The 329856-nt window shown below is 61.5% G+C and carries 268 protein-coding genes, 2 tRNA genes, 7 pseudogenes and 1 riboswitch; of the genes and pseudogenes, 131 read left to right on the top strand and 146 right to left on the bottom strand.

Annotated features, from left to right (window positions below; genetic code table 11):
- The 5 genes and pseudogenes from HDE78_RS09175 to HDE78_RS09195 all read right to left on the bottom strand — a co-directional run.
- A partial coding sequence (locus HDE78_RS09175; RefSeq protein ID WP_255457728.1) for a condensation domain-containing protein occupies nt 1-2459 on the bottom strand: 2459 nt, incomplete at its 3' end.
- A 166-nt stretch (nt 2460-2625) separates the two neighbouring features.
- Nucleotides 2626-4281: a cyclic peptide export ABC transporter gene (locus tag HDE78_RS09180; protein WP_179478541.1), complete on the bottom strand. Its 1656-nt coding sequence runs from the start codon at nt 4279-4281 to the stop codon at nt 2626-2628.
- 278 nt (nt 4282-4559) lie between these two features.
- The gene (locus tag HDE78_RS09185) at nt 4560-5921 is read right to left on the bottom strand and encodes a serine hydrolase domain-containing protein (protein WP_179478543.1); all 1362 of its coding nucleotides are present in this window, start codon (nt 5919-5921) and stop codon (nt 4560-4562) included.
- Between the two features lie 259 nt (nt 5922-6180).
- Nucleotides 6181-6509: pseudogene (tnpA, locus tag HDE78_RS09190) on the bottom strand (IS200/IS605 family transposase).
- A gap of 177 nt (nt 6510-6686) precedes the next feature.
- A pseudogene (locus HDE78_RS09195) lies at nt 6687-7644 on the bottom strand (IS1595 family transposase).
- Nucleotides 7645-7917: 273 nt separating this feature from the next.
- Here HDE78_RS09195 and HDE78_RS09200 point away from each other — a divergent pair.
- A complete protein-coding gene (locus HDE78_RS09200) occupies nt 7918-8628 on the top strand; it encodes a 4'-phosphopantetheinyl transferase superfamily protein (RefSeq protein ID WP_179478545.1) in 711 nt (236 codons plus the stop codon).
- A gap of 63 nt (nt 8629-8691) precedes the next feature.
- On the opposite strand, the pseudogene HDE78_RS09205 reads toward HDE78_RS09200, so the two are convergent.
- Both HDE78_RS09205 and HDE78_RS09210 read right to left on the bottom strand, forming a co-directional pair.
- Nucleotides 8692-9829: pseudogene (locus tag HDE78_RS09205) on the bottom strand (IS3 family transposase).
- Nucleotides 9830-9947: 118 nt separating this feature from the next.
- Nucleotides 9948-10400, bottom strand: a complete 453-nt coding sequence (locus HDE78_RS09210; RefSeq protein WP_179478548.1) for a MarR family transcriptional regulator — start codon at nt 10398-10400, stop codon at nt 9948-9950.
- 160 nt (nt 10401-10560) lie between these two features.
- Between HDE78_RS09210 and aceE the strand changes: the two genes are divergently transcribed.
- The 3 genes and pseudogenes from aceE to maiA all read left to right on the top strand — a co-directional run bounded on the left by aceE (nt 10561) and on the right by maiA (nt 15344).
- On the top strand, nt 10561-13233 hold the full coding sequence (aceE, locus tag HDE78_RS09215) for a pyruvate dehydrogenase (acetyl-transferring), homodimeric type (RefSeq protein WP_179478550.1): 2673 nt from the start codon (nt 10561-10563) through the stop codon (nt 13231-13233).
- A gap of 54 nt (nt 13234-13287) precedes the next feature.
- A pseudogene (aceF, locus tag HDE78_RS09220) lies at nt 13288-14634 on the top strand (dihydrolipoyllysine-residue acetyltransferase); the annotation flags it as partial.
- A gap of 65 nt (nt 14635-14699) precedes the next feature.
- On the top strand, nt 14700-15344 hold the full coding sequence (gene maiA / locus HDE78_RS09225) for a maleylacetoacetate isomerase (RefSeq protein ID WP_179478554.1): 645 nt from the start codon (nt 14700-14702) through the stop codon (nt 15342-15344).
- Nucleotides 15345-16215: 871 nt separating this feature from the next.
- Here maiA and HDE78_RS09230 read toward each other — a convergent pair.
- Nucleotides 16216-17250 (bottom strand): helix-turn-helix domain-containing protein, encoded by a 1035-nt coding sequence (locus HDE78_RS09230; RefSeq protein ID WP_218862229.1) that lies wholly within the window; start codon nt 17248-17250, stop codon nt 16216-16218.
- Between the two features lie 62 nt (nt 17251-17312).
- On the opposite strand from HDE78_RS09230, the gene HDE78_RS09235 reads away from it, so the two are divergent.
- The gene (locus HDE78_RS09235) at nt 17313-17837 is read left to right on the top strand and encodes a Tautomerase enzyme (RefSeq protein WP_179478556.1); all 525 of its coding nucleotides are present in this window, start codon (nt 17313-17315) and stop codon (nt 17835-17837) included.
- Nucleotides 17838-18690: 853 nt separating this feature from the next.
- Here HDE78_RS09235 and HDE78_RS09240 read toward each other — a convergent pair.
- The gene (locus HDE78_RS09240) at nt 18691-19494 is read right to left on the bottom strand and encodes an EamA family transporter (protein ID WP_218862231.1); all 804 of its coding nucleotides are present in this window, start codon (nt 19492-19494) and stop codon (nt 18691-18693) included.
- A gap of 261 nt (nt 19495-19755) precedes the next feature.
- Nucleotides 19756-21315 carry an MFS transporter gene (locus tag HDE78_RS09245; protein WP_218862232.1) on the bottom strand — a complete coding sequence of 520 codons (1560 nt, stop codon included), beginning with the start codon at nt 21313-21315 and terminating at the stop codon, nt 19756-19758.
- A 57-nt stretch (nt 21316-21372) separates the two neighbouring features.
- Between HDE78_RS09245 and HDE78_RS09250 the strand changes: the two genes are divergently transcribed.
- Nucleotides 21373-22248, top strand: coding sequence for a LysR family transcriptional regulator (locus tag HDE78_RS09250; RefSeq protein ID WP_179478560.1), 876 nt, complete (start codon nt 21373-21375; stop codon nt 22246-22248).
- Between the two features lie 341 nt (nt 22249-22589).
- Here HDE78_RS09250 and HDE78_RS09255 read toward each other — a convergent pair whose 3' ends face one another.
- From HDE78_RS09255 to HDE78_RS09280, 5 genes are all read right to left on the bottom strand, one after another.
- Nucleotides 22590-22976 (bottom strand): nuclear transport factor 2 family protein, encoded by a 387-nt coding sequence (locus HDE78_RS09255; protein ID WP_179478562.1) that lies wholly within the window; start codon nt 22974-22976, stop codon nt 22590-22592.
- A gap of 447 nt (nt 22977-23423) precedes the next feature.
- Entirely contained in the window at nt 23424-23768 is a 345-nt protein-coding gene (locus HDE78_RS09265; protein ID WP_179478564.1) for a hypothetical protein, read from the bottom strand.
- A gap of 310 nt (nt 23769-24078) precedes the next feature.
- Nucleotides 24079-24525: an acetyltransferase gene (locus tag HDE78_RS09270; protein ID WP_179478566.1), complete on the bottom strand. Its 447-nt coding sequence runs from the start codon at nt 24523-24525 to the stop codon at nt 24079-24081.
- A 151-nt stretch (nt 24526-24676) separates the two neighbouring features.
- Nucleotides 24677-25021 carry a hypothetical protein gene (locus tag HDE78_RS09275; RefSeq protein ID WP_179478568.1) on the bottom strand — a complete coding sequence of 115 codons (345 nt, stop codon included), beginning with the start codon at nt 25019-25021 and terminating at the stop codon, nt 24677-24679.
- A gap of 751 nt (nt 25022-25772) precedes the next feature.
- Entirely contained in the window at nt 25773-26198 is a 426-nt protein-coding gene (locus tag HDE78_RS09280; RefSeq protein ID WP_179478570.1) for a cupin domain-containing protein, read from the bottom strand.
- Nucleotides 26199-26306: 108 nt separating this feature from the next.
- Here HDE78_RS09280 and HDE78_RS09285 point away from each other — a divergent pair, with 108 nt between their 5' ends.
- Complete coding sequence (locus HDE78_RS09285) at nt 26307-27233, top strand: LysR family transcriptional regulator (protein ID WP_179478572.1); 927 nt, start codon at nt 26307-26309, stop codon at nt 27231-27233.
- Nucleotides 27234-27615: 382 nt separating this feature from the next.
- Here the strand turns inward: HDE78_RS09285 and HDE78_RS09290 are convergent, their stop codons facing one another.
- From HDE78_RS09290 to HDE78_RS09320, 7 genes are all read right to left on the bottom strand, one after another.
- Nucleotides 27616-28086, bottom strand: a complete 471-nt coding sequence (locus tag HDE78_RS09290) for a DUF1203 domain-containing protein (RefSeq protein WP_179478574.1) — start codon at nt 28084-28086, stop codon at nt 27616-27618.
- Between the two features lie 165 nt (nt 28087-28251).
- Nucleotides 28252-28710: a GNAT family N-acetyltransferase gene (locus HDE78_RS09295; RefSeq protein ID WP_179478576.1), complete on the bottom strand. Its 459-nt coding sequence runs from the start codon at nt 28708-28710 to the stop codon at nt 28252-28254.
- 392 nt (nt 28711-29102) lie between these two features.
- Nucleotides 29103-29717 carry a gamma carbonic anhydrase family protein gene (locus HDE78_RS09300; RefSeq protein WP_179478578.1) on the bottom strand — a complete coding sequence of 205 codons (615 nt, stop codon included), beginning with the start codon at nt 29715-29717 and terminating at the stop codon, nt 29103-29105.
- A gap of 11 nt (nt 29718-29728) precedes the next feature.
- Entirely contained in the window at nt 29729-30232 is a 504-nt protein-coding gene (locus tag HDE78_RS09305) for a MarR family transcriptional regulator (RefSeq protein WP_179478580.1), read from the bottom strand.
- Between the two features lie 342 nt (nt 30233-30574).
- Nucleotides 30575-31006 (bottom strand): carboxymuconolactone decarboxylase family protein, encoded by a 432-nt coding sequence (locus tag HDE78_RS09310; protein ID WP_179478582.1) that lies wholly within the window; start codon nt 31004-31006, stop codon nt 30575-30577.
- Nucleotides 31003-31617, bottom strand: a complete 615-nt coding sequence (locus HDE78_RS09315) for an NAD(P)H-dependent oxidoreductase (protein ID WP_179478584.1) — start codon at nt 31615-31617, stop codon at nt 31003-31005. Before HDE78_RS09315 ends, HDE78_RS09310 begins: the two co-directional genes overlap by 4 nt.
- A 16-nt stretch (nt 31618-31633) precedes the next feature.
- Nucleotides 31634-32068 carry a GNAT family N-acetyltransferase gene (locus tag HDE78_RS09320; protein WP_179478586.1) on the bottom strand — a complete coding sequence of 145 codons (435 nt, stop codon included), beginning with the start codon at nt 32066-32068 and terminating at the stop codon, nt 31634-31636.
- A gap of 90 nt (nt 32069-32158) precedes the next feature.
- Here HDE78_RS09320 and HDE78_RS09325 point away from each other — a divergent pair, with 90 nt between their 5' ends.
- Nucleotides 32159-33586 carry a PLP-dependent aminotransferase family protein gene (locus tag HDE78_RS09325; protein ID WP_179478588.1) on the top strand — a complete coding sequence of 476 codons (1428 nt, stop codon included), beginning with the start codon at nt 32159-32161 and terminating at the stop codon, nt 33584-33586.
- A 150-nt stretch (nt 33587-33736) separates the two neighbouring features.
- The gene (locus tag HDE78_RS09330) at nt 33737-34618 is read left to right on the top strand and encodes a hypothetical protein (protein WP_179478590.1); all 882 of its coding nucleotides are present in this window, start codon (nt 33737-33739) and stop codon (nt 34616-34618) included.
- Between the two features lie 67 nt (nt 34619-34685).
- Here the strand turns inward: HDE78_RS09330 and HDE78_RS09335 are convergent, their stop codons facing one another.
- The gene (locus tag HDE78_RS09335; RefSeq protein ID WP_179478592.1) at nt 34686-35015 is read right to left on the bottom strand and encodes an antibiotic biosynthesis monooxygenase; all 330 of its coding nucleotides are present in this window, start codon (nt 35013-35015) and stop codon (nt 34686-34688) included.
- Between the two features lie 262 nt (nt 35016-35277).
- Nucleotides 35278-35781, bottom strand: coding sequence for a helix-turn-helix domain-containing protein (locus HDE78_RS09340; RefSeq protein ID WP_179478594.1), 504 nt, complete (start codon nt 35779-35781; stop codon nt 35278-35280).
- Nucleotides 35782-35921: 140 nt separating this feature from the next.
- Between HDE78_RS09340 and HDE78_RS09345 the strand changes: the two genes are divergently transcribed.
- The 4 genes from HDE78_RS09345 to HDE78_RS09360 all read left to right on the top strand — a co-directional run bounded on the left by HDE78_RS09345 (nt 35922) and on the right by HDE78_RS09360 (nt 38926).
- Complete coding sequence (locus tag HDE78_RS09345; RefSeq protein WP_179478596.1) at nt 35922-36713, top strand: SDR family NAD(P)-dependent oxidoreductase; 792 nt, start codon at nt 35922-35924, stop codon at nt 36711-36713.
- Between the two features lie 45 nt (nt 36714-36758).
- The gene (locus HDE78_RS09350; protein WP_179478598.1) at nt 36759-37184 is read left to right on the top strand and encodes a tautomerase family protein; all 426 of its coding nucleotides are present in this window, start codon (nt 36759-36761) and stop codon (nt 37182-37184) included.
- A gap of 213 nt (nt 37185-37397) precedes the next feature.
- Nucleotides 37398-38225 (top strand): PhzF family phenazine biosynthesis protein, encoded by an 828-nt coding sequence (locus HDE78_RS09355; RefSeq protein WP_179478600.1) that lies wholly within the window; start codon nt 37398-37400, stop codon nt 38223-38225.
- 68 nt (nt 38226-38293) lie between these two features.
- Complete coding sequence (locus tag HDE78_RS09360) at nt 38294-38926, top strand: glutathione S-transferase C-terminal domain-containing protein (protein ID WP_179478602.1); 633 nt, start codon at nt 38294-38296, stop codon at nt 38924-38926.
- 198 nt (nt 38927-39124) lie between these two features.
- Here the strand turns inward: HDE78_RS09360 and HDE78_RS09365 are convergent, their stop codons facing one another.
- The 6 genes from HDE78_RS09365 to HDE78_RS09390 form a co-directional block, all read right to left on the bottom strand.
- On the bottom strand, nt 39125-39829 hold the full coding sequence (locus HDE78_RS09365; RefSeq protein WP_179478604.1) for a winged helix-turn-helix domain-containing protein: 705 nt from the start codon (nt 39827-39829) through the stop codon (nt 39125-39127).
- A 96-nt stretch (nt 39830-39925) separates the two neighbouring features.
- Nucleotides 39926-40327, bottom strand: a complete 402-nt coding sequence (locus tag HDE78_RS09370; RefSeq protein ID WP_179478606.1) for a hypothetical protein — start codon at nt 40325-40327, stop codon at nt 39926-39928.
- A 45-nt stretch (nt 40328-40372) separates the two neighbouring features.
- Entirely contained in the window at nt 40373-41875 is a 1503-nt protein-coding gene (locus tag HDE78_RS09375; RefSeq protein WP_218862234.1) for an efflux transporter outer membrane subunit, read from the bottom strand.
- Nucleotides 41872-42945 carry an HlyD family secretion protein gene (locus HDE78_RS09380; protein WP_179478610.1) on the bottom strand — a complete coding sequence of 358 codons (1074 nt, stop codon included), beginning with the start codon at nt 42943-42945 and terminating at the stop codon, nt 41872-41874. Before HDE78_RS09380 ends, HDE78_RS09375 begins: the two co-directional genes overlap by 4 nt.
- A gap of 14 nt (nt 42946-42959) precedes the next feature.
- On the bottom strand, nt 42960-44570 hold the full coding sequence (locus tag HDE78_RS09385; RefSeq protein ID WP_345776048.1) for an MFS transporter: 1611 nt from the start codon (nt 44568-44570) through the stop codon (nt 42960-42962).
- A 167-nt stretch (nt 44571-44737) separates the two neighbouring features.
- Entirely contained in the window at nt 44738-45682 is a 945-nt protein-coding gene (locus tag HDE78_RS09390) for a LysR family transcriptional regulator (RefSeq protein ID WP_255457729.1), read from the bottom strand.
- 400 nt (nt 45683-46082) lie between these two features.
- Between HDE78_RS09390 and HDE78_RS09395 the strand changes: the two genes are divergently transcribed.
- The gene (locus tag HDE78_RS09395; protein ID WP_179478612.1) at nt 46083-47474 is read left to right on the top strand and encodes an MFS transporter; all 1392 of its coding nucleotides are present in this window, start codon (nt 46083-46085) and stop codon (nt 47472-47474) included.
- A 190-nt stretch (nt 47475-47664) separates the two neighbouring features.
- Here HDE78_RS09395 and HDE78_RS09400 read toward each other — a convergent pair whose 3' ends face one another.
- Nucleotides 47665-48558, bottom strand: coding sequence for a LysR family transcriptional regulator (locus HDE78_RS09400; protein WP_179478614.1), 894 nt, complete (start codon nt 48556-48558; stop codon nt 47665-47667).
- Nucleotides 48559-48639: 81 nt separating this feature from the next.
- On the opposite strand from HDE78_RS09400, the gene HDE78_RS09405 reads away from it, so the two are divergent.
- Nucleotides 48640-49389, top strand: a complete 750-nt coding sequence (locus tag HDE78_RS09405) for a sulfite exporter TauE/SafE family protein (protein ID WP_179478616.1) — start codon at nt 48640-48642, stop codon at nt 49387-49389.
- Between the two features lie 438 nt (nt 49390-49827).
- Here HDE78_RS09405 and HDE78_RS09410 read toward each other — a convergent pair whose 3' ends face one another.
- Nucleotides 49828-51255 carry an MFS transporter gene (locus HDE78_RS09410; RefSeq protein WP_179478618.1) on the bottom strand — a complete coding sequence of 476 codons (1428 nt, stop codon included), beginning with the start codon at nt 51253-51255 and terminating at the stop codon, nt 49828-49830.
- Between the two features lie 434 nt (nt 51256-51689).
- Between HDE78_RS09410 and HDE78_RS09415 the strand changes: the two genes are divergently transcribed.
- Complete coding sequence (locus HDE78_RS09415; protein ID WP_179478619.1) at nt 51690-52568, top strand: NAD(P)-dependent oxidoreductase; 879 nt, start codon at nt 51690-51692, stop codon at nt 52566-52568.
- Here the strand turns inward: HDE78_RS09415 and HDE78_RS09420 are convergent.
- The 5 genes from HDE78_RS09420 to HDE78_RS09440 form a co-directional block, all read right to left on the bottom strand.
- Nucleotides 52565-53368, bottom strand: a complete 804-nt coding sequence (locus HDE78_RS09420; protein WP_179478621.1) for an AraC family transcriptional regulator — start codon at nt 53366-53368, stop codon at nt 52565-52567. The genes HDE78_RS09415 and HDE78_RS09420 overlap by 4 nt on opposite strands.
- 195 nt (nt 53369-53563) lie before the next feature.
- Nucleotides 53564-54187 (bottom strand): 2-hydroxychromene-2-carboxylate isomerase, encoded by a 624-nt coding sequence (locus HDE78_RS09425; RefSeq protein WP_179478623.1) that lies wholly within the window; start codon nt 54185-54187, stop codon nt 53564-53566.
- A gap of 21 nt (nt 54188-54208) precedes the next feature.
- A complete protein-coding gene (locus HDE78_RS09430; protein ID WP_218862238.1) occupies nt 54209-55120 on the bottom strand; it encodes a CmcJ/NvfI family oxidoreductase in 912 nt (303 codons plus the stop codon).
- A gap of 121 nt (nt 55121-55241) precedes the next feature.
- Nucleotides 55242-56147, bottom strand: a complete 906-nt coding sequence (locus tag HDE78_RS09435) for a LysR substrate-binding domain-containing protein (RefSeq protein ID WP_179478625.1) — start codon at nt 56145-56147, stop codon at nt 55242-55244.
- Nucleotides 56148-56523: 376 nt separating this feature from the next.
- Nucleotides 56524-57000: a helix-turn-helix domain-containing protein gene (locus tag HDE78_RS09440; RefSeq protein WP_179478627.1), complete on the bottom strand. Its 477-nt coding sequence runs from the start codon at nt 56998-57000 to the stop codon at nt 56524-56526.
- Nucleotides 57001-57201: 201 nt separating this feature from the next.
- Between HDE78_RS09440 and HDE78_RS09445 the strand changes: the two genes are divergently transcribed.
- Together HDE78_RS09445 and HDE78_RS09450 are read left to right on the top strand one after the other, a co-directional pair.
- Nucleotides 57202-58089 (top strand): alpha/beta hydrolase, encoded by an 888-nt coding sequence (locus tag HDE78_RS09445; protein WP_218862249.1) that lies wholly within the window; start codon nt 57202-57204, stop codon nt 58087-58089.
- A 97-nt stretch (nt 58090-58186) separates the two neighbouring features.
- Nucleotides 58187-59122, top strand: a complete 936-nt coding sequence (locus tag HDE78_RS09450; protein WP_179478629.1) for an alpha/beta fold hydrolase — start codon at nt 58187-58189, stop codon at nt 59120-59122.
- Nucleotides 59123-59244: 122 nt separating this feature from the next.
- Here HDE78_RS09450 and HDE78_RS09455 read toward each other — a convergent pair whose 3' ends face one another.
- Both HDE78_RS09455 and HDE78_RS09460 read right to left on the bottom strand, forming a co-directional pair.
- Nucleotides 59245-60606, bottom strand: a complete 1362-nt coding sequence (locus HDE78_RS09455; RefSeq protein WP_179478631.1) for a pyridoxal-dependent decarboxylase — start codon at nt 60604-60606, stop codon at nt 59245-59247.
- Nucleotides 60607-61872, bottom strand: a complete 1266-nt coding sequence (locus tag HDE78_RS09460) for an MFS transporter (RefSeq protein ID WP_255457730.1) — start codon at nt 61870-61872, stop codon at nt 60607-60609.
- A 102-nt stretch (nt 61873-61974) separates the two neighbouring features.
- On the opposite strand from HDE78_RS09460, the gene HDE78_RS09465 reads away from it, so the two are divergent.
- Nucleotides 61975-62433, top strand: a complete 459-nt coding sequence (locus tag HDE78_RS09465) for a helix-turn-helix domain-containing protein (RefSeq protein WP_179478633.1) — start codon at nt 61975-61977, stop codon at nt 62431-62433.
- 200 nt (nt 62434-62633) lie between these two features.
- On the opposite strand, the gene HDE78_RS09470 is transcribed toward HDE78_RS09465, so the two are convergent.
- Entirely contained in the window at nt 62634-64199 is a 1566-nt protein-coding gene (locus HDE78_RS09470; RefSeq protein WP_179478635.1) for an MFS transporter, read from the bottom strand.
- A 279-nt stretch (nt 64200-64478) separates the two neighbouring features.
- Here HDE78_RS09470 and HDE78_RS09475 point away from each other — a divergent pair, with 279 nt between their 5' ends.
- A complete protein-coding gene (locus HDE78_RS09475; RefSeq protein WP_179479084.1) occupies nt 64479-65372 on the top strand; it encodes a LysR family transcriptional regulator in 894 nt (297 codons plus the stop codon).
- Between the two features lie 257 nt (nt 65373-65629).
- Here HDE78_RS09475 and HDE78_RS09480 read toward each other — a convergent pair whose 3' ends face one another.
- Nucleotides 65630-66523, bottom strand: a complete 894-nt coding sequence (locus HDE78_RS09480) for a LysR substrate-binding domain-containing protein (protein WP_179478637.1) — start codon at nt 66521-66523, stop codon at nt 65630-65632.
- Between the two features lie 168 nt (nt 66524-66691).
- Here HDE78_RS09480 and HDE78_RS09485 point away from each other — a divergent pair, with 168 nt between their 5' ends.
- From HDE78_RS09485 to HDE78_RS09495, 3 genes are read left to right on the top strand one after another with little or no spacing between them, the layout of a single operon-like run.
- Entirely contained in the window at nt 66692-67237 is a 546-nt protein-coding gene (locus HDE78_RS09485; RefSeq protein WP_179478639.1) for a sugar ABC transporter, read from the top strand.
- A 7-nt stretch (nt 67238-67244) separates the two neighbouring features.
- Entirely contained in the window at nt 67245-67571 is a 327-nt protein-coding gene (locus tag HDE78_RS09490) for a hypothetical protein (protein WP_179478641.1), read from the top strand.
- A 21-nt stretch (nt 67572-67592) separates the two neighbouring features.
- Nucleotides 67593-68438 (top strand): MBL fold metallo-hydrolase, encoded by an 846-nt coding sequence (locus tag HDE78_RS09495; protein ID WP_179478643.1) that lies wholly within the window; start codon nt 67593-67595, stop codon nt 68436-68438.
- A 173-nt stretch (nt 68439-68611) separates the two neighbouring features.
- Here the strand turns inward: HDE78_RS09495 and HDE78_RS09500 are convergent, their stop codons facing one another.
- On the bottom strand, nt 68612-69130 hold the full coding sequence (locus HDE78_RS09500; protein WP_255457731.1) for a lipocalin-like domain-containing protein: 519 nt from the start codon (nt 69128-69130) through the stop codon (nt 68612-68614).
- Nucleotides 69131-69454: 324 nt separating this feature from the next.
- Here HDE78_RS09500 and HDE78_RS20835 point away from each other — a divergent pair, with 324 nt between their 5' ends.
- A complete protein-coding gene (locus HDE78_RS20835) occupies nt 69455-69607 on the top strand; it encodes a LysR family transcriptional regulator (RefSeq protein WP_218862251.1) in 153 nt (50 codons plus the stop codon).
- Nucleotides 69608-70363: 756 nt separating this feature from the next.
- Here HDE78_RS20835 and ftrA read toward each other — a convergent pair.
- Nucleotides 70364-71383, bottom strand: a complete 1020-nt coding sequence (ftrA, locus tag HDE78_RS09510; RefSeq protein ID WP_179478645.1) for a transcriptional regulator FtrA — start codon at nt 71381-71383, stop codon at nt 70364-70366.
- On the opposite strand from ftrA, the gene HDE78_RS09515 reads away from it, so the two are divergent.
- Both HDE78_RS09515 and HDE78_RS09520 read left to right on the top strand, forming a co-directional pair.
- Nucleotides 71377-71874, top strand: coding sequence for a rhodanese-like domain-containing protein (locus HDE78_RS09515; protein ID WP_255457732.1), 498 nt, complete (start codon nt 71377-71379; stop codon nt 71872-71874). The genes ftrA and HDE78_RS09515 overlap by 7 nt on opposite strands.
- Nucleotides 71874-72368 (top strand): GNAT family N-acetyltransferase, encoded by a 495-nt coding sequence (locus HDE78_RS09520; protein WP_179478647.1) that lies wholly within the window; start codon nt 71874-71876, stop codon nt 72366-72368. Before HDE78_RS09515 ends, HDE78_RS09520 begins: the two co-directional genes overlap by 1 nt.
- 230 nt (nt 72369-72598) lie before the next feature.
- On the opposite strand, the gene HDE78_RS09525 is transcribed toward HDE78_RS09520, so the two are convergent.
- The 4 genes from HDE78_RS09525 to HDE78_RS09540 all read right to left on the bottom strand — a co-directional run bounded on the left by HDE78_RS09525 (nt 72599) and on the right by HDE78_RS09540 (nt 75771).
- On the bottom strand, nt 72599-73333 hold the full coding sequence (locus tag HDE78_RS09525) for an alpha/beta hydrolase (protein WP_179478649.1): 735 nt from the start codon (nt 73331-73333) through the stop codon (nt 72599-72601).
- 100 nt (nt 73334-73433) lie between these two features.
- The gene (locus HDE78_RS09530; RefSeq protein WP_179478651.1) at nt 73434-74066 is read right to left on the bottom strand and encodes a LysE family translocator; all 633 of its coding nucleotides are present in this window, start codon (nt 74064-74066) and stop codon (nt 73434-73436) included.
- 261 nt (nt 74067-74327) lie between these two features.
- Nucleotides 74328-74903, bottom strand: a complete 576-nt coding sequence (locus HDE78_RS09535; protein WP_179478653.1) for a GNAT family N-acetyltransferase — start codon at nt 74901-74903, stop codon at nt 74328-74330.
- 148 nt (nt 74904-75051) lie between these two features.
- A complete protein-coding gene (locus HDE78_RS09540) occupies nt 75052-75771 on the bottom strand; it encodes an NAD-dependent epimerase/dehydratase family protein (RefSeq protein WP_179478655.1) in 720 nt (239 codons plus the stop codon).
- A gap of 429 nt (nt 75772-76200) precedes the next feature.
- Between HDE78_RS09540 and HDE78_RS09550 the strand changes: the two genes are divergently transcribed.
- Nucleotides 76201-76740 (top strand): cysteine hydrolase family protein, encoded by a 540-nt coding sequence (locus HDE78_RS09550; RefSeq protein WP_179478657.1) that lies wholly within the window; start codon nt 76201-76203, stop codon nt 76738-76740.
- Nucleotides 76741-76814: 74 nt separating this feature from the next.
- Here HDE78_RS09550 and HDE78_RS09555 read toward each other — a convergent pair whose 3' ends face one another.
- From HDE78_RS09555 to HDE78_RS09570, 4 genes and pseudogenes are all read right to left on the bottom strand, one after another.
- Complete coding sequence (locus HDE78_RS09555; RefSeq protein WP_179478659.1) at nt 76815-77720, bottom strand: MBL fold metallo-hydrolase; 906 nt, start codon at nt 77718-77720, stop codon at nt 76815-76817.
- An 85-nt stretch (nt 77721-77805) separates the two neighbouring features.
- A complete protein-coding gene (locus HDE78_RS09560; RefSeq protein ID WP_179478661.1) occupies nt 77806-78681 on the bottom strand; it encodes a LysR family transcriptional regulator in 876 nt (291 codons plus the stop codon).
- Between the two features lie 247 nt (nt 78682-78928).
- Nucleotides 78929-80270 (bottom strand): annotated as a pseudogene (locus tag HDE78_RS09565) (IS1182 family transposase); the annotation flags it as partial.
- A 333-nt stretch (nt 80271-80603) separates the two neighbouring features.
- Complete coding sequence (locus HDE78_RS09570; protein WP_179478663.1) at nt 80604-81068, bottom strand: GNAT family N-acetyltransferase; 465 nt, start codon at nt 81066-81068, stop codon at nt 80604-80606.
- Nucleotides 81069-81568: 500 nt separating this feature from the next.
- Here HDE78_RS09570 and HDE78_RS09575 point away from each other — a divergent pair, with 500 nt between their 5' ends.
- On the top strand, nt 81569-82057 hold the full coding sequence (locus tag HDE78_RS09575; RefSeq protein ID WP_179478665.1) for a YdeI/OmpD-associated family protein: 489 nt from the start codon (nt 81569-81571) through the stop codon (nt 82055-82057).
- Nucleotides 82058-82368: 311 nt separating this feature from the next.
- Here the strand turns inward: HDE78_RS09575 and HDE78_RS09580 are convergent, their stop codons facing one another.
- Nucleotides 82369-83589, bottom strand: coding sequence for an MFS transporter (locus HDE78_RS09580; protein WP_179478667.1), 1221 nt, complete (start codon nt 83587-83589; stop codon nt 82369-82371).
- A gap of 122 nt (nt 83590-83711) precedes the next feature.
- On the opposite strand from HDE78_RS09580, the gene HDE78_RS09585 reads away from it, so the two are divergent.
- Nucleotides 83712-84314, top strand: a complete 603-nt coding sequence (locus HDE78_RS09585; protein ID WP_179478669.1) for a TetR/AcrR family transcriptional regulator — start codon at nt 83712-83714, stop codon at nt 84312-84314.
- Between the two features lie 395 nt (nt 84315-84709).
- Here HDE78_RS09585 and HDE78_RS09590 read toward each other — a convergent pair whose 3' ends face one another.
- Together HDE78_RS09590 and HDE78_RS09595 are read right to left on the bottom strand one after the other, a co-directional pair.
- Nucleotides 84710-85891 (bottom strand): EthD family reductase, encoded by a 1182-nt coding sequence (locus tag HDE78_RS09590; protein ID WP_179478671.1) that lies wholly within the window; start codon nt 85889-85891, stop codon nt 84710-84712.
- A complete protein-coding gene (locus HDE78_RS09595; protein ID WP_179478673.1) occupies nt 85888-86196 on the bottom strand; it encodes a muconolactone Delta-isomerase family protein in 309 nt (102 codons plus the stop codon). Before HDE78_RS09595 ends, HDE78_RS09590 begins: the two co-directional genes overlap by 4 nt.
- An 89-nt stretch (nt 86197-86285) precedes the next feature.
- On the opposite strand from HDE78_RS09595, the gene HDE78_RS09600 reads away from it, so the two are divergent.
- Nucleotides 86286-87152 (top strand): LysR family transcriptional regulator, encoded by an 867-nt coding sequence (locus HDE78_RS09600; RefSeq protein ID WP_255457733.1) that lies wholly within the window; start codon nt 86286-86288, stop codon nt 87150-87152.
- Between the two features lie 102 nt (nt 87153-87254).
- On the opposite strand, the gene HDE78_RS09605 is transcribed toward HDE78_RS09600, so the two are convergent.
- A complete protein-coding gene (locus HDE78_RS09605; protein WP_179478675.1) occupies nt 87255-88127 on the bottom strand; it encodes a LysR family transcriptional regulator in 873 nt (290 codons plus the stop codon).
- Between the two features lie 154 nt (nt 88128-88281).
- Here HDE78_RS09605 and HDE78_RS09610 point away from each other — a divergent pair, with 154 nt between their 5' ends.
- On the top strand, nt 88282-89337 hold the full coding sequence (locus tag HDE78_RS09610; protein ID WP_179478676.1) for an NAD(P)-dependent alcohol dehydrogenase: 1056 nt from the start codon (nt 88282-88284) through the stop codon (nt 89335-89337).
- Between the two features lie 540 nt (nt 89338-89877).
- Nucleotides 89878-90837, top strand: a complete 960-nt coding sequence (locus HDE78_RS09615; protein ID WP_179478678.1) for a DMT family transporter — start codon at nt 89878-89880, stop codon at nt 90835-90837.
- A gap of 441 nt (nt 90838-91278) precedes the next feature.
- Here HDE78_RS09615 and HDE78_RS09620 read toward each other — a convergent pair.
- From HDE78_RS09620 to HDE78_RS09635, 4 genes are all read right to left on the bottom strand, one after another.
- Nucleotides 91279-91355, bottom strand: a tRNA-Arg gene (locus HDE78_RS09620).
- A 261-nt stretch (nt 91356-91616) separates the two neighbouring features.
- On the bottom strand, nt 91617-93464 hold the full coding sequence (locus tag HDE78_RS09625; protein WP_179479100.1) for a M61 family metallopeptidase: 1848 nt from the start codon (nt 93462-93464) through the stop codon (nt 91617-91619).
- Nucleotides 93465-93686: 222 nt separating this feature from the next.
- The gene (locus HDE78_RS09630) at nt 93687-95195 is read right to left on the bottom strand and encodes an amino acid permease (protein WP_179478679.1); all 1509 of its coding nucleotides are present in this window, start codon (nt 95193-95195) and stop codon (nt 93687-93689) included.
- A gap of 87 nt (nt 95196-95282) precedes the next feature.
- Nucleotides 95283-96548, bottom strand: coding sequence for a sterol desaturase family protein (locus HDE78_RS09635; RefSeq protein ID WP_179478680.1), 1266 nt, complete (start codon nt 96546-96548; stop codon nt 95283-95285).
- A gap of 219 nt (nt 96549-96767) precedes the next feature.
- On the opposite strand from HDE78_RS09635, the gene HDE78_RS09640 reads away from it, so the two are divergent.
- Nucleotides 96768-98774, top strand: a complete 2007-nt coding sequence (locus tag HDE78_RS09640) for an alkaline phosphatase family protein (protein WP_179478681.1) — start codon at nt 96768-96770, stop codon at nt 98772-98774.
- A gap of 521 nt (nt 98775-99295) precedes the next feature.
- On the opposite strand, the gene HDE78_RS09645 is transcribed toward HDE78_RS09640, so the two are convergent.
- The 3 genes from HDE78_RS09645 to HDE78_RS09655 all read right to left on the bottom strand — a co-directional run bounded on the left by HDE78_RS09645 (nt 99296) and on the right by HDE78_RS09655 (nt 104435).
- The gene (locus tag HDE78_RS09645) at nt 99296-101575 is read right to left on the bottom strand and encodes a TonB-dependent receptor (protein ID WP_255457745.1); all 2280 of its coding nucleotides are present in this window, start codon (nt 101573-101575) and stop codon (nt 99296-99298) included.
- A 336-nt stretch (nt 101576-101911) separates the two neighbouring features.
- Nucleotides 101912-103270, bottom strand: a complete 1359-nt coding sequence (locus HDE78_RS09650; protein ID WP_179478683.1) for an ectonucleotide pyrophosphatase/phosphodiesterase — start codon at nt 103268-103270, stop codon at nt 101912-101914.
- Nucleotides 103271-103370: 100 nt separating this feature from the next.
- Entirely contained in the window at nt 103371-104435 is a 1065-nt protein-coding gene (locus tag HDE78_RS09655; RefSeq protein ID WP_255457734.1) for a glycerophosphodiester phosphodiesterase, read from the bottom strand.
- Nucleotides 104436-104531: 96 nt separating this feature from the next.
- Between HDE78_RS09655 and HDE78_RS09660 the strand changes: the two genes are divergently transcribed.
- Complete coding sequence (locus HDE78_RS09660; RefSeq protein WP_179478686.1) at nt 104532-104813, top strand: hypothetical protein; 282 nt, start codon at nt 104532-104534, stop codon at nt 104811-104813.
- 373 nt (nt 104814-105186) lie between these two features.
- Complete coding sequence (locus tag HDE78_RS09665) at nt 105187-105510, top strand: hypothetical protein (protein ID WP_179478688.1); 324 nt, start codon at nt 105187-105189, stop codon at nt 105508-105510.
- A 39-nt stretch (nt 105511-105549) separates the two neighbouring features.
- Here the strand turns inward: HDE78_RS09665 and HDE78_RS09670 are convergent, their stop codons facing one another.
- Complete coding sequence (locus tag HDE78_RS09670) at nt 105550-107265, bottom strand: LTA synthase family protein (RefSeq protein WP_179478690.1); 1716 nt, start codon at nt 107263-107265, stop codon at nt 105550-105552.
- Between the two features lie 177 nt (nt 107266-107442).
- Between HDE78_RS09670 and HDE78_RS09675 the strand changes: the two genes are divergently transcribed.
- Together HDE78_RS09675 and HDE78_RS09680 are read left to right on the top strand one after the other, a co-directional pair.
- A complete protein-coding gene (locus tag HDE78_RS09675) occupies nt 107443-108330 on the top strand; it encodes an EamA family transporter (protein WP_179478692.1) in 888 nt (295 codons plus the stop codon).
- A gap of 101 nt (nt 108331-108431) precedes the next feature.
- Complete coding sequence (locus HDE78_RS09680; protein WP_179478694.1) at nt 108432-109574, top strand: sterol desaturase family protein; 1143 nt, start codon at nt 108432-108434, stop codon at nt 109572-109574.
- A gap of 13 nt (nt 109575-109587) precedes the next feature.
- Here HDE78_RS09680 and HDE78_RS09685 read toward each other — a convergent pair whose 3' ends face one another.
- Both HDE78_RS09685 and HDE78_RS09690 read right to left on the bottom strand, forming a co-directional pair.
- Nucleotides 109588-110580 carry a pyridoxal-phosphate dependent enzyme gene (locus HDE78_RS09685; RefSeq protein WP_179478696.1) on the bottom strand — a complete coding sequence of 331 codons (993 nt, stop codon included), beginning with the start codon at nt 110578-110580 and terminating at the stop codon, nt 109588-109590.
- Entirely contained in the window at nt 110577-111590 is a 1014-nt protein-coding gene (locus HDE78_RS09690) for an aldose epimerase (RefSeq protein WP_179478698.1), read from the bottom strand. The genes HDE78_RS09685 and HDE78_RS09690 overlap by 4 nt, the downstream gene beginning before the upstream one ends.
- Before the next feature lie 74 nt (nt 111591-111664).
- Between HDE78_RS09690 and pepN the strand changes: the two genes are divergently transcribed.
- Nucleotides 111665-114325 carry an aminopeptidase N gene (pepN, locus tag HDE78_RS09695; RefSeq protein WP_179478700.1) on the top strand — a complete coding sequence of 887 codons (2661 nt, stop codon included), beginning with the start codon at nt 111665-111667 and terminating at the stop codon, nt 114323-114325.
- An 88-nt stretch (nt 114326-114413) separates the two neighbouring features.
- Here the strand turns inward: pepN and HDE78_RS09700 are convergent, their stop codons facing one another.
- A complete protein-coding gene (locus HDE78_RS09700; protein WP_179478701.1) occupies nt 114414-114593 on the bottom strand; it encodes a hypothetical protein in 180 nt (59 codons plus the stop codon).
- A 603-nt stretch (nt 114594-115196) separates the two neighbouring features.
- Between HDE78_RS09700 and mnmG the strand changes: the two genes are divergently transcribed.
- From mnmG to HDE78_RS09720, 4 genes are all read left to right on the top strand, one after another.
- Nucleotides 115197-117074 (top strand): tRNA uridine-5-carboxymethylaminomethyl(34) synthesis enzyme MnmG, encoded by a 1878-nt coding sequence (mnmG, locus tag HDE78_RS09705; protein ID WP_179478703.1) that lies wholly within the window; start codon nt 115197-115199, stop codon nt 117072-117074.
- Between the two features lie 72 nt (nt 117075-117146).
- Nucleotides 117147-117920, top strand: coding sequence for an RDD family protein (locus tag HDE78_RS09710; protein WP_179478705.1), 774 nt, complete (start codon nt 117147-117149; stop codon nt 117918-117920).
- 159 nt (nt 117921-118079) lie between these two features.
- Complete coding sequence (locus HDE78_RS09715; RefSeq protein ID WP_179478706.1) at nt 118080-120416, top strand: Tex family protein; 2337 nt, start codon at nt 118080-118082, stop codon at nt 120414-120416.
- 112 nt (nt 120417-120528) lie between these two features.
- Nucleotides 120529-122394 (top strand): autotransporter domain-containing protein, encoded by a 1866-nt coding sequence (locus tag HDE78_RS09720; RefSeq protein WP_179478713.1) that lies wholly within the window; start codon nt 120529-120531, stop codon nt 122392-122394.
- Nucleotides 122395-122509: 115 nt separating this feature from the next.
- Here the strand turns inward: HDE78_RS09720 and HDE78_RS09725 are convergent, their stop codons facing one another.
- The 7 genes from HDE78_RS09725 to HDE78_RS09755 form a co-directional block, all read right to left on the bottom strand.
- Entirely contained in the window at nt 122510-123376 is an 867-nt protein-coding gene (locus tag HDE78_RS09725; protein ID WP_179478715.1) for a DUF1481 domain-containing protein, read from the bottom strand.
- A gap of 235 nt (nt 123377-123611) precedes the next feature.
- Nucleotides 123612-124895, bottom strand: a complete 1284-nt coding sequence (gene purD, locus HDE78_RS09730; RefSeq protein ID WP_179478717.1) for a phosphoribosylamine--glycine ligase — start codon at nt 124893-124895, stop codon at nt 123612-123614.
- A gap of 163 nt (nt 124896-125058) precedes the next feature.
- Nucleotides 125059-126432, bottom strand: coding sequence for an AMP-binding protein (locus HDE78_RS09735; RefSeq protein WP_179478719.1), 1374 nt, complete (start codon nt 126430-126432; stop codon nt 125059-125061).
- A 169-nt stretch (nt 126433-126601) separates the two neighbouring features.
- Complete coding sequence (locus HDE78_RS09740) at nt 126602-127174, bottom strand: Sua5/YciO/YrdC/YwlC family protein (protein WP_179478727.1); 573 nt, start codon at nt 127172-127174, stop codon at nt 126602-126604.
- Nucleotides 127175-129703, bottom strand: a complete 2529-nt coding sequence (locus HDE78_RS09745) for a DNA topoisomerase I (protein ID WP_179478729.1) — start codon at nt 129701-129703, stop codon at nt 127175-127177.
- 133 nt (nt 129704-129836) lie between these two features.
- The gene (gene dprA / locus HDE78_RS09750) at nt 129837-131018 is read right to left on the bottom strand and encodes a DNA-processing protein DprA (RefSeq protein ID WP_179478739.1); all 1182 of its coding nucleotides are present in this window, start codon (nt 131016-131018) and stop codon (nt 129837-129839) included.
- Nucleotides 131019-131097: 79 nt separating this feature from the next.
- The gene (locus HDE78_RS09755; protein WP_179478741.1) at nt 131098-132228 is read right to left on the bottom strand and encodes a LysM peptidoglycan-binding domain-containing protein; all 1131 of its coding nucleotides are present in this window, start codon (nt 132226-132228) and stop codon (nt 131098-131100) included.
- Between the two features lie 190 nt (nt 132229-132418).
- Here HDE78_RS09755 and def point away from each other — a divergent pair, with 190 nt between their 5' ends.
- The 4 genes from def (at nt 132419) to HDE78_RS09775 (ending at nt 137099) form a co-directional block, all read left to right on the top strand.
- Nucleotides 132419-132928, top strand: coding sequence for a peptide deformylase (def, locus tag HDE78_RS09760; protein WP_179478743.1), 510 nt, complete (start codon nt 132419-132421; stop codon nt 132926-132928).
- The gene (gene fmt / locus HDE78_RS09765; RefSeq protein ID WP_179478745.1) at nt 132925-133866 is read left to right on the top strand and encodes a methionyl-tRNA formyltransferase; all 942 of its coding nucleotides are present in this window, start codon (nt 132925-132927) and stop codon (nt 133864-133866) included. The genes def and fmt overlap by 4 nt, the downstream gene beginning before the upstream one ends.
- Nucleotides 133863-135197: a 16S rRNA (cytosine(967)-C(5))-methyltransferase RsmB gene (gene rsmB / locus HDE78_RS09770; protein WP_179478747.1), complete on the top strand. Its 1335-nt coding sequence runs from the start codon at nt 133863-133865 to the stop codon at nt 135195-135197. Before fmt ends, rsmB begins: the two co-directional genes overlap by 4 nt.
- A gap of 192 nt (nt 135198-135389) precedes the next feature.
- Nucleotides 135390-137099 carry a glycosyltransferase family 39 protein gene (locus tag HDE78_RS09775; protein ID WP_179478749.1) on the top strand — a complete coding sequence of 570 codons (1710 nt, stop codon included), beginning with the start codon at nt 135390-135392 and terminating at the stop codon, nt 137097-137099.
- Between the two features lie 3 nt (nt 137100-137102).
- On the opposite strand, the gene HDE78_RS09780 is transcribed toward HDE78_RS09775, so the two are convergent.
- Nucleotides 137103-138224, bottom strand: a complete 1122-nt coding sequence (locus tag HDE78_RS09780) for a glycosyltransferase family 4 protein (protein ID WP_179478751.1) — start codon at nt 138222-138224, stop codon at nt 137103-137105.
- Nucleotides 138225-138469: 245 nt separating this feature from the next.
- Between HDE78_RS09780 and HDE78_RS09785 the strand changes: the two genes are divergently transcribed.
- Both HDE78_RS09785 and HDE78_RS09790 read left to right on the top strand, forming a co-directional pair.
- On the top strand, nt 138470-139834 hold the full coding sequence (locus tag HDE78_RS09785) for an O-antigen ligase family protein (RefSeq protein WP_179478753.1): 1365 nt from the start codon (nt 138470-138472) through the stop codon (nt 139832-139834).
- Nucleotides 139827-140900 (top strand): glycosyltransferase, encoded by a 1074-nt coding sequence (locus HDE78_RS09790; RefSeq protein WP_255457735.1) that lies wholly within the window; start codon nt 139827-139829, stop codon nt 140898-140900. Before HDE78_RS09785 ends, HDE78_RS09790 begins: the two co-directional genes overlap by 8 nt.
- 23 nt (nt 140901-140923) lie before the next feature.
- Here the strand turns inward: HDE78_RS09790 and HDE78_RS09795 are convergent, their stop codons facing one another.
- Nucleotides 140924-141856 carry a glycosyltransferase family 2 protein gene (locus tag HDE78_RS09795; protein ID WP_179478755.1) on the bottom strand — a complete coding sequence of 311 codons (933 nt, stop codon included), beginning with the start codon at nt 141854-141856 and terminating at the stop codon, nt 140924-140926.
- Between the two features lie 264 nt (nt 141857-142120).
- Between HDE78_RS09795 and HDE78_RS09800 the strand changes: the two genes are divergently transcribed.
- From HDE78_RS09800 to HDE78_RS09815, 4 genes are all read left to right on the top strand, one after another.
- Complete coding sequence (locus tag HDE78_RS09800) at nt 142121-142936, top strand: glycosyltransferase family 2 protein (protein ID WP_179478757.1); 816 nt, start codon at nt 142121-142123, stop codon at nt 142934-142936.
- Nucleotides 142936-144000, top strand: coding sequence for a CDP-glycerol glycerophosphotransferase family protein (locus HDE78_RS09805; RefSeq protein ID WP_179478759.1), 1065 nt, complete (start codon nt 142936-142938; stop codon nt 143998-144000). The genes HDE78_RS09800 and HDE78_RS09805 overlap by 1 nt, the downstream gene beginning before the upstream one ends.
- 82 nt (nt 144001-144082) lie before the next feature.
- Nucleotides 144083-145972, top strand: coding sequence for a glycosyltransferase family 39 protein (locus HDE78_RS09810; RefSeq protein ID WP_179478761.1), 1890 nt, complete (start codon nt 144083-144085; stop codon nt 145970-145972).
- A gap of 12 nt (nt 145973-145984) precedes the next feature.
- A complete protein-coding gene (locus HDE78_RS09815) occupies nt 145985-146320 on the top strand; it encodes a tetratricopeptide repeat protein (RefSeq protein ID WP_179478763.1) in 336 nt (111 codons plus the stop codon).
- 48 nt (nt 146321-146368) lie between these two features.
- Here the strand turns inward: HDE78_RS09815 and HDE78_RS09820 are convergent, their stop codons facing one another.
- Nucleotides 146369-147262 carry a lipid A biosynthesis acyltransferase gene (locus tag HDE78_RS09820; RefSeq protein WP_179478765.1) on the bottom strand — a complete coding sequence of 298 codons (894 nt, stop codon included), beginning with the start codon at nt 147260-147262 and terminating at the stop codon, nt 146369-146371.
- A gap of 117 nt (nt 147263-147379) precedes the next feature.
- Here HDE78_RS09820 and dtd point away from each other — a divergent pair, with 117 nt between their 5' ends.
- The 7 genes from dtd to HDE78_RS09855 all read left to right on the top strand — a co-directional run bounded on the left by dtd (nt 147380) and on the right by HDE78_RS09855 (nt 153703).
- Nucleotides 147380-147820 (top strand): D-aminoacyl-tRNA deacylase, encoded by a 441-nt coding sequence (gene dtd, locus HDE78_RS09825; protein WP_179478767.1) that lies wholly within the window; start codon nt 147380-147382, stop codon nt 147818-147820.
- A 167-nt stretch (nt 147821-147987) separates the two neighbouring features.
- Entirely contained in the window at nt 147988-149862 is a 1875-nt protein-coding gene (rpoD, locus tag HDE78_RS09830) for an RNA polymerase sigma factor RpoD (protein ID WP_179478769.1), read from the top strand.
- An 85-nt stretch (nt 149863-149947) separates the two neighbouring features.
- Nucleotides 149948-150094 (top strand): hypothetical protein, encoded by a 147-nt coding sequence (locus tag HDE78_RS09835; protein WP_179478771.1) that lies wholly within the window; start codon nt 149948-149950, stop codon nt 150092-150094.
- Nucleotides 150095-150276: 182 nt separating this feature from the next.
- Nucleotides 150277-150352: transfer RNA gene (locus HDE78_RS09840), tRNA-Ile, on the top strand.
- A 287-nt stretch (nt 150353-150639) separates the two neighbouring features.
- Complete coding sequence (locus HDE78_RS09845) at nt 150640-152373, top strand: hypothetical protein (protein WP_179478773.1); 1734 nt, start codon at nt 150640-150642, stop codon at nt 152371-152373.
- A gap of 53 nt (nt 152374-152426) precedes the next feature.
- Nucleotides 152427-152597 (top strand): hypothetical protein, encoded by a 171-nt coding sequence (locus HDE78_RS09850; RefSeq protein ID WP_179478775.1) that lies wholly within the window; start codon nt 152427-152429, stop codon nt 152595-152597.
- Complete coding sequence (locus HDE78_RS09855) at nt 152594-153703, top strand: sensor domain-containing diguanylate cyclase (protein ID WP_255457736.1); 1110 nt, start codon at nt 152594-152596, stop codon at nt 153701-153703. Before HDE78_RS09850 ends, HDE78_RS09855 begins: the two co-directional genes overlap by 4 nt.
- Nucleotides 153704-153835: 132 nt before the next feature.
- Here HDE78_RS09855 and HDE78_RS09860 read toward each other — a convergent pair whose 3' ends face one another.
- The gene (locus tag HDE78_RS09860; protein WP_179478777.1) at nt 153836-155173 is read right to left on the bottom strand and encodes an MFS transporter; all 1338 of its coding nucleotides are present in this window, start codon (nt 155171-155173) and stop codon (nt 153836-153838) included.
- 197 nt (nt 155174-155370) lie between these two features.
- Here HDE78_RS09860 and cyoA point away from each other — a divergent pair, with 197 nt between their 5' ends.
- The 5 genes from cyoA to HDE78_RS09885 all read left to right on the top strand — a co-directional run bounded on the left by cyoA (nt 155371) and on the right by HDE78_RS09885 (nt 160343).
- The gene (cyoA, locus tag HDE78_RS09865) at nt 155371-156405 is read left to right on the top strand and encodes a ubiquinol oxidase subunit II (protein ID WP_255457737.1); all 1035 of its coding nucleotides are present in this window, start codon (nt 155371-155373) and stop codon (nt 156403-156405) included.
- Between the two features lie 111 nt (nt 156406-156516).
- Nucleotides 156517-158490, top strand: coding sequence for a cytochrome o ubiquinol oxidase subunit I (gene cyoB, locus HDE78_RS09870; RefSeq protein WP_343205729.1), 1974 nt, complete (start codon nt 156517-156519; stop codon nt 158488-158490).
- Nucleotides 158483-159124, top strand: coding sequence for a cytochrome o ubiquinol oxidase subunit III (cyoC, locus tag HDE78_RS09875; RefSeq protein ID WP_179478783.1), 642 nt, complete (start codon nt 158483-158485; stop codon nt 159122-159124). Before cyoB ends, cyoC begins: the two co-directional genes overlap by 8 nt.
- The gene (gene cyoD / locus HDE78_RS09880) at nt 159121-159531 is read left to right on the top strand and encodes a cytochrome o ubiquinol oxidase subunit IV (RefSeq protein WP_179478785.1); all 411 of its coding nucleotides are present in this window, start codon (nt 159121-159123) and stop codon (nt 159529-159531) included. Before cyoC ends, cyoD begins: the two co-directional genes overlap by 4 nt.
- Before the next feature lie 29 nt (nt 159532-159560).
- Nucleotides 159561-160343, top strand: coding sequence for an SURF1 family protein (locus tag HDE78_RS09885; RefSeq protein ID WP_179478787.1), 783 nt, complete (start codon nt 159561-159563; stop codon nt 160341-160343).
- Nucleotides 160344-160360: 17 nt separating this feature from the next.
- Here the strand turns inward: HDE78_RS09885 and HDE78_RS09890 are convergent, their stop codons facing one another.
- A complete protein-coding gene (locus tag HDE78_RS09890; RefSeq protein WP_179478789.1) occupies nt 160361-164308 on the bottom strand; it encodes a molybdopterin-dependent oxidoreductase in 3948 nt (1315 codons plus the stop codon).
- Nucleotides 164309-164730: 422 nt separating this feature from the next.
- Here HDE78_RS09890 and HDE78_RS09895 point away from each other — a divergent pair, with 422 nt between their 5' ends.
- The gene (locus tag HDE78_RS09895; protein ID WP_179478791.1) at nt 164731-165312 is read left to right on the top strand and encodes an acetate uptake transporter; all 582 of its coding nucleotides are present in this window, start codon (nt 164731-164733) and stop codon (nt 165310-165312) included.
- 104 nt (nt 165313-165416) lie between these two features.
- Here HDE78_RS09895 and HDE78_RS09900 read toward each other — a convergent pair whose 3' ends face one another.
- Nucleotides 165417-167432, bottom strand: coding sequence for a trypsin-like peptidase domain-containing protein (locus HDE78_RS09900; protein WP_255457738.1), 2016 nt, complete (start codon nt 167430-167432; stop codon nt 165417-165419).
- Between the two features lie 253 nt (nt 167433-167685).
- Here HDE78_RS09900 and HDE78_RS09905 point away from each other — a divergent pair, with 253 nt between their 5' ends.
- Nucleotides 167686-172179 carry a DEAD/DEAH box helicase gene (locus HDE78_RS09905; RefSeq protein WP_179479106.1) on the top strand — a complete coding sequence of 1498 codons (4494 nt, stop codon included), beginning with the start codon at nt 167686-167688 and terminating at the stop codon, nt 172177-172179.
- A gap of 25 nt (nt 172180-172204) precedes the next feature.
- Here the strand turns inward: HDE78_RS09905 and HDE78_RS09910 are convergent, their stop codons facing one another.
- The 4 genes from HDE78_RS09910 to HDE78_RS09925 form a co-directional block, all read right to left on the bottom strand.
- Nucleotides 172205-173266: a heparan-alpha-glucosaminide N-acetyltransferase domain-containing protein gene (locus tag HDE78_RS09910; protein ID WP_179478793.1), complete on the bottom strand. Its 1062-nt coding sequence runs from the start codon at nt 173264-173266 to the stop codon at nt 172205-172207.
- Between the two features lie 11 nt (nt 173267-173277).
- Nucleotides 173278-175596, bottom strand: a complete 2319-nt coding sequence (locus tag HDE78_RS09915; RefSeq protein WP_179478795.1) for a family 20 glycosylhydrolase — start codon at nt 175594-175596, stop codon at nt 173278-173280.
- A gap of 181 nt (nt 175597-175777) precedes the next feature.
- The gene (locus HDE78_RS09920) at nt 175778-178597 is read right to left on the bottom strand and encodes a TonB-dependent receptor (RefSeq protein ID WP_179478797.1); all 2820 of its coding nucleotides are present in this window, start codon (nt 178595-178597) and stop codon (nt 175778-175780) included.
- A gap of 160 nt (nt 178598-178757) precedes the next feature.
- Entirely contained in the window at nt 178758-179867 is a 1110-nt protein-coding gene (locus HDE78_RS09925) for a glucokinase (RefSeq protein WP_345776049.1), read from the bottom strand.
- 447 nt (nt 179868-180314) lie between these two features.
- Between HDE78_RS09925 and HDE78_RS09930 the strand changes: the two genes are divergently transcribed.
- Nucleotides 180315-181601 (top strand): sugar MFS transporter, encoded by a 1287-nt coding sequence (locus HDE78_RS09930; RefSeq protein ID WP_179478799.1) that lies wholly within the window; start codon nt 180315-180317, stop codon nt 181599-181601.
- Nucleotides 181602-181730: 129 nt separating this feature from the next.
- Entirely contained in the window at nt 181731-182780 is a 1050-nt protein-coding gene (locus tag HDE78_RS09935; RefSeq protein ID WP_179478801.1) for a LacI family DNA-binding transcriptional regulator, read from the top strand.
- Nucleotides 182781-182788: 8 nt separating this feature from the next.
- Here HDE78_RS09935 and HDE78_RS09940 read toward each other — a convergent pair whose 3' ends face one another.
- The 12 genes from HDE78_RS09940 to HDE78_RS10000 form a co-directional block, all read right to left on the bottom strand.
- Nucleotides 182789-184393, bottom strand: a complete 1605-nt coding sequence (locus HDE78_RS09940; RefSeq protein WP_179478803.1) for a peptidase S10 — start codon at nt 184391-184393, stop codon at nt 182789-182791.
- 87 nt (nt 184394-184480) lie between these two features.
- Entirely contained in the window at nt 184481-184819 is a 339-nt protein-coding gene (locus HDE78_RS09945) for a hypothetical protein (RefSeq protein ID WP_179478805.1), read from the bottom strand.
- On the bottom strand, nt 184816-185154 hold the full coding sequence (locus HDE78_RS09950) for a hypothetical protein (protein ID WP_179478807.1): 339 nt from the start codon (nt 185152-185154) through the stop codon (nt 184816-184818). The genes HDE78_RS09945 and HDE78_RS09950 overlap by 4 nt, the downstream gene beginning before the upstream one ends.
- Before the next feature lie 13 nt (nt 185155-185167).
- The gene (locus HDE78_RS09955) at nt 185168-185569 is read right to left on the bottom strand and encodes a hypothetical protein (protein ID WP_179478809.1); all 402 of its coding nucleotides are present in this window, start codon (nt 185567-185569) and stop codon (nt 185168-185170) included.
- A gap of 20 nt (nt 185570-185589) precedes the next feature.
- A complete protein-coding gene (locus HDE78_RS09960; RefSeq protein ID WP_179478811.1) occupies nt 185590-185772 on the bottom strand; it encodes a hypothetical protein in 183 nt (60 codons plus the stop codon).
- 4 nt (nt 185773-185776) lie between these two features.
- The gene (locus HDE78_RS09965) at nt 185777-186238 is read right to left on the bottom strand and encodes a hypothetical protein (protein ID WP_179478813.1); all 462 of its coding nucleotides are present in this window, start codon (nt 186236-186238) and stop codon (nt 185777-185779) included.
- A gap of 9 nt (nt 186239-186247) precedes the next feature.
- Nucleotides 186248-186508 (bottom strand): hypothetical protein, encoded by a 261-nt coding sequence (locus HDE78_RS09970; RefSeq protein WP_179478815.1) that lies wholly within the window; start codon nt 186506-186508, stop codon nt 186248-186250.
- 75 nt (nt 186509-186583) lie between these two features.
- Complete coding sequence (locus HDE78_RS09975) at nt 186584-187267, bottom strand: DUF2589 domain-containing protein (protein WP_179478817.1); 684 nt, start codon at nt 187265-187267, stop codon at nt 186584-186586.
- Between the two features lie 72 nt (nt 187268-187339).
- A complete protein-coding gene (locus HDE78_RS09980) occupies nt 187340-187879 on the bottom strand; it encodes a DUF2589 domain-containing protein (RefSeq protein WP_179478819.1) in 540 nt (179 codons plus the stop codon).
- Between the two features lie 38 nt (nt 187880-187917).
- Nucleotides 187918-188460, bottom strand: coding sequence for an N-acetylmuramidase (locus tag HDE78_RS09985; protein WP_179478821.1), 543 nt, complete (start codon nt 188458-188460; stop codon nt 187918-187920).
- 273 nt (nt 188461-188733) lie between these two features.
- Nucleotides 188734-189189 (bottom strand): hypothetical protein, encoded by a 456-nt coding sequence (locus HDE78_RS09995; protein ID WP_179478825.1) that lies wholly within the window; start codon nt 189187-189189, stop codon nt 188734-188736.
- A gap of 37 nt (nt 189190-189226) precedes the next feature.
- On the bottom strand, nt 189227-189871 hold the full coding sequence (locus HDE78_RS10000; RefSeq protein ID WP_218862254.1) for a response regulator transcription factor: 645 nt from the start codon (nt 189869-189871) through the stop codon (nt 189227-189229).
- Between the two features lie 508 nt (nt 189872-190379).
- Here HDE78_RS10000 and HDE78_RS10005 point away from each other — a divergent pair.
- Nucleotides 190380-193691 carry a winged helix-turn-helix domain-containing protein gene (locus HDE78_RS10005; protein WP_179478829.1) on the top strand — a complete coding sequence of 1104 codons (3312 nt, stop codon included), beginning with the start codon at nt 190380-190382 and terminating at the stop codon, nt 193689-193691.
- Nucleotides 193688-194074 (top strand): hypothetical protein, encoded by a 387-nt coding sequence (locus HDE78_RS10010; protein WP_179478831.1) that lies wholly within the window; start codon nt 193688-193690, stop codon nt 194072-194074. Before HDE78_RS10005 ends, HDE78_RS10010 begins: the two co-directional genes overlap by 4 nt.
- Before the next feature lie 213 nt (nt 194075-194287).
- On the opposite strand, the gene HDE78_RS10015 is transcribed toward HDE78_RS10010, so the two are convergent.
- Nucleotides 194288-195100 (bottom strand): helix-turn-helix transcriptional regulator, encoded by an 813-nt coding sequence (locus tag HDE78_RS10015; protein WP_218862255.1) that lies wholly within the window; start codon nt 195098-195100, stop codon nt 194288-194290.
- A gap of 223 nt (nt 195101-195323) precedes the next feature.
- Here HDE78_RS10015 and HDE78_RS10020 point away from each other — a divergent pair, with 223 nt between their 5' ends.
- The 10 genes from HDE78_RS10020 (at nt 195324) to HDE78_RS10065 (ending at nt 207500) form a co-directional block, all read left to right on the top strand.
- Nucleotides 195324-195575, top strand: coding sequence for a hypothetical protein (locus HDE78_RS10020; protein WP_179478835.1), 252 nt, complete (start codon nt 195324-195326; stop codon nt 195573-195575).
- 76 nt (nt 195576-195651) lie between these two features.
- The gene (locus HDE78_RS10025) at nt 195652-196128 is read left to right on the top strand and encodes a MarR family transcriptional regulator (protein WP_179478837.1); all 477 of its coding nucleotides are present in this window, start codon (nt 195652-195654) and stop codon (nt 196126-196128) included.
- Between the two features lie 26 nt (nt 196129-196154).
- Nucleotides 196155-197645 (top strand): efflux transporter outer membrane subunit, encoded by a 1491-nt coding sequence (locus HDE78_RS10030; protein ID WP_179478839.1) that lies wholly within the window; start codon nt 196155-196157, stop codon nt 197643-197645.
- A 147-nt stretch (nt 197646-197792) separates the two neighbouring features.
- Nucleotides 197793-198911 carry an HlyD family efflux transporter periplasmic adaptor subunit gene (locus HDE78_RS10035; RefSeq protein ID WP_255457750.1) on the top strand — a complete coding sequence of 373 codons (1119 nt, stop codon included), beginning with the start codon at nt 197793-197795 and terminating at the stop codon, nt 198909-198911.
- An 88-nt stretch (nt 198912-198999) separates the two neighbouring features.
- Nucleotides 199000-200526, top strand: a complete 1527-nt coding sequence (locus HDE78_RS10040) for a DHA2 family efflux MFS transporter permease subunit (RefSeq protein ID WP_179478843.1) — start codon at nt 199000-199002, stop codon at nt 200524-200526.
- A gap of 127 nt (nt 200527-200653) precedes the next feature.
- Nucleotides 200654-201175, top strand: a complete 522-nt coding sequence (locus HDE78_RS10045) for an acyloxyacyl hydrolase (RefSeq protein WP_179478845.1) — start codon at nt 200654-200656, stop codon at nt 201173-201175.
- 143 nt (nt 201176-201318) lie between these two features.
- Nucleotides 201319-202782: an MATE family efflux transporter gene (locus HDE78_RS10050; RefSeq protein WP_179478847.1), complete on the top strand. Its 1464-nt coding sequence runs from the start codon at nt 201319-201321 to the stop codon at nt 202780-202782.
- 197 nt (nt 202783-202979) lie between these two features.
- Nucleotides 202980-204629: a multicopper oxidase domain-containing protein gene (locus tag HDE78_RS10055; protein WP_179478857.1), complete on the top strand. Its 1650-nt coding sequence runs from the start codon at nt 202980-202982 to the stop codon at nt 204627-204629.
- Nucleotides 204630-204837: 208 nt separating this feature from the next.
- A complete protein-coding gene (locus HDE78_RS10060; RefSeq protein ID WP_179478859.1) occupies nt 204838-206883 on the top strand; it encodes an alkaline phosphatase family protein in 2046 nt (681 codons plus the stop codon).
- Between the two features lie 65 nt (nt 206884-206948).
- A complete protein-coding gene (locus HDE78_RS10065) occupies nt 206949-207500 on the top strand; it encodes a DUF3617 family protein (RefSeq protein WP_179478861.1) in 552 nt (183 codons plus the stop codon).
- Nucleotides 207501-207683: 183 nt separating this feature from the next.
- Here the strand turns inward: HDE78_RS10065 and HDE78_RS10070 are convergent, their stop codons facing one another.
- The 6 genes from HDE78_RS10070 to HDE78_RS10095 form a co-directional block, all read right to left on the bottom strand.
- Nucleotides 207684-210857 carry an efflux RND transporter permease subunit gene (locus HDE78_RS10070; RefSeq protein ID WP_179478863.1) on the bottom strand — a complete coding sequence of 1058 codons (3174 nt, stop codon included), beginning with the start codon at nt 210855-210857 and terminating at the stop codon, nt 207684-207686.
- Between the two features lie 444 nt (nt 210858-211301).
- Nucleotides 211302-214475 carry an efflux RND transporter permease subunit gene (locus tag HDE78_RS10075; protein WP_179478865.1) on the bottom strand — a complete coding sequence of 1058 codons (3174 nt, stop codon included), beginning with the start codon at nt 214473-214475 and terminating at the stop codon, nt 211302-211304.
- Between the two features lie 253 nt (nt 214476-214728).
- On the bottom strand, nt 214729-216633 hold the full coding sequence (btuB, locus tag HDE78_RS10080) for a TonB-dependent vitamin B12 receptor (RefSeq protein ID WP_345776050.1): 1905 nt from the start codon (nt 216631-216633) through the stop codon (nt 214729-214731).
- Between the two features lie 139 nt (nt 216634-216772).
- A riboswitch (cobalamin riboswitch) is annotated at nt 216773-217000 on the bottom strand.
- Nucleotides 217001-217037: 37 nt separating this feature from the next.
- Nucleotides 217038-218186 carry an N-acetylglucosamine-6-phosphate deacetylase gene (gene nagA, locus HDE78_RS10085; protein WP_179478869.1) on the bottom strand — a complete coding sequence of 383 codons (1149 nt, stop codon included), beginning with the start codon at nt 218184-218186 and terminating at the stop codon, nt 217038-217040.
- A gap of 214 nt (nt 218187-218400) precedes the next feature.
- Complete coding sequence (locus tag HDE78_RS10090; protein WP_179478871.1) at nt 218401-219432, bottom strand: SIS domain-containing protein; 1032 nt, start codon at nt 219430-219432, stop codon at nt 218401-218403.
- Between the two features lie 69 nt (nt 219433-219501).
- Nucleotides 219502-220254 (bottom strand): GntR family transcriptional regulator, encoded by a 753-nt coding sequence (locus HDE78_RS10095; protein ID WP_179479110.1) that lies wholly within the window; start codon nt 220252-220254, stop codon nt 219502-219504.
- Nucleotides 220255-220573: 319 nt separating this feature from the next.
- On the opposite strand from HDE78_RS10095, the gene zwf reads away from it, so the two are divergent.
- From zwf to HDE78_RS10115, 4 genes are all read left to right on the top strand, one after another.
- Nucleotides 220574-222004, top strand: coding sequence for a glucose-6-phosphate dehydrogenase (zwf, locus tag HDE78_RS10100; RefSeq protein WP_343205730.1), 1431 nt, complete (start codon nt 220574-220576; stop codon nt 222002-222004).
- 134 nt (nt 222005-222138) lie between these two features.
- Nucleotides 222139-222852, top strand: coding sequence for a 6-phosphogluconolactonase (gene pgl / locus HDE78_RS10105; protein WP_179478875.1), 714 nt, complete (start codon nt 222139-222141; stop codon nt 222850-222852).
- 213 nt (nt 222853-223065) lie between these two features.
- Complete coding sequence (gene edd / locus HDE78_RS10110) at nt 223066-224883, top strand: phosphogluconate dehydratase (RefSeq protein ID WP_179478877.1); 1818 nt, start codon at nt 223066-223068, stop codon at nt 224881-224883.
- A 55-nt stretch (nt 224884-224938) separates the two neighbouring features.
- The gene (locus HDE78_RS10115; protein ID WP_218862257.1) at nt 224939-225589 is read left to right on the top strand and encodes a bifunctional 4-hydroxy-2-oxoglutarate aldolase/2-dehydro-3-deoxy-phosphogluconate aldolase; all 651 of its coding nucleotides are present in this window, start codon (nt 224939-224941) and stop codon (nt 225587-225589) included.
- 386 nt (nt 225590-225975) lie between these two features.
- On the opposite strand, the gene HDE78_RS10120 is transcribed toward HDE78_RS10115, so the two are convergent.
- The 3 genes from HDE78_RS10120 to HDE78_RS10130 form a co-directional block, all read right to left on the bottom strand.
- Nucleotides 225976-226569, bottom strand: coding sequence for an HAD family hydrolase (locus HDE78_RS10120; protein ID WP_179478879.1), 594 nt, complete (start codon nt 226567-226569; stop codon nt 225976-225978).
- Between the two features lie 222 nt (nt 226570-226791).
- Nucleotides 226792-227235, bottom strand: a complete 444-nt coding sequence (locus tag HDE78_RS10125) for a DUF2059 domain-containing protein (protein WP_255457752.1) — start codon at nt 227233-227235, stop codon at nt 226792-226794.
- Nucleotides 227236-227407: 172 nt separating this feature from the next.
- Nucleotides 227408-229852, bottom strand: coding sequence for a prolyl oligopeptidase family serine peptidase (locus tag HDE78_RS10130; RefSeq protein ID WP_179478883.1), 2445 nt, complete (start codon nt 229850-229852; stop codon nt 227408-227410).
- A 160-nt stretch (nt 229853-230012) separates the two neighbouring features.
- On the opposite strand from HDE78_RS10130, the gene HDE78_RS10135 reads away from it, so the two are divergent.
- From HDE78_RS10135 to HDE78_RS10160, 6 genes are all read left to right on the top strand, one after another.
- The gene (locus HDE78_RS10135) at nt 230013-232184 is read left to right on the top strand and encodes a prolyl oligopeptidase family serine peptidase (RefSeq protein WP_179478885.1); all 2172 of its coding nucleotides are present in this window, start codon (nt 230013-230015) and stop codon (nt 232182-232184) included.
- An 88-nt stretch (nt 232185-232272) separates the two neighbouring features.
- A complete protein-coding gene (locus HDE78_RS10140; RefSeq protein WP_179478887.1) occupies nt 232273-232935 on the top strand; it encodes a dienelactone hydrolase family protein in 663 nt (220 codons plus the stop codon).
- A gap of 75 nt (nt 232936-233010) precedes the next feature.
- Complete coding sequence (locus tag HDE78_RS10145) at nt 233011-234111, top strand: histidine kinase (RefSeq protein ID WP_179478889.1); 1101 nt, start codon at nt 233011-233013, stop codon at nt 234109-234111.
- Entirely contained in the window at nt 234089-234793 is a 705-nt protein-coding gene (locus HDE78_RS10150) for a LytTR family DNA-binding domain-containing protein (RefSeq protein WP_179478891.1), read from the top strand. The genes HDE78_RS10145 and HDE78_RS10150 overlap by 23 nt, the downstream gene beginning before the upstream one ends.
- A gap of 108 nt (nt 234794-234901) precedes the next feature.
- Nucleotides 234902-235336 (top strand): hypothetical protein, encoded by a 435-nt coding sequence (locus HDE78_RS10155; protein WP_179478893.1) that lies wholly within the window; start codon nt 234902-234904, stop codon nt 235334-235336.
- Nucleotides 235337-235456: 120 nt separating this feature from the next.
- Nucleotides 235457-236095: a glutathione S-transferase family protein gene (locus HDE78_RS10160; RefSeq protein WP_179478895.1), complete on the top strand. Its 639-nt coding sequence runs from the start codon at nt 235457-235459 to the stop codon at nt 236093-236095.
- A 215-nt stretch (nt 236096-236310) separates the two neighbouring features.
- Here the strand turns inward: HDE78_RS10160 and gnd are convergent, their stop codons facing one another.
- The 3 genes from gnd to HDE78_RS10175 form a co-directional block, all read right to left on the bottom strand.
- Nucleotides 236311-237219 (bottom strand): phosphogluconate dehydrogenase (NAD(+)-dependent, decarboxylating), encoded by a 909-nt coding sequence (gene gnd, locus HDE78_RS10165; RefSeq protein WP_179478897.1) that lies wholly within the window; start codon nt 237217-237219, stop codon nt 236311-236313.
- Nucleotides 237220-237323: 104 nt separating this feature from the next.
- Nucleotides 237324-238850, bottom strand: coding sequence for a mercuric reductase (locus HDE78_RS10170; RefSeq protein ID WP_179478899.1), 1527 nt, complete (start codon nt 238848-238850; stop codon nt 237324-237326).
- A complete protein-coding gene (locus HDE78_RS10175) occupies nt 238850-240166 on the bottom strand; it encodes a glucoamylase family protein (RefSeq protein ID WP_179478901.1) in 1317 nt (438 codons plus the stop codon). The genes HDE78_RS10170 and HDE78_RS10175 overlap by 1 nt, the downstream gene beginning before the upstream one ends.
- Nucleotides 240167-240545: 379 nt before the next feature.
- On the opposite strand from HDE78_RS10175, the gene HDE78_RS10180 reads away from it, so the two are divergent.
- Complete coding sequence (locus HDE78_RS10180) at nt 240546-244415, top strand: glycosyl transferase family 36 (protein ID WP_179478903.1); 3870 nt, start codon at nt 240546-240548, stop codon at nt 244413-244415.
- Between the two features lie 35 nt (nt 244416-244450).
- Here the strand turns inward: HDE78_RS10180 and HDE78_RS10185 are convergent, their stop codons facing one another.
- The 3 genes from HDE78_RS10185 to HDE78_RS10195 are packed head-to-tail and all read right to left on the bottom strand — an operon-like array spanning nt 244451 to nt 250137.
- Complete coding sequence (locus HDE78_RS10185; protein WP_179479114.1) at nt 244451-245893, bottom strand: efflux transporter outer membrane subunit; 1443 nt, start codon at nt 245891-245893, stop codon at nt 244451-244453.
- Nucleotides 245894-245898: 5 nt separating this feature from the next.
- Nucleotides 245899-249024 carry an efflux RND transporter permease subunit gene (locus tag HDE78_RS10190; RefSeq protein WP_179479116.1) on the bottom strand — a complete coding sequence of 1042 codons (3126 nt, stop codon included), beginning with the start codon at nt 249022-249024 and terminating at the stop codon, nt 245899-245901.
- 18 nt (nt 249025-249042) lie between these two features.
- Nucleotides 249043-250137, bottom strand: a complete 1095-nt coding sequence (locus tag HDE78_RS10195) for an efflux RND transporter periplasmic adaptor subunit (protein WP_179478904.1) — start codon at nt 250135-250137, stop codon at nt 249043-249045.
- A gap of 254 nt (nt 250138-250391) precedes the next feature.
- On the opposite strand from HDE78_RS10195, the gene HDE78_RS10200 reads away from it, so the two are divergent.
- Together HDE78_RS10200 and HDE78_RS10205 are read left to right on the top strand one after the other, a co-directional pair.
- Nucleotides 250392-251789 carry an ATP-binding protein gene (locus HDE78_RS10200; RefSeq protein ID WP_179478906.1) on the top strand — a complete coding sequence of 466 codons (1398 nt, stop codon included), beginning with the start codon at nt 250392-250394 and terminating at the stop codon, nt 251787-251789.
- A 2-nt stretch (nt 251790-251791) separates the two neighbouring features.
- Nucleotides 251792-252481, top strand: coding sequence for a response regulator (locus HDE78_RS10205; protein WP_218862258.1), 690 nt, complete (start codon nt 251792-251794; stop codon nt 252479-252481).
- Nucleotides 252482-252634: 153 nt separating this feature from the next.
- On the opposite strand, the gene ntrC is transcribed toward HDE78_RS10205, so the two are convergent.
- The 3 genes from ntrC to HDE78_RS10220 form a co-directional block, all read right to left on the bottom strand.
- Entirely contained in the window at nt 252635-254014 is a 1380-nt protein-coding gene (gene ntrC / locus HDE78_RS10210) for a nitrogen regulation protein NR(I) (RefSeq protein ID WP_179478908.1), read from the bottom strand.
- Nucleotides 254007-255014, bottom strand: coding sequence for an ATP-binding protein (locus HDE78_RS10215; protein ID WP_179478910.1), 1008 nt, complete (start codon nt 255012-255014; stop codon nt 254007-254009). The genes ntrC and HDE78_RS10215 overlap by 8 nt, the downstream gene beginning before the upstream one ends.
- 430 nt (nt 255015-255444) lie before the next feature.
- Complete coding sequence (locus HDE78_RS10220) at nt 255445-256335, bottom strand: LysR family transcriptional regulator (protein ID WP_179478912.1); 891 nt, start codon at nt 256333-256335, stop codon at nt 255445-255447.
- Nucleotides 256336-256443: 108 nt separating this feature from the next.
- Between HDE78_RS10220 and HDE78_RS10225 the strand changes: the two genes are divergently transcribed.
- The 11 genes from HDE78_RS10225 (at nt 256444) to HDE78_RS10275 (ending at nt 266577) form a co-directional block, all read left to right on the top strand.
- The gene (locus HDE78_RS10225; protein WP_179478914.1) at nt 256444-257184 is read left to right on the top strand and encodes a glucose 1-dehydrogenase; all 741 of its coding nucleotides are present in this window, start codon (nt 256444-256446) and stop codon (nt 257182-257184) included.
- 137 nt (nt 257185-257321) lie between these two features.
- A complete protein-coding gene (locus HDE78_RS10230) occupies nt 257322-257468 on the top strand; it encodes a hypothetical protein (protein ID WP_179478916.1) in 147 nt (48 codons plus the stop codon).
- Between the two features lie 302 nt (nt 257469-257770).
- Complete coding sequence (locus tag HDE78_RS10235) at nt 257771-258181, top strand: PAS domain-containing protein (RefSeq protein WP_179478918.1); 411 nt, start codon at nt 257771-257773, stop codon at nt 258179-258181.
- A gap of 453 nt (nt 258182-258634) precedes the next feature.
- On the top strand, nt 258635-259789 hold the full coding sequence (locus HDE78_RS10240; protein ID WP_179478920.1) for a DUF535 family protein: 1155 nt from the start codon (nt 258635-258637) through the stop codon (nt 259787-259789).
- 20 nt (nt 259790-259809) lie between these two features.
- On the top strand, nt 259810-260349 hold the full coding sequence (locus HDE78_RS10245; RefSeq protein ID WP_179479120.1) for an RNA polymerase sigma factor: 540 nt from the start codon (nt 259810-259812) through the stop codon (nt 260347-260349).
- A complete protein-coding gene (locus HDE78_RS10250) occupies nt 260349-261380 on the top strand; it encodes a FecR domain-containing protein (protein ID WP_179478922.1) in 1032 nt (343 codons plus the stop codon). The genes HDE78_RS10245 and HDE78_RS10250 overlap by 1 nt, the downstream gene beginning before the upstream one ends.
- A gap of 102 nt (nt 261381-261482) precedes the next feature.
- On the top strand, nt 261483-263873 hold the full coding sequence (locus HDE78_RS10255; RefSeq protein ID WP_179478923.1) for a TonB-dependent siderophore receptor: 2391 nt from the start codon (nt 261483-261485) through the stop codon (nt 263871-263873).
- Between the two features lie 414 nt (nt 263874-264287).
- Entirely contained in the window at nt 264288-265058 is a 771-nt protein-coding gene (gene fnr / locus HDE78_RS10260) for a fumarate/nitrate reduction transcriptional regulator Fnr (protein ID WP_179478925.1), read from the top strand.
- Between the two features lie 119 nt (nt 265059-265177).
- Nucleotides 265178-265756: a GNAT family N-acetyltransferase gene (locus tag HDE78_RS10265; protein WP_179478927.1), complete on the top strand. Its 579-nt coding sequence runs from the start codon at nt 265178-265180 to the stop codon at nt 265754-265756.
- 72 nt (nt 265757-265828) lie between these two features.
- Nucleotides 265829-266041, top strand: coding sequence for a universal stress protein (locus tag HDE78_RS10270; RefSeq protein ID WP_179478929.1), 213 nt, complete (start codon nt 265829-265831; stop codon nt 266039-266041).
- A gap of 101 nt (nt 266042-266142) precedes the next feature.
- Nucleotides 266143-266577, top strand: a complete 435-nt coding sequence (locus HDE78_RS10275) for a universal stress protein (RefSeq protein ID WP_179478931.1) — start codon at nt 266143-266145, stop codon at nt 266575-266577.
- Nucleotides 266578-266853: 276 nt separating this feature from the next.
- Here HDE78_RS10275 and cydX read toward each other — a convergent pair whose 3' ends face one another.
- From cydX to HDE78_RS10300, 5 genes are read right to left on the bottom strand one after another with little or no spacing between them, the layout of a single operon-like run.
- Complete coding sequence (gene cydX / locus HDE78_RS10280; RefSeq protein ID WP_179478933.1) at nt 266854-266994, bottom strand: cytochrome bd-I oxidase subunit CydX; 141 nt, start codon at nt 266992-266994, stop codon at nt 266854-266856.
- A gap of 12 nt (nt 266995-267006) precedes the next feature.
- Nucleotides 267007-268137, bottom strand: coding sequence for a cytochrome d ubiquinol oxidase subunit II (gene cydB, locus HDE78_RS10285; RefSeq protein WP_179478935.1), 1131 nt, complete (start codon nt 268135-268137; stop codon nt 267007-267009).
- A gap of 10 nt (nt 268138-268147) precedes the next feature.
- A complete protein-coding gene (locus tag HDE78_RS10290; RefSeq protein ID WP_179478937.1) occupies nt 268148-269749 on the bottom strand; it encodes a cytochrome ubiquinol oxidase subunit I in 1602 nt (533 codons plus the stop codon).
- Nucleotides 269746-269964 carry a cytochrome oxidase putative small subunit CydP gene (cydP, locus tag HDE78_RS10295; protein ID WP_179478939.1) on the bottom strand — a complete coding sequence of 73 codons (219 nt, stop codon included), beginning with the start codon at nt 269962-269964 and terminating at the stop codon, nt 269746-269748. Before cydP ends, HDE78_RS10290 begins: the two co-directional genes overlap by 4 nt.
- An 8-nt stretch (nt 269965-269972) precedes the next feature.
- Nucleotides 269973-270590, bottom strand: a complete 618-nt coding sequence (locus HDE78_RS10300; protein ID WP_179478941.1) for an OmpW family outer membrane protein — start codon at nt 270588-270590, stop codon at nt 269973-269975.
- Between the two features lie 284 nt (nt 270591-270874).
- Between HDE78_RS10300 and HDE78_RS10305 the strand changes: the two genes are divergently transcribed.
- The 7 genes and pseudogenes from HDE78_RS10305 (at nt 270875) to cysK (ending at nt 280413) form a co-directional block, all read left to right on the top strand.
- The gene (locus tag HDE78_RS10305) at nt 270875-271756 is read left to right on the top strand and encodes a universal stress protein (RefSeq protein WP_179478942.1); all 882 of its coding nucleotides are present in this window, start codon (nt 270875-270877) and stop codon (nt 271754-271756) included.
- A 159-nt stretch (nt 271757-271915) separates the two neighbouring features.
- Nucleotides 271916-273286 (top strand): oxygen-independent coproporphyrinogen III oxidase, encoded by a 1371-nt coding sequence (gene hemN / locus HDE78_RS10310; protein WP_179478944.1) that lies wholly within the window; start codon nt 271916-271918, stop codon nt 273284-273286.
- Nucleotides 273287-273553: 267 nt separating this feature from the next.
- A complete protein-coding gene (locus HDE78_RS10315; protein WP_179478946.1) occupies nt 273554-275389 on the top strand; it encodes an assimilatory sulfite reductase (NADPH) flavoprotein subunit in 1836 nt (611 codons plus the stop codon).
- A 1-nt stretch (nt 275390) separates the two neighbouring features.
- Complete coding sequence (gene cysI / locus HDE78_RS10320) at nt 275391-277136, top strand: assimilatory sulfite reductase (NADPH) hemoprotein subunit (protein ID WP_179478953.1); 1746 nt, start codon at nt 275391-275393, stop codon at nt 277134-277136.
- Nucleotides 277133-277855: a phosphoadenylyl-sulfate reductase gene (locus HDE78_RS10325; protein WP_179478955.1), complete on the top strand. Its 723-nt coding sequence runs from the start codon at nt 277133-277135 to the stop codon at nt 277853-277855. Before cysI ends, HDE78_RS10325 begins: the two co-directional genes overlap by 4 nt.
- Nucleotides 277856-277947: 92 nt before the next feature.
- Nucleotides 277948-279438 (top strand): siroheme synthase CysG, encoded by a 1491-nt coding sequence (cysG, locus tag HDE78_RS10330; RefSeq protein WP_179478957.1) that lies wholly within the window; start codon nt 277948-277950, stop codon nt 279436-279438.
- A 33-nt stretch (nt 279439-279471) separates the two neighbouring features.
- Nucleotides 279472-280413: pseudogene (gene cysK / locus HDE78_RS10335) on the top strand (cysteine synthase A).
- An 84-nt stretch (nt 280414-280497) separates the two neighbouring features.
- On the opposite strand, the gene glnA reads toward cysK, so the two are convergent.
- The 5 genes from glnA to HDE78_RS10360 form a co-directional block, all read right to left on the bottom strand.
- Nucleotides 280498-281910 carry a type I glutamate--ammonia ligase gene (gene glnA / locus HDE78_RS10340; protein WP_179478959.1) on the bottom strand — a complete coding sequence of 471 codons (1413 nt, stop codon included), beginning with the start codon at nt 281908-281910 and terminating at the stop codon, nt 280498-280500.
- 221 nt (nt 281911-282131) lie between these two features.
- Nucleotides 282132-283490, bottom strand: a complete 1359-nt coding sequence (amt, locus tag HDE78_RS10345; RefSeq protein WP_179478961.1) for an ammonium transporter — start codon at nt 283488-283490, stop codon at nt 282132-282134.
- 21 nt (nt 283491-283511) lie between these two features.
- Nucleotides 283512-283850, bottom strand: coding sequence for a P-II family nitrogen regulator (locus HDE78_RS10350; RefSeq protein WP_179478963.1), 339 nt, complete (start codon nt 283848-283850; stop codon nt 283512-283514).
- Nucleotides 283851-283980: 130 nt separating this feature from the next.
- A complete protein-coding gene (locus tag HDE78_RS10355) occupies nt 283981-284736 on the bottom strand; it encodes a TorF family putative porin (RefSeq protein WP_179478965.1) in 756 nt (251 codons plus the stop codon).
- Between the two features lie 16 nt (nt 284737-284752).
- Nucleotides 284753-285076: a hypothetical protein gene (locus HDE78_RS10360; protein WP_179478967.1), complete on the bottom strand. Its 324-nt coding sequence runs from the start codon at nt 285074-285076 to the stop codon at nt 284753-284755.
- 429 nt (nt 285077-285505) lie between these two features.
- Between HDE78_RS10360 and HDE78_RS10365 the strand changes: the two genes are divergently transcribed.
- Nucleotides 285506-286306 (top strand): undecaprenyl-diphosphate phosphatase, encoded by an 801-nt coding sequence (locus HDE78_RS10365; RefSeq protein ID WP_179478969.1) that lies wholly within the window; start codon nt 285506-285508, stop codon nt 286304-286306.
- A 15-nt stretch (nt 286307-286321) separates the two neighbouring features.
- Here HDE78_RS10365 and HDE78_RS10370 read toward each other — a convergent pair whose 3' ends face one another.
- A complete protein-coding gene (locus HDE78_RS10370) occupies nt 286322-287296 on the bottom strand; it encodes a LysR family transcriptional regulator (RefSeq protein ID WP_179478971.1) in 975 nt (324 codons plus the stop codon).
- A 143-nt stretch (nt 287297-287439) separates the two neighbouring features.
- On the opposite strand from HDE78_RS10370, the gene HDE78_RS10375 reads away from it, so the two are divergent.
- The 4 genes from HDE78_RS10375 to HDE78_RS10390 are packed head-to-tail and all read left to right on the top strand — an operon-like array spanning nt 287440 to nt 294052.
- Entirely contained in the window at nt 287440-288660 is a 1221-nt protein-coding gene (locus tag HDE78_RS10375; protein WP_179478973.1) for an efflux RND transporter periplasmic adaptor subunit, read from the top strand.
- A gap of 4 nt (nt 288661-288664) precedes the next feature.
- Nucleotides 288665-291865 (top strand): multidrug efflux RND transporter permease subunit, encoded by a 3201-nt coding sequence (locus HDE78_RS10380; RefSeq protein WP_179478975.1) that lies wholly within the window; start codon nt 288665-288667, stop codon nt 291863-291865.
- 1 nt (nt 291866) lies between these two features.
- A complete protein-coding gene (locus HDE78_RS10385) occupies nt 291867-293300 on the top strand; it encodes an efflux transporter outer membrane subunit (RefSeq protein ID WP_179478977.1) in 1434 nt (477 codons plus the stop codon).
- A complete protein-coding gene (locus HDE78_RS10390) occupies nt 293297-294052 on the top strand; it encodes an SDR family oxidoreductase (RefSeq protein ID WP_345776051.1) in 756 nt (251 codons plus the stop codon). The genes HDE78_RS10385 and HDE78_RS10390 overlap by 4 nt, the downstream gene beginning before the upstream one ends.
- A gap of 15 nt (nt 294053-294067) precedes the next feature.
- Here the strand turns inward: HDE78_RS10390 and HDE78_RS10395 are convergent, their stop codons facing one another.
- From HDE78_RS10395 to HDE78_RS10420, 6 genes are all read right to left on the bottom strand, one after another.
- Entirely contained in the window at nt 294068-295252 is a 1185-nt protein-coding gene (locus HDE78_RS10395; RefSeq protein ID WP_179478979.1) for an AI-2E family transporter, read from the bottom strand.
- Nucleotides 295253-295352: 100 nt separating this feature from the next.
- A complete protein-coding gene (locus tag HDE78_RS10400; RefSeq protein WP_179478981.1) occupies nt 295353-295706 on the bottom strand; it encodes a hypothetical protein in 354 nt (117 codons plus the stop codon).
- The gene (locus tag HDE78_RS10405; RefSeq protein WP_345776052.1) at nt 295703-296281 is read right to left on the bottom strand and encodes an ABC transporter ATP-binding protein; all 579 of its coding nucleotides are present in this window, start codon (nt 296279-296281) and stop codon (nt 295703-295705) included. The genes HDE78_RS10400 and HDE78_RS10405 overlap by 4 nt, the downstream gene beginning before the upstream one ends.
- Nucleotides 296282-296304: 23 nt before the next feature.
- Complete coding sequence (locus tag HDE78_RS10410; RefSeq protein ID WP_179478983.1) at nt 296305-296667, bottom strand: DUF883 family protein; 363 nt, start codon at nt 296665-296667, stop codon at nt 296305-296307.
- A gap of 108 nt (nt 296668-296775) precedes the next feature.
- Nucleotides 296776-296931, bottom strand: a complete 156-nt coding sequence (locus tag HDE78_RS10415) for a DUF1328 family protein (protein ID WP_179478985.1) — start codon at nt 296929-296931, stop codon at nt 296776-296778.
- Nucleotides 296932-297167: 236 nt separating this feature from the next.
- Nucleotides 297168-298256: a PQQ-dependent sugar dehydrogenase gene (locus HDE78_RS10420; protein WP_179479124.1), complete on the bottom strand. Its 1089-nt coding sequence runs from the start codon at nt 298254-298256 to the stop codon at nt 297168-297170.
- 303 nt (nt 298257-298559) lie between these two features.
- On the opposite strand from HDE78_RS10420, the gene HDE78_RS10425 reads away from it, so the two are divergent.
- Complete coding sequence (locus HDE78_RS10425) at nt 298560-299294, top strand: class I SAM-dependent methyltransferase (protein ID WP_179478987.1); 735 nt, start codon at nt 298560-298562, stop codon at nt 299292-299294.
- Here the strand turns inward: HDE78_RS10425 and HDE78_RS10430 are convergent.
- Entirely contained in the window at nt 299291-300577 is a 1287-nt protein-coding gene (locus tag HDE78_RS10430) for a nucleotide disphospho-sugar-binding domain-containing protein (protein ID WP_179478989.1), read from the bottom strand. The genes HDE78_RS10425 and HDE78_RS10430 overlap by 4 nt on opposite strands.
- 126 nt (nt 300578-300703) lie before the next feature.
- Here HDE78_RS10430 and HDE78_RS10435 point away from each other — a divergent pair, with 126 nt between their 5' ends.
- From HDE78_RS10435 to HDE78_RS10445, 3 genes are all read left to right on the top strand, one after another.
- On the top strand, nt 300704-301126 hold the full coding sequence (locus tag HDE78_RS10435; protein ID WP_179478991.1) for a VOC family protein: 423 nt from the start codon (nt 300704-300706) through the stop codon (nt 301124-301126).
- Between the two features lie 8 nt (nt 301127-301134).
- Complete coding sequence (locus tag HDE78_RS10440) at nt 301135-301347, top strand: DUF3820 family protein (RefSeq protein WP_179478993.1); 213 nt, start codon at nt 301135-301137, stop codon at nt 301345-301347.
- 163 nt (nt 301348-301510) lie between these two features.
- Complete coding sequence (locus HDE78_RS10445; protein WP_179478995.1) at nt 301511-302119, top strand: 2OG-Fe(II) oxygenase; 609 nt, start codon at nt 301511-301513, stop codon at nt 302117-302119.
- Here the strand turns inward: HDE78_RS10445 and HDE78_RS10450 are convergent.
- From HDE78_RS10450 to HDE78_RS10465, 4 genes are all read right to left on the bottom strand, one after another.
- Nucleotides 302113-305505: a GH92 family glycosyl hydrolase gene (locus tag HDE78_RS10450; protein WP_345776053.1), complete on the bottom strand. Its 3393-nt coding sequence runs from the start codon at nt 305503-305505 to the stop codon at nt 302113-302115. The genes HDE78_RS10445 and HDE78_RS10450 overlap by 7 nt on opposite strands.
- Before the next feature lie 154 nt (nt 305506-305659).
- A complete protein-coding gene (locus tag HDE78_RS10455) occupies nt 305660-306697 on the bottom strand; it encodes an alpha/beta fold hydrolase (RefSeq protein WP_179478997.1) in 1038 nt (345 codons plus the stop codon).
- Entirely contained in the window at nt 306694-307506 is an 813-nt protein-coding gene (locus tag HDE78_RS10460; RefSeq protein WP_179478999.1) for a lysophospholipid acyltransferase family protein, read from the bottom strand. Before HDE78_RS10460 ends, HDE78_RS10455 begins: the two co-directional genes overlap by 4 nt.
- A 41-nt stretch (nt 307507-307547) precedes the next feature.
- Nucleotides 307548-308024, bottom strand: a complete 477-nt coding sequence (locus tag HDE78_RS10465) for an Lrp/AsnC family transcriptional regulator (protein ID WP_179479001.1) — start codon at nt 308022-308024, stop codon at nt 307548-307550.
- A gap of 143 nt (nt 308025-308167) precedes the next feature.
- On the opposite strand from HDE78_RS10465, the gene phhA reads away from it, so the two are divergent.
- On the top strand, nt 308168-309055 hold the full coding sequence (phhA, locus tag HDE78_RS10470) for a phenylalanine 4-monooxygenase (protein WP_179479002.1): 888 nt from the start codon (nt 308168-308170) through the stop codon (nt 309053-309055).
- A gap of 25 nt (nt 309056-309080) precedes the next feature.
- Here phhA and HDE78_RS10475 read toward each other — a convergent pair whose 3' ends face one another.
- The 9 genes from HDE78_RS10475 to HDE78_RS10515 all read right to left on the bottom strand — a co-directional run bounded on the left by HDE78_RS10475 (nt 309081) and on the right by HDE78_RS10515 (nt 316913).
- On the bottom strand, nt 309081-309776 hold the full coding sequence (locus HDE78_RS10475; RefSeq protein WP_179479004.1) for an SGNH/GDSL hydrolase family protein: 696 nt from the start codon (nt 309774-309776) through the stop codon (nt 309081-309083).
- Nucleotides 309777-309820: 44 nt separating this feature from the next.
- Nucleotides 309821-310510 (bottom strand): RES family NAD+ phosphorylase, encoded by a 690-nt coding sequence (locus tag HDE78_RS10480; protein WP_179479006.1) that lies wholly within the window; start codon nt 310508-310510, stop codon nt 309821-309823.
- Between the two features lie 124 nt (nt 310511-310634).
- A complete protein-coding gene (locus HDE78_RS10485; RefSeq protein ID WP_179479008.1) occupies nt 310635-311033 on the bottom strand; it encodes an MbcA/ParS/Xre antitoxin family protein in 399 nt (132 codons plus the stop codon).
- 133 nt (nt 311034-311166) lie between these two features.
- Nucleotides 311167-312888, bottom strand: coding sequence for a DUF885 family protein (locus tag HDE78_RS10490; RefSeq protein WP_255457754.1), 1722 nt, complete (start codon nt 312886-312888; stop codon nt 311167-311169).
- Between the two features lie 108 nt (nt 312889-312996).
- Nucleotides 312997-314664: a SulP family inorganic anion transporter gene (locus tag HDE78_RS10495; RefSeq protein ID WP_179479010.1), complete on the bottom strand. Its 1668-nt coding sequence runs from the start codon at nt 314662-314664 to the stop codon at nt 312997-312999.
- Nucleotides 314665-314674: 10 nt separating this feature from the next.
- Nucleotides 314675-315283, bottom strand: a complete 609-nt coding sequence (locus HDE78_RS10500; protein ID WP_179479012.1) for a ParB/Srx family N-terminal domain-containing protein — start codon at nt 315281-315283, stop codon at nt 314675-314677.
- A gap of 82 nt (nt 315284-315365) precedes the next feature.
- Nucleotides 315366-316070, bottom strand: a complete 705-nt coding sequence (locus tag HDE78_RS10505; RefSeq protein ID WP_179479014.1) for a YafY family protein — start codon at nt 316068-316070, stop codon at nt 315366-315368.
- Nucleotides 316071-316077: 7 nt separating this feature from the next.
- Nucleotides 316078-316293 (bottom strand): hypothetical protein, encoded by a 216-nt coding sequence (locus tag HDE78_RS10510; protein ID WP_179479016.1) that lies wholly within the window; start codon nt 316291-316293, stop codon nt 316078-316080.
- An 11-nt stretch (nt 316294-316304) separates the two neighbouring features.
- Nucleotides 316305-316913: a DJ-1/PfpI family protein gene (locus HDE78_RS10515; protein ID WP_179479018.1), complete on the bottom strand. Its 609-nt coding sequence runs from the start codon at nt 316911-316913 to the stop codon at nt 316305-316307.
- 175 nt (nt 316914-317088) lie between these two features.
- Between HDE78_RS10515 and HDE78_RS10520 the strand changes: the two genes are divergently transcribed.
- The 6 genes and pseudogenes from HDE78_RS10520 to HDE78_RS21075 all read left to right on the top strand — a co-directional run.
- Complete coding sequence (locus HDE78_RS10520) at nt 317089-318153, top strand: class 1 fructose-bisphosphatase (RefSeq protein ID WP_179479130.1); 1065 nt, start codon at nt 317089-317091, stop codon at nt 318151-318153.
- An 88-nt stretch (nt 318154-318241) separates the two neighbouring features.
- A complete protein-coding gene (locus tag HDE78_RS10525) occupies nt 318242-319153 on the top strand; it encodes a patatin-like phospholipase family protein (RefSeq protein ID WP_179479020.1) in 912 nt (303 codons plus the stop codon).
- Nucleotides 319154-319299: 146 nt separating this feature from the next.
- Nucleotides 319300-321351 (top strand): S9 family peptidase, encoded by a 2052-nt coding sequence (locus tag HDE78_RS10530; RefSeq protein ID WP_179479022.1) that lies wholly within the window; start codon nt 319300-319302, stop codon nt 321349-321351.
- Between the two features lie 580 nt (nt 321352-321931).
- A complete protein-coding gene (locus tag HDE78_RS10535; protein ID WP_179479024.1) occupies nt 321932-322096 on the top strand; it encodes a hypothetical protein in 165 nt (54 codons plus the stop codon).
- A gap of 114 nt (nt 322097-322210) precedes the next feature.
- Entirely contained in the window at nt 322211-323776 is a 1566-nt protein-coding gene (locus tag HDE78_RS10540; protein WP_179479026.1) for an asparagine synthase-related protein, read from the top strand.
- A 96-nt stretch (nt 323777-323872) separates the two neighbouring features.
- Nucleotides 323873-324033, top strand: a pseudogene (locus HDE78_RS21075) (IS3 family transposase); the annotation flags it as partial.
- Nucleotides 324034-324195: 162 nt separating this feature from the next.
- Here the strand turns inward: HDE78_RS21075 and HDE78_RS10545 are convergent.
- Complete coding sequence (locus tag HDE78_RS10545; RefSeq protein ID WP_179479028.1) at nt 324196-325335, bottom strand: PA0069 family radical SAM protein; 1140 nt, start codon at nt 325333-325335, stop codon at nt 324196-324198.
- A gap of 309 nt (nt 325336-325644) precedes the next feature.
- On the opposite strand from HDE78_RS10545, the gene HDE78_RS10550 reads away from it, so the two are divergent.
- The 4 genes from HDE78_RS10550 (at nt 325645) to HDE78_RS10565 (ending at nt 329683) form a co-directional block, all read left to right on the top strand.
- On the top strand, nt 325645-325905 hold the full coding sequence (locus HDE78_RS10550) for a GlsB/YeaQ/YmgE family stress response membrane protein (RefSeq protein WP_179479030.1): 261 nt from the start codon (nt 325645-325647) through the stop codon (nt 325903-325905).
- A 292-nt stretch (nt 325906-326197) separates the two neighbouring features.
- Nucleotides 326198-328138 carry an acetate--CoA ligase gene (acs, locus tag HDE78_RS10555; RefSeq protein WP_179479032.1) on the top strand — a complete coding sequence of 647 codons (1941 nt, stop codon included), beginning with the start codon at nt 326198-326200 and terminating at the stop codon, nt 328136-328138.
- A 69-nt stretch (nt 328139-328207) separates the two neighbouring features.
- Nucleotides 328208-328846: a 4'-phosphopantetheinyl transferase superfamily protein gene (locus HDE78_RS10560; RefSeq protein ID WP_179479046.1), complete on the top strand. Its 639-nt coding sequence runs from the start codon at nt 328208-328210 to the stop codon at nt 328844-328846.
- A 93-nt stretch (nt 328847-328939) separates the two neighbouring features.
- A complete protein-coding gene (locus HDE78_RS10565) occupies nt 328940-329683 on the top strand; it encodes a pyridoxine 5'-phosphate synthase (RefSeq protein WP_179479048.1) in 744 nt (247 codons plus the stop codon).
- Nucleotides 329684-329856 lie beyond the last annotated feature (173 nt).

Genomic DNA, 329856 nt, shown 5'->3' on the forward strand with positions numbered 1-329856 from the left:
ATCAGGGCGTGCGCCTGCGGTACCCGCGCTACTTGCAACTCGAACAGCTCGTGCAGACATCGCCCTTCGGGATACACCGCTGTGGTCGCGTTCAGATGCTCAATGACGTATCGTGATTCGCGCGCACCGAGTAGCGGTAACTGAGCGACCGGCACAGCGACGTGTGCCTGCTCCAAGCCTTCATGCAACAGACGCTCCACGCCTTCGGTGACGAAGTGGACCGAGGCACGATCCGCATGATCACCGGCAATAATCCATCGATAACACATACTTGCCAGACAGATCTGGAGCGTGAGCTCACGCCCTGTAATCAGGTTTGCCAATGGCTGTTCGTCGGCCAACGCGATGCAGATACCAACCTGCCACGGTTGCGCGCGACGCAAAGCGGCATTCGCTCGGCACAAAGGATGCCGAACGGGAAGCTCGATAAAATACGAAGCATGACCTGTCACGCATGCTCGCTCGGCTGCCGCGAGCTGCGCGAGTTCGTCCAGCGTCGACGAATAATCGACCTCGATTTCCAGCGGGACGCATTTTGCCAACGAAGCGACGAGATCGCCGGTCGACGCGTGCGATTCAACTCGCCACCCCATCTGTATGGCTGTTTCACCGGTCGCACGCGAAATGTAAGCAGCGAGCGCCGCCACAAAAACATCGACGCCGTATCCATTCCGATTACGCGCGCGCTCCGGTAAATCGCACCACGCTGTTACGTGTTGCGTCGAACCGGCTTCGTCCATCGCAAGGCCGGGAATGCGCTGCGAACGGTAGCGAGCCAATCGCGCTGCCCAAAACGGTTCGGCATCGTGGATTGAAGCAAGCGCGAAGCATGAGGTGCCGGGCGTTGCCGCGACACCTTCCGGCAAACGATCACCGGGATAAAGTCCGAACCGATGCGAAGCGGCCGAAGGATGTTCGGGCTGCAAGTCCTCACCGAGAAATCCACTCAACAGGATATCGCCGTCGCCTGTGGCGACCGTCCATCCTTCGTCCGTTACCGCGAGTAAATGCCCGGGTGGATGCCATGCACGCTCGTTCAACGACACTACCCGCGTGACGCTGATGGCGCTTTCACCGAAGGCGATACGAGGCCATGGAAACGTGTTATCGGCATGCTCATCGAGGACGACAGCTTGGAACATCGCATGCACATCCGCACGCGTCGTCCACTGAAGAAAACCGCCATCGCCTTTGCGCCTGCGCAAGGCGTACGGTGTCGTTGCCAAGACAGCGTTGACTGACGGGCACCAAATGTCGGGCAGATCGGCCACCGTCGGATCGTCGTCGTGCAGAAGACGCTCGGCCACGGCGACCATGGCATCGGCATAAGCGGCGAGCTGGGATTGTGTATGGCCGCCCGTGTCGTCGCTCAGCAGTATCTGCGAAGACATGCCATCGCCGTAATCGACCACTGCGATGCTGAGGTCGTCGAACGGCCCGATCGTCGGCGTATGCCAGACAAACTGGCAGCCCGGAAACGCCGGGCCGCAATCGAAATCCATGACATTGATCGCGGGTCCGAACCATCCGCTGCCAAGGCCGTGTTCCCTACGAATGGCCTCGCCACGATACGACTGCCGCCGCACGATACGGCGCATGCCTTGCGCCAGTTGCTGCGCAAGTGCAACGATGCCGATCGCAGGCGCGACCTGCACGCGGAGCGGCACGATATTGGATGCCATGCCAACCACGGATCGAGCCTGTCTTGAGACCCCGGCCACTGGCAGGCTGAGCTGAAGATCGTCGCAATCGACAAGTGAGCGAAGGATCGATACGACGATCGCCATCCACACGCTCGACTCAGGCACACCGTGCCGAGAGGCGACCAACTTCAGCCGCTCCTTGCCATCCCATCGGCGCTCGTAGGCAGCTCGGTCCAGCGTGTCGGTGGAGGGCCAATAGCGGCGCTGAAGTGTCGATGCGTCGAACGAACCTGCGAGATAGTCTCGCCAGAACGATGCATCGGAGCTGCGCGGCGGCGCAAATGATAGGGAGTCGGTAACCACGGCATCCGCGCGAATCGGATCTTCATGGGACGTGTTACCCGCGTCACTCCGGTGTGCTGCGTATCGCGCGCCGATATCGCGTGCGACTAACGCGACGCTACGACCATCGATAAAGAGGTGGTGATAGCACTGATACCAGACGTATCGGTTTGGAGCCCATCGCAATAACACGAAGCGTGATAGGTCGGCCGCCTCGGGCGAACGTGCTGTCGACATGTCGTGCGATATCCAGGATATCGCCTCGTCCCTGCTGGCAACTTCGAGCGTGAGCAATGGGCAGCTCGGTACAGGCAAGCCGACGATACCGACATCTTCATCAATGACCTCGACGCGAGAACGCAGCGCCGGATTAGCCGCAATAACCTGAGCCACCATGTCATTCAACAAAGACGCATCGACGAAACCCTCGACGTCTGCGTAAGCTCCGATCGAGAAAGAACGATCGGGTGTCATCAATTGGGCGACCCATAGTTCCATCTGAGCGGATGAAAGCGGTAAACGTCCAATCGACACTGAGTGGCCGGCACATCGATCCGTCGGTGCAATTACGCTCATGGTTGTTGATCTCTAATTCGAATCCATCAAAGCCTGTCTGCCCGCATAGGGCTTTCCCTTTCGATCAGATGGCTTCCGCCGGCTCTCCTCGCTCTGCGGCGGCATTGAAGTCGGTTGCTACGATGCGTCCGCTATCCAATTTGACAACGCGGTCGGCTGCGTCGAAGTAGCGGTCGTCGTGGGAGATCACGATGAGCGTCTTCCCCATGCGCTTCATCGTAGGAAGAATTGATCGATAGAAGTGATTACGAAAATGGGCGTCTTGATCAGCGGCCCATTCATCGAAGAAGTAGATCGTGCGGTCTTGAGCCTGCGTTTGCAGCAAAGCAAGACGCTTGCGTTGACCAGTCGATAGAGAAAGCTCGGAAAGCCGCCCTTGCGAGGATGAGACTTTGTCGCCAAGCATCAGAGCGTGTAACCATGCTGCGACGGTATCGTCATCGACCGAGTGACCTTGATCGTTCACTACGTCCGCGAAAAGATGAAAATCGCCGAACACGCCAGCGAAAAGTCGACGGTAAGCGGCGATATTATTTCGCACCGGCACACCGTCGATGAGTATCTGCCCAGCGGTCGGAGTAAGCAGGCCGCATAGCAAGAGAAGGAGAGTCGACTTACCTCCACCGTTGCCGCCGACCAGGAATAAGGTCTCGCCACGACGGATGGTCAAATCCAGCGGGCCGAGTTCATAACCGTCGCTGGCACTGGAAGGATGCACATAACGCACGCCTTGCAGCACAAGTTGTTCCCAGCAATCGTTGAGCAACTCCGAAGCCGAAGCCACCGGTGTAGTGATAGATGTTTCGAGAATTAAGCCCAATCGGTTTAGATGCCGTACGCTTGCCATACCCGTGGCCACTTGTTGAGCCATCTGGGTAACGAAGGCGATGGGCCCCATCAAGAACAACGCCACAACGACGAAGTGGGTAAGAACGTTGTCGGTTAAGTGAAATAGGGCGCGACCGGTATACGCAATGGCGAAGACCGAAGCATACGAGACAGTCACCGACCAAGCATTATTGAACCCGACGCGAATATGCGCAGCGACCATCGTCACTCGTGCTGCCGCAATGGCTGGCTTAAGCACCGAACCGGTGAAGTGCTCAGCGCGCGGCGAGCTCACCGACATTTCTTTCTTTCCATCGCTGATTGCGCGAAAGCAGTCGAAGACGGCCTCTTCGGATTCGCGGTGCGCATCGAAGGCTTTTCCGATTGCAGAGGAAAAGATTACAGAAGCAAAAGCAACAAGTGAGATAAACGATGCGAGCACCGCGAAAAGCAACGGCGAAATAGCAACCATGTAGCCGCAATATAAGACAACCAAAAGCGCTTGATAAGCAAGCTGAGGCACGATCAGCGCTAACGGTGCAATGCGGCCGATGTCTTCGATCAAAGATCCCAATATCGGCGATTTGTATTCCCGCAACCGCTCATATTCGACGCGGATGAATCGGCTCGACAACTCGGATCGAAGATCGGCCACCATTTCGCCGCCTAGATGAGCAAGCAGCGACTGCGATGCGAAACCCACGCAAAGCAGCCCCACTAAGCAACCCACACCGCTCAGCAGATCCATAGGCGCAACTTGCTTGACACCTACTGCGACAATCCGATTGATCAGCATCAAGAGCAAAAAAGTGAGCGCCGCATTGATCAGTGACAATACCGCACTGATGATAAGGCGTGATCGGTGTCTTACCAGAAAAGCTCCAATAAACATTGAACAATCGCTCCGTCATGTTCTTAGTCGTTCCGTGAGCACTTTATTGAAATTAATGGTCTCGAGCGATGTCCCGTCTTTGACGAACGAGGCGCCGCGAAGATGACCCAACGCTCCCATTCGGCTCAGCCTTAGAGGCGTTCAACAAAGACATCGTTATTGATTGTAAGCGAGACGCCGCTCACATCGAAGCGTCGTCCCTGCGAGGTTATCACCATATTTCTCAAATTATGTGACGTGAACGCGCAGTTCTTGAACTTTAACTTTTCTTCACACGATTACTTGAGGTCCGTGTCTGTTGCAACAATGCGAGTCGCTCGCTCAATACCGGAAAAATTACCCTCAACTACGATTTTTGATGAGCGACCACTTAGAATGTCGACGAACGTGACGCGATCATGGCTCTTTTCAACTAAAAACGTATCCCGACCAATCGCGAATACCTTGTCCCATTCGTCATCGTTTCGCTGGAGTTCGAGCTGATCACCAACACGGCGGACTCGCCAGTTTTCACTTTTGCCACCCCGGTAAGATCCAACGTACCGGTCCATAATCTCGTTGGCCACAGGAATGCGTTTCGGTTGCGCCGGCTCTATGCCAAGCGCTAGCGCGGCCAACTTCATGCTAATGTCGTTCGGCGACACTGTGCTATTCGTGGAGTTAGCGAGCACCGCTACAAACAAATTGTCGCTCGGAACACGAACCATGGAAGAGAGAAAGCCGAAGATATTTCCGTCATGGCCGACGACCTTCCGGTTTTGCCATTGCCAGATCGCCCAGCCGAACCCATAGCCTGTCGCCGTGCCGTCGTTTAGTCGTCCTGAAGTCCAAGCCTTGTTCATCAAGGTAAGAGGTATGACCTTTCCGCTCTCAAGGCTGGTATTCCAAAGAGCTAGATCGTCGACCGAAGAACGTACGCCGGCGGCAGAGTAGAGTTGAGTGGTACTTACGTATTGCGCGTCAACCAGTCGCCCAAGACGCCGGGCATACCCACGCATCGATCCCTGAACTATCTCACCGCCTTCAGCGTAGACCGTATGCTTCATGCCTAGCGGAAGAAACAGCTTAGTGCGCATGAAATCACCATATCGAAGCCCAGAAACTCGCTCGATAACAGCACCCAGCAAAACGTAATTCGAATTACTGTAATGCCACGCATCACCCGGCATGAAGTCGAGAGGAACAGCTTTAAAAAAATCAATTAAGCGGTCGAGATCCAGCTCTTTCTGCATGGTTTGTCGCCATGTGCTGAGCTCGACGAAGTTTTTCACGCCAGAGGTCTGATTTAGCAACTGCTCAATCGTAACTCGTGGACCAACCTTCGGATAATCTGGAAGGTAGGCTCGGAAGTCTTCGGAGAGAGAAATCTTGCCCTCGCTAACCAGCTTTAGGATCGCAACAGCGGTGAATTGCTTCGTGAGGGACCCTATGCAGTAAACCATAGAAGGATCCGACCGCACCTTCAGTTCGACATCGGCAAGTCCGTATGCGCGCCGAAACAATACCTTGCCGTCCTTGACGACAATTACCGATGCACCTGGCTCCGTGTCGGGAAAGTTGGCTCGTAGAAATGCGTCCATGTCGCGATGCATGGCGCGCGCCGAAGCAGTCGAAGAAACCGCGCAAATGAGCGCAAACATCCATGGTCGCCATGCGAATCTCATCCATTTTCCTGTAGGGACTTGGCAAGAACGGAGGTGTGCTTGGAATAGCCTCTCCCAAGACACCGTGGAAAAGCTTACCTGAGTAAGTATCCCCGGGCAAAGCTGGGGGCTGTAGTTGTATGAGCCGCTCGAAGCGGCTTGGACGGGGTCGCTGACGCGGCCCCTCTGGTATGGCCACCCGACGGTGGCAGGCCTACCTCAGTAATTGAAGCTGCTCCAACCGCCAATTCTCTGTCTATTGATTGCGGATGTACGCTCGGATCATCTATTTGTCTCAACCCACGGTCGAGACGAAATACCCTCGCGCCCAAAAGCTCTACCCCACGAAGTTACGCTTGCGCTGGCCGTACACTTGCGCCAGATGGATCGCGCTCTTTCCCCTGATGAAGCCCACCACCCACGACATCGTATACTTTGGTGGAATGCACAGCATCATATGTACGTGATCCAGCATCAAATGGCCTTCCTGCACGCGGCTTTCTTCTGCTCCGCCAACCGGCGAAACACCTCTCCAAGATACTTTCGAAGCTCGACGTACAACGTTCGACGACGACATTTCGACATGAACACCCCGTGATACAGGCACTCCTATTGCGTGTGGTTTAAGCTTTCGTACTCGTCCATCGGTGATTCTCCTCTCGTGTGCTTGGCGGCTCACGAATCGGAGTTTCTCCGATCGTCAAACTTCTACTGCCTACCCGGCAGAGCCGGCGGAACTCCCGATTGGTTTAACACTTATCCTCAGCCATGAAAATTGCTCGACCTGCGTAGAACCGGCTCCGGATCTGGCTTGCACACCATCAATGCAAGCGCCAAGCGCGGCACCATCTCACACAGACAGAACCGGCGGTTGAAGCGGTAGGCGGCTTCAGCCAGATAGCGCCGCGCGTATTTGCCCTGGCGGATAGCGTGGTGGCTCCCGCTGATGGCGCGCTTGACGTTGCCCAGCAGCACGTTTACCCAACGCGCGCCGCGTACCTCGCAGGCGGCGCGTCCGCCGGCGGTCTCCAGTACGGTGCGGGCATGTCCGGCATCGACAAAGCGGCGAAAGCAACGCAAGCCGTCACTGAAGACCTCGGCGTCGGGCGCCGGATGACGTGCCCGCCAGTCCTTGATGCTGTCATCGTCGAAGCTACGTACCGGCTCGATGACGGCATGTACCGGATGCTCCAGACCGACATCGGTCTCTACGGCAATCAGGAACACCTGTTTGTTCTCCGAGCCGCGACCCGGCTTGCCACCGTTGCGCTCGCCGCACAGATAGGCGTCGTCGATCTGCACAAAGCCGGACAACTGGCGCGATGCCTCGCGCTCAGTCATCGACTGCATGATCTTTTACTTGATGCGCCAGGCCGCCTTGTAGTTCACACCCAGATGCCGCATCAGCTCCGGCGTCGCCATGTTGGTCTTGGTCGCGGTCAGCAGGTGGAGGGCCAGCATCCAGGTATGCAGCGGCAGCTTGGTCGCCTGGAAGATCGCGCCGCTGAGCAGGGTGGTCTGGTGCCGGTAAACGCGGTGCTGGTAGTAGACCTGCAGGCCGCGGTGAAACCGACAACGCCGGCGCTCGTTGCAGACCAGGCAGCGGAAGCCGCGGTCAGCGCGCCCGATACAGTGCGCGATAGCACTTCGTTTCGGTGCCGTATTGCGTGAACTCCACCATCGACAGGCCCGGTTGGAACTGCACAAGATTCATGGCGATGGCGCTCAACCTCCATCTCGAAGATAGCGGTATCGTCCGCTGCTGCTGTCGCAATTCACGCGACGGACGGCTGAGGGCCGAGGCTAATCAGGAAAGTTCAAAGAAGGACTTTAGTCTTCAGTTATAACAAACAGAGTAAATTGTACGTTGCCAGCGCAAACAACGTCATCAACTGGACCCTGTTGTAGCTCAGCTAAGGGAAGCGCTCTCGCGCTGCTATACTATCCAAACCTTTTGTGACGCCGCGCCGATCTATCGCGAAGCAAAAATCCAATGACTATTGATGCTGTTTCGGGTATGCGCCGCGTTGCCTTCGAAAATTTCCCGGTAAGTATTCCACCAGCTTTTGTGCTGCCATTTGACGCAACGCATACGGAAGCCAACTTTGACGAATATGGAATTGCCTGCCCACTTTCAGTTCTACGAAGTTTACCCAAACGTCAGGCGGAGTACTTGGCTGGCCGTCGCGCTGCAATAGCCGCACTCCGTGAGCAGGGGTCAAGTGCGCTTGATCTACCCATCGGCCAAAGACGCGCTCCAGCATGGCCGCCTGGCTATACCGGGAGCATTTCCCATACCTCGAGTATCGCGGTTGCCGTGGCGATGCGCACCTGTAGAGTGCAAGGGGTAGGCATCGACATTGAGCACATTGTTACGCCTGCAGAGCTCGAAGCTCTCCTCGCAACGGCGATTGACGCAACTGAGCTAGCACCGCTGACAACAATCGCTAGAAGATTAGGCTGGGCATTCGCGCTCACATTAGCCTTTTCCGCTAAAGAGAGTTTCTATAAGGCCACAGCTGCTACAGTCGGTCGATTTTTCGATTTCAGCGCAGTAAGGATCGTTGACTGCGGAATCGGGGGCAGCGAACTTAAAGTAGAAGTGACGCAGCCACTTGCCGAGAATATACCAAGCGGCATGAAATTCGCCGTGGGTTACGTGCAAATGGACCAATACACGATCCTGACTAGTTGCGCGTGGTGATTGCCATGATCTTATTCCCCCTGGATCAGTCTTTAGACGAAGATAGTTGCCATGATTAGGGTTCTACCCCGAAATCACGGACGGTTGTAAAAGGGTGGAAAACTTCAAATCCTGCCTGGCGGTCCTTCCCCGCATTCTTGGGTTATGGAAGCGCTCGATGTATTCGAACACATCCGCTCTTGGGGTATCGAGTGTTGGATAGGTCATGCGATAAATCCGTTCGCGCTGGAGCAGGCCGAAGAAGCCCTCGCAAGCAGCGTTATCGCCGCAGTGGCCAACCGCGCTCATCGAGCACACCAGCGCGTTGGCCAGCAAATACTTCCGATAATCACCGCTTCTGAACTGACTACCTCTATCCGAATGCAGGATCACCGGTTCGTTTTGCTGTCGCTGCCATACAGCCGTCTGTACGACCCGGATCACCATCTGCCGATCTTGCCGATGGTGCATCGACCAACCCACCACCCGATGGTCGAACAAGTCCAAGACGACGCATAGATAAAGCTTGCCTTCCCCGGTTTTAATCTCGTTGATGTCCGTGACCCATTTGGTTTCCGGCTCCAATGCGGTGAAGTCCCGTTCCAGCCGGTTGCGCACGCCTGGCAGTGTGAGTGCCGGCCCTGCTCGCATTCCCCCGACGCTTCGGGCGCGGCCAACACTGCAAGCCATCAGCGGCCATCAACCGAGCCACGCGGTTCAGGCCGACCCGCCGACCTTCATCGGCCAGGTCTTCCTGCATCCGGCCGGCACCCAACGCGCCTCGGCCGTCTTCGTGCAGCTCACACATACGCCCCAGCAAACGTGCATTGTCGAGCTGGCCGGCGCGAGGCAGGCGCCGGCTCCATTCGTAATACCGCTGGCCGATACCCGCAGGCAACGGCACATCAGCCGGATCGGTAACTCATCGCGGTAACGTTCGATCACCCGATATCTCAGGATGATCCCTTGGCAAAGAACGTCGCCGCTTCGCGCAAAAAATCTCGTTCCTTCTTCACTCGCGTCAGCTCGCGCTTCAAACGCGCCAGCTCCTCATCCCGTGGCGTGCCCGTGCTGGCAACGCTTCCAGCGCGTCAACAGGTTGTCCCGGATCCCCAGCTCACGAGCCCCCCCCCCCCCCCTGGGCACAACCGACGCCCGGTTGGCTCGCTTGTTCAAGCGCACCACGCTTGAACTCCACACTGAACTTTCTTCGCTTCGACATGAACACTCCTATCGGCCTTCATCGGCCTTCTCGTAAGTGTCAGTGAAATCGGGGGTGAACCCGATATTTCCTCACATCTCATTGGGCTTTGAAGGGCGAGCTTTTTGACGCACCGCTTCTATCGCGTGCTCTGGGACTGCAGTGCAGCTAGCGTGGCTCGGTCAAGAGCCTCCGAAACCTTACGCTGTGACGTCTCGTCGAACTGGATGAGGAAAAGATCAGCCACGGTTGACTCATAGATCTTCCACATGCGCTTGCGTAGGGATCGCCCAGCGTCCGTGATCGTGACATAGGCCGCACGCCCATCCTCGGGCGACCTTGCGCGCGTTACAAGCCCCTCATGTTCTAGGCGATCAACCAGGCGAGTGAGGTTGTAACGCTCAATAACTAGCGCGTCGGCAAGCTCGTGCATGCGACGTGTGCCGCCCTTGCCGCTTTCCACTCCCCACAGTGCGTCATACCACGCGTAGGCGGGCAAGCTCGCCTCGGCCAGTCGACGCTCAATTTCCCGAATCAACGCGCGATGCGAGCGCACAAAAGAAAACCAGAGATCCGGCTCCTTGCTAGCCATATGCAGTGCCTCCCGTACCTGATGAGTTGCAATCGCAATTATATCGCGGCATGATCGTGCAGTATCGATTGCACTTGCAATCGTATGCCGCATTCCTTTGGACCCTTGCTGCCCTACCGTCGCCTCGCGGTCAGGCCCATCTTGTTATTCGGAGATATCCATGAATCAACCTTTCGTGCAGCCCGACATTGATCCGGAGGAAACTCGCGAATGGGTCGAGGCACTCGAGGCTGTGACAAAAACGGATGGGCGGGCTCGCGCGCATTACTTAATGGACCAGTTAAGCGACTACGACGTCAGCCGCCATGGTGATCTTCATGGCAGGGCAACGACGGCGTACGTGAATACGATTGCACGGGAACGGCAACCCGATTATCCAGGTGACCTCGCTGTCGAGCGCCGACTCAATGCTTACATTCGCTGGAATGCGATGGTGGTGGTGCTGCGGGCCGGCAAGCATTCCAACGTCGGCGGCCATATCGCCACCTATCAATCTGCCGCCGTACTTTATGACGTGGGATTCGATCATTTTTTCCGCGGTCGCACCGATACATTTGACGGCGACATGGTGTATGTCCAGGGCCACTCCGCACCGGGCATCTATGGCCGGGCGTTTGTCGAAGGCCGCTTTAACGACGCAGTGATGGACAACTTCCGACGCGAAACGACGGCCGCAGGATTGTCCTCCTATCCGCATCCACGCCTGATGCCCGACTTCTGGCAATTTCCCACCGTGTCCATGGGACTGGGGCCGCTGACCGCAGCCTACCAGGCTCGTTATATGCGCTACTTGGAGTATCGCGGCCTGAAGAAGCACCAAGGCCGCAAGGTCTGGGCCTTCGTCGGTGATGGCGAAATGGATCAACCTGAATCGCTCGCAGCAATTTCCGTCGCCGGCCGTGAACGACTCGACAATCTAATCTTTGTCGTCAATTGCAATCTGCAGCGCCTTGACGGCCCGGTGCGCGGCAATAGCAAGGTAATCCAAGAGTTGGAAGGAACCTTCCATGCGGCCGGCTGGAACGTCATCAAGGTCATCTGGGGCGGCGGATGGGATGCCCTCTTAGCGAAGGATACGAGCGGCCTTCTTCGACAACGCATGATGGAATGCGTTGACGGCGAGTACCAGACGTTCAAGTCCCAGAATGGCGCCTATGTCCGCGAGCATTTTTTCGGCAAGTACCCTGAATTGCTTCAACTGGTCGCTGACATGTCCGACGACGACATTTGGAAGCTCACGCGCGGCGGCCACGACCCTGTGAAGGTTTATGCCGCTTATTCACAGGCAATGAGTATCAGCGGGCGTCCCACCGTGATCCTGGCCAAGACCGTGAAGGGCTTTGGCATGGGTGAGGCAGGCGAGGGTCAGAACATCAATCACCAGTTGAAGAAGATGAGCATGGACGCGGTGCGAGCCTTCCGTGACCGCTTCGCCCTTCCTATCACCGATGCACAACTGGAAGAGATGCCTTATCTAAGGCCTGCAGCGGACAGCGAAGAGGCACGTTATTTCGCGAAGCGGCGAAGCGCCCTAGGCGGCCAGTTACCTGCACGCTTGCATGAGACACCTTCACTGCCTATTCCGGCGCTATCGACTTTCGACAGCCTCTTGAAGGGAAGCGGCGAGCGCGGGCAGTCCACCACCATGGCGTTTGTACGCATCCTCAGTACGCTGCTGAAAGACCCTAATCTTGGCAAGCTCATAATCCCTATCGTTCCGGATGAATCGCGCACTTTCGGCATGGAGGGGTTATTCCGCCAGATTGGTATCCACTCTTATCTGGGACAGCTTTACACCCCGCAGGATGCGGGACAGCTGAGCTATTACAAGGAAGCCAAGGATGGGCAGATTCTTCAAGAAGGCATCAACGAATCGGGCGCCATTTCGTCATGGATCGCGGCAGGAACGTCTTACAGCAATCATGCTCTAACCACGATTCCGTTCTACATCTTCTATTCGATGTTCGGATTGCAGCGCGTAGGCGATCTGGCATGGGCGGCCGCCGATGCTAGGACGCGCGGCTTCCTGCTAGGCGCGACGTCTGGGCGAACGACCCTAATGGGCGAGGGCTTGCAGCATGATGACGGCCATAGCCACGTGCTGTCGTCAGTCATTCCCAGCTGTATCTCGTACGACCCTACATTTGCTTACGAACTTGCCGTCATCGTGCAGGATGGCATGCGCCGCATGTTCGTGCAGCAGGAAGACATCTACTACTACATCACGATCCTCAACGAGAACTACCCCCACCCGGCTATGCCGGATGGCGTGGAAGACGGCATTCTCAAGGGACTCTATCTGCTGCGCGAAGGTAGCAACGCATCGAAGAAAACACCGCGAGTGCAGCTAATGGGTAGCGGCGCCATCCTCAACGAGGTGTTGGCGGCAGCCGATCTCCTTGCGAATAACTACGGGGTTCTGAGCGATATCTGGAGTGCGACCAGTCTCACTGAGGTTCGTCGCGATGGCTTGGCCGCAGAGCGCTGGAACATGCTCCACCCGGAAGCCGAGCCACGCGTTCCCTACGTGCAGACATGCCTTGCTGGCCACCCGGGGCCAGTGATTGTAGCTACCGACTACATGAAGATCGTGAGTGACCAGATCCGCCCTTTCATCCATGGCCGCCGTTTCGTTGCGCTGGGCACGGATGGCTTCGGCCGCTCTGATACACGGTCGTCTCTGCGAACCTTCTTCGAAGTTGATCGGCACTTCGTGGCCTTGGCAGCGCTAAAGGCTCTCGCGGATGACGGACAGCTGCCTCGCTCCCTTGTCGCAAATGCCATCCAAGCGTTCGGCATCGACCCCGAAAAGACCGATCCAGCAGCAGCATGATGCGGGTCGCGGTGATGACCCGACACACGCGCCGATGCATGCAGCGCGACAACTGAGAAATGTATGGATAACTTGAAAGAGTTGCGCGTGCCGGACCTTGGCGGCGCACACGATGTCCCCGTCATCGAATGGCTCGTCAAAGTCGGCGATCGCGTCGCGATCGATCAGGGCGTAATCACGCTCGAGTCGGACAAGGCCATCATAGAAGTGCCCTCGTCCGCTGCAGGTATCGTCAGGGAGCTGAAGGCGCGCCTAGGCGACACCCTTTCCGAAGGCAACTTGATCGCACTGATCGAAATGAAAGACGCCACTGCGGACATCGCGACACCGCTCACTGATTCGATGCAATCCCGGGCAGCAGACGACATACCCTTGATCAAGCGTGTTGCGGTTGCCATCGCAGAGCCGGCCGAAGAGCCATGCATCGACAATAATGAGGCCGGTTCGAGATCGGAGCCCACTTTCGACTCGCCCGGCGACGCGCCATATGCCAGTCCCGCTGTGCGCCAATTGGCCCGCGTACTTGGCGTGGCGTTGTCTCAAGTCAAAGGCAGCGGGCGCAAGGGTCGCATAGTGCGCGGCGACCTGGAGACCCATGCCCAAACTACGTTGCCCGTCGATGACAGACGCGTTGGGACTGCAGGCTCAGATGCACGCGGAGGGCCAAATCTTCTGCCCTGGCCAAGCATCGACTTTGCCAAGTTTGGCGCTGTCGAAACGCAACCGCTCAGCCATGTCCAGAGAGTATCTGGAGCTAATGTTTCCCGAAACTGGATGGTCGTCCCGCATGTCACCCAGTACGACCAAGCCGAAATCACAGAGCTCGAAGCATTCCGCGCACAACTCAATCGGGAGACGGACAAGGATGGCGCCAAAGTCACCATGCTGGCGTTCCTAATCAAGGCATCGGTCGTCCTTCTCAAGCGCTTTCCGCGCTTCAATGCGTCGCTCGACGAGAGCGGCGAAGTATTAATCCTAAAGAGGTACTGCCACATCGGATTTGCAGTCGACACGCCACGGGGAGTGGTCATACCGGTGATACGTGATGCTGATAAAAAAGGTATCCGCGAAATCGCGTGTCAAATAGCGTCGCTCGCCACCAACGCGCGTGATGGGAAACTCGACCCTGCCGACATGCAGGGCGGATGTTTCTCGATCAGCTCACTGGGCGGTATCGGCGGTAACGCATTCACGCCTATCGTGAACGTCCCAGAGGTTGCGATCCTCGGCGTTTCCAATTCGTCTATCCAGCCTGTATGGGATGGCGCCGCTTTTCAGCCGCGCCTTCTGATTCCTCTCTCACTGTCCTATGACCATCGCGTCATTGATGGTGCAGCTGCTGCGCGCTTCACCACTGAACTTGCAAAGTTACTCGGCGACTTTCGCCGCGCGCTGCTGTGAGGACACATGGTGGCGTCATGCCCATAGAAAAGTGGCTCCCTAAAACCCACAAAAGAACTAAACCAATGACAATGCAGCTGTATGGATTCTGGCGTTCGAATGCCGCATTCCGCGTCCGCGTCGCGCTCGCGCTTAAGAAACTTCCCTTTGAGGAAATCGAAGTGGATATCTTGTCCGGCCGACAATTCGACGCCGAGTATGCCGAGGTGAACGCGGAACACGTCGTGCCTACCTTAGTGCATGAGGGACATCGCATTTTCCAGTCGATGGCGATCATGGAGTATCTCGATGATATCCAGCCGGAGCCGCGACTGCTTCCAGTCGATACAAAAGAGCGTGCTTATGCACGAGCGCTCGCGCTCGTGTCGGTGGCCGATGCGCACCCACTGGTCGTGCCGCGCATCCGCAAGCAACTAGGCGTGGCATTCGGTGCCGACGCGGCAGCTATCGAGTCTTGGTGCCGTCATTGGGCGGCGGAAGGATTGGCAACCTACGAACGACTACTCAGCCGACGCCCGGTTGCGCCATTCGCGCTTGGGGGCGCGCCAACCATCGCTGACATCTGCATCGTGGGCCAGGTGATCACCGCCGAACTCTATCAACTCGACGTTACGCCCTTTCCGATGGTCGCGTCGTTAACCAAACGCTGCTTTGAACTCCGTGCATTCGCCGATGCACATCCATTTAAGCAGGCGGGCTACAGAACCTGACGCGGGCTTAGGTGGGTCACATCGCGTCTGCATCGGGCAACTTCAGTACACACTTGCCTCCACGAACTAGGCCAGTGAGTCCGCGCCATGGTCTAGAGAAGCGCCTTGAGGGCAAGCGCCGGCTTTCATTCGTCTCCTTGTCATTTCACTCAAATCAGGTCTTTTAGTAGCACTGGTTTGATCTTGTGATCGACCCATCTCGACACACGAAACTTTGCCTATTCCACTCTAGATCGAGGCTCCGCCTCTAACGAGTTGTTAGGCCGGCCCAATAACCCGCTTTTCTTTTAAAACCCGCTTCGCCTCCTAAGAGCTCGCGAGATTTGGAAGGACTATTGCTTACTCCGAATCCCGTTGTTGCCTAGGACGTTCTAGTTGTTGGTCGAGCGCATGATGAATAATGAGAGGCTTAGCTTGAGGCGCAAACGATTCGACCGAAGGCCAGATGCCTGCTTGAGCAACGACGACGCTCCGACCGTTAAATGTCACTGCAGGCGAATCTTACAACTTGTAGCCAAGCGCAACCGCCTCACTCAAACGGCTCAAAACCTTTCATCATCTGCGCCGGCGAGGATACGATAGATGGGAAGCCCATCAGGTGAGGCTTGCATCAGACAACTTCCTTACTCGTCGGTAATACATGTTAGCCATATAGCGGCCACGCTCTGGTTCTCGGCCTGCAGCGGAGCCATAGTTTGTGGTTGCGCAGAGACATTACCGAGTGCTGCAGGGGCGCCAGATCGCGTCAGTGCAAACGTGGTGCCTCGGCCTAATAGTTGACTCCGTCTTCCTTTCGACGCTCGAATTCCGAAAGGCGTTTTTTTATGTCTGATCACAAAGCAGCACAAGTTAAAACGAATGGCATTGCTGATTAGCTAGTTCTGAACCTACCTTGATAGTCGCGCGGCGAGAGCCCTGTCTTACGCTTGAACAATTGGCGGAAAGTGCTGATGTCAGCATAGCCAACCTTTTGGCAAACGCCGTCGACACTGAAACTTCCGGTTTCCAGAAGTCGTTTCGCAACCTCGATACGTAATATTTGTAGGTATTCAAGCGGCCCGATTCCCATGGCCTGTTTGAACCGACGGTTGAGCGTGCGCTCACTGACTGAGAGATGTGCTGCCAGATCGGGCAAGTGGAATCCTTGATCAAGTGTCGCCTCCATTTTTTGCTGAGCCTTCGCCACCAGCCTGTCATGGTGGCCGTGCTCTTCAAGCAACGTTGCGTAAGATGCCTGCGAGATACGATTGGTTTCAATCAGCAGCGTCTTCGCGGTGGTGGCCGCAAGGTCAGCACTTACAAGCTTGGCGACCAGCCGGATGGCGAGGTTCAGATAGGATGTGACTCCCGCGCCGGACAAGATGCGATCTTGCTCAGTCAGGATTTCGCTGGCGCGAAGTTCGACCCTGGGATAGCGCCGCGCGAAGTCATTCGCTTTTGCCCAGTGGGTCGTCGCGCGGCGCTCATTAAGGAGGCCGGCCTCGGCAAGCAGATAATTGCCGGTGCAGTAGGACGCCAGAATGGCGCCCGCTTCATGCTGGCGTTGAAGCGCCTTGGAGAGCGCCGCCATTTGATCGCGCCGTGCTATGAAAGCATCCATGTCCATGACGAAGGGCGCCGTCACCAGCACGGCGTCTGCTTGCAGGCGAGGGTTGATCTTGCGGTCAACTTCTATGCTCTGTCCTGAAGCAGATCGGATTGAATTGCCATCGAGGGATTCGATCGACCACCTCAACTTTTGCAGAGGCACCTTTCCTGAGGCCGCTTCCCGAGCAATCAAGCTATTGGCAGCGGTGAAGACATCAATCGGCCCGGCTACACCCGAGGCAAGAATGCCCTCATAGACCCATATTCGTATGATCACGCTGAATGTCTGAATTTCCTTTAATAATGGCGATACTGCCACTGCCTTAATTTTGACGCAAGGGCGATATTCCTTGCATCAACTTTTCCCGGAAGGACATCGCCATGCCAATGATTGACCTAACCATCCCCGAGGGCGCCCTCACCTCTGAAGCCGAAGCGAAACTGATAAAGGAAATCACCAACATTCTCATCAGTGCGGAAGGCTTTGACCCCGCCAACGAATTGGTGCAGAGCGTCTCCGTTGCCTTCGTTCAACGGCCCTCGGCTACTTTCGTTGGAGGGGCTCCCGCCCCAAAGCCGTGGTATCGACTTACAACAAGTGTTCCAGAGGGCAAGTACACCCAAGAGGCCATTCTCACTCTGGTCAAGGAAGTTACCGAAGCCTTTGCTCGAGCCGAGGGCGCAAGCTTTGAGGATGTCGGATCAAGACTCTGGGTATTCCCAGTTGAAGTGCCTGATGGAACATGGGGCGTGAACGGCGCAATAAGCCGTATCGCGGAGATTCAAGCGCTCCTCGCGCGCAAGGGCGACGAGGCGATCGGTCCAGCGTTGCTAGCCCGTCGACGCCGCGCTAAAGCGCTGGAAATCCTCGAAGCGGCAGCCGATGCCGTCCGGCGTGAATCGTAGTGGCGAATCACAAGCCGACAATAAAGAGCCGCTTGCTTTACTGCACACCAGGCGATGACGAAGCCTGGCCAATAGCAGCACAAGCAAGCCGGCTTGAGGTGCGTCGAGGACACTGGCCAGCCAAAGCGGGCCTTAGGCCTCTTCCATCAGTCGCAGGGAAAGGACGCCACCACTATTGAACACAATAGGTGCGCCAAGGGCTGAGTTGCCCTTGGCGTACGCTTGTACTCCTCAGCTCACTAGCGACTTGCGGGCGTCAAGTATCATGCTTCTTGTAGCCTGCCATCAGGCGAGCCCAAGGTCGTCATAAACCGCTGGTCTAGTTCACCCGCGAACGGAATGTGGAGCCACGCTGCAACGTGCTGTCGTGCTTCACGCAACAGCTGTGAATACTTGGCGGCGCTGTTGATTTCTAACCCTAGTCTCCGCAACCTCCTCATCTTGAGATCTACGGGCTCGTTGCCGGGCGAGTATTCGTACCTGAGCGCTAAAGCCGAAAATCGACCGTGAGGCTGGATTTCCAGTGAGCGCACGGCCTGCTCGACCTCTGCGGCTATGCTACAAACGGACGGTGTATTCGTTTGCTCCGATTTAATCGCCGCCAAATATTCACACGCCCACGCGCTTAAACGTGTTTCAAGTTCGCCTTTTCGTCTCATCCATACTCCGATATTGGTCAATCAACAGCGTTAAATGCAGGTTCGACTCACACCCTCACGATCAGGGAGCATTCGTGTACTGAATTCCATTCGTTCCTGCACTGGAACATGCCTTTTGCCGAGAGGGCTTGACGAATGCCAGTTCTAATTCGAGCGTCAGATGGCAGTCGTAAACCGTTCGCAACCGCCATTCGTCAGTGACTAGGCACCTTCACTACTACGACGGCACCGGCACTAGCGCAGACAACGAGCAGCGTGCCGATCATCTGTAGTCCAGTCATGGGCTGATGCAGCACAACGAAACCCGCCAGTGCGCCAATAGCCGGCTCGAGACTCATTAATACGCCGAACGATGAAGCAGTCATTCTGCGCAAGGCGATCATCTCGAGCCAATAAGGCAACAGCGGCACCAGCATGGCGAGCCCCGCCGTAGCCGCGACACCGGCAGGCGTTAGACGCCCTATGCCTTGGCTTAAGCCAAATGGCGCCACCAGGACAGCTGCGACAAGCAGTGAAGTGGATAAACCCTCCATTCCTTGAAACGCAGCTCCTACTTTTTTCATCAGCACGATGTAGCTTCCCCAGCCAAGCGCTGCACCGCACGCTAGGAGCACGCCGACAGGCTCGCCGCTCCATCCAGACTTGTCGTGCGCAAGCAACAAAACCCCCGAAAGTGCCAACAACGGCCAGAGCAAAGCCCGCGCTTGGCGAACACTGAAGGTCGCAACACAAAGAGGACCCAGAAAATCGATCGCAACCGCCAGCCCAAGCGGAATTCGTTGGATGGCAGCAAAGAAGCAAAGGGTCATGCATGCCATTGCGGCGCCCAATGCGCCCGCCGCGCGCCAGTGTGAACCCGTATAGCTGCGCAGCGGCGGCCGTACGATGAGTACTAGGGCCAGCGCGGCCCAGCAAAGCCTTAGCCACGTTGTCATGACTGAGCCGTACGCGCTCATCACAGGAGCCGATAACGCTGCTCCGAACTGCACGCTGGACATCGACAGCAACGTTAGAACGACGGGGAATCTACGCACGGACGTTTGTACTAAGTTGACTACACCGCTTCGCGTTGTGGGCTCGGTGGTTATATCGACTGGAGGTATAGGGTTTTCTTGCATGGATATTTCCTGGGGTCTTAGTCGGAGAGCCGCATCTTGTTAAGTCAAGTTCGACGTGGATACATCAGCAAGAGGCGAGCGGCGCCCTAATTACCGTCGTGCTTTGATACTCGATATCTAAAGCGACATTCGATTGGATCCTCAGGTATCGCCCTGAACGGTTACTCGTTTTTCACTGGGAAGGAAAAGAGAGAGCACTGCGGCTGCGATGAGCAATACAACGTTGCACGCGATTGCGGCACTGAATGCATGCGCATAGCCCGCCAAGTCTTTCCGCGCGCCCAAAGCGCTGTAGAACACCCCACCGACGATGGCAACCCCGAGCGCCGCGCCAATCTGAAGCGTCGTCATCACGATCCCCGAAGCGAGGCCCGCGTGGCGCGGAATGACATCGCCAATAATTGCCTTGATGACGCTCGGCATCACCACGCCGTACCCTAGTCCCGCGCACGCCAACCCTTCCTCCAGCCCGATCACTAACTGATAGTTGACGCAAACCATGACGATCCCGAAGCCCACAATCTGGAGGGCGAATCCAAGCGTCAGCGCGTAATTACCAAAGCGCCGCATGACATGGGACGATATCGTGGAGCTTAGAAAGAAACCGACGGCGAACGGCAGTGTTGCAAGACCAGCCTGCAGAGGTGATTTTTGCAGTCCGCCTTGTAGATACACCGAGAAGGTCAGGTAGAACGCTGACAGCATATAAAAAAGCAGTCCCATGACGATGCCGATTGCGAATCGCGGATTCCGGAATAGCGATAGTTCGACAAGCGGATCGAGATCTTGAGCAGATAACCGAGCTTCGTATCGGATAAAAGTAATGAACGCCAGAGCTGACAGAAGCACCACTCCCCCCATCCATCCTGGCCAATCGACCTCTCGTCCCTCGATCAACGGATAGACGAGGCACCCGAGCGCTACGGACAATAAAACCACGCCCCTGATATCCAGCTTTTTTGCGTGCTCAGGCAAGTTTTCTTGAAGAAAAAAAATGCCTCCAAAAAAGGCGATGAGGCCGATCGGTACGTTCACCAAAAAGATCGCCTGCCACGCCAATCCAAAGGGATGCGCGGACACCAGAATGCCTCCTAAGACTTGGCCGCAAATATTGGCCAATCCAAATGTGGCGGCATACATCCCTATTGCGCGCTCCTGCTCACCGTCAGAGAAAAGCACGCGAATTGATGCAAGCACCTGCGGCGCCATCATGGCCGCCATTAACGCTTGCAGGATGCGCCCTACCACTAGCATGAGTGGAGACGCCGCCAGGCCGCACAGCAGGGACGCCACGGTAAATCCGGCCACCCCGGCTACGAACATCCTTTTGCGTCCGAACAAGTCGCCAAAGCGCCCGCCGGTAATCAGCATGACGGCATAAGTCGCCGCATAAGCGGATATAACAAACTGGACTTCGCCCGACGACGCGCGCAGGTCGCTGCGGATCGACGGCAATGCAAGATTGACGATGGTGAAGTCGAGGATCGGTAGGAATGCCCCTGTCAAAAGGACGGCTAAAGCCAGCCATCTTTGAGCGTTTAGTTCTCCTTTTGAAGCTGCCTGGTCACTGATTTGTCTGGTTGGAAACGGGCGCATACGTACTCCGGAATTGGCCGACAGACGCTCCAGCGCTGACACCTTTAAAAGAGAGTCGAGCGTTATCGCCAGGGTGGTGTTGACCGGATACTGATGCTGGTTCATCATAATTTACAGATATGAGTTGATATTTGAGTCATAACATCTAAGGATGGTTGAGCAATGGCAAGCCTCGACGTCGACGCCGTTCAAGCATTCGTCCTAGTCGCTGATCTGGGCAGTTTTACCCTGGCGGCACATGCGATCGGAACGTCCCAAGCGGCCGTTAGCGTGAAGGTGAAACGCCTCGAAGATCGATTGGGATTTCGATTGCTGGATCGAACTCCGAGGAAGGTGCAACTGTCCGCACAGGGCTTGGGCTTTCTCAATCCGGCGAGAAACTTCATTGCCGCGCACGAGTTGGCGATCGGCGGACTGTCCAGTAATCCCCGAAGACTGGTCGTTGGAATAAGCGACCAGGTTGCGGGACCCCGATTGCCCGCGTTGCTGGCCAAGCTGGGTACCTATGATCCAGCGCTCGTCATCGAAGTTCATATCGACTCCTCGCAATGCCTGATGCAAGCCTTCGATAAAAAAACACTCGATGCGGCGATAGTGCGGCGCGAAGACGACAGACGCGATGGAGAAGAACTGACGCGAGAGCGGATTGGGTGGTTTGCATCGGCTGATTGGGAGCATTGCGAGGCGAGTCCTCTGCGACTTGCGTCGCTGTCTATGGGATGCGGAGTTCGTGGAAGCGCAACTCAAGCCTTAGACAAAGCTGGCATTGCCTGGACTGAGGTGTTTATCGGTGGCGGCATGGCTGCAATTGGCGCTGCGGTTTCTGCCGGATTGGCTATCGCAGCGCTCGCCCACAGCGTCGCCCCCATTGGCACCGTCGAGGTCGGTCGTCGATACAATTTGCCTCCGTTGCCAGACTCGGATGTTGTGCTTCATTCCACGACGACGGATGCGGCGTTTCGAGGAGCGTTACGAACCTTGGCGGCCTATTTCAGGGGCAGCAATGTCGTCGGTTCGAGCGATGAAAAATCGAGTTGAATCAACTAAAGACCTCCAGTTGGTATAGCTAAATTGCTCTAGACGACATTCGCGTCCGACGGCTGCACCATGCAAATTGAAAACCGGCCAATTGAGCAGTGGCGACATCGCGAACTGCATCTGTCAGCGCAGCCTACTTGCGGTCCAACGCGCTCATGCCGCCCGAAAGTTCACGCCGCCGGATCGGTGACCTGGCCTATCACTACGGTTTAAACAGCAATCGCGACTCAAGTAGGAATTCGACCGCGCGCCGAGCGAAATTTGTGAATCCGCCAGGAGCGCGTAACGCCTCACGCAACGGCACACCGACGCTGACTACAGCGGCTGGATCGCGGTCGTGATCAGGCAAAGGCTGCCTCCGCGGCGGAAGTATCCTCGAAGATTCGGTAGTGACGGATCAGGCCGCTATTGATCTGCGCAACAACCGTGAACTCGCTCTTGAAGGTTCTTCCCGTCTTGCGCACGCGATGTTGCATAAAGCCGTACGCGAATACGTAATCTTCGGCCTCAGCCCATTTCTTGATCTCGAAGATCTCGGTCTCGAACTGTTCGGCGAGGGTGCTAAGCAGCCGCTCAACACCGGACTTACCGACGAATCGTCCGTAGATCGGCAAATGGGTCGGACCCTGCGGCTCGAACACCGTCGCGTCGTCGATAACGGCAAGCGCGCCCGGTACGTCGCGGGCACCGACCTTCGAGAAGAACTGTTGCAGCGGATTTGGGCCCATACAAACCTCCGTGAATGATGAAAGGCGAAGCAGGATTATCAAAACCAGTTTTCGCCGCGATGCCGATATATCGTTGCCAAGTTGCTATGACTTCAGCAGCGCGAGCTTGTCGTTGACGTCAGACAAGCGTGACGCTCGGCCGGGTTTCGACATAGTTGAGTTCAGCGCGAGGAACGTCTGCGGGCTGGCCGGCATCGCGCAGGAAGATAAGATTGCGCCAACGGGAGACTCGCCGCGACATACACCGCAGTCGATGTGTTAGTCCGGGTCGGTGACGAGAAATTTCGCACTCTCGTGAAGGCCATCTACCGGACGCACCTCGACGCGATCGATGTAACGACACAGGGTGCAGTTTTCGCTAACGACGTGTTCCATCGAAGTACTCTTTAATATCGTCTAGATAATGAAAGGCATTCCAACGACTGAAGGGCTAAAAAAGAGGCAACGCTATGTAGGCGCAAAATTGGAGTCTTCAACGACGACGACATGGTGTTCGAGATATTCAGGCTTTTCGATGAGAAAGCGGCCATCCACTTTGTGGTAACGAGCACGCTCTACGTCGTTGACGGCAAAGGCCAAGATAGCTTCCATGGAGCGCCACCAACTCAATGTCGAGACTTCGGTCGATCCATCTCCACAGTCACGCAGCAACATCTGGCAGCCAGCATTGCCGGGCGTATATAGATAGTCCTCTAAACCGGTGCCCTTGATGTAACTGAGATATTTGTCTCGATCCTCCGTCCTTATTTGTGACGACCAGCGACGTAGAATCAGAGGCTCCAACTTCGCCATCAATCATCTCCTCAGTTAACTAGAATGGGGATGCGGCGGGATCGAAGACCGGCGGAGGACCCACTCCCTGACCGAACCATGAAAGCTAGCGATTGCCAATCACGATGAACTGGCATCCAAGCCGAATCCCAGAAGCGAACACCGCATTGAGTATTTTCCATCGAGCAGGATCTCTACAGTGATTCTTGCGAAGTTAGCGGTCTGCGTTTCGGACGGACGGCCGCAGTCTTTAACATCGCGGCCGGCTAGATGCTCCTACCGCCGATGGATTTCTATCCATGTTGCTTCTACTTTCGATCTAAACAACATCTCAAGTTGAACGCGCGGTCTCACTCCTTCGCAAATGAAGAATCGGATAGGGACGGCCATCGCTATCGTGGGGCGATCTACCGATCTCGGTGAAACCATGACGTTGATAGAACCGAAGCGCGTTTGGGTTCTGCTCGTTAACATCGGCTGAGACGACGGGGTGAATGCCGTTCGCATGCACCAGTAGCCGGCTTCCTATGCCCCTGCGGTGCTGATCGGGGTCTATGAAAAGCGCCTCCAGGTGGGAGCCTTCCGTCAGAATAAAGCCGAGCACATTGTCCTGATGATCAACGGCTAACCAAAGCGGCGCCAGAGGCAAAAAACCCCGCACTTCTACTTCAATAGCAGATCTGTCCAATGGGGCAAGAAAACCGTGCGTAGCATCTACTGCCTTCCGCCAGATTTCGATGACCCTATCAAAGTCGTCGAGTCTGGATCTTCGGATCATTCGGTTGCTTCTTCCTTTTTGTTTAAAAAATCTGCCGAAAATCGGATGTTCGTGCTTCGACAGGAGAGAGGTTTTTGAGAAAACCTCTTGATGCGCCTGCTGATGACGTGCGCGTCATCGCATCCACACCGGATTCGGCAGGATGGCAGTGTTATGGATGAGCCAAGTTAGAACCTTCAGCCACGACGATGTGATGCTCCACGTACTCAGGCTTTTCAACAAGAAAACGGTCATCCAGAGGGTAATAGCGAGCTCGATTGACTTCGCTACCAGCAAAGGCGCGAATGGATTCCATGGAGCGCCACCAGCTCAACGTAGTGACTTCAGTCAGCCCATCGCCACAATCACGCAACAACATTTGGCAACCTAGGTTGCCTTTCGTGCCGAGATAGTCTTCCAAACCGGTACCCTTGATGTATCTAACGTATTCGTCTCGATCTTCCGTCCTGATTCGTGACGACCAGCGACGTAGAATCGTCGGCTCTGCTTGATCCATTTTCGATCTCCTTAGCCTGCCCTTAGATGCATACGTCGTAACCAGTATCGATAAAAGACACTGCTTCAGATCGGGCACTTGCGGTTCACTCGGCTATCACTGACTTCAAGGTCTCAGCAATTTTTTACACGCCCGGACGCTCGCAGCGATATTTGCGAGGCTACTTTACCGCTAACACAACAAATGTCAATCTAATAATTAGAGTGACTAAGAACATCGTACGTCTGGACGCAAAGGTTTAGAGGTTTGCGAACGATTGGACATCCATCGGACGGTCGAAGGGTTGCCGTCGGCTCGGCGCAGTGTGTAGACCAGTAGTCAGAGCGGCGCAATGCAGGCGCGACGCAATAATTCTTCCGACGCGGAGGGCTCCGCGTCGCCATTCTCATCGCTGTCGGTAACGCCTAACCAGGCCTTTAACGAATCTCAGCAATAACTCGGCATCTATCGAAGCAATCGTTCGCCCGAGACGAACACGCCGAACGATCAACTAAAGACAAAGCCCACATCGAGTTGACGATGATGCGCAATCTTCGGATAGGAATCTCTCAATGCTCGCCCGCGAGCGACGTGTCGAACGCGTCACGCTACCAGTCGATCATGGCCAGCTCGCCGGTTACTTTCAGCGCCATATCCACATCGATCTGCGGTAACCGACCCAAAGCGGGAATTGCATGAGACTTCACGCATTCCCTTCGGATCACATGGTGTTGCGTTGCCACGATTTTTTCCGCTTCGTCAAGAACTCAGCTTACAGACCCACTATTTCCTGTCGATATTTTGCGCACACCTCACTAACTGCCTCCGGGACATGCGGAACCGGTAGCGCTGCCATAGCGCGAAAAAATGCATCGTGGCGCGACGGCGCAGAGACCAGGAGTAACCGCGCGACATCTCCCTTTCGGTTGACAAAACCATGAACATCTCCGCGTGCAACGGTAACTCTGTCGCCTGGGCGCAGCGTACGGGTAGCACGCATCAGAGTGAAATCTAATTCGCCATCAATCAGAGTAAATATCTTTTCTTCATCAAGTGACTTATGGAGGGGCGCACCGCCGTTTTGATGGATGGAGATGTCCATGACCGTGACGGGACTAGCCTGCCCTCCACTAATCAAATGAGCAATCATGTTGGAGAAACTTACAGTTTCCGCACGCAGGCAAAATTCAGATTGCATGATCGATAGAGCTCCGCGTTGTTCTGGTCCTTAATTGAACCCAGGAGCAACTATCTTCGCCGCGTCGCGATTGATAGAAAAGACCATTAAAATTGGCAGGACTTGCCAGTGGAACAGACAATGGATCTTAACTGCTGTTTGGCCTTCGTCGCGGTTGTCGAGTGCGAGTCTTTTTCCGGGGCCGCACGCAAGCTGCAGATCCCTCGGTCTACGGTCGGCGCACGCGTCGCCGCTCTCGAGACGCGGCTGGGAACACGCCTGCTGCGGCGCACGACTCGTCAGATATCGTTGACGGATGATGGAAGAAGCTATTTCGAAGAGGTTGCACCTGCTATTCGCGCTCTCAGCGAGGCAGAAGAAAGGGCAGTGCATTCAGGAAATACCCTGACTGGATCAATACGCATCAGCGTGCCGCTCGACTTTCCATTCGCGGTCTTGAGCCATGCAATCACGTCTTTCCGGGAGTTACACCCGGGCTTACAGTTCGATGTGCTCGTTGACGACAACGTGAGTGATTTCATCGCCGACAATATCGATCTTGCCATACGCGGCAGGCATCCAGGCAACGATAATTATGTAGCACGGAAAATCGCGATTCTTCGATTTGGAATATTCGCTAGCCCCGCCTTCATGCGTCGGAGTGAGGAGGCGGTCCATGACGATGCGGGATTTGATTTCCGCTTTGCGTTTGATCGTCATTTCGATGCGTCCGTACTCTCGCATTCCGCCTCCTCACCATTTTCAAGGCGCATTCCCAGTGTCACTGCAAACTGCTTTGCTCTACTAAAACAGCTGGCAATTGATGGTGCTGGGGCCGCTCTCTTGCCGGTTCACATGTGCGATGGGGAGATACAACAGGGGCGACTGATCAAAATTGATACGGATCAGCGTCTTTCGGCAGAAACTGGATTGTTTATTGTGTATCCGTCGCGGAAAGACCTCAGCTCCAAGGTGAGGAAGTTTTCGGATTATCTTGTCAGCGTACTGGAGATCAGCGGCTTGGACCGGACAACTAACCAACTTGCAGAGGAGTGAGGAGCTGTTCTGCTCGCGGTATGCACTGCAGCATCACGCGACTAGATCTGGCGCACCGCTACACGTTCGAGCAGGCGATGCGCCCGCAAGTTGCTCACGACACGTACATTCCGCAGTCATGCGTCGAGCCCAATGCCATCGCGAGGCACTCAACCAGAACGTATAGAGTTTTCGCGTGCAGCGCATCGCCTTATCCGACCTACGCGTTACGGTGGCCAATGGCTAATGCATTACTGCGCACTGACTCATCTGTGCTCGATATCGCACATAAGCGCCAACTGCAGGTGCTGCTCCGACCCATTTCCGCCATTCGCGAGCGTCTTTAATTGGATAGTGAGCTATCACGCTGGACTCGATCGAAGGGTTAAAACAGTTCCTACAACTACGCTCGGTTGACTTTACAGAAAAAGCAGCCCCGCTTTGCATTGTGAAGGTGTATGTACGCTACGAGCTTGTCGCCGAGCAGTCGTCCGATCTCGGCACGTACATCGATCCCTTCGCAAACTGATGCGTCGATAATCATGTGCGCGGCATCATAAGCGCGTACTGATAGGAGTCGGGTCGTGACATATTCTGTCAGCTCGCCGATGTCCAACATGCGTTGTTTGACTCCACGTCGCACAAAGATTGGGCCCGACGCGTGGTAAGGCGTGATGACAGGTTGGTGAACAAATGGCAGCAGTAACAATTCATCGCCTTCTTTGGCGTCCTGAAGGCTTACGCGGCAAGGAAAACCTGGGTTTCTAGTGGCAACGTGGCGTTCCGCACCGATATGAGAAAGCTGTTCGTCTGATAGCTCAAAAAGCGGCTCGAACGAAGTGTGGTCGATGCCGATCAATTGGAAGGAGTGCACGGTATTTCTCACAGTCGTTAAGGTCGACGCATGTTGCCGCGCATTCGAATAGAATGCTCGCCGTTTTCGGACATGGAATTACGATTTGCGGTACGTGTTTGCCGCTGTCGACCGGCCGCCGCTCATGAAATCGACATACACGACTCTAAACTCGTTCGGCGGCGATCAGATCGGGATGACCTTCGACATTTCCGTCGTACCACTCCACCCTAGCTCCGCATACAAGCCACGACCCATTTCTGTTGCATGCAGAATGGCAAACTGAATCCCGCGCTTTCCAAATTCGGCGTCCGCCAGCTGCATCAGCTCGCGGGCCAATCCCCGACTCCTGTATCCAGGTTCAACATAAACATTGAGGACATAGCCGCGTTTACTCGTCGTGGGGTGCGAGGGATGCGGAGGCCAGTCAATAAGCATCAGACCGATACCGGCAACTGGCTGACCCTTATCGCAAACAACAAAGCCAAAATATGAGTGATCAATAAGACGCGGCCGCAGCCAGTCCCGGAAATGCCCAGTCATAGTCTGCAGAACGTCCCCCGTACGACCAGCGTCGCGAAACATTTCTTCACGATGCCGACAGACAAGTTCAATATCGTTTTCCGAAAGCTCACGGATTTCCATTCAATGCCCCTTTTTATTCGCCCATAGGCGCCTACCAGTGTCGGGCTAACGTATTGCCATCGCAGACGCATCCGCGGCGATTATCGTCGTACTGGCCCGGTTCCCGACCTGTCTTGCGCGCCAATTGTCCGCGATCTAGGCGGCTGCACCGAACGTCTCAAAATGGCCGCTTCCAGCCGGCGACCTCCCCGCTGGACGTCGACGGTCCGATCATGGTGGATGGTTTTTGTTGACCAGCTAAATCGGCGTGCACGCTTGCAAGCTAAAATTTCTAGCTATCTATAGCGTTGGTGCATCGCGCTCTGCGACTGCCGAGTATTTCAAATATCGCTCACAAATAGTGAAGCCGAATGGTCGCGACAAGTGCAGAGGTCACGGCGCATCAAGATTTACTATTCGGTGCCGGCAAGGGACTTACCTTCTGTCTTGTGAATTCCTAGCCGTGCAGACAGATCTTCGGTGATGGCACGCATAATGTCCGGAGTGTCACGGTCTATTCCATATACGAAACCCGGAAAGTCGAGCGGCTTTTGCAGGGCCCAAATCGCTTCGTGCTGGTCTGGGGAAAATATTTGGGCGGGCGACCCCACTGCAACCCAGCCAATGGGAACGGTGGATCCGGCTGCCAGATGGCTGCGCAAATGCACCGTGCCATTGATTCTGATTTCAGACCCCTGCCCTATGAAAGCGCCATGAAAAACGGCGGCGCCTGTTGCGATAAAAACTTCGCTACCAATTTCCGCGCCGACGACATGACTGTTGGGTCCGATCATGCAGTGATTTCCAATCGTGCAGCTATGACGGCCGGTGGCGCGAACGACGGCGTTCTCTAAAATAATGCAGTGATGACCAATCCGCAGCGATCCACCGCTTTCTGCGACTAGTCGAGCACCATGCATAACTCGGCTGCCCGGACCGATCGTTACGTCTCCGCAGACGGTGGCATCAGGTGCAATCCATGCGTCGGGATCGATGGAAGGCGAACGCTCCTCGTATGACGTTACCATTTTTCCATTTCCTATTTTTCGATTTCCGCCGCTCGCCCGCCAACCGGGCAGTGATCGTTTGCACAAAGATCATGTTCGCAGAGGCGGCACATGCTGCGAGCGTGGGCGCGCGAGGTGGTCGCTGCGGCCAAGATCCGATCAAGCTTCTCTTCGAATTCTTCACGCTCGCCCGACGTGAGCACCGAAAGCAGCTCATCGAGAGCCGCCATCCGCCTTGCCTGTAGCCGCTTCGCTCTCGCATGTCCCGCCTTGGTTAGAGAAAGCGGAGTTATTCGACCAGCTGGTACGCCGCGCGTGATAAGTCCTTGCCGCTCGAGGCCGTCAATCAAGCGCACCGCAGTCGGCTGACTAATGCCGACTACGTCGGCAAGCCCAGTGGTGGTCAATGCTGATTTGAAATGCAACATGGACAGCACCGCTGCAGCACTCGGAGACAAGCTCTCCAATGCGAGTTCTGTTCGATCGTGAATTTCTGCGCCGAGCGCGCCAAGTTTGTTAGCAACCAACATATGCATAGGCTATGCATTATTGATCATGCTGTAAATGGGTTCTGCCACTGGCTTGAATTTCTTGGCCAAAAATTAGGAGATTTCACACTGGGGAGCGAAATCTCCTATGTCGGATCAACCGACTAAATTTGTATCTGGCGGGCAGCAGTGGCAGTGCGCAGAGCCGTAGTTATGCCTCGCACAGACAAGTGAATTACCCATTGGACTAATCACTTGTTTGTAACTTGATTGCCTGCAAAAGCTGTAGACCTACTTCGTAAACAGCTCTTCCCGCGACGAGCACATCCGCCATGGTGATGATGAATCAATACGAGTGGCTCGCCGCTCCCAGAGCCCGCTGTGGGCGCCTCACTGACGCATGCCAATGGCTAGGCGGTTGAATGCGCTCATAAGCGCGATAGCAAAGCTGAGGTCGGCCATTTCCGTATCACTGAAATGGGCCTTGACTGCATCAAAATCTTTGTCGGGTGCATGGGTTTGAGCCACGTTTACTAACGATTCCGTCCACTCTAGTGCCGCGCGCTCACGCTCGTCGAAGTGCGAGCTCGCGTGCCAGCCCGCTAGAGCATCCAGCTTGGCATCCGGTACTCCCGCCGCACGAAGAGACTTCGTATGCATTTCTAGGCAATAGGCACAGCCATTGATCTGCGAAATTCGCAGATAGACGAGCTCAACCAGCGTTTTGCCAAGACTACTTTTATTCAAGGCTTTTTTGGTGGCGCTTAACCCTTGATAGGCTTCTGGAGAAAGGGTTTGATAGGACAAACGGGGGTTGCTCATGGTGGGGCTCCGGTAGAAAAGGAAGTGAAAAACAGCGAGTGCAGTGCGTTGCATGCTTGCGCTAATGCTTCGGCCGTTGGGGATGACCCCGGCAGGTATACGAACTGCACGTTGTGGATGCCTATGACCGAGAGGACATGGCGAAGATAAGGCGTCAAGAAGTCGGGCTGCGTAGAGCCTTCACCGGCACACTGACTGCCCGATCGCAGAAGAACCAGGGCCGGACGATCACGCAGCAGCCCAACCTTGCCGTCCTGGCCGACCGTGAAGCTGCGGCCCCTGCGCAATACCAGATCGATCCAGAGCTTCAGCGTCGCAGGTACGGTGAAGTTGTGCAGCGGAGTGCAGATAAGCAATCCATCGCTAGATTCCAGCTCGCTAATCAAGCTTTCGGATAGTGCAAAGGCCGGATCATCAGGCTGGGCCGATGCGGTGATGGCCCGGGCGTAACGCGCCGAAGGCATCGCGAGCGGGTCCAATGCCAAATTACGGGTTATGACCCGCACGCCATGATGCTGAGATTCGAGAGGGGCGAGTGCTCTCAGCACCAGCCCCGCGCTCAACGAATCCTGGGCGTGGGGGCTGCATTCCAGAAAGAGAATACGCTTCATTGTTCGCCCGCACTTCTCAGAGCTTTTGGCTGAAATGCAGCCCTTTGGACAGCAGTCCTTGGCGGAAATAGAAACGTTGCGCCAACGCGTTGCCCAGAGCCGTGTCGAGAACCAGGTGCGCGCAGCTCTGCAGCGTTGCTTCATTGCGCAGTGCCTCGATCAACTTGCCACCAACGCCATGGCGTTGTGCATTCGCGGCTGTCACCAAGTCGTCGACATAAAGGAACTTCCCGTACAGCAAGTTTTCCTGAACGCGATACCCCGCCAGGCCCATCAGATGGCCGTCTTGCCATGCAACAAGGAGCCGATAACCCTGCTGTGACTGACGGCGCACTTGCTGTACGAATGCATCGGCATCAGTGAGATGAGGTCGCAACTCGCGCATGACGTTGAAGCAGGTCAAGTAATCCTGCGAGGAGTCGTCGATATGACTTAGTCGGAGGGTATTCATGTCGTTTTTCTATTGATGGAGCCGGTACTTTAGAAAAGACTTGTCCTAGCATATAGGTCCAAGAAATGACTATATGACTAGGACATTTGGATGAACTCGCAGTCGCTGAAGCCGAGACGAGAACAAGATGCGCCTATCTACCTGCAGCTTTATCGGCGCTACCGGGACGCAATCGCTGATGGCAAGCTCCGTCCCGGCGATCGGGTGCCGTCCGTTCGCAGCCTCGCCAGCGAACTCAACCTGGCACGTGGCACGGTCGAGTTGGCCTATCAGACCCTGACCAGCGAAGGCTATTTCCTTACACGTGGACCTGCAGGTACGTTCGTGTCGCCTCGATTGGAAAGTCTCGGCGAATCCCGGCATAAGTCAGCAATAAGACGATCTGCCACCAAGGCCAAACCCCAGCCGCACTCGTTGGTCGCCGAACCGCTACCCTTCCAACTTGGCTTGCCTGCCCTGGATGCTTTTCCCCACAAGACCTGGGCGCGCCTAGCTGGCCGCGGGCTGCGGAACCTCCGTTCTGCGGCCATGGCCTACCCCGATCCAACTGGATATGAACCGCTTAGGCGAGCTATCGCTATTTACCTAGGCATCTCGCGCGGCATTGAGTGCTCGCACGAAGAGGTTTTCGTCACTATCGGCTACCGGGGCGCGTTGGACTTGGTTTGTCGTACGTTACTGCAAGCCGGGGATATAGGCTGGCACGAAGACCCAGGCTACATTTTCGCCCGCCAATTCCTGGAGAGCGCAGGTATGTGCCTAGAGCCGGTGCCCGTGGATGAGGAAGGCTTAAACGTAGATATAGGACAGCGGCGCGCACCCCACGCGCGCTTCGTCGTAGTAACCCCCACTCACCAAAGTCCAACTGGCGTCGCCCTATCCTTACCGCGACGGCTAGCACTACTCGAGTGGGCGAGAGACCGAAGGGCTTGGATAGTCGAGGACGATTACGACAGCGAATTCCGCTACCACGGTCGACCGCTGCCCGCCTTGAAAAGCCTGGATCGCGATGGACGCGTTCTTTATACAGGTACCTTTAGCAAGGTGCTGTTTCCTGGCCTTCGCCTAGCGTATTTGGTCGTTCCAAAGTCGCAAGTTGGACGGTTTACAGCAAAGGCGAATCAGCTTCCCGGTCCAGGCTCGATCCTGCCGCAAGCTACGGTAGCCGACTTCATGGAGCAGGGCCACTTTGCCCGGCATCTGCGCAAAATGCGCTTGCTGTACGCGACGCGACGCGGCTATTTAGTCGATGCGCTAACGCAGGCATTCGGATCGCATCTGCAAGTTCAGCCTCAGGCCGGCGGCATTCATGTGCTCGCTAATCTGACCTCCCGTCGGGACGACAAGGCGCTGGCCTACGCGGCACAGTCCCGTGGCTTGGCTGTCCAGGCCCTAAGCGATTGGCAAACGCACAAGACACCTCAGAAGGGCCTATTGATGGGTTTCACTAATATTAGCGAGCCTGAGATGGCGAGGACGTTGACCCGTCAGCTGATGAAGGCGACCGAAAAAAATTGAAGGCATTGGTACTAACCACAGCATTAAATTCGGAAGATGACGGCAGCCGCGGTGGGATATGGAATATTTCTCTCGTCGCTTTGCCGAGAGGTCCAACGGTGATTAGTCGCGCAGTGTTTCGACCGTCCTAATATTTTCTGGCATTGATTCATGAACTCGAAAGAAAAGTCACCACCGACAAACCGGATGTCAATCACATTGGTAACCTACGACAAGGAACCATTCTTGACGGACAGCGACCGCCTAATCGCGACAGAACTCGTCCGCCTCGGGTGTGCCGTCCGTATCGCGCGGTGGACCGACCCGGACATAGATTGGACGATGTCGGCATGCACCGTTCTGCGGTCGCCTTGGGACGCGTACCTACAACCAGAAAAGTTTTTGGGATGGTTGGCTCTGGTCGAGCAGAAAACCACCGTAGTCAACGCGCCTGAACTCTTGCGATGGAATTTCGATAAGCGCTACTTGCTCGCTATTGAAGACAATGGTGTACCGATCATCTCCACGCACTACTGGGAACGAGGACAAGCCATCTCTGATTGGACTGCCCCGTGGGACGAGGTCGTCGTCAAGCCAGTTATCGGCGCAAGCTCAATCGGCGTAGGACGGTTCCGGTTGCCTGAGCAACGGCTCCAAATGGAGCAGCACGCAGCGGTCCTTTTAATGAGTACCGGAGTCCTACTACAGCGCTACGAATCAAGCGTGAGTACCGCGATGGAGAGATCGCTAGTTTTCATTGCGGGCACCTACTCACATGCTGTTCGACGCATACCTTTCAATTTGGGGGCAACCCCAGACACGGACGATTTCGATCACGAGGCAAGCGTCGAGGAGATAGAGTTTGCCAAACAGGCACTCGCTGCGGCTGCGGCTGATGCCGAGACCGTACCTTACGCTCGCGTTGATCTATTACCGACCAGCCACGGCTTGGTTATCATGGAACTCGAGCTTATCGACCCGGCGCTCTTCCTGACGCGACGTCCAGCTGCGGCTGCGGAACTCGCTTCCGCTCTTATCAAACACGCTCGTTAACGCAGGTATCGTTGGCTGCCTGGCATGTTCGAGTCATCGCCGCGAAGAAGTAACAAAGTTATGGTGATCAGTTTTCGGGCCGGGTCCAGCCATAGGCTCGCTCGACTGTCGCAACGACCACACGATACCAGTCGTACCAAATCGCGCGCCCTTGCTCCCGGATGCGCGTATGGTCGGGGTCGTCTCGCCAAGCCTGCGCGGCGACCTGACTACTCCACCAACTCACAGTGATACCTAAGCCCTGCTCATCTCGAGAGGAATCGATGCCCAGATAACCATCCCGGGCAGCCGCGGCATCGGCCATCGCAAGAGCCGCTTCTTCGTAGCCCTCTGCATCAGCGGAACTTCGCCCAGAAATAAAGATTACAGCTATCGAATCAGGTGGTGGGGTAATCACGGCATTGATTCCAGATGATCTAACAAAGACGAGGAATTGAAGTAAAGAAAAGTGGCCAACGATCCGAATCTTTAGGCCGGAGGAAAGATTCTATTTTTTGCGATGTAATTCTGCGTTCGTGATATCACTACTTTGGAGTCGAGATCGGATCGTCCCGGGCCTCTGATCCGATTCAGAGCTTTCGCGTTTGTTACTATGCGTAAACAGCAGCTTCTCTTGCTTCACTACATCAGCCATGACAGCGTTGTTCATGCGGTCAGCGTCAGTCGATTTGTTTGACGCTCGGTGGTGCAAGGCGCCATTTCATGAGTTCGTCGGCCCCCGGCCCAAGCTGAATTTTCACGCCACTCGGACTCACCGCTTTACCCGTATCGGGAAAGACGGTTGCAAGTTTCACATGCCGGCCCGACCGAGCATCGACAAAGCAAAGAGGAGGATCGTTGCCGATCTCAGACGACCACTTATCTCCGACTTGCACCATCGCCTGCATCACGAGACCCAAGTCCCAGCCCTTGGCAGTGAGTAGATACTCATAACGATCGGGGCGCGACTGATAGCAGCGGCGCTCTATCAATTTGCTTTTCTCCAGTGCCTTGAGGCGATCAGACAGCGTTGCATTTGTGATCCCTGTCGATCGCTTGAGGTCATCGAAGCGACTCAGGCCAAGAAACAGATCGCGGACGATCAGCGCACCCCAGCGATCGCCCAGCGCCGAGAGCACCGTAGCAATGGAGCACACCATTCCTTCAAAGCCATTCGACCGCATGTTTCCTCCGTTCGAACCGCCAATTAGCGCTTCGGTTTACCGTGACCGGGATATATCTCCGGATCGCATCTTAACCGCCTCTTGGCAACTCCAATAATAAGAGTTACTGTGCGAACTGTCGAGACCGTTGAGAGATCAGGATGACTAAAGCCAAACGAACTGCCGTTGTTACAGGCGCTTCATCGGGGATCGGTGCAGCTTACGCCGACCGCCTCGCCGCTCGTGGATACGATCTCGTGTTGGTCGCACGTCGGGGCGATAGATTGGAACGTCTCGCAGAAACTTTGAGCCACGCATATGGCAACGCCATTGAGACAGCCATCGCCGACTTGGCGAATGAGCATGACTTGGCTGCCATCGACGCTATCGTCGCGGATGCGCCGAATATAGACCTACTCGTCAACTGCGCTGGAATGGGTGCTCTCGGACCTGGTGTCGTGGTCGATCCATCAAAAGTGGATGTCATGCTGAAGGTCAATGTTCTAGCGCTTACGCGTCTGTCCCTGACGGCAGCGCGTCGCTTCGCCAATGTTAGGTGTGGAACAATCATTAATATCGGCTCGATCGTGGCAGTCATGCCAGTACCCGGTGCTGGCAGTTATTCAGGTTCTAAAGCCTATGTCCTGAACTTTAGCCGTTCGCTACAGGCAGAGGTGGCGAGTAGCAACGTCAAAGTACAGGTCGTTATGCCAGGCCCCGTTCGTTCCGAATTTTTCGGCGACACGCCGGCACCGTTTCCCGATCAACTTTTTATGACGGCCGAGACGCTAGTAGACACCGCGCTCAAAGCGCTAGATCAGGAAGAGATGGTTTGCTTTCCTACGCTGCATGACATTGCCGCGTGGGAGCATCTCGAAGGGGCTCGTAGCAATCTCGTGAAAGCCGTCACTCAGACCGGAATGCCGGCTGAGCGTTACCAGCTCCGATCGTAACCCCAAACCCTATTTTCCTAAGCCTTACGAATCAGGAGATTCTAGATGCCACTCTGGAAAATTTACCATCCCGAAGATGCCTTCACCAACGACGAGAAATCGGCGATCGCAGAGCAAGCTACCGTTCTTTACCAGAGCTTTCTGCCTCGCTTTTATGTCAACGTAATGTTCGTGCCATTGCCGGAGTCGACTTTTTATATTGGTGGAGCACCAGCGAGTGATTTTGTACGGGTGACGATCGACCACATTGCCGCGCAGATAACGGATGCCGAGATGCAGACGGCGTTCTTGAACGCGGTAGCTAAAATACTTTCCCCTTATGTCGCCGATCGCGGGCTTAGGTGGGAAATGCACATTGACGAAACGCCATTTGCGCTTTGGACAATCCAGGGCCTCAAGCCGCCTGTACCAGGAACACCCACGGCGAAGAAGTGGCAATCTGAAAACCGGCCATCGCCGTACTCTTCATAAAGAAGAATCGCTGGAAAGCCACGGCTCTTGCGCTTGAAATAGTGCGGTGCTCGGGATTCACAAAGACTTAAGTCGGATGAGATTCAGCGTCGTTTTTTTCCGCGAAATCTACGATCTATAACGGGTCATTAGGCACTCCGACGACCAGTCCATGCGAGTGCTTGTAGAAGCCTAGAACAGTAACGAAAGACATTTTCGATCGAGGAGTTGGCGTTGGAAGTACATCGCATCGCGGCGTTCACGCGAGACGGCAAGGGGGGAAATCCAGCGGGTGTAGTCGTATGCGAGGTTCTTCCGGATGTCGAACGTATGCAGCTGATCGCAGCCGGCTTGGGTTACTCGGAAACAGTCTTCGCCGCTCCCTCTCCGGAGGGCTACCGTGTTCGCTACTTTGCACCGCAAGTCGAGGTGCCGTTCTGTGGTCACGCCACCATCGCGCTCGGCGCCACCCTTGCACGTCGTGAAGGGAGCGGGTCGTTTGTGCTGCAGTCAAACGCCGGTATTGTCCGGGTGGAGGGAAGGTTTGAATCGGGAAACATGAGCGCAACGCTCCACTCTCCGCCTACCCATAGCGAACCGGCTTCCGCCGAGCTCTTAGAGGCTTCGCTCAAGCTTTTTTCCCTGTCCAATTCCAATCTTGATGCTCAGCTCCCCACTGCCATCATCGAAGCCGGTGCTCGCCATCTTCTAATCCCACTTTGGGACTACGGGCAGCTCGTGGGAATGAATTACGATTTGCAGGTCGGGGCAGACGTGATGCGCCAGTGGGACCTCACAACGATCTGCCTGGTGTTCCGGGCGTCCGCTAGTCGGTTCCGTTCTCGAAATGCATTCGCGGCAGGTGGCATTTATGAAGATCCTGCCACAGGTGCCGCTGCGGCAGCGCTGGTCGCTTATCTCCAGAAACTCGGCCACCGAGAATCCGATCATATTGAAATTCTCCAAGGCGAGGAAATGGGCGTGCCGTGCTTGCTGTACGCGCAAGCGCCGGTCTTAGCAGGGGGCAGCGCTCTCGTTTACGGAAGGGCCCGCGACATTTAAAGCACTTGGCGCCGACTTCGTTAAAGCTTCGCTCCGTGCGATCACAAAACACAATAAAGGCGAAAATGATGACATCGACTTTACGTATCTTGGGGCGACGCGCATCCATAAACGTCAGGAAGGTGCTGTGGACACTTGACGAAATTGATCGCGATTATCAGTTTGAAGCCTGGGAGGATGTGCTATCTCCCACACGAATCGTCGAGCTGCACGCGCTCAACCCTAATGCCCAGTTCCCGATCCTTGTCGATACGTCCGGGCCACTGTGGGAATCCAATACGATTTGCCGCTACATCGTTGGCGAAGCAGGCCGCGAAGACCTGTTGCCCATCACACCCCGTGGCCGGGCAAACGTCGAGTGCTGGATGGATTGGCAAGCGACCGACCTTAACGATTCATGGCGATATGCTTTTCTGGCATTGCAGCGCCGCAGACCAGGCTATACAGATACGGGCTCCATCGCAGCCAGCATCGAAGCGTGGAATAGCAAGATGGCAATTCTTGACGCCCAGCTTGAAAAGACAGGCGCGTTTGCTGCCGGAGACAGTTTCACCCTGGCGGACATCGTGCTCGGAGTTTCGATTCACCGATGGCTTGGCACGAAAATCAAACGCCCCGACTTACCCAGCGTCGCGGCCTATTACGAGCGGCTCAGAGCCCGGCCTCACTTTCGAACCCACGCCAACGAGGAACTGATTTGAAAGTTTCAGGTCCCGCGTAAGCGGTACACCCAGGACAATCCTGCCGGTGAACATGTTTTATCCGCGAAGCCCAGCCGGCTATCGCGGCAGCCAGGTTATTCGGTTGAGTGAAATTAAACGCCCTCCAAATGTCGCGCAACAAGTGCGTCTTTACTCGTAAAGCCGACAACTAGCGCGGAGCCAGGCGAAAATTGACAATTATGCGACGGGTACGAGCAGACCGTTCTCAACACCCAGCTGCTCTTTCAGGCCAACCCATCCTTTCTCCGTAACACGAACCGCACGCGATAATTTAGAACGCCGCAGCCAACCATTTGCGCATAGCAAGCTCATGAATTGCACACCCAACGGGCCGGCAAGGTGGTGCTCCCGCTCGGTCCAATCGAGACACTGTCGAGCGAGGCCGCGACGGTTTGGCTTGAGTGCCATGACGTCCAGACCCATGCTAAAAAACCATTCGACGCCAGCTGGCGTGACTTCGTATCGATTGTCTGCTGAGACAAGAAGAAATCCACGCGATTGTAGGCCGCGGGTTATGGCGACGCCGATGCGCCCGGCCAAATGATCGTAGCAGCAGCGCGCGAACTGAAGCCTTTGCGCTTCCTTACTAGGTGGCTTACTCCGCGTAGCTTCTGTCACGGCGATGATAGAGAGATTTTCCAGCGCGGAAGCAACGTGAGAGCCACCCAACCGGTAGTAACGGTGTCGGCCCTGCGCTTCGACCATCAACAGGCCGCCCGCAAGGAGTTTGCTCAAATGCGAACTGGCTGTCTGCGGTGTGACGCCAGCGGCAAAGGCCAGCTCGCCGGCGGGCCGCGAACGTCCGTCGAGCAAGCTCATGAGCATGGCAGCACGAGCCGGATCGGCGATCAAGAAAGCGGCGGATGCGATATTCGGCTGCATATCTATCGAAAAACTCCATCGAAGGCTCGTTAAGCTACCACCGAAGCTGCTCACACGTTTAGATGTCCCGCGCGGCATGTGCAAGCTGACGCTCGATCATTTTTGAGCGATAAGCCGATGGGCGAGAGCCAACGCTTCCTCGCGTGTGGAGACGACCTCGTGCGGAATGCCGAACGCTTTGACAGCCATATCGGACATGGCTTTGACTTGGGCACGCAGCCCCTCATCTGGCTCGATGCTGATAAGCGCCTTACAGACGCGGCCCAGCGGGCCCTTGTTGTTTTTCAGCCAGATACCGCGGCGCTTGCGATCTTCATGACTTTCTTCCATACGATGCTGGTCATATACCACCACGAAAAACTGACCATTTTCCATGAGGGCGGCCATCTCCTCTTTCCATTGACTCGCATATCCAGATTGCGCCGCGTCTTCGTTGAAAACGACGAACGGAAACTGAGTAACGTCGTGGATGATGAATATTTGAGGTCCGATACGCATCGTCTATTACTCCATGCACGGAACAAGGGTCATCTCTTGAGAGCCTTAGATCCCGTTTCCCGCTGCGACAGGTGTCTCGGCTAACTCAGTGGGCACGGATACAGATATCGCTAAAGGAAAGGTCGTCTCCCAACCACCACCGAGTGCCTTGTACAAACTGACGAGTGACTCGGAGACGTCGGTCGAACTCACCGCGAGTGCCTGCTGCGTAGCGAGCAGATCTTTCTGTACGGTTAGCACCTGAAGAAAATCCGTTGCGCCGGCTACGTACTGGCGGTTGGCGTTCTCTAGCGCGATACGATACTGATCGACCGTCGCGGCCAGCTTATCGTGACGTTCCTGGCGCGTTTTGTAATCGCTCATGGCTTCGTCCACCTCATGCCACGCTGCGAGCACGGTGCGCTGAAAACCGATCATCGCTTCCTGCTGTTGTGCCTTGCGCAACGCAAGTTGCCCCTTCAGACGACCGCCCTCAAAGATCGGCACACTGAGCGCCGGACCCACACCAAACATTCTCGAACTCCATGAATCCAGGTCGCTGAAATGCATCGCCTGGAGGCCTGCGTCGGCCGAGAGCGCGATACGCGGGTAGAAATCGCCGACGGCTACGCCAATATCGGCCGTCGCCGCATGCAATCGTTCCTCGGCTGAGCGAATGTCCGGGCGACGTTCTGCCAGTTCGGACGGCAGCCCGAGCGGCACCGCTGGTGGTACCGGCGGAATCGGCGCAACAGCCTGCAATTCATTCTCAAGTGCGCGCGGCGGCCTGCCCACCAGGTAACTGAGCGCATTGATGAGTCGCAACTGGTCGTTCTCTAGTGCCGGCAGTTGTGCCTCTATGGCGCTGACCTGGGCGGATACTTCAGCCGTTTCAAGGTGCGTTGCGACACCGTCGGCAAGCCGAATTTGCGTCAAACGGAGAGCGTGACGGGCGACGTCCAGATTCTGTCGAAGAATGGCCTGCTGAGCCTGCACGCCCCGTAGTTGTATGTAGTCGCGCGCAGTTTCAGCAAACACGGACAGCAATACGCCGCGCCGCACATCGGCACTCGCTTCTACAGACGCGTCGGCGGACTCGATTTCGCGGCGCGCGCGCCCCCAAAGATCGAGTTCCCAAGATGCGTCGAATCCGGATTGCCAAACGTTGTAATCCTTCTTGCCATTCAGGCCGGAAATATCCAGCAAGCCATTCTGGCTAGACCGTGCATGTTGGTACGAGGCCGACGCGCCAACGGAGGGTTCGGCGTCCCCCCCGGTCATTCGCCGCGCAGCCCGTGCCTGCATCCATCGGGTCGTCGCCATCTCTACTTCGAGGTTCGCTCCAGCCACTCGCTCCACCAGCGAAGACAATTCTGCATCTCTGAAGACCGTCCACCAGCGGGCATCGGAATTACTGAGGTCCTTACCGTTTGATGTTTGTACAGCACTGACCGACCACCGATCGGGCAAAACAACGACCGGCCGTTGGAAATCGGGACCAATGGTGGTGCATCCCACCAAGACGAGCATGGCAGCCGCAATGGCCGTCCGAAAGGTCATCAGCCTCATCGCGCCGCAACTCTGCTTTCCGCAGAGGCCTCGCCATCCTGCGTATGAATGGTCGCTTCGACCGACATACCCACCCTCAACTCGTCGAGCATCGGCTGTTCTCTGCGCAGCATGATCTTGACAGGAATGCGCTGAACGACCTTCGTGAAATTTCCGGTCGCGTTGTCCGGCGCAATCGCTGCGAACGTCACACCGGTGGCAGGAGCAAAGCTGCTCACAGTTCCGTGCAAGAGATGGCTCGGCCAAGTGTCCACCCGTATATCGGCGCTTTGTCCTGGCCGCACGTTAGTCAACTGGGTTTCCTGGAAGTTGGCGATCACATAAGCCTGTTGCAGCGGCACGACGGCAAGCAGCGGGGTGCCTGGCGTCACGTAGGCGCCGACCCTTACCAACCGCTGCCCAACCATCCCATCGATGGGTGCTTCGATGCGCGTCCAGGACAGGTTTAGGCGCGCGCTATCCAGCATGGCTAGAGCGTGTTGAAGCGTTGCTCCGGCGCGTTCGCGCTCCGTGTGTAGCACGGCAACCTGTTGCCTTGCCGCCCTAAGACTTGCCTCGTTGCGCGATACATCAGCCTGGGCCGAGTCGATACGCGAACGGGCCTGCTGCGCATTCTGGACACTGCCCGCACCCTGTCGGGCAAGATCGGCGTAGCGATCAAAATCTGCGCGCGCAAAGGCATAGCTTGCATGCGCCCCAGCGAGCGCTGCGCTTGCCTGATCGATCACGAACTGCTGTTGGGCGATGCTCGCCGATACATTATCGATAGCAGCCCTAGCCATCGATACGTTCGCTTCGGCGGACGCCACAGCAGCCGCATAGTCGCGGTCGTCAATCTGGGCCAGCAGCTGCCCCTTGTGCACAATCTGGTTGTCCTCGACATCGAGCCCGCTGACCTGTCCTGCCACACGCGGCGCAACTACCGTGAAATCCGCACTGACGAAGGCATCATTGGTCATCTGTCCCGACGTGGCCCAGACACGAGCGGCCGACACCACGCTTGCGCCGAGTACTAAGACGGCAACGGCAACGGCAACGTATAGCTTCCTTTTTTGTATGGATTCAAACATGGGAAATCAAACCTCTAACGGGAAGCGCCATCGACCACAGAGCCTGGCGGAAAAATGCGAGTGGCGACGAAGGGGATAAGGACAATGAGAACGATCGACACGATGGCCATCAGACGGAACACATCCGCAGAGGCGAGGACTAGCGCTTGCTCCCGGATATGTAGACGGACCAGCGTAAGCATCGCTCGATGATCCGGCCCTGACAGGCCAGGCCGTTCTTGCTGCGTGAGGCCGAGGACGTAAGGACGGTTGCCCCATTGGTTAACCAGCACATTCGAGTGAAAATGTTCGCGCAGAGTCGTAAAGCCCTCGGTCACGCCCGCGCCAACGACGACGGAAAAACCCTTGACCGTGTTAAACCAGGCTGACGCGAATGGGCCTTCCACTGGTGTCATGCCGTTGGTGGCCAGCATCAGCAGCGGGATTACGGCCATCGGCTGCGCAAAGATCTGGATGACCTGTAAGGCGTAGAAGTTGTCGCGTATCCAGTCCGACGTCATGAAGCTGCCAACCATGCACGACCATGAGATCAGTGCCAGCCCCGCCGCCAGAACCCAGCGGCAGTCGACACGGCGGATGTTGCACAGGGCTGCCACGGCGGGCAAGGCGGCGAGTTGCGGCAACGCGACACATAGCGCCAGTGGGGCGAGTTGAAGCGGCCGATAGCCGTGTACTTCGGCCAGGTAGCTTGAAGGAATGCCGGGAACGGCGACCAGCACAAGCAGGACACCGCCAAGCGTGATCAGCGCATGCGTCAGGTTACGCCTCGCCAGCAACTGGATCTTGAAGAACGGCAACGGATGAAACCATTCATTGACGAGAAAGAACACCAGCATGGTCGAGCCGACGATGAACAAGAGGCAGATCAGCGGTGAATCGTTCCAGCCGAGCCGGGTGCCCTGCCCGAACGCCGTCACGAGCATGCCGATGGCCGGGAAGCCGAACACCACGCCGCGCCAGTCGAACTGGCGGAAGCGTTCCAGGCGCAGCGGGTCCTGTGGCAGCCCCCAAGTGATCATTCCGATCGACAGAAGGGAGAGCGGAACGATCTGCCAAAACAGAAAGCGCCATCCGACGTATTCAGTCCACAGCGCCGCCAGAGGGGAGCCGAGGTTCGGCGCGAAGGTGGCTGTCAACGCATAGGCGGCCAAGCCGTAGAGCTTGATGCTGGGCGGTAGGAAACGTAGCGCGACCGTCATCAGCATGGGCGGTAGGCAGCCGCCGGCCAGACCCTGAAACGCGCGCAATGGAAGCAGCCAGCCAGGTGTCGGCACGAACGGAAAAGCAACGCCAAGCAAGGCGAACGCAGCAACGGCTCCGATCGTGAAACGCCGCAGCGAGAACGTTCCAGAACACCAGGGAGCGAACATCATCGCCGAGACTTGGGTGATCTGGTAGACCGTGCTCAACCATGTGCCAGCGTCATGGCTCACGCCCAGCGCACCGAGAATGTCGGGCATGGCCACTTCGGTAACGTGGTCATTGAGCTGTGCAATCACGACGGCGAGCAGCACGCCGGCCAGTCCGGTCAGGATACGTGCGCCGACCACAGCTGGCGGCGTAGCCTGCGCCGATGCTTTCGTGGGCGTTGGAGCCAAGATCGACGCGACGGCAGCGTTGCTCACGCCTCTCTCCCTTGGAAAGGGTCGTCTTTTGCATTCGAGAGTGAAAGAGGGCTCACCGCAGACCTTCCGTTTCAGAATGAATGACGGAAGTTTAGGAACGGCAAATCAATCAGAAAATTGAAATGTTTGCACTACTGTCGTGCGTTGAACGCACGATGAGGCGATGTCTAGTTGATAGGCGCGCTTACTGTGCAGATTTCGCGGACAATTCGCCTCAACCACCGGTGCGCTCCATCACTCTGGAACCGAGGGTGCCATCCTTGAACGATGACGACCGTTTCAAGAGGCAACGGCAAAGAGAAGGCGCGCGCCCGAATCCCCATTCGTTGGACAGCCCAAGCCACGTGCTCGGGCAACGCCAGTATTAAGTCGGACGTTTCCAGCATGAAGACTCCAGAATGAAAGGTTGGAACCACCAGCGAAACCTGGCGTGACAGGCCGAGAGCTTGCAGGGAAGTATCGATAGGGCCAGTCGCTCGCCCACGGCGCGACACGCTTATTTGGTCGTAGAGGGCAAATCGCTCCGGCGTGATTTCTTTCTGGAAGATGGGATGATCGTCGCGTGCCAACCCGACGAACTTCGTCGTGAACAAAGTCTGCACATGAACTTCGGCACCCATCGATCGCATCGCACTGATGTACAAATCGACCTTGCCGTCGCGTAGCACCATATCTTCCGACTCGCTTTCGGGCGAAAAGCGCAGCAGAACATGGGGAGCCTCGCGCCGAACACGACTCAGTAGAGCCTGGCCGAAAGCGCTGATGAACGTATCGTTGGCGTGCAGGTTGAAGTGACGCTTCAAAGCCGAAAGGTCTACCTCCTGCTCCGGTTTCAGGAGCTGGCGTGCACTTTCCGCTGAACTGTGAACCTGCTCGTGCATCGCCAGGGCGCGCGGCGTCGGCACCATCCTGCGCCCGACCTTGACGAAGATCGGATCGCCAACGGCTTCGCGGATACGGGCAAGCGTACGACTCATGGCCGGGGCGCTCAGATTCATTCGCCTGGCTGCGCCTACTACCGACCCCTCCTCCAACAGGACATCCAGCGCGAACAGGAGGTTGAGGTCGGGTGATTGCATGAACGGCAATTGTAAGTCTCTTTTGCTGATCATATTTGCACTTAGCCATGCGCTTTATGCAGCACAGCCGTGCACGGCGCGGTATCTCCAACTGTGCCCGCGCCGGGTAGCCTGTGATCGTCTTCAACACTGGCGCATACAGCATTTTGCACCGTCCGATGGTTCCCCTGGATGACCTCCCGGACCGCCGAAGCTGCTCACACGTTTCGATGTGTATCGAAACATACTTGTCGAAACACGCCCTAGACTTCGGATCGTCAACCTCATGGGAAATAACGGTGAACGAAAGTAGCCATGCCGCATTCCGCCGGCCCCGAGGCAACCAGATTAACCATGTTGAGATGATGGACATCACGAGCGGGGTAATCCCCTGTCACCAGGTCTATGGGAATTGGGTCGCTCTAAAAATGCTCGTCTTGAACAAGCGATCTGTATGAACGTGCCGAGTCTGGAAAGGAGTGTCGCTCTCCAACGTCGCGTTCTAGCGGCAACCAGCGTCAGCTACATTGTCGTGCTTTTGGACACGTCGATCGTCAATGTCGCCCTGCATCGCATCTCGGTATCGCTGGAGACGCAAATCGCAGGTCTCCAATGGGTAATGAACGCCTATACGTTGGCGTTTGCCAGCATGCTGTTGACGGGTGGCACGTTAGGCGATCGCTGGGGAGCGCGGAACATCTATCTCGGCGGCTTGGTGGTGTTCACGCTCGCCTCGACGATCTGCGGGATAGCGGGAAATTTGCCGAGTCTTATAGCTGCCCGTGTCTTGCAGGGAATGGGTGCAGCCATGCTGGTGCCGTGTTCGCTGAAGCTAATCAACCATGCCTTTCCCGATGCCGAGCAGCGAGCGCGTGCAGTCGGCATATGGGTGGGATGCGGCGGTGTCGCCATGGCAGCCGGTCCCTTGGTGGGTGGTGTTCTAATCCGCCTGTTGGACTGGCGAAGTATCTTCTTCGTCAATGTGCCAATTGGGTTGGTTGGATTATGGATGACGTGGCGCATTGCACGTGACCCAAGGCCCGCCAAGGTCAGCCGCTTCGATCCAGTAGGGCAATTGACTGCGATGATTGCGCTCGGTGCGCTCATCGGCGTACTAATCGAAGGCCAAATGCTCGGATGGGGCTCTTTCTGGATCGTAGCGGGCATCGTCGTCACGATTTTAGCTTCGGCCACATTCCTTACGACCGAGGCGAGAAACCCGCATCCGATGCTGCCGCTCTCGTTTTTCAGGAACAGTGTCTTTGCGGGATCCACTTGCGTTTCTATGGCCTCCGCTTTCGTGTTTTACGGCCTGCTCTTTGTAACCAGCCTCTATTACCAGCAGGCGCGGGGCTATTCTCCCTTAGAGGCTGGGCTCGCTTTACTACCGATGACGGCGATGGTCGCAGTGGGAAGCATTGTCTCCAGCCGCATGGTGAAGCTCTGGGGGCAGCGCTGGTCAATGTGCGCGGCATTCGGCTTCTACGCCATCGGTGCGCTCGGCATGCTCACATCAAGCCGTTCATCGCCTTACTGGCTTGCCATTGCACCTCTGCTGGCGATCGGCCTTGCCTCTGGCTTCGTCTCTCCAGCAGCGACGGCTCCGGCCATGGGAACCGTCGAAAAGAACCGTGCCGGCGTCGCTGCTGCCGTCCTCAATTCTGCGCGGCAGACGGGGGCCGCATTAGGCGTTGCCATCTTTGGAACACTCATTGCAACTCTTCATCCGTTCGAGGTCGGCATGCACTCTGCACTGTGGGTAGCAGTCGGTGTCTCGATCGCGGCGGCGTTGATTTGGCGTCTAGCCTCAATGCAAAGCACGCATAGTCGCGATGACCTCAGTTAGATCTCTTTGGCCTAGGCGCTGCACGCTGGTGAAATTGAGAAACCGAATAAGCGCAATCGAAATTCTTGGACTGCCGGCGCGAAACCTCTAAATAGTCTTCATGAAAGTTACGCAGTCTCGGCCATACCAATCAGTTCCCGCTTTGACTGCACCCATCTGCTCATCGAGTCGCCGTCTGAGGCAACAGACGTTACTTGTCTTCTTTTGCCTCTCTTACGATCTCGTCCACGAAGAGTTGGGCATGTCGGCTCAACGCCGTAAAATCGGACGCACAGATCAGTAGCTGGCGATTTGCCCATTCATCGAGAAGCGGCACGATCGCGACGCTGCCCATACGACAAGACTTTGCCGCTGTTATCGGCACTATGCCAAGTCCGATTCCGGCCTCTACCAGTCGAGTGACAGCATCAAAGCTGCGTAGCCGCACTCGATAGTTGATTCTACGACCGAGCCGGGCGGCATGATCGGCAAGATGCGAATAGAGGGCGCCCGCGCTTAAGCCAACGAATGGCTCATCGATCAACTCGGCGAAGCTAATCACGGCACGTCCAGCGAGCGGATGAGCGTTGGGCGCAATCAGAACTAGGCGGTCAGACAAGAGCGCGATGGTCTCAAGCTGCGCAAGGTCGGTAGTGTTCGCCACCACCCCGAACTCCGCACGCCCTTCGGCTACTGCTAGCACAATATCGGCACTGGTCAGCTCCTCGATGTCGATGTCTACGTCGGGGTGCGCAGCGAGGAAGCTGCGCAGTGCAGCGGGTAGGAGTTCCACCAGCGCCGCCGTGTTGGAGAGCATGCGGATCTCGCCCTTGAGACCGGTAGCGAACCCTCTAAGATCACCGCGCATCTGCTCCACAGCGCTGCCGATCGCACGCGCGTGATGCAGCAAAGCTCGACCGGCCGCCGTTGGAATCACGCCGCGCCGACCGCGATCGAGCAGAGAGGCTCCAAGCGCCGTTTCCATCCCGCTGATCCTCGCACTGGCCGAGGCAAGCGCCAGATGCGACGCTTCAGCCCCCCTAGAGATACTGCCGGCTTCGACGATCGCCACGAACAGGCGCAAGTCCACCAGATCGAATCGCATATAACTCCTTCGGGCAAAACGAAGGCTGCACTCGCATATCCCGCATTGTGAGTAGCTGCCCGTCTCGTCAGTCTAGAACTAATGAACGCATCAATTTTCCTCGTACTTACCGGAATACTGGCTGGAAGCATGAACGCGTTAGCTGGGGGAGGCTCGTTCGTGACGCTTTCTGCGCTCGTTGCCAGTGGTGTTCCTTCGGTATTGGCGAATGCTACGAGCAGCGTGGCACTCTACCCCGGCGGCGCGGCGAGCGCCTGGGTCTATCGCGATGGTCTGGGTTCGATCTGTGGCGTACCCCTCGTTCCCACGCTTGTGGTCACACTCCTTGGCGGACTCGGCGGCAGCCTGTTGCTGCTCTCGACACCGAGCGTTTTGTTCGATCGTGTTCTCCCATGGCTGCTTTTGCTCGCCACACTCGCTTTGATGTTTGGCCCACGTTTAGGCGTCTTGTTGCGCGCCCACCTGACGGCAGGCAAACCGACGATTCTCACCATCCAGTTCCTGCTCGGCATATACGGCGGCTATTTTGGCGGCGCCGTTGGTCTGATGATGATGGCAGCATGGGGCCTTCTTAAAAGCGCTGACATCAAGGCGCTCAACGCGCCTCGCACGTTGATGGTTACCGCGGCGAACACCATAGCGATCGTCTGCTTTGCGGTCGCAGGCACCGTGCGCTGGGAAGCAGCTTTGCTCGTCGGATCGGGCGCGGTGCTTGGCGGCTATGCTGGCGCGCATCTCGGACGTCGGCTCAAACCAACGCTTGTACGCAACGCAACTTTGTTGCTTTCCGCAGCCATCACCGTTCGTTTCTTCATGCGTGCGTATTTTTGAGTTTCATGAGTACGAAAGGCTGCTCGGTCCAAATCGCCATTTTTAGCCGCAAGCGCAATCCCACATAACGAGCAGCCGATCACACGCTACCCGAAATATCGATCGCATCCTGCTAGACGTCGGCTACGTCGCGGCATTTAATTTATCGGTTCGCACCCCTTCTACACTGATGACACGGACACACTGGGTACCCAGCTATTGCAGACCAGGGAACAATTCTTCGCTCTCACTATGCTTCGACGGAGCGGACACTCTGAGCGATCAGCGGCCAGACTGTGCAGGACGCGTCGAGTAACCCTTTCAGCATTGCTTAGTATCATCAGTGTGGCAGCCGTCACTAGCCTGGGGGCGACTGAACTGTTGCGCGACTAAAGCCCGTGCAGCACGCTCAAGCCGCCATCCACCTAAGAATCATGCTTGGACTAAGTCAGCAGCGGACTATCGAAGCGCCTTTCCCGCTAAGGTGCCCAGCCGACGCATAGCGCTTCGCTCGGCGCTTACAAGAAGCACGAGCAACGTCAGCATCGTTACGGAAATAAGCAGGCCGAGGCCGCTCCAGCCGAATCGATCAACAGCAAGTGCACCCAGGGGCGGACCTATTAGTGCTCCCGCGGCACCGAATTGCGTCAATAGTCCATTCGCCGCGGCGATTCGCGGATCGCCAGCGACCGTCGCGCCGCTAAGCACGGGCATACGGGTAAAAAGGATGGTGCGTGATATACCACTCAAAACCACAATGAATCCCGCCAGAAGGCCACTCAATGTTAGGCCTCCGATCCTGTAAACAAACGGAGCTAGTACCGCAGCGAACAACAGAGCCGTGCCGGCGACGAGTAGGATCCGACTGAATGAGGCCTCTTGCCTAACTATCACCCTCACGGCGATGACGGCCCCTGGAAGGGCCGCGAGGGAGATGCCGCCCGCGATCAAGCTGGCGTTGCTTAGGCTCGCGCCGTACCTCGCGACGAAAAAGCTCGGCAATAGCGCAGTGAGCGCACAAAGGAACAATGTGTAACAGCCGAAGCCCGCCGCCAACAGCCAGACGGCGGGCGGCGGCATAGCAACGCTACGACGGCCGACTTGAAGCTCGTCGAGCCGAATAGCGGCCAAGAGGTTGACCGCTATGATGACTGCCCAAAGGAGAAGCACGAAGCGCAGACTTACAACGGATATTGCCAGCCCGGTGATTCCGCTGCCCACCGCGACGCCGACGGGAACGAACGTGCTCCACAGGGCGAGTGCCTTTGATCGTGTCGCCATGTCACTCGCCAAACTCACAATCATCGTTGGCGCAGCGATCACCACAAGCAGATAACCGACAGCTTCCACGGCCCGGGCGATGAACAAGGATTGTGTATCGGACGCAAAAGCCTCCATGCCGGAAGCTGCGGCCAGTAGCGCCAAGCCGGTGAGCAGTGAGTGGCGACTACCAATTCTCGATAGCGCTAAGCCGATAACGAAACCAAACGTCGCGCCGCCCGCTTCCAGTAGCGACACGAGCAAGCCGGCCTTAGGCAGACTCATCCCAAACAGCGTCCGCAACAGGGGAGCGAGTGCCGATAGCTTAGCGAGCTGCGCCGCAGCAAGTACGCCTGTCAGCCACAGCAGGATAATTTTTCGCCAGATCTTATCTACCGTTGGTGAACCCAATCGGCGCGATAGCCGCGGCGGGAGTTTGACTATATCGCCTTCAATGCTTCGGCCAAGCGATTCCTCCGACGGGGGCTTGCGCCCCCACTCTTTCGACTCAGACCTATCTGGATTCGGCGGCCGCCTATCCCTCGGTGCATATACGTCATTCGATTTATCGTCGGCGGCCTCGTTCACGGCGATCTGCTCGACATTGTCACCAACACGACCCTTCATTCGTTTTCTCGCCACGCGGCGCGAAGCGCCTATTCGCAACTAAAAGGAGCCCCCTCATCTAAAATTTCTTTTTTTTCGCTGAGGTCCATAGGAGGGCACGGCATGATTTTCGGTAGCTTTAGCTCTCTCGAACGCTCTAAATTTCTGGCCGATTCGCTCGTCGATGGCTGGTAACCAGACAGCTATTCAAGAATGACGGCAATCTATCGTTTCAACAGTAGACGTGCAAATAAAAAAACATGCACCCGCTCGGGCGCGCCAATGATGCGCGATACCTCATCATCCTATTCGGCTAGTTCTCATGCACAAGCCTTCAAGACAACTCCCTTTCGCATGACTAGCTTTGCCACTGCTAGAGCAAAAAAAACGATCCCAAACATTAGGTCGCCTCGCTTGCTCTATGTAGCGGATCTTAGAAAGCATTGGAGCCATGCATGAAGGTTGGATTCATCGGGATTGGCGCAATGGGCGAGCCCATGGCGCTAAATATGGCGCGAGCGGGCATTTCGCTCGTGGTGTGGAACCGAACGGCAGGTAAAACCGACGCGCTTGTTGCCGCTGGAGCGCGCGCTGTCGAAAAGGCTGAGCATGTCTTCGAAGCAACTCAAATTGTAGTGCTGATGCTCGCCACCGAAGAAGCGATCGACTCAGTGTTGCAGCGTGGCACTCCCGAGTTTGCGACGCTGGTCAGGGGGCGCACCATTGTGCAAATGGGCACGGTGTCACCGGAATATTCAAGGCTTCTGGAACAAGACATTGATGCAGTCCAGGGACGGTATGTCGAAGCGCCTGTATCAGGCTCTAAAAAGCCAGCGGAGGACGGTCTGTTAATTGCCATGTTGGCTGGCGCCCCCGAGGCAGTTGAGACGATCCAGCCGTTACTTGAACCAGTCTGCCGTCAATGGTTCGACTGCGGATCGGTGCCCAACGCATTATTGATGAAGTTCTCAGTGAACCTTTTTCTGATCACCATGGTCACGGGACTGGTTGAAGCGTTCCATTTCGCTGAACGGCACGCGCTGAACCTTGAGAAATTCGCCGCGATATTGGACGCAGGACCTATGGCAAGCGGCGTTTCCCGGATGAAACTATCGAAGCTTGTTTCTAAGGACTTTGCGCTACAAGCAGGGATAACAGACGTACTGAAAAACAATCAGTTAATCGCCGAGGCTGCGAGGAAATCGCAACTTGCCTCACCGCTTCTGGATGCTTGTCATGCGCTTTACGGCGAGACACAAGCATTAGGCCTGGGTTACTCGGATATGGTGGCTGTTCTTCGAGCAATCGAAGCACGAACCGATACGCCTGGTTAAAGGATGGCCGACGCCCATTTTGCCGGTGTCAGTCCATACGTACTCTTGAACTGTCGCGACATATGGCTCTGGTCGGCGAATCCGGCCTTGATCGATGCATCCACGAGCGACGATCCCCCTCTGATCAAGTCACGCACGTGATCCAGTTGCCGCTGGGTACGAAACCGACTTGGGCTAGTGCCAAAGGCAGCGCGGAACTGACGCGCAATGGTCCATCGGTCTAGGCCAGCCAAGACCTCTAGCTCCTTCATGGAATGAATTTGAGAAGGATAAGCTGCGATAAACTCTCGCACGCGTAGAAGAGCTTTTATGTCCAGTGACCTCACACCAGCTCGAGTGCCCCCGGGCGCAGCGCCAACGAGAAGGTTGGCGACTAGGACACTTAGCTCCGTGCGTGTGATCTCGTCGACTTTGCCATTGATGTCCCAGAGCTCAGAACCTTCTCCATCAAGCAAACCCGTAGGATCAAGCACCGGATTGGGTACAAAAGGTAGCGGTTGTCCACGTAAGGCCTGCTGCACCAGCGATGGATCGATGTACAACATCCTGTAGCCAAACGGTTCGTCCGTGCCCGCGCCCCCATCATGTAACTCGTCTGGATGAAGAATATGGCATTGCCCAGGCAGGCAATGCCATTTTGCACCTCTGAAGCGAAAGGTCTGAACACCTGCGACCGTGATGCCAATGGCGTACGAATCATGGCGGTGAGGAGAAAAGGCATTGCCGTGCAGCATTGCTTCCAAACGCTCAATTCCTTCGCCACTTGCGCCAATTTTGATGCGATCACGAGCGACGTTCATTTTTTCTCAAGCTACGTTTGCAGTTAGTTTATAGAAGCTGCGTCGACCAACGATAGAGTTCATCCCAGTTCTTTTACGTTGCGGTCATGGATGTCGAATCGGAGCGCATGCAACAGAAAGCGCCACGATTCCCCGTTATCGCTGCAACCATCATAAGCAAAGTCGAGCGCGTTTATCTGCTTCTACTTTTCAATATTAGGTGTCCTTGAGCAACGGCCCTTTGGACGTAGACTCACTCGCTTTCGCGAAGGCTAATGCTTCCTCCAAACGGTCGTTTCCCCAATACATAGCTCCGCCCGCCAAGAAAGTTGGCGCACCAAAAATGCCGCGCTCCCTAGCTTCCTCAGTTCGCTCGCGCAGACGCTGCTTGATTGCATCGGAGCGTGCCTCATGCAAAAGCTGCTCCACCGGTTGGTCGAGTTCAGCGAGCGCCTCGCCCACCGCATCCGCCGTATCGATATCGCGGTCTTCAGCAAAGTTCATACTGATGATGCGACGGCAGTAGGAACCTATCCAAGGCTGATCTTCGCCAAGCAGCGCCACGCGCATGGGTAAAAGTGCGCGACGAGGAAACTGAGTGGGATGACGCCATGGCAAGCCGTATTTGCTGCATTGGCGCGGCATGTCCTGCCACACATACTTGCCCTTGGCCTCCTGCAGCGCGAACGGTGAACTGTCCCATCCGAGGGATTTGAAGATTGGCCCAAGCAGGAACGGCCGCCAAGCGACCGATACTCCGAACGTCGCCGCTTCCTGCTCAAGGCGCATCACACTAAGGTAGCTATAGTTGCTACCGAAATCGAACCAGCACTCAATCATGACTCGCTCCGTTACTGTTGATCAGTCCATCAACACGAGGCAACGGGCCTCTATGCTGATGCGCGGCAACGCGTCCGCTGGCGCCTCGGGATGAAGGAAGGCGGCATGCGGCACGAATCGCGAGACGCCACTCAGGCGGGAGTCGTACTGTTTAAATACCAGTGCCTCGTGGCGATCCAGGCCTGAGTAGTGCCACCAGGAGTGGCGCTGCGCGCGCACCGCAAGGTAGATCTCTCCATTGCGCCGCGGATAGCGCACCTCTGCCTCGACCAGATCACTAGCATCCACGCTGCGTGCATCGCATATGGCCAATGGTGTATCCAGCACGGGACCACGCAGGGAACGCCAAACATTGATGATGCAATAACGTGGCATCGGCCCCCCCGAAATATCGGCGCCCAGTACCAATGACAGTCGCCGCCGGCCCGACTGCTCCGTGTAATCATTGTGGATACGAGCGTTTGGCGCCGCATGTTGTCCGCGCTGCGAACGGCCGAAAGTAAGCGGCCCTCTATCCGATTCTCGTTGGCGCACGAGGTGGTCGAATACGTAGGCACGCCGCCCTCCCGTCACTCGCGTTGCAAGTGCCTCTAGCTCTGGGTAATAGGCACGCCGGATCTCGTCGGGGTCGTTGTAATTTCGAAGCTCCGTTGGGGCGTCCCATAGCTCGAAACCTTCGCGATGAATCGAGGGCTGCCCATCCAGCATTCGAGCATCGCCGATGCTGATCTGCGTTTCTTCGTAGCGACCGCTCTCCCAGGGCTCGCCGGGTGGCGGTTCGTAGGAATAGTGCACCGGCTTTTCGTCACCGGGCACGAGGTAACTCAATGTTGCCCGCACTGTCGGCGGCGGTGGTGCTAACCACTGCTGTGCGGTCAGCGTGGACGGAAGCGAGTCCGAGGCTTGCGTGGACGGATCAGGGACGATGGACATAGCGGCTCCAGCGAGCGCCGACAACGCGGCGTGTGGATACATTGAGCCCCCATCCCCTCCCGGCTTCAACCGCAATTTTCGCGTTCTCGCATGCGTTGAGCGCATGCGAGAACGCGCTGGATTAGCCAGACTCTGCCTCGCCCATTAGCCAAGTCATGACGGAATTCACGCTGTCACGTGGTGCCTCATGGCTTTGCAGCAACCAATACGCATGGTCAGTTCCCTGCGGCGGACGCGGCGTATCCAGCATACGAAGGTGCCGCTCCTTCAACCAATGTTTTAGCAGCGGCAAGCGACCCAAGGCGATACCCTGGCCGGCCATAGCGGAATGGACAATTTGGTCATACTGATTGAATCGCAATATGGCCTTCGGCCGCACCTGCCAGCCGCGTGCCTTTAGCCAGTGGCGCCACTGCAACCAAGGGCGGTGGGAATCCTCGTATTCCAGCAATACTTGGCCATCCAGGTCGGTAGCGTTACGGAGACGATGCTGCCCGCGCATAGGCCGCGCCACCGGGGCGATCTGCTCTTCGAATAGACGACGTGCGCCGGTTGGCGCGGTGGCGCTGGCACAATATCGAATCGCCAGATCCACGTTTTCCTCGCGAAGATCAAGCAATCGGTTGCTTGCCGCGACACGCAGGTCAATCGCGGGGTGACTTTGCTGAAAACGCCCTAGTTGGGGCAGCAACCACAACGAAGTGACACCTATGCTTGCGCTCACCGTCACTGGCCGCGCGCTCGGCGCCGGTGCCACAGACGCCACTGCTTCCTGTAGCTGACGCAAAGCCAAGTCGGCACTGCGGAACAGGCGCTCACCCTCCGTGGTGAATGCTAGCGACCGATGACCTCGACGCAGCAGCCGTACGCCCAACCGCTGCTCCAATGCTTGCACCTGGCGACTAACCGCCGACTGGGTAAGACACAACTCCGTTGCGGCCAGAGTAATGCTCATATGCCGCCCCACGGCGACGAAGCCGCGCAACGGCTCCATCAAAGCGTTTAATGGCAACAGGCTACCTGACATACGCTCTCCTCACATTCGAGAGTAAAGCTAATCGAAAGCTCAGTCTTCCTACTTGGAAAGTGAGTTCCTGATTGTAGTCGCCAAGCATCGATCGAACACGGGCTAACGCCTCTCCTTACTACGTCTACCATCCCAACGCTGGTATGAAATATCTTCTGGATGCGCGGCCACGACGTCGACCAATCGAAGCAAACTATCCAATGAACGACTACCCGGTAATTTCCTGTGCACTTGATTGCGTCTGAGACCGGATTTCGGTGCCCTGCCCCTCCTATATTTGGCGTCACAATACCTTCGTGTGCCATGGAAGAACCCAAGATATCGACATGAGCTATGCCCTACGTATCAAGGGCCGGTAGGACCCACTACCTAGACGCTATTGCCTGTTTTTCCCTCGCTTTTTTGGAAGTGCAGGCATGCGCACGACCACGTCATCTGACTGCAGATATCGTCCACTCTGCGATCGAAGCTCCAGTTTCTGGACAGGAAGACCTGTCTTCCTATCAACTAGAGAAACGTGGGGTTCGCCAGGCTCAAAGAAGAACGCCTCGCCCCATTGCCGAATGGCTACCAATAAGGGAAACAAACCTCTTCCTTTATCAGTAAGTACGTATTCCTGGTGAGAACTACCATCAGACGCAGGTACCAAATCGAGGATACCGTGCGCAACCAAGGCACGGAGCCTGGCTGACAGAATGTTTTTGGCTACGCCAAGGCTCTTATGAAACTCGCCGAATCGGCGAAGTCCGTCAAACGCATCACGAACGATGAGCAACGACCAACCATCGCCGATGGCGTCGAGTGGCCGTGCTACGCCACATAACGAGTCTTGGTGAGAGGTTCTCTTGACCATCGTCTTGAGCGCTAATGCACCCCGCTCCTATTTGGTTTCAATATAAAACCAAAGATTTTGCAATGCAAATCTCCCAGTGCTTTAGCGCCTGATTGGGTCTTGAACCAGCTTCCCAACTCCTAGTTTTAAGAGGCAAAGGGATGAACCGGAACTATGGTTGCATAATGAAACTAAGAGTGTTAACGTCATATTGGTTTCAAAATGAAACCACAATTTTCGAAGGGATCTGTCGTGACCTGCTACCGCAACATCGAAGTCGAAGGCCTCAAAATTTTCTATCGAGAGGCTGGTAAGAAGGACCTGCCGACCCTGCTCTTACTGCACGGGTTTCCGGCATCATCATTCATGTATCGCGAACTAATTGAACGACTCGCTGACCAGTTTCATGTCATCGCTCCGGACTACCCCGGTTTCGGACACAGCCATGCACCATCGCTAGAAGCGTTCTCTTATACGTTCGACCATCTCGCCGACATCGTGGAGAAATTCACTGACCTGCTTGGTATCGATCAATACGGTCTGTATATGCAAGATTTTGGCGGTCCCGTCGGATTTCGTCTTTCGCTTCGACGCCCTGAAAAGGTGATGTTTCTGGTCATCCAGAACGCCAACGCGTATGAAGAAGGGCTACCCGATAGTTTCTGGGCGCCAGTACGGGATCTGTGGCAAGACCCCTCTTCAGCAAATTATGAAAAAATCCGCGCCGCAGGCATGGCTGAACAAGCGCTCGAATGGAACTACACACACGGTGTAAAAAATCCGGAGCAGATCAACCTGGACAACTGGCTATTGCAGCGGGCGCTGCTCGAACGTCCCGGCAATAAAGATGCAATGTTGGCCCTGCTCTATGACTACGGCAGTAACCCCGGACTCTATCGAGCATGGCAAGCTTATTTTCGCAAGCATCAGCCATCGGTCCTGATTGTCTGGGGCAAGAACGATGTCATCTTCCCCGCATCGGGCGCTTACCCGTACCAGCGTGATTTGGAGAAGGTCGATTTCAACCTTCTCGATACCGGCCACTTCGCGCTGGAAGATCATTGCGAAGTGATAGCGGCGCATATTAAGCGATTTGCGCAAAGCCTTTAGTGCTTCGAATCGGCCTCTCAGGCCTCATCGCGCCATGGCGTGATCACTATCCGGTTTGCGCGTCGCATTCTTTATCAATCATCAGAATTCATCTCCCATGATCCTACCCAACGACCACTTCAATGGAACTTTCCCGTATACGCCGGCGTTCACCGAGACCGCCGGCTTCAAGATGCACTATGTCGATGAGGGGCCGCGCGACGGCGAAGTGGTTCTCTGCCTACATGGCGAGCCCAGCTGGGGCTATCTTTTCCGCCACTTGATTCAGACACTTCGCGCTACGCATCGCGTTGTCGTTCCCGACCATATGGGCTTCGGTAAGAGTGCGACTCCTCAGGATCGCACCTATTGGTTGCAGGATCACATAGATAACCTGGAACGTTTCATCCTGACCCTCGACCTACACCGGATTACTCTGGTGATGCATGATTTCGGCGGGCCGGTCGGCATGGGCCTGGCCGCACGGCACCCTGATCGCGTTGCCCGATTGATCTCGACCAATGGCCCCACTCCTTTCGGTCAGGTTGATCTTTTCGACCGCCTGGGCGCCAACGCGAGCGTTTCACCCTGGTTCCAATGGATCGCAAAAGCAGGTGCCGATGGAAGTCTCGAATCCGTATTGGGTCAACTCGGGTTCAACATGCTGAGCACACTCAAGCTAAATGGCTTCGAACGTCATCACGTAATTTCCGACACCTGGCTCGCCGCTTACAGCGCGCATTTCGTGAAAGTTGCCGACTGCCTCGGCGCGATCGGCTGGGCCAAGGGTTTCGTCACTGGCGATCACCGCTTTGAGATACCTGGAACAGAGGCCGAGCGCATCATTCGCGGCAGGCCCGCGTTAGCCATATGGGGTGCGGCGGATCGCACGCTGCATGCTGATCACTTTCTACCATTATTCAGCGGCCTCTTTCCGGATGCGCCGACTCACCGGCTGACCGGCGTCGGACACTACTGCCTTGAAGATGCACCTAACGACATTGCCAAGCTTGTTGTTCCATTCATTCAACAGACTCGGATTTCAATCGCATAAGCCGGCCGCTTCGTCCGCCGCCCCGGTTGGTTAGTACGCTCATGCACATCGGGGCGAGGAGAACCGGCATCATCAGTTGGCCGACCTTGACCATCAAGTTAAGTCTTCAACAGACTGAAGTTTCATACATCAGTTTCATGATTCGCTGCGTACAACTTCGTAAGCAGGTGCACGAGCAACTGTACGTCGTGGTCGGTAGTTCGCCAGGAGGACACACTTATTCGAAGCGCGGGCCTTCCCTGCCAGATCGTGCCGCCGAACCATACCTCGCCGGACGCCTGCACCGCGCTGCGTATCGCTTGCGTCTGTGCATCCGTAGCACAACGAAAAACTATTTGGTTCAAAACAATCCGGTTGAGCACTTCATACCCGGCGTGGACGAGGCCAGCGCCGATCCGCGTCGCTTGATCGCTGTGGCGCTCGACCAGTTCCGCAACGCCGCGGCGACCCAAAGTGCGTAGTGCCGCCCATACCGGAATGCCACGTGGACGCCGCGAGAACTCGAGGGTAAGGTTCTTCTGTGCATCTGCGCTGGCGCTCGAATAAACCGCGTCGCTGTTCATCGCACCAGCCAGCGCTTGGGCCTCGCGGCAGATCGCCATTGCGCAGTCGTAGGGCGTATTCAGCCATTTGTGTGCGTCGGTAGTCCAGCTATCGGCCAACTCGACTCCTTCGGTCAACGGCGCTAGCGACGAGGCGCGCGCCCACAGGCCGAAAGCACCATCTACGTGCACCCACGCACCAGCATCCTTGGCACGAGGCATAATTTGAGCGAACGGGTCGAACTCCCCCGTATTCACCTCGCCAGCCTGCAAGCAAAGTATCGTGCTGTCATCGAGCACGGGCAGTCGCTCAGCATCTATTCGCCCGTAAGCATCGACAGGAGCGTAGATGATCCGATCAAGGCCAAAACCTAATATCCGCAAGGCTTTTTTTACGGTGATATGCACTAACTCTGACACAACGACTTTTATGTCCGGACTACCAATCAACCCTAGGCGGTCGAAGTCCCAGCCTTGCCGCGCCAGCAACGAGCGCCGAGCCGCAGTTAGGGCCGCGAGTGTGCAGGCCGTTGCGCTGGTCCCGAATCCCACGGCGCTTTCACGTGGAAGGTCGAGTGCGTCAAGTACCCAGCGGCTAGCGATCCGCTCAATTGTCGCCGATACGGGCGAATTGTCGAAGGTGGACGCGCACTGATCCCACGCCAGCATGATCCGTTCCGCCGCCGCTGCTACTGGCAATGCTGCACCGATCACAAACCCGAAATATCGCGGGCCGTTGGAAGCAGTTGTCGCGGGTGATCCGATGTCATCCAACATCGCCAGCGTGTCTTCCGGCGGCAGGCCCTGTGTGGGTAACGATCCATCGAACGCGCTCAATGCTGCGATTGCTTCATCGGAGGGGAAAACTCGCCGTGTAGTGTTTCCCTCTAGGTAACGTAAGCCACGCGAATCAGCATTGGCCATCAAATCCAATTCGTCCATTCATGCCTCCGAATTCAAGTTGCCGGTCTTGAGGACCACATCCGGCATATCTCGCCGGGTAATAGCCCAAAACACCAGCGACAGCAGGCTAACGGATGCTCCTAATATGCACACGCCACGCCAACCGGCATGAGCATAAACGGCGGTCGTGCTCATCGCTCCCAAACCGCTTCCCACTGCGTAAAACAGCATGTAGAGGCTAAGCAGACGGCTGTGCGTTTCAGGGTGAGCGAGAAAGATGAGGCTTTGATTCGTCACGTGCAGCGCTTGGCCACCGAGGTCAAGCAGCACGATACCAACCACTAGTGGCCACAGCGACAGACCAAGCTGCGACAGCGGCCACCACGCCAGGAGTAACACCATCAAAGCGGCAAACGTGGTGCGCTCGCCGAATCCCCGGTCAGCCCACTTCCCTGCTCGCGCAGCAGCTAGAGCACCCGCGACGCCGGCCAGTCCGAATGCGCCGATGACGGTATGTGAAAAAGCGAATGGCGGCTTGCTTAACGGTAGAACTAGAGCGCTCCAGAAGATGTTCACTGTAGCGAACATCAGCAAAGCGAGCACACCGCGAATTTGCAGCACGTGATTCTGTCGCAATATCTCAAGCATCGAAGCAATGAGGCGCGGATAGCTCATTACGTTTGGTGCGACAGCCAACCTCGGCAGTCTTCGCCAAAGTGGCACCGCCAGCGCCAGCATCATCACAGCCGAACAAGCATAGACACCGCGCCAACCGGCTAGATCACTCACTGCGCCTGCGAATACGCGTGCGAGCAGAAGACCTATGAACACGCCGCTCTGTGCCGCACCGACTACCCGACCTCGCTCATGAGGTGCGGCTGCGCGCGCCGCGTATGCGATAAGTCCTTGGGTCATAGACGTTCCCAATAAGCCGACCGCCAACATGCCAGTCAATAACACCGAGGTGGATCGCGCCAAACTTACGATGGCCAACGCAGCTACTAGTGAGGCTAGCTGAATAGCCATGAGGCGGCGACGTTCCACCCGGTCTCCTAGCGGTACCAGTAGTAAAAGTGCCATAGCACAACCAATCTGCGTCGCCGTCACCACCCCGCCCACAGCCGAATAGCCGATAGAAAAGTCCCGTGCGAACTCATCTAGTAGCGGCTGTGCGTAATAAACATTGGCAACGCTCAAGCCACCACCAGTAGCAAACAACAACACCATTCCGCGAGGCATATCGTCTTGCGGCGTCTCCACGTGGCCGTCGCTAGGCGATTTAGCTGGAACAGAAAAAATCTCCATAACGATCAATCCAGTTTCAAAAAAAGACCGATTGAATCGTAGGAAAACCAGTCCTAAAATGCAACTACTTGATGCCATAAAAAATGACGACAGGAAAATTTGATGCCACGCCACACGTCAATAAATGAGGAAACATGCCCCATCGCTCGCTCCTTGGATGTGATTGGCGATCGGTGGTCATTGCTAATCTTGCGCGACGTTTTCGATGGCATACATCGATTCAGTGATATCCAGCGCAATTTGGGTGTGGCCCGCAGCATTCTGTCCCGTCGGCTAAGCGACCTGGTCGAACACGACATCCTGGCTACGCAAGCAGCATCGGATGGCACGACCTACCAGGAATACGTACTTACGGCGAAAGGGGAAAGCTTTTTTCCCGTTATGGTGGGCCTGCAACAATGGGGAGAGCGCCACTTGTTTGCACGCGGCGAGCGGCCGTCGCGGTTGATCGATAAAGCAACTGGCAAACCATTACCTTTCATGTCTCCGCAGGGCGATGACGGCCGTGAGCTTTCGCTCAAAGATACAGAGGTAAGGAAACCAAGAACGCTAAATGGCTGACGCCGGAAGTGAAAATATGGACATGCAATGGTTCATTTTCAGGAGGTCATTTCCGCATCAGCAACAATATTTCAGATGACGTGTAATTGAATTTCCGTGCGTCATTGAAGACGAATCGACCACGCTCAACGCGAGTCTTACCAACACCCCATCAATTCGGCAATTTTTCTCAGTCCAGTTATGTTAGTTCCTTGAGGCTGTTAGGTTTCAGCTGATTGGTGGTCGGCGTTCTTCAACCCGTCAGATCGAGCCCCGTTGGAGCCGAATGTGACGAAACTTATTAAGGCAAGGCCCCAGACACTCAGGGCTCCGTAGAGCATAACTACACTAAATCCTTGCCCGAGAGCTCCGTGGACAATGGCTTCCGTTGCCCCCATTGAGGACAATTGCTTGAACAAAACGTGCGTGGATGTGCTGTTACCTGCAGCGATGAGTTCGGAAAAAGATCGCAGTTGTGCAGCGTCAAAAGCGGCAGGTAGAACGCCCTTCAAATAAGACTGAATGCCCTTTTGCAGGAGAAACCCCATCACTGCGATATTGATTGCAAGACTTATCAAGCGGGCACTTATATCAATGCTTGAAGCCATTCCCGCCCGCGCACTATCCACTGAACCTGTGGTCGTATTAGTAACTGGTGTATTAGTTAAACCCAGCCCGATACCTGCCAGTAGGGCGCCTGGCAGCATGGACAGCCAGCTCGCGTTTTCACTCGCCGCCCCGAATTTCATCAGTAGGAAGCCCAATCCGATGGTAAACATTCCCGATGGAATGATGATTCGCGGCTGATAGCGAAGCGAAAGCCGCTCCGCCAAAGGCGGAATTACCAGTGTCGGCAAGGTATAGGCTAAGAGAGAGAGTCCCGCCGAAACGACATCATAGCCAAGACAACTTTGAAAATAGATCGGCAGATAAATCATGAATGGCCAAAAACTAAGATTCATGCCGACAGAGCCACAAAGAGCTCCAGAAAACCTGCGCACCTTAAAGACTGAGAAATCCAGCATCGGACGTGGGTTGATTTTTTCTGCAAATAGAAATGCGAAGAAACCCATTACGGCAACGCCGATGATCCCAAGAGCCGTAGGACTAGCGAAGCCGAGATCCGGTCCCTGAGTGATGAAATAGGCGACGCAAAACACCGAAACGGACAACGTCGCAATGCCGGCAATGTCTAATCTTTCTGCAACCGGATCTTTCGATTCACGCACCCCACGAATGGCGAGAAACAACGTTGCGACCGCAATCAAAACATGGATGAAAAAGACCCACTTCCAATTGAAGAGCGCGACGATGGCACCGCCGATGATGGGCCCAAAACCAAGCCCTGCGCCAAAAGCGATTCCCCACCAGCCGAAAGCTTTACCACGTTCCCGCTCGTCCTGGAACTGATGCGAGAGAACAGCAACGTGGCAGATCAGCATTGCACCCCCACTCATGCCTTGGAGAAAGCGGGCAAGAATTAGGACGGAAGCATCCCGTGTCAGCCCACAGATGAGCGATGTAATGCCGAACGCCATGATGCTGATCATCGATATTCGCTTGCGACCATAGCGATCCGCTAGTGCCCCGATTCCCATCAGGACCGTGGTGCAGCCGATCGTGTAGGCGTTCATGATCCACTGGAGTTGCTTGAAATCTGCATGCATTACACGTTGTAGCGTCGGCAATATTACCGGCACGCTAGAAATCTCCAGACCCACCATTAATGAAGCAAAACAAACAGCAGCCAGTGCGAGTACGTTTCTATCAGCTTGGAAAGAGGTCATTGATTTTAGTCTTTGGTTTAAACATGGCTCGACAGTCGCTCGCGACGAATGAAATCGTTGCGTGCGCCTGGCAAATAGAGGCCGCCCGTACGTCATAGCTCTATGAGAGGTCGCTCGACTGGGCCGCTCCTTCGATCAGCCAAAGCACGACTGACGCCGAAGGTAAATTGCTAATGCGTGCCGCTCTCAAGAGAGGATTTAGCAACGAGTGTAAAGGCCGCTCAGTCATGATATAAATGATTTAATTTCTTATATTCATTAAATTTGGACATGATTTTGATGGATTTCGATTTCACACTCTTACGCACGTTCGTAGTTGTCTCAGAGGCCGAGGGTTTCACGCGGGCGGCGGAGCAACTACACGTGACACAGTCTGCCGTCAGCCACCAGATCAGAAGACTCGAGGAACAGGTGGGCCGGCCGCTAATGCACCGTACGACACGCCGAATCACTTTGACTGAGGACGGTGAGGATTTCTTACGTCACTCAAGGGAAGTTCTAAGTCTTCTCGACAGGATGGTGCGACGCTTCCAGCCTTCGCCGGTTTCGGGTGTGGTTAGGTTCGGGTTGCCAGAGAACTTCATGGGTGAGCGGCTACCTTTGCTGCTATGTCAATTTGCTCGGGCATTTCCCGAAGTACGGCTTGATGTAAAGGTCAGCACCTATCCCGACTTGCGCTCAATGCTTGACGCCGGTGAGCTCGATCTTGCAGTAGTGTTATCGACTCCGCATAGCGTAGGCGATGACACCGTCCTGCGACGCACCCGATTCGTCTGGGCGGCGTCTGAAACATTTGGCATTCGCGATGGCTCATCGATACCACTAGCCCTATCCCCCGCACCGTGCGTCTCCCGAAAAATCGGAGTCGATGCGTTGGAAAAAACCTCCATTGCGACGCATATCGTCTTCACCTCACCGAATCATGAAGGTCTCCGAGCGGCCGTACAGGCAGGACTCGCCGTCACAGTGCTGCTGCACGATGAGCTAGAGCCGGGAATGAAAGTGGTAGACGGTCAATTTGGTTTGCCGACGCTCGCGAAGGCCGAATTTACGCTCATCTGGAGCCATGGCGCCAAGAGTCTCGCCGCCCGCGAATTTGGCAAGCTGGTCATGAACATGCCAGCACCACTGGCGAAGCTTGCGCGACGACGGCCACGGTTCACCACCGTATAGATTTGGCCCTCAGAATCGAAGGATATCGGGAAACCCCTTGTAGCCCACCGAATTGCTGCCCGCGCGGCCTCAATGGCAACGCGGCAACTTACGCACCGTGGGGAGTACGAAAAACAATGCCGCTTGCAATGCGAGGTATCCTTTGTTCGTCGCGGCAGATCATGCCGTGGATTTCCGGCATTTGCTTCTATATTCTTCGCAGATGAAAGAAGCAGTCTCGGGTGCTTGGCACACATGCAACTGCGTCAGGCGCTGCTTCACGGCGCTAAGCCCCGAGCTTCGTCAAGAATCCATTTCGCAAATGCTTGTAGCGGCGCTTCACTCAATTCGATCGGATCAGAGAGAACGAGGCAAAATTTCTTGGTGATCGCCTTCCCATCCGGCCAAGGCGCTATCAAACGACCTTGTTCGAGCTCCGCCCCGATGTAAAGACGCGGCACCAATGCAACACCCAAGCCGGCTAGCGCCGCTTCGATCAGCATGGAATGGAGATCGTAACGCGCGCCAACCGCCGAGTTGCTCAGCACGATACCGGCCTCTTGGGCATAAAGCTGCCACGCGTTCGGATTTTGTAGCCTATGCAAGCGTGGCAACTCATCCAGCGATATGTTTGCACCAGCGTCCGCGAAGAGCGCAGGACTACAGACCGGCACAAGTACCTCCTCCAACAGGCGATGTTGATGCATGCCCGCCCATGCTGGATGCTCAAAATGGATTGCTGCGTCGAAACCGCTACCGGGAAGAATGAAGGGATCCATACGTTCGGCGATATGGACGGTAACGTTTGGATGCTTGATTTGAAATCGCTTTAGTCGAGGGATAAGCCAGCGGGTGGCAAAGGTCGGAAGCGCGGCGATCTCAATACTCGCACCTTCGACGGGCTGTCCCATCAGATACAGGCTGTCCCGTTCCAGCCGATTCAGAATCTCGCGGACCTGCGCCGAGTATCTTGTGCCGTTGGGCACAAGTCGTACCCGGTTTCCAACACGCTCGAACAGGGCGACGCCCAAAAACGCTTCTAATCGACCGATTTGACGACTAACTGCGCCTTCGGTCAGCGCCAATTCGTCGGCCGCGCGGGCGAAGCTGCCGTGTCGAGCCGCGGCTTCAAAAGCCAGGAGCGCGGAATTACTTGGAATCTTACGTCGCATTGGACTGTCGTCGCATCCGTACGTATTTCTACACCAGCTTGAGCAAATATCACTGAAGGCTGACGTTATATCGTTATCTACCGAGGAAATGTCAGATTAGCATTACGTTACCGCAATGAATACGAATGTCTATGCGCGACACGTTCATGCGCCTCGAAGGACAATCTGATGATCTACACCGTGGAATGCAGCTTCGACGATCCAAAGAGCGAAGCCGAATGGAACGGCTTCTACAGCCTCGAAAAACTGCCCGCCCTCATCTCTGTTACAGGCTTCCATACGTCGCAGCGTTTCAAGTCTATAAGCGATGATTGCCCGGTCTACCTAGCCATCCACACGATTGATGGTCTCGGCGTTTTGACGGGAGAGGAATATCACCAGAAGGGCGGCGGCAATTTCGCAAAGTGGCAGCAACACATCACCGACTGGCATCGAAATCTTTATAGCGATATTGGCCTTGCGCCGGCGGTCAATGCAGACGAACTCCTCGTGCTCTGTGCAAGCGGCCCCGAACCTCTGATTCAGTTGGGACTCAAGCCGCTGGCCATGCAAGCAGTTGCGCTTGAGATGTTTCCGGCAAACCGCTGGCTTGCAAAGATGCCTCGACGAAACGCTCAGCTTATCGAGAGTATGTCTGTAGGCGTCCACCTCTACGTGCCCATGACTGGACAATTGACTAGCTTCCGCACCGTCTCAACCGAACGGAAGAGATAGGTCCGCCATGCCCAATGTCACTATTTATATTCCTACAGGGCAGATGCCGTCAGATGAAACGCTTGCCGAGCTTTCCCGCGACTGCGTCAAACTCTGTACGGATGTCCTTCAAGCGGCGCGCGAAAATATTCATGTCATCTATGTAGCCGTTCGACACGGGCACGGGCATCCCGTCTTCGCGGAAGTTCAATATCGTCTGGAGACGCTTCGCACGCCCCCGGTCATGAACCGGTTTATGGCAGCCCTGGAGGACACCATCGCACACTGCACTGCTCTTCGGGCGCGCATCCGTTGCTTTGGCTATGCCGCGTCGGACATTCACGCCCGAAATTAGGAAGCCTTCTGGAGAAAAATTATGTCCACCCTTACCTTTCCCAGTCAGCGAGGCGGGAATTTCACCATCACCGCAGTCAGCGATGGCTATCTCGACGCAAGCCTGGATTTCCTCTCGAATATCGAGCCGTCCGAGGCCTCCAGAATGCAAAGTGACGCAGGGCAAAAGGTGCCTTCCGCCGTGCATATCAACTGCTACCTAGTACGCGCAGAAGGCCGCACAATTCTCATCGACGGCGGGGCCGGGGGTATCAAGCAATGGGGCGGGCGCCTGAGAGCCAATTTGTCGCTTGCTGGCGTCGAACCATCGGAGATCGACACGATCCTGCTCACACACGCCCATCCCGATCATGTTGGAGGGCTTGTCGACACCGCCGGACAAATCACGTTTCCAAACGCAGAGCTCGTCGCTCATCAGCGAGAGGTCAATTTTTGGCAGGATGACGGAAACCTAAGCCGCGCCACCGAGCGTGCCCGCGGCAACTTCCAAATAGCGCGTCAGGTGTTCGACGCCTACCGCGATAAGCTTCGCACCTTCGATAAGGGTGTAGTGCTTCCGGGCATCAGAGCGATGCCACTACCGGGACACACAGATGGACACTCCGGATATCTCCTTGAATCCTATGATCAGGGCCTGCTTGTTTGGGGAGATATTGTTCATTTTCCTCACATCCAGATTAAGCGGCCAGACGTATCCATTGCATTCGATCAAGATCCTTCCCTTGCGGCCACCACTCGATCAGGGCTCTTGGACATGGTCAGTTCGGAAGGACTTTTGATCGCCGGCATGCATTTGGGAGAACTCGGCTTCGCGCGAATAAGGCGAATGAGTGGAAGCTACGGTCTGCTTTACGAGACCGAAGCATGAGCCTTCGAACGGAAGTGCCCTAGCTTCATCCGACTCCAGCACTTCATTGAAGCGACCACGAATACTGCAGGGCGGTGTTGTCTCTCTCAGGCGTTCCGTACTTTCAGGGGACATTCGGGCTCGAGTGACGAAGGAAGGCCCACCTCAAAAAGGCAAGGGCTTATGCGGCTGCCTCAATTAATGCGTAGTCTTTTCCATCCCGTCAATGGGATATCTCCATTCGGCCGCGGCGGCACCTTATAGCTCAGCATGTCGCCGCTTAGTTCATAACTGCGCACCTGCGTTGTCCCCTCCCAATTCGGATACGTTGCACCCTCAATATGGAAGGTAAGCGTGCCCTTCAGCGGGTCAATGGCGACGGTGCCGAAATGAGAGCTTGTTCCTAAAAAGGCAGCCCGTAATTCGCTCGGTGTCCCTGCGTTCCTATCGTTTGCGGCGAACCTGGGACGAGAGCTATTGAAGATAAACAGCGAATAGTGCCCGGCATGATCAATTTGAAGCATGCCCGTGGGAGCATCGCCGAAGTCATGTGTGCGTGTTCCATCCGGATGTTTAACGTCGGCAAAATCGAGCGTCCAAGTGCCTTCGATGGCCGCGACTGTAATCATTTTATCGGGACCCGAGGCGGCGGCTGCGTACGTCGGGAGAAGGGTCGTCAGTAGGGCGAATAGAAAGGTCTTTGCTGATTTCATGTTTGGGTATCCCCCGCAAGGCTCTGTTGAATCGACTGTGTTGTTACCTGATGTATTCGTCCTTTCCTTCCGCTGCGTTTTCCATGCTGGCGGATCGGCCCATCGGAACGTGCAACGCGAATCGATGACATGGCCGCGCAGCGATAGCAGACCGCGCCAGAGCGAGGGCATGAGCAAGTACCTATCCAGATGTTGGCTGGTGGGCGTCCGATGAAAGATTTGCGGCTTCGACGGACGATGTGGGGCGCAGTGTAAAGCGCCACTATTCATTTAGAAAACATATGAATAAGTATTTCAGTCATTTCTAAATGACATGGATCAGCCATGGAATCCTTCGACCTGGATGCGATCAAAGCTTTTGTTCTGACCGCAGAGCTGCAGAGCTTTACCTGCGCCGCAGACGCGCTGGGCAGCACGCAATCGGCAGTTAGCCTGAAGTTGCGTCGACTAGAGACCAGTCGGGTCGACGACTGCTAGAGCGAACGCCGCGCCAAGTACGGCTATCGGTCGACGGGGTCGCTTTTATGGAGTCGGCTCGCGAGCTGGTCGGGGCTTCTGAGCGCGCTATCGCCTCATTTGAAGTAAAGCAGCGCCGTTTGGTTATCGGCATCAGCCACCAACTGGTGGGCAGTGAGTTACCCGGTTTGTTGCTTTGGATGACCGAGCACGATCCGAATCTGGTGATCGAGCTACGAGTCGCTGGCTCGAACGAAATGCTGAAGGCCTACAACGATGGTGTGCTGGATGCTGCCTTGGTATTGCAGTCAGAAGATAGTCGGCGTAGCGGTGAAGTCCTATTCGCCGAATCGTTTGCTTGGATCGCTGCCGCACGCTGGCAGCCGCTTGCAGGTCAACCGCTGCCGCTATCGACCCAGGGGGAAACATGCAGCATCCGCACGGCGGCGGTCCGTGCGCTCGATAGCGCCGGCATCGCCTGGACGGAGGTATTTATCGGCAAGGGCGCTGCGGTGGCGGGCGCTGCAGCGACGATTGGATTAGCAGTCGCCGTGCTGCCGAAGCGTGCTGCACCGTCTGGCACCATCGATATTGGCCACGCTCTTTCATTGCCTCCCTTGCCCACACACGAGGTGGTGCTTTATTCGGCGCTCCATGACAGCCGATCGCAATGCACTTCACACGCCAGGGATGGCATTCAAAAATCTGTCCAGAACTGCGTAGTCGCCAGGCCAACGCCAGGCACCCGGGAGAATGGTGGGTCAGCACGATTTTGCATTAAACCGCTGGCCGCTGGCTCAACGCGAAACGCCGTCTATAGGCAAGAGGACTTAATCCAATTTTGTTTCGGAAATGATGACGCAACGTTATCGCGCTCCCGAAACCGCATTGCACAGCCACAGCCTCCACCGGAAGTGAGGTGGTTTCGAGCAATTCCTTGGCGCGGTCCACTCGCGCGAGCGTGAGCCAGTCTGCTGGAGACGTTCCGGTTGTTTCATTGAATCGACGCAGAAAGCTGCGTTCGCTCATCGATACTAATACGGCCATTTCGCTCACTGTGATTTGCTGATCTAGCTGTTTAACTAGCCGATCAAGCAAGGATGGCAGCCGGTTACCAGCCTCGTAGCGTGATACAGGTCGCTCGATAAACTGGATTTGGCCACCATCGCGGTGTGGCGAGATAACTAAGCGGCGAGCGACTTGGTTGGCGATCTTTGCACCAAAATCACGCCGCACGATATGCAAACAAAGGTCGAGACCGGCGGCACTGCCAGCGGAGGTCAAAATCTTTTCCTGATCGACGTAGAGCACATTAGGATTGATCACGATTTGGGGATAGCGCGCAGCGAGTTTCTCCGTATAACGCCAATGCGTAGTCGCACAACGGCCGTCTAATAACCCTGTCGCCGCAAGTACGAATACGCCCGAGCAAATCGAGACTAGACGCGCGCCACGGGCATGCGCAGCCCGCAGCGCGCGAATAAGCTTAGGCGGAGGCTCCACATCGATGCCCTTCCATCCTGGGATCACAATCGTGTCCGCGCGCGCCAGCAAGCCGAGGCCACCATCTACCGTCACGCGCAGTCCACCGAGTGCGCGCATGGGACCCGGATCGACCGCGCAAGCCGCAAATCGATACCAGTCGGGCCCAAATTCTGGACGCGGCAGACCGAATACTTCGGCCGCACATCCAAACTCAAAGCTGCACAAGCCGTCATAGACCAAAGCGACAACCAAGCGACCGGCGGGCTTCAACGTCCTGCCGGTAGTTGGCGATATTTGATCGGTTAATGTCATATACGCCAATTGTTGCAAACTGCGCCACATTGGACAATGAACTCGTCAATTACATCCTCAAGGAGTTCGCCATGAGCAATGCAGTTACCAAGATTCCCGCCGCGCCTTCAGCCGAGGCCTTAGCCCATTTCGAAGCCGAATTTACTCACGAGACCGACTGCTGGGATGTACATGAAGCGATGCAATCCGCTGATCCTGGCTTCATTCTTGTCGATGCCCGCAGTCCAGCGCTCTACGCAGCTGGGCATCTGCCTGGCGCAGTAAATATCCCCCATGGGAAAATCATTGCATCGCGCATGAGCGCGTACCCCGACGACACATTGTTCGTTACCTATTGCGCTGGCCCGCACTGCAACGGCGCGGCGCGCGCGGCATTGCGCTTTGCCCAACTGGGCCGTCCAGTCAAGCTGATGGCAGGCGGCGTCACTGGCTGGCTAGACGAGGGCTTTGAGCTTACAACTGCCGAAACGAAAACACTGCAGGTCGCTTGATGTCCGTCGATACCGATAGCAGCGGAATCGGTGGAGCGGACTGTAGCGTCTGCACGGTTCGACCCGCCGATCTGCCAAGTTTGATCGTGCTTTGTGCGGAGCATGCACGATACGAACGCGCTAGTTACGATCCATCAACCAAACTTGGTTTACTCAAGGACGCGATATTCACTCATCCGGCTCGGCTTTTTGCCTGGATGGCTTGGAAAGATGGTGTTCCCGTCGGCTACGCCACAGCGACAGTCGAGTTCTCGACCTGGGCCGCCTGCAACTATCTACATATGGACTGTTTATTCGTCGAAGAGCAAGCGCGGGGGCAGGCTGTCGGTGCGAAGTTATTGCATGTGGTGAAAGAAAAGGCGCGGGTTTTAGGATTGCGCGAACTGCAGTGGCAGACACCGGATTGGAACCTTGATGCGATGCGCTTCTACGCCCGACACGGCGCTAGTGCCAAGCCAAAACAGCGATTTGTTCTAGCACTGTGTGACACATGAGGGAAGGTGGCAGAAGACCTCTTTGCCACCTCCCCTGCCAGCCCATTGCCAAGGATTTTTCAGGTATACCTGATCGGCGACCGCGGCCAAGAATGACAAATACATCTGAACTCGGTCGATGTAGAACACGGCAATGAACTGGCTTTTGGTGTGGACCAATTGTCGTACATCGGAGTTACCGGAAAGCCGATATTTTCCGAGCGTTCAAATAAGGCCGAAGCTATTCAATATTAGGAATTGGACATAAAGAGGCATTGCTTGACCGTTGCTGAGAACGCCTCGGGATCCTCAAGCATCATGAGATGCCCACATTGTCGAATTGTCTGATAGTCGGCACATTTTTCTAATGCCCACTCCGGGACGTTCCAATCCCCACGAGAGCGTTCGCCGGCGATCAAATACACGGCATGCCGCTCGAAGACGCTCTTGATGGCTGCGAGATAATCGATATTCCCAGTGGTCGCCACAATCGATTGTCCCATTGCACGAAGCGTTGAAGCTGGCTGATATCCCAACCAACGAACGGCAGTTTCGTACATTTTTTCTGTGGGTTTGGCTACAGCGCCGCTTAACCATGCCACGGGATCTTCCCGAAAACCCTCCAGCATGGCGTCTGCTTCAGCGGAAGTCATACGTCCCACTGACGCAGACCAGAAGGCGTCGTCCAACGTGAAGTTGCCCTCCACGTTCACGATCTTTCGAACATATTCGGGGTGAGCGTGCGCGAGTAGCATCGCGATCGCTCCGCCCACCGAATGGCCTACGACATGGACAGATCGCCCGTCAAAGTGACGATCAATGAACACTCGGACGTTCTCAACTTGCGCATTCAACGAGATTGAATGGGAGGGAGCGGTTGAATCCGCGCCGTAGCCTAGTAGATCGGGCGAAGCATGCGTGTAGTCAAAATCGATTACGTCTAATGTGCCGATAAGTCCATGGATGAAAATGACGGGCGTATTCATGGTTTCCTTGCGTCAAGTGGTGCACGAGACTGTCCCAATTCGTCGCCAACTCAGTTCGGCTCCAGGCGTGACTAAACGGACGTCTGCAGCGGAAGGTCCTTCAACGCCGCGCTTCGGTCGCCATCCGAAGAGCCAATCCCGCCAGTACTGTACCCATCAACCAGCGCTGCACCGTGAGCCAAAGCGGGCGACCGGCGAGAAAGCCCGCGATGGTGCCGGCCATTATCGCAATCGTCGCGTTGATCGAGAGGCTAATTGTGATCTGGGTAAAACCGAGTACCAACGATTGGCTAAGCACGTTGCCGCGATCAGCATCAATAAACTGGGGAAGCAACGACAGGTATAGCACCGCCGCCTTTGGATTCAGCAGATTGGTCAGGAATCCCATGATTACAAGTTGCTTCGGGCTATCGACCGGTAGATCGCGTATCTGAAACGGTGACCTCCCGCCAGGCTTCAGCGCCTGCCAAGCGAGATACAACAGGTATAGCGCACCACCTACGCGCAACGCGTCATACGCCAGCGGCACAGTCATGAGCAGCGCGGTGATTCCGAACGCGGCGAACAACATGTAAACAATAAAGCCAAGACCGACGCCGACGAGCGAAATCAGGCCAGCCTTGCGACCTTGGGAGATCGAGCGTGAGACTAGGTAAAGCATGTTCGGGCCAGGTGTCAGCACGAGGCCGAGTGCGACGAACGCGAACGCAAGCCAGTGGTGAAATTCGGGCACCGCGCTACTCCAAATAGAAAGTTAAAGGGCGCCGCCCTTGCGAACGGCACTAGCAAATGCAGACATCTCTTAATCTTTTTCCGCCCCATTCTCTCGGGCTATGGGTAGCCAAACTGTGGCGTGGTAGAAGCCGGAAAGAAAAAGTATGTCGACAGACGGGTCAGCATCGGACGATTGACCCGTACCTGTCACTATCTCGCCCCGCCGTTCGAGAAATTGGCTTCGAAGTCAAAGCAAACTTCTCTATCGATGGTCTGATCGTCAGCCATTGCGGTGCTCGCCCTTCAGGGATTGATTGCCAGAGCGCCTTACTTCGTAGAAGTGACAGAGCTCATCGCGATCCCTCGCAGGTGCATAGATGCTGCGTCCGCCTATCGGCTTCATACCGCATGCTTTCATAACCGCAAACGATCCGAGATTGTCCACCTGTGCCCCGGCCTCGATTACATCCAGCGCAAGAAGCTCGAACCCGGCCGCAATCACCACAGGAGCAATTTCGCGCATATAGCCCTTTCCGTGATGTTCTTCACCTAACCAAAACCCTAACGATGCCGAACTCCGGCTCTTATCGTTACGCTCTAGGATGACCCAGCCAAGTAATCTGCCATCGGTTTTGTCGGTTACAGCAAATGGTAAAGCGTGACCACGAAATGCAAGTCGGCGAATTTTTTCAATTCTGGCTAAGGCCATCTCACGAGTGAATGGTAAAGGCCACGATGCGAGCCATCGACTCACGCCCGGCGTCATCAACGATGATGTTGCTGCGGCATCCTCCGGCGCAACGCACCGCAATCGGAGCCTGGTCGTCAGCAGTGGCTCGAAAGGTTCAGAAGTCATTGAAGCTTGGCCTTGGTGGTAAATGTGGAAGCGAGATGAGTGAGTCTTATTCGACACTGCCGTTCTGATTAGCGTTGACTAGCCATCCCTGCCGTTTGAGCTCGGCTGGTGCGAATAGCAGTCAGCTGGAATCAGGCAGTGGGTTACATTAGGGTGCTGCTCGAAAGTCAGCATTCCAGCCGAGTTCCGCGCGCGCTTTAGCGCTGGTAACTGTTCCGTCTTCTTCAGCGATGTTGTAAGTGCCCGGCGTTCCTAACGTCATAGCCCTTCGGGCAGCGTCGGCTGCCGCCTCAACGTGAACCGGTGCTTCTCCAGAAGGCCCCTCCGTCCACGTGCGTGGGCCGTAAAGCCTGCCATAGCGAAGAATGACTCCCTCCAGCCCGCAGTCCAGAACCAGCGCTTCGAGTTTCGCGACGGCAGATGCAGTGGAAAGATCAAGTGGAGCTGTCTCGGAATAAGGCCGCAAACCCGGGGCATACGCAAAGGCAATGCTCTGGGCTACCAAGCGCTTCGCTTTCGCTGCGACACTCGCGGCAACAAGGTTGTCAGTGCCGATCTCGCGCATGCGAGCGTTGCGTTGACGAGCAGCCGCCATACTCTCTGAGTTAAACGTCTTGGGCAGATCGGTAAGCTGATGTACGACGACGTCCGGCTGCGCCGCGCGGGTGGCTCGGATCAGCGCATGACGATCATAAACATCAACGATTACCGGCTCGACGCCCATGACACTAAGAAGAGATGCATTGGCAGTCGATCGAGTTGTACCGACTACTCGCCAGCCATCCGCAAGCAGAAGCTTGCAAAGCACGCTGCCAATAGCGCCACTTGCACCGGCAACAAAAACGCTTTTGTTTGGACGTGAAGCCATACTTGAATCTAATGACGCCTAAAATAGTCTAATCTGCTCAGCAGCCTATGTAGGTTATAGGATGAACGATAGGCATCGGTCTTGAAGGATTGTGCAAGAGACTTGGCCGAATCGGCTGATGAAGAGTCGCGCATGAATTTCATGCTCGAGTGCGTGAAGCGTCCTCGATAAGCCGACTCGAAACGCCAATGTGTAACGATTCAATCGCAGCTTCCGTGCCGAAATTCTGGACCGTTGCGTATTCACTATTCCGCGTGAGGTACGCCGCATGACCGAGGATTGGCGTCACCGCTACAACCACCAACGATTCCATCGCTCGCTCGGCGGTCTCTCACCCGTCGCTTACGCCATGGCATCATCAACCACCTTTACTTCCAGGTGACTCGGAAAAACGAGAACGCTTGATCAGGCCTTCAGTGGAGTTTGCAAATGAGTAAAGCTGTCTTAGTAATTGACGTTCAACAAGGTCTTTGTGAAGGTGAAAGCGCGGCGTTTGATTGCGAGGGCACCATATCTCGCATCAACGTCGTTACCCAAAAAGCTAGAGCGGCTGGCGCACCTGTTATTTTTATACAACACGAGTCGAAAACTGGCTTCCTTGAGCATGGTTCAAGCTCATGGCAACTTACCAAGGGCTTAGAGTTCGAGAGCACAGATATCAAGGTGCGCAAAACCACTCCTGATGCGTTTCTTCGCACCGAACTTGAGGCAATCTTGAAAGCTCGCGGCATAGAACAATTAGTAGTGTGCGGTATGCACACCGAATTTTGCGTAGACACAACTACCCGTCGCGCTCTTTCCCTAGGCTTTCCCGTTGTACTTGTGTCAGATGCGCACACTTCGGCTGGCAACACCGCTATCTCCGCCTTGCAAGTGATTGCTCATCACAATGCCACTCTCACAAATATCTCAAGTTTCGGGCCACGCGCTATAGCTGTTGCTAGCACAGATATAGATTTTCTAGCTTAAACCAAAGCGAGCGCCGCCTTAATCAGAAAGAGTCGTTCCCAGAAAAAGCGTTCACTGATTGGCCCTCGGCGGGGTCATGCGACGGGAAACCATACGTACCCGTGCGCCGCCTTCTGGATATGTCCAAGCCCAGGAAACGGTGAGTGGGCGGCAGCTACAATATCGCCACTCCTTGACGCCGCTGCCAGAAAAGTCTCTCGCGTTGTTTTCGCTTGCGTAGGCCGGTCGTCGTAGCAGACGGTCACGCTCGGTTCGGCCAGTTGCACTGACACAACGTGAAATAGGTCCCCGCAGAACACGAGATCCCGTTCGCCTGTGCGCAAGCGGTATCCGGTATGGCCGCAGGTGTGGCCCGGAAGGGCTTCTGCCGTGAGACATCCGTACCAAGACATCTCGGGATCGAACAAGCAACAGCGCTCGTCGGCGACATAGGGCGCGAGGATCAGGTGGGCATGCTCGAACGTCGCCCGCACGCTGGGATCGACGCTGTCGTAGTGGGATGCTTCCAGCCAAAACGCGGCCTCCTCACGTGGCACATAAACCATGGCGCGCGGAAACAGCGCTTCGCCGTTCCGTGTAAGGCCGCCGATATGGTCTGGATGGAGGTGTGTTACCAGCACGATATCGATGTCGGAGGGGTGATGGCCTGCCGACGTCATCTGCGCCGCCATCTGGCCCAAGGTTACGTCCTGCAGGTCACCGGCGCCGGCGTCGATAAGAATACGGTGCAGACCATCATCGATTAGAAACGCGTTGACGTGGCTGGGCACGATATTGCCAAGACAGGCTTCCTGCAGGAGTAGGTCGAGCGATGCTTCGCCGCTTCGCAAGACGTCATGAGCAGAAAGTGGGAAGTATCCGTCACACAACGCCGTGATCGTCATCCTTCCGATACGGAAGCGATGGAAGCCCGATTTACGAGTCGGTGGAAAACTGTCAGACATCAACTGCGGAGAGAAGGAAAGACTGTCATCGCACATTAAGAAGGATCCAGAGCAAGGGAGGCTCTAGCCTGCCCATGGCAGCGTTCCGTGCACACTGACAGGAACGTGCGTCACACCTTCACTATTGTTCGTTCTCTCCATCTACGTCGCCGCCGATTAGACGCCTTGCGACGTCGGCCAGTGCCCGGACCCTGTCCATCCCACGCATGTCTTCGTGATAACCCATCCAGATATGTCGAGAGGGAGGCGATTCGCCAAGATCGACTCGCGTCAATCCGGACGTCGCGTCACCGACTGCTCGCGGCAGCACTGCCAGCCCCATGCCCCGTTGACATAATCGCGCCTGCAACGCCCGATGATTGGCGATAACAGCCGTTTGCGCATGCGGCAGGATCTTTCGGAGCCAGTCCACCTCCGGGTAGCTGTTTACCGCTGTATCCATGATCAGCAGGTTCGAACCCCGACCATCGCCGCGTACCGGGAACACTGTATCGGTCCGGGCGTACAGGCCATAGGCGACGCGCAGGAGTCGGCATTGCACTATGCCTGCTTCCTCGAACGGCACGACCCGGAACACCACGTCGGCCTCTCGACGGGAAAGGTCGTAGCGCCGCGAACTGACGATCAGTTCCGGCAGTATGCCTGGGTGATCATGCACCAGCGCCTCGATGACGGGTGGCAGAACATAAGTCGCGAACCAGTCTGCCGAGGAGATACGCAGTGAACCACAGGGGCTGCTGTCTTCACCGATCAGTCGGCGCTCAAAGGCCAGTGCGGACACTTCCATCTCCTCCGCGAGCCGTAGCACCTTGGAGCCGACCTCGGTGAGAAGCACTCCGGTGCTGTGCCGCTGGAAGAGAGGATGACCCACATTTTTTTCCAGGGCGCGCATGCGCCGGCCAACCGTGGGATGGCTCAGACCAGTGGATCGCGCGGCGGCCCCTATCGACCCCTGACGCGCGACCGCGAGAAAGATGCGAACGTCATTCCATTCCACGTCAAGACTCCTATTTGGAGGAGCGACTGTGCTTGAGTGGCAAGCCACCTGCAAGCAGGGTCAAGCAGTTGCAAACCGATGCGTCGGATAAGTCAAATTAACGGTAGATGCATTACGCCCAATGTCCGCTTCCGGCCTACTCCGTTGAAAAACTCGGTTTCTTGAAGCAGCTCGACTGGCGCAAACAGATTGTGTTCGGGCGATGACCTATGGGCAGTGATTGAGCCAATGTCGGTACTTTCGGTACTAACCACTGTGCCATTCGGCGTAGGTTTGCGCTGTTGCCGCCAGCAAGATCTCATCTTGCGCACCAAGCAGCCCGCGAAGTCGCAGCCGATCCAGTCGCAGATCCGCTTCAGGCGCGCGAACAACATCTCGACCTTTTTGCAGTCTTTACGGGACTGTTGGTATCGCGCTGTCGTCGCGATCTCTCGGGCGACATCGCGCGCGGCTTCATTAACCTGGCGAGCGATCTTACGAGTCGGCGTGTTCGGGCAGCACTGAGCCTTCATCGGGCAGGGCTTGCAGTCGTGGACGCTGGATCGGTAAATGATGGTGTCGTCCTTGGTGATACCTGAACGCGGTACCGAGAACTTCCTCCAATCACAGCGTAGTGGGTCGCCGGCCGGGCATCGATATCCATCGTCCTCCTCGTTCCATATGAAGTCACTTCGAGAGAAGGTGTCATCCGATCGTTCCGACTTATCTCATACCGGCACGTGAGGTTCGATCGACTTGTCATCGATCATCTAGCCAAGCATTTCGGCGCTACCGTAGGCCGTATCGCCCATCAGACGCGCGGGCTTGAGATCGAAGCGATCTTCGACCCGCTTGACCATGGTCCGAATGGCATTCACTTCGTCGGTGCGGCGTGCCGGAGACGCTTCGACATCAACGATGATTCGGGCAGCGACATCGATCAGGCAGTTTGTTGAATAAGCATAGAACGCGGGCCCTCCAGGAGCCGCCGCCCACTGCGAAGCCGAATCCGTCAACTAGATGTTCTTCGGTGGCTCACACTCCTGTTCTGCGGCGTCCAACGCGGCCAGATACTCACGCACGGGGCGCGTCAGCATGTTCTCTTCAGACCATTGCACGTCGGCACCCGGCACGCCACGCTGGCGATTCGCATCGGCCTTGATGACGCTGGCATCAGTTGCGAATCCCTCGCCACTCACCAACTTCTCCGCGATACAGCGCTGCAGGACCCTTTCGAACACGAACCGCAACGTGCCGTTGTCGCGGAACCGGCCATGACGGTTCTTCGAGAACGTCGAGTGGTCAGGTGGTGAATCTTCCAAACCTAGGCGGCAGAACCGGCGGTAGGCCCGATTCAGATGTACCTCTTCGCACAAGCGGCGCTCCGAACGGATGCCGAAGCAGTAACCGATGATCAACATCCGGATCATCGGCGCCGGATCGATCGACGATCGCCCCTTGTGGCTGTAGTGGACAGTGAGGTGCTGGTGCAGCTCGCTTAGATCGAGGAACTGATCAATCCCGCGTAACAGGTGATTGGCGGGTACATGGTCTTCGAGATTGAACGCGTAAAACAACGGTGCTTGCCCAGCTTGCTGACGACCCATCATCGTGAAAATTCCGCTCGACTAACGGGATATCAGTTGACCAGGTTCAACTGGCAGATTTAACCGAGTTTTTTAACGAAATAGGCCAGAAGCGGACGTTCAACGCTTGAATTAAGCGGCTCGGACGGTTAAGCACAGAAAAGGAAAACTTTGTGCGCTAAATCGCGCGCGCTATCTGGGCCTCGCTGGGGGATTCAATAGGCTTGCAGTTCTCTCGGAAGATCATGGCTGACCTGCCGGTAACGCCTAAGTTAAGCCGCGGCCTTGTGCGGAACGTCCGAGCCAAGCGAGACTTCAAAACCATCGGCTTAAACGCCCACTGGTATCGCACCATGTCTATGAGAGAACTTTAGCCATAAACACGTTGAAGTGTGTGGCAGTGTAGTCGCCGAATGCGTCGCTCCACTCGAAGCCATTACGCTGATATAGCGTATGCGCCGGAACGAAACCAGGGCTCGCCCCGGTCTCAAGAACAAGTCGCGAATATCCACGCTGACGAGCCGTACGAACGATCTCATCGAGGACGGCTTGCCCGACACCGTGACGCAGAAAGGCGGCGCGCGTACGCATTGACTTGACCTCACCGGTCAGTGGATCTAGTTCCTTCAGTGCTCCACAGCCGCATAACATGCCGTCAATAAATGCCACCCAGAAGGTGACGTTCGGCGATTGCAAACCTTCAATAGCTAGCGCATGCACATGGCCGGGCGCCGAGTTGCTCTGCATGCCAGAGAGATGTTCAGCGATGAGCGACTGAACTTCTGTGGAGGACAGGTCATCTTGACGGACTGTGATACTCATGATGCGGTCTCCCGTGCGGCCCAACGCTGAGTTAAGCGGCGGCGTAGCCGTCCGCCTTGAACGGATAAAAAGAGACTCCCTCCCCTTTCGGCCTCAAGGGCCATGATGGTGATGCTGATCAACCGTCACTCGAACAGGAAGTCTCCACGAACACTATAACCATCGGCGTGGATTTGGCGAAGAGCGTGTCGGTGGCGCCAAATAGATGTGCCCACCTTTCAGCGATTCGCCCGAATGAGCGTAAGAAACTGGCATCGCAACCTTGTTGTCGAGCAGACCAGCGGCCAGTCCGGGACCGGTGGGTTAAGTGTGCAGAACAATCAGCACCGCCGCTCGAAAGTCGGCAGGCATGGAGAACGAGCGAATATAAGCTAGAGACGGTTGGGAGCGCTTTGCGATACTCTTCGCTTTCGTATAAAAGATGCTTAACTAATCGCGGATACGCCTACTAGCGCATTAGCTGCATTCCTATATGTCGATGCCCGTTATGAGTTTCTATCGTGCCACTTGCTAAAGCAAAGCCGATCACTTTTGAAGCAGAAATTTTGGGCCGCGGACCCAATAGCGCATGGGCATATATCCGTTTACCTTTCAATGCACTGGAAGTTTTCGGGCGTAAAGGTCAAATTCCTGTCCGCGGCGCTATCAATGGTTTCGACTACCGCAATACGCTTATGCCACGCGGCGACGGTAGCCACATCCTCGGCTTAAACAAGGATTTGCAGCGAGGTGCAAAGGCAGTACCTGGCGACACCGTTACGGTTACTCTTGAATTTGACGAAGCGTCTCGCGACGTCGTGGTCCCCAATGACCTACAGTCAATCCTCAAGAAATCAGACGCCCAAGCCAAAGCTTTTGCAGCCCTGTCCTACTCTCACAGAAAAGAGTTTGTTGATTGGATAGAAAGCGCCAAGAGACCAGAAACCCGCGCCGCACGCATCGACAAGACCGTCATCATGCTTGCGCAGCGAAAAACACCTAAAGGCTAAATTTCGCCGAATCAAGCGCCGCATGTAAGCGGATTTCGCGCGTGGTCGGGCGGAATTGCGCGGCCGATGCGGGTACGAGGCGGATCTCCTCAAAGCCGAGCTTGCTCTGGCGAACACTTCTTGCACGAGCGCAGCAGGAGGCAATGGCTGCCAAGCCACCTCGATCTGATCGATGAGACAGTTCTCATCCAAATGCAGGTGCTCGTTGCCTTTCACCGCGAGACCGTTGGAGGTGAAACTAAAGAACACGGCTACATCCCGCTCCGAAGCGAACCGCATGTTCACATCCAAGGTGTTCTCCCAAACAATTACTAACGGCTAGAAGGCCGTCGCGCCCCAGGCGGAAAGCCGTGAGAGCGGCTGAGATAAACACAGACCAAGGCGACCAATGAGAGGATGAGCGCTGTCCAGGGCAGCGATAACGGACCGGCATGTTCAAGTAGCAGGCCTCCAACGATGCCGCCTCCGGCAATCGCGGCATTCCACGTGACGACGTTCAGTGAGAGAGCAACATCCACGGCGGACCCGGCGGCATCCGCCAACGCGGTCTGTATCAGCGTCGCGGCACCGCCGAAGCTCATGCCCCATACGATCACCGCCAGCCACATGACCACAGGCACCCGGATCCATAGCGCCATGGCCAACGATATAGTGGCAAAGGCGGCAAGACTCATCAGCACCGTGCGCCGCAGGCTCGTATCGACGAAGCGACTTGTCAGGTAGATGCCCGCGAGCGCAGCCGCGCCAAAGGCCAACAGGACGAGGCCAATCTCACTCGCCAACCCGGAAGGCGCTATTAGCGGTGCGACGTACGTATAAAGCGCGTTGTGGGCAAGCATCCAGGCCAGGACGACGATGAGCACCGGGCGCACACCGCGTACCTTCAACGTGCTTCTGACATCATGGCCTGCACGGCCTTGCTCACCGGGGTAGTCCGGCACTTTATATACAACCCAGATAACGAGCGCGATCGTCAGCAGCGACATGGCTGCAAACGCAAAGCGCCACCCGATAGCACCACCCAGCCATGTGCCAAGCGGCACACCCAGCGAAAGCGCCATGGGGGTTCCGACCATCGCAAGTGCCATGGCCTTCCCCTGCTGCGTTACAGAGACCATACGTCGCGCATATCCGGCGAGCAAGCTCCAGGCGAGGCCGGCCGCCGCACCGGCAAAGAACCGAGCCGCAAGCGTCAAGGGAAAGCTGGACGACAAGGCCGTCACCGTATTGAACACGAGGAAACCCGTGATCGAGAGCAGCAGCACCCTCCGACGGCGCCAAGCGCGAGTTGCCAAGGTAAGCGGTATGGCCGATAGGAGCGATCCGATCGCATAAGCGGTCACTGATTGACCTGCCAGCGAAAGGGGAATCCCCAGCCCTTGGCTTATCTGCGGCAAGAGCCCCGCCGGCAGAGTCTCCGTGACGATGCAGGTGAAGCCCGTCAAGGCGAGGGCCAGCAACGCGGATACGGGAAAAGCACCCTCATCGCGAGTGGTCTGTTGTTTGATTTCGAACCTCGCGACGCTAGACATTTTTTTTCCAAATAGCGGCAACATATGTACCGATTGGTATAGATATTAACGGCCCTTTGTTCGTTGTCAACAACTTCTGTATCGACTAGTATTTATGTCGTCTTCACTACGGAGCTTAAGCTATGGCCAAGATGGGGCGTCCACGCGAGTTCGATCGTGATACCGCCGTGGAGCAGGCAATGCATTTGTTTTGGGAGCGTGGCTACGAAGCCACTTCACTTACCGAATTGAAGGCCAGCATCGCCGGTGGTATCTCTGCGCCCAGCCTCTATGCGGCCTTCGGTTCCAAGCGAGGGCTGTATGACGAATCCGTTGCGCTTTACCTTGCTACCCACGGGCAGGTAATGGAGTGCCTATGGGATCAAACGCTTTCACCACGCGAGGCCATCGAAACAGCACTGCGCCGCTCGGCCAGGATGCAAGTCGAGCGCGGCCATCCACGTGGCTGCATGGTCGCCCTGGGCGTAATGGCTGACTGCCCTCCAGGAAATGACAACACGCGCACACCTATCAGAGCGGCGCGTGCGAGAAACCGGGCCGGCATACTGGCGTGTGTCAAACGCGGCATCGCCACTGGCGATTTCAGTGCTGTTGTCGACGCACGTGCCACGGCTACCGCGCTTGATAGCTTTCTCCTGGGCATGTCGACACTCGCGCGTGACGGCGCCACCCTCGCCGTGCTGGACGCCGCGATCACGCAGGCGCTCAGGATACTTGGTGCATAAGCCATGCCGGCGCGCCTCGGGCCAGCGGATATCAATGGCGGCGGTACTGCAACCCTTCCAGGCGGATCAACCAGTCGAGAACAACTTTCAATACATCGTCAGAATTGTTTTCGTAAATCATGCCATGATCGTTCCCGCGAATGCCGTACACCGGTAGAAGTAGGGGATCCACCTTTCGGATAGGGTCGGGTAACTTCGGCCGGCGCCTCCCAAGCAACATACATGGGGCCGGCCTGATAGCTGAGGCCGTCTCGTTTAATACGCTCGCCTGTAACCCAGAAGTGCCCACGGCGCACGAATCGCGGCGCTACAGATTCCCATAACGGCGAGAACATCGTTTTATTTGATGTATCAAATGGGTTCATGGATAGCCCTCTATTGGGCATGACCGAGCCTCAGCGAGGTCTAAGGATGTGCTGCATAGGAACGATATCGGTGAAGACGGCGACGTCCGCCATGATCTCAGCGGTATCCGGGGAGTCGAATGCGGCACGCATGGAATCCGCATCGCGGAATTGGCACAGGCACGCTGCGACGGTCATGCCATTTCTATCGGACGGGTACAACACATGGGCATGCTTCAGCCCCAACGGCTGCCATGCCTGTTCCACCATCGGGATGTGGTGCGCTTCGTAGTAAGCACGATCGAAGCGACTCTCGGGTTGGCCGGTATACGTCACCAGAACGGACACCGGCTCTGCAGCGTGATGACAATCGCGTACGAGCTCACCGCGCGCCGCTCTCGCCAACGCCGACCAATCCTTATCGTCCAGGCCCGCCGACGAGGCTTCGGACAAACTGCTTCGAACGACCTCCGACATCGGCAAGTCCAGGCCTGCCGCTTGCGCCGCCTCGATAGCTAGACCGACGTCTTTCAATCCCAACGTTAGCTTGAACCCTGGCTCGTATGTGTCGGTAGCGATGTTCTGGGCATAACGCTGGTAGCTGGGGCTAGCGAACATGGTCTGAGTGACGATGTCGAGGAAAGCCTTGGCTGATAAACCATAGGCTTCGGTGAGTGCCGTGGCTTCGGCCATCGACTCGATAGCCTGTGTGATCATCAGATTGCCAGCGATCTTAGCCACGTTGGCGCTGGCCTGATCGTCTCCAAGACGCCACGTTTTCTTGCCCATGACGTCGAACAGTGGCTGCACCCGATCGATCGCCGCGACAGGCCCCGCAGCGAGGATATTTAATCCCCCGGTTGCCGCCACTGCCGGCACACCGAAGACGGGCGCAGCAATATAAGCCACGCCTGACTGCGCGTGCAGCGCCTTGAGCTCGTCCACCATCGCCAATGAAATGGTGGACATGACAATATGGATCCTGCCCGCGCGGCCCTGTGACATCGCATCGATAGAAATCAACGCATCGCGCACGGCGCGATCGTCGGCAAGCATGCTGATAACGACGTCATGCGCGAAGGCGTCACGAGGCTCCCGGAGTGGTTTCACTCCTTCGATATCGTCGAGAGCCGCCGCCGTGCGGTTCCACGCGAACACCTCGTGCCCTGCCGCAAGCAGCTGAGGCACGATGGCGCGTCCCATATTGCCTAGTCCTACGAAAGCAATCTTCATGTATTGCTCCTGCTCAACGCTGCTTCTTTGACGTGGGGCATCAGGGGGTGCGCAGCCAGCGGATGCACGGTGACGGTCATCCACGGATACAGTGGTAGTCCTGACACGATCTCGTGCAATTCCGTCGTGCTATCGACGTCCCAGATACTCCAATTTCCAGACTGCGCTGGCGTCCGCCAAATGTGTCGCAGCTGACCGTTCGCGATGTGCTCTCGTGCCGCAATATGTTCCTGCTCCGTAAGCGTGCCTTTTGTACTGGCATCCACATCTTGCATTCGAACAATTATGTTCAAAAGAAAGTTCATCGCCGTTCCGGTTTAGTCGTCTGGCTGCGCATAGTGATTGAAATCAACTTGCTTGCAGACTCACATCGCCGCATATTACGTGTACATTTTTGTACGGCCTGATTATGGAATGGAGCGATGTGCGGATCTTCCTGGCGGTGGCGCGGGGCGGATCGTTTGGCAGCGCAGCGCGCGCACTGAAAGTAAGCCACCCTACCGTGGGACGACGAATCGCGGTCCTGACGGGCGACACGGGGCAGCCGCTGTTTCGTCGAACGGCGAACGGACTGGTGCTCACCGACGCGGGCGATTCGATCTTGGCGATTGCCGAAGCAATGGAGAGCGCAGCCTTCGCTGTGGAAAGGCGACTGACCGGGGCTAGCGAAAGCCTTGAAGGTATTCTGCGCATATCAGCCGCGGATTGGTTCGCCGCCCACGTCCTCGCACCGATCCTGGCTGAACTGGTACGTATCCATCCCGGGATCACGCCTGAGGTCATTGCAGGCTACCGGCTACTCGATCTTTCGCGTCGCGATGCGGACGTCGCGTTTCGGATCGTGCCTTTTGCTGAGCCGGATATTGTCCAGCGACGCCTGATGACTATGCGGTATGGCCTGTATGGAACCCGCGCCACCGCGCGTCGAGTTCAAAAAGACAGCGCTTCGGTGGGCCTGATTGTCATGGATACGGCCCAGTCCTATTTCCCCGATGTCGCATGGCTTCGCGATAAATATCCACGTGCGAGACGGGCCTTTACCAGTACGAGCCGATCGGTGCAGGCACAGATGTGCGCGCAAGGTGCTGGCTTGGCGGTTTTGCCCCGCGCCCTGGGTGATGCCGTACCTGGATTGACGTTGATCGACCCTGACGATGCTCCGCCCTCTCGCGATATCTGGGTGGGTTATCACCGCGATTTGAGACAGATGGATCGCCTCAGGGTCATGTTGGATATCGCTAGCGCTCGACTCACCGCTTAACTTGAGGTTTTACCTTATTTCGGCCGGTGCGGTACCGGAGGTAGAGGCGGCATGATCATTCAACTGGCCGTCAAAAAAGTAGTGCTCGTGTAACCACCACACTTACTCGGTTGCTCCCGCCAGATAATCTATAAGCGCTCGAATCTTTGGTGCCACGTGGCGGCCGGGCGTGTAGACCGCATGGATATCGCCAACATACGGCTTACCGATTTCCCAGTCGGGCAGCACGCGCACTAGGCTACCGTTTACGAGAAATTCTCGAGCAGCGAAGCTCGGCACCAGTCCGATACCTCCGTCAGCGCGAGCGGCAGCCACGATCGCGCTGCTGTTGTTGATCGTCATGCGCGATGGAACAAGAACATCGACCGATTCATCCTTGCGGCGAAAACTCCACGTGTTACCGAACCGGCCGTAACCCAAATAAATGCACGGGTGGTCGACCAGATTCTGCGGCTCGAGCGGGGCGCCATGCCGTTGGGTGTATTGCGGTGAGGCCACTAGGACATAGCTGAATTTGCACAACGGTCGCGCAGCGAGCCCCGGTGACAATTCGGACGATATGCGCACCGCGATATCCACACCCTCCTCGATCAAATCAACCGTTCGGTCGACGAAGGTGACGCGCAAACCGACGCCGGGATATTTGGCCAGAAAGCCTGGAAGCCGCGGCGCTAGCCAGGTTTCTCCGAATACGACCGATGCCGTGAGATGGATGATGCCCGTGGGCTTCTCGCTATAGCTACCCGCCAGGGCAGACATTTCGCGGGAGCTTTCGAGCACGCGGCAACTGACGACGTAAACCTGTTGTCCCAGCTCTGTCAGAGTCAACGATCGTGTCGTCCGCTGCAGCAATCGCGCGCCGAGGTGAGCCTCTAGCCGAGAGACATGTCGGCTCACCGCCGAGGTTGTCAGACCCAGCTTTCGACCGGCCGACGAGAAGCTTTCTTCGTCCACCACTTGGGCGAACACCGCCATCTCCCGGAGTAAGTCCACGGAATCGCTCCATTGTTGCCCTGGGAGCAATAGTCTATTGGCTTTATCGTACCTAGTGCCTATTAAATCAACGGAACATACTCATTCTCCATCGGCATTCGGCCGAAACGCGGCAGCCATCTTGGGAGGGAGTGTTATGGATATTGCTTTCAGGACGGACGGGAAAGGCGCAGCACTGGCGCAAAGCGAACCGCTCGAAGCGCCGTCGCCCCGTGAGATCCGCGTGCGAGTCAAAGCCGTCGGACTAAATTTTCGCGACCATTATTTCATCAGGGGCAATCGGTTTCGTGCGCCGACCATGGGCCGCGTGCCATGCACGGACGCTGTCGGTATCGTGACGCATGTGGGCGCCGACGTGGAAAGGTTTCGCGTGGGCGATCGCGTGTGTTCGGTTGTGTTGCCGGGCTGGATCGATGGCCCGCTGACCATGGCCGCTTTATCGGACTCGTTGGGCAGTGAAGCACGCGATGGCGTATTGAGAGGGCACGTACAGATCGACGAATCGGCATGGGTCCATGCACCGGCCTACCTATCAGACATCGAGGCGGCCACGCTATCGGTCGCCGCCGTGACGGCGTGGCATGCGGTCATCGAACTGTGCGCCGTGCAACCGGGCCAGACGATAGTTGTACAGACCACCGGCGCGGTGGCGCTTTTTGCCATGCAGTTCGCGTTAGCCATCGGCGCACGCGTGATCGCCGTCTCCCGATCGGAGGATAAGCTGATGTGCGTCAGCGACCTCGGCGTCGGGAAAACCATCGATACCTCGCACGTCCCCGATTGGGACGTTGCCGTGCGGGAACTCACCGACGGAAAAGGTGCGGAGTTGGTGATCGACATGGGCCTGACGGACAGCTTGAGACAATCGGTGCGCGCGACAGCCTTCGAAGGAACGGTTGCGGTGGTTGGCGTCGTACAGGAACGCACGAACGCGCTCGACATCTTTCCGGTGATGAATAAAAACCTTCGGGTACGGGGCGTCGAGACGGGCTCACGAGCTATGTTTGAACGGATGAACGCGTTCATGAGTGCTCAAGACATCCATCCCATCGTCGATCGCATCTTTGCTCCCGACCAGCTGGATGCAGCACTGGATCACCTGGCCGGCAGTCCGTTTGGGAAAACGGTTATCCGCTTCGAGTCCGATAACGACGGCTCGGCGACGCACAGCAATGTCGTCGAACGTCGTTAAGCCATTCCTGCTCTGAAGTGAATACTTATGACCTCCCTATGGACCGACCTGCTTTCGCTACACGGATACATCGTTACGCCGGTTCAAAAATCCGCCGTCCCTTATGAGACAAAGCGTTCGCCGTCGGATCCTTCGGCATCGATCGATAGCTCATTGGCCAGCCCGTCCGACGATGATCTTGAAACCTCCGATCCATAACGCGATAAGGAGGCGACACAATATCCGCGGATCGGCACATAGATCCTTCATGACCGAAATACCACTCCGGTGATTACGCATGCACGTCGTCTCACCCAAACGCCAAGCATCGTTGCTTACCGAGCACTGGTCGCCGCGAGTTATCGCTGAAGTCGACGACGACGTTAAGGCTTCGGCCTCCTCCTCGAGACAGTCAGCCGATCAATCAGAAAGCGACATGACAAACCTTGGCATATCCACTGCTTCGCATGATCGGTCTTTTCGGACGACAGGTAGCCGAGCACATTACTCACCAGCTCATGATGGACGGTTTATCGTCTGTATCCGATATCGAGCCAGCACATGCTGACCGGCACGCTTTACGCACTAGCCGCAGGTTTGATGTGGGGACTTGCCTTCATCGTACCCGTCCTGCTTCCTGACTATCCAGCGCCGCTGTTAGCCTTCGGACGGTACCTGGCGTTCGGCCTGTTGGCGTTGCCGATCGGTTGGCTGGACCGCCGTAGTCTCGGCCAGCTGCAGCGGGCCGATTGGATCGAAGCGCTGAAACTCTCGGCGCTGGGAAATATTGCTTACTACGTCTGCCTGGCTGCTGCGATCCAGTATGCCGGTGCGCCTCTGCCGACCATGATCATCGGCACATTGCCCGTGGTGATCGCCATCGCCGCGAACCAGCGCAATGCAGTGCGTGACGGGCAACTCCCGTGGTTGAAGCTTGCACCCTCATTAGGGTTGATCGTCGCCGGCATAGGATTCGTCAATCGAGACGAGTTCGCCAGGATACACGGCGCCACACCGGCCGATCTGGGCCGCTACGCAGCGGGCGTTCTACTCGCCATGGCAGCAACCGCTTTGTGGACGTGGTATCCGCTACGTAATGCCGACTGGCTTCGCCATCACCCAGATCGCCGCCCGATGACATGGTCGACTGCACAGGGGCTCGCTACATTACCGCTTGCGCTAATCGGGTATGGCTGCACGTGGCTATTCATGCATGTAACAGTGGCGGATACGCCCATGCCGTTTGGTCAAACGCCAGCGTTATTTCTGTCTCTCATGTTCGCCCTAGGCCTGCTCGCTTCGTGGGCGGGAACCTTGTGCTGGAACGAAGCCAGCCAGCGATTGCCCACGCGCGTTGCCGGCCAACTGATCGTTTTCGAGACCATGGCTGCGTTAGCGTATGCCTTTGTTCTGCGGGGAAAGGCGCCGCCGTGGGGCACCGTCATCGGTGTGCTTTGCCTAGCGATAGGTGTGGTTCTAGCTGTGAGGATCAAGCCCGCCGTAGTCGCTGAAGCTGCATAGCAGCGCTATCTAAGCAATTGATTCACCTTCTTGGTGAAAAACGATTTTAGATTGGCAACCGCTTAGCGTGGCTATGACTCTCTCGAACAAACGTCGCAAAATCATGGCCTGCGTTAATCGGCTAAGAGCGAAAGCATGCGCTCCCGTCATAACTACCGTCGTTCTCTTAAGGCTTCCGGCGGCAAGGTGCGGCTTCTAGATACAAACCGCGCCCGTCGAACAGACGCTGAGGCTTTTCTGCCGGCTTAGCTTTACGTATTGCCGCATCGCTCAGCGATATGGGGGCGCCTCCTCTATCAGACTGGTCTAACGCCCCCTTGTATGCCCCCCAAACGGGCTGGATTTCAATAGACGGCCCCGGACCCTCTCTGACAAAAGACTAAAAAAATCCCAGTTTCACTGGGGTTCTTGGACTGTTTGGGATGACGCTGGACTTTAAGTTGGTGCGCTCGGCGGGATTCGAACCCACGACCACCGCCTTCGGAGGGCGGTACTCTATCCAGCTGAGCTACGAGCGCATTGGTGAAGCGACCGGGCTGATCAACCGTAAAGGCCGTTGCCGCGGGGAGCGCAGTATAGCCGAGTTGCCGCTGGGGTTGGCTGACCACGCGGCCCGGACTGCGCAGCACGCTGCCCCTACCTGACCGAGCCATGATGCCGGCTTAGCCATTGAAACGATTGGACGACGGCTTTGATACCCACCGCCGATCTATTGTCTGCACGCTGAAATCAGCGGGCAGACGACAGAACATTTCAGCCGGCAGCTTCGGTGGGGCCCCTTACTTTTTTGCCTTCATCAGCTCGGTCAGATGATCCGGCCTGCTGCTGTCGCGTTCGATGTGCGGGTACATTAGGCCGCCGTGGTAGTCGATACGCACGGTCTTGTACTCGTCGAAGTTTTTCACCAGCAGTTCCACCGGCTGGCTGGTGTCCTTGGCCGAAGCGGTGACGGCATCCTTGAGCGCGTCGGGGGCGTAGTCGTGACCGTTGACGGCAATCACCGTCATGCCGGGCGAGATGCCGGCATTGAAGGCCGGACCGTCCCACAGTACGTCGCTGATGTCGCCGCCCTTGCCGATCGACAGGCCGATCGAATAGGTGAGATCGGCGGAATGACGACGCTCCTCCATTGCCTTGACCGCGGCCGACGGTTTATCGGTGTAGACCAGCTTCCAGCCGTGCGAGGCCAGGCCTCCGGTCAGCGAGCCGTGGCCGTCCAGGCGTTCGCGCAGGTATTTCGCCCAATCGTAGGGAGCGGCGCCGTCGAGCGTCCTGACCACATCGTCGAAGGTATAGGTGTCGACATCCCAGGCGCCAGGATTGACGCCGAAGAAGGCCTTGGCGAAATCGTCGATGCTGCGCTTGTTGCCGGTCAGCTCGCGCAGCTTGCCGTCGACGTCGAGCCAGATCATTTCGCCGGCAACGTAGTAGTCCTCGCTGCCCTGGTAATTGCGGTAGGGCAGCGGCGCGCGCTGCGACATGGTCGGATCGTTGGTGGTGTCCTGTACATTGCGCCAGCTGGCCAGGCCGGGCCGGCCCTTGTCGTAGGTGGCGGCCATGTAGGCAAGCATGTCGTGGCCCTGGTCCATCGTCCACAAGCCCGAGCGCGTGGCCATGATCTGACCCCAGAATTCGGTCTGGCCTTCATAGACCCACAGCAGGCTGTCGCCCATCGGTACGTTGAAATTCGGCGTGGCCAGATCGGCGCCGCGGCGGTACTTGCCGTCCCACGAGTGGTTGAACTCGTGCGACAACAGATCGCGCTCGCCCCAGTTCTTGTCCCATTCGGTGAAGTAGCCGGTGCCCACACCGTCCTCGCTGGAGCGGTGATGCTCCAGGCCCTCGCCGCCCATCTTGTCGCTCAGCGACAGCAGGAAATCGTAGTGGTCGTAGTGGTGCGCGCCATAGAGTTTGTACATCTGCTGCACCAGATCCAGATGCGCTTTCAGCTGCTCGGGCTTGATCTCCAGATACTTCGCTTCGTCGGCCACGATGTCGACATGCACCGGCGTGGCCGCGCCCGGGTCGAGATCCACGCGCTTGAAATACTTGCCGGCGAACACCGGCGAATCGACCAGATCGTCGTAGTTGATCGGTTTAAAGTGGATGGTGTCGCCGTCTTTCGAGGCAACCTCGAGCGCGGTGCCCGCCTGCCAGCCGGCCGGCAGCTTGAGGCTGGGCTCGGTGTTGATCTGACGCGCAAAATAGCCGGCCGGATACAGCGTGCTGGCGCTCCACTGCGCGTCGAGCATTTCCGGCGTCACCACCACACGGCCTTCGCGCGAGCTCTGTGGCGTGAGGTATTCGAAGTTCACCTCGACCGCACTGACGCCCTGCGGCACGTCGATGTGGAAGGCGTACACGTTGTACTGGTCGCGCGTCCAGGTCAACGTCTGACCGTTGGCTTTCACCACCAGTCCGGCGATTTTGTCGATCGGACCGGTCGGCGAGTGGTTGCCGGGAATCCACTGTGGATACAGCAGGGTGAGCGGGCCCGTGGCGACCGGAATGGTTTCATGCACGCGAAAGATCCGATGCGCCACATCCGTACCATCGACATCGATCTTGATCGTGCCGGGGGCGTACGGCACGTTCTGCGGCGGCGGAATCGGCAGCGGGTTCGCCATATCGGCGAAGACGGCAAACGACGGCAGACCGAGAGCGGCGGCAGCGATGGCGGAAGCGAGACGGGTGACTTTCAATGCGTTCTCCGGAGGCAGGGCAACATCCCAGGACGGGCAAGGCTGCCGCGACAAGGACTCAAGCCCTTGATGCTAGCGCCCGGCCGCGGCGCTTCACCCATGCTGAAGGTCATGAATGAAGCTGGGTTCTCGCCTAACCAAGGCCGATCAGTTGCCGACCTGCTCAAGCTTGCTGTGGCGCATGCCGTAGGCGAAATAAATGACGCAGCCCAGCGCCATCCAGATCACGAAGCGTTCGTAGGTGATCCACGGCAGGCCGTAGATCAGCACCGCGGAGAAAACGATGCCCAGCGGCGCGGTGAACCAGACAGCCGGCGTGCGGAAGTTGCGCTGCAGTTCCGGCCGGCGCACACGCAGCACCATGATCGAGGCGCAGATGATGATAAAGGCGCTGAGCGTGCCGATATTCACCAGCTCGGCCACTTCGCCGATCGGCAGCAGGCCGGCGACGATGGCCGTGAACAGCCCAAGGATGATGGTCGGCCGTGCCGGCGTGCCGAAGCGCGGGCTGACTTTGGCGAACCATGCAGGCAATAGGCCGTCGCGCGCCAGCGCGAACCAGATGCGCGCCGCGCCCAGCATGAAGGCGAACAGCACGCTGGTCACGCCGATGACCGCGGCAATGGCGATGATGATGCTGAGCCAGTGCAGGCCGATCGACTCGAACGCGTCGGACACCGAGGCGTCGCCGCCAAGATGGCTGTAGGGCACGATGCCGGTAAGCACCAGCGACACGGCGATATACAGCACCATCGCTATCGCCAGCGACAGCAGCACCGCGCGCGGCAGATCACGCTGCGGGTGCTTGGCTTCTTCCGCCGCGGTGGTCAGCGTGTCGTAGCCGAACACGGCGAAGAACACCACGCTGGCCCCGGTCAGCACGCCCTGCCAGCCAAAGTGACCGAGGCCCGTCGTTGCATCCACCACCCGTGCCGGAATGAACGGATGCCAGTTCGCGGTGTGGATATAGAAAACGCCCACGCCGACGACCAGCAACACGCCGATCACCTTGATCGCCACCACAAAGGTGTTGAAGCGCGCACCCCACTCGGTACGCAGGGTCAGCAACATCGCCACGGCAATCGACACGCCTGCAGCGATCACGTTGAAGCGGTGGCCGTCGCTGGGCGCCGCGATCGCCTGCGCGCCGTGCGTGCCGAACATCTGCTGCAGGTAATACTGCATGGTCTGTGCGCTCATGCTCTGCTGCGCCCATTCGGGCAGGTGCAGGCCGGCCGAGGCCAGCAGCACCTGCACGTAGCCGGACCAGCCGATCGCCACCACGGCGACCACCAGCGCGTATTCCAGCAGGAGATCCCAGCCTATGATCCAGGCGACGAACTCGCCGAGCACCGCATAGCCGTAGGTGTAAGCGCTGCCGGTCACCGGGATAAGCCCGGCAAATTCCGCGTAGCACAAGGCCGCGCAGGCGCTGCCCAGGCCGGCAATGATAAAGCTCAGCGCCACGGCCGGGCCGGCGTTGACCGCCGCCTGCTGGCCGGCCAGCACGAAGATGCCGACGCCGATGATGCCGCCGATACCGATCGCGGTGAGCTGCCAAAGCCCCAGCACGCGCCGAAAATCGCCGCGCTGGCCGACCTCGGCCTGCAGCTGTTCGACCGACTTGTGGCGCAGCAGTCTGCTAAGAAAACGCATGTGGTAGTCCCCGGAAACGAACGGCGATCATAGCGAATCGCGCCGCCGTTGCCCGCATGGCTTCCGGCACGGGCACAAATGCGCCGGTCAAACCGGCGCGGCGCCCGGATGCACCAATTGGGCTCGCTGATCGCCTCGCAGCCACGGCAATGCCAGTGCACTGAGCCCGAATATCGACGCGATCGCCAACGCCATATAGCCGTCCAGATGGGCGATACCGAACCACCGGCCGCTCAGCACCGACACCAGCGCCGTTGCCACGACCCGCACGCCCTCGAGCCACAGCGCCGACACCCGCCCTTCCATCAACACGCCCAGCACGCACAGGCTGGCGACCAGATACGCGGCATAGCCGAGCAGCAGTGGAAGCGAGCCGATGGGCACCAACGCGAGGAAATGCATCGACATGCCGAGCAACAACGCGAACTGCACCATCAGATAAACGGTAAGGCCACGCGACATCGGCGGATCGTAGCGCGGGTGATCGATATCGAAGGCCGGCTTGGGAAACCGCGCCGCCACATCGGCCGGTCGCCAGCCCGGCGGACGAAACCACAGCTGCAGTTTGTCGCGCCAGCGCTCGGCGTGCCACGCATCCTGCGCCATCGCCCAGTAGATCTCGGCATTGGCCCACAGCGGATTCCAGCTCTGCAGCGGCGAACGCGTGCCGAACACCGGTGGATCGCGGTCGTCCTCTTCGGTAAACGTACCGAAGAGCCGGTCCCACAGAATCAGGATGCCGCCGTAATTCTTGTCGAGGTAACGATCGTTGACCGCGTGATGCGCGCGATGATTCGACGGCGAACAGAACACCCGATCGAACCAGCCGAGCTTGCCGATCTCGCCGGTATGCACCCAAAACTGGTACAACAGGTCGATCAGCGCCACGATCACGAACACTTCCACCGGATAACCCAGCAGCGCCATCGGCAGATAGAACAGCCAGCCCAGCAGTACGCCGCTGCCGGTCTGGCGCAGCGCGGTGGTGAGGTTGTAATCCTCGCTCTGGTGGTGCACTACGTGCGCCGCCCACAGCACGTTCACCTCGTGCCCCATGCGGTGCAACCAGTAATACAGAAAGTCGTAAAGCAGCAGCGCGCTGATCCAGACCGCCACGCTGTTCGCCGGCAGGCGAAACGGCGCCAGATGCTGCGCGCACCACGCGTACATGCCCACGCTCAGCAACTTGGTGAATACGCCGACGATCTGCGAAATCACGCCCAGCCCGAGGCTGTTGATCGCATCGTTGCTGCGGTACGCCTTGTGCCCGCGCAGACGCGCCACTACAAACTCGATCGCGATCGACACAAAGAAGGCCGGAATGGCCCAGGCCATGATGCGTTCGGGAGTCATCGTTTGATCGAGCCTCTCTGAAATAGCGGCAAATCGAGCCCGGATGGGCGCTGGCGACGGCGATCTGTCATATCCCTACCGTCGGCGCCGATGATAGTCCCGCACATCCCGCAGTACGTGCTGCAGCGCCACAGGTCTCAACGGCATTCGATTGCCACCAAACTGCAACACGTATTGCGCAGCATGTTGGGTTGTCTTGCCGAATCCACGAGGTACTGCATGTCCCGTTCCGCCCTGCGTCCGCTGAGCCTGCTGGCCGGCTGCCTGTTACTCGCCGTCACTGCGCTGGCACCGGCCTTTGCCGCTGCGCCGAACCATGGCCCAAGGCCACCCCGTAGCGTCATCGTGTTCGTCTGGGACGGCATGCGCCCGGACGCGATCAGCGCCGAGGACACGCCAAATCTGCTGGCACTGGGTGCGCGCGGCAGCGTGTTCGAGGACAACCACTCGACCTATCCCACCTTCACCATGGCCAACGCGTCGAGCTTCGCCACCGGCGCGTTTCCCGGCACGATCGGCTTCTATGGCAACCACTTCTGGGCGCCGGGCGCCAAAGGCACGGATGCGAAAGGACAGGCCGTGGATTTTCAGTCGCCGATCTTCACCGAGGACTACGCCATCCTGCGCGATCTCGACGCGCACTACGGCCACGAGCTGCTGGAGCTGCCCACGCTGTTCGCCACGGCGCGCAAGGCCGGCCTGAAGACCGCGCTGATCGGCAAGTCCGGCCCGGCATTTCTGCAGGACTACAAACTCGCCAACGGCGATACGCCGAACAGCGGCCTGCTGCTGGACGAAAACACCGCGCTACCGCTGGCCTTCGCCAGGGAATTGCAGAAAGCCGGCGTCGCGCTGCCGAAAAACACCGCCAACACCTACCCGGCCAATCAGCTGAACCTCAGTGAGGAAAACGACTCGCCCACCGAACAGGGCAAGATGCTGACCCTGAAGGACGGCGCCAGCTCCGATGCCACCGCCGGCGCCGACACCACGCCGGCCGCCGCCAACGCCTGGATGATGAAAGTGTACCTGGACCAGGTGCTGGCGCAGCACCGCCCCGATCTCAGCATCGTGTGGCTGCGCAATCCGGATACCACCGAACACCAGTACGGCGTGGGCTCGCCGGAGTTTCATCTGGCGCTGAAGGCGCAGGATGCCCTGCTCGGCCAGCTCGAGGACAAACTCAAAGCGCTGGGCATGGATCAAACCACCGACATCGTCGTGGTGTCCGACCATGCGCACAGCAATATCGCCGGCCCGCGCGACCTGTTTCCCCTGCGCCAGATCAACGACGGCCGCGTCACCACCATCGACAACGACTGGGGTTACTCCGTCTCGGGCGGTGTGCGCCTGGCCGATGAGCTGACCAAGGGCGGCTTCACCGCCTTCGACGGCAGCGGCTGCGTATACGCGCCCGTGATGAGCGGCCTGAAGGCCGATGGCTCGCAGTTGCACCCGACCCGCTTCGACGACGACGGCCGCCTCTGCGGCAAGCCCGGCCCGTACAGCACGCCGAGCTACAAACTGCCGGATGAACTGCCCAAGGATGCTTTGGTGATCGCCTCGAACGGCGGCACCGAGTATCTCTACCAGCCCGAGCACGACGCCGCGCTGGTCAAGCGCACGGTGCGGTTTCTGCAGTCGCGCGAATACGTCGCCGCGGTCTTTGTGGCCAAGCGCTATGGCGATATTCCCGGCACGCTGCCGGCCGAGAACGTGCACCTGGAGAATGCCGCGCGCGGGCCGGACATCATCATCAGCTACGCCTGGGACGCGAACGCAAAAATCCAGGGCTTCCCGGGTACCGAATACGCCAGCCAGTCCAATGAGCGCGGCGAACATGGCAGCTTCAGCCGTATAGACGTCCACAATACCCTGCTCGCCGCCGGCCCCGACTTTCGCCAGGGCTTCCAGGACACGCTGCCCAGCGGCAACGTCGATCTCGCCCCGACCGTCGCCTCGCTCATGCAGCTGAAGCTGCCCACGGCACAGGGGCGCGTGCTGCACGAATCGCTTACCGGCACGCTCGCCCGACCCGTCGACGCCTACAAGGTAACGCCGACATCGCTGCGACCGGCGCAACCGGCAACCGGCCTGAGCGCCCGACGCGTCGATGGCTCGCCGCTGGCCGCCAGTCAATTCGACTTCGTTCTGCAAATGAAGCAGCTGCAGACGGATGGCAAGACCTGGACGTATTTCGACCAGGCCAGCCCCGAGCGGCAGTAAGAGCCTGTTCGGAAGTTCTGCGAGATCCTTTCGACCGGCCATCGAGCCTTGGTCCGAAAGGAACCGGTCCAATGGCCGGACGCCGCGGTGGCGTCCGGCATCGGCGTGCGCGACGATGTGCCGGCATCGTTCCATGGCATGGCCGCTGGCTTTGCCATGGAACGAATGAAGAGACACGCATCCCACCTCGGCGAGAGCCGATGGCTGTGAGCGAAGCCGAAACGATGATCGCAACACCGGACCGACCGGCCCGGCACGATCGATCGATTGGAATCAATTTGCGCGAAAGTCCGGGCGAAACGCATCCGTTGAAACCGGTGGCGGTGGCAAACGGCGCGCTCCGGCAGCGTCCAACGCTGCTTTTCGCAGGGCTGTCCATGCGGTCCCTGGCCGTTTCAACACCGCGCATCCACCCATAAAAAGCTGGCCCGGTTCTCACCGGGCCAGCTTTTATCCATACCACCCATTCGATCAGAACCTCGTGGCTGCCATCGGCATGGCTGCACGCGGCGAACTCGATTTCACAGCTTCACATTGACGTTGAAGAAAAACTGCCGCGGTGCGCCGGCCTGCAGGGTCTGGTTGTAGCCCTGGGGATCGGAGGCTACGTAGCCGTTGGTGCCCGTACTCGCAAAGTAGCGCTTGTCGGTCAGGTTGGTGATATTGAGGCCAAAGCTGATGTCCTCGAAACCGCCGTAGGCGCCCACGTCGTAGTTGATGCCACCATTGAACAACCAGTAGGCCGGCACCTGGGAATCATTGGTATAGGTGATGTAGCGTCGGCCGGTGTATTTGCCGTCCAGATTGAAGCTCCATGATCCAAAGGTGTAGCTGGCGCTGGAGGTAAACATCCAGCTGGGGATGCCGACCACGTATTTGCCCTTGGTATCGACCACGCCACCGTTGAGATAGTCGTCCTGGTATTTCGAATTGTCGTAGGACACCGAGTTCAGCCAGCGCAGGTGGTCCACCGGCTTCCAGATCAACGCCAAATCGGCACCGGTGCTCTTGACGCTGCCGACGTTGTTGAGAATGCTGGCGCAGGTTTGCACGGCCGAACACGGCGTGGTCTGCAGCAGGCGGTTGCTGAAGCGGGTGTAGTAGAGATCGGCCGAAGCTTCGAAGCTGCTGCCGCGGACGCGATAACCCGTTTCGATGGTTTGCGAACCTTCCGGCTTCAGGCTGCTCTTGCTGGCATCGAAGGCAGCCTGCGACGTGGCGAAGGGCAGTATTCCGTAGGAGTTGATGTTTTTGCTGTAAGACGCGTAAACATCCTGATGATCGTCGAGCTTGTAGTCGACGCCGACCTGCGGCAAAAAGCCATCGCTGGCCTTGATGCTGCCCTGTGCGAATGCCGTCGTGGCCACCAGCGATTGCGCATCGGTGGTGGAACGCAACGATTTGGCGCCGAAGTTGACCGTCAGCCGGTCGTCCATCAAGTGCACGGTATCTTCGGCGTAGGCCATCCGGGTGTCATACGTGTAGTGCTGCAGGAAGCCGCGCAGAAACGGCTCCCCGCTGCTGTAGAAATTCCACAGGCCATTGTAGGGGCCGTACAGATTGAAGTAGTTGCGCTCGATGTTGTTGTGCGAGTCTTCGCCCCACACGCCGACTTCGATATCGTTGTTGCCGACCGTGTATTGCAAAGAGCCGGTAATGCCATAGCGGTCCAGACCATAGTCCGTGGTGCGCATAGCAAGCGGCAGGCCGGAGGCCGGCGACGTCACGTAAGGCGTCGCCCATTGACCCTCACCGCGATCGTCGTGGTAGTAGCCGCCCAGATTCAGGACCAGCCCATCGGCCAGGGTGAACGAACCGTTCAAACCGGTGAGGTTGTCGCGTCGAATGCCGCCGCCGGCGTAATAGTTCGCATCGCCCTTGTCGTAGTCGGCCGGCAGACCGTTCAACGAGGCGGGATACGCGCCGTTGCCGCGGATCGCGTTGGCCGTCTGCAGTGCCTGCGACCAGTTGGGCTGCCAGTAGTCGTAATCCCAACCCAGCACGCGCTGACTGGTCAGCGACAGATCCTGATAATCGTATTCCTTACGCTTCGAGCTGTCGGAAAACAGGCTGATGCGATTGCCGTCGCCCCATTGATAAACCGCCTTGAGATTGAGCTGGTTGGACACCTGCGAACCGTAGCCTTTCCACTTGTCGGTGTTGGCGTGGTCGTACGACACGTACATCGAGAAGCCATGGTAGTCGCCGGTATCCATGCGCAAATAGGTCCGGTGCGTATCGTCCGAGCCGATCGCCTGATTGAGCCGCACGCCGGCCTTGGCATCGGGATCGGCGGAAAAAAACTGCACGGTGCCGCCGAGATTGGTGTTGGCCGCCGTGCCGAGCGCGCCCGCGCCCTGCGCCAGCTCCACCCGAGCAATATTTTCCGAGGTGATCGCACGGGTCACCTGCAGACCGTTGGTGACGCCATAGCTCATGTTGCCCAGCGGAATGCCGTCGAGTGTGAAGCCCAGGCGGCTCTGATCGAAACCGTGCAAGGTGATCTGGGTCGACCACTCGTAGGCACCCCAGGGATCGGACGACTGGAAGTTGACGCCCGGCAGCTCGCCCAGCACCTTCAGCGCGCTGGTGCCCGGCGGCGTCGCCTTGATGTCTTCCATGGTGACGCTCTGCACCTGCCGAGTCTGGCCGGGGGCGACCACCGACACCGCGTCCATGGTCTTCGCGTTATTGGCATCGGCGGCCGGTGCGGGAGCCGCGGCGGGCGTGGCCGAAGCCGGGCCATCCGCGTCGGCGGCGATGGCGGCCGAACCGTAGAGTGCGGCAAGCAGGGCAAGCATCAGGCTCGTATGACGAGTGGTGCGCGAGTAAGCGGACATGCTTAGGTATCCTTTGCGCAGCCGCCCGCGAGGGTGGCGACGGCGACATGATGGAAAAATGGAACGTCGGAAGGCCACCCAAGGGCCATTCCCATCATTCTGGTGGCGCTTTGTGTACGCGGCTTTACATGCGCATTGCAGATGCGCACGAGGCGATAGCCGCTCGAACGCCGAAGACATCAGCCCTCGCGGCTCGGCAGACAGCCGCTATCGACGCACGTCCATGACGAATGGCTCGCCACGGCAAAAACCGTCGCGAGCGCCGCGAATGGCGCTCGCGATCCAGCATGTCGGCGATCAAGGGGCCGGCGACGAAACCTGCAGCGCATGCCCTTGCGCCTGCGGCAAGCTGGCACCCATCAATTGGGCCAGCGTCGGCGCGATGTCGCGCATGTCGATCGAGCCGAGGTTCTTGCCGGCCGCGATGCCCGGACCTTCGATGAGAAAGGTGGAACGCATTTCCGGATCGGCCGGATCGTAGCCGTGCATGCCCAGGAAGTGCGGCGGCGCAGGCAGCGGCGCGTCGGGCGTCACGCCCAGCTCGTAGCCGATCTTCAACAGCACGAACCAGCTGGCCTTGTCGGTGCCGCCCTGTGCCACGAGCTGGTCGCGATCGAGTACGCGATCGATGTGGTATTGCGGATCATCCTGCAGCTGCTTCAAGAGCGCGGCGACCTTGGCTTTCACCTCGGCATTGTTCGGGTCTTTCAGCACGATCGCCGCGCTGCCGCCGTCGTTCCACACGGCTGCCTGCCAGTCGGTGATCTTGCCGTCCTTGATCGTGACCAGACCGGCCTTGATGAAAGGCGCATAGAAATTGATGTCCTGCTTCACCGGCGCAAAGCCGTGGTCGGACACGATGGCAATCACGCCGTCCGGGTGCACGCGCTGTGCGGCAGCGGCCAGATCGCCGATCAGCAAGTCGATGCCTTCCAGCGTCTTGCGCGAGGTTGGCGTATCCGGGCCGGTGGCGTGCTGCTCGGTATCCAGCGCGGTCACATAGGCGGTCATGAACTGCGGCTTGCGCGTCTCCAGCAGGTGGATCGCGAACTTCGTGCGGTTCTGGTCGCCGGCCAGACTTTCGTCGATGCCGTCGGCGTACGGGCCGAGATCTTTTTCCAGCGACGGCAGCAGGCCGGGCGTGGACAGCGCCGCCACCAGCTTGCGGTCATCCGGCAGGCCGGTGCGCCAGATCTGCGGCAGATTCCAATCCACCTGCGCGCCCACACTGACGGGCCAGTGCACGTTGGCCGTGGTCAAGCCGGCCGCATGCGCGGCATCCCACAGGGTCGGCACGCGAATATCGGCGGCGTACCAGTCCCAGCCCTGCTGGTTCTGATTGGTCGGATCGAAGGTGAGGTTGCTGCCGATGCCGTGGACGTAGGGCGACACGCCGGTGATCAGCGTGGTGTGGCTGGGATAGGTCAGCGTCGGCAGCACGCCGCGCACGTCATGGGCGTAGCTGCCCTGTTTCAGAAAGGCCTGCAGGTTCGGCAAATGCAGGCCGCGCTTTTGCGCCTCGAGCACGTCGGCCGGGCGCAGGCCGTCGATCGAAATCAGCAGCACCGGCTGCGATGCGCTGGGCTGCGCAATAGACGGCTGGGCCGCGGCGAGCGACAAGCTACCCAGCAGCAGGGAAGAAAGTAGAAAACGCATCGGACGATTCGCAAGATGGCAAAGAGGCTGCACATGCTGGGCTGCCACTACTGCATTCTTGTGACAGCCAACCTGCGTCTATGCATTCTCCGATGACAGCTCAGCGTTGATCCAGAGCCTGTCGACCGAGCGCGGGATCGTCGGTAAAAAACGCGTCGATGCCCGCGTCGAGGTAGGCACGCATCTCCGCGACAGAACCGTTCGCGTTGAACGTTTTCGGATCAGTGCCCTGCCAGAAGTTCTTCGCCTGGAAAAAGTTCTCCGGCCGGAACGTATAGGGGTGCAGCTCCAGCCCGGCCGCGTGGGCATCGTGCACCAGCGCACTGGGCTGACCCAACGTGCCATCGGCCGCCAGCGGAATGATCGAGCGGATGTTCGGACCGATCGCATCGGCATACGTGGCGATATCCCGCAGGCCGGCGGGTCTCATCATGTCGGCGAAGGTGAGTTTGCCGCCGGCGACCACCACGTCGTAGGTCTGCTCCTTCGCATCGCCCAGCAGTTGCAACAGACGGATGTTCGGGCGACTGTTTTGCGCACCCTTGCCGCCAAGCTTGCCGCGCAGATAGCGCAGGTTGGCGATTTCGAACGACTGAATTTCCACCGGCGCGGTGTGCGTATAGGTGTGCGCTGCAAGTATCGCCAGCACCTTGTCTTCCATCGGCAGATCGAGCTTCTGGAAATAAGTGCCGTGCTTGATCTCGGGAATGATGCCGACCGGATGACCGGCCACTGCCGACTCGGCCGCGACGAAATCGATGATTTCGTCCAGCGTGGGAATCTGGAATTCGCCATCGTATTTTGTGCTGCGCAGCTGCGGCAGACGCTCGCGCGCGCGCAGGGTTTTCAGCTCGGCGAGGGTAAAGTCCTCGGTGAACCAGCCGGTGACGTCCACACCGTCGATGAGCTTGGTGGTCTTGCGTGCGGCGAATTCAGGATGCGAGGCCACGTCGGTGGTGCCGCCGATTTCGTTCTCGTGTCGCGCCACCGGCACACCGTCCTTGGTCATCACCAGATCGGGCTCGACGAAATCCGCGCCGTCGGCGATCGCCTTGCCGTACGACGCCAGCGTATGTTCCGGCCGCAGCGCGCTGGCGCCGCGGTGGCCGATGACCAGCACCCGGGCAGTAATGGGCTTTTCAGCAGCGCACACGGAGACAGACATGACCAGCATTCCGGCAAGAACAAGAGGGATCAAGCATAAGCGAGTCATGGCGCTGCTCCGATAGCCGTCGCCGTGCATTCGACAACGCCGCGTAGAATGGCAGGCGTTTATGCAGGTTTGTTGACGGTCGGTACCGTCGACGGCTTGAAAGAACAAGGCTACAAGAGTCGCGGCCTGAACACCGTGGCCCCTGCGTTTGCCCGATTATGGAGAAGTAAATACACTTTTGCGGTGAAAAAGCCTTCCGCCAAGGAACTGCCCTGCGCGTGTTCCAACCTTCGCAAGGCCTCGTGCTCGGTCAACCGCCTCTATGACGCGGCGCTGGCCGAGGCAGGCGCCAGTTCCGCCGAGCAGCCGATAGTGCGGGCGGCGTCCTGACAGGCATGGCTGCCTCCGGACGTGCTTGCCGAGCAGTCTTCCATGCAGCGCACCGCGCAGGGCCCAGCCGCACCGGATCGGCGGCGGGGCGGACCGTAACAAAGGCCGCAAACGTGCATTGGGATGGCATCCCGACACGTATCGTGGAATCGTTCGACACGCGGCGCTGGGTATCTCTGCGCTCAAAGACATTCTCAAACTGGCTGCATTGGGGTGCACCTTGCAGCGTAAGCGCTCGCGCAAGTATTTTTACCTTTCCGACTCAGACGGCATCGGCAGGGATTTTTGGTACGGGACAATTGAAATTTTTCGAATTTCTCGAATCCAAGTTTAAGTCCAGCACGTATTTTCTTGGCCTTTCCGGATAGACGCTATGCCACATCGCTTCGATGACAAACCCAATACCGAGATCGGCGACTTCATGACACTCCACTCGCTGGCACTGGATATTGCCGATCACGCGGCCCGCTCCGAGATCGAGCTCTATTCGATGCAGATCTTGGAAGCCGATGGCCGGCACGTCTTCGACACGCAGCAGCCACGCGAGGAATCGGTCGGCCCGGAGAGCTTGTCATTCGCCGCCAAGGCCGTGCAGTATATCGAGCAGCGCGGCAACGCTCTGCCTTATCGGCTGCGGCGGTCGGGCTCCCTGGTGTGGTTTGAGGACCGAGACATAACCGCGTCGCTAGCCGGCTAGACCAGGTCGGCCGGCTTTACGGGCAGCCGGGCACTCGCTTTATTGATAGACGTGCAGCCGTCCAAATGTCCAGGCGTGATACGCGTCGATCAGCCCCGGTATCTTGCAGTCGTCGTATAGCCCGTTGCAGCGCGTGCGCAGCGCGTGCAGCGCGGAAAAGTACGGATCTTTCGGCAACCGCGCCGCCTGCAGCACCATGCTCGGCAGAAACGCGATATCCATCATCGGATAGCTCGGCAGGGCATCGCCGGCATAGTTGCTCTTCAGCATGTAATAGGTAAGAAAGTCCCGATACGGCTGCAGCGCCGGGGGCAACGTGCGCGCCATCGGGCGGATCATGCCTTCGAACGACGGCTGGTGATCGCCGAAGTGCACCAGCAGGGTCGGCTGCGCGCGATCCAGAAAGTCGTGCTCGAGGCCTCGCATGGCCACATCGGAATCGTGCAGGCGCGACAGGTACGCACTGAAGTTGATCGTCGCCGCCGGCGACAGACCGGTCAGCAGGCCGCGGTTGAACGGCGGCGGCAGCTGGGCCAGCGGCAGATCGTCGTGCGGGCCATGCTGGTTGATGGTGAGGATCATGATAAAGACCGGCTGGCCCGGCTTCTTCACCCGATCGTAGACGCGCTTGGCCGCGTCGAACATCTGCTTGTCGGTCTCTTCCCACTCGTCCAGCTTCAGTTCGTTGACGTCGTAAAGGTGATCGAAGCCGTACGACCGATAGGCGTTGCGCCCGTTGATGAAACTGCCTTCGGTCGGATAGATCGCGATGGTGAGGTAACCCAGGCGACGCAGCTGCATGGCTAGCGCGTCGCGCACGTGTGGGGCCAGCACGTAGGGCGCGTACATGCCGCCTGGGCCGAAAATATCCTGCGGCATGCCGGTCAGCGTGGCGAACTCGCTGACCCAGGTGCCGCCGCCGAAGGTATGCGTGCGCAGCACGCCGGTGCCGCGCGTGCGCGCATCGCTCTGGAACATCGACAGATGGCATTCCGGCGCGCCGCAGGCGGTAAAGATCGATGGATCGAAGGTGCTCTCTTCCAGCACCTGCACGATGTCGGGATACGGCGGATGCGCGCTGCCGGATTCGCCCTGCGCGGTCGATCCCCACTGTTGCTCGGCCACCGCCTCGCTCGACATCGCCGGCAGATGCACGCGGGCGTCGTCGAAGTTGATGAAGAAATTGGTCAGCTGCGCGTCGTCGGAAAGCTTTTCCCATACGCCGCGGTTGTGTACCTGGGCAAACGGCCCGCTCGGCAGCATGCAGACAAGAAAGGCCAGCACGCAAACCACGATGCCGCCCGTGCGCAGGCCGAATTTGGCGAGCGACCGGCGACCGACGAACAACCGCCAGTCCCAGCGCCACACCAGCCAAAGCACCGGCGGCACCACCACGCAGATACCGATGCTGAGAAGGTAGAGATGCGGGTAATGCCTCAGCGTATCGAGCAGGCTCGTGCCGGCGTAATAGATGAAGTCCGACGGCATCAGCGACTCTTCGAGGTACTTGATCTTCAGCACCGACAGAAACTTGATCGCCCCAAACAGCGCGCTGCACACCACCAGGGCGGTTGCGAAGCGCGCGAACGCGAACAGCAGCGCACCGAAGGTGCACAGCATCAGCGCGATGATAAAGACCTGCTGCAGCGCCTTCGGCTCCTGCATGGCGGTGGTGAACACGCAGAACGCAAACAGCAGCACGGCCGCGAGCGAGACGAAGCCGGCCCGGGTGAAACGTAACGACAGTCGTCGCATGGCTGGAAAATCCCCGGGACCCGATTGTCACCGCGGCGCCATCTTACGGATTTGTGAAGGCGGCGGAAGCTTGGCCGTCACCGCCGTTCCACTGGCGTTGGGCTGAGCCGCCCGCTGGATGGCGCAGAACGTGGCGGCGAACCGCTAGACTGCCCGTTCTCCGCGCCAGCGATTCCCATGCCGACTTCGTCATCCTCCCAACGCGGCGCCGTGTTCGCGATGCTCGCCACCATCCTGATCTGGGCCTACAGCTGGATCGTGATGAAGCAGGTGCTCGCTTACGCCGGCCCGTTCGATTTTGCGGCGCTGCGCTACCTGCTCGGCGCCGCGGTACTTTTCATCGTACTGGTCATCGCGCGCCAGCCGCTGCGCCCGCCGCCGCTGCTGTTGACCATCGGCATCGGCGTGTTTCAGACCGCCGCGTTTCAGGGACTGGGGCAGTGGGCGCTGCGCACCGGTGGCGCCGGACACGTGGCGCTGCTGGCGTACACCATGCCGTTCTGGGCGGTATTGCTGGCGTGGCTAATGCTCGGCGACAGACCCACGCGCCGGCATGTGATCGGGCTGGCGCTGGCGGCCGTGGGGCTGCTCTGCATCATCGAACCGTGGCGGGCGATGGGCAGCGTGGCTAGCACGGCGCTGGCGATTGCCGCCGGCATCTGCTGGGCGGTGGGCACGGTGCTGACCAAGCGCATGTTCCTTCGACACAAGCCGTCGGTGCTCAACCTCACCGCGTGGCAGATGCTGGCCGGTGGCATCGCCTTAGGCATCGTCGCCCTGCTGGTGCCGCAGCGACCGATCGCGTGGACTGGCGCGCTGATCGCCGGCGTGGCCTATAGCGTCGTCATCGCCTCGAGTATTGCGTGGTGGCTATGGTCGATCGTGCTGCAGCGTCTGCCGACGACAGTCGCCAGTTTGTCGAGCCTGGGGGTGCCGATCGTCAGCGTGTTGCTGGCCTGGGGCATCCTGCACGAGAGGCCGTCGCTGATAGAGTGGGTCGGTATCGCCTTCGTCGTGGCCGGATTGGCGGCGGTCAGCGGCGTTGGCACCCGCAGCCGCGGCTGATCGCCTCAGCCCGACCGATCCACATAAACCTGCGCCGATATTCAGCGTGCAAAAGCGGCTGCGGCGATATCATCAGCACAAACGTCTGTGAAGAATGCCCCATGCCCGATCTCTCCCAATTCTGGTCAAACGGGATCACGTGGCTTAGCCACCACGCGGTCACGCCGTTTCTGACCCTGCTGCATATCAACGGCTTGGCCGGCAATCCCGACGAGATTGCCGGCGCGCTGATGATCGCCGCATTGCAGGTGGCGATCATCGGGTTGATTTTTCGTCCGCTGGAAACCTGGTTTCCGGCGGAAAAATGGACCGATCGCAAGCTGACCCTGGTCGATCGCAACTATACGGTGCTGATGCTGCTGGGCATCTTTCCGCTGTTTACCTATCTGGTGCTCACGCCGTTTAGCCATCTGTTCGGCGGTAGCGACACCGATACCAGCGACAGCACCGGCTCGCCGCTGGCGATCTCGCACCTCATTCCGTGGTTCGACCATCACCCGCTGCTGCTGTTTCTTTTCTATTACGCGATCTACGATTTCGTCTACTACTGGATGCATCGCACCCAGCACGCCCTGCCCTGGTGGTGGGCGCTGCACAGCATGCATCACAGCCAGCGTCAGATGAGCTGCTGGACCAACGATCGCGGCAATCTGATCGATGGCTTCATCCAATCGATGGTGCTGGCCGTGGTCGGCCTGCTGATCGGCGTGCAGCCGGACGAATTCGCGTGGCTGATGCTGCTCGGCGAGCTGGCGCAGAATTTCTCGCACACCAACGTGCGGTTCGGCTTTGGACGTCTATTTGAAAAGGTGTTCGTCGATCCGAAGTTTCATCGACTGCACCATATGCTGGTCGATCCAGAACGACCCAACCTGCACAACTGCAATTACGGGCAGGTGTTTTCGATCTGGGACGTGGTCTTTCGCACCGCACTCTACGGCGAGCCGACGCGACCGACCGGGGTGGGCGATCCGATCGTGGATGCCGACAACAACTACAGCCTGCTCGGCCTGCACTGGGTATCGACCAAGCGCTTCCTGGGCGCTGTGCGGCGCAAGTCAGGCTGGAAGCCTGGCGAGGTATCTTTTGCCGAGGATTACACGCCGATCCCGCTCAAAACGCTCAGCCCCATGGAACTGCATGCCCTGCATGCGGAGCACGTGAAGCCGACAGCAGAGTCCAAGGCAGCAGCCGAGACTGACCAGGGCCGTCCGACTGCTGAGGCTGAGGCTGAGGCAGCCTAGTCGCGGACTCGCACTACTTGCCCATACTCCAGGGCAACGCCTGCAGGTCGACGTTACCGCCGGTCAGCACCGCGCCAATGCGGCGCCCGGCGAAACGCGCCGGCTGCTGCAAAACGGCAGCCAGCACAGTGGCGCAGGAAACCTCCACGATGATGCGCAGCTCAGACCACAATAGCTGCATGGCGGCGATCGTCTCCGCATCGCTGACGGTAATGATCTGAACGTCGTGCGCGCGCAGTGCCGCAAGATTGCTTTCGCCAATCAGTGCCCTCAGCCCGTCGCAGACCGTATCCGGCACGAAATCACTCACACGCGTGCCGCGCGCGATGGACTGCGCTGCATCATCGGCCCCGCGTGGCTCGGCGCCAAACAGGCTGAGCGAAGCATCCATGCCATGGGCGGCGATGGCCACGCCGCTCGCCAGGCCGCCACCGCCCACCGGCGTGATCAAGGCGTCCAGCCCCGGCGCCTGCCGACACAGCTCCAGCGCCACCGTGCCCTGCCCGGCCATGACCTGGGTGTTGGCGTAAGGATGCACCAGCACCGCGCCGGTGGCGCGCCGAATCTCGTCGGCCTTGGCTTCGCGTGCGGCCTGCGTGGGCGCGCAGCGGTGCAGCGTCGCGCCGGCGCGTTCGATCGCATCGACCTTGGCCTGTACGGCGCCTTCCGGCACTACCACGTGCGCCGCAATGCCACGCGTGCCCGCCGCCAGCGCCAGCGCATTGCCGTGATTGCCGGACGAATGCGTGACCACGCCGCGGGCCGCCTGCTGGTCGCTCAGCGCCCATACCGCATTGCACGCGCCGCGAAATTTGAACGCGCCGCCGCGCTGCAGGTTCTCGCATTTGAAATGCAGCTCGGCGCCGCTCAGCGCGTCCAGCGCCGCGCTGCGCAATACGGGCGTTACCTGCGCGTGCGGCGCGATGCGCGCGGCGGCATCGAGAATCTGCGCATAGCTGGGCAGCGCATCGCTGGCCAAAGCCTCGCTCGTCGGCACCGCACTCATGGCAGCAGCACTTCCACGCCGCAGCGAAAGCGGCGCTCGGCGCCCGGTGCCAGTCGGATCGCGTCGTGCCACTCCGGCCGGTTGAACGCGTCGGCCATGCATTCCATCGGCTCCAGCGCGACCGCGCGTCGCGCATCGCGCGCGGCCGTGTCGGCGGTAAATGCGTGCATCACGCCGCGCTCCTGCCACACGGCAATCGACAAGCCTGTGGCGGGGTCGCGCAGCCGCGTGCGGATGTAGCCGTCCGCCTCGGCGTGCAGATCGGTGTATTCGTGATCGAGAATGGTGCTGCCGATGGTTTGCGCTTCGCGGAAGTCGAACGCGGGCGCGTCGTCCAGCGGCACATAGGCCGCCGCGCCCGGTAGCGCGATGAGATCCGCATCCGTGCGAATCAGCGTCTGCGCCGGAATTTGCAGCTGCCAGCCGTTCGCCGTCGTGCCGGCCAGCGAGTTGTTGCCCACCCGGAAATACGGATGCCAGCCGAAGAAGCACGGCGCCTCGCTGTCACCCATGTTGCGCATGCTGACATCGAGCGCAATACCGCCAGCGTCCAGGGTAAACGTGACGGCCAGATCGATCGCATGCGGATACCCGGGCTGCGGTCGGATCGCCGACGTCGCCAGCGTGACGTGAGCGCCGGCGTTATTCGCGGCCAGCTCGGCAATGGCGAAATCGGTATTGCGCACGAAACCGTGCCGCGCGGCGCGGTCGGCACCGGTAACGCCGGGCTGCAGATCCTGCGGCTGACCATCGAAGGTATAGCGCGCGTCGCCAATGCGGCCCGCGAACGGCACCATGATGGCGAAGCGTGAACCCGGACGCGTCGCCACTTCGTGCGCATCGCGGTAGCCATCGGCGATGTCGTGCATCACGCCATTCACGGGCACTTCGAAGCTCAGCAAGGCAGCGCCGTGACAGGCGACGCGGAGCTTTCGCTGATCCTCGTGATCGGTCAGTACCACGATGGGTTGATCGTCCAGCAAGGCTTGTTCGGCGGTGTATCGCGTCATGAGGTTTCCCGGTGTTCTCGGCCGTTGATGGGCTGCATGGTAACCTGCGCGACCCCATGCCCCCTGTTGTTTACATGAACGCCACCATCGAAAAAACCGCCGCGCTGATTCGCCTCAGCGACTATCGCGCACCCGCCTGGCAGGTCGAAAACGTCGAACTGGAGTTCGATCTCGGCATCGATAGCACCGACGTATCTTCACGCCTGCTGCTGCGCCGCGATCCCGAACAATCCTCACCGCTGCGGCTGGACGGCGAAAACCTCGAGCTGCTCTCGATCGTGCTGGACAAAAAGCCGCTGCCGGAATCCGCCTATCGGTATGCGGACGGTGTACTGGAAGTCGATGGCGCCCGCGACGGCAGCGTGCTGGAGACGCGCGTACGGCTGAAGCCGTTAGCGAACACCACCATGGAGGGCCTGTTTTTTTCCGGCAAGCGCGACAGCGGCTTTCTGCTGACCCAGTGCGAAGCCGAGGGGTTTCGGCACATCACCTTTTTCCCCGACCGGCCGGACGTGCAGTCGCTTTACACCGTCACCCTGCGTGCCGATAAACAGCGCTTTCCCGTACTGCTGGCCGGCGGCAATGCCGACGGCAGCGGCGAGCTGGAGGGCGGCCGGCACTGGGCGCGTTTCGTCGATCCGTACCGCAAGCCGAGCTATCTGTTCGCCCTGGTCGCCGGCAAACTGGAAAAGATTTCGCGCCACTACGTGACCGCCGATGAGCGCGCAGTCACGCTGAATATCTGGGCCGAGTCCGACGCGATCCACCAGTGCGATTACGCGATGGATTCGCTCGAACGCGCCATGCGCTGGGATGAAGAGACCTATGGCCGCAACTACGATCTGGGCGTGTTCCACATCGTCGCCACCCACGATTTCAATATGGGTGCGATGGAGAACAAGGGCCTCAATATCTTCAACGCGAAGTACCTGCTGGCCGACCCGGACAGCTCGACCGACGATGAGTATCGGCACGTCGAAGCCGTGGTCGCGCACGAGTATTTCCACAATTGGAGCGGCAACCGCGTCACCTGTCGCGACTGGTTCCAGCTGTCGCTGAAAGAAGGCCTCACGGTATTTCGCGAGCAGAGTTTTTCCGCCGACATGAACTCGGCACCGCTGAAGCGGATCGAGGACGTTTCCCTGCTGCGCCGCGCCCAGTTTCCCGAGGATGCCGGCCCGCTGGCGCATCCGGTGCGTCCGGCGCAGTACAGCGAGATCAATAACTTCTACACCGCTACCGTTTACGAGAAGGGTTCCGAACTGGTGCGCATGCTGTCGGCGCGACTGGGCAAGGACGGCTTCCGGCGCGGCATGGACCTCTACTTCGAGCGCAACGACGGCACCGCGGCCACGCTGGAAGATTTTCTCTCGGCGCTCGGCGACGCGAACGATATCGACCTGATGGCGAACCTCGCCTGGTATGCCCGGGCGGGCACGCCGCGACTCAAGGCGCATGGCCATTACGATGGCGTACGGCAAACCTACGCCCTCACACTCTCCCAGCATGCCGCCAACGGCGCCGATGCGCACGACGGCGAGCCGCTGCCGATTCCAGTGAAGCTGGCGCTGTTCGCCGATAGCGGCACGATGCTGCCTCTGCATCTGGACGGCCAGACGGCCAACGGCGATACGTCGGTGACGGAAAGCGTGGTGATTCTCGACCAGTCCGAGCAGACGTTTGTCTTTGGCAAGGTCGAATCGGCGCCGGTGCCATCGCTGCTGCGCGGATTTTCCGCGCCGGTCATTCTGGAATGCGATTACACGCCGGCGCAGCTGGCGCTGCTGCTGGGCCACGACATCGATGGCTTCAATCGCTGGGAAGCCGGCCAGCAGCTCGCCGCGCGCGCCTTCGATAACCTGCGCGATGGCAATACCGTCAATGCCGTGCAGGCGTGGTGCGATACGCTCGCGACACTATTCGCCAGCGACAGTATCGACGATGCGCTGCTCGCCGATCTGCTGACGCCGCTGGGCGAAGTCGAGCTGGCCGAGCGAGAGAGCGTGGTCGATCCGCAACGCATCCATCGGCTGCGCCAGGATCTGCAAAAGCGGCTCGCCGAACGGATCGGCGCAAAGGCACTGGAACAGCGCTATCTCGACTTGGCGGCACACACCAGCGCACAGCTCGATCCGCTCAGCCAAGCGCGGCGCCGGCTCAAGCGCCGCGTGCTGGAACTTTTGGAACTGGTCGACGGCACGACGGCTTATCCGCTGGCGCTGAGCCAGTACGGCAGCGCACCGGCCATGACCGACCGGCTGGCGGCGCTAAGCGTTCTATTGCGCGGCGAATCGGCGCAGGCTGCCGACGCCGTGCAGCACTATCGCCAGCGTTATGCCGACAACGCGCTGGCGATGGACAAGTGGTTTGCGATCCAGGCCCAGTGCACCGTGGCAGATCCCTTGGTGCGCGTGCAGGCACTGGAAAACGATCCTCTATTCACGCTGAAAAACCCCAATCGGGTGCATGCGCTGCTAGGCAGCTTCGTGCGCGGCAATCCCAGCGGCTTTCACCGCGCCGACGGTGCCGGCTATCGGCTACTGGCTGACCGGCTGATACAGCTGGATGCACTCAATCCACAGCTGGCTGCCCGCATCGCCACGGCGTTCAACGGCTGGCAACGGCTGGAGCCGAAGCGGCGCGAGGCGGCTCATACGGCGATTTCCGCGCTTGCCCGCCAGGATTCCTTGTCACGCAATCTGACGGAAATCATCGATAACGTCTTTCGGCACTGAAGCAGCCTGGGCGGTCGCGCGGCAACCGGCGCGACCGCAATCATGGCTTGGGGAAGCGTGGTGGATTCGCTTGCGCAACTTGCCTTCGTTATACCGAGAGATCGCGCAGCGCTTCGAGCAGCGCACTCATGCGCGACTCCAGGCGCGGCTGCAACGAACTGCGCTCGCTTTCATCGCGCTCGCCCAGGCCCTCCATCGCCATTTCAATCTGGCCCAACGCGACCAGCAGATCGTGACGCGGATAAAGCATTTCGAAGTTCATATCCATGCTGAGTCCCCCTCATTTTGGTAGGAATGACGATGCAACAGCCATGCCAATGTGTGACCGGCATCACGGTTGCACAGCGAGCTTGATCACATGGCTGACGCTGCGCGTCAGCTGCTGCCACGAGCCGGCACAAATCCGCCCGGCAGTCACTTCGGGTTCACGCGTTCGAGACAAGAATTGAGCTCCGGTCTGAAAAAGCCCCACTCAGCCCGTGCCAAATTTCCTTTTCTGGCGCCTGGCAATACGGTCTTCCTGGATTCCCCCTGTTCCTGAGACCGCCCGGCGCCAGATTTATTCCAAGCAAAGCCCCGCCGCAGCAACGGCGGGGCTTTGCTTTTGGCTGAGGCTGAAAGCCTGAATGGGAAATGCGACTCCACAAAAGACGACGGCACCCCAGAGGGGTGCCGTCTTGCTACCTTTCCCAGTACTCAATCGAACCCCTGTCCGCTCGATCTCAGCGCGCGAATCGCGCAGCGTCTGCCCGTGAAAGTGCTACTGGCGTTTAGCAGAAAGCGTGCCACGCAGCGCAACAAGAACGAGTTCCACCGGATGCCGCTAAAATAGCGCCTGTTTTGTCACCTTTTGCACACCCGGGGCAGTCCGATGCGTCATCCCATCCACTACGACGTTATCGTGATCGGCGGCGGCCACGCCGGCACCGAAGCCGCGCTGGCCGCCGCGAGGACGGGCGCGCGCACGCTGCTGCTGAGCCACAACATCGAAACCATCGGCCAGATGAGCTGCAACCCCGCCATCGGCGGCATCGGCAAGGGGCATCTGGTCAAGGAAATCGACGCCCTGGGCGGTGCGATGGCCCACGCCGCCGACCGTGCCGGCATCCAATGGCGCACGCTCAACGCCTCGAAGGGACCGGCCGTGCGCGCCACGCGTTGCCAGGCCGACCGCTCGCTATACAAGGCGGCGATCCGCCGCATCGTCGAAACCCAGCCGAATCTCGAACTGTTCCAGCAGGCGGTCGACGACCTGATCATCGAGAACGGCCGCGTCACCGGCGTGGTCACGCAGATGGGTCTGTCGTTCGGCGCCGCCAGCGTGGTGCTGACCGCCGGCACCTTTCTCGCCGGCAAGATCCATATCGGACCGGCGCAGTATGCCGGTGGCCGCGCGGGCGACCCGCCGGCCAGCACGCTGGCTTCGAGGCTGCGCGAGCTGCCGGTCGCGGCCGATCGGTTGAAAACCGGCACGCCACCGCGCATCGATATGCGCAGCATCGATTTCAGCGCGCTGGAAGAACAACCCGGCGACGATCCGGCGCCGGTGTTCTCGTATCTGGGCTCGCGCGAAGAGCATCCGCGGCAGATCAGCTGCTGGATTACGCATACGTCCGAGCGCACGCACGAGCTGATCCGCGGCGCGCTGGACCGTTCGCCGCTGTACACTGGTCAGATCGAAGGCGTCGGTCCGCGCTACTGCCCCTCGATCGAGGACAAGGTAGTGCGCTTCGCCGACAAGCCCTCGCACCAGATCTTCATCGAGCCGGAGGGTCTGGACACCTTCGAGATCTATCCCAACGGCATTTCCACCTCGCTGCCGTACGACGTGCAGCTGGCGCTGGTGCAGTCGATCAAGGGCTTCGAGAAGGCGCATATCACCCGGCCCGGCTACGCGATCGAATACGACTATTTCGACCCGCGCGGGCTCAACCCGTGGCTGGAGACCAAGGCCATCGGCGGGCTGTATTTCGCCGGCCAGATCAACGGCACTACCGGTTATGAAGAAGCCGCCGCGCAGGGTCTGATCGCCGGCATGAACGCCGCGCTGGCCATGCAAGACAAAGCGCCCTGGTATCCGCGCCGCGACGAGGCGTATATCGGCGTGCTGATCGACGACCTCACCAGCAACGGCACGATTGAGCCGTACCGCATGTTCACCTCACGCGCCGAGTATCGGTTGCACCTGCGCGAGGACAACGCCGACCTGCGCCTCACCGAAACCGGCCACGCACTCGGCGTGGTGCCGCAGGCGCGCTTCGATGCCATGCGCGCCAAGCGCGAGGCGGTCGATGCCGAGATTCGCCGGTTGCAAACGCTGTGGGCGACACCGGCCAACGCGCTGGGCGCAGCCATCGAACGCGATCTTGGCGTGGCGGTGAGCCGCGAAACCACGGCACTGGATCTGCTGCGTCGTCCCGAACTCGATTACGCCAAGCTTGCCTCGGTCGGCGAACTCGGCCCCGCGGTCGAACGCGACGACGTGGCCGCCCAGGTCGAGGTGCAGGTGAAGTACGCCGGCTATCTGCAGCGCCAGCGCGAAGAGATCGAACGTCAGCAGCGCAACGAGCACACGGTGATTCCGCCCAGCTTCGACTACGACAAGGTGCGCGGCCTGTCCGCCGAGGTGCTGCTGAAACTCAAGCGCACACTGCCGGCCACCGTCGGTCAGGCCGCGCGCGTCAGCGGCGTGACACCCGCCGCGATTTCGCTGCTGCTGGTGCACCTGAAGCGTCGCGCGGCGGCCTGATAGGCTGCTCGGTCGCCGCGTATGCATGGCATCATGCAGCGTTGATCACGACTTATTTGGGGAGGCGCAGTAATGGAAGTATGGATTGGACGCGACGGCGAACGGCACGGACCATACAGCGATGGCGATATCCGCCAGTGGCTGCGCAGTGGCCAGGTCAGCCGCGACGACCTTGGCTGGTACGAAGGGCTGGCCGACTGGCAGCCGTTGTCGATGCTGTTCCCCGACGAAGTGGCTAATACCGCGCCGCCATTCGCCGCGCCCCCTGCCTATGCTTCAAGCGTTTTGCCGCAAACCACGGCCGCCACGCTGGAAGACTATGCGGGTTTCTGGAAGCGCGTGGGCGCCTATATTCTCGATGCGATCATTCTTTATATCCCGAATCTGCTGATCCAGAAAATGATGGGCGGCGATGCGGCAGAAGCGGCGATGAAGCAGGCCCAGCTCGCAGCGCCGGGTGATCCCCAGGTGATGTTTGCCGCGCTGATGCAGTACTACCACGCCATGACGCCGGCGCTCTTGATCATCACCGCGATCACCTGGCTGTATTTTGCGATCTGCGAAAGCTCGGCCTGGCAGGCCACACTCGGCAAGCTTGCGCTGAGTATCCGCGTGACCGATATGCAGGGCAGGCGGATCAGCTTTGCGCGCGCCCTTGGCCGCTACCCCGCGAAGTACCTGAGCGCCCTGATCCTTGGCGTCGGCTTCCTGATGGCGGGATGGACGCAGCGCAAGCAGGCTTTGCACGACCTGGTCGTCAGCACGCTCGTGCTCAACGGACGCTCCGGTAATTTCAAACCGAAGCAGCCCACGCCGGGACGAAACGACAACTCCTTTAGCGCCTGATCCACGAGTAGCAACCAAGCGCCGGAGCCACACTCCGGCGCTTTTTTGTGCCCCTCGCGCAATCCTGGCGCAGCGATGGAATCGGGCCGACTGGTCAGCTTGCTATCATTCGCAGTCCCCTCCGGCTAGGCCGGATTTTTCAGAGAACGCCCCAGCCCCATGCTCAGCATCGAACAACGCATTGCCCAGGATATTGCCGCCAAGCCCGACCAGGTTCGCGCGGCGGTGGAACTGCTCGACGGCGGCGCCACCGTGCCGTTCATTTCGCGCTACCGCAAAGAAGTCACCGGCGGTCTCGACGACACACAGCTGCGTTTGCTGGAAGAGCGCCTGCGCTATCTGCGCGAACTGGAAGAGCGGCGCGCGGCGATCCTCGCCAGCGTGGAGGAACAGGGCAAGCTCACCGATACGCTGAAAAACGATCTGCTCGCGGCCGACAGCAAGGCGCGGCTGGAAGATCTCTACCTGCCGTACAAGCCCAAGCGCCTCACCAAGGCACAGATCGCCCGCGAGGCCGGCCTGGAGCCGCTGGCCACCGGCTTGCGCGAAGATCCGACGCAGACTCCGGAAACCTTTGCCGAAGCCTTTGTCGACGCCGAGAAGGGGGTGCCCGACGTGCGCGCCGCGCTCGACGGCGCCCGCGCGATCCTGATGGAGTCGATCGCCGAAGATGCCTATCTGGTCGGCGAGCTGCGCGACTGGCTGTGGGCCAAAGGGCAGATCCGCGCCAAGGTCGTCGCCGGCAAGGAAAACGAGGGCGCGAAATTCCGCGACTACTTCGACCACGTCGAGCCGATCGGCAAGATTCCCTCACACCGCCTGCTGGCCCTGATGCGCGCCCGCAACGAGGGCGTAATCGAGCTGGAGCTGAGCCCCGATGTGGACAGCGAACAAGGCCATGCCGAAGGCGAAGGCCGCGTGGCCGCGCGTGCCGATATCCACAACCGCGGCCGCGCCGCCGACGCCTGGCTGCGCGAAACCGTGCGGCTGACCTGGCGCGTGAAGCTGCATCTGCACCTCACGCTGGACCTGTTCGGCCGCGTGCGCGAAGGCGCCGAGGACGAGGCGATCCGCGTGTTCGGCGACAATCTCAAGGACTTGATGCTGGCCGCGCCGGCCGGTGCGCGCACGGTGATGGGGCTGGATCCCGGCATCCGCACCGGCGTCAAGGTGGCCGTGGTCGACGCGACCGGCAAGCTGCTGGCCACCGACGTGATCTATCCGCACGAGCCGCGCAAGCAGTGGAACGAATCGATCGCGCAGCTGGCCAAGCTGTGCAAGCAGCACGGCGTCGATCTGATCGCCATCGGCAACGGCACCGCCTCGCGCGAAACCGACAAGCTGGCCGGCGAGCTGATCAAGAAGCACGCCGATCTCAAAATGGCCAAGATCGTCGTGAGCGAAGCCGGCGCGTCGGTGTATTCGGCATCGGAAATAGCCGCCAAGGAATTCCCGGAACTCGACGTGACCCTGCGCGGCGCCGTATCGATCGCGCGCCGCCTGCAGGATCCGCTGGCCGAGCTGGTGAAGATCGAACCAAAGGCGATCGGCGTGGGCCAGTACCAGCACGACGTCAACCAGATCAAGCTGGCACGCGCGCTGGAAACCCGGGTCGAGGACTGCGTCAACGCGGTCGGTGTCGACGTGAACACGGCGTCCGCCGCGCTGCTGTCGCGCGTGGCCGGCCTGTCCGCCGCGGTGGCCGAGAACGTGGTGAAGCATCGCGACGCCAACGGCCCGTTCGCCAACCGCAAGGCGCTACTGAAAGTGCCGCGGCTAGGCGACAAGGCGTTCGAGCAGTGCGCTGGATTTCTGCGCGTGTCGCACGGCGACAATCCGCTCGACGCCAGCGCCGTGCATCCGGAAGCGTATCCGGTGGTCGAGCGCATCATCGCCCAGTGCGGCCGCGAAGTGAAAAGCGTGATCGGCGACAGCGCGTTTCTGCGCGGCCTCAAACCCGAACAGTTCACCGACGAGCGCTTCGGTGTGCCGACCGTGCGCGACATTCTGAAAGAACTGGAAAAACCCGGCCGCGACCCGCGCCCCGAGTTCGTCGCGCCGAGCTTCGCCGAGGGCGTCGAGGACGTCAAGGATTTGAGGCCCGGCATGATTCTCGAAGGGCGCGTCACCAACGTCGCCGCATTCGGCGCCTTCGTCGACATCGGCGTGCACCAGGATGGACTGGTCCACGTCTCCGCGCTGTCGCACACCTTCGTCAAGGATCCGCGCGATGCGGTCAAGGCCGGCGATATCGTCAAGGTGAAGGTGATGGAAGTCGACCTGCCGCGCCAGCGCATCGGCCTGTCGATGCGGCTGGACGACGAGCCCGGCCAGAGCCGCGTGCGTGCCGGTGCCGGCAACGACGCGCGCGCGCCCCGAGATTCGAAGAATGGCGACAGCAGGTCCACGTCGCGCGGCGTTATGCCTGCAAAACCGACGGCGCCGCCGGCCAGCGGCGCCTTTGCCGACGCGTTCGCCAAGGCCCGCAAAAACTAGCGGGACGCGGGTTTTCCATGCTGCACCTGCGCATGCGTATGGAGGATGTTTCCGATATTGTTGCGCCCTCGTTAAGGCCCTGCTCCGGGCCGCGTATTGAGGGGACTCAACCATGCTTCGCACCCGTTATCTGGTCACGGCCATCGCGGCCGCCATGCTGTTCGCCGCCAACGTGCAGGCATCCAACCAACCGCCGGTCGACAACGTAGTCGTGTTCGGCGACAGCCTGAGCGACGCCGGCCAGTTCTTTTCGACCTCGCTCAACACGTACTCGAAATTCACCACCAATCCCGGGGACGTAGCCGTGCAGTACATCGCCGCTGGCTACGGCTTCAATCTGCAGCCGTCGCGCGTGGGCGGCAGCGATTACGCTTATGGCGGTGCCGGGGTGGTGACCGACGACGACGGCCCCGATCCAGCCATTCCCACGCTGACCCAACAGGTCGACGGGTATCTGGCCAATGGCGCCAAGGCCGATCCGCGCAGCCTGTACATGGTGTGGGGCGGCGCCAACGATATTTTCTACCACGCGACGCAGTACGGTATCGGCAGCATTTTCCCGGGTGCCGGTGAAACGGCTGCTCAGGCAACCGCCAATATCAATGCCGCCGCCACGCAGGAGCTGGCGCTGATCAGCCAGCTGAAGCAGGCTGGCGCGAACTACGTGGTGGTTTTCAATCTGCCGGATATCGGCAAGACACCGTCAGCAGCCTCCGATGCTGCGTTGGTACCTGGCATCCAGACCTTTCTCAGCAATGTCTCGGCGTCTTACAACCAGACGCTCAACGCCGGGCTGGCCGCCACCGGCGCAAACATCCTCTCGGTGAACACCTACGCCTTGTTCAACGAAGTACTGGCCAATCCGGCGGCCTTCGGTTTCGTCAACACCACGGTGCCCGCCTGCACCACGACGAGCTCGCACGACTGCAACGGCAGCACCCTGGTAACGCCGACCGCGGCGCAGAACTATCTGTTCGCCGACGGCGTGCACCCGACCACCGCCGCGCACGAGATTTTCGGTCAGTACGTGCTGTCCGAACTGCGCGCGCCGGGCCAGATTTCACTGCTCGGCGAAGCGCCACTGGCCGTCAGCACGGCGCAGACCAAGGCCGTGCGTACGCAGATGCAATCCGATGACACCGGCGCCGACAGCCGCGTGTTCGCCACGGTCAACTTCGGCCAGCAGCGTTTCGACGGCACCGACAACTCGCCACGCACGACCAGCGACAACACCAACGTAACGCTCGGCGCCGACATGCGCAGCAACGACAATCTGTCGATGGGCGTGGCGCTCGGCCTGAGCCGCAACACCGCCAACTTCAACGGCGGCGGCCATTACGATCTCAACGATACCTCGGCGTTGGCCTATGTCACCTACCATGTCGGCGGCGGCTACCTCGGCGGCTACGGCGAGGCGGGCCACTCGAATTTCACCGACGTCGATCGCCTTATCGAATTGGGGCCGCTGCTGCGCACGGAAAGCGGTGCCCCCAACGGTTCGCATGTGGGTGCGGGCATCACCGGCGGCTGGTGGTTCGGCGAAGGCACGCTGAAGAACGGGCCGTTTGCCAATCTGGAATATCAGAGCATTCGCGTCGATGGTTACCACGAGGCCGGCGACGACAGCACCGCCATGTGGTTCGGCAGCCAGCACCGCAAGGCGCTGATCAGCACGCTGGGCTGGCGCCTGCAGGGGCAGTGGCAGACCGCCAACACCACCTTCATTCCGTATGCCGAGGTGGCCTACAACCGCGACAGCAAGGCTGACGCGCGCGACGTCACCACCGGACTCAACTCGTTGAACGGCCAGTTTTCCATCGCCGGCTATATCCCCGACAAGACCTGGGGCAGTGCCGATGTCGGCCTGACCGCGCAATTCAACGCCCAGCTCAGCGGCACGTTTTCGTACAACGCGCACTTCAGCGACAGCGCGCAAAAATACAACGCCTTCAATCTGGGGCTGCGCTACCGGTTTTGATCTCGCCGCATATGTCAGGCCATAAAAAAAGCCGCCCAAACAGGGCGGCTTTTTTATCGAAAAATGGACGTCTGGAAGGCTGGACGATATCGGCCTTCCAAGACTTCGCAGAACTTTACTTGCTGCCCGTGGCCAGCGCCTGCACATCCGTAGCCTGTTTGCGCAGGCTCGACGCGGCCGAATCGTCCAGCGGCTGCACGTTGCCGTTGACCTCGTGCTGCTTCAGCACCAGGTTGCCGTTGTCGTCCCAACCGGCGCGATCAATCGCAGTGGGCTTGGCGCCCTGGTTGGGCTTGGTCTGCTGCACGATGACCCAGGGCTTGCCGTTCTTGTAGGCGTAGTCGGTGCTGGTGAAGCCCTTGGCGCCGTAATCGACCAGCTCGCGGATGAACTTCAGATCGTTGTCTTGGCGAAACACCTGCCAGCTGCGCGACACGTCCTTGTCCAGCTTGGTGCCGCTCTTCACCTTCATCGCACCGAGCTGCTTCTGCACGTCGGTAAATGCGGCCAGCACTTTCTCACCGGCGGTCGGCTCGGAGGACAGCTCGATATTGACGCCGTCGTTCTTGTTACCGTTGGTGAGCACCAGCGCCTGAATCTTCATGACGTAATGGCGATCGCCGTCGTTGAGCTCGGCCTGCACGACATAGATATCGTTCGGCTTGACCTTCGTCGGATCAAAATTCAACGTGAACGGCAGCGGAAACTGCGTGGCCGGCGTGATCAGCTTCAACGCCAGCGGCGGCGCGCTGGCGTCGGCAGTGGACGATACGTCGACCACCTTGATGCTCAGCGAAGCCTTCGGCGACAGCGGCTGGACCGGTGCACGCAGCGTGACCGTACCGCTCACCTCGTTGGCGACCTTGGCGGCGCCGGCCGTGCTCGCGGAGGCGGGAGCACCGTCGGACGAAGACGAAGACGAATTGCAGCCGGCGAACGCCAGCGCAACAAACGGAATAAGCGACAAAGCCATCTTGCGCATCGGAAAACCTCATCAACATGAAAGCGGGCGCGAATAGAGCGTCAGACGCTGCGCGCCATCGGTTTTTCGCGGGGGAAGCTCGGAGCATAGCCGAAAAAGTCGGCCAACTAAAAATCGGTTTTGCGAACGCTGCATCCATTCGCCGGCGTATGCGGGCGCCCGCGCAGGCCACTCCCATCGCCGTTTACGCGTTCCGTCGCCGAGAGACGATGCCGCACCCGTTGCGAAGAAACCATCAAAGGCGATGCAGCGCGCGGTGGGCGATATCGCGACGACAGAAGGCGCCTTCATAACGAATCGCGTCGATCGCCGCATAGGCCCGCGCGCGCGCATCGGCGATATCGCCACCGAGCGCGCAGACGGTCAGCACCCGCCCGCCCGCCGTCACCACGCGGCCATCGGCGTTCAACGTCGTACCGGCGTGGAACACCTTGACGTCGGCCTGGGCCGGCGTATCCAGGCCCGCGATGAGGTCTCCGCTGCGCACCCGGCCTGGGTAACCGCCGGCGGCCATCACCACGCCGATCGCGGGTCGAGCGTCCCAGCGCGCCTTGGTGTGTTCCAGCCGTCCATCCAGCGCGGCGTCGATCAGGTCGACCAGATCGGACTTCAGCCGCAGCAGGATCGGCTGGGTTTCCGGATCGCCGAAACGCACGTTGAACTCGATCACTTTCGGCGTGCCGTTCTTGTCGATCATCAGCCCGGCATAGAGAAAACCGATGAACGGCGCCCCTTCGCTGGCCATACCGCGCAGGGTCGGGTCGATCACCTCCCTCAGGATGCGTTGTTCGATCTCGCTCGTGACCACCGGCGCCGGCGAATACGCGCCCATGCCGCCGGTGTTGGGGCCAAGATCGTTTTCGTCGCGGCGCTTATGGTCCTGGCTGCTGGCCATCGGCAGCGCGTGGCTGCCGTCGCTCATGACGATATAGCTGGCCTCCTCGCCCTCGAGAAATTCCTCGATTACCACCCGCGCCGACGCGTCGCCGAAGCTGTGCGCGCCGAGCATGTCGTGCAGGGCCAGTTCGGCATCGGCCAGGGTCAGCGCGACCACCACGCCCTTGCCGGCGGCCAGACCGTCGGCCTTGATCACGATCGGCGCGCCGTGTTCGCGCACGTAAGCGAGCGCGCGGTTCAATTCGGTGAACACGGCGTAGCGCGAGGTCGGAATATTGTGTCGGAGCAGGAAATCCTTGGCGAAGGCCTTGGAGCCTTCCAGCTGCGCAGCGATCGCGCGGGGGCCGAAGATGCGCAGGCCGGCGTCGCGAAAACGGTCGACCACGCCAGCGACCAGCGGCACTTCCGGGCCGACCACCGTCAGGCCGACCTTTTCACGCTTGGCCAGCGCCAGCAGGCCGTCGATATCGCTGGCCGCCACGTCGACGTTGCGTACGCCGTGCTCGTGCGCGGTACCGGCATTGCCCGGCGCCACGATCACCTCGGTAACGCGGGGCGACTGCTTGAGCTTCCACGCCAGCGCATGTTCGCGACCGCCGTTGCCGATAACAAGAACTTTCATGCCTGATTCCGATACGCGAGTGGATGGCCGGCGACAGCCGAACGCGCATTGTAAGGCACGCTGTGATGGGGAGATAAATGGATATTTACCGATCCCGCACGCTCGCCGGCTCAGTGCATCGGCGAGCGTCGGCCGGACGTTCGTGCGCGTTAGCGCGACGGTTTCAGTCGCGCTGCAGCAGTTCGAGCAAGGCCGCCCGGGGTAGCTTGCCGGTCTCGTTGCGCGGCAATGCCTCCACCAACCGCAGCGGACGCGGCAGAAACACGGGGTCGATGGCGTGGCGCAGGGCATCGAGAATCCGCTGCTCGTCCAGACCCGGCGCCACCGCCAGGGCGGCAATGCGATGCACGCCCAAGGTGTCGCCATCGGCAAGCTGCATGACCACACCGTCCAGCACACCGGGAATCGCCAACAGCCGGCGCGTAAGGTCGGCCAGCGAGGCGCGCTTGCCGGCAATCTCCAACATGTCGGCGTGGCGCCCGCGCAGGCGAAAACGCCGGCCGTTGTCGGACAGGCTCACGATATCGGCCAACGCGATAGGTGCGCTCAGCTGCGGCGCATCCACCGTCGTGCCGTCGGGCTGCGGATGCAGGGTGACGCCATCGTAGAGCAGCCAGTCTTCGTCTACCGTGGGGCGACGACTGGCGAACACGCAGGTCTCGGTGGAGCCAAACATCTCCTGCAGCGGCGCGCCGAAGCGCTGCTCGGCGGCACGCGCCAGCTCCAGCGGCATCGGCGCGGTGGCAGAAACGATGGCCGCGATCTGCGGCAACGCAATGCCCGAATCGACCAGCGCACGCAGGTGCACCGGCGTGGTCACCAGCACGCGCGGCGCCGGTACGTTTGCCAGCGCCGCGGCCACATCGGCGGGGAAAAACGGCCGGCCCGCGTGCACGCCCACGCCGCCGAGCAGCGGCATCACTACCGACAGCTCCATGCCGTACATGTGCTGCGGCGGCACGGTAGCTACCAGGTCGAAACGCTCGCCGACGACGGCCCGCAACATCGCCAAATTGCCGGCGTTGCTCGCAACGAAGCTACCCCAGGTTTTTCGGTTGGCGCTGGGTATGCCGGTGGAGCCGGAGGTATAGCCAATGGCCACCACATGATCCGCAGCGAGCAGCGGCCATGCACCATCGGCTTCCGCGGCGTCGAATGAAAGCGCATCCAGCGGCAGCAGCCGCTGATAGCGCGGCGGCGCGAGCGCGAGATCCATATCGCCGACGGCGTAGCAGCCCGGATAGGCCTGCATCACCTCATCCACCGCCTGCGGCGCACGCGAGGAAGGCAGCAGATTGATCTGGCCACGGATCGCGATCGCGCAAAAGGCCACCAGAAAAGCGTAGCGGTCCTCGCACAAATTGACAGCGGCGGCGGCCGGCAGCAGCGCCGCTACGGCGCGCACATGCGCCAGAAAGAGCCTCGCCTGGATCGGTTTGCCGTCGCGCCACGCCACCACGCGAGACGGGTCTGTGGGATGCAGCAGAGGCAACAGCTCGGGCGCTTCGCGCTGGCAGATGTCGGGAACAATGGACAAGCGACGGTCTCTTTGATGGTTCAACAGGCTGAAGTCTCAACAGGCGTTGCAGGGCGAAAGATGGCATCCGCAGCCCGAAGACGCAGTGAAGTGACCCGATCCAACGTTCGATGCGTCTTTGCCGCTCGAGCGCCGTTTCGGCATCTGTCCTGCGGCGGCGCCACCGCAGTCAGCTGCGCACGATAGTGCCCGAAAGGGCGTCGCGGATCACCGTGGGACTCGCCTGCCCGCCCAGCGCCCCGTCCAAAAGGCCGTCCAGCGACTCGCCGAAAAAGGCATCCACGGCTTGGGCCGAGCGCGCCGGTGCCTGACCGTGCGGATTGGCGCTGGTCGACACCACCGCACCGCCAAACGCGCGGCACAGTGCGTCCGCCGGCGGATGGGCGGTGACGCGCAGCGCGATGCCGCTGTGCGAGCCGGCAACCCAGCTAGGCACTGCCGACGAACGGGGGAAGATCCAAGTGTTCGGCCCCGGCCAGCTTGCGCGCACCTGCTGCAGGATATCAGCGGGCACCGACTCCAGGTCGATGTAGCGTTCGACCTGGTCGAAGTCGGCCGCGATCAGCAGCACGCCTTGCGTCGCCGGCCGCTGCTTGAGGACAAATAGCCGCTCGAAGGCAGCGGCGTTGTGCGGATCGCAACCGAGGCCGAAAACGGCTTCGGTGGGATACGCCAGCACGCCGCCACCGTGCATAAGCCCGGCGGCGGCATCGATCTCGGCGAGGGTAAAGCGGCGCAGCACTCAGGCCTCGAGGGATTTTTCGATCGGCTTTTTCACTGCCGGCTTTTTGGCAATGGCTTTCTTGGCCGCCGATTTCTTGGTCGCGGCCTTTTTCGTCGCCGATTTTTTAGCAGCGGCCTTTTTTGCCGGCGCCTTCTTGGTGGCCGCTTTTTTGACCGCGGGCGTTTTGGCGGCCGCGGCTTTCTTGGTCGCCGTTTTCTTTGTTGCAGTCTTTTTGCCGAAGCGGCCCTTGCGCACGGGCGCGGCGGCCAGCAGCCCGATGCACTGCGCTTCGGTCAGCTCTTTCGGCTCCTGCTCTTTCGGGATACGCGCGTTTTTTTCGCCGTCCGTAATGTAAGCGCCGTAGCGGCCGTTGAGTACCTGCACGCCATTGCCGAAATCGAGGATCAGCCGGTTGGCGAGCATTTCCAGCCGCTCCTGCACGATCTGCAGGGCGCGCGGCAATTCGATCGTGTACGGATCGTCTTCGGGCTTGAGCGAGGCATAGGTTTCGCCCTGCTTCACGAACGGGCCGAAGCGGCCGATCGCCACGCTGACCTCTTCACCGTTTTCCGCTTGGCCGAGCTTGCGCGGCAGCTTGAACAGCTCCAGCGCATCGGCCAGCGAGATGGTGTGCATGCTCTGGCCGGGGCGCAGGCTGGCGAAGGTGGGCTTGTCTTCGTCTTCCTTGGTGCCGATCTGCGCAAACGGCCCGTAGCGACCCAGCCGAACGGACACGGGCTTGCCGCTTTTCGGATCGGTGCCGAGTTCGCGCGCGCCGGTGGCTTCGTTGCGATCGACCGACTCGGTTTTCTCGTCCACCTGCTGCTTGAACGGCAGCCAGAAGCGCTCCATCAGTGGCACCCAGGCTTCCTCGCCGCGGCTGACCGCGTCGAGCTCGTCCTCGAGCTTGGCGGTGAAGTCGTAATCGACGTAGCGGGTGAAATGCGAGGTCAGGAAATTGCTGACCGCGCGGCCGACATCGCTGGGCTTGAAGCGGCGACTGTCGAGGTAGACGTATTCGCGATTCTGCAGCACCTGGATGATGCTGGCGTAGGTAGACGGCCGACCGATGCCGTGCTCTTCCAACGCCTTGACCAGGCTCGCCTCGGAATAGCGCGGCGGTGGCTCGGTGAAATGCTGGTCGGCGACGATATCGTGCAGCGGCACTTGCTCGCCGGTTTCCATGCGCGGCAGGCGGCGGCCCTCATCGTCATCGTCGACGTTCTTCTGATCGCGGCCCTCCTCGTACACGGCGAGGAAACCCGGATCGATCACCGTGGTGCCACTGGCGCGGAACGAGGCCTCGCCACCGGGCACGTCGCGCAAGGCGAATTCGACCGAGACGGTGTTGAGGGTCGCGTGGATCATCTGGCAGGCCACGGTACGCTTCCAGATCAGCTCGTACAGCTTGCGCTGGTCGTCGTTCAAGAAGGCGGCGACGTCGCGCGGCGTGTACATCGCCGACGTGGGTCGAATGGCTTCATGCGCTTCCTGCGCATTCTTCGACTTGGTCTTGTAGACCTGCGGCGCATCCGGCAGCGCCTTGGCGCCGAAATCGCGGGTGATCAGCTGGCGCAGCTCGGCCAGCGCATCGTCGCCCAGCATGGTGGAGTCGGTACGCATGTAAGTGATCAGGCCGACATTGCCCTCCGCGCCCAGCGCCACGCCCTCGTACAGGCCCTGCGCGATCTTCATCGTGCGGCTGGTGGTGAAGCCCAGCTTGCGCGCGGCCTCCTGCTGCAGCGTGGACGTGGTGAAGGGCGCTGCCGGCCGGCGCTTGCGCTCTTTCGAGCTGACGTCGCTGACGGTGAGCCTGCCGCGTGCGGCCTGTTTAAGCGCATCGCGGGCCGCCAACGTCTCGGCTTCGTTGGTCAGGTCGAACTGTTCGAATTTCTTGCCGTTGAGCTTGCTCAGGCGTGCGGTGAAATCGCCATCGGCGTGCTTGAGCTGCGCTTCGATGGTCCAGTATTCGCGGGCGTTGAAGGCTTCGATTTCCTCTTCGCGCTCGACGATCATGCGCAGCGCGGGCGACTGCACGCGGCCGGCCGAGAGGCCACGCTGCACCTTGCGCCATAACACCGGGGAGAGGTTGAAGCCGACCAGATAATCCAGCGCACGACGCGCCTGCTGTGCATCGACCAGATCGTGAGAGAGCTGGCGCGGATTGGCCACCGCGGCCTTGATCGCCTTGGGGGTGATCTCGGAAAACACCACACGATGCATGCGCTTGCCTTCAAGCAGGCCACGCTCCTTCAGTATCTCGCTGATATGCCAGGAGATCGCCTCGCCTTCGCGATCCAAGTCGGTCGCGAGATAGATATCGTCAGCCTGCTTGGCCGCCTTGGCGATCGCATCGACATGTTTCTCGTTGCGCTCGATCACTTCGTAGGCCATGGCAAAGCCATGCTCGGGATCCACCGCGCCCTCCTTCGGACGCAAGTCGCGCACGTGGCCGTACGAAGCCAGCACGTGGAAGTCCTTGCCAAGGTACTTGTTGATCGTCTTGGCCTTGGCCGGCGATTCGACGATGAGCAGATTTTTTGCCATGAAGCTTGAGTTTCCACGAAAGGATCAGCGGCGCTTGCGGCGCCACGCACATATATAGTTGAAAACACGCCGGAGCCGGGGCTGTCAAGCCCGGACTCATCCCGAATCGCCACGAACGGCGCCACGGCAAGGCTTAGCCGCTGACGACGGAACCGCCAAGACGCTGGTAGCGATTGCCCGGCAGCGTCTCCACTTTCGCCTCCAGCTCGAGCATCAGCAGCATCGACGACAAGACCCTTGCCGGCTGCCCGGTTCGCTGCACAAGTTCGTCCAACGTCGCCGGCTCGTGGCCAAGTTCGGCCCACAGGCGGGAATATTCGGCATCGTTGCCTGAGCTGATCGACCTGTCGAAACGTACCTCATGGTCCGCTTCGACTGCCGCCTTGCTGACGCGTTCGCCGCCGCTCTGCGCCAGCCGCTCGGCCAGATCGGCGCCAAGCATGCGCGCTGCGGGCGCCAATGTCTCGATAATTTCAGCGGCCGTTTCGACCAGGCGTGCGCCGTCACGGATCAGACGATGGCAGCCGTGGGCCAGCGGATTGTGAATAGAGCCCGGCAGCGCGAACACTTCTCGGCCCTGCTCGCCAGCCAGTCGAGCCGTGATCAGCGAGCCGGACTGCAGCCCGGCCTCGATGACCAGCGTGCCCAGCGACAGTCCCGCAATCAGCCGGTTGCGCCGGGGAAAGTGATCGGCGCGCGCCGTGGTGCCCGGCGGAAATTCGCTCACCAGTGCGCCCTGCTCGGCGATGCGTTTGGCCAGTGCGTGATGCTTGCGCGGATAGACCCGATCCGGCCCGGTACCGACCACCGCCAGCGTGGGTACGCCGTGATCGAGCGCCGCCAGATGCGCCGCACCGTCGATGCCGTCGGCCATACCGCTGGTGATGATGAATCCGGCCTGCGCCAGCGCCACGGTGAAGGCGCGTGCGTGCGTCAGTCCGCCGGTGCTGGCCCGGCGCGCACCGACGATCGCCACCTGCGGATACAACAGCAGGCTCGCGTCCCCGACCACGAAGAGCGCTGCAGGCGGCTGCGGGATGTTCTCAAGCTGGGGCGGAAAATCGACGTCGGTGCAGCGCAGGAGCCGATGCGACGGCTGCGAGAGCCACGCCATGTCCTCGGCGATCCGAGCTTCATCCGGCTGCTGCAGCCAGGCCCGCGCAGGCTCGTCCAGCGACGGATGCTGCCGCAGGTTCGTCAGTACCAGGCGGATGTCCCCACTGGCTGCGGCCAGCCGCTCGCGCAGGCCGCCCGGACCCAAGCCGGGCGTGCGCAGAGCAATCATCCATGCGCGCGATTCATCCGAGTCATTCATGCCTTGCAGTGTACGAACACTGCGCAAACAAAAACGGCACGGTGGTAGCCGCGCCGTTGTGTAGGAAAAACCCGCCTGGTCACTCCGGCATGCGCAACTCGTTGCCCTTTTCGATCGGCCGCAGACCATCCATCACCAGGCCGTAGCTGACGCGGTCGAAGGTGCGGAACACCATGACATGACCGACGAATTCCGCGGGCAGGATCACCTTCTTGCCGATGTCGCGATGCCAGCTGCTGCTTGCCACATCGTCGCTGATGGTCTGACCCGGTTGGTAGACCGAATAGGTCTGGCCGTTGTCGACACCGTCGCGCTTGCCGATCGACAGCGCCACCACCTGATGCGGACCGACCGCATCCATGGCATCGGTAAAGCCGATCACACGCGCGTCCGGGGCCACCGACTGTGGTGGATGCGGATAGTAGTAGGGATCGTAAGGCGCATCGTCGAGCGGCATGATGCGGTCACCGGCACGAATATCGACGGTGGAGTTCAACAACAGCAGCGTTGATGGGTCGCCCATGCGCAGCGTCTCCGCCGTGCCGATCACGCTGACTTCGACGCCGCGATCGTCGCCCTTACCGTAATGACCGTCATTGCGGGTATTTTCGTCCCACGGCGTTTTGAACAGTGCAACGTTATCGTCCAACTCGTGGGCAACCAGATCGCCCTTGCCCGATCCCTGCGCGTCAAAGCTGCGGAAGAAATGCGACGGCCGTACGATAGCCCACCGCTGGCCAGGCGCTCCCTGCAGACCGCGTACGTAAATATTTTGGCCTGGCGTGCTGCGCAGACGGCCCTCTTCCAGACCCACAACATACGGCGCGGTTTTGGCGGTGTTGGAATCGACCACCTCCATGTCCTTGAGGAAGGTCTGCAGTTCCGTCAGTGGAATCGCAGGAATCGCCTGACCTTCGGCGTGCACGCTGGGCTCGAGCCGCAGGCTCGGACCGCCTCCACCGTTGATGAAGGACAAGTTGAGCACATCGCCCGGATAGATCAGATGTGGATTGCGTACCTGCGGGTTGGCCTGCCAGATTTCCGGCCACAGCCATGGTTTGGCGAGGAACTTGGCGGAAATGGCCCAGAGCGTGTCGCCCCGCCGCACGGTGTAGCTGTCCGGATGATTGGCTCGCAGCTGGGCGCCCGCCGCATAGGCGGCCACAGTGACCAGCATGCCGGCCAGCAACACGGTAATTTTTCTGATCATTGGCGGGAATCCCCCTTCCCCAGATGCTCGGTCGAGTGTAACCGAACCGTTAACACGCGCAACAGGCGCGAATGGGCAAAAATCGTCTGCGCCCGGGCGTTTGCCGACGTACAATGAGAAACATTCTAGATCGCGTCGGGGTGGGTTTTTGACCAAGCCGCCCGCATCTCTCGGCGCCGAGGTGAAATCCATGTCCCTGCTTACCATCATTGAATTCCCCGACCCGCGCCTGCGTACCCGCGCCGAGCCGGTCACCGTGTTCGACGCCGAGCTGAAGCAGTTCGTCGCCGACCTGTTCGAAACCATGTACGACTCCAACGGCGTCGGCCTGGCGGCAACCCAGGTCAATGTCCACAAGCGCGTACTGGTCACCGACATGAGCGACGACCGCAATGAGCCGCTGGCGCTGATCAACGCGCAGATCCTGGAAAAAGACGGTTCGCAGGTCTACCAGGAAGGCTGCCTGTCGTTTCCCGGCCTGTATGCCGACGTGACCCGCGCGCTCAAGGTCAAGGTCAAGGCGCAGAACACGTCCGGTGAAGAAATCATCGTCGAAGCCGAAGGCCCGTTGGCCGTATGCATCCAGCATGAGATGGATCACCTGGAGGGCAAGGTGTTCGTCGACTATCTCTCCTCGCTGAAGCGCAACCTGCTGCTCAAGCGATTGGAAAAGGCGCGCAAGCAGGCGGCGACCGCTTGAATGAGCGTCCTCTGCGGTTGATCTTTGCCGGTACGCCCGATTTTGCCGTTCCCTGCTTCGAAGCCTGCCGCGCCAGCGGCGCCGAGGTGGTGGCCGTCTATACGCAGCCGGATCGGCCGGCTGGACGCGGCCGCAAGCTCACGCCCAGCCCGGTCAAGCAGGCGGCGCTGGCGGCGGGCATTACCGTCGAGCAGCCCGAATCGCTCAAGTCCACACAAGTGCGCCAGACGCTCGCGAGCTACCGTCCGGACCTGCTGATCGTCGTCGCCTACGGACTGATCCTCTCGCGCAAGGTGCTGGCAACGCCGCGCCTGGGCTGCTGGAACGTGCATGCCAGTCTGCTGCCGCGCTGGCGCGGTGCCGCGCCGATCCAGCGTGCGATCCTCGCCGGCGATAGCGAAAGCGGCGTCGACCTGATGCAGATGGAAGCCGGGCTAGACACCGGCCCGGTGATGCTGCAGCGGCGCACGCCGATCGCCTTCGATGAAACCGGCGGTAGCCTGCACGACCGTCTCTCCCTGCTCGGTGCCGACGTATTGGCCGAAGGCCTGCGCCGTACGCTGACCGGTGAGGCCATGGTCGCCACGCCGCAATCGGAAGACGGCGTGACCTATGCGCACAAGCTCGACAAGGCCGAGGCCCGGCTCGACGTTGCGCGCCCGGCGGCCGAACTGGAGCGCCAAGTTCGCGCCTTCAACCCCTGGCCCGTCGCCGAAGCCGAGGTGGCGGACGAGCCGCTGCGGATATGGGCCGCCCATGCCATCGATCGCGACCACAGCGCGTTGCCCGGTGCCGTGCTGGGCGCCAGTCGCGACGGTATCGACCTGGCCTGCGGTGAGGGTGTACTGCGCATCACCGCATTGCAGCGCGCTGGCGGCAAGCGCATCAGCGCAGCCGACTACCTCAACGCCCGCCCCGAACTGCGCGGCAGCCGATGACGGTCGACACCCGCGCGCTGGCCGCTCGATCGCTGGCCGAAGTGGCGATGCGCGGCGCTTCCCTGCGCGAAGTGATGGAGCGCAACGCGCCGAAGCTGCGCGACCCGCGCGACCGCGCGCTGCTGATGGCGCTGCTCAGCGAGGGCGCGCGCTGGTGGCTGCGCTTCGATGCGGCCATCGATCAGTTGCTGGAAAAATCCCTGCGGCACAAGGATCCGGCCATCCACGCGCTGCTGGTGCTGGGCCTGGTGCAGCTGGAAATCCTGCAGCTGCAGGATTACGCCGCCGTGGCGGCCACCGTCGAAGCCACCCGCGCGCTGAAGCGCCCGCAGCTGGCCGGGCTGGTCAACGCCGTGCTGCGACGCTGGCAACGCGAGCGCGAAAGCCTGATCGCCCGGCTCGATGCCAAACCGCAGACGCGGCATGCCCATCCCCAGTGGCTGGCGAAAGCACTCGCCCGCGACTGGCCGGCACAATCCGAGGCGGTCATGGCCGCCGACAATGTCGAGCCGCCGCTGATGCTGCGCGTCAATCGCCGCCGCATCGCACGCGACGCGCTGCTGACGCAGTTCGAGACGGCGGGCTATGCCGCCAGCAGCCACCCCTGGCTGGCGGATGCGCTGGTGCTGCCGCACAGCAGCGATGTCACGCGCATGCCAGGGTTCGAGGATGGGCTGTTCGCGGTGCAGGACGGCGCGGCCCAGGTCGCTGCCGATCTGGCCGACCTTAAGGACGGCATGCGCGTGCTCGATGCCTGCGCGGCGCCCGGCGGCAAAGCGTGCCATCTGCTCGAACGCGCGGACATCGATCTGACCGCCCTGGAGGTGGATGCGACGCGCGGCGAACGCATTCGCCAGAATCTGATGCGCCTGCGGCTGGATGCGAAAATCGTCATCGGCGACGCGGGCGCTCCCACCGGCTGGTGGAAGCGGCAGCCGTTCGATCGCATCCTGATCGACGCACCCTGCTCGGCCACCGGCGTGCTGCGCCGTCGGCCCGATGTTCGGCTGCATCGGCGCGAAAGCGATATCGCCGCCATGCACGAACAACAGCGCCGGATACTCTCGGCGCTGTGGCCGCTGCTGGCGCCGGGCGGACGGCTGGTCTACATCACCTGTTCGCTGCTGCGCGCGGAAAACGAGAGCATCGTGGGTGAGTTGATCGCCCAACAATCGGACGCGCAAGCGCTGGCATTCACGCTGCCCGTGGGGCACGCCGCGAACATCGGCTGGCAGATTCTTCCGGGCGACGGCGACTTGGACGGGATGTATTACGCCGTGGTGGAAAAGACGGTGGCCGCTACTCAGGATGGATCGGTCGAAGACGTTTGACCTTGCGTTTGCGCCGCCGCTAAGCGAAACCGAAGGCCGCTGCGCCCATGATGACGGTGCCGAGCCACGGCTGGCCAGCGCCGCGGTCAAATCAGTGCCGAAGACCCGGTCATTTCACCGATCGCCACAGCACCGCCAACCTCCGGCTATGCTCGCGTCCTTTCCCGATCGCCCAACGGAAGCCTCCACGCCGTGAAGCCCCTGTCCCACGCTCGTCCGCTCTGGCTGCGCAGTGCGCCGCGCGAGCTGCTGCTGTTCGGCGTGTTCGCCCTGCTGCTGCTCGGCGTCGGCATCGGCCTGCGCGACCCCTGGCCATCGGACGAGCCGCGCTTCGCGCTGGTGGCCCGGCTGATGGTGGAGCACGGGCAGTGGCTGTTTCCCCATCGTGGCGCCGAGCTGTATCCGGACAAGCCGCCGTTGTTCATGTGGCTGCAGGCGCTGGGTTATTTGCTCACCGGCAGCTGGCGCGTCGCCTTCATGCTGCCGTCGCTGGCCGCCGGGCTGGGCGCACTCGCGCTGACTTACGATCTGGCGCGCCGCCTCTGGAACCACCGCTGCGCACTGCTGGCGGCAGCCACGCTGCTGGTCACGATTCACTTCACCTACCAGATGCGCAATGCGCAGATCGATCCGCTCCTGCTGGGCTGGGTCACGCTGGCCAACTACGGCCTGCTGCGCCATCTGCTGTTGGGGCCTTCTTGGCGCTGGTTTGCCGTGGGTTGTTTCTTCGCCGGCGTCGGCGTGGCCACCAAGGGCGTCGGGGTGATCGCCCTGCTGATGCTGATTCCCTATGCCGTCGCCCGGCGTGGCCACTGGCAGCACATCGCCTGGCCCACCGGCGGCTGGCGCTGGGCCGGTGGACTGGTGATGTTCTTCGTGCCGATCCTCGGTTGGCTCGTGCCGATGCTGCTGGTCGCGCATGCCGACGGCGATGTGCAGCATGCCGAGTACGTGCGCAACATCCTTTTCGGCCAGACCGTGCATCGCTACGCAGCGCCGAGTGGGCATTTCCATTCGCCGTTTTATTTCCTCGGCATCATCGTGATCGACTGGCTGCCGCTGTCGCTGCTGCTGCCCTGGGCGCTGCCTGCCTGGTGGCGCAGGCTGAAGCGCCGCGACGCGCGCTTACTGTTGCCGCTCGGCTGGGTTGTGCTGATCCTGCTGTTTTTTTCGATCAGCCCGGGCAAGCGCGATGTCTACATCCTGCCCGCACTGCCGATGACGGCGCTGGCGCTGGCGCCGCTGCTGCCGGGCCTGCTGCGCATACGCGGCGTTCGTGCCCTGATCTTCGTGCTGACCCTGCTGCTGAGCGCGGGCATCGGCAGCGCCGCGGCGCTGGCGCTGGCATGGCATCCGGCGTGGGCCGTGCCGTTCGAGCAGAGCCTGGATCCGCATATCTGGTGGCTGCTGCTGAGCATCGGACTGGCCGGCCTCGTCATCGTCGCACTGACGCGCGTGCGTCGCGCCGCGATCGGCTGGCTGGCATTCGCCACCGTGCTGTGGAGCGTCTACGGACTATGGGGTTATCCGATGCTCAACGGCGACCGCTCGGCCAGCGACGTGATGCAGCGTGCCCGCGCCATCGCCGGGCCGCAGGCCACCATAGGCCTGCTCGCCTGGAAGGAGCAGAACCTGCTGATGACGCAAGGGCCGGTGGCGGAATTCGGCTTCCTCAAGCCGTGGCCCGAGCAGTACGCCGACGCCACCGCCTGGCAACGCGCCGCCCGGTCACAGCGCTGGATATTCAGCCTCGATACCGCGATGGGCCAGTGCGTCGATCGCAAGAAAGCCACTTACGTGGGCCACGCCAATCGCCGCGAATGGTGGTTGTTCAAGGCCGATGCGGTGCTGCCCGGCTGTGTGCCGCACAGTGGCGAAAACAACGACAACGATGCCGAGTAAGACTCAACGATTGGCCAGCAAGTCGGCGTAGGCTGCCTCGGTACGTGCCACGAACCGATCCAGACCAAATTCGTTCTGCGCACGCTCGCGCGCGGCCGCTCCCATCCGCGCCAGGTCAGCTCGCTGCTCCAGCAGGCGCTGCAAACAGTCGGCCATGGCTTGATGGTTGCGCGGCGGCACCAGCCAGCCGTCCAGTTCGGGGCGGATGTTTTCCGGCAGGCCGGCGTAGTCGCTGACCAGCACGGGCTTGCCCATCGCCATCATTTCGCGGCAGGCAAAGGAAATGGTCTCGACGTCCCACGACAGCACAAAGCCTGCATCGATAGCCGCCAGCGCCGGCCGCACATCGTCGAGCAGGCCGGGGAAATGCACCTGATCACTCAAGTCCAGCTCGGCAATGCGCTGCTCGATGGCGGCGTCCGGCAAGCGTCCGGCGACCAGCAGATGCACCAGAGCGCGCCGCGCGGGCGGCAACAGTGCCAGCGCCTCGACCAGATCCATCCAGCCCTTGTAGTTGGCCGTACCCGCGTTGCTGCCGAGCAGCAGCGCCGTCCGATCGCCGAGCCAGCGTCGGCGCTGCGCGATCGCCTCGGCGTTCGGCCAGGGCGTGAAATGATCGATGTCGACGCCGTTGTGCACGGTAGCCAGCAGACAGCGTCGATATGCCGAGGCCGCCAGCGCGCGGTAGGTGAAGTCGCACACGGCAATCACCATGTCGGTGCCGCGTCGGGCGCGCCACCAGTGCCCCAGGCCGGTCATCGGTTTGGAGTTGTGCTTGGTCAGGACGATTCGCGGACGCCGCCGCCATCCACGCAGGGCCGCCATGACGAGGCGATGATCGGCCGAGCCATTGACGTGGACCAGATCGAAATCGCTCCCGCGCAGCAAGCCGGCCAGCTGCCTGCACGCGCGTCGGCGGGCGGCCAGCCTGTTCAGCCCATTTGGAAACGGTTGTGCCCACGCACGAAGGCCGGTCTCGCCGCTGGCCTCACGGTAAAGCCGGCTTGCCGGCGGCGCCGCCACATGCACTTCGTGGCGTGTCGCAAGAGCCGTGGCCAACGTCATTACATACGTGGTGTGGCCGCCCCCGTCACCCTCGTGGAAATTGGTGAACAGGATTTTCAAGGCAGCGACCCTTGCAAGCGAGGCGAACGCCTACGCTGGAGAATGGACTAGGCAAACAACATGAACGCGACTGTTATCACATCGAGACGTGTTGCCCGTCGCACGGTCTGCCTAAAGTACCATGCCCAAACTCAAGGCTAGTGCTGAAGACCTCAAACCCTTCGTGCAGCACAGGGAGATGGCTTAACCGGAAAGGAGAGGGCGTGGACGCAAGATCGAACGCATGGTGGGTTGGCTCGTTATCCGTGCTGGTGGCCCTGATGCCGCTCTCGTTCTCCGTCCCCTTGCGGGTGAAAGCGCTACCCGCGCTGATACTGCTTATCGCTGGCTTGATTCTGCTCTTCAGCCGAAGAGCCACACGGCACAGTTACCGGGCGGCCTGGCCGATCGTCGCCGTTTGCGCCCTGGCCGTCGTCTACACGGCTTTGAACATCCTCGGCCACGGGTTGGGATGGGATGCGTTCGATCTACCGTCGCACATCCTGCTCTACCTGGGCACCGCAGCCGTTTTCAGTCTGCCGCTGCGCACGCGCTGGGTCTGGTTCGGCTTTAGCGCCACCGCAATCTTTCTGGGTGGCGTGTGCATCGTGCAGCACTTCGTGCTCAGAATCGATCGGGCTTTCGGCCTCAACGGTGGCGATTGGGGAGCGATCGAATTCGCGATGGTGCTGCTGGTGCTTTCGCTGAGCGGATGGCTGCAGCTTTTCTACGCGAATGGCCGCTTCTTCGAGAAAACCGTGCACAGCCTGGGTGCGATGCTAGGCATGTATGGCGCGATGCTGACCCAGAGCCGGGGGCCGCTGCTGGCATTCATACCCGTACTGCTGTTCATGCTGGTGATTTATGGCCGCCGCACCGGCCGCTGGATGTGTGCGTCGCTCTTGCTTGTGGCGATCGTCGTCGGCGGCGCCCTGGCGGCGAACAGCGTACATAACGTCAGCGTTCCGGCTCCAACTTCAGCGGCCGTCGTCAGCCCGATGCCAGCGGCGAAAGCATCGGCCACGGGAAGCACCGATGCCGTACTCGAAAGGCCCGCGGCCTCGGCGCCCTCCGTCAAACCGTCCGTGGCCGCCAGCAACGTGTCCGTCTTTGTGAAGCGATTTGCCGACGTGGGCTCGGAGATGACCAGCTACGACTCCAAGACCTCCGCCCGTGGCGCCATCCGCGAACGGCTTGAGATGTGGCATACGGCGGGTCACGCGTTCCTGGACCATCCGCTGGCTGGGGTGGGTATCGACCAGTTCGGGGTTTACGCACGCCAGCAGGTGGCTGAAGGCCATGCCAACGCCGCCATCGTGAAATACGAACACCCGCACAACGAATATCTTGAGGCGGCGGCAACGGGCGGTGTGCCGGGTCTGCTGGTTATTTTGCTGATTTTTGCCGTGCCCTTCATTCATTTTACCCGTCACGCGCTGCATGCGCCCCACAGCGAGATGATTCCCGCATGCGTGGGCGTCGCCACAGTCAGCATGTACGCATTGTGCGGATTGACCGACAACGTCTTCTATCGCGCCATGCCACATTCCCTGTACTTCTTCCTCGTACTGGGCTTGGCGATTTGGCTCGGCAAACGCAAATCATCAACGGAGGTTGCGCCGATTGTCTGACCAGACGCCACGGACGTGCATCAACCTGATCGGCTGGGACAACGGCCGTGGTCTGAGTCACGACCTGCGCCTTTTGCGCGAAACGCTCACGCTGCAGGGCCACGATGTGCACATAACCTCGGTCGGCCCGAAACGCCGCCGCTGGACGCTGCGTGCGCTGTGGATTCGCCTGCAGTTGCTGAGGCAGTCGCTGCAGCGTGGTGATGGCATGCGCTGGAAGTTCGACGTCAACATCATGCTGGAGCATGTTCAACCGGCCTACTTTTCCACCGCACATCGAAACTTTTTCATCCCCAATCCGGAATGGCTGTCCAAACGGGACGAACGGCATCTGCACCGCTTCGAGGCGATGCTTGCCAAAACCAGGGTAGCCGCTACGACGTTTCAGGCACGCGGCTTGCCGACCCGCTATATCGGCTTTCGCAGCACGGATTGCCTGATACCGGAAATGCCACGGCAGCCGCACTTTCTGCATTTGGCGGGCGCCAGCCGCATGAAAGGCACGGCGCGGCTGCTGGCGGTGTGGCGTCGTCATCCGGAATGGCCACCATTGCTGGTGCTGCAATCCCCGCAGACAGCCCAGGGCATGCCCACCACGCCGGATCGAGACAACGTGCGCCATCGTGTGGCCACCTTGCGCAACATCGAAGAAATCCGTCGTCTGCAGAACAGCCATCTATTCCACTTGTGTCTGTCCGAGGCCGAAGGCTGGGGTCATTACATTGCCGAGGCGATGAGCTGCGGCGCAGTGGCGATCACCTGCGATGCGCCGCCGATGAATGAACTCGTGCGCCCGGACCGAGGCCTGCTGGTAGCGGCCAGCGCCGCCGGCCCGTTAAATGCGGCGACCCGCTATCACTTTGACGAGACGGCCCTCGAAGCCGCCGTCGAACGCGCGTGCGGTATGGATTCGGCCCAATACAAGGCGCTGGGCGCGGCCGCGCGTCGCTGGTTCGAGAGCAATCAGCAGCGCTTCGGTAAGCTGCTGCAGGAAGCGCTGCTGCCTCAGCTGCAGGACGAGCGCGCCACCGTTCCGTGGCAGAGCGCAAAGTCGACCGGCAAGTAGGCGTGAGCCGTTACCTGAGCAGGTCAGCCGCTCTTGAGCAGGCCCGACGCTCTGGATCCGAACAAAATCGCCAGCATGTGCTCGACGCGTTTCCACCATGGCGCATGTCCGCGCATGGACAACGCCGCGTAGCGCTTGGTTTCAGCCCAAAACGGGTCGGGTTTGGTCTTGTATTCCAGCTTGGACAGCTCGATGCACGATTCATCCAGCCCGGCGACCCGCGCGTAGTAGCCGATCAACCCGCGTGAGCGCAAACGGTTGATGTAAGCCACCGAAGCACTGCGATTGGACCACCAGCCGTTCTTTCCGTGAATGCGATAATCCACGCAACCGGTCGGTAGATAATACTTTTTGGCGCCCAGCACGCTGGCGCCGAACACCAGACAGTTGTCGGCCGAAAGGCGCCAGGTTTCGCGGAAACTGTCGGGTACATCGACCACTTTCCTGGCCCAGCTGGCGCGCATCGACAACGCCGAGGTCGGCGCACCGTACCAGCGGGTGAGCGCATAGGTGATCACCGCGGTGTAGCCAAGGTCGACGGCGCAGCGATGAAAGCCCACCACCTTGTTCTCTTCGCCGAAATGCTTCATGTCGGTAAAGACGAAATCGACATCGCGGCGGTTGTCGTAGAGCTCGCCCAGGCGCGCGAGATAGTCGGGAGCCCAGCGATCGTCGGAATCCAGAAAGCACACGACGTCGGCATCGACCCGCGCCACGCCTCGCTGGAACGCCTCCAGCTGGCCGCCATTGCTGCCGCAGATAAGCAGCACCCGTTCGTCGCTACCGAAGTGCTCGCGCAGCAAAACATCCGAGCCGTCGGTAGAGCCATCGTCGACCACGATGACCTGAACCGGCTTGCGGCTCTGCGCCAACGCGCTCTGCACCGCCTCGATCACGAAGTCGCGATAGTTATAGCTGGTGACGACCACCGCAAAGCTCGTCGCTGGCTGGCTCATGCAAACATTCCCAACAACAACTCGGCGAAAAAAAATCGATGGCGCAGCGAACCGACGCGGACGCAGAGGATAATCCGGCTGGCAAAGGTGCTCATCGGCGGGCATTCTCCCATGGTCAACGCCGGTGTCCGGCCGGCGGGCGCGGCGCTACGGGTAAAGTTTCGTCAACGGTGATGACGGCAGGCCTGCATCATACCTAACCGGGAAGCCGGCAACCGGCTTCGCCGCGGACCACCCCTGGGTCGATCGGCTAGAATCCGCCGCATGGCCGCCCTCCCGCTCACCCTCGTCGTCATCACCCACAACGAGGCCGATGCCATCGCGCGCTGTCTGGACAGCGTACCGTTTGCGGCCGAGAAACTGGTGGTCGACAGCGGCAGCGATGACGACACGGTGGCGATCGCGCAGGCGCATGGCGCGCGCGTGGTCCATCAGGACTGGCTCGGTTTCGGCGCCCAGCGCAATTTTGCCACCACGCAGTGCAGCCACGCGTGGATACTCGCACTGGACGCCGACGAAACGCTGACGCCAGAACTGGCCGCCGAACTGCAACAGCGGCTGCCCGCGTTGATGGCAGGCAAAACCCCTGCTGCCTACCTGCGCCGCAGCACGATCTACATGGGCCGCGCGATGCGCTGGTACCGTCCGGCCGTCGGTGAAAAACTCGCGCGCCTGTACCATCGCGACCGCGCCCGCTGGACCGATGCCCGCGTGCACGAGTCGCTGCGCTTCGACGGCGAGGCGCCAACCTTCCGTGCCCCGTTTCATCACATCAACAACCCGACCCTTCCGCACAAGCAGCTCAAGGTGCTGCGCTATGCCGAGCTGAAATGCCGCGACTGGCTGGAGAAGGGCAAGCCGGTGCGGATGTGGCAGGCGCCGTTCGTGTTTGCGCTGGCCTTCATCAAGGACTACTTTTTTCGGCTGGCGTTCCTCGACGGCTGGCGCGGTTTCATGATCGCCCACACCGCGGCTAGCTACGCGATCTACAAGCGCATGCGCTATTACGAAATGCGCCGCAATCCGGAGTCGGTGGATCGGGCGGCCAAACTTCTCACTCGCCACGGCATCGATCGTTGATGAGCAACACGACCTCTTCCATTTCGTCCGCGGCGGTAGCGCCAAAGCACTACCTGCTGTATGGCTCCGAGCGCTATGCGCTGGCGATTCTTCGTCCCGTGCAGCAGGCCATCCGCGCGCGCGGCCACGAGGCGGCCTGGTTTTTCGACGGCCCCGGCGCCGAGGATCTGGTCGACGGCGAACGCCTGCTCACGGTAGAAGAAGTGCGCGCGTGGAATCCGATCGCGGTGATCACCTCCAGCAATCACCTGCCGCATTTCTTTCCCGGCGTGAAGGTGGAAACCTTCCACGGGTTCGATGCCGGCAAGCCCCGGCATGTCTACGTGCGCGGCTTCTTCGACCTGTACTGCACCACCGGCCCGCGCGATACCAAGGCCTTTGGCGAAGTTGCCGCCAAGCTCGGCCATTTTACGGTAACCGAAACCGGCTGGCCCAAACTGGACCCGTTCATGCGCGAGATCGCAGGCGCGCTGCCCGCGGTGCGCGAACCGCCGGTGATCCTCTATCACTCGACGTTTTCGCCTTCCTGGAGCGCCGCCGACACGCTGTATGAAGAAGTGAAGCGGCTCTCGCGGGACGGCCGCTGGCGCTGGATCGTCACCTTTCATCCAAAGATGAATCCGGAAACCCGTGCGCGTTACAAGGCGCTGCAGAACGAGTATCTGCGTTTCGCCGAGAACGACAATATTCTCGACCTGTTTCCGCAGGTCGACATGATGTGTTCGGATACCTCGTCGGCGCTGAGCGAATTCCTGCTCACCGGCAAGCCGGTGGTGACCTTCAAGAATCGCCGGCCCGGGCCGCAGCTGATCGACATCGACGACCCCGCGCAGTTCGAACCGGCGATCGAGCGCGCGCTGGCCAGGCCGCCGGAGCTGATGCAGGCGATTCGCGAATTCGCCGACGCGATCCATCCCTATCGCGACGGTCGCTCCAGCGAACGGGTGCTCGATGCGATCGACGCATTCATCGCTGCCGGCGGACGCAACCGTCGGCCGAAACCGTGGAATCCGTGGCGCAAACTGAAGCTGCGCCGGCGCATCGGTTACTGGGGGCCGGCGTGAATCACACCGGCCCTTCCCCGCAATAAACGTGAACAAGGTCACGCAGGCTAGAATCCTCCCTTGAACCCACACGAGCACGCCTGTGTCCCCGAGCGCCAATAGCCGTACCGAAACCCTGCGCGCGCTCTGGCCGTGGCTGCCGCTGTGGACCCTGGTAGCACTGCTGGCGATTTTTTCGCACGGTCCCATGCCGCTGTACTCCACCCGCACGCTGGCCGTGGCGTGGGAGATGTGGAGTCACAGCCACTGGCTGGTGCCGACCATCAACGGCGAGCCATACAGCGAAAAAGCACCGCTGCTGTTCTGGCTGATCCACGCCGGCTGGTTTGTCTTCGGCGTCAGCGACGTGTGGCCGCGCGTGCTCGAAGTGCTGGTCGGCGGCACGCAGCTGGTGCTGGTGTCCGCGCTGGCGCGTCGGCTGTTTCCAAACCGTCCGTGGATCGCCAGGGGCGCCCCCTGGATGCTGCTGGCGCTGAGTTACGCGTTTCTGTTCGGCCAGCAGATCATGTACGACGTGCTGCTGGCGGTATGGGCGCTGGCTGCGCTGCTGTGCCTCACGCCGAAGATCGATCGCGCCGAGCCGCGCTGGCTGCTGTTCGGTTTGTGCATCGGCGCCGGTCTGCTGACCAAGGGGCCGGTGATGTTGCTTCACGTGCTGTTTCCCTGGTTGCTCGGGCCGCTGTGGAACGCCTGGGCGCGCGAACATCGCGCACGCTGGTACGGCCGCGGCCTGCTCGCCGTGCTGCTTGGCGGCGCGGTACTGCTGGCCTGGGCGCTGCCGGCTGGTTTTTCCGGCGGTGAGGCGTATCGGCAGCGGCTGTTCTTTACCCAGACCGCCGGCCGCGTGGTGAAAGGGTTGCAGCATGCTCAGCCGCTGCAGAGCCACGCGCATCCGTCGTGGTGGTATCTGATCTATCTGCCGGTGCTGATGTTTCCTTTCAGCGCGTGGCCGCGGGCCAGCGTCGCCCTGGTAATCGCCCTGCTTCAAAAGCCCTGGCGCAGCGGCATGCCACTCGCACTGGCGCTGATGGCAGTTGCGGGGCTCGGCCTGCTTTCTTTGCTGGCGTTTCACTGGCACGCGCCGCAGCTGGAGCATCTGCTCATGCTGCTCTTGCTGGTGCCACTGCTGGTGGCACTGCTGCGTCAGCCGCTGGAGCCCGGACTGCATTTTCTGCTGTGCTGGCTGCTGCCGACCTTTCTGGTTTTTTCGTTGATCAGCGGCAAGCAGGCGTATTACCCGCTGCCCGAATTTGGCGGCGGTGTGATGCTGATCGCCGCGGCCGTCGCCATATTGCGCGAGCGGCGCCCGGTGCTGGCCGACAACCCGTGGCTGGGCACCTGGCCGCTCGGCATCGGCGGGATACTTTTTGCGGCTTTCCTGTTTGCACTGCCCAACCTGGTGGCGGGCAACCATCTGCATGGGGAGTGGTTCGACGGTGCTGCCGCGTACAGCCGTTCGTTCGGCGTGGCGTTTTTGCTGCTCGGCGGGCTGCTGCTGGTGCGCGGCCGTGGCGAAATGCGCCGGCTTGCGGTGGCCGGCCTGCTCGCCACGCTTGCGCTCAATACGCTGTTCACGCTCGCTCTGTGGCCGAAGTACGATCTGGCACCGTCGTCGCGGCTGCTGGGCGAAGCCGATATCGCGCAACATCCCATCGGCTACGTCGGCAATTACGACGGCCAGTTCCATTTCGAAGGGCGCCTGCTGCACCCGATTACCGAGCTTTTCGGTGAGCAGGCTGTCAGGGATTTTGCCCGCGCGCACCCGGACGGCCTGATCGTCGATCACCCGGAAAAACTCGACGCACAAGCGCTGCGCTATGCACTGCTGGTCCAGCCGTTCCGCTCGTCGTGGATGGTGATCTGGCCGGCCACGTCGCTGGCCGATGTGTACTCGGGACGTTCGCCGCCCGAACTCTCCCAACCCCCCCGGATCTATCCGGTTCCGGAAGGTCGCTATCGGTCGCAGCCTTGAGCCTTCGCGCTGATGAATGAAGAACGCATTGCCAGCCTGCGCCTGCAGTGCGGGGGCCCACGCGACGGCGCGCTGCTGCGTTTTTCGCTGGGCAGCGCGCTGCTGGGTGATGGCGACACCCGTGCAGCGATGGATGAATTGAGACGCGCCGTCGCGTTTGACCCGACCTACTCGGCCGCTTGGAAGCTGTTGGGCAAAGCTTGCTTGGATGCAGCCGAGCCGGAGGCGGCAGCCGAAGCGTGGCGCAGCGGGATGGTTGCCGCGGCAAAACGCGGCGATAAGCAGGCCGAAAAAGAGATGGCCGTGTTCCTGCGTCGGCTGGAAAAAACCAAGCCGCCGGAACGTTAACGCGAACCGGCGAACGGCGGCCTTGAGTCGATTATCGGCGCGCCGCGCTCAACCGTTTTCCTTGTCATACGGACTTGGACGATCGTCCGCCGAATAACGCTTGTACTGCCACTGGTACTGCGCAAAGGCAAGCTCGACGCAGTTCTGCACGCCCTGATTCAGTGCCGCGCAGGCGACGGTAAGATCGGCATCCGTGATCGTCCCCGGCGCCGGCAGCAGATGCACGCGATACCCCGCGCCGTTCGCCAGCCGCTCGGCAAAGGCAAACAGTACCGTTGCCCCGGTGCGTGCCGCCAGTCGCGGCAGCAGCACCATAGTCAGCGCATCCCGGCCGAAGAAGGGCGCGAACTCGCCCTCGCCGGCACGCGGCTTCTGGTCCGGCAAAATGCCTACCGTGCGGCCCGCAGCAAGCCGCTTGTACAGCGTGCGCACGCCCGCGCCATCGGCTCGCACCTGCTCGGGTGCCAACGCGCCACGCACCTTGCGCAGCAGGCCCTCCACGGCCGCTACGCGAGGCGGGCGATAAAGAATCGCCATCGGCGTCTTGCGGCACAGCCAGTAATTGAGCAATTCCCAGCAGCCCAGATGCGGCGCGGCGATGATCACGCCCTTGCCGGTGGCCAAGGCCGCGTCGAGCAGGGCCTCGCCGCGTACTTCGCGAATCAGCTCGAGCGCGCGCTCCGCGCCGCCGCCCCAGATTTTCGCCAGTTCGACCACCGACTTGCCGCTCTCGATCATCACCTCGCGCAGCAGGGCCGCCTGTGCGGCGTCATCCAGCTCCGGCCGCACGATGCGCAGATTCACCGCGGTGTTCTGCACCGTGCGGTTGTTGCGTCTCAACACCCGTCGGCCCAGCCCGCTGCCGATGCGGTGCAGCACACGAAGAGGCAGCTGGCCGATGAGGCGCAGGAGGAAATAAACGAGGATCATGTCGGCACGCATCCGCACAGTTTACGGGAGCGCGCTTCGTCTGACCCCAGAAACGACAGCTGGACGCTCGCGCTTCCGCCGATCGCCGTGCGGCTTTAAGCTCGAAACACCTTCGATCAAACCGCCCGCATGATTGCCCTGATCCAGCGCGTCCAATCCGCCCGCGTCGACGTGGCCGATGAACTTGTCGGCCGCATCGATGCGGGGCTTCTTGCCCTGGTGGCCGTGCAGCCGGACGATGGCGAAGCCCAGGCCCGGCGAATGCTGGAACGGCTGCTGGGCTATCGCGTCTTCGCCGACGACAGCGGTCGGATGAATCGCTCGCTCACGGACACCGGCGGCGGTCTGCTACTGGTCAGTCAGTTCACCCTGGCGGCCGACACCCGCTCCGGCATGCGCCCCAGCTTCACGCGCGCGGCGCCACCCGAACACGGGCGACACTGGTTCGACCGCTTGGTGGAACTGGCCAAAGTTGCGCATCCAGGGGTGGAAACCGGTCGCTTCGGCGCCCATATGATGGTGCAGCTCGTCAACGACGGACCGGTCACTTTCTGGCTCGATACGAACTAGACGCACCGGCTCGGCGCAGTCTTTCAAAATAGGCCCACATCGCTCATATGGCGCGATTTTTGCCTGGCCAAATGCTTGTTCGCATTAAATTTTTTCACTTGAAAACTGGTCAAAAAAGCATCACATCGTTATAATGTCCGGTTCTTGAACCCCGCGGCGGTCGGTTAATGAATAGCAAAGCTCCCCACGAGCAACAGTCTGAAATCAAAGCGCTCATCTCCAAAGGTCTGGAGCAGGGCTATTTGACGTACGCGGAAATCAACGATCACCTCCCCGACGACATCGTCGATCCGGAGCAGATCGAAGACATCATGGCGGTGCTCAAGGGCGTCGGCATCGAAGTGCATGACGCCGCGCCGGATGCCGACCCGCTGGCCGACAAGGCCGGCAGCAGCACCGACGACGAAGCCGCCGCCGAAGAGGCCGTGGCGCTGCTCTCGGCCGTCGACGCCGAAGTGGGCCGCACCACCGACCCGGTGCGCATGTACATGCGCGAGATGGGTACGGTCGAGCTGCTGACGCGCGAGGGCGAAATCGCCATCGCCAAGCGCATTGAGGAAGGCCTGGGCCAGGTGCAGACGGCGCTGGCCAGCTTTCCGCTGACCATCGAGCTGCTGCTGGAAGAATACGACCAGCATCTAGACGGCAAGCGCCGCCTCAGCGAAATTCTGGCCGGCTTCCTCGATCTGGAAGAAGCCGCCGACCTCGCCCGCAAGGAAAAGGAAGCCGCCGCGCTGCTGCTGCCCGAGCCCGATCCGGCTGACGAAGCCGAAGTGGACGACGACGAAACCACCGCCGTGGACGAGGAAGAGGCCGGCCCGACCGGTCCCGATCCGGAAGAAGTGAAGCGCCGCATGGAACTGCTGCGCGACTACTACGGCAAGTTCCAGAAAGCCGCGCCCAAAGCCGCCAGCATTACCGACAAGAAGATCGTCAAGCTGCGCGACCAGATGGCCGAGGAATTCCTCAAGCTCAAGCTGCCGTCCGCGCTGATCGACGGCTTCGTGCGCAAGCTGCGCGAAGTGGTCAACGACATCCGTCACCACGAGCGCGTGCTGATGGACATCTTCGTCAAGCAGGTGAAGATGCCCAAGGCCGAGTTCATCAAGACCTTCCCCAGCAACGAGGGCAACCTCGAGTGGGCGGCCGAATTGGGCCGCAAGCGTCAGAAGTGGTCGCCGAACATCAAGAATCACCGCGAGACCATCGACGCCGAGCAGGAAAAACTCGCCACCATCGAGCGCAAGCTGTTCCTGCCGCTGATCGACATCAAGGACATCAACCGCGCCATGGCCAGCGGTGAGGCCAAGGCCCGTCGTGCCAAGAAGGAAATGGTCGAAGCCAACCTGCGCCTGGTCATCTCCATCGCCAAGAAATACACCAACCGCGGCCTGCAGTTCCTCGACCTGATCCAGGAAGGCAACATCGGCCTGATGAAGGCGGTGGACAAGTTCGAATACCGTCGCGGCTATAAGTTCTCCACCTATGCGACGTGGTGGATTCGTCAGGCCATCACCCGCTCGATCGCCGATCAGGCCCGCACCATCCGCATCCCGGTGCACATGATCGAGACGATCAACAAGCTCAACCGCATTTCCCGCCAGATGCTCCAGCAGTTCGGCCGCGAGGCCACGCCGGAAGAACTGGCCAAGGAAATGGAGATGCCCGAGGACAAGATCCGCAAGGTGCTGAAGATCGCCAAGGAGCCGATCTCGATGGAGACCCCGATCGGCGACGACGAGGATTCCCATCTGGGCGACTTCATCGAGGACAGCAACGCCAGCTCGCCGATCGATTCGGCCACCGAAACCGGCCTGATGGAAACGGTGCGCGACGTGCTCGCCGGCCTGACCCCGCGCGAGGCCAAGGTGCTGCGCATGCGCTTCGGCATCGACATGAACACCGATCACACGCTGGAAGAAGTCGGCAAGCAGTTCGACGTCACCCGCGAGCGCATCCGTCAGATCGAAGCCAAGGCGCTGCGCAAGCTGCGTCACCCCAGCCGTTCGGAACAGCTGCGCTCGTTCCTCGACGTGGAATAACACATCGCTATCGCCTGAAAAGAAAACGCCCGCATTGCGGGCGTTTTCTTTCTGTCGGTCAGTGCCGAACCGGGTGGTGCACTACATGGCGGCGCGGCGGCGGACGATGGTGCACGACGCGGTGATGAACCGGCCGATGATGCACCACATGATGCACGGGATGGTGCACAACCTGTGCCATGGCAGGCGCCGCTACCAGCACGCCAAAAGCGATCAAACCGGCAATCAGTAAACGCTTCATAGATTCTTCAAACTCCGTTCGTTGAACATGGGCCACGCCATGCGTGTGCGGCCTCGCGACCGATGCGCCATAGTAGCTGTTTGCGATGTGCAGACAACGTCCCCAAGATGACCCGCGGCGGCACCCGCCCATCGTCGTTTCCGTCCGCATTGGTTACACTTGCCACCCCGCAGGGGCCTATAGCTCAATGGTTAGAGCAGAGGACTCATAATCCTTTGGTTCGAGGTTCGAGTCCTCGTGGGCCCACCATCCGCCGCCTATTCGATGGCCGCGGTGCAGCGATCCAAGGTTCTGATCGACTTATCGCTGGCCTGGACAGCGGAAAACCCGTTGGACACTATCGGGACCTCCGAATGGACGCTCAGCACTGGGCGCGTCGTAAAACCGCTCTCCGGGCGCCGATCGAACACTTTCCCGCGTTATCGACGTAAATTCGGTCAAGCTCGCATGGTTCTTGCTAGACCCATGGCGATGCCATCCCTCCGCGCGTGCCCGTCCCGATGATCAAACAGATGTCCCAGCGAGACATTTTCTGCGTGGTCGCGCTACCGCTGCTTGTCGCGCTGCTGGCGCTGTATTGGCCCGTCATGCATGCCGACTTCGCTTGGGACGAGCTGCTGGATTCGCTCACCAGCATTTCGGCGCGTAGCGCCGATCCCTGGCGGCCGCTGCTGATCGGACAGACAAACGGCTTCGCGACCTATTTTCGACCGCTGGTGATGGCGCTTTTCAGCCTGGAACTGCACCTATTCGCCTTCCAGCCGGGGCCTATGCACGCCGTCTCTCTGGCTATTCATGCGTTGAACGTGGTTCTGGTCGGACTGCTTGCGATGCGTTTGTCGGAGCTGATTTCGGGCCATCTTTCCTGGCAGGTCGCGGTTATGCCGATGCTGATCTATGCCGTGCATCCGCTGCTGATCGAGCCCGTGTCGTGGATCGGGTGTCAGTACGACCTCGCGATGACGACGTTCACCCTGCTTGCCCTGCTGGCGCACATCACGTTCCGGAAACTGTGGCTGCGAGTCGCCGCCGTTTCCCTGTGCTTTTTTTTGGCGGCATGCTGCAAGGAGTCGGCCGTTTCATTTCCGCTGGTTCTGTTCGCCTTGGATTGGCTATTGATCGGAGACGGTGTCGGGAAAAGCACCGTTGCGCGCCTGCGTGCATTGATCGAGGCCAATGCGCCCGTATACGGCGGCTTATTGCTGGCTGGCGCTACGTATCTCGCCTTTCGTCACCATTACCTCGGGCACTTGGTCCAGGCAACGGAAGGGCGTTCCCTGGGTGCGCTTGGACGAATCCAGGAGGTGAGCTATCTGCTCGTACATTACCTGCGGATGCTGCTGTGGCCAATGACAGGGCTGAACCCGATTCATCCGGTTGAGGTTGATCAGTTTCGCACCCTGACTGTGGCGAGCATGGCCACCGACATCACCGCCATAGGACTGGTGGGCGCGGCCATTGTGCTGATGCTTCGGCGTCAAGCGTTTGGGACACTGCTGCTGGTCGCGATGTTTTCACTGCTATCGGTGCTGCACATTGTGCCGGTGAAGTTCGACGCGAGCCTTTACCATGAACGCTACGCGATGACCGCTCTCGCCCTCGCGTGCGGCCTGCTTCCTCTTGTGCTCGCGCAGGCAGCGCCTTTGGTGCGGGGACGGCCATTGCTGAGAATGGCGGCCTTCGGCACGCTTGCTTTGTGGATATTCGCTTCGCTCGCCAACGTGCGCGCCACGGTACCGCTGTGGTCGTCGGACGTGATGCGATGGCAGTGGGCCTATCTCGAATACCCCGACTCCACGCAGGCACAGGAGAGTCTGCTTAGTGCCTATATCGATCACCAGGCCTACGCGGCGGCGAGCGGCATGGTCGATGAGCTGCTGACGCACAAATCACCCTGCCTGATATGCGTGGTGCATGCGGCAGAGGAGGCCATGGCCACGAACCAGTCGGCGCTGGCAGGCATGTTGCTGGATCGCCTGGATTCATCGGGCTTACCGCGAGACCGCGAAGTGACCGAAAGCTATCTCGTTATCCGCAAGCGTATCGCCGCCGACCAGGGCGACTCACTGGCTTTGCGCGCGTCCTTCGGCGTGCCGACGGATGCCTATACCGCTGGCGACATATCGGCGGCGGCGGATGGGGCGATACCTGTTTCTGCGGATGCACTGCTGGCGTTTGCGCGAGCACAGCATGCCGACCGCCACTCCCAACACCCTGTCTTTGCCACGTCGTATTTGCAGGGCGCTGGCAGCAGCGTCATCGCGCTCTAGCTATCGGCCGCTGCAGACATTCGGCCGACATCATATTCAGCATGAGCCCCGCTATGAGTGAACGCCAGGGCTTTAGCCAACTTTTGCAAGAAATACATAATCATGCGGAACCCCATGCGGCCCGCGTCAGCGATCAGCACTCATTGCTTGCTATAGCCAGCACCGTGTTGTTGGCCATGCAAAAAACATTGCAATGCGGCGCCACTTTCGCATTTAGCAGATGAAATGGCATTCTGGCGGGGATTTTTTTGCTTCCCTCTATCCGACGCTGGCGATGCGCACTGCGATGATGAAAACGGCACGGTCCAAGCCGCAAACATTTGATTTTGTCGGCAAGCTCGCAGTGTCGATGGCTCGTGCGCACACGCTGGAAGAGCTGGTGCGACCCTTGCTGGAAATGCTGGAAGCCGTCACTGGCCTTGAGTCCACCTATCTCACGACCGTCGATGAAGCTGCGGGCGTTCAGCATGTTCTGTTTGCGCGCAATACGCAGCGCCTGCGAATTCCCGAAGGCATATCGGTTCCTTGGGAATCCACCCTGTGCAAACGGGCGCTGGAGGAAGAGTGCTCCTATACCGATGATGTCGCCCTACGCTGGGGCGACCATGACGCAGCTAGGGAGTTGGGCATTTCTACCTATGCCAGCACGGCGGTGCGTACCCACGATGGCGCCCTTTACGGCACGCTGTGCGCAGCCAGCGATCGAAGCAAGCCCATCGCTGAAGGAGCCGAGCAGGTGCTGCAAATGTTCTCGATCCTTATCGCCCAACAGATCGAGCGCGAGAAGCTGGTGCTGGCACTGTTGAAAGCCAACGAAATACTGACCATCAACTCGTTGACGGACGCCATCACCCAGCTGCCGAATCGACGCGCCTTGATGAGTGAGATGGGGAAACGCATCGCCTCGACGGCGTTGAGCGACCAGGCGTTGATCGTAGCGTTTATCGACCTGGATCGCTTCAAGGCCGTCAACGACCAATACGGGCACGACACGGGCGACCGTCTTCTTGTCGCTATCGGAGCCCGCATCCAGGGCGCGGTTCGATCGAGTGACTTCGTGGCACGCCTCGGCGGCGATGAATTCGTGGTGCTTGCCACGGTCGCCCGCAGCGCTGCGAAAGCCATGGCGAAGCGGCTTGGCGCCAAGCTTCAGGCCGTGGGCACCGGGCAATTCCATTGGGACGATCAAGTCGTCGATTGCGCCGGCCTAAGCGCCGGCTTGATCATCGCTGCGCCGGATGCCCGGGATGCGGCAGCCTTACTCGCCCAAGCCGATGCTGCCATGTACGTCGCCAAGCGTGCGCGCAGGGACACCGGCATTCTCCATTAGCAGCTTCTCTGGGTAGCGCACCTCAGTCAAAAGCCGACGGGTGGCGGTGAACCGATGGCGAGTGGATCGTCGCGTGCATATCGCGGAAACCGCGCTCGGCCCTCGATCCACGACGCGACGGACCCTAGTCACTCAATCGCGCGACTCCAATGCGCGGTTGATCCTGAGAGCAACCAGCGTGCAGGCAGCGCCGGATATCAGATAGACGCTGACCGCGGCGAGTCCGAACTTGACCGATAGGCTCAGGGCCACCAGTGGCGCAAAGGCGGCGCCGATCAACCAGGCGAAGTCGGAGGTAAGCGCCGCGCCGGTGTAGCGGAAACGGGCAAGGAAATTCGCCGTCACCGTACCGGATGCCTGACCGTACGAGATGCCCAGCAGCGCAAAGCCGATCAGGATGAACGCGTCCTGCGCAGCCGGACCACCGCCGAGCAGCCACGGCGCGAATAGGGCAAAGATGCCGATCACCACTGCCAATGTGCCCAGCGTATTGCGTCGGCCGAAGCGGTCGGCCAGCATGCCGGAGGCGATGGTGCCCAGCACGCCCAAGGCGCCGCCGATGATCTGCACGATCAGCACGCTGTCGAGCGTCTGCGCGGCATTGAGCGCGATCCACGACAGCGGAAACACCGTGACCAGATGGAACAGCGCGTAGCTGGCCAACGCCGCAAAAGCACCGATGAAAAGATTGTAACCCTGCGCCCGCAGCATTTCGGTAATACCGATCGGCTCCAGATTGCCTTCTTCCAGCAGCTGCGTGTATTCCTCGGTCAGCACCAGCCGCAGACGGGCGAACAGCGCCACCACGTTGATGGCGAAGGCGACGAAGAACGGATAGCGCCAGCCCCAGTCCATGAAATCGTCGTTGGAGAGATTGCCGTGCAGGAACAGGAACAGCGCGCCGGCGATCATGAATCCGATCGGCGCGCCGAGCTGGCCCAGCATCGAGTACCAGCCGCGTTTCGCGGCGGGCGCATTGAGCGCCAGCAGGGAGGGCAATCCATCCCACGAGCCGCCGAGAGCGAAGCCCTGCAGCAGCCGAAAGAACGCCAGCAGCACGATAGCGCCGCCGCCGAGCACGCTGTAGCTGGGCAGAAAGGCCATGCCCACGGTCGATGTGCCGAGCAGGAACAGCGCCAGAGTGAGCTTGAAGCCGCGGCCCATGCGACGCTGAATATCCATGAACAGCGTGGTGCCGATAGGCCGCGCGATAAAGGCCATCGCGAAAATCGCGAACGACATCAGCGTGCCATCGAGGCGACTGGCAAACGGAAAAAATACCGACGGGAAAACCATCACCGAGGCGATGCCGAAAACGAAGAAGTCGAAGTTCTCCGAGGTGCGGCCGATCACGACGCCTACGGCGATTTCGCCAGGGGCCACCTTGGAGTGGCCTGCAGGGACCTCACCGGCGTCGTAGTCCGCGATAGGAGCGGACGGGTCAGGGTGTTGTTGGAGAATGCTCGACATCGGCTTGCTCGGTTCGGGACGTATGTTGCGACAGCGATATACTACGCTCGTTGCAGAGCATCGCATTCAAGCTGTAGCGCCGCCATAGGACAAAGTGTCCTATTCCTGCATTGCAGCAACGAGTGTACCTTTTTACGTATCCCCAGACAGTTTAGTCCGACGCAATGCCCCTCAAAAAATACCTCCGCGGACTGTTGTTGCTACCCGCCCTCGCCCTGCTGGCGGGCTGCCATGCCGTGCTGCTGCATCCCGAAGGCGACATTGCGCTGCAGCAGCGCGATCTGATCATCATCTCGCTGGGACTGATGCTGCTCATCGTCGTCCCGGTCATCGCGCTGACGCTTGTGTTCGCCTGGCGCTACCGGGCCAAAAACAAGGATGCGTCCTACGATCCCGAATGGCATCACTCGACCATGCTCGAGCTGGTGGTGTGGTCGGCGCCGCTGCTGATCATCATCGCGCTGGGCGCATTGACCTGGGTCAGCACACACAAGTTGGACCCTTTCCGTTCGCTGGACCGCATTTCGGCGAGCAAGCCGGTGACCACCGACGTCAAGCCGCTGACGGTCGAAGTGGTGGCGCTGGACTGGAAATGGCTGTTCTTTTACCCCGAACAGGGCATCGCCACGGTCAACGAGCTGGCTGCGCCGGTAGATCGGCCGATTCAGTTCAAGATCACCGCCAGCACCGTGATGAACTCGTTCTTCATTCCGTCACTGGCCGGACAGATCTACGCGATGCCGGGCATGGAAACCAAGCTCAGCGCCGTGATCAATAAAGCCGGCGTGTACGACGGGTTTTCCGCCAATTTCAGTGGCGATGGGTTCTCCGGCATGCACTTCAAGTTTCACGGCATGAGCGAACAGGACTTCGATGCCTGGGTTGCCAAGGCTCAAAAAAGTGCCGACAGCCTGGATCGCGACACCTATCTGCGCCTGGCCGAACCGAGCGAGCGCGAGCCGGTTCACTTCTATTCCAGCGTCGATCCACGTTTGTACGACGCCATCATGATGAACTGCGTCGCCCCCGGACAGTCGTGCGCCGACAACATGATGGGCGAACCGTCCCACGGCAAGACGCTCGAAGCGGCGGGCGAACACGCCACCGCTGCGCATAGCGGTTCGGACAGCAGCGACGACGCCATGGCCGGCATGGATATGTCCAGCATGCACACCGCCAACCAACAACCGAAAAGCTCGCCCGCTCCGGCGCCGGTTGGCAGCCCGCGGTGAGCTTCGGCGACCGCGCTTTTTTATCGCGCGCTTATCCATCGAGCGCCCGTTGTCCTGATGTTTCAAGTTTTGGTGCAGAAGATGTTTGATCACCTCGATCCCGTAAAACTGATTTTCGGCCGGCTGACCTGGGAGGCGTTGCCCCTGCACGTACCGATCGTGCTGGGCACCATGATCGCCGTCATGCTGGGCGGCCTGGCGCTGGTGGCCGTCATCACCTACAACCGCCTGTGGGGTTATCTGTGGCACGAATGGTTCACCAGCATCGACCACAAGAAAATCGGCATCATGTACATCGTGCTGGGTCTGGTGATGCTGCTGCGCGGCTTCTCCGACGCCATCATGATGCGCGCGCAGCAGGCCATGTCGTTCGGGGCGAACAACGGCTTTCTGCCGCCGGAACACTATGACCAGGTGTTTACCGCGCACGGCGTGATCATGATCTTCTTCGTGGCGATGCCGCTGATCACCGGCATCATGAATTTCGTGATTCCGCTGCAGATCGGTGCGCGCGACGTGGCGTTTCCGTTCCTCAACAACTTCAGCTTCTGGATGACCGCAGCCGGCACCGTGCTGGTGATGCTGTCGCTGTTCGTCGGCGAGTTCGCCCGCACCGGCTGGCTGGCCTATCCGCCGCTGTCGGGGATAGCGGCGAGTCCCGACGTGGGAGTCGACTACTACATCTGGTCCTTGCAGATCGCCGGTGTCGGAACCCTGCTGTCGGGTATCAACCTGCTGGTCACCATCATCAAGATGCGTGCGCCCGGCATGAGCCTGATGAAGATGCCGATGTTCGTGTGGACCGCACTGTGCACCAACGTGCTGATCGTCGCTGCCTTCCCGGTGCTGACCGCGGTGCTGGCGCTGCTCTCGCTGGACCGCTACGTCGGCACCAACTTCTTCACCACCACGCTCGGTGGCAACGCGATGATGTACGTCAACCTGATCTGGATATGGGGTCACCCCGAGGTATACATCCTGATTCTGCCGGCGTTCGGCATCTTCTCCGAGGTCACTTCCACCTTCAGCCGCAAGCGCCTGTTCGGCTACACCTCGATGGTCTACGCCACGATCGTGATCACCGTGCTGGCCTATCTGGTCTGGCTGCATCACTTCTTTACGATGGGTTCGGGCGCCAGCGTCAACTCGTTCTTCGGCATCACCACGATGATCATCTCGATACCCACGGGTGCGAAGATCTTCAACTGGCTGTTCACCATGTACCGCGGACGCATCACCTTCTCGGTGCCGATGCTGTGGACGATCGGCTTCATGGTGACGTTCACCATCGGCGGCATGACCGGCGTGCTGCTGGCGGTGCCACCGGCGGACTTCGTGCTGCACAACAGCCTGTTCCTGATCGCGCACTTCCACAACGTGATCATCGGCGGCGTGCTGTTCGGTCTGTTTGCCGGCATCAACTACTGGTTCCCGAAGGCCTTCGGCTTCAAGCTGGACGAGTTCTGGGGCAAGTGCTCGTTCTGGTTCTGGATCACCGGTTTCTACTTCGCCTTCATGCCGCTGTACGTGCTGGGCTTGATGGGCGTGACCCGCCGCCTGAGCCACTTCGACGATCCATCGCTGCAGATCTGGTTCGAGATTGCCGCCTTCGGTGCGTTCCTGGTGCTGCTGGGCATCGTCTCCATGCTGATCCAGTTCTACGTGAGCTTTCGCCGCCGCGAGCAATTGCGCGACGTCACCGGCGATCCGTGGGACGGGCGCACGCTGGAATGGGCGACCTCGTCACCGCCGCCGTCGTACAACTTTGCCTTCACCCCGCTGGTGCACGAGGTCGACGCGTGGTGGCAGATGAAGCACGCCGGCTACAAGCGTCCGACCGAAGGCTTTATCGCCATCCATATGCCCAAGAACACGGCCGCAGGCATCTTTCTCGGTGGCCTCAGCGCGCTGTTCGGCTTCGCCATGATCTGGCACATGTGGGCACTGATGATCGTGTCCTTCGTTGCCCTGCTCGCCGTTGCCATCGGCCATACCTTCAACTACAAGCGCGACTTCCATATTCCGGCCGACGAAGTCGTCCGTACCGAGGCAGCCCGCACCACGCTGTTAGCCAACCATGTCTGATACCCACGCCCCCGCCATCGCCAGCGACGCCCATGCTTCGGGGCCGCTGCAGTTTCATCTCACGCACGAACATCATTCGGAGAACGGCACCCTGCTGGGGTTCTGGATGTACCTGATGAGCGACTGTCTGATCTTCGCCTGCCTGTTCGCCGTCTACGGCGTGTTGGGCCGCAGCTACGCGGGCGGCCCGTCCGGTGCGGACGTGTTCGAGCTGCCGCTGGTCGCGCTCAATACCTCGATGCTGCTGCTGTCGTCGATCACGTACGGCTTCGGCATTCTGGAAATGCAGCGCAACCGCCTGCGTCCGATGCTCGTATGGCTGGGCATCACCGGACTGTTCGGCCTGGCGTTCCTCAGCCTGGAGATGTACGAGTTCCTGCATCTGATTCACGAAGGCAACGGCCCGCAGCGCAGCGCGTTCCTGTCGTCGTTCTTCACCCTGGTCGGCACGCACGGACTGCACGTCACCTTCGGCATCGTCTGGCTGATCACGCTGATGGTGCAGACCGGCAAGCTCGGCCTCACGACGGAAAACAAGCGCCGGCTGATGTGCCTGTCGATGTTCTGGCACTTCCTCGACGTGGTCTGGATCGGCGTGTTCACCTTTGTCTATCTGATGGGAGTGCTGAAATGAGCACGCATACCGACCTCATTCCGCAGGAAGGCCACCCGGACAATCACGGGCACAACCATCACGACACCGGTGCCGGCCACAGCACGCTCAAGGGCTACATGACCGGCTTCATCCTGTCGGTCATCCTTACCGCGATTCCGTTCTGGATCGTGATGAGCGGCGGCCTGCACACCTCAGGCATGACCGCGCTGGTGATACTGGCGTTCGCTGCCGTGCAGATCGTGGTGCACATGATCTACTTCCTGCACATGAACTCGAAATCCGAGGGTGGCTGGACCTTGCTGGCGCTGATTTTCACCATCGTGCTGGTCGTCATCACGCTGAGCGGTTCGATCTGGGTGATGTATCACCTGAATCACAACATGATGCCGTCGATGATGGAACAGCAGATGCAAAACATGCCCTGAGCGCGCGTCCTGCGCTCGCATGACTGCCGATGAACGCCACATCCAACGTTGTTGAGCGCGGCCCCCGTAGTGGGGCCGCGCTGTTTTTTCTGTCCCTGCTTGGGATCATTCTTTTCGTCGGCCTGCTTGGGTTGGGCACGTGGCAGGTGTATCGCCGCGCGTGGAAGCTCGACCTGATCGCCCGGGTCGACCAGCGCGTACATGCGCCACCCGTCGCCGCGCCGGCACCGGCGCAATGGCCAACCGTGACCGCCGCCGGCGACGAATACCGGCACGTGCAATTGACGGGTAGCTTGCTCAACGACCGATCCACGCGCGTGCAGGCAAGTACCGATCTCGGCGTCGGTTTCTGGCTGCTGACTCCACTACAAATGAGCGATGGCAGCGTGGTGCTGATCAACCGCGGCTTTATTCCGCCCGACTGGAAGCCGGACACGTCGTCCGCCCAGACAAATCCTGTCACGATCACCGGCCTGCTGCGCCTGAGCGAACCGCACGGCCGTTTTCTGCGTGCGAACGAGCCTGCGGCCAACCGCTGGTTTTCGCGTGACGTGCAGGCCATCGCCGCAGCTCGCGGCCTCTCGCACGTTGCGCCCTACTTCGTCGATGCCGACGCCAGTGCCGCCGGCAGCCATGGCAACGATGAACCGGTCGGCGGCCTCACCGTGATCTCGTTCCCCAATAACCACCTGGTTTACGCGATCACCTGGTACCTGCTGGCGCTGATGGTGGTGCTGGCGGCCCGCCACGTGTGGCGCGAGGAACGGCGGCTTCGCGAACAACATCGTGCAGCGCGCATCGACGCGCGCTGACGACACAATCACCCGACTCAACTGGCGACGTCCACCTCGGCCATCGCGTGCAGCGTCACCGGCACACCGTTGAGCACCGCATTGCCGGACAGCGCGTCGACCACCTGATCATCGGTGACGTCGTTGATGCTTACACCCGGACTGGCCTGCGCCGTGCTGATGCGCATGCCGGAACGGTGATGCCCCCAGCCGTGCGGCAGGCTGACCACGCCGCGCTTGATCTCGTCGGTGAGCTTGACCGTCACCACGATTTCGCCCTTCGCCGAAGCGAGATGCGCCGTCTGCCGGTCATGAATACCTAGCGCCGCGGCATCCTGCGGATGCACGAACAGCGCGCAGCGATCGCGCCCTTTCACCAGCCGCTGGCTGTTGTGCATCCACGAGTTGTTGGTACGCAGATCGCGGCGGCCGATCAGCACCAGGCCCGGCGCCACCGCATCGGCCGCGTAATGCTGCGCGAGCCGCTGCAGATCCTCGATCAGCACCGCGGGCATCAGCTGGATCTTCTTGTCCTTGGTAAACAAGCGCTGCGGCAAGCACGGCTGCAACGGCCCGAGGTCGAGACCATGCGGATGCTTTTTCAAGGCGGCCAGGGTCAATCCCGTGTTGCCGAAGGGGTTGATGCGCTGCAGTGGATTCAGGCCCTTGCCGTAAGGGCCGCTGCGCAGACCCAGGTCGAGGATGCGAGCCGGCGTGAGCCAGCGGCTGACACGCTCGGATGCACGCAGCTTCAACCGTTTGGCCAACGGCGCATGCCGCGTCTTCAGGCGCTGCATGCGCGTGGTCAGTTCGCTGAAAATCTCCCAGTCAGAGCGCGTGCCCTCGGCGTGTTCGAACAGCGGGCTGGTGTATTTGGCCACGTTGCGCACGGCCAGCAGGTTGAACACCAGATCGTACTGCTCGTGCTCCAGCGGCCCGGTCGGCGGCAGCAGAATATGCGCATGCCGGGTGGTTTCGTTGAGATAGAAATCCACCGCCACCATGAAATCCAGCTGCGCCAGCGCCTCGTCCACCTGGCGACCGTTAGGCGAGGAAAGCACCGGATTCCCGGCGACGCTGACGAAGGCGCGCACCTGGCCTTCGCCCGGCGTGAGGATCTCTTCCGCCAGAATCGAGGTCGGCAGCTCGCGGCTGAATTCCGGCAGCTTGCGCACACGGCTCTGATAGCGATTGAAGCCGCCGCGGCCAGAGCTCTTCAGCAGATCGACCGCGGGCGTGGTGAACATCATGCCGCCGGCGCGATCGAGATTGCCGGTGAGAATATTGAGCAGCTGGATCAGCCAGTGGTTGAGCGTGCCGAAGCTCTGCGTCGACACGCCCATACGCCCGTAGCAGACGGCGGTTTTCGCGCCGGCAAATGCCACCGCGATGCGTTCGATATCGGCCGCGGCGATGCCGGTCAGTTCGCTGATGCGATCCAGCGGCAGCACGTTGAGCAGCTTGGGCAACTCATTCCAACCGATTACCAGGTCGGCCAGCCGCCCCGGCTTGGTCAGTCGCCTGTCGATAATGATCTGCAGCAGGCCGAGCAGAAACAGCGCGTCGGTGCCGGGCTGGATGAACTGATGTTCGCTGACGTAATGCGCGGTCTCGCTGCGGCGCGGATCGATCAGCACGATACGCCCACCGCGCTTTGTAATGCCCTGCAGGCGACCCAGCACGTCGCCGGCCGACATCAGGCTGCCGTTGGACGCCGCCGGATTGGCGCCGAGCATCAGCATGTAGTCGGTGCGGTCGATATCCGGAATGGTGAACAGCTGGCTGTGCCCGTACATCAGATACGAGACCAGCTGATGCGGCATCTGATCGAGGCTAGACGCGGAGAAAACATTGCGCGTACGCAGCTGCCCGCGAAACGTCGGCAGCGTCAGCATCAGGCCGAGATTGTGTGCGGTCGGATTGCCCCAGTAGGCCGCGACGGCATCGTTGCCGTGCTGCTTCTGGATGGCGACCAGTCGCGTAGCCACTTCGTCCAGCGCGTCGTCCCAGGAGATCGGCAGCCAGGTGTCGCCCACGCGCTTCATTGGCGTGCGGATGCGCTCCGGATCGTTGTGCAGATCCTGCAGCGCGTAGCCCTTGGGACAGATATGCCCACGGCTGTGCGGATCGTCGGGGTCACCGGCGATCGACACGATGCGCTGGCCGTCCAGTTCGATCTTGATCCCGCACATCGCTTCGCACAGCGTGCAGGTGCGGTAGTGCACTTTGAGGCTGGCCTTCGGTGCATCGGCAGCGGTGCCCGCAGCGATATCCGGCGCTTTTGCCGATGCACCAGTGACGTTCGGCGCCGCGGCGGTCGGTGTGCGCCCGCGACGAATCACCTCGAGCATCGTTGCCACGCCAACCTCTTTCCGACGCGGCCGTCCCTGCGCCTCACCCTGCTCGCGCTCATGCCGATCGAGCAAACGCCAGTCATCAAAGCTGACGACATCGACGCCGCGCTCGGTGAGCAGTGCAAGCATATCCGCCTGAGTGGCCGCGGCCGATGACGGTATCGCCGCCATATCCGCCGTGATGTGCCGCACCGTCTGTGCCGCGCATTGGCGATTGCTGCCGATCACCCCACTGGCGCCGCGCTTGATCCAGCCTACCGCGTATTCCCGGGCTCGCACGTCGCCAAATTCCGACAGCACCCGACCTTCGCGATTGGCAATCACCGAACGCCGCGCATCGAACGCGACGCCATCCAGCGCCACGCCCTGATAGCCGGTCGCGTTGATCACCAGATCGGCCGACAGCTGCAGACGCTCATTCGTGGCGCGCGCCACGACCGAACCATCCTGATGTCGCTGCAGCGTATTGATGACGCCACGTATCGACGCCACGCGCCCATCGACACCATCGAATGCTTCCGGCGATGTCTTGAACACCAATCGGATGACGCGATCCCCGTCGACGGTTCGCGCCTGCGCCTCACGCAATAGCGCCACGTTCTGGCGGGCCTCGCTGTTCAGCGGTGTATCGAGATCGGCCGCACTGGCCTCGTCCAGGATCAAATCACGCTCATCGACGACGACGCGCACACCCGGCATATCCATCAGCTTGCGCAGCTCGCCGGGCGTAAATGCGGCCTGCGCCGGCCCACGGCGCGCCAGCAGACAAACCTCGCGCACTTGGCTTTCGCGCAGCGCGGCCAGCGCCTCGTCGGCGATATCGGTGACCGCCAGCTCGCCCACAGGCGTGACCAGAATGCGCGCAATATCCAGCGCCACATTGCCCAGCCCCAGTACCACGGCGGTGCGGCCGGAAAAATCGACCGGCAGGTCGCGAACATCCGGATGGCCGTTGTACCAGCCGACGAAAGCCGAGGCGCTCAGCACGTTGGCAAGCTCGGCACCGGGTACGTCCAACGGCCGGCTGACAGAACCGCCGGTGGCATAAAGCACGGCATCGTAGTGCGCCAGCAACTCCTCCCGCCGCACATCCTTACCGACCTGCACGTTGCCGAAAAACCGCACGCTGGGCAGGCGAGCAATCGCGTCGAAGCTCTCGGTGACGGATTTGATCTTCGGATGATCGGGCGCGACGCCGTAGCGCACCAGCCCATACGGCGTGGGCAGGCGTTCGAAGATATCGACCGCACTGCCCGGCAGCTGCTTGAGCAATTCCTCAGTCGCATAAAAGCCGGAGGGCCCCGAGCCCACGACGGCAAATCGCCGCGGTGCCGATCCCATCGATGGCGTGCGCGCGGCCGGCGCACTGTCGTCCCGGCTTTGCGTGATCACCGGATAGATCTTCGAGAGCCGCGCGTTCAGCCCGATGTCTTCCAGCATCGCTTCGGGCACCGCGTTGTCCGGATGAATCGCCCGCACAGGGCATTCAGAAAGACAGGCGTTGCAGTCGATGCAGACGTCCGGGTCGATGTAGAGCATGTCGGGCCCGATGCGAAACGCATCGACCGGACAGACGTCCACGCACTTCGTGTACTTGCTGTCCACACAGGTTCGGGTGACCACGTACGCCATCGCTGCTCTCCAGGATCGGACCGACCCACCGACCGAATCGAGACAGTACAGAGAAATGCGCGATAGAGAAATCCGAAAAAAATGGAACTTGCCCAGCGTCCGCGCGCCTCATGACGCCAAGCGGTCACAACGCCGTGTTCCCTGCGACGAACGCCTTGCACGGCGCGCCTATCGCACCGCAACGCAGCATGAGTCCGAACGCAAGCATGCGTATGCTCGGAGCGAAGCGCGACGCTCACGTCGTACGGCGGTGTCGACAGGGAATCGGCACGAAGCTATGTCGGTGACCACATCGGCGCGCCAGGGGAACCCAGCCATCACAGGCCGATGCGCTCCATGCGCACCGGCGTACGCAGGCAGTAACGCCAGAGTTGAACCACCAGCGACATCACCGATTCGATCCATCCAGGGGGCTTCGCACGATGAGCAACGAACACATACCCACCAAATTTTCCAACCCGGCGCCGCTGGGCCTGGCCGGCTTCGCACTGACCACTTGGCTGCTCAGCATGATCAACGCCGGCTGGTTCAGCGGCGACGGCATGAACATGGCGGTGGCGGTGGCGCTGGCGTATGGCGGCACCGCGCAGATGATCGCCGGCGTGATGGAGCTGCCGCGCGGCAATACCTTCGGCGCCACGGCTTTCGTCAGCTACGGCGCGTTCTGGTGGTCGTTCGCGCTGTTCGTGCTGTTTCTGCACGACAAGGTGCCGACCGCCTTCGTCGGCTGGTACCTCTTCATGTGGGGCTTTTTCACCCTGTACATGTGGGTGGCAACATGGAAGGCCGCGCGAGCGCTGCAGCTGGTGTTTCTGGCGCTGTGGATCACCTTCTTCCTGCTCGCGGCGGGCGAATGGACGGGCATGCCGGGCCTGAAGGTGGCGGGAGGCTACGGCGGCCTGATTACCGCGGCGTTCGCTTTTTATCTATCCGCCGCCGAAGTGATCAACGATGCGCATCAGCGCACCGTGCTGCCGATCGGTGCACCGGGCGCGGCACACTGATGCCGACGTCGCTTTCGGTTACCGTGTGCAACTGACATCGCGTTGAGGAAAAACAAAGGCCACGATCATCGTGGCCTTTGTTTCTTTACATAGCTTGTCGATCGTCAATGATCGTCGACGTGCAGGTTTTGCATCAGCCCATCGAGCTTGGCCTTCATGGCAGGCTGCGGCTGCGTGCCGTCCACCGCCACCCCGACGCTGTACAGCACCGACGGTGTGGCGTTACCCGTGGCGCCCGCCGTAGTCGCAATCTGCATTTCGCCGTTGTCGCTCTGCGCGACGCTGTCATACGGATGGTGCTGGTGCGTGAGCTTGTTCCATTCGCTCTTGAAGTCGTCGTCCAGATCCGCCGAGGGCGCGACGTGGCGCTGGATATTGATCTGATCCGGATCGTTGGCATTGGCGAATACCTGGACATCGCCGACATCCCAGACGACCTTGCCATGATCGTCGAAAAAGCCGAAGCCCAGCATCAGCAGGCTGTCCTGCTCGATCTTCTGTAGCGAGGGCACAAACGAGAAATTCAGCCGATGGGTGCGATAGCTGAAGCGCTTGCCGTAGTCGACGTCGAGCGCGACGCCTCTCAGCGGCGTCGGCAGCAGCGCGGTGTTTTTCTGGTAATCCTTCCACTGCGCCAGCGTGCCGCCGTAGGCCACGTCGATGAAGTCGGTGAGCACGTTCATGTCGGCCACGCTGTCGTAATCGTGGCCGCCCGGCGCAAAGCGCATCATCGTCACGTAGCCGTCGGGCACCGGCAGCGAAAAGGTGACCACGCGCACGTTCATGTACGGCATGTCCCAGATGCGCACCTGCCAGCGGCGTTGCCATGCATCGACGTGCACGGTGTCCGTGGCCGGCTTGCCCAACGAGGTGATCTTGATTTCTTCGGAGCCCACGCGCCGCTGGAAAATGCCGACCTTGGCCAGCTGATCCATCAGCATTACTGGATTGCCGTATAGCGCGCTGGCAGCGAGGTTATCCGGCTTGCGCAGATGGAACAGGATATTGCTCTTGGCCACGCCGGCGGTGACGTAGCCGTTGTCGGACAGCGGAATCTTCTTGCTGGATTTGCCGATCACCTCCCAGTCGCCCGTGGTGCTGCGGACGATCAGCCCAGGAAACCCACTCTGCCGTGCCGCACTGTGCAAAATGCGGCTGGAGCCGTCGCCGCGCGGAAACAGCTTGTCCGCATCCTTGCCGAGCAGCAGCTTGATCTGCGTATCGGTGTAGGCATTGAAGCGCTTGGTATACGCGGCGCTGAAATCGGCGAAGCTCAGCGGCAGCGCGAATTGATCCTTCAGAATGTTGTTCTGCGTGGTATCGAAAATATCCAGCTGATACGGCACGCGCTGATCCATCACGGCCAGATGATCGGGCGCCTTCAGTATCAGGCCGATCGGCAGCGCGTAATTGAGGTTTTCGTTGGCCGACTTCATCAGCACGATGCCGATCAGCTTGCCGTCCTTGTCCAGCAGCGGACCGCCGCTGTTACCCGGCGAAGCGGCGGCGGAGAAGCGCATCCATTTCCAGCGGCCGTCCTGATCTTCCGGCGTGTCGGAGGTGTAGAGGCCGTCGCGAATCACCACGCCGGTGCCCAGCGCGTTGCCCACGGCGTAGACCACGGCGTTCAACGACGGGCTGGTATTGACCTCCAGCGCGGCAGCGTTGGCCGGCGGCTTGACCAGCGAGAACACGACGAAATCTTCCTGCAGCGAATATTTCTCGATCTTGTCGATGGCGTAGACGTTGCCGCTGGCATCGCGCAGCGCCGGCGGCCCCCACAAGCTGCCGATGCCGACCTGCAGCACGTGGCCGGCGGTGACGTAGCGGTTGTTGCCGATCGCGAAGGCGGTGCCGATCGAGAAGTATTTGTCGTTGCGCTCCTGGAATGGCAGCAGCTCGAGCGGCAGCGGTTTTTCGTAGGTCAGCGGATCGTTCAGCGGCTTGGCCGCGACCACTTCGAACGTGGCCGCCTGAATCTTAGGCAGTACGGCTGGATCGAGGCTGGCGGCGTGCGCGCTGGTCGCCGCGTAAAAGCCGATCAGCGCCAGCAGAGCGCACCGCCGGACCATCGACGCCGAAGCACCCGCGCGGTGCCGAATCACTTGCAGAACGTGCATGAATATCCTTTCATTGAGTCCGCCTTTCATTGAATTCGCCTTGAGATGAGCCGTCGTTGAACTCCCTCTGGAATCCTGACTGGCGACGGCCGCTCGCGGATATTGACATGCCGATGCAGCGCTTGCACTGGCACCGACAAGGCCATTCACAGGCAGCACCGCAGACAGGATTGAGCCGGCACGGCACACCCCCATATAGGATCATGTGACCCTCTCTTCGCCACCGCACGGACCCTCGCCGATGCGCCTGGATATGGACCCGCTGGACAGCTTCCATCCGGCAGTTGCGGGCTGGTTTCGTCGCGCCTTTGCGGTGCCCACGGCGGCGCAGGCGCAGGCATGGCCGTCGATTCGCGCGGGCCGCCATACGCTGGTCGCGGCGCCGACCGGATCGGGCAAGACGCTGACGGCGTTCCTGGCCGCGATCGATGCGCTGGTCTGCGAAGGCGTGGCCCACGGTGGCGTACTGCCTGACGCCACTCGCGTGCTCTACGTGTCGCCGCTGAAGGCGCTGTCGAACGATATCCAGATCAACCTGGAGCGGCCGCTGCAGGGCATTCGCGCGGAGCTGGAAAAACTCGGCCTGCCCGACGTCGCTATCCGCACCGCAGTGCGTACCGGCGACACGCCGCAGGCGGAGCGGGCGCTGCTGCGCAAACAGCCGCCGCATATTCTGGTGACCACGCCCGAATCGCTCTACGTGCTGCTGGGCTCGGCCTCCGGCCGCGCGATGCTGGCCGGCGTGCAGTCGGTCATCGTCGACGAGATTCACGCCATGGCCGGCAGCAAGCGCGGCTCGCATCTGGCGCTATCGCTGGAACGGCTGCAGTCGCTGTGCCAGCGACAACTGCTGCGCATCGGCTTGTCGGCGACCCAGAAGCCCATCGAAGAAGTCGCCCACTTTTTAGTGGGCGCTCACTGTTCACTCTCCCCCGCGCGGGGAGAGTGTTGGGGTGAGGGGCTGGGGTCGCGCAGAAGTGACGACGAAGCGCCTAACGAAAGCGACACTCCCGCGAGCACCCGCCCCTCGCCCTGCCCTTTCCCCGATGGGGAGAGGGGGAATGTCCCCTGCACCATCATCGACGTAGGCCACACACGCCGCCGCGACCTCGCCGTCACCGTACCGCCGATTCCGCTTGAGGCCGTGATGTCGAACGACGGCTGGGAGCTGGTCTACAACCAGGTCGCGGCGCTGGTGCAGGCGCATCGCACTACGCTGGTGTTCGTCAACACGCGGCGGATGGCCGAGCGTGCGGCACGGCATCTGTCCGACCGGTTGGGCAAGGAAACCGTGGCGGCTCATCACGGCAGCCTTTCCAAGGAGCTGCGGCTGGACGCGGAACAGCGGCTAAAGCGCGGCGAGCTGTCCGTGCTGGTGGCCACCGCGTCGCTGGAGCTGGGCATCGATATCGGCGATGTCGATCTGGTGTGCCAGCTCGGTTCCCCGCGCTCGATCGCAGCGTTTCTGCAGCGCGCCGGGCGCTCCGGTCACAGCATCGACGGCACGCCGAAGGCGCGGCTTTTTCCGACCACCCGCGACGACCTGGTCGAATGCACCGCGCTGCTGGACTGCGTGCGGCGCGGCGAGCTCGATGTGCTGATCCTGCCGCCGCAGCCGCTCGACGTACTGGCGCAGCAGATCATTGCCGAGGTGGCGTGCCAGGAATGGAGCGAGGACGCACTCTACGATCTGGTCCGCCGCGCTTGGCCCTACCGCCTGCTGGAACGCGCCAATTTCGACGCCGTGGTGAAAATGCTGGCCGAGGGGTTCACCACCCGCCAGGGCGCGCGCGCCGCTTACGTCCATCGCGATGCGGTGCATGGCCAGCTGCGCGCGCGGCGCAGCGCGCGGCTCACCGCGCTGATGTCCGGCGGCACCATTCCCGACACAGCCGATTACAAGGTCGTGCTGGAGCCGCAGGCCATCATCGTCGGCACGGTGAACGAGGATTTCGCGGTCGAGAGCATGGCCGGTGACATTTTCCAGCTCGGCAACACCAGCTATCGCATCCAGCGCGTGGAGCGCGATCGCCTGCGCGTGGAAGACGCGCGCGGCGCGCCGCCGAGTATCCCGTTCTGGCTGGGTGAAGCGCCGGGGCGCAGCAGGGAATTATCGTTTGGCGTGTCGCGCCTGCGCGGCGACATCGAGGCACAGCTCGACGCGGGTGGCGCGCCGGCTGCCCTGAGCTGGCTGAGCGAGCAGCTGCAGTTGAACGGCGAGGCCGCGCAGCAGCTGGTCGACTATCTGGCGCGCGCCAAGGCCGCGCTCGGCGCGCTGCCGACGCAATCCACGTTGATCCTGGAGCGCTTTTTCGACGAGTCCGGCGGCACCCAGCTGGTGATCCACACGCCGTGGGGCAGCCGCGTCAATCGCGCGTGGGGGCTGGCGCTGCGCAAGCGCTTTTGTCGCCAGTTCAATTTTGAGCTGCAGGCGGCGGCGACCGAGGATGCGATCGTGCTGTCGCTGTCGACCAGCCACAGCTTTCCCTTGGAAGAGGTCGCGCACTACCTGCACTCGAACACCGCCGAACAGGTGTTGATCCAGGCCCTGCTCGATGCGCCGCTGTTCGGCGCGCGCTGGCGCTGGAACGCGGTGACTGCGCTGGCGCTGCCGCGCTTCGCGTCCGGCAAGAAAGTGCCGCCACCGCTGCAGCGGATGAAGAGCGAAGACCTGCTGGCCTCGGTGTTCCCCGATCAGGTCGCCTGCCTGGAAAACATCGTCGGCGAGCGCGAGGTGCCCGTACATCCACTGGTACGGCAAACCATGCACGACTGCCTGCGCGAGGCGATGGATACCGACGGCTGGCTCGACTTATTGCGCGCGATGGAAAGCGGCGAAATCCGCATCGTCGCGCGCGACCTCACCGGCCCCAGCCCGCTGGCCGCCGAGGTGCTGAACGCCGCGCCCTACGCCTTCCTCGACGACGCGCCGCTGGAAGAGCGCCGCACCCAGGCCGTGCAGTCGCGCCAGTGGAACGGCGCCGACAGCGCCGACGATCTGGGCCGGCTCGATCCGGAAGCGATCGCCGCGGTGCGCGACGAGGCCTGGCCGCAGGTGCGCGATGCGGATGAAATGCACGAGGCGCTGAATGTGCTCGGCTTCGTCACGGCCGAGGACGTCATCGCCAACACCGGCTGGGATACGTGGCTGCAGACGCTGGCCAAAGCCCATCGCGCCACGCGGCTGATGCTGGCGCCGGACAAGCATGTCTGGACCTGCGCCGAAAACCTGCCGCTGTGGCAGGCGCTGCATGCGCGCGCAGCGATGCAGCCGGCCATCGCCGCGCCCGCCGGCCATACGACGCAGGCGTGGAGCCGCGACGATGCGCTGCTCGAACTGGTGCGGCATCGCCTGGGTGGATTGGGCCCGGTCACCGCGCGCGCGCTGGCGCAGTCGCTCGCCGTCGATATCGGCGAGATCGACCTGGCCCTGACGCGGCTGCAGACCGAGGGCTACGTGATGCAGGGCCGCTTCACGGCGGCCTCGGCCACCGACGATGCCAACGGCCTCGAATGGTGCGAGCGGCATCTGCTGGCACGCATCCATCGCTACACGCTGGGCCGTCTGCGGCGCGAGATCGAACCGGTCAGCCGACGCGAGCTGATGCGCTTTCTATTCGACTGGCAGCACGTATCCGCCGCCACCCGACTCAGCGGACCCGATGCCCTGCACGCCACGCTGAGTCAGCTGGAAGGTTTCGAGGCCGCCGCCGGCGCCTGGGAGTCGGAGATCCTGCCTGCGCGGATCGGCGACTATTCGATCAGCTGGCTGGACGATCTGTGCCGCGCCGGACGCATCGGCTGGAGCCGGCTGCGCGCGAGCAGTGGCACGGCCGGTCGCAGCGGTGGTCCGGTACGCAGCACGCCGATCGTGCTTCTTCCACGGCGCAGCATGGCCGTCTGGACGTCTGTTGCCACCAGTGTCGATACGCAGGAAGCGTTACTTTCGTCTCGCGCCCAGGCCGTGGCCGATGCGCTGCAGGCTCAGGGCGCGCTGTTCTTCGACGAGCTGATGAGCGCCACGCGACTTCTGCGCACCGAGATGGAAGACGCGCTGGGCGAACTCGTCGCCGCCGGCCGCGTCAGCGCCGACAGCTTCGCCGGCATGCGCGCCCTGCTGTTGCCCGCGGCCAAGCGCGACGCGCACCGGCACCGCCGCGTGCGTCGGCACGCGCTCAACGGCATCGAGGATGCAGGGCGCTGGTCGCTGGTGCGCACAGCCGTAGCATCTCCGTCCGACGAGCGTGATCCGGAAGCCGTCGAGCACATCGCACGCACGCTGCTGCGCCGCTACGGCGTGGTGTTCTGGAAGCTGCTGGAGCGCGAGGCGCCGTGGTTGCCGCCGTGGCGCGAATTGCGGCGGGTGTATCAGCGGCTGGAGGCGCGCGGCGAGATTCGCGGCGGCCGTTTCGTCGAGGGGCTGGTCGGCGAGCAGTTCGCTCTGCCCGAAGCGATTGCGCCGCTGCGCGCGGCGCGCAAGCGCGCGGATGCGAGCGAACTGGTCTGCCTCAGCGGCTGCGACCCGCTGAATCTGGTCGGCACCGTGCTGGTCGGCGACAAGGTGCCGGCGCTGGCAGGCTCGCGCGTGCTGTACCGCGACGGCATGGCGATCGCCGCGCTGATCGCGGGCAAGGTGACGCCGCTGATCGAGCTGTCCGGTGCGGAACTGCAGCAGGCGCAGCACGTGCTGCTACGCCATGCGCTGCCTCTGACCGACAGTATGGCCGCCCAGCAACAGCAGCAGTAAACGCGCTGCCCAGCCACCGCGCGACTCAAAGCTTGAGATACCAGCGCCGTCGATCCATCGCGTAAACGATCAGCCACCACATCACCACGAACGCGAGCGCCCAGGCCAGCGACGCCACATAGGCCCCGGCCAGCGGCGTCAACGGCTCGGCAAACAAGTGGCGATACAGCGGCTCCTGCCAGCCCAGCGCCGGTAGCACGATCTGCATCAGCTCGGAGCCGGCGTAGGCGGCGATCGCGTTGATGCCGAAACGCCGGCCCAGCGGCGGCCAGCCGTAGCGATCGATCAGCACGTGGAAAAGCAGCAGCGCCAGCGTCGACCAGCCCGCGCACCACAGCACAAACGACGGCGTCCACAGATTCTTGTTGAGCGGCTGCCACAGCGCCCACAGTGCACCGAGCAGCAGTGCGCCGACGCCGGCTATCAGCAGCGTTCTCGTACGCCCCTGGCGCAGACAACAACCTGCGCGTAGGCCGAGCAGCGCGGTCGCCAGCGAGGGCAGCGTACCCAGCAGGCCTTCGGGATCGTGGCCGCGGCCGCTCGCTGGGTCGATCAGATAGACGAAACGGCCAAACACCGCGCTGTCCACGCGGCTGGTGGTGTTCACCCACGGCGCCAGCGAACCGCCCCACCACAGCAGCGTGGCGTAGCCGATCAGAAGCAGCGCAATCGCCGCCCACTGCGTGCGCGGCTTGGTATAGATCGCAAACAGCGCCACGCCGGCGAAGCACACGCCGATCCGCTGCAACACGCCGGGGAAGCGCAGGTGTGCGCCGGGCATCAGCAGCCACGCCAGCGCGTTGATCGCCACGCCCAGCGCAACGATGCGCAGCGCACGCCACAGTGCCGCGCGCATCAACGGACCACGCAGAGCACCCTGCTCCAGTCGCTGCAGCAGGCCCAGCGCCACCGAAACGCCGACGACGAAGAGGAAGGTCGGAAAGATCAGATCGGTGGGCGTACAGCCGTTCCACACGGCGTGATCCAGCGGCGCATACACATGACTCCAGTCACCGGGATCATTCACCAGCAGCATCGCCGCCACGGTGCAGCCGCGCAGCGCGTCGAGCGAGGCCAGTCGCTTCATCGCCACGCTCATCAATGCGACGTCGGCGTTTTTTGGTTGCTGAGCAGACTCACGCGGTCGAGCGCATACAGGTCACCGTCGATCGGCGCCGTGTAGATCAGGCACAGCGCATGCGAGCCGTGCGCCGCCGGTAGCGCACCGTCGAGCGCAAAGCGTCGCGTGCTGCGCGCCGGATCAGGAAGCGGCAGCGTGGCCAGCACCGCGCCGTCGCAGCGATCCTGATGCACCACCAGCTCGCCAAAGGGCGTGCTGTGCGGACGCGAAACCACCAGCTTGGCATCGTGCGCCAGCTGATAGTTGCGCGGTAGCCGCACGCCATCGACATGGATACGCGCGATGCCGTCCATCGGCGTGGCCGGATAGAGCTGGCAGCTGTCGAACACGTTGATGCTGTAGTTCGGCGACAGCGACGTCGCGTCCGGCATCGGCTGCACGCGCAGGCGGAAATCGCTGCCCGGACAGTTGGGCATGTCATTGCCGCTCACGCTGAGCAGGCTGGCGCGATCGAGCACGCGCTGCCGCGACGAAGCCAGCGGCATTCCACTACGGCTGAAGGAGGCGACGCGCACGGTCAGCGGCAGCTTTACAGTCAGCGGCGTGCGATAGAGCGGCGAGGTGACGGTAGGGACGCTGCCGTCCAGCGTGTAGTGCAGGTCGCCGCTGCCGGCCTGGTTGGTAATTGTCAGCGACGACGCAATGCGGGTCAGTGCGGCCATGCGATCCACCGTGATATCCGCGGCGAAGGCGCTGTCGGCATAACCGATCTGCTGTTTGCGGTAGCGCGCGAACTGCACCGGCAGACGAGCAAGAAAGCCGCGCCAGTCACGCGCACCGGCCGGCGACCAGTCGACCTCACTCAGCGCATCGAGGCGCGGAAATATCGCGTGTTCGACGTGCGCGATGGTCGGCATGTGTTCGGTCCACAGGTTGGCCTGCGCGCCCAGCACGTGCGCGGCCTGCGTTGCATCGAGTACCTTCGGCACCGGCTCGAAGGCGTAGACGTTGGCCAGGTCGCTGACCGGCATGCGCCCAGCGTTCTCGTCGGCGCGAGCGCTCTGCAGCTGATCGAGGTAGAGATCGGGCGAGGGTGACAGCACCACGTCGTGGCCCTGCTTCACCGCGTCGATCGCACCCTGCACGCCGCGCCACGACATCACCGTGGCATTGGCCGGCACGGCGCCTTCGAGAATCTCGTCCCAGCCGATCAGGCGGCGGCCGTGGGCGGACAAATAGCTGCCGAGCCGGCTGATGAACCAGCCCTGCAGCGCGTCTTCGTTCTTCAGGCCCAGCGCGTGCATCTTGGCCTGCACGGTTGGCGAGGCCTTCCACTGATCCTTGACCGCCTCGTCGCCGCCGACGTGGATGTAGCGCGAGGGGAACAGCGCCATCACTTCGTCGAACACGCGGTCGATGAAGGCAAACGTGGCGTCATCCACGTTGTAGAGATACGGATGCACACCCCAGTCCTCGGATACCGCCGGCCGCTGGCCGGTCACGCCGAGGTACGGATAGGAGGCGACGGCAGCCTGGGCGTGGCCGGGCATGTCGATTTCCGGCACTACGGTGATGTAGCGCGCCGCCGCATACGCCACGATCTGGCGAATCTGATCCTGCGTGTAGAAACCGCCATAGCGCAGCGGCTGGCCGTCGTGCCCGGCATTGATGGGCGTGCGCCAGGCGCCGATGCGCATGAGTTCGGGATAGCGCTTGATCTCGATGCGCCAGCCCTGATCGTCGGCGAGGTGCCAGTGGAAGGTATTGAGCTTGTGCCGGGCCATCTGGTCGAGCACGGTTTCGATCTCGGCGACGCTCTGCATGTGGCGCACCGAGTCGAGCATCAGCCCGCGCCAGACGAAGCGCGGCCGATCGACGATATGCATGGCCGGCACACTCACCGCGCCGTGGTTTTCATCCGGCGTGAGCAGCTGCGCCAGCGTCATCGCACCATAGAACAGACCGGCATCGTCGCGCGCGCTGATGCGGATGCCCTGCGGCGTCACGTCCAGCGTATAGCCTTCGGGGTCTGCTACCGCCGCCTGCGGGTCGCGCAACAGCACGATGCTTTTTGGCGACGCTGCGTGCTCTTTTACCTGCAGATGCAGGCCACGCTCGTTGCCTGTCAGCCCGACCAGATAATCCGCCGTTCGGCGCGTCGATGCATTGTGGTCAGCCACCACGACTGGCGTATGCGTATCGACATGGAACGCGCCGTCGGCATAACCGATCTGCGCCGGCAGCGGAATCAACGGCGGTGGCGGTGCAGCCATCGCAAAGGCCGGAGCGACGGCTGCACAAAAACCGAGATGGGCAACAAGGCGTACAAGATTCATGGCGTATCTCGGCGGCAATGGGCAGTAACGGCCGCTCCGCTGAGCGGTCGGATGGATCATCCATACCCCAAAAAAAATGGACCTGGCAAACGTGCCAGGTCCGTGGGGGAAGAAAACTTCAAAGAGAACCTGATGATGAAACGTTACAGATAGAGCAGTGCTTGTCGAACAGGGCCAGACATCAGAACTTGAAGTGCGCGCTCAGCATGTACTGGCGACCGGTGACGTACTCCTCGGACAACTGGGTCTTGCTGCCGAGATAGGCGCGGTAGGTGGAGTTCAGAAGGTTGAGCGCATTGAGGTTGATCGAGAAGTTCTTGTTGAACTGATAACCCGCCGTCGCATCGAGCTCCTTGTAGCCGTCGACATAGGTCGCCGGAGCACCCGCCACATAGCCACCCGCCAGATAGCTCGAACGCCAGCCGTAGGAGACGCTGGCGCTATACGGCCCCTGCTCGAAATACGGGCTGAGGTTGTAGGCGTTCTTGGAGTTGTACGGCAGTGCGCCGCCGCTGTTGGTGGAGGCATCGGAGTACGTGTAGTTGGCGCGGATGCCGAAGCCGCTTTCGCTGAAGGCCTGCTGGTAGCTGATGGTCGCGCCCTTGACCTTGGCGCGGCCGCCGTCGACCGGTGAGGTGACGTCGTAGTTGCAGACGCCGGCGGCGGTACACTGACCGGTGGCGATCAGCGCCGCAGCGCTGGTCTGATAGCCGGGGATGGTCCAGGAACCGTTGATGCGCTCCTGCGTCGTCGCCGCATTGACGATGTAGTTGAGGATGCTCTTGTAGAAGCCCGACACGGCCAGCACCGACGTATCGTTGAAGTACCACTCCGCCGACAGGTCGGCATTGAGCGAGCGATACGGCTTCAGGTTCGGGTTGCCCGCCGCGGCCGTCAGCACGGTGTCGTTGGCCTGGAAATACGGCGCCATCTGGTTGTACGGCGCATACGCCACGGTCTCCGATGCCGCACCGCGCAGGATGAAGTCCGGCGCCACGTTCCACGCGATGTTGAAGGCCGGCAGCCAGTCGTTGCGTGTGCTGGTCTGGGTCACGTAGCCATAGCCGGCCGGGAAGGTGCAGTCGTACGAGTCGGCTGCCGCGCAGTTGCCGGGAATGTTGTAGCCGCTGTCGGTGAACTTGGTATGCACGAAGCGCACGCCGAGGTTGCCGTGCACGTCATCGTTGCCGAAGTTCAGCTGGGCATAGGCCGCGCTGTTCTGCTGCTGTACGTTGAAAGTGTTGTCCCAGTAGGAGTTCGCATCCGTCGCGGTGCCGAAGCCGGGCGAGCCGAGAATGGCGTTGAAAATCGCGCCGGAGCCCAGCGTCTGCACGTGATGGACCGAGCTGTTGGTCAGGCCGAGGCTGGACGAACCGTCCAGATCGCTGAGGCCGCCGTAGCCGATCTGATCGAGGGGCAGCGTGGCCGCGCCGGTGTAGACGTTCAGTACCTGGCTTTCCCAGTGCGAGGTGTAGCGCGCACCGACCAGCAGCTCGTTGAAGAAGCCGTCGAAGTCCTTGCTGAAGTCGAGCTGGCCGTAGGTGTCCTTAGACTTGTACAGCTCCTTGCCGAGATTGCCGCCCCAACCGTTGTCGGCCCAGTAGGCCGGGTTGTTGGCCGTTGTCGGATCGGTGTACTGCGGCCCCTTGGACAGGCTCCAGTCGAAGCCGCCGCCATAGAAGATTTCCTTGACCGCCTGCTCCATCGGATTGCGCGAGGTGCTGACGCCGACCTGTCCGTTCAAGCGCCAGCCGTCGCCCTTGAACTCACCCTGCCAGTCGATGCCCTTGGTGGTGATGGTCGAGATGCGCGCGTTGTTGTCGGTATACGTGTGAGCGGTGCTGACACAGTTAAGGTTGTTGAGGCAGGCCGTGCCCGCCTGGGTGCCGCTGGTGATGATCCCGTTGGGGCCTTCGGTCAGCGAGGTAATGCCGCCAGGCGCGTTGGTCGCCCACGGATACATCGACTGATTGAGGTTGTCGAGATTGTCCCGGACGTACATCAGACCCAGCGTCGAGGAGAAATTGTCGGTCGGCTTCCACTGCAAGTTGACGGTGACGCTGTCGAGCTTTTCGGTCTGCTGGAAGTTGGTGGCGCTGACCTGATTCGGAATCTGGTCGGTACCCTTGATCGCGCCGGAGTTCAGCTCGTTCTGAATGGCGTTGTTGCCTGCGGCCAGAGCAGCCGTGTTGACCGACGCCACGCTGGAATAGCCGTAGTTCTCCAGACCCTGACGATTGCCGAACTGCTCATGGTGCTGTGCGGAGACGTCGACGCCAAAGGTGTTGTCGTCGGTCTTCCAGCTGTAGAACACCGAGGCCGACGGACGGCCATGGCCGACCATGTCGTTGTAGTTGTCGCCGAACGAACCGCTCAAGGTGTTGGACGGCACATCCAGTGGCTTGACGGTATGCATGATCACGGTGCCGCCGATCGAGCCTTCGGGCAGACGTGCTTCGGGGCTCTTGTAGACTTCGAGCTTGCCGATCACGTCGGGCGCCAGCAGCGAATAGTTGAAGCCGCGGTTCGGGCTGTCGCCATAGAGCCAGATCGCCTGCGCGACCGGATGACCATCGAGCAGGGTGAGATTGAGGCTGGGATCGATGCCATCGATCGACACGCGCTGCGTCCCCGGAATGCTGCGATCGAGCGTCACGCCCGGCATCTGCGCCAGCGCCTCGGCCACGTTGCTGGCCGGAAACTTGCCGATGTCTTCGGCGGTGATCGCATCGACGATCGCGTCGGCGTTGCGCTTGGTATTGATCGACGCCTGCTGGCTGGCGCGGATGCCGGTGACGGTCACGCCGACCAAGTTGGTGACCTTCTTGGCATTGGCGTCGCGCGCTTCCTGCGTGGTGGCCGGCGCGGTCGAGCTGGATTGGCCGGACGTGTCCTGCGCGGGCGCAGTCGATGCCGGCGCGCTGTCCGTAGCGAACGCCGCGGCAGACATGCACAGGCTGGTAATGATGCTGGCGGCTAGCAATGTCTTGCGATAATTCATGATGTCCTCCCCTCAGAGGTGATGCGAATCAAGACCGGCGTGATGCGCGGCATTGGGCTGGTTTGCGTAAGTCCCTGGTTTACGTAAGTCCTGGTGTATGCGTTTGCGGCTTGGTGCCGTGTTACCGGATGCCGTGTTGCCCGATCAATTGCATGTCACTTCATGTCGCCTGCTCTACCTGCCTCGTATCCAGAAACCAACCCGCGGCACCCATGACGCCAAGCTGGCCATGCTCGATCAGTCGTACGGACACCTGTTGCAGATAGGGGCGCATCACGCCCTTGTTGAAATAGCGTTCGGCGAACGTGCTGGTCTGCAGAAAAAGCTGGATCTGCGGCAGGATGCCGCCGGCCAGGTACACGGCGCTGGCGCGGTACAGCAGCACGAGGTCCCCGACGAAGCTGCCGAGCAAGCCGCAGAAAACCTGCAGCGATTCCAGCGCGGCCGCGTCACTGCCCGCTTGCGCCGCGTCGGTGATCTGTGCCGGCGTCTGCAGATCCGGCGCACTACCGCGCAATTCGCACAGCGCGCGATACAGCCGCAGCAGACCAGGCCCCGACAGCACGTCTTCGTACGCCACGTACGAACGATCGCGTTGAAGCACGCGCAGAATCGCGATCTCGCGTTCGTTGCCCGGCGCCAAGGCGACCAGGCCCGCTTCCGTGGGTAAAACGTGCGCGCGCGGCTGACCCGGAAGCAGTACCGCCGCGCCCAATCCCGTGCCCGGTCCCATCACCAGCGTGGGCCCTTCTACCGGCGGCTGCGCGGCATCGATGATCGCCCGACCGGTCGCGGCGTCGATGAACTGCGCGGCATAGGCTACGGCTTCGAAATCGTTGATGACGGCGAGCTGCTCGATGCCCAGGCCCTGGCGAATCGGCGCGATCGGGACCGGCCACGGCAGGTTCTCGTTGACAATGGTGTCGTCCAGCACGTAGCCGGCGCATGCCAGCGCGCAGCGATCGATGTGCCGCGCCGCGGCGGCATACGGCGTCGTTGCCAATTGCGCCACGAAGTCCTGCAGCATGACGACGAGGTTCGGCCATTCGCTGCAGCTGTAGCGGTGGTAATGCAGCACGTCGACCGGCGTCTTGCCGACCGCACCGCCGATCACCAGACCGATGCGCGCATGCGTACCGCCGACATCGGCGGCGATGAAAGGACGATGTGCCGCGTCCGCGATCTGATCCTCTGCCGCACGCATCGACGCACCCGGCAGCGTGACGGCCGACGGCTCCGATGCATGACGCTGATTGGCGACTTCCCCCACTCCGCTCTCCCGACAACGGTTTGGCCCCGAGCGCGTCACAGTGGATCACCGCAGGCGCTGGAGGGCTCGATTGGCGGAGTCTGTCGTCAAAATGACAACGTTGTCAACACGGCGTCGAAATTTATTTTTCTCCTCCGTACGGCGCCGCAGCATCGCGCCGTCAGGCATTCGCGAGAAGACATGAGCTGCGCCTTCGAACGTCTATATACATAGCCAAACTTGGAAAAATCCGGCACGGGCCGCGTGCTGACGCACTGCCACACAGGCAGCAGCGAGCAGCCGCAGGCACCCCCGGTTTGCTGGCTATCGAAGGCTTTTGTGCGACGCGAATTGACAACGATGCACTTTACGGCCAATAAAGAGACATTCGCGATGCCGTCGTCTTTCGGTCGACGGCGCCACGAAACACCAGATCATCCAGATCAAAGCACCCGGGGAGCATCATCGATGTCAGCGACACTCACGGCGGCGCCGGCCGCACGCTCGAATTTCGGACCGATGATGATCATCGGCATGCTGTTTTTCATCTTCGGCTTCGTGACCTGGCTCAACGGACCGCTGATCACCTTCGTCAAGCTGGCGTTTCAGGTCGACGATTTCTACGCGTTCCTCGTGCCATCGGCGTTTTATCTGTCGTACTTTTTTCTGTCGCTGCCGGCCTCTTTAGTGCTTCGCCGTACCGGCATGAAAAAAGGCATGGCGCTGGGCCTGTTCGTGATGGCCGTCGGCGCGCTGCTGTTCGGCCAGTTCGTCAGCATGCGCGTGTTTGCCGGCGCGCTCACCGGCCTGTTCGTGATCGGTGCCGGCCTGTCTCTTTTGCAGACGGCGTCGAATCCGTATATCAGCATTCTCGGACCGATCGACAGCGCGGCGCAGCGCATCGCCTTTATGGGCATCTGCAACAAGGTCGCGGGCATTCTCGCGCCAGTGCTGATCGGTACGCTGGTGCTGCACGGCATCGGCGATCTGGATCAGAAGGTGAAAGCCGCCGATCCGGTCACACGCGAAGCGCTGCTCAACGAATTCGCCTCGCGCATCCACGCGCCGTACCTGTTCATGGCTGGCGTTCTGGTGCTGCTGGCGATCTGGATCGCACGCTCCTCGCTGCCCGATATCGAAGCATCCTCGGCCAACAGCACGCCGGCACGCGCCGGCGATGCCATGGCCTCACATAGCATCATGCACTTTCCGCATCTGTGGCTGGGCGTGCTGTGCCTGTTTGTCTACGTCGGCGTCGAAGTGATGGCCGGCGACGCCATCGGCACCTATGGCGCCGGCTTCCATCTGCCGCTGGATCAGACCAAGTTCTTCACCGCCTTCACCCTGGGCGCGATGCTGCTCGGCTACGTCGCCGGCCTGCTGCTGATTCCGAAAATCGTGTCGCAACAGCGCTACCTGGCGATCTCGGCGGTGCTGGGCGTGCTGTTTTCGATCGGCGCGTTTCTCACCCAGGGCTATGTGTCGGTGGGTTTCGTCGCTTCGCTGGGCTTCGCCAACGCGATGATGTGGCCGGCGATCTTTCCGCTGGCGATCAAGGGGCTGGGTGCGCTGACCGAGCGCGGCTCGGCGCTGCTGATCATGGCGATTGCGGGCGGAGCGGTGATTCCGCAGCTTTTCGTGCATCTGAAAGAGCACGTCGATTTCCAGCTCGCCTTCATGCTGCTGATGGTGCCGTGCTATCTGTACATCCTGTTTTATGGGCTGGCCGGTCATCGCGTGGGCCAGCGCCGCTGAGCGGTTTACGCTCGGCGCTGTCGCTCCGGTCATGACCATAGGCTAGGATGCACGGCAGCACCGCACATCGCGCGCGGTGCGGTCGGCGCCGCGGCGCTGCCATCACAGTTGGCGAACGAGGTCTAGCGGTTGCGCAGTTCCACTATCAAGGATGTCGCAGAGAAGGCCGGCGTCTCGCTGAAGACGGTGTCGCGTGTGATCAACAACGAGCCGTCGGTGCATGCGCGTACGCGTGCCAAGGTCCAGCGCGAAATCGACGCGCTGGGCTACCAGCCCGATCCCTCGGCGCGCAGTTTGCGGAGCACGCGGGCTTACGCCGTCGGCCTGGTGTACGACAATCCGAACGCGCACTACATCATCAATATGCAGCGCGGCGTACTGTCGGCGTGTCGCAGCAGCGGCTTCGGCCTGCAGATCCATCCCTGCGATTCGTCTTCGTCCACACTGGCCGACGAGCTGTGCGAGCTGGTACGCCGTTCGCGTCTGGCCGGCCTTGTGCTGGCGCCGCCGATGTCGGAGCAGCCGGAGCTGATCCGCACGCTGACCGCGGCGAAAATTCCCTTTATGCGGATCATCTCGGCGCGACAGGATCCCAAAGACGGCTATCCCTGCGTTTACGTCGACGACCGCGACGCGGCGTATGCGATCACCGAGCATCTGATCCAGCTCGGCCATCAGCGCATCGGCTTTTTGTGGGGAGGTCGCGAGCACCGTTCCAGCCCCGAGCGTTACCAGGGTTACGAGGATGCGCTGAAGGATTACGGTATGACCTTGGATCGCAAGCTGATCCTGCCCGGCGATTTCACCTTCGACGATGGCTTTCGCGGTGCGCGCAAGCTGCTGGCGCTGAAGGATCGCCCCACCGCGATCTTCGGCTCCAACGACGAAATTGCCGCCGGCGTGCTGGCCGCAGCGCATTCGGACGGCATCAACGTGCCGTTCGAACTGTCGATCGCCGGTTTCGAGGACAGCCCGTTTTCCAAACAGTCGTGGCCCGCGCTGACCACCGCGCGCCAGGCTACCGAAGAGATCGCCCGCCATGCGGCGAAGCGGCTGATCGACGACCTGCAGCGCGAGGCCAACGGCGAGGCGCTGAGCACGGTCAACGAAGGTTTTCGTCCGGAACTCGTTGTGCGCGGCTCCACCGCACCGCGGCAAAATACGCCGCCGAAACGCTGAGCGCGCGCTCAGCGCTTGACGTTGTCGGTCTGCTCGATGAAGCGGGCCACGTTGTCATGCAGCTGCTTCAGCGACGCCTCGTGCGCATAGACCATATGCCCTGACGGATACCACGAGTAGCTGATGTTGGCATCGAGGCTGGCCGGGATCGGCATGTGGTGCATCTCGTAGTCGGCCGCGAAGAATGGCGTAGCCAGATCGTAATAGCCGCCGTTCAAATAGACCTTCAGATTCGGATTGGTCTTCATCGCCATCGCCAGATCCGGCATCACGTTGGTCGACGACTGCAGCGCCTCGCCGTTGACGCCCGGCGCCTTGTGCGACATGTCCCAGTGATCGATATCGGCGAACTCGCGGTACTGCAGGCCGTCGCCGAACTTGAGCTTGTTGCGCACGTAGTCGTTGAACGCGCCGATATACGCCGAGCTGATCGCCGAGGACTGCGGATCGTATTCGGAGTCTTTTGCCAGCGGATCGAGCGAGGGACCGGAGAAGCGGCTGTCCAGGCGGCCGGTGGTGATGTCGTCGCCCCCCTGCAGCTGCTGCTCGAACATGCCGCCGGTGACGCGCAGATCCGCCTTGATCAGATAATCGACCGGCAGCCCGGTGTACTGGTGCAGCCGCTGCGCCACTGCCTGCTTCTGCACCGCGCCCAGCCGCGAGCCGGCCATCAGCGCCTGCGCATAGTCGCCCAGCGCGTACTGCTTCACTTCCTCCAGGAACGGCTCCAGCGCCGCCGGCTGCTGCGGCAGCTTGTGGTGGTAGAAGGCGGTGGCGGCGAAGGTCGGCAGCGCCAGCTCGTACGGCAGATCGATACCGGGGTTGAACTGCGGCCCGTCGATGCTGGTATCGAAGCTGAGGATTTGAGAGAGCAGGATCACGCCGTTGAGATCGACGCTGTTCTCGTTCTCCAAGATATTGGCCAGCACGGCCGAGCGCGTCGTGCCGTAGCTTTCGCCGAACAGGTATTTGGGCGAATTCCAGCGGCCGTACTTCGACAGGAACTGGGTGATGAACTGCGCAAAGGCGTGTCCGTCGCCGTCGACGCTGTAGATCGCCTTCTTGCGATCCTTCATCTGCTCGTCGCGCTTGGACTTGTCCTCGTCCGCCGCAATCAGGCGGCTGAAGCCTGCGCCCGGTGCGTCGATAAACACCACGTCGGTGGCATCGAGCAGGCTGTAATCGTTGTTGACCAGGCCGTACGGCGCGGCCGGCGTGTGGCTGTCGTCGGCGGTGACCACGCGCTTGGGCCCGAATGCGCCCATGTGCAGCCACACCGTGGCCGAACCCGGGCCGCCGTTGTAGATGAAGGTGATCGGCCGCTTGCCCGGCTCGGCACCTTTCTTCATATAGGCGACGTAGAACATACTGACCTGCGGCTCGTCCTCCTTGTCGCCGCTGCCATGCAGGACCAGCGTGCCGGCCACCGCTTTGTAGCTGATGCTGTGACCTTCGACCGACACCGACCCGTCGGTGATCGAGGTCTGCGATTTCAGTAGCGCGGATTCGGGCTTGTCGTCCTTTTTCTCGTCCTTCTTGTCGGACGAACCGGCAAAAGCCGATGAGCTCAGCAAAAGGGCGGCAAGCGCCGCAGCGAGGGTAAATTTGCGCATGAGGGCCGGGTCCTGGGCGCCCGGGCAGAAACGCCCGGGCAAGCGCCAGCATAGGCATGCCGTCTCCCCGCTTTCATCACCCAGAAGTCATACGTCGGCGGTGCGCTCCGATCGCTTCGCCGACGCGGTGCCATCGCTCGGCGACAGCCGCTGGCCGCCGCTTCTGCGCGTTTGCCAGATCCAGCGCGTCATCAAGGCAGACACCCCGATGTTGACGATGACTTCGCCGGGCCAGATATCACCGTAAACGAATTTCCCCACACTGAATAACGCCGCCAGCATGCCCATGGCATTGACGCTGCCTCCCGAAGCGATGAGCGCGCAGCACACGCGGACTGTTCGAGGCATCTGTCGTCCGGTCAATACCCATAGACCGCAGATGGCCATGATCAGGCTGCAGGCGAGATTGATCGTCATCAGGATCATGGCAGCTTCCTCTCATCGGCACCGGCAATACGATCGATGAGGCGGTTGGCCAGCGCCTCGCCCCGGCTATCGATAAGCTTCTGCGACAGCTCGGTGAGCTTCAGCCCGAAACAGCCGACGAAGAACGAAATACCGGCATTGACCTGCGCCGGCGAGGTCGAAAAAAAATGCCGTTCCAGCGCGGGCGCGAAGAACGTGGCCATCAACGCCCCGCAAGTGACCTGAGCCAGCGCGCGTGCGCGTGACGAAGTGCCCTGGCCGATGGCCACGGGCAGAAAGGCTCCGCCGACACCGGCCAGAAGAAGCCAGAATTGCGTAAGAAGATCGGAATCCATGGCTCGCCTCCGTTCAACGCGTGGATGGACGCGGCGTCAGCACACCGGTCCAGTCGATGTCACCCTGCTTCAACGAGATCAACGCTTCATCAGCCGATGATTCGCCCACGATCAAATCGCCCGGACCCAGGTGATCGCAAAAACCGCCCGTCGACGATGACGCATCGAAGCGGTAGTGATTGCCGTCTTTTTCCGTGTCGAGAAAGCCGGCTTCGATGCGGCAGCCGTAAGGTTGCCCGACATGCAGGCTTGCCGATGTCGGCTTTAGCCCGACATCGACGCGAACGCTGTTTTTCACCGAATGCACGACGCCGCTCCACCGGCCGGTCGGCGTCGTTTGCGACAACACGCTCGTCGACAGGCCCAACAGCAGCGAAACGAGGATGACCGGGTACTTCGAATGGCGACGGAACATAGGAACCTCCTGGGGTTGGCCTAACGGTAGGTGAGGTACAAAAGCACGGCCGCGAGCGCGGCGCATGCGACGATCAGACCGACGAACAAGGCGACCGTCGATCGGTTAAAGAGGTGCCGGGGCCGCTGAAACGCGGCGCCCAGAGAGTCGACCAGCGCCGCCTCCAGCGCGGGCGAAACGCTCAAGTGCTTGATGCGCTGCATGGGCTCACTGCTCCATGTCGCGTACGAGGGCGGGCAAGATGAGCGGTCGACCGTCGATGTCGATTTGCGGCTGCCAGGCGTTCGTCGACGCGTAGGAAATACGCACATGATGCAAAAGCTTGCGCGATAGCCACGCAAAGCGCGGCTTGCCCAGCGACATCGTCAACACCGGCGTCGGCTGCCCGCGCTGGCGGAGAAAATGCACGCGGCAATCGAACTCGACCGACATCATCGCGATATGCGGCGTACGGCGATCGCGAAACTCGCTCAACGCTATCGTGACGGGCGTGCATGGTGCATCCTGCGCGGGACTCTGCGGTATCTGCACCCGCAGCGCGACGTGATCGCTGTCGTCCATCCCGCCACGTGCCAGCTGCGCCTCCCGGCGCCGGCGAATCGAATCGTTGGCTCCGATCACGGCGTCCTGCAGGGCAAAAATCAGCGCATCGAGCGCACATGTCGTCATGGCACGCTCCTAGTTTTCCTGCATCCAGATCGGCTTGCGCGGAAAGCCGACGTGGTAGCAAAGCCACTGCAGCACGACCTGGTGTTCGCCGATCTGAAGAATCGTGAAGCTCTTCTCGATACCGACAATGGTGCCCCTGGGCGTATCGGTAAGGCAGCGGTTGAGCAGCGCGCGTGCCTCCTCCACCTGCGTTTCGGAACGCATCTGGTTCGGGTTGTCGCTGCCGACCACCACGCGCTTGATGTACTTGACGTCGCTCAGATCGAACATGGAGTCTTCCCGGTGAAGGTCGATACGCGACGCCAGGCTGACGCCGCGTATCGACAAGCTGCGATCTACCAACCTTTACGGCGTGCCGCCGGCGGCGCCACCCGCGGGAAGCGCTGCCGGGGCGGTGCTGGCGGGTACCGCCACCGGGGCGCTGATGCGACGGGGTGCGCAGGCGGTCTGCAGGATGTCCATCACGCGGGCCAAGCCTTCGGGCATGCCACTGTCCTCGGCATGCACGGCCACGTGATACTTGGCCGAGTTGTCCGACGTACGGGTATTTTCCTTGTGCGTAGCGACCGAGCCGGCGACATGCACCTTCGCCGAAAAAATGCCCCAGCCGATCGACATGTCGGCGGAGAACTCACCCTTCTTGTCCTCCGACTCGCTTTGCGAGTACGACGACTTCACTTCCATGTCGAAGGTGATGTCGACCGTGGTGACGCTGAGATTGGGTACCTTGACGATAGCCAGCAGCGGCACCTCCAGCTCGACCTCTTCCTCGGCGATGCCGTCGGCCCCGGGCGTCGGGTTGTCGACCGGACGCTTGAACTTGAACGTGGCCGTGCGCGTATCGCCGACCGCGTTGGGATCGGTGCTTCCCGCCGCGGGCGGCAAAAAGCCGATGACCTTGATGAAGTCCGCAGTGGCCTGGGCCAGTTTGACCTGTGCTTCGCAGGCCGCACTGAGCGGACCTCCGATGAGGTCCCCCATCGGCAGACCCTTGAACTGACTGGACATGTTGACGAGTTCGTCAGCCATGATGATTGCTCCTTTACAAGTGGATAGGGCGCGGCGCACGCGTCGGTGCGTCACGGATCAGCCGTGCGGCGTTTATCCGCCCGGCTTGAACGTCTTGAAAACGCCTTGGGTCTGCGCAAGGTGATTCATCAGGCGCGCTGCGCCATCGGTCGGCTCGCTTCCTTCGACGCGCAGCACGACATGGACCGAACCGCCTTTTCGACTCGGCGAACCGACCGCGGTATCGACCTGGAGGGTGCGCTTGCCGGGTTGTGCTTTCACACGCCAATCGCCGCTGGCGGTATCGGTCTGCGCGGTGGCGGTACCGACCTGGGGCGGTTCGCTATCGACCAGGCTGCCGAGGTCCGCGTCGAACGTGATTTCGACATCCTTGATGCGCAGCACGTTGGTCGACACCAGCGGAAGGATCGGCGCGCGGTAGAGATCTTCGTCGCCATCGACGGCTTGTGGATGCATCGAGGGCATCCGTATGACGACACTCTTGGGTCGATTGTCCTCGTCGAAGAAATCGCTCAGGTGGGCGACCTGGTATTGCTCGATGCGCTCCTGCGCATCGGTCACCGCGCCAGCGATCGCTTCGATCAATTCATTCAGAGAGGTCTGCGTTGCCATGTGCTGCGTGCTCCAGGAAGAGTGCGTTGTGGCCGGATTTAAGCGCCGAGGTCAGGAAAAGAGGCGACGCGGTTGAGCCAGCCCTTCAAGAATTTCCGCAATGCCGGCCGTTGTTCGGCCAGGTTGCGGTAGTAATCGATGCGACCCTGCTTGAAGCGCGCGTACGCCGCCTTCTGGTCGCAGGCCTGCAGCGCGGCGAGCGTGCCTTTGCCGATGGCGCCGTCCACGGCCAGCGGCGGCTTCGCGCCGAGATCGTTCAGCACCTGCTGCAGCAGCTTCGCGGAGCGGTTGCCGGCATTGACCTGAAAGTCGAACACGATGTCGGCCAGCGGTTGCAGGCCGATCCGGTCGCCCTGGATCGGATCCCAGTAAAGCGCCTTGTAGATCACGCCGGCCTGGTCGTCCGTCAGCGCCTTCAACGCATCGAGCGTCGGGGCGACGCCGAGCAGGCGTTGCGCGCACTGCTTGAACGTTCCCAGCGTGACGCCCTTGTTGGTCGCCCCACCAGGATCGACGGGGTCGTCGACGAAACCCCCTTCATGCCGAAGCAGCGTGGGGAAAAAAAGTTTGAAGTCGGCCATGGCGAAATTCTCGTGGGCGGATTCGAAAGCCGTACGCTTGGCATCCGGCACCCCCACTATCGCGATCGTTCATGCCGCCGGGCATCGGCAGAATGCTGATTGCACGCCGCCATTTGTCTGATGGATCGAGCGATCCGTTCTGGCGCGCACAGGGCGGCGAAAAATCGGGTTTTGCCGATGTCGGCGACCGCCGGCTAACCGACACGCTCTCTCGCCATCGCTTGCCGGCGTCAGCGACGTATGGTCATGAGCGATAAAGTGATAGACGTCCATCTAGGTTTCATGGACGAAGAGGTGAACACCGTCCTCAACGGACTGCGCGACAAGGAGATGCAGGAAAAAGTCGCCATGCGCCGGCCGGCCGTGATGATCGAACGCAGCCGTGTCGATCTGCGCAAGACCGATATCGAGGCGGTCAAATACGCCGGCGCGCAACTGGCCGACCGAGTCGGCGAGGACGTCAGCTCGAGAGCGTTCTCGCGCGTGCGATATCGGTATTCCTGCAGCAGGACAACGCCGCCGAGAAGCCGCTTCGGCATACGAACATCGGCGTGCTGCACGCGTTTTATCGGAATCGCCACCGACCTGTTGAAGGAATGCGCTGACCTGCCGGCAAGCAGCGGCGGTGTATTCGCCCATGCGCCAGCGGCCGAAGTGCTCGCCGCTCTGGCCGAGGCGACCACGCTCACCCTGCACCGTTGGGTGACCGCCAAACCGATCGCCCTGCAAGCGAGAAGCGCCGGCGCGCGGCGCGGACGATGGCGACCTAAGACCCCGAATCGAGTGTGGTCAGTCCCTCGCGCAGCGCGTATCGCGTCAGCTGCGCCATACCGTGGATACCCAGTTTCGCCATGATGTGCTCACGATGGGTCGCGACCGTCTTGGCGCTGATATGCAGTCGTTCGGCGATGGCCTGAGTGGAATAGCCTTCGGCAAACAATTGCGTGATCTCCCGCTCGCGCGTGCTGAGTCCCGCGTCATCCACGATCTCAGGACGACTGCGGGTGCGGCAACCCTCGACCAACGCGTGTGCCACGTCGCGGGCGACGTAGTAACGCGAACTCAGCACCGTTTCTATCGCCTCGAGCAACTCGGTGAACGCACACCGTTTGAGCACGTAGCCATGGGCGCCCGCATCGAAGGTCGCCCGTACCCAATGCGGCTCCTCATGCATCGACAGGCAGAGCAGACGCGTATGGGTATTCTGCTCGGCGATGCGACGCGCGGCCTCGATGCCATTGAGACCGCGCAAGGAGCAATCGAAGAGCATCACATCGGGCGCGTCGCGCAGAGCCATGCGTACGCAGTCGCGGCCATCGCCCGTGCTGCCGATCACGTCAAAACCGGAGTGCACGGCCAGCAAAGCAGCCACGCCCTCGCGCAGCAGCGCGCAGCCGTCCGCCAGTAGCACGCTCCGGCGCCTCATCACCGCGGCGCCGCTTGCGCTAGCCGGACGGTCCGCACGGACAAGCCGATGCCCGGCCATCCGCATCGTTGTACGTACCTGTGGATATCCGGCGAACCGTATTGCCGGTAGGCGAGACCCCTTCCGCGGATCGGTCCAGTCCATAACGAGGCCGCTGTCCCAGAACCATCGATCGGCGCTGGAACGTACCCGACCCATAACCCATCTTGCTCGTTCTGCAGGTTTTGTCCGGCCGGCTCCTGGACCGCCACGGTGTGGCTGAAGCGCGTTGACGGTCGCTGCATGATCGGTGCCTCCATGTCGGGGGAAACACCGTGACGTGGGGCCTGCCGTTATGTCCTTCCGAAAACCTTACGGTGATTTATCGGCCGAATAATCAACAATTTATATGCACGTACCGATTATCGCGAAGCCGTCGAAGCTTTCGCGACGATCGGTTTGACTGTCGTGCACGAGCGCGATACCACTGCACGTCGGGTGAAGGGGAATCGCCATGTTCGTGAGGGAAGAAGCCGCCTTTTTCAATTTTGGCGACTGGATCGTGCGGCCGGCCGAGCGTTCGCTCGAACGTGCCCGGGAGCGCATCGTACTCGAGCCCAAATTGATGGATGTACTGACCTATCTTGCCGGTACCGGCGGTGTCGTCGTGAGTACCGAGCAGTTGCTGATCGATTGCTGGCGCGGCACGTTCTACGGCGACAACCCGGTTCACAAGACCATTGCGCTGCTGCGCAAGGCATTGAAGGACGACGCCAAAGCGCCCCGCTATATTTCTACCGTGCGCAAACGCGGCTATCAGGTGGTGGCCGACGTGGCATTTTCCGACGAGCGCCTGCGCGGCCCGCCCTCACGGCATACCTGGACCGACGGATCGCCCTTTCGAGGTCTGCTGCCGTTCGATACCGAGCATGCCGCCCTGTTCTTCGGCCGCGCAAAGGCCACCTCGGAACTCCTTTCGGCTTTGCGGGCTCAACGACGCAGCGGCTGCGCCTTCGTTCTCGTCACCGGGCCGAGCGGGAGCGGCAAATCGTCGTTGGTACACGCCGGCATCGCCGCGTCGCTGCGCCGCGAAGCCGGCAGCGGCGGCATCCGCGCCCTCGCCGTCGCCAGCTTTGCCGCCAAGATCCATGGCATGACGCCGCACGAGGCGCTTGCCGCGGCGATGACGCAATGGGAAGTGCTTGGCCGCCCCATTTTTCTGGAGACCGAACGAAAGGCTCTCACCACCGCACTGCGTGAGGATATGCCGGGCGTTCTCGATCGTATCGCCCACAGTCTGCGCGGCCACGCACAACGGCGCGATGGCGACAGCGCGCTTTTGGTGGTGGAGACGCTCGAAGCATTGGTGGCGACACCCACCGTGTCGGCCGACGAATGCTCGGCCTTCGTACAAACGCTGGCGCAACTGGCCCAGAGCGGGCACGTTATGGTTCTGGCCTTATGCCGCAACGACTTCTATCCCAAACTGATGGACATCCCGGCGCTGCTCGCACTCAAGCGCGGCGGCGGCCTGTACGACGTCGAGATGCCGACCGAGGGGGAAGTGGCGCAGATGATCCGACTCCCGGCATTTTCCGCCGGCCTGTCGTTTGAGCGCGACGCGATCACCGAGCGGCAGCTGGACGACGTACTGCTCGACGGCGCCTGTCGCCGACCCGGTGTGCTGCCACTGCTGCAGTACACGCTGCAGGCTCTCTATGAACGGCGCGACGCCCGTGGTCAGCTGACATTTGCCGCCTACCGCGAGCTGGGCGGCTTGGAGGGCGCTCTCGCACAGCAGGCGGAAACTGTCTTTGCCGAATTCGATGGCGATGCCGCGAATGCATTTGCCGATGTTTTGCAGAGCCTGATCGTCGTCACCAGCGACGGTGAGGAGGTAACCGCGTGCAGGGTGCGCTGGCGCGATCTTGCCAGCGCTTCGCAGCAGCGGGTCGTGCGGCGTCTGGTGGATGCGCACTTGCTCGTCAGCCTGCTCGAGGGTGACGAACCGTGCTTCACCGTGGCGCACGAAGCCTTGTTGAGGCACTGGCCGCGCATCGTCGACTGGGTCGAATCGCACCGCAGCGTTTTACGATCGCGTGCGCGCATCGCCGAGATGGCGCGGCGCTGGCTCAACGAAGGCCGGCGCCAGGAACATCTTTTGCCGCGCGGCCTGCTGCTGGCCGAGGCGCGCAGGCTCTACAAAACGGCATCGCCTCCGATGAGCGCGCCGCAGCGGATTTTCGTGCGACGCAGCCTGCGCGGCGTGCGCATCCGGGCCACGCTGTTGGCGGCGGCGTGCACGCTGATCGTGGCGCTCGCACTGTTTTCGTCATGGGCGACGCTCATGGCCCGTCGATCTGAAACGCGCGCCGAGCAGCGCCGTGCCGACGCCGAGGGCCTGATCGATTTCATGCTGGGGGACATGCACGAGCGACTCGATGCCTTAGGCAGGCTCGATCTGCTGGATGCCGTGACCGGACGCGCCATGCGCGTTCTCGATCATGGCTGGCAAACGGGCAGGCCCGACGACGTGTTGAGGCAGGTGCGGGCGCTGCGCGAAATCGGAGAAATTCGCTTCACTCGCGGCGATCTCGACTCGGCCACGCAAGCTTTCAACGCCGCGGATAAACGTCTGCAGCCACTATCGGCCGATCATGGGGAACTCCCTGCCATCGATGCCGAACTCGGCAAGCTGGATTTCTGGCGTGGCCAGGTCGCGACACGACAAGGCCGGATCGGCGACGCGTATCGGGCATGGCAGGCGTATTTGACCGACGCCAGCCGGCGCGCGGCGCTGGAGCCGCGGCAACCCGATGCCTGGCTGGAACTGTCTTACGCGAACAATTGCCTGGGTACCTATGCGCTGCAAGCCGACCGACTGGAAGACGCGGCCGCGTTTTTCAAGCAGTCCGTTGCCTTGAAGCAACGCGTCTTGGCGGTTCGCCTGAAGGATCAAAAGACCTGGCTGGAACTTGCCGATACGCTGAGCTGGCTGGCCCTGTCCGAACAGCAGAACGGCCATCTTCGCCCGGCGCTGAACACGCTCGAGGCGGAAAGGCAGGCCGTGCAGAAAGCCCGGGGATCCGGCGCTCCGTCCAACCTGTGGCGATATCGCCATGCGCTGGCCGATCTTCATGTCGCCAAAGCCGAGGCCGATCTGGGCCTCGTCGCGCAGGCTGCGGTGGATTATTCGACCGCCACAACGCGCTTTGCCGAGCTGGTCGACGAAGTCCCGGACAATCAGAAGTGGCGGCGTGACCTTGCCTATGCCCTACTCCAGCAGGGTTGGCTTTTTTATGGCATGCACCATCCGGCTCAGGCCGTCCACAGCCTGTCCGAGGCCGAAGATACCTTGCACATGCTGCTGGCGACCGACCCAAACGTTTCGGATTGGCATATCTTGATGGCGCTGGATCACAATTACCAAAGTGTGGTCGCACTGGGGCAAGGCCAGAAGGAAAAGGCTATGGCATTGATAACCGCCGCATGGAAGGACATGGCAGCGCACGACGCTGCAAAAATCACCGTTGCCGGCGACGTGTTGAAATCCATGCTGGAAATCACCTCCGGCGAAGTCGCCGCCGCACAGAACGATCGTGCCTCCATGACGGCGTATGGGCTCGACGTCATCACGCTGCTCCAGCCGCGCCTTGCGGCCAGCCACGACCCACGCCTGCTAGACCCCTATATCCGCGCGTCTGTTCTCATCGGGCGTCGCACCGAGGCAAGTCCGTACCTGCAACGATTGAAAGACGCCGGGTATCGTTCACCCATGTTCGATGCCTCTCTTAAAAACCAGCCAAGCAAGGCCTTGAACCGATGAATGCAAAATCCTCTCCCATCGACGTCACGCTCACCGTCAAAGACAGCCTGCTCGGACAGGGCAATACCGGAGGCGGTCGTTACAGCTACACCTTCGAGCCCGATCTGATCCACGTCACCGAGCGCGATACCGAAATCGTCTATCGGCTGGCGGAAGGTGACTGGCCCCGCTTCCGGATCGCCAACCTCTATACGACCGATACAAAGGAGCAACTGGAGCGGATGGAAGTACGCAAGGACGGCGCCGAACTGGCCGTGATGCATCGCAATACCCGTCAGCAGCTTACCGTGGTGTCGCTGCTGGTCCACGACACCAAGCACGAGCGTCACGTCAATTGCGACCCCCAGGTGACGAACGACCCGCCGCCCGTCTCAGGCACTTGAGGGGTTTACCCCAGATCGATCGGAGGCGAACCCGCAAGACGCTGTCGTGCCTAAGAGCCTGTTCAACGTCTCCGCGTGGCCCGCGCCGGGAGCTGTTTGCCCGCAGGCCAAGGAAGAACGCGGGGAGGCGCCATGGATGGCGCCGGCTTTGAGGAGCGAGGAGTGGGCGTCCGTCCAAGACGGAGTGATGACGCCGGCCTGCGGGCAAACAGATCAGGCCGATAGCGGCTTGTGCGCGAAGTAGCGCGCCGGCGGCTGACCGAAGTTGCGCCGGAACATCGCCACGAAGGCGCTGACGCTGTCGTAACCCAGCGCATCGGCAACGGTGGCCACCGACGTACCTTCCGCCAGCTGTTCCAGACCGCGGCTGAGCCGCGCCTGCTGGCGCCACTGCGCAAAGCTCAGTGCGGTCTCCACGCGAAACAGCCGACTCAGGCTGCGCGCGGACAGGCCGGCCCAGGCGGCCCAGTCCTCCAGGCTGCGGTTGTCCTGCGGCTGTTCGAGCACGGCCTGCGCGATGCGCAGCAATCGGCGGTCCAGGGGCATCGGCAGGTGCAACGGCTCGCGCGGCGCGCGACGCATCTCGTCGAGCAGCACCGTCATCACCCGCTCCTGTTCCTCGTTCAAGCTGGCTTGCCATGTCCACGAACTGGCACGGCGTACCAGCGCACGCGTCAACTCGCTGACGCCGATGACGCAAGGATGATCGGGCAAGCCGTGCTCGATGGCCGGTGTGATGAACACGCCCCAGCCGCTCATCGCGCCGCTGACGCTGACCGTATGCGGCTCGCCCGGCGGTATCCAACCGGCGCGATGCGGCGGCAACAGCCACGAGCCATGCTTCGTATGCACATGCACCAGCCCGCTCTCGATGCAGAAAAATTGCCCGCGCAGATGGTGATGCCAGCCGTAGGTCTGCGTGCCTTTGCGGTATTCGCTGGCAGCTTCGTGCTCGATCCAGTAGCCGATCAACGCCGGACCTTCGAGCCGTTCGATCAGTTCATAGAGCTGCTGTTTGGACGTCATGGCCGGTTCTCGATACATATTGACCAAATGACGTTATCAGATTGCCGCCGAGCTGCCTAAGCTGTGAGTTCCACCAAGCATGTGCCGATGGGAAAGCCGGCCGCTGCCGCCGCTCGCGGCTTTCCTTCCATACCGCCCCTGAGCGCGCTACCGCGCCCGGCGGGATCCACCCGCCCTCAGCCAGGGCGAGGCAGGGTCGCCATGCCCAGAATCGAGGATGCCCATGCCGCCGATCAAGCTGATCTCTGTCAACGCCACGCCTGCCGCGTCGCCGCTCGAAGCTTTTATTGCCTGTGCACACCAGATGCTCGATCCGAGCACGCCCGAGGCGGTGCGCCAAGCGACGGAGCCGCGGTTGCTGGCCCAGCTGCCGACGCTTCGTGCCCTGGGCGTGTTCGAGCTTTTCGAGGTACGCGATCCGGCCCTGCGCACCTGGCTGGCCGACGAAATGGCCCACTACGGAGCAAATAAATGAAATCTTGCTGAAACAAACATAATTAAACATATATTTGCCTTGACAAATATATTGCCGGCAATAGAATGCACGGCTTATGAAACCAGCCCATCCTCCTGAAACCGTGCCTTCTCAGCCATCGCCCCAACCCACTCTCGGCTGGCTGCTGGCGACGGTGCGCGCTGAACTGGTGCGCGCCATCGAGGCGGAATTCGCCGACAAAAACGTCGATTTGAGCTTTACCCAGTATTTGATCCTCAAAAAGTCTCATGAGCTGGGTTCGGTATCGGCGACCGAACTGGCCCGCGCCGTGGAACTGGATGGGGGCGCGATGACGCGCCAGCTCGACCATCTGGAGCGCAAGGGCTATCTGCGCCGCACCCCGCATGCGCAGGATCGCCGCGCCCTTCGCATCGAGCTGACCGAAGCTGGACACACCATGTGGCGCGATACCGCCTATGTCTGCAGCGACCGCGTGATGACCGCGGCCCAGCGCAGCTTGAACGCGACCGAGCGCGCGCAGCTGCACGATTACCTGGAGCGCGTGCTGAACACGCTCCGCGACAAGCCTTGATCTCTACCTTTTCTGGACCTCGACCCATGCGCCTGCATCGACTCGCAGCAGCGACTGCTTTAACCCTGGCACTGGCCGGTTGCGCCAGCAGCGGCGGCCTGCATTCGGACGGCACGCTGACCGACCCGAACTCGCTCAAGACCGAGCAGAGCCTGGCCCGCCTCAACGTGTCGCCGGCTGCGTGGCCGAGCGAGGACTGGTGGACCGGGCTGGGTGATCCGCAGCTGAGCGCGTTGATCGAGGAAGCGCTGCAGACCAACCCCGATCTGGCGATGGCCGACGCGCGGGCGCGCGAAGCGCAGGCGCAGGCAGGGATCGCCAATGCGGCGCGCCTGCCGAAAATCAACGCCGGCGGCAGCGTGGGCGATGCACGCCTGCCGGTCACCGCGCAGCCGCTCGGCAACGGCCACGCCGCGCCGTTCAAATACGCCGACATCAGCTTCAGCTGGAGCCTCGATCTGTGGGGCGGCAAGCGCGCCGCGTGGGAAGCCGCGCTGGGTCAGGCCCGCGCCTACGAGATCGAACGCCGCGCGGCGCGCATCGAGGTGTCGGCAAACGTCGCGCGCGCCTATGTGCAGCTGGGTTATGCGTATGCCGGTCAGGACGTGGCCAAGGCCGAACTGGCCCGCGCCGACAGTGCGCGCACGCTGACCCGCCAGCGCGTGGCTGCCGGTATCGACAACCAGATCCAGCTCAAACAGAGCGACTCCGAAGTCGCCAGCGCCAACGAACAGCTAGCTGTCGCCAAGCACTCGATCGAAACGGCCCAGTCGATGCTGTCCGTATTGCTTGGCAAGGGGCCGGATCGCGGCCTGACCATCGCCCGGCCGCAAGTGCTCAATCCCGCGGCGGTCGCGGTGCCGGACAACCTGCCGGTGGATCTGATCGGCCATCGCGCCGACCTCGTGGCCGCGCGCTGGCGCGTCGAGGCTGCGAGCAAAAACATCAAGGTCGCACAGACGCAGTTTCTGCCCAACGTCAGCATCGGCGCCTACGCCGGCCTGATCGTGCTGGGCGGTGACAACCTGTTTCAGGCGCCAGCGCGTTTCTTCAGCGTGGCGCCGTCGATCAGCCTGCCGATTTTCGACGGCGGCCGCCTGCGCGCCAACCTCGCCGGCAAGGACGCGCAGTACGACGAGGCGGTGGCGCAGTACAACAAGATCCTGGTAGGCGCAGTCAACGACGTGGCGAACGACCTGTCGGGCCTGCGCTCGCTGCAGGATCAGATCACCGCGCAACAGCAGGCCATCGACGCCGCCAACGGCGCGTGGCAGCTGGCGCAGCAGCGTTATCAGGCCGGCATCGGCAGCTATCTGGAAGCGCTCAGCGTGCGCCAGCAGTTGCTCGCCGCGCAGCGCGAGATGGCCGGCCTGCAGTCGCAGCAGGTCGATCTTTCGGTCCAGCTGATCCAGGCGCTGGGCGGCGGTTTCCATCCGCAAGGCCTGCCTGGCCAGGACGACGCCAAGCCGATGACCAGCTCCGCCTCCCCTTCTTTCCCTACCCCTTCACGTTCCTGAGGCAGCACCATGTCCAGCCAACCACCCGATCAGAACAATAAAACTGATCCAAACCACTCTGGTCAGGGCAAGCCCGATCAGTCCACGCTCGCCGGCAAGCCGGCCGGCGCCGATACCAGCAAGCCGAAGAAGAGTTCGCGCGGCCTGATGCTGCGCATCCTCGCCGTCGTCGTCGTGCTCGGTATCATCGCGTGGCTGCTGTGGTACTTCCTCGACGGCCGCTGGCACGAGAGCACCGACGACGCCTACGTCAATGGCAACGTAGTGATGGTCACGCCGCAGGTGGCCGGCACGGTGGTGAGCATCGGCGCCGACGACGGTGACCGCGTGCACGCCGGCCAGGTGTTGGTGCAGCTCGACCCCAGCGACGCCGAGGTGATGGTGGCCGAAGCCAAAGCCAACCTCGCCAACACGGTGCGCAAGGTGCGCGGCCTGTACGCCAGCGTCGATGGCGCCAAGGCCGACGTGGCCCAGCGCATGGTCGCTTTGGAGAAGGCGCGCGCCGACTACAACCGCCGGCGCGAGCTGGCCAAAACCGGCGCGATCTCGGCCGAGGAACTGTCGCATGCCCGCGACGCGCTGGACGCCGCGCAGAGCGGCCTGACCTCGTCGCAGCAGCAGTACCAGAGCAACAAGGTGCTGGTGGACGACACCGTGGTCGCCTCGCATCCGGATGTGCAGGCGGCTGCCGCCAAGCTGCGTTCGGCCTATCTCGACGACGTACGCTCGACCCTGGTTGCGCCGGTAGACGGCTATGTGGCCAAACGCTCGGTGCAGGTCGGCCAGCGCGTGATGTCGGGCACGGCGCTGATGGCCGTGGTACCGCTGCACGCGGTGTGGATCGATGCGAACTTCAAGGAAACCCAGCTGACCAAGATGCGCCTGGGCCAGCCGGTGGAAATCAGCTCGGACGTCTACGGCGGTGCGGTGAAGTACAAGGGTCGCATCGAGAGCCTGGGGGTGGGCACCGGCAGCGCGTTCTCGCTGCTGCCGGCGCAGAACGCCACCGGCAACTGGATCAAGATCGTGCAGCGCATCCCGGTTCGCGTGTTCTTCGACGACCTGCGGCAGCTGGACCAGCATCCGCTGCGCCTGGGCATGTCGGTCACCGTGGATGTCGGCCTGCACGACCAGAACGGTCCGACCCTGTCGCAGCATTCGCCGACCCAGCCGGTGTTCAGCACCGACGTCTACAAGCAGCAGCTGGCCAATGCCGACCTGGAAATCGCCAAAGTCATCCACGCCAATATGGCTGGCAACAACTGATCGCATCGCTCGCCATCGGCGTGAGCGCGGCCGTGCCGCTCTCCGCTGATGGCGACGTGCCCGACACTCTTCACTGACGCAGATCCTCATGGCCGAAGCATTCCGTCCACCCAACCTTGCGCTGAGCACGATCGGCCTGTCGCTGGCCACGTTCATGCAGGTGCTGGACACCACCATCGCCAACGTGTCGCTGCCGACCATCGCCGGCAACCTCGGCGTGAGCAGCGACCAGAGTACGTGGGTGATCACCTCGTTCGCGGTGAGCATGGCGATCTCGCTGCCGCTGACGGGCTTTCTCACGCGCCGCTTCGGCGAGGTGAAGCTGTTCGTCTGGAGCACCCTGCTGTTCGCGCTGACCTCGTTCCTGTGCGGCATTTCGCAAAGCATGGGCATGTTGATCATGTTCCGCGCCATCCAGGGTGCGGTCGCCGGCCCGATGTATCCGATCACGCAGAGCATGCTGATCGGCATCTACCCGCCGGAAAAACGCGGCATGGCGCTGGCGCTGCTGGCGATGGTCACGGTTGTTGCGCCGATCGCCGGCCCGATTCTCGGTGGCCTGATCACCGACAACTATTCGTGGCCGTGGATATTCTTCATCAACGTGCCGATCGGCATCTTCGCCAGCATGGTGGTGGCCAACCAGATGAAGGCCCGCATCGAGCAGCTGCAGCGGCCGAAGATCGACTACGTCGGCCTGGTCACCCTGATCATCGGCGTGGGCGCGTTGCAGATCGTGCTGGACAAGGGCAACGACGAAGACTGGTTCAACTCCAACTTCATCATCGTCACCAGCATCATTTCGGCCATTGCACTGATCGTGTTCGTGATCTGGGAGATGACCGACAAGGACCCGATCGTCGATCTGCGACTGTTTCGCCACCGCAATTTTCGCTACGGCACGATGGCGCTGGTATTGGCCTACGCCGCGTTCTTCGCGATCGGCCTGCTGGTGCCGCAGTGGTTGCAGCGCAACCTCGGCTATACCGCGACATGGGCGGGTTACGCCACGGCTCCGTTGGGCATCATCCCGGTGCTGCTGACCGTCGTCGTCGGCAAATACGCTACACGCTTCGACCTGCGCTTGCTGGCCTCCGGCGCGTTTCTGGTGATGGGCTCCACCTGCTTCATGCGCTCGGATTTCTACCTCGACGTCGACTTCTATCACGTCGCCATGGTGCAGCTGGTACAAGGCTTGGGCGTGGCGTTGTTCTTCATGCCGGTGCTGACCATTCTGCTATCGGATCTGAAACAGAGCGAGATCGCTTCCGGTTCGGGACTGGCCACCTTCTTGCGCACGCTGGGCGGCAGCTTCGCCGCCTCGCTCACCACCTTTCTGTGGGATCGTCGCGCCATCGTGCATCACGAGCAGCTGGCCGAAGGCATCACGCCGTACAGCCCCACCGCGCAGACCGCCATCAGCCAGCTCGGACACGGCGACGCGACCACGGGCAGCTCGATGATCAACAACATGATCACCCAGCAGGGCTACCAGATCTCGTTCAACGAGGTATTCCACCTGCTGGGTTGGATCTTCTTCTCGCTGATCGTGGTGATCTGGCTGGCCCGGCCGCCGTTTGCGGCAAAGGCCGGCCCGGCCGCCGGCGGTCACTGATGGACCTGCCATCGACACTTGAAGTTGCGTCACTCGAACAGCACTTACGGTAAGCGAGCATTCACTTTCAAGCGACGCGCCATCGAAAACCATGGCGCGAATTCTTTCCGCAACCACGGACCTGCCAATGCACCCCTTCCAGAAACTTCTGTGCACCACTCTCGCCGTTGCCCTCGTTGGCTTGAGCCTGCCGGCCGCGGCCGCCACGTTCGAGATCGAAGCCGGCCGCAGCTACTCCAACAGCCACGGCACGCCGGCTGTTTTCGTGGAAGGGATATTCGATGCGCAGCCGATCGGCAGCAGCAACTTCACCTGGGCGCCGGACGTTTCGCTGGGCTGGATCGACGGCCGCAATCTTTATAATCACCGCATCGAAGGCGAGAACACCCGCGACAACGCCTTTCTGCTCGGCGCCGGCGCCCGCTTCCAGTACGGCCAGCCCGGCGACTGGTACCGCCATCTGTTTTTCAGCTTCCAGCCGACGTACAACACCGGCCGCACGCCGGGGCTGAGCGGACCACTGGAATTTGCCAGCACGTTTGGCTGGCAGGGCAAGCATTTCAGCCTGCAGCTGCGGCACATTTCCAACGCAGGCATTCATGAGCCCAACCGCGGAGAGACGATGGCGCTGGTCGGCGTGAGCTTCTGACCGTCTCGTCCGCTTTATTTCGCTGATATCGAAATCCCCGGCCTCGCGCCGGGGATTTTTTTTTGGGGCGCGGCGCCCGAGCCTTCGGTTCCAAACTGAGCGATGATGCGTCGGTTGCGCAGCCCCCTTACGGAACCATCGCCATGTCCTCACCGCGCCCCCAACAAGCCTCGAAGGCCAAAGCATCGCTGACCTCGGGGCCGATCGCTTCGACATTGCTGTTCTTCGCGCTGCCGATTCTCGGCAGCACCGTGCTGCAGTCGCTGAACGCGTCGGTCAATGCGATGTGGATCGGCCACTACCTCGGCGAGGCCGCACTCTCGGCGGGCAGCAATTCGTCGCTGATCATCTTTCTGCTGCTCAGCATGGTATTCGGCGTGAGCATGGCCAGCACGATTCTGGTCGGCCAGAGCCTGGGCGCGCGCAATATCGACGAGGCCAAGCGCGTGGTCGGCACCGGCACCGGGTTCTTTGTGGCGCTGTCGGTGCTGGTGTCGGTGGCGGGCTATCTGGGCACGGCATCGATTCTGCGTTTGCTCGGCACGCCGGCCGATGCGCTGCCGTTCGCGATCGCCTATCTGCACGTGATCTTTATCGCGATGCCGGCGATGTACTTCCTCAACTTTCTGATGATGACGCTGCGCGGCGCCGGCGACTCGAAGACGCCGCTGATCTTCATGGGCGTGGCCGTGCTGCTGGATATCGGACTCAATCCCCTGCTGATCTTCGGCATTGGGCCGTTCCCGAAGATGGGCATCGCCGGCTCGGCTACCGCCACGCTGATCGCACAGATCATCGCGCTGGCTGCACTCATCGCCACGCTGTACCGACGCAAGCATTTTCTGCGGCTGACCGGCGCCGAACTGGGCTATCTGAAACCGGACCCGGCGCTGCTGCGCGCGCTGGTGTTCAAAGGCCTGCCGATGGGCCTGCAGATGATCGTGATCTCCAGCTCGGCGATCCTGATGATGCGCCTCGTCAACGCATACGGTTCGCATACCGTGGCCGCCTACGGCGCCGCCAGCCAGCTATGGACGTATGTGCAGATGCCGGCGATGGCGATCGGTGCGGCGGTATCGTCGATGGCCGCGCAGAACGTCGGCGCGCGGCTGTGGGATCGGGTCAGCCGCATCGCGCGCACCGGGCTGATCTACAATTTTCTGCTGGGCGGCACACTGATCGGCATCATTTATCTGTTCAACCGCGCGGCGCTCGGGCTGTTTCTTCCGCACGACGGCGAAGCGATCCGGCTGGCGATGCATCTGAACGTCATCGCGGTATGGTCGTTCCTGTTCTTCGGCGCCACCTTCGTACTGTTCGGTGTGGTGCGCTCCACCGGGGCGGTGTGGCCGCCGCTGTTCGTGCTGCTGATTTCGATGTGGTTTATCCGGCCGCCCTTCGCACTGCTGCTGCAGTCGCGGCTCGGGGCGGATTCGATCTGGTGGAGCTTTCCGCTGGGCTCGCTGGTGTCGATGCTGATGGCGATCGGCTATTACCGCTACGGCGGCTGGCGGCGAGCGCACATGCTCCGGCCAACGGCAGCCGAACAGGCACCCACGACCGGGCAGGGCGTGCCGGCAACGGCAATCATGCCGGTTACCGACTGACGAAAGTTCTTCCGTTCAGTGGAGAAACGGCCGCTTTGCAGGGCCGCAATATAAAGCTGCCACGCGACTGTCATTCGGCCTGCCTAGAGTGGCCGGATGATTTTTGCACTTTTGTTCGGCCGCTCGGCATCTATTCTTTTCCCCTGTGCGGAAACGGCCGCGGCGAACGATCGGCCGCATGCGCGGGGCCGGAGCCGATGACGCTTTCGCGTCGCCGCTTTTTGGTGGGCGCAGGCACCTTGGTAGGCGCCTGCGCGCTGACCGATGCGCTAAGGCCGGTACGCGCAGCACCCGGCATGTCCATGCCGATGAAATCGGCGGATAGGAAAATGCCGCAGCTGGCGGCGCCGAAGGTGCCGCTGCTCAACCCGACCTCACTGAGCAAATTCGTCGATGCGCTGCCGGTGCCGCCGATCGCGCGCGCCGCCGGGCAGCGCACGCATCCGGCGTATCCCGGCCGCACGCTGCCGCTCTATCGCATGCAGATGCAGGCGTTTCGATCCAAACTGCACCGCGATCTGCCGCCTACGCCGCAGTGGGGCTACAACGGCAGCTCACCCGGCCCAACCATCCAGACCACGCGCGGCGAGCCGCTGCTGATCGAGTGGGCCAACGACCTGCCGACCACGCACTTTCTGCCGATCGATCACACCATCCACGGTGCGGAAAAGAACAAGCCGCTCGTACGCGCGGTCACACACGTGCACGGCGCGCGCGTACCGGCCGGCAGCGACGGCTGGCCGGAAGACTGGTACGTGCCGGGTAAATCACTGCAATACCACTACCCCGGCGTGCAGGACGCGGCCACGCTGTGGTACCACGATCACGCGATGGGCATCACCCGGCTCAACATCTACGCCGGATTGTTTGGCGCCTTCACTGTGCGCGATGCCGAGGAGCTGGCGCTCAACCTGCCCTCGGGCGATTACGACCTGCCGCTGATGCTGTGCGACCGGCTGATCGCGAAGGATGGCCAGCTGTACTACCCGGTGTCCGACGATCCCTCCGCGCCATGGGTGTCGGAATGCCACGGCAACGCCGTGCTGTGCAATGGCAAGCTGTATCCCTACTTCGAGGTCGAACCGCGACGCTATCGGCTGCGCCTGGTGAACGTGGCCAACACCAGTTTCTTCGATCTGTCGCTCTCGCACGATCATCCCTTCCAGCAGATCGCCAGCGATCAGGGCCTGCTCACCGCACCGCTGGAACGCTCACATATCCAGCTGTATCCGGCCGAGCGTGCCGACGTGGTTATCGACTTCTCCGGACTGGACGGCCAATCGTTGCAGCTTCGCCAGCAGTCCGAAGGCATTCTGGAATTTCGCGTGCGCGATCGCGGCAGGCACGATACCTCGGCGCTGCCGGCGGCGCTGCGGCCGGTGCCGCGCATCGATCCGGCCAGCGCCGTGCAGCATCGCCAGCTCGCCCTCGGCGAGCAGGACGACGCCGGTGGCAACGCCATGACGATGCTGCTGGACGGCAAGATGTGGTCCGATCCGATCAGCGAAAAACCTCGGCAGCACACCACCGAAACCTGGAGCTTCGTCAACATCACTGGCGACGCGCATCCGATCCATCTGCATCTGGTGCGTTTTCAGATCATCGATCGCCGACCGTTCGACCTGTTCGCCTGGAACGCACATCGCATCGTCAAATACACGGGCCCTGCGCAGCCACCGCCACCGCATGAAACGGGCTGGAAGGATACCGTGCGCGCCGACGCCGGCATGGTCACCCGCATCGCCATGCGCTTCGACGGCGAGCCCGGCCGCTACGTATGGCACTGCCACTTCCTCGAGCACGAGGACAACGAAATGATGCGGCCCTACGAGCTTTTGCCCGCTTGAAATCGCCTTTTCCTGCGAATCGACGCGAAGTTTCTTGCGCTGTCGCCGCGCCGTCATCCAAGGCTCGCCGGCTGTCGCACAAGCGCCAACGCAACGTCATCTTGCCGGCCCAGACTCCCGCCGACCGTCGCGCCGGCAAGGCCCGCGGTTACGAATCAGGGGGAAACGATTCGATTGCAGCACTGTTGCCACTGCAGGAGACAAAGCCATGCGCTTACCGATTCATCGCAAGCACTACAAACCACTGTTGCTCGGCCTGCTGACCGTCACCATCGCCGGTATCGTCAGCGCCCAGAGCACCACCCCACCGGACAAGGACGCCGCGTTCCGTCAGGGCGTACCCGCGGCCGCCTCCAGACACCAGGCCGGCCTGCCCGGCGGCATCGTCACCCTCCACAATCCCGGCCAGGGCGGTGATCGCAGCGGGTATACCCGCACCCCGATCAAGCACGTGATTCTGCTGATCGGTGAGAACCGCACCTTCGACCACGTCTTCGCCACCTACACGCCGCCCAAGGGCCAGAGCATCAACAACCTGCTGTCCGAAGGCATCGTCAACGCCGACGGCACACCGGGACCCAACGTGGCCAAGGCTCAGCAGTGGCAGGCATCACAGACGGGCAAATATTCCAACACGCCTACGCACACCGCACCGTTCGCCACGCTGCCGCCGATGAACACCGGCGGCGCGCCGACGCAGGCGCCGTTCTCTTCCGCCGCACAGGCACAGTCGGTCGAACCCGCGCTGCCGAGCGACGCCTATCAAGAGCTCGCCGAAGGCGGCACCGGCCTGCCCAACGATGTGGTCGACACACGTTTCCCCACGCAGCTGGCCAACGCGCCGGTCGACATGCACGCGTCGATCAGCTACGACGACTACGCCAACAGCCCGGTGCATCGCTTCTTTCAAATGTGGCAGCAACTCGACTGCAGCATGCAGAGCGCCACCGCGAAAAACCCCAGCGGCTGCCGTGCCGATCTCTTCCCGTGGGTAGAGACGACCATGGGTGCCGGCAACAACGGCGTCGCGCAGCCGGCCAACTTCACCAACGAAAGCACGGGCGAAGGCTCCACCGCCATGCAGTTTCTCAACGTGGCCAAGGGCGATGCGCCCTACTTCGCCGAGCTGGCGAAAACCTACACGCTGAGCGACAACTTCCATCAATCGGTGATGGGCGGCACGGGCGCGAACCACATCATGCTCGGCTACGGCAACCCGATTTTCTACGCCGATGCCGACGGCAGCCCCACCGCACCGCCGAGCAACCAGATCGAAAACCCCAACTCGCAGTCCGGCACGAACAACTGGTGGGTACAGGACGGCTACGGCGGCGGCTCCTACGTCAACTGCGCGGACGACACCCAGCCCGGCGTGGCGGCGGTAAAGGGTTATCTCAAATCGCTGCCGTACCGCACCTTCCGCGGCACCGACTGCAAACCGGGTGCCTATTACCTGGTCAACAACTACAACCCCGGCTACATGGGCGATGGCACGCCCGCACCGCTGGGCAGCACGCAGTTCACCATTCCGCCGACCAAGCAGGACAACATCGCTCTGCTGCTGAGCAAGCACAACGTCAGCTGGAAGTACTACGGCGAAGGCTGGGGCGACGGCAAGGAAAACGGTGAGGCAGGCACTTTCTGCAACATCTGCGATCCGTTCCTCTACTCCACCCAGATCATGACCAATCCGACCTTGCGCGCCAAGAATCAGGATATCAACGACCTCTACACCGATATCCAGAACGGCACGTTGCCCGCCGTCTCCATCGCCAAACCCGACGGCATTCTGGACGGCCATCCGGCCTCGTCGAAGCTCGAACTGTTCGAGGGCTACGTCAAGAAGATCGTCGACATGGCCAAGGCCAATCCGGCGGTATGGAACGACACCGTCATCATGGTGACCATGGACGAAGGCGGCGGCTACTACGACTCCGGTTACGTGCAGCCGATCGACTTCTTCGGCGACGGCACGCGCATTCCGCTGCTGGTGATCTCGAAGTACTCGCAGGGCGGCCGTGTGGTGCACACATACTACGACCACGTTTCGTTCGACAAATTCGTCGAAGCCAACTGGGGACTGGACGCCACCATCTCCCCGCGCAGCCGCGACAACTTGCCCAACCCGATCGCTTTGCGCGGCAACCCGTACGTGCCCGTCAACGCGCCGGCCATCGGCAACCTGATGGACATGTTCGACTTCTCGCGCGGCGGCTGGACTACTGCTGCCGTGCAGGACGGCACGCAAAACTGATGAAGTAACACCGCGCGGTTTCTGCTGAGGGTTCTGCTGAAGCGAACCGCGCAAAGGCCCCGGGCATGCCCGGGGCCTGCTTTGTTTTTGTCACCGGAGAACATTTCATCATGCATCGACCGATTCGACACAGCCGACGCAGACTGCAAAATTCCGATGTCCGTCGCCGCTTTATCGTTCTTCTATTTCTTACTGCCGCGCTCGTCAGCACTGCCACCCTTGCCGACCCAGGCGACTTTCAGGCCATGCCCGGCCTGTGGAAAATCGTCACCCGCATCGTCAGTCACGGCCAGATCGTCGGCCAGCCGAAAACCACCTGGCACTGCGTCGACGAAGGGGCCGACCCCTGGGTCGAGTTCGCCGCTATCGACGTACCGAATCAGACCAAGTGCCTGCGCCACGATCAGCGCCGCCGCAGCACCGCGCTGGACTGGTCGTTGAGTTGTCCTGGGAATACGTCGACGACCGGCAAGGGCCGCGTGGATTTCGATTCGCCGGAGCATTATGTGGCGAGTGTCGCGATGGAGGGGGAGGGGGAGGGGGAGGGGGAGGGGGAGGGGGAGGTGGTGCGCGTGGAAGGAAAGCGCTACGCGGCTTGCACCAGTCCGAGCGACTGACTTTTGTTTGCGGTGATTCTCTCGAATCATCGAATGTAATCACCCCTCCCAGGCTCTATTGGGGGAGAGCCTGGGTAAAGATTCACTTTACTTTTCCCCGTTGATGTCTTTTTTGCAGCAGAGCTTTCGTCCTTCGCCGAAGGGTGAAAGCTCTGCTTGCAAAGCAACGCAACAGGGATGGCTTCAACCCGCGGCTTGCGCGGACTTACCCATCGCCTTGAGGCGGCGCTTCGCCGCGCGGCGCTCCATCCGCGCCGCCTTGCGAATCTTTCGATCGTGATTCCACAGATAGATCGCCGGCGTACTCAACAACGTCAGCAGCTGCGACACCAGCAAGCCACCGACAATCGCGATACCCAGCGGCTGGCGCATCTCCGAGCCCACGCCGAAACCGATCGCCAAGGGCAACGCCGCGCCCATCGCCACCAGAGTCGTCATGGTGATCGGACGGAAACGCACCAGCGCCGCCTCGCGGATCGCCTCGGGTGCCGGCAGGCCGCGTTCGCGTTCGCCGACCAAGGCGAAGTCGACCATCAGGATCGCATTCTTTTTCACGATACCGATCAGCATGAGAATGGCAATGATCGCCATCAGGCTGAGCTGCGTATGCGTCACCAGCATCGCCAAAAACGCGCCCGCGCCGGCGGCGGGCAGCGTCGAGAGAATCGTCAGCGGATGACCCAGGCTTTCGTACAAGATGCCCAGCACGATGTACATCGCGACGATCGCCGCCAGCAGCAGGATCATGCCGTTGGACTGCGCCTGCTGCAGGCGCTGGTTCTCGCCAGTGAAATCGAGCCGCACTTCTCCCGGCAGATCGGCTGCCGCCGCGATCTGCTGCACCAGCGCCACGCCCTTGTCCTGGGTGATGCCCGGCGCGAGGTTGTAGTGAATTTCCGAGGCCTGCTGCTGGTCTTCATGGGTGATCAGGGTAGGTGCGAGATTGGGTTCGATATGGGCTAGCGCGGACAACGGAACCATCTGGCCCTGCGTATTGCGCACGTAGAGGTCGAGCAGGGTTTCCGGGCTGATCCGCTCGGCGGCGGTTGATGTAAGTACCACCCAATATTGGTTGATGTCCGAGTAAATGATCGACGCCTGCCGTTGCCCGAACGAGTTGTATAGCGCCGAATCGATCGTGCCTACGCTCACCTGCAGCCGCGCGGCGGCGTCGCGATCGATCCTCAGCAACTGCTGCTTGCCGACGCTGTCGAAGTCGCTGCTGATATCGCGCAGCTCTTTGTGCATGCGCATCAGCCGCTCTACCTTGAGCGACACCGGCTGCAGATCGCCGCCACTGCTGTCGATCAGCTGAAAGGAATACTGGCCGCCGCGATTGTTGCCGCTACCACCGCCGAGAAACTGCACCGGATTCAGGTACACCCCGACGTCCGCCAGTTTCTGGTAGCGCTCGCTCAATCGCGCCAGCACCACCTTGGCGCTTTCGCGGCGCTGCCCCGGGCCGCTGCCCTTGGGCTTGAGGTCGATATACATCGTGCCGTTACTGCCGACCGCGCCGCCAGGCCCGTTGTCGTTGCCGAGGATGGTGGTGGCATCGAATACCGCCGGGTCGGCCTGGGCGATGGCACCGACCTGCTTCACGCGTTCGCTCAACAACTTCGGCGAAATATTGGCGTCGGCCTGGATCTGCGCTTGCAGCAAGCCGGTGTCCTCCTCCGGCATGAAGGCACCGCCAGCCGTTTTCACTACCGCAACGCCCAACGCTGCGGTCAGGAGCAGCAGCAGCAGCGGCTGCCAGCGCATCAGCCGGCGATGGCGCATGGCCCAGTCCAGCGCGCGCTCGTAACGATGGTGCAGACCACGATCGAAGCGTTCCAGCGCGCGTTCCAAACGTCCGGGTTGGTGCTCGCCGGCGTGTTCGAACTTGAGATAACTGGCGCACAGCGCCGGCGTCAGGGTCAGCGACACCAGGGCCGAGATCACGACCGCCGCAGTCAAGGTGACCGAGAACTCGCGCAGCAGCTTCACCAGCAGGTTGTTGCCGAACAGCAGCGGCGCGAACACGGCGATCAGCGATAGCGTGATCGAGATCACCGTGAAGCCGATCTCGCGGGTGCCGTTCAATGAGGCCTCCAGCGGAGTCTGGCCGTGCTCCATGTGCCGCACGATGTTCTCGATCACCACGATCGCGTCGTCCACCACGAAACCGATGCACAGCACCAGCGCCACCAGCGACAGCGTGTTCAACGTATAGCCGAAGGCCCACATCACTACGAACGCGCCGGCCAGCGAGAGCGGCACGCTGAGCGTGGCGATCAACGTCGGCCGCAGTCGGCGCAGGAAGACCAGCATCACCAGCACCACCATCACGATGCTGATCAACAAGGCCACCTTAACCTCCTGCAGGGCCGACTTGGTGGTCTGGGTGAGATCGAACATGGGCGTAAGCTGCACGTCCGCCGGCAGCCATTGGCGCAGCTGCGGCAGCTTGGCGCGAATCGCGGCGGCGGTGGCCACCGAGTTCGCTTCTGGCCGCTTGCTGATATTGAGGATCACCGTGCGCTGACCGTTGAACCAGGCGCCCTGGTATTGATCCTGCTGGCCGCTGCTGATGGTCGCCACATCCGACATACGCACCGGCACGCCCTTCGTCATCGCGATCAACAGATCGGCGAATTCGCCCGACTCGTGCAAAGCGTCGTTGGCGATCAGCGTGGTCTGGGTATGGCCGTCGCTCAAGGTTCCTTGCGGCGAGCTGACATTGGCGGCGATCAGCGCATTGCTGACATCGTTGGCGGTAAGCCCCTTGGCGGCCAGCGCGTCCGTATCCAGGGCGATGCGCACCGCGTGCGGCGAGCCGCCACCCACCTGCACACGCGCTACGCCAGGAATTTGCGCCATCGCCGGCCTAAGCAGGGTATCCGTGAGGTCGTACAGTTTTTCCGGCGGCAGGCTGGTCGAGGTCAGCGCAACCAGCAGCACCGGAATCTGCGAGGTGTCGAATTTGAAATATTGCGGCGGCGCCGGCAGGTCGCTGGGCATATCGGGCGCTGCGGCATTGATCGCCGCCTGCACGTCGAGGGCGGCCTTGTCCGCGTTGCGGCCGAGATTGAAGCGGATCTGCACGAACGCCGCGCCTTCGTTGCTCTCCGAATGCATTTCATCGATGCCGGGAATCTGGCCCAGGTGGCGTTCCAGCGGCGCCACCACGGTAGACGCCATCGTCTGCGCGCTCGCCCCCGGCTGCTGCACCACTATGTAAACGCCCGGAAACTCCAGCGATGGCAGTGCGGCTACGCCAAGCAGCAAGTAGGCGCAGATGCCTGCGAGTATCAAGCCCAGGGCAAGCAGCGAAGTGCCGGCTGGGCGGCGAATCATGGGGGCAAAGATATTCATGGCGCTTTCTTGGCCGACAACCCTGGCGGCGAGCCGCCACGTGTGAATCCCTTCGCCACGGGCAGAGTGTCAGTGGCCATGGCGCGCGTCTCGATCATACCGGCGTTATGCCTGTCGGACAGCCATGGCGTATGTGCCTTAAGTCCTTACCCTGTCGAAAGGCAGGGGTCGCGCACCCATACAACTTCTCTGCGCAGCCACTCCGTCAACCCTCTTCCGGGGGCGCCATCAGATCTGTGGCGCTGCAACGCACGATCGAGCACCGCGTAAGCTGCGACGACGGGAGTGGTGCGCGGTCTCGGCATGGCGATCGAGGCTATTCGCTAGCCGCGCCTCGATGCTGCATCACTTACTCCTGGTGCCACAGAGGAAGCTCTGCTTTTGATCGACATCAACGACAGCAAGCTATCCCGCTACGCGCTCAGCGAGACGATCGGATTTTCTTCAGACCCCGGCCTGCGCCGGCTTACCCAAGGCCTTGAGCCGCTTCTTCGCGGCGCGTCGTTCCATCCGCGCCGCCTTGCGAATCTTCCGATCGTGATTCCACAGATAGATCGCCGGCGTACTCAACAACGTCAGCAGCTGCGACACCAGCAAGCCACCGACAATCGCGATACCCAGCGGCTGGCGCATCTCCGAGCCCACGCCGAAACCGATCGCCAAGGGCAACGCCGCCCCCATCGCCACCAGGGTCGTCATGGTGATCGGACGGAAACGCACCAGCGCCGCCTCGCGGATCGCCTCGGGTGCCGGCAGGCCGCGTTCGCGTTCGGCAACTAGCGCAAAGTCGACCATCAGGATCGCATTCTTTTTTACGATGCCGATCAGCATCAGGATCGCGATGATCGCCATCAGGCTGATCTGCGTCTGCGTGACCAGCAGCGCGAGAAACGCCCCCGCGCCGGCAGCCGGCAGCGTGGAAAGAATCGTCAGCGGATGGCCGAGGCTCTCGTAGAGAATGCCGAGCACGATGTACATCGCCACGATAGCGCCCACGATCAGGATATAGCCGTTGCTTTCGGCCTGTTGCAGGTTCTGGTTGGCGCCGGTGAAATCCACGCGCATACCTTCGGGCAGTTGCACGATCGTGGCCGCCTGATTGATCAGCGCGATGCCCTTGTCCTGGGTCACGTCCTTGGCCAGGTTGTAGTTGATGGTCGACACTTCCATCTGGTTGTGGTGGCGGATGCGCGTCGGCGTGAGGCTGGGCGCAATGCTGGCCATCGCCGATAGCGGAATCATGCTGCCCTGTGTGTTGCGCACGTAGCTGTTGAGCAGGGCCTGCGCGCTGATCGATTCGGCCGCGGCGGAGTTGAGCACTACGCGATACTGGTTGAGGTCGGAATAGATCACCGACACCTGACGCTGGCCGAACGAGTTCTGCAGCACCGAGTCGATGTCGCCCATGCTGACCTGCAGCCGGCTGGCCGCATCGCGATCGACCTCGATCATCTGCTGCTTGCCGACCTGATCGAAGTTGCTGCTGACGTCACGCAGCTGTTTCATGGTGCGCAGCTGATGTACCAATTTCAGCGTCCACGGCTGCAGGTCGCCACCGTCGGAACTGACCAGCTGGAATTCGTACTGGCCGGCGTTGTCTCCGCTGCCGCCACCGCCGAGAAACTGCACCGGCGAGACTTCAACGCGCATGTTGGGCAAGGCGTCGAGTTTCTTGCCGAGTCGATCAATCAGCACCTTGATATTTTCATGGCGCTCATCGGCACCGCTGCCGCGCGGCTTGAGATCCACGAACATGCTGCCGCTATTGCCGACGGCACCGTTGCCGCCGCCGTTGGCGCCAAGGATGCTGAGAACGTCGACCACATCGGGTTCGGCCTGGATGATGCTGGCCGCATGCTTGACGCGCTCGGCCAACAAGGTCGGCGAGATATTGGTATCCGCCGTGAGATCGACCTGAAGCTGGCCGGTGTCCTCGTCGGGCATAAAGGTGCCGCCAGCGGTTTTCACTACGGCAACGGCCAGCACCATGGTCAACACCAGCAGCAGCAGCGGCTGCCAGCGCATCAACCGGCGATGGCGCATGGCCCAGTCCAGCGCGCGCTCGTAGCGATGGTGCAGGCTGCGGTCGAAGCGCTCCATCGCCTGCTCGATGCGCGAGGGCTGGCGCACGATGCCATGCGCATCCTGTTTCAGCAGCAGGCCGCACAACGCAGGCGTCAAGGTCAGCGATACGAGCGCGGAGATCACTACCGCGGCGGTCAGCGTGACAGAAAATTCGCGCAGCAGCAGTACCAGAATACTGTTGCCGAACAGCAGCGGCGCAAACACCGCAATCAGCGACAGCGTGATCGAAATCACCGTAAAGCCGATTTCGCTGACACCGACCAGCGATGCCTCCAACGCCTCTTCACCGTGCTCCATATGCCGCACGATGTTCTCGATCACCACGATCGCGTCGTCGACGACGAAGCCGATGCACAGCACCAGTGCCACCAGCGACAACGTGTTGAGCGTATAGCCCAGTACCCACATCACCACGAAGGCGCCGGCCAGCGAGAGCGGCACGCTGAGCGTGGCGATCAGCGTAGGCCGCAGGCGGCGCAGAAAGACCAGCATCACCAGCATCACCAGCACGATACTGATCGCGAGCGCGACCTCCACCTCGTGCAGCGCCGACTTGGTGGTCTGCGTGAGATCGAAGATCGGCGTGATGGTGATATTGGCCGGCAGCGCGGCGCGCAACTGTGGCAGCTTGGCGCGGATCGCTTCGACCGTGGCGACCGCGTTGGCCTCCGGACGCTTGCTGATCTGCATGGCCACGGTCTTGCTGCCGTTGAACCAGGCGCCCTGGTATTTATCCTGTTCGCCACTGTAGACCTTGGCCACGTCGGACATGCGCACCGGCACGCCGTTGATGTCGGAGATCAGCAGCTTGGCGAAGTCCTCGGGCGTCTGCAGGGCGTCGTTCGCCGTCACCGTCATCTGCGTGTGCCCGTCCGAGAGCACGCCCTGCGGCGAGGACACATTGGCGGCGATCAGCACGTTGCTGATGTCGTTGGCGGTGAGGTTCTTGGCGGCCAGCGCATGCATGTCCAGATCGATGCGCACCGCGTGCGGCGTGCCGCCGAACACCTGCACCTGGGCCACGCCCGGAATCTGCGCCATCGCCGGCTGTAGCAAGGTATCGGTGAGATCGTAGAGTTTGTCGATCGGCAGGCCGTCGGATTTCAGCGTCACCAGCAAAATCGGAATCGATGCCGTGTCCGCCTTGAAGTACTGCGGCGGGCTCGGCAGAACCGGCAGATCCGCCTGTGCGGCGTTGATCGCAGCCTGCACATCGCGCGCGGCTTTATCGGTATCGCGCCCAAAATGAAAGCGCACCAGCACGGTTGCCGAACCTTCCGTGGCATTGCCATACATTTCGTCGATGCCGGGAATCTGACCCAGATGCCGCTCCAGCGGCGCCAGCACCGTACTGGCCATGGTCTGTGCGCTGGCACCGGGCTGTGCGGCCTGCACGAAAACGACCGGCAGCTCGAACGACGGCAGCGCCGCCACGCCGAGCAGAAAATAGGCGCAGATACCGGCCAGCACCAGGCCGATCGCGAGTAGCGAAGTGCCGGCAGGGCGGCGAATCATGGGGGCGAAAATATTCATGGCGCTTCCGTGGCCTGCAAGCATAGCGGCGAGCCGACGCCGGCGAACACCTTCGCGGACGTAAAAGGGCATGCGGCAGCGGCGTGCGTATCGATCATGCCGACTTTATGCCTGTCGGCGTGCGCAAACGTATGTGCCTTAAGTCCTCACCCTGTCGAAAGGCAGGGGTGAACGTCCCTGTTCGTGTTGCTTCCGCTCCACTCCCTGGAGTGCCACTCCGCCAGCGTCCGTGCTGACGGCACATACGCATGACTCAAAGACTTGCCGGGCTATAGCGCAGCGTCAAATACCAGGTGCGGCCCGGCTGGTTGAAGTAGTACGCGGTTTCATAGTTGCGATCGAAAATATTGGCCAGCCGCGCCTCGACCTTCCAGCTCGGCGCAAACGCATAGCTGGCGCGCAGATCGGTGGTGGTGTATCCGCCGAGGCGATGCAGGTTGGCCGCGTCGTCGTAGCGCTTGCCATCGGCGTTGAAGGTGGCACCGAAGGCAAAGTTGCCGTAGCTCTTGTCCAGCTCCACGCGCGCGGTCTGCTTCGGCCGCCGCGGCAGCAGGTTGCCGTTGTTCGGGCCGCTGTCGTCCTCGATCGGCTGCATGGCGGTGAGGTAGGTTTGCAGACGCCAGCCATCGAGGTTTACGCCCACCTGCCCTTCCAGCCCGCGGATGCGCGCCTGGCTGATGTTCTGCGGCACGTAGTTGGCGTCCAGCGTGATCAGCTGGTTGATGCGCGTCTGGTAGGCATTCAACGCCCAGTTCCAGATGCCCACGGTCTGCGACAGCCCCAGCTCGGCGCTGCGCGAGCTTTCCGGCTTCAGATTCGGGTTGCCGCTGCCGTAGGGATAGTAGAGATCGTTGAAGGTCGGCGCATGGAAGGCGCTGCCGTAGCTGGCGGTGAGCTTTAGGCCATCGGCAAAGTTGTAGCCCCACGCCGCGGCGCCGGTGTTGTGATTGCCGAACTGATCGTTGTGGTCGTGCCGCGCCGACAGCTGCACTTCGTTCTGGCCGAAGGTGCCCTGGTACTGCGCATAGGTGCCCGCGTCGCCGCGAGTGCTGTCGAGATAACCGGTGTCGCTGGTGATGTGCTCCTGCTGATAGTCCGCGCCGACGGTCAGCAGCTGGCCGCTGCCGAGCGCGATGTCGTTCTGCCAGGAAAACTGGTTGCGGCGCGAATCGGCGTAACCGGTCGGCGTGCGCGGGTAGTAATCGCCGAAGTACGTGCCCTGGTAGTAGGTCTGCGAATCGTCGCGGCTCTGGCCCGCATTCAGCGTCACCTTCCAGATATCCAGCGGCGAAAAACTCAGACGCGCTCCGGCGACATGCTGCTCGTTGACGGCATCGTTGCCGCCGTACGGACTGCCGGCATATTCGACGTCGCTCTTGCTGCGCAGCCAGTCGAACGCCAGCTCGGTGCCGTTGTCCCAGCGGTAGCCGGTATTGGCCGAACCGTTCCAATTGCGGTAGGCGTCATCGCGCGGATCGTCGACAAAGCAGCCGGCCCCTGCTTCCGCAGCGCCCAGGCGACAGGCGGGGATACCGCTTGTGTACTCACCGCCCAGGCTGACGTTGTACCAGGCGTGCGGATCGCCGCCGGACAAGCCGACCTGCGAATTGACGAAACCGTTGCTGCCGGTGGTCATGCTCAGCGATGGCGCAATGCCACCGCCAGGGTTACCGTGCTTGGTGAAAATCTGGATCACGCCGCCAATCGCGTCGGCGCCGTAGAGGCTCGAGCGCGGGCCGCGCACGATTTCGATGCGATCGATCTGCTCCACCGGGATCTGTTCGAACGCGGGCAGCCCGGCAGTGATCGAACCGATCCGCACGCCGTCGATCAAGACCAGCGTATGCGTGGAGTTGGTGCCGCGCAGAAACAGCGACGACTGCTGGCCGATGCCACCGGACTGCGCAAACGTCACGCCCGGCAGACCATTCAATAGATCGATCACCGACACCGGTTGCAGCCGCTCAATGTCGGCGTGGGTGATGACGGTCACGGACGACAGCGATTCGTCGATATGGATCGGCGTGCGCGTGGCAGTCACGATCACCGGATCGAGCGAGCTGGTGTTGCTCAGATCGGCAGCACCCTGGTCAGCCGCGTGGGCGGCCATCATGCAGCTCAACAGCGAGGCTGCCAGTAAAGTCTTTTTCAATGTCATTCCCCAGCCGCACACCCGCGTACGGCCCACACGTTCGATGGGCTGGCAGCCGACGACAGAGAAAGACAGAACAACGGGCAGGCGCGGCACGCACAAACTGAGGTCGCCACGGCACGTGGTTCAGCCTCGCCCACCGCGAGCTACCAGAAATCGTCCAGGCCGGTCTCCGGGCTGACGAGCAGCAGACACAACATCATCCGCTCCGAACGGCGCCTTCCCGTGCAAGCACAGTGGCATTCGCCGTTCGTTGACTCGCTTACCGTTGCGGGGGCAGCGCCGGCCTTGCAGTGCTTCCGCACCACGCACCGGCTTCCCGTTTCATCCCTTCAGCGTAAGCCTTCGGGACACCTCGACCTGATCAATGTAACGCCAGACAGCTATGCAGGGCAATCCAGCCAGGGATTTCAGGCCCTTGAGTTGGCCACGCCACCAATCCAGCTTTGCGTGATTTTGTAATCGTCATCCATGACAACGAGGTCGGCTCGATAGCCGGCGGCGATGCGGCCGTGGCTGTCGCTCAGACCGAGAAAATCCGCGGGATAGGTGCTGGCCATGCGCACCGCTTCGTCCATCGGCAGGCCCAACATCTCGACGGTGTTGCGCACGGCGCCGGCCATGTCGAGCGCGGAGCCGGCGAGTGTGCCTTGCGCGGTCTGGCAGATGCCGTCTTTCGCGGTGATGGTTTCGCCGTTGAGTACGAAGTCGGGGTGATCCGCGCCGACCGGTGGCATCGCGTCGGTGACCAGCAGCATCTTGCCGCGCGGCTTGGCGGCGATCGCTGAGCGCAGCGTCGCCGGGTGCACGTGATGGCCGTCGACAATCAGTCCGCACCAGCTTTGCGCATCGTCGAGCGCGGCGCCGACCACGCCGGGCTCGCGGCTGCCCAGCGGCGTCATCGCGTTGAACAGATGCGTGAAGCCGCGAATGCCGTCGGCCAGCGCCGCTTTGGTTGTGTCGTAATCGGCCGCGGTGTGGCCGGCGCAGAGCACCAGCCCCGCCGCGGCCAGCGATTTGATGCTCTCACTCGCCACCTGATCAGGTGCCAGCGTCATGAGGCGCACGCCAGCATGCGGAGCGCACAGCATCGCGAGTTCTTCGCTGCCGGGGGCGTGAAAAAATTTCGGATCGTGCACGCCCTTCCGCGCGGGCGCGAGATAGGGGCCTTCGAGATGGATGCCCAGCACGCCGGGCACGTTGTCGGCCAGCGCCTGCTCCACGGCGGCCATCGCCGCGCGCATGGTTTCCACATTGTCGCTGATCAGCGTCGGCAAAAAACCGGTCGTGCCGAAGCGACGATGCGCGGCGCCGATCTGGCGAATCGTTTCCACGGTCGGCGCCTCGTTGAACAGCACCCCGCCGCCGCCGTTGACCTGCGTATCGATAAAGCCGGGCAGCAGCATGGCGCCGTGCAAATCCTGCTGTTCGGCCTGTTGCACGCGTGCATCGGACGATGGCAACACGTCGAGAACATTGCCGTCGTCCAACAGCACGGCCACATCGTCACGCCAACCTTGCGGAGTGAGCACGCGAGCATTCGTGAGGGCGAGTGTCATGGCGAATCCTGATGAGGTGTGTGTCGAAAAGTCGGCTTGCCGATTCGAGGTTTGGAACAACGACAAAGATTGAAAGGTGTCGGCAGGTTGCACTTCGACTACGCCCGCTGCACCAGTCATATTTTTGCGGACAGTGAGGAGTGCAGCTGCAGGAATGATCAGCGACGGCGCTTTTGCTCGCCCCTCGTCCCTACCCGCTCGACTCTCACGAAGATCAAACCGTCTCCGTCACCTTGTTGAGATGCGGCGGCACATCGGGGTTGAAGCCGCGGCGCAGCGACAGCTCGGCGGTCGCGCGATAAAAACTCTGGATGATCAGCAGCGGCGTGCACAGCGCCGGCAAGCCCGCCATCACCGGCAGACTGCCTTTTCCTTTCTGACCCGGCGCGGCCACCCACACGTGTGCGCCGCGCTGGCGAAACATGTCGGCCAACGCCAGCGTGCCTTCCAGCGTGTCGTCGTCCTGCGCGAAGCACAGCACCGGAAAATCCGGGCCGACCAGCGCCATCGGGCCGTGCTTGACCTCCGCCGCGCTGAACGCCTCGGCATGCAGGCCGCAGGTTTCCTTGAACTTCAGCGCCGCTTCCAGCGCGATGCCGAGACCGAAGCCGCGGCCGACGACAAACAGATTGTGCGCGTCGGTCAGCCCTTCGCTCAGGCTCGACCAGTCGGCGTCCCAGCCGCTGCGCAGCGCGTCGGGCAGGGCATGCAGAGCTTCGCCCAGTGCATTGTCGCCACGCCAGCGCGCGCATAGATGCAGCACGGCGGCCAGCGCGGCGATATAGCTCTTGGTAGCCGCAACGCTGCGCTCCGGCCCCGCGTGCAGTGGGATCACCGTATCGGCGATGGCGGCCAGCGGCGAATCCTCCACGTTGACCAGCGCGATCACGCGGGCGCCGGCGATCTTGGCCGCCTGCGCGTTGCGCACCAGGTCGGGGCTTTTTCCCGACTGCGAGATCGCGATAAACAGCGCGTCCTGCCAGCGCTGCTCGGCCGCGTAGACCGAGGTCACCGAGGGCGATGCCGAGGCGGTGACGATCCCGAGCTGGGTTTCGAAAACGTACTTGGCATACGCCGCGGCGTGATCGGAACTGCCGCGCGCGCAGGTCACGATGAAGCGCGGCGGATGCGCGCGCAACGTCTGCGCCAGCGCAGTGACGATTTCGTCATTGACGGCGAACTGACGCGCGACAACGTCGGCGGCTTCGTGCGCTTCGCTGTACATCAAGGTATCGCGTGCCTGCATGGGATTCTCTGAAGTAAAAGGTTTATGGACGTCCAAATGGCTATTCGATCGGCTTGACAGGAGAGCCCATCAATCCGTCTGTAGTTCGGCAACAAAGTCGTAGATATCGCCGCGATACCAAGAGCAGGTGAACTCGACCACGCGACCGTCGTCGAGAAAGCTGCGGCGCTCGATGTTCAGACCCGCGCTGCCGGCGCTGACGTGCAGCAGCCGCGCCTGCTGCGCATTGAGCGACACCGCGCGAAGGCGCTGCAACGCGCGCCGCGGCCGGCAGTTGAACTGCTCCAGCACTTCGTACAGTGAGTCATGCACCAGCATGGGATCGGGCAGCACGCTGGCCGGCACCACGCTGCGCTCGATCGCCAGCGGCTCGTCCTGGCCGTAGCGCACGCGATGCAGACGCACCACCAGCGAGCCCGGCGAAAGATTCAATGCCATCGATTCTTCCGGCGTCACTTCGCCAATGCCGCGCTCGAAAAACTCCGAGCGCGGATGCAATCCGCGCTCGTGCAGATCTTCGGTAAAACTGGTCAGCCGCGACATCGGCTTAACGATGCGTTCGGCGATAAAGGTGCCGGCGCCGTGACGCTGGGTCAGCAGGCCTTCTTCCACCAGCCCGGCAATCGCCTTGCGCACGGTGACCCGCGAAAGCTTCAGCGCCACCGATAGATCGCGCTCGCTGGGCAGTGCCTGACCGGGCTCGATATCGCGGTGCTCGACCACGTTGCGGATCGCCCGGCGCAGGCGCAGATAGGCCAGCGGCTGGTTGGTGGCCGGATCGAGGCAGATCCGGCGGTATTCGTTGGCCAAGGCGCTTTCCATAGTCACACAAGATACCAATGGATAACCACTTAGACAACCACCCCAATACCATCTCCCCAGAAACTGGGGTGCCGAAAGGGCTTTAGTTAGCCTTTTGCCCGTTCCGCTTACGATTTCTAGGAGCGGGCAGAAACGGGTGGCATCCTCTGGTATGTCACTGGTATGATCGATGCCAACCGGGCAGCAGCACCTCTTGGTCGCGCTTGTCTGCCCTCATGGCATCTATCGAGGTGACTTCGTGACTGCTTCTTCGACTAGCTCCAACCGCTCCGACGCTGCCGCCGGCGGCCCCTCCCAGCGGACCGAACCCTTCGATCTGGTGATTTTCGGCGGCACCGGCGATCTGGCCGTGCGCAAGCTGCTGCCCGCCCTGTACCACCGCTTTCTCGACGGCCAGATTCCCGACAGCAGCCGCATCATCGGCATCGCCCGCGAAGGGCTCGACGACGACAGCTACCGCGAACAGGTGCGCGACACCCTGAGCAAGACCAGCGGCGCGGACGACGCGAAGATCGAAGCCTTCCTCAAGCAGGTCGGCTATCGCTCGCTGGATGCGCGCAAAGACGAGGGCTGGGACGAGTTTGCCGCCCTGATCGGCGAGCAACCCGAGCACATTCGCGTGTTTTATCTCTCCACCTCGCCGGAACTCTTCGTCGATATCTGCGGCCGCCTGGGCCACTACAAGCTCAACGAAGGCCAGTCGCGCGTGGTGCTGGAAAAACCGATCGGCCGCGACCTCGACAGCGCCAACCAGATCAACGACGCGGTCGGCCGCGTGTTCGACGAATCGCAGACCTTCCGCATCGATCACTACCTCGGCAAGGAGACGGTGCAGAACCTGCTGGCGCTGCGCTTCGGCAACGCCTTGTTCGAGCCGCTGTGGAACAACGCGCATATCGACCACGTGCAGATCACCGTCTCGGAAACGCTGGGTACCGGCAATCGCAGCGCGTATTACGACCGCGCCGGCGCGCTGCGCGATATGGTGCAGAACCATATTCTGCAGCTGCTGTGCATGGTGGCGATGGAACCGCCGTCGTCCCTGGCACCGGATGCGGTGCGCGACGAAAAGCTGAAGGTGCTCAACTCGCTCAAGCACATCGACAGCAGCAACGTCGCACAGCTCACCGTGCGCGGCCAGTACCGCGCCGGCGTGTCCGATGGCGTCAAGGTGCCCGGTTATCTCGATGAATTGGGCAATACCAAGTCGCACACCGAAACCTTTGTCGCGGTGAAGGCGGAGATCGCCAACTGGCGCTGGGCCGGCGTGCCGTTCTACCTGCGCACCGGCAAGCGCCTGCCCGATCGCGTGTCCGAAATCGTGGTCGCGTTCAAGCCGGTGCCGCACTCCATCTTCCACGCCGAGGCCGGCACGCTGGCGCAGAACCGGCTGGTGCTGCGGCTGCAGCCGGATGAAGGCGTGAAACTGTGGCTGACGATCAAGCACCCGGGCCCGGGCGGCCTGCGCCTGCGCCACGTGCCGCTGGACATGAGCTTTGCCGAGGCCTTCGGCGTGTCGCAGCCCGACGCCTACGAGCGCCTGTTGCTCGATGTGGTGCGTGGCAATCCCACGCTGTTCATGCGTCGCGACGAAGTGGAGGCCGCGTGGCGCTGGGCCGGCCCGATTCTGGCCGCCTGGTCGGCCAGCGGCGAAGCGCCGCGCCCGTATTCGGCCGGCAGCTGGGGTCCGAGCGCGGCCATTGCGCTGATCGAACGCGACGGCCGCACCTGGAGCGAGGACAGCGAGTGATCGCTCGGGCCACTTGCAGGCGTTAGCGGTGATTCACTTGCGCGGGACCGACCGTGCGTCACACTTCACCTTCCCTCCCAACGACAAGCAGGGCGCGCCTTCCGCATGATGCCTCCGGCGCGCAGATACCATCCATGACCACCCATCTCAACGTCACCACCCACAGTTTCACCGATTGCCACGCCCAGGCTGTCGCACTGGCCGAACGCGTCGCCAAACGGCTGCGCATGAGCTTGAATCAGCGCGGCCACGCGCTGCTCGCCGTGTCCGGCGGCAGCACGCCAAAGGATTTCTTCGCACAGCTGTCGAAGGAAACGCTGGACTGGGCGAACGTCAAAATCACCCTGGTCGACGAGCGCTGGGTGCCGGACACCGACGAACGCTCCAACGCCAAGCTGGTGAAAACCGTTCTGCTGCAGAACGAAGCCGCTGCCGCGACGTTCGTGCCGCTCTACAGCGACGCGCCGACACCCGAAGAAGGCCTCGCCGCCACCAGCCGGCGGATCGAGGAACTCGCGCTGCCGTTCGACGCGGTGGTGCTGGGCATGGGTGACGACGGCCACACGGCGTCGTTCTTTCCCGGCGGCGACCATCTGGCGGAGGCGCTCGACCTCGACGGCAAATCCCGCGTACTGCCGATGCATGCGCCCGACGCGGGCGAACCGCGCATCACGCTGACCCTGCCGACGCTGCTGGAAACCGAATCGCTGTTTCTGCTGGTAACCGGCAACAAGAAGCGCGACGTGCTGGCCGATGCCCGGCTGGGCCTGGACGCGGCGCGCGACTACCCGGTGCGCTCCGTATTGACTCAGCTGCGCGTGCCGGTGGCTGTGTACTGGTGCCCATAAGCTGTCGTCTTTGCCTCACGGTTGTCGCACCGGCGCCGTACCGTTCGGGCAAAGCGTAGCGCCGAGGGCGCCTGGTCGAAGCCGGCCGGTTGATCTATACGGCCCTTCGACTTCGCCGCCGCGCGGCTACGCTCAGGGAGAACGAAATATGTCGCAGCACCCACGTAAAGCCTATCTACCGCATCACCGCACCACCCGTTCCGGAGTCTTGAAATGAACACGCTGCATCCCGTGGTTGCCGAAGTCACCGAACGCCTGCGCGAACGCAGCCGCGAAACGCGCGCGGCGTATCTGCAGCGCATCGACGCGGTGGATCGCGGCGGCCCCCAGCGCGCGCACCTTTCCTGCGGCAACCTCGCGCACGGCTTCGCCGCCTGCGGACCGGGCGACAAGGATGCGCTGCGCAACGGCCTGCGCGGCAACCTCGCCATCATCACCTCGTACAACGACATGCTCTCGGCGCACCAGCCGTACGAGCGCTACCCGGAACGGATCCGCCAGATCGCGCGCGACGCCGGCTTCACCGCCCAGGTCGCCGGCGGCGTGCCGGCGATGTGCGATGGCGTCACCCAGGGTCAGCCCGGCATGCAGCTGTCGCTGTTCTCGCGCGACCTGATCGCGATGGCCACCGCCATCGCGCTTTCGCACGACATGTTCGACGGCGCGCTGTACCTGGGTATCTGCGACAAGATCGTGCCCGGCCTGCTGATCGGCGCGCTGAGCTTCGGCCACCTGCCCGGCGCGTTCGTGCCGTCCGGTCCGATGCCCAGCGGCATTCCCAACGAAGAAAAATCCAAGGTGCGCCAGGCCTATGCCGAAGGCAAGGCCGGCAAGGCCGAGCTGCTCGAGGCCGAGGCCGCCTCGTATCACAGCCCCGGCACCTGCACCTTCTACGGCACCGCCAACTCCAACCAGATGCTGATGGAGATCATGGGCCTGCACCTGCCCGGCGCCAGCTTCGAGCCGCCGGACACACCGCTGCGCGACGCGCTCACCGCCGACATCGTGCGCCGGGTCAACGCGCTCGGCGCACTCGGCGACAACTATCTGCCGATCGGGCACATCATCGACGAGCGCGCCATCATCAACGGCGTGATCGGCCTGCACGCCACCGGCGGCTCGACCAATCATCTGCTTCACCTCGTCGCCATTGCGCACGCGGCCGGCATCCAGCTGCGCTGGGACGATTTCGACGCGCTGTCCGGCGTGATCCCGCTGCTGGCCCGCGTATATCCGAACGGCTACGCCGACGTGAACCAATTCCACCAGGCCGGCGGCATGGCCTTCCTGATCGATCAGCTGCTTGGCGCCGGCCTGCTGCACGCCGATGTGCAGACCGTCTTCGGCACCGGCATGGACGGCTATGCGCAGATTCCGCAGCTCGACGACAGCGGCGCGCTGCACTGGACGCCGGTATCCAAGCAAAGCGGCAACCGCGGCGTGCTGCGCGGCATGGACGAGCCGTTCCGCCACGACGGCGGCCTGCGCATGCTGCAGGGCAATCTCGGCCGCGCGGTAATCAAGGTGTCCTCGGTGCCCGACGATCGACTGATCATCGAGGCACCCGCCGTGGTGTTCCACGATCAGAACGAAGTCGGCGAAGCGTTCAAGCGCGGCGAGCTCAATCGCGACTTCATCGCGGTGGTGCGCTTTCAGGGTCCGCAGGCCAACGGCATGCCGGAGCTGCACAAGCTCACCCCCACGCTCGCCGTGCTGCAGGATCGCGGCTACCGCGTCGCCCTGCTCACCGACGGCCGCATGTCCGGCGCCTCCGGCCGCGTGCCGGCGGCCATCCACGTCACACCCGAGGCCGTGGCCAGCGGCAATATCGCCAAGATCCGCAACGGCGACATGATCCGACTCGACGCCGTCAGCGGCCATCTGGACGTATTGATGGAAGCGCATGAACTCGACTCGCGTCTGCCGCAGCATGCGGATCTGTCCGCCCAGCACAGCGGCATGGGCCGCGAACTGTTCGGTCTGTTCCGGCAGGCTGCGACCACGGCCGATCTCGGTGCCGGCGTGCTTTGACCGTTTCGCGACCAGCGCGCACCCACTCCCTTTCAAACTTTCCACGAGCGATTTCATGAGCAGCATCGAACACAAGCAGCAGCAGGTCGAAACCCTTATGCGGCTCGCGCCGGTCATTCCGGTGGTGATCATCGACAACGCCCGCGACGCCGTGCCGATGGCGCGCGCCCTGGTCGCTGGCGGTATCCCGACTATCGAGGTCACGCTGCGTACGCCGGCCGCGCTCGATGCCATCCGCGCGATCGCCGCCGAAGTGGAAGGCGCCGTGATCGGTGCCGGCACCGTGCTGACCCCGCGCGATCTGGAAGCCGCTCGCCAGGCCGGCGCGCGCTTTGCGGTATCGCCCGGCGTCTCGCCGAAACTGCTTGATGCCGTCGACGACAGCGACGTGCCACTGCTGCCCGGTGCCGCGACGGCCAGCGAGGTGATGACCTTGCTGGAGCGCGGTTATCGTTTTCTGAAATTTTTCCCCGCGGTGCCGGCCGGCGGCACCAAGCTGCTCGGCGCCTGGGCCAGCCCGCTACCGCAGGTTCGGTTTTGCCCCACGGGCGGCATCAGTCTGGCGAGTGCGCCGGATTTTCTCGCGTTGCCGAATGTGCTTTGTGTCGGTGGGTCATGGTTGACGCCGGCAGATAAGTTGGCGGCGGGGGATTGGGCCGCGATTGAGTTGTTGGCGCGCGAGGCGGCGGGCTTGCGCTCGCTCTGATTCTCGCTGGCCGTTTTTGCCCCTTCTACCCAGGCCTTATTGTGGAGAGGGTTGGGGTGAGGGGCGCCCTGGCTTCTCACGGTTTATATTTTTTAAAGCAGAGCTTTCGTCCTCCTTTGGAGGCCGAGTCACTTTCTCTTGCATGGCCAAGAGAAAGTAACCAAGGAGAAGGCCACCCCACTTGGCGCTTGCCGGGCTGCGCCCAGCAAGTCCGTGAGCTGAGGCCGGGCTTTTCGACAGGGCTCCTGCCCTGACGAAAAGGAATCGGCATCCATGCCGATTCCCCTGCGGGCCTATCGACCTCACCTCACCGCCGCACAGGGGTTTAGTGGAGCAAGAGCAGGCTCGCTTGCACATCGCAGATGACCGATGGCCGCATAGCTCATTCAGGGCATTTTCTCCCAGCGGAAATAACGCTCCGTGGCTAAGTTCAGCATGTCCATATCCTCTTTTGTATCTCCGTAGGCGTACACCTTGAGAAATTTTTCGAGATCGTATTTCTCGCGAACACGTCTGGACTTCTCCGCGTTGACGCATTGCTCTCCGCGGTATCGACCCGTCAGCGTGCCGTCGACGACTTCCAACTGCGAACAGATGAGGTGCAGCTGATGTTGCACGCACCAGGGCGATAGATAGACATCGAATGCCCCGGACACAATGACGACGACATCGCCCTGATTCTTGTGCCACTGGATTCTTTCCATCGCCAAGGGCCGCAGCAAATCCGGTAGTACATCCCGGGCAAACTCATGGCCGGCCCGACGCACCTCATCAGCAGCTACGCCACGAAATCCAAACCGCGTAACTCGGGTACGAATATCGCTGCCTGAGATGAAACCGAGCTTGTAGCCGAGAACTCGCGGGGCGAAAAGAATGTTTCCCACAGCGCATTTTGCGGGCACAACTGCGAAACGCATGAAATCCGAGAACGTTCCTCTTGTCGTGATGGTTCCGTCGAAATCAAAGAGTGCGAGATTCATCGACTAGTGATTCCTTTCATGTATAAGCTGTCGACGATCACCGCGGCGGAGCAAAATCCACTGTCAAAGCAGCGTTTCGCCCGCCTACGGCGAGCTACGTCTCTTTTGCTTTTCAACGGCGACGCAAGAGAGTGTGACTCGACGTCCGTAGGAGGACGAAAGCTTGTATCGCTTCGAACGACATGAATACGATACGGCCTGAAACGTCCTCCGCCCTCTTTGTTATTTAGCGACGCTTGTGGAGTTTGCCGGCGCCTTTGACTTACTCGCCTCATACTCGTTGAGACGAGTCGTTGTCTCTTGTCCAATCTTCTGGATATCGGGCATCAGAACAGTCAATTTTTCCTGCGTCATTTGCATGGCTTGCTGCATCAGAATTGGCATCTTCACTACCACTGCCTGCCCGGATGGCGTTTTGTAAAAAGCCACCACGTCATTTACCTCTTTTTGCGACAGCGATTTTTTATAGATGGCCTCGTACGCAGGCTCCATATTCTGCCAAGCCAATGCCCGTTGCATCAGTTCGTTCATCTTTGCAATTTGCTCATCGATAATTTTTTGCTCTCCTGCATCGATTTCTCTCCCTGCCAAGCTCTGTTGTACGGATTTGCGCAACAAGCCATCCATCTGCCCCATCATTCCGTCGAGCAGCTTGTGCGTCTGCATCACCTTAAACAGCTCTTGTATCGATGCGTCACTCGGCTACGTATCTGCTGCAAAAACGGGGCTGGTCGTGAGAATTAGTGCAAGAAAACCTATGGTGCGGATACGCATCTTTCATCTCTCCTTGAAGTAGATATCGAAGTTTCAAGCATTTCGGCCTAAGCCGATTTTTGTATCAATGACTCGGAGCCGCCGTGGGCGACTTCAAATACGTCTCAAACAACTCATCGATCCGCCGATACTCATCGTGCCAATCGTCCGCATGGACGAAGCTGTGCCGCTCCAGCGGATACAGCGAGATCCAGAAATTCTTCTTATGCAGTTCGATGAAGCGCTGATACAGGCGGATCGAATCGCTGGCCATCACGTTGTCGTCGATCAGGCCATGTTCGATCAGCAGCGGGTCGCGCAGCTGGTCGGCGTATTCGATCGGTGAGCTGGTCTTGTACGACTCGGGGTCGAGCTGCGGTTCGTTGAGGATGTCGGCGGTGTAGTCGTCGTTGTAGCTGGTCCAGTCGGAGACCGGGCGCAGCGCGGAGCCGGCGGCGAACTCGCCGGGTGCGCGCAGCAGCGCGATCTCGGTCATGAAGCCACCATAGCTGCCGCCGTAGATGCCGACGCGCTTCGGATCGACGCCGTGGTTTTTCACCAGCCACACCTTGCCGTCGAGCAGATCTTCGAGTTCCGGATGGCCCATGTGCTGGTAGATCGCGGTGCGCCACTTTTCGCCGTAGCCTTCGGAGGCGCGGTAGTCCATGTCCAGCACCACGTAGCCCTGCTGCACCAACAGATTGTTGAACATCTGCTCGCGGAAGTAATAGCTGGATGACAGCGTGACATTCTGCAGATAGCCGGCGCCGTGCACGAAGAACACCGCCGGACGCTTGGCCACCTCGCTTTCATCGGCCGGGCCGTAGTACTTGGCGTAGATCACGCCGGCGCCGTGGCTGGAGGGAATCTCGACGATCTTCGGCGCGATCCAGGCGTGCGCTGCGTAGGCCGGCTTGATGGTGTTGGTGAGGTCGTGACCTTCACCACCGGCGGACGGCTGGACGGCCAGTTGGGCGAAGACGTACGGCGACGAATGCAGCACCGCCAGGTGCTTGCCGTCGGGCGAGAGTTTGAAATCGTCCATGCCCTGGTACTGGGTAACGCGGGTCAGCGCACCGCCCTTCGCCGGCAGCCGGTAGACGTCGTAGCTGTATGGCGCTACCTGGTTGGTGCGCACGTAGAACCACTGGCCGTCGTCGCTGAGCAGCGGATGGCTGACCTCGAACTTGCCGGTGGTCAGCGCGGTGGCCTTGCCGTCGAGCGGCTTGCTGTAGAGCTGCGAGTAGCCGGTGTGTTCGCTCAGATACCACAGCGTGCGGTTGTCCTTGAGCCAGCCGAAATCGTTGAAATTCCAGTTGATCCACGCAGCGTCGGTGAGGCGCTGCTGGTTGACCAGCTTGTGCGTGCCGAAGTCGACGCTCGCGATCCAGCGGTCCTTGTTGTCGTTGGCGCGCACCTGCACGGCAAGCTGGCTGCCGTCGTCGCTCCAGGCGATGCCGCCGCCACCGCCGTCTTCCGGGCTGCCGACCACACGCACGCCGCGCACGTCGGGCGCCTTCAGGGCCTTGGCCTCGTCGGACTTGCCGGCTTTCTCCAGCGCGGCAACGGTCTGTGCGCGCAGCGCCTTCAGCGGATCGTCCTTGATGCCGGGCAGACCGTCGGTCGCCAGCGGATAGCTCTGGTGCTGGCGCAGGTCGAGCAGCAGCAGCGACTGCGGCGCCGGATCGTTGTGGCCGACGTAGGTGCGCGCTTCCTTCGGCTCGGTGTAGCCGCTCTCGGTCACGTAGTGATTGACCACCGGATGCTTCCCTTCGTCATACCCCTTCGGTGCGGTGACCACCAGCAGCCAGCGGCCGTCGGGCGACAGCTCGGTGTCGACGGCCTCCGACTTGTCGCCGAGAAAGAACGGCGCCGGGGCGCGGCCGGGATCGGCGGCGTCGAGCGCCTTGTCCTCGTCCTTCAGCGCCTGCTTGTCGGCCTTGATATCGCGCAGCGTCTTGAACAGGCGCAGCTGCAAGTCGCCCAGCTCGTCGGCCTTCTTGGCCTGCGGGTCGTTGGCGAATTTCAGCACGGCCGCCGGCGCGGTCGTGCCGCTGGTTAGGTCGTAGCTGTACCAGTCGTTGCCGTCGCGAAACTGCAGCGCGCGGCCGTCGGCGGAGAACTGCGGTGAAGACTCCTCCTGTGGCGTGCGCGTGACCTGGGTGCGGCGACCGCTGCCGATATCGACCACAAAGATGTCGCCGTGCATCACATACGCCGCATGTTTATGGCTGCGATCGAACACGGCCGGCCCCCCGGCCTGCGCCATCGCGGCGGGATCGAGTTTGCTGGTCTGGCCGCTGGCCGCGTCGACGCGATATAGATCGCGCACCGGGCTGCCGTCGCGCTTGAGCGAGTAGTAGAGGCTGCGGCCGTCCACGCTCCAGTACGGCATCTCGACCGGATGCCCGATCCAGTCCGGGTTGGCCATGATGGTTTCCAGGTCGAGCGCGCCACCGGCCGGTGGCGTAACGGCTGCGGCGGGCAGCACAGCGAAAGCGATAAGGCCGGCAAGCAGCAGTCGACGCATGGGGCAGTCTCCACGGAGGGCAACGATGGGAAAAATCAGCATAGCCGAGCGCGGCGGCCATGCATGCCCACCCGTGCCAGAAGTCAGGGTCGGCCGGCGCGACTGCACGCCAGGCGCCGCCGCAGTACGCTGTGGCCTCTGCGGTCACTGAGTAAAGCGCATGCGCCTCGTCTTCGTTCGCCTGATCGTTGTCTCCGCGGCGCTGCTCGGCGCGAGTTCGTGGTGCGCGGCGCAGGTGCAGCCCGCAGCGGTGCTGCCAGCGCGAGACGTGTCGCTGATCGACCCCAACCGACCGGTGTCGATGCCTCCCGCCACGCCGCAGGGCAAGGACGCCAGCGTGTTGCACGGCACGCGCGTCGGCGACCCCTACCGTTGGCTGGAAAACCCCAACGACCCAACCGTACAGAAGTGGATCGCCACGCAGAACGCACATACCGAAGCGGTGCTGGCCGCCATGCCGGACGGCAAGGCGATGACGGCGCGCGTGCAGCAGCTCGCCATCACATCGACCACGCGTTCCGGGCCACTGCTGGCCCACGGCACGCTGTTCTACATGCAGGAAACGCCGCCGCAACCGCAGCCGCTGCTGATGGCGCAGCCGTGGCCGAACGGCACGCCGCGCGTACTGGTCGATCTCAATGCCAACGGCGGCAACACCGCCATCACCAATTACTGGCCGTCGCCGCGGGCGCGCTATCTGGCCTACGGCACGGCCGAAGGCGGCAGCGAGCTGACCACCATCCACGTGCTGGATGTCGCCACCGGCAAGGTGCTGGCCGATGCGCTGCCCTGGGCCGGCGGCGGCACCACGCCGCAGGGACTGGCCTGGGACGCCGATGAAAAAGGCTTTACCTACGTGCGCTTTGTGCCGCCGCAGGGCAGCGCCGAGGTCAGGCAGTTCGACGCCACCCTGGTGCATCACGCGCTGGGTGAGCCGGCGGCCAGCGATACCGTCGTGTTCGGCCAGGGCTATTCGCGCGTGGCCGAATATCGCCTGCTCAGCTCGCCGGATGCGCAGCAGCTCGCGGTGCTGGCCAACGTCGGCGACGGCGGCCCGGCCGAGGTGTATTTAAGTGATGGCGCGCAGTGGAAAAAGATCGTCGGCAGCGAGGCGAACGTGCGCACCGCAGCGTGGATCGGCCAGCGGCTGTTCGTGGTGAGCTTTGCGAACGCGCCGCGCGGCAAGCTGCTGGCGGTCGACGCACAGGGCGCCCTGAGCGAGGTGCTGGGCGAGCGCGATGGTGCGATTCAAGGCGTGGAACCGGTCGCCAGCGGGTTTCTGGTCACGCGCAGCTGGGGACCGGACTGGTGGGTGGAGCAGTACGACGGCAAGGCCCGGTTCGTGCGTCGCGTGCCGCTGCCGGCGCAGCGCATTGGCGTAGGCGCCATCGCTTCAGAGCTCGGCCAGAATCAGGCGCTGATCAGCTACGGTGGCTGGACTACCCCCTCGCACTGGGCCGAATACGACGCGCACAGCGGCCGCCTGAAGACCGTATTTGAAGTGAAGCCCACGGCCGATTATTCGAACGTCGAGGTACAGCGTATCGATGGCCTCTCGCCCGACGGCAGCCATGTTCCGGTGACGGTGATCGCGATGCGCGGCATCACGCCGAACGGCAAGCGGCCGACCATACTTTACGGCTACGGCGGTTTCGGTATTCCGGTGGCGCCCTGTTTCGTCGGCGCCAAGCTCGCGTGGCTGGAACGCGGCGGGGTGCTGGCATACGCCAACATCCGTGGCGGAAACGAATTCGGTGAAGCGTGGCATGCGCAGGGCCAGCAGCTGCACAAGCAGAACGTGTTCGACGATTTCCATGCGGCCGCGCTGGCGCTGTTCGACAGGCAGTGGACCGACCGCGCGCACCTGGGCATTCTCGGCGGCAGCAACGGCGGCCTGCTGATGGGCGCGTCGCTGGTGCAGCATCCGGGCGACTATCGCGCGGTGGTGTCGATGGTCGGCATCTATGACGTGATCCGCCACGAAACCGACTTCGCCAACGGCGCCTACAACGTCAGCGAATACGGCTCGGTCAGCGACCCGGCACAGTTCAAGGCCACGCTGGCGTATTCGCCGCTGCAAAGCGTGCAGCCGCATACCGCTTACCCTGCCGTACTGATGACCACCGGCGCCAACGATTCGCGCGTGGCGCCGTGGCAATCGCGCAAGTTCACCGCGGCGCTGCAGAACGCCACCACCTCGGACCGGCCGATCCTGCTGCTGACGCGCGTCAACGCGGGTCATGGTATCGGCGCGCCCTTCAGCCAGCGCGTCGGCAACACCGCGATCATGCTGACCTTTTTCGCGCAGGAGCTGGGGCTCGAGGCGAAATAACGGGCAGGAATCGATGCGCTGACGCATGCTTCGGACGACAGCACAACGGCTGCTACCATCGCGTTTTACTTTCAGAAGTGCGCCGCCCATGCCGTTGCCGACCGTCGAACAGGAAACCGCCGCCAATCCGGCCCATAGCGTGATCTGGCTGCATGGGCTGGGCGCCGACGGGCATGACTTTGCGCCGATCGTGCCGCAGCTGGTGGCGCCGGGATGGCCGGCGCTGCGCTTCGTGTTTCCGCATGCGCCGGTGCGGCCGGTGACGATCAACAACGGCATGTCGATGCGCGCGTGGTACGACATCGCGGCGTTCGATCTCAATGCCAAGCAGGATGAAGCCGGCATGCGCGCGTCGGTGGCCGCGGTGGAAACGCTGATCGCACGCGAACACAGCCGCGGCGTACCGAGCGAACGCATTCTGCTGGCCGGCTTTTCGCAGGGCGGCGCCATCGCGCTGTCGGCCGGGCTGCGCCACGCGCAGAAGCTGGCCGGTATCGTCGCGCTGTCGACCTATCTGCCGCTGCACACCACCCTGGCCGCCGAACGCCACGCGTCGAATGCAGCCACGCCGATCTTCTGGGGCCACGGCCTGGCCGATCCGGTGGTGGTGCTGCAGCGCGGACTCGATTCGCGCGACCGGCTACAGGCGCTGGGTTATCACGTCGACTGGCATACCTATCCCATGCTGCACGCGGTCAATCCGCAGGAGATTGCCGACCTGCGCGACTGGCTGGGTCAGCGGCTGACGTAGGTCGCAGCAAAGGCGCTTCGTTCGAGGCCAGCGAACCCGTCAAGCCGGCCACCCTCATGCGGCATACTTGCCCGCATGACGCCACCCACCATCGCCAACCGCCCGCGCGAACGCGCCGAGCAGAGTCCGCTGCCGGACTTCTGCAAGCTGCCGGCGCTGTTCGCGCTGATCGTGGTCGGTGCGCTCACGGTGACAGTGATGTGGCTGTCGCGCACCGGGCAACGCGACTGGGCCAGTTACAGCGTCGGCATGCTGTTCGTGACGTGGCTGGCGCTGGTGATCGCGGTCGCGCTGTGCAAGCTGCGCGGTCTACTACAGAGGCTGCCCGGCCACTTTCCCTACGCCGCGGTGTGGCTGCTGATCGTGCTGCTCGTACTGGCCGCCAGCAGCGTGGCGCGCTGGCTCGATGTGGCGCTGCAAATGCAACTGGGCACCGACAGCAGCGGCGTCTTCGTGCGCGACAATGTGGCGATAGCCGCCTTGCTCGGCGCGGCAATGCTGCGCTACTTCTACGTGCTGGCGCAGTGGCAGGCGCGGCTGGCGGCAGTAACGCGCGCGCAGATCGACGCGCTGCAGGCGCGCATCCGGCCGCACTTTCTGTTCAACAGCATGAATACCGTAGCGGCGCTGATCCGCGTCGACCCCGATGCGGCCGAGCGCACGGTGGAAGATCTCTCCGAATTGTTTCGCGCCGCGCTGGGCCAGCACAACAACGACGACGGCACCCTGGGCGACGAGCTGGCGCTGATCGAGCGCTACCTCGCGATCGAGCAATGGCGCCTCGGCGATCGTCTGCGCGTGCAGCGCGATATCGCCGCGCTGCCGGAAACGTTTCCGCTGCCGCGCCTGCTGCTGCAACCGTTGGTGGAGAACGCCGTGCGCCACGGCATCCAGCCGCGGGTCGGCGGCGGCGAGATGATGCTGCGCGGCACGGTCGAGCAGCGGATGCTCGTCATTGAAATCATCAACCCGCTGCCGGATACCGCCGCCGAACCGGGCAATGGCCATGGCCTGGACAACGTGCGCCAGCGCGTGGCCTATCGCTACGGGCCGCTGGCCCGTGTGGAAGCCGGTATACAGAGTGGACTCGATGGCGAACGCTTCGTCGTGAAACTGTATCTCCCCATGCCTCAACCCTCCGAGCAAAGCCGCGATGCGCGTACTGATCGTCGATGACGAACCGCTGGCGCGCGCGCGCATGGCAGCGCTACTGGGCGAATGCGCCGGTACGGAAATCGTCGGCAGCGTCGGCGACGGCGAAAGCGCGCTCGCGGCGATCGGCGAACAGCAGCCGGACATTCTGTTGCTCGATATCAACATGCCCGGGCTCAACGGCACCGCGCTGGCCCAGCGCCTGGCCGGTCGCGCGCGGCCGCAGGTGATCTTCTGCACTGCCTACGAAGCGCACGCGCTGCAGGCCTTCGAACTGGGCGCCGTCGATTACCTGCTCAAACCCGTGCGGCTGGAACGCTTGCGCGATGCCCTGCAACGCGCCGAGCGCCGCCTCGCCGATCAGACGCGCGAGCCGCCCAAATACCTGCACGGCCGCATGCACGGCGAGGAAGTGCGCATCGCCCTCGACGAAGTGATCTATCTGCTCGCCGACGAAAAATACGTCGTCGTGCAGCACCGCCGCGGCGAGCTGCTGATCGAGGAATCGCTGCGCCAGCTGGAAGAAACCTATCCGAACCAGCTTATTCGCCTGCACCGCAACTGCCTCGTGCCGCCGGCGCGATTGCTGGGACTGAAAACCCTCGGCGACGGTCGCGTGCTCGCGCGTCTGGACGGCACCGAGCTGAGCCCGGAAATCAGCCGACGCAACCTGCCGGCCGTAAGAAGGCTGCTGCGGTTGGGATGAGGGCTTTGCGAGCGCGAATCGCTCGATTGCCTGCTTGACCGCGGCACGCTTGGGAAAAAGTAACCGTTAATATGGGGGAATCGAAATTCAAAGCGGAGCTGGTCGCCAATGGATTTTTATACGATCTGGGAATCAGCGCATTTCAGACTCTCGCAGTCCTACGATTTTCGCTTTCCTGGTTACCTGTTTGTCGAGTGCCACTCAGGCGTCCGTCGCATGAACGACTTCGGGCCAGGGGAATCCGAAGAGCTTGCTGCCGTGTTGAAACTCGGGGAGCGTCTGCTCGATCTTCTGATTCGACCCGAGCGAATTTATGTTCTGAAATTTGGCGAATCCGACGACCGCATACATTTTCATCTGATTCCACGAACCGCGGAACTGCTGAAGTCGTATCTCGATGAGCGGCAAGAAAGCCCTCCCTACAACGGTGCGCTCATCACGGCATGGCTTTGGGCGAACGCTGGCCGCCTCGGCCATTCCGATGCCGATATTCAAGATTTCATTTCATCGGCACGGAGAATGTCCGAGCAGCTGACTTCATAGATTTTCGAGCATGTGAGGCATCCGTACATTCATCGCTGAACACCTTCGTGATCTACACGGGAAGCGTAGGGAAACAATGGATTTTTTGGTCGCTCTCATCTCAAGATAAAAGGAATCACCATGAAGCTTATAGGCATGCTCGACTCGCCCTACGTCCGCCGCGTGGCGATCTCGCTGCAAATGCTCGGCATCCCGTTCGAGCATCAGTCGCTGTCGGTGTTTGGCGGCTTCGATGAGTTTCAGCGGATCAATCCGCTGGTGAAGGCACCGACCCTGATCTGCGATGACGGCGACGTACTGATCGATTCGACGCTGATCCTGCAGTACGCCGAAGCGATCGCGAGCACGGGCAGGAGCCTGATGCCGACGGATGCTGCGTCGTTGCGGCATTCGCTGCGCCTCATCGGACTGGCACTGGCCGCGTGCGAGAAAAGCGTGCAGATCGTTTACGAACGCAAGCTGCGGCCGACCGAGAAACAGTACGCGCCGTGGGTGGAGCGCGTCACCGGGCAGCTGCTGGCCGCTTACGATGCGCTCGAAGCGGCCTCTCGCGATCGATCTCTCGCCGTTACCAGCGGCACTATCGATCAGGCCGGTATCACTACCGCCGTTGCCTGGAAGTTCACCCAGGAGATGTTGCCGGATATCGTGCAGGCGGCCGACTATCCGCCGCTACGCATGTTCTCGGACAAAGCCGAGGCGCTGGCGGCGTTTGCCGCGGCGCCCTGCGGTCCAAGCACGTATCGCGCGGTGGCGTGACTCGCAGTAGACACCCTTCAATCTCTACGATTATCGAGATGGCGACGGCGCATAGCGCGTAGGTTGGCGCTGAGCGCACCGATGCCCAACAAAAAGCCAAACAGGGGACCGGGCGATAGACAACACCATCGCCTGGCACCCGTTGGGCTTCGCTTTGCTCAGCACCAACCTGCGTTTTCAACGCCGACGCGCGTTCGGCGCCTGGCGAGGTGGGGTCAACCTTCTTTCTTGATCTCGTGGCCGCCGAATTCGTTGCGCATCGACGCCAGCAGCTTGTCGGCGAACGAGTCGTTGTCGCGCGAGCGGTAGCGTTCCATCAGCGACAGGGTGATCACCGGAGCGGACACGCTCAGCTCCATGGCGGCGTCGACGGTCCAGCGGCCTTCGCCGGAATCGACCACGTACGGGGCAATGCCCTTCATGTCCGGGTTCTTGCCCAGGGCGTCGGTAGTGAGGTCGAGCAGCCAGGAGCGCACCACGCTGCCGTAGCGCCAGATTTCGCCGACCTGCTTCAGGTCGAGGCCGAATTCGGTCTTGTGCTTGAGGATGGAGAAGCCTTCGGCGTACGCCTGCATCATGCCGTACTCGATACCGTTGTGAACCATCTTGGTGTAGTGGCCGGAGCTGACCGGGCCGACGCGGCCCCAGCCCTGATTCTTGGCCGGCGCCAGCGTTTCGAAGATCGGCTTGATCGCGTCGACGACCTTCTCGTCGCCGCCGACCATCATGCTGTAACCCTCGGCCAGACCCCAGATGCCGCCGCTGGTACCGCAGTCGACGTAGTTGATTTTCTTGTCGACGTACGAGGCCGCGCGCCGCTGCGTGTCCTTGTAGTTGGAGTTGCCGCCGTCGATCACGGTGTCGCCTTCGGACAGCAGCTTGTACAGCGTGTCGACCGTGTCGTCGGTGATCTTGCCGGACGGCACCATCACCCAGACCACGCGCGGCGCGGGCAGCGCTTTGACCAGCGCTTCGAGCGAATCGGCTTCGCCGGCGCCCTTGGACACGAGCAGCGTGCGCGCGTCGGCGTTCGGATCGAAGCCGATCACCTTGTGCCCGCCCTTGATCAGGCGTTCCGCCATATTGGCGCCCATTTTGCCGAGACCCACCATGCCAAGTTCCATCGGATGTCCTTTTACGTACTGTTTGGGGAGAGGAAGAATTCGGGTTGCTTCAGGTGCACAGTCTATTCACGGCGTCGATAAGCCGGCGTGATCGCAACAACTTGCTACGTCGTGCGCGCCAGCCATTTCTGCAGGCGCGCGCGCAGACGCGCGGTGATGCGCGTGCGGCCGTAGGCCTTGGCCGCCTCGCGAATCGCTTCGGCCTGCGTGGGATACGCGTGGATCACCCGCGCCAGCGTGGTCAGGCCGATCTTGGCGACCATGGCGAGGGTAATCTCGTTGATCATCTCGCCCGCGTGGCGCGCCACGATGGTGGCACCGAGAATGGTATCGGTGCCCTCACGCACGTGGATTTTGACGAAGCCGCCTTCTTCGCTGTCGGTGACCGCGCGATCGATCTGGTGCATCGGCACGGTAAAGGTCTTGATCGGAATGCCCATGAGGTTGGCCTCGCGCACATACAGGCCGACATGGGCGATTTCCGGATCGGTGTACGTGCACCAGGGGATGACCAGTTCGCTCAGACGCATGCGCCCACGCATGAAAGCGTTGTTGACCACGATGCGCGCGGAAGCCGCCGCCGTGTCGGTGTACTGGTCCTGCAGGCAGACGTCGCCGGCGGCGTAGACGCGCGGGTTGCTGGTGAGCAGAAAATCGTCGACGGTGATGCCTTTGATGGCGTCGTACTTGATGCCGGCCTTTTCTAGATCCAGCCCTTGCACGTTGGGCACGCGGCCCACGCCGGTCAGGATGGCGTCGACCTCGATCGTGCTTTTGTAATCGGCGCTGATCAGGTCGACCTGCTTGGCGCCGTTCTCCGCGCGCACCGCGGTGGCGGTGGTGTTGAGACGCACCTCGATGCCGTCGCGGCCGAACGCGTCGGAAAGAATCTGTGCGGCATCGCGCTCCTCGCGTTCGAGAAACAACGGCTTGTCCTGCACGATGGTGACTTTGGAGCCGAGCTGTCGAAACGCCTGGGCCAGCTCGCAGCCCACCGGGCCGCCGCCGATCACCAGCAGCCGCTTGGGCAGCTCGGTGAGATTGAATACGGTGGCATTGGTGAGAAAGCCGGCCTCGCGCAGACCCGGCACATCCGGAATGTGCGGACGCGTGCCGGTGGCGATCAGCGCCTTGCCGAAACGCAGCGTGAGCTCGTTGACCATCAGCGTGTCGTCGCCGGCAAAGCGCACGTTGCCGAAAAACATGTCGACGCCGAGCTTGGCCATGTGCCGCACCGACGAGCCGCCGCTGAGGTGGCTGCGGATGCGCCGCACGCGATCCATCACGGCAGTGAAGTCGACCTCGATATGGTCGACCTTGGCGCCGTAACGGGCCGCGTTGCGCATGTCGGCGTACAGCCGTGCGGTGCGGATCAACGCCTTGGACGGCACGCAGCCGGTGTTGAGGCAGGTGCCGCCGATGAAGTGACGCTCGATCAGCGCCACCTTCAAGCCCATGGCGATAGCCAGCTCGGCCGCGGCGACGCCGGCCGAGCCGGCACCGATGATTACCAGCTGATAGCGATCGGCCGGCTTGGGATTGGCCCACGCTTCGGGATGCAGATCGGCGACGCGCTTGTCTTCCCACGCGTCCTGCGGCGTGGTGATAGTGGCATCGAACGGCGGCGACATCAGTGTGCTCCTTCGGGCGCAGAGGGTTGCAGCCAGCCGCCGTCGAAGCCGGCTTGACGCAATCCGTCGCCTATATATGGGTTGCTGCGCATCAACTGCCAGATCAGGCCGCTGCGGTGGTTCTCGATCATCATCACCACGACGCCCTGATCGAGCCCGTAATAGCCGTTGGAAATCCACGGCTGGCCGTCGACCGGCACCGAGGGGTTGAAGCTGCTGGCCAGGCGGTTGTCGACCATCATCTGCGGATAGCGCATCAGCATGTTGCGCATCGCCTCCATCACCAGCTCCGGCGCGAACGGCAGCGAGGCCAGCACGGCCGGCGCAGACAGCGTGCCGTCGTCGGGGCCATACGGCACGCCGCGACCGGCGTAACCGAACAGGCGGTGGTCGGGGCTCACGGTATCGGCTTGGTCGTCGGTCGGACCGTCGCAGGCGGACAGGCCCCAGCAGTTTTCATCGTAGCCGACGAACTCGTGCGGGTTGAGCTGGGTGTAGCGGCGCTGGATGTAGACGGCGGCGCGGCTGTTCTCGAAGTAGTCGGAATTCTTTTCGCGCATGAACGGGTCGCGGATGCCGCTTAGATCCACCCACGCATGCGAAAACTGATGCACGAACAGCGGGCCGGCGTACAGATAATCGTGGCCGTAGAGGTTTTCCCACTGGTAGGTCGCCGTCCACGCGGTGTAGCAATCGGCCTTGATCGGATGCGTAGGCGAACCCATCGCCATGGCGTACAGCACGATCGCTTCGCTGTAGCCCTCCCAGCCGTAGTGCAGAAAGCCGCTCTCCGGTTTCCAGCCCTGCCGGATGGTGCCGCCACCGTCCTGCGACCACAGCCAGTCGACGCGGCGGTAGAGAACATCGACCAGCTCGCGCAGTTCGGTTTCTTCCGGCGTGTCGGCGGTGAAGTACTGGCCCGCCGTCAGCGCGCCGGCGATCAGCAGCGCGGTGTCGATCATCGACAGCTCGGACTGCCACACCCGCGTGCCCTTTTTCATGTCCAGAAAATGGTAGTAAAAGCCCTTGTAGCCGGTGGCATCGGGGGCGCCGCTCTGGTCGCTGTCGCGAAAAAAACGCAGCGCGGCCACGCTGAGTTGTATCGCCTCGGCGCGCTTCATCCAGCCCCGCTCCACCGCGATCGGATAGCACGACAGCGCAAAGCCGACCACGGCGATGCTGACCGGCGAGTTCTCGCGCGAGGTGTCGGCCACCAGGCCGTTGTCCGGATTCACCGTTTCAAGAAAGTAACCGAAGGCTGCCTTCTGCAGCTGGTCCAACATCGCCTCGTCCGTGAGCGTGGGTAACTGGGTCATTGCGTGGGATTCCGGCAAGCCAATGGTCTGTCATCGCTGGTGCACCCATCGGCCATGACGCGACCGCGCGGAGCTGGGCACGAGCTGGTGGGATGCGTTTCGCAGCATGCCATTTTGCCTCGTCTCGTGCCGGTGCGCCGGTAACGTGATGTCGGTGGTACACCTCGGCATGATCGTGCGCTTCGGTGCATGTAACGCGTGTAAAGACGGCGGACATGGCGTTGTCACCCGATGAACTGAGCGTTTCCGATTCGACGCCAGTGCTGGACCGATACTGGTTCGTCCAGGCCCGGCTTCACGCGGTGTTAGCCCGCTGCGGACGTACGCTACGCCGGTTGCGGCACCCGTCCCCGCCGATCGCGCAGGAGTTCCATCGCCCATGTCACCCCGCTCAACCTCCCAGCCACGCACCGCGCCACGCGCGCACCTGCTTTCCAACGGCAATTACAGCGTGATGCTGAATGTGCACGGCTCCGGCTACAGCCAGTGGCACGACATGGCGGTGACGCGCTGGCGCGAGGACGCCACGCGCGACCCCTGGGGCAGCTACCTGCTGCTGCGCGACGAGGAGAGCAGCGAACTGTGGTCGCCGACCCAGCAGCCGTGCGGCGACGGCAGCGCCGACGATACGGCGACTTTCGCGCCGGGTAGCGCCACCTTCGACCGCCACTACGACAGCATCCACAGCAAGCTCGACGTCGCCGTGGCCAGCGATGCCGACGTGGAGCTGCGCCGGCTGACCCTGACCAACAGCGGCGACCGGCCGCGTTCGCTCTCGGTTACCGCCTACGCCGAGGTGGTGATCGGCCCGATCGGCGCGGACAACGCGCATCCCGCGTTTTCCAAGATGTTCGTGCAGACCGACTGGGACGCATCGAATCATTTGCTGCTGGCCACGCGCCGGCGCCGCGCCACCAGCGAGGCCAAGATTTGGGCCGCGCAGGCGCTGCAGGTCGAAGGCCAGCCGGCGACCGCCGAATTCGACACCGACCGCGCGCGCTTTATCGGCCGCGGCCGCACGCTGCGCAACGCGCAGGCGATGCAGCGCGGCACTCACCTGTCCGGCACCACCGGCTGTGTGCTCGATCCGGTGTTCGCCCTGCGCCAGCGGGTGACGCTCGCCGCCGGCAGCAGCGTCACCGTGCTGCTGTGGACGCAGCTGGCCGATTCGCGCGACGGGGTGCAGGCGCTGATCTCGCGCCTGGGTGACGCCAACGCCGCCGACGCGTTGTTCAACGGCGCGAGCAAACGCGCCGAGGCCGAGCAGCAGCGCCTCGGCATCGACGATGCGAAGGTGTCTCGCTTTGCCCACTGGATGTCCGCCCTGCTTAGCAGCGATGCCTCGCAGCGCGCTGCGCCGGCGGTCTTGGCGCGCGGCCGCGGCGGCCCGCCGACCCTGTGGGGTGCCGGCATTTCGGGCGATCGTCCGATCGTGCTGCTACGGCTGGAGAACGACGCGTCGCTGGCGCAGGTGCAGGATCTTCTGCTCGCGCAAACCCTGTGGCGCAGCCAGCGCCTGGCCGTCGACGTGGTGGTGTTGAACGCCGCAAAAGACGCCGACGCCTTGCAGGGCAAACTCGATCCGCTGATCGGCGCACAGCAGGCGCTGCTGAAGCAGGACAGCGCCGCGCCCAAGGCCGAAGCGTTCTGTTTGAAGGACAGCGCGATCGACGACAACCTGCGCAACGGCCTGCTGACGGTGGCGCGCGTGGTGCTGGGCGACAAGATCGCCGGCGATAGCGACGCCGCCGCAGCGCCTGCAGGGTCGGGCGCCGCCGCTGCCGCTATTCGCGCCAGCCAGCCGATCGCCGCGAGCACCACACCGTCGACGCTGGAGTTCGCCAACGGCCACGGTGGCTTCGTCGATGACGGCCGGGCCTATCGCATCGAGCTCGATGCGCAGCGCCCGACGCCGGCACCGTGGGTCAACGTGATCGCCAACCCGAACTTCGGCTTTATCGTCTCGGCCGAGGGCGGCGGCTACGCGTGGTCGCTCAACAGCCAGCAGAATCCGCTGACGCCATGGCCAAACGATCCGGTCAGCGACAGCCCGCGCGACGTTCTGTATGTGCGCGACGAAGAAAGCCGCGACGTCTGGAGCGCCACTGCCCTACCCGTGCGCGTGGTCGACGCGAACTATTCCGTGACGCACGGCAAGGGCTGGACGCGCTTCGTCAACGACGCGCACGGTATCGGCACCGAGCTGACCCAGTGCGTGCCAACGGTCGATTCGATCAAGCTGTCGCGGCTGCGCCTGAGCAACCACTCCGGTCGCACGCGCCGGCTCTCCGTCACCGGCTATGTCGAATGGGCGCTGGGTTCGAACGGCACCACGCCCGCGCCGTTCATCGTCACCGCGCGCGACGACGCGACCGGCGCCTTGTTTGCGCGCAACGCGTGGCGCAGCGATTTCGGCGATCGCGTGGCGTTTATCGATCTCGGCGGCCAGCAGCAGTCTTTCAGCGGCGACCGCAGCGAGTTTCTCGGCGAACTCGGTGCCGTCGACAACCCTGCCGCCCTGAGTAGCAGCGCGCCGCTGTCGGGCCGCGTTGGCGCCGGGCTCGATCCCTGCGGCGCATTGCAAACCACGGTCGAACTGCCGGCCGATACGCAGATCGATATTGTCTTCGCGCTGGGCGATGCCGCCTCCGAAGCGGACGCACAGGCGCTGGTGAAGCGCTATCGCGGCGTCGACATCGACAGCGTGCTGGCCGACGTCGGCGCGCAGTGGAACGGCCTGCTCGACACGGTGCAGGTGAAGACGCCCGATCGCGCGATGGACGTGATGCTCAACCACTGGCTGCCATATCAGGTGCTGGTCAGCCGCGTGTGGGCGCGCACGGCCTACTATCAGGCCAGCGGCGCCTACGGTTTCCGCGACCAGCTGCAGGACGTCATGGCGCTGTGCGTGAGCCGCCCCGACCTGGCGCGCGAGCATGTGCTGCGCGCCGCCGGCCGCCAGTTCGCCGAAGGCGACGTGCAGCACTGGTGGCTGCCGCCCGGTGGCCAGGGCATTCGCACCAAGATACGCGATGACCGCCTGTGGCTGTCCTACGTTGCCACGCATTACGTCGACGTCACGGGCGACGAGGCCGTGCTGGACGAACTGCTGCCCTTCCTCAAGGGCGATGCCATTCCCGACGGCGCCAGCGACGCGTTTTTTCTGCCGTCGCCGTCGGATGAAAAAGTGTCGGTCTACGAACACTGCGCGCGCGGCATCGACTCCAGCCTGACCCAGGGCGCGCACGGCCTGCCGCTGATGGGCACCGGCGACTGGAACGACGGCATGAACGCGGTGGGCGAAGCGGGCCGCGGCGAAAGCAGCTGGCTGGCGTGGCTGGCGATCGCCGCCATCGGCCTGTTCGCACCGCGCGCCGAATTGCGCGGCGAAACCGAGCGTGCGAAGCGCTGGCGCGATTACGCCGACAAGATGCGCGGCGCGCTGGAAGACGCCTGGGACGGCGAGTGGTACCGCCGCGGCTACTACGACAACGGCGCGCCGCTGGGCTCGCGCGACAGCGACGAGTGCCAGATCGATACCATCGCGCAGTCGTGGAGCGTCATCGCCGGCGCGCCGAACCGCGCGCACGCCGAGCAGGCGATGGCCTCGGTCGACAAGCTGCTGGTCGATCACCCGAACAAGATCGCCAAGCTGTTCACTCCGCCGTTCGATCACGGCAAGGAAAACCCCGGCTACATCAAGGGCTATCCGCCGGGCGTGCGCGAGAACGGCGGGCAGTACACGCACGGCGCCACCTGGTCGATCTTCGCATGGGCCGGCCTCGGCGACGGCGATCGCGCCACCGCGCAGTTCGATCTGCTCAACCCGATCCGCCACAGCGAAAGCGCCGACGCCATCGCCCGCTACAAAGTCGAACCCTACGCCGCCTGCGCCGACGTCTACTCCGTCGATCCACACGTCGGCCGCGGCGGCTGGACCTGGTACACCGGCTCGGCCGCATGGCTTTACCGCGGCGGCATCGAAGCCGTGCTCGGCTTCCACAAACACGGCGACCGCCTGCAGCTCGACCCGAGCATCCCCAAGCACTGGCCCGGCTTCGAGATCGCCTACCAGCACCACGGCAAATCCGGCGCCATCACCCACTACAAGATTTCCGTGACGAACCCCGACAAGGTCAGCCACGGCGTCAAGCAAATCCATTTAGACGGCCAAATGCTGCCTGCCGATCAATCCGTCGTGCTGGCCGACGATGGTCAAACCCACGCTCTGCATATCGTTTTGGGGTAACGGGAAAAGACGCGGCGCCCGTAACCGGGCGCCTATTACGGAGACGCCTCGCCAGTGCTGGTGTTAATGGTCTGCTCGCGCAAGCCGCCGCCCAGTGCAGCATAGAGATTGATGCTGCTGGTTTGATCCGATAACTGCACGGCAATCAAACTTTGCTGAGCGCTGTAGAGCGTACGTTGTGTCGTCAGCACGTCCAGCATGCTGTCGCTACCTTGCTGATACAGCGCCCTGGTGAGGTCGTAGCTGCGCTGATCCGCCCGGACCTCGTTGCGCAGCGCGTCGAGCTGGTCCTGGACAGTCGCGCGGGCAGCCAGCGCATCGGCAACTTCCCGGAAGGCGGTCTGAATGGTTTTTTCGTAGTCGGCTAAATCGATGCCTTGCGTCGCCTTCGCTTCATCCAGTGAGGCACGCAGGCTGCCGGCATTGAAGATAGGTACGCTGATGGAGGGTGCGAACGACCACGCACCACTTCCCTTTTTGAACAGCCCGGCCAGACCGTCACTTTCGGTGCCCTTGTCTGCCGTGAGAGTGATCGACGGGAAGAAAGCGGCGCGCGCCGCACCGATGTCGGCGTTGGCGGCTTTCAGGGTGTGCTCTGCCGACAGTACGTCAGGACGTTGCAGCAGCACATTCGACGAGATGCCTGCGGGCAGCTCGGCCATGGCGAGCTGGCTGGTGATGCTCGCATCGGGGAGGTCCGCATCGGCGACGCTGGCACCCACCTCCAGATTCAGCGCGTTCAGATCTTGCGCCACCTGAGTGATATAGGTGGCAATATCCTTGCGTGCCGCCTCGACGCTGCTTTGCGCCTGCACGAGATCCAGTCCGGATACGGTGCCTATGTCGTGCTGGGCCTTCGTTAGATCGTAAGTGGCCTGCTGGCTCTTCAGCGTCTGCCTGGAAAGATCGAGCAGCGCCATGTCGGAGGCGAGGGTGAGCCAATCGCTGGCGACCGTCTCGACCAGGCTTATGTGAGTGCTGCGCCGAGTTTCCGCCGTGGAAAGATAGTTTTCCCATTCCTCGTCCTTGAGGTTGTGCAATTCGCCAAACAGATCCACCTGGTAACTGCTGAAACCCAGCTGGACGCTGTCCGTTCGCGATACGGAAGATTGGCCCGTCGCCGTGAGTTTCGGTGGTGTCCGCGAAGCGGATTCCGAACCTTCCGCGCTGATGCTGGGAAACAACTCGGCCCGCTGGATACGATACTGCGCGCGCGCCTTTTCGATGTTGAGTACAGCGACGCGAAGGTCGCGATTGTTTGCCAGCGCCTGCTCGATCACGCGCTGCAAGCGGGCATCCTTGAAGAAATCGCGCCAGCCGATGCTCGCCGTCTGAGTCTTCGATGCCGTCGCCGGCTTACCGTCGACCGTCGGCCAGGTTTGGGGCACCGGCGCAGCGGCGCGGGTATATGTCGGCGCCAGATTGACGCAGCCCGTCAGCGCCGTCGCGACAGCCACCATCGAGCATGTGCGGAGCATTCGCATCATGGGCTGTCTCCAGCAACGGGCGTTTTCGACTCGACCAGCGATGCACCGGCCAGGCCGCGCACCACGACGTAGAACAGTGGGATGAAGAAAATGCCCAATACCGTTGCCACCAGCGTGCCGCCGAATACGGCGGTGCCGATCGCATGGCGCGCACCCGCACCGGCTCCGGTGCTTATCACCAGGGGAAACACGCCGAGCAAAAAGGCCAATGACGTCATCACGATCGGGCGCAGACGCATACTTACTGCGTGGAGTACCGCGTCGAGCGTGCTCTGGCCGTCGTGCTCCAGCTGCATCGCGAATTCGACGATCAGAATGGCATTCTTGGCGGACAGGCCAATCGTGGTCAGCAGACCCACCTGAAAATAGACGTCGTTATCGAGCCCGCGCAGGCTGGTCGCCAACGCCACGCCAAGCACGCCAAGCGGTACGACCAACATGACGGAAAAAGGTATCGACCAGCTTTCATAAAGCCCTGCCAGGCACAGGAAAACGAACACCACCGAAGCGAGATAGAGATACACCGACTGATTGCCGGACTGCCGCTCCTGATAGGACAGACTGGTCCACTCGTAGCCGAAACCGCTCGGCAGCTGACTCACCAGTTTCTGCATGGCGTCCATCGCTGCACCCGAACTCACTCCCGCGGCGGCGTCACCGGTAATTTCTGCCGAAGACACCGCGTTGTATCGACTCAGTTGCGGCGCGCCGAATGTCCAGTGGGAGCGGGCGAAGGCAGACACGGGCACCATGTTGCCGTCCGAATTGCGCACGAACCAGTTGTCGATATCGTTCGGCAACATCCGGTCCGCGGGTTCGCCCTGGATGTAAACCTTTTTTACCCGGCCGCGATCGATAAAGTCATTGACATAGCTTCCGCCCAGCGCATCGCTGAGCGTATCGCCAATATCTGACGACGCGACATTCATCGCACCCGCTTTCTTGTCGTCGATATCCAGCGAAAACTGGGGCGTGTCTTCCAGTCCGTTGAAGCGGACCTGCGATAGCGAGCTGTCTTTGGCAGCCAGCGCCAACAGTTTGTTTTTCGCACTCATCAAGGCATCGTGGCCGGCGCCGCCGAGGTCCTTCAGCTGCATGTCAAAGCCGGAACTCGTACCGAGCCCGTTGATCGAGGGTGGCTGCAGCACGAAGACGCTACCGTCGCGAACGCTGCCCATCAGGTAACCCGATGCCTGGCGGGCAATATCCGCGGCACTGACGGTTCGCGTACTCCAGTCCTTCAGTCTGACGAAAAGCATGGCGGAGTTCTGGCCGCTACCGGCACTGCTGAATCCCAGGGCCGCAAAGACACCGTCCACGCCCGGCTGTTTCATGAAATAGCCGACGGCCTCGTCCACGACTTTCTGGGTACGCTGCTCCGTCGCACCGGAAGGCAGCTGCACAATCGCCATCAGAATTCCCTGATCCTCGTCCGGCAGGAAGGAGGTGGGTAATTGCTTGTACACCAGCAGCATGACCAGCGTGATCGCCAGGAAAAGCACCGTGCCGATGCGCCGGTGGCGGATGACATGGCCAACCCCGCGCTGATAGCTTCCTGCCGTTTTGTCGAATGTACGGTTGAACCACCCAAAAAAGCCGCGACGGGGTTCGTTGCCCTCTGCCACCGGCTTGAGAATTGTGGCGCACAGGGCGGGCGTCAGCGTCAGGGCCGTCAGTACCGAGAGCGCCATCGCGGAGACGATAGCTACCGAGAACTGACGGTAGATGACGCCGGTCGAGCCACCAAAAAACGCCATGGGAATCAGCACCGCGGAGAGTACCGTGGCGATGCCGATCAGCGCGCTGCTGACTTCATCCATGGATTTACGCGTCGCTTCGAGCGGTGACAGACGCTCTTCCCTCATCACGCGCTCGACGTTTTCCACCACCACGATGGCGTCGTCCACCAGCAAACCGATGGCCAGCACCAAGCCGAACATCGTCAGCGTATTGATCGAGTAGCCCATCAGTTCGAGGATGCCGAACGTACCTAGCAAGACCACCGGCACGGCAATGGTCGGAATGAGTGTCGCACGCAGGTTCTGCAGAAACAGGTACATGATCAGCACGACCAGCACGATCGCCTCGATCAGGGTCTCCACCACCTCTTTCAGCGACAGCTTGACGAACGGTGTGGTCTCGTACGGATATTCCGCCGTGACGCCTTTGGGAAAGTTGGGCGCTTGCTGCGCCAGGTAGGCCCTGACTTCGCTCGCAACGGCGATGGCGTTGGCACCGCTGGCCAGCTCGATACCAATGCCCGAGGCCGGCTTGCCGTTGTACTGCGAACTGGTGCTGTAGTCGTCGCTGCCCAGTTCCACGCGTGCCACGTCGCCGAGCAACACCTGTGCGCCGCCGCTGGACGTCTTGAGCACGATCTGGCGAAACTGCGCCGGTGTCTGAAGACGGCTGCGCGCCGTGATGGTCGCATTGAGTTGCTGATCTTTCACCGCCGGCAAGCCACCGAGTTCGCCGGTCGCCAGATCGGTGTTCTGGGCGCTGATGGCGCTGGATACGTCCGACGGCATCAGCGAATACTTTTGCAGCTTGGTCGGATCGAGCCAGATGCGCATCGCGTATTGCGAACCGAACTGCACCACTGCGCCGACGCCTTCCATGCGGGACAGACCGTCCTTGAGATGGCTGGCGATGTAATCACCGATATCGGCCGAACTCTGGCTGCCGTCCTGCGAGACCAGTGCGAGCACCATGGATATGCTGCCGGTGGACTTGGTGATCGTCACGCCATTTTGCTGCACCGTACTTGGCAGCCGCGAGTTGGCGGCCTGCACCTTGTTCTGCACCTGCACCTGAGCCGTATCGGCGTTGGTCCCCGACTTGAAACTCAGCGTGATGCTGGCGCTGCCCGTCGCACTGCTGGTCGACGACATGTACAGCAGATTGTCCAGGCCGGTCATCTGCTGCTCGAGCACCTGGACGACGGCGTCCTCGACCGTCTTCGCCGAGGCACCGGGATAGCTGGCGCTGACACTGATCGACGGTGGCGCGATATCCGGATATTGCTCCAGCGGCATCTGTGTGGTCGCGAACGTGCCCCCGAGGCAGATGGCGATGGCGATGACCCACGCCAGGACGGGACGATCGATGAAAAAACGGGCGATGGACACGACGTACCGTCCTCAGCTCTTCGGTGTCGCTGACTGGCCGACGGACGGCGGCGCAGCGGTGGCGGTAGCGCCAGATTCCTGCGGATCGACAGTGTCGCCTTCCCTGACGTTTTGCAGGCCCGCGACAATTACCCGGTCGCCAGCCTTGAGGCCGCTGTCAACAATCCAGTCACCGGCGACGGCTCCGGCCACGGTCAGGGTTTTCTGGACCACTTTGTTGTCGGCTCCAACGACGAGCGCCGTGGCGTCGCCCTTGGCGTCATGGCTTACGCCCTGCTGCGGCACCCACAACGCATGGTTGTCGACCCCCTGCTCCAGATCGGCATGCACGTACATATTGGGCAGCAGCATTTTGTCGGGGTTGGCGACCGTGCCGCGCAAGGTGATCGTGCCCGTGCTCTCATCCACCGCGACGCCGACGACGTGCAGGCTGCCTTCGCTTTGATACGTGCTGCCGTCTTCCAGCAGCAGTTTGAATTTCGCCGCGCCGCTGGCGTCCGCCTTGAGACGGCCGCTGGCGAGATCCTTTCGCAGCTGCAGGTACTGCGCGCTGGACTGCGTGATGTCGACATAGACCGGGTCATAGCGATAAATCGTCGTCAGTGCGGTGGTCTGGTTGGCCGTGACCAGGGCACCCACCGTATATGTCGAGGTGGCAATCGTTCCGCTGATGGGAGCCGTGATCCGCGTATAGCCCAAGTTGACGCGCGCGCTTTCTACCGCCGCTTGGTCGGCTTGCACATTGGCTTCGTCCTGCTTGAGTGTGGCGATTGCCGTGTCGAAATCCTGCTTGCTGACGGCATCTATCTTGACCAGCTGCTTGGCTCGCTCCGCTTGCGGGCGCGCTGAATAAAGCGCTGCCTGGGCGTTGGCCAGATTGGCCTTCGCCTGATCGTAGGCGGCCTGGTAAGTACCCGGATCGAGTTGATAGAGCAATTGTCCGGCGTGTACTTCGGCGCCCTCGTCGAAGAGGCGCTTCTGGATGACTCCGGTGACTTGCGGCGTCACGTTAGCGGAGAGATACGCCGTCAGTCGGCCCGGCAAAGACGTTGACTGCGCATAAGGCTTGGCCTTCAGCGTCAGCACCGTGACCTTGGCTGGCGCCATTTGTGGCGGCGGGGCGGACGGCGAACATGCGGTCAGTCCAAGGATGAGCGCCAGGGCACAACACCTCGCGTATCTGGACCGCAGAAAAAATGCATACGTCACTTCAACCTCCGCGCACGGGGCGCTCGACAAGGTCGCAAGGTATCGAACAAATGTGAGCGAAAAAGGGGGATTTCGTAATAAGCGATCTCGACGCTTGAAACCTATTCCACAACCGACCCTAATAAAGGTCGGTCCTTCATCGACTAACGACCATGCCGCAGGGCCTCATCGCCAAACTCTTTTTCTCCGTTCTTTTGGTGACCGCGTTCATCGTGATTGCCATGGGCTTCGCTGCACGCGTGACATTCAATCAAGGCTTTCTCGGCTATCTGAGCAAGCAGGAAGAAATTCGCCTGAAGGAAACGGTGCCCCTGCTGGCCGATGCCTATCGCGCGCATGGCAGCTGGCGATTCATCCGCGATGATCCGCAGAACTGGATGGTGCTGATGCGTCCAGCCAACTTGCCCGATCATCCGACGGCGGAGGATGTCGAACGTACCGCCCTTTCAGTCTCTGATCTGACCGGCACACCGATGCGCTTCACCTTGCTCGACGCGCAGCAGCGGTACGTTTTTGGTAATCCAAAAACAGGCCTGGGCGCACCAAAATTACCTATTGTTGTGGATGGCAGAACGGTCGGCTGGCTGAGGATGCTGCCGTTCCAGCGAGTGATCGAAGCCGGTGACCTGGCCTTTCAACAGAGCCAGCACCGGGGATTTTTCATTATTGGCGTCTGTGCGCTGTTGCTGGCTGCATTACTCACGATTGTCGTGGCGCGATCGCTGCTTGGGCCGATAAGTCAACTGAAGCGCGCGACGGACGCTGTAGCCATTGGCGACTACACGATTCGTGTGCACGAAAACGCCCGTGACGAACTAGGGCAGCTCGCCAAGAACTTCAATCGTATGGCGCTTGTGCTGGAAAGCAATGAAAAAATGCGCCGGGAATTTGTCGCCGACGTTTCGCATGAACTGCGCACACCGCTTGCCGTGATGCATGCCGAATTTGAAGTGCTGGAAGACGGCATACGGCCCATCGACATAGCCGCCATACAATCGCTCAAGGTTGAAGCGACGCACCTGAGCAAACTCGTGGAAGATCTTTATCAGCTTTCGCTGGCGGATATCGGCGCATTGATTTATCGCAAAAGCGAGGTGGACATCACGGAGCTACTTCGAACAACCACCGAGGCCTTCCAGAAACGGCTCATCCAGGCGGACATCACGCTGGAATTAAAGCTTCCACAGTCACCTCTTACCATTGATGCCGACGAAAAACGGCTGAGACAGCTCTTTGCCAATCTGCTGGAAAACACTATTCGTTACACCCATGCCGGTGGCCGGTTAAGCATCTATTGCATGCAGCTGGAAGACCAGGTTGCCATCGACGTCATGGATTCTGCACCCGGCGTTGATGACATAGGGCTGGAGAGACTGTTCGATCGCTTTTATCGCGGCGAATCCTCGCGCAACCGCGCCAGCGGCGGCGCCGGCCTCGGCTTGCCGATATCGCGCTCTATTGTTGAAGCACACGGCGGCACTATCGAAGCCAGACACTCCAAGCTCGGCGGACTGTGGTTGGTTATTCGCCTGCCTATCGGGGATGCATGAGTATGGAAACAATGCAGGGAACTATCGCGCACGTACTCATCGTCGAGGACGAGGCAAAGCTCGCCATGGCGATTCGCGACTATCTCAATGCAACGGGCTTTACCACGCAGTGGGTAGCCGACGGTCGTGACGTCATTTCGGCGATCAAGGCCAGCGTGTTCGATCTGGTTTTGCTCGACCTGATGCTGCCGGGACGCAACGGCTTGGACATCTGCCGCGAACTACGCAGCTTCAGCGATGTTCCGCTCATTATGTTGACGGCGAGGATCGAGGAGATTGATCGGCTGCTCGGACTGGAAATTGGCGCTGATGACTACATCTGCAAACCTTTCAGCATTCGCGAGCTGGTCGCTCGGGCCAAGGCCATTTTGCGGCGATCGCGCACGCCGGCCAAGCCATCGTCTATTTTGCAGGTCGACGAGACTACCTATCAGGCGATCTACTACAGCACGCCTGTGCCGCTGACTTCTATTGAATTTCGCCTGTTGAAAACACTTTCCGATTTTCCCGGGCGCGTTTTTTCACGTGATGGATTACTCGACAGGCTGCACGCCGATCACCGTATCGTTACCGATCGGACTGTCGACACCCACATCAAGAACCTGCGCCGAAAGCTGCAACAGGTGGCGCCCGACATGGATCCGATCCGTTCGATCTATGGGGTTGGCTACAAGTTAGAAATTGACGGATGACCAAACCGCTGGATCTTCGTGCACCAGGTATTTCCATAAATCTTGCGGACACTGTTGCTTACGCGTTTATGGGCGAACTGCATGCGCCTACGCGAAAAGCGGCCGTCAAACCTGGCGGCGTTACGTGCCTTAAACTCCCGCGAAAGGAGTGAATCAGCTACGCCTCGTTCTTGACGCCCCCAACTTCCGCGTCAACGTATTCCTCCCCATCCCGAGCGCCAGCGCCGCATTCTGCCGATGCCCCGCGCAGCTCTGCATCGCCGCCTGCAGCAAGGTCTGGTCCAGCGCATCGCGGGCGCGCGCATGGATGTCTTTCTCGTCGTTGGCCAGCGCTGCCGATGCCCACTCGCGCAGCGCATCGGTCCATTCGCCGCTGGCCGGTTGGCCGCTGACCTCGCCCAGATCGGCCAGAAGAATTTCCGCGCCACGCGCCATCACCGCCATGCGGCGGCAGAGATTTTCCAGCTCACGCACGTTGCCCGGATAGTCGCGTTGCGCAATCGCCTTCAGCGCCGCTTTCGAAAACCGCTTGGGCGCCAGCTTCAGCTCCTGTGCGGCGCTGGCCAAAAAATGCTGGGCCAGAATCGGAATGTCCGCGCGGCGCGTGCGCAGCGGCGGCAGCTCAATGCGCACCACGTCGAGCCGATGCATCAGATCGGCGCGAAACTGTCCGGCGGCCACGCGCGTGGCCAGATCCTGATGCGTGGCCGCGACGATGCGCACGTTGCCGCGAATCAGCTCGCGCCCGCCAACGCGATAGAACTCGCCGCCGGCCAGCACACGCAGCAGCCGCGTTTGCAGCACCAGCGGCATGTCGCCGATCTCGTCGAGAAACAACGTGCCGCCCTCGGCTTGTTCGAACCGACCCGATACCCGCCGCACCGCGCCAGTGAACGCGCCGGCCTCGTGCCCGAACAGCTCGCTTTCCAGCAGCTCACTGGGAATCGCCGCGGTGTTCAAGGCCACAAAGGGCTTGCCGCGCCGCGCGCTTTCCTCGTGCAGCGCGCGCGCGACCAGCTCCTTGCCAGTGCCGGTTTCGCCGGTGACCAACACGTTGAGATCACTGGCCGCGATGCGACCGATCAAGCGAAACACCTCGCGCATCGGCGCGCTCTCGCCAATCAGCGCGTGATTTGCAACGCTGGGTACGGCCGGCGGCGCGGCGGGCGTCCGCACGCTTTCCAGCGCGCGTTGCACGGCGGCCACCGCCTGATCGAGGTCAAAGGGCTTTGCCAGATAATCCACCGCGCCGGCGCGATACGCCGCCGCCGTCGTTGCCACGTCGGTATAGGCGCTCATCACGATCACCGGACCCAGGCCCTGCTTCTGCAAATCGTCAAGCAACTGCAGACCATCTTCGCCCGGCATCCGCACATCGGTCACCAGCAGCGCGGGACGCGACTCGCGCAAGGCTTCGCGCACCGCGCTGACGTCGCCAAATTCGCGCACCGCCAAGCCGGCGTCGCGCAGCGCTTCGGCCAGCACGAAGCGCACGCCGCGATCGTCGTCGGCGATCCAGATTTCGTCAGTCATGTACGCGCTCCAGCGGCAGATACAAAGAGAACACGGTTTCGCCCGGCCGGCTGACATAGCGCAGTTCGCCGCCGTGTTCGCGCGCGATCTCTCGGGACAGGGCCAGGCCCAGGCCGCTGCCATTGGCGCGGCCGGAGACCAGCGGTTGAAAAAGCGTGTCGCGCAGCGACGCCGAAACACCCGGGCCATCGTCAATCACATCGATACGCAGCGCCATGCGCAGCACCCGGTCGCCCCAGCGCAGGCCGTGATCGACGCGCGTGCGCAGCGTCAGCGTTTTGGCGCCGGCCTCCTGCGCGTTGCGCGCAAGGTTGAGCAAAATCTGCTGCAGGCGATCGGCGTCGCCGAGCAGGTCGGGCACGCTCGGGTCGTAGTCGTGCTTGAGTTGCAGCGGCTGCGGCTGGGCCTGCAGCAGATCGGCAAGCCGCTCCAGCAGATGATGGATATTCACCGCGCCGAGTTGTGGCGCACCATCGTGATGCAGCAGCCGATTGGCCAGCGCGGCCAGCCGATCGGCCTCGTCGATGATCAGGCCGGCCAGCGACTGCAGATCGTCCGTGCCGACCCGACGCTGCAGCAGCTGGGCCGCACCGCGCAAACCGGCCAGCGGATTCTTCACCTCGTGTGCAAAACCGCGTAGCGTCGCGGACAGCGGCGAACCGCTGGCGGCCGGTTCGGCCAATGCGTGCACCTCGAGCAGCAAACCCGCCTCGAACGGCTGGATCGCCATATCGACCAGCGTTTCGCGCCCCACCGCGGTAAACAGTGTCAGCCCACGCAGCTGCAGCGGACGCTGCTGTTCCAGCACCCGCGCCGCCAGCGCCAACGATTCAGGCTCACGCAGCAGCAGTGCCAATGGCTGGCCGACCGCGCTGCGCGGCCCCATCTCGATCCACTCCGCCAGCGCGCGATTGATCCACAGCAGGCGCAGGTCCGCATCGACCAACACCAGCCCGGTCCTCATCTGCTCCGCCCATGTCTGCCACGCCGCCTTGTTCATTGCACCATGATGGGCAATGCGTAGGATTGGTGCAATTGAGCTGCACAACGGCGCAACCTCGCGGGGCGCTTGTGGACATAACTCCATAGTTTGTATGGCCGACCACAAACATTGGAGAACGGGCAGCTTACAAACTATGGAGTTTGGGCCGCGATAGAGTTACTTCAGGACCGACCTTGCCACTCTAGGGTGGTGCTGGAGTCAGCATTCCGCTGCAAGCCGCAGCGCGCAGCCGCCATTTGGATCACCGCCGGCTCCAGGGCCTGGCCGTAACCGTCGCAAACCGACCCGCAAGGGACCGTCAGCGTTCCGCAAAGCGGTCCATTGGCCAATGATGTCCGAAGCGTTTCCACCGCAGCACTTTGATAGCGATCGATAGGCATACAAGTTGTTTGAAAGGGAATGTAAGTCGCTTCGGCCCGCCGGCCAGTCAGCCATTGAGCCGCCCCTGGAAGAACTCGATGAAGACGCGCAGCTTGCGCGGCACATGCACGCGGCTCGGATAGTAGAGATAAAACCCCGGAAACGTCGGCCACCAGGGTTTCAGCAGCGGAACGAGGAGGCCGTCCTCAATGTCGTCGCGAACCTGTATCTCGAACGCACACGCAATGCCAGCGCCGGCGCGCACTGCGGCAAGCAGAATATCGCCGTCATTGGTCACGATCGGACCCGGTACTTCGATATCGAAAGCGCGCCCTTTGTGCATGAATTCCCACCGATATATACCGCCCGCCAGACGGACGTTGATGCACCGGTGCGCGCGCAGATCCTCGGGCTTGCGTGGCAGCGGGCGACCCTCGAGATAGCGCGGCGCCGCGACCGTCACGATGGTGTGATGGCCGCCAAGAGGCACCGCCACAACGTCCTGCGCCAGATTTTCGCCAAGCCGGATGCCGGCATCGAACCCCCCACCCACCAGTTCGACCAGCGCATTATCGCAGTGCAGCTCAACGGTGATATCCGGGAACGTCTCAAGGAACGCGACCAGATGCGGCATCACGAGGATATCGGCGGCAGTGCGCGACAGGTTCAGGCGCAACAGGCCCGCCGGTTTGTCGCGCCACTCATTCACGCCTTCGACAGCCCCCGCCAGCGCACCCAGCCCCGGCAGCGCTTCCTGCAGGAAACGTCGGCCGATTTCGGTTAGACCCATCCGCCGCGTCGAGCGGTCGAGCAGACGCGCGCCGAGCCGGGATTCAAGCGTCCGCAAGGTCTGCGAGAGTGCCGACGGCGATACGCCCAGTTCCGTCGCCGCACGCGTAAAACTCCCGTGATGCGCGACCCGCGCGAAGGCGGAAATCGCCGGAAGCAGGTCGGACATTCTGGGGTCATTATGAAGCTTCGCTTCATTCTGCATCCCGAAAACCTACGTTAATCTTTGCAATCCCGCAGCCTATCATGTGCCGCCCACTTCCCAGGAGCACCCACCATGAGCAAGCTGTCAGGCAAAGTCGCCCTCGTCACCGGATCGTCGAAGGGCATTGGCGCAGGCATCGCACTGCGCCTCGCCGCCGATGGTGCAGCCGTCGTCGTGAACTATTCGCGCAGCGCTGAAGACGCGCAGATCGTCGTCGATAAAATCGTCGGCGCGGGCGGCAAAGCCGTCGCAGTGAAGGCGAATATCGCGACGCCCGCCGAGATCCAGCCGCTGATAGACGCCGCACTCCACGCGTTCGGCCGCCTCGATATCCTCGTCAACAACGCGGGCGTCTACAAGATCGATTCGCTCGACACGCTGTCGGCCGACAGCTTCGACGAACACTTTCATCTCAACGTGCGCGGCTTGCTGCTGACCACGCAAGCGGCTGCGCGGGTGCTGCCGGCGGGCGGGGTCATCGTCAATATCAGCTCGGGGCTCGCGAAGAGTCCGTACCCGATGGTGCACGTCTACTGCGCGACCAAAGGCGCCGTGGATACTCTGACGCGCACGCTCGGCATGGAACTCGGTCCGCGCAACATTCGCGTCGTGGGGATCGCGCCGGGATTCGTCGCGACCGAAGGAAACGCAGAGTCGTCGAAGGACATGGCAGCGTTCCTGGTATCGAAAACACCGTTGGGACGAGTCGGTCAGCCGGGCGATATCGCCGCCGCGGTTTCCTACGTCGTCTCCGATGATGCCGGCTGGATCACCGGCTGCACGATCGACGTCGCGGGCGGGATGGTGTTCTAGCGCGGTTTATATGGCATCGCCGCGAGCCGGTCGAGATACGCGCCCAGCATGTCGCCGATCGCCGACGCCCAGGCATCGACATCTGCTTTGGGACGCGCCTCCGGCCGGACTTTTCGCCGATGCTCGCGAGCTCCGTCATGATCACGTTCGCTGCGGAAACCCGCTGCCTCGACGTGACCTCCGACAACGCCTCATTCATGAAGGCGAGCGCGCACGTCCTGACCACCGTCCAATGGCGGATGCATACAGCCCTTCAGCTCGGCCGTACGCTAACGCTGCTGTAGCAACACCATTTGTTCGATCATCCCTATCCGGATAGATAACGTATTGACCCAAAAGGATTGCACAGACTATGGAGTACCAAAACGCACGGACTATGGCGTTCTGTCCATTCCTGGGCTCACCGGCAGACCTTAACTGAAGCGTTGCAAGCGACATATATCAGCGTTGAGGGCGGGATTTTTGCTTTGTTCCTTGGGCAAAACTGGCGATGAGATTTTGCCGATAAAGCGCCATCGGCCTTAATTCAAATCCATTACTTTCGGCCGAAATAGATATCTCTATCGCCGAAGGACCCCGTTTAGCGATGCCACCTGGACAACACAGCTCGTTGCCCGAGGCCTTACATTTGGTGAGAAAAGGTGACTATGCCGGGCTATATGACTTCACGCAGGGCGTCGTTTTAGCAGATAGGCACGGTCGCATTGTCTTTGGAAACTCCAGTGCGAATACCCTGCTCGGCCGGGTGGCTCTAGGTGCAGACCCAGACGACTACAGCCTTCACCACGGAATATTTACCGAGGACGGTCGTCCCTACCCTTCGACGGATTTGCCCTTGGCCAGAGCGGTTCTTTCCGGCGAAACAGTCGTGGGCGACCGACTGCGCGTCAGGCGTCCCGATGGATCGACCATTTTGATCATTTGTTATGCATGCCCCATTTTCAGAGACGACGGTCAGCAAGATGGCGGCATGGTGCTGTTTCATCAGGTGCTCTGAGGCATCGCTGCTTCGCCGCATACCTAACAACGGCCGCTTGAACGATCAAAGGCGGATCCAAGGGCTTGGGGTTTAGCGACGATTACGGGGAACGCACAACCCGTCGACCTGCCCAACATCCAAAGATTCAGCAAACTGGCGAGCGCCGTCATCCGCGAGCGATGCTTACAGGACGCGCATTTCACGTATGTCATCGACGACGGCCCGGTATGTCAGGGACAGCACGTCACAGGAGCCGCGCACACTGGCGCCATAGGTTTTGCCAGCGCGCTACCCAAAGCTGGGGGGCGTCGTATAGCGAAGTGAAAGCTGGGAAATAAAACAGGTGCCGCCGCGGCGGGGAAGCGCGACGCAATGCCTGAGCGGCATGAAAATCAATTCTCTTCGCTCATTTCAATTTTCCGCCCCCCAAACGTCTTCAGGAGATCGCAGCAAATAAGTAGATCGAAAGCCGTGAGCAAACAGAACAACCACGTTGTATCCGAGCCCATCGACGCAGTCGCCTCCTTGTGGTCGGCCGATATGGGTGCTGTGGGATATACATCGGGTGATGGCCTCGGGGCGATCATTGACAGGCTCAAAGGCGTGGCTGCCCGGCTCCGTGCGCGTCGGCCTGGCTTTGGCCTCGAACATGTGACGAACTTCCTGCGCTCATTCAATGGACGCGCTGACTGGGCCGGGGAGCCGCGATTGCGCCGCAAAATGGCGGTCAAATACATCGTTCGCGCCATCGGCATGCCGTGGCGACATGTTCGGTATTTATCGTTTGTGTATGGCAATCCACCGATGTGCGCGTACCAGCGCCGCGACCCTCGCCTGCTGGAACGCCATTTTCATCGCTATATTCATCTGCAGTGGAGTCGATCCGCGCGCTTGCGAAGCATTCAGCAACATTACCGCTTCGCGCTCGCTCGATTACCGAAAACGTTGTTCGAAGCGATCTACGTTTATGGAAATGCGACGCTCGGCAATGTGACGTTGAAGGACGGCACGCAGCTCAAGCTTTGCCTGCGACCGCCGATCCACCGGGGCTGCGAAGGTGAACTTTGCCTGCAACTCAGCGATGCCGATGATTTTCCGATCTATCGCCTTATCCTTACTGTGATTGACGATCGACCGACGATCGCGATCGGTTGCCTGCAGGGTCCGGAAGGCCAGAACGGCAAAGACATAGTTCGTGACCTGACCAAGAATATGTACGGCATGCGGCCGAAGCAGTTGATGCTTTCCCTCGCGTATGCGTTCGCGCAGCGCTTTGGCATCGAACGCATTTTGGCGGTAAGCAACATGGCGCATCCGTTGCGCCGGGCGCGTGACAGATTCCAGGCCGACTACGACGAGTTCTGGTTGGAGCAGAAAGGCTGCAATGTCGGGCATGGTTGGTTCATGCTGCCCGAGACCTTGAGCCGTAAATCCGAAACAGACGTCCCTAGCAAACATCGATCCGCCTTCCGTCGGCGCGAGGCGATACGCCTCGAAGCCGAGCAGTTGTTGATCGATGCGCTCGCAGCCTACCCCCCGAGAAGGGACATGGCGCCCTTGGTTGAAGAGTTAGAATCGGCCCGGTCATTTCAACATGACGGCCTGGAAGTTTCGTGGACACGCTAGATAAAGCGGTTGATGCCGACATCAATGCGGCGAAGTCGCCTGCACACGCGGCGCAGGTCGCCGAGCTGTTCCGCGAGCACAACCGTGCCCTGATCGCCTTTCTGCAGTGTCGACTCAACTCGCTGTCGGATGCGCAAGAACTCGCACAGGAAGCCTACGTGCGCATGCTCACGCTGGAACATCCCGAACGGCTGGACTCGTTGCGCGCCTACCTGTTTCGGATCGCGGCAAATCTGGCGGTCGACCGGCTGCGCATGCGCAAGGTAAGAAACGACAAGATGCGAAACGACATGGTCACCGAACCGCCACGAGAAGATCTGCACCTCGTTCCCGTTCCCGAGCGACTCGCTTCGACCGTCGAACAGTGGCGCCATTTGCGCAATGCGCTGCGCGAGCTGCCGGCGAAAACCAGTCAGGCTTTCGTCATGCATGTCATCGAGGGGCGCGACTTCAGCGTCGTCGCGCAAGCCATGAAGCTGAGTGAGCGCATGGTGCGTTATCACGTCACCAACGCACTGGCGCACTGCCGGGCGCGGGTCAACGAACCGGAGATGCCGTGATGGACAAGCGCATGGACGAAAAAACCCTGCACGCCGCCGCCGATTGGTGGACGCGCCTGCGCGATCCGAGCGAGGCCGCAAGAACGGTGGAGCATTGGCTGGAGTGGATCGGTGCCGACGATCGCCATCTCGAGGCTTTCGAACAAGTGACCGAACTCGGCGATCGGCTGGGTGCGCTCGATGACCTCACGCGGCAGCAGTTTATGCGCGAGTTTGCACGCCCGGTTGCTGTGCCGCCTGCGGCCTCGCCGCGCCGCTGGTTCCCGCTGGCCGCCGCCGCTGCCGCCGTGCTGGTGCTGGTCGGTAGCTACGTGGGATGGAGCCGGTCTGGAGCACAGGCAGTGCCGCAGGTCTACAGCAGCGCGATAGCACAGAACCGCAGCGTCACATTGCCGGATGGCTCGACCGTCGCCCTGGGGGGCGCCTCCACGCTGACTACCCGCTTCAGCCACGGTGAGCGCCGTGTCGAGCTGGGTGGCGGCGAGGCATTTTTCCAGGTGAAGCACGATGCACAGCGCCCTTTCATCGTCAACGCGGGCACTCTGTCCATCCGCGATGTCGGCACGGCCTTTGACGTACGCCGCACCGGACAGCGCGTGAGCATTGCGGTAACCCAGGGCCGTGTGCAGATTGCAAACAACGCCGGTGTCGTGGGCTCGACGGACACCGGCAGTCTCGAAGCCGGCGCCGGCGAGCTGGTGTCTTACGATCCGGCCACGTCGGCCATGAGCATCGGCAAAATCACACCCGAGCAGGCCACCGCCTGGCGCAGCGACCGGCTGGAATTCATCGACGAGCCGCTCGGCGTGGTGATCGCCAACGTCAATCGCTACAGCGCGCGCCCTATACATATTGCAGATGCGGATCTGAAGGCACTGACCTTTACCGGCAACATCAAGACAGGAGCCATCGACAGCTGGCTGAGTGCGCTGCCGCAGGTCTTTCCCCTGCGCGTCAGCGAGGATACTAGTCAGGTAACCCTCTCCGATGCCGAGCCCGGACAGAAACCGCCATCGCCAGCGAAGCAGTGATCCAAAGCTAAGAGCCCCGGATGCCCAAGGCGTTTGCCAAAGGCGCCTGGGCCATTTTCCTGACGCATGTCAGACTTGTCGCTTTGGGGGAAAGCGATTGCCATGAACCGGGTTGCGCTGCTGCTTGTCTGCGGCTGGCTGTCGGCGCCGTTTGCTGCGCTGGCGACGCCGGCACCCGCGGCAGTGGCAACCCCCCGCATGGATTTCACCATACCGCCGCAACCACTTCCTACCGCGCTGATCATGTTTGGCAAGCAGGCCAACGTCCAGGTGCTGACTGCTGGCGGGACGATCGCGAGCTTTCGCTCCGGCGGCGCGAGCGGAACATTCACTCCGGATGCTGCACTCGCCAGGCTGCTGCAAGGCACCGGATTGAGCTACTCATTCATTGATTCGGGAACCGTGGTCGTGAAACCCGCCGAACCCGACCCGACCCGGGCCGGCGCAGCTTCCATTAGCCCGAGTGTCGCCCATGCCAAGCTGCTCGCTCCTGTCGATGCCGAGGGCATCGTCGAGCCAGGCCCTGGCTACATGGTCGACACCACCAGAAGTGCCACGCGCACCGACTCCGATCTGATCGATGTGCCGCAATCGGTCAGTGTCGTCACGCGCGACCTCATGGATTCGCAGCAGATCCGTACGGTGGCTGACGCGGTTCGCAATGTTGCGGGGGTGCAATACATCGACGGCACCGACAGCTTGCCGAATTTCCAGATACGTGGCTTCAATCCCGGCAATGGCATGACCGACGGGATGCCCAACAGCATCACGGCACTAGGTGATTTTCCACCGTTGATCGGCGTGGAACGGGTGGAAGTGCTGAAGGGGCCCGAGGCCATCCTGGGCGACTCCATCGGCAACAACGACTTTGGCGGCCTGATCAATGTGCTCATGAAAAAGCCACAGGCCGACCCGGTACACGAGTTCAGCTACAGCATCGGAGAATACGGCGACATGCAGGCGGGCATCGACCTGGCCGGTCCGCTGGGCAGCGGCCATACGCTGACTTACCGGCTGGTGTTGTCCGACGAATATGCCGATCGCACGCCCCAGGGATATCACGGCCAGCGCAGCAGTTACCTCGCTCCCTCGATCGGCTGGCAGGGCGCGACGACGAAACTTACCGTCGGCGTCGAACGCATCCTCAATCGGCTGCCCATTCCCGATCACACCATTCTGTTGAACGGCTCTGTTTCCTCCGCCTCGCCGGCCGGGATCCTTCTCGGCAACCCGAGCGACCATTCCACTTACCAGACGAGCCGGTTCTATTACATGCTCGAACAAAAGCTCGGTGACGTATGGACGTTCCGCAGCCGCGGGCAATACGTAAGGCAGTCAACCGACCAGCAAGACTGGACCGTGAGCAATCCCACACCTACCGGTAACGTGGACGCGAGAGCGGAAGTGTATCGATACTCCAATGCGTATTACACGCTGCAGAACGACATCACCGCCACTTTCAGGCAGGGGCCGTTGACTCATACCGTGGTCGCCGGGTTCGACTACTCGCGTTCACTGATCGGTAATAGCGAGGATATTTTCAACAATATCCTCGGCGTGCCTTACAACATCTTCACTGGCGCCCCGCTGCCACCTGCTCGATCCGTCATTCAGCCAGCCAATGACATCTACGTACCCGGGAGCCCGTGGTCGGCCACCAATGGCGTATTTCTGCAGGACCAGATCGCGGTAGGCGAGTCTTGGGACGTCCTGTTGGCATGGCGGCGCTCGGCTTACGAACTCTCGACTGACGACGTCAATGGCAATCCATGGAATCTGCACAAGACGCAATGGGTACCTAGCGCCGGATTGGTCTACAAGATCACCCCCGATATGGCCCTCTATGGCAATACCACGAATGGATTCCAGCCTGATACTTGGCTGGGTAAGAATGGCCGCCCGCTTGCGCCCGCGCTATCACGCCAGATCGAAGCGGGCAGCAAGTTCGATCTTTTTCAGGATCGCGCGCGCCTGACCGTTTCGTGGTATCGCATCATGGTAGATAGCAGCTACGACCTGCAGTCTGCACAGCCCCCGTATTTTTATACGCCGGGCCCAGGTCAGACGAACAACGGTATGGAGATCGAACTCACTGGCCGAGTCGCCCCCGGTCTGAACATCACGACGAGCTACACCAATTCGCGCATCAGCAATCACGACGGCACAACGCCGACAGGCGTTCCCCGGCAGCATTTCAACCTATGGGCCAGCTACTGGTTCCCTAGCGGCGCGCTGCAAGGGTGGGGGATCGCTGGAGGCATCCTGGCACGCAGTCGCAGCGTTGGCCAAACAACGGACGACGGCACTTATTTCGACATACATGGTCAGGCCAGCGTCGATGCCAATGTGTCATACCGCGCTAAAAGCTGGAGCATGACGCTGGGGGTGAAGAACCTGTTCGGCCGGAACTTGCTCAGCGATAATTTTGACGAAACGTTTGTGCCGCTGCACGACAGGCAGATCTTTTTGTTGTCCGGCGCTTACGATTTATGAGCGCTCAAAACAGTCTCCGATGGGTGCGATCGCGTCGTCTTCGCCCCCTGTGTCCGGCGAATCAGCTCGGACTTTCTTTATTTCTAGGCGTTGCGGTTCGAGATAGGCTCTGAGAGCTTGTCGGGCCAGGCGGAAAAGAATGGCTGCTCAGACGCGATCCTAGGCGACAGGCAGCGCGCCATTCTTTCTGGATAGACGCCGCATTTCCCATGCGCTATTTGATCCTGATCAACTCGGGAGTCGCGGCAGTCGGTTAGCCTCGGCCTGCCGATTCGAGCCGGTTGAACACTCACGTCTGTCCCTGGCGCGCGATTCCACCCCTCCGATCGTCACAACCTTACAGCGGAAGGTGTCGGTGCTATGGTGGATCTGCTTTTCCGATCCTTGGATCACACACATGCCGCAGAACGGGCCATGAAACGCAGCGCCCTGCCTTTTGATCCGATCGATCTGCATCAGCTCAAGCGCAGCTGCGGCCACTGCGCACTCAGTGAACTGTGCCTGCCGGCGGGAATCAATCAGGCCGATCTGGAACGCCTGGACACGGCGGTGCGCGATAAGCGGGTGCTCGAACGTGGCGACCATCTGTATCGCCAGGGCGATGCGTTTCACTCGCTTTACGTCGTGCGATCGGGCTCGCTCAAGACCGTGGTGGAAAGCGACGAGGGCGACGCCCAGATACTGGGCTTTCATTTGCCCGGCGAATTGATCGGGGTCGACGCCCTGGCGAACGATCATCATCTTTGTGCCGCCGAAGCCTTGGAGCGCACCAGCGTCTGCGAGCTGCCGTACACACAGCTGCAGCAGGTGATGACCGAGGTGCCGTCGCTGCAGCGCCAGCTGATGCGCGTGGTCAGCCGGGAGGTGGTCGCCGAACAGCGCCATCTGGTGATGATGGGGCGCCAGCAGGCGCAGGAACGCCTGGCCATTTTTCTGCGCAGCCTCTCGGAACGCTATGGCCGCGTGTCGCGCGACACCGTGACATTGACGCTGACGATGTCGCGCTACGACATCGCCAATTATCTCGGCCTGGTGGTCGAAACGGTGAGCCGACTGTTTACCCGGATGGAGGCCGCCGGCGCGCTGGCGGTGAGTCGCAAGACCGTTTCCATCCTCAAGCCCGACTTGCTCGCGGCCATGTGCGGCACCCAGGACAGCGGCAAAAAAGAACCGACACGGCGATAGGCGATATCGCTTTTTGATTGATCTGGGTCAATGAAGCGATCGGTAGAGCGGGTAGAACGGTAATCCGGGAAAGACCAGAGCGCATCTCTGGTTTCGACTCGATGAACCGGAGTATGCCCATGTCGTCTTCCACGATACGCGAACAGACCGCCGCGCCGCACGAGTTTCCCGTCGTACCCGACGATCACTGGGTCGAACGGCTGCACGACGGAAGCTATGTGCTTATTCGTCAATTGCGCCAGGAAGATCGCGCGCGCGAGATCGAATTCATCCGTCGGCTCTCGCCCGAGTCGCGCAGGGCGCGCTTTCTCAGCGAGTTTCGCGAACCTAGCCCGGCACTTGTCGATCAGATGATGACCGTCGACGGCGATCGATCGGCCGCGTTTGTCGCGTTGGTGCATGACGACGGCACGCTGCGCGAAATCGGTATCAGCCGCTACGGTGCCACGTCCGAACCGGACACCGGCGAATGCGCGATCAGCGTTGCCGACGACTGGCAGCGTCGCGGCCTGGGAACGATTCTGATGCGTCGGGCGATGGGCATGGCGCTGCGCCATGGATATCGCAGGATGATTTCCCTCGATGCCGCGTCGAACGACACCATGCACCACTTCACCCATCGACTCGGCTTTTCGCGGTGCACCGACCCCGACGACGGCACGCAGGTGATTCACTCGATCGACCTCGTCGGAGCCTGATGCCATGAGCTTTCCGCTATCGCCTCGGCATCGGCTCCCTGCGGAATCGCCCTGCCGTGCCTGCGTTACGGCATGGATGGACGTGCTGAGTCATGGAGCCGGGCGGTGGCGGTCGGTGACCATCTCGCCGCCGGTCAGGCGTTGATTCGGGAAGCACAGGACAACAACGCAAGCCTGCTGGTGATGGGTGCCTACAGCCACTCGCGCATGCGCGAGCGCATTGACGGCGGGGCCACGCGACATGTCTTGGCCCGCTCCACGCTGCCGATCTTTTTGCAGCACTGAATGCGTGCGCTGGTCTCGATTCGAACGGACGACTGCAGATAACGCGCCGCGAGATTGAACCACCCCGATCGTCTACCGATTTTCCCCAAAGGAGTACACCGATGTTTTCCCGAATCCTTATCGCCACCGATGGTTCAGAGGTCTCTCTTCGCGCCGCAAAAGTGGCAATCGATCTGGCCAAGCGACTCGGTATCGGCGTGTATGCCTTTCATGTCGCCGCGCCGTACGAAGATGCCATTTTCGTCACGGACATCTATGTCGATCAGGACTTTTACAGCAGTCAGACCATCGCCTATGCGACGCGCAGCCTGTCGGATATTGTCAAACTCGCGGAAGAAGCCGGCGTGCCCTGCGCATCCAGCTACCGGCTCGAAAAACGGACCCACACCGCCATTTTGGCCACCGCCGAGGCCGAACACTGCGACCTCATCGTGATGGGCTCGCATGGCAAGCGCGGGCTTGATCGGCTGCTGCTGGGCAGCGAAACGCAGAAGGTGATTCTCAACACGCCATTGCCCGTGATGGTCTGTCGCTAACTGACCCACCCCACATTCGTTCCCGCGGGTAGGCAGGACGGAAGACGCTGAACAAACTTGTCGTGCTATGTGCAGGAAACCGGCGAAGCCTTCCACGTCCTTGTTCGAGACTATGCCAGACATCACCATCCGGCCGATCGATCGATAATCGCCGCGGCCCTCTGGATCGATGCGTCGAGGCGCATCGATCTGCCGATCGTAGGTAGCCGCTTTAACGCGTAATCCGTGGCGACCTCTCGACCGCTTGCTTGCGACCGCGAGGCCACCACGCCCCACTCAACTCAGCTCATCCGGCAACTCGGTATCCGTGGGCAAGCGAGCGGCTTCGTCGCTTGCATGCACTTCGTACCAGATGCCGTTGAGTACCGCGAATGCGCAGGCCAGGCCGAGGCCGAGAATCCAGGCGAAATACCACATGAGACTTACCTCCTAATAACCGGTGTGAGTGCGGCGAATGTGTTCCAGCGTGACGCGCCCGCGCAGCACGCGGTAAACCCAGCCGGTGTAGAGCAGGATGATCGGCATGAAGACCGCGGTCGCGCCCAGCATCAGCCCCAGCGTGCCTCGGCTGGACGAGGCATCCCAGACGGTCAGGCTCGATCGTGGATCCAGACTGGACGGCATCAGGAAGGGAAACAGCGCGAAGCCCGCCGAAAAGATCGTGGCACCCACCGTAAGGCCACTGAAGAAAAACGTGATGCGCGGGGAGTGACGATTCAATGCCACCACCACCAGAGCGCCGAGCAGAGCTAGCGCAGGAGCGAGCCAGAATGCCGGGTGCTCGGCATAGCTCGCCAGCCAGTTGCCGCCGCGGGCGACATCCTTGAGCAGGGGATTGGATACGCCGCCGGACGAGATCGCGCCGACCAGACGGTAAGCCGTTACGCCATGCAACAGGTACACCCCCGCCAAACCATACAGCGCGATAAAAGCGACCGAACACGCTTGCGCGATTCGCGAAGCGCGCCGTGCGATCTGCGGATCGCTCTTCAACGACGCCCAGCTCGCGCCGTGCATCAGCAGCAGTACGATACTGACCAGCCCGCACAGGATCGCAAACGGCTGCAGCAGGTTGAAGAAGCCACCCTCCCAGCTCATGCGCAGGTCGTCGTCGAAGCGGAACGGCAGGCCGAGAAAGAGATTGCCGAACGCCACGCCGCAGATCAGCATCACCACCAGCCCGGACACCGTCAGACCACCGTCCCAGATATTCCGCCACACCCGGCCGGGCATCTTGTTGCGGAAATTGAAGCCGACCGGCCGCACGATAAACGCCAGCAGCACGAGCAGAATCGCCTCGTACATGCCGGAAAAGGACACCTCATACAGCAGCGGCCACGCGGCAAACACCGCGCCGCCGCCGAGAATGAACCAGACCTGGTTCCCCTCCCACGTCGGCTCGATGGTTTCCAGCAGCACGCGGCGTTCCTCGTCATTGCGGCCCAGCACAGGCAGCAGCGCGGCCAGCCCGAAATCGAAGCCGTCCATGATGGCGAAGCCGGCGAGCAGCACGCCGAGCAGCAGCCACCAGATAATCCGCAGAACCTCGTAAGTGAACATGTGATCGTCCTCAGGACTTCAGCGGAACAGGGGTGAATGGTGCCGGGTTCGGCTTGATCGGTGCCGGCTCGATGCTCGCCGGCCAAAGCTCGAGCCCGTCGGGGCCTTTGCGGATGAACTTCAGCATCAGTACGACGTCGACGATGGCCAGCGCGCTGTAGAAAACGATGAAGCCGATCAGCGATCCCCAGACCTGGTGAGCACTCAGCGACGACACGCCCAGCGCCGTCGGCAACACCCCCTCGATCGCCCACGGCTGGCGGCCGTACTCGGCCACGATCCAGCCCAGCTCGATGGCGAGCCACGGCAGCGGCAGACTCCACAGCGCCACCTTCAGAAACCAGCGATGCCTGGTCAGCTCGCGCTTGCTGGCTTTCCAGAAGGCGAAGGCGAACAGCGCGATGAAATACATGCCGCAGGCCACCATCAGGCGAAACGACCAGAACAGCACCGGCACATTCGGGATCGTGCTGTCGGCGGCCTTCTGGATATCCGCCGGCGTGGCCTTGCGCGGATCGTCGACATAGCGCTTGAGCAGCAACGCATAGCCCATATCCTGATCGTGCGCGGCCAGCGTGGCCTGAGCCTGCACGTTGGACTTGTCCCGACGCAGCACCAGCATCGCGTCATAGGCCTTCACGCCCTCGCCGATGCGCCCCTTGGCCGTATCCACCAGCTCGGCGATGCCGGGCATCGTCTCGTCGGTGGAGTGCGTACCGATCAGACCCATCGCCCACGGGATCTGGATGGCCATATGGGTCGTGCGTTGCTGCACGTCGGGCATGCCGAACAGCGTGAACGGCGCCGGCGCCGGCTCGGTATGCCACATCGCCTCGATCGCGGCGAGCTTCATCTTCTGGTTCTGCGACACCGTATAGCCTGACGTATCGCCCAGCACCACCACCGACAGCGCCGCCGCGAGACCGAAGCTCGCCGCCACCGTCATCGAGCGCTTGGCGATATCCACGTTGCGACCGCGCAGCAAATACCACGCGCTGATCGACAGCACGAACATCGCGCCGAGCACATAACCCGCGCTCACGGTATGGACGAACTTGGCCTGGGCGACAGGATTGAAAAACACGTCGCTGAAAGACGTGACTTCCATGCGCATGGTCTGGGCGTTGAACTTGGCCCCTACCGGATGCTGCATCCATCCGTTGGCGATCAAGATCCATAGCGCCGACAGGCTGGTGGCCAGCGCCAGGAACCACGTCACGAACATGTGCTTCAGTGGCGAGATGCGATCCCAGCCGAAATAGAACAGCCCGACCAGCGTTCCCTCGAGGAAGAACGCCATCAGTCCCTCGATCGCCAGCGGTGTGCCGAAAACGTCGCCGACATACTGTGCGTAGTACGCCCAGTTCGTGCCGAACTGGAATTCCATGGTGACGCCGGTGGCCACGCCCATGGCGAAGTTGATGCCGAACAGCACGCCCCAGAACTGGGTCATGCGGCGCCATATCGTCCGGCCGGTCATGACGTGGATGCTCTCCATCACGGCCAGCATCCAGACCAGCCCCAGCGTCAGCGGCACGAACAAGAAGTGATAGAGCGCGGTCATCGCAAATTGCATGCGCGACAGGGTGACAACCTCGGTATCGACAATCATGGTGTGCTCTCGTGAATCGAAGGGGTGGCCGTGGGTGCCAGCAGTCGCTCGATGGCGTCATGACCGCGAGCGGGTTTCGGGTAAGGCGCAAAGGCGACCCACCAGAGCAGGGACAGCGCCGCGATCTTGACGATGACGATGACGATCAGCTCGAGCGTCAGGCGCGACGCCCATCGCCTGGAAGCCGGTTTGCGCGGAAAGAAGGGCGACGCCATCGTGCCTCCTAGAAACGCCAGCCGACGCTGAGTCCGTAAACGAGTGGATCGATCTTCGCCGTGCCTACGTGCGCACCGTTGACTCGCACCTTACTCCGGATGTCCATCCAGCGAACGTCGGCGGTAAGTATCCAGCGTTCGCTCAGGCGAAAGTCGACACCGCCGTGCGCCGCGGTACCCCAGCTATCCTTCGCCACCACGTGCGCGCCGAACAGCGGGCCCACGCCGTTCGCGTCGTAGAAATGCGTGTAGTTGACGCCGAGCCCGACGAACGGCGATACCGCCGAGCCCGCCAGAAAGTGGTAATTGACGCCCAGCACCGGCGGCAGCTGCTTGACCGTCGCCGCACGCTGTCCGTTCAGGCGCAGCGTGTGCTGAAACGGCAGCGCAGCGAGCGCTTCGAAACCCCACTGCGGCGTAAGCATGTATTCGATGCTGAAGGTGGGCCGCGTGCTGCTGCTGATGCTGGTCTTGGCGCCGGCCAGATAGCCGTTGTTCGAGGTCGGATCGACGATGTGCGCACCGAACCGCAGTACCCATGGGGTATCGGCATCCTGTGCCGAACTGTTGACCGCTATCGCGCAGGCCAATACGCCCAGCGCCAGCTGTTTCCATTGCGTCTTCATTGCTTGCGTTCCTTTTTTTGAAAGCCGTTGCCGATGTCGCCGGCATGCAACGCAATATAGGAAGTGGGCGCACCGCCCATGTTGAGCGAGATCAATTTGCCGTGCGTTAGGCGATATCCGATCGGCGAAGGATGCGTGCTTCGTTATTGATTTCGATCAAAGGTCGCCGGCACCGGCGCGCGTAAAACATAAGCGCGACGTCCATGGCGCCGATGCTGTCTTATCGACGCGTCGGCCACAGCCAGAAGGACTTGCGCGCTGACGATCTCTCCAGGAGAACACCGATGAATCTTTCTGCGCAGAACCCTCTTGCAAACGTTGTTTTGCCCGCCCGCGACATGCCTGCGCGCACGGTCGGCGATATTCTCGCCCTGATAACGGCAGGCGCCGCATGGGGTTCGTCCGCCATGGTGGCCGCTCGTCTCGCCGCGCGCTTTGGCACGTCGCTGACCGGCGCCTACTTCGATCCGGAGATCGTCACGACGGTGATGGGCGATGCGAGCATGTCGCCCTTTGCGCAGCCGCTCGGTGGCATCGGCAATGCTATCGACTCGCCCAACGGCCGCGAATTCGCCGCCTTCGCCCGCAGACACAACGCCATCGATACACATTGGACGATTCTGCGCACGCAGATTGCCCGAAGGCTGCACTGGCTGGGCTCATGGCACGACCTCGTCGTGCTGGAAAGCGATATGAGCAACGTCGAAAAGGTGCGCAGCATACTGAGCAACCTGCTGATCACCTGTCGCCTTCCCTGCCTCTTGCTGCCACCGAACTACCACGACTCGGCCCGGTTCGAACGTATCGCCATCGGGTGGAACAACAGCCTGTCGGCGACACGTGCCATCCACGCAGCGCGGCCGCTGCTGGCACAGGCGCACCAGGTCTACCTGCTGGACGGCACGTTGAGCTCGACCGACGAACGGGACGATTTCCCGCACTTCGATCCGTACCAGTACCTGGCTCAGGATGGTGTCACCGTGATTCCCGTCGAAGTGGCCGGAGACGCATCGGGAGAATCATTGCTCAGCTCCGCACGTCATGTAAGAAGCGACTTGCTGGTCCTCGGCGCCTACAGCCACTCACCATTGCGCGAACGCATTCTGGGCGGCGTGACGCGACACGCGATGGAGCATGCCGACATTCCGTTGTTCATGCGACATTGATCCGGCCATTCATCGGTGGCGTGTCGACAAAATGAAACTCGGACGCTCGGTTCACCAAGCTCCTGTTCCCGTATTCGACCGACGAGTTCAGCGGATCAAGCGCGCCGTCTCTTGATGTAGATCAATACCTATTCGAAGCGCGCCGACGAGACTTTACCGATGAACACGCCCACTCTAGAACCGACGTTCGATGCCTCGTTGTTGTCTTTTTACGACACCGCCGCCCCGCGGTACACGAGCTACCCGACGGCGCCCCATTTTTGCGAAGATTTCGGCAACGCCGCGCTCATCGAGGCGATACGCGCCTCCAACGAAAATCCCATTCCGCGGCCGCTGTCGCTGTACGTGCACGTGCCGTTCTGTTTCAGCCCCTGCTTCTACTGCGGCTGCATGCATGTAATCGGTCGAAATCCCGCCGTGGCCGATCGCTATCTGCGCGCCCTGCTGTGGGAAATCGAACGGCTCGCGCCCTGCTTCGACCGGGATCGCCCATTGATACAGCTGCACCTGGGCGGAGGCACGCCCAATTTTCTCGATCTTGCCCGGCTCGAGCGGCTGATGCATGCGCTGGAGGACAACTTCACTTTCGCCGCGCCGGATTCGAGAGAATTCGGGATAGAGATCGATCCGCGGTTTTGCGACGCCGACTATGTGCGGGGACTGGCCCGCCTGGGATTCAATCGAATCTCGATCGGGATTCAGGACTTCGATCCGGCCGTGCAGAGCGCCATCAACCGCGTCCACTCCATCGAAAAATCGCACGAGGTCATCCAGGCCGCGCAGCGGGCCCAATTCCGCTCGATCAACGTGGATCTTATCTACGGGCTGCCGCATCAGACGCCGGAAAGCTTTTCTGCGACGCTGGAAAAAGTCGTGGGACTTCAGCCCACTCGGATCGCCGTCTATGGCTACGCCCATCTGCCGGCGCTGTTTAAGGCACAAAAACAGATTCGCGCCGAAGATCTGCCCGACGCCGCACAGCGTTTGCAACTATTCGGCGTGGCCCTGGAGAAACTGTCCGCCGCCGGTTATTTCTATATCGGCATGGATCATTTCGCGCGCGGGGATGACGACCTGGTCGTCGCCCAGCTCGCCGGCACGCTGCAACGCAACTTTCAGGGCTACTCGACCTGCGCCAACTGCGACATTCTCGGCGTTGGCGTCAGCGCCATCAGCCGCATCGACGGAACATACAGCCAGAACCATCGCCAGCTCATCGACTATTACCGCGCCATCGAAGCGGGCGACCTGGCCGTCAATCGTGGCGTTATTCTCACCTCGGACGATGTGCTGCGCCGGGACGTGATCGGACGCCTGATGTGCCACGGCGAGCTGGATCGTGAGGACATCGGCCGAACCTACGACATCGACTTCGACAACTACTTCGCCGACGAATTGCGCCGCCTGACGCGCTATGCGCAGGACGGCTTGGTCACCCTGAGCACCGACCGCATCGCCCTCACCCCGCGCGGCCGCCTCCTCGTCAAGAACGTCGCCGCGTGTTTCGATGCCTACACCAGTTATGAGTGACGTAGAATTCCGAGATCCCGCTGGGTCATTGCCGGTTATCGAATCCTAATATTCTGTTCATGGTCTCTCCTTCAGCTCGTTACGAACGCTTAAGCACACTTACGCCGCTATCGCAGTATTAGCTGTAGCAGCCCAATGCGACATTCGTCACCGGCAAGACCCGGGCTGAAATAAGCGAACGGCATATGGTCATGCCGAATGATCCTTTTACCCTAGGCAACGAAATCTTTATGTTCGGACGTCTAGTCGTATGGACGTCTAAAGGACATGACCGTAAAGGCCGCTATAGCGCCGGGCTTGCCGGAAAGCACGCTTGATGCCGATAAGCTCGACCAGCTCAAGCGGCTGGCGGAGGGACTGACCGCGGCCGAGCTGTACTGGGTGGCGGCATGGAGTGCCTCACTGGCGGCGCAGTCCCAGCAAGGCGGTACGACAACCGCGGCGAGCCCCGCAAAACAAGCGGCGGCGATGTTGACCGTGGTCTACGGCAGCCAGACAGGCAACGCCAAGCGGCTGGCCGAGCAACTGGCCCGACGCGGCGAAGTCAGCGGCTTGCCGGTGCGCCTGCTCCGGGCCGATGCATACCCGCAGCGCGAGTTGGCGAAGGAGCGCTACCTGGCGATCATCATCAGTACTCAGGGCGAGGGCGAGCCGCCGGACGATTCGCGTGGCCTGGTCGAGTTCGTTCTGGGCAAGCGCGCGCCCAAAATCCCTTCCCTGCAGTTTTCGGTACTGGGGCTGGGCGATTCGAGCTATGCCGAGTTCTGCGCCATCGGTAACCAGCTCGACGCGCGGCTGGCCGAGCTCGGCGCGACGCGCTTTGCGCCGCTCGGTGCAGCGGACGTTGATATCGACACCGTCGCAACGCCGTGGCTGGAGAAAGCGCTGGAGCAGGCGCGCGAGCTGCTGAAGGCACCTGGCGGCAGCGTTACGACACTGCACGCCGTACAGCGCGAGCGTGCCCAGGACGAGGCGGCCACTCAGCCGCTGCATTCACGCGAGAGGCCTTTCCACGCGGTTGTTCTGGCGAACCAGCGCATCGTGTCGCGCGAGGCGGACCGCGACCTACGCCATATCGAGCTGTCGCTGGAAGGCTCTGGCCTCGCCTACCTACCCGGCGATTCGCTCGGCGTATGGGCGCACAACCCGCCGACGCTGGTGGCGCAGTGGCTCGATACGCTTGGGCTGGACGGCGGCATCGACGTGAGCTACGACGGCCGCACCCTGCCGCTGGCGCTGTGGCTGAAGCGCGAACGCGAGATCACCCGGCTCAGCCGAGCGTTTATCGTGTCACTGGCAGCGGTCAGCGGTCACGATGAGCTGGGTCGCTTGCTGCAGCCGGCGCATTCCGCCGAGCTGGCCGAGCTGCTGAATACCTATCAGCCGATCGATCTGCTTCGACGCTACCGAGCGACCTGGTCGGCAGATGCGCTGATCGCCGCGCTGCGGCCACTGACTCCGCGACTGTATTCCATTGCCTCCAGCCAGGCCCAGGTGGGCGAGGAAGTGCATCTCACCGTGGCGGTGGTGAATTACGAAGCGCACGGCTCCCGTCACTGGGGCGCCGCGTCAACCTTTCTTGCGGCGGTGGACGAAGACGGCACGGTGCCGGTCTTCATCGAGTCGAACGACCGCTTCCGCCTGCCGGCAGACGCCTCGCGCGACATCATCATGATCGGCCCCGGCACGGGCGTGGCGCCGTTCCGCGCCTTTGTGCAGGAGCGCGAGGAGACGGGCGCCGCCGGGCACAACTGGCTGTTCTTCGGCAACCGGCATTTTGCGCAGGATTTTCTCTATCAGACCGAATGGCAGGCGGCGCTGAAGAAAGGCGCGCTGCACCGGCTCGATCTGGCGTTTTCACGTGACACCGCGGAAAAAATCTACGTGCAGCAGCGTCTGCGCGAGCGCGGAGCCGAGCTTTACGCGTGGCTGGAAAACGGCGCCCATCTCTATGTCTGCGGTGATTCCACCCACATGGCGAAAGACGTGCACGCGGCTCTGATCGACGTGGCCGTTACCCACGGCGGCCACTCGCCCGACGACGCCAAGGCATGGCTCGCCGACCTGATGCAGCAAGGGCGCTACGCCCGCGACGTGTATTGATATGACGAATTCAGATCCAGCGAAAACCAAACCATCCGCGCCACCGTCCGACTTCGAACGGGTCAAGGCGGCCAGCAACTTTCTGCGCGGCGGCATCGTGGAAGGTCTGGCCGATCCGATCACGGGCGCGATCAGCGACGACGACAACAAGCTGCTGAAATTCCACGGCAGTTATCTGCAGGACGACCGCGACCTGCGCGACGAGCGGCGCAAGCAGAAGCTGGAGCCTGCGTTCTCCTTCATGCTGCGCGCGCGCCTGCCCAGCGGCGTGGTGACGCCGGCGCAGTGGCTGGTGTTCGACCAGATCGCGCGCGTGCACGCCAACGGCACGCTGCGCATCACCACGCGGCAGACGTTTCAGTGGCACGGCATCATCAAGCGCAACCTCAAGCCGACCATCGCCGCGATCCACGCGTCGCTGGCCGGTACCATCGCCGCCTGTGGCGACGTGGTGCGCAACGTGGTGAGCACGGCCAACCCGATCGAATCGGCGGCGCACGCCGAGGCGTATGCACTGGCCACGATGCTGTCGAACGAACTGGCGCCGAAAACCAGCGCGTACCACGAGATCTGGCTCGACGGCGAAGCGCTGGTCGCCGAACCGAAGGCGGAGAAGCCGGCAGTCAAGGACAGCGAACCGCTGTACGGCCCGACCTATCTGCCGCGTAAATTCAAGATCGGCCTGGCGATTCCGCCGCTCAACGACGTCGACGTGTTTGCACAGGATCTGGGCCTGATCGCGATCATCGAGAACGGCGTGCTGCACGGGTTCAATGTCGCCATCGGCGGCGGTATGGGCGCTACGCACAACGACGATTCCACCTATCCGCGGCTGGGCAGCCTGATTGGCTTCATCAGCCCGACCCAGCTGCTGGCCGTGGCCGAAGCGGTGGTCACGGTGCAGCGGGACTGGGGCAACCGCAGCGAACGCAAGCATGCACGATTGAAGTACACGCTCGACCATCGCGGGCTGGACGCGTTCAAGGCCGAGATGGAATCGCGCCTGGGTTTCACGCTGGCACCGGTGCAGCCGTATCGTTTCGACCACAACGGCGACCGCTACGGCTGGGTGCAGGGCCACGACGGCCAATGGCATCTCACGCTGCACATCGAATCGGGCCGCCTGGCCGACGTGGGCGAGCGGCGCTGGCTGACCGGACTGCGCGAGCTGGCCAAGGTTCACACGGGCGATTTCCGCATGACCTGCAACCAGAACGTGATCGTGGCGAACGTCGCGCCGGCCGACCGGTCGCGCATCGATACCATCGTTCGCGAGCATGGTCTGGACGACTATCTGCAGCAGAGCGGCATTCGTCGCCACACGGTCGCCTGCGTGGCGCTGCCGACCTGCGGATTGGCGATGGCCGAAAGCGAACGCTATGTACCGCTGCTGCTGCCGAAGCTGGAAGCCCTGCTCGATCGACACGATCTCACCGATGCGCCGATCCTGCTGCGCCTGTCCGGCTGCCCGAACGGCTGCTCGCGCCCCTACCTCGGGGAGATCGCGCTGGTCGGGCGCGGACCGGGTCGCTACGACCTGCGCCTGGGTGCGGATTTCCGCGGCGAGCGCTTGAACCGGCTCTATCGCGAGAACATCGACGAAACCGCCATTCTCGGCGCGCTCGATCCGCTGTTCGCGCGCTACGCCGCCGAGCGGAATGACGCCGAAGGCTTTGGCGACTTTCTGCTGCGCGCCGGCGTACTGCCGCCGCCCTCGCGTCGTATCGCCTCGCAGGTGGTGACATGAGCGAACTGACGCCGCCTTTCGACTTAAATGACCCGCAGACTCTGCCGCGGATCAACGCGGAGCTGGCCACGCTGACGGCGCAGGAACGCGTGGCCTGGGCCTTCAGAAACACGCCAGGCACCCACGTGCTGTCGTCCAGCTTCGGCGCGCAGGCGGCGGTGTCGCTGCACATGCTGACGCGGCAGCGGCCGGATATTCCCGTGGTGCTGATCGATACCGGCTACCTGTTCGCCGAGACCTATCGGTTCATCGATGAGCTGACCGAGCGACTGCAACTGAATCTCAAAGTCTATCGGCCGCGTATCGGCGTGAACTGGATGGAGGCGCGCTATGGCCGCCTGTGGGAACAGGGCGTCGATGGGCTCGACCGCTACAACCACATCCGCAAGGTCGAACCGATGGAACGGGCGCTGGACGAGCTCGATGCACACGGCTGGTTTTCCGGCCTGCGCCGCGACCAGTCGCGCAGCCGCGCGGATATCGACTTTGTCGAGCGCCCCGGCGAGCGCTGGAAATTCCATCCGATCGCCGACTGGACCGACCGCGATGTCGGCGTGTATCTGAAAGAACACGACCTGCCCTACCACCCGCTGTGGGACGAGGGCTACGTATCGATCGGCGACCGCCACACCAGCCAGCGGCTCGAACCCGGCATGGAGCCGGAGGACACGCGCTTCTTCGGGCTCAAGCGGGAGTGCGGCATTCACAAGATCGGTTGATTCGCCCGGCACGAGTCCACCGTGCATGCGCCTCAGCGTGACACGGTTTGGACGTCCACAAGAAATACCACTCTATCTTTCGGGTCTGAACCATGAAGCTGTATCCACTGTTTGCCGATCTCACGAACCGCCCGGTGCTGGTGGTGGGCGGCGGTGCGGTGGCCGAGCGCAAGATCGACGCGCTGCTGGGCGCGCAGGCGCACATCACCGTGCACGCGCTGACGCTCACGCCGCAGCTGCAGGCCTGGGCCGACGAGGCTCGGATCACGCTGCGCAGCGAGCCGTTCGACGAACGTCTGCTCGACGCGGTATGGCTGGTGATTGCGGCCACCTCGGACGACGCGCTCAACCGGCGCGTTGCCGCGCTGGCCGAATCGCGGCGGATTTTCGCCAACGTGGTCGACGAATCCGCGCTCTGCAGTTTCCATGTGCCGGCGGTGATCGATCGCGCGCCGCTGACGATCGCGATTTCCAGCGGCGGCGATGCACCGATGCTGGCGCGACTGCTGCGCGAGCGGCTGGAATCCCTGCTCGATCATTCGCTCGGCGCGCTGGCCTCGCTGGCGGCGCGACTGCGCAAGCGCATTCGCGTGCGCCATCCGGACCTGTCGGAGCGACGCAGTTTTTACGAAGATCTCTTTACCGGCCCGGTGGCGCGACTGCTGCGGCAGGGACAGCCGGAACGCGCGTTGGCTGCGGCGGAACAGCTGCTCGCGTCATCGCCGATTCGCGCGGCCGGATCGGTGGTGCTGGTCGGCGCCGGACCGGGCGACCCCGGCCTGCTGACGCTGCGCGCGCTGCGTGCACTGAACGAGGCCGACGTGATCCTGCACGATCGGCTGGTGAGCGCCGAGGTGCTCGATCTGGCTCGGCGCGACGCCGACCGCATCGAAGTCGCCAAGCAGGCCGGCCATCATCACACCACGCAGCACGGTATCCACGCGCTGCTGCTGGAGCACGCCCGTGCCGGCAAGCGCGTGGTGCGTTTGAAGGGCGGTGACCCGTTCGTGTTCGGTCGCGGCGGCGAGGAGCTGGAGTTTCTGCGCGACCACGGCATTCCCTTTGAAGTGGTGCCCGGCATCACCGCCGCGGCGGCCTGCGCCGCGTATGCGGGCATTCCGCTGACGCATCGCGATCACGCGCAGTCGGTGCGTTTTGTTACCGCACACTGCAAGGCCTCGATGGATACGCTCGACTGGTCGGCGCTGGCGCAGGAGCGGCAGACGCTGGGCGTGTACATGGGCGTCGGCGAGTTGCCCACGCTGCAGTCGAAGCTGATTGCCCACGGCCGCGCCGCATCCACGCCATTCGCGCTGATCGAGAATGGCACGCGCCAGAATCAGCGCGTGATTACCGGCACGCTGGGGCAACTAGCCGAGCGTGCTGTGGCTTATGCGGTGAAATCGCCTGCCCTGCTGATTCTCGGCGAGGTCGCCGCGCTGGCGCATTCGCTGGCCTGGTTCGGTCGATCGCCGCTGGGCACGTCGGCTGTGGCGTCGCGCGGCGATGCACAGGGCAAGCCACTGCCGGTTCCGGCGCGGCGCAGCGGCCAAAGCCGGCTGGCAGCGATTCATCGTCAGTAATTCCGACTATCTTCCCCGACCTCCGGAGCAAGCATGATTTACGAAAGCATTCTCGACACGATCGGCAACACGCCCGTAGTGAAGCTGCACCGTCTGGCACCGAAGCACGTCGACATCTACGTCAAGGTCGAGGCGTTCAATCCGGCCGGGTCGGTGAAAGATCGCCTCGCGCTGGCGATCATCCTCGATGCCGAAAAGCGTGGCACATTGAAACCCGGCCAGACCGTGGTGGAAGCGACCTCCGGCAATACCGGCGTCGCCCTGGCCGCCGTTTGCGCCGCGCGCGGCTATCCGTTTGTCGCGGTGATGACCGAAACGTTTTCGGTGGAGCGGCGCAAGCTGATCCGCGCCTACGGCGGCAAGGTGCTGCTGACGCCCGCCGCCGAGCGCGGCACCGGCATGGTGCGCAAGGCGGCCGAGCTGGCAAAGGAGCACGGCTGGTTTCTCGCCAATCATTTCGACAATCCGGCCAACCCCGCGTATCACCGCAACACCACCGCGCCGGAAATCCTGCGCGATTTCGCCGGTCGTCGGCTGGACTATTTCGTCAGCGGCTGGGGCACCGGCGGCACCATCACCGGCGTGGGCGAAGTGCTTAAGCTGGCGCGGCCGGACGTCAAGGTCATCGCCACCGAGCCGGTCGGCGCGGCGCTGCTGTCCGGCAAGGAATGGCAGCCGCACAAGATCCAGGGCTAGACGCCGGACTTTTTGCCCGGCGTGCTGAACCGGCAGATCGCCGAGCGCATCGTGCCGGTCGACGACGTGCTGTCGCGCGATACCTCGCGCGCGCTGGCGCAAAAGGAAGGCATCTTTGTCGGCATCTCGGCCGGCGCCACGCTCGCCGCCGCGCTGGAAGTGGCCAAGGATGCGCCGGAAGGTTCGGTGCTGCTGGCGATGCTGCCGGACACCGGCGAGCGCTATCTGTCGACGTTTCTGTTCGAAGGCGTCAATGAAGGCTCCGACGATATCGGCTGAGTATTCTCTCGGACATGACCGCTGGCGCCATAAAAGGAAACGGGCGCCTGAGCGCCCGTTTCTTTATGCGGCAATGATCGAAACTCAGAACGTGTAGTACATCTGGAATTCAACCGGATGCGTGCTGGCACGGTAGCGGGTGACTTCCTTCATTTTCAGCTCGATGTAGGCATCGATGAAGTCGTCGGTGAACACGCCGCCGGCCTTGAGGAAGTCGCGATCCTTGTCCAGCGCTTCGAGCGCCACGTCGAGGCTGGAGCAGACCTGCGGGATGTTCTTCTCTTCTTCCGGCGGCAGATCGTACAGATCCTTGTCGGCCGGCGCGCCCGGGTCGATCTTGTTGATGATGCCGTCGAGGCCGGCCATCATCAGCGCGGTAAAGGTCAGATAGCCCGACTGCATCGGATCGGGGAAGCGCACTTCGATGCGGCGACCCTTCGGGCTGGCCACGTACGGAATGCGGCAGCTGGCCGAACGGTTGCGCGCCGAATAGGCCAGCATCACCGGCGCTTCGAAGCCCGGCACCAGACGCTTGTAGCTGTTGGTGGTGGAATTGGAGAACGCATTGATCGCACGCGCGTGCTTGAAGATGCCGCCGATGTACCACAGCGCGGTCTGCGACAGGCCACCGTAGAGATCGCCGGCAAACAGGTTTTCGCCGCCCTTGCTCAGCGACTGATGCACGTGCATGCCGCTGCCGTTGTCGCCGACGATGGGCTTGGGCATGAAGGTGACGGTCTTGCCGTTCTGGTGCGCCACGTTCTTCACCACGTACTTCATGGTGATCAGCTCGTCGGCCTTCTTCACCAGGGTGTTGAACTTGACGCCGATCTCGCACTGGCCGGCGTTGGCCACTTCGTGATGGTGCACTTCGACGGTCTGTCCCAGCGACTCCAGCACCTTGCACATGTCGGCACGCAGGTCGGCCAGCGAATCGACCGGCGGCACCGGAAAGTAGCCGCCCTTGACGCCCGGACGATGGCCGGTGTTGTCGCCGTCGTACTTGTACTTGGAGCTCCAGGCCGCTTCCTGCGAGGTGATCTCGTAGAAGGCGTGGCCCATGTCGTTCTGCCAGCGCACCGAATCGAAGATGAAGAATTCGGGCTCCGGGCCAAAGAAGGCGGTGTCGGCGATGCCGGTGGACTTCAGGTATTCCTCGCCGCGTTTGGCGATCGAGCGCGGGTCGCGCCCGTAGGCCTGCATGGTCGACGGCTCGAGCACGTCGCAATGCAGAACCAGCTGGGTGTGTGCGCTGAACGGGTCGAGGTAGGCGGTGTCCGGATCGGGCAGCAGCACCATGTCCGACTCGTTGATGCCCTTCCAGCCGGAAATCGACGAACCGTCGAACATCTTGCCGTCTTCGAACGTCGAATCGTCGATCGAGTGGGCGGGGAAACTGACGTGGTGATGGACACCGAGGATGTCGGCGAAGCGGAAGTCGACAAACTCGACCTCGTGTTCCTGGATCAGATCGAGCACTTTCTTGGCGGCGGACATAGAACAACCTCGGCTAGTGATTAACAAGCGGTTTTAGCAAGCGTCATGCCACGGGGCATAAACTCGATTCTGCCGGCCTTTGCGCGACCTGATGACGATCGCAGCACGACCTTATGCATCATACACGGGCAATCTTGCGCGATATTTGCACCAATATGAAGCTTACGGGGCGTCGGGTGGGCACTACACCGCCGCCCCGTCGCCCCGCATGCACCCGCTGCTCAGGCCTCGTAGGCGCTTTCGCCGTGCGAACTGATGTCCAGGCCTTCGCGTTCGGCTTCCGGGCTGACGCGCAGTCCGAAGATCAGCTTCACGACCAGGTAGACGATCACCGACACCACGCCACTCCACACCAGGGTGATGCCGACGCCTAGCGCCTGCACACCAACCTGCTGCGCCATCGTGGTGTTGCCGGCGCCGAAGCCGGTGCCGCCCAGCGACACCGCGCTGAACACGCCGGTGAGCAGCGCGCCGACGATGCCGCCGATGCCGTGCACGCCGAACACGTCCAGCGCATCGTCCACTTTCAGAATCTTCTTCAGCCCGGTCACGCCCCAGACGCAGCAGAGGCTGGCCAGGGCACCGATCACCAGCGAGCCCATCGGCCCGACCGTGCCGCAGGCCGGCGTAATGGCCACCAGCCCGGCGACCGCGCCGGACGCGCCGCCGACCATCGACGGCTTGCCGCGGGTGACGACTTCAACGATCAGCCAGGCCAGCACCGCCATCGCCGTGGCAACGAGGGTGTTGATGAAGGCCAGCGCCGCACCACTGTTGGCTTCCAGATTGGAGCCTGCGTTGAAGCCGAACCAGCCGACCCACAGCAGGGCCGCGCCGATCATGGTGTAGGTCACGTTGTGTGGCTTCATCGATTCACGCCCCAGGCCCAGACGCGGTCCGACCATGTAGGCCCCGACCAGACCGGCAATACCGGCGTTGATGTGCACCACGGTACCGCCGGCGAAATCCAGCGCGCCTCTGGCGAACATGAAGCCGTCCGGCCCGAACCAGACCATGTGCGCGATCGGCAGGTAGGCAAAGGTGAACCACAGCGCGGTGAAGGCCAGCACGGCGCGGAAGCGCATGCGTTCGGCGAACGAGCCGACGATCAGCGCGCCGGTAATGCCGGCGAAGGTCGACTGGAACACGATGAACACGTACTCGGGCAGCGACACGTTGGCGCTGAAGGTGGCCGACAGCGTGTCCTTGGTGACGCCTTTCAGGAACAGCTTGCTGAAGCCGCCGATGAAGGCATTGCCCTCGGTGAACGCCAGGCTGTACCCGTAGATGACCCACAGCACCAGGATCATCGAGAACACCGTCATCACCTGCATCAGCACCGACAGCACGTTCTTCGAGCGGACCAGACCGCCGTAGAAAAGCGCCAGGCCCGGCACCGTCATCAGCAGCACCAGCAGGGTCGAGGTGAGCATCCACGCCACGTCGCCCTTGTCGACCACCTGCACGATGGGCGCCGCGGCGAAAGCGGAAGGTGCCAGCAGAAGCAGGCACAGGAAAACAAAGGGGGACATCCACCCGGGTAGACAGCGCGAGTGGTCGTTCAACGGAAGCTGTTTCATGGAAACCTCGCAGGGCAGAATTCAGAGGGCGTCGGCGTCGAGCTCGCCGGTGCGGATGCGGATGACCTGCTCGATGGTGCTGATGAAAATCTTGCCGTCCCCCACGCTGCCGGTTTTCGCCGACTGCTGAACGGCCTCCAGCACCGTATCGAGCAGCTCGTCGGCGATCACCACCTCGAGCTTGAGCTTGGGCAGAAAATCCACGACGTACTCGGCGCCGCGGTAGAGCTCGGTATGGCCCTTCTGTCGTCCGAAGCCACGCACTTCGCTGACCGTGATGCCGCTGACGCCGGCATTGGTCAACGCGTCACGCACTTCGTCCAGCTTGTAGGGCCGGATGATGCAACTGATCAATTTCATGCACATCTCCAGACGTTGATACCGCCGTGGTCGCCCACGACGGCTGGTTTGAATGCCTGCTCACAGATTTTCCCGATACAACGTTTGCTGCGACCTCTCTTTCATAAAACCACAAATGGGCGATCGTTGGTCAGAACGATTTGCTCAAGGTAAGGATGGCGGTAGCGCGACCGACGTAATGACCCTCGGGATTGGTATAAGCGCTGCGCTTCGCGTTCGTGTCGTAGTAACCCAGCGCGATCGAGTAACCGCTGGCGAAGGCACGCGTCACGCCGACCCGCCAGTCGTAGTAGGAATATCCGGGACTATTGGGCACATCCTGATGACCGACATGGCTGTTCAAAGTCCAGCCCGGAGTGAACTCGACGTTGTAGGACAGATCGACGTAATCGCTGTGCTTGCTGTCGGCGAAGCCGAACAGGTTGGTCAAGCCATAGGAATATTTCAGCGCGATCCCTTTCCACGTCAGCGATGCGTAAGCCTCGGTGGTATACGGGCGACTGAAGCCGGCCGGGTACGTGCCGGGGTAGTAATAGGTATACAGCCCGACGTCGTACGCCCAGTCGGCGCTGAAGCTGCCGCGGTAGCCGGCGTACCCGTCGATTTCGAGACTGCTGGAAACGCGAGCTTCCGCAGTGGACACGTCCGACAGCCAGCTGACGTTGCTGCCCCACGCGCCGACATACCAGCCGCCGGCATCGTCGTATTCGATACCCGGCTGAAACGCCGGCTTGCGATTGGTCTGCGAAAGACCGCGGAAAATGTAGTCGTTCGTCACCGAGACGCTGCCGACGACCTTGCTGACCGGTGTGTCATCCGCCAGGGCAGCCATCGGATCGCCCAACATCACGGCGCTTGCCAGTATCCATTGCGATGCTCGCTTCATCGGTGTGGCTCCTTCGCTATGTTTGAAGCACATCGGATTCGGACGTCTGGACGTCCATAACCCCATGCAACTTCGACAACGTCGACAAGGCGGGCCATCGAGTGGCTGGCGCATCGGCAACGGCCTGGCTTGCGTGGCGCATGCGCGGCCACACAGATAAGCAACGTTTTCTGATGAAATGAGCAGCGGGCTCGAAATCGCGCGCCGACGCCCGAACGTCGGGCAACCGCTGCGTTTCAAGAAGCGCCGCTTCAATATCGGGCGCCGCCGGTGATGAGACGGCCGCCAGCTTTTCGGTCTTCGCCGTGGCGTGTACCCGCAGGCACGAACGGACCGACATGGTTCTGCCGCAGCGCAACCATGCGCCAACCTGACCCGTATTCCCCACGACCTGAGTTGTTCGAGCGTGTCGGCGCGCTATTAGCGCTGCACCACACGACGTCGCAAACTATGCCGATGACTCGATCCTGCCCTAGTTATTTGTGCATTGCAATACGATGACGCGATTATTTTCGTAAGAAATATTTTTGCTGCCGGCCCATGCATCTCATTGGTTTTCCTTGTAACCAATTTCACCGGGCGCTCTCCACCGCGCAATCGCGGGAATGAATCGCAGGAATTTGCGCCGCAGCGGCGGCCGCCGTCCCGTATTTCTCCATCTCGGCGACCTTACTTCGGCCGCTGCGCGACAGATCTCGCGAAGCGTCAGTACCTAAGCTAGGCTCCCGTGTCCGCGGCGACGGCGCCGTCCTCTTGAAGGTTTGTATCCGTGACTGATCTGATCCACGTCATCCTGCTCGGCATCATCGAAGGCATCACCGAATTTCTGCCGATCTCCAGCACCGGGCATCTGCTGATTGCGGAAAAATTCGGGCTGGGCGCGCGCTCGGATCTATTCAACGTCGGCATCCAGGCCGGTGCGATTCTCGCGATCACCTTTATTTACTGGAAGCGCATCTGGCAGCTCTTTTCGCAATGGCGCGAGCCGGTCAATCGCGATTATCTGCTGAAGCTGATCGTGAGCTTTCTGATCACCTCGGTGCTCGGCGCAGTCATCGTGGTGCATTTCCATTTCAAGCTGCCTGAAACGATTACGCCGATCGCATGGGCGCTGCTGATCGGCGGCATCTGGATGATCGCCGCCGAACAAATCGCGGCGCGGCAGGCCGATCGCACCCAGGTGACCTGGCGAGTGGCGATTCTGGTGGGCATTGCGCAGATGGTCGCCGGCGTGTTTCCAGGCACCTCGCGTTCGGGTGCCACGATTTTTACCGCCATGCTGGCCGGTACCAGCAACCGCGCGGCGGCCACCGAGTTCGCCTTTCTGGTCGGCATTCCGACCATGTACGCAGCGACCGGCTACGAGCTGCTGAAAGTGCTGAAGGACGGCGGCGCCGCCAACGAGGACTGGATCGCGCTGATCGTCGGTTTTGTCGTTTCGCTGATCGTCGGCTTTGTCGCGGTGAAGTGGCTGCTGGGCTATATCCGCAGCCATCGCTTCACCGCGTTTGCGATCTATCGCATCGTGCTGGGCATCGCGCTGCTGTTGCTGGTGCCCTCGGGCGGTTGAGCCCGCGTCGGCGAATCAGGCGGCCGCAGTGATGCGCTCGATCTCTTTCGTGGTCGCCTCGGCGGCGAGCCGCGCATTGAGCAGACACTGCGGCTCGCAGGTGCGCTGGAACAGCTCGCCGACCCACTCGATGAACGCTTGCACGCGCGCGGATAAATGACGCTTCTGCGGGTACACGATCCACAACGGTGAACCGGTGGAAATCGTGTCGGTCATGACGATTTCCAGCTCACCCTTGGCCAGCGCCGCGGCCGCCAGGCAGTGCGGCACCTGGATGATACCCAGGCCGGCGACCGCCGCCTGGATCACCGATTCGCCGTCGTTGATCAGCATGTGCGCGTCGACGTCCAGCTCGACCCGACCGCTCGGCGTGTCGAACTGCCACTGGTAGGCCTTGCCGGTACTGGGGAAAACATAGTTGATGCAGCGGTGCTGGCGCAGGTCGTCGATCGTGTGCGGAATGCCGTGTCGGGCCAGGTACGACGGGGCGGCCAGCAGCACGTTGCTGAAGTGGCCGAGCTTGCGCGCGATCAGGCTGGAATCCTCCAGCTCGCCCATGCGGATGGCGCAGTCGTAGCCCTCTTCGTTGAGGTCGAACGGGTAGTCGCACATCGCCAATTCGAGCCGGATATCCGGGTAGCGGCCCTCGAACTCCACCAAGTTGGGAATGATCGCCGAGCGGCCGATCGCCGAATGGGCAGCGACGCGCAGCTTGCCGACCGGATGGATCCGCGCCTGCCCCAGCGCCTCGGTAGCTTCGGCCAGGTCGGCCAGAATTTCCTTGCAGCGGGCGTGGAACGAGGCGCCGTCGTCGGTCAGCCGCAGCGAGCGCGTGGAGCGCGACAGCAGCCGGGTGCCGAGCTGGGTTTCCAGTCGGGCTACGGCCCGGCTCACGCCTGACGGCGTCATGCCCAGCTGGCTGGCCGCGGCGGCAAAGCTCTTGGCCTCGACCACGCGCACGAAGGTCGATATGGCGGAAAAGTCTTCCATAGCCTGGTTTTTCCACGGATTCGTGATTCTGACTCACGAGTGTAGTGCGCCGCGAACGGATTATCTATACCGCTTGGTACACCTATTCTCTCCAGCCTTCGCCGCCGGCCCCACCGTGCGTGCCCTGTTTCTGGAGATCGATCATGTCAACGAACGCAACAAAAAAGCGCTGGATTCCCCTCGCCCTGGCCATTGCCCTGGTGATCGGCAGCTGGGCGGTGCTGGGCCAACACGGCGAAAGCCACGCGCAGACCAACAGCGCACCGCCACCGCCGGCGGTGACCGTGGCGCAGACCCTGGTTCGCGCGGTCAGCGATGCCGATGAGTTCACCGGCCGGCTGCAGGCGATCGACACCATTCAACTGCGGCCCCGGGTGAGCGGCTACGTCGACCGCGTGCTGTTTACCGAAGGCGCGATGGTCAAGAAAGGCCAGCTGCTGTTCCAGATCGATCCGCGCCCGTATCAGGCCGAGGTCGATCGGCTGCAGGCCAACCTTGGCCAGGCGCATGCCGAATTGGTGCTGGCCGACGCGAACGCGGCACGCGCGCGGAAGCTGCTTGATCAGCACGCGGTATCGCGCGAAGAAGCCGACCGCATGAGCACGGCATCGCAAAGTGCCAAGGGACAGGTGGCCGCCGATAGCGCGGCACTCGATGCCGCCCAGCTCAACCGCGAGTTCACCGAAGTGCGCGCGCCCATCGACGGGCGCGTCAGCAACGCGCTGATCACCGCCGGCAATCTGGTGACGCCGAACGATGTGCTGACCAGCGTGGTCAGCGTCAATCCGGTGTATGCGTACTTCGACGTCGACGAGCACAGCTACCTCAAGCTCGACCACATCCGGCGCGAGCACGGCGCCGCGCCGCAGATCGCCATGGCCCTGGCCGATGAAAGCGGCTTTCCGCACAACGGCCGCATCGACTTCGTCGACAACCAGCTGAGCGCCGCCAGCGGCACGATTCGCCTGCGCGCCGTGTTCGACAACACCGATGGCAGCTTCACGCCCGGCCTTTACGTGCACATGCAGCTGCGCAGCGAGAGCAAGCAGCCGCGTGCGCTGATCGACGATCGCGCGGTTGGCACCGACCTCGGCAACAAGTTCGTCTACGTGCTCGACAAGGATCGCAAGGTCGACTACCGCAAGATCACCACCGGCCCGCTGATCGACGGCCTGCGCGTCGTCACCGACGGCCTGAGCAGCAGCGATGTCATTGTCGTCAACGGCCTGCAGCACGTGCGCCCCGGCATGGAAGTGAACCCGACCAAGGTCGCGATGGCTACGCGCAGCCTCGATGCCACGGCCAGCCAGGTCGCCAGCGGCGGCATTCCCAAAGGCAATGCGCTGACCAGCGCGCAGGACTGATTCGATGAAACTCGCTCAATATTTTGTGGATCGACCGATCCTCGCCGGCGTGCTGTCGGTGCTGCTGCTGATCGCTGGCACGATCTCGCTGTTCAAACTGCCGATCGGCGAATACCCCGAAGTGGTGCCGCCGACCGTGGTGGTGCACGCCAGCTACCCCGGCGCCAATCCGAAGGTGATCGGCGAGACGGTTGCCACACCGCTCGAAGAGCAGATGAACGGCGTCGAGGGCATGCTGTACACCGCCTCGCAGGCCACCAGCGACGGCGCCATGACGCTGACCGTGACTTTTGCGCTCGGCACCAACCTCGACGACGCTCAGGTGCAGGTGCAGAACCGCGTCGCCCAGGCGCTGCCGCGCTTGCCCGAAGAAGTGCAACGGCTCGGTGTGACTACGCAGAAAAGCTCGCCCGACCTGACCATGGTCGTGCATCTGATTTCGCCGAACCAGCGCTACGACATGCTGTACCTGTCGAACTACGCGCGCCTGCACATCAAGGATCAGCTCGCCCGCCTCGACGGCGTCGGCGACGTGCAGATCTTCGGCGCCGGCGAATACAGCATGCGCGTGTGGCTCGATCCGCAGCGCCTGGCCAGCCGCGGCCTGACCACCGGCGACATCGTGCACGCGATCAAGGAGCAGAACGTCGAAGTGGCGGCCGGCGCACTCAACGCGTCGCCCGGCCCGAACAACAACGCATTCCAGCTCAACATCAACACGCAAGGTCGTCTGGTCACCGAAGACGAGTTTCTGAAGATCGTCGTACGCACCAACCCGGACGGCGGCGTCACCTATCTGCGCGACGTCGCGCGGGTGGAGCTGGGTTCGAACAATTACGCGCTGCGCAGCCTGCTCAACAACAAGCCGGCGGTGGCCTTGCCGATCTTCGCGCGGCCGGGCTCCAACGCCATCCATATTTCCGATGAAGTGCGCAGCACCATGGCGCAGCTGAAGAAGGATTTTCCGCAGGACGTCGATTACAAGATCGTCTATGACCCGACGGTATTCGTGCGCGGCTCGATCGAGGCCGTGGTGCATACGCTGTTCGAAGCGATTCTGCTTGTCGTGCTGGTGGTGATTCTGTTCCTGCAGACCTGGCGCGCCTCGATCATTCCGCTGGTCGCCGTGCCAGTGTCGCTGGTCGGCACGTTTGCGGTGATGTATCTGGCCGGTTTTTCGCTCAATGCGCTGTCGCTGTTCGGCCTGGTGCTGGCCATCGGCATCGTGGTAGATGACGCGATTGTGGTAGTGGAAAACGTCGAGCGGCATATCGAGCACGGCCTATCGCCGAAGGACGCCACGCGTCAGGCGATGAAGGAAGTCACCGGCCCAATCGTGGCCACCGCGCTGGTGCTGTGCGCGGTGTTCGTGCCGGCGGCCTTTATCAGCGGCTTGACCGGCGAGTTCTATCGCCAGTTCGCGCTGACCATCGCGATCTCCACGGTGATCTCGGCGTTCAACTCGCTGACCCTGAGCCCGGCGCTGGCCGCCCTGCTGTTGAAGGAGCGCGGCGCACCGAAGGATGCGCTGAGCCGCGGCATCGATCGCGCTTTCGGCTGGCTGTTCCGCCCGTTCAACCGCTTCTTCGTGCGCAGCGCCAACAGCTACGTCAGCGGCGTGCAGCGCGTGCTGCGGGCGGGTTCCGTCGCGCTGATCATCTACGGCGGCCTGGTCCTGCTGGGCGTGTTCGGCTTTGCCAAGGTGCCGACCGGCTTCGTGCCGGCGCAGGACAAGCAGTACCTGGTGTCGTTCGCGCAACTGCCGGACGCGTCGTCGCTGGACCGCTCCGAAGCCGTGATACGCCGCATGAGCGACATCGCCTTGAAGCAGCCGGGTGTGGAAAGCGCGGTCGAGTTTCCCGGCCTGTCGATCAATGGTTTTACCAACAGCACGAATTCCGGCATCGTTTTCGTCACGCTGAAGCCGTTCGAGGAGCGCCGCGATGCGTCGCTTTCGGCAGGTGCGATCACCGCGGCGCTGCAGCAGAAGTATGCGGCGATCCAGGATGCCTATATCGCGATCTTTCCGCCGCCGCCGGTGAACGGCCTGGGCACGATCGGCGGCTTCCGCCTGCAGGTGGAAGACCGCGGCGACCAGGGCTTCGAAGAGCTGTACAAACAGACCCAGAACCTGATCACCGCCAGCCAGAAGGAGCCGGCGCTGGCCGGGCTGTTCTCCAGCTATCAGGTCAGCGTGCCGCAGATCGACGCCGACGTGGATCGCGAAAAGGCCAAGGCCGAAGGCGTGGATCTGAGCGATGTCTACCAGACCATGCAGGCCTATCTCGGCTCGCTCTACGTCAACGACTTCAATCGCTTCGGCCGCACCTACCAGGTCAATGTCTCGGCCGAGCCCGCTTTCCGCCACGAGCCGCAGGACATCACCGCCTTGAAGACGCGCAACGCCCGTGGCGAGATGGTGCCGCTGGGTTCGTTCGTCAGCGTGCGCCAGAGCGTGGGGCCGGATCGCGTGCAGCACTACAACGGTTTCCCGACCGCGGAAATCAACGGTGGCGCGGCACCTGGCTACAGCTCGGGTCAGGCCCAGGATGCGATGGAGCGACTGGCCAAGAACACCCTGCCCAACGGCATGTCGTTCGAGTGGACCGAGCTGACCTATCAGCAGATTCTCGCCGGCAACACCGCGGTGCTGGTGTTCCCGCTGTCGGTGCTGCTGGTGTTCCTGGTGCTCGCGTCGCTGTACGAAAGCCTGACCCTGCCGCTGGCGGTGATCATGATCGTGCCGATGGTGCTGCTGTCCGCGATCACCGGCGTGTGGCTGAGCGGCGGCGACAACAACATCTTTACCCAAATCGGCCTGATCGTGCTGGTGGGGCTGGCCTGCAAAAACGCCATCCTGATCGTCGAGTTTGCCCGCGAAGCGCAGATCCTCGAAGGCCTGGATCGCGTGCAGGCCGTACTGGAAGCGGCGCGACTGCGGCTGCGCCCGATCCTGATGACGTCGTTCGCTTTCATCATGGGCGTGGTGCCGCTGGTGCTGTCGCACGGCGCCGGTGCGGAGATGCGTCATGCGATGGGCGTGGCGGTGTTCTCCGGCATGCTCGGCGTCACCTTCTTCGGCCTGGTGTTCACCCCACTGTTCTATGTGCTGATCCGCCGCTGGAGCGAAAACAGCGCGGCCCGCCGCGCCGCCCGCAAGGCGCGTCACGCGGCGCTGCCCGCTCCCGCTTTCGAGGAACACTGAGATGACTTCGCTTTTCCGTTTGAGCGCTCTTGCCAGCGCGCTGCTCCTGGCCGGCTGCATCACCGTCGGCCCCGACTATCACCGTCCAGTCGAGAAGCCGGTCGCACTGCAGGGCGTCGATGCCGCGCAGCAGTCGGCGCGGGATTTTCAGGCCAACTGGTGGACGCAGTTCAACGATCAAACGCTCGATGCGCTGATCAAGCGTGCCGCGAAAAACAGCCCGGATCTGAAAATCGCGCTGGCGCGGCTGAACCAGTCGCGGGCGCAGCTCGGTACGGCGCGTTCCCAGCAGCTGCCCGACGTCCAGGCCCAGACCAGCTATACGCGCAGCCGCGAACAGCAGCCGGGTTTCACCACCGATCCGGAAACCATCACCACTTACCAGGCCGGTTTCGACGCCAGCTGGGAGCTGGATCTGTTCGGCGGCATCCGCCGTTCGGTGGAAGCCGCGCGCGCGGATACCGAAGCCGGCGCCGCGTCGCTGGAAGATGCGCAGGTCACGCTGTTCGCCGAGGTGGCGCGCCATTACTTCGATCTGCGCGGCACTCAGCTGCGCATCGACGTCGCCCAGCGCGATATAGGCAACCTGCGCGATTCGCTCAAGCTGATCAAGAGCCGCGCCGATGTCGGTACCGGTTCGGATCAGGATGTCGCCAGCGCCAGCGCGCGTCTGGCCGCCGTCGAGGCGCAGCTGCCCCCACTGCAGACTCAGGCGCAGGCCGATACGTTCCGCCTCGCCGTACTGCTCGGCGAGCGGCCGGGAGAACTCGACATCGACCTGTCGCCGAAGACCTTCCATCCCATCGATACCGCGCTGCCGATCGGCAACGCTGGCGACGTGCTGGCCCGCCGGCCGGACATTCGCGTTGCCGAGCGCGAACTGGCGGCGGCCAATGCGCGCATCGGCGTGGCCAAGGCGGACTGGTTTCCGCACATTTCGCTGGGCGGTTTCGTCGGTTTTCTGGCCGGCCGCAGCAACGATTTCGGCGGTGCGCAGTCGCGCGCCTTTTCGCTGGCGCCCAGCATCAGCTGGGACGGGCTCAACGTGCAGCGCGTGCGCTCCGGCGTCAAGGCCAGCGAAGCGCGCGCCGACGAGGCCAAAGCCAACTACCAGCGCACCGTGCTCAACGCCCTGGAAGACGTCGACAACGCACTGGTCAGCTACAACCAGCAGCGCGTGCGTGTGCAGAAGCTGGACGAGCAATCAACCCAGAGCACGCGTGCCGCCGAACTGGCGCGCATCCGCTACGAAGCCGGTGCCACCGACTATCTCGAGCTGCTCGACGCCCAGCGCACGCAGCTCACCGCGGAAGATCAGCTGGCTGAGGCCGAAGCCGGCATCAATCTTCAGGCCATCGCCATCTACAAGGCGCTGGGCGGCGGCTGGCAGGCCTGCGGCAACGAACACTGCAGCGCTCTGGCCAGCGCGCCATGAATATGCGCCCGCAAGCGCGGCGTAGCTTTTCTTCGTTCACCGCGCCGCCGCTGGAACAGCAGATCGCGCTGGTCAGCGGTGCCAACCGCGGATTGGGTCTGGAGGTGGTGCGGCAGCTTGCAGCGACTGGCATGGCCGTGCTGCTCGGCAGTCGTGACCTCACGCTGGGTGAGCGGGCGGCACAGCGGCTACGCCGTGATGGGATCGACGTCACGGCGATCCAGCTGGACGTCACCGACCAGACCGGCATCGACGCCGCGGCGAGGTATATCGAGAATACTTATGGACGTCTGGACGTCCTTATCAACAATGCCGGCGCCTACTACGACATGGGCGAACTGCCGTCGTCGATCGACCTCGATACCGTGCGCGCCGCGCTGGAAACCAACCTGTTCGGCGCATGGCGCGTTTGCGAGGCGTTGCTGCCGCTGATGCGCCCCTTTGGCTTCGGCCGTATCGTCAACGTCTCCAGCGGCTGCGGCTCCAGCGCGGTCGATGGCGAATGCTGTCCGGCCTATCGGGTCTCGAAGGCTGCCCTCAACACCTATACCCGCACGCTCGCGGCGGAGTTGGGCGGCAGCGGAATTCTGGTGAACGCGGTGTGTCCCGGCTGGACCAACACCGACATGGGCGGCACTGGAGGACGGCCGGCCAGCGAGAGCGCGCAAGGTGTCGTCTGGGCCGCCTGCCTGCCGGCGAAATCGTCGATCACCGGCGGCTTTTTCCGCGATCGCCAACGGATCGACTGGTGATCGTTGCGCCGCGACTCAGCGCTGTACCATCACCGCGAACCAGCCCCAGCCGCGAATGCGTTCGGCGATGAGTTTCACGCTGGTCAGCATCGGCACCGCCAGCAAGGCCCCGGGAATTCCCCACAGCCAGCCCCAGATCAGCAGCCACAGCAGAATCGCGATCGGACTGACGCGCATGCGCCGGCCCAGCACCATCGGCGTGATCAGGTTGCCCTCGACGATGGTGAAGCCGATAAAGCACAACGCCGGCAGCATCGCCTGACCGAGCTGATCGAAATGCACCAGACCCACCATCATCAGAATCGTGGTGGTGGTGATCGCGCCGACATAGGGAATGTAATTGGCCATCATGGCGACCGTGCCCCACAGCAGCGGATCGGGCATGTTCAGCCACCACAGCATGCCGGCGGTAAACAGCCCCAGGCTCAGGTTGATCAACGAGGTGGTGAGGATGTAACGCGACACCTCGGTCTGGATGCTGCGCACGATCACCACCGCGTGCCGCTTGGCGTGGAAATCCGGCACGATTTCCACCAGCCGCCTGAGCAAGGTGTCGCCGAATACCAGAAAAAAGAACACCAGCAGGGTCACCGTCAGCATGGCGGCCAGCACGGCGGGCGCCTTGGCCAGCACATCCCACGTACTGATCGACACGGCGGCCGCCGCCGCTGCAGGATGGGCGCGCGATGGCGGCCCGTTCACCAGATTCTGGGTCGCGCGGTTGGCCATCTCGAAGGGTGCGGTAATGGTGCGGAACTTCGGCAACAGTTCTTTCATGGTGGCCGGCGCGCCCTGGATCCAGCCCATCGCCGGCTGCGCCACCTTGCTCACGCCGAATCCGAGCGAGCCGACCAGCGCCAGCATCAGCACACTGGCACACAGCCAGCGCGGCAGGCCGCGACGCGAGCCAGCGGCCACGATGGGATTCAGCGCCAGCCCCAGGAACGCTGCCAGCACCAGCGGAATCAACAGCGACTTAGTCAGCGTGACGGTATACATCAGCGCCAGCAGCAGCATGCTGTTCAATATCACCCGGATGGCGCGCAGATGTCGCAGCGTGCCGCGCGTCGTCTGCAACCCCCGACTGTGCGCACTCGACGCATAGCCAATCGATTCGTCGCTATCGACCGGAAGTGGAGCCACATCGCTGCGGTCTCTGACGGGCTCGTCGTGCGATGGCAGATGGCCGGGCTCGTTCATCGGACCGTACCCGTGGGCAGTGCGCGATCGAACGATGAAAATAGCGACGATGACGACAGCGTCGGCCCTTGTCTGACCGATGTCCGCGTCATCGCCGTCGTCATGAGGATCGACTGCTGTCGATATCCGCAGCCGATGAGTCGCCCGAGGCGTCGGCGCCCGAATCGGCCGCGCTCGATCCAAACGACCCCAGCTCGGAAACCAGTCGCACGCCGTAGGCCACCGTCTCGGCCAAGCCACCGCTGAGCAAGGATCCCAGGCCAGGAATCCGCAGTGGATGCACGTTGAGACGCCCAAGCACGAAGCCTGCGCCAGCCGCCGCACCCACCGTCGTCAGCGGATAGCGCTGGCCCCGGGCCAGCAGCAGTGCGGCCGGGGGACTGAGCTCGCTGCGGGCGAGCTTCATTTCCGACTGCGCGGCGCGTACCTTGGCCAACTGCTTGAACAGGCTCATGGATTGCCCTCCCGCTCGGACGCATTGTTGCCACGCTCGCTTTTCCGTGGATCGCCGGCGAGCAGGTCGTCCTTCAAGGTTTCCGCCTTGCGCACCAGATCATCCTTCACCCGCGCCACGTCCGCCTTGATGCGCTCGACATCGATTTCCTCGCGCGCCTTGGCCACGGTGTCGCGCATCATCCCGCGCCATTCGCCGCGTGTCACCGGCAGACTCATCCAGTGCATGCAGCGGCGGAACAACAGAATTGAGCCCAGCAGAAAGATCAACTGCAGCACGCATAGGCCCAGCAGCGCCAGCACCCACGAGCCAAACCATTTCGCCAACAGCAGGCCGACAAAGGCGAGCAGGCTCAGGCCAAGCCCGACGCCGGCCACCATTGCGGCCAATCCGGCAATCAGCATCCACGACACGGCCGTGCGTGCCAGGCCGAGTTCGGCGGCCAGCAGATGCATCTGGGCGCCGAACAGATGCCTGACCGCACGACCGAGCTGGCCCAGTTCGGCAAACAGTCCAGACGGAAGCGGCGCCGTTTCTGGCGCCGCGGTTCCGGGTTCCGATGTCGTTTGCTGCATTCCCTGCCCCTAAGTCGGCGAGATCAACGACGCAGAATGCGGCCGAGCAGCCAGCCGGCACCCAGCGCGATGGCGACAGACTGCACCGGCTTTTCGCGCACATAATCGCGCGCCACTTCCAGCCACTCGTCGGCGCGCTCGCGCGTCTGGTCGTAGACCTCGCGACCCCGCTCGCCGATTTCCACCGCCTTGTCGGTCGTGCGGTTGGCCACATCGGCCACTTTGTCCGTCGCGCGATGCAGGCCTTCTTCGACCGAATCGGCCGCGCGATCCACGACTTCCTTGGTGCTGGCGACGGCGCTGGATGTCGCCTGTTTGACGCGTTCGGCGCTCTCGTCGATACGGTTGCCGACCAATTCTTCAGGGGTCTGTACGTGCTTGTTCATGGGTAACTCCGTTTAGGGGCGTTCGGGGAGGCAATGCTTCGACACATCTGTCTGTTGGCGCAAGGAGAGTGCGTGCCTAGACGTCACTCTCGCAAGCGCACGGTCTTGTCATCGCGCGCGGCGGAAGAAGGCAAGGATCGCAAAGATCAGAAAGATGACGAAAAGAATCTTTGCAATGCCTGCGGCGGCGCCGGCAATGCCGCCGAAACCCAGTACGGCGGCGATGATCGCGATAACCAGAAAAACCAGTGCGTAGTGAAGCATGGCGTTGTCCTCTTGAATGGGAGCCAAAGTCAGGCCCGTGGCTCGCCGCCGAGGTGGCTTGCCGGGTGGGGGTCAGCCATTCACCCATAGAATCCGCCATGCGAGCGTGAAGGGAAATCCCGTGTATCTGCACGCCGCGGCGACGTCGGCTAGGGCGGGCGCCAACGGACAGGCCTTTCCTATCGCCCTTCGACGACCGCCATCGAAGGTTTCGCCACTCGCTGACCGCTGCCGTTCTAGGGCTTATAGGTGACCCGATACACGGCGCCGGCCAAGTCATCGCTGACCAGCAAGCTGCCGTCGGGCAGCGGCTGCACGTCGGCCGGGCGACCCCACGCCTGCTCGTTCGGCGCAAAGCCGGTGATCAGCGGCTCATACGACAGCACCTTGCTGCCCTGCAGATGCACCGTCATCACACGGTAGCCGGACTTTTTCGTGCGGTTCCAGGAGCCGTGTTCGGCCACGATGATGGCGCCCTTGTAGCTCGCCGGAAACTGGCGACCCTCGTAAAAACGCATGCCCAGCGCCGCCACGTGTGCGCCCAGCTTCAACACCGGCGGAGCATAGTCGCTGCAGCGCTTGTCCTGGCCGAACTCGGGGTCGAGCGTGTCGCCCTGATGACAGTACGGGAAACCAAAGTGCTCGCCGGGTCTGGTGATGCGATTGAGCTCGTCACTGGGCAGATCATCGCCAAGCATGTCGCGGCCATTGTCGGTAAACCACAGCTGGCCGGTGCCCGGCTGCCAGTCGAAGCCGACCGAATTGCGGATGCCGCGCGCCACGTCTTCCATGCCGCTGCCGTCGGCGTTCATGCGGATGAGCTTGCCGTGGTCGGGGCCCGGATCACAGACGTTGCACGGCGCGCCGATAGGCACGTAAAGCTTGCCGTCCGGGCCGAGGGCGAGGAACTTGCTGCCGTGGTGCGTTTCGGTCGGCAGCTTGTCGGTGACTACCTCCGGCGCCGGTGGGTCATCGAGATGGTTCTCGATATCGCGCAGCACGACGATACGGCTGACCGCCGAAATGTAGAGATCGCCGTTCTTGAAGGCCACCCCGATCGGCGACTCCAGAGCGCTGGCGACCACGCGTACCTTGTCGGCCACCCCAGCGCCCTTGCTGTCGGTCAGCGCGTAAACCTTGCCGGCGTCGCCGGAGCCGACGAAGACGGTACCCTTCGCGCCCAGGGCGATCTCCCGCGCATTCGCCACCTGATCGGAATACAGCGCGATATGGAAACCCGGCGGTAGGGTCAGCTGCTCCAGCGGCGAAGCGGCCTGCACCTGCATGGCCAGCCAACTCAACAACAGAAAAAGCGCCATTCGCATTGCCATGCTCTACTCCGACTCACGCTCACTAGCTGCAACCTGAACCTTATCCAGAGACACATCACACTGCGGTGACAGTGCGTTCGATCTGACCGCCGTGGGTGCGGTTCTCCAGTGCCGAAATCGGACAGACCATCGTCAGCGCAATATTCGACGCCGTCAACAACAATGCGCAGCTGGATAGATAGAGCCCGAGATCATGCTTCGGTCAGTTATCGATGACGCAGTTTGCGCATCCATGAAACGGCGGCTCGCCAAACACGTTACGCTTAGCGGATTCTTTCATTGCTTCATGGAAAACGCTTGGAACCCGCAGCTTATATCGAGATGGCCGAGATCCAGTCGCGACATTGGTGGTTCACCGGAAGACGCGCCATTCTCACATCCACCATTCGACAGCTGAGGTTGCCCAGCAACGCGCGCATTCTGGAGATAGGTTGCGGCACCGGCGGCAATCTGGACATGCTGGCAACTTTTGGCGAGGTGAGCGCTTTCGACATGGAGGAAAGCGCGCGAGTGCTTGCCGACAAAAAGACCGGCGGTACGCATGATATCCGCGCCGGTCACTGTCCGGACAATATCCCGTTCCAGGGCGAGCGTTTTGATCTGATCTGCCTGTTCGACGTGCTGGAGCACATCGAACAGGATACCGAGACGCTGGCCGCGATCCATTCGCTGCTGGCGGACAACGGCCGGATCCTGGTCACGATTCCCGCATACGACTGGCTGTACGGTGCTCACGACAAATTTCTGCATCACCATCGGCGCTACTCAGCGCGCGAAATACGGCAGCGCGTTCATGCAACCGGCTATCGACTGGTGCGGCTTTCTCACTTCAATACGCTGCTGTTTCCGCTCGCTGCCATCGTGCGGGTGAAGGAACGCCTGCTTGGCAGCAAGGTCGCCGCCGGCAGCCGCGTTCCGCCTGAACCGATCAATGGCCTGCTGCGGACTATCTTCGCCGCCGAGCGCACCTGGCTGAAGCACTTCGATCTACCGTTCGGCGTTTCCTTGCTATGTGTGCTCGAGAAAGCCTAGCGGAGTAGTGATCTTTCGATGATATCGGCGGCAGTCGATGCGCCGCATTCGCCGCGAGAACTCGCCGCGCAAATCCTGCCTTGCTGTGTATAAGTGTCATCGGCGAGAAGCCGCTTTAAGAGTGGTGCTGCGTGGTTTTCGCGATAGCTTGCCGCCGGCAAAATTTCCGCCACGCCCAGCCGCTTCAGTCGGGCCGCGTTATCGGGCTGGTCGAAGCCGTGCGGTACCACCAGCATCGGCTTGCCGGCGTAGAGCGCTTCACTGCTGGTACCGATGCCGCCGTGATGGATGATGACGGAGGCGCATGGAAACAGTGCCGCATGCGGTGCGTAGTCGACGGCATGGATGCTTGCCGGCAAATCCGCTGGCAGCTTCGCGCGCATTTCCGCTGAGCCGGTGAGTAGCACGGCGCGCTGACTCAGCCCCAGGGCGGCCGCAAGACTTTCGCGCAGAAAGTCCGCGCCCATATGCACCGCCGTCGACCCGAGCGTGAATACCAGTGGAGCGGGGCCTGCGTCGAGAAACGCGCGTAACGGACGATCGAGCTCGGCCGTTTGGACGTAGCGCGCGAAGCCGGTGACGTGCGCTTGGGCCGGCCAATCCGGCTGCGGCTGGCCAAGCAACGGAGAAAACAAGGCCAGCACTCCCTGCGGCGCGTGCTGGCCCCGATGAAACGGATCGCCCAGCGGCGATACCGGGGGCAAGCCGAGCGAACGGCGAAAGTCGCGTACCGGCGCCGTCCATCCCTGCGTAATGCGGCGTGCTAGCCCTTGCAGCCAGCGACCGCGGCGCGCCGCGCCGCGCATGAGGGGGTCCAGCAGAGCTATCCCTGTTGCCGGCGGATCGTATGCCGATAGAAAGCCCGCCGGTGCCAGCACCGCGGATAGCCAGCACAGCTTGCCCGCCGCGTTCAGCTGTTCGCCCAGTATCTGTGCGGCGAAAGCCAATGTCGTGGTGATCATCACGTCGGCATTGGCAACGATTGGGGCGAGTTTTTCGTAACTGGCCCGCACATCCTTCGCGGCAAAGTCGTGCACCACAAAGCGCGGACCGCGCCAGCGATCGAATGCACGAGCAATGAAGGCTTCGCGGTCTTCGGGTTCGGGAATGCCACTGGCATCGGCAAAGTCGAGGCCCGCCTGCTCGATCGTCGCCTGATGAATACCGTGCGTTGCGATGGCGACGCGATGCCCGCGCGCGCTCAGCTCCTGGCCGATGGCGAGAAAAGGGAAGAGATCGCCCAGCGAGCCGACGGTGGCGATGACGATACGGGCGTGGCGCATGGGCGATGGCATCGACTCGAAACGAAGGGCAGCATAGCGTGTAAGCCATGGCGACCATTGACCCCTGCGGCGATGGCGGCAATGCTTCGTCATTCGCCATCGAAGGCGATTCGCCCCGGATCAACCATGTCCAATCTCGCACTGTTTCACCTCGCCTTTCCTGTGACGTCGCTGGTCAACGCACGCCGTTTTTATGGCGAGCTGTTGGGCTGTCCGGAAGGACGTTCCAGCGAGACATGGGTGGATTTCGATTTTCACGGTCATCAAATCGTGGCGCATCTGGCGCCGGAGGAATGGGGCAACGTGGCGGCTCACGATGTCGACGGCGACAACGTGCCGGTGCGCCACTTCGGTCTGGTGCTGTCGATGGAGGAGTGGCAAGCGCTGGCCGACCGGCTGCGCGCTGCCGACACGCATTTCGTGATCGAGCCGCACGTGCGCTTCCAGGGTCAGCCCGGCGAGCAGGCCACGATGTTTCTGCGCGATCCGTGTGGCAATGCGCTGGAGTTCAAGGCTTTCGCCGACCGCTCCAAGCTGTTTGCGAAATAGGGCCGACGATGGAAGCCGAAGACCTGCAGCGACTGGTGACCGTGACCATGCCTTTCGGCAAGTATCAGGGCCGGCTGATCGCCGACCTGCCCGGCGCCTATCTGGCGTGGTTCGCCCGTAAGGGCTTTCCCAAGGGTGAGTTGGGCCGATTGCTGGCGCTGATGCTGGAGCTCGACCATAACGGGCTGTCGTCATTGCTGGAGCCGCTGCGCAAGCGGTAGTCGTGCGCGCGCGCTTTGGGCGTATCCTGCAAGGCACGGTCGAGGATGTTCAGGCCGATCGTCTGAATGATCGACCGCTGCAACCTTCCTCCTCCGCGTCCGGTCGAGACTGCCCGCAAGGGCGCTGGCGCCATCGAGCGCACGACCAGAGCACCCCGCGACCATGCTGCCCCGCGAGTTCGACGCCGCGACGAGAGCACTCGCCGCGGATGGCTGGTGCGTCATCGAGAACCTGATGACCGACGTGCAAACGCAGGCGTTGGCCAGCGAGTGCACCGCGATGCACACCTCGCGTTTGCTGATGCCGGCGGCGACGGGCCTCGATCGTGCCCTGACCCTGTTGCGCGGCGACAGCACGCGGTGGTTTGAATCCAGAAACTTGAGCGCACCGCAGCAAGCGTTCGTGGATCGAATCGACGCGTTGCGCATCGCGCTCAGCCGCCGCCTGCTGTTGGGTCTGGTCGACAGCGAATCGCAGTACGCGGTGTATCCCTCCGGCGCCGGCTACGCGCGACATCTGGATCAACTCCACCAGAGCGATGCTCGGGTAGTGTCTGCCGTGTTCTATCTCAACGCGAACTGGCTGGACGTCGAAGGCGGTGCGCTGCGGCTATACCTCGCCGATGCCTCTCACCGCGATATCTATCCACGCGCCGGCACACTCGTGCTGTTTCTGTCGGCGCAGTTCGAGCACGAGGTGCTGCCGGCGACGCGCCAGCGCATGAGCATCGCGTGCTGGATGCGGCAGCGCGCGGTTCCCGTCGGTCACTGATCCTTCGGGACGGTCGGCCCGATCAGCTCGATCTCGGCCAGGGCTCTGGCCGAACCGTGGGCTGCCGGAAAGCTCAGACGATAATATGTGTAACTACCCGGCTGTCGAATGCCGAACACGCGCGTCTGGCGAGGCGAGGAAAATGTTTCGTTCTTGCGCGTATCCAGACGATGCCAATGCTCGCCGTCGCCGGACGCATCCAGCTGCCAGTCCGAAGGGGCGGCAGCCGTTGCCCCGGAGGTCAACGTAAGCATCGCCACTTCACGCGCCTGCGGGAAATGCCAGCTCACGGTCGACGCGCCGACGGGCAGCGTGGCTTCCGTATCGGAGTCGTTGTCGAACAGCGCATCGAGTTTTTGCATCGCCGGTCGGCTGCTCGCTTTGCCCTGACCGATCCCGGTGAGATCGCGCATCGGCTGCGGCTTCCGGCCTTCGGCGGTGAGCGATGCCGGCAGGGACGAGACGTCGCTGCCCCACGCCGAGGGCTTTGGACCCATCACGAAATCCAGCGTCGCGCCCTGGGCCAGCAGCTCATGCGGCAAGCTCAGCTTATTCCACGGCTGGCCGTTCACCTGCAGGCTCTGGATATAGCGGTTGGTGTCGCTGACCGCCGGCGCATCGATCACGATGTGTTTGCCGTTTTCCAGCCGGACGTCCATATGCGGAAAGTACGGCGCGCCGATGACGTACTCCGGCGAGCCCATGCGCAGCGGATAGAAGCCCGCAGCGCTGAACACATACCACGCGGACATCTCGCCGTTGTCCTCGTCGCCCGGATAGCCCTGGCCGATCTCGCTGCCCACGTAGAGACGCGACAGCGCATCGCGCACCTTGTCCTGCGTCTTCCACGGCTGGCCGGCGAGGTCGTACATGTACAGGATGTGGTGCGACGGCTGGTTGCTGTGGCCGTACTGGCCCATGCGCACGTCGCGCGCCTCGAGCATCTCGTGAATCGGCTCGCCGTAGCTGCCGACATGGAAGTTGCCCGGCGTGGCGAAGAACGCGTCGAGCTTGGCGGCCAGCCCCGCGCGGCCACCGTACAGTGCCGCCAGGCCGGCGCCGTCCTGCGGCGCATGAAAGGCCATGTTCCATGCATCGGTCTCGGTGTAGTCGCCACCCCAGCGGATCGGGTCGAAATCCGCTTTGCCATAGCGCCATTGCCCATTGGATGCGCGACCGACGAAAAAACCGACGTCGGCGTCGAACAGATTGACGTAGTCGAGCCCGCGGTTGCGGTAGTAGAGCGCGTCATCGGCGTAGTAAGCCGCGTACGGATCGTTGGCCGCATGCTGCGTCGTCAGCGCATCGGCGAGGTTGCCGATGGCGAAGTCGTTGATATAGCCGTCCATCGACCACGACAGGCCCTCGTCCACGCCGGTGTCGGTATAGCCGTTGAAGATCGAGCGCTGCAGGCCCTTGCGGCCGGTGCCCGCGAGCGGACTGACAACCGACGCATCCTTCAGCGCGGACTGATAGAACGAGGCCACATCGAAATTGCGCACGCCCTTCAGCCACGCGTCGGCGAAGGCCACGTCGGCGCTGGTACCGACCATCAGGTCGGCATAGCCCGGCGAGGACCAGCGCGCGATCCAGCCGCCGTCGCGATACTGCTGCACGAAGCCGTCGATCATCTCGCCGGCCTGCGTCGGCGTGAGCAGGACGTAGGCCGGCCACGCCGTGCGATACGTGTCCCAGAAGCCGTTGTTGACGAAGTCCTTGCCGTCGACGATGCGCGCGCCGGTCCGGGTCGGCGTGTCGGCCGCTACCGGCGCCGAGAACGGGCTGGCGTAGCGGTACACCGGCTGCGCGGCGCTGCCGGTGTTTTCATAGGCCTCGTTCGGGTATAGAAAGAGCCGATAGAGGTTGGAGTACAGCGTGGTCTTTTCGTCGCGGCTGGCGCCCTCGACCTGCACCGCACCAAGCAGCGCATTCCAGGCCTGCGCCGCGCGATCACGCACGGTTTCCAGCGTATCGTTCGGCGCGATTTCCAGCGCGAGGTTGTGCCTGGCCTGGTCCAGGCTGATCAGCGAGGTGGCGACGCGCAGGGTGAGCACTTTATTGATGCGGGTATCGAAACCCAACCACGCGGCCACGTGATCGCGCCCCGCGCCGGTCAGTCGGCCGCTGCGCAGCACGGGCCGATCGACCGTGCCGTAGAAGAACAGCCGACCCGCGCCGGTGCTCAACCGGCTTTTGACATCCGAATAGCCGCTGAAGCTTCGACCCGACGCGTCCAGCATGATACCGCCGTGGTCGTTGAGATTATCGAACAACAGCTGCGACGTCGCGCCGGTGAAGGTAAAGCGGAACATCGCCGCGTGATCGGTCGGCGCCATCTCGGTGACCATACCGTTGTCGAACGCCACGCGGTAATCGTGTGCATGCGCGGTTTCATTGCCATGCGTGAAGCCCAGCGAACGCGCGGCGCGATCGAGCAGCGGCACACCGCTGGCCTGCGCTTCGGGCATCAGCTGCAGCGTTTGCCGCTCGCCCATCCACGGGCTGGGCTCGTGCGACAGCTGAAAGGCCTGCAGGCGCGGGTGATTGTCCGGCCCATTGTGGTCCTGATACTGGTACAGCCAGTTGGAACCGGCATCGGTCACCGGCGTCCAGAAATTGAAACCGTGCGGCAGCGCCATCGCAGGAAAGACGTTGCCGCGCGAGAAGTTGAAGTTGGCGTTGCTGCCCCGGCGCGTATCGACGAAGTCGGCCGGCTGACGGCGCGAATCCGGCGCCTCGCTGCCGACGCGGATATCGTCGACATACCCTTCGATATCGGCGGCAGGGCCATCGTGATCGAGCAAAATCTGCGTGACGCGTCGACCCGCCGCGACGCGGCCAAGGTCGATCGAAACGACATTCCACTGGTCCGGATACAGCACGCGGCCTTCGCCCTGCCCGCGTGCGTCTGCCGGAATACGATGCTGATCGAGCGCACCGCGAGTCGACAGCCGACTGCCGTCGTCGAACAGCAGATCCACCGCGACATAGTTGGCAGGGTTGCGCAGGTCGTCGCCGGCGTGCTGCGGAAAGATCACGTATGAGAGCTGCGTATCCGCGCGCACCGGCACATCGACATCAAACAGCTTTTGCTGCTGGCCGCCGCCGCTGTTGCCTCGATAGTGCAGCGAATGCAGGCCGGTGAAACCCGCATCGGGCTTGGCCGTAAGGACGACATTCTTGGCGGGACCGCCGTCGACCCGCGCGCCGAACGCCGCGCCCGGCGGCGCGACGACGGGCGCCGGCTGGCCGGCTTCGAACGAGGTCTGAAAGCTGTCGACGGTGGATCGGGCGAACGCCGCGCTGCCGGCCAGCATCGCGCCGGTGATGATTGTCGCGACCGTGACCACGCCGCGCCATGTGCGGCGCGATGCCGATACCTTCATGCCGAATCCTCCAGGATTTTCCACTTATCTGCAGTCGTTCGCGGCGTGGCGCCACACCGTGGCAAGCCGACGCGCATCGAACGGAGAATCTGGAGTGGAAGCGATCGCGACGGCACTGTCAAACCGCAGCGCGGCATCGAACACGGGAGGGCTCTCAGCCGATACCGGCGACCGCGCTGTCCGCAATGGCGTTGAAGCGGTCGGCGATGTAATCGTCGGTGAAACTGGTCATACCCCAGTTGCGGATAAAGCCGCAGTGGCCGCCGTAGCGCGAAATATCCAGTTCGATATTCGGCGGCAGCTGCAGCTCTCTGAACGCATTGATCGGGATCACCGGATCATCTTCCGCAGTGAGAATGGTGGCCGGAATCTGCATGCCGGCCAGCGCGCTGCCGGCGACCGAATAACCGTCCAGATATTCTTCCAGCGAGCCGAAGTCGGTGTGCCGAAGCACCAGCGCTTCGGTGAGTCCACGCATGTTCTGCTTCAGCTCGGACAGCTCGAAATACTGCTGCTGCGGAAACGCGGCCTGCTTGGCGCGCAGGGAGTGCCGCCACTTCTGCATGAAATACGCGTTGTAGAACCAGCGTGCCTTGCGCTCCAGCGAGAACAGGCCCTCGGCGGGATCGATGATCGGACAGACTGCCAGCGCATACGAAAGCGGAATACCGCGGCTCGGCGCGGCCAGCGCCGCGCGCAAAGCAAAGTTGCCGCCCAGCGAGAACCCGGCCAGCGCCATCGGCCGCGACGGCCAGCGGCTGGCGATATCGCCCAGCGCGTGGATCACTTCGTCGATGCGGTTGGAGTGGAACAGCGCTTCGTTGAAGGCAAAGCTTTCGCCGTGATCTCGGAAGTTCAGCCGGAAGATGTCCCAGCCGTCGCGCAGCAGGCGGCTGCCCGTCTGCAGCACGTAAGTGGAATCCACGCTGCCTTCCCAACCGTGAAACAGCACGGCCAGGCCGCGCGATTGCGGATGGGTTTTCTGCGCCGTGTAGGCGCCAGTCAAGCGCACGCCGTCGCCGCCGTCGACGATCATCGGCTCGGCACCGATCAGCACGGTTTTCGCGGCACGGGGCAGCAGATAGCGACGTACGCCGCTGGAGGAAAGAAGGGTCTGCACGTGGCCGCTGCGCAGCGGCCACGGCGGATTGAAATCGGCGCCGCGCAGCAGTTTGGAACGAAACACGCTCATGCGGCCGCTTTACTCGCCGCGGCCCCGCCAAGCGCCGCTTCGATACGCTCGCGCGACAGCTCGGCCATGCGGCGACGCGCATCGGGCGAGGCCGGCACGGCGGCCAGAAAATGCACCTCGGCATCCATCGGCGCCTCGCCGAGCAGACGCACGATGTTGTGCACAAAACTTTCGTTGACGCGGAAGCCGGCATCGATGATGCGTACACCGTTGCGTGCAAAGCGCAGGGCCACCGGCTGTACCGGCACGTTGGCGTCCAGCGCCGCCTGGAAGATCCGCGCATGAAAAACCTTCAGCACGCCGTTGTAGCCGCTGCCGCCTTCCGGAAACACGGCCACCGAACGGCCGCCGCGCAGGCGCTCGACCATCACCTGCATCACCGACGAAAGCGAATGGTTGTTGCCGCGGCGATGAAAAATGGTGCCCGCGCAGGCCGCCATCCAGCCGACCAGCGGCCAGCGCGCGATTTCCGACTTGGCCACGAAGCACGCGGCGCGCTGGCTGTGCAGCATGACAATGTCGATCCACGAGGTGTGGTTGGCGACGAACAGCACCGCGTCGGGCATCGGCTGACCGATGCGCACCGAATGCATGCCGAAGATCCGCAGCAGCATGCGCGACCACCAGCGGATCAGCCGATGCGAAAACGGCTCGTGGCCGTTACGCATTACGGCGAAGCGATTCCAAGTGACGGTCATCGCCAGCGCGATGCCCAGCACGATGTGGGCGAGCAGCAGCGGCACGCGCCAGAGGTAGCGCAGCGGGCGCAGGCGATCGGGCATGGTGGCGGTCGTGGTGGCGGTGCTCATGAGTCGGTTAGTTTAGCGTTAATCAGCGAGCGCTTGAATGTTCAAAGTTTCACTTGCGTCAGCGGCAACGAAGGCGAGCGCTTGACCGTGCGCAAGACGAAACTGGAGTTGACGTCGGCGACGCCGGCAGCATTGAGCAGATGGTCGAGCAGGAAACGCGAGAAGTCCTGCAGGTCGGCTACGTGGACATGCAGCAGGTAGTCCATGTCGCCGGTCAGCGCGTGACAGGCCACGACTTCGTCCCAGCCGTTGACGCGCTCGACGAAGCTCTCGATCGCCGAACTTTCGTGCTTGGTCAGCTGCACGCGCACGAAGGCCTGCAAACCCAACCCGACGGCCTGCGGATCGACCTGCGCTGCGTAGCCGGTGATGATCTTGTCCGACTCCAGCCGCTGCAATCGGCGCAGGCACGCCGAGGCCGACAGGCTCACGCGCTCGGCCAGTTCGGCGTTGGTGATGCGGCCTTCGCCCTGCAGCACGGCCAGCATGCGAAGATCGGTGCGGTCCAGGGCCATCATGTGCACGATACCTGCCGTATTTATCTTTCTTTAGCAATAATAGTGCATGTAGAGCCCGATATCGAGCAACTAAACAAGCTTCATGTGCGGTTTCGGCCGTAGACTATCGACTCAACCGAAACTGCTGCCACCCGGAGTGCGCCATGGACACCCCTCGCCGCGTCGAACACCAACAGACCGATCGTGGTTATGTACCGGTGTATGCCACGGGCGTGGTCGAACAACCCTGGGCCAGCTATTCGCGCACCGATCATGAAGTGTGGGACACGCTGTACAAGCGTCAGCGCGAGATGCTGCCCGGTCGCGCCTGCGCGGAATTCCTGGCCGGCGTCGAACGCTTCGGTCTGGGCGATGGCGGCATTCCGAAATTCGCCGACCTCAACAAGGTGCTGGGCGAAGCCACCGACTGGGAAGTGGTGGCGGTGGAAGGGCTGCTGCCGGACGAGGTGTTTTTCGATCACCTGGCCAATCGCCGCTTTCCGGTGAGCTGGTGGATCCGCAAGCCCGACCAGCTCGATTACCTCAGCGAGCCTGACCTGTTCCACGACCTGTTCGGCCACGTGCCGCTGCTGCTCAACCCGGTGTTCGCCGACTACATGCAGGCCTATGGCCGCGGCGGCATGAAGGCGTTTGCGATCGGTCCGGACGCGCTGATGAACCTCACGCGGCTGTACTGGTACTCGGTCGAATTCGGCCTGATCAACACCAGCGAAGGCATGCGCATCTATGGCGCCGGCATCGTCAGCTCGAAAGGCGAGTCGATCTATTCGCTGGATTCAGCCGCGCCTAACCGCATCGGCTTCGATCTGGAGCGCGTGATGAATACGCGCTACCGCATCGATACATTCCAGCAGACCTACTTCGTGATCGACAGCTTTGAGCAGCTGTTCGAAGCGACCCATCCGGACTTCACGCCGATCTATGCCCGCCTCAAGCAGCGGCCGACGCACAACGCCGGCGATGTGCTCGGCGATGAGCGCGTGTTTACCCGCGGCACGCGCGAAGGGTTTGCCACAAACGACGACGCCTGAGACCGGGCTCGCCACTGGCGGGCTCTCAGCGCGGCACGGCATCGCCTCGTTGCCTGTCGACCCAAGGTCTGATGATGCCGATCCACAGCGCATAGCCGGTGCGGTTCATGTGCAGGCCATCGTCGCCGAACCACTTCGGCTGCGGCTGGCCGTCGGCGCCGAGCATGGGCGTATAGACGTCCAGATAGGTCACTTGCTTCTGCGTGGCTGCATAGGCTTTGATCAAGGCATTCGCCTCGCTCACTTTAGGCAACAGCACCTTGCGCGCCATGCTCGGCTTGATCGCGACGAACGCGATCGGCACACCGGGGTCGACCGACCTGACCTTGCGCACGAAAGCGGCAAAATCGTCGCGCACCTGCGCGGGGCTGTGACCGTCCTGCAGATCGTTGTCGCCCGCATACAGCACGACGGCGCGCGGGTGATACGGCGCCACGATGCGGTCGGCAAAGTAAGTCGAATCGGCCAGCTCCGAACCGCCGAAGCCGCGGTTGATCACGCTGAGTTCCGGGAAATCGGCCGCGAGACTTTTCCAGTGCTCGATCGAGGAGCTGCCGATAAAGAGAATCGAGCGCGGCGGCGGCGGTTGCTGCCTGTCCGCCGCTTCAAACGCCGCGATGGCCGGCTCCCATTTCGCCTGCTCCGCGGATTCAGGAACCGGCTCGCTCGCGTGTGCGAATAGCGGCAGCGCCAGCAAGAGCAGCAGCATGAACCGTCTCATTTTATATCCTCAAAGCAAGTCAAAGGCCTGCGCCAGCGCCGAGATTAGCGCGGTCGTTCCAGCTTCGAAACCCTCAGTACCATCGCGATGCGCCTGCCATCCCAGCGGTAAATCAAATGCTCGGACTGCACACACGGCGCGATCAGGTCGGGATAGAACACCGCGGCGCATTCGCCGCCGGGGTGGCGCGCGCTGTCGTAGACGATGCCGTTGGAGTTCAAATCGCGCAGTTGCCGCGCCAACCGCTGGCTCGCCGCATAACTGTCGGGGGCCTGCGCCTCGGGCCAGCCGCCGCGCAGGTCGTGCAGCTTGCCGGCGATGGCGGTGCGATAGCAACGCATCTCGATATCGCACGCCGGCTCGGCCGTAGCCGCCAGAAATTGCTGGCGGTGATAAATGGTTTCTTCTACTGCGGTCGCCACACTGTGCGCGGCGTAGAACACGCCCCAGCTGCCGTCGGAAAATCGGCTGCCCTCGGGATTGAGGTGGGTAAAGGCGGCCATCACCGGCGTGCTGCCCGGCCCGCTGATGCGGCGATCTTTCGGGATCAGCTGCAACGACCCTGCCTCTTCGCGCAAGCGCGGATTGGTCATCGCCTCGATCGCAAAGACCGCATCGAGATCGGCCGGATCGGCGATGCGGTCGTAAACGCCCACTGGCGGAAACCGGCTGGGCACGACGCGATACGCGTGGCTCCAGCGGATACGTTTGATGGGTGGCAGTGCATGGGGCATCGGAGTTTTCGTCACGCGCTATATCGCTTCAAATCGGCGCGTTGCCCTGATCGAAAAGCGTTAGCGCTGGGAAGTCCTAGCGTGGGCCAAGCGCGTATCGCCATCTGCGACGGCCCGCTCAGCCTCAGCTGACGCCCCGCTGCGCGTCCAGATACTGCCGCACCACATACAGGTCGGCGACGTTGCCGGACAGCATGCGCTGCAGCGCCGAATGACCGCCGAACAGCGGCGCCTGATTCGGCTTGTGCAGCCAGGCATCGGCCTGGGCGGCATCGGGAAACAGAATCTGCAGGTTCTTCCAGATACCGAGCAGGTAGCTGATCCGTTCGATCGTGTCTCGCCCCGGCGCACCGTCCTGCTGGCGCTTCCATTTGTAGAACGTCGACTCCGGCGGGTCGCCGAGCAGTTTGCGCTGGTCGGCGATGCGCAGATTCCAGCGGTCGGCCAGGCCAAAGAAACTGCGCAAGGCCGGGCCGCCGAGTTCATCGGCGGGAAGCGCGTGAGGCAGCGGAGTGGCCGACATTTAAATTCTCGCTGTGAAGTAATAGACAAATTTACTTTACAACAGAAGTTTACTCGGTTTTGCCCGAATCAGCGCGTCCGGACGGCCGAAACGCTTTGGATGGACGCCACCGGAACGCTATGGTCGAAGGACTTCAGAAATTCGGCTCCGGCCCGCCGTCGGCAATAAACTGGTCGACACGCTGTTCGAGCACCGGCAACGGCACCGATCCCGTGGAGAGCACGGTGTCATGGAAGTGCCGGATATCGAATTTCGCGCCGAGCGCCTTTTCCGCCTTGGCGCGCAGCTCGAGAATTTTCAGATAGCCCAGCTCGTACGAGAGCGCCTGGCCGGGCCAGCTGATGTAGCGGTCCACTTCGTTGGCGATCTCGCGGTCGGACAGCGCGGTGTTCTGCGTCATGTAGTCGATCGCCTGCTGGCGCGTCCAACCCAGGTGATGGATGCCGGTATCGACCACCAGGCGGCAGGCGCGCCACATCTGGTAGCTGAGAAAGCCGAACTGCTCGTACGGCGTCTTGTAGATGCCCATCTCGTTGCCGAGAAACTCCGAGTACAGGCCCCAACCCTCGCCATAGGCGGAGATGTAACCGTTGCGGCGAAAATCCGGCTGATCGTGCTGTTCGTCGGCCAGCTCCAGCTGCAGCGCGTGACCGGGGTAAGACTCGTGCAGGGTCAGTGCCGGCATGTTGTACAGCGGTCGCGACGGCAGGTCGTAGGTATTGACCAGATAGACGTCCGGACCGCCGCGGCCGGAGGTGTAGTACGGCGCGATCGCGTCGGGCACAGGCTCGATAGTGAAGCGCTCGCGCGGCAGATGGCCGAACAGCTTGCCCACTTTGCCGTCGACTTCTTTCGCCACCCAGGCGCTACGATCGAGCAGCTCTTGCGGCGTCTTGGCGTAGAACTGCGGGTCGGTGCGCAGAAAATGCAGGAAGTCGGCGAAGCTGCCCTTGAAGCCGGTCTGCGCCATCGTGTCGAGCATCTGCGCGTGAATCTTTGCGACCTGGTCCAACCCGATCTGGTGGATCGCATCGGGGCTCAGATCGAGCGTGGTGTACTCGTGTATCTGCTGGCGGTAATACGCCTTGCCGTCGGGCATGGCCTCGGCGGCCAGCGTGGTGCGTGCCTGCGGCACGTACACGTTGCGGAAGAACGTCAGCAGCTTGGCGTAGGCCGGAATCACATCGTCGCGGATGCGCTGCACGGCCTCGCCCTGCAGCGCCTGCGCATCGTCGGCGCCGATCGAATCCGGCAGATGTTTGAACGGCTGGTAGAACGCGCTTTCGGTGGGATCCTTGAGATCGGCAACGGCGGCGATGGACACGTCGCGCCCGTTGAGTACCGCGCGCGGCACGCTGAAACCGCGCTTGAGGCCGAGCTGCATATTGGCGATCTGCTGGTCGAAATACGCCGGGATCTGATCGAGCTTGTCGAGGTACTTGTGATAGTCGTCGACCGTGCGCAAATTGCCCCCACCCAGCTCGTAGCCCACGTCGGACCAGAACGCCGAGTCGCTGTTGAAGGGCATCTGCCAGTTGGCGAAGTGCTGGTCGGCGACGAAGTTGCCGATCTGCTCGCGGTAGACCGCGGCGTTGATGCGGTTGGCCGGCGACAGCTGGCTCGCATCGATGCCGTCGAGCTGCTTGAGCACGTGCTGCCAATATGCGAGGCGCTGTTGCTGGCTCGCGGCGTCGACATCGTCGAGGCGGCCATCGTTGGGCTGCGATTCGCCCGAGGTGCTGACGCCGGACTGGCCGGTGCGCCATGACCATTCCTGCTGATACAGATTCTGAAACGAGGTATCGGCGGTGCTCGGAGCAGCCCACGCCGGCAGGGTCAGCAGGCCGGCAATCATCGCGACCAGGATTTTTTTTGCGGCAATGTTCGTGGTCACTTTGTTCTTCATCACTTTTTTCTTCACTGCCACTGACTTCACTTAAATCCACTCCTTCAACGTTCGTTTTTAGCCGGCTTTGCCCGAAGCCTCGCTGCCGCTGGCAGCGTCTTCGACGCTCCAGTAGTCCAGCGCCGCCGCCGGTAGCTGGGGCAGCGCAGCAAGCATCAGCAATTGACGCACGGCTTCCTTCAGTCGCGCTACCCGCAATTCGATATTTCTTGCCTGCAGCCAGTCGGCGAAATCGGCGAGCGCCTCCAGCGCGCTGCTGTCGAGGTCCGGCGATTCCTCCAGGCTCAGGATCACCCGCGTCACTGGCGTGGCCGCCGCGGCTGGCCGCCGCGCATCGTTCTGCGCCAGCACGCGGGCTCGCGCCAGCGCCAGCATCGGCTCGGCGTTGGCGAAAAACAGCGGCTCCTCCGGCCGCAGAATCATCGTCCCGGCCAGCGGCAGCGCCTGCGGATGCCGCGCGATATCGACGAAATCGTGACTATCGGCCAGCCGGCCCAGCACACTCAGCCGCGGCGTAGCCAGCGTTCGCAGCAGCATCGCCAGGCTGAAGCCGATCGCCACCAGCAGGCCGTTGAGCACACCCAGCGCGATCACCGCCACTACCGCGGCCAGTGCCACCAGCCGGTCACGCCGCCATTTCAGATATGGCGCGAAGACATCCAGGCTCAGCGACTTGCTTACCGCGTGGATCACGATCGCCGCCAGCACCGGCACCGGAATCCGCTCGATCCACGGCAGACAGGTCAGTACCAGCACCAGCACGGTAGCGGCCGCGGTCAGGCCGGCCAGCCGCGACTGCGCGCCGGCGGCTTCGTTCGCCGAGCTGGCGGAATAGCCCGCCCCCACCGGCATGCCGTGGAACAGCCCGGACACCACGTTGGCCACGCCAAGCGCGGCCAGATCGCGATTGGCCGCTACCGCCTCACCGTGCTTCAAGGCAAAGCTGCGGATCGAACTGTACGACTCGGCATACAGAATCAACATCAGCGCCGCGGCGAGCTCCAGATCCGGCAGCCACTGCGCGCGATCGGGCAGCGCCGGCGCCGCCCAGCTCAGCGCCAGACGGATCACGCCGGTAAGCGCCACGCCGTGCACAGCCAGCCAGCTGGAGCCGGCGATACCCGCGACGATCACCAGCAATGTACCCGGCAGGCGCCGCAGGCGTTCGAGCAGAAACAGCAGCAGCAAGGCGGCGATGCCGCAGCCGAAACTGGGCCAATGCCATTCGCGCACGCGCCGCAGCAGCTCGACGATCAACGGCAGCAAACTCGACTGCTTCGCCGACAAACCCACCAGATTCGGCCACTGCTTGACCGCGATCACCAGCGCCAGACCGAACGCGTAACCGCGCAGCACCGGCTTGGCGATCACATTGGAAATGCCGCCCAGTCGAGCCGCACCGGCGAGAAGAAAGCACGCGCCGGTCATCAGCACCAGCAGCGCAGCGAACGCGGCGCGCAATAGCGGATCGCCGCCACCGATCGCCACGCTGGCCGCGGCCAGCACGGCCGCAGATGACGATGTCGCCGACACGATGGCGTAGCGGCTGCGTCCGATCGCACCGTAGCAGACCAGACCGGCGAACAGCGCCATGACGCCGGCCTGCGGCGGCAGACCGGCGATGCTGGAATACGCTACCGCTTCGGGCAGCAGCAGCCCCGCAATCGACAGCCCGGCCAGCAGATCGGCCGATCGCGACGGCGCGGCCGCGGCGGCCTCGCTCATGCGGCCGAACTCATACGATCAGGCCACTCCAGCCGGGCAAGTAGGCGGCTTCGTGCGTATGCGCCAGTTCCAGCGACTGCTTGAGCGCACGCTTGCCGGGCTGCTTGCCCTTTAGCTTGACCCGCGAACGCAGAAAATCGGCCCATAAAAACTCCGCGTACGGGGTGGCGTCCTTGGCGTAGCCGCCAGCCTCGCGTACCTGCGCGGACAGCGTGCGGTAAGGATCATCCGTCAAGTCGGTGAGCTTGGCGGGAAACGCGTCGTAGTCGGTGCGATGACCGTGCGCGTCGTAGGGGTGCGCCCAGCGGTTGAATTCCATCGTGCGCCAGAATACCGCGGGCTCCAGCCAGGAAAAATCCCGCTGCACCAGCACCGGCACGCTGTCGACCTTCTCCTCGATCAGGGCCAGGCCCAAATGATGATGATCGACGATGTAGATCTTGCCGCCTGGGCCGAGCACGCCGGGAAACCAGTGCCGGCCGAGCAGCTCCCTGCGCTTTTTTCTGGCGAGCTTTGCCCACTCGGCACGCTTGGCAGCCACTTCGGCATAGCCCACGGTCAGTTGGGTCGGCCGCAGGTCGGCCGGTGCCACCTGCAGCTGCGGATGATGGAGTTGCATGCGACACACCTTCGCGATTGAGTGCGTGCCAGCGTACTCGCGATCGTGCCACGGTGCACCGTGACGGATACCCCGTGAAGGCTTATCCGATATCCATCATGCCGCCGCCGACGGCGCGCAGATAGCTGGCCAGATTTCGCTCGGCCACTTCCGCACAGACTTCGCCCGTCGGCTCGCAGGTATGGATGCGGTCCGGGCGGAAATTTCGAAAATCCTTACGCAGTCGGCACCATGCCCCCAGCGTCCACGCGCCCCCCCAGAACGACAGGCACAGCGGCTCGACCTCGCGCGCGCTGACGCGTCCGCTTTCGTCGCGATAGTCGAGCTGCAACACCTGATTCGCTACGATCGCCGCATGCAGGCGATCGATCATCGTCGCGAAATCCGACTGGTGCTGGTCGCGCCATACCGGCGCGAAGATGCGCGTATGCGCCGCGCGTTCGCGTAGCTCCGGCGGCAGCACGGCCTCGATCTTCAGCAGGGCGGTCTTCGCGCTATCGGCTAGGCGCGCGCCGGCGAAAGCACGGACGAACCGTGTGCCGACCACCAGCGCTTCGAGCTCGGCGGCGGTGAACATCAGCGGGGGAATATCCGAGCCCTTGCGCAGCACGTAACCGACCCCGGCCTCGCCCTCGATCGGTACACCGGACAGCTGCAGGTCCGACACGTCGCGATAGACCGTGCGCTGCGATACGCCCAGCGTCTGCGCGAGCTGGCGCGCCTGCAGCGCGGTACGCCGACCGCGCAGGGCATGAATGATGAGAAAGAGACGATCGGCACGACGCATGCGCTCATCATCGCCGAGGCAGACGAGCACGGCCACTGTCGGACGTGATCGCGCGCCACCCGGTCAGCGCGATCAGCAGCATGCGGCGGCGCGGACGCGATTCGGGCTTTGAAGGATCCTCCGACGACTTGTCCGATGGCCACTTGTAAAGCCCGTCCATCAGCAGGCCGCGTTGATATACCGGGTGATACGCCTTCAGCAGGCGCTGCCATGGCGAATTCATCGTGTCGCCTCTCAGGCCATCACCGTTTCGCCCACCCACCACGGCGGTAGCTGGGCATGCTTGAACAGTCGGTACCAGTGCTCGCGATCGCTGGGGCTGTAAAGATGCAGCGCCTGAATGATGTCGTGGGCAAACTCCACGCTGCCCAGATGACTGGCGGTGATGACGCCGCCGTCGCTGATGGCAAGCGCTGAAGCGTCGTATAGCGACTCGCCCGAATAATCGGCAACCTGCCCTGCGATCTGTCCCGCCCAGTTGCCGGTATGGCGAACGTCGTCGAGCAGGCCAGCGCGGCCCAGCGCCACGACGCCGGTATCGATGCCAGCCACAGGCACTCCCGCCTCACCAGCATCACGCAGGATGGCCACCGCTGCGCTGCCCTCCCCGCGCAGCCAGAGATGCCCCCCGGGCACGATCAGCATGGCGGCACGCCCCAGGTCGACCTGCCCCAGCGGCACGTCGGGCTGCACCGCGAGGCCGCCCATCGACATCACCGCGGCGCGCGAGAACCCGACCGTCTGCACCCGCCAGTCCCCCGGACGGCGAATCTCGCAAAGCGCCAGCGCTGCCTGCCAATCGGCAAAGCCGTCGAAAATCAGAAAATAAACCGTATCGCGCATGGCGTTTCCTCCCTGGTGGATACACAGCTTGGCCGCCTCCTGCTGCCAACGTGCTGTCAGTAGTGGGGCGACGGCATGATCATTCGCCTTTTCGCCGACCCGGCTGGCGCGGTTCAGCCGGAGCCGGGACAATGCGTGCTTCGTTCACCCTGGCCGCCCCATGAAACCGAGCCCGATAAAACCCATTTCGCTGATCCAGTTCCTGATCGAGGAGCGCCGCGCCGGCCACATCAATGCCGAGCTTTCCCTGTTGATCGAAGTGGTGGCCCGCGCCTGCAAGCGCATCGCGGTAGCCACCAACAAAGGCGCGCTCGGCGGCGTGCTCGGCATGCAAGCTGGCGATGGGGAAGGCGGCAGCATCAACGTGCAGGGTGAGGCGCAGAAAAAGCTCGACGTGATCTCCAACGAGATCCTGCTCGAAGCCAACGCCTGGGGCGGCCACCTCGCCGCGTGCGCGTCGGAGGAGATGGAAGATCCGCAACAGATTCCGGACGGCTATCCGAAGGGCAACCATCTGCTGCTGTTCGATCCGCTGGACGGCAGCTCCAACATCGACGTCAATATTTCGGTCGGCACGATCTTCTCCGTGCTGCGCTGCCCGGACGATGTGACCGAACCGAAGGCCGAACACTTTCTGCAGCCGGGTACGGAACAGCTCGCCGCCGGCTACGTGGTGTACGGCCCGGCGACCACGCTGGTGCTGACCTTCGGTCACGGCACGCACGAATTCACGCTGGAGCGCGAGGTCGGCAGCTTCATGCTCAGCCGTCGCGGCATCCGCATTCCCGAGGAGGCTACCGAGTTCGCCATCAATATGTCGAACCAGCGCCACTGGCAGCCGCCGATGCAGCGCTATATCGGCGAACTGCTTGCCGGCACCACCGGCCCGCGCGGCAAGGATTTCAACATGCGCTGGGTCGCTTCGATGGTGGCCGACGTGCATCGCATCGTGACCCGCGGCGGCGTGTTTTATTACCCTCTGGATGCCAAGATCCTCAAGCAGGGGGGCAAACTGCGTCTGATGTACGAGGCCAATCCGATGGCCTTCATCATCGAACAGGCCGGCGGCGCAGCCACCACCGGCCGTGAACGCATCATGCAGTTGCAGCCTACCGGACTGCATCAGCGCGTGCCGGTGTTCCTCGGCTCGAAGAAGGAAGTCGAGGTCGCCACGCACTACCACCTCATCGCCGACGGTGCGCAGAACCAGGTCGACGACGTCGACCGTTCCATCGGGTGAACTTGCAAGCGGCAACGCCCGTGACTGCCACGGCTTTGCCGCTTTTCGATAGCAGCATTCCCTTTTCCTTCGCCGGCACACCCTCTTCATGCCCTTCCGCCGCCAGCTCCTGCTTCTGCTTGCTGCACTGACGCTGGCTGCCTGTACCGGGCACAGCAAACCCAACAACACATTGCCGGCTGTCGCCGCCGCGCCGGTGACGTTGAAGATCGGCCTTGCCCTCGGCGGCGGTGCGGCGAAGGGCTTTGCGCATATCGGGGTGATCAAGATGCTCGAAGCCAGCGGCATCCATCCGGACGTGGTGTCCGGCACCAGTGCCGGCAGCGTAGTCGGTTCGCTGTATGCCGCCGGCCTGGATCCGTTTCAGCTGCAGGAGCAGGCGTTTGCGCTGGACGAGGCGACGATCCGCGACGTGCATATTTTTTCCGGGGGCCTGGTGCAGGGGCAGAAACTGCAGGACTACATCAACACGGCGGTCAACCACCGCGCGATCCAGGAGCTGAAGCTGCCGTTTGCCGCGGTGGCCACGCAGCTGGAAACCGGCGAGCGCACCGTGTTCGTACGCGGCAATACCGGCCAGGCCGTGCGCGCTTCCAGCAGCATCCCTGGTGTTTTCGAGCCGGTGTCGATCGGCGACAAGCACTACGTCGATGGCGGCGTGGTCAGTCCTGTGCCGGTGGACGCGGCGCGCCAGCTCGGCGCGGATTTCGTGATCGCGGTGGATATCTCTTCAACGCCCAGCGGCAGCAATCCTCAGGGCATGGTCAACATCGTCGGCCAGTCGATCACCATCATGGGTCGCCAATTGGGCAAGCAGGAGCTGGCCCGCGCCGACTTCGTCATCAAGCCGAATATCACCGGCATCGGCGCCACCGATTTCGAGCAGAAGAACCAGGCCATTCTCGAAGGCGAGCGCGCCACGCTGGCGGCGATGCCGGCGATCAAGGCGGCGGTGGCCGCGCGACGGGCCAGTCTCATGCTGGCGCCGGTCACGCCATAGGCAAACGTGCGAAGGCCGCCACGCGGCGTTGCCGGTTGTGGGAGCCATACCCGATCCAGCATCGGCACGCTCGACCGGGACTTCCGTCACTTGGAACCGTGGCGAGGCGCTGCTAGTTTGGCCGATCACTGTCCCTGGGATCTGTCATGACCTGCCGTCTCCGCATCGCCATCTTGCTAACCCTGCTGGCAGCTGCACCGGCGGTACTTGCCGAAGCGCCGACGACGGTCGATCCGCGCATCCAGAACGTGCTGACCCAGCTGGGCAAGGTAAAGTCGATCCACGCGGCGCAGCTGTCGCCCGACGGCCGGCAGCTGGCCTGGGTCGTGGAATCCGACGACAAGCCGAGCGTTGAAATAGCGGATGCCGATGGCAGCCACGCGCGCGCCGCGGATCCGTCCGCCAAGTCCGGTAGCTGCAGCCAGGACGAAATCGCCTGGGCACCGGACTCGCGCCACCTCGCCTATATCTCCGATTGCCACGGTGCAGAACGCAAGGATAAGTCGCGCGCTTCTCAGATCGTGCTCGCCGACGCCCTGGGCAAGACGGCTCCCGTGGTACTCACCACGTTGAACGGCAACGCGCAGGCGCTGAGCTGGTCGGGCGACGGCAGCCGTCTGGGCTTTCTCTATGTGGAAGGGGCCACCCGCCGCGCCAGCGCCGTGTCGGCGGCCAAACCCGCCTCCGGCGAGGTGGGTGTGGACGGACTCGAGGTGCAGCGTGTGGCCACTGTGGTTGCCACTGGCGGTGCGCCGCAGATGCTCACGCCGGCCGCCAGCTACGTCTACGAATTCAGCTGGTCGCCCGACGCGCAGCGCATCGCCTATGTTTCGGCACCGGCCCCTGGCGACAACAACTGGTGGGTGGCCAAACTGTATGTGCAGAACGCACAGACAAACGCTGCGCCGACTGTGCTGGTCGATCCCGGCAACGTGAGTGGCGATCTGCACGGCCTGCAGATCGCGCTGCCGCGCTGGTCGCCCGACGGTTCGCGGATCGCGTTTATCGGGGGCCTGATGAGCGATCAGGGTTCGACCGGCGGCGATATCTATGCCGTATTGTCCCGCGGTGGCAGCCCGACCAATCTCACCCCCGGCATTCATGTCTCGCCGGCATGGCTGAGCTGGAACAGCAACCAGCAGCTGCTGGTGTCCCAGGTACGCGGCGGCGATAGTGAAGTGGCCGAATACCGTGTCGATGCCGACAAAGCTGCGCAGGAACGCGTGCTGTTCAACCTGCCGGCAAGCATCGGCGATGGCAGTGCGGACATGGCGCTGGCGCTGTCGCGCGATCGCGCGCAGGTGGCGTTCGTGCAAAGCTCGTACGCTGAGGCGCCGGAGGTACACGCTGGTGCACTGGGCACTACGCCGCCCAAGGCGGTCACCGCGATCAACGCCGCGTTGAAGCCAGCATGGGGCAAGGCGGAATCGGTCGAGTGGGATAACGAAGGTCGACACGTGCAGGGCTGGCTGCTGTATCCCGCCGGCTACGATGCCGGCAAGTCGTATCCAATGATTGTGATGGTGCATGGAGGTCCGTCCGCGGCGATGATTCCGCGTTGGCCATCGGTCGGCTTCGGCTCGGCGCCGCTGTCGACGCTCGGCTATTTCGTGCTCATGCCCAATCCGCGCGGCAGCTTTGGCCAGGGCGAGGCGTTCGTGCAGGCCAACCGCAAGGACTTCGGCTATGGCGACCTGCGTGACACGCTGGCCGGCGTCGATGCGGTGGAGAAAAAGCTGCCGGTGGACGACAAACGGCTTGGCCTGACCGGCTGGAGCTACGGCGGTTTCATGAGCATGTTCGCGCCCACGCAGACGCAGCGTTTTCGGGCCGTGGTTGCGGGCGCAGGCATTTCGAACTGGCAGAGCTATTACGGCGAGAATCTGATCGACCAGTGGATGATCCCGTTCTTCGGCAAGTCCGTATACGACGATCCGGCGATCTACGCAAAGAGTTCGGCGATCAATTTCGTCAAGCAGATCAAGACGCCGATGCTTATCGTCGTGGGCGACCGTGACGCCGAATGCCCCGCGCCGCAGTCGTTCGAACTATGGCATGCGCTGCGCGCGCAGGGCGTGCCGACGTCGCTGGTGGTGTATCCCAACGAAGGCCATCACTTCGTCGACCCCGTGCATCAGCGCGACGTGCTGCAGCGTGCGCTGGGCTGGTTCGAGAAATATCTGCCTGCGTCGAAGTAATCCGCTGCGTTCGAATGCTGCACCAGGCTCATCACCTGATCGGCGCACTGCGGCGCATGCAGCGCCAGCCATTCGCGGAACAGCGCCTTCCGTTGAATGAAACGATAAACGCTTGACGCAGTAGCGTTGAAGCGCGTGAATGCATACCTGCCGATTTTCTACGGCGTTGAGCAGCTCGAATCGCTGCAACGTCGCCACGATCTCGCCGTCGAAGCGATACGAATGGCTAAATCGGTAACGGCCTGCTGCTGTGCACGAACCAACTCCGGATAGCCGCCGGGAGCCATTTCGTCGGATCGGCTTCGACAGGGCCAACGCGTCGGGACCGCCAAGCCCTTCGGCGAATGCCGTGCTCCACACAGCTTCTCGCTGGGCGTTCCGGCCGACCCGAGCGTCGAAGCGACGAATCGGCAGTTTGATTTTCATCACGGGTCGATCGGCCGGATGAGTCAATGCTTGTTGCACTCGATTCCATATCGTTTCAGACAGAACTGTGACCCAGTCATCCGAACTAATCATGGGCACGATGGTAGGTTCAGTTTGTCGCCACATGGCGATATCTAGGAAGAGGAACTTCGTGATGAAACTGCAAGATGCCAAGTTTGAGAAGCAGGATTCTCAATCCAACCCGTTCGCCATTCAGCTCGACGAACCCATGCAAAACATCGCGGCGCCGGGCGTCTGCGAAATGAAGCCATATCTTGGCGAAGACTCTCGCTGGTACTCCACCCAGCCAGGCGGCTAAAACCACGGCGATTCTATTGAGACGTGGCGATAAAGAACGCCGCCATCAGGCGGCGTTCTTTTGTTCGAAAACTCCGATGACCAAACGGCACCGATCACAGGCAATCGAGTATCCATGATCAAGGCCAATGTTGCTTTTTCCGACCTCCAGCAGCCGCCAGAGTGGCGAAATGATGCCCTGTTCTTCGGGGAAAGCCAGATCGCTCCCTACCGTCACTGCGCCGTGGAGACCATCGTGGTTCGCATGCAGGGGCAGTGGTTCGCGACGGTGCGCGAGCGTTGCCGGGATGTCGAATGGGACAAAGGAGATGCGGGCGCGTTGGTCGACGCCGATCGATTCAACCAGCTCTACAAAGAGGCTCTTTTATGGCCGCTTGATTATCTGATGATCGAAGTGGCTCAGGCTGGGTGCCGACTGAAGTTGCGCGCCGGTCTTCTCGGATCGGCGCCAGTCTATTGCCGGGTCACCGATGACGCGGTGGAACTTTCCTATGATCTGGCCGACTTTTTTTCCCGGCCTACAACCATTGATCTGGAGATGGCCAGCAGGCGTCTGGCACTCAACGCCGATTATTCCGCGAGGCAATTATGTTCGGGCGTTCTTATGCTGACAGAACGAGCCACGCTTTACGCGGAGCCGGGCAAAAGCCGTTACGTATATCCTTCACCTGCTGAAACCATATCGCCTTCCGAAGAAGCATTGATTGACCACGGCGTAGAGCGATTCGAGCAACTGCTGCATCGTGCGATTTCGATTCGACCCACCCCGAAGCGGATGGCCGTCGAGTTAAGCGGCGGCATGGACTCGGCGACCGTTGCATGCGCTCTGGCTCAATCGCATGAGAACATCATAAGTCTGGGAGTCCTGCTCGATGACGGATACAGTCAACTCCAGGCCGAACGCCGGCGCATGCTTATTGAAAAGCTTGGTCTTCGCGATACGGCCGTAAATATCGATTCATTCCCGCCGACGCTCGATCTACAGCCAAGCGCAAGTCGACCGGACTATCCACTTGCTGAGTTCTATCTCGAAGCGTTCGAGAATTTGTGGGACAGCGCTCGAACGCAGGGCAGCGAATTTCTGTTCACCGGTCTTGGCGGAGACCAACTGTTCCCGGCGTATCGAAATGAGGAGCGATCCGCCGGAGGCAAAAGCGACATTGTGGTTGCAGAGGCCAAGCGTCGCGCGGAATTATTGTTGACGCCCCGAGCGCTTAATTCATCCTGCTCGATCAGTGGGTTTGACGCTCCCGTCGGTCCGCTATCTGCATCGGTGTTGGCTTCGAGTATGTGCCAGGCTCCCCACCTGCTTCGACGAGGTCTTTGGCCGATCAATCCGTTGAGCGATCCACATTTGGCTTCTTTTTGTCGGCGCCTGCCTCTCCAGAGCCGAAAAGATCGGGAAACGATGTGGCGATATTTACGGGCCAAACTGGGTGAAATATTTCCAAGAAGTTATTGCAAAGAAACGTTCGCTCACGTTCTCCCCGAGTTAATTGCACATCACGCCAAGACGATAACCACGCAACTGCGCGAGTGCGCCCTTGCCGACCTGGGGCTCGTCAACCGAGACGCCGTACTCCAGCTGTTGGACGAGCTGGTAGTGACGCGCGCACGTGCGCTAACGGCACCCTTGATCTCATTCCTTTGGCTGGAGCGTTTCGTTCGACAGATTGCCTGAAATCGAATTCCGTAGACGTTGACTCCGATTTTCCAGCATGCGCACATGGGCACCGGGGTTCTAGGCCATTGGCGACACCGACTGGAGACGACCACGCTCAAGCGCGAGCTGGACCGGATGAAGAAGGAGAGAGATTTTTTGCGCGATGCGGCAGAGTTCTTCGCCAGGGAATCGAGCTGAGGGATCCGACGATCCAACGCTGTCTCGATCTTTATCCTGTCCAGCTGATGTATCGATGCCTGAAGGTGTCGCTCAGCGCCAAATTTTCGGCGATGGCGCCCGGCCAGCATCGGATGACATGGGCAAGGCTCATGGGCGCCCCGGTATAGCGATGTATTGGCTGAGCCAAAGGTGCTGACGGGATTTGATGCAGCGGCCACATCCTTTCTTTCCCTGCCGAATAAGCCGAGGTGGTTGCTTTAGAAAAGGTCGCCCTGCGGCGACGGTTTTTGCGGCGGTACGAACCGTGAGATATCGAGTACGAGTTCGCGCGAGCGCGCGTAACCGTGCCGGCGACTGGCTATGTCGAAACGGCGACGCAGCAGGTCGGCGAAGACGCCCTGCCCGCGCATGCGGGTGGAGAAATCGCTGTCGTAATCGCGGCCGCCGTTCATCTGCTGCACCAGGCTCATCACATGGTCGGCGCGCTGCGGCACATGCAGCGCCAGCCATTCGCGGAATAGCGCCTTCAATTCGTACGGCAGGCGCAGCGTGGTGTAGCCGGCGCAGCGCGCGCCTGCATCGGCCGCCTGCTCAAGCACGGCTTCCATGTCCTTGTCGTTGAGCGCCGGAATGATCGGCGCCACCAGCACGCCAACGGGGACGCCCGCGTCGGCGAGCGTGCGGATGGCCTTGATGCGACGATGCGGCGCGCTGGCACGCGGTTCGAGTTTGGCGGCCAGGCGGTTGTCCAGCGAGTTGATCGAGATAAACACCTGCACCAGATTCTCGCGTGCCATCGACACCAGGATGTCGAGGTCGCGCTCGACCAGCGCGTTCTTAGTCACGATGGTGCAAGGGTGATGGCATTCGGCCAGCACCTGCAGCGCGGCGCGGGTCAGCCGCCAGCGTTTTTCGATGGGTTGGTAGGGATCGGTGTTGCTACCGATATTGATCGGGCTGACGACGTAGCCGCGCTTGGCCAGGTCGATGCGTAGAACCTCGGCAAGATTGCTCTTGGCGCGCAGCTTGGTTTCGAAGTCCAAGCCAGGGGAGAGGTTGAGATAACTGTGCGACGGCCGCGCGAAGCAATAGATACAGCCGTGCTCACAGCCCCGGTAAGGATTGATGGCCTGGGTGAAGTGGATATCCGGCGAGTCGTTACGACTGATCAGGCTGCGCGCACGCTCTTCGGTGACTTCGGTACGCGGGCGTGGCGCCGTTTCGTCGAGTAGCGCATGCGACCAGCCGTCGTCTTCTGCTTGATGGCGAACGGTTTCGAATCGGCCTTCGGGATTGGACGCGGCGCCACGGCCCTTCACTGCTCGCGCTAGCGAGGCTGGCTGATCGTCAGGAAGGCTCGACAGCAGGTCGTGGTCGTCCGGTGGCGGGTGATCCATGCTCCGATGATGCCGCGAGAGCGTCTCAGCAGTCGCGACATCTTGCGAAGCCTTTGCACAAATGGCTGGTGGCCGCATCTGCTGCTTGGGCGCATACGCAACGCTCATCGACCGGTTTATGATGCATCTTGGGGAGCGGTTGCGTGGAGGCAAGAATTCAATGAGTCGGGACTGTGAGCCCGATGTGGTGTTTTCCTCGCCGCACGGCTACCGTCACGGTGGCTGCACGGCAATAGACCGATGCTCCGCGGTCAGCAGTTCCGGGGCACTGCGACCATTCTTCCTGCCTCGTCCAATCTGGAGTTTTCCATGACCGGTTACGGCTTGCTTATTTTTCTCTTCATCGGCGCCATGGCGGGCTGGCTGGCAGGGCTTATCGTGCGCGGGTTTGGCTTTGGCCTGCTCGGCAATATCGTGGTCGGTATCATCGGCGCGTTTCTGGCCGGCTGGCTGCTGCCGGCGCTGGGGGTTCATTTCGTGATTATCGGACCGATCGTCACCAGCATCATCCACGCAATGATCGGTGCGATTGTCCTGCTCGTCATCATCGGCCTGTTTAGAAGGGCGTGATCGCGAGGGCGGTCCCGTCTTCGTCGACGAGGGCTGATCCCGCGTCGGTTTGATTGGCCGGCATTGAGACGTTTCAATGGAAGATGTGTCGCAAAACGCAACAGCGCGAGCTGTTGCGTTTTGCATTTCTGCGCCATGGAAAAATCGAGTGCGTTTCCATCGCGAAATCTTGTGCCGCGCGTCAACAGCATGGCGACCCACGGTATTACACTCGGCCACTGGCTATGGCGCGAAACGCCATGACGATTCCCTGCCGGCTGCTCTTTTTAGCCGGCCAAACGCGAGGCTCATCATGTCCAAGCTTTATCCGGTCAAACCCGAATTCGCTGCCGGCGCGCGTTTGCGCAAGGCGGATTACGAAAGGCTTTATGCCGAGTCGATCGAGAACCCGGACAGTTTCTGGGCCGGCGTAGCGGATCGGCTGGACTGGAACAAGGCGCCGAGCAAGATCAGCGACGTCTCGTTCGATCCGAAAGATCTGCATATTCGTTGGTATGAAGATGGCGTACTGAATGTCACCAGCAATTGCCTCGACCGGCACCTGGCCGAGCGTGGCGACAAGACGGCGATCATTTTCGAGGGCGACGATCCGAACGAGTCGCGTCGCATCAGCTATCGCGAGCTGCACGCCGAGGTCTGCAAGTTCGCCAATACGCTGAAGCACCTCGGCGTGACCAAGGGCGATCGCGTCGCGATTTATCTACCGATGATTCCCGAGGCGGCGATCGCGATGCTGGCGTGCGCGCGCATCGGCGCGATCCATTCGGTGGTGTTCGGCGGATTCTCGCCGGATTCACTGGCCGGACGTATTGCCGACTTCACCGCCAAGCTGGTGATCACTGCCGACGAAGGCACGCGCGGCGGTAAGAAGATCGCGCTGAAGACCAATGTCGATGCGGCCCTCGATCGTCCCGGTACAAACAGTGTGGAAACCGTCATCGTGGTTCGCCGCACGGGCGCCAGCGTGCCGATGCAGTCGCCGCGTGACCGCTACTACCATCATCTGATGGACGGCCAGACGGCTGAATGCCCGGCCAAACCGGTGGAAGCCGAGCATCCGCTTTTCATTCTCTACACCTCCGGTTCCACCGGAAAACCCAAGGGCGTTCTGCATACGACCGGCGGGTATTTGGTCTATGCCAGCTACACGCACGAGTGCGTGTTCGATCTGCGCGAAGACGATGTCTACTGGTGCACCGCCGACGTCGGCTGGATTACCGGCCATAGCTACGTGGTTTACGGTCCACTGGCCAACGGCGCCACCACCGTCATGTTCGATGGCGTGCCAAACTATCCCGACTACAGCCGCTTCTGGGACGTGGTGGACAAGCACAAGGTGACGCTGTTCTACACCGCGCCCACGGCCATCCGCGCACTGATGCGTGAGGGCGAAGCGCCGGTCAAGAAGGCATCGCGCGCTTCGCTGCGTCTGCTCGGTACCGTTGGCGAGCCGATCAACCCCGAAGCGTGGGAGTGGTATTACCGCGTGGTTGGCGACGAGCGCTGTCCGATTGTCGACACGTGGTGGCAGACTGAGACCGGCGGCATCCTCATCACGCCACTGCCCGGTGCCACCGATGCCAAACCGGGCTCGGCCACGCTGCCGTTCTTCGGCATTCAGCCGGCGATCGTCGATGCGAATGGCGAAGTACAGCAGGGGGCGACGGAAGGCAACTTGCTGATCACGAACTCCTGGCCGGGGCAGATGCGTACCGTCTACGGCGATCACCAGCGTTTCATCGAAACGTATTTCAGCGCCTATCCCGGCAACTACTTCACCGGTGACGGCGTGCGACGCGACGAGGACGGCTACTACTGGATCACCGGCCGCGTGGATGACGTGATCAACGTCAGTGGTCATCGCATCGGTACGGCCGAGGTGGAGAGCGCCCTGGTGGCGCATGCGAAAGTCGCGGAGGCGGCCGTGGTCGGCTGCCCGCACGATATCAAGGGCCAGGGCATCTATGCCTATGTCACGCTGGTGTCGGGCATCGAGGGCAGCGACGAGCTGCGCAAGGAGCTGGTAGCGTGGGTACGCAAGGAAATCGGGCCTATCGCCACGCCTGATTACATCCAGTGGGCACCGGGTTTGCCGAAAACACGTTCGGGCAAGATCATGCGGCGCATCCTGCGCAAGATCGGTGAGAACCTGCCCGATCAACTGGGTGACATCTCTACGCTTGCCGATCCGGGTGTCGTAAAGAGCCTGGTGGATGAGCGATTGATCAAATAGCCGTCCAGATGGGTTCACGCTTTGTCTGGCGAGGCGGCGAGAACACCGCAGTCGCGCTAAAATCCGGGCATGAAGTCAACCGACATGCGTGGTCTCGGCTTGATCGCCGGGCAGCTGGGCGATCACGACCTGCACGTGTTTTTGCTGCCCTATGAGCGGCGGCAAAAACGGCAGCCTCTGCAGAATGTGCTCGGCGCCTATCTTGGAATATCGGGCAGCGAAGTGAGCTTGATCGACGGTGAATTCGGCCGGCCTGAACTCGATAGGCGGCACGGCGCTGTGGTGGGATTCAACTGGTCTCACAGCGGCGACTGTGCCCTGATCGCCATTGGAAGGCATTGCATGCCCGGCATCGATATCGAACGGCGGCGCGATCGCCCGCGTGCGCTGGATATCGCCGAGCGCTATTTTTGCAAAGGTGAGCTCGCGGTTTTGACATCGACGCCGTTGAATGCTCGCAGTACGTTATTTCTGAACCTTTGGACGGCAAAAGAGGCAGTGCTCAAGGCATTGGGGCGAGGAATCGCGTTTGGCCTCGATCGTTTGCATGTAGCGAGCATTCAAGACCAACCTGTGTTGCGCTGGCTCGATGATGATGATGCCTCAGCGTGGCAGTTGCAGCGGCTGGACGTCGGCATTGACTACGTTGCCGCGCTGGCCTGGCGTGGGTCAGCAAGAAAGATCCACTGCTGGACGATAGGGGTCTGATGACTCGGGCTTTACGGCGTCTTTCGCCCTGACTGGTTAATCTTTGCGCTGACCTTGCTGCCGACCTCTCTCATAAGGAATCGTTTAAACGACATGACCCTGCTTAGCGTCAACCTCAACAAGATCGCCGTGCTGCGCAATTCGCGCGGCGGCGGCGAACCGGATATCTGCAAAGCCGCGCAGACCTGCATCGAGTCCGGGTGCGGCGGCATCACCGTGCACCCGCGCCCCGATCTGCGGCATGTTCGGCCGGACGACGTGCGTGCACTTGCAGCGCTGCTTCGCGGTCGTGTGGAGTACAACATCGAAGGCAATCCTTTCGCGGCCGCACGCGGAGAGTATCCAGGGCTTATCGAGCTAGCCCGTGAGGTACGCCCGACGCAGGTGACCTTGGTGCCGGATAGCGATGGGCAGATCACCTCCGATCACGGCTTCGATCTTGATCGCGATATCGATCGCTTGCGTCCGCTGGTCCACGAGTTGCTCGATCTCGGCTGTCGCGTGAGCCTGTTCGTCGATGCTGAAGCCGAGCGCTTCGAACCGGCAGCGGCCATTGGGGTAGAGCGCATCGAAATCTACACCGGCCCTTTTGCGCACGCGTTTGCCGAAGGCAAACCGCGCGGCGCTCTGGCCGCGTGTGCGAATGCGGCGCGGCTCGCGCATCTGGCGGGACTGGGCGTCAATGCGGGCCATGATCTCAGCCAGGCCAACCTGGGAGCGTTCAAGGCCGCGGTTCCCCATCTGGCCGAAGTATCGATCGGCCATGCGCTGATCGGCGAAGCGCTTTACGACGGCCTGGCGGCAACGGTGCGCAGCTACGTACAGTTGTTGCAGTAGGGCTCGCCTCTTTAGACGGCCTCCAAGGCAAAGAAAAACCCCGCACAGGGCGTAATGCTGTTCACTTAAGCGGAGCAGCCTTTCGATTCACGGGGTAGCGAGTCTTGGATATTTTGACGGACCTCGGCCTGGAAGGCCGAGGTCGTCTATCCAGAAACAGGTTGCCGATTCCG

It is taken from the genome of Rhodanobacter sp. K2T2 (assembly GCF_013408815.1).
Lineage (GTDB): Bacteria > Pseudomonadota > Gammaproteobacteria > Xanthomonadales > Rhodanobacteraceae > Rhodanobacter.

Bases quoted from the DNA above. Each gene is read 5' to 3' on its own strand.
- HDE78_RS09180 (WP_179478541.1), bottom strand. From the start codon at position 4,281: ATGTTTATTGGAGCTTTTCTGGTAAGACACCGATCACGCCTTATCATC.
- HDE78_RS09185 (WP_179478543.1), bottom strand. From the start codon at position 5,921: ATGTTTGCGCTCATTTGCGCGGTTTCTTCGACTGCTTCGGCGCGCGCC.
- HDE78_RS09200 (WP_179478545.1), top strand. From the start codon at position 7,918: ATGACTATTGATGCTGTTTCGGGTATGCGCCGCGTTGCCTTCGAAAAT.
- HDE78_RS09210 (WP_179478548.1), bottom strand. From the start codon at position 10,400: ATGGCTAGCAAGGAGCCGGATCTCTGGTTTTCTTTTGTGCGCTCGCAT.
- aceE (WP_179478550.1), top strand. From the start codon at position 10,561: ATGAATCAACCTTTCGTGCAGCCCGACATTGATCCGGAGGAAACTCGC.
- maiA (WP_179478554.1), top strand. From the start codon at position 14,700: ATGACAATGCAGCTGTATGGATTCTGGCGTTCGAATGCCGCATTCCGC.
- HDE78_RS09235 (WP_179478556.1), top strand. From the start codon at position 17,313: ATGCCAATGATTGACCTAACCATCCCCGAGGGCGCCCTCACCTCTGAA.
- HDE78_RS09240 (WP_218862231.1), bottom strand. From the start codon at position 19,494: ATGTCCAGCGTGCAGTTCGGAGCAGCGTTATCGGCTCCTGTGATGAGC.
- HDE78_RS09245 (WP_218862232.1), bottom strand. From the start codon at position 21,315: ATGAACCAGCATCAGTATCCGGTCAACACCACCCTGGCGATAACGCTC.
- HDE78_RS09250 (WP_179478560.1), top strand. From the start codon at position 21,373: ATGGCAAGCCTCGACGTCGACGCCGTTCAAGCATTCGTCCTAGTCGCT.
- HDE78_RS09255 (WP_179478562.1), bottom strand. From the start codon at position 22,976: ATGGGCCCAAATCCGCTGCAACAGTTCTTCTCGAAGGTCGGTGCCCGC.
- HDE78_RS09265 (WP_179478564.1), bottom strand. From the start codon at position 23,768: ATGGCGAAGTTGGAGCCTCTGATTCTACGTCGCTGGTCGTCACAAATA.
- HDE78_RS09270 (WP_179478566.1), bottom strand. From the start codon at position 24,525: ATGATCCGAAGATCCAGACTCGACGACTTTGATAGGGTCATCGAAATC.
- HDE78_RS09275 (WP_179478568.1), bottom strand. From the start codon at position 25,021: ATGGATCAAGCAGAGCCGACGATTCTACGTCGCTGGTCGTCACGAATC.
- HDE78_RS09280 (WP_179478570.1), bottom strand. From the start codon at position 26,198: ATGCAATCTGAATTTTGCCTGCGTGCGGAAACTGTAAGTTTCTCCAAC.
- HDE78_RS09295 (WP_179478576.1), bottom strand. From the start codon at position 28,710: ATGGAAATCCGTGAGCTTTCGGAAAACGATATTGAACTTGTCTGTCGG.
- HDE78_RS09300 (WP_179478578.1), bottom strand. From the start codon at position 29,717: ATGGTAACGTCATACGAGGAGCGTTCGCCTTCCATCGATCCCGACGCA.
- HDE78_RS09305 (WP_179478580.1), bottom strand. From the start codon at position 30,232: ATGCATATGTTGGTTGCTAACAAACTTGGCGCGCTCGGCGCAGAAATT.
- HDE78_RS09310 (WP_179478582.1), bottom strand. From the start codon at position 31,006: ATGAGCAACCCCCGTTTGTCCTATCAAACCCTTTCTCCAGAAGCCTAT.
- HDE78_RS09315 (WP_179478584.1), bottom strand. From the start codon at position 31,617: ATGAAGCGTATTCTCTTTCTGGAATGCAGCCCCCACGCCCAGGATTCG.
- HDE78_RS09320 (WP_179478586.1), bottom strand. From the start codon at position 32,068: ATGAATACCCTCCGACTAAGTCATATCGACGACTCCTCGCAGGATTAC.
- HDE78_RS09325 (WP_179478588.1), top strand. From the start codon at position 32,159: ATGAACTCGCAGTCGCTGAAGCCGAGACGAGAACAAGATGCGCCTATC.
- HDE78_RS09330 (WP_179478590.1), top strand. From the start codon at position 33,737: ATGAACTCGAAAGAAAAGTCACCACCGACAAACCGGATGTCAATCACA.
- HDE78_RS09340 (WP_179478594.1), bottom strand. From the start codon at position 35,781: ATGCGGTCGAATGGCTTTGAAGGAATGGTGTGCTCCATTGCTACGGTG.
- HDE78_RS09345 (WP_179478596.1), top strand. From the start codon at position 35,922: ATGACTAAAGCCAAACGAACTGCCGTTGTTACAGGCGCTTCATCGGGG.
- HDE78_RS09350 (WP_179478598.1), top strand. From the start codon at position 36,759: ATGCCACTCTGGAAAATTTACCATCCCGAAGATGCCTTCACCAACGAC.
- HDE78_RS09360 (WP_179478602.1), top strand. From the start codon at position 38,294: ATGACATCGACTTTACGTATCTTGGGGCGACGCGCATCCATAAACGTC.
- HDE78_RS09365 (WP_179478604.1), bottom strand. From the start codon at position 39,829: ATGCAGCCGAATATCGCATCCGCCGCTTTCTTGATCGCCGATCCGGCT.
- HDE78_RS09370 (WP_179478606.1), bottom strand. From the start codon at position 40,327: ATGCGTATCGGACCTCAAATATTCATCATCCACGACGTTACTCAGTTT.
- HDE78_RS09375 (WP_218862234.1), bottom strand. From the start codon at position 41,875: ATGAGGCTGATGACCTTTCGGACGGCCATTGCGGCTGCCATGCTCGTC.
- HDE78_RS09380 (WP_179478610.1), bottom strand. From the start codon at position 42,945: ATGTTTGAATCCATACAAAAAAGGAAGCTATACGTTGCCGTTGCCGTT.
- HDE78_RS09390 (WP_255457729.1), bottom strand. From the start codon at position 45,682: ATGATCAGCAAAAGAGACTTACAATTGCCGTTCATGCAATCACCCGAC.
- HDE78_RS09395 (WP_179478612.1), top strand. From the start codon at position 46,083: ATGAACGTGCCGAGTCTGGAAAGGAGTGTCGCTCTCCAACGTCGCGTT.
- HDE78_RS09400 (WP_179478614.1), bottom strand. From the start codon at position 48,558: ATGCGATTCGATCTGGTGGACTTGCGCCTGTTCGTGGCGATCGTCGAA.
- HDE78_RS09405 (WP_179478616.1), top strand. From the start codon at position 48,640: ATGAACGCATCAATTTTCCTCGTACTTACCGGAATACTGGCTGGAAGC.
- HDE78_RS09410 (WP_179478618.1), bottom strand. From the start codon at position 51,255: ATGAAGGGTCGTGTTGGTGACAATGTCGAGCAGATCGCCGTGAACGAG.
- HDE78_RS09415 (WP_179478619.1), top strand. From the start codon at position 51,690: ATGAAGGTTGGATTCATCGGGATTGGCGCAATGGGCGAGCCCATGGCG.
- HDE78_RS09420 (WP_179478621.1), bottom strand. From the start codon at position 53,368: ATGAACGTCGCTCGTGATCGCATCAAAATTGGCGCAAGTGGCGAAGGA.
- HDE78_RS09425 (WP_179478623.1), bottom strand. From the start codon at position 54,187: ATGATTGAGTGCTGGTTCGATTTCGGTAGCAACTATAGCTACCTTAGT.
- HDE78_RS09430 (WP_218862238.1), bottom strand. From the start codon at position 55,120: ATGTCCATCGTCCCTGATCCGTCCACGCAAGCCTCGGACTCGCTTCCG.
- HDE78_RS09435 (WP_179478625.1), bottom strand. From the start codon at position 56,147: ATGTCAGGTAGCCTGTTGCCATTAAACGCTTTGATGGAGCCGTTGCGC.
- HDE78_RS09440 (WP_179478627.1), bottom strand. From the start codon at position 57,000: ATGGTCAAGAGAACCTCTCACCAAGACTCGTTATGTGGCGTAGCACGG.
- HDE78_RS09445 (WP_218862249.1), top strand. From the start codon at position 57,202: ATGAAACCACAATTTTCGAAGGGATCTGTCGTGACCTGCTACCGCAAC.
- HDE78_RS09450 (WP_179478629.1), top strand. From the start codon at position 58,187: ATGATCCTACCCAACGACCACTTCAATGGAACTTTCCCGTATACGCCG.
- HDE78_RS09455 (WP_179478631.1), bottom strand. From the start codon at position 60,606: ATGGACGAATTGGATTTGATGGCCAATGCTGATTCGCGTGGCTTACGT.
- HDE78_RS09460 (WP_255457730.1), bottom strand. From the start codon at position 61,872: ATGGAGATTTTTTCTGTTCCAGCTAAATCGCCTAGCGACGGCCACGTG.
- HDE78_RS09465 (WP_179478633.1), top strand. From the start codon at position 61,975: ATGCCACGCCACACGTCAATAAATGAGGAAACATGCCCCATCGCTCGC.
- HDE78_RS09470 (WP_179478635.1), bottom strand. From the start codon at position 64,199: ATGACCTCTTTCCAAGCTGATAGAAACGTACTCGCACTGGCTGCTGTT.
- HDE78_RS09475 (WP_179479084.1), top strand. From the start codon at position 64,479: ATGGATTTCGATTTCACACTCTTACGCACGTTCGTAGTTGTCTCAGAG.
- HDE78_RS09480 (WP_179478637.1), bottom strand. From the start codon at position 66,523: ATGCGACGTAAGATTCCAAGTAATTCCGCGCTCCTGGCTTTTGAAGCC.
- HDE78_RS09485 (WP_179478639.1), top strand. From the start codon at position 66,692: ATGATCTACACCGTGGAATGCAGCTTCGACGATCCAAAGAGCGAAGCC.
- HDE78_RS09490 (WP_179478641.1), top strand. From the start codon at position 67,245: ATGCCCAATGTCACTATTTATATTCCTACAGGGCAGATGCCGTCAGAT.
- HDE78_RS09495 (WP_179478643.1), top strand. From the start codon at position 67,593: ATGTCCACCCTTACCTTTCCCAGTCAGCGAGGCGGGAATTTCACCATC.
- HDE78_RS09500 (WP_255457731.1), bottom strand. From the start codon at position 69,130: ATGAAATCAGCAAAGACCTTTCTATTCGCCCTACTGACGACCCTTCTC.
- HDE78_RS20835 (WP_218862251.1), top strand. From the start codon at position 69,455: ATGGAATCCTTCGACCTGGATGCGATCAAAGCTTTTGTTCTGACCGCA.
- HDE78_RS09515 (WP_255457732.1), top strand. From the start codon at position 71,377: ATGTCATATACGCCAATTGTTGCAAACTGCGCCACATTGGACAATGAA.
- ftrA (WP_179478645.1), bottom strand. From the start codon at position 71,383: ATGACATTAACCGATCAAATATCGCCAACTACCGGCAGGACGTTGAAG.
- HDE78_RS09520 (WP_179478647.1), top strand. From the start codon at position 71,874: ATGTCCGTCGATACCGATAGCAGCGGAATCGGTGGAGCGGACTGTAGC.
- HDE78_RS09525 (WP_179478649.1), bottom strand. From the start codon at position 73,333: ATGAATACGCCCGTCATTTTCATCCATGGACTTATCGGCACATTAGAC.
- HDE78_RS09535 (WP_179478653.1), bottom strand. From the start codon at position 74,903: ATGACTTCTGAACCTTTCGAGCCACTGCTGACGACCAGGCTCCGATTG.
- HDE78_RS09540 (WP_179478655.1), bottom strand. From the start codon at position 75,771: ATGGCTTCACGTCCAAACAAAAGCGTTTTTGTTGCCGGTGCAAGTGGC.
- HDE78_RS09550 (WP_179478657.1), top strand. From the start codon at position 76,201: ATGAGTAAAGCTGTCTTAGTAATTGACGTTCAACAAGGTCTTTGTGAA.
- HDE78_RS09555 (WP_179478659.1), bottom strand. From the start codon at position 77,720: ATGTGCGATGACAGTCTTTCCTTCTCTCCGCAGTTGATGTCTGACAGT.
- HDE78_RS09570 (WP_179478663.1), bottom strand. From the start codon at position 81,068: ATGAGTATCACAGTCCGTCAAGATGACCTGTCCTCCACAGAAGTTCAG.
- HDE78_RS09580 (WP_179478667.1), bottom strand. From the start codon at position 83,589: ATGTCTAGCGTCGCGAGGTTCGAAATCAAACAACAGACCACTCGCGAT.
- HDE78_RS09585 (WP_179478669.1), top strand. From the start codon at position 83,712: ATGGCCAAGATGGGGCGTCCACGCGAGTTCGATCGTGATACCGCCGTG.
- HDE78_RS09590 (WP_179478671.1), bottom strand. From the start codon at position 85,891: ATGAAGATTGCTTTCGTAGGACTAGGCAATATGGGACGCGCCATCGTG.
- HDE78_RS09595 (WP_179478673.1), bottom strand. From the start codon at position 86,196: ATGAACTTTCTTTTGAACATAATTGTTCGAATGCAAGATGTGGATGCC.
- HDE78_RS09605 (WP_179478675.1), bottom strand. From the start codon at position 88,127: ATGGCGGTGTTCGCCCAAGTGGTGGACGAAGAAAGCTTCTCGTCGGCC.
- HDE78_RS09610 (WP_179478676.1), top strand. From the start codon at position 88,282: ATGGATATTGCTTTCAGGACGGACGGGAAAGGCGCAGCACTGGCGCAA.
- HDE78_RS09615 (WP_179478678.1), top strand. From the start codon at position 89,878: ATGCTGACCGGCACGCTTTACGCACTAGCCGCAGGTTTGATGTGGGGA.
- HDE78_RS09625 (WP_179479100.1), bottom strand. From the start codon at position 93,464: ATGGCGAACCCGCTGCCGATTCCGCCGCCGCAGAACGTGCCGTACGCC.
- HDE78_RS09630 (WP_179478679.1), bottom strand. From the start codon at position 95,195: ATGCGTTTTCTTAGCAGACTGCTGCGCCACAAGTCGGTCGAACAGCTG.
- HDE78_RS09635 (WP_179478680.1), bottom strand. From the start codon at position 96,548: ATGACTCCCGAACGCATCATGGCCTGGGCCATTCCGGCCTTCTTTGTG.
- HDE78_RS09640 (WP_179478681.1), top strand. From the start codon at position 96,768: ATGTCCCGTTCCGCCCTGCGTCCGCTGAGCCTGCTGGCCGGCTGCCTG.
- HDE78_RS09645 (WP_255457745.1), bottom strand. From the start codon at position 101,575: ATGCTTGCCCTGCTTGCCGCACTCTACGGTTCGGCCGCCATCGCCGCC.
- HDE78_RS09650 (WP_179478683.1), bottom strand. From the start codon at position 103,270: ATGCGTTTTCTACTTTCTTCCCTGCTGCTGGGTAGCTTGTCGCTCGCC.
- HDE78_RS09655 (WP_255457734.1), bottom strand. From the start codon at position 104,435: ATGTCTGTCTCCGTGTGCGCTGCTGAAAAGCCCATTACTGCCCGGGTG.
- HDE78_RS09660 (WP_179478686.1), top strand. From the start codon at position 104,532: ATGGCAGGCGTTTATGCAGGTTTGTTGACGGTCGGTACCGTCGACGGC.
- HDE78_RS09665 (WP_179478688.1), top strand. From the start codon at position 105,187: ATGCCACATCGCTTCGATGACAAACCCAATACCGAGATCGGCGACTTC.
- HDE78_RS09670 (WP_179478690.1), bottom strand. From the start codon at position 107,265: ATGCGACGACTGTCGTTACGTTTCACCCGGGCCGGCTTCGTCTCGCTC.
- HDE78_RS09675 (WP_179478692.1), top strand. From the start codon at position 107,443: ATGCCGACTTCGTCATCCTCCCAACGCGGCGCCGTGTTCGCGATGCTC.
- HDE78_RS09680 (WP_179478694.1), top strand. From the start codon at position 108,432: ATGCCCGATCTCTCCCAATTCTGGTCAAACGGGATCACGTGGCTTAGC.
- HDE78_RS09685 (WP_179478696.1), bottom strand. From the start codon at position 110,580: ATGAGTGCGGTGCCGACGAGCGAGGCTTTGGCCAGCGATGCGCTGCCC.
- HDE78_RS09690 (WP_179478698.1), bottom strand. From the start codon at position 111,590: ATGACGCGATACACCGCCGAACAAGCCTTGCTGGACGATCAACCCATC.
- pepN (WP_179478700.1), top strand. From the start codon at position 111,665: ATGAACGCCACCATCGAAAAAACCGCCGCGCTGATTCGCCTCAGCGAC.
- HDE78_RS09700 (WP_179478701.1), bottom strand. From the start codon at position 114,593: ATGGATATGAACTTCGAAATGCTTTATCCGCGTCACGATCTGCTGGTC.
- mnmG (WP_179478703.1), top strand. From the start codon at position 115,197: ATGCGTCATCCCATCCACTACGACGTTATCGTGATCGGCGGCGGCCAC.
- HDE78_RS09710 (WP_179478705.1), top strand. From the start codon at position 117,147: ATGGAAGTATGGATTGGACGCGACGGCGAACGGCACGGACCATACAGC.
- HDE78_RS09715 (WP_179478706.1), top strand. From the start codon at position 118,080: ATGCTCAGCATCGAACAACGCATTGCCCAGGATATTGCCGCCAAGCCC.
- HDE78_RS09720 (WP_179478713.1), top strand. From the start codon at position 120,529: ATGCTTCGCACCCGTTATCTGGTCACGGCCATCGCGGCCGCCATGCTG.
- HDE78_RS09725 (WP_179478715.1), bottom strand. From the start codon at position 123,376: ATGCGCAAGATGGCTTTGTCGCTTATTCCGTTTGTTGCGCTGGCGTTC.
- purD (WP_179478717.1), bottom strand. From the start codon at position 124,895: ATGAAAGTTCTTGTTATCGGCAACGGCGGTCGCGAACATGCGCTGGCG.
- HDE78_RS09745 (WP_179478729.1), bottom strand. From the start codon at position 129,703: ATGGCAAAAAATCTGCTCATCGTCGAATCGCCGGCCAAGGCCAAGACG.
- dprA (WP_179478739.1), bottom strand. From the start codon at position 131,018: ATGAATGACTCGGATGAATCGCGCGCATGGATGATTGCTCTGCGCACG.
- HDE78_RS09755 (WP_179478741.1), bottom strand. From the start codon at position 132,228: ATGATCAGAAAAATTACCGTGTTGCTGGCCGGCATGCTGGTCACTGTG.
- def (WP_179478743.1), top strand. From the start codon at position 132,419: ATGTCCCTGCTTACCATCATTGAATTCCCCGACCCGCGCCTGCGTACC.
- rsmB (WP_179478747.1), top strand. From the start codon at position 133,863: ATGACGGTCGACACCCGCGCGCTGGCCGCTCGATCGCTGGCCGAAGTG.
- HDE78_RS09795 (WP_179478755.1), bottom strand. From the start codon at position 141,856: ATGAGCCAGCCAGCGACGAGCTTTGCGGTGGTCGTCACCAGCTATAAC.
- HDE78_RS09800 (WP_179478757.1), top strand. From the start codon at position 142,121: ATGGCCGCCCTCCCGCTCACCCTCGTCGTCATCACCCACAACGAGGCC.
- HDE78_RS09805 (WP_179478759.1), top strand. From the start codon at position 142,936: ATGAGCAACACGACCTCTTCCATTTCGTCCGCGGCGGTAGCGCCAAAG.
- HDE78_RS09815 (WP_179478763.1), top strand. From the start codon at position 145,985: ATGAATGAAGAACGCATTGCCAGCCTGCGCCTGCAGTGCGGGGGCCCA.
- HDE78_RS09820 (WP_179478765.1), bottom strand. From the start codon at position 147,262: ATGCGTGCCGACATGATCCTCGTTTATTTCCTCCTGCGCCTCATCGGC.
- dtd (WP_179478767.1), top strand. From the start codon at position 147,380: ATGATTGCCCTGATCCAGCGCGTCCAATCCGCCCGCGTCGACGTGGCC.
- rpoD (WP_179478769.1), top strand. From the start codon at position 147,988: ATGAATAGCAAAGCTCCCCACGAGCAACAGTCTGAAATCAAAGCGCTC.
- HDE78_RS09835 (WP_179478771.1), top strand. From the start codon at position 149,948: ATGGCGGCGCGGCGGCGGACGATGGTGCACGACGCGGTGATGAACCGG.
- HDE78_RS09850 (WP_179478775.1), top strand. From the start codon at position 152,427: ATGAGTGAACGCCAGGGCTTTAGCCAACTTTTGCAAGAAATACATAAT.
- HDE78_RS09855 (WP_255457736.1), top strand. From the start codon at position 152,594: ATGAAATGGCATTCTGGCGGGGATTTTTTTGCTTCCCTCTATCCGACG.
- HDE78_RS09860 (WP_179478777.1), bottom strand. From the start codon at position 155,173: ATGTCGAGCATTCTCCAACAACACCCTGACCCGTCCGCTCCTATCGCG.
- cyoC (WP_179478783.1), top strand. From the start codon at position 158,483: ATGTCTGATACCCACGCCCCCGCCATCGCCAGCGACGCCCATGCTTCG.
- cyoD (WP_179478785.1), top strand. From the start codon at position 159,121: ATGAGCACGCATACCGACCTCATTCCGCAGGAAGGCCACCCGGACAAT.
- HDE78_RS09885 (WP_179478787.1), top strand. From the start codon at position 159,561: ATGAACGCCACATCCAACGTTGTTGAGCGCGGCCCCCGTAGTGGGGCC.
- HDE78_RS09890 (WP_179478789.1), bottom strand. From the start codon at position 164,308: ATGGCGTACGTGGTCACCCGAACCTGTGTGGACAGCAAGTACACGAAG.
- HDE78_RS09895 (WP_179478791.1), top strand. From the start codon at position 164,731: ATGAGCAACGAACACATACCCACCAAATTTTCCAACCCGGCGCCGCTG.
- HDE78_RS09900 (WP_255457738.1), bottom strand. From the start codon at position 167,432: ATGCACGTTCTGCAAGTGATTCGGCACCGCGCGGGTGCTTCGGCGTCG.
- HDE78_RS09905 (WP_179479106.1), top strand. From the start codon at position 167,686: ATGGACCCGCTGGACAGCTTCCATCCGGCAGTTGCGGGCTGGTTTCGT.
- HDE78_RS09910 (WP_179478793.1), bottom strand. From the start codon at position 173,266: ATGAAGCGACTGGCCTCGCTCGACGCGCTGCGCGGCTGCACCGTGGCG.
- HDE78_RS09915 (WP_179478795.1), bottom strand. From the start codon at position 175,596: ATGAATCTTGTACGCCTTGTTGCCCATCTCGGTTTTTGTGCAGCCGTC.
- HDE78_RS09920 (WP_179478797.1), bottom strand. From the start codon at position 178,597: ATGAATTATCGCAAGACATTGCTAGCCGCCAGCATCATTACCAGCCTG.
- HDE78_RS09930 (WP_179478799.1), top strand. From the start codon at position 180,315: ATGTCAGCGACACTCACGGCGGCGCCGGCCGCACGCTCGAATTTCGGA.
- HDE78_RS09940 (WP_179478803.1), bottom strand. From the start codon at position 184,393: ATGCGCAAATTTACCCTCGCTGCGGCGCTTGCCGCCCTTTTGCTGAGC.
- HDE78_RS09945 (WP_179478805.1), bottom strand. From the start codon at position 184,819: ATGATCCTGATGACGATCAATCTCGCCTGCAGCCTGATCATGGCCATC.
- HDE78_RS09950 (WP_179478807.1), bottom strand. From the start codon at position 185,154: ATGGATTCCGATCTTCTTACGCAATTCTGGCTTCTTCTGGCCGGTGTC.
- HDE78_RS09955 (WP_179478809.1), bottom strand. From the start codon at position 185,569: ATGTTCCGTCGCCATTCGAAGTACCCGGTCATCCTCGTTTCGCTGCTG.
- HDE78_RS09960 (WP_179478811.1), bottom strand. From the start codon at position 185,772: ATGCAGCGCATCAAGCACTTGAGCGTTTCGCCCGCGCTGGAGGCGGCG.
- HDE78_RS09965 (WP_179478813.1), bottom strand. From the start codon at position 186,238: ATGACGACATGTGCGCTCGATGCGCTGATTTTTGCCCTGCAGGACGCC.
- HDE78_RS09970 (WP_179478815.1), bottom strand. From the start codon at position 186,508: ATGTTCGATCTGAGCGACGTCAAGTACATCAAGCGCGTGGTGGTCGGC.
- HDE78_RS09975 (WP_179478817.1), bottom strand. From the start codon at position 187,267: ATGGCTGACGAACTCGTCAACATGTCCAGTCAGTTCAAGGGTCTGCCG.
- HDE78_RS09980 (WP_179478819.1), bottom strand. From the start codon at position 187,879: ATGGCAACGCAGACCTCTCTGAATGAATTGATCGAAGCGATCGCTGGC.
- HDE78_RS09985 (WP_179478821.1), bottom strand. From the start codon at position 188,460: ATGGCCGACTTCAAACTTTTTTTCCCCACGCTGCTTCGGCATGAAGGG.
- HDE78_RS10005 (WP_179478829.1), top strand. From the start codon at position 190,380: ATGTTCGTGAGGGAAGAAGCCGCCTTTTTCAATTTTGGCGACTGGATC.
- HDE78_RS10010 (WP_179478831.1), top strand. From the start codon at position 193,688: ATGAATGCAAAATCCTCTCCCATCGACGTCACGCTCACCGTCAAAGAC.
- HDE78_RS10015 (WP_218862255.1), bottom strand. From the start codon at position 195,100: ATGACGTCCAAACAGCAGCTCTATGAACTGATCGAACGGCTCGAAGGT.
- HDE78_RS10020 (WP_179478835.1), top strand. From the start codon at position 195,324: ATGCCGCCGATCAAGCTGATCTCTGTCAACGCCACGCCTGCCGCGTCG.
- HDE78_RS10025 (WP_179478837.1), top strand. From the start codon at position 195,652: ATGAAACCAGCCCATCCTCCTGAAACCGTGCCTTCTCAGCCATCGCCC.
- HDE78_RS10030 (WP_179478839.1), top strand. From the start codon at position 196,155: ATGCGCCTGCATCGACTCGCAGCAGCGACTGCTTTAACCCTGGCACTG.
- HDE78_RS10035 (WP_255457750.1), top strand. From the start codon at position 197,793: ATGCTGCGCATCCTCGCCGTCGTCGTCGTGCTCGGTATCATCGCGTGG.
- HDE78_RS10040 (WP_179478843.1), top strand. From the start codon at position 199,000: ATGGCCGAAGCATTCCGTCCACCCAACCTTGCGCTGAGCACGATCGGC.
- HDE78_RS10045 (WP_179478845.1), top strand. From the start codon at position 200,654: ATGCACCCCTTCCAGAAACTTCTGTGCACCACTCTCGCCGTTGCCCTC.
- HDE78_RS10050 (WP_179478847.1), top strand. From the start codon at position 201,319: ATGTCCTCACCGCGCCCCCAACAAGCCTCGAAGGCCAAAGCATCGCTG.
- HDE78_RS10055 (WP_179478857.1), top strand. From the start codon at position 202,980: ATGACGCTTTCGCGTCGCCGCTTTTTGGTGGGCGCAGGCACCTTGGTA.
- HDE78_RS10060 (WP_179478859.1), top strand. From the start codon at position 204,838: ATGCGCTTACCGATTCATCGCAAGCACTACAAACCACTGTTGCTCGGC.
- HDE78_RS10065 (WP_179478861.1), top strand. From the start codon at position 206,949: ATGCCCGGGGCCTGCTTTGTTTTTGTCACCGGAGAACATTTCATCATG.
- HDE78_RS10070 (WP_179478863.1), bottom strand. From the start codon at position 210,857: ATGAATATCTTTGCCCCCATGATTCGCCGCCCAGCCGGCACTTCGCTG.
- HDE78_RS10075 (WP_179478865.1), bottom strand. From the start codon at position 214,475: ATGAATATTTTCGCCCCCATGATTCGCCGCCCTGCCGGCACTTCGCTA.
- btuB (WP_345776050.1), bottom strand. From the start codon at position 216,633: ATGACATTGAAAAAGACTTTACTGGCAGCCTCGCTGTTGAGCTGCATG.
- nagA (WP_179478869.1), bottom strand. From the start codon at position 218,186: ATGACACTCGCCCTCACGAATGCTCGCGTGCTCACTCCGCAAGGTTGG.
- HDE78_RS10090 (WP_179478871.1), bottom strand. From the start codon at position 219,432: ATGCAGGCACGCGATACCTTGATGTACAGCGAAGCGCACGAAGCCGCC.
- HDE78_RS10095 (WP_179479110.1), bottom strand. From the start codon at position 220,254: ATGGAAAGCGCCTTGGCCAACGAATACCGCCGGATCTGCCTCGATCCG.
- pgl (WP_179478875.1), top strand. From the start codon at position 222,139: ATGACCACCCATCTCAACGTCACCACCCACAGTTTCACCGATTGCCAC.
- edd (WP_179478877.1), top strand. From the start codon at position 223,066: ATGAACACGCTGCATCCCGTGGTTGCCGAAGTCACCGAACGCCTGCGC.
- HDE78_RS10115 (WP_218862257.1), top strand. From the start codon at position 224,939: ATGAGCAGCATCGAACACAAGCAGCAGCAGGTCGAAACCCTTATGCGG.
- HDE78_RS10120 (WP_179478879.1), bottom strand. From the start codon at position 226,569: ATGAATCTCGCACTCTTTGATTTCGACGGAACCATCACGACAAGAGGA.
- HDE78_RS10125 (WP_255457752.1), bottom strand. From the start codon at position 227,235: ATGCAGACGCACAAGCTGCTCGACGGAATGATGGGGCAGATGGATGGC.
- HDE78_RS10130 (WP_179478883.1), bottom strand. From the start codon at position 229,852: ATGCGTCGACTGCTGCTTGCCGGCCTTATCGCTTTCGCTGTGCTGCCC.
- HDE78_RS10135 (WP_179478885.1), top strand. From the start codon at position 230,013: ATGCGCCTCGTCTTCGTTCGCCTGATCGTTGTCTCCGCGGCGCTGCTC.
- HDE78_RS10140 (WP_179478887.1), top strand. From the start codon at position 232,273: ATGCCGTTGCCGACCGTCGAACAGGAAACCGCCGCCAATCCGGCCCAT.
- HDE78_RS10145 (WP_179478889.1), top strand. From the start codon at position 233,011: ATGACGCCACCCACCATCGCCAACCGCCCGCGCGAACGCGCCGAGCAG.
- HDE78_RS10150 (WP_179478891.1), top strand. From the start codon at position 234,089: ATGCGCGTACTGATCGTCGATGACGAACCGCTGGCGCGCGCGCGCATG.
- HDE78_RS10155 (WP_179478893.1), top strand. From the start codon at position 234,902: ATGGATTTTTATACGATCTGGGAATCAGCGCATTTCAGACTCTCGCAG.
- HDE78_RS10160 (WP_179478895.1), top strand. From the start codon at position 235,457: ATGAAGCTTATAGGCATGCTCGACTCGCCCTACGTCCGCCGCGTGGCG.
- gnd (WP_179478897.1), bottom strand. From the start codon at position 237,219: ATGGAACTTGGCATGGTGGGTCTCGGCAAAATGGGCGCCAATATGGCG.
- HDE78_RS10170 (WP_179478899.1), bottom strand. From the start codon at position 238,850: ATGTCGCCGCCGTTCGATGCCACTATCACCACGCCGCAGGACGCGTGG.
- HDE78_RS10175 (WP_179478901.1), bottom strand. From the start codon at position 240,166: ATGACCCAGTTACCCACGCTCACGGACGAGGCGATGTTGGACCAGCTG.
- HDE78_RS10180 (WP_179478903.1), top strand. From the start codon at position 240,546: ATGTCACCCCGCTCAACCTCCCAGCCACGCACCGCGCCACGCGCGCAC.
- HDE78_RS10185 (WP_179479114.1), bottom strand. From the start codon at position 245,893: ATGCTCCGCACATGCTCGATGGTGGCTGTCGCGACGGCGCTGACGGGC.
- HDE78_RS10195 (WP_179478904.1), bottom strand. From the start codon at position 250,137: ATGGCGCCAGCCAAGGTCACGGTGCTGACGCTGAAGGCCAAGCCTTAT.
- HDE78_RS10200 (WP_179478906.1), top strand. From the start codon at position 250,392: ATGCCGCAGGGCCTCATCGCCAAACTCTTTTTCTCCGTTCTTTTGGTG.
- HDE78_RS10205 (WP_218862258.1), top strand. From the start codon at position 251,792: ATGGAAACAATGCAGGGAACTATCGCGCACGTACTCATCGTCGAGGAC.
- ntrC (WP_179478908.1), bottom strand. From the start codon at position 254,014: ATGACTGACGAAATCTGGATCGCCGACGACGATCGCGGCGTGCGCTTC.
- HDE78_RS10215 (WP_179478910.1), bottom strand. From the start codon at position 255,014: ATGAACAAGGCGGCGTGGCAGACATGGGCGGAGCAGATGAGGACCGGG.
- HDE78_RS10220 (WP_179478912.1), bottom strand. From the start codon at position 256,335: ATGTCCGACCTGCTTCCGGCGATTTCCGCCTTCGCGCGGGTCGCGCAT.
- HDE78_RS10225 (WP_179478914.1), top strand. From the start codon at position 256,444: ATGAGCAAGCTGTCAGGCAAAGTCGCCCTCGTCACCGGATCGTCGAAG.
- HDE78_RS10230 (WP_179478916.1), top strand. From the start codon at position 257,322: ATGATCACGTTCGCTGCGGAAACCCGCTGCCTCGACGTGACCTCCGAC.
- HDE78_RS10235 (WP_179478918.1), top strand. From the start codon at position 257,771: ATGCCACCTGGACAACACAGCTCGTTGCCCGAGGCCTTACATTTGGTG.
- HDE78_RS10250 (WP_179478922.1), top strand. From the start codon at position 260,349: ATGGACAAGCGCATGGACGAAAAAACCCTGCACGCCGCCGCCGATTGG.
- HDE78_RS10255 (WP_179478923.1), top strand. From the start codon at position 261,483: ATGAACCGGGTTGCGCTGCTGCTTGTCTGCGGCTGGCTGTCGGCGCCG.
- fnr (WP_179478925.1), top strand. From the start codon at position 264,288: ATGAAACGCAGCGCCCTGCCTTTTGATCCGATCGATCTGCATCAGCTC.
- HDE78_RS10265 (WP_179478927.1), top strand. From the start codon at position 265,178: ATGTCGTCTTCCACGATACGCGAACAGACCGCCGCGCCGCACGAGTTT.
- HDE78_RS10270 (WP_179478929.1), top strand. From the start codon at position 265,829: ATGGATGGACGTGCTGAGTCATGGAGCCGGGCGGTGGCGGTCGGTGAC.
- HDE78_RS10275 (WP_179478931.1), top strand. From the start codon at position 266,143: ATGTTTTCCCGAATCCTTATCGCCACCGATGGTTCAGAGGTCTCTCTT.
- cydX (WP_179478933.1), bottom strand. From the start codon at position 266,994: ATGTGGTATTTCGCCTGGATTCTCGGCCTCGGCCTGGCCTGCGCATTC.
- cydB (WP_179478935.1), bottom strand. From the start codon at position 268,137: ATGTTCACTTACGAGGTTCTGCGGATTATCTGGTGGCTGCTGCTCGGC.
- HDE78_RS10290 (WP_179478937.1), bottom strand. From the start codon at position 269,749: ATGATTGTCGATACCGAGGTTGTCACCCTGTCGCGCATGCAATTTGCG.
- cydP (WP_179478939.1), bottom strand. From the start codon at position 269,964: ATGGCGTCGCCCTTCTTTCCGCGCAAACCGGCTTCCAGGCGATGGGCG.
- HDE78_RS10300 (WP_179478941.1), bottom strand. From the start codon at position 270,590: ATGAAGACGCAATGGAAACAGCTGGCGCTGGGCGTATTGGCCTGCGCG.
- HDE78_RS10305 (WP_179478942.1), top strand. From the start codon at position 270,875: ATGAATCTTTCTGCGCAGAACCCTCTTGCAAACGTTGTTTTGCCCGCC.
- hemN (WP_179478944.1), top strand. From the start codon at position 271,916: ATGAACACGCCCACTCTAGAACCGACGTTCGATGCCTCGTTGTTGTCT.
- HDE78_RS10315 (WP_179478946.1), top strand. From the start codon at position 273,554: ATGACCGTAAAGGCCGCTATAGCGCCGGGCTTGCCGGAAAGCACGCTT.
- cysI (WP_179478953.1), top strand. From the start codon at position 275,391: ATGACGAATTCAGATCCAGCGAAAACCAAACCATCCGCGCCACCGTCC.
- HDE78_RS10325 (WP_179478955.1), top strand. From the start codon at position 277,133: ATGAGCGAACTGACGCCGCCTTTCGACTTAAATGACCCGCAGACTCTG.
- cysG (WP_179478957.1), top strand. From the start codon at position 277,948: ATGAAGCTGTATCCACTGTTTGCCGATCTCACGAACCGCCCGGTGCTG.
- glnA (WP_179478959.1), bottom strand. From the start codon at position 281,910: ATGTCCGCCGCCAAGAAAGTGCTCGATCTGATCCAGGAACACGAGGTC.
- amt (WP_179478961.1), bottom strand. From the start codon at position 283,490: ATGAAACAGCTTCCGTTGAACGACCACTCGCGCTGTCTACCCGGGTGG.
- HDE78_RS10350 (WP_179478963.1), bottom strand. From the start codon at position 283,850: ATGAAATTGATCAGTTGCATCATCCGGCCCTACAAGCTGGACGAAGTG.
- HDE78_RS10355 (WP_179478965.1), bottom strand. From the start codon at position 284,736: ATGAAGCGAGCATCGCAATGGATACTGGCAAGCGCCGTGATGTTGGGC.
- HDE78_RS10360 (WP_179478967.1), bottom strand. From the start codon at position 285,076: ATGTCGGTCCGTTCGTGCCTGCGGGTACACGCCACGGCGAAGACCGAA.
- HDE78_RS10370 (WP_179478971.1), bottom strand. From the start codon at position 287,296: ATGGAAGACTTTTCCGCCATATCGACCTTCGTGCGCGTGGTCGAGGCC.
- HDE78_RS10375 (WP_179478973.1), top strand. From the start codon at position 287,440: ATGTCAACGAACGCAACAAAAAAGCGCTGGATTCCCCTCGCCCTGGCC.
- HDE78_RS10380 (WP_179478975.1), top strand. From the start codon at position 288,665: ATGAAACTCGCTCAATATTTTGTGGATCGACCGATCCTCGCCGGCGTG.
- HDE78_RS10385 (WP_179478977.1), top strand. From the start codon at position 291,867: ATGACTTCGCTTTTCCGTTTGAGCGCTCTTGCCAGCGCGCTGCTCCTG.
- HDE78_RS10390 (WP_345776051.1), top strand. From the start codon at position 293,297: ATGAATATGCGCCCGCAAGCGCGGCGTAGCTTTTCTTCGTTCACCGCG.
- HDE78_RS10395 (WP_179478979.1), bottom strand. From the start codon at position 295,252: ATGAACGAGCCCGGCCATCTGCCATCGCACGACGAGCCCGTCAGAGAC.
- HDE78_RS10400 (WP_179478981.1), bottom strand. From the start codon at position 295,706: ATGAGCCTGTTCAAGCAGTTGGCCAAGGTACGCGCCGCGCAGTCGGAA.
- HDE78_RS10405 (WP_345776052.1), bottom strand. From the start codon at position 296,281: ATGCAGCAAACGACATCGGAACCCGGAACCGCGGCGCCAGAAACGGCG.
- HDE78_RS10410 (WP_179478983.1), bottom strand. From the start codon at position 296,667: ATGAACAAGCACGTACAGACCCCTGAAGAATTGGTCGGCAACCGTATC.
- HDE78_RS10415 (WP_179478985.1), bottom strand. From the start codon at position 296,931: ATGCTTCACTACGCACTGGTTTTTCTGGTTATCGCGATCATCGCCGCC.
- HDE78_RS10420 (WP_179479124.1), bottom strand. From the start codon at position 298,256: ATGCGAATGGCGCTTTTTCTGTTGTTGAGTTGGCTGGCCATGCAGGTG.
- HDE78_RS10430 (WP_179478989.1), bottom strand. From the start codon at position 300,577: ATGCGCCACGCCCGTATCGTCATCGCCACCGTCGGCTCGCTGGGCGAT.
- HDE78_RS10435 (WP_179478991.1), top strand. From the start codon at position 300,704: ATGTCCAATCTCGCACTGTTTCACCTCGCCTTTCCTGTGACGTCGCTG.
- HDE78_RS10440 (WP_179478993.1), top strand. From the start codon at position 301,135: ATGGAAGCCGAAGACCTGCAGCGACTGGTGACCGTGACCATGCCTTTC.
- HDE78_RS10445 (WP_179478995.1), top strand. From the start codon at position 301,511: ATGCTGCCCCGCGAGTTCGACGCCGCGACGAGAGCACTCGCCGCGGAT.
- HDE78_RS10450 (WP_345776053.1), bottom strand. From the start codon at position 305,505: ATGAAGGTATCGGCATCGCGCCGCACATGGCGCGGCGTGGTCACGGTC.
- HDE78_RS10455 (WP_179478997.1), bottom strand. From the start codon at position 306,697: ATGAGCGTGTTTCGTTCCAAACTGCTGCGCGGCGCCGATTTCAATCCG.
- HDE78_RS10460 (WP_179478999.1), bottom strand. From the start codon at position 307,506: ATGAGCACCGCCACCACGACCGCCACCATGCCCGATCGCCTGCGCCCG.
- HDE78_RS10465 (WP_179479001.1), bottom strand. From the start codon at position 308,024: ATGATGGCCCTGGACCGCACCGATCTTCGCATGCTGGCCGTGCTGCAG.
- phhA (WP_179479002.1), top strand. From the start codon at position 308,168: ATGGACACCCCTCGCCGCGTCGAACACCAACAGACCGATCGTGGTTAT.
- HDE78_RS10475 (WP_179479004.1), bottom strand. From the start codon at position 309,776: ATGAGACGGTTCATGCTGCTGCTCTTGCTGGCGCTGCCGCTATTCGCA.
- HDE78_RS10480 (WP_179479006.1), bottom strand. From the start codon at position 310,510: ATGCCCCATGCACTGCCACCCATCAAACGTATCCGCTGGAGCCACGCG.
- HDE78_RS10485 (WP_179479008.1), bottom strand. From the start codon at position 311,033: ATGTCGGCCACTCCGCTGCCTCACGCGCTTCCCGCCGATGAACTCGGC.
- HDE78_RS10490 (WP_255457754.1), bottom strand. From the start codon at position 312,888: ATGATTGCCGGCCTGCTGACCCTGCCGGCGTGGGCTGCTCCGAGCACC.
- HDE78_RS10495 (WP_179479010.1), bottom strand. From the start codon at position 314,664: ATGAGCGAGGCCGCCGCGGCCGCGCCGTCGCGATCGGCCGATCTGCTG.
- HDE78_RS10500 (WP_179479012.1), bottom strand. From the start codon at position 315,283: ATGCAACTCCATCATCCGCAGCTGCAGGTGGCACCGGCCGACCTGCGG.
- HDE78_RS10505 (WP_179479014.1), bottom strand. From the start codon at position 316,070: ATGCGTCGTGCCGATCGTCTCTTTCTCATCATTCATGCCCTGCGCGGT.
- HDE78_RS10510 (WP_179479016.1), bottom strand. From the start codon at position 316,293: ATGAATTCGCCATGGCAGCGCCTGCTGAAGGCGTATCACCCGGTATAT.
- HDE78_RS10515 (WP_179479018.1), bottom strand. From the start codon at position 316,913: ATGCGCGATACGGTTTATTTTCTGATTTTCGACGGCTTTGCCGATTGG.
- HDE78_RS10525 (WP_179479020.1), top strand. From the start codon at position 318,242: ATGCCCTTCCGCCGCCAGCTCCTGCTTCTGCTTGCTGCACTGACGCTG.
- HDE78_RS10530 (WP_179479022.1), top strand. From the start codon at position 319,300: ATGACCTGCCGTCTCCGCATCGCCATCTTGCTAACCCTGCTGGCAGCT.
- HDE78_RS10535 (WP_179479024.1), top strand. From the start codon at position 321,932: ATGAAACTGCAAGATGCCAAGTTTGAGAAGCAGGATTCTCAATCCAAC.
- HDE78_RS10540 (WP_179479026.1), top strand. From the start codon at position 322,211: ATGATCAAGGCCAATGTTGCTTTTTCCGACCTCCAGCAGCCGCCAGAG.
- HDE78_RS10545 (WP_179479028.1), bottom strand. From the start codon at position 325,335: ATGGATCACCCGCCACCGGACGACCACGACCTGCTGTCGAGCCTTCCT.
- HDE78_RS10550 (WP_179479030.1), top strand. From the start codon at position 325,645: ATGACCGGTTACGGCTTGCTTATTTTTCTCTTCATCGGCGCCATGGCG.
- acs (WP_179479032.1), top strand. From the start codon at position 326,198: ATGTCCAAGCTTTATCCGGTCAAACCCGAATTCGCTGCCGGCGCGCGT.
- HDE78_RS10560 (WP_179479046.1), top strand. From the start codon at position 328,208: ATGAAGTCAACCGACATGCGTGGTCTCGGCTTGATCGCCGGGCAGCTG.
- HDE78_RS10565 (WP_179479048.1), top strand. From the start codon at position 328,940: ATGACCCTGCTTAGCGTCAACCTCAACAAGATCGCCGTGCTGCGCAAT.